Here is a 461,373-nt window from a genome sequence, read left to right as displayed (position 1 = left end):
TGTGATCATCGGCGCTGGTTGCTTTATCGGTAAAAACGCAAAGATTGGCGCAGGCACTAAGCTGTGGGCTAACGTAAGCATCTACCATGAAGTGGTGATTGGTGAAGCTTGTTTGGTTCAATCAAGTACTGTGATTGGTTCTGATGGCTTTGGCTATGCGAATGAGAAAGGCGAGTGGATTAAGATTCCTCAAGTCGGTACCGTTCGTATTGGTAATCGCGTAGAGATCGGTGCGTGTACCACGATTGACCGTGGTGCGTTAGATGACACGGTTATTGAAGACAACGTTATCATCGATAATCAAATGCAAATCGCACACAACGTTCACATCGGATATGGTTCTGCTCTTGCGGGTGGTACTATCGTTGCTGGCAGCACAACGATAGGTAAGTACTGTATCATTGGTGGTGGTAGCGTTATCAATGGTCACATTGAGATCGCAGACGGCGTAACTATAACTGGTATGGGTATGGTTATGCGCAGCATCTCTGAGAAAGGCATGTACTCTTCGGGTATTCCTTTACAGCCAAACAAAGAATGGCGTAAAACAGCGACGCGTGTCCATCGTATTGATGAAATGAACAAGCGTTTGAAAACCGTTGAAAAACTTATCGAGAAGGGCGCGGAATCATAATTCCAGCATTTCTAATAAAAGGCTCGCGTACAGCGAGTCTTTTTCGTTTATAATCTTTCTAATTAAATAAAGAATACATATAGGAATACGACTTTGACTACTGAACAGACAACGATGAACATTACTGAAATTCAGGAACTATTACCTCATCGCTACCCATTCTTAATGGTTGATCGTGTGACTAGCTTTGAAAAAGAAAAAACACTGACTGCAATTAAGAATGTTTCTGTTAACGAGCCTCAGTTTACTGGCCACTTCCCTCAACTTCCTGTATTCCCGGGTGTGTTGATCCTAGAAGCGATGGCGCAAGCGACAGGTCTTCTTGCATTTAAATCTTTTGGTGCACCTTCTGGTAACGAGCTTTACTACTTTGCAAGTGTTGATAAAGCGAAATTCCGTAAGCCAGTAGTGCCTGGTGACCAGCTGGTTATCGAAGTTGAATTCCTAAAAGAGCGTCGTGGCATCGCGTCATTTAACGGCGTTGCGAAAGTTGACGGCGAAGTAGTATGTTCAGCTGAACTTAAATGTGCTCGTAGAGAGTTTTAATATGATTCATGAAACAGCAAAAATTCACCCGGCTGCAGTTATCGAAGGTGATGTAACGATTGGTGCAAACGTAACAGTTGGTCCTTTTACTTACATTGCTGGTAATGTAACCATTGGTGACGACACAGAAATCATGTCGCATGTTGTGATCAAAGGTCACACAACTATTGGTAAAGAAAACCGCATTTTCCCACACGCTGTGATTGGTGAAGAGAACCAAGACAAGAAGTACGGTGGCGAAGACACTACGGTTGTGATCGGCGATCGCAACGTGATTCGTGAAGCGGTTCAAATCCACCGTGGTACGGTTCAAGATAAAGCAACCACAGTGATTGGTGATGACAACCTGCTTTGTGTTAACGCACACGTAGCGCACGACGTTATTGTTGGTAACCACACTCACATTGGCAACAATGCTATTTTAGGTGGTCACGTAACGGTTGGCGATTACGCTGGTGTTATGGCGCTTTCTGCGATTCATCCGTTCTGCTCAATCGGTGCTTACGCTTACATTGGTGGTTGTTCTGCCGTTGTTCAAGATGTACTTCCGTACGTACTTGCACAAGGTAACCATGCAGCACCATTCGGCCTTAACCTTGTAGGTCTGAAACGTAACGGATTCGAGAAACCAGAGATTCGTGCACTGCAAAAAGCATACAAAGAGCTTTATCGCTCTGGCAAAACACTTGAAGAAGCGAAAGCAGCTTTAGTTGAAATGGCGAAAGAGTTTGCTTCGGTAACTCCTATGCTAGAGATGCTAGAGAACTCTGAGCGCGGCATTATTCGTTAATACCAAGTGTGATTGATATAAAAAAGATCGCTACTTTTAAGGCGATCTTTTTTGTTTTAGGCGAGAAGGGAATTGGAAAACTATGGCACAACAAGAAGCACAAACCAATAACTCAGGCTTTGTTTCCAAGGAGCCACTGCGTGTAGGCGTTGTTGTCGGAGAACTCTCTGGTGATACTCTTGGCGAAGGCTTTATCAAAGCGATAAAAGCTCAGTACCCGAATGCAGAATTTGTCGGTATTGGCGGACCAAAAATGAAAGCGCTAGGCTGTGAATCTTTGTTTGAGATGGAAGAGCTTGCCGTAATGGGCCTTGTTGAAGTACTTGGTCGCTTGCCTCGTCTGCTCAAAGTAAAAGCAGAACTGGTTAAATATTTCACTCAGAATCCACCAGATGTGTTCGTTGGTATTGATGCTCCTGACTTTAACTTGAGACTGGAGCTAGATCTTAAGAACGCAGGTATAAAAACGGTTCATTACGTTAGCCCTTCAGTATGGGCGTGGCGTCCAAAACGTATTTTTAAGATCGACAAAGCAACCGACCTGGTGCTGGCATTCTTACCATTTGAAAAAGCGTTCTACGACAAATACAACGTTGCCTGTGAATTTGTTGGTCATACACTAGCAGATGCTATTCCACTCGAGCCAAATCAAGCGGAAGCACGAGAATTGCTTGGATTAGAGCAAGACAAGCAGTGGTTAGCGGTTCTGCCGGGCAGTCGCGGTGGTGAAATGAAGCTTATCGCGCAACCGTTCATTGAAACTTGTAAACGTATCAAACAAAAGTACCCAGACATTGGTTTCGTAGTGGCTGCTGTTAATGAAACTCGCAAGCAACAGTTTACCGAGATTTGGAAGGCGACAGCACCAGAATTAGATTTTGTCATTGTGCAGGATACAGCTCGTAACGTGATCACTGCAGCGGACTCTGTACTATTGGCATCGGGCACGGTCGCTCTTGAGTGCATGCTGCTTAAGCGTCCAATGGTTGTGGGCTACAAAGTGAATAAGTTGACGGGCTACATTGTGAAGAAGCTGGCTATCACTGAGTTTGTGTCACTGCCGAATATTCTGGCAGGTGAAGAAATCGTCAAAGAGCACATCTTGGAAGAGTGCCATCCAGACTTCTTATTCCCTTCGGTTGATAAGATGCTATCTGCGGATAACAGTGCGCTGATTGAACGCTTTACTGAAATGCACCACTGGATCCGTAAAGATGCAGACAAACAAGCTGCCAACGCGGTGCTTAAATTGATCGGCCGAGAGTTTGTTGAATTATAACGTGCTAGTTTCAAAAGCACGGGCTTAAAAGTTACAAAGAGAATTGTCATGGCAGTAAAAGAGAAAAAAGAGCTTCCACCTTTCGAATACCCTCAAGGCTACCAGCTATTTGCGGGCGTCGATGAAGTAGGGCGTGGACCATTGGTTGGTGATGTAGTGACAGCTGCGGTTATCCTAGACCCGAATAATCCTATTGAAGGCTTGAACGACTCAAAGAAACTGTCTGAGAAAAAGCGCCTTGCGCTGCTGCCTGAAATTAAAGAGAAAGCATTGGCATGGTCTGTAGGTCGTTGTTCACCGCAAGAAATTGATGAACTCAATATTCTACAAGCGACTATGGTTGCGATGCAGCGTGCGATTGCTGGGTTAAGCGTCCAACCAGATATGGCTTTGATTGATGGTAACCGTGTACCTGAGTTGCCAATGGCCGGTGTTGCAGTGGTTAAAGGTGACTTGCGCGTCGCTGAAATCAGTGCAGCGTCTATTATTGCTAAAGTTGTACGTGACCAAGAGATGGAAGAGCTTGATAAGCTTCATCCGGAATTTGGTTTTGCCAAACACAAAGGTTACCCGACCAAGGCGCATTTCGAGGCAATTGAAAAGCACGGTGTTACCGAGAACTACCGTAAGAGCTTTAAACCAGTAAAACGTATTTTAGGCATTGATTAAGTGCTACACAGATAAGCGTTGATCTTCGAATAAATTTGCTTACTAGCAATAGAAAAAAATAGAATACACTCAGTTGTAATCCTAGGCTCCGGTCTAGAACTCAGGAAAAATAATGTCAGATCCAAAATTTGTTCACCTACGCGTACACAGTGACTTTTCTATGGTGGATGGCCTGTCTAAGGTGCCACCATTAGTTAAAAAAGTTGCTGAAATGGGTATGCCAGCTCTAGCACTTACCGACTTCACTAACCTATGTGGTTTGGTGAAATTTTACGGTACTGCCCATGGGTGTGGGGTTAAACCAATTATTGGTGCTGATTTTTTGATGCAATCTCCAGAATTTGGAGATGAGCTGACGAAACTGACGGTTTTAGCGTCTGATAACAAAGGTTATAACAACCTTACCTTGCTGATTTCAAAAGCTTACTTGCGTGGTCACATACAGCATCAACCTGTGATCGACAAAGAGTGGTTAATCGAAAATGCTGAAGGCTTGATTATCTTATCTGGTGCTAAAGAAGGCGAGATCGGTAAGGCATTACTGAAAGGTAACCGTGATCTCGTCGCGAGTAGTGTCGAATTTTACAAGACTCACTTCCCTGATCGCTTTTACTTAGAGCTGATTCGTACCGGACGTGCCGATGAAGAGTCTTACCTGCACTTCGCGTTAGAGCTTGCTGAGCAACAAGACTTACCTGTCGTGGCAACCAATGAAGTAGTGTTCTTAACCGAAGATTTGTTTGATGCCCATGAAATCCGCGTAGCGATCCACGATGGTTACACCATGGTCGATCCACGTCGTCCAAAAAACTACAGCGCGCAACAGTATCTTCGTAGCGAAGAAGAGATGTGTGAGCTGTTTTCAGATATCCCAGAAGCGCTTGAAAACAGTGTTGAGATCGCTAAGCGTTGTAACGTTACTGTTCGTCTTGGTGAGTACTTCCTCCCTAACTTCCCGACCGAAGGTTTAGCGATCGAAGACTTCTTGATCAAGAAGTCAGAAGAAGGTCTTGAGCGTCGTCTAGCATTCTTGTTCCCAGATGAGCAAGTTCGAGCCGAGCGCCGTCCTGAGTACGATGAGCGCCTTAAAGTCGAACTTGAAGTTATCAACAACATGGGTTTCCCGGGTTACTTCTTGATCGTAATGGAATTCATCCAGTGGTCTAAAGATAACGATGTACCAGTAGGCCCAGGTCGTGGTTCGGGTGCAGGTTCATTGGTGGCGTACGCATTGGATATCACGGATCTCGATCCGCTAGAATACGATCTACTATTCGAACGTTTCTTGAACCCAGAACGTGTCTCGATGCCCGATTTCGATATCGACTTCTGTATGGATAAGCGTGACCAAGTAATTGATCACGTTGCTGAAATGTATGGTCGTGATGCGGTATCTCAGATCATCACCTTTGGTACCATGGCAGCAAAAGCGGTAATTCGTGACGTAGGCCGTGTACTTGGCCACCCGTTTGGCTTCGTCGACCGTATTTCTAAGCTTGTACCGCCAGATCCGGGTATGACACTAGAGAAAGCCTTTCTTGCCGAGCCTACACTGCCAGAGCTTTATGATGGCGATGAAGAGGTTCGTGAACTGATCGATAAGTGTCGCATTCTAGAAGGTTGTACGCGAAACGCCGGTAAACACGCGGGTGGTGTTGTAATCTCACCAACCACGATCACAGACTTTGCACCTATCTACGCCGATGCCGAAGGTAACTTCCCGGTAACGCAATTCGATAAGAATGACGTTGAAACCGCTGGCTTGGTTAAGTTTGACTTCTTGGGTCTGCGTACTCTAACGATCATTGATTGGGCGTTGGGCCTAGTAAACCCAAGGCTTGAGCGCGAAGGCAAAGATCCAGTTCGTATCGAATCGATTCCTTTAGATGATCAAGCGTCGTTTAATTTACTACAAAACTCTGAAACCACTGCGGTATTCCAGCTGGAATCTCGTGGTATGAAAGATCTTATCAAACGTCTTCAACCTGACTGTTTCGAAGATATTATCGCATTGGTAGCCTTGTTCCGTCCGGGTCCACTGCAATCGGGCATGGTAGATAACTTTATCGACCGTAAGCACGGCAGAGAAGCGATCTCATACCCAGATGAAACATGGCAACACGAATCGTTAAAAGAGACGCTTGAACCAACCTACGGCATTATCTTGTACCAAGAGCAGGTAATGCAGATTGCCCAAATCCTCGCGGGTTATACGCTAGGTGGCGCAGATATGTTGCGTCGTGCGATGGGTAAGAAAAAGCCAGAAGAGATGGCGAAGCAGCGCGGCACCTTTAAAGAAGGTGCAGAAGCCAACGGTGTTGATGGCGAACTTGCCATGAAGATCTTTGACTTGGTAGAAAAGTTTGCGGGCTACGGCTTTAACAAATCTCACTCAGCTGCGTACGCATTGGTTTCTTACCAAACACTGTGGCTGAAAACACACTATCCTGCAGAGTTTATGGCCGCGGTAATGACGGCGGATATGGATAACACTGAGAAGGTTATTGGCCTTGTTGATGAGTGTTTCCGCATGAAGCTCAAACTGCTTCCGCCTGATATAAACTCTGGTCTCTACCGATTCAATGTTGATGACGACGGTGCGATCGTTTACGGCATCGGCGCGATTAAAGGGGTAGGTGAAGGTCCGATTGAAGCGATCATTGAAGCGAGAAATAAGGGCGGTTACTTCAAAGATTTATTCGACTTCTGTGCTCGTATCGATTTAAAGAAAGTTAACAAGCGTGTTATCGAAAAGTTGATTCTATCGGGTGCGTTAGATAGATTAGGTCCTCACCGTGCAGCGATGATGGCTTCATTGGCTGATGCGGTTAAAGCAGCAAGCCAATATCACCATGCTGAGTCCTTTGGGCAATCGGATATGTTTGGTGTATTGACGGATGCTCCTGAAGAAGTCGAGCACAAGTACACCCAAGTACCAAGATGGCCTGAAAAGGTTTGGCTCGAAGGTGAGCGTGAAACGCTAGGTTTGTACCTGACGGGTCACCCGGTTAACGCTTACATCAAAGAGTTAGCGAAATACACCAGCTGCCGTCTGAAAGATGCGACGCCAACACGTCGTGATCAATCATTAACCATTGCAGGTTTGGTTATTGCAGCTCGAGTAATGACCACCAAGCGTGGCACTCGAATTGGTTTGATGACCATTGACGATCGATCTGGGCGTATGGAAGTGATGTTGTTCTCAGATGCGCTCGATCGTTACGCAGAATTGCTCGAAAAAGACAAAATTGTGGTCGTTTCTGGACAGGTCAGCTTTGATGACTTCAACGGTGGGCTTAAAATGTCCGCGCGCGAGGTCATGGACTTAGGAAGCGCCCGTGAAAAATATGCTCGCGGGGTATCGATATCTATCGATGAATCCCAAATTAATGGTCAATTTTTTGAACGATTTAGTCAAATCTTAGAACCTTATAGAGCCGGAACGGTCCCAGTCAATGTATACTACCAGCGTGCCGACGCTAGAGCGCGGTTAACATTGGGCACAGAATGGCGTGTGACGCCAAGTGATACATTACTAGACGAATTAAAACAGCTGCTTGGAAATAGCCAAGTAGAACTCGAATTTAACTAAAATTTAGCTTCGCAAATGCGGAGCTGAATCAACAAGGATTCATAGATGAGCCTGAACTTTCTAGAATTTGAAAAGCCTATCGCTGAACTTGAAGCAAAAATCGAAGCGCTACGTGACGTTTCGCGTCACGGTGGTGACACAGCGGTAGATCTAGACAAAGAAATCGAACAACTAGAGAAAAAAAGCTTAGAGCTTAAACAGAAAATCTTTAGCGACTTAGGTGCATGGCAGGTAGCTCAACTTGCTCGTCATCCACAACGTCCTTACACAAAAGATTACCTGGAGCATGCATTCACTGAATTTGAAGAGATGGCGGGCGATCGCGCTTACGCTGACGACAAAGCAATCGTGGGTGGTATGGCTCGTCTAAATGGCCGTCCTGTTATGGTTATTGGTCACCAGAAAGGTCGCGAGACTAAAGAAAAAGTACTTCGCAACTTTGGTATGCCAAAGCCAGAAGGTTACCGTAAGGCACTTCGCCTAATGGAAACTGCTGAGCGTTTCAACATGCCTATCATTACTTTCATCGATACGGCTGGCGCATACCCAGGTGTTGGCGCGGAAGAACGTGGTCAGTCTGAAGCTATCGCTAAAAACCTTAAGGTTATGGCTGGTCTTTCTGTTCCAGTTATCTGTAACGTTGTTGGTGAAGGCGGTTCTGGTGGTGCACTAGCAATTGGTGTTGGTGACTACGTGAACATGCTTCAGTACTCTACGTACTCAGTAATCTCTCCAGAAGGTTGTGCTTCGATCCTATGGCGTGATTCAGATAAAGCACCACAAGCTGCTGAAGCGATGGGCCTAATTGCTCCTCGTCTTAAAGAGCTTGAGCTTATCGACGAAATTATCCCTGAGCCGCTAGGTGGTGCACACCGTGATCCAGTACAAACCGCTCAAAACATGAAAGACCTTTTAGTTAAACAACTTGAAGAGCTAGAGCAGTTTGATAACGAAACGCTTCTTGAGCGTCGTTACCAGCGTCTAATGAGCTACGGTTACTGCTGATAAGCTGCCTTATTCGAAGGCGGACTTTATGTAACAAGATGATGAAAGGGTTGGACTCAGTGCCAACCCTTTTTTATTATTTAAATATTACCTTTCAAACACCTTCTTGGTTTATTAAGCCTCATGACTCACTTAATCGAAACGTTTACCTCTGTATTTTACCAAAGCGCAATCAAGCCTCAGCGGGTGGTGGTGGCCTTTAGTGGTGGGGTTGATTCACGAGTGCTGTTGGAGTTAGCTGCTCAATACACCAAAGCTCATCGCATCGATTGTCAGGCAATCCATGTTCATCATGGATTGAGTGATAATGCGGACCAATGGGCCGAGCAATGCCAAGCGTGGTGTGATGATTTGTCAGTGCCTTTGGCAGTGGAGCGTGTCTCACTGGATGTTCATAGTGGTGAAAGTATCGAAAAGCTCGCTCGAGACGCCAGATATAACGCCTTCAAATCGCACCTTCGACAAGGGGATATGCTGGTTACTGGTCAACACATCGATGATCAAGTCGAGACTTTTCTATTAGCGTTAAAGCGCGGTAGTGGTCCAAAAGGCCTCTCATCGATGGCGAAAGTGATGCCATTTTCAGGTGCTTATATTGTTCGTCCTATGCTTTCAGTGACCAGAGCAGAGATCGAAGTGTTCGCTAGCTGTATGGGGTTAACTTGGGTTGAAGATGAAAGTAATCAGGATGTGCGTTTCGACCGTAACTTTATTCGCCATCAAGTGACTCCGGTGCTGACCGAGCGTTGGCCCAGTTTTCGAGAGTCTGTCAGTCGCAGCGCTCAGCTCTGTGCCGAGCAAGAGATGTTGCTAGACGAGTTGTTAGCTTCTCACTTACAGCGAGCCCTCGGTGATGACCAGAGCTTGAGTATAGAGGTTTTATCTGAGCAATCTGCTTTACTAAGAGCGCGCTTGTTGAGAATGTGGTTAGGTAATTGCCAGCAAGCGATGCCAAGCCAAAAGCAACTCCAGCTTATCTGGGAGGAAGTGGCGTGTGCTCAGCATGATGCTAACCCTAAGCTGGTGTTAAACGACGTTGAAGTTAGGCGTTTTAATCAAAAACTCTATTTGGTTCGAGAGACTAAAGATCTATCGGGCTGGCAAGGTGAAATTGCCGTTGGTGGAAGGTTGGTTCTGCCAGATGGCTTGGGAGGTGTGAGCTTGCACGCGGGGAGATTTGAATCCGAACTTGGTCGTCGGGTACAAACGTTCAGCTTACCAGACCAAAACGCGGTATTACGTGTTACCTTTAATCCTGAAGGTTTATCCGCGCACCCAGTTGGACGTGGGCATAGCAGGAAGCTTAAGAAGCTGTTTCAAGAGTACCAAGTGCCTAGCTGGCTGAGGCGCAGAACGCCTATATTAATGGATGGTGATCGAGTGATCGCTGTTTTAGGGTTATTCGTAGATAAAAACTACGATGGTCAAGATTGTGAAGCACTTTGGAGCAACTAGAAAAAGTTTGTGTCACAATTCTATGTCACTTTAATAAAAATAATTAATGGAATATGCAATGAAAAAAATTACACTAGGATTAGTTCTTGGACTTGGACTATTGAGTGGTAATGCTCTGGCAGGTGATGTTGCTGCAGGACAAGCAAAAGCAGCAGTATGTGCAGCTTGTCACGGTGCTGACGGTATCGCAGTGATCCCGGGTTACCCAAACCTTAAAGGTCAAAACGAGCAATACATTGCTTCATCAATCAACGCATATAAGAACGGCCAGCGTACCGGCGGTTTGGCTGCTGTCATGCAGGCTCAAGCTTCAATGCTGAATGATGAAGACATCGCTAATCTAGCTGCTTACTACGCAAGCCTTAAGTAAACCCTTCTTAAAGTACAGATTAAACAATACGATGAATTTCGAGCCAGAGCTTTAAAGCTCTGGCTTTTTTCATTGAATGTTTACTATAGCTATCCGATAATGAGCCATTCGTACAGTTTAAGGGATGAACATGAAAAAGATTGAAGCCATTATCAAGCCATTCAAACTTGATGATGTACGTGAGGCGCTTGCAGAAGTGGGCATTACGGGTATGACAGTATCTGAAGTTAAAGGTTTCGGACGCCAAAAGGGTCATACTGAGCTATACCGTGGCGCAGAGTACATGGTCGACTTTTTGCCTAAAGTTAAGTTAGAGATCGTTGTTACTGATGAAGTAGCAGACCAATGTGTTGATACCATTATCGAGACGGCTCAAACTGGTAAAATTGGCGATGGTAAGATCTTCATCACTGACGTTGAACGTGTGGTACGTATTCGTACTGGCGAAGAAGACGAAGACGCCGTATAAAAAAACTATTACCCTAAAAGGAGCGTTTATCGCTCCTTTTTCATTTCTGGTAGGGTGTTGTATGTTCAAGAAAACCATCATAGTTATCACGCTGTTGATAACACTTGCCGTCGTAAGTTTTCACTTTATTTTTGTTATCCCGAATAAACCAAATCTAATCACGTCTTCTCCAAATACCAGCAGTGACATCTACAGTTGCTACCAAAACTCTGAACCTAAAGCGCTGGATGTGTCTGACGGCTTAAGTCTCACCGTGTGGAATATTTATAAGCAAAACCGTAGTCATTGGCAGACGGAACTCAATAAGCTGACAGCGGGAAGCGATTTAGTACTGCTACAAGAAGCGAGCATGACGGATGGACTTCGTCAGTGGGTAACGAGTGGTCAATGGGGAAGTACTCGAGTCAATGCGTTTGAGGCATTTGAAAAAAGTGCTGGTGTGCTTAACCTCGCAACTCATTTACCTATCGAGGCTTGTGCTTATACTCATGAAGAGCCTTGGTTGCAGTTACCTAAGTCTGCTCTTTGGTCACGTTACAAGTTGAGTAATGGTAAAGAGTTGGCGGTGATCAACATTCACGCCGTGAACTTTACCTTTGGTACCGAGGATTATGAAGCTCAACTCAAGAGCTTAACCGACAATCTACAAAAATATCGTGGACCAGTTATTTTTGCCGGTGACTTTAACAGTTGGAGTGAGGCTCGTTTTACCGTATTGAAAGAGGCATTGGAAAAGGTAGGTTTGGCTGAGGTCGCTTTTGAGCCGGATAATCGCACTCAATTTATAACGGGGCTAGTGCTAGACCATGTGTTTTATCGTGGCTTAGAGGTAGAAAAAGCAAAAGCGCCCATGACGGACGCTTCTGATCATAATCCAATGTTAGTCACTTTTAAGGCTAAATAGCGTAAAGCTAACACTAAGTAACGGGTATCTATGAAACTAAAATGTAGATAGCCCAGATTAAGTAATAGCCAATCCACGGCAAGCCTGAAATCACCAGTGCTTGTCCACGCTCAAACTCTGTCCACGTTAATACAGCAGCGTAACCAAGTACGATGTACCATGGCAGTAGCAGTGGTAATGAGCTAGCAAATTGTGACCAATCACTAGTAAGCGGTAACTTGATTAAGCCGTTTAGGCTGTTTAAGTCGGCGGCGTAGTTCATCACATGACCGTGCTTTAGAATTAGACTGGCGTAGCTCGCGATATCACCTAAAACTGCTGGGAAGATGATAATCGATGCCGCTGCAAACCATCGCCAAAAGCTATGCTGATATTGACTAGGTTTGGTTGCAAGGTTAAACCAAAATGCCAACAGAACGATAGTGAGCGTGCGGCTAAACACATCGTTGATGATTTCACTGGCGAGTAGGGTATTACTATCAAGTAACGCCAACTGGTCTGGGTTTGTTTGAGCTAATTGCTTTGATAGCTCTGCACTTAACCAAGCAAAATCTACATTCGAAAAATAAGCACCCCAAAATAAAAATGGGCTGAGCATTAATACGACGTAGGGTTGCCATCCCCAAGCGCTTCGCTGATAAAGCGCTAAGAAACAAGCTGTTGGTGAACGGAATATATCCAACAGCATGACGAGTGGGTTACTTGACGGGTTCATACACTTACCTTAGTTACATCAACATACAGCTTAAGCTTTTGTCCTAGCTGTAAGTATTTCTGGTTCTGCAAAGTGTTCCATTTTACAACATCTGAACTCTTTACCTTGAACTTTGATGCAATACCGCTGACTGTGTCACCTGATCTTACGTTATAGAAGATGGTGCGGATGATGGCGCCGTCAGAACCGTTCTTCCAGATGACCAGTTCTTGACCAATTCGTAAGGTGTCGCGTGGTCCCATGCCATTCCACTTAGCAAGTGATTGGTGGGATACCTTGTTGGCGCGAGCAATGGTCCATAAGCTGTCACCACTTTTTACTTTGTGGGTTAGCTTGTATTGACCGCGACTCTTTGACTGTGTGCTTGCTAGACGGTTTGAAGCGCTTAGCGCGTATGCCTTATCGTCTTTGGTCGAAGTAGGGATCAGTAAGTGTTGACCGATGCGAATGTTGTTGTTGTTCAAACCATTGGCAGTGCGGATCACTTTGCTGGTGGTGTTGTATTTGCTTGCCAGTACGCTGATGCTGTCACCAGACTGAACCTTGTAACGAACCAGCTTCATGCCTTTGCCTTTATTGGCTGCTACTTCTTTGTTGAATTTTTCAACTGAGTCTAAAGGAAGTAATAGCTTTTGGTGCTTTTCTGGTGCTGTCGCCCACTGGTTATATGCAGGGTTATAGCCTTGCAGCTCTTTTACTTGAATGCCTGCGTAGTTCGCAGCAATAGCCAAATCCAGTTGCTCTTCTGGGTTAACCAGAGTCAGTACAGGCTTGTTTGGGATAGCAGGAATATCAATACCGTACTTTTCTTGGTTGGCAATCACGTCTGCTAGTGCCAGCAGTTTAGGTACGTAGCTACTGGTCTCTTTTGGTAGGTCCAGTGAGAAGAAGTCGATTGGTTTGCCAAGCTTCTTATTCTTACGGATTGCACTGTTCACACGACCACCACCACTGTTATAGGCAGCGATTGCGTGTTGCCAGTCGCCATCAAAACGTCTGTTTAGGTCAGTTAGAAAATCTAAAGCAGCATCGGTTGAAGCGGCAACGTCGCGACGACCGTCGTACCAGAAGTTCTGTTCAAGTCCGTAGTCTTTACCCGTGCCAGCGAGGAATTGCCAAAGGCCAGCAGCACTGCCGTGAGAGTAGGCAAATGCGTCGAATGAGCTTTCAACAACCGGCAGCAGTGCCAGTTCTAAAGGTAGGTCTCTTTCTTCGATCTTGGTGGTGATCAAGTAAAGGAAAGGTTCAGCTCGCTTGGAGACGGTTTTTAGATGACTAGGGTGTTTTAGATACCAAGTTCGGTAGTAGTCGACCTTCTTTTGGTCTGGTACTTCCATTTCAAGTTGCATCGCAATACGTTTCCAAACATCTTCTTGTGTTTGTGGAGTGACGACAGGTGCTTCAACTTTTTGTTCTTCTTTGGTCGCTTCAGGTGAAACGTTCGCTTGAGAAACTTCTGTAGGAGGTGTGTTGGTTTGCTCGGAAGCTTGGTCTGGATTCTCTGACTGAGTTAATTGGCAACCAGATAGTAGTAATACCAAAGCCCAGCTGTACTTAACTCGCATGTTACAGCCTTTTTAATAAACGGCCGATGATAATACTTGCCACTCCCTATAAGTGACAAGTCTGTATTTGTTAAAATTCGTTCTTCCACGCACGTAAAGCGGTAAATACCGACAAAGGGTCGGTCTGTTCAGTGCGATTAGATACTGATTTCACTACACTTGGTTCGGTGTAGCGCAAGAAAGGGTTTACAAACCTCTCTTGTCTCAAATTTGTGGGGATGGTCGACTTATTTTGTGCGCGAAGTCGGTTCACTTGGTCGCGATATTGCTGCAAATGTTGGTTATCTGGCTCAACTGCAAGTGCGAAAGCGATATTGGCTGCTGTATACTCATGTGCACAATAGACCTCGGTTTCTTGAGGAAGCGCCGTAATCTTATTTAATGCATCAAACATCTGTTGTGGAGTGCCTTCCATGATGCGACCACAGCCCGCTGAGAACAGTACATCGCCACAGAATAGCTTTGCATCACCAACGTAACCGATATGGCCCGCCGTGTGCCCGCTTAGCCCAAGAACCAAGAACACTTCGCCAAACAACTCCAGTTGGTCTCCATCATCCACTGGATGTGTCAATGTTGGGATAGGCTCATTCTTCGGACCCACAACATCAACACCTGGAAATTGTCTAACTAACTCTGGAACGCCACCAATGTGATCGTGGTGGTGGTGCGTAATCAAGATTGCATCTAAAGTTAGCTCATGGTGTGCTAAGTACTCTAATACTGGAGCCGCATCGCCGGGGTCGACGACAGCACAACGGCGATCGCTATTTTCAATCAGCCAGATGTAATTGTCGTTAAATGCAGGTATGCTTTTGATATGTAACATTATTGGTTCTCCAGTCACTTTCAGTGCGACAGAATAAGTGAGACAGATTATTGATGAAGCCAGCACGTAGCAGAAAGAAGTTTGAGCGTCCTTACACTTGGGCACAATTGCACAATGGGGACTGGTTGAGAGAATCAATTCAAACTCGACTCGATGAGTGGTGCCCAAAGTTATTTGGTTACCATATGCTCAAGCTCGGCGGTCTCAGCAGTGAGATTTCTAGCTGCACATGCAACATTCAACATCAAGTAAACCTAGATATCCAGAACCCATTACATAATGTGATAGCGGATGGCTATAATTTGCCCTTTTTGGAGAAAAGTTTTGATGTTGTGGTACTTAGTCATCAATTAGATTATAGCAACGACCCACATCGACTATTAAGAGAAGTCGACCGAGTGATGATGGACGATGGCTATATTATCATCACCGGCTTTAACCCATTCAGTGTCACCGGGCTTGCCAGTTTAATGCCGTGGCGCAAGAACAGTTTACCGTGGAGCGGGCGAATGTATACGCCAAGTCGCGTAAAAGACTGGTTGGGCGTTCTGAACTATGAAGTCATTCATTGTGATACCTATGCACTGTTCCCGATGAGTAAGTATCAAGCGATGTGGACCTGGCTTGAGAACGCGTTAGGCGGCTGCGCCTCGTTTGCTGGAAGCCAATATTTTATTGTCGCTCGCAAGCGCACCTATCCACTCAAGCCTATTAAGCCACACTGGCACCTTAAACGACGCTTCTCTCCGGTTGGTGCTAGCTTTAGGACCGATACTCGCTGCACGTTGCATTCCATTCGTGCGCTGCGCCCGCTAAAAACAGAAAAAGCCGACTCGTAGTCGGCTTTTTACTATCGGATATCTTTACTCGCTCCCAATATTAGCTTGGCTGGTAGCCCGTGTCTTCTTGGGTTGGATTTTCTGCGGCGGTACGAGCTAGCTCATCACACATTTCATTCTCTCGGTGACCTGCGTGTCCTTTCACCCAACGCCAATCGACAGTGTGACGTGCTGTCTCTTTATCGAGCTTTTGCCACAGATCGGCATTTTTCACCGGCTTTTTGTCGGCGGTTTTCCAGTCGCGCTTTTTCCAGTTATGTATCCACTGCGTAATGCCTTGACGAACATATTGGCTATCGGTAGTCAGAATCACCGAGCACGGCTCTTTGAGGGTTTGTAGTGCCACAACAGCAGCGAGCATTTCCATGCGGTTGTTGGTCGTTAGGGTATAGCCTTGCGCGAGTGTCTTCTCTACTTTCTTGTAGCGAAGTACGATGCCATAGCCGCCAGGCCCTGGATTGCCTAAACAAGAACCGTCAGTGAAAATTTCAACTTGTTTCGTCATGATTTGATACTATTACCTGAAGCACATTATCGGCATAGTCTGACACAGTTATCCTTATGAATACCAGTAGCACTCCAGAACAAACCGCGAACGAAAAAAACAGTTCGAATGAAAACAAGCGCATCGTTGTACTCGATACCGAAACAACCGGTATGAATACCGAAGGTGGCCCTCACTACATGGGTCACCGCATCGTCGAGATCGGTGCCGTAGAGATCATCAACCGTAAGTTAACTGGGCGTCACTTCCACGTTTACATTAAGCCAGATCGTGCGATTCAAGAAGAGGCGATTGGCGTTCACGGTATCACTGATGAATTCTTGGTTGATAAGCCAGAATACCAAGACATCCATAAAGAGTTTCTCGACTTTATCAAAGGCGCTGAGCTGGTGGCACACAACGCGCCCTTCGATACCGGCTTCATGGACTACGAGTTTGAGAAACTGGATCCTACGATCGGTAAGACAGACGATTACTGTAAAGTTACCGATACCCTGGACATGGCGAAAAAGATATTCCCGGGTAAAAGAAACAATCTAGATATCTTATGTGAACGTTATGGCATCGATAACTCGCACCGTACACTCCACGGCGCTTTGCTCGATGCGGAGATCCTAGCCGACGTCTACCTATTGATGACGGGTGGACAAACGTCACTGCAATTTAACGCTGGTCAGCAAGAAGGCGGCGTAGAAAGTATCCGAAGAGTAGAAAGTGGTCGAAAATCCCTAAAGGTTTTACGAGCAACGGCCGATGAAATAGAAGCGCATCAAAGTCGTTTAGATCTCGTCGAGAAAAGCGGAAGCTGCCTCTGGCGTCAGTAGGGAGAAAGTATGTTAAGGGTATTGGCTACCGGTTGTTTGCTGCTGTTAAGCTTTAGCTTGCACGCGGCAACAGAATCCGTAATGAGTTTATTGGACAACCGATTCCGAGTTGATCCCAGCATAGAACAAATTACCTTTATAATTTATCGAGCCGATAACTCTAAACCTGTCGTCTTAGTCCGTCCTGACGGTAAGAAATACTACTCTTGGCGTAACGCTGATAATGTCCGTTGGTATGAAGAATCTTCAATGGACATTGTCTCTATTGATAAGCCGATGCCAGGCCCATGGCAAGCGGTAGGTAAGGTCTCTCCTAAGAACAATATCAAGCTACTGTCTCATCTTGTTTTGGATGCGAACGAATTTCCAGACAAGCTGTACCAGACAGAGCGTATTAAATTCACCGCCCGTCTCACCTCTGACGGTAAGCCCTTGGTACTGCGTGATTTCCTTGACCGAGTGAAGCTCAAGGTGACGTTTACTAAGTTTGTCGAAAATGAAGAATCCTTAGTGAGAGAAGCGCGTCCAGTCCCAGTTGTGATGGGTGAATTCGCTGACGATGGCGTTTATCTTGATGAAAAAGCAGGGGACGGCGTCTTCACAGTCTCTTTGCCTATCGATATAGAGCCGGGCAAATACCGTGCACGCATCACTTCCGGTAATGGCGTATTTTTGCGAGCGCAAGAGCAAGAAGTCTTAGTTTACCCAACACCTATCACCACTACCTTTATTCAATCTCGTAAAGAAGGCTCGCCTCATACAATCGTGGTCTCTGGGGAGCAAGGCATGATTGCGCCGAGTTCGTTAGCGGTGCACGTTGAGCACAAAGCACCAGATGAGTATGTGATGTATAAGCAAGGCCAAGCGGATGTCGATGCGATGAAGGTGCCTTTGGAGATCCCTTACAATGGTGATCTTGGGATTTATAACTGGTCGGGAATGGTGTATGCCACCGATGCTTCTAGCCAGCGTCCACTAACGTTTCCTATTACTGAGCACTCTTACAGTGTGGTTCAAGATATTGACTTAGCGGAATCCCGCCGTCTGCAAGAAGAGGCATTAGCGGAACAGAAGCGAATTGCCACTGAAATGATGATACTGAAGAAACGCGAAGAGGATAGAAAGCGCAGTATGATTATTATTGGAGTTGGCAATGTGGTTGCGATTCTTTTGGGCTTACTGATTTGGTTTGTGGTTCGCAAAGTGACCGCTAAGAAAAGAGCTCAACCAGAGATGCAACTTAAGGCACCCAAGTAATTGAGTTGTTTTGAGAGAGCTACTTAACCCCTGACTTGGGTCACATACAAGCACCTATATTTTGAACAAAAAAACGGGACTCATTGGAGTCCCGTTTTTGTTTCTAAAACAAAATCTAAGCTACGTTATCAATCGATTGGTCTGGATACTGTGGCTTTGCTGCTAGCTCCTCTGGTGAGAAGTCATCAACGTTGATGGTGTACAGTCGATGTTGCTCTGCACTCTCTAACAGTGCCGCTTCTTTCTCAGTCAGAATACCTTTCTCAAGACCTAATTGAGCGACCAAATCCAGTCGTAGGAAGGCGCGTTTCTGATGCGTCTCTTTACAGACTTTGTCGAACAGAGGCTCAGCTTGAAGAATAACCTCCAATGCTTTCTCGATCTTACCTACTGCATTGTACTGAGTATCCGCTAAGTATTGACCACGGCCGATACGTGAGCGTGTTGCACTCGGTGTTTGTAGGATGTGTGCGACTTGGCTATCAAGTTTGTCGTTTGGTGCGCGACGGATACGACCAAATGGCATCAATACAACACGCAGAAGGCGTCCAACCACTGGGTTGGGGAAGTTTGCTAAGAACTCATCAATTGCCACTTCAGTTTGACGCAAGCTATCTTGCATACCCCAGTGTACTAGCGGTAGATCTTCTGCATTGCTGCCTTCGCTCTCAAAGCGTTTTAGTGTCGCAGAACCTAGGTATAGTTGGCTCAGGATATCACCCAGACGAGCAGATAGACGCTCTCTACGTTTCAGTGAGCCGCCTAATACAGCCATTGAAATGTCAGACAGTAGCGCTAGGTTAGCACTGTAACGGTTCAGCTGTTGGTAGTAGCGTTTTGTCTGTTTATCGGCGCTATTGGCTGGCGTTGGTGTGTCCGAGCCACGGCCATCAGTTAAACCAAACCACAAACTACGAACTAGGTTACTTAGCGTAAAGCTAACGTGTCCTGCTAATGCTGAGTCAAACTTGTCTAGAGCATCGCTACTTTCAGAGTATGCTGCTTCCATTTCATTAAGAACGTAAGGGTGACAACGAATCGCACCTTGACCGTAGATGATCATTGAACGAGTCAGGATGTTTGCGCCTTCAACGGTAATCGCGATAGGTGAACCTTGGTAGCCACGAGCTAGGAAGTTCGATGGACCCAAGCAAATACCCTTACCGCCTACAATATCCATTGCGTCGATGATGCTGCGTTGACCACGGTGCGTACAGTGATACTTCACGATTGCAGAGATAACTGAAGGTTTTTCACCAAGGTCAATACCAGCTACGGTCAGGTTACTTGCAGCATCCATGACATAAGCATTACCACCTAGGCGTGCAAGTGGCTCTTCAACGCCCTCCATGCGACCAATTGGTTGTTTGAATTGGCGACGAATACGAGCGTAAGCGCCAGTTGCAAGTGCTGCTGTTTTGATACCACCGGTTGAGTTTGATGGCAGTGTGATACCACGGCCCACTGACAGACATTCAACCAGCATTCTCCAACCTTGGCCTGCCATTTTCTGGCCGCCAATGATGAAATCGATAGGAACGAAAATATCGTCACCTCGCGTTGGGCCGTTTTGGAAAGGAACGTTCAGTGGGAAGTGGCGGTTGCCAATCTCCACGCCTTTCAAATCAGTTGGGATAAGCGCACAGGTGATACCAAGATCTTGCTGGTCGCCCAGTAAGCCTTCTGGGTCGCGCAGTTTAAAGGCCAAACCCAGTACGGTCGCAACCGGTGCCAGAGTGATGTAGCGTTTGTTCCAAGTCAGGCGCATACCAAGAACTTCTTCGCCTTGCCATTCACCTTTACAAACCACACCGTAATCTGGGATTGAACCCGCATCAGAGCCTGCTTCTGGGCTAGTTAGCGCAAAACAAGGGATCTCTTTACCTTCAGCCAAGCGCGGAAGGTAGTGGTTTCTCTGCTCTTCAGTACCGTAGTGTTGCAGCAGTTCACCAGGGCCTAACGAGTTAGGTACACCAACGGTTGATGACAGTACGCTAGATACGCCCGTTAGTTTTTGTAGAACCAAAGATTGAGCGTAAGCTGAGAATTCTAAGCCACCGTATTTTTTCTTGATGATCATCGCAAAGAACTTGTGATCTTTCAGGTATTGCCACACTTCAGGTGGTAAATCAGCAAGCTCATGAGTGACTTGGTAATCATTGACCATTTCACACACTGTGTTTACTGGGCCATCAAGGAACGCTTGTTCCGCTTCAGAAAGTTTTGGTTCAGCGATGTTCTGTAGTTTTTTCCACTCAGGTTTGCCTTTGAATAACTCTGCTTCCCACCAAACAGTACCTGCTTCCAGTGCTTCTTTTTCTGTTTGAGACATCGCCGGCAGTACTTTCTTAAATACAGAAAGTGCTTTTTGGCTGATGAGAGTTTGTCGAATGGTTGGTACAGCCAAAATAGCAACCGCTAATAGGTAACAGAGCCAGCCAGTAACCGCTACGTCGCCGAATAGTGTTAAAGCTACCATCGCGCCAGTTAGTGCGATTAATGCGCGTACCAAGCTAACTCTGTGGTAGAGACAGACACCTAAGATAGCTGTCATGCCGAGTAGGGAGAGCAATATATCCATGATCGATTTCCTTTTCAGAGATCACTTATTGTTATTAAGTTTTAGGTAAGAGGTCTAACCAGTCAAGTGTAAACGAAATATTAAATATTTGTAAAACTCCAAGTTGAATAAAAAGTGATCTTAGTAGAGTTAAAATTCTAATTGTGAGAGGTTGGTGGCGATTATTTGGACGAATTAGCGATGACTGACTAATTAAGATGGCAATCTTTGGGCTTAACTGTCGACACTATTTCATGTTTGTGGGTAAACTCAGTTAAAAGAGGGAAAAAACCTCAGCTCTCATATCGCGCACGCTAATCTGTGTCATAAAAATAAGAGATAAGCCTTATGTACCAAGACCTAATCAAAAGTGAATTGAACGAAGCTGCTGACGTTCTTAACAAGTTTTTGAGTGATGATCATAATATTGCTCAAATTGAAGCAGCGGCAAAAATGATTGCTGACTCATTCAAACAGGAAGGTAAAGTGCTTTCTTGTGGTAATGGTGGCTCACACTGTGATGCAATGCACTTTGCAGAAGAGCTGACTGGCCGATACCGTGAAAACCGCCCAGGCTACGCTGGTATTGCGATTTCAGACCCTAGCCACTTATCTTGTGTGAGTAATGACTTCGGTTACGACCACGTATTTTCTCGTTATGTAGAAGCGGTTGGCCGTAAAGGCGATGTGTTGTTTGGTTTATCAACTTCAGGTAACTCAGGCAATATCCTAAAAGCCATTGAAGCAGCTCAAGCGAAAGGCATGAAGACGATTGCTCTGACTGGTAAAGACGGCGGTAAAATGGCGGGTTGTGCGGATATCGAAATTCGAGTACCACATTTTGGTTACGCAGACCGCATTCAAGAGATTCACATTAAGATCATCCATATTGTGATTCAGCTTGTCGAAAAAGAGATGGAATAACAGTTTTACAGACATTTAGAGCCTAGGTTTTTGGCTCTATTGGTTTTAATAGGGAGTAGATTAAACCATGTGTGAATTGCTCGGTATGAGCGCGAATGTGCCAACGGATATTTGTTTTAGCTTCACTGGTCTTATGCAGCGCGGTGGCAATACTGGCCCACATCGTGATGGTTGGGGGATTACCTTTTATGAGGGCAAGGGCTTTCGTACCTTTAAAGATCCTAACCCTAGCTGTGAATCTAAGATCGCTGAATTGGTTCAAAACTACCCAATTAAAAGCCAAGCTGTTGTTAGTCACATCCGTCAAGCCAACCGTGGTGGTGTTAATCTAGAGAATACACACCCTTTCACTCGTGAGCTTTGGGGACGATACTGGACATTGGCTCACAATGGCCAACTATCAGATTACGATGACTTAGTGAGTGGGCGTTTTAGACCGGTTGGTGAAACCGACAGCGAGCGTTCATTCTGTTGGTTACTTAAGCAACTAGAAGAGCGTTTTCCTGAACCACCACAAGACATGGAAGGCATGTTCCGCTTTGTTGCTGAGTGTTGCGATAAGCTGCGAGAGAAAGGCGTTTTCAACATGTTGTTGAGCGATGGTGAGTACGTAATGACATACTGTACCAATCACTTGTACTGGATTACGAGACGTGCGCCTTTTGGTAACGCGAGCTTGATCGATGAAGACGTCGAGATTAACTTCCAAGAAGAAACCACACCGAATGATGTGGTAACGGTAGTGGCTACTCAACCCCTTACTGGTAATGAAGAGTGGTTTAGAATGAAGCCGGGTGAATACGCCTTGTTCCATTCTGGTGAATTGATTGGTAATAACCACAAAGAGCTGGAAGATGTCGCTTATGCCCCTAAAAAGGTTGCAAGCCAAGCGCCTACTGAACCATTGAGCTAAACGTCTCATTACTTGATTCGATAAAAAGGCCGTTAACTGCACTTGTCAGTTAACGGCCTTTTTGTATTCTCGATACTACTCTTCTGCGTAACCGTGTTTGCCTAGCACTTTTCCGTCTAACACCGCTTGTCCATCAACCATAGATAAACGGTCTTCTGCGAACCACTTACAAACCATCGGATAGATTGCGTGCTCTTGAGTGAGTACTCGCCCCGCTAGCAGCTCGGCATCATCGTCCTCAAACACAGGAACCTTGGCTTGTAAGATAACAGGGCCACCGTCAAGCTCTTCTGTTACAAAGTGCACACTTGTTCCGTGTTCTTTGTCTTTTGCATCAATCGCACGTTGGTGGGTATGTAAACCAGGGTATTTAGGTAATAGAGAAGGGTGGATATTGACCATTTTTCCTGCGTAGTGACGAACAAATTCTGAACTCAAGATACGCATATAGCCTGCCAGTACGATTAAGTCTGGTTGATAGGTGTCGATCTGAATCATCAACTCATGATCAAACGCTTCACGCGAGTCGAAATCTTTTGGGTTCACTGAACGTGCAGCGACGCCAGCATTTTTTGCTCGTTCTAAGCCGAATGCTTCTGCCTTGTTTGAGAAGACAGCTTTGACTGAAGCATCAATCATATTGCTATCACAGGCATCTAAGATCGCCTGCAAGTTACTGCCGCTTCCTGAAACTAACACAACGATATTTTTCTGAGACTGAGTGGTTTTCTGAGAGTGATTGTTTTTCATAAAGTGGGTCATATGATTGATTAATTGAACTGTTTACAATCTACCTACATAAACTAAGGGTTTCTGTGGGCCAAATAGCAAAATGAGGACCATTCGGTCCTCATTGATTAATTAGGTGAAGTGCTCATTTAGTTGATTTCAACTTGCTCTTCGCCTGCTTCAGCGTTTGCGATCTCACCGATAACCCAAGCGTTTTCGCCTTCAGCTTTCAGTAGTTCAACAGCAGCGTTTGCTTGGTCTTTAGGTAGAGCAACAACAAGGCCTACACCACAGTTGAAAGTGCGGTACATTTCAAATGTTTCCACGTTGCCTTTCTCTTGTAGCCAGTTGAAGATAGCAGGCCATTCCCAGCTATTGCCATCAATCACTGCTTTAGTACCTTCCGGAAGTACGCGTGGGATGTTTTCCCAGAAACCACCACCAGTAATGTGCGAGATAGCATGGATGTCATGCTCTGCGATCATCTTAAGTGCTGATTTAATGTAAATCTTTGTTGGTTCTAGTAGGTGTTCACCGATAGTGCGACCTTCTAGCTCTTCGTTTTTATCTGCACCAGATACTTCCAGTACTTTACGAATTAGAGAGTAACCATTTGAGTGTGGGCCACTTGAGCCAACAGCGATAAGTGCGTCGCCAGAAGCTACTTTAGTACCGTCGATGATGTCCGCTTTTTCTACTACACCAACACAGAAGCCAGCAACATCGTAGTCGTCGCCTTCGTACATGCCTGGCATTTCAGCGGTTTCACCACCGATTAGTGCACAACCAGCTTGAACACAACCTTCAGCGATGCCAGAAACAACATCTGCAGCTGTATCTACATCTAGCTTACCTGTTGCGTAGTAGTCTAGGAAGAATAGAGGTTCACCACCTTGAACGATTAGGTCGTTCACACACATCGCCACTAGGTCGATACCAATGGTGTCGTGTTTTTTCAGATCCAAAGCAAGGCGAAGCTTAGTGCCAACACCATCAGTACCTGAAACAAGTACTGGCTCTTTGTATTTCGTTGGAAGTTCACATAGGGCGCCAAAGCCACCAATACCGCCCATTACTTCAGGGCGACGAGTGCGTTTTACTGCACCTTTAATACGGTCTACTAGTGCATTACCTGCGTCGATATCAACACCAGCGTCTTTGTAGCTTAGAGAAGAAGTATTACCACTCACGGGATAGTCCTCGAACTTAAGTTGGATGTGAAAACGGCGCTATTCTAACAGGGCTTGAATATGAAGAGCAAACGTTTGCGCGGTTTTTTTTATTAGAATAAAGATTCTGAAATAACCACAGAGTTCGTGTATAATCTACAGGTTTGTTTAAATATTGCCGGAGTTGGAAATGAAAGTTGTTGAAGTGAAACACCCGCTAGTAAAACATAAAATTGGCCTGATGCGTGAAGGTGAGATTAGCACTAAGCGTTTTCGTGAGCTAGCGACAGAAGTGGGTAGCCTTCTAACATACGAAGCGACATCAGACTTTGAAACTGAGCGTGTAACTATTAATGGTTGGGACGGCCCAGTTGAAGTTGACCAAATTAAAGGTAAGAAAGTAACAGTAGTGCCAATCCTACGTGCTGGTCTAGGCATGATGGACGGCGTTCTTGAGCACATCCCAAGTGCACGTATCAGTGTTGTTGGTATCTACCGTGACGAAGAAACGCTTGAGCCAGTACCATACTTCAACAAGCTTGCATCTAACATCGATGAGCGTATTGCTCTAGTGGTAGACCCAATGCTTGCAACAGGTGGTTCTATGATCGCGACTATCGACCTCATGAAAGAAAAAGGTTGTAAGCACTTTAAGATTCTTGTGCTTGTAGCGGCTCCAGAAGGTATCGCGGCTCTAGAAAAAGCGCATCCAGATGTTGAGCTTTACACTGCTGCAATCGATGAGAAGCTAAACGACAAGGGCTACATTGTTCCAGGTCTTGGCGATGCTGGCGATAAGATCTTCGGTACTAAGTAATTCGGTTTTTAGGTTAAGTGGGTTCGACGGTTTCAAACTTCTGAATTGACTTAATGATCTGTATTAATAAAAAAGGGAGAGCATTCGATGCTCTCCCTTTTTTGATCTTAAATTTTGTTGGACTCTAAACGGGTTCAACCATTAGTCGATTTGAGCTTTGTCTACGACTGTGTTATCACCTAACTCTTCAGGAAGAACTAGGTTAAGTAGAATCGCGACGATACCGCACAAGCTTACGCCCTGTAGGCTGAAATCGCCGATGCCAAATGCCATGCCGCCAATACCGAATACTAGGGTAATGCCCACAATGACAAGGTTACGTGATTTGTGTAGGTCAACGTTGTTTTTGATAAGTGTGTTCAAGCCTACTGTTGCAATAGAACCAAACAGAAGAATCATGATGCCGCCCATTACCGGAACCGGAATGGTTTGCAGAAGAGCGCCTAGCTTACCAACCAATGCAAGAACGATGGCTGTTACTGCAGCCCAAGTCATGATCACCGGGTTAAATGCTTTCGTTAGCATTACCGCTCCAGTTACTTCACTGTAGGTTGTGTTTGGCGGAGCGCCCAGCATAGAAGCTGCAATGGTTGCTACACCGTCGCCTGTGATTGTGCGATGTAGGCCTGGTTTCTTAAGGTAGTCTTTACCCGTCACGTTAGAAATCGCAAGCATGTCACCCACGTGCTCTACGGCTGGCGCAATCGCGACAAATACCATGAAGAAGATAGCGTTGATGTTGAACTCAGGCATCGTAAAGTTTGGTAGCGCTAACCAAGATGCTTGTGCAACGGGGGCGAAGTCTACTGCCCCATAGAATAGACTTGTAATGTAACCTGCGATTATCCCACCAAAGATAGGCAGTAGCTTTAGGAAACCCTTCGAGAATACGCTGATGATGACGGTAACTAGTAGGGAAACTGATGAGATCCAAAGTGCTGCGTCTGGATCAACAAGTTGAATAGCGCCATCGCCTGTCTTACCTAGCGCCATGTTTACCGCAACTGGTGCTAGGCCTAAACCAATCACCATAATCACAGGACCAACAACCACAGGAGGAAGTAGCTTATGGATGAAGCCAACGCCTCTCAATTTGATAAGAGCACCCATTAATACATACACAACACCTGCTGCCATAAGGCCACCCATGGTTGCGCCAATACCCCAAGTTTGGATACCAAACATGATAGGCGCGATGAATGCAAAAGAAGACGCTAAGAAGATTGGCACTGAACGGCGTGTAATAAGTTGGAATAAAAGGGTGCCGATACCCGCGCCAAAGAGTGCAACGTTGGGATCAAGTCCTGTCAGTAGCGGCACGAGTACAAGCGCACCAAAAGCTACAAACAGCATTTGTGCACCTTGCAATGCATTTTTCATGATATGTCCTTAGATTGGTCGTTATATGAAAAGTAAAAAATAAAATTCGCGCGATTCTATCACTTGGCAATCGATTGCTACACAAAATAGATCAAATTTATTTATCATACTGATATTTTATATCGAACAAGGTCCGAAAATTCGGTTTATAAGTTAGCGCTTTATCATGGTCAGGTGATATTTTGTGGTTATTAAACACAGTGGGCGCTAACGACCTTGCCCCTCAATCCATAGTTGCTTATCATCAAGGCACAAGCTTTGAATATTAGGATCAATATGCGCTACATAGCATTGTTGTTGATGGGGCTATTAGCCTTCCCGAGTTACGCCTTAACGAAAGTAGATATCTTTAGTGCTGAAGTTGCGATTAACGCCGAAGATAAACAACCAGAACAAGTGGCAAGAAATACCGGTATGGAGCAGGTATTGATACGTGCGACTGGCCAAACTGACGTTGCTGCAAATGAGACCATCCAAAAGGCGATGCGTAAGAGTGCGCAGTACATGTCTCAAATGAGTTTTGGTGAGCGCAATGACCAATCAACATTGCGTATGCGCTTTAATGGCGCCCAAATTCGTTCTCTACTGACTCAAGCACAACTGCCGTATTGGCCTGAAACTCGCTCAAACATCTTGGTTTGGCTGGTGGAAGAAGACAGCTTCGATAAGAACATTGTGTGGGAGCACTCGAACTCACCACTTGCTGCTCAGTTGCAAGCTAGTGCAAAAGATCGTGGTTTGCCTTTGACTCTTCCTGTCGGTGACTTCGATGATATTACTGGTATCGCGACCTCAGATTTGTGGGGCAGCTTTGTTTCACCGATCAGTCGAGCAAGTCAACGCTACCCAGTTGATGCAGTGTTAGTGATCAAAGCTCAATCTTCAGGATTGCGTTGGACGCTGTACGACCAAAAACCAAGTCAGTTAACCAGCACGCCAACTGCACCAATCACAGGTTCAGTGTCGGGTAACAGTGCAACGGCTTCTAAGAAGCTCGTTGACCAAATCAGTAACTACTACGCGGGTAAAAGCGCGGTGACGGTGGCGAGTGAGTCATCAGAGTCGATTATAACTCAGTTTATTAGCCTGAATAATGCTCAAGACTTCTTCCAGCTAGAGAATGCACTTAAGCGTCTAAACTCGGTTGCTAGCCTAGATATTCTTAAGATTCAAAACAACGAAGTGACGTTCCGTATTCATTTGTTGTCGACTCAACAAGAGTTTGAGCAAGAAGTGGCAAGTATTCGCCAAGTTGTGAAGGTTGAAGAGTCTTACATCGAACCAGAAGTCAGCCCTGAATTTGAAACACAAGACAACACCATGTCTGTAGGCGATGATTCAACAGTTGCTGTTAATACTGAATTAACAGCAACTGATGCAGATACTGATGTTCAAGTGATCAAAGGTAATGAAGTTGTTGGTGATGATTCGCTAGCTGGTTCAGACGCTAATCTAGAGTTAACGAGTAGCGAAGTACAAGAAGCCGCAGCTCCACAGCATGCAAAACCAAGCTTGGTATACGAGTGGAACCGCAGTTAGGCAATTGCTGACATTCATCGTCTATACGAAGAGTAGGTAGACGAAAATAAAAGAGAAAGCCCTGCTAGAGAAATCTCGCAGGGCTTTTTGTTTGTTCGTTATTAATTGTGCTAGCTGAGCGGGGATGTCGAAACTAATCTTATTGCTCGAACTTCGCTTTCTCTTTCTTTTCTACTTCAGAAAGGCGCTTTAGCTTGATGCCTAACTCTTTGGCTCGGAAACGGGTAAATAAGATGTTTCCGGCAAAGCCGATCGTGGTTAGCACCAGCTCAACAGCGGCTAATAAGCGCTCACCACCATCTATGTATAAAAGGGTCAATGCGTGTAGGAAATAGAGCATTAAGATGAAGTTTGCCCAAGCGTGCGTATAAGGCTTGCCGATTAAAATGCCAGGTAATGGCAACAGTAACGGCACTGCCCAAACGATAGCGAGCGTGACATTATCTAGGTGAGGATGTGGTGAAAGCGTCATTTGCCAAGCAACAACCCAACCTAACAGTAATAGGTTGCCTGCTAATGCTAGGTACCGGAATAGCTTTGTCTTAGGAGACATCGCCTTCTCTGACATGTACATCATTGAGAGATTCCCTTCTGATTTATCGCAATGCGCGCTAGGCGTTTACCTAGGTTCTGCGCCAGCTCAATTTCTTCTTTGCTTAGTGAAGCACTTTCGCCTGTACTGCTTGCACCATAAGGCGTACCACCAGTTTGAGTGGTATGCAATGCAGGCTCTGAGTAAGGGATGCCTACCACTAACATTCCATGGTGAAGCAGTGGTAGCATCATGCTTTGCTGTGTTGTCTCTTGCCCGCCATGCAGTGATGACGAAGAAGTAAATACACAAGCTGGCTTATCGATAAGATCGCCATTGATCCATAATGATGTAGTGCTATCCCAAAAGTGCTTCATCGGCCCTGCCATGTTGCCGAACCAAACCGGACTGCCAAGCGCCAAGCCATCACAAGAACGGAGCTCTCGCAGCGTGGCGATTGGGTCCGTGGGTTGATAGCGAGAACCTGGCTGCTCTTCCACTGTGTACACGTCATTAACGGTTCTTAGCATAGCTTCACACTCAGGTATGGATTCCACCCCTCGTGCTATCTGCCTTGCGAGAGCTTGTGTGTTGCCGTGACGACTATAGTAGAGAACAAGAATGTTGATGTTCATAGCCGCTTACAGAATCTCTAGTACTTGCTCAGGTGGACGACCAATCTTGGCTTTGTTATTTGCTACAACTACTGGGCGTTCAAACAGTTTTGGATTCGCAGCCATGGCAGAAAATAGGTCTTCATCAGATACAGAAGCATCACCAAGGTTCGCTTCTTTGTAGTCTGTCTCTTTTGTGCGCATCATCTCGCGAACGCTGCTAAAACCAAGCTGAGTGAACAGTACTTTTAGCTGTTCAACAGTGAAAGGTGTGTCTAGGTACTTGATTACTTCAGGTTGTACGCCGTTTTTTTCAAGCAGTTCAAGCGTTTGACGGCTCTTTGAGCAGCGTGGGTTATGATAAATCACGACAGACATGGTTCTTCCTCATTATTATCTTTTATTTAATTTTCAGGGGAGGCCTGCTGTTGGCCTCTTCACTGTATATGTTGAGTTTTGTTCTTTTGGCTATTTTCGCGTAATACAAGGATTATTGCAGTGCTAAAAAGCGCTCGCGCTGAATCATCAGTTGATCAATTCGAGCATCGTAGCGAGCTTGCTTTAAACTACCGAGTTCTGCGATTTGACTTGCTTGCGTGTAGTACTGAATTGCTTTGTTCCAGTTGGCTTGCAATGCCAAAATTTCAGCGCGAGCAGCAAGATCTTCATCACTGTTTCCAAGGCTCGTGTTCGCTTTTGAGAGCAGATACCAGCCATTGGCGTCATTCGGATTGTCATGTGTATAACGTTGTAATACGCGGACAGACTCTGCAAAGTCTTCTTTTTCAATCAAGGCGTTTGCATAGTTGATAGTAAGAACTGGGTTGTTTGGCTGACGGACCAAAGCAGGCTTTAACTCCTTAATGGCAAGCTCAGGCTTTTCCTGTTCAATGTGAAGGTCGGAAATCGCATCCAAATAGAATAGGTTAGTCGGATCACTGGTAATCAGCTTGGCCAGTATAGTCTCAGCGTTATCAAATTTTTTAGAGTCGAGGTAAACCAACGCTTGTCCGTACTCTAACGAAGGGATGACCTCTTTTGGTGCCTTTTTCAATTGGCGAGAGAACCAGTCCAGTGAAGCTTCACTATTGATACCTGCATATCGAGCAACGATTCGGGCTCTTGCTAAGTGGTAATCTAAGGATGGAGCAAGCTTTAGCGGTGGATAACTGCGAGCGCGAGCACGAGAGTCGGTAATACGGTCTTCTGGTAATGGGTGAGTCAACAACATCGGTGGTGGTGTGCTGGCATAACGGTATTCATCAGCTAAACGGCTGAAGAAGCGTGGCATTGCGTTGACGTCAAATCCAGCCTTGGCGAGTGTGTTGATACCGAAGCGATCGGCTTCTTTCTCATTACTACGAGTGTAGTTGATTTGACTCTGCATGTTACCCGCGGTGGTTGCGGTTAAGGCCGCAATACCGGCTTCAGGTGCGGCAATCGCCAGTAATATGGAGCCGGCAAGCGCTGCAATAGTCGCAGGAGAGCGACGCGCTTGATCTTCCATACTACGCGCTAAGTGACGCTGCGTAACGTGTGCGATTTCGTGCGCTAACACAGATGCAAGTTCACTTTCCGACTTTGCATGTAAGAAAAGACCCGAGTGCAGCGCAACATAACCGCCAAAGAAAGCGAAAGCGTTGATGTTGCGGTCACGGATCATAAAGAACTGAAAAGGGGTTTTTACGTCATTGGCATTCGCGACAAGGCGATGACCTAGTGTGTCGATATAAAGGTTTAGAACTGGATCATTGATGACAGGCTGGCTGCTTCTGATGATGCGCATGTACGCATCACCATAGATGAGTTCTTGATCGATAGTGAGTGTGCCGCCAGCCGCGGTGCCGATGTCCGGTAAATCCAAGCTGTTGGTGTTAGCCAACGTTGGGGTGCTTAATGTGGCTGCAATGCATAAGCAAGCAATTGAACGAGCGCGTTTAAACATATTAGTCAGTAATACTCCGTTTCTTCTGACAGTAAGACAAGGGCAATGCAAATTGGTTCTTTATCTGGTTTAACCTTTGTTAAGTGCGTGCGCTATCCTGAAGGAAGATGAATCAATGATGGCACGTTTTCAAAAACAGATTACAATATGCCCCTTATAATAAGCATCGAGCCCAAGAATGACACCTAATATTCTAGATTTACGCCAAGAGCGCTGCCCAATGGCGTTATTATTAGCCAAGCGTCACAGTGTAAAGTTAGAAGTAGGGCAATCTTTGTCAATTTATGTATCAGATAACAGTTCGATGAAAGATATTGTTACGTTTTTGTCTAAGCAAGCTTATGTTGTCATGACAGAGGTTTGTTCTAATTACCACCATCTCCTCGTCACTAAAAAGGAATCGCAGTCAGATGCTTGAAATGGTCAGTCGTTGGTATAAACGACGTTTCTCTGATCCACACGCTGTCAGTTTGGTTGCCATCATTCTATTCGGCTTTATTACTATCTACTTCTTTGGTCACCTGATCGCACCATTGTTGGTGGCGATTGTCTTGGCTTATTTGCTCGAGTGGCCAGTGACTCAACTTCAACGACTCGGTATTCCAAGGACGCCATCGGTGATGTTGGTGATCTTGATGTTCTTTAGCTTAATGCTTTTAGCGATATTCGGGTTAGTGCCAACCATTTGGGAGCAAGTGGGCAACCTGATCAATGATATTCCTAGTATGTATGGTAGCTTGCAGAAGTTCATTGCAACGATTCCAGAGCGTTACCCTGAGCTGGCTAACTTACAGATTGTTGAATCTGTGATGTCTAACGCGAAGAACAAGGCGTTAGGTATGGGGGAAAGTGTGGTGAAAGGCTCATTGGCGTCTCTGGTTAGCTTAGCGACGCTAGGTGTTTATCTTATCTTAGTTCCACTGCTTATTTTCTTCTTACTGAAAGACAAAGAAGAGATGATCAGAATGGCAAGTGGTGTGCTTCCTCGAAACCGTCGTTTAGCGACTAAAGTATGGGAAGAGATGAACGAACAAATCTCGAATTACATCCGAGGTAAGGTGCTAGAGATTTTAATCGTGGGTAGCGTCAGCTATGTTACTTTTGCGATTTTAGATCTTCGTTACTCTGTGTTGCTCGCGGTTGCTGTCGGTTTCTCGGTATTGATCCCATACATAGGTGCAGCGGCGGTAACCGTACCAGTTGCCATTGTTGGCTTGTTCCAGTGGGGGCTTGAGCCTCAATTCTACTGGCTGTTATTGGCTTACGGCATCATTCAAGCCCTAGATGGTAACGTGTTAGTGCCGGTTCTGTTCTCTGAAGCTGTGAATCTACACCCTGTTGCGATTATTGTGGCGGTGTTAGTGTTTGGTGGACTTTGGGGCTTCTGGGGCGTGTTCTTTGCAATTCCACTGGCGACCTTAGTGAAGGCGGTTTGGAATGCCTTACCTAGCCATGCATTAGATGATGACCCTGTGCATCATCAGTAACGAAAAATGAATTGTAAAAAGGCGACTATCGATGATGGTCGCCTTTTTATTATCTTACATACAGGTCACCCCTTTATTGTTAAAGCAATGCCTTGTCGACGATATCTCATTGGGTTGAATTGGTTTCTTCGATAGAAGAAAACAGCAACATCGGTCAGGTATTTTTTTTCGCTTTTATTAATATATCGACAATCGAAACCAAAGAGAAAAAGCATATGAAAACCATTCCACTTTTAGACTCAGAAAGTAACAGTGCTCGTTATGATGGGATCATTTCAACCATTTCAAGGTTCAGAGGAAGAGCTCCTGTTAATGAGCTAACACGTCGGTTTGAAAGTATTCTCGAAGTTAACCCTTGGATTACCTCAACACTAAAAACTCAAGGAAATAACGAATTTTTTTGCGAATATGAAGATGTCATTAATGACATTTCACCATGGTTTGAATTATATGATATCAATGACTTATTACAGGATGATAAGAGTGTCGATAAACTAGTTGAAATGATTTCTCTTGGAGAAGATAGAGAGTTAATGGATAAGCTTTATATTCTTCCTACAGAAGACTGCATAGATACCGATGCTCAATTGATAAAGTTCTGTCTAATAGAAGATAAAGATAAAAAAGAATTTGCAATCATATTTTCTATGAATCATATCATTTCTGATGGGACGAGTTATTATAATCTTTTAAACTCATTAAGTTTCGATGAGGATATCATTCCTTTTAATTTTAAACGTAAACTAGAGTTCACTCGATTGGGTTTTGATAAAAATCACTTTTCATTGAAAACAATGAAGGAAAATAAAAAACATAAATTTGTTAAAAAAGTGAATCTAGAGCTAATAGAAAAAATAAAAAAAGATACAAATGAAATATTAGAAGATGAATGGGTATCAACTCATGATGTTGTAAGTTCTCTATTTTTCAATTCTGTAAAATCAGATGTGTCAATATATCCGATTAATGCGAGGCCTTATATCGATTATCTGAGCGATATTGATGTGGGAAACTATATTAAGCCAGTTATTTTTAAAAATAAGCATGAGATGAAAGCAAAGGATATTCGTCATGCAATAAATAAGATTAAGAATGATCCAGAAAATAATGAATCTTGTATAAACAAGAATGAAGATGGCTACATAAGTGATAATAGCCAAACGATTCAAAGTGAGAGTAGAGCCGCGCTTACAAGTTGGGTGCAGAGTTATAAGCAAATTTCATTAGGCTCTGAATGTTCTTACGTCGCTCATTACCCTCTCAAACCTAGTTATTTACATGGTGAGTCATTGAATGCATTTGAACACGGTGCCATTTTATTCTGTCTAAATTCTGCAGTGTGGATACTGGCAGGGGTAACTTCAGATGTTTCTTGGTTAGAGAACAATGTTTTATTTTTAGAAGGCTAGTCTTGTTTTTAGTTAAAGGTATGTGAATATTTTCTAAGGGTGAACAGGGAGAATATTCCTATATCAATTGTAAGTACAAAGCAATAGTAATCAGGAGTTTTGGAATGTCCTACCAAGCCATGCAATAGATGATGCCCCTGTGTACCACCCTTAATTCAATGTGTTACAAAAAAGGCGACTATCGATGATAGTCGCCTTTTTTGTTGTCTTACATTGTTTCAGGTTACCCCGTTATTGTAAGAGCAATGCCTTGTTGGCGATAGCTTATTGAGTTGAATTGGTTTCTTCGATAGAAGAAAACAGCAACATCGGTCAGGTATTTTTTTTCGCTTTTGTTAATATATCGACAATCGAAAGCAAAGAGAAAAAGCATATGAAAACCATTCCACTTTTAGAATCAGAAAATAACAGTGCTCGTTATGATGGGATCATTTCAACCATTTCAAGGTTCAGAGGAAGAGCTCCTGTTAATGAGCTAACACGTCGGTTTAAAAGTATTCTCAAAGTTAACCCTTGGATTACCTCAACACTAAAAAATCAAGGAAATAACGAATTTTTTTGCGAATATGAAGATGTCATTAATGACATTTCACCATGGTTTGAATTATATGATATCAATGACTTATTACAGGATGATAAGAGTGTCGATAAACTAGTTGAAATGATTTCTCTTGGAGAAGATAGAGAGTTAATGGATAAGCTTTATATTCTTCCTACAGAAGACTGCATAGATACCGATGCTCAATTGATAAAGTTTTGTCTAATAGAAGATAAAGATAAAAAAGAATTTGCAATCATATTTTCTATGAATCATATCATTTCTGATGGGACGAGTTATTATAATCTTTTAAACTCATTAAGTTTCGATGAGGATATCATTCCTTTCAATTTTGAACGTAAATTAGAGTTCACTCGAATTGGTCGTGAAAAAAATGACATACCAACCAATGGAATGAAAGCGAAGGAAAGATATGGATTTATTAAGAAAGTCGATTTAGAGTTAGTAGATAAAATAAAAAATGGTACAAATTTACTATCTAAAGGTGAGTGGGTATCCACTCATGATGTTATAAGTTCTCTATTTTTCAATTCTGTAAAATCTGATATGTCAATATATCCGGTTAATGCAAGGCCTCATATCAACTATCTGAGTGATGTTGATGTAGGGAATTATATTAAGCCAATTATTATTGCAAAAGAGGGTGAAGTAAAACCACAAGACGTTCGTCATTCAATCAATAAGTTTAAGCAAGATCCAGGAAACAATGAATCTTGTCTAAATATAAATATGGTTGAGGATGACATGAAAAGTAAAGCCGTTATTACAAGCTGGGTACAGAGTTATCAAGAGCTTTCATTCGGCTCTGAATGCTCTTACGTTTCTCATTCTCCCCTTCAACCGATCTATTTATATGGTCAGGCATTAAATGAACTGGATCATGTCGCTGTTTTATTTTGCTGTAATTCTTCGACGTGGATGTTAACAGGTTTGACGTCTGATACTTCTTGGCTAAAAGATAATGGTTTATTCTTAAAAGAATAGCCTTTAACTTTTGTGTATAACTCAATCAATAATTAATTTAAATTAATTATTATTATTCATAGATAAAGGTATATAGATTTTTGTAATTAATTCTGTTTCTGGGACAAAAAGTGGAGAATTAACGTGTTCAAAAAGAGCGGGAGCTGGTAATGGCTCCCATTCTGTTTTGGGTAGAAAGTCGGTAATAACTTTAGAGATTGCATGAACAAAGCCATGAACCTCCCTCTGCCCGATATAATTAAGAACAGCAAAATCTCCACCAGGGATGACTCCAGAAAATATTCCAAGTTCATTGGTGGGTACATGGCAATCAATTGGAATGGCGATATCACATCGATAGTCAGAACTAGCAGTTATTAAAGGGTTCGAATAGGGTATTGTGATAAATGGTATCGTGTTTATACTTGACTCTGTATAGTAATCATTTTTTACTAGCCACGATAATAATGTATCGAAGGCTGTCATGCCTTCCAGATACTCCCCTCTGTGTGTTATCATCACACACTTTCTACTCGACTTCTTTTCTATATTAACGTCATGCTCTTTTTCTCTTACAGGAACACGAATATTAAATTTGTGTCCCCAGTTTGCCCATTTAGGTCTCTTTCTAAAATCTGTAGGTGTTTGTTCAAACAATCGAACAAATGCGCGAGTAAATGCTTCAGGGCTCTCGAAGCCAGCTGAAATTGCGATATCGATTATTTTGAGATTTTTAAAATAAGCTAATTCAAAAGAAGCTTGACGTAAACGAGAAAGTAAGATGTAGCGATGTGGGCTAACACCAACGACAGACTTAAATAGCCTTTGAAAATGATACTTGGAGATTCCTGCGATATCACTCAGTTCTTGTAATGAATGTTTTTTATTCGGGTTACTATCAATTGCATGACACACAAGGCTAAGCTTTCTTTCGGTGGTATTAACTTTCATTCTAATATTGAGTCATTGATTAACTTACAATGTGTATCTTATCATACCGTTATTATCATTGCGTTAACACAGTGTTATTAATTCAATATTAACAAGAGAGTATTGATAGGAGAGATTGTTTTGTATTTAAACTATCAATAATTAAGATGTATGTGGGGAATAAGAAGCTATGTTATGATATTTTCTTTTTATACTCAATTTCATTTCCTTAGTTCCGACAGGAAGGACAAACAAATGTACAATTGTTTGTCCTTGTTCAATAAGCGAGTTAAAAAGTCTTTAAGGCACATAGAGGCGGTCTAAAGAGATATGGGCCCTATCTATTTCCCGGCATCACTAATCCCTCAGTAAATACCTTAGTTTCTCTATAATGACTTTACCAACACCTTTATCATTAAGGACAGCGCACATACCGACTCTGTCTTCTTTCATTATCAAATCACAGACAAACTCACCATTAAATCGGTTTGGGTCGTCAAGGTTTAGCTTCAAATCAATCGTTTGGGTTTTAACCTCTCGGTTTTCTAATTTTTTCTCATAACCAATAATATGAAGCTCAACAGCTTCTTTTGGAAATATGGCTTCATAGCTTTGTTCCCAATCAATGACGGCATCATACCATTTCAGTTTGCCCATTATGTTTAGTTGGTTACAAGGTTGGCTTGAAAGAAGCAGGCACTGAGGTGATTCTGGTTCGTGACAACGATTCCAGTTGTAGGTGCTAGCACAGTTCATTTGCATTTCTTGATACTCTTGCCGAGTAAGAGAACACACAGATTTCGCATCGCGGTACTGGCACAGGTCTGGGTGCTCAAATACCATAAATTGATGCCATTTTTTCATTGTATTTCTAGCTGGACGATAGTCTTTAAAGGTTTGCCAGTACTCCATTTGTTCAGGCACTTGGTAGGCGGCGGTTTGATAACTGAGGATACTGTCTTGTCTGTCAGAACTATTTTCAAAGGTTCTTAATTTTTCGGCGAAGTTTAATAAATTGGTGTCAGAAAGCGTAATAGGCTCACCTGCCGCGTAGGCCTTTATCACAATGTCATAATCTTGTTGATACTGTCGATATTTTTCTTTGGTTTCATGATCTAGACCACCTGAAACGAGCGACATGTAATTCGCGGATATCTGTGCTGCCGTTTTTGCCGCGTCCTCACTTCGTTGTGTTTTTGATTTAACTTGCAACAACAATGAGATCTCACGACCGTATTGCACACCATCAATGAATTCATCACCACAGAGTGCTCTAAAATTACTTTTACTGATTTCAGTATTGGTATCCAGTAATGCTTTTGCCCTTGGGTCAAGAGTTGGCCAGGCGTCACGGATGAGTCTTTTTGTTCTCTCTTGAATAACAAAGGCTACCGTATTGTTCTGTTCTAGGTTTTGAAAGCTATTAGATACATCGCGTTTAAAGCGGGCAGAAGCAGAAATGCCACCGTAGCGCCCATCGATATTTGTGGAAAGTGCTGAAGAGAAAAATTCATCTACCTCAGATTTGCTAGTAACAATTCGGCCCTCAACGTATCGGCTGAAGTCATTTATCGTTTGATATTTATGGTTAAGAATACAGCGATTTCTTATCGGTTGCTCTGAAATAAGGTTAAAGCCATAACCGAGTATATTTTTTTGAACAGTCGCGTAGCTTTCTTTATTGTTAGCGCGAACAGAACGAGGTAAGCGGCTTTTTGTATCCAAATGCAATAGATCGATTTCATTTGGTGTTAATCGAACTTCTTGCGCTTTCTCCCATAGGTTTACTTTATCTTCAGAATTTGGCTGCGCGATAGCCTGTGTAGTTATTAAAAAAGCACACAGAAAAGTGCACCTCACTAAATCAAACATTTTGATACCTTTATCAGAAATATAAATAATATTTAATGAGATCAGGTTTATTATTTCACTATGAAGTTTTATAAATTGTGAAGTGGTAGAAAATATTTTAATTATTCATAAAATGTAAGATTATTCTACTTGTTTTCTGACTTTTCATATTATAATTTTGTGAATTATGGGGTTTTAAGACGTGTGAGTTTTTATTTACACTATTATGATTAATTGGAGCAAGTTGCTGGTAAACTGAGTCTCTGTCCCAAATTAAATACTCCTGTAGGCTCTGTGAAGGGAGGGGTATATACTGACACAACAGGGGTTGTTGGAATGGAAGCCGCAGGTAGTGTTGGTAATACAGCCATTAAGGGTAATGTTGAGGCAAGCATGAAGAGTGTCATAGCCAATATTAGTGATATTGATACTAAAATTAACAATGCTATTAGAAATAAATATCAAGTTTAACATGTGATGTGATAAAGGATAGTGAATGAAATTAATGGCAGTTTTTTTATTTTTTATATACTCAACGAGTTCTTTTTCAAAGGAGCTTTTTGCTATGGAGAATGAGACAGAGGTAAGATTATGTAATAATTATAAGGATATACATCACTGTTTTACGGAAAATATTGAATCTAAAAGTGATAAAGATCGACTAGGTGCCATTGTTGTTTATTTAAATAATTATGAAAAGCTTCATAAGCTTTATGATTATAATGAAATTCTATTGAATCTAAGTGAAATGACATATAAAAGGAATTTTAATGCTTTGGTCCTAGAAGCTTCTATATATTATCAAGGATTTCATGTTGATAGGGATGTTAATAAAGCGGTGGCTTTACTTAAAAAGGTTCCAGAAGGGAAGTATAGTGCAGCTGCTTATGGGCTTCTAGGTAAGATTTATTTGTATATATTAAACTCAAATAAAAAAATGAACTATATATCCTTGCAAAGCAGAGTTTTTACAAATCTCACTTACTGGGGGAGGAATCATCAACAAGAGCTTTAGCTTTTATTATGCTTAAATATGGCGCAAAGGACGATTTTATTGAAGCTGGAAAGCTGCTCGAATACCTAGCTAGTAAAGGTAATAAAAAGGATATGGACAGTTATGAAAAGTATCAAGGTTACTCAACAAAAATTCTGGATGATGTTGATTGATATGTTAATGATATAAAAATAAGAACGTGAGAATACCTTATCTTCGCTCTGTAAATAGTTGGATGGCTTAATTTTGGTATTAGGTGTGATGTTTCAGTTACAGGATATAAGCCAACCATTAAGGTTGAAACTACTGGAGCACTACATACTGTTATACTACTGGGCTTTTTACAAAAACTAAAATCTTTCTGAGGTGTTTACCAGAGCACCTCATTTCAAGCATAAATACCAAAAATATAGAAGAGTTCGCTAACGAAGGCGGATCTCTCCTGTACCCTTAATTTCGGTTCATCACGACATAGCCAACAATCAAACAGGCTCTATTCAACAACCGTATTCCTACAAAATCTTGAATCGTTGACCAGGCCCGCTTTTGCATATTGAAGCCGCCAGTGACTTCTATGAGGTTTTTAGTAGGGGAATGGTTAGACTCAATACCATTGTTAAGATATTTCATTTACCGGTATTCTATATCTTGCCGTAAACGGCCTTTACGCTTGAGGCGGACAATGACGTTCCATAAGCCGATTGGTTATTGGGTTAATCAGGGAAGCTAAATCCAGAGTTTTGCCGATAGCTCGCCAGAGGTCACGGAATTGGAATTCTGATTTTCCCATAAAGCTTGCTCAATGGTGAATCATAGCGAAAGTCGGGCGGGGAGCGAGGTTTTTGCAACAAACCCATTGGATTAAACTTGGTTTTTGCTATTTGATTGCTGAATGGGTTTACATTTCTTTATGATGGTTCAATATGCCATCGCATGTGCAAACACTTTGCATTAATCCTTTGTTCTTTAGGTAAGCATAGTGAATGCGGCCCTGTCTCTCTTATCGAATAAAGCTCTTCCACCCAACAGAGCTGTACCATGAAAATCAAATTCATCTTTCTTGCACTCGCCTGCTTCAACGCACATGCGTCCATTTCTATTCATACTCCCCCTGATGGGAGGCGAGTCATCGCGACGTCATCTGAAGAGGGTCACTTATATCAAGTGGATCGGCATATTTATGTGCAGACTACCGACAACTCATTTATTCAAACCGTCCAAGCCCACCTAAACGCCCTTAACAGTACCCCTTCTGGACGAGAAATTATCCGCCAGATTAATGATTATGCACCGATAGCACGACCAGGAGAGCAACCTGCTTATGCGATAGACGCGCCTCGTGAAGTTGCTAAGCAGATTCATTTGGTGTTTCGGTTATCTTTGTCTGGCTGGTCAAGGACTCGTCCACTTTTGTTCGATCCTGGCTTTCTCGCGAATGCTTCCAATGGTTTGGGAGTGCCGGCTGTGATTTATCTGGCTCCAAGAAGCTCCTATTACATACCCGATAGTTTTGACATCGCAGATACTGTTGTTGATACCGGTCACCAAATGCTGCATGGTCGGGACTACTTGACGGGATCCTTCATCGAGGCAGCAACGACTCTTATTCGCTCTTTGGAGGGACAGGAGAGAAGGGTTGAACTGAGTGGTTCCGAGATATCAGCGGCTGGTCTTGCCTATAGCGATCCGCTAAATCCGATCGAAAAGCACATTATTACCCAAGAGCGATTAAGCCGTGTGAATCAACGTATGGCTTATCGACAGCAGTGGGTAGAGGCGTCTCGCCTTTCTCATTCGAGTATCGATAGTCAACAGTTTGTCGATACGATGGAGTCTCTCAATGCAATGAATCGCGAATTGGCGGTGAGTGAGTTTCACTTGGCAATAGAGCGTGGAGCCCCAGTAAGAGACATGGTTTGGCCTAAAGAGATGTTTGACTATCAGATGGTTGCGCTTGATGCGGATGTTCCAACATTAGGTATCGAATTAAAGAGCACAGTCTCTAGTCAAGGAAACAACTATAAGATGTTTAAGAGAGTTAAACGTTTTATGACCTCGGGGGCAAAACCTGCGCTGGTTTTAAACCATGATTACCTGACTCATGCGGATCTAAAAAGCATCTCTATGCTCGATGCCGAGGTGTTTCGCATGGCTGCAAAATACCAATACCCCATTTATGTGACAGTCCCTGAAAATCTCTCACCGTTGGAGAGTGACAACCTGCAAGTGGCTATCTCGGCAAGACAGAACTTACTTGAGGCTTACGCGAGCTTTGAAGTACAGCCCATCAACACGTTGACCTTCTCATCAGAGGGCATCATCGCCCAGGATTTGGTACAGCTTAGTAATCGCAGTCATGTCGTTTTATTTGGGATGGGGCAATCGGAGCACTTATTTCCTATCGCTCAATCATTGAAAGCATCGTTTAACCCCAAACTTATGATCAGTCGAGCCTCTAATGAGCTAACGCTTAACCCTAAGTTGAGCTTTGAGCGCGCACAAGAATGGCAATCCTTGATGAAACGCTATGGCCAAACAGAATTTATGTCTTCACAGTTAAGCTCTGCTTCAAGTATTTGTCTTCCGGAGGCAATGTAATGAGGATTTTGATTAGGCTGTCTATTGTATGGCTAATGATGAGTGGTGTTGCCCATGCGACGATATGTAATCTCGCTGACACAAAGGTCAAAAGTGAATTTGAGTGGATGGAAAGTCTCGAGAGTGAGTTTTCTGACGATATCGCTAGCTTTAGTGATGAGGCGATGGCGTTAGAGGCTATCCCTGGTATAGATTTTAGTAACGCAGCGATTGGCGGAACTTCCTCTTCATGGATGTCAAACACGGATCAGATACTGTCGATTGGTATTGATGCTCAAGATATGATGGAGATAGAAGAAGCTGAGGCTGTTAGTCGTCTTGGAATGACCAATATTAAAACCAAAGTCGTAAAGCAGGTATTTAAAGAATCTTTCAAAACAGCCATGTTTATCGCTGATATTGGTATTCTTGGGCCTTGGTGGGAGAGTGTAACCCGCTCTGTGTATGATGATCATCAAACCGACCTCGATCGAGCGCAGAACTTTTTTAGTATCGTGCCAGCCATTAATGAAGCCGTAAGCTGGGTAGATTATCAATCTCACCGAGCGACTACTGATACAATAATTCGGCAAATGAACCAACAAGATTACTATCGTTATTCGGTATCAACACCCGATAAAGCCTTGTTGAGTAATAGTCAGAATACGTTAAAGCATGACTTTGAAACGTTGCGCTCTCATGCAACAGAAAATCTTAAACGTATTATCGATAATAATATTCTTCATTTCGATGCACTTTATATCGAGCAAGTTTTGGAGAAGCAGAATAAGCTCGATGTGATTCTTTCGCATATGGACTATGAGTTTTTCGCTACCCAGCTCACACGTTTGAACGGCATTAGACCAGCACAGCTCTCTGTCATCGGACAATCTCTATGCGGTATTGAACGGCAGAATGCTCATGCCTATTTTGCAACAGGAGAAGGGGATAAAGCCACGATCAATCAGTCCTTATATCAGTGTCTAGCAAGCAATTTGCCCGGCCATCTTGGTACTCTGGTAACGTTTAATAATGATTCGATGACCAATGGTTTGAGAAGCTTACTTCTGCGCAGTGAGCGTGCAGCTGGACAAGAAATTTCTAATCTTATTCTTGATTGGCGAACCATTTATATAAACAAGAGTATTGAAACATCGACGACAAATGCGCGTTTTATGCGAGCGCAGCAGAGCTATAAGGACTATTCGGATGCCTTGTATGAAAAAGCTCGGTTAGTGGCATTGGAGCGATTTGCTTCGGTTGTTTATCAGCACCCATATCCGTTGACCGAAGAAGAGATAGAAAGTGGCTCATTTCGTGTTGACGCGGGTTATATTTGCGGTGGAACGTACTGCCAAGATTACCCTGGGAAGTTAATTCAATTTGATGAGCGCCGCGACCCTGTTTTACGTTATATGCAAGACGCTCCCTTATTTGATCTTGATATTCAGCAATATGTCCAACGAAGAATTCAACATGGCTGGACTGAGCAGGAGTTGAAGTATCCACTTGAGCAACTGTGGCATCAATGGCAAGCACGTCTAACAGAGCAAAGACACTACTTCTATAGAGGTAACCCCTCGTTGGATGTCATCAGTGCAAAATATCCTGCTTTGATAGAAGTATTGAGTAGGATCAACCCTGAGAGCACACCAGCTCAAGCCGTGGAGTACTTATCTAAACAATTGGACTACGAACTGAGCCAAGTCGCTTTCGAAAAAAGTTGGGATAAATTTGGTGACTTTATCTTCTCAGCGCTCTATAGACTTCGTCAGCAGCATACCGACAATATGTTGCCAACTATGTGGCAAAGGGATGTATTCGCTTCTCAACCGATCGAGGAGGGGGTATTGTTTAATGCTTATCTAAATAAGCCACATATGTATTTTACCGTTAATCCTTGGTCAATGCGTTTACCCTTTTATCAATATCATCAGACACCGTTTTTGTTTGATGAAGTTTTGCACATGGAAGATGGTATGAATATGACTGCGACTATCTCGTCAGAAACCGAAGGACTATTTTGGTCGCGCTTTAACCATAGGCTGGCTCAGATAGCGGAAACTCCTGAAGTGAGGTGGCGGCCCGTACTCCGTATTATTCTGTCTGATTATGTGCATCAGATAGCGGAGATACTTGCACTAGCAGAACAAGACTAGGCTGACTTAAAACACAAGGTCTTTTCAGTCCACCGCTTTAGGGAAGCTGGTGTGAGCCAAACTCCCTAGAGGATCGCCAACCATCATTATGCGTTACCAAAAGGCCGAATCATCGAGATTCGGCCTTTTTAACGGCTGCATTCGCTGAGGTTGACCCGTTATCGTTATAACGAGGGCTCGCAAACTGGCATGTATTAAGCTTCTTGGTTGAAGTACTCTAGAACCACTTCGTGGTGAGTCTTTGTCTTGAACTTGTTGAAGACGTGTTCAATCTGACCTTCTTCATCGATTAGGAAGCTAATGCGGTGCAGGCCATCGTAAACCTTGCCCATGAACTTCTTCTCGCCCCAAACACCAAATTGCTCAGCAACACTGTGGTCTTCGTCAGATAGTAGTGTGAAGTTTAGAGATTTCTTCTCAATGAAGTTCGGTAGGCGTTTCACTGGGTCGATACTAACACCCAGAACAACCACGTTTAGGTCATCCAGCTGTGCTTTGATATCACGTAGGCCTTCTGCTTGCACGATGCAACCTGGAGTCATTGCTTTTGGGTAGAAGTAGAAAAGGACCTTTTTACCCTTGAAGTCACCAAGAGATACGATATTGCCATCTTGATCCGGAAGAGAAAAAGCAGGTGCTGGAACACCAGCCGTTAGCGTATTCATGATATTTCCTTTTTAAAGACTGTTTTTAATAAAGTTGAGCGAGCCTTGGACTGATAGGCTCTGACACAGCGAGTTGAATTCTTCTTGTAGCTGCATCAAATTACATTCTGACTGCACAGAAGCGGTAATAGAGATATGGAATTGGTCGTTATCGAGCTGGACCTTAGATTTATTGATCGTTTGTGCGCTCAGCGAGTCGAGGCCGATGTCTCGGTCTGCAAAGAATTGTGTGAACTGCTCGGTCAAGCCGAGTTTGTCATCTGACTCAACGAACACTTCGAGCGTGTAGGAGTTCTCTACCACATCATGCGGAGAGGTTCGCTTCATAATCGTAATCAAGTCGTGCTCTTGGCCAAGCAAGGGCAGGGTGGTTTCAACACGGGTGATGTTGTTTGCTTTACCAGACAGCAGCATGATAAGCGTAAATTCCTCGCCAAACAGGGCGATACGGCTATCAATAATGTTACAGCCTGATTGAGTGACCAAGTGAACCACTTGGTTACAAACACCTGGGCGATCTGTGCCCACAGCTGTGATTACTAGATGTTGAGTCATAAAATCACGTCTCTATATATTCCATTGATTCATGCATGTTAGCACAGTTAGCAGGAGGAATAAGCGTGCAAGCGGGGCTTTTTATGACTCATCTTGCGTCTAACTGGCAACAAATGAAAAGAATATCTAAACCGCGAAAACGCAAGTTTGTCGAATGGCTGTACAGCTTACCTGATATTGACATTGACGGTTTTCCTATCCGTTAGATTGAGCCCAAGTTATACAAATTTTAGGCTGAATGGCGCGATAAGCCGTTTTACCTCAAACATACGACAATATTTCATACCGATGTTGCCGCTAAGCCACTTTAATGTCTTGTGTTTATTGATTGGCTTACAGTAACATGCAAAAAGAATAAATTAACGGAGATAGACATGTTTTCAGGAAGTATCGTTGCGCTAGTGACGCCATTTAATACAGACGGCGAAGTGGATTTCGACAGCCTTAAAAAGTTGGTTGAGCACCATGTTGCTGCTGGTAGTGATGGCTTGGTTGCGGTTGGCACAACCGGTGAGTCTTCAACACTCACTATTGAAGAGCATGTTAAAGTCGTTAATAAAGTCGTCGAATTTGCTGATGGCCGTATCCCTGTTATTGCTGGCACTGGCGCAAACGCGACGCACGAGTCAGTGCTATTCAGTCGTTTATTGAACGGTTCTGGTATTGCGGGTTGCCTGAGCGTAACACCTTACTACAACAAACCGACTCAAGAAGGCTTGTACCAACACTACAAGGCGATTGCTGAAGTAAGTGATGTTCCTCAAATCTTATACAATGTACCAGGTCGTACAGCAGTAGACCTATTACCAGAGACAGTTGCTCGCCTTTCTGAGATCGAAAACATTGTTGCACTTAAAGATGCGACGGGTGATCTCGACAGAATTGCAATTCACCGTGAACTTTGTGGCGAAGATTTTATCTTACTAAGTGGTGATGACTTAACAGGTCTAGAATTTGTTAAGCGTGGTGGTGATGGCGTGATTTCTGTAACGAATAACGTTGCAGCGGCGGATATGGCTACTATGTTCAAACTTGCTAAAGAGGGTAAGTTTGCAGAAGCAGAAGCGATCAATGAGCGTTTGATGCCTCTACATAAGAATTTGTTCGTTGAGTCTAACCCTATTCCCGTAAAATGGGCGGTTCATAAAATGGGTCTGATCGCTGAAGGTAGCTTACGCTTACCTCTGACTGAACTGTCAGAACCAGCTCAACCTGTTGTTGCTCAAGCAATGACTGAAGCGTGTATTTACTAAAAACGTATGAAGTGATGCCGAAGCGAACCTTCGGCATTTAGGAGTGTAAATGAAGTATTCTCACCAGCTAGTGATTGGGTCACTGGCTGTTTTCGTTCTTACAGCATGTTCTGGCAGCCCGACTCAACGTCGTCAAGCCAAAGATGATTTCGAATACTTAGAAACGCCTGAGTTTTCACAGTGGCAGTTGCCAGAAGAAGCTCAGCCTCAGTTCTACCCAAACTTTGACATTCCAAGCGGTGAATTCAGCGGTGGTGTAGGGCGTGATGTGGATATTCGCCCACCGCAGCAGGTGCTTGAATTGATCCCTGGTGCTCGTACTGAGCGTCAAAATGGTGAAGTAACATTATGGCTGCTTCGCGCAGAAGAGGCAGACCGAGTATGGCAGACTGCTGTCGACATGTTAGCTCAGCGTAGCATTGGTATTCGAGAGCAGTCAGAGAACGAGATTGAGACCGATTGGGTTACTTGGGTTTCTGAGGACGAAGACGTAGAGATCGGCAGCCGCTACTCTATCTCTCGTTTCCAAGCGAACAACCGTTATGGCTTCAAGATTAATCTTATCGACTGGCGTGAAGGTAATAAAGATAAGCCAGTAACGGCAACCAACAAAGAACGTTACAACGCTTTCTTAACCAATTTAGTGATGGCTAAATACGATGAAAACTTACGTGCTGAAGCAGCGCTGAAAGCACAAGAGTTAGTGAAGCGTATTCCAATCTCAATGGGGGCCGATCGTAGCGGTTTACCAGTGATTATTGCTCGGACTCCATACAACCTATTCTGGCAGCGTTTGCCAACCTTGTTACCGGCGATGGGCTTTGAGCTTGAAGAGCGTAACCAATCTCAGGGTACGGTTAAAGCTAAGTACGCAGCACCAGATGATGAGTTCTGGGAAGAAGTTGGCTTGCAACCTGTTGACTTAAAATCAGGTACTTATAACTTCCTGTTTGGTGATCTTGGCAACCGAACGTCAATTAACGTGACGGATGCGTCAGGTAAGCCAGTAGAAGAGAAGCTGCTCAAGTCGTTGGTTCCTGTTCTAGCACACGTTGCAGACCAAACCAAAGATGATAAAGCGGCGGAAGCTGAGTAAGCAAACCTTGATAGGTTAAAGGGCCTCGGAAAATAGGCCCTTTTAGTTCAGCCAATGTTTCAGTGTAAACAAATAAAAAGAGGACACATTGTGTCCTCTTTTTTGTGTTCGTTTGACCGTAAGATTAGCTACCTTTGGTCTCTTTCGATTGAGCTTTCTCTTGGTTCTGCTTATCTAGCCGATTGAGCTTGTCCAAGTCGCTCTCTCGTTTGCTGCGGCTTGTCTTTCCGAGATCCATATTAGCGGTCTGTTTTAGAGCTGCGATGTTACCTACCACAACGCTAACCACGATGATGATGATAACCCAAGGGTTTGTAAGCCACTCTAACATAAGCGCTCCTAATGGCTGATGTTTGCTACGAAGCGCGCATAGATATCGTCTAGCTGCTCCATAATAATCTCATACCCTAATACTGGCTTAGATTTGAGCTGCTTGCCAAGTAAAGTCGGGGATAACTGTGATAAACACAGCTCTGAAACGTTACGATGGCTAATATGCCAAGGTTCTATCGCCACACCACCAAGATCTTGGCTATAGGGAAAAAAGAACCCCAATTGTTCAGCATTAGCAGAGAGCCATTGATAAAACGCTTGTTGGTGGCCAGTAAGGTATTCCCAAGGCTCTAGTTGCAGCTGTGCACCTTCTGGAAGGTGGTTACGAGCAAAGACATCGAAGTCACAGCCCCAGTGGTGTCGACTCGCTCCAGGAAGCGCAGACCACCTTAGAATCGCCGACAACTTTTGATGTTCAGTGAGTGTTGATGCATCAAGTGGTTGGCTATCAGAATTTAAGATCGGGGCTTCACCAGAAAACTTACGGTTCCATATCAGCGATTGCCTGTCATAGTCACGAAAGCCACTGGCGATCTCCATTTTAAAACCAGCAAGCCGAGCAGCTTCAATCAAACTGTTTAGGTCGTCGATAACGTCATTGTGTACCAAGAAGGTCTTAGTACCAATTAGTGTCGGTGCCAGATGAGAATCTGATTGTCCGGTAAGCTGCTCTGGTGTCATAACGCGTCTCTAATGTTTGGAAGTGATACTTCGCTAGGAAAGATCTATTTAGCGAACAAGTTCACCAACGTTCTTTCGTACATGTCAGTTAGCTTCTCTAAATCTGCTACTTTCACGCATTCGTTAACTTTGTGAATGGTCGCGTTAACTGGGCCTAGTTCAACCACTTGTCCACCCATTCGGGCAATGAAGCGACCATCAGACGTACCGCCGGTTGTCAGCAGTGCTGGCTTAACATCATTAACGTGACCAACGGCATCAACAATCGCATCGAGCAGTGAGCCTGCGTCTGTTAGGAACGGGTCACCATTGAAGGTCCACTTAAGATCGTATTCGAAATCGTATTTATCGAGCGTTGTTGTCACGCGCTCAACGATAACGTCATTGCTTAACTCTGTGCTAAAACGCAGGTTAAACTGAACATTAAACTCACCTGGAATCACGTTAGACGCGCCAGTACCCGCACTCACATTCGGAATCTGGAAACTGGTTGGTGGGAAGTAGTCATTGCCTTGGTCCCACTCCGTCGTCGCTAGCTCGTGAATTGCCAGTAGAGAGCTATGTACCGGGTTATTCGCTAGGTGAGGGTAGGCAACGTGACCTTGCGTACCTTTAATCGTTAGATCGCCTGTGATAGAGCCACGACGGCCGTTCTTCACCACATCGCCTACAAACTCAGTGCTTGACGGTTCACCAACAATACACATGTCGATGTTCTCACCGCGTGCCATTAGAGCTTCAACAACACGTACCGTACCGTTGATGAAAGGGCCTTCTTCATCTGAGGTGATAAGGAAGCCAATTGAGCCTGAATGGTCTGGGTATTTCTCAATGAATTGCTCAACAGCAACAATCATTGAAGCCAGAGAACCTTTCATGTCTGCCGCACCACGACCGTATAAGTAGCCATCAACAATGGTTGGCTCAAAGGGCTTGGTGTTCCATTGTTCGATTGGCCCGGCTGGTACCACGTCTGTGTGACCTGCAAAAGCAAACAGAGGTGCTTCAGTACCTCGGCGAGCCCAGAAGTTCGTCGTATCCTCAAATACCATTACTTCGATTTTAAAACCGAGTGCTTTTAAGCGATTAATCATTAGCTCTTGGCAGCCTGCATCTTCAGGGGTTACCGATTGACGGCTAATGAGGTCTTTTGCCAGAGCCAAAGTTGGGCTATCTGTCATCCTTGAATTCCTTGTTTAAATAAAACGTCGAGTCATTAATTTCAGGCGTTGAACAGAGCACGCTCTACGCCTTGTTATCTGTTCTAATATTGCTTATTGCGCAAGTTGTTGATTATAAAAGTTACTGATTACGCAAAAATAGCCGCGTACTGGTCAGCTTTAAAGCCGATGTGAAGTTTGCCATCGACTTTCAAAATAGGGCGCTTGATCATCGCTGGTTGTTCAACAAGCAGAGTGATTGCCGTTTGCTCTGTTAACGTGTCTTTTTGCTCTTGAGAAAGCTGACGATAAGTCGTGCCACGTTTGTTTAGTACTAGCTCCCAGCCAAGTTCTGAACAGAAGCTTGTTACCAACTCTTCAGTGATGCCTTGTTTGCGATAATCGTGAAATTCGAACTCGATACCTTCAGCTTCGAGCCATTTCTTTGCTTTTTTAATCGTGTCGCAATTTGGGATACCAAACATTGTGATAGTCATTATTCTTCCTCTGGGTGATTTTCTTTCATTGTTATGAATTGAATCCTATCAGGAAGCGGCAATTCAGACAAAATAGAGTGAGGAATATTTCATTGAGCGAAAAAAAACAGTAAGAAAATGTCACTATTGGAGACTTATTGATCAGCCTCAACATGTTGTCAGCGAAAAAAGAAATAATTGAGTTGCACATATATAGGAGGTGTCAATGGAGTTGAGTCCTGTTTTTGCAAGGCGGCTATATTTAGCATTGTTAGTTGAAAGCCTTGATAGGCCAAATGTGCCTAAACTCATCGAAAAAACGGGTTGGCCTCGTCGTACTATTCAAGATGTACTCAAGGCGTTACCGGGGATCGGTATCGAACTTATGTTTGTTCAAGATGGGCGACGTCATAATGATGGCTATTACCAGTTATCCGACTGGGGACCATTTGACAGTCAGTGGGTTCTCGAACGAAAGGGCGATATAGCAACAAGCCTTGGATTTAGTGCATAAGCCAGCGAAAGCTGGCTTTCTTTTTGGGGGCGGCTAAAAGAGAGGCTAACTACTTACAAAGATAAGCGGTACCAAGCATGGTAACTGAAGTGGAAAAATCTTGAGGTAGGGTAAAGATGACCGTATCTGCACCAAGCTGGATCGCGTTGGTTTTAAGCTCATTCATCGCACCCTGAATCAAGGTATCATTCGGGTAAAACAGGTAGCTGTACCAATGGCCTTCGCTACCAGTGACTTCCCCTTTATACTCACACTGGTCGATATTAATGATGCCGTGATAATCCATTATCACACCGTCTGCCTCGTCATGAGGTACTGAAGTGGGTGTGGTACACCCCAACAGCATGCTACTCACTGCTAGTGCCATCCATTCCTTTTTCATAAGTTTGTCCTGTTATTGCATCAAATAAATCGCAAAACCTACCCAGCTCACGATTAATAGTATCCATGGCAATTTACTTGAGTGATTTGATGTCGCTTCAACACTCGATGTTGCACTGTGCTCTTGTTCTATAGCCGCTTGTTGAGTTTGCTTTTCTTTTTGTACGCGTTTCTTCGCTTTATCTGCTTGGCGGTTGCGTTCTTTCTGTTGTTTCTTGTAAAGCGCGATGCCTTTCTCAATACCCTGAGCAATCAATTTGGTTTGTTCTTTGGTTTGAGCTGGCCTTTGAGTCGCTTTGGCTATCTTCAGTGCCTCTTGTTGAGATTCAACAGATGGTGTATTAGTTTTCTTTTTCATACTGAGTTCGATAATTAAAAACGTATTAACCAATAAGATAACGTAAACCTAACTAAGTATGAATGATTTGCGTTAAAGTGTTGGTTTGAAAACAAGTGAAAGTGAGATTTGTGCGGTACTCCATAGAACAATACGACAAGCACGGCTTCTTAAAGGCGCCAATCTTATTATGGTTAGGTTGGCTGTTTCTTGCGAAAGCTCTCGTCGTTTTCATCGTTGCAGGTGCAAGTAGAGAGTCGGGAACCGATATTCTCGAGATCATCTATCCGGATCATCACATGTTTTATGTTGGGATTGCCTTGAGTGTCCCTAGCTTGTTACTGATGTGGTTATTTGGGCTAAGATCTCCAGAGAGAAAGTGCCTCAATAAAGTGGTGTCATGGGGACGTTGGGTGACCATGGCCGCTATTCTAGCGCAGGGCTCCCATACTATTTATTTAATCTATTTGGATAACGGTTGGTTCCGTTGGTCAAATGGTCTGACTCTATTGTTGCTGCTGTGGTTAGCGCTTTATCTAACCAATAGCCATGCAGCACGGGATTGCTTTAAAGTGGTTGAGCACGAAGACTGATTCTCATCAAAACATTTGTCCCATTCACAATTATACTTAGAAGCTAAAACTGGAAGGAATAATCTATGCTTAATGTCTCAAATGAGCAGCCTAACATTCAAAGTGCTATTTTGCCTGAAGCTGGGCCTTTCGCTCTTTACGTTCAACTAAAAGTGAATGCTAACACTGCTAATGTACTAGCAGAAATCCAAAAGATTCCAGCGCTAATCGAAGAGCTAAACCAAACTCAACCAGATGCGAACCTGACGGCTTCAGTTGCGTTCTCTAAGGCGTTTTGGGACAAGTTCGAGCAAGCAGCTCCTACTGATCTGATCGACTTCCCAGCGCTTGGCGAAGGCGATGTTACCGCACCTAGCACGCCAGCTGATGTACTAATTCATTGCCATTCAAACCGACACGATCTGCACTTTTTCATCTTACGTAAATTGCTATCTGAAGTAGCGGCAGACGTTGAAGTGGTTGATGAAACTTACGGTTACCGTTTCCTAGATTCTCGTGATATGACGGATTTCGTCGACGGCACTGAAAACCCGAAAGACGCACAACGCGCAGAAGTTGCTATTGTTCCTGAAGGCGAATTTGCAGGCGGTAGCTACGTGATGGTGCAGCGTTTTGTTCATAACCTTCCTGCTTGGAATCGATTGAATGTATCGGCGCAAGAAAAAGTGGTTGGTCGTACTAAGCCTGACTCAATCGAGCTAGATGATGTTCCAGCTGCATCTCACGTTGGTCGTGTAGATATCAAAGAAGAGGGCAAAGGCCTTAAGATCGTTCGTCACAGCCTACCTTACGGCACAGCAACGGGCGACCATGGCTTATTGTTCATTGCTTACTGTAATGTTCGTCATAACTTTGATGCGATGTTAGAGAGCATGTACGGCGTAACCGATGGCAAAACAGACCAACTGCTTCGCTTTACTAAGGCAGTGACAGGTGCTTACTACTTTGCTCCTTCAACTGAGATGTTGAGCGCATTAACGATTAAATAAGTCGTCTCAATAACAATGAACAAAGGGAGCCTCAGGGCTTCTTTTTTATTAAAGCTTTATCTGAATTGGTCGATATAAAAGTAATCGTGAGTGTAATTCATCTTTTTTACGTGAAGGTCTATGGCTATAACTGTTAATACCAATGTCTCAGCGCTGGTGGCTCAGAGGAACCTCTCTAATGCCAATAACATGCTGAACCAATCTTTGGAGCGCTTGGCTTCAGGGAGTCGTATTAATAGTGCCAAAGACGATGCTGCAGGCCTTCAAATCTCCAACCGTTTAGAAGCGCAGATGAGTGGTATTGATGTCGCTGTTCGCAATGCGAATGATGGTATATCCATTATGCAAACTGCCGAAGGCGCGATGAACGAAACCACTAATATCATGCAGCGTATGCGTGACTTGTCACTGCAAGCGAGTAATGGTTCGAATAGCCAATCGGAAAGAACGGCCATTCAAGAAGAGATTACCGCATTAAACGATGAACTAAATCGTATCGCAGAGACGACGTCATTTGGGGGCAAGAAACTTCTCAATGGTAGCTTTGGTAGTACGTCGTTTCAGATTGGTGGCAGCTCAGGCGAGGCGGTTCAAATTGGCCTCAAAAGCATGCGCACTGATGACATCAACATGGGCGGTTTTAGCTATGTCGCGAATGGCATGGCCAATGACTCGTGGGCAGTGAAATCAAACCAGAATGATATGACGATGTCGTTTACCGATCGTTTTGGTCAGCCTCAAGAGATCACCATTAATGCGAAAGTTGGCGACGATATTGAAGAGTTGGCGACCTACATCAATGGTCAAACGGATCTGGTCTCAGCTTCGGTTAATGATGGACAGCTTCAGATTTACATGTCTGGTGAAGATACCTCTGGCACCATCTCTTTCTCTGGTTCACTCGCTAGTGAGCTGTTGATGTCGGCGGGTTACTATGAATCGGTGAATGACATCAATGTTACGGATGTGGGTGGGGCACAACGTGCTGTTTCTATTCTAGATACCGCGATGAAATATGTGGATAGCCATCGCTCTGAACTAGGTGCGATGCAAAACCGCTTTGACCACGCCACTAACAACCTTGAAAACGTACATGAAAACTTGGCTACTTCAAACAGTCGAATCAAAGACACCGATTACGCTAAAGAAACCACTCAAATGCTGAAACAGCAAATTCTTCAGCAAGTGAGCACCACCATTCTGGCTCAAGCGAAGCAAGCGCCAAATCTTGCTTTAACCTTATTAGGTTAATAAAAACACAAAACCTCGCTCGACTGACTTCTCGACAACTTTAGCGTTTTTCTTATCTTTTTTTGATAATTTTACTACCAGTCACGCTTTCCTATCCTTTATCGCTATTTCTTTAATTTTATTGTTTTTTTCCTAAAGGTTTCGCCAATTACGCCGTTATTAAAAGTAACTTTGAGAGAACTACTTGGTTTTCCGAGACGTCGGAAACCGCAATACCGGAAAATCAATTGGAGAAATCACCATGGCAGTGAATGTAAATACCAACGTTTCAGCGATGACTGCGCAACGTTACCTAAACAACGCAAACAGCGCACAACAAACATCAATGGAGCGTCTAGCTTCTGGCTCTAAAATCAACAGCGCAAAAGATGACGCGGCGGGCCTACAAATCTCTAACCGTTTGAACGTTCAAAGCCGCGGCCTAGACGTTGCTGTTCGTAACGCGAACGACGGTATCTCTATTGCACAAACCGCTGAAGGTGCAATGAACGAGACAACCAACATCCTGCAACGTATGCGTGACCTTTCTCTACAATCTTCAAACGGCTCAAACTCAAAAGCTGAGCGCGTAGCGATTCAAGAAGAAGTAACAGCACTGAACGACGAGCTAAACCGTATCGCGGAAACAACGTCTTTTGGTGGTAACAAGCTACTTAACGGTACTTACGGTACACAATCATTCCAAATCGGTGCGGATAACGGCGAAGCGGTAATGCTGAACCTAAAAGATATGCGCTCTGATAACGCTCAGATGGGGGGTAAGAGCTACCAAACTGAGAACGCTAAAGACAAAGACTGGAACGTACAAGCGGGTTCAAACGACCTAAAACTATCGTTCACAGATAACTTTGGTCAAGCGCAAGAAATCGACATCAGCGCAAAAGCGGGTGACGACATCGAAGAGCTAGCGACATACATCAACGGTCAACAAGACTCTGTTAAAGCGTCTGTAACTGAAGATGGCAAGCTACAAATGTTCGCGGGCAACAACAAAGTAAGCGGCGATGTGTCTTTCTCTGGTGGTCTTGCTGGTGAGCTAGGCATTCAAGCATCTAAAGAAGTGACGGTTGATACTATCGACGTAACGTCTGTTGGTGGTGCTCAAGAGTCTGTAGCAATCATCGATGCGGCACTTAAGTACGTAGATAGCCACCGTGCAGAGCTGGGTGCTTTCCAAAACCGTTTCGACCACGCAATCAGCAACTTAGACAACATTAACGAGAACGTTAATGCATCTAAGAGCCGTATTAAAGATACCGACTTCGCGAAAGAAACGACTCAGATGACTAAGTCTCAGATCCTTTCTCAAGCTTCAAGTTCGATTCTTGCTCAAGCGAAACAAGCGCCAAACTCGGCACTTAGCCTACTAGGTTAATTAACCTAATACGACGCGATACAAAAGCCAGGCTCACCCCTGGCTTTTTGTTTATGCAAATCACGTATTAGCTACACCGAATAGGGCAGATGATAAAGAGTTAGTATCGATTAGATGGTCTCTTTAAATACCAATGTCACTGCGATGATGACGCAGCGACACCTCAGTCATGCGGCCGAGCAAAACATAGAGTCTCAGCGAAACCTCACCTCAGGTTATCGTATTAACTCCGCCAGTGACGATGCTGCAGGTCTGCAAATCTCCAATACTCTTAACGTTCAAACTAGAGGGCTTGATGTCGCCTTGAGAAATGCACAAGATGCGTATTCGGTGGCACAAACTGCAGAAGGAGCTTTGCATGAGAGCAGTGATATATTGCAACGCTTGCGCTCTCTGGGGCTTCAAGCGGCAAACGGCAGTAATGACTCAAGTGATCGGCAAAGTATTCAATACGAGGTCGTAGCGCTGCAAGATGAGCTTGATCGTGTCGCGATCACGACGACATTTGCAGATAAAAACCTGTTTGATGGTTCTTACGGCTCGCAAAGCTTCCATATTGGTGCAAATGCCAACTCTATCTCTCTGACACTGCGAAATATGCGCAGTCACATCCCGGAGATGGGAGGGCATCATTATGTTGGTGATGCGGTCGATAAAGATTGGCGAGTCACTAAAGATAGTCAAACCCTTAAATTTGAATACCAAGACAGTAAAGGGCAAACCCAAACAGAATCTATTCGGCTCAAGCTAGGAGGTCGCATCGAGCAAGTTGCTACTTATATCAATGCGCAGCAATCGATAGTGAGTGCCTCAGTGACTGAAAACAATGAACTGCAATTCTTTGCCTCGACGCTGAATGCACCTGAAGGTGTAACGTTAGAGGGCAGTTTAGCGGATGAGCTTGATGTTAGTGCTGGTGCGTTAGTCACAATGGACAACATCGATATGTCGACTGTTGGCGGGGCGCAGCTTTCAATTGGAGTCATTGACGCGGCAATTAAGTATGTTGATTCGCATCGAAGTGAAATAGGTGGCTTCCAAAATCGGGTTAGTGGCACGATGGAGAACCTTAATACGGTGAACCGGAGTGTGACTGAGTCTAAAGGGCGGATACGCGATACGGATTTTGCGCGTGAGTCGACGGAGATGGTGCGCTCACAAGTTCTTCAAGATGCGACTACCGCATTGTTAGCCCAAGCGAAGCAGAGTCCGAGCTCGGCACTTGGCTTGCTCAGTTAAATGACTTACAGCGATGAACATCGCTCAGGAACAAAAGTTTCAGGTAATAAAAACGCCACCCTTAGGTAGCGTTTTTATTAAAGCAGATAAGTAATCGAGATTACTTAGTTACTTTAAGGACTGGAGTTTCGCCAACAGTTACAGAACCAGAAAGCTTGTTCAGCTCTTTGATTTCGTCCATGTTAGAGATAACAACTGGAGTAAGCGTAGATTTCGCTTTCTCTTCTAGAAGCGCTAGGTCGAAAGTGATGATAGTGTCACCAGCTTTAACAGATTGACCTTCTTCAGCTACGCGAGTGAAGCCTTCGCCTTTAAGTTCAACAGTATCGATACCGAAGTGAACGAAAAGCTCGACACCGTCGTCAGACTCGATAGAGAATGCGTGGTTAGTTTCGAAGATCTTACCGATAGTACCGTTAACTGGAGCTACCATTTTGTCGCCAGCTGGTTTGATCGCGATGCCGTCACCAACGATTTTCTCAGCGAAAACTACATCTGGCACATCTTCGATGTTTACGATTTCACCAGAAAGAGGTGCGATGATTTCGATTGCACCAGCATCAGCGCTGTCATCAGATACAAGCTTTTTCAGTTTGTCAAACAGACCCATTGTGTCATGCTCCTAACGTTTAGTTTTATTCTGTAGAATATACTATACCAATCTAACAAATTAGACGACTATTTTTAGCCGTCTAACTCTATTAAGAATTTGGCGATTACTGAGATTTCTCAGCGATGAATTTTTCCACGCAAGCTTCAATTTCAGCAGCTGTAGGTAGAGATAGTGCTTCGTCAGCCATAGCTTTAACTTCTGCGAAGTTAGAGTTACGGATTACTTTCTTAACTTTAGGGATAGAGATGCCGCTCATAGAGAACTCATCTAGGCCCATACCAAGAAGAAGTAGTGTTGCACGCTCATCACCAGCAAGCTCACCACACATACCAGTCCACTTACCTTCAGCGTGTGATGCGTCGATCACTTGCTTGATTACTGTAAGAACAGCAGGAGATAACGGGTTGTATAGGTGAGAAATCATTTCGTTACCACGGTCTACCGCAAGAGTGTATTGCGTTAGGTCGTTAGTACCGATAGAGAAGAAAGATACTTCTTTCGCTAGGTGGTGTGCGATTGCAGCTGCTGCTGGAGTCTCAACCATTACGCCAATTTCGATGTTTTCATCGAAAGCTAGGCCTTCAGCGCGAAGTTCAGCTTTGTACTCTTCGATTGCTTTCTTCAGTTCACGGATCTCTTCAACAGAAATGATCATTGGGAACATGATGCGTAGTTTACCGTGTGCAGAGGCACGTAGGATACCACGTAGTTGGTCACGTAGGATTTCACGACGATCCAAGCTGATACGTACTGCACGCCAGCCTAGGAACGGGTTCATCTCTTCTGGAAGATCCATGTATGGAAGATCTTTATCGCCACCGATGTCCATAGTACGGATGATCACTGACTCACCGTTCATTGCTTCAGCTACTTCTTTGTAAGCAACGTATTGCTCTTCTTCAGTAGGAAGTGCGTCACGGTCCATGAATAGGAATTCTGTACGGTACAGACCAACGCCTTCACCGCCATTACGCAGGATACCGTCACAGTCTTTAACTGTACCGATGTTGCCGCAAACTTCTACACGGTGACCGTCTAGAGTTTCAGCATGCAAATCTTTTAGTTTTGCTAGTTCAGCCGCTTCTGCTTCGAAATCTGCTTTGATTTTCTTAGCTTCCGCTAGTTCAGATTCAGAAGGGTTGATGATGATTTTGTTGTTCATCGCGTCTAGCACAAGCATGTCGCCGTTCTTAACTTGCTTAGTGATATCGTTAGTACCAACGATAGCTGGAAGCTCAAGAGAACGTGCCATGATTGAAGTATGAGATGTACGACCGCCGATGTCACAAGCGAAACCAAGAACGTAGTCTAGGTTGATTTGCGCAGTTTCAGATGGCGTTAGGTCGTAAGCTACTAGGATAACTTCTTCGCTGATGTCTGATAGAGACACAATGTTGATGCCCAGAGCGTTTTTAACAAAACGAGTACCGATATCGCGGATATCAGTTGCACGTTCTTTTAGGTACTCATCATCAAGAGATTCAAGTGCAGTCGCTTGCTCTTCGATCACAGTGTGGATCGCGTTGTCTGCGTGCATTTTTTCTTTCTTGATGAGTGCTAAAATCTCTTCTTCTAGCTCTTCATCTTCAAGCAGCATGATGTGGCCTTCAAAGATTGCTTCTTTTTCTTCGCCAAAAGTTTCAAGTGCTTTTTGCTTAACAACTTCAAGTTGTTGAGCTGATTTGTTACGAGCGTCAAAGAAACGCTGTACTTCTGCTTCAACTTGGTCGTCAGAGATAGATTGAGTGTTTAGGACAATTTCATCTTCTTGAAGTAGTAGTGCTTTACCGAAAGCAATACCAGGAGATGCTAGGATGCCTGAAATCATAGCCTTACCTTAGTTGTTCAACTGTAAACGGGAGAGTGTGTGACTTTAAGTCGTCGACTAATGTCGCGCTTATTCCTATCTATTTCGAACAAAGCCACTTTGCTATGCAAAATGGCTTTGAAAGAAGGAGACCGTATTAGTGTAGTTGATCCATAAGAGCAACTAGGTGGTCAACTGCTTGCTGAGCTTGAGGACCTTCAGCTGAAATAGTTACGTTAGTACCTTTTACAAGGCCTAAAGTTTGTAGTTTGAACAGGCTTTTCGCGCTAGCGCTTTTGCCGTTAGAAGTCACTGTGATGTCAGCGTCGAAAGATTTTGCTTCTTTAACGAACTGTGCAGCTGGACGAGTGTGAAGACCGTTTTCTGCTGTGATTTCTACTTGCTTCTCGTACATTTTATATACCCCAATTAATTTATTTTTTGTAAGTTTGTAACCAGTTTAGCTTAACTGCTTTAGCCCAAATGCGCTAGAGGCTAGTACGCCATGTTCGTGTTAGAACTTAGACTGGTTATAAATTTTTATCCAGCCATGGTCATCTTTTGTTGAGGACTCACGACCTTCAGAATCTGTTTATTGCTTCTTTTATTTTGAAGCGAAAAATAAAACAGACCCGATATTACCAAAGGTGGGGCAGGGATCAACAAAAAAGCCCCTAAACGGGGCTTTTTTGGACGAAAAATTGATTTGACCACATATTATTGTTGGTTCTCTTTTTCCGTAAAGATACCTGCAAATAGCGCTGTACTTAGGTAACGCTCACCAGAACTTGGAAGTACAGTTACAATAGTTTTTCCTGAAAATTCAGGGAGTTCAGCAATTCTGTTTGCCGCTACCACTGCTGCACCAGAAGAGATACCTGCAAGAATACCTTCTTCTTTCATTAGTCGCTGAGCCATTTCAATCGCTTCTTCAGAAGTTACTGACTCGACGCGATCGATAAGTTCTAAATCTAAGTTTCCAGGGATGAAACCTGCGCCGATACCTTGGATTTTGTGCGGAGCTGGTTTGATTTCTTCACCTGCAAGCGCTTGTGCGATTACTGGAGATTCTGCTGGCTCTACTGCTACAGAAGTGATGGCTTTGCCTTTTTCACCTTTAATGTAACGACTTGTACCAGTGATAGTACCACCTGTACCTACACCAGCTACAAACACGTCAATTTCGCCGTCTGTTGCTTCCCAGATTTCAGGACCGGTTGTTTGCTCGTGAATTTGTGGGTTAGCTGGGTTGTTGAATTGTTGTAGTAGTAGGTATTTGTCTGGGTCTGAAGCAACAATTTCTTCTGCTTTAGCAATCGCGCCATTCATGCCTTTTGGTGCTTCAGTTAGAACTAGATTTGCGCCCAGTGCTTTAAGCAGCTTACGACGTTCTAAGCTCATTGATTCAGGCATCGTTAGTGTAAGTTTGTAACCGCGTGCTGCTGCTACGAAAGCCAGTGCAACACCAGTGTTACCACTGGTTGGCTCAACAAGTTCGATACCTGGCTTAAGAGTACCTGCTTTTTCTGCTTCCCAGATCATGTTCGAACCGATACGACACTTAACACTGAAGCTAGGGTTACGAGCTTCGATCTTAGCTAGGACGTTACCTTTGCTTACTTTGTTTAGGCGGACTAGAGGTGTATTACCAATCGTTAGGGTGTTGTCTTCGTAGATCTTGCTCATGCGATATTCCTTCATTTAATGACAGCACTAAACGTATGTATATCAATCACTTTACCGTCTAGTGTCTTTCGATGTTTGTTTAGCTTGAATTTAGATTAAACAAGTTGAAAAAAAGTAAAAGGATTAAAAAGTTATATCATATAGATATGTAGCAGAATTGACGCCTATCTACAGTGAAATCAGAACTTCAAATAGATAGGCGAATACAGAGGGGAGAATTAGCGAGAGCGTAGAGCTTGGTCTTTAAATTCAGCAACCCACATTGCAGTTGCACCACACACAGCCACTGGCATTACGATCAGGTTGAGAACAGGAATAGTAGTAAACACAGAAACAAGTGCACCAAAGCTATAGCTCTTACCTTGTTTTTGTTTCAAATTATTTCTCATGTCATCAAATTTGATTTTATGGTTGTCGAATGGGTAGTCGGCGTATTGAATCGCTAGCATCCATGCGGTGAAGATGAACCATAAAAACGGCGCAACGGTTTGACCGAGTGCCGGAATCAATAAAAGTAGGAATAAACCGATCGCTTTTGGCAGAACGTAGACAAGCTTGCGCCATTCTCTTGCTAAAATGCGCGGAGTATCTTTTAAAACATCGAGCAAACCATCGTCATTGACTTTTTTACCGCTAAGCAGTTCTTCGACTTTTTCTGAGAGTAGTCCGTTGAAAGGAGCGGCAATGAAATTGGCGAGTGTGCTGAAGAAATATGAAAAGGTCGCCAATACGGTTAACACTAATAGTGGCCACAAAACATATGACAACCAAGATAAGAAGCTCGGTAAACCTTCCATCCAACCTTCAATCCAAATGTTTAGATTCGAGAAGATATAAAAAAGCGCACCGCCAACGAGTAACACGTTAGCAAGAAGAGGAAGCAGTACAAATTTGCGAATGCTCGGAGACAACGCGATCTTTATACCGAAAACAAAATAGCCAAAGCCAGAGCGGGGAACAGATTCAATAGTCATATTTAATTAAGGTCACATGTGAATTTGGTTAAATAGCAAACACGTCTAGTGTACTCGACCAAAATTAAGAAAAAAAGCGTGGCGAAAATCACACCATCTAAGGAACTAATTGTATTAAGTTGTTCTAAAACAGTGGCTACTTTTGATAGAGTAGTGAGATTGGTCAAATTAACCCAACTTAGTGACAGCGTCTTTCCGCTAGTTGACTAAGAAAGCTGAGAGCGAAAAATGCAGGAATTGCGATTTGTACTCATTATTGTTGGCGCATTAGCTATCGCCGCATTATTGTTCCACGGTTTGTGGACGAGTAAAAAAGAAGGGAAAGCAAAGTTTGGAGATAAACCACTTGGCAAGCTAGACAATGATAGCTTAGACGATGCTGAAACCATCCCAAACCGTTCATTCGCCCCAGAAGATGATTTTGAGATAATCCGAAAAGAGCGTAAAGAGCCGGATTTTGCCATATCGCCGTCTGCGGCTGATCCGCTGCTCGATTCTGATCCGCTTACAGCACCACAACCAAAAGAAGAGCAACAAGACGATATCGAGTTGAATGATTTGCCTTCTTTCAGTGTTGAAGACCCTATCAAGGTTGATAGCGAACCGGAACATGTTGAACAAGCGGTAGAACCAGAGGTTCCTAGCTTCGAACTGACCGACGAGCAAAAAGAAAGCCATGCAGGTTTTAAAGAGCAGTACGGTTCTTTTGAAGAAGTTGCAGCTGAACAAGTTGAAGAGCCTGTCGTCGCAAGTGAGCTAATGGCTTCACAACAAACTTTTACTGCAAGTGAACCATTCGCAGCAAAAGAGAGTGTTGCTCCACAAGCAGCAGCTCCTGTTGAAGAAATAAAGCAAGATGAAGAGTTAGGCTTAGAGGTTATTGTCCTCAATGTTCACTGTGCTGGAGAGATCCCATTTGTTGGTACTGAACTTTTCCGCAGCATGGAGAACAATGGCTTAACCTACGGTGAGATGTCTATTTACCACTGCTTTGCACAATCAGCTGATGAGCCTAAGGTTATCTTCAGTGTCGCAAATATGATGCAGCCTGGTACTTTAGAGCATGATGCCCCAGCTGACTTTACGACTAAAGGTATTTCGTTCTTCATGACATTGCCATGCTATGGTCAAGCTGATCAAAACTTCAATGTGATGTTGAGTGCGGCACAGAAGATTGCTGATGATATGGGCGGAAACGTTTTGGATGAATCACGCAACCTAATGACACCAAACCGTTTATCAGACTACCGCAAACAGATTAGAGACTTCATGTCGGCAGCGAACGCTTAGCCATATTGTTTAGCCTAGTAAATAATCTATATTTATAGAAAAGGGCTCCTAAGGGAGCCCTTTTTGATATTTCAATCACGACAGAGAATGATATGAAAGAATCGATTCAAGTGACCTTAGAGCAGTTAAGAGAAACTCTGCACTATCATGCCGTTCGTTATTACGTAGAAGATAGCCCAGAGATCCCTGATGTTGAGTACGATCGATTAATGCAACAGTTGCTAAAGATCGAAGAAGAGAACCCAGAGCTCGTAACCGTGGACTCACCAAGCCAACGTGTTGGTGGTCAACCACTAGATGGCTTTACGCAAGTGACTCACGAGATTCCAATGCTCTCTCTGGATAATGCATTCTCTGATGAAGACTTGGATGCGTTCAATAAGCGTATGTCCGATAGAGCACCAACTGCGAACCTTAAGACTTTTTGTTGTGAGCCTAAACTCGATGGCCTCGCTGTGAGCTTGCTTTATGTGAACGGGACATTAGTTCAAGCGGCGACTCGTGGTGATGGCGCGACGGGTGAGAACATTACTGAAAACGTACGTACCATCAGTTCGATTCCACTTAAGCTACAAGGTGAAGGCTGGCCAGAACGTATCGAAGTCCGTGGTGAAGTATTCATGCCAAAAGCCGGCTTCGATAAACTGAACGAAATGGCGCTGAAGAAAGGTGAGAAAGTCTTTGTAAACCCGCGTAATGCCGCAGCAGGTAGCTTGCGTCAGCTGGACTCTCGTATTACCGCAAAACGCCCATTAGCTTTCTATGCTTACAGCGTAGGTGTGGTTGAAGGTGCAGAGCTCTCAAGTAGCCACTACCAACGTTTCTTACAGCTAAAAGGCTGGGGACTGCCAATGTGTCCAGAGACAAAGCAACTTAGCTCACTTGAAGACGTAAAGGCATATTATCAAGATATTATGACTCGCCGTGATGCTCTGGCTTACGAGATTGATGGTGTGGTGATTAAAGTCGATGATATTGCGGCGCAAGAAGTGCTTGGCTTTGTTGCTAGAGCGCCTCGCTGGGCGATTGCCTACAAGTTCCCGGCTCAAGAAGAGATCACGCTGCTTAACGATGTTGAGTTTCAGGTGGGTCGTACCGGCGCTATTACGCCAGTGGCTAAATTAGAACCTATCTTTGTCGGTGGTGTAACAGTAAGCAATGCTACGCTGCATAACGCCGACGAGATTGCTCGTTTGGGTGTCAAGGTTGGCGATAGCGTCATTATCCGCCGTGCTGGCGATGTGATTCCACAGATCGTTGCTGTTGTACAAGACCGTCGCCCAGACACGGCTAAAGACATCGTTTTCCCTGATGCATGCCCAGTCTGTAACTCTGCGGTCGAGCGTGTAGAGGGCGAAGCTGTAGCGCGTTGTACAGGCGGTTTGGTGTGCCAAGCTCAACGTAAAGAAGCGCTTAAGCACTTTGTATCTAGAAAGGCACTTGATGTTGATGGCCTGGGCGTGAAAGTCATAGAGCAGCTTGTCGATCGCGAGATGGTCGAGACACCAGCAGACCTATTTAAACTCAGTGCAGGTGTGATTACGGTGCTTGATCGTATGGGGCCTAAATCGGCCCAGAACGTGGTGAGCGCGTTGAATAAAGCGAAAGATACGACGTTAGCGCGTTTCCTTTATTCACTCGGTATTCGTGAAGTCGGTGAAGCGACTGCGATGAACTTAGCGCAGCATTTCAAGACATTAGAGCTAGTACAAGCAGCAACTCACGAGCAGCTCGTTGAGGTGTCCGATATTGGTGATATCGTTGCTAGCCATATTACGGCTTTCTTCTCACAAGAGAAAAACCGAGCGGTCGTTGAACAGCTTATCGAACTGGGTGTGAACTGGCCTGTGATTGAAGATGCGCCAGATGACCAAGAATTACCTCTAGAGGGCAAAGTGGTTGTGCTTACGGGGTCTCTATCTCAATTAGGCCGAAGCGAAGCGAAAGCGGCACTTCAAGCGTTAGGTGCTAAAGTCACAGGCAGCGTATCTAAGAAAACTGATATCTTATTTGCGGGAGAAGCGGCTGGTTCTAAATTAACCAAAGCACAAGATTTAGGTATCGAAATAAGAACCGAAGAAGATCTAATTGCTCTTCTTTCGTAAGTAAATTCAGGTAAAAAAAGCTCAAAGGCACTCGTTTTAAGGGAGTGCCTTTTTTGTATTTGCTATAAAAATGGTAGCTTTTTAATTGTTGAGAATTTTGTTCTTATACGAAGTACAAAATCAGGACAGTGACGGTGCTCAACATTAATGAAATAGCGTTCTAGTTGTATCAGAAATGCGAGTCATATCTATTTTTATAAAAGGTAATTTGTTTTAAGTTGCTGTTTTATATGGTTTTGGGTGTTGTTGTGTGTGGCCTTTTTAATTTATCGATCTGGATCACTAAGTACATGGTAAATTTGCACCAACTCATATTTTTTTAGATGAAAATTAAGTTCTCATTGATCTTTTTGAGGGCGAAGTTAGTCTTAATGCCATGGATGCACGATGTGTATACCCAGAAAGGAAATAGAGAATTCAGCGTTAAGGATTCTCAAACAAGAAAAGGTATTTCTCTCTACGGCGGCCAACTTTAGGTGGGGAATATTCAAACAGCTATATCCATTTTTAGGAGTTTTATTCCATGGAAAACAAAATTTTCAAACGTACTCTACTAGGTGCATCCGTTGCACTTTTATCGACAGGCGTAATGGCGAAAGAAGTTGGTATCAACTCTGACTTCAGCGTTGACGTATACGGTGTTGCAGCTATCTCTCTAGTTAACTACAACACAACTGATAACAACGACTCTAGTACTGGTTACGCTGTAGAGAACGAATCTCGTATCGGCTTCCGTGCTCATAAAGATATGTTTGATGATGTATTAATCACAATGCAGATCGAATCTGGTTACGTAGATAGCACAGACTGGTCTCACGGTGGTGTTTCAGGTGGTGTGCTAGGTTTCCGTGATACTTTCATCGGTGCTTCTGGCTCTTGGGGTAACCTACGTGTTGGCCGTGTTCTGACTCCACTATACGAAATCGTTGACTGGCCATTCTCTAACCCTGGTCTAGGTTCTGTATTCGACTGGGGCGGCATCAACGGTCACTACGATCGTCAATCTAACCAAATCCGTTACGATTCAGCTAAATTTGGCGGTTTCTCTTTTGCAGCTTCTGTTGGTCGTGACGATAACGACAATGGTGGTGGTGCAGCAACTCGTGACGCAAACTTCGTTGGCGCAAGTGCAAAATACAGCTTTGAGAAAATTACATTCATGGGTGCGGTTGAATCTGGTACACGTGTAGTTGACGGTTCGGGTGGCGACTGGTCTCTTGATGAAAATGGTAAACCAGTACAAGCTCCAGTAGAACCTGGTTATGATGACGATACTTTCGCATATATTGTTGGTTTTGAAGCTAGTCTACCAGCAGGTTTTGGCTTTGCGGCAGCGTTTAAGGGTGAAGAGTTAGATAGTCAATATCGTAAAGTTACTCAAGATTCTTACTCAATCATTGGTCAATATTGGAATGGTCCAATCGGTTTCAAACTAGGTTACGCAGCTAACCTTGAATCTGAAACAGACGGTAAGAAAGACGCTAACTCAGACAGCAACACAATCTCTGGTCAGCTAATGGCTGTTCACAATGGTTTCGTACCTTACCTACGTGTAGCGGGTCGTACTGTTGGTGACGCTGACACCGATATCGTCACTCGCGTTGGTCTTGAATACGGCTTCTAAGCTAGAATATTCAGCTTAAATAGTTAAATAAAAATCAAAACGCTGGTAAATTTTGTTTGCCAGCGTTTTTCCATAGTGAACATAAGGAATTAGTCATAATGAATAAAGTTAGTGTGGTTGTATTATCATTATTTTTGGGAGCTTGTAGTTCACTCGATTCACAAAGTAATTTTGCAGACTCAGTTGCTGATGTACAGCCCAAAGGTGGCTACATTAAAGTAACCGGTCAATCTTACGTAGCAGAAAATAGAGCAAATGTAGGCGCAGACATTCTCAAGTCGTCACTTTACTTTACATACAATAAAGAAGTCACACCGAATACAGCTCCAGAATCTTCAATTACTATGGACGTGAGTTACTTCCAAAGTTATAAAGCGTACGAAACGGTTAGTTTTTTTGGTAAGACGATAGAACTAGAAGAAAGACAAGTACCAAGAGAAAGCTGCAGCGAGCACTGTACTAAGACTCAATATATTAAGTTTCCATTAAGTGACGCTGATATTCAGCAAGCAAGAGAAAAGAATTTAGAATTTACGCTTGAAGGCCAAAACTCAGTAATGAGCACGACTTTTATCGTGCCGAAAGCGTACATCGACACAATTTATAACGGTGCAAATAATCATACAGCTATTGCGGTTGCTCCAGTCGCGGCTGTTCCAGTAGCAGCAGTTGTTGCTGAAGAGCCAAAAGCATCACAAGCGCAAGAGATGGTGAATTACTGGTATGGTGAAGCAACAAAAGAAGAGCAATCTGCAGTGACAGATTGGGCATTTAAGAATCGTAAGAACGCGAACCCAGCACCATTAGAAGGCTCTAAAGAGATCGAAATGGTTTCTTACTGGTTTAACAAACTAGATAGCGAAGAAAAATCTCAGACGATGATTTGGTTATTAGAGCAAGAGTAAGCCTTTAACCTAAGCTCCAAACTATGTTTTTCAACCGCAGTATTGTATAACAGCAGTACTGCGGTTTTTCATTTTAAGCTTACAGGTAACATTGTGAATATTGGTGAAGTAGCGAAACGTGTTGGTACAACAGCGAAATCCATTCGTTTTTACGAAAGTAAAGGCATGATGAGCCCTCCACATCGTTCAGAAAATGGCTACAGGCAATACGGTGAGATTCATATCGAACAGCTAGAGTTTGTGCTCAGAGCAAAAATGGTTGGGTTCACACTTGATGAGTGTAAATCCTTAGTTGAGTTAGCGATGAACCCCAATAGACAGAGCTTTGAAGTAAAACAGAAAGCGACTCAGAAGTTAGATGAAATAGAATTGAAGCTTGCGGAGCTCAATAAAATGAAGGCCCAATTGCAATCGTGGGTACATGACTGCCCTGGTGACGCTTCTACGGATTGTCCTATCTTAAACAATTTATCCGGCCGTACTTAGAGCATTTCAGTAATAAATATTAGTCAGGCTGTAAATGATATTACTAGCCTGACTTACCTACCTATCACAGCACTTTTCCGCCGTAATGTTTACAGATCAGTAGTGGTACATGAGTGACCGCGTTACCATCTGAACACTTAACAATAGGTCCCATATTACCGTTACCAGGTGATTGACTGCTCGCTAGAGCGCTTCCGAATGATAAGCTAAAAATAGCAGTAACAATGATTAGAAAATGTCTCATACAAACTCCATTAGTTTTATCTCCGATTGAGATAAGTGAAAGTATGGACAAGGTGAAGAAAATTTCAAAAATTTGACGGACTTAACATTTTTAATAATTATAATTAAGCGATAGTGAGGCGAACTATTCATATGTATTTTGGCTAACAAACTTGGCTTTCTTATGCCTTTTGGATTCATTCAAATTTTTTAGCTTTATGAAATAAGAACTTATTTTGTTATCAATTAAATCTATCATAATGATATTTAAAATATTATTGATGAATAAAAATGAAAAAAGCCTGCATTCATTGAAAATGCAGGCTTTTTATATTCAAAAATTATAAAGGTTCTATTACTAGAACTATTCCGTCTAAAGCAACAATCTTTATTTCTGTGCCTGATGGAATATCTTGGCTAGCTTTCGCTGACCAAGAAGAGTCTCCGAATTTAATGCGACAGCTACCTTTCTTTACGTCTTCACTAAGGATTAGCGTCTGACCTACCAGCTGCTTTTCTCTTTGGTTGAGCTCTCTATTTGAATCTGACTGCTTATCACTAGATAGTTGTCTTCTCCACCATAGCCAAGTAGTGATTAATGAGAAGCTAGCAAAAGATAGCCATTGCATCTGCCAGCCAATTGGTAGAGCACCCAAAAGACCACCGACCAACATGGCTGAGATACCAATCCATAGAAAGTAACCAGCGGTTCCAACCAGTTCAAGTGCAAGCAATGCTAGACCAAACGCCAGCCAATGCCAGTGGTTTACTTGTTCTAGTAATTCGACCATAAGTTAGTCCTTACTATTTGTATCATTCTTGTGTGTGAACATTTCTGCGATACCTGCAACAGAGCCCATTAGGCCAGTGGCCTCAAGTGGTAGCATGATGATCTTACCGTTTTCTGCTTGCCCAATTGACTTCAATGCTTCGGTATAGCCTTGTGCAATAAAGTAGTTCACGGCTTGCATGTCACCCTGAGCAATTGCGGTCGATACCATTTCTGTTGCTTTCGCTTCTGCTTCTGCCGCACGTTCACGTGCTTCTGCTTGAAGTATTGCTGCTTGCTTTTCACCCTCAGCTTTTAGGATCTCTGATTGTTTGTGACCTTCAGCTTTAAGGATCTCTGCTTGTCTTACACCTTCTGCTTCTAAGATATCGGCACGCTTGTTACGTTCCGCTTTCATCTGAGCATTCATCGCTGCAGTTAGGTCTGCTGGTGGCTGTACGTCTTTAATTTCGATACGGGTAACTTTTACGCCCCACGGGTTGGTGGCTTCATCCACGATGTTAAGAAGCTTGGTGTTGATCATGTCACGTTGACTTAGCATCTCATCAAGTTCCATTGAACCCAGTACCGTACGGATGTTAGTCAATGTTAGGTTACGAATCGCGTGCTCGAGGTCGTTGACTTCATACGCAGCTCTTGCAGCATCGATTACTTGTACAAAACACACCGCATCAATAACTACATTGGCATTGTCTTTAGAGATAACTTCTTGCGCGGGTATATCAAGAACTCGCTCCATCATATTGATTCGCTGACCGATTTTATCAATAAATGGGATGATTAAGTTAAGGCCTGGTTTTAGCGTATGTGTATAGCGTCCGAAGCGCTCTACAGTCCAGTTGTTGCCCTGTGGAACGGTTTTTACGCCTGCGAAGATAAAGAGCAACGCGACGACAGTAAAGACGCCAATAGTAATCAAGGTATCAATAGGCATACAAAGTCCTTTGCAAGTTTAAGTTTTGAATCGTTTATTACTCATACTGGCGCATATTTAAAGTGGGGGCAAATTAATAAATGAGAAATGGGCCATAAAACATTGATTTTATGGCCCATTATGAGTTTTGTATTCAAAAAGCTTATGAGTTGCTTTATCGAATTTGTATTTGACTACTTACTGTATAGGTATCAAGAACCTGATTAGTAAAGTAGAGAGTAAAGCTGACGGCGGTACTTACTGGCAACAGGATTGCCTTGTCCAAGTGCACTTAGGATATCCATGAACTCTTTTTTCATGTCTCCATCAAGAGCGTTGAGGTCTTTGATTAGGAAAGACCACAGTAGGTCCATCGCTTCTTCACTGCGGTTTACTTGATGGTATTGCAGTGCTAATTCTGATGCGGTTTTCGCATCGCTTGGGTTTTGCTTAAGCGCCGCCTCTAATGCTTGGATCTCTGGGCTATCGGCCGCTTGCTTATGAAGTTCAAGTTTGGCGACTAAGCCTTTGTAGTAGTTGTCTTGGTACTCGAGTGGAATTGTTGCTAGCTGAGCTTCTGCGAGGTCAAATTGCTGGGTTTCTAGTAAGCACTCTGCAATGGCCAGTTTAACTTCACCTTTGCTCGTTAGTTCAGCTGGAAGCTGCTGCATAGCCGCTAAAGCTTGAGTGTGCTCACCAGCTTGCATTTGCTCAAGTGCTTGGCGTAGCGCCAATTCATCTTGGCTTGGTAGGTGTTTGCCAAGCATTTCCACAATTTCTTCTATGCGCTGCGGACCACCTAGGCCATCGACAGGTTGACCGTTAACAAACAGTGCAATAGTAGGCAGTGCTTGAACACCAAATTGGCTAGCAATGGCTTGCTCTTGTTCGCAATTTAATAGCGCGAGCGTAAATGCACCATTGTATTGCTGCGTCAAGGTCTGTAGTTCAGGAATGACTTGAGCACTCTCTTGGCTCATTGGTGCCCAAAAATGGATGAGGACAGGGGTCTGCATCGAACCTTCTAGTACTTGACGAAAGTTCTGCTCATTAAGTTCAACAATATGCGGAGATTGCATTTACGTTCCTTGAGATTTGTTTTGGGATACGTTGCAAATATGGGGGGATAAGCGGGTAACTTCAAGATCTAACTGGGTAATCTCAGATAAAAAGAGGCAAAAATAGAAAAACGCCATGCTTCAATGTTGATAGAGTTGTTAGCTCAACATGGAAGACACAGCGTTCTCAGTGAGGTGGTCAGTGAGGTATTACGTAAGATACTCAAAACAGAATAAACAACGTAATCGCCAGACTCAGACCTACCAAATTAAGGCGGTTTAAAGTCATGAAGTATCCAAAGGGTTAGTCCATCAATTGGGGATAACTGATGAGATAGGCTAAATCATGACATCTTATTGTTACGAATAAATTACATCGTTACATTAAAGTTTGCGACTGTTCATTCAAAGTTAGTAATTTATGCGGCTTTTCTGAGAATAGGGTCTAGCAAACGGCTCGGCAGTAATCTTTTCAATACAGCGAACACTTTAGTGGGAGTTGTGACTCTGTACCTTAGCTTGGGTTTATCGGCGGTGAGCGCGTGATAAACAGGTTCGATACAACTTTCGGCAGGCAAAACAAACGCGTTATTCGATGACTCTTTTTCAAGTCGGTCTTTTTGTTGTTGGTAAGCATTTTGATGAACACTACCTTCTATGTTGATCCACTTATTGAAAGCTTTTAAGGCATTGGTTCTAAATTGGGTTTCGATTGGGCCGGGCTGCAGTAATGAAATGTGTATACCACTGCCATGTAGCTCTAAACGTAGAGTGTCTGTCCAACCTTCAATTGCGAACTTTGATGCGTTATACGCTCCACGATATTTCATCGCAGCAAAGCCGAGTACGGAGCTGTTTTGGACAATGCGCCCTTCACCACGCTTTCGCATATGAGGCAGGATCTGGCAAACGAGGTGGTGCCAACCAAAGAAGTTGGTTTCGAACTGTTCTCTTAGTCCTTGCGTCGGTAGATCTTCTAAAGCACCGGCCTGACCATAAGCCCCATTATTGAACAGGCCATACAATCCATTAGGTGCTAGTTTGATGGCTTGTTTCGCTCCGTTCTCTATACTTTCCTTGTTGGCAAGATCCAACTGAATACAGGTGAGACCTTCTTCTTGAAGGCGTTGAACGTCTTGTAGGTCGCGGCAAGATGCGATGACATGAAAACCGCGTTTGTGGAGTGCGTGAGCACAGGTGTAGCCAATGCCAGTTGAGCAACCAGTGATGAGAATCGACTTGTTCACACTTAATCCTTTATCAGAGCTTCTTTGCTCTTAGAGTAAAGAATTAGTCTTGATGTTGTAACAAGTTTTTTAATGCAGGCTCGATTCTTGAGTAACTAAATATAAAGCCCATTTCAGTTAACTTCTTAGGCTTGGAACGAATGCTGTCGAACAGCAAACATGACGATTCGCCCATCAGTAGCGACATTGCCCACTTTGGGGTGAACAAGAAGTGAGGGCGACGCAATTGTTTCGCGAGAGTGCTACTGAATTGCTTGTTAGTCACAGGGTGAGGAGCACACATGTTGAACTCACCTTGAGCGTGGGGGAGTGACAACAAGTGATTGATGGCTCTGACCATGTCGAGCATGTGAATCCAAGGCATGTACTGTTTACCCGAACCAAGAGGTCCGCCGACACCAAGCTTGTAAGGCATCAGCATTTTTTTGAGTGCACCACCATTCTCACCCAAAACAATTCCGGTTCTTAATAGAATAACGCGAGTATTATCTGATTCGGCTCGTTTAGCTATCTCTTCCCAGTGAGCACAGACTTTATGAGGGAAGCTTTCGTCTTCGACTTGCAGTGACTCATCAAATGGGTGTTGTTGTTGGTCGCCATAGTAGCCGACGGCAGATCCGCTGATAAAGACTTCAGGTGGTGTTGTACTTGCTTGAATGAGTTCGACGATCTTCTCTGTGATCAGCCAGCGACTGCTACAGATCCTCTCTTTTTGCTCATCACTCCAGCGTTTATCTGCAATAGGTTCACCAGCGAGGTTTATTACTGCATCGTAATCGTTGAGGTCACTCAGCTCATCAAGGGATTGGATATAATGAAGGTTGTTTTGGTTCAGGTGGCTTAGGCATTGTTTCGCTTTTTCAGGGTTTCGCGTGAGCAATGTAACGTCGTCAGTGTTCAAACTTTTGATCAATTCAGAGCCAATAAATCCAGTACCACCAGTTAACAATATCTTCATACCAATCTCCTTATTAAACATAATTATAGACATGGCTTGTTTTTAATCGCCAACCAATACGAAAAAATCACTATAACGATCAGTTGGTTTCAATCGTATGATGCCTAAATGACCTCTCCAACGATTAGTTAAACAGTGAAATTTAATTCATTAGTTTAGATAAGTGTATCGTTATCACAGTTAAGAGATTTTACCCGCATATGTTACCAATTGCGTAATGTTTATCACATTAGAAATAATAAGGATTTGCCATGATTGTTACGGATAGATAATTAAACGTAATTATTGGTGATAGGGAGTTGCGATGACGGCAGTGCTAGCTTTGTTTCGAGCTATGTTAGGTAGCCTTCGTGATCTACTGCCTATTGTTGCCGTGATCGCGTTCTTCCAGCTTGCTGTTTTACAAGAGCCGCTTCCGCATCTGCTGTCTATTTTGGCGGGTTTAGTGCTGGTGGTTCTCGGGCTTACCTTCTTTATTTTCGGACTTGAAATGGGGCTCTTCCCGATCGGCGAATCTATGGCACAAGCTTTTGCTCGTAAGGGTAGCGTATTCTGGTTATTGATCTTCGCTTTTTGTCTGGGGTTCGGTACTACCATAGCGGAGCCTGCGTTAACGGCGGTTGCAACCGAAGCCGCAGAAGTGGCTGCTGAGGGCGGTGTGATACCCAATTCTAATGATGAGATGGAAGAATATGCCGATGGTCTGCGTTTCACCGTTGCATTGTCGGTAGGCATCGCAATATTGCTTGGTGTACTTCGGATCCTAAAAGGTTGGCCAATCCAATACATGATAATCGGTGGTTACATCGGAGTGGTGGTGCTCACTGCTTTTGCACCCGAAAATATCATCGGGATCGCGTATGACTCTGGCGGCGTGACTACATCAACCATCACTGTTCCGTTGGTGACGGCATTAGGTGTGGGGCTGGCTTCGGCCATTAAAGGTCGTAATCCCATGATTGATGGCTTTGGGTTGATTGCGTTTGCTTCACTGTTGCCGATGATGTTTGTCATGGTCTATGGAATGGTGGTGACATGATCAGTGTTCAACAGTTTATCGATACCTTTCTTGGCACCGTGATGGATGTGATTCCGATTGCGGTGATCATATTTGGCTTTCAATTGGCGGTGCTACGCAGGCCAGTCAACAACCTGCCCAAAGTATTGATAGGGTTCTTTTACGTCATTCTTGGCTTGTCTCTTTTCTTGATGGGGCTAGAACTGGCCTTATTTCCTTTAGGAGAGACGATGGCGATGCAGTTAACGGAGCCGTCTTTTCTGACTGAATTTAAAATCAGTTCTGGCTTAGCCCTAACATGGTTTGATTATTACTGGGTCTATCTTTTTGCGTTCTGTATCGGATTCAGTACCACGATCGCCGAGCCTTCATTGATAGCGGTTGCGATTAAAGCGAATCAAGTTTCCGGTGGCAGTATTAGCGTCAATGGGCTCCGGATTGCCGTTGCACTCGGTGTTGCAATCGGTATTTCGCTGGGCAGCTATCGGATCGTGGCTGGTGATCCTATTCATTACTACATCATTGTTGGTTACGTGGTTGTGGTGATCCAAACGTTTTACGCGCCCAAACTTATAGTGCCTTTGGCCTATGACTCGGGCGGTGTCACCACATCGACGGTGACAGTGCCATTGGTGACAGCATTGGGGCTTGGACTTGCCTCTACCGTACCTGGGAGAAACCCGGTGAACGATGGTTTTGGGTTAATCGCCTTTGCTAGCTTGTTTCCGATTATTTCAGTAATGGGCTATGCCCAAATAACGCAATGGTTAAACCGTTTACACACCTCTAAGGAGAGCAAAGATGCGCTTTAAATTGATCTTAGCGTTTGTGGAAGAGAGCAAGACTGACATCGTACTCGATGCGGCGCGTGATGCGGGCGCAACGGGGGCTACCGTGATCAATAATGCTAGAGGGCAAGGGCTAAACCAAAAACGTACCTTCTTTGGTTTGACGCTTGAGGTACAAAAAGATGTGCTGCTGTTTGTCGTTGAAGAGCACTTAGCACGACACATTTTAGAGACCATCGGCAAAGTTGGCGAGTTCGACCAAGAATCAGGGCAAGGAATATCAGTACAAATCGATGTTGAAGATGCGGTTGGGGTTGCACATCAAGTCGAGACATTAACTAAAGTTGTGGAGGATGAGCTATGAGTACCAGTGACAAAATCCGGGTTGGCGATGTAATGGCCAATACCTATGTGATTATTGATGGCTTAACCACAGTGTTAGCGGCGATAGAAATGGCGAAAAAGCACAAAGTAAAAGCGATCATCGTGGATAAGCGTCATGAAGATGATGAGTACGGGATTGTGTTGATGAACGACATTGCCAAAAAAGTCTTAGCCAAAAATCGCTCTCCTGAACGCACCAATATTTATGAAATCATGACTAAGCCCGCGTTAAGCGTGTCTGCCGAAATGAATGTGAAGTATTGTGCACGCTTGTTTGAACGCTTTGGTATTAGCCGCGCTCCTGTGGTCCGTGATAATAAGATTGTCGGTATGGTTAGTTACAATAATATTGTTATCAACGGTATGGTGGGAGATGACGTTTAGCCGTTAGGTACGTACAATAGGCCCATAAATTTTATGGAGAAGTACGTGTGAAATTATTTTTTGCTTCAGACCTACACGGTTCGCTACCAGCAACAGAAAAGGTATTAGAGCTATACCAAGCTTCGGGTGCCCAATATTTAATCCTACTGGGTGACATTCTGAATCATGGCCCTAGAAATCCGATTCCAGAGGGTTACAACCCGCCTGCTGTTGCAGACAAGCTGAACGAGTTCTCCCAAGAGATCATTGCTGTCCGTGGTAACTGCGACAGCGAAGTCGATCAGATGTTGCTCTCTTTCCCAATGATGATGGATTACTCATGGGTGTTACTAGAATCAGGCCAACGTATCTTCTTAACTCACGGTCACCTATATAACACAACGAAACGGCCAGCACTGAAAGCGGGTGATATCATTGCTCATGGCCATACCCATATCCCAGTTGCTGAGTACCAAGATGACATCTTCATCTTTAACCCAAGCTCGGTGACGTTCCCACGAGAAGGTCATGCAGCAAGCTATGGCATCTATGAAAATGGCACTTTCCAAGTGATCAGCCTTGACGGCGATGTACTGGTTAGCGGTCAGCTTTAAATCATAAAACCGGCCGTAATGAGTTTATTTTGAATCTACGTGGCCGAGGTCTCTGTCTGGAGCAATGAGGTTTCTTACTCTTTGCTTCAGAACTTTCGCTTCAGGAAAGCCGCCGTCCGCCTTTCGTTCCCAAATCTGTACTCCATTACAAAAGATCTCAAATCGTCCACCGGTATCTGGATGCAGGCTGACTTGTTCAATCTCTTCACTGAAGGTATGAAGCAGTTCCTGGCACAACCAACTTGAGCGAAGCATCCAATTACATTGGCGGCAATAGTGTATTGCTATTGTGGCTTTCAGCACTGCTGGGCTGTGTTGATTCGACTCTGTATTCATAGATAACCTTTAAAATTCTATAGCAATAGCTTGATGCCGACCGCAAACGTCAATATTTCGAAAGCCGTTTTGACGAGCTGATTGCTTGAACGGTTTGCGAGGAATGCCCCTAGGCTTCCGCCAACAAACGAACTTAACAGTAATATGGGTAACCATACCCAGTATATTGGCGCACCCGCTTGCATAATGGCAATGCCGCCGATGCCATTCCAGAACAAACCGACGCATATCATGGTTAATGCGACGGCTTGTTTATAAGTAAAACCAAACCAACGAACTAGAAATAGGGTAACTAACAGGCCTGATCCGGCAGTGAGTGAACCGCTGATGATGCCTATGAGTGCCAGCCCAACCCCACCGATTATCCAACGTTTTATGTCTCGGTTTTTAAGCTGCTCTTCTTGACCCAATTGTTTCTTTAGTCGTGAGTAAACGCCCAGTGCTAAGATCATTGCGCCAAGCAGTTTCTGTGCAATGGCATCTGGGATCATGAGTACGATATTCGCGCCAACGACCACTCCAATGCTGCCGACGATAATTAGGTAGAGACAAATTTTCCAGCTTAACGTGCCACCCTTGATATGGGTATATGCAGCACCTAAGCCGAGAGCAACGCTAGCGACTTTGTGGGTAGCCAGTGCAACTGAAAAGGGCAATCCTAGAAAGATGAGTAACGGGAACTGTAGAAGCCCAGCACCGCCGCCTGATAAAGAGGCAAGCGTGTTGGCGATTAATGAGCCAAAGAATAGAGCGAGTGAGTTTATCCAATCCATAGAGTTTTATCTTTGAGTTTAAGATAACAAAAAGGGGCCTCATGCCCCTTTTTTAGGTTTATCGTGAGTGGTATTCATCCATCGATATGCCGTAAATAGCTTTTCAATGTTAGTTCGAAAACAAGACGGTAGAACCATGATTTAAGCTAGTCAGTAGCAGTGCCTTCGGGTTAACAATGTCGATGCGACGACTTTGCTCTGCATCCATCTTGATTACTTGAGTAATCAGCTCTAGTTGCTCTTGAGAGAAGTCTTGGCGCTGAGCCGATGTAACATCTTTAAACTCAGTTGGCGAAACCAGTAGGTAGTTGTCGTTAATTTCCCACTGACCCGTCTCTGAAATGTTGATGACGTTAGCTGGTGCGGTTTGTGTGCCGTATAGCCTGACCACCGACATTCTCAGATATGTACCGTTTGGTAGGTACTTAGCATTTGAGGAGAGCTCAACTTTACGGAGTGGACCGATTGAATCGGCTTGTTTTTCTGCACTGATAAGCGAAACCATCTTTGATTGCCATTCATGTGAGGTAAGTAGGCGTGCTACTTTTGCGTCGCTCCCCCAATGTAACCAACCACTTAGAAAAGCAGATAGGGCCAGTAAGAAAACAGATACTTTTAATTTCATGCTACTGGCCACCTTTACAAATGTCGTCTACATCCGACTGGTTTGCGTAAATTCTGAGAGTAATATTTTCGCTAGAGTGTTCTTGCGGATGAATATAGTTAAGAACTATGTTGTTGGCCTGTCCGCCAGTTGCTATCACTTCGGTTGGCTTTAGTATACCAGTGTGGTTAGTGTTATAGCTCAACACACATTTTTCAATCGCAGGTAGCCAATTTGTTAAACCCGGATGATTGATTGGTGATTGAACCTTTACACCATCAACTTCTGCTAATGTACGAAATTCAGATTCCGCCGGGTTAGTAAAAGTCAGTACCAGAATTGGCATCATAACTGCGGCAAATAGCAACCCTAGAATTAACCACTTGTTGCTGTTTTTAGCTTCAGTTGTTGCTGGTACTTTAGTTAGCTCAACCTCAGTATTGGCCTCCTGAAGTTTAGAGATAGACTCAGGTGCGCTTGTCTCAGAAACGACTTCTTCTGCGACAGGTATTGTTGCAAACGTTAGGCTTGGTTCTACGTCATTTTCGGCAATTTCAACTGCAGCAGGTTGGTCATTTGACGAAAGTGGGGCTGAGCGCTCAACGGTTGCGATAAATTGGTAGCCGCGTTTAGGCACAGTTTTAACGAATTCTGGAGATTTCGTTGAATCTTTCAGCATCTTTCGTAGTGTTGAAACGGCTTGAGTTAGGCTTGAGTCATCAACCTCAAAACCTTGGTCACGCCAAACATATTCGTGTAATTCGTTACGAGTGATAACTTCATTGGGTCTTTCTGACAGCATAAGGAGAATGCGGCTTTCATTGCTGCCAAGACGCACGACTTCGCCGTCGCTCGTTTGGTCAACAAGTGAGTTGCTGTTTGGATCGAATACGAACCGCTGTGCGAGAATAAACTTTGTGCCGATATTGCTCATTGAATTCTTCTACTTTGGGTTATTTTGAGTGCGGAATAGACAAATCTGAGGTGAAATTTATTCAAATCTTCACCAAATCATGACTTTTTTTATGTTCTTTTATATTTATGAGGCTTAAGGATAATAAAAACAGATCAAAAAAACAGTGTTTTTATGATTTTTGACCTTGAATTTACAATTGTCATCCTCATGTTAATGAACATCAGAGCGGCATTACGTGTTCCGCCCCTATAGTTTTCAACACAAAGTATAGATGTTTTGGAGTAAAAATGAGCGAAACGGCAACGCAAAATAAAGAGACTCGTGGCTTTCAATCTGAAGTAAAACAACTACTTCATCTAATGATTCACTCACTGTATTCAAATAAAGAAATCTTCTTACGTGAGCTGATCTCTAACGCATCTGACGCAGCGGACAAGCTACGTTTTCAAGCGCTATCAAATGCTGAACTTTACCAAGGCGATGCAGATCTAGGTGTAAAACTGTCATTTAACGCTGAGGCGAATACGTTAACCATTTCTGATAACGGTATCGGCATGAGCCGCGACAACGTTATTGAACATTTAGGTACCATCGCGAAATCAGGTACTGCAGACTTTTTCTCTAAGTTATCTGAAGACCAAAGCAAAGACTCTCAGTTGATCGGACAATTTGGTGTTGGCTTCTACTCAGCATTCATCGTTGCGGACGCAGTAACCGTTCGTACACGTGCCGCAGGTCTTGCAAGCAATGAAGCAGTACAATGGCACTCTGCGGGTGAAGGCGATTACACCATTGAAGACATCACTAAGGAGTCTCGTGGTACAGACATCATTCTTCATATGCGTGAAGACGGTAAAGAGTTCTTGAATGAATGGCGTCTACGTGAAGTAATTGGTAAATACTCTGACCACATCGGTATCCCAGTTTCTATCTTAACTGCGGTTAAAGATGACGAAGGTAAAGACACCGAAGAGAAGCACTGGGAACAAATCAACAAAGCTCAAGCGCTTTGGACTCGTAACAAATCAGACATCGAGAAAGAAGAGTACCAAGAGTTTTACAAGCACGTATCTCACGACTTTGCTGATCCACTAACCTGGAGCCACAACAAGGTTGAAGGTAAGAACGACTATACAAGCCTGCTTTATATCCCAGCTAAAGCACCTTGGGACATGATGAACCGTGACCACAAGAGCGGCTTAAAGCTTTATGTACAACGTGTATTTATCATGGATGATGCTGAACAGTTCATGCCATCTTACATGCGTTTCGTACGCGGCCTGATTGACTCAAACGACCTACCACTGAACGTATCTCGTGAAATCCTGCAAGATAACAAGGTAACTCAGTCTCTTCGTGGTGCATGTACTAAGCGTGTACTTACTATGCTTGAGCGCATGGCGAAAAATGACAACGAGAAGTACCTAGAATTCTGGAAAGAGTTCGGTCTTGTAATGAAAGAAGGCCCAGCGGAAGACATGGCAAACAAAGAGAAGATCGCAGGTCTTCTTCGTTTTGCGTCTACAGAAGTTGATTCTGCAGATCAAACTATCAGCCTAGCGTCTTATGTTGAGCGTATGAAAGAAGGCCAAGATAAGATTTACTACCTGACAGCAGATAGCTACGCAGCAGCTAAAAACAGCCCACACTTGGAGCAGTTTAAAGCGAAAGGTATTGAAGTAGTGCTAATGTACGATCGCATCGATGAGTACGTAATGAACTACCTAACAGACTTTGACGGCAAACAATTTCAGTCGATCACAAAAGCGGGCTTAGATTTAAGCAAGTTTGAAGGTGAAGAAGAGAAAGAGAAGCAGAAAGAGACTGAAGAAGAGTTTAAGTCTGTTGTTGAGCGCACTCAATCTTACCTAGGTGATCGCGTTAAAGAAGTTCGTACTACGTTTAAACTCGCAACGACACCTGCAGTTGTTGTAACGGATGACTTCGAAATGGGTACGCAAATGGCTAAGCTTCTTGAAGCGGCAGGTCAAGCTGCACCTGAAGTTAAGTACATCTTTGAAATTAACCCAGAGCACGCACTTGTTAAACAAATGGCTGATGAAGCTGATGAGCAAGCGTTTGGTCGTTGGGTTGAGCTACTACTTGGTCAAGCGATGCTGGCTGAGAAAGGCTCTATGGAAGATCCGTCACAATTCTTGGGTGCAATCAACGAGCTGCTAACAAAGCGTTAGTCTTTCGACTTTGGGCTAAACCACGAATTGTAATTAAAAGCTCGCAAATGCGGGCTTTTTTAATGAACGTCGTTGAAAATGTGTTAAACGTGGTCAACGCCACCGTTATCGTCACAACAAAATGAGGCGATGCATTCTTTAGTCGTAAATTCAGCCAAATTGAATATTAATGTGATAGAATGCTCGACCTAATCAGCTGGTACTAGGATCCAACTTGTCCCAGTTGTATGATTTTTAAACGTTATACCGAAACTTACCGTTTTGCTTCTATTTGCAGTTTTGCTTAACCTCAACGGTTACCTAACGATTTCTGTTCATCTAAACGATGAGCTAGGAAGTTGGGATAGTGAGCTTCGGTATAAATCATAATTTTATAAGAGGATTAAACATGCGCATCATTCTTCTAGGTGCTCCTGGCGCGGGTAAAGGCACTCAAGCTAACTTCATCATGAACAAATTTGGTATCCCTCAAATTTCAACTGGTGACATGCTACGTGCTGCTATCAAAGCGGGTACTGAGCTTGGTAAGCAAGCAAAATCAGTAATCGACGCTGGTCAGCTAGTTTCTGATGAAATTATCCTTGGTCTTATCAAAGAGCGTATCGCTCAAGATGACTGTGAGAAAGGTTTCCTACTAGACGGTTTCCCACGCACAATCCCACAAGCTGATGGCCTAAAAGAGATGGGTATCGCTGTAGATTACGTTGTTGAATTCGACGTAGCTGACGATGTGATTGTTGAGCGTATGGCTGGTCGTCGTGCTCACCTTCCTTCAGGTCGTACATACCACACTGTGTACAACCCACCAAAAGAGGAAGGTAAAGATGACGTAACAGGCGAAGAGCTAGTTGTACGTGATGACGACAAAGAAGAAACAGTTCGTGCTCGTCTAGGCGTGTACCATGAGCAAACAGCTCCACTAATCTCTTACTATGGTAAAGAAGCTGAAGCTGGTAACACTCAGTACCTTAAGTTTGACGGTACTAAGCAAGTTGCTGAAGTTAGTGCAGAACTTGAGAAAGCACTAGCATAATTGGCTAACAGCCAGTTTTAGAATTTGATATATTGGAAGCGACCTTAAAGGTCGCTTTTTTTGTCTCAATTTTTAGTACGATACCAATCTAAGATAATTAGGGGCCCTCGATTCAACGCACATTAGCTTTGAAAAGTTCGCTCATAATCGAAAGTTGATGTTGGTTATATGTCACGCCAAATGATTATCTCAACATTTAGCGACAAGCAATGATCTTAAACTTCAGCAGATTAGTATATTACTCTCTACAAAATTACATATTGGTCTCAGGTATCTATGGAAAATAATAAAAAGCAGGGCGTTTTACTGGTGAACTTAGGTACACCAGATTCTGCGACCCCAGCTGGCGTTCGTCGATTTTTGAGTGAATTTTTGCACGATAAGCGAGTCGTTAATCTAACGCGCTGGCTATGGTGCCCGATATTGCACGGAGTGATTTTACCGATTCGTTCACCTAAAGTAGCCAAGCTTTATCAGTCGGTTTGGATGGACGACGGCTCACCGCTTCTTGTGTATTCACAAAGACAAGCAGAGAAGCTTCAGAAGAAGTTAGAGATGCCTGTCGCGCTGGGGATGACTTATGGTAATCCAAGCCTGAAAACAGGCGTTGAGCAGCTGATGGAGCAGGGCGTTGAAGAGATCATCGTACTGCCCCTGTACCCTCAGTACTCAGGCACCACCACAGCTGCGGTTTCTGATGGTTTAACCAAAGCCTTTAAACAGATGCCTGTTATTCCTAGTTACCGCTTTATCCGTGATTACTACGCACACCCTAGTTACACCAAAGCATTGGCTGAGAGTGTTCGTAGCCACTGGGAGAAAAATGGCCGAGCGGAGCATTTGGTTTGCTCTTTCCACGGCATTCCGAAGCGATTGGCAGATGAAGGGGATATTTACCCTCAACATTGTGAAGCGACAACTAAGCTATTAGCCGAAGAGCTTGGTTTATCTGCAGACGATATCACCATGACTTACCAGTCTCGATTTGGTCGAGAGGAATGGTTAAAGCCATATACCGATGAGACGCTTGAATCATTGCCAAGCAAAGGGATCAAGAAGATCGATATCATGGCTCCAGCTTTCTCTGTAGACTGTTTAGAAACGCTGGAAGAGATTTCAGATCAGTGTAAGGAAACCTTCATTGATGCTGGTGGTTCTGAGTTTAGCTATATCATGTGTCTTAACGACAGAGATTCGCATATCGACATGATGGCTGAACTTGTTGAAAATCAACGTAATAGCACAACAGGTTGTCAGGGCGACTGAAGCTTATCCAATAAAGGGTCATAGTTACAACGATATAGACAATGCGGGTCTCAAATAGTTGAACCCGCTTTTTTGTAGTTCATCGCGGATTCGCGGGAACTAAAAACAAAAACGGTAGTAAGTAATACGGTTTAGTTGCCAAACAAAAATCATACACAAACTACCATTTTCATGCTGAGCCATACTTTCCGCTCTTTACTCTGGGAAGGCATTAAAATAGTAAAACCTCATCATACAGCATCAATTATTCCCCTGACTCTTAAACCTAACTCTAAGATAAAGTGTCTTTGTAGTAACAAAGTCGAGACTATTCATGAGTATCAATGGCGTCATATAAAAGAGGTTGTGCCGTTTGGCGTGCTGCTTAAACGCGGCAAGTCAGGTGTCGTTACTGCGGCATAAAATAGAACCTCTATTTTGGTTAGAGCCTTATGTTCGTATAACGAAGCGCCTAAAGGTTATATAGATTAATCAATGCCTCTTCTATCATTAAGTATACCTCCCAGTTTACGAATGTTCGTTAGTACACCATTAAATAGATAGATAAACGCTGACTTAGACAAGTGGTCCCGCCAGTGAAATAGGAGGGGCTAAGCAACTCGTCATAGACGAGTTCGTAATATTTTTATGCCATTGAGGGTGCTAAGGCTCACCAAGTTATTTGGATAGGGTTAGGCCGAAGCCGTAAGGACATATGAGAGTTTTCGCACAGCTTGGAAAATATGGTAACAATATCGAAGCTATCGCAAGGTGGTGATAGAGTCAGAGTCGACCAAGTCAACAAATTCAAGCAAGTAAACAAGCGAGGCAATGGGATAAGCGCTCACGCATCGTGTTGTTAACAAATAGAGGCAACTTGATTGTACAGTAAATTGGCTATCTTACCGAGATATTGAATATCAATAAGGATTCAATCACCACTTATATACGCGAATCATAGCTTAAAGAGCTTTGGTACTGTGAATCAGAAGTGTATGTTAAAGGGCTCTGGGGAGAGTAGGTATAAGTACAACAGAGTGGAATTTAACCATTAAAAGAGTTTGCGCGAAAGCTAGTTTTTACCTTCACCGGATTATCGCATCGACTATCGAGATACATATTACTTATTCTTGAAGATAAAAAGCGGCTTTCCTTGGAAAGCCGCTATGAACCTTTTTTGTATTGGTTTACGCTTGAGCTGTGTTTAGTTCAGTCTCCTGATCTGTCTCACAGATTTTTGTTAACTTTGGAGCAATACAGAAAGTTAATACCGCAATAAGAGCTGTCACATAACCTATGTTGCTGAATACGTCTCCATATAGGTTGAGTGTTTGCACTGTTTCCGTCACACCTTCTGGAACTGAAGTAAGGCTCGCTACCCAACCAGCGACAACTGCGGCCGTCGCTGACGTTAAGAACCACATCCCCATTGCGAATCCCATCAATCTCTGAGGTACTAGTTGTGCGACCATCGCTAAACCTAAGCCTGAGACTAATAGTTCTCCTAGTGATTGGAATAGATAACTTACAATTAGCCAGTTTGAACTTACAATACCATTAATGTTTGCGAAGCTAACGCTCCAACCTAAAATTAAAAAAGAAAGGGCACATAGCACCATACCCATTGCAAATTTGAACGGCATTGATACTCGGTTGCCTAGTTTTCCATAAAGTATTGCCATAACAGGACTTGCAACCATGATCCAGAACGAGTTCAGTGCTTGAAATTGCTCTGGCTCTACAGGGAAACCAAGAATATCGTGACTAACATTGTGGATTGCAAAGAAGTTTAAAGATGTAGGCATCTGAAAATAGAGGACGAAGAAGACAACGCCTTGTAGCATCAAAACAAACGCTACTAGCATTTTACTTCTTTCTTGGCCTTTAATTTTTAGAGCTTCTTTGAAATACAAGGTAACGATACAGATACCAGCAATGACTAATATACCGTGAGCTAGTGTTAAGTTTTGCAATAGGTAACTACAGACGAAACTAGCAATAATTGAACCAAAGATTACTAATAGAAGCTTTGAAAGTACGACAGGCTTAAGGTCAGCTGGAGAGCCCACCCCTTTGACCATTTTTTTACAAGCTAAAAAATTAACGGCTGTAACAGCTAATCCTGAAGCACTCATACCAAAAGCCAGGCCATAGCCTACCTTTTCTGCAACGATCGGCGTCAGTATCATTGAAATTAGGCCACCTAAATTAATAGCCATGTAGTAGAGTGTAAAAGCGCCATCCAGTCTAGGGTCGTTCTCCGGATATACTTTCGCGAGTAAGCTAGATGGATTTGCTTTAAAAAGACCATTACCTACGGTAATGAAGCCCATTGCCAAGTAAATTAAATTTTTACCGCCCAAATGGCTGCTGGTGGTTGACATACCTAACAGTATATAACCCACCATCATAATTATTGCACCTAGAGTAATAGCTCGTTTAGTACCTATTATTTTATCGCCGATCCATCCACCCACAGCCATAAATCCATAAAGCAAAGCAGAAAAAGCTCCAAATAGGACAAAAGAGTCTGATTCAGCTAACCCCATTACTTTTACTAAATATACGGTTAGAATGGCTTGCATTCCATAGAAGCCGAATCGCTCCCAGAATTCAATTGAGAATATTAAATAAAAGGGTTTGGGTTGCTTGAGTATGTTCAAGTCAGACATAATTGATGTTTCCTGTTGTGTTAATGCTCTTTATAGGCGCGGTCTTATTAACCATTAGTTTTTTTATTTATGCTGAGCAGAAAAAATAATGCCCGTAATGTATACACATCAGTGATGATGTTTACAAATGGAAGTTTTTTTAAAAAAAAAGCACAAAGATTTTTAGGTTGTTGATAAGGTTGTTGTTTTTAGGTGATTTTGCTTTACTTTTCTCATCTGAAAACTAAAATTTCAAATTTGACGTAATTCTTTGCGTTATGTGGCGTTCTTTGCTATTCATCAACCAAATACTGAGAGGTCAAGTACAGCACTTGTTAAAGGATTAGTGAAATGAAACGATGGTATTTACTCTACTGTAAGCGTGGCGATCAAAAACGCGCTCAGCAGCATTTAGAGAATCAAGGGGTAGAGTGCTTTTACCCACAAATAGAAGTCGAAAAAGTAGTGAGAGGGAAAGAAAAAGTGGTCAAAGAGCCGCTGTTCCCTTCATACGTTTTTGTTCGATTTGATTATGAACAAGGGCCAAGCTTTACGACCGTTCGTTCAACACGCGGCGTAGTGGACTTCATTAAGTTTGGAGCGTTACCACATGAAGTACAAGGCGACTTGGTTTTTGAGCTCAAAGAACTTGAGAAGCATTGCAGCAATGACGTTGAAGATTGCTGTGTTGAATTTGAATCTGGTCAAGTTGTGAAAATTAATAGCGGTCAGTTTGCTGGTATTGAGGCGATTTTCCACCAGAAAGACGGTGAGGCTCGTTCTATCATGTTAGTGAAGATGATCAGTCAGGTGGTGCCAGTCAGTATTGAAAACGAGGCACTACAAGCACACGCTTAACTTTGTGATAAGAATTATTACATCTAGGATTAAAATAAAAAGGCGCATAATGCGCCTTTTTTAGTATTTCGAATTTGCCTGAGCGTTTACGCGTTGTAAGCGTCGTTGTGAACCGCTTGAACCGCACGACCTGATGGGTCTACACAGTTTTGGAACGACTCATCCCACTCAATGGCTTTCGCTGATGAACAAGCGACAGATGGACCGCCCGGTACACACTCCGCTGCAGATTCTAGCGGGAACAACTCTTCAAAGATTTCGCGGTAAGCGTAGCCTTCTTTAGTTGTTGGCGTGTTGTATGGGAAACGGAATTGAGCCGTTTCCATTTGTTTATCCGTAACTTTCGCTTCAGCGGTTGCTTTCAATGTATCAATCCAGTCGTAGCCAACACCATCAGAGAACTGCTCTTTTTGACGCCATGCAATTGAATCCGGTAAGTAGTGTTCAAAACACTCACGTAGGATGTGTTTCTCCATCTTACCGTTACCACACATCTTGTCTTCTGGGTTTAAGCGCATTGCCACATCGATGAACTCTTTGTCCAAGAATGGTACACGGCCTTCTACGCCCCATGCTGCCAGTGATTTGTTCGCACGAGCACAGTCAAACATGTTCAGAGCTAGCAGTTTACGTACCGTTTCTTCATGGAATTCTTTTGCGTTTGGCGCTTTGTGGAAGTACAAGTAACCACCAAAGATCTCATCAGCACCTTCGCCAGACAGTACCATTTTGATACCCATTGCTTTGATCTTACGAGCAAGTAGGTACATTGGCGTAGACGCGCGAATGGTCGTTACATCGTAGGTTTCGATGTGGTAGATAACGTCACGGATTGCATCCAAACCTTCTTGAATGGTGTATGTCATCTCGTGGTGAACGGTACCGATCTTGTCTGCCACTTCACGAGCAGCGATAAGATCAGGTGCACCTTCTAGACCAACCGCAAATGAGTGCAGTTGTGGCCACCAAGCTTCAGACTGCTCATCATCTTCAATACGCATTGCCGCAAAGCGTTTCGCGACTGCAGAAGTGATTGAAGAATCTAGACCACCAGACAGAAGTACACCGTAAGGTACGTCAGTCATTAGTTGACGTTTAACGGCTGCTTCTAGTGCTTCCGTTAGGTCTTCCTTGCTTGTGCTGTTGCCTTGCACTGCTGCGTATTCGTTCCAATCGCGAACATAGTAACGTTGCGGCTCTGCATCTTTTGAAGAGTAGAAGCTACCTGGAGGGAACTCGCTAATTGTTTTACATACAGGAACTAGTGCTTTCATTTCAGAAGCAACATAGTAGTTACCGTGTTCATCGTAGCCTTGGTAAAGCGGGATGATACCGATATGGTCGCGGCCTACTAGGTATTCGTCTTTTTCTTCATCGTATAAAACGAATGCGAAGATACCGTTTAGCTCTTCTAGCAGGTCTGCGCCCATTTCTTGGTATAGCGCTAGGATAACTTCACAGTCAGAGTCTGTCTGGAACTGGTACTTATCTTCATAGCGAGCACGAAGTTCTTTGTGGTTATAGATTTCGCCGTTTACCGCAAGAATGTGCTTCTTGTCTTGGCTGTATAGCGGCTGAGCGCCACTATTTAGACCAACGATAGCTAAACGCTCGTGAGCAAGGATTGCTTTGTCACTAGCATAGATGCCAGACCAATCTGGTCCACGGTGACGAAGCTTTTTAGACATTTCTAAAGCGATAGGGCGAAGTGCTGCGGCATCACTTTTTATGTCGAGAATGCCAAATACTGAACACATAGAACTTCCTTTTAAATAATTTCTAAATCAACTGTATTCAATTTGCCATTCTGGCTAAAAAAAGCAACCGGAAGTGAGCAAAAAAATAATATAAAGGGTGTTATGTTAGAAATTATTTAACTAATTCTTTATTTTGGTGTTTGATATCTAAATGCAGTCTGTTTTTTGAACGAAAACCCCTCAAAAGTGCGAAAATTCACAGTCTTGAGAGGTTTTGTTAAAGGAGGTTTGGGCTAGATTTTATTGATGTTTGGGTTTAATTGTTCACAAACGTGGCGAGCAAAACCACTACCGGCTTCGCTATAGATGTTAAACGCCGCATCAACACCATTTTCTTTCAAAGTATCGAGTTGATCTGGATACTCAGCGATAGCCGCAATCTGCCCTTTAAAGTTACGAGACTTTAATTGCTCCAAAGCGGTTTGATTACCTTGGTGATGGGGCATAGCTAAGATAACCAGTTTTACATTTGCGGTATCAAGAATACGCTCCCAGAAGTCTGGGTCGGTCGCGTCGCCAGAAATCACGTTTCTACCGTGGCTTCTATGGGTATGTGCGGCTTCTTCACGAACTTCGACACCCAAACTTACCTTGCCGTAGCGTGAACGTAATTCGTCATAAGCACCGGTACCAATTCGTCCCATACCAAGAATAAGTACTTGAGCACGACCTGGGTCTATTCGTTTATCACGTTGATGAAGCTTTTCTGCTGCATGCTCTTTTAACCATTTACCGGATTGTTGGTAAAGCTTGTGGCCTGCACGGTTTAGAGGTGCTGCAACTAGGAAAGAGAGTGATACTGCAATCGCGACGGCAACCAAGATATCACCAGACATCCAGCCCATCTTAAAGGCAAGGCCACCAACGATTAAGCCAAATTCACTGTAGTTGAACAGTGATAGTGAAGCGAGCAACGAAGTTCGAACGCGGAACTTGAAGCGATTAAGTACCAAGAAGTAAAGCACGCCCTTCACTGGTAACAGCAACAAGAACAGTACCGCTAGCATAAAACCTTGAATGGTTGGCTGTTCTGATAAGCCAATATTTAAGAAGAAACAGACAAGGAACAGCTCTTTAAGGTTAAACAGGGATTTTGATAGCTCTGAAGCTTTTCGATGACCCGCGAGCAACATACCTAGGATAAGAGCTCCTAAGTCTGGCTTCATACCCACCAATTGGAAGAGTCCAGCACCGACAACCAAAGCGAAGAAAATGCCGAATAGGACTAACATTTCACCGTGGCCAACCCAATCTAGCACTTTGTAAAACAGTGGGCGCAGGAATGGCAATGCAAATAGAGCAATCGCGTACCATTCAGGCAGCTTGCCTGTTGAAGCGGTAAGAAAGACGACGGCGAAAATATCTTGCATGACTAAGATACCAATCGCCAAGGTGCCGTAGGTGGCATTCATCTCCCCTTTCTCTTGCAGAGACTTTACCGCAAATACGGTACTGGAGAATGATAGGGCGAAGCCGAGTAGAACAATCTGCTCGATTGACATAGCTGCCAGTGACGAAATGCCAAGGAACTTAAAACCAAATAGGGCGACGGCAAAAAACAGAGTGGATAAAAGATTATGTATTGTGGCGCCGGCCCAGATCTCTTTTGAGAGCAGGGTTTTGATATCTAGCTTTAAGCCGATGGTGAATAGGAGCAGGGTGACACCGAGGTCAGCCAAGGTAATGATGGTCTCATTGGTTTCGAAACCAAAGGCAAAAAGCCCAAATCCCGCAACCAAAAAGCCAACCAGTGGGGGAAGGTGACACTTTAAAGCAATAAATCCTGCGATAAACGCAGTGGATATTAATATAAGTTCCATAACTTGTTGTTGTAGTTCCCTAGCTTAAAAAAACGGGCCGTGTTTTTACAAACACGGCCCGCGGAAAATCAGAATTATTGTTCTTTAATCTTCAAGTAGCTTCTGCAGTAACACACCATTGAGCATGGCGCGCTTGATCATAGCAAAAGCTCCCATCGTAGGATGTTTATCGATCTGTGATGCTACAATAGGCAGGCCGCTATGGAAAGTCGTTAGCGACTGATTCTCTACATTGCGCTTAATTGCAGGGAAAACAATCTCTTGTGCCTTAGTAATATCACCAGCGATGATCACTTTTTGAGGGTTAAATAGGTTGATCGTCATCGCGATCGCTTTACCTAACTGGTTTCCTACTCGAACCAAGCTCTGCTTAGCTAATTCGTCGCCATTCATTGCGTGGTCGCAAACGTCTTGAATAGTAATACGCTCAAGCTCGGTTAAAGAAGACTCATAGCCTTGTTTAATCAGTTTTTGCACGCGCTCAACGATTGCAGGGTTTGCCGCTACCGTTTCAAGACAACCAAAGTTACCACATTGGCACTGTTCACCAAGTGGATCGATTTGGATATGACCGATTTCACCGACGTTACGGTTATGACCTAAGAAAACCTGACCGTTAACGATAATACCTGCACCAGTACCGCGGTGAACACTCACTAAGATAGAGTCTTGGCTGTCTTGGCTCGCGCCAAAGTAGTGTTCAGCTAGTGCCATTCCGCGAACATCGTTACCAACAAAACAAGCGACATGGAATGTGTCGCGAATAATGTCGCTTAATGCAAGATTATCGATGTCTGTATTTGGCATGTACTCAACGACACCCGTCGTCGGGTTCACTAAGCCTGGAAGGGTCACGCCAATCGCAATCAGCTGATCGATTTTCGGCTGGTGTTCAGCGATGAAGGTCTTAAGCGTATTGACCAAGCCTTGAGTAAGGTCTGACTGATCTGAATAGTTAAGGTCTTGCTGTTGGAAAGCCAATTCACGGCCACCAAGGTCGAGAAGGCTAACTTGAATGTAGTCTCGCCCTAAGCGCACAGCGATAGAGTGAAAAGGCTCTACTTCTGTGGTTAGAGAGATAGCGCGTCTACCGCCAGTAGACGCTTGCTGTGCGACCTCTTTAATTAGGCCGCGCTCTAATAGTTGGCGGGTAATTTTTGTAACACTTGCCGGTGCGAGTTGGCTTACATCAGCCACTTGTATACGACTGATAGGCCCTTGTTGGTCTATAAGTCGGTATACCGCCGCACTGTTTAGTTGTTTAACTAAGTCTACGTTACCTATTTGTCCGCCATTCATACTTAATTGTGCTCGTATTGTCCATTAACAACAGTCGCTTTAACGTTAAAGTCTCGGTCAAATACAGCTAGGTTTGCAACCATGCCTTTCTTGATTCGACCTAGCTTGCTTTCTACACCGATAGCTGTAGCTGGGTATAGTGTAGCCATGCGAAGAGCTTCGTCTAAAGCGATACCAGCGTGCTCAACTGTGTTCTGAACTGCTTCAATCATAGTCAGAGCTGAGCCGCCCAGTGTGCCGTTTTCATCAACACACTTACCATCTCGGTAATATACTTTCTTACCGACAAAAATAAAGTATTCCATGTCAGCACCTGCAGGAGCTGTGGCATCCGTCACTAATACTAACTTTTCTCCCTTGACTTTATGCGCAATTCTGATGTTTGCGTAATCAACGTGGAAACCGTCGGCGATGATGCCGGCGTACACCTCAGGTGTATCGTAGATAGCGCCAACCACACCAGGTTCACGACCAACCATAGGTGTCATTGCATTGAATAAGTGTGTTGCGAATGTAATGCCAGATTCGAAACCTTGGCGTGCTTCTGCATAAGTTGCGTTGGTATGACCGATAGAAACGACAACACCAGCTTTGTGTAGACGTTCGATATGCTCTGGGTCGTTCAGCTCAGGAGCTAGTGTTACTTTCGCAACAAGGTCACTGTTCTCACAGATAAGCTCAATCATCTCGCTGTCAGACTTACGAATATGATCAACGCTGTGAATGCCTTTTTTCGCAACGTTTAGGTATGGACCTTCAAGGTGAAGACCTAAAGATTGGTTCTGGTATTGGTTATGGTATTCACGAGCTGCTGTGATAACTGCACGCATGTCTTCATCTGAAGAAGTAATCAGAGTAGGCAAGAAGCTTGTACAGCCTGATTTTAGGTTTGCTTTGTGCATGATCTGCATTGTTTCTGCAGTGATTTCATCGTTCAGCATCACGCCACCACAACCATTCAGTTGTAGGTCAATGAAACCCGGGCTTAGGTTTGCACCGTCTAGGTCACGAACCTCGATACCTTCTGGTAATTCAGAGATAGGGCAGACTTTTTTGATCAGTTCGTTTTCGATTACTACAGCATGATCGGTTAGAACATCACTACCAGTGTAAATTTTACAGTTACTTAGCGCGTACATAGTCAGCTAATCCTTATTTCGTCAGATCTTTTAAATTCGTTCGTTACCTAAATGTTGACTTAGTTTGCGAACATCATTTACGTAACGATTTAACTTTTATGGGCAAACGGCTTCAAAGTGGGAAGCGATTTTAAGTGTTTGAAAAACATGTGAACAATTCATTGTTTTTATGGGTTTGGGTTAAAAATATCAGTAAGTTAGCTAGCTTTTAATGCCGAAAATAACTCACTTTTGACCCATTAGTTAGATTTGGATTTTATCTATAAATGTTCATTTTTTTGAATGATAAAATAAGTTTTATGATCTCGCTAGCAAAAACCTCTGGATTTGGTGAAAACTGGTGATTACGATCACAAATGATAAGGTTTTAATTTGCGGAGCAAAATTAATTGAATACACTGAATAGGACTAAATTGAGCGACTAAAATAAGTTTCTCAAACGAATTCTAAAAAATCCTATAGGGGGAAACAACTGGTGAATATTCTAGGATATGCACAGAAGCTAGGTAAGGCGTTAATGCTACCTATCGCAACGCTTCCGATTGCGGCGCTTCTATTACGTTTAGGTCAAGGCGATCTACTTGATATTCCATTTATGGCGCAAGCCGGTGGTGCTATCTTCAGTAACCTACCATTGCTATTTGGTCTAGGTATCGCTATTGGTCTTTCTAAAGACGGTAACGGCGCAGCAGGTCTTGCTGGTGCAGTTGCTTACTTCGTTCTAACGGCGACAGCAACAACAATTAACGCTGACGTTAACATGTCTTTCTTCGGCGGTATCTTCGCAGGTATCATCGCAGGTCACTCTTACAACGCTTTCCATGCTACACGCCTTCCTGAGTGGCTGGCATTCTTCGCTGGTAAACGTTTAGTACCAATCATGGCTGGTCTATTTGCACTTGTTGCAGGTGCTGTGTCTGGTGTGGTTTGGCCTGGTGTTCAATCTGGTCTAGACGCACTGGCTCACGCAGTATCAACGTCTGGCGCTATTGGTCAATTCGTTTACGGTACTCTTAACCGTGCACTTATCCCTGTAGGTCTACACCACGTATTGAACTCGTACTTCTGGTTCGGTATGGGTACATGTCAAGAAATCATCGTTGCTGGTCAAGGCGCATTCGCTAACATCACTCAACTTTGTGTTGACCCATCACTAGCTAAAACTCTAGTTGTTGGCCAAGAGCATACATTCACATTCGCTAACTCTGTAACTCCAGAAATCACTACTGTTGTTAAAGAAGTAACTGACACTGTTAAATCAGGCGACCTACACCGTTTCTTCGGTGGCGATAAAGGCGCTGGCGTATTCATGAACGGTTTCTTCCCAGTAATGATGTTCGGTTTACCAGGTGCTGCACTTGCAATGTACCTAGCAGCTCCTGCTGAAAAACGTAGTCAAGTTGGTGGTGCACTATTCTCAGTAGCATTCTGTTCATTCCTAACAGGTATCACAGAGCCGCTAGAATTCATGTTCGTATTCCTAGCTCCTGCTCTATACGCAATGCACGCTGTATTCACTGGTCTGTCTCTAGTTGTTGCTAACATGTTTGGTACTTTGCACGGTTTCGGTTTCTCTGCTGGTCTTATCGACTTCGTATTGAACTGGGGTCTAGCAACTAAACCTCTAGTACTTCTAGCAATCGGCCTTGGTTTCGGTGCTCTATACTTCTTCACTTTCTCTTTCGCAATCCGCGCTTTCAACCTGAAATCGCCTGGTCGTGAAGATGATGAAGCTGCAGCGACTCCAGCTGGCGAGGCTCCAAAAGGCGACCTTGCACGTCAATACCTAAAAGCTCTAGGTGGTCACGAGAACCTAACTTCAATCGACGCTTGTATCACACGTCTACGTCTAACTCTTAAAGACCGCTCTGTTGCTGACGAAGCAGTTCTTAAGAAACTAGGTGCTAAAGGTGTTGTTAAGCTAGGTGAAAACAACCTACAAGTTATCCTAGGCCCTCTTGCTGAAATCGTAGCTGGCGAAATGAAAGCTATCGGTGCAGGTGAAGACCTATCTGATGTAAAACTTCCATAGTAAGGAAGTACTTAACTGAGCAGTAATTAATACTCTCAAGTAAGTGTCAAATTGAAAGCCTCCCATCTGGGGGGCTTTTTTGTATCGGCATCTTGAGGATAAGTGAGAAGGTTCGTTCTATTCTTCATCGAATAGCAGAAATATTCGCAATAAACTGATGGTTCTTATTGTGTAAAGCCTAAGAATTGTGGATGATTAGCAACAATGATCTTTCTATCCTAGGCTTGAGTTAAAAGCGCTGTTTCTAGAACAGAAAGAAGAATTTTTCTCTGACAATACTAAATACATAGAGGTGCTATAGATGAGTGAAGCTGAGGCTCGTCCATCGAATTTCATTCGCCAAATTATCGATAAAGATTTAGCGGATGGTACACACACTAGCGTGCATACTCGTTTCCCGCCGGAGCCAAATGGTTACCTGCACATCGGTCACGCTAAATCTATTTGCTTGAATTTTGGTATTGCTCAGGACTACCAGGGACAGTGTAATCTTCGTTTCGACGATACAAACCCTGAAAAAGAAGACGTTGAATACGTTGAGTCAATTAAGAATGATGTAAGCTGGTTAGGCTTCGAATGGTCTGGTGACATTTGTTACTCATCAAACTACTTCGATACGCTTTACGCTTATGCTGTGGAATTAATTAATAAAGGCTTAGCGTACGTTGACGAGCTAAGTCCTGAGCAGATCCGCGAATACCGAGGCACGCTAAAAGAGCCTGGTAAAGCAAGTCCATACCGCGACCGCAGCCCTGAAGAAAACCTAGCGCTATTTGAAAAAATGCGTGACGGTGGCTTTGAAGAAGGTAAAGCGTGTCTACGTGCTAAGATCGACATGAGCTCGTCATTCATGGTAATGCGCGATCCTGTTATCTACCGTGTTCGTTTTGCTCACCACCATCAGACCGGTGACAAATGGTGCATTTATCCAATGTACGATTTCACTCACTGTATCTCTGATGCGCTGGAAGGTATTACGCACTCTATCTGTACTCTTGAATTCCAAGACAACCGTCGTTTGTACGATTGGGTTCTAGATAACATTACGATCGATTGCCAACCTCGTCAGTACGAGTTCAGCCGTCTGAATCTAGAATACACAGTGATGTCTAAGCGTAAGCTAAACCAGCTTGTGGTTGAAAACTTAGTTCAAGGTTGGGATGACCCACGTATGCCAACTATCTCTGGTTTGCGTCGTCGTGGTTTCACTTCTGCATCTATTCGTGAATTCTGTAAGCGTATCGGTGTGACTAAACAAGAGAACATGATTGAGTTCGGCTCACTAGAGTCTTGTATCCGTGATGACTTGAACGAAAATGCACCACGTGCAATGGCTGTTCTAGATCCGGTTAAGATCGTGATTGAAAACTACGATGCAGACAAAGTAGAAACACTAACTGTTGCTAACCACCCGAACAAACCTGAAATGGGCACTCGTGAAGTACCGTTTACTCGTGAAGTTTGGATCGAGCGTGATGACTTCCGTGAAGAAGCAAACAAGAAGTACAAGCGTTTGGTTCTAGGTAAAGAAGTTCGTCTACGTGGTGCTTATGTAATTAAAGCAGAGCGTATCGAGAAAGATGCAGAAGGCAACATTACAACTATCTTCTGTTCTTACGATGACGAAACGCTAGGTAAGAACCCAGCAGATGGCCGCAAAGTGAAGGGTGTTATCCACTGGGTATCTGCTGATAAAGCACTGCCAGCTGAGATTCGTCTATACGACCGTCTATTTACTGTGGCAAACCCTGCTGCTGCGGATGATTTCGCTGCAACGATCAACCCAGAGTCTCTGGTTAAGTTGAACGGTTTTGTTGAGCCTAGCCTAGCGGAAGCCGCTGCAGAGCAAGGTTTCCAATTTGAGCGTACAGGTTACTTCTGTGTTGATTCAAAAGACTCTAAAGCATATGCGTTGGTATTCAATCGTACGGTTGGCCTACGTGATACTTGGGGTAAAGCTGAAGCATAATTGCTAACGCTAACAAGCTATCTAATAAAAACCGGCCGAGTGCCGGTTTTTTTGTGACTGTATATCCTGCTTATGGGGAGTAACGATAGATTGCTGATGATGTGTTCTCAGATATCGTCAGGTCGAGAATTGGTGATTTCTCCAGTGCGAGAGTTGTACCAAAACACGTATTCCGCTCTGTCTGGATTTCTGTGGTGACCCTCTGCAGTATAGATGTAGTAGCAAAGTGCTTGAGCGGTCTCTGAGCCGCCCTCTTTAGTTAAAAAGGTTAGGTTTTGGCGGCGTGAGACAAAATCGAATCCATCAAAATTATCTCTATCTGTTGTGACGGTTAGATCGGTATTCATGATCGCGTCCCAAATAGCGACACACCCTTGATGACCTTTACCTATATTGTAGGGAGCGCCCATCGGAGAGTTTTTATCAACGCCTAAAGGGTAGCCTTCATCATTCATATCCAATTGAGGGTTGCCGTTGGCATCTTCTCCAAAGCCTGGTAGGTCGTTCATTTCTGAATTACCGCTGCCATTCACAAGCCATTTGCTGTGAGCAAACGTAATCGCACTTTGAAACTGAGACTGAGCACCATTGAAAATAGCAATTCGGCTATCACTTTGCAGATTTAAAAAGCGAGGAAGTGCAACAACAGAAAGCACGGTTATGATCACAATCACAACCAGTAGCTCTATCAAGGTAAATGCTTTTATATGCGGTCGCTTTCTGTATGAGTCGTTCATGATAGCTATAAATAAAAAACGCTGACCGAAGTCAGCGTTTTTTTAATTTTTCGGTTTGTGCGCGTCTGGGTTACCTTTGCAATCACCCGTCATGCTTTTACCGTAAAGGTATAAACTGTGGTTCGTTAGCTGAACGTTGTAACGCTTCGCTATCTCTTTTTGTCTCTCCTCGATGATGTCATCAGAGAACTCGATAACTTCGCCACAATCTAGACATACTAGGTGATCGTGGTGGTGCTGTGTTGAAAGTTCGAATACAGACTTACCGCCTTCAAAATGGTGGCGAGTTACAATGCCAGCGTCATCGAATTGGTTTAATACTCGATAAACGGTCGCAAGCCCGATCTCTTCACCTAAGTCGATCAGCTTTTTATATAAATCTTCAGCACTAATATGTTGGCAGTCTGGTTGTTGTAATACTTCTAAAATTTTGAGCCTTGGGAGGGTCACTTTAAGACCAGCATCTTTTAGCGCTTGATTATTGTCTGACATATACTTTCCTGTTGATGATCTGCAGCAATTAACAGAATTCAATATTAATACCATTATAGTTTAGTCAGGCATAACAATAAACCACGAACTTCAAAGGGTTACTAATCAACATCACAATCTGTTTTGTAAATTGGAAGTATCTCACTTATAGTGGAGGTAAGACCAGTTAAGGTGGCGGTAATTCTAATATGAACACGGAATGTTGTTATGAATAAGCAACTTGCAAAAATATACAAACCAAACATCGTAAAATTCGCTCTTAATATCTGGCCTCCATTTTGGGGAGCGGGGATAAAGATAGCCCATATTAGTTCGGATTTTAGGGTAGTAAAAACAGTGCTTAAGTTGCGCTGGTGGAACAAAAATGCCAATCGTACTCAGTATGGCGGTAGCATATTTTCCCTCACGGATCCTGTTTACTCATTGATGTTAATGGGAATTTTAGGTGAAAGGTATTATGTGTGGGATAAAGAGGCGAGCATTAACTTCATCAAACCTGGTCAGTCAGATCTGTATGCAGACTTTGAAATAAGCCAAGGTCAGCTTGATGAGATTTACCGTCAGACTCAACTTGGTGAGAAGTGTTTTCCCGAGTTTATTATCTATGTCAAAGATAAACAGGGTAATGTGGTCTCAGAAATTCAGCGTACGCTGTATGTCAGAAAGAAGCCACAATTCAGAGATGATGACGAAGCACTGGAAGCAGAGTGCTAATTTAGACAAACAGATCTTACATAGACAAATAGAAAAAAACCTCCAATTAGGAGGTTTTTTCATATCTAGAGAGTTGTCACTAGTTGTAACAATGGGCAACTGCTAGAGAACTAGTCTTCAAGCTCTGCTAGGCACATCTCTTCGTGGATTTGTTTAACCCAGTTAGATACACGCTCATCAGTTAGCTCTGGTTGACGGTCTTCATCGATACATAGACCAACGAATTGGCTGTCATCGCCTTCAACTAGACCTTTCGATGCTTCGAACTCGTAGCCTTCAGTAGAAGTGTAACCTAGGATAGTACCGCCTTTTGCTTCAACGATGTCACGGATAGTACCCATAGCATCACAGAAGTATTCTGCGTAATCTTCTTGGTCACCACAACCAAAGATAGCAACAAGCTTAGTTGAGAAATCAATAGCTTCTAGCTCTGGGAAGAAATCATCCCAATCACATTGTGCTTCGCCGTAGTACCACGTAGGGATACCAAGCAGCAGTAGATCGAAGTTATCGATATCTTCTTTGCTGCTTTTTGCAATGTCTTGAACGTGAACGAGCTGTTTGCTCAATTGCTTTTGAATCATCTTAGCAACAGCTTCAGTGTTACCTGTATCGCTACCAAAGAAGAGACCTACACTTGCCATAGAATCATTACCTTTCATTTTGTCTGTTGTCGGTGTAATAAAGTTCGGAGGGGAATCGTTAGATCCCGGTTCCTTCCCAGCTTAGTTGGATTATCCCTTTGGCGATAAAACCTGCACAGCCAAGGAAAAGTACTAACCACACAATGCGACGACCAAATGGAGGAACATTTCCTTGCTTGAGAACGTCCTTAATAGCCATACCGATCAAAAAGAAAATCGCGGCAAATAGGAGATCTAAACCAACAGATTCAATGATGTTCATGTAGTCGTAAAGCATGGGAACCTTATATACCAATTTTGCTTGGGCGCACTATATCACTGTTGCGAGATAAAGTTAATGTGCAGTGATTACTCAGCTCTCATTTATCTGCATGAAAAAGCGCACTTAAGCGATGAATTTTCGAATTGCTCTCAGTACTTCAGCTGGCTTTTCTGCGTGTAGCCAGTGGCCCGTATTCGCAATGACGTGAGCCTTTGCGTTAGAAAATTGCTGTTGGACCGCAGTTTGGTGCTCAGCCGTGAGGTAGTCAGAATCCCCACCTTTTATTAGCAAGGTTTTGACTGAAGTTTTGTCGATCGGTTCCCAACCAATGATGTGTGCATAGTTGGCGAGCAGTGATGCGACGTTAAAGCGCCACTCCATAATGCCTTTTTCTGACTTAAACAGTGATTTTGTTAAGAACTGGCGAACACCGTCTATTTCGATATGTTTGGCGAGTACTTTAAGAGCTTCGGTACGAGATACTGGCTTTTCTTCAATGACAGCTTGTAGGCCGGCGAATACGTTGTCGTGGCGGCTTTGGGTGTAAGCGACCGGTGCCATGTCCAATACAATCAGTTTGCGCAGCTCTATATGTTGGGTAAGCGCCATTGCAACTTTGCCGCCCATCGAGTGACCAATGACAGTAACATCATTCAGCTCGAGATCTTTCAACAGCTGAGCGACATCTTGTGCCATCGCTTGGTAATTATGAGTTTCACTGTGGAAGGATTGTCCGTGGTTACGAAGATCGATACTCAGTACCTGATGATCGACTTTTAGATCCCTGGCCAGCAAGCCTAGGTTGTCCAGATTACCGAATAATCCATGGATCAAAACTATGGTGTGACCCTCACCTTCGATTTTATAGTTGAGCTGTACTGACATTTTTATCTTATTCATGGTGGGTTTGACGTAGAGTATCCGCGCGGATCTCGCTATAATCCCCCTGAGTTTAAACATTGAGATTGTGAAAAGCGAATGAAAACAATTGAGGTTGATGAGGACCTATACCGTTTTATTGCGGGTCAGACAGAACGTATTGGCGAAAGCGCTTCAGATATTCTGCGCCGCTTGTTACAGGTGGATAGCCAAGGCATGGCTCCGATCGAAGAGATCGTAGAGCCGAAAGGTATCGTTGTTAGCAAAGAGGTAGGCTTTACTCCAGAGAAGTTCGATGGCGTTAAAGAAATGCGCTCACTACTAATATCAGATGAGTTTGCGTCACTAAAGAAAGCCATTGATCGTTTCATGTTGGTGTTATCAACACTGCACAAAATCGACCCTGAAAGCTTTTCAGAAGCAACTCAAGTAAAAGGCCGTAAGCGTGTTTACTTTGCAGATAACGAAGCGACGTTGTTAGCAAATGGCAACACGACTAAGCCTAAAGCCATTCCACAAAGTCCTTTTTGGGTTATTACAAATAATAATACTAGCCGTAAAAGACAGATGGTTGAGCAGCTTATGAGCCGCATGAATTTCCAAGCAGAATTGATCGAAAAAGTAACAGGTTCAATTTAACGAAATCTGATTTAAACCTCATAATATCCATGGATAAGAAGATATTATGAGGTTTTTTTGTTTTTAAATTTTATATATAAGGATGTCGAAAAATGGCTATGCACCCTCGTGCTGGGCAAAAAGCTCAGCAGGAAGATCTTCATAATATTCCGGCTTTAGTGGCTAACTATTTCTTACAGCAACCGGATGCGACTAACCCAGATCACAAAGTACTGTTCGGTACTTCAGGTCACCGTGGTACTGCTGACAAATCAACATTTAACGAAAACCACATTCTAGCGATTGCACAAGCAGTGGCTGAAGTGCGTGCTGAGCAAGGTACAACAGGTCCACTTTTCTTGGGTAAAGATACGCACGCACTATCTGAACCTGCGTTTTCTACGGTAATTGAAGTACTTGTAGCGAACGGTGTTGAAGTTATTATTCAAGAAAACAATGGCTTCACTCCAACACCTGGTATCTCGCACGCGATTCTTACGCACAACCTAGTGAATGACAAAAAAGCCGACGGCATTGTTATCACACCTTCACACAACCCACCTCAAGACGGCGGTATCAAATACAACCCGACACACGGTGGCCCTGCTGAAGCGGAACTAACGCAAGCTATTGAAGATCGTGCGAACGTTATTATTTCTGAGCAAATGCAAGGCGTTAAACGTACACCTATTGCACAGGCTAAACAGTCTGAATTAGTGAAAGAAGTCGACCTAGTTGCTCCATACGTTGCTGATTTAGTTAACGTTGTTGATATGGAAGCTATCCAGAAAGCGAACATCAAAATTGGTGTTGATCCTCTGGGCGGAAGCGGCATCGATTACTGGCGTCAAATTGGTAAAGCGTACAACTTAGACCTTACTTTGGTAAGTGAAGCGGTTGACCCTTCTTTCCAATTCATGTCTCTAGATAAAGATGGCGTGGTTCGTATGGACTGTTCTTCGCCATACGCAATGGCAGGCTTGCTTGCGCTTAAAGATGAGTACGCACTAGCGTTTGGTAACGACCCTGATTACGATCGTCACGGCATTGTTACGCCTAAAGGCCTAATGAACCCTAACCACTTCCTAGCGGTTTGTATCGACTACCTATACCGTCACCGTGAAGGTTGGGGTGAAGATGTTGCAGTTGGTAAAACTTTGGTATCAAGTGCATTGATCGACCGTGTTGTAGCAGACTTAGGTCGCGAACTTTGTGAAGTACCAGTTGGGTTCAAATGGTTCGTTGATGGCCTATACAACGGTCAGTTTGGCTTCGGTGGTGAAGAGAGTGCGGGTGCTTCTTTCTTACGCAAAGATGGTACGCCTTGGTCAACAGATAAAGATGGCCTAATTCTTTGCCTATTGGCGGCAGAGATCACTGCGGTAACTGGTAAGAATCCACAAGAGTACTACGAAGAGCTAGCTGCTAAGCACGGCGAATCTAAGTACAACCGTATTCAAGCGGTAGCAAATGGTGCACAAAAAGATGTGCTTAAAAAGCTATCTCCAGAGATGGTATCTGCTGAAACACTTGCCGGTGATGCGATTACTGCTCGCTTGACGCATGCTCCAGGTAATGGTGCAGCAATCGGTGGTCTTAAAGTGACCACTGAGAACGGTTGGTTTGCTGCTCGCCCATCTGGTACGGAAGACATCTACAAAATCTACTGTGAGAGCTTTAAAGGTGAAGAACACCTAAAAGCGATTGAAGCAGAAGCTCAAGAGATTGTTAACCAAGTATTTGCTGCTGCAGGTCTATAATCGAATACGATTCATAGAGTTATAAAGCAAATAGTGGAAGGGTTGATGTGAAAGCATCAGCCCTTTTTACTTAGTCGGATTGTGAATAAGAAAAGAAGGGTAAACTAGAGCGTCTAACCATGTGGCCAACTTTGTGGCATCACAAACCAGAATTGACCAGACTTAGTTTGCCCGTGAACAAAGCGGTCACCAAATTCGGTGATAGGTTCACCGCTGAAATCATCCGTTCCTGCGGCCCATTGCTCTTTGCTTAGAGGATAGAGTGTTTCGGTGATCCGGTGAGCCTGATTTTGATAGCACCAAAATCCGTTTACCTGGCTTGGGTTAATGTCGTATCCCAAACACTCCGTAGGTACGTTTTGTTCTAGAAATGGGTTGGTATAGAGGCGACCTTGCATCAACAGATGTTTTGAGTCGACATCGATCTCCGGGTACTGCTCAACAAAGGCGACTGAAGATGACATACCAAGCTGGTGGCTGAGCATTCTATCGAGCTTCTTATCTAATTGGTCATGAGAATTTGGACCAAACCATGTTTGCTCGTGAAGGAGGTAAAACTTAATTGCCACTTCCCAGTGTTCTAATTTTTGGTTGCTTGTTTCTTCTAGGATAAAGTCGATTGCCCCGAGTGTTCGTCCCTCAACATTAATCTGGATCTCATCGTGCTTAATCGAATAATTATCCGAAGTGGTGATGACTTGTTCACATAGGTGTTGGTAGAGGAAGCCTAATCTAGGGTTTCCATCATAAGTATGTGCATCGTCGAGCTTTTGGTGGTTTGAGAACACAGTGAGATCAGAAATTGGCGGTTTGATTTTTAGTAGCGGTGGCGAGCTAATCACCCATTGGTAAAAGCGTTGCAGTTCGGTCATCGGTTCCTCGTAAACTTCAGTCATCTGTTCTCTAGGTAACAGAATGGAAGGGCTTTCGACATTCTACCCGTAAATTGATATAACGACGTTATTATAAAGGTAAGCTGGAAATAAAAATGAATAACTTACAATTAGAAAAGCTACTTAACGAAAAACTGCAGCCACAGCAGATTAAAGATTACTGCCCAAATGGTCTTCAAGTAGAAGGTACTGCTGAGATAAAGCGCATCGTTACTGGTGTGACGGCTTCACAAGCTTTGATCAATAAAGCGGTTGAGCTAAAGGCTGACGCTTTGTTAGTTCACCATGGTTTCTTTTGGAAAGGTGAGCAGGAAGCGATTCGTGGTATGAAAGGTAAGCGTATTCGTACGTTGATCAAAAACGATATCAATTTATTGGGCTACCACCTTCCTCTTGATATTCACCCTAAGCTTGGTAACAACGCAAAATTGGCAGAGTTACTTGAGATCGATGTTGAAGGTGGTTTGGAAGGGCACCCTCAGTCTGTCGCTATGTTCGGTAGATTGAAGACACCAATGACTGGTGCTGAGTTTGCAGCAAAGATTGATCAAGTGCTGAATCGAAAGCCGCTACACATTGCTCCTGAGAACGCCGATAAAATGATTGAAACAGTAGGTTGGTGTACTGGCGGTGGTCAAGACTACATTGAGCTTGCTGCTTCTCAAGGTATTGATGCATTTATCTCTGGCGAAATTTCCGAGCGAACAACTTACTCGGCTCGTGAGCAAGATATCCATTATTTTGCTGCGGGTCACCATGCCACAGAGCGCTACGGTGTTAAAGCACTAGGTGAATGGTTAGCAAAAGAGCACGGCTTGGATGTCGAGTTTATCGATATCGACAACCCTGTTTAAGAATAGGTGCGGGATTAGGGGTTCGAGTAGAGAGTGTCCCTTAAACCTTTGAGGAGCTTCGTAAGTTTCTATATACGCTTCGTGAGATCCCCAACTCACTCGTCGCTCGCTCTTGGGGATGACGGCATAGTTTGTTCCTATAGTCATTCCAAGGAAATGGTAGGGAATTTCTCTGGACTAATCTACTCGTTGAATGAGATCCCCGACTCGCTCGTCCCTCGTTCTTGAAGATGACGAGCAGCTATAAATTTGTATCCGTCGATGTCATGCGCGAGTCAGAACGTTAAAGGGTCATATCCGAATCCGTCATTCCCTAGACTGACGAAGGAGGGAGTAGGGAATCTCTTTGGGCTGTCTACTCGTTGAATGAGATCCCCAACTCACTCGTTCCTCGTTCTTGAGGACGACGGAGTTGCGAGCATATAAAAGAAAAGGGTTGATGCGAAAGCATTAACCCTTTTTAACAATATACTTTAATCGCAATTATTCACGTTCGTGAAGTGCTTTAAAGTCACGTTGCTCTTCACCAGTGTATAGCTGACGTGGACGACCGATACGGTTTGTTGGGTCGCTGTGCATTTCGTTCCAGTGTGCAATCCAACCGATAGTACGAGACATCGCGAAGATTACTGTAAACATAGACACTGGAATGCCGATAGCTTTCAGAATGATACCTGAGTAGAAGTCTACGTTCGGGTATAGCTTCTTAGACACAAAGTATTCATCAGAAAGAGCGATACGCTCAAGTTCCATTGCTACGTCAAGTAGTGGATCTTGGATGTTTAGCTCTTTAAGTACTTCGTGACACGCTTCGCGCATTACTGTTGCACGTGGATCGTAGTTCTTGTAAACGCGGTGACCGAAGCCCATCAAACGGAATGGGTCATCTTTGTCTTTCGCTTTTGCAACATACTCTTCAATGTTATCTACGCTACCGATCTCTTCAAGCATACGTAGACATGCTTCGTTTGCACCACCGTGAGCTGGGCCCCAAAGTGACGCGATACCTGCTGCGATACAAGCAAACGGGTTAGCACCAGATGAACCAGATAAACGTACTGTAGATGTAGAAGCGTTTTGTTCGTGGTCTGCGTGTAGGGTGAAAATCTTATCCATTGCACGAGCTACGATAGGGTTTACTTCGTACTCTTCACATGGGTTTGCAAACATCATGTGTAGGAAGTTTTCAGCGTAGCTTAGGTCGTTGCGTGGGTAGATAAACGGCTGACCAATAGAATATTTGTAACACATTGCTGCCAGTGTTGGCATTTTTGAAATTAGACGGTAAGCCGCAATTTCACGGTGTGTATCGTTGTTGATATCAAGTGAGTCGTGGTAGAACGCTGCTAGAGCGCCTACTACACCACACATTACAGCCATAGGGTGAGCATCACGACGGAAGCCGTGGAAGAAACTAGCAATTTGCTCGTGTACCATAGTGTGACGTGTCACGGTAGTCTTGAACTTTTCGTATTCAGCTCGAGATGGGGCTTCACCGTAAAGAAGTATGTAACATACTTCTAAGTAATCAGCGTTATTGGCAAGTTGGTCAATTGGATAACCACGGTGTAAAAGGATACCTTTACCACCGTCAATAAAAGTGATTTGAGACTCACAAGATGCAGTGGCAAGAAAACCAGGGTCAAAAGTGAAAAAACCATTAGAACCTAGTGTACGAACATCGATCACTGGAGTACCTAGTACACCTTCTGTAATCGGCAGCTCGATTGGCGCTTGACCTTCAATGTGAAGGGTAGCTTTCTTATCCGCCATAACAATCTCCTTTGTTTATTATTTAATCCGTCCAGGATGTTTATGAGCCATTTTTTTACTGGTCTTACGTGGGAAAGTCAATTTTTCTGCAGCTTTGTGTGCACTTGTTAGTATTTTTCACATTAAATTCGTTAAAAATCTGGTCTGTGTAGCATTATTTGTTGCGTCAATTGTATTAGAATGTTGCGAGCCGTATAGTGGCGATGAAAAATTTGGTTAAAAGCTTATAAATGCAAGGCTAAGAAGAAATGTGAGGTGTCTATCTTAACCGTGCCGTTAACAATTTTTTTACAATTATCTAAGGCTCAACTTCAGTTATTTGTTAAGTTAATGTTAAATTTTGAAGGTTTGCGATCAAATTTTGTCCATAACAATATCATAAGGTTATTTAATGACCATAATGCTCAATGGAGCTGAGTGAGCAAGCCCGTGAAAGAAAGAAAGACAAGACCTGTTAATTTAGATTTACAGACCATCCACTTTCCGATCACTGCAATAGCTTCCATCCTACACCGTGTGTCTGGGGTGATTACTTTTGTTGCGATTGGAATTTTGCTTTGGTTACTATCCATTTCCCTCTCATCCCCAGTAGGCTTTATGGAAGCTAGCGACATTGTCGACAGTTTCTTCGTGAAGTTTATTCTGTGGGGCATTTTAACCGCTTTGGCTTACCACATTGCTGGTGGTATTCGTCACCTTCTTATGGACTTAGGTCACTTTGAAGAGCTGGAATCTGGCGCGAAGAGCGCTAAGGTTGCATTCGCAGCGACAGCGGTATTGTCTCTACTAGCGGGGATCTTAGTATGGTAAACAACGTTTCGACATTTGGCCGTAATGGCGTTCACGATTTCTTATTGATTCGTGCAACTGCAATCATTATGACGCTATATACAATTTATTTGGTGAGCTTTTGTGCCTTCACCGATATCTCTTACGTATCATGGACTCAGTTCTTTGGTGGAACCTTCACTAAAGTATTTACCATGTTAGCGCTTACTTCGGTTCTTGTTCACGCTTGGATCGGTCTGTGGCAAGTGCTAACCGACTACATCAAGTGCGCTAAACTGCGTGTTGGCCTTCAAGTAGGTGTAGTTGCGGTTCTTCTTGGATATTTCTTCTCTGGTCTGTTTATTTTGTGGGGTGCGTAAGTGACTATTCCTGTTCGTGAGTTTGATGCCGTAGTTATCGGCGCTGGTGGTGCTGGTATGCGTGCCGCACTGCAAATTTCAGAGCAAGGCCTTTCATGTGCATTGCTTTCTAAAGTTTTCCCAACTCGTTCTCATACCGTATCTGCTCAAGGTGGTATTACGGTTGCGCTAGGTAATGCGCACGAAGATCACTGGGAACAACATATGTATGACACAGTAAAAGGTTCTGATTACATCGGTGACCAAGATGCTATCGAATACATGTGTAAAAATGGCCCAGAATCAGTTATCGAACTAGAAAAGATGGGTCTTCCATTTTCTCGCTTCGACAACGGCACCATTTACCAACGTCCTTTTGGCGGCCAATCGAAAAACTTTGGTGGTGAGCAAGCGGCTCGTACCGCTGCAGCAGCTGACCGTACTGGTCACGCATTGCTACACACGCTTTACCAACAAAACATCAAGCACAAAACAACCGTATTCTCTGAGTGGTACGCGCTTGATCTTGTGAAGAATGAAGACGGTGCCATTCTTGGTACAACAGCACTTTGCATGGAAACAGGCGAAGTATGCTACTTCAAAGCGAAAGCAACGATCTTAGCGACCGGCGGTGCTGGTCGTATCTACGCTTCGACAACTAACGCACACATCAATACTGGTGATGGTGTTGGTATGGCGATTCGTGCTGGCGTTCCAATGCAAGATATCGAAATGTGGCAGTTCCACCCAACGGGTATTGCTGGTGCTGGTGTTCTTGTAACAGAAGGCTGTCGAGGTGAAGGTGGTTACCTTCTAAATAAAGATGGCGAACGTTTCATGGAACGCTACGCTCCAAACGCGAAAGACTTAGCGGGTCGTGACGTTGTTGCTCGTTCAATGATGGTTGAAATCCGTGAAGGTCGCGGTTGTGACGGCCCTTGGGGTCCACACATCAAACTGAAACTGGATCACCTAGGTAAAGAAACACTTGAATCTCGTCTGCCAGGTGTATGTGAACTGTCTCGTACATTCGCACACGTTGACCCAGTAAAAGAGCCAATCCCAGTAATCCCTACGTGTCACTACATGATGGGTGGTGTACCGACACAAGTTTCTGGCCAAGCGATTAAGCAGGGTGCAGATGGTAGCGATGTAGAAGTACAAGGTCTATTTGCATGTGGTGAGATTGCTTCAGTATCTGTACACGGTGCTAACCGTCTAGGTGGTAACTCACTGCTTGACTTGGTTGTATTCGGTCGTGCGACAGGTCTACACCTAGGTGAGACTCTGCAGAAGCAAGCTGATGCGAAACCGGCAACGGAAGAAGATATCGCTCGTTCTCTAGAGCGCTACAACCGTTGGGAAAACAGCACAGACGGCGAAGATCCAGCGCAAATCCGTAAAGATCTACAGCAATGTATGCAGAACAACTTCTCTGTATTCCGCGAAGGTAAAGCAATGGCTGACGGTCTAGAAGAGCTTAAAGCGATTCGTGAGCGTCTGAAGAATGCACACCTTTCAGATAAGTCTACTGAGTTCAACACGCAGCGTATTGAATGTCTAGAGCTTGAAAACCTAATGGAAACAGCTTACGCGACAGCGGTGGCGGCAAACTACCGCACTGAAAGTCGTGGTGCACATGCTCGTTTTGACTTCCCTGAGCGTGATGACGAGCAATGGCTATGCCACACGCTTTACAATCCTGAATCAGAAAGCATGACTAAGCGTAACGTAAACATGGAACCTATCCATCGTGAAGCGTTCCCGCCAAAAGCACGTACGTACTAAGGAGACATGACCATGAAACTTAATTTCTCTTTATACCGTTACAATCCAGACGTCGACCAAAAGCCTTACATGAAGGAATACACCCTAGAGGTGGATGAAGGTTCAGACATGATGCTTCTGGATGCGCTTATTCTATTGAAAGAGCAAGATCCGACGATCGCTTTCCGCCGCTCATGCCGTGAAGGTGTATGTGGTTCGGATGGTCTGAATATGAACGGTAAGAACGGTCTAGCGTGTATCACGCCTCTATCTGCTTTGAAAGGCGATAAGATCGTGATTCGCCCTCTACCTGGCTTACCGGTTGTTCGTGACCTGATTGTCGACATGACTCAGTTCTACGATAACTACGAAAAAGTAAAACCGTTCCTAGTGTCAGATGGTAATACGCCACCGGCACGTGAAAACTTACAGAGCCCTGATGAGCGTGCTCATTTAGATGGACTGTACGAATGTATCATGTGTGCATGTTGTACAACGTCATGCCCATCGTTCTGGTGGAACCCTGATAAGTTCATCGGACCAGCAGGCCTACTTGCCGCGTACCGTTGGCTAATTGATAGCCGAGATACAGCGACAGATGAACGTTTGTCTGATCTTGATGATGCATTTAGCGTTTTTCGTTGCCATGGCATCATGAATTGTGTAAGTGTTTGTCCTAAGGGATTAAATCCGACGAAAGCGATTGGTCATATCAAGACCATGTTAGTAAATCGTTCGGTTTAAGTTATAAAAAAATTGCCGCCCTAGAAGTTTTGGGGCGGCCTTTTAATAGCTCGGCATAGACCGCAGCAAACGTGAAAACTACTGGTTAAGGGAAAATATGCACAACGGCGTGATGAAGGCATGGCTCGAGTCTTCACACTTGGCTGGCGCCAATGCAACGTACGTAGAAGAACTCTATGAACTGTATCTAAGTGACCCCGATTCGGTAAGTGACGAATGGAGAAGTGTTTTTGAAGAATTGCCTGTGCAAGATTCAGAAGCGGTGGAACAACCACACTCTCGTGTTCGTGAATACTTCCGTCGACTCGCTCAAGAAACAAAGCATTACAGTGTCCAAGTTAGTGATCCAGATGTCGATGCGAAACAAGTAAAAGTTCTGCAACTGATTAATGCTTATCGATTCCGAGGGCATCAAGCAGCAAATCTAGACCCCCTAGGTTTATGGAAGAGAGCGACAGTTGATGAACTGGACCCTTCTTTCCACACTCTTACCGAAGAAGACCTCAATGAGACGTTTAACGTCGGCTCTTACGCGATTGGCCAAGAGACGATGGCGCTTAAAGATTTACACAAATCTTTAAAGCAAACTTACTGTGGTTCGATTGGTGCTGAATACATGCACATGACTAATACAGAGCAAAAACGTTGGATTCAACAACGTTTAGAGTCTGTATCTGGTCAACCCTCTTTCAACAAAGAAGAAAAGCAAGCTTTCCTTGAAGAGCTAACGGCTGCTGAAGGTCTTGAGCGCTACCTTGGCGCAAAATTCCCAGGCGCGAAACGCTTCTCGTTGGAAGGTGGTGATGCGCTTATCCCAATGACGAAAGAGATCATTCGTCATGCTGGTGGACAAGGCATGCGTGAAGTCGTTATTGGTATGGCTCACCGTGGTCGTCTAAACATGCTGGTTAACGTGCTTGGTAAAAAGCCGCAAGACCTGTTTGATGAGTTCGCGGGCAAGCACGACGAAACGTGGGGTACTGGTGATGTCAAATACCACCAAGGTTTCTCTGCGGATTTCGCGACACCGGGCGGTAACGTTCACTTAGCACTAGCATTTAACCCATCACACTTAGAAATCGTAAACCCAGTGGTTATCGGTTCAGTACGTGCACGTCAAGATCGTCTAAGCGATATTGATGGTAGCCGTGTACTGCCAATCACGATTCACGGTGACTCAGCAATCGCTGGTCAAGGTGTTGTGCAAGAGACGTTTAACATGTCTCAAGCTCGTGGTTTCTGTGTAGGTGGTACGGTTCGTATCGTTGTAAACAACCAAGTTGGTTTTACAACATCTAATCCTCGCGACACACGTTCTACGATGTACTGTACTGATATCGCTAAGATGGTACAGGCTCCGATTTTCCACGTTAATGCTGACGATCCAGAAGCGGTTGCTTTTGTTGCACGCTTAGCGCTGGATTACCGCAATACCTTCAAACGTGATGTCGTTATCGATCTAGTTTGTTACCGTCGCCACGGTCACAACGAAGCCGATGAGCCGAATGCAACACAGCCTTTGATGTACCAAAAAATCAAGAAGCATCCAACACCACGTAAGCTATACGCTGACGTGCTAATGGAGCGCGGTGAGTTTGGTATTGATACAGCAACTCAACTGGTTAACGAATATCGTGATGCACTTGATCACGGTGAAGTTGTGGTTAAAGAGTGGCGCCCAATGGCACTTCACTCAGTAGACTGGTCTCCTTACCTAGGTCACGACTGGAATATCGAATGGGATAGCAAGGTTGATATCGAGCGTCTAAAAGAGCTTGGTACTAAGATCTGTCAATACCCAGAAAGCCACAAGCTACAAAGCCGAGTAAATAAACTGTACAACGATCGTACTGCCATGGTGAATGGTGAAAAACAAGTCGATTGGGGTATGGCTGAAACTCTGGCTTACGCAACACTTGTTGACGATGGCAAGCGTATTCGTATCTCTGGCCAAGATTCAGGCCGTGGTACTTTCTTCCACCGTCACTCGGTACTGCACAACCAATCAGACGCAAGCACGTATGTTCCACTTGCGAACATTCATGATAAGCAGGGGCCATTCCAAGTATTTGACTCGGTATTGTCTGAAGAAGCGGTGCTAGCGTTCGAGTATGGCTACGCAACAGCAGAGCCAAGCGGTCTAACCCTTTGGGAAGCACAATTTGGTGACTTCGCAAACGGTGCGCAAGTAGTTATCGACCAATTTATTTCGTCAGGTGAGCAAAAGTGGGCACGTCTATGTGGTCTAACTATGCTGCTTCCTCACGGTTATGAAGGCCAAGGCCCAGAGCACTCTTCTGCACGTCTTGAGCGTTACCTTCAATTATGTGCTGAACAAAATATGCAGGTTGTTGTTCCTTCAACACCAGCACAGGTTTACCACATGATCCGCCGTCAGGTTGTTCGACCTATGCGTCGTCCTCTAATTGTAATGTCACCGAAGTCATTGCTTCGTCATCCGCTGTGTACATCTTCTCTAGAAGACCTAGCAGACGGTACGTTCCAACCAGCTATCGCAGAGATCGACGATATCGCTCCTGAGAACGTAAAACGCGTCGTATTCTGTTCAGGTAAGGTTTACTTCGACCTACTTGACCAAAGACGTAAGAACGAGCAAGACGACGTTGCTATTGTTCGTATTGAGCAGCTATACCCATTCCCTTACGAGGATGTTCGCGCTGCAATTGCACAATACACAAATGTCGTTGATTACGTTTGGTGTCAAGAAGAGCCTCAGAACCAAGGTGCTTGGTACAGCAGCCAACATAACTTCCGAGCTGCTATCCCAGTAGGCGCTGATATTCAATACGCAGGTCGTCCTGCATCAGCATCACCAGCTGTAGGCTATATGTCGGTACACTTGAAACAACAAAAAGCGTTAGTAGATGACGCTCTGACCCTACCAAAGAACTAGAAGTAAAAGGAAAATACAGACATGACAATTGAAATTCTGGTTCCAGATTTACCTGAATCTGTGGCTGATGCAACAGTTGCTACTTGGCACAAAAAACCAGGCGAAGCGGTTGCACGTGATGAAGTCATTGTAGATATCGAAACAGACAAAGTAGTTCTAGAAGTACCTGCTCCTGAAGCGGGTGTTCTGGAAGCGATTATTGAAGACGAAGGTGCTACGGTACTTTCTAAGCAGCTTATTGCTAAGTTGAAACCTGGCGCGGTTGCAGGTGAGCCAACGACTGATACAACAGAAGAAACAGAAGCATCTCCTGATAAGCGTCACAAAGCGGCGCTAACAGAAGAGAGCAACGACGCGCTAAGCCCAGCTGTACGTCGTCTTCTAGCTGAACACAACCTACAACCAGCTGACGTTAAAGGTACTGGTGTTGGTGGTCGCATTACTCGTGAAGACATCGACGCACACCTAGCGGCAGCGAAAGCGGCGCCGGCAGCAGCTGCACCAGCGGTTGAAGCGCCAGCGGCAGCTCGTAGCCAGAAGCGCGTGCCTATGACTCGCCTACGTAAGACAGTAGCAAACCGTCTTCTAGAAGCGAAGAACAGCACAGCAATGCTGACGACTTTCAACGAAGTAAACATGAAGCCAATCATGGACCTTCGTAAGCAGTACAAAGACCAATTCGAGAAGCGTCACGACACGCGTCTTGGCTTCATGTCTTTCTACGTGAAAGCGGTAACTGAAGCGCTTAAGCGTTACCCAGAAGTAAACGCATCTATCGACGGTGATGATATCGTTTACCACAACTACTTCGACATCAGCATGGCAGTATCTACGCCACGTGGTCTCGTGACTCCAGTTCTAAAAGACTGTGACACACTAGGTTTCGCTGACATCGAAAAAGGCATCAAAGAGCTAGCGATCAAAGGCCGTGACGGCAAGCTAACTGTTGATGAGCTAATGGGTGGTAACTTCACTATCACAAACGGTGGTGTATTTGGCTCTCTAATGTCTACGCCAATCATCAACCCGCCTCAAGCGGCAATCCTGGGTATGCACAAAATCCAAGAGCGTCCAATGGCGGTTGACGGCAAAGTAGAAATTCTACCAATGATGTACCTAGCGCTTTCTTACGACCACCGTCTAATCGATGGCCGTGAATCAGTTGGCTTCCTAGTGACCATCAAAGAGCTTCTAGAAGATCCTGCACGTCTGCTATTAGACGTTTAGTATCGCTAAAACGTCTAGTTAACCCAGTTAGCTAGACGTTAAAAGTTTCAAAGGCTAGGCTGCTCAACACCTGGCCTTCACTTGAGCTGTTAAGCCATTACAAAATGGACAGCAGTTGATTTGAGAAGACCCTACAGACGTAACACAGGTAACTGTGTCGTTATGGAAATAATAATCCCTTAAGGGAAAATAAACGGAATATCAAAATGAATTTGCATGAATACCAAGCCAAACAGCTGTTTGCAGAATTCGGTTTGCCTGTACCAGAAGGCTTCGCATGTGATACAGCACAAGAAGCTTTCGAGGCTGCTGGTCGTATCTCAACTGAGAAAAAAGTTGTTAAGTGTCAAGTACACGCTGGTGGCCGTGGTAAAGCGGGCGGCGTAGAGCTACACGACACAAAAGAAGGCGTTAAAGAGTTTGCACAAAAGTGGCTAGGTAAAAACCTAGTGACTTACCAAACAGACGCAAATGGTCAGCCTGTAACTAAGATCCTAGTTGAAGAAGCGTCTAACATCGCTAACGAACTTTACCTAGGCGCTGTTGTTGACCGCGCAACTCGTAAAATTGTATTCATGGCGTCAACTGAAGGCGGTGTGGACATCGAGAAAATCGCTGAAGAAACTCCAGAGTTGATTCACCAATCTGCGATCGATCCTCTAGTAGGTCCTCAAGCTTACCAAGGCCGTGAACTGGCGTTCAAACTTGGTCTAGTTGGCGATCAAATCAAACAGTTCGTTAAGATCTTCATGGGTCTTGGTGAAATGTTCGCTCAGTACGACCTAGCTCTACTGGAAATCAACCCACTAGTAATCACTGGCGAAGGCAACCTTCTTTGCCTAGATGGTAAGATCAACATCGATTCAAACGCGATGTACCGTCAGCCTAAACTACGTGAAATGCACGATCCATCTCAAGAAGATGAGCGCGAAGCACACGCAGCACAGTGGGAACTAAACTACGTAGCACTAGACGGTAACGTTGGCTGTATGGTTAACGGCGCAGGCCTAGCAATGGGTACGATGGATATCGTTAACCTACACGGCGGCAAACCAGCAAACTTCCTTGATGTAGGCGGCGGCGCAACGAAAGAGCGTGTAGCTGAAGCATTCAAGATCATCCTTTCTGATGACAATGTTAGCGCAGTACTAGTAAACATCTTCGGTGGCATCGTACGTTGTGACATGATCGCTGAAGGTATCATTGGTGCGGTTAAAGAAGTAGGCGTAACAGTACCTGTTGTTGTTCGCCTAGAAGGTACAAACGCAGACCTAGGTCGCGAAGTACTTGCTAATTCTGATGTTGATATCATTGCAGCTGAATCTCTAACAGATGCTGCTCAGAAAGTTGTTGCTGCTGCGGAGGCGAAATAATGTCTGTATTAATTAACAAAGACACTAAAGTAATCTGTCAGGGTTTCACTGGCGGTCAAGGTACATTCCACTCAGAGCAAGCTATCGCATACGGTACGCAAATGGTTGGTGGTGTATCTCCTGGTAAAGGTGGTCAAACTCACCTTGGTCTTCCAGTATTCAACACAGTACGTGAAGCAGTAGAAGTAACTGGCGCAACAGCAACAGTTATCTACGTACCAGCACCTTTCTGTAAAGATGCAATCCTTGAAGCGATCGACGCAGGTATCGAACTGATCGTAACGATCACTGAAGGTATCCCAACAACAGATATGATCGATGTAAAAGTGAAGCTAGAAGAAACTGGTGTTCGCATGATCGGCCCTAACTGTCCAGGTCTTATTACTCCAGACGAGTGCAAGATTGGTATCATGCCTGGTCACATCCACAAGAAAGGTAAAGTAGGTATCGTATCTCGTTCAGGTACTCTTACTTACGAAGCAGTTAAACAAACAACAGACGAAGGCTTCGGTCAGTCTACATGTGTTGGTATCGGTGGTGACCCAATCCCTGGTTCAAACTTCATTGATATCCTAAAGCTGTTCCAAGAAGACCCAGAGACTGAAGCAATCGTAATGATTGGTGAGATCGGTGGTACTGCGGAAGAAGAAGCGGCAGCGTTCATCAAAGAGAACGTAACTAAGCCAGTTGTTTCTTACATCGCAGGTGTTACTGCTCCTCCAGGTAAACGTATGGGCCACGCTGGCGCAATCATCTCTGGCGGTAAAGGTACTGCTGAAGACAAATTCGCAGCACTAGAAGCAGCAGGCGTTAAGACAGTTAAGTCTCTTGCTGACATCGGTAAAGGTCTACGTGAGATTACTGGTTGGTAATCTGCGCTTAAGCGATGAATAATAGAAAGGCTTGGTCAATGACCAAGCCTTTTTTGTTTGTATGGTTTTTAAGATGCAAGAGCGTAACGTTAAGCTCGGCTCTTAACCATCTGAGACAACATAAACATAGCTGCAGCACTAATCACAACAGATGGGCCTGCTGGTGTGTCGTAGAACCAAGACAGGCTCAACCCACCACATACTGCGATAGAGCCAATAACTGAAGCGAACAACGCCATCTGCTCAGGTGTACTTGAGAACTTTCTTGCTGTTGCTGCAGGGATAATCAGTAATGATGTCATGATTAACGCACCAACAAACTTCATACCAACGGCAATCACGATGCCGACCAGTAACATTAGAATCAGACGCATTAAATCAATGTTGATACCATCAACCGCTGCAAGATCTTCGTTCACCGTTGTCGATAACAGCGGTCGCCAGAAGGTAGCCAAAACCAAACCAATAACACCAGCGCCCGTATAGATGAACACTAAATCAGTAGGAGAAACGGCAAGCAAATCACCGAATAGGTAGCTCATCAGGTCGACACGAACATTATCGAGAAAGCTGACTGCCACTAAGCCGAGTGACAGCGCACTGTGGGCTAATATGCCGAGCAACGTATCAGTCGCGACCAGCTTTTGCTTTTGTAAAGTCACAAGTAGTACTGCCAACATCAAGCAGCAGATCAGCAGTGCTAGGTACAAGTTAATATTGAACAGAAAACCAAGTGCTAAACCCATTAACGATGCGTGAGCCAATGTGTCACCAAAGTACGCCATTTTGCGCCACACTACGAACGAACCCAATGGGCCAGCAATAAGTGCAATGCCTAAGCCAGCGAGAATAGAAGGTAAAAGAAACTCAAGCATTAGTGTTGATGTCCGTGTTTGTGGCTAGAACAGTCGTGTACATCTCCAGATACAGGTTGGCCTGCTAAATCATGGTGATGGTGGTCATGTTGGTGATGGTAGAATGCCAAGCTTTCTTGCACCGCGGTACCGAAGAGGGCGATGTAAGAAGGGTGATGTTTGATATCAGCAGGCGCACCTGAACAGCAGATATGGTGGTGTAGACAGATCACGTCATCTGTTTTTGCCATCACCAAATGCAAGTCATGTGACACCATAAATACAGCGCAACCAAATCGATGACGAATAGAGTCAATCAGTTCGTAGAGATCAATTTGACCTTGTACATCAACGCCTTGTGCCGGTTCATCAAGAACCAATAGGTCGGGTCTTCTCAAGAGAGACCGAGCAATCAGTACGCGTTGGTTTTCACCACCTGATAGCTGATGCATGTTGCTTTTCATCAGGTGTTCAGCACCGACGAGTTTTAGCGCTTCTAAGATCTCTTGTTTACTGAATTTACCGGTGAGCTTAAGGAAACGCTCTACATTGAGAGGTAGAGAATCATTCAGCTTTAGCTTTTGAGGAACATAACCAATTTTTAGTTTTTTTGATTTGGTAATCTTTCCGGAGTATTTGTGCTGGAGCCCAAGTAGTACTTTTACTAGGGTTGATTTACCTGCACCGTTTGGCCCAATTAGGGTAGTGATTCTGCCACGCTCTAAATTTAGAGAGATATTGTCTAGGACTTTTCGACCGTCAAACTCGACGCTCACAGAATCTAGTTGGATTAAGTTATCCATGAATAGAACTCATTTGCAATTCACTATTGTTATAATGTAACATTTACCTCAAGCCTAAGCTACTTTTCTATTATCGAGGAATTATGTCACGTTCATCTTATATACTTGCTACTTTGCTTTTAGCGCCAAGTGTTGCAAGTGCCAATACTATTCTAACAAGCTTCAAACCAATTCAAATGATTGTGACAGAATTAACGCAAGGCGTTAGTGAACCGGATGTGTTGCTGAACAGCAATGCTTCGCCGCACGATTATGCGCTTAAACCGTCTGATGTCAAAAAAGTTCATAGTGCAGATATGGTTGTTTGGTTTGGTCCTGATTTAGAAGCGTTTCTGACTAAGGTGATTGAATCGAATGATAACGTTATCGAAATCGGTAAAATCCCTGGTATCAACTTACGAGAGTTCGGTCACGATGAGCATGATCATGATGCACATGAAGGTCACCACCACGGCAGCCACGACCCGCATTTTTGGTTGGGGATCGACCAGGTTGCAGTTGCTGCGAAATACATTTCAGACAAGCTAATTGAAACTGACCCAGATAACGCAATGGCGTATCAAGAGAATCTAGATTCATTCCTGATTGCATTGAAAGAGAAGCAGCAGTCTATTCGTGAGCAACTGGCTCCAGTGAAAGACAAAGGCTACTACGTTTTCCACGATGCGTATGGTTACTATGAAGAAGAGTTTGGTCTAAATAACTTAGGTCATTTCACCGTGAGCCCAGAGCGTAAACCGGGCGCAAAAAGCCTGATTGCGATTAAGAAAACGATAGTACGTGAAAACGTTCAATGTGTGTTTTCTGAGCCTCAGTTTACACCTGCTGTAATTGAATCAGTGACTCGTGGAAGTAATGCGAAACAAGGTCAATTGGACCCAATCGGTTCTACAGTTGAAGTAAAGAGTGGAAGTTATTTCGATTTTCTTCAGCAACTTACCGATAGTTACACAAGCTGCCTAAACGCAAAGTAATTCATAGAAAGTATCTTTCACTTCACTTTGCTCTCGATATTTTATGAATAATGCCGCTTTTTGCGGCATTTTCGTGACCGCTAAGATAAAACCTCTCAACAAATAGCAATCCTTCTTTCTCCTTGGTTAATTTCCGCTAAAATGGAAAGATAATAATAAGCACAAAAAAACTCAGTTTCTGGTTGAGCAATGATAAGACATTGTGATGACCGGAACTTCATACGTTGTTGCTGTTCAGGATCAGAAGTTGTATCGAATTGTCTTCCGAATGTTCATATTAATGAGCATTTCATTTAGCGCTATCGCGGTAAATACATCACCGTCTGTCTTTTATCCTTTGCCTGTTCAAGCGCAAGGGAATTTTCTCGCGGCTAAAAATCTCTATCTAGGCGCCGGTGGTGGGCTTTGGGTTCATGATGTGCATGGAAAAGTGCTGTTTTATGATGGGCGAGCTTTGCTACCACGAAAAGGCAGTCTGCTACAGTTCTCATCGGAACGCGTCGCTTTCCTGAACGATGAGTTTTGGACGTTCTTTGATAATGAGGTGTATCGACATACTCCTGGGATAGGTAACGAGTTAGCCTTTAGCTTGAGCCCTGGCGCAGAGATCACGAACATTGGTGCATCGGCTGATTATATTTGGGTGACAGACGGCAATAACTTCTACACCTACAACACCCAGTCATTGGAATTTAATACTTACTCACTCGTCAAGCTATATCGATACAACAACAGCAGCGACATTACGATCAATGATGCGGAGTGGGTGCTATCCAAATGGGTACTGGCAACCAGTTCGGGTGCCTACCTTTCTGAAAATCAAGAATTTACCCATGTGGCTGCATCAGATAAACACTATATCGAGACGATCTACTTTTCAAAGGCAAGACGCGAATTACTGATTGGTACATTAAATGGTGTGGTGATTGTCGATTTGGCTAATTCAGAGAAAGAGACCAAGATCAGTGGTTCGCATGTTCTCTCTCTTGCCGAAACAACCGATCAATATTGGATTGGTACTGAGCATGGCCTGATTAGCTATAACTTTATTACTGGAGAAACTACTCGTTTTGAACAAGCCTCCAATCAAGACTTTTCATTACCGGGTGAGAAGATTTACTCATTAATTAACGACCATGCTGGTGGTATGTGGGTCGCGACCAATAATGGTATCCGGTATTTCTCTTTGTTTAGTAAGACATTCTCAAGAACGCCTTTAACCGGTATGGGCATGCACTCTAGCAGTGTCGTGATCAATAAAGTTAAGCCAATCAGTGACCACCTTTCTTGGGTAGCTTCTTCAATGGGTCTCTATATTGTTGATTCTGATGCTGAAGAGCGGCCTAATCGTGTATATCCTAAATCGGTCCGAGACTTTCAAGTTCTTGGTTTATCTATTTGGTTAGCGACTGAAGAGGGTATCGTTAGCTTCAACACCAAGACATTGGAGCGCGAAGCTCTGAATCTACCAAGAGCTATTGAAGGTGTTCATATTGAGAATTTGGCACTTCAAGGTGACAACACACTTTGGATGACTTCCGGGCAAAGTCTCTATTCCTTGTCGATAGATACTATGGCGCTGACAAGCTATGGAATGGATTGGCTCGTAGACAAATTTCTGCCCGCAAAAATCACCGACCTGAATATAGGCTTACAAGGTAGTGTCTATATCGGTACAGACCATGGTTTTTATTCCTTTGTTGATAAGCGAATTAGCTTTAGTCGTTCCAGTGAGCGATTTGGCAAGGTCGTTGATATAGAAAAAGCCAGCGATGGTTCTCAGTGGTTTGCGAGCAGCTATGGTGTCTATCGGATCCCTTACGATCGTCCAGTCATTGAAGAGATTCCTCTTGTGGAAGAGAACATCAGCCCTAGCTGTTTAATCAGCGATGAAAATGGTGTTTGGTTAGGGTCTTCAAAAGGGCTGAGCTATTATGGGTTAGACGGACAGCTTCACAAACATATTGGTTCACCTTTTGGTTTGATTACTAATGAACTCGCGGCTGGCGCATGTGAACTCTTCTACAGTGAGCAGAGCCAATCCTCAAGGTTAGTATTGGGTTCTAAATATGGGGTGGTGAGCGCGTTAGCTAATGAGTTATTGGTGTCGACTACGCCTCATAGTCGTGCCTTACTGAGCAAAATAAGTGTCAATCAAAAGACCGTGTCTCTTGGCGGCAAGGCAGCTGACTTAGCTGAGATACCTTATGGCTCGTCGATTGGGTTCAAGATCGGTATTTTGCCTGCTACGTTTGCACCTGCGATGGAATATAGGCTCAATGGTGATGAATCTTGGAGCGAGTTTGAGGGGGGCTTGTTGACCCTCGATCACTTGTTACCCGGCGACTACACACTTGAGGTTAAGCCCGTTAAGGACTCTCACTACCGTTTTGTGTCTACCAATCAAAGCTTCTCAATAGCTGAACCTTGGTACCTCAGTAACTGGGCGGCAGCAAGTTCTCTGATTTTGCTTATCTGTGTCGTCACTATCTTGGTTTTTTGGCGTTCGCGTTATGTCACCTATGCCAACCGACACCTAAAGGCGCAAGTGGCTTTAAAAACCGATCAGTTGAGACACCAAAGCCGGATATTGCTGACGACTAATCAGCAGCTTAAGAAGCAGTTATCGGTCAAGAATTCGCTCGTGTCTCATACCGCCGATGAACTGTCCTCAGAGGTTAACCAAGTTGCAGCCATGCTCCCTAATTGGAATGATGAGCAAGGTAAATCACCGATTCTTGCGTTAAAGAATGGTTTGGCCCAATTGAGTAATAGCCGACAGGATGGTGGTGCGGTTGGTTACGATATGATCTTAATTTTGGAGTCTGTTCTAAAGGCTTGGCAAGAGGACTTAGCTAAAGCCGGTATTGAACTAGAGATAAAAGTCGAGACTAAACACAGACATGTATCTTTACTGTATTTTAATCTCGATATTATCTTCAATAGCCTGATCGCGAGCATCATCAAGCGCAACTTTAAGTCGCAGAGCATGATGGTTACGGTTGAAGAGCTAAAAGAGCACCTAGTCGTGACGATTTTAGACCATGGTATGCCTTTCCCTAAACTAACCTCTAGCATTACTGATAATAGTGGGAAGTCGACCGACTTAAATATAGAAAAGTTACCGTTGCTGGTGAATCAGAGCGGTGGAGAGCTCAATGCTTTTGTGTCGGAATCTCAGAATAAGGTGCAGCTTACTTGGCCAATTGACTATCAGGTATTAGATAATCTCGAAACTAATACAATAGAGCAGATTGAGACTATCAAGCTCGCTAACACCTCACCTGAGCAGTTAAAGCTCAGTGCAGAGCAAGAGTGGAAGAATAGAGTGACTCAGCTTGTTAGTGAGCACTACGCTGATGCTGAGTTTGGTACTGCGACTGCTGCTAAGTATCTATTCATGTCAGAGAGAAGCTTACAAAGGCGATTTAAGATGGCTTATGACAAGACCTTTAAAGAGCACCTGAATGAAGTTCGCTTGGAGCATGCGTGTGAGCGGTTACTTGCCGGAGAGAAGATATCAGACGTTGCTTTTGACTCTGGCTTTAATGACCCGTCTTATTTCAGCCAAAGGTTCAAACATCACTTTGGTATGTCCCCATCTAAGTTTGCTGAAAACAGTGAAGACTAGAGCGAGCAATATTAACCAGACAGCCTTACGCTAACGACAGATAGTGTTATTGAAGCCTCGACATTCGTGTTGGGGCTTTTTTATGCTTCTACGAGATACGAGATACGAGATACGAGATACGAGATACGAGATACGAGATACGAGATACGAGATATTTGGTTTAGGTTGTTGAAGATTGTTTTGCAGGGATTAAACAAGATAAGAAAAAAATGTCGTGGTATAGCCGGGGGGACTATACCACGGGTGCCAATGACACCTTCGCTTGCTGCCGGAGTGATATGGCAGGCCACATCACCTCTGGAATTAAATTAAAGAGAAGCAGTTTCTCTTCGATGGAGTAACTATACGATTAGTGACTTATTTTACTTATAAAATTAACGACAGAAGGCTATGAGAAAAGCGACATTTTCATAAGTTTCTGATTTTTAATGGATTGGTGTGTTTTTGTTTGTAGTGTACTAGTGAGGTAGTTCTCACTAGTTGTTGAAAGTGACGGTTTTGACGTAAACGTTTTTAACGAAACTTACGAGTGTATATTTTCGAAAACATTGATTTCACGCAATAGAGCTGTGGTTATCTATGTGTATCATGCCGCTAATAACAATCTTTCTCATTATCAATCACGAATTGGGTATTTATGAAACTCTCACAACTAGATCAAGGAAAAGCGGCTTCTATAGTTGCCTTAACCGGCTTAACACCAGAAGTTAGAAAAAAGCTAATGGTCATGGGTATGTTGCCAAACACTGAAGTTACACTAATCCGTCGCGCGCCGATGGGGGATCCGCTTCAAGTAGAGGTGAGAGGGGTCTCTATCGCCATTCGTGAAAGCATCGCAGAACAAATCGAGGTTATCTAAATGGATTATCAAGTTCTTACCGTTGGTAACCCGAATAGTGGTAAAACAACGTTATTCAATGCACTAACCGGTGCGAAGCAGCATGTTGGTAACTGGGTAGGCGTAACCGTTGAGAAGAAAACGGGTGTCTATTCACATGCGGGTGACCAATTTCAGCTAACTGATTTGCCTGGTATTTACGCACTAGATAGTGGTAATGATGCGAATAGTATTGATGAGTCTATCGCGTCGCGAGCTGTTCTGACTCACCCTGTTGACGTGATCATTAATGTTGTTGATGCAAGCTGCTTAGAACGAAGCTTATACATGACATTGCAATTGCGAGAGTTGGGTCGCCCGATGATCGTTGTATTGAACAAAATGGATGTATTAAAGCGTGAGCGTCAGGTGATTAATCTGAAAGCGCTAGAGAAAGAGCTAGGTTGCCCGGTTCTTAGCTTGTCTGCGAATGATAAAGGCCAAGTGGCTCGTTTCAAAGAGCGCCTGCATAAGCTTCTTGTGCAAGGTGTTAGCCTTGATCCTATCTCTGTTAACTATGATGAAGCATTAGAAGCACTTATTCCTTCTGTTGAATCACACTTTGATGATGTTGATGTTTCTCGCCGCGCGCTTGCGATTCGAGCTCTAGAAAATGATTACCTGGTACTAAACGGATTAGCTCCGCAAACACGTACTCAAATTGACAATGTGCGTCTTGGCGCTGAGTTTGATATCGACCTAGCGGTAGCAGATGCGAAGTTCACCTTCCTACATGACCTGTGTAAGCGTGTTCGCCGCAGTGAAGGCAAACTAAGCCGTAACTTCACAGAGAAAGCCGACCAATTCATTCTGAACAAATGGGTTGGTATTCCTTTTTTCTTTGTCATCATGTATCTGATGTTCATGTTTTCTATCAATATAGGTAGTGCGTTCATCGACTTTTTTGATATTGGTGTTGGTGCAATATTGGTTGATGGTGGACATCATTTATTAGACGAACACTTACCAGTTTGGTTGGTCACTATTCTTGCAGATGGTATCGGTGGTGGTATTCAAACTGTAGCGACCTTTATTCCGGTTATCGCGGCGCTTTATTTGTTCTTAGCGGTACTTGAAAGTTCAGGCTACATGGCGCGTGCTGCGTTTGTACTTGATAAAGTGATGCAGAAGATTGGTCTTCCGGGTAAGGCGTTTGTACCGTTAGTTCTTGGCTTTGGCTGTAACGTGCCAGCAATTATGGCAACTCGTACACTTGACCAAGAGCGTGAGCGTAGGCTAGCTGCCTCTATGGCACCATTTATGTCATGTGGTGCTCGTTTACCTGTATACGCACTGTTTGCTGCGGCGTTCTTCCCTAGTGCTGGGCAAAACGTGGTATTTGCTCTGTATATCATGGGTATTCTTGCTTCTGTATTTACTGGTTTGTTCCTTAAAAACACTATCTACCCAGGTAGCAGCGACAGCTTAGTAATGGAAATGCCAGACTACGAGCTGCCAACTGTACAAAACGTGATGCTGAAAACGTGGCAGAAACTGAAGCGCTTCGTGCTCGGTGCAGGTAAAACGATTGTGGTTGTGGTTGCCATCTTAAGTTTCTTTAACTCTCTGGGTATGGACGGCAGTTTCGGTAACGAAGACAGCGAAAACTCCGTACTTTCAAAGGCAGCGCAAGTTGTGACTCCTGTATTCCAACCAATTGGGATTACAGAGGAAAACTGGCCAGCAACGGTAGGTATCATTACTGGTATCTTCGCAAAAGAGGCGGTAGTAGGTACGCTGAACAGCCTTTACACAACGCCTTCTGATGAAGAAGCTGCGGAGTTTGACCTAGCGGCGAGCTTAGAAGAAGCGGTGATGACGATCCCTGAGAATTTAGCCGATTTGAGCTACTCAGATCCCCTAGGTATTGAGGTTGGTGACTTAAGTGATTCCGGTGCCGCTGCCGAAGAACAAGAGGTTGACTCGTCTATCTTTGGTAACCTGAAAGACAAATTTGTTTCTGGTCACGCTGCGTTTGCTTACTTAATCCTTATCTTGCTTTACACACCTTGTGTGGCTGCAATGGGTGCTTACGTTCGTGAATTTGGTCAAATGTTTGCACGCTTTATTGCAGTTTGGACAATGGCGCTTGGCTACTTTGGTGCAACTTTCTACTACCAAGCGGCAAACTTTGCAGCACACCCTGTGACTAGTGCTGTGTGGATGGTCGCGATTGCTGGTGGCTTTGTGATTACCTACCGTGTATTTAAGAAAGTTGGCAGCAAGCAAAAAGCATTAGAGGTGCAAGTCGTATGATTTTAACTGAACTTCATCAGTACATTGACAGTCAAGGTGTCGCAGCTCGTAAAGAGATTGCAGCGAAATTTGGTATGAGTGAGGACGGCGTGGATGCGATGTTGAGCGTGTGGGTCAAGAAAGGCAAAGTATCTCGCTTGGTCGACACCAACAAACATGGTCACACAACGCGTGTTCGCTACACCATAAGCAAGCAAGATGGTCTGTCGCTGAATGTGATGATGTAGTTTGGTCAATATCTAATAAAAAACCGCAGCCTACGAGCTGCGGTTTTTTTGTTTGTGTTTCTCGACTTAAGACTCTTTGGTTTCACCTAACCCAAGAACTTTAAGGCCGATACTCAGCAACAGTATGGATACTGGAAGAACCAAAATATCCCATCCAATACTGTCGAAATTGACGAGCACAAGCTCCAAAAATTTCACGAAGATAATGATGATAATCACTTCAGCCAAAATGTTTTTCAGGTGACCAATGTTGGGTGTTTTTATCCAACTAAGTACTTTGCTTCTATTGGTTTGTTGGTCACTTTTCGCGGCATTACTTTTATCTGAGATGAATAAAGTGAATACACCATGAGAAAAGATGAAGAGCACAAAAGCAATCAAGAACGTATCCAGAGACTTAATCAAGTATGAGATCGCGATATCTGTTGTGTCTAAATGCGCGAGCGATTCTGGTGGCACCTGATTGAGCATGAAGATCGCAAAAGCAGAGTAAGTCTTGGTTGCTCCCATAAAGAATAAGAGTAGGGAAGCAAGCATAGAACAAATGATGGCGATCCAGCTGATATGACGAAATAAGTTGAAGGTTTGTTTCATGATTCTCTCTCTATGTTGTGTGCAAGAGAGTATACGCGGGAGTCTTTGTTGTGATAATGGGGTGTTTTTTTGAATCATTATTACAATTTTGTAATAATGGTGATGCCCAGCTAATAGGCATCACCTGTGTCAGAAGGTTAAACTTTCTTAAAGATAGAGCTTAGTGACAGCACATTTTGAATGCGAGTTAGGATAGCTGCTTGTTCTTCTTCACTGCGCTGTTCACCTGTGGTGTTGCCCCACACAGGGCCAGGCCATGCAATATCATCTTTGAAACGTGCGATATGGTGGATGTGCAGTTGTGGCACTATGTTACCTAGCGCGCCTAGGTTGAGCTTATCCGGTTGGAACGTAGCTTCAAGTGCCTGGCTTACTGCTTGAGATTCATGTAAGAACTGCTGTTGCTCTTTCATTGGTAAGTGATGCAGCTCTTTTAGGTTGGTACGTTTTGGGACCAGAATAACCCAAGGCACAGCGTTGTCCTTGTGCAGTAGTGCAAGGCTAAGCGGGAATTCGCCAATAACGGTGGTGTCTTTCGCCAATTGAGGATGAAGTTCGAAGCTCATGATCTTTCCAATTAATTGTTTTAGTTGAGTATAAGGTTGGAATGAGAATGTGGCTAGCGCTTACGATCTCAATAAGAAGATTCCCTATCACGTTCGTACCTCACTGTAGGGAATGACGGTGGAGGAGAAGGACAACGAATTGGTTTTCGGTGATTGCATGCTTTAGGAGATTCTCCAACATGCTCGTACTTCACTGTGGGGAATAGCGTGAAGGAGAGTGATAACGCGCCATTGAACCTGTCTCGGACTTACGGCATTCATTGCCGTCATCTCCTAGAGCGACGAAGGAGGGTAGTAGGAGATCTCTGCGACGGAAGCCAGCGGATAGTGTCGATAGCCAAGTAAATATAACCTCCAAATAAAACAAAAGGTTGACGCTTTCACGTCAACCTTTCTAATTATCTCGAATCTCGAATCTCGAATCTCGAATCTCGAATCTCGAATCTCGAATCTCGAATCTCGAATCTCGAATCTCGAATCTCGAATCGCTTACATGCGCTCTAGAGTCTCGATGCCTAGAAGCGACAGACCTTGTTTGATTGTCTTCGCTGTTAGGGCAGCAAGCTTCAGACGGCTTTGCTTAACAGCTTCGTCTTCTGCTACTAGGATAGGGCACGCTTCGTAGAAGCTAGAGAACTGACCTGCTAGTTCGAACAGGTAGCTACACATGATGTGTGGTTGACCTTCACGAGCAACAGATTGAACCGCTTCTTCAAATTGTAGAAGTTTCGCGATAAGTGCTTTCTCTTTTTCTTCAGTGATTTTGATTTCACCTTCAAGAGAGTCCATAGAAACGCCAGCTTTAGCAAATACAGAAGCAACACGAGTATATGCATATTGCATGTAAGGTGCTGTGTTACCTTCGAACGCAAGCATGTTGTCCCAATCGAACACGTAGTCAGTAGTACGGTGCTTAGAAAGGTCTGCGTACTTAACCGCTGCCATTGCAACTGTGTTAGCGATTGCTTTCTTCTCGTCTTCTGCTAGTTCTGGGTTCTTAGATTCGATCAGTTGTGCTGCACGAACTTCTGCTTCATCAAGAAGGTCGGCTAGACGAACCGTACCGCCTGCACGAGTCTTGAATGGCTTACCGTCTTTACCAAGCATCATGCCGAACGCGTGGTGCTCAAGAGAAACAGATTCTGGGATGTAACCTGCTTTACGAACGATAGTCCAAGCTTGCATTAGGTGTTGGTGCTGACGAGAGTCGATGAAGTAAAGAACGCGGTCCGCGCCTAGCTCTTCAAAACGGTATTTTGCACAAGCAATATCAGTTGTTGTGTAAAGGAAACCGCCATCGCGCTTCTGGATGATAACGCCCATTGGGTCGCCATCTTTGTTTTTGTATTCGTCTAGGAATACAACTTGTGCGCCGTCATCTTCTTTAGCAAGACCTTGCTCTTTAAGATCTGTAACGATGCCTGGAAGCATGTGGTTGTACATGCTTTCGCCCATTACGTCATCACGCGTTAGTGATACGTTTAGACGATCGTAGTTGCGTTGGTTTTGAATCATTGTTACGTCAACAAGCTTCTTCCACATCTCTGCACAGAACTCGTCGCCGCTTTGTAGTTTCACTACGTAGCCACGTGCTTTAACTGCGAACTCTTCGTCTTCGTCGTAAAGTTTTTTAGATTCACGGTAGAAGCCTTCAAGGTCAGCAAGATCCATTGAAACTTCACCTGATTCAGCCTGAACGCGCTCAAGGTTTGCGATAAGCATACCGAATTGAGTACCCCAGTCACCGATGTGGTTAGCACGGATAACTTTGTGGCCTAGGAATTCCAGTGTACGAACAACTGCATCACCGATGATAGTTGAACGCAGGTGACCAACGTGCATTTCTTTTGCAACGTTTGGCGCTGAGTAGTCAGCAACAATGGTTTGAGCTTCAGCTGCTGCAACACCAAGGCGAGAATCAGCAAGCGCTGCGTCTGCTTGTTTTGCTAGGAAAGCTTCATCTAGGAAGATGTTAAGGAAACCTGGACCTGCGATTTCAACTTTAGAAGCGATACCGTCTAGGTTTAGAACGTCCAATACTTTCTGAGCAAATTCTCGCGGGTTAGTGCCTAGTCGCTTAGCAACGCCCATTACGCCGTTTGCTTGGTAGTCACCAAATTGTGGTTTTGCAGATTGGCGAACAGCAGCGGGAGAGCCTGCAGGTGCGCCAGCGGCTTCTAGAGCCTGAGATACTTTGTCATTAATAAGTGCTTGGATATTCACACGCGTTTCCTTCAATTCAAGGATGATAAGAGTGGCCGTTATTTCGAGGTCATCAAACTTAGTTAATTATGCGTCTAGTTAACGATTTAATGCCGAAATGAACAACAGACACTGTTTAAGTTCACAAAAATGGCAGTAATCATACCAATTTTGTGCGGTTTCTTATAGGTCGAATTGATAGAAAATTAACATTTCCTGAGGGGTTTTTGATAATCAATTTTCGCTATGCAGCGTTTGTGTTTTTAGGAATGTGAGCCAACGTGCTTATCGTCTGTCTTTTTGTATACGCAGCGCTTGTTGAACAAGGTAAAACTGATACCATGCAGCCAATATTTGGAGAACACAGATAATGACGATGAGCCTCAAGCAAGCCGAATTAGAACCACAACAAATGATTGCCCGCCTTGATACGTTTATGGCGAAGATTGAAAACCTAGGTAACGTACTGGGTTTAGATTTGAGTTTTGCTCAAGCGGACCATATCGCACTAAGAATCAATGAAACGGAATTAGCAAAAGCAGCACATCAAGCATGGTCTGAATACGGCTCTACCATTTCACAAGCGATGATCAATGGCCGTCCAATTGTTGTGATCGCTTTTGATGAGCCTTTGCAAAGCCGTGATTGGAACATTGAGTGTTTGGAGTTGCCATACCCTGCAGAAGGTAAGACTTACCCGAGCCAAGATTGGGAGCACGTTGAGTTTGTGATTCCGTCTCACGCCCAAACGGCTGATGAGTACTTAGCGGATCTGAAAGGTACTTACCCGCAGTTCGCTGCTAGCTTTGAAACGCTGACTGAGCAAGGTGTTAAGATCAAACTGTCTAGCCCGAAAGGCGAGGGTGAGCGTTTGAACAACCCAACGGTTGCATTTAAGCATCAAGGGATTTGTATCAAGCTGCACCCACATTCGTTGAAGAAGATTGTTGAGTCAGAGCAGGCTTAGTCTGAGTTAACAAGAGAGAGATTCCTGATCTCGCCTAGGTTCGTCGGAATGACGAGGTTGCCGGTTAGTGAATGTGTTGGTCTACCAACTGTAGTGAACGCTTGATTTGATATTAAAATTTTCAGATAGAGCGCGGATGTGTGCAGCGGTTGTGCCTTACTATCATTCGGTTTGACTGTATCTCTTCTGAGTCATCGTTTTTACTAGCAAGAGAACACCGTCATTCCCGATAGCGACGAAGGAGCGTAGTTGGGAATCTCTAACAACGGACTCGATAACCAGATACAAAAAACACATAATGGGGCGATCCTATTACGCGTTTTTTATTGGGTTCTAACAGGTGTCGAACCTACAGAATCACAGTTTTGTTGCCGTAAACAAACACGTGATCATTGATCACCTTGTTTAGCGCTTTACTTAGAACATTCTTCTCTACGTCACGACCCGCTTGCGCCATGTCTTTCGCACTGAAGTTGTGATCGACAGGGATAACGTCTTGCTTAATGATTGGGCCTTCATCCAAATCGTTCGTCACGAAGTGCGCCGTTGCACCAATGATCTTTACGCCGCGCTCATACGCTTGTTGGTAGGGTTTCGCACCGATGAATGCTGGCAAGAAGCTGTGGTGAATATTGATGATCTTGTGGTTGTACTTTTCAACAAATCCCGGAGTCAGTACTCGCATGTATTTAGCCAAAACAAGGTAATCAGCCTCGTATTGGTCAATCACTTCCAGCATTTTCTGCTCATGCTCTTCACGGTTCAGACCTTCGTGTGAAACATGATGATAAGGAATGTCAAAACGCTCGGTTAGGCTTTGTAGAATGTCGTAGTTTCCGACAACCGCTGCGATTTCCACGTCTAAACTGCCATCGAAGTTCTTCATCAGAATATCGCCAAGACAATGTGCTTCTTTCGTTACCAGAATAACAATACGCTTGCGAGAAGAGTCTACTAGCTTGCGCTTCGCGTTTTCTGGTAGGGCTTGATCTAGGTCTGCTAGAAAGGTTTCATCATTGAAATACCCTTCAAGCTCAGTGCGCATAAAGAAGTGACCACTAGTGTTATCTACGAACTCGTTGTTGTGAACGATATTGAGTTGGTGTTTGTAACAAATGTTGGTGATTTTTGAGATGAGGCCTGGGGCATCAGTACAATGTGTTAGTAATGTTTTTCTTTCCATTTGCATCTTACTTCCATGAAATATTTTTTATTCTTCAAATTAAATACAGGCCGTCGAACGGTGAACTGAGCCGCAATATCACCGTTATAATTAATCTATTATCAAGTTGGTTTCAACAAATTCTGCTCCTCATTTATCGCTTTGATAAATTGTTTGATATCGAAATATCAGTTTTCAGATAGAAAAACAGGCAGAAGCTTCATTTTTAAAGTTTTGACCGTAGTACGCATTTGAACTTCAACCGAGGCATTTTCGCCTTGGCCAAAAATAGAGGTGATACTTATGGATAAAGAGTTACTAGCAAAAAAACTGTACTGCAAACGCGTGAATTCATTGGCTGGCAGCGTAGAGCTAGGTGGAAATGTTCTCGATGAAATGTGGAAAAGCAAAACCTCGCCAAGCGATGCAGTAAAAGCCATACAGCCAAATGATAATGAATTTGAAGGCGCTCCTTGGCTATCTCGTTATCTCAATCGAAAATAAGCAATTAACCTCTAAGCTAAAACAGCAATCTCGATTTTCATTTCTGTTCTCTTGGTAATTTGAAATAACCCAGACACCTCCGGTGCGAAGTCATTCTTGATTCGCGCCGGCTCACTAAACCTGCCATAATTCGCCTTCTCTTTTTCTAAACTTCGTACTCTATGATATCTAAAACGTTTTCTGCTGATGGCGCACTGGGTAAAGCAATCCCGGGCTTTCAACCAAGACAAGCTCAGTTAGACATGGCTGAAGCAGTTTCACAGGCCATTCAGCAACAGAGCCAATTGGTGGTAGAAGCAGGGACGGGTACCGGTAAGACATTTGCTTATCTTGTGCCGGCACTGCTTAGTGGTAAGAAAACCATCATTAGTACGGGGTCTAAAAACCTTCAAGAACAGCTGTTCCACCGTGATCTGCCTTTAATGACTGATGCCCTTGGTTTTCATGGTCAAGTTGCGCTGCTTAAGGGGCGTTCAAACTATTTGTGTTTGGATAGATTGAGCCGCCAAATGATCGAAAGTCATGGTACTCATACGGATCCAACGCTGCTTGCTCAGTTAGTCAAAGTTCGTAGCTGGTCGTCATCCACGCAAACCGGTGATTTGGGTGACTGTGATGATATTGCGGAAGATAGCCCTGTAATCCCAACGATTACCTCGACCAACGACAATTGCTTGGGCAAAGAGTGTCCAAGTTATACCGATTGCTTTGTATTGAAAGCGCGTAAAAAAGCGATGGATTCCGATGTCGTCGTAGTGAACCATCACCTTTTCCTAGCCGATCTCGCGATTAAAGAGACCGGATTCGGTGAGCTCATCCCTGAGGCAGATGTATTTATCTTCGATGAAGCGCATCAATTTCCCGACATTGCTAGTCAATATTTTGGTCAGTCTGTATCAAGCCGACAAATTCACGAACTCGCCAAAGACATTGAAATTGGCTATCGCACCGAAGCGAAAGACATGCGCCAACTGCAAAAGGTTGGTGACAGGCTCGTTCAGTCCTCATCCGATTTAAGAATTGTGCTGGGCGATACCGGTTTTCGTGGTAACTGGCGCGAGGCGCTAAAATCAGAGTCGATCGCTAGAGAGTTAGTTCGCCTGCAAGACGCATTGCAACTGGCTGTAGATGTATTGAAATTAGCACTTGGGCGAAGCCAACTATTGGATACTGCTTTCGAGCGTGCAAACATGATTAAGTCTCGCATTGAGCGTGTATGTGATGTGTCGATTACTGGTTACTCCTATTGGTATGATACAACACCGCGCCATTTTGCTTTGCACATTACACCGCTGTCAGTTGCTGACAAATTTCACGAGCAGATTGAGCTGAAGCCGGGCGCTTGGGTGTTTACCTCAGCAACCTTGGCAGTATCGGACGATTTCGACCACTTCACTTCGCGACTAGGCTTAAAGCCCTCGGCTCAGTTTTCACTGCCGAGCCCATTCGACTATCCGAATCAAGCGCGTTTATGTGTGCCTCGTTATCTTCCAGAACCGAATAGCCCGGGCTTAGCCGATAAACTGGTTCGTATGTTGACGCCTGTGATTGAGCAAAACCAAGGTCGTTGTTTCTTCTTGTGTACCTCACACAGCATGATGAAAGAGTTAGGGGAGCGATTCCGTGAAACCTTGACCGTACCGGTGCTGTTGCAAGGTGAGACAAGCAAGCAAAAAACCTTGGCTGAATTTATGGAGTTGGGTAATGCCTTGCTGGTGGCGACAGGTGCTTTCTGGGAAGGGATAGATGTTAGGGGCGATGCATTAAGCTGTGTTATCATCGATAAATTGCCCTTTACAGCCCCTGATGATCCTTTACTTAAGGCTCGCATTGAGGACTGTAAGTTAAAAGGGGGCGACCCTTTTGCACAGGTACAATTGCCAGATGCCGTGATTACCTTGAAACAAGGTGTGGGCCGATTGATACGTGATAAGCGTGATAATGGTGCTTTGATTATTTGCGATAACCGATTGGTGACTCGCGATTACGGTGGCATCTTTTTGGCGAGTTTACCGCCTATCCCTCGTACACGTGACTTAGGGGTCATTAAAGAATTCTTAGCTAAAGACCATTCAACCGCAGCCGAGTAATTGGCATTGTTGAGCTTAGCCATTATTTTTAGATTAGATAACGAATATTTGAGACACAAATGAGCGCGAAAATTCTTGCAGTAGATACCGCAACTGAAAACTGTTCAGTTGCATTAGTAATTGGTGACCAGGTGTTCGCTCGTAGCGAAGAGGCACCTCGAGACCATACGAAAAAAATTCTACCTATGGTTGATGAAGTACTGAAAGAAGCGAATGTCGCTTTAACCGATATTGATGCTATCGCGTTTGGTCAAGGCCCAGGCAGTTTCACGGGTGTACGTATTGGTATTGGTATTGCTCAAGGCTTGGCTTTTGGTGCGGATTTACCAATGATCGGTGTCTCTACACTGGCTGCAATGGCGCAAGGCAGCTACCGTAAATTTGGTGAAACTCATGTTGCGACAGCGATTGATGCGCGTATGAGTGAAGTGTACTGGGCTCGTTACAGCCGTGAACAAGACGGTCGTTGGACTGCGGTTGATGCTGAATGTGTAACACCGCCAAGTGAATTGGCTGCGCAGCTTGAAGCAGACTCTGAAACATGGGCAAAAGTAGGTACTGGTTGGGAAGCTTACGCAGAGCATATGGATACACTAGCTATCAACACTAAAGCGTGTGAAGTGCTATTTCCAGAAGCTCAAGATATGGCGTTCCTGGCTCAATTTGCTTATGCTGAAGGCAAAGCCGTGCCAGCTGAAGAGTCTGAACCAGTGTATCTGCGTGACAAAGTGACATGGAAGAAGCTGCCAGGTCGCGAGTAATTTTTTACAAGGTTCTGATGCAAATTAGATCTAAATGCGTATTATTTAGATTTGAGAGGACAGATATTTAGTCATGGTATCAATTAATAACTTACCTCCTTCATCGATAGGCAATACGTCTAAGCCGAATCGCGTTAAAAAGAAGGAGCAGGCAAAAAAATCTGATGCTAGCACTGCGGTTGGGCAACCAACCAAAGTGGCCAATGCTGTCTCTCATTCTATTCGTCAAGTTAAAGAGTCTGAGCTACACAAGGCTCAAATCCAGTATGATCTTCCAGAAGGCCGAGGACGTAAGGCTATGGAAGAATACATGGATGTAATGAACCAGGCGAAAAAAGAAGAACTTGCAAAGCTTATCGGTGTCGATATTTACATCTGAAGCGATTTACTAATGCCTGTTTAAGGACCAGAACCATGTCTAATTACTTATCTAAAATACGCTTAATTGCCTTTTCTCTTGGTATCTTGGTGCTAGCAGGGTGTTCATCATTACCTAGCGAGCTCGAAGCAAAATCAGAGCCTGTTATCAGCGACTACCAACAATGGGTTGACCAATTACCAGACGCTAAAAGTGTTCGTTTAGGTGGCGTGATTTCTAAAGTGACCAACCTAAAAGACAGAACTCGAATTGAAGTTGCTAACATGCCAATTTCAAGCAATGGTAAGCCAGATCTCGATGCAGAGCCGAGTGGGCGCTTTGTTGGTTATATTGAAGGATACGTTGAGCCGTTAAGCTTTGCTGAAGGTCGTTTGATTACGCTAGTTGGTCAATCAAACGGTAGTGAAGATGGCAAAATCGGTGAGTACCCTTACACCTTCCCGGTGATGAAGGTAGATAACCAACGTCTGTGGAACATTACGGAGCGTGTCGTTGTTAACGATTTCGCACCAACCTACTATTCGTGCAGAAGCCTACATTGCCGCAGTTTTCAAACAATGCCAAGACAAGGCAGAGTTATACAGGATGTCGAGTAATTAACGCTAGTTATTAGATGTTGATTGCTACACCAAGCAAGGATTAGAGGTTACTAAAGCTTGATGATTGATAAATCATATTCCCTTGCGAGCGGGACGCTTGCCACACAACAGATAGGTAACCCAGAAACGACCGTCACGACGGTCGTTTTTATTCATGGGTGGTTAGATAACTCTGCGAGTTTTTCTTCTGTGATTGCCAACCTACAAACCAGTCTCCCCGATTGTCACCTGATTGCGATCGATCTCTTTGGCCACGGCTTTTCTTCACACAAGTCGGGAAGTTACTACCCATTTCATGACTATATAGATGATTTACATCAGCTTGTGACTAAATTATCGTCAAACAGACTGGTACTAGTAGGACATTCACTTGGTGCATTGATAGCAAGTTGTTATAGTGCCGCCTTTCCTGAAAAGGTGTCAGGATTAATTCAAATTGAAGGTCACGGACCTCTTTCTGAAGCTCCCCAAGAAACGGTCTCTCGTCTAAGAGATGGGGTACTCAGTCGTCTTCGACAGCGGAGAAAACCTTCACGTCCTTTAGCAAGCCTAGAGGATGCTATTAATCTGAGAGTACACGCCAATCAAATCAATGCAGAACTCATTGCTCCTATTGTAGAGCGAGGGATTGCCGAGTTAGACGACTCCTGGCAATGGCGATGCGACCCTAATCTAAAGTGTGACTCGTTATACCGAATGTCACAGGCGCACGCAGAAGCGATTATGGCGGCTATTGAATGCCCTCAACTCATAATATTAGGCAATGATGGATTTAGACATTTGCAGCATAATCGCTACAAATCAGCCCATAGTCCTCTACAAATTGAGACTGTTCCCGGCGGACATCACTGTCATTTAGAGAGCCCAGAGCTAGTTTCAGAGCTAATTCTTGGTTTAGTTAACAAAATTTAAACAAGTGTTTGAGCCTTTTAGTGCTCATGCACTAAAGCTGTGCTGTAATACCGTAATGATAAAAGCGGCGAAGCAGTCGTCAGCTGATAAACGAGGAGTAACATAGTGGATAAACCTTGGCTTTCACGTTATCCAAGTGACGTACCAGAAACGATCAACCCAGATCAATACCCATCTCTTATCGAAATGTTCGAACAGTCTGTACAGAAATACGCAGACCAACCTGCTTTTGAGAACATGGGCTCAGTAATGACATTCCGTAAGCTTGAAGAGCGCAGTCGTGCTTTTGCTGCTTACCTGCAGAATGATTTGAAGCTCAAGAAGGGCGATCGCGTTGCACTGATGATGCCAAACTTGCTGCAATACCCAATTGCACTCTTTGGTGTATTGCGCGCTGGTATGATTGCAGTGAACGTCAACCCACTGTACACACCTCGTGAACTAGAGCATCAACTGAACGATTCTGGTGCAAAGGCGATCGTTATTGTTTCAAACTTTGCTAGCACGCTAGAAAAAGTGGTCGATAACACTCCAGTGAAGCACGTGGTACTGACTAGTCTTGGCCAAATGCTACCTCGCGCAAAAGGTACCATTGTTGATTTCGTCGTGAAATACGTGAAAGGTATGGTTCCTAAGTATGATCTACCGGGTGCTATCTCGTTCAAAAAAGCGCTGCATAAAGGTCGTCGCCTTCAGTATGTAAAACCATTTATGACTGGGGATGATATTGCATTCCTTCAGTACACTGGTGGTACTACGGGTGTTGCGAAGGGCGCAATCCTAACGCATCGCAATATGATCGCGAACGTACTTCAAGCGAAAGGGGCGTATGGTCCGGTTCTGCATGAAGGCCGAGAGTTAGTGGTAACAGCATTGCCGCTGTATCACGTATTTGCACTGACAGTAAACTGCTTGTTGTTCGTAGAAATGGGTGGTCGTAACCTTCTTATCACTAACCCTCGTGATATTCCTGGTTTCATCAAAGAGCTGCAAAAGGTTCCATTTACCGCAATTACAGGTGTAAACACACTGTTTAATGCGTTAGTAAATAACGAAGACTTCCATGAGTTAGACTTCAGTAACCTACGTCTATCTGTTGGTGGGGGTATGGCGGTTCAACGCGCTGTTGCTGAACAGTGGAAGAAAGTAACAGGTATCCACCTGTTAGAAGGCTATGGTTTAACCGAGTGTTCACCGCTGGTAACAGGTAACCCATATGACCTAAAAGATTACACTGGTGCGATTGGTTTACCGGTACCGTCAACCGATGTTCGTATCATTGACGATGAAGGTAACGTGGTTGCGAATGATCAAGTGGGTGAGCTGCAAGTTCGTGGCCCTCAAGTGATGCAAGGTTACTGGCAACGTCCAGAAGCGACCAAAGAAGTGATTGACCAAGACGGTTGGTTATCGACGGGTGACATCGTTAAGTTTGATGACGAAGGCTTGCTGCACATTGTTGACCGTAAGAAAGACATGATTCTTGTGTCTGGTTTTAACGTTTACCCGAACGAGATTGAAGATGTCGTTGCACTACACGGCCAAGTGCTAGAAGTAGCGGCGATTGGTCAACCTCATGAAGTGTCTGGTGAGCTGGTGAAGATCTACGTGGTTAAGCGTGATCCTAGTCTAACTAAAGAAGACATCATCGCGCACTGTCGTGAACACCTAACGGGTTACAAAGTGCCTAAACTGGTTGAGTTTAGAGAAGATCTTCCAAAGACCAACGTAGGTAAGATCTTACGTCGTGTACTTCGTGAAGAGAACGATGCTGAGCTTGCTAAACGCGCAAGTGAGTAACAAGCACAGTTTCTCCTGAAATCATTGAAACGCTTAATCAAAGCGGGCGTGGTAAAATGGTGTTAGAATGCCGACAGTTAATGTCGGCATTTTTGTATCCGGCGATCAAATAGAAACCAGTGAGAGTTTTTGTGGATTATCATATCATTACCCAATTGAAAGACCTTGAGCGAGTTTGCCAACAAGCACGTGAAGCCGATGTCGTTATGCTTGATACGGAGTTTGTTCGTACAAGAACCTATTACCCTCAATTAGGCTTGATTCAGTTATTTGACGGCGAAACGCTGTCTCTGATTGACCCTATTGCTCTTGATGAAATGACACCGTTCGTTGGGTTATTGAAAGACGCTTCGGTACTGAAAGTGCTACACGCATGCGGTGAAGACTTAGAAGTATTCCAGAACGCATTTGATTGTACACCTACCCCAATGGTTGATACCCAAATCATGGCGGCGTTCTTAGGCCATGGCTTATCAACGGGTTTTGCTGCTTTGGTTTCAGAGTTTGTTGGTGTGGATTTAGATAAAAGTGAATCTCGCACCGATTGGCTGGCGCGTCCGCTTTCTCAAAAGCAACTCGACTACGCGGCAGCAGACGTTCATTATTTAATGCCTATGTACAATAAGCTTCTTGAGAAAGTGATGGAAGCGGGCTGGTGGGAAGCGGCGCAACAAGAGTCTGATCTACAGGTGACGAAGCGTATCCGTAAAGTAAACCCAGATACGGCTTACCTTGATATCAAAGGTGCATGGCAACTTAAGCCACAGCAACTTGCTATCTTGAGACCCCTTGCAACATGGCGTTTGAAAGAAGCGATTAAGCGCGATCTCGCATTGAACTTTATCTTTAAAGAACAAGATCTTTGGGCTGTCGCGCGTTTTGCGATTAAGAATCCGAAACGTATGGAAGAGGAAGGTTTTGACTTCCGTTCTGTACGTCGTCATGGCGCGAAGATCAGCTCAATCGTTAAGTTAGCGGAACACACACCAGAAGAAGAGTACCCAGCACCAGTTGAACGTCTAATGGACTACCCGGGCTATAAACAAGTATTTAAAGTGTTGAAAGATGAAGTGAAAACCGCTTCGCAACACAGTGGTCTAGCGACGGAATTTTTGGCATCGAAGAAACAGCTAAACCAAATGTTGAGCTGGGTTTGGAAACACGATCGTAATCCAGAAAAACTTCCGGATGTGATGCAAGGTTGGCGTTTAGATCTGGTTGGCGAGAGGCTGAATAAAGCAATCAAATAGCCAGATTGTTTAAAAACAAAACGCAAACAAAAAAAGAGAGCTTAAGCTCTCTTTTTTATTCAATCTGCTGACGAGACAGTAATGATTACTTATCGTCTTCAGGCAGCTTAACGTTCAGCTCTAGTACTGAGATATCGTCATCTTTGTGTTCGAACGTAAGGTCAACCATTGATGGGTCTACTTCTACGTACTTAGCAATACACTTCAAGATGTCTTCTTTTAGTTGCGGCAGGTAAGACGGCGCTGGGTCGTCATGGCTACGGCGTTCAGCAACAATGATTTGCAAACGCTCTTTGGCTAGGTTTGCAGTGGTCTTCTTCTGTGGTCTGAAAAACTCTAGTAATGACATTGTGTATTAGCCCCCGAACAGTCGTTTGAAGATGCCTTTCTTCTGTTCCGTTAAGAAGCGGAAGTCAACTTGGCTACCTAGTAGTCGCTCTACAGTATCATTGTAAGCCATACCTGCATCGGTTGCTTCGTCAAAGATCACTGGAACACCCTTGTTCGATGCGTTCAGTACCGCTTGGCTTTCTGGGATTACACCCAGCAGCGAAATGTGCAGAATATCTTCTACATCTTGTACGCTTAGCATCTCGCCTTGATTTACACGAGCAGGGTTGTAGCGAGTCAGTAGAAGGTGAGTTTTCACTGGCTCTAAGCCCTCTTCTGAACGACGAGATTTAGAGTCCAGAATACCTAGAATACGGTCTGAGTCGCGTACAGAAGAGACTTCTGGGTTAGTCGTTACAATCGCTTCATCAGCAAAGTATAACGCCATTAGAGCGCCTTGCTCGATACCTGCAGGTGAATCGCAGATGATGAAGTCAAAACCCATCTCATCCAGTTCATCAAATACGCGACGAACACCGTCTTTAGTCAGTGCATCTTTATCACGTGTTTGAGAAGCTGGAAGAATAAATAGGTTGTCTGTGCGCTTGTCTTTGATCATCGCTTGGTTAAGCGTTGCTTCGCCATTGATAACGTTAACGAAATCGTAAACAACACGACGCTCACAACCCATAATTAAATCAAGGTTACGCAGACCGATATCAAAGTCGATAACTGCGGTTTTCTTTCCTTTCAGAGCCAGACCTGAGGCAATAGCTGCACTAGAGGTCGTTTTGCCTACCCCGCCTTTACCTGACGTTACAACGATAATGCGTGCCATTATTTTTTCCTTTTATTTCTCTTATATTGCGAGGACGTCAACGTGTAATACATCGTTTGCCATACTGAACATGGTTTTCTTCTGCCAGTACTCGCTTTCAATTTGATCGCTGAGCCAGTAATTTCCTGCAATAGAAACCAACTCGGCTTGTAAATCATTACAAATTATTTTTGCTTCAGTTTGACCACTTGCTCCGGCAATCGCTCGGCCGCGCAATGTGCCATGAATATGGATGCTGCCATCGGCAATTACTTCTGCACCAGCGCTTACGTGACTTAGAATTAACAGGTCGCCATCTTTGGCGTATACCTGCTGTCCAGAACGAATCGGGGTTCTAATCACTTTAATCGGTGCCATTTTTGCCGGTGCTTGAGATGGGGATTTACTTGCCGTCATGACCGCAAAGCCAGCTTCTCTAGCAAGGTTTTGCATGCGCTTGTCAGAACAACCTGCGACGCCAACCGGAATCATACCCGCTTGAGAGATGCCATCTTTTAGCTTTATGAAGTCGATATCGCCAGCCACTTTGCTGATGTTGATAACCACAGGTGCGGCAGCAAAAAAAGTGGGTGCTTGGTCTACCTTCTCTTGAAGAAAAGAGACTGCATTTTCGACTTGATCATCGGATAAGTGCAAAACAGATAGCGTAAAGCTGCTACCTTTTAGATCTGGATTACTAGACATCGAAAAACTACAGGACCTCAATAGCGAATTGGTACAATTTCTTTATTAATAAAATAAAGGGCATTGCCTGAAACTAGGTTTATCATGTTATATTCCCAGACCAAGCACAGCAAGTAATCTTGTTGTCAAATGAACGTTTTGTTCCCAATATTTCCCTAACATAAACTATTGATCTCGCAAGTGAGAGTTTTGTAGTCATAATCAATTAAAAAGGTTTGTCATGCTGTGTTCTATATATAAAAGCTCAAAGAAAGAAGGAACATACCTTTATATCCCTAAGAAGGATGATTTTTCACAAGTTCCTGACGCACTGATGCAAATGTTTGGTAAACCTAGTTTTGTAATGGTAATTAAAATGGACGGTCGCAAACTGGCTCAAGTGAACATCGATAAAGTGAGAGAATCACTGAACACCGATGGCTTCTTTTTGCAGGTTCCGCCTCCACCAGTCAACGAACTTGAGCTGTACAAAGAGCGCAAAGCTCAGCAAAACAATCAAGACGAAGAGTGATAACTATCTCAATTCAGGGAGGAGTGATCGTTGAGTAAATTTTCGAAAAGCATATTGGCGGTGTCGGCATTACTTTTAGGTAATAGCCTGACCATTGGTTCAGTGCAGGCTCAAGAACTGAGTTTCGAGCAATATGTAGAAAAACTAAAGCAACAAGGTCGTGAAGAAGGCATTTCTGAAGCGATCATTGATGAAGCCTTTGATGGTGTGACGTTTAAGCCAAGAGCGGTCAAAGCGGATAAAAACCAACCTGAAAAGAAACTGACTCTGGATGAGTACATTCCACGAGCAGTGCCAGATTGGAAAGTGAAGCAAGCAAGATCACTGTATAAGAAGCATTACAAAGCTTTAAAGCGCATTGGTGATGAGTATGGCGTTCAGCCTCGATTCATTGTCGCTTTATGGGGCGTTGAGAGTAACTTCGGTAAATTCACCGGTAATTACAGCGTTATCGATGCTTTAACGACGATGGCTTACGAAGGGCGCAGAGAAGCGTTTTTCCGCAGTGAAGCGATGGCGGCGTTGGCTATTCTTGACCAAGGACATATCACCCCGAAAGAGATGAAAGGCTCTTGGGCTGGCGCTATGGGCCAACCTCAGTTTATGCCTAGTTCATTTTTAGCGTATGCCGCTGATGGTAATGGCGATGGTAAGAAAGATATCTGGGGTACTGAAGAAGATGTATTTGCCTCGGCGGCGAATTATCTGAGCCAATCCGGTTGGGATGACAAGTACACTTGGGGCCGTCAGGTTCACGTACCATCAACGGTGTCTATTGATTTACAAGGTCGATCTGAAGACAAAGCGAAATACCTAAAAGAGTGGTCTGAACTTGGTATTAAGCGTTATGACGACCGCCCACTGCCAAACCTTGATGAAGACATTAAAGCTTGGTTAATCATGCCAGATGACGAAGCGGGCCGTTCTTACCTCGTGTACAACAACTACAATGTGTTAATGAAGTGGAATCGTTCTTACTACTTTGCTTTGGCTGTTAGCCATCTAGCAGACAGAATCAAGTTTGATTAGTAGACCTAATGGTATTAATCGGTAGAGCTTGCTTTGATAGCATTTGGCCTACCATAGGCAGAACGAACTAAAGGACTCTTCGGAGTCCTTTTTGATTTTATATTTTTGAGTTTTAAGAAGGTGGTCTTGTGCTAACAGATAGAGCTGCACAGATGGTGATATTCCATGCATTAATTAAGCACGATGGCTTTACCAGTGCTGCGAAAAGCTTGAACGTCTCGGTGTCTCATATCAGTAAACAAGTTGCTTTGCTTGAAGACTCTATTGGTATCAAGTTGGTACAACGCACCACACGTAGCCTCACGCTAACGGAAGCAGGGGAAGTCTTCTATCAGCACTGTGAGCAACTGTTTAACACGGTAAAAGCGGCTCAAATGGATATGGACAGCCAGCGTGACGATATCTCTGGAATACTGCGTGTTGGGCTGTCGCAGTCATTTGGCACCTTACATATCATTCCTGCGATTGATGAGCTTAGACAGTTGTATCCTCAGTTGAGAATCGAAGTCCACCTGTTCGATTACAAAGTGGACATGATTGAAGAGCGTCTGGATCTTTGGATCACCAATAACGAAGACCTGCCTGAGGGGTACATTGCGCAGCGATTAGCAGATAGTCAGTTTGTGGTAGCCGCATCGCCTGATTACCTGATTAAAGCCGGGACACCGCACGTACCGTCGGATCTGATTGACCACAACTGCCTTATCTATCGTAGCCGAGAGCGAGACTACACATCGTGGGCGTTTGATAATGGGCAAGAGAACCTCAGTGTAAAAGTAGCTGGAGATTACTCGGTGGATTTAGCAGAGGCAGTTCGAGACGCAGCGGTATCAGGGTGGGGCGTAGCTTACTTAGCCACTTACTTAGTGAAGGAAGAGTTCAGAACGGGTAAATTAATCCAAGTTTTGCCGGAATGGAGAGCGAGTCAGCTGATGCCGTTCTATGCTGTATATCCGAGTCGAAAGAACATGCCGAAGAAGCTTTCTGCGGTGATTGAGTTCATCAAAGATCATATTGGATCGCCGACGTACTGGGATGAAAACCTAAAAACGTGCGTCGAACTGCATCGTTAACTGTTTCCAAATCTATAAATATAATTTCCATATGGAAAAAGTATGCTTTTTAATCAAAGTTAATTATGAAAATTCAATGACTTAATTAAAACCATTACTCAAAAGTGATTACCCCAACATCACATTAACAACCGCCGCTTGCCGCAAACGATTTCCTCTATAGAATGCGTCGCCTTTCCTAACTACAACTTTTAGGTTGACGCACATGGCTTCGCTACTTGGAATTATTACTATTTTAGTTGCCGCTTGGTTACTATCTACGGACAGAAAAAATATTCCACTAAGAACAGTCTCTTTGGCTTTCTTACTACAAATCTCATTCGCGCTATTGGTTCTGTATGTACCAATGGGTAAAGAAGCGTTGAATGCAGCCACAGGTGCGGTATCTAGCTTGATCAACTACGGTCAAGAAGGGATTAACTTCCTATTTGGTGGCCTTACGAACAACGGTTTCGTTTTCGCGATTAATGTTCTGGGCATCATTATCTTTTTCTCTGCGCTTATCTCTGGTTTGTACCACATCGGCTTTATGCCAAAAGTGATCAACCTTATCGGTGGTGCGCTGCAGAAGTTCTTGGGCACAGGTCGTGCTGAATCACTGTCTGCGACAGCAAATATCTTCGTTGGCATGATTGAAGCACCATTAGTGGTTAAGCCTTACCTGAAACATATGACGGACTCGCAACTGTTCGCAGTGATGGTGTGTGGCTTGGCGTCTGTAGCGGGTGGCACGCTTGTTGGTTATGCATCGCTAGGTGTAGACCTAAACTACCTGATTGCAGCGGCATTTATGTCTGCACCGGCAGGTCTGTTAATGGCTAAAATCCTAGTGCCTGGCAGTGCTGACGATGTTCAAGAAAACATTGAGTCTGATGTTGAAATTCCACGAGCAACAAACGTAGTTGAGGCAATGGCAGATGGGGCTATGTCTGGACTTCGTATTGCCGTTGCGGTGGGTGCGACACTTCTTGCCTTTATCAGTGTGATTGCAATGCTGAATGGCTTGCTAGGTATTGTTGGTGGTTGGTTTGGCGTAAACCTAAGCTTCGAACTTCTCCTAGGTTATGTGTTCGCACCCGTTGCATGGCTGATCGGTGTGCCGTGGTCTGAAGCTGTTGTGGCAGGTTCACTGATCGGTAACAAGATTGTTGTGAACGAATTTGTCGCTTTCATTCAGTTAATGGATGCGAAAGAGGTTCTTAGCGAGCATTCACAAGCGATTGTAACCTTTGCACTGTGTGGCTTTGCTAACATCTCAACAATGGCGATTTTGATTGGTGGCCTAGGTAGCTTGGTACCAGAGCGTCGCTCTTTCATCTCACAATACGGCTTTAAAGCGATTTGTGCTGGTGTGTTTGCTAACTTAATGAGTGCTGCGATTGCTGGCGTGGTACTTTCACTCTAGCTAGATGATAAGTACCGAGTGAACGGGTCAGTCACTTTATTTCCCCTATAGTAAAGTGACTGATTAATCACAATAATATTCGGTTAGCATGAAAAAGAGAGCCTATAGTTTAATGACGTAGGCTTTCTTGTTTCAGTAAATAGATTTGGGCCACAGGGTGTGGCACCCATTATTTAGGGGCACAAATGGATTTGTCGATTACTTCTTCTTTAGCGCTAATTGGGCTCTTGTCTCTAGCTTGTCAGCTACTCGGCTGGCGATTGCGTCTTCCCGCTATTCTCCCTCTTCTTATTGTCGGCTTGCTATTGGGCCCCGGCTTAAATGTCCTTAATCCCGACGCCATTTTTGGTGAAGTTTTATTCCCAATGATTTCATTAGGTGTTGCCATCATTCTGTTCGAAGGCGCATTGACGCTTAACTTCAAGGAGATCAGAGGTCATGGTCGCATGGTGACTCATCTAGTGAGTGTAGGCATGCTGATTACATGGGCGTGCATTGTGGTCGGTGCTTACTACTTTGTTAACTTTAGTTGGCCATTAGCGGCGTTATTCGGTGCTTTGGTAGTGGTGACAGGCCCGACAGTAATTGTGCCTATGCTGCGTAGTATTCAGCCTAAAGTCTCTCTTGGTAGCATTTTGCGATGGGAAGGGATTGTGATTGACCCAATAGGCGCTCTGTTTGCCGTTCTGGTTTATGAATACATTGTCTCTTCAGCAGATCCTACTGGACATGTCCTTTCAGCTCTGGGATTAACCTTAGCTATTGGTTTAGGCTTAGGGATCATCGGTGGCCATTTGATTGCCAAGATGCTGCAAGGGCATTGGGTGCCTCATTATTTACGAAATATAGCGGTACTGACGCTTATGTTGGCGGCGTTCTCCTTCTCTAATGACTTGAGCGAAGAATCGGGCTTGTTAACCGTGACCATCATGGGGATCTGGCTTGCCAATGTGAAAGGCTTGGATATCGAAGACATCATCGAATTCAAAGAAACTCTGACTGTATTACTCATTTCTGCGTTGTTTATTTTGTTAGCCAGTCGGCTCGATTCAGGCGCGTTTTTGTCGATAGGTTGGGGCGGTATCGGGTTATTAGCGATGGTTATGCTGGTGGCTCGCCCGTTAAGTGTGTGGATCAGCGGGATCGGCACGGATCTTAGTTCTTCAGATAAATGGTTTTTAAGTTGGATGGCACCACGCGGGATCGTGGCGGCAGCGGTTTCTTCTCTGTTTGCGATCAAACTTCAAGAGAAGCAATTGTTCGAGGGCGCAGACCTGTTGGTGCCTATGGTGTTCTTGGTCATCATAGGTACGGTTGTTATTCAGAGCTTAACTGCAAGCTGGTGGGCGAGAAGGCTAGGTGTCACTCAAGAGAAAGCGCAAGGGGTTATCTTCTTTGGTGCCACCCACTTCGCAAGACAGTTTGCCAAGGTGCTCGCGACTCATAACATCAATAGTGTGCTTGCAGATACCAACTGGGAGAGCATTCGGTTGGCCCGCATGGATAACTTGAATGTCTACTTTGGTAACCCAGCTTCCAGCCATGCGGAAAACAATTTGGAACTCGATGGGATAGGGCGAGCGATGATTGTATCGCCTTATCGTCAAACTAACCCGTTAGTCAGCATGCACTATCAAGACGAGTTTGGCGCCAATAAGGTTTTTGAGCTCGAGTCACCAGAGAGCAAGCACGAGAGACACCAAGTGAGTCGAGATGGCAACCGAAGTCTATTTGAGGAGGGCGTGACTTACTCCAAGCTCAACTCACTGATGGCACAAGGCAGCCAAATTAAGAGTACAGGGCTGACAGAGGCATTTGATCTAAATGAGTTTAACGCGCTGTACCCTAAAGCGATTCTACTTGGGGTCATCAACGACGGGGACTTCCGTTTAATTACTCAAGGGGCTGACTTAGAAAAGCTGGTATCGATAGAATGTGAGATCATCAGTTTGTTGCCACCTTCAGAACAGGTCGAGAAAGTAGAGACTCCAGACAAGTAGTAAGTGTTCTCTATTAAAAAAGCCGCAGCGTATATCACGCTGCGGCTTTCTAATTCTACTTATACTGCGCTGATAGATTACTTTGAGTGAAATTGCTCACAAGCGATCATTGTGTTCTCAATCAGGCTAGCCACTGTCATTGGGCCAACACCGCCCGGTACAGGTGTGATGAAGCTTGCGCTCTCTTTCGCGACATCGTATTCAACGTCACCGACTAGCTTGCCAGAGTCCAAACGGTTGATACCAACATCGACCACAACTGCACCTTTCTTAATCCATGCACCAGGAATGAAGTTCGGCTTACCTACCGCAACCACAACAACGTCTGCTTGACGTACGTGGCCTTCAAGGTCTTTAGTGAAACGGTGGCATGTCGTCGTTGTACACCCCGCTAGAAGCAGTTCTAGAGTCATTGGGCGACCTACGATGTTTGAAGCACCAACAACAACCGCGTGTTTGCCACGTAAATCGATGTTGTAACGGTCAAGCAGGGTGATGATACCTTTTGGCGTACAAGAGCGAAGCTTAGGCATACGCTGAGCCAAACGGCCGACATTGTATGGGTGGAAGCCATCAACGTCTTTTTCTGGTGTGATGCGCTCAAGAACGTGAGTGCTATCAATGCCAGCAGGTAGAGGCAGTTGAACCAGAATACCGTCGATCTCTGGATCTTGGTTCAGTTGGTCTACTAGGTTTAACAGTTCATCTTCTGTTGCAGTGGCTGGCAAATCGTAAGATTTAGATACGAAGCCAACTTCCTCACACGCTTTACGCTTACTACCAACGTAAACCTGAGAAGCAGGGTCTTCACCCACTAAAACAACCGCTAGGCCCGGAGCACGTAATCCAGCTTCAGTACGAGCTTTTACACGTGCAGCAACTTCGGAGCGAACCGTTTGAGAAATTAGCTTTCCATCAATATTTTGAGCAGTCATGAATTTCCTTAGTATTGATATTCAAGTTAGTGGCTGATGTTTTTGGCGCATTATTCCAGAAAACCTTTTTGATTACCATCAAGCAAACGATTGCTTTGCTCTATTTTCCAACACTTATATGTTTGTTGACCTTTTTTTACTCACTTAGATCAGAATGTTACATAAAGCCGTTGCTTTCATGATTCGAATTCGTATAATTCCCTCCTGTAGCGCGCCCTTAGCTCAGCTGGATAGAGCACGTCCCTTCTAAGGATGTGGTCGTAGGTTCGAATCCTACAGGGCGTGCCATTATTTAAAGAAACCCGATAGCTCTCTGAGTTGTCGGGTTTTTTGCATTTCAGGGCGAGTTCAACTTTCTATTTTTTGGCTAAGCCGTCACGACATCTGGAATGTATCTAAGGCCTAACATCGTACACCCATCTTCTAAATAACTGTCCGTCACCACATCGAAACCGAATTTACCATAGTAGTCTTTTAGGTGTGCTTGCGCTGAAATGAAAATAGAGCTTTCCGGGTAAATCTTGCGAGTTGTATCGAAGCTTACTTGCATGAGTTGGTTACCTACCTGCTTACCTCGGTAATCTTTTGCTACGATGACACGACCGATACACACATCATCAGCATCTGCGTTGATTAATGGGAGCACATCACTAGGGTATCCAAGTTTGGGAGCCATAATACGACTGTAAGCCACGAGACGTTCGTTATAATAGCCCATGACGTGATAGGTCTCGGGGTGGTTATCTTTGCCATCTAAATCGCTGTAGGGTGTATTCATGTCTGCGATAAAAATGTCGACTCTTTCCCGCAAGAAATCATAGAGTTCATCAACCGTTAACTCCGCAAATTTTTTCACTCTCCACTCAATCATCACTTTTCTCCTTACTATTTTGGGCTACAACATAGAGGCTATTTCTACCGAGTTCATTAACCTTTGTTAACTGACCTGAGGCTAGAGTAGGAAATGATCAGTGTGAAGAAAGCAAAAGGCTAAGCGCTTTCCTTTTACTCATCTGACCATCATAAAAACAACGTCTTTGAACCACTAGTTATTTCCTTCTCTTATTCATTTCGTTCGGCTCATGTAATAGAAAGTTAAAATTGTTCCTTTTTTGGGGTTTACATCATTTAGTAATAAAGCCACTATGAATTCACGAAGAATAGACAAGTAAAGCTGTTCACCAGCGGGTTTTAGAATCAAACCTTCTGCTGATGGCTGATTTAGAGGAAGTAATGGCAGGAAACAGTATCGGACAACATTTCCGCGTGACCACGTTCGGAGAAAGTCACGGTATCGCACTAGGATGTATCGTAGATGGGTGCCCACCAGGATTAGAAATTACCGAAGCAGACCTTCAAAAAGATTTGGATCGTCGTCGCCCTGGTACTTCTCGTTATACAACGGCTCGCCGTGAAGCGGATGAAGTAAAGATTTTATCAGGTGTATTTGAAGGCCAAACTACGGGTACTTCTATTGGTCTATTGATTGAAAATACAGACCAACGCTCTAAAGACTATTCCGAAATTAAAGACAAATTCCGCCCTGGCCACGCTGATTACACCTACCATCAAAAGTACGGTGTGCGTGATTACCGTGGTGGTGGTCGCTCTTCAGCTCGTGAAACAGCAATGCGTGTTGCGGCTGGTGCGATTGCAAAGAAATACCTAAAACAAGAATTTGGTGTTGAAGTCCAAGCTTACCTTTCTCAAATGGGTGATATCTCAATTGATAAAGTCGATTGGAACGAGATTGAAAACAACGCTTTCTTCTGCCCTGATGCGGATAAAGTACCTGAGTTTGACCAACTGATTCGTGACCTCTTAAAAGAAGGCAACTCGATCGGTGCGAAGATTCAAGTTGTAGCGACTAAAGTGCCAGTAGGCCTTGGTGAGCCGATCTTTGATCGTCTAGATGCTGATATCGCGCACGCGCTGATGAGCATTAACGCTGTTAAAGGTGTTGAGATTGGTGATGGCTTTGAAGTGGTTAATCAACGTGGCAGCGAACACCGAGATCCATTAACGCCTGAAGGCTTCACTAGCAACCATGCTGGCGGTATTTTAGGTGGTATCTCTACTGGCCAAGATATTGTGGCAAGCATTGCGCTTAAGCCAACATCAAGCATTACGGTACCGGGTGACACTATCACTAAAGATGGTGAAGCGACGCAGCTAATCACTAAAGGTCGTCACGATCCATGTGTTGGTATTCGTGCGGTGCCAATTGCAGAAGCGATGTTAGCGATTGTTCTACTCGATCATCTATTGCGCCATCGTGGTCAGAACCATGGCGTAACGACGAATACTCCTCAAATCTAACGATTGAGTGAATGAAAAAAGGGTTGCTTCCTATTGGAGCAACCCTTTTTGTTTTCTAGTGGCATTTTCTATTAATGCACTGAGCTTTCAGGATCAAGCTGGAATGAAGGCAAGCGCCACTTGAATCTCACTGCGGCCATGCGCAGCAAATAGCCGATCACAAGCGTTACAATCGTTGCAGTGACGTCGTTAATGCCAAACTCAAGTAAGCCCAGATATAAACCTGAAGCAATTAATGCGATAGAGGCGTAAAGCTCTTCATGTAGCACCAGCGGTGTTTGACGACAGATAAGATCACGCAGCAAACCACCAAATACGCCAGTAACCAGTGCTGATACCATGCAGATCATTGGATGAAGGCCCATGTTCATTGCCACTTTAGTACCAATGATACTGAATACAATCAGCCCCAGTGCATCTAAACGAATGAACAAACCTTTAAGTTTAATAACCCACTTAGCTAAGCCCGTTGTGACAACGCCTGCCACACAAGTAATCGCAAGAAATTCAGGGTTCTCAACCCAACCTAACGGGTAGTGGCCAAGCAAGATGTCTCGCACTGTACCACCGCCAATTGCCGTTGCGCTGGCAACCAACATTACACCAAACCAATCCATTTTTTGTTTACCAGCACTGAGAGCACCGGTCATGGCTTCTGCCGTGATGCCAATGATATACAAAATACTTAGTAGCATTGCTGTAGCTCTATTATTTAGGTCTATAAATTGGAGTCTTATAGGCCTTGGAGATATAAAAATGAAGCGCGAGTGTAGTAGTAAAACTGGCGATTGACGAATGAATATTTGTACCGTGAATGAGCATTTCAGATTAGCTAAACTAATCACTCACCTAAAAGTGGTGTAATCTGGATGCTGCAATCGATTGTCCACCTATAGGACAACGATATTGCTAATGTCATTACCCCTAATAGGGCTTTACCGAGCGCGTAAAAAAACGCAAAATGCGCCTGTTCTTTTTACTTTAATTTGATTATATGACGCACCAATACCCAGACATCATCAATATCTTCAACCAAACCTTTTTCGAGAGCTTCAATACTAAACTCGAATTGGGTGAAGATGAGCCTATTTATCTACCAGCCGATGAGCAGGTTCCTCACCATCGTATCGTGTTTGCTCGCGGGTTTTATGCTTCAGCACTGCACGAGATCGCGCACTGGTGTGTAGCTGGCCCTGAGCGCCGTCTATTGGAAGATTTTGGTTATTGGTATGAGCCAGATGGCCGAACAGAAGCAGTTCAAGCTGAGTTTGAAAAGGTAGAAATCCGCCCGCAAGCGTATGAATGGATCATTGCAACCAGTGCAGGCTTTCCTTTTAATGTTAGCTGTGACAATCTACACGGCGATTTTGAGCCAGATCGTTTGGCCTTTATGCATAAAGTACACAAAGAAGTGATGGGTATCTTAGAAGTTGGTCTTCCACCAAGAGTCAAAATGCTTTCCGAAGCGTTGCGCGACTTCTACGATGTAGAACCTCTGTGTACTAGCCAGTTTATTGTGAAATAAGAGAATATTATGATTATCGAATTTGAAGAAAAACTACTTGAAGTAATTGATGCTCGCATTGAAAACGCATCAGACGACGAACTGTTTGCGGGTGGTTACTTACGTGGTCATATTTCTCTTTCGGTGGCTTCGTGTGAAGAAGAAGGCATTGAAGATTTAGCAGAAGTGAAAGCGCGCATTGAGAAAAGCCTAGATGATGCTCGCTCTGAACTCACACCAGCCGATCGCACTATTGTTAATGACCTTTGGGTTGAGCTGCAAAACCAAGCTTAATCGCGGGTTATTTATCATTATCTGCTCAGTCCCTTCCTTTCCATTTTGCTGAGCAGTGAAGTTTGAGACTCATTCGAAATTTTTGAATGAGTCTGTTCAATCCTTGTGATGGTTCCATTTTCTGACTACGTTATTCTAATCCTACTTAACGAGATTACAGAAAGGGTTACATCATGAAAGTTATCGCATTCGGCGCAAGCACAAGCTCTACCTCTATCAACAAAACACTAGCAACTTACGCAGCTAACTTGATTGAAGATGCTGACGTAAAAGTTCTCGACATCAATGATTACAACGTTCCTATGTTCAGTGAAGATACTGAAAAAGAGATTGGCCAAGCTGAAGGTGCTCAAGCATTTTTGCGTGACTTAGCAGAAGCTGACGCATTTGTTATCTCTTTCGCAGAGCACAATGGTCACTATCCAGCAGCGTACAAAAACCTGTTTGACTGGGCGACACGTATTGAGCGTTCAGTATTTGGTGAGAAGCCTGCGGTATACCTAGCGACGTCTCCTGGTCCCGGTGGTGCACAAACAGTACTTGGCGCGGCAACAGGTTCTGCACCGTACTTTGGCGGTAACGTAAAAGCATCGGTTTCAGTACCAAGCTTCTACGATAACTTCGACTTTGAATCTGGCGCTATCAGCAACGAAGAGATCGCACAGCAGATTAAAGAAGCCGTCGCTAAGCTTTAACTCTTATTAGTGCTTAAACCCAGTAAAGTCGTTTGAAAGTTTAAGTTATCAGATACAAAAAGCCCGAGAGACGTAGTGTCACTCGGGCTTTTTCATTACGAATACTCTGAATTAACGAACGAGTAGTCCGTCAGCTATTGATTGGCTTTCGCTTGTTTATCTGCGACCCATCCCGCTGTTAATGCCTTACCCTTACGTAGTCTGCGTACCCACATTCTGCTTGGATGAAGGGCTTCCAGTACATCAGCAGGAAGAGGCAGTGGATCGCCACAAATTTGTGATGCTAAAACCTCTGCGAGTAGGGGAGCAGAGCTTAACCCTCGCGAGCCTAAACCGATAAAGCAGAATAGGTTAGGGAAGCTAGTGACGGTTTCAACATCGTCAACCGAGTCACGCTGTGGGTTAAAGTTATGCAGATTTTGGTACTGCTCTTTAATGGCTTCAAAGTTACCAACGTTACCGACAAACGGAAGATGATCGCGGCTTACACTACGGATACCTTGGCGCGCTAGGTTGCCACTGGTATCGACTTCTTTTGTCCACGCTTGATCTGGCAATGACCCATGAAGGCGCTCGCCATTGTGCTGTTGAACTTCAGCATCAAACTCTTGGTCGATGTTGGTTTTGTCGTAGTTCGCGCCAATGCAATGGTGTCCATTGTTGGGGTTTTGTGGTGTTAGGTAGCCATCAAAGCACAACACGGTTTTGAGTTTGCTAAGATTTTCCGTGGTCGGAATGTGGCTCACTTGACCTTTAACTGGAGTAAGAGGTACGGGTTGAGTTTGCTCAAATTGGGTGAACTTATGCCCGTTTGCAACCACCACTTGGTCATGTTTTGCTTGAACCTCACCTTGCGGCGTATCAATCGTTAGCAGCCATTGCTGTTCTGTCTCTAGCCACTCAAGCTGAGTTACTTGATGTTGATAGTGTGTACTTACTTTATTGGTTTGTTCTAATTGACCAATAAGGCCTTGAGTAAGCTGAAGTGGACTCAACCACCCACCTAGAGGAAAGTAGACGCTCTCTTTATCAACGGGCAAACCGATCTTTTCATTTGTTTGCTCTGGCGATAAACGCTGAATCAAATCGGTGTGGAAATTACCTTCCAACATGCGATTGAGCTTCTTAGTCGAACCTTCATCCCACATCAAAATGTTCACACCACACCAGTTATGATCGAATTCAATCGATGTTGCGGCTTGATTGATGAACTGACGCGCAAACAACAATCCAGGGCCGAATATGCGCGAAACGTTTGAGGTCGCCTCACTCAATAGCGGGTAAATTGCACCTTGGTTATTACCAGAGGCGTTACCTGCAGCTTGCTGGTGTTCACAGTAAAGCGTGATGTTCTTACCACGGCGGCTCAGTGTTTTAGCTAGCGCAGCACTGGCAACACCACCACCGATGATTGCTATGTCTTGTGAGTTACTGTGCTCTGATAAACCATACCAAGGCTTGATATTGGTATGAGCATGTTTTTCGCCGAGTCGGCCTGCAATCATTTCACGTTTAGTACCAAAGCCTTTGACCTTCTTCATTTCAAAGCCAGCTTCAATCAAACCACGACGCACAAAACCAGCTGCAGTAAAAGTCGCACAGCTACAATCTTGTTTGGCCAGCTTTGCCATGCCATTGAATAGGTTTTGGTTCCACATCTCTGGGTTTTTGCTTGGGGCGAATCCATCTAGGAACCATGCATCTACCAAACCTTGCTTTGGTGTAGGCACGCTTGGCATACAGTCTTTGATATCGCCGAACCATAAATCCAATGTGATCGCACCATCGCCTAATATGATGCGGTGACATTCAGGCAGTGCGATAGGGTAGTGTTCTTGGAGTTGCGTCGCATACTCGGCTAATTCTGGCCACGCTTGGTGCGCTTTGATGAGATCCTCTTTGTTTAAAGGATATTTCTCAAAACTGATGAAATGTAACTCTTTGGTAATAGCTTGAGGGTTATCTTTAAGGAAAGCATCGAACCATTGCCAAACCGCAAGAAAGTTGAGGCCTGTACCGAAGCCGGTTTCAGCGATCACAAAACGGCGCTGATCATGTTCAAGCCAACGCTCTGGAAGGTGGTTTTGCTTTAAAAAAACGTAACGAGTCTCTTCTAAACCATTTACGTTAGAGAAGTAAACATCGTCAAATTGGTCTGAAACTGGCGTGCCAGACTCATTCCATTCCAGCTCAGCATTAGTAATTGAAGTCATAAAATCTATCATTTTGTGATTTGAAGCGATATGTTGGTATGGATTGTACGAATTTCTAGGAAAGCTGACCACTTTTGTTAGGCTTCTTAGTTATCATCTAGCTGAATTTAGAATTATAGGAATGTCACATGAAACGAGTCGTAATCACCGGTATGGGTATTGTTTCAAGTATCGGTAACAACGTCGAAGAAGTTTTAGCATCACTGAAAGAGGGTAAATCTGGTATTACCGCTTCAGAGCAGTTCAAGGAAAACGGCTTACGCTCTCAAGTTTGGGGTAACCTAAAAATGAACCCTGCTGACCATATTGACCGCAAAAAGATGCGCTTTATGGGTGATGCAGCGGCATTCGCTTATCTTTCAATGGAGCAAGCAATTGCAGACGCTGGTCTAACAGAAGAGCAAGTATCTAATGACCGCACGGGTATCGTTGCGGGTTCAGGTGGTGCTTCTTCTCTTAACCAAGTAAACGCAGTAGACATCATCCGTGAGAAAGGCGTTAAGCGTGTTGGTCCATACATGGTTCCACGTACAATGGCTTCAACGGTTTCTGCTTGTCTAGCAACTCCTTTCAAAATCCGTGGTGTGAACTACTCTATGAGCTCTGCATGTGCAACATCTGCACACTGTATTGGTCACGCAATGGAGCTTATCCAACTCGGTAAGCAAGACGTAGTATTCGCTGGTGGCGGTGAAGAGCTAGATTGGTCTCTGACTATGATGTTCGACGCAATGGGCGCACTTTCTACTAAGTACAACGATACTCCTGAGCTAGCTTCTCGTACTTACGATGCAGACCGTGACGGTTTCGTTATCTCTGGTGGCGGCGGCATGCTAGTTATCGAAGAACTTGAGCACGCTAAAGCTCGTGGCGCGAAAATCTACGGTGAGATCGTAGGCTACGGCGCAACTTCAGACGGTTACGACATGGTTGCTCCTTCTGGTGAAGGCGCGGTTCGTTGTATGAAGATGGCAATGCAAAACGTTGATGGCGTTGACTACGTGAACACTCACGGTACTTCAACTCCAGTTGGTGACGTGAAAGAGCTAGGTGCTATACAAGAAGTATTTGGTGGCAACAGCCCAGCAATCTCAGCAACTAAAGCGATGACAGGTCACGCTCTAGGTGCAGCTGGCGTACACGAAGCGATTTACTCAACGCTAATGCTAGACAACGGCTTTATAGCTCCAAGCATTAATGTTTCTAACCTAGACGAAGCAGCTGCTGGCCTAGACATCGTAACTGAAGCTCGTGAACAAGAGCTAACAACAGTTATGTCTAACAGCTTTGGTTTCGGCGGTACAAACGCAACGCTAGTAATCAAAAAATACCAAGCTTAATTAGGCTTGAGTGAGATAGACAAAGGTTAATTGTTAACGGGTGACGCGAGTGCAGTTTCAACACGCACAGGAAACCCATTAACCATGACCCACAGAACAAAGCTTTCTGAACATAGGTTTAGAAATGGAAAGGTTTCCAGAGCTTGATCAGTAGTGGTTTTAGTCAGTACTGGTCGAACAGACGCAGACTCTGTCTCCTGGAGAGCGAGATAGGATCCTTTTGTTCTGGATGTTTGCCCGATTGTTAATTCAATCGGGCATTTTTCGTTTTAGGCTTGAGTAGAAAAAGCTGAGTAGGGTAATCAATCCTTCTCTGAACAAGCCTTTATTCATAATGTATTCCATTTGTTACTCGACACCGTGTGTGGAATTTTGCACAATCATTTCAATCCACATTTAGGTCGATAGACCCCAACAAAAGTACTCGCCAAATGAAAATCTTAATCGACGAAAACATGCCTTATGCTGAAGCGCTTTTTAGCCAGCTAGGTGACGTGACAATGAAGTCTGGTCGCACATTAACTGCGGACGATCTGGTTGACGTAGACGCACTGATGATTCGCTCTGTCACGAAGGTGAACGAAGAATTAATCAGCAAAGCCAATAAACTGAAATTTGTCGGCACTGCAACGGCGGGTATGGATCACGTCGACCAAGAATTGATGAAAGAGCGCGGCATTTTCTTTACTGCGGCACCGGGCTGTAACAAGGTGGGTGTGGCTGAATATGCGTTCAGTGCGATGATGGTTCTTGCGCAGCAACAAGGCTTCTCTGTGTTTGATAAAACAGTCGGTATTATTGGCTGTGGTCAGGTGGGTAGCTACTTAGCAAAATGCCTTGAAGGTATTGGAATTAAGGTTTTACTGAACGACCCTCTAAAACAACAAGAAGGTGACACTCGTGAATTCACTGAATTAGAAACTCTGCTTGAGCAATCAGATGTGATCACCCTGCATACCCCGATCACGAGAACGGGCGAGTTCCCAACTCATCATTTGATCAGCGAGCAAGTGCTGAATAACTTACGTGCTGACCAGATCCTAATTAATGCGGCTCGCGGCCCTGTGGTTGATAACCAAGCACTCAAAGCTCGCTTGCAAAAAGCTGATGGCTTCACGGCTGTCCTTGATGTATTTGAGTTTGAACCTGAAGTGGACATGGAACTGCTCCCGTTACTTGCTTTCGCAACACCTCACGTAGCGGGCTACGGTCTAGAGGGCAAAGCACGCGGTACTACGATGATCTTTAACAGCTACTGTGAGTTCTTGGGTAGTGAACAACGCGCTTATGCGAGCGATCTATTGCCGACAGCGCCTGTACCTCAAATGAAATTAGATAGAGCTTGGGACGAAGCAACACTGCACAATTTGACTCAGTTGATCTATGATGTGCGCAAAGACGATGCCTTATTCCGTCGCAATATCGCTACGCCAGGTTCTTTTGACAAGATGCGTAAAGAATATTGGGACCGCAGAGAGTACAGTGCAGTCGAGTTAACAGGTGATGATTCTTGTAATCTAGCACCGTTAGCTAAACTCGGTTTTATGGTAAAGCCAACTTTATAAAAGAGAGAAACAATGAGCCAAGAATTTAATATTGCTATTTTAGGTGCGACTGGTGCGGTTGGTGAAACCATTCTTGAAGTACTTAAAGAGCGTAAATTCCCTATCGGTGAACTGCACTTACTAGCAAGTGAACGTAGTGAAGGTAAAACTTACCGCTTTAATGGTAAGACGATACAAGTGCAGAACGTAGCAGACTTCGATTGGTCTCAAGTTCATATCGCATTTTTCTCTGCTGGTGGCGACCTTTCTGAACAATGGGCACCAGTTGCTGCGGATGAAGGTGTTGTTGTTATCGATAACACATCTAAGTTCCGCTACGAATACGATGTTCCACTGGTTGTGCCGGAAGTGAACCCAGAAGCAATTGCTGAGTTCCGCAACCGCAACATCATTGCGAACCCAAATTGTTCAACGATTCAAATGCTGGTTGCGCTTAAGCCAATTCACGATGAAGTAGGCCTAGAGCGTATCAACGTATCTACTTACCAATCGGTTTCTGGTGCAGGTAAAACGGGTATCGATGAGCTTGCTGGTCAAACCGCTAAGCTTCTTAACGGAATGCCAGCTGAAAACTCAGCATTCTCACAGCAGATCGCGTTCAACTGTATCCCTCAAATTGATGAGTTTACGGAAAACGGCTACACGCGCGAAGAGATGAAGATGGTTTGGGAAACACAAAAAATCTTTAACGACTCTTCAATCACTGTGAACCCAACGTGTGTTCGTGTACCGGTATTCTACGGCCACGCAGAATCTCTACACGTGGAGACTCGTTCACCAATTGGTGCTGAGCAAGTAGTTCAACTACTAGAGAACACAGAAGGTGTTGAAGTTTTCCACGGTATGGAGTTCCCAACACAAGTGCGTGACGCTGGTGGTAAGGACCACGTAATGGTAGGTCGTATTCGTAACGACATCAGCCACCACAGCGGCATCAACATGTGGGTAGTTGCAGATAACGTTCGTAAGGGCGCAGCGACAAACGCAGTACAAATCGCTGAAGTTCTGATTCGCGATTACTTCTAAGCCTCACCGCTTTGATAAACAAGCCTCACTCTTTAGTGGGGCTTTTTTAATCGATTAAAAATATTGTTAGTCAAATTGTGTGAAATTGCTGCGAATATTGTCGCTGAAACACATTTTTTGTTTTCATCTCTATAGTTTTACGTCATTTATCCGATATATTTAATAGATCATCACATTATCCGAATTTAAGCACCTAGCTGAGCCTTTTATGTTTCAAATTTTCAAGCAGTGGTTAATACCTTTTGCCGTTATCATTGCGACTCAGATTTCCGTTGTTCGTGCAGATTCCATTCGAGTTGTAGGGCCTAATGGTCAGATACAATCAGCGCCTACTTTTTCAGAACCTCTTCAAAGAGCTCAATCTAATAGCGCAGAGCCTTCTCGTTTCTACGGTCCAACGCGTGGCAATGAAACGCTGTGGTCTATTGCCTCAAAACTGCGCCCAGATAACTCTGTTTCCGTCCAACAAACCTTGTTGGCAATTTACCGACTGAACCCACAAGCGTTTGAAAACCAGAATATCCATAGCTTATTGCCTGCTAGCCATTTACGTGTCCCTTCTTTAGAGCAAGCTCGTGCGAGCTCAACGCAGCAAGCTATTAACATAATGAACTCGCATTTGGCGAAGCTTGATGAACCAGCAGCCAAGCCAAAAGCCGCTCAGGCTTCAAACCAATCGAATGTGGGATCGAAAAATTCGGTGCCTGCCAAGCCAGCTCCGGCCGTAGAAACCGCGAAAAAATTGGTTTCAGGTGCGCCATCTTCTTCTGTTAAAGAGATGAACAAACTGGAGAAGCAGCTAGAGCTATCTGAAAGCGAGCTTCTATCTCTTGAGGAGAAGAACCATCAACTTCGCTTGATGTTGTCGGATGTTCAGTCTGAAGTGGATGTGCTTAAGACAGAGCTGAGCGACGAAGACCGTATTCGCAGTGAAGTTGAAAAGTTACTTGCTGAAGAGCGCAGAAAGAACGCTGAAATTGAAAAAATGGCACCAAGTGCAATGGACCAGTTATTGTCGAATGGCTGGCTAGTCGCTGCACTTGCGATTATTCCTGGTCTTCTACTTGGTCTTATCATTGTGATCTTGTTGGGTCGCCGCTCTAAAAATGAAGAGCAACAGCAACCAACGCAAGACCAGCCTATTCAGCCAGAGCCAAGTAGTGCTGCTCCAATGATGTTGGCTGATGAGATTGACGACCTCGACAATGAATTGTCTCTCGATGATGAGCTGTTTGGTACAGAAGATGATGCGAATAAGCTGTTTGATGACCAAGCATTGGCTGACGAAGAGGATGTGTTTGCTGGCCTAGATGAATCAGACCTTGATTTTAACCTTGATGGTGAAGACGATGATCCGTTTGCCAGCATCGGTGAGAACGGCGATTTAGACACTAACTTCGATGATCTAGATTTAGACAGCAGCAACGGCATCAGTGTTAATGGCGAAGAGAAAGCGCTTGGTCTAGAAGAGATGGAACGTGCGCTTGATAAGACGGCAGAAAGCGCGCTTGATTCTGATGATGGTGACTTTGACCTGTCGGATGATAATTCAATGTCTGCTGATGATATTGAAGCGTTGTTATCTCAAGAGTCGCAGACAGAGGACCTAGGTTCCAACGAACTGGATCAGTCTATGCTCGATGACCTGTTTGCATTGGATGATGAAGACGATGACAGCTTCGATATTGATGCTCTGATCTCAGAAGAACAAAGTGATTCGAAACCGAGTGCAGAGATGACTGCAAGCGATGATTTTGATATCGATGCACTTATTTCTGAACAGCAAACTTCTCAGCCAGAGCCAACAAGTGTTGAAGACGATATTGATGATATCTTCGCGCAAGTGGCTGCTCAGAATGAACAGAACGATCCTTTCAATCTAGATAGCGACGATGAGAGTGCCAAAGACCTAAATAGTGGTTTGGCGTCTGATGACGATATCGAAAACATTTTGGCTCAGTTTGACCAACCTCTGGAAAGCGAAGAAGAGCAGCAGAGTGTTGACCTTCTTGACGAGCAATTAGCCGGTGATGATGTTGATTTAAGTAACTCGACAGACCTACTTGATGAGATGTTGGAAAGCGACTCTGATGAGGACTCTGAAGGTGAACCTCTAGGTTTTGACGCTCTGTCTGAATTGGAAGAACTGTCAGGCTTATCAACCGATGATGAACTGAACATTTCTGAAGACAGCACAGAGACGCTAGATGAGCTGCTTAGCGACTCGGGCGATGATTTTGAGATTGATGCTGAGAGTACCGACCTATTAGATGAGTTCCTTGACGACGATATCAACGATACCGAGCTTACTCTAGACAGTGAAGAAACCTTGGATGAGCTGCTAGGAAGCGAGCTGTCGGCGGATGAAGACGATCAGTCAGCGATTGAATCTCTGGATCCATTCGATGAGCTACTGACGAGTGGTATTGAAGACGAGATTGAGTCTGAAGACAAAGCCTTTGATAAAGAGCTAGAAGCTGCATTCGCCTTCGACACACCAAATGATGATGTAAGTAGCCTTGCAGAGGCTGATATGGAGTCGTTACTTTCTGAGCCTTCTACTGAAGCTGAACTTGATAAGCCGGTAGTTGCTGAGCCAGCACTACAAGTCGACGACATCGAAGCTAACGGCGAGCTAGTAAGCACAGAAGCGCCAGAAAATACTACAGAGCCAGAGCTCAAGAATGATGAAGCTGCATTTAATCGTGATGACTTTATCGATGATATGTTTGGTGTTGCACCAGCTACAGATGCGCTACTCAATGACCCGTTGGACACCACTGATGAAGCGCTTATCGATGAGTTGATGACGCCAGAATTGGGCGCACACGTTGAAGAAGTTTCTGAGCAACCCGCTCAATCTGACGTGATTGAACCAGCGGTCGAAGATACAAAACCAGAGATCGAAAGCGATGAGTTAGATATCGATTCGTTACTCTCTGAAAATAATAATATTGAGGAGTTTGAGCAGGAGCAACCTGATCTTGAACCTTCACCGGAACTAGGCAGTTCAGAAGAAAGCGCGCCAAGATTTGATAACGAGGCTGCGTCTCCAGCTTCATTAGGTGACATTTCTGACGATGATGAAGATACAGTTGAAGACTGGCTAGCTGAAGCGATCAACGATGTAGAATCTCCATCGAACGTTGACTCTGATTTTGACTTTGAACCTAAGATTCAAGGTAGCGAAGAGTTCGATAGTGCTGTTGAATCCTTGCCAGAGCCAGAGCCAGAGCCAGAGCCAGAGCCAGAGCCAGAGCCAGAGCCAGAGCCAGTTCGTGCCGCGAACATGCCAGAGATCATTCCAAATGAATTCGGTGTGCCACAAGACGACGATTGGCTGATTGGCGAAGACATCACTGAAGCAGTGGCTGAAACTGCTGAAGAACCAATGCTAGAGTCTCAACCTGAAACGGCCCTGCAGCCAGAATCATTAGAGCAACAGAGCGAAGATGAATTCTCGTTTGATGATTTCGAGCTTCCAGAGTTTAATGAAGAAGACGCATTGGCGGAAGCTGAGGCTGAAACTGCCATTGAACCGCAAGCTGAGTCTCAACCTGAAACAGCACTACAGCCAGAAGCGGCAGAGCAACAGAGCGAAGATGAATTCTCGTTTGATGATTTCGAGCTTCCAGAATTTAATGAAGAAGATGCATTGGCGGAAGCTGAGGCTGAAACTGCCATTGCACCTCAAGCAGAGCCTCAATCTGAAACAGCATCACAGCCAGAAGCGGCAGAGCAACAGAGCGAAGACGAATTCTCGTTTGATGACTTCGAGCTTCCAGAGTTTAATGAAGAAGATGCGTTAGCTGAAACTGAAACAGAAGTTAGCACTCAACCGCTAGTTGAGCCTCAACCTGAAATGACGCCACAAGCAGAAGCTACAGAGCAACAGAGTGACGATGAGTTCTCGTTTGACGACTTTGAGCTACCAGAGTTTGGTGAAGAAGACGCACTTGCTGAGGCTGTGAGTGAACCTGATGAAGCTCAGCTAGAGCAAGATTTATCGGATGGCAGTGAGAAGTTTGAGTTCGATGATCTTGACCTTCCAGAATACGATGAAGAAAGTGCTAAAGCGGACTCTGTTTTAGATGATATTGAGCAGAGCAGTGCAGAGCCTGTTGCAGAGGAGCAAGGCGTACAGTTTGACGAGTTCGATTTACCTGAATACGGTGAAGATGAAGCGATCTCTGATGCATTTGCAGAAAAGCCGACGCCATTAACTGCCTTTAGCCCGCAGGGAGAAGAGCAAGACGCACTGCATGACCTGTTCTCGAACCCACAAAGTTTTGCTGGTGCGGATGACTTCTCGGATGTCAATGAAGCAGATTTAGCTGGCTTCCCAGAAGCGAACCAACCAACAAGCGCACCTGCAGTGTTAGATGCTGAGGTCAATGAAGTTGAAGACGAGCCGTTAGAGGGCTTCGATAACTTTGATGAAACTAATTTGGCTGAATTGCTTTCAGAAGATGTTCAAGACACAGTCGACAACATGTTCGAGAAGCCATTAGATGCGACATCGATTGATAGTGCTGGGTTAGACATTGACGCAATGCTTGAAGTAGGCGGTGAAGATTGGAAAGGTTTTAATCTTGCGCCAGAACAGCAATCGAGCATGCAAGATGATGTCCCTGATGATCAGCAAGAGATTTGGGCGTCTGCAGAGCAGCAAGCTGAACCTAAGATCAAAGAAGAGAATTGGGCGCAACAGGATAACCTGACCGAATCATCGAACAGTCGTGACAAACAGTACATGACCATCGATGAATTGATGGCTCAAGTTGAGCAAGAGGGTGAAGATGCCATTAATCCAGATGAAGAAGAACTGAAGCTGGATGTTGGTCTGAATGAATTCCCTGACGTGATTGGCGATATTGGAAACTATGATGTTGATAGTAACGCTGAAGCCGCTGGGAAGCTTGATCTCGCTAAAATCTACATCGAGATGAGTGATTCTCAAGGCGCGATCAAACTGTTGGAAGAGGCGATTGTCGACGGAAGCGATGATATTCGCCGAGAAGCCAAGAATCTTATCGATGCGTTAAACGGACGATAAACTGGACGAGAAGTAAAGGGTAGCATTGGCTACCCTTTATTTTTTGGCGAGTCGTTCTTCTAATATTATAGATTTAGCCGCTTCCTATTTGGGATAGTACTCATTTCCGTATATACTTCTCGCCCATTTTCAAAGAGAACAAGAACATGAAAATTGCTTTAGGTATTGAATATAACGGTACCCACTACTTTGGTTGGCAGCGCCAACGAGACGTGAAAAGTGTCCAAGAAGAATTGGAAAAGGCTCTTTCGGTTGTCGCAAATCACCCAGTAGAAGTTCAATGTGCAGGACGAACGGATGCCGGTGTTCACGGTACGGGACAAGTCGTTCACTTTGAAACCAATGTCGACCGCAAAATGGTGGCATGGACAATGGGTGCAAATGCCAATATGCCTAAGGACATCGCTGTTCGTTGGGCAACTGAAGTGAACGAAGATTTTCATGCTCGCTTCTCTGCAACGGCACGTCGCTACCGCTATATCATTTTCAATCATGCACTGCGCCCAGGAATCTTGAATTCAGGCGTGAGCCACTATCATGGGCATCTTGACGAGAAAAAGATGCATGAGGCTGGTCAGTACCTGCTAGGTGAAAATGATTTCACGTCGTTCAGAGCAACGCACTGTCAATCTCATAGCCCGTGGCGAAACATGATTCACTTGAATGTGACTCGACATGGTCATTACATCGTCATTGATATTAAAGCGAATGCATTTGTACACCACATGGTGAGAAACATTACGGGTAGCCTAATTGCTGTCGGTAAAGGTGAACAGAAGCCAGAGTGGATTAAATGGTTGCTTGAAGCGAAAGACCGTAAGTTGGCTGGAGCGACCGCCAAAGCCGAAGGTCTCTATTTAGTAGACGTAGATTACCCAGAAGAATTTGGTCTTCCAAGAGAGCCAATTGGTCCTCTGTTTCTTCCAGATAATTTGAACTAAATGTGGGACTTAGGTTCAAAAAATATTGCGAAATCGTGCGTAAAATAGCTCAAGAAAATAGGTACAACCAGTTTTTTATCTACACTTGCTGTTTTATGTGCTTTAATCTCCTCGCATAATTCCCAAATTTATTTCTTTCGCAATCAAGCGGAAGAATCGAAACAAAAGGTCTTCCATGAGTTGGCTTGAAAAGATTTTAGAAAAAAGCAACATCGTAACATCTCGTAAAGCGTCTATCCCTGAGGGTGTTTGGACTAAATGTACTTCTTGTGAGCAGGTGCTTTACCATGCTGAACTAGAGCGTAACCTAGAAGTATGTCCAAAATGTGACCATCACATGCGCATGAAAGCACGTCGCCGCCTAGAAACATTCCTAGACAAAGGTGAGCGTGTTGAACTTGGTACTGATCTTGAGCCGCAAGACAAACTGAAGTTCAAAGACTCTAAGCGTTATAAAGAGCGTATCTCTGCTGCTCAAAAGAACAGTGGTGAAACAGACGCACTTGTAGCAATGAAAGGTGAACTACTAGGTCTACCAATCGTAGCGTGTGCTTTTGAATTCTCATTCATGGGTGGTTCAATGGGCTCTGTAGTTGGTGCTCGTTTTGTTCGCGCTGTAGATGCTGCTATTGAAAACAACTGTGGTTTAGTTTGTTTCTCTGCAAGTGGTGGTGCGCGTATGCAAGAGGCACTAATGTCTCTAATGCAAATGGCAAAAACCAGTGCTGCACTTGAGCGTCTTTCTGCGAAAGGCCTGCCGTTCATTTCAGTAATGACTGACCCAACAATGGGTGGTGTTTCTGCAAGTTTGGCAATGCTAGGTGATATCAACATCGGTGAGCCAAAAGCACTTATCGGTTTTGCTGGTCGTCGTGTAATCGAGCAAACAGTGCGTGAAGACCTACCTGAAGGTTTCCAACGTAGTGAGTTCTTACTAGACCACGGTGCTATCGACATGATCGTTGACCGTCGTGAAATGCGTCAGCGCGTAGCTAGCCTAGTTGCAAAAATGACCAATCAGCCTTCACCATTAGTAGTTTCTGTGAACGATTCACCGAATGAAGCTGCTTATGAAGTACCAGAAGCGCCAGAAAAAGGGTAAAGTACCTTCTAACAAACCAACTTTATTATGGTTATGAGTTAGATGAGTCAACAACCTATTCCTCAAGCCACATCCTCTTTGGAGATGTGGCTTGATTATTTATCAAACATCCACACCAGTGCTATTGATCTTGGGCTAGACCGAGTTCAGGCCGTCGCCTCTAAGGCAAATCTTACCAAACCTGCTAAACACGTCATTACTGTTGCCGGAACCAATGGCAAGGGCTCAACATGTGCCTTAATGGAAGCCATTCTATTAGATGCGGGATACTCTGTTGGTGTCTACAGCTCTCCTCACTTAATTCGTTACAACGAACGCGTTCGTATCAACGGCCAAGATCTATCTGATGAAAAGATGGTTCAGTCTTTTGATTTTATTGAGAAAGAACGCGGTGAAATCAGCCTTAGCTTCTTCGAATACGGCACTTTGGCCGCGTTGCGTGCTTTTCAAACGGAAGCGGTCGATGTGGTGTTGCTAGAAGTTGGTTTAGGTGGCCGTTTAGATGCAACCAACATTGTTGATCACGACGTTTCTGTGATTACGAGCTTGGCAGTAGACCACGTAGATTGGCTTGGTGATGACATCAATGTGATTGGTTTTGAGAAAGCGGGTATTTATCGTAGCGGTAAGCCAGCTATCTGTGGCCAACCTAAGCCGCCAGCGACGGTTGCTGCGCACGCCGATGATATCAAAGCTGAGTTTTATCAGGTCGGTATTCAATATACCTATGCCGTTGATGGCGATACCTGGAACTGGCATAGCGGTGCATTCCAACTGGAATCACTTCCTATCCCAACATTACCACTCCCGAACGCGGCAACCGCATTGATGGCACTGGGCACATCAGAATTAGATATTAGCGATGTGAACGTGGTTAATGGTTTGAAGAACGCTCAGCTTCCTGGGCGCATGCAACAAATTAGCGACCACCCTGTGATTGTGCTTGATGTGGCTCATAACCCACATTCAGCAGAATACTTTGCACAGCAAGTTACTAAAAAATATGCGGGCAAGAACCTGCACGTTGTAGTCGCTATGCTTCATGACAAAGACATTCCAGCGACATTAGAAGTGTTAGCGCCAATTGCAACACACTGGTACCCAGCTTCTCTACACGGGCCACGTGCGGCAACGGCAGCTGAACTTTGTCAAAGCCTTCCTCAAGGTGTTGAGCAGCATACAAACCCGGTTGCGGCGTTTGAGGCGGCGTTAGCATCAGCGAAAGGTGAAGACGACGTTGTGTTGGTGGTCGGTTCTTTCCATACAGTAGGGGAAGTGTTGGAGCATTGGCAGAAAAAAGGAAACTAGATGGCAAGTAAATTTCAGAGCCGCTTAGTCGGCACCATCATTTTAGTGGCTATTGGCGTGATTGTATTGCCAGATGTGCTCGATGGTAAAAAGCTTCACTATAAAGAAGAGTTTGCAAGCATACCTATTAAGCCTGAACTTGATAGCAATGTTGAAGTGTTTGAGGTGCTTGACCCAGTTGAAGATCAGATTGCACTGCCGGATTCTCCGGTCGAGCGAGTGGCCGAAAGCGGCGGATCATCAGAAACCCAAACGGCATCGGCTTCTGAAAAAGAAGCGGATAAAGTGGCGGTTGTGGTTAAGCCAGTACCTGAAAAAAATGAGTACCAAGACAGCGCTTGGATCATTCAATTGATGGCTTTGAAGAATGCTGACAACGCGAAAAGCGTGGTTAAGGATTTGCAAAAGCGTGGTTACCAGGCTAACACCAAGCAAGAAAAAACTTTTACGCGAGTAATTATTGGCCCAGATGTATCTAAATCCAAACTTGAGCGACAAATTAAGGAATTAGAAAAAATTACGGGTTCAAAAGGCCAATTGCTCAAATTTAAACCGTTAAATCCATAAGAAAACGTTTGCGTCAGCATTTTTTCTGTTAAAATGCGCGCCAACTTAAGATGAAGAATTCATGAATTGGTTAGATTTTGTCATTTTAGGCGTGATCGGCTTCTCTGCCGTGATCAGTTTAGTTCGTGGTTTCGCTAAAGAAGCGTTGTCACTCGTTATTTGGTTTGGAGCATTTTTTATTGCTAGCCAGTACTACGCAAAATTAGCGGTGTACTTCACCAATATCGAAGATGAGATGTTTCGAAACGGAACGGCGATAGCAGCATTGTTTGTTGCAACGTTAGTTGTCGGTGCGTTAGTTAACTATGTTATCGGTCAGCTAGTTCAGAAAACAGGCCTGTCAGGTACAGACAGAATCCTCGGTGTCGTCTTTGGTGGCTTACGTGGTGTTTTGATTGTTTCTGCAGTGTTGTTTTTCATGGATGCGTTTACTGCATTCCCAAGTTCTGAGTGGTGGAAGAATTCGCAGTTGGTTCCGGAATTTAGTCGAATCATTGCGCCGTTCTTCGAGCATTTACAAGCAACATCTAGTTTCTTATCTGGCGCGCTATAGCGCCAGTTAATGTCGAAAAATCGAGGATTAGGACATGTGTGGTATTGTTGGAATCGTGGGTTCAACACCTGTAAACCAGTCTATTTATGACGCTTTAACGGTATTGCAGCATCGTGGCCAAGATGCCGCTGGTATTTGTACCATAGAAAGCAATCGTTTCCGTCTGCGTAAGGCGAACGGTTTAGTAAAAGATGTTTTTGAAGCAAAACACATGCAACGCCTCCAAGGTAACGTTGGTATTGGCCATGTTCGTTACCCGACAGCAGGTAGCTCAAGTGCGTCGGAAGCTCAGCCTTTCTACGTAAACTCGCCTTTTGGCATCACGTTAGCTCATAACGGTAACCTAACGAACGCAAATGAAGTTCGTGAAAAGTTATTCGAAAAAGACCGTCGTCATGTGAACACTACTTCGGATTCAGAAGTGCTATTGAACGTATTGGCTCATGAGATCGATACGGTTAAAGGCAACGTGACTTCAGATGATGTTTTCCGTGCTGTATCAAACGTACATCGCACAATTCGTGGTGCTTACGCAGTAACGGCTATGATCATCGGCCACGGTATGATCGCATTCCGCGACCCACATGGTATTCGTCCACTGTGTCTAGGTAAGCGTGAAGTTGAAGGTAAAACGGAATACATGGTGGCGTCTGAATCGGTAGCACTGGATGCTGTTGGTTTCGATTTCATGCGTGATGTGGCACCTGGTGAAGCTATCTACGTAACATTCGACGGTGAGCTTTTCACTAAGCAATGTGCAGACAACCCACAACTAAACCCATGTATCTTTGAGTTTGTTTACTTTGCACGCCCTGATTCATTCATCGATAAAATCTCGGTGTACAGCGCACGTGTTGAGATGGGTGAATTACTAGGTAAGCGCATTAAAGAAGAGTACTCAGACTTAGACATTGACGTGGTTATCCCAATTCCAGAAACGTCTAACGACATTGCACTGCGCATCGCTCAAGCTATCGACAAGCCGTACCGCCAAGGTTTCGTGAAAAACCGTTACGTAGGTCGTACGTTTATCATGCCTGGGCAGCAACAGCGTAAGAAGTCAGTTCGCCGTAAACTTAATGCGATTCGTTCTGAGTTTAAAGGTAAGAACGTTCTACTGGTTGATGATTCTATCGTTCGCGGTACGACTTCAGAGCAAATCATTGAGATGGCGCGTGACTCTGGTGCAAACAAGGTGTTCATGGTGTCGGCGGCTCCTGAGGTTCGCTTCCCTAACGTTTACGGTATTGATATGCCGAGCGCGACAGAGCTAATTGCTCATGGTCGTGACAATGAAACGATTTGTAAGCAGATTGGCGCAGACGCTCTGATCTTCCAAACCCTACCAGACTTGATTTCAGCGGTAGGCATGGGTAACCAAGACATCGCACGTTTCGATACTTCTGTGTTTAATGGTGAGTATGTAACGGGTGATATCGACCAAGCATACCTAGATTTCCTGGACTCTCTACGTAATGATGACTCTAAGATTCAGCGTGAGATCCAACAAGATTTAGCGAACCTAGAGTTACACAACGAAGGCGCTTAGTTTTCTTTAGTGACCAGAATATTAAAAACCAGAGCATCGGCTCTGGTTTTTTTGTTTTTGAAGTAGGGGATTAACCTAGTGAATGTGGTACGCGATCACAAAATCAATAAACAATCTAACTTTCTCAGGTAGATGGTCTTTGTGGTTATAAAGCATGTAGATGTCACGCGGGTTAGCGCTCCAGTCTTCCAATACTTGAACTAAGCTGCCATCTTCAATGTATTCGCGAATCATCACGTCTGGCATCAGTGTGATACCTAGACCTTCAGAGCAAGCTTGTCTTACAACATTAAGTGCGTTTGCGTTGAAGCGGCCTTTTTCACTGTTAACCACAGTCTCATCATTCGAGTTACTTAGCTGCCACTTAATCAGTGGGTAGCCTTTAAGCAACGAATGGTTCGCCAGTTCTTCAGCATGGCTTGGTGCAGGGTTCTTCGCTAAGTACTCAGGGCTTGCGATAAGAATATCTTTTACTTCACTGATTTTTCGAGCAATGAGGCTTGAGTCACGTTGCGGACCCACTCTGAAAATCACGTCCCATTCTGTAGGGTCGAGTTGATCAGCTTGGTTGTTCATCATTAACTCAATATTGATATCTGGGTATTGAGTCATGAAGTCGCTGAACATCGGCATCATCATGCGTTTAGTCAGGTTAGAAGGCGCCGTAATGCGGATCTTACCGGAAGCACCTTTACAAACATCCGTCAGCTCTTCGGCGGTCGAAGAGAGACGTTGTAGCAGTGGAGAGCATTCATTGAAGAAACGTTCGCCAGCCTCTGTTAAGGAGAGTTTACGCGCGTGTCTATTGAGAAGCCTCAGGTTTAGCGAGTCTTCTAAAGCTTGGATGCGTCGTGTGATGGTCGCAACCGGAATCATAGTCTTGCGCGATGTTGCGGTGTAGCTCCCATTTTCAACGACGAGTCGAAAGAGGTTTAAATCATCTAATTTCATAAATCCAGACACATTTGTTTACAATCTCTTCTAATTTATACGTAACATTGAGATCAATGTTTGCGTCATGTCAACTTGTTGCACTATTTACAAGTATTCCAAGCCTTGTCACGAATTACCAGTAAAGAGTGAACATTTGTGTATTTAGCATTTTATTACTAAGTTTTATATTAGTTCTTAAAACAGATAACAATAATAATTCGACTTAGTTTTGTGAGGTTAGAAATTATGTACAAAACTCACAGTCAGCCAGTAATGACCTCGGCACAGGAAGTGATTAACCAGAAATGCGTAATGTTGGTTGATGATGATCCTATTTTTCGCAGTATAACCGGTGCTTACCTTGAGAAGGTTGGTTATAAAGTGGTTGAGGCTGAAAACGGACTGGACGCTTTGCAGAAGCTCAGAGATGCAGCGCCAGATTTAATTGTGTGTGACTTATCAATGCCGATCCTGGACGGCATCGAGCTTGTAGAAGAGCTTAGTTTAGAGTACCCATCACTGCCTATGATTGTGGTGTCTGCGACAGATGACATGTCTGATGTTGCAAAAGCACTGCGATTTGGTATTAAAGACTTTTTAGCGAAGCCATTAGAAGACCACGGCCATCTAAGCAGTGCGATTGCCAACACATTAACAGATTCGTTCGACAACCTTTCAGATCAACGAGATTTCTCAAGCCAGTGGTTTTGTGTGGATGATGGAGGAGAGATCCCGGAAGACCAGGAATTACATTGGCACCTAAATTACTTGCAGGACAACCCAAGCGCAGCGCGAGATTTGTTGCACGCGTTGTTACCCGACAAAGACACAAGACAAGGCTCATGGCGTTGCAGCTACCGTTTGTTGCAATCAACAGAGATGATGCCACTTGTATTTGATTATGCGTGGACGATGAACGGGCAGTTTGCTTTCTACCTTGTTGATTCAGCGTCTTCTGAAAACGGCGGCTCTGCGACTACCTTGTTAGTGAGAGCTTTGTTCCACGATTACTTAAGAAACAGAAAAGATTTTAGTGCTGACCTCAAAGATATCGCTGAAATTTTGGAGAAAGGGATTCGCTGTTCGGCTTGTTCAACACCTGTCAACGCGTTGTTTGGTGTTGCTAACCTCGCGGAGGGCACTATCTCAATTTTGCCTGCGGGTTTGGATGGGCGTTGGTCAAATGGTGAAATGAATCAACATATTGCAGCAGGTGAACGCTTAGGCGAGAACTGTAAAAAGAACTTTATTACCAGAGATTTACCAATAGAGCAGGGCTGTCAGCTGTCGTTGAGCCTACTTGGAGCGGCAAGTTTCAGCTTGGATATACATCAAGGGACAACCGATTAACCCTATATTTCCTCGGTTTTTGTGAATAATTGATTAAGGTATAGTTGCGCAAATGGTGTGACTATGCCTTTTTTGTTAAATGATGATTTAGCAAAGAGGGTTTGGTTCGCCACTGGACTTACTTTTACTAACAAAAACAAGAAGCAATCATGGCAGATAATCAAGACTTTAAAGACCCGTTTAATGTATTCTACTTTTTAGGCTTTCTAGCCGCATTTTTAATGATTCCATTACTACCAGCAACACTAACGTTGATCCGTGTATTTAATGGCTACGCAACATTTTAGTTAAGCTGTCGTCGCCAAATGGTGATAGCTAACTCAAGGAGGCCACAATTAGCGTTCGAGTTTTAAGCCTGAATATTGCTGGTGGCCTTTGTATCTTTCTTGCAGTTCTAGGGATTGTATTACCCGTTCTGCCAACCACTCCATTCCTTCTTCTTGCTAGCGCATGTTTCATGCGAAGCAATCCTAAAGTTCATAAATGGATGCATGAGCATAAAACGCTCGGTCCTCTGTTAGAAAACTGGTATCAACACGGCGCTGTCACCAAGCAAATTAAAACGCGTGGCGTATTCTTTATCTTGTTGAGCTTTGCGTTATCTATCTACTTTGCGCCACTCATTTGGGTCAAGGTTTTCCTAATTTGTGTACTTGTTATTCTTCTCACATGGTTTATGCGACTTCCAACCCATGAGTTGGTTGCTGACAGCAAAGAAAATCACTACCATTAAGGCAGTGTGCCTGCTTGTATAGCGGGCGTTTATTATTTCAGCAATCAGAGTTATGACTCTCGTTGCAATGAATACCAATCGTACCTTTCCTTAATTTCAAGCGTTGATGTTTGATTCGTTAACCAGAGTTTGGAAAGCGGCCTAATGAAGTGCATAAGATTATGAACACAGAAAAAATCTCTCTGATCAAAGCAAGCATCAAAAGCATTCCTGATTACCCTAAAGCGGGTATTTTGTTCCGTGACGTAACAAGCTTGATGGAAGACCCAGCAGCTTACAAAGCGACTATCGAGTTGCTAGCGGAAACATACAAGGACATGGGCTTTACTAAGATCGTTGGTACTGAAGCTCGTGGTTTCCTATTCGGTGCACCTTTAGCATTAGAGCTAGGTGTTGGCTTCATTCCTGTGCGTAAGCCGGGCAAACTGCCTCGTGAAACTGTGGCACAATCTTATGAGCTTGAGTACGGCACAGACACGCTAGAGATTCATACTGATGCTATCGTTGAAGGCGATAAAGTGCTGATGGTTGATGACCTACTAGCAACTGGCGGTACGATTGAAGCGACAACAAAGTTGATTCGTCAGCTTGGTGGTGTGGTAGAGCACGCTGCATTTGTAATTAATCTTCCAGAAATCGGTGGTGACAAGCGCTTAGAAGGCTTAGGTCTAGAAGTGTTTAGCATCTGCGAATTCGACGGCCACTAATCCTTTTCGGAATTATTCATGAGCTATCTTGCGTTAGCGCGAAAATGGCGACCAACCAAATTCAAAGAAGTGGTTGGTCAAGCCCATGTTTTAACAGCATTAGAGAATGCCCTTAGCCAAAATAGGCTGCATCACGCGTACCTATTTAGCGGAACACGCGGTGTCGGTAAAACGACCATCGGCCGCTTGTTTGCTAAGGGACTTAACTGTGAAACAGGCATTACTTCAACCCCTTGTGGTGAATGTGCAACTTGTAAAGAGATCGATGAAGGTCGCTTTGTTGACCTGCTAGAGATCGATGCGGCATCACGTACCAAGGTAGAAGATACCCGTGAGCTTCTGGACAATGTTCAGTACAAGCCAGCGCGTGGTCGCTTTAAGGTTTACCTTATCGATGAAGTACACATGCTTTCTAGGCACAGTTTCAACGCGCTTCTAAAGACGTTAGAAGAGCCGCCTGAGTATGTGAAATTCTTGCTCGCAACGACTGATCCACAAAAACTACCTGTGACTATCTTGTCGCGTTGTCTGCAGTTCCATCTTAAGCCGATCAGCGTTGATAATATCCACGAGCAACTCGACCATATTCTTGAACAAGAGAAGGTAACCTCTGAGTCTCGTGCGCTTGGAATGATTGCTCATGCTGCCGACGGTAGTATGCGTGATGCTTTGAGCCTGACAGACCAAGCTATCGCATTAGGCAACGGCAATGTCGTGACTGATACGGTTGCGCACATGCTTGGCACATTAGACACTGACCAAGCGATCCATCTACTTGAGGCTATTAGCAGTAAGCAGCCTCAAGAGGCGATGGCTTGTATCCAAAACCTTGCTGAGAATGGCGTAGAGTGGGATGGTTTACTGAATCAACTTGCTGCTCAACTTCATCGTCTCGCCATGTATCAAGCGTTGCCGTCTACCTTAGACAAAGCGCAGCCTGACGCAGAGAAGCTTGAATTGCTTAGCAAAGCGTTAAGCCCACAAGATATTCAGCTTTATTACCAGATAGTGCTAAAAGGTCGTGAAGACTTACCGTTATCGCCAACCGCACGTGTTGGTATTGAGATGGTGGTTTTACGTATGTTGGCATTTAGGCCAGCAGAGCAAAATGTCGCAACGGCTATCTCTACTCAGTCGACAAGCCCTGTCGCTGCACAGGTTCAGAGTCAAGCTCAGCCGGTTAGTCAACCAGCGCCAACGGCCGCTCCGAGACAGCCGCAGATGCAACAGGCTCCTCAAGCGATGCAGCAGCAACCTGCACATCAATCTCCGCAGCAAAGCCCGGCTCAGTATCCAAATTCGCAAGGCTACCCTGAGCATTCTGGTCATCAAGGATATCCAGAACAGGATTACCCACAAAGCCAGTATGATGCGCCGCCAGCTTACGACGATCGCCCTAGCTACGGCTCAGAGCAGCCGATGAGTCCTATGAGTCAACAAGCGCAGCCTCAGCAGCAAGCGAACTATCAGAATCAAGCTCCGGCTCAGCCACAAGATGTTGCACCGTCTGCGCCTGAAGGGCAGCCTGCACGTCCTGCATCACCTGTCAGTGGTTTGCGCCACCAATTACGCTCTCAGCGTAGAGGTAACGCAGCACAGGACAGCAAAGGTTCAGCGCCAAAAAAGGCTAAAGCGGCACCAGCTAAAACTTCAGTTCTTGACCGAGTTGCTCAGCAACACGGTAGTTCTGAGCGGGTGTCGCCAGCTTCTTTACCAACCTCTCCGACAGAAAATGTTACCAATGATAATGAACCTTATCGCTGGAAACCGTCTAAACCTGTTGTAAAAGAGGCGAGCAAAGAGCTTACACCAACTCAGATCAAGCGTGCGTTAGAGCATGTCAAAACGCCAGAAATGGTAGAAAAGCTGCTTAATGAGTCGATTGCTCAAGATGAATGGTCTGCCACGATTCAAAAGCTAGAGACAGCTAAGCTTGTTGAACAGTTAGCGTTGAACTCTGTATTTACGAAGAATGATACATTGATAACGCTAACCTTGAGATCGAGCCAGGCTCACTTGAATACGGACCGAGCGCAGAGTGAACTATTACAGTCTCTCAATACGGTACTCGGAGAAGAGTGTCACTTGAGCGTCGAAATCGGCGATGGTGGTGAAACACCACTAGAATTACGAGAAAGGCTGTACCAAGGCAAGTTGAAAGACGCGTTTACCAGTTTGGAAAACGATGCCAACGTACAGTTTATCGAAAGACGCTTCGCTGCAGAGCTCGACAGAGATAGTGTTCGTCCTATCTAACGTTAATTTTGATTTAGTGATGGGCGTATCATCTTAGATACGTCGATCGAAGAACTGAACACCGAGGGGTTGAATCACACTGTTTTAACCCCCATTTAAGCGCTTATAGCGTAATAAATTTTAATAAACCAATTAGACCAGAGAGTATTAACATGTTTGGTAAAGGCGGTATGGGCAACATGATGAAGCAAGCCCAGCAAATGCAAGAGCGCATGCAAAAGCTTCAAGAAGAAATCGCAAATATGGAAGTAACAGGTGAATCTGGTGCTGGCCTTGTAAAAGTAACAATCACTGGTAGCCACAGCGTTCGCCGTGTTGATATCGATGAAAGCCTAATGGAAGACGATAAAGAGATGCTTGAAGATCTTATCGCTGCTGCTTTCAACGATGCGGCTCGTCGTGTTGAAGAAACTCAAAAAGAAAAAATGGCTAGCATCACTGGCGGAATGCAACTTCCACCAGGCATGAAGATGCCTTTCTAAGCGACTTATTTCTAAGGGTTCGTTCTTGCCTTACTTGAGCGGACCGTTATTTGAAAATTAGAACGGTTAAATATGCGTACCAGTTATATGCTGGAGCATTTGATGGAGGCCTTACGTTGTCTACCTGGGGTTGGCCCCAAGTCGGCGCAGCGTATGGCCTTTCATTTGTTACAGCGCGATAGAAAAGGCGGCCTTCAGTTGGCTGATGCTCTTAGCCAAGCAATGACAGAAATTGGCCATTGCAATGAGTGCCGTACTTTTACTGAAGAAGATACCTGCCACATTTGTACCAACCCTAAACGTCAGGAAAATGGTCAAATCTGTGTAGTAGAAAGCCCAGCTGATATTGCAGCTATCGAAGCAACTGGCCAATACTCTGGTCGTTACTTTGTGCTTATGGGGCACCTTTCACCACTTGATGGTATTGGTCCAAGTGACATCGGCCTCGATGTTTTGGACTACCGCCTACGTCGTGGTGATATCTCTGAAGTAATCCTAGCGACTAACCCGACTGTTGAAGGGGAAGCGACAGCGCATTACATTGCTGAGCTGTGTAATGCCCATGAAGTGAACGCTAGCAGAATCGCTCATGGTGTTCCCGTTGGTGGTGAGCTAGAACTGGTGGATGGCACCACGCTTTCACACTCATTACTCGGTCGTCATAAGATCTAAAAAAGCCGCTTGGTGAATCATCACTAAGCGGCTTTTTCGTTTATTATTTACAGCTTATTTTATCCGACTCTTCTTAGAGCTTAATACGAGCCTCGAACGGTTTTGTATATGACCGCACCGATCACCGCACCAATAATTGGAGCAATCCAGAATAGCCATAGTTGAGAAACGGCCCAGTCACCAACAAATACCGCTACACCGGTACTCCGAGCTGGTTTCACAGAGGTATTGGTTACTGGAATACTTATAAGGTGAATCAAGGTTAAACAGAGAGCAATCGCGATGGGTGCAAATCCCGCGGGTGCTTTAGAATCGGTCGCTCCCATATACCATGGTCATCACCACCTTACAGGCCAGTGCTGCGGTTAGTGAGTAACCAACGAGAGAGTGCTCTCCAAAGCCATTAGACGCGAGACCTGACGCAACAGCATCAAAGCCAGCTTGACCGGAGGCAATCACAAATAATACGCCGCCAGCAATAATGCCGCCGAGTACTTGAGCAATGATATAAGGTACAACATCTTTGGTATCAAAACGACCATTTGTCCAAAGGCCTATAGTGACAGCTGGGTTGAGGTGGCAACCGGATATATGCCCAATAGCGAAAGCCATGGTGAGTACGGTTAAACCAAAGGCAAGAGACCCCAAGCAGGCCAATGCCTGTATCGGGAAAAGCGGCGGCTAAGACGGCACTACCACAACCAACCAAAACGTACCCAACATTTCTGCTATATACTTATTCATAACGACCTTTATTAATCTGTACCGGTATCGAGAAGATAGTTTAGATTTTGCAAAATTGTGAAATCTTGGGCATATAGATGTCAGAAAATGGAAGAGGTATGACTAAGTGATTGCCTCAAGTTCGATTAAGTTGTCGAGTGCTTCTTGATCGGTTTTGCCGCAAATAACAGGGCAAGCTTTGAATTGATGACACACTTTAGGACGGGAGTCTTGACCAAACAGTTTACAAAGATTCTGATCGTTTAACTGAATGCAGCGTACACCCGCAGGCTTACCATTCGGCATTCCAGGAATAGCTGACGTAATACTCGGAGCAATACAGCATGCTCCACAACCTAGGCGACATTCCATCAAATTAAACTCACTAAATAACAGGGTGCGCGATAGTAGCAAAAAATAATGGGAGTGACAGCTATTGATTGGATCACATAATGAACAATTTTTATCCTTGAACTTTTTATGGGCTAACGGTATAACACGCACCCCAGTAAAAGAGTAAGAAGCAATCCTATGACGAATCCATTTTGGCAAGAAAAGACACTAGAGCAGATGTCCGAGCAAGAGTGGGAATCTCTGTGCGATGGTTGTGGTAAGTGTTGCTTACATAAGCTTATGGATGAAGATAGCGATGAAGTTTACTACACCAATGTGGCGTGTAGCTGGCTGAATGACAAAACGTGTTCTTGTAAGGACTACCCAAACCGTTTCACTTCAGGTGAAGAGTGTTTGAAGCTGACTCGTGACAAGATCGACGAGTTCCATTGGCTACCGGATACTTGTGCTTACCGTCTTCTATCTGAGTCTAAGCAGATCCCAGAGTGGCACCCATTAATCACTGGTTCTAAGTCTGAAATGCACGCTGCGGGTGAAAGCGTTCGCAACAAAGTCGTATACGAAATTGATGTTGTGGATTGGGAAGACCACATCCTTAATCACCCAAATCGTTAATGATTAAAACAGTCGCTCAACAGCGGCTGTTTTGCTATTTGGCGTCACCTAAATCTGAAACTTACTTAGCTTAAATCCTTAAACGCCTTAACTCTTAAAACAAAAAACGCCCCGTAGGGCGTTAAGTGAAGCTAGCAAAAAATCTCAGGCTAATTTACTTGTTGCTTGATGTACTCACCAAGCTCTGAGTGATGCATGATCTTAGATACTGGTAATATCTTTTCGGCAGGCCCCCAAGCAAACACATTCACAGGTGTATGAGTGTGTGTGCCTGTACCCCAAACGATGTTTTGACCTGTTGCTTGCTCTCGAGCAAGTAGGTTGCCACGGTCGTTATATGGGAAGAAGGCATCGAAATCGTTGATGGCTGGTACATTTTCTTCAGAAAGGTACTTGTGTTGCGCCAGTCGATATGGGTTTGGCTTACTTGCTAGTACCTTTTTCGCTTGTTCTGCGGTGATTGGAAATTCACTATTTTTGTTCACGATCTCAGCGAATTTCTCAGGCGTTTGCTCAGCTTTGTCGAGTTTTTGGTATTCACTGATCATGCCGTAGTAGCTTTGTTTCTGATTGTATAAACCATCAAGAATATCGAAGGCACCGAAGTTAAAGTTTGGCGCATAATCACGATCGGTAAAGGCTTCTCCTGGGCGCTTTTGTGGCTTTGGTAGCTCACTTGATGAATAGCTAAAGCCGAAAGAGCCAGTTTCATGGTCTGCAGTGACAATTACGATGGTGTCTTCACGATCTTTTGCCCATTCGTATACCGTTTGAATTGCTTCATCAAACTTAAGCAGTTCGTGCAGCATAGTACCCGCATCATTACTGTGCCCAGCCCAATCTATCTGACCGCCTTCAACCATTAGGAAAAAGCCATCTTCATCTTTTGATAAGACGTTAAGCGCTTTTTGCGTCATCTCTTTTAAGCTCGGTTGTGTGCGTTCGCTACTCAGCTTTTTATTGCTATATGCAATACCATCATCCATGCCAGAGTACGCGAATAGACCAAGTAATTTGTCGCCGTTAGCGTTGTCGAGCATATCTCTGTTAAATGCTAACTGATAGCCGTCTTTCTGGGCTTCAGTAAGAAGGTTGCGGTCATCTTTACGTTTTGACTTGAGATAAACGTCACCTTGGGTCAGTTGCTCAAGTTGTTTGTAGGTTTCGCCTTTGTCATTGGTTGACTTAGGGATCCAGTGACGTAGCCCGCCAGATAGCATCACATCGACACCTGTTTCCAGCATATCGCTAGCAATATGGTTTTCTAGAGAGCGGTGTGGCTGATGCGCGGCGAATGCGGCAGGTGTTGCGTGAGTTAAGCGCGTGTCGGAAACCAGACCGGTTGCTTTACCCGCTTTTTTTGCTTTCTCCAGCACGGTTTCTACGTGATTGCCTTGGGAGTCAATACCAATAACTTCTGAACCTGTGTAAATACCTGTAGCAAGCATGGTTGCGGAACACGCAGAGTCGACCACAATCGCATCTTCTGGGTGGGTAAGAGATGAACCAATCACGCCTTCTTGAGCAAGCTGATAAAGGGCGGTCTTTTGACCTTTATAGATTGAGTTAGGTGCTTGGTTTGCATAAGTCTCTAGTAAGCCAACTTGTTGAGGTCCCATACCATCGCCAATCATTAGAATGACATTTTTGATTTCTGCTGAAAGTACATTGAATGAGAGTGTTGACGTTGCCACTGCGGCAATAACAGGTTTCATAAAGTGCTTCATTGTTTATCCCTTTTTATATAAGCGGGGTGATTAAAGCACTCGAATGTGTCAACTCTGTTTCATATTTATTTCATAAATATAAAATTGAGCAATAACTCAAGTCTTTGGAATAGAAATAAAAAAAGGCTCACATTTCTGTGAGCCTTTGGCTTATTTAGGAGGGCCCAAACTCGTGGGCAGCGTCATGGCTAAAGTCAAGCAAGCGGTAGTTCTGCAACCACTTGGTTGAACGCGATTCGAGCATTCTGAGCCTGCTCAGATAACTCGACCTTTTTCGCTTGTGCGGCACTAAGATTACTCTCGGCCTGCTCAAGTGCTTGTTGTAGGTTCTCTGGTAGCTCGTGAGTTTCCATTTGCGAACCTTGTTCTAGCACATAAGCGCGAATTTCTTTTTTCACTGCTGCTAGTTCTGTATAAGCAACACGCTCTAGCTCTGCAGCTTCTTGCGCAGCGTCTCTCTCTTTCTCAAACTGAGCCAGAGCCATACCTTCAGCTGACCATGGATCCATGTCTGGCAGCTCTTCGATATTGATGGTTGGTTCGATGTACGCATCTTGGTGGCGTAAGTCGAGGCTAGTTGCGCGCACTGCTGAAATCATCAACATCATAGAGATAGCCAGTAGCGGTAGGCCACCAACAATCGCTGCGGTTTGTAGCGTACTCAGACCACCCAGGAACATCAGAATCGTTGGTAAGAACGACAGTGTGAATGCCCAGAACATACGGTTCCAACGCATTGGTTCTTCTGTCACGTTGTTCTGAACAACAGAAGCAAGGATGTATGAAATCGAATCAAAGGTGGTTGCCGTGAAAATGATACACAGTAGTGTAAACACTGCGATAACGATTGTGCTCATCGGCAATTGTGCCAGCATCGAGAAGATCGCTTTGGTTGCGCCTTCATCGTTAAGTACAGCCACAACATCTAGTTCGCCAGAAAGCTGTAGAGATAGACCGTAGTTACCCAAGATCATGAAGAATAGGAAACAGCCCAGAGAACCAAAGAAGATAGAACCTGACACCATTTGTTTGATGGTTCTGCCGCGAGAGATACGCGCTACAAATAGGCCCATACTCGGTGCAAAAACTAGCCACCATGCCCAGTAGAAAATCGTCCAGTCTTGTGGGAAGTGTGTGTTTTCAAATGTGCCGTAGCCACCAAATGGTTCAGCCCATGTCGCCATCACGAAGAAGTTAGACAGCAGACGACCAATCGAGTCTAAGCCAGTTTCCAGCATGAAGATCGTCGGGCCAGCAATCAGTACGAATGCCAATAGACCCATCGCACCCCAGAAGTTGATGTTACTTAGGATCTTAATGCCTTTTTCCAAGCCCGCATAAGACGAGTAAGCAAAAATAGCAGTACAGACCAAAAGAACCGTCACTTGTGTCAGGTTGTTTTTCGGTAGGCCAAACAGGTGATTCAAGCCTTCAGTAATTAGAGGAGCTGCTAAACCTAAAGTTGTCGCGGCGCCGCCTAATAGGCCGAAAATGAATAGGATATCAACGATCTTTCCTGGTACGCCTTTACTACGGTGTTCACCAAGAACAGGCATTAAGGCACTTGAGATCTTTAGAACTGGCTGTTTACGTACGTAGAAGAAGTAAGCAATAGGAATTGCCGGGATTAGGTAGATAGACCATGCGATTGGTCCCCAGTGGAACAGACCGTAGGTCGCTGCCCAGCGCACTGCTTCTTCACTGCCAGGTTCTAGTTGGAAAGGAGGAGATTGGTAGTAGTAAGCCCACTCAATACAGCCCCAGTACAAGATACTTGCACCGATACCACCACAAAATAGCATCGCAGCCCATGAAGCAGTTTTAAACTCAGGTTCTTCATCAGCTTCGCCGAGTTTAATTTGTCCCATATCACTGAAAACCACGTACACCATAAATGCACAAGCCGCTAGGCCTAGCGCAAGATATAGAAAACCAAGTTGGTCAGTCATGAATGTTTTCGCAATCGCAATCCAGTCTGCACCTTGATCTGGGAACAGAATGAGCGGGAAAACTATCGTGAGGAGTAGTGCAATCGCACCAAAGAAGGTTGGCTTATCGATAAGCTCAAAAGTGTTTTTCACGAGTATTATTCCATTTAAATGAGATCGGAATTATGGAATGAACTCGTTTTTGTGACCTAATCGGGTCTATTGTCGTGACGACAAATCGCTTTTATTTTGAATAAAATACGATCAAAGAACTAAGCCGGTAAGGCTATATTAGAGCAAGAAGAATACCGCCTACGGTTGCCGCTGCGGACAAGTATTGCCCCGCTGAATAAGAACCGTCATTCTCTTCTTCGATCTTGTCTGGGTGATCCATACCTAGAGCGCCGTGAGCAAATGATTCCACTTTATCGGTAACGGTCGTGTTTTCTGCTTCAACTTTCTTCGCTTCTTTATCGATTTCTTTAAGGGCAGATAAGAGCGCTTTACCTTCTTCAGAAAGCTTAACCGTGTTTTGCTCAACCTTAAGCGGCGCAGGCTTTTCAGCTTCGTTAGCTGAACTCTTAGCGTTCATCTGCGAAGGCGAATACAGCTGAGTGTTACTCGTTCCTACTGGCGTCATATAGCTCTCCTTACCTATCCTTAAACATAGTATCGGCAGAGGTGTGAAAAACTTGTGCAATTAATCATCGATAGTGATGTTTTTTTATTCGCACATTACATTTTCTTCTGCTTAATCAAAACTGCTTGGTAAATAAGCAATTCCTATGCCGATACCCATGTTCAACCTAAGAAGCTAAGCGAGCTTAGTCACATTGTAGGTCTGAGCTGCGTTTAGACAGGTGTTTGTATGCCTTCATACGGTTCTCTTTCTGAACAAAACGCACCGGTGGAGACAATACTTGTAGTTGGTAATCACTTGAATCTGAAGACAAGGATTCGACCGGTGTGATGATGGCAACTTTCAGGTCTGGATTGCGACGCGAGATAGAAGCGGCTGTGCCTAAACCACCTTCAGTATGGAATTTACCAGCGACATGAATCACCTGTTTGTCAGGGTTCGTTGCTAGGTAATCGACAATCGATTCCGCCATGGTTTCATCCCAAGTCACTTGAGCGGCAAACTGCTTTTCTGTTTGCTCTGGTGTACCGTGATGCATCGATGCCATGAACTTTTCTCTGTAAGGGCTATCGCCAATATTGACCTCAGTCGCAACCCAATCTCGCTGTTCTGAAGAAAGCTGCTCTAGGTACGGTAACCCTTTACGACCAATACATTGAACGAAGGGTTTGGGCGCATTTGCCGCGATAACATCTAAGTCATTCGCTTTTGCGAACTCTACTAATGCGCGGTAATCGCTTTCGTAATTTGGCCAAGCGGCAGCCTTGGAGATAAGCACCTGTTCGCCAATTTCGCCGTTTAGGTATTGGTTAAGTGTGTCTTGGTGCTCTCGAGTAAATTGCTCCATTGATAGGGCAATGTTTGAGTCTGCATTTTGACGCGCTTTTAAGAAATCAGTTTGAAAGCGGTGAATGGCGGAGTGAGTGTGCCATTCGCCAATAAAAATAACGTCAGCGCCTAGCAACTCTTGAGGTAAAGCGTTGAGAGAGAGCGCTTCGCCTTGTGGTGAGGCAAACTGGTAATCGTAGTAGGTGGAAACGGTTTCCGGTTGAACCACTTTTTGAGAAGTGTTTTCTGAAGGTTGATTAGCACAAGCTGTGAGAAGAGTGGCTAATCCGATAAGAATAATACGTTGCATGAAATGCCTCCTTGAAGAACACGCATACTAAAGGAGGCAAGATGAGACTTCAATGCAAACGATAATCAATATCAATTAAATCTTTTTTCGGTACACTCTTAGCATAAAGTCAGCTTCACAGTTGAATTGCTCTGCGTTGGTGAGTTGTTGTTTAAACTCTTCAGTCGCTTTCCAAGCAAACGGCGTCATCTGTAGCAGGTCGAATGCATCTGACCCCGATAGTTCCATCATATAGTTTAGATGCTCTTGGTGCTCAAGAGTAAAACCTTCGATCAATTCAGGATCTTCATCGTGTAAACGCACACCATCATAAATGGCGTCACGCAATTGATATAGGTGTCGGCTTGCTGGTGTTACTGTAATCACGACACCATTGTCTTTAATTGTACGTTGGAGCTCTTCTGCCTTACATGGCGCATAAATGCGTAGAATGCCGTCTAAGCTGTTTTCAGCAAAGGGTAGACGATGGCTAGAGGCAACAGAGAAGTCGACTGCTGGGTAGCGTTTAGCCGCGTATTTGATAGCAATCTTAGAAATGTCTAAACCAAAAATAGCACCGTTTTTATCTTCAAGATTCAGCGCGATTTCATTGGTGTAATATCCCTCGCCACAACCAATATCCAATAGGCTAGGTGCAGTTTCTGGCAGGTAGCTAGAGCATAAGCCGACTACCGCTTGGCGCATTGGGTCGTAATGGTTGCCTTCAAGAAAGCGACGACGTGCTTGCATCATCTCTTTATTGTCACCTGGATCTTTTGAACGTTTATGGTGTGCTGGCATCAAGTTGACGTAGCCTTCTTTTGCTAAATCGAACTGATGGTTCTTTTCACACTTAAACGTACGATCGTTTTGAGATAAAGGTTGGTGACACAGAGGGCATTGGTAGTGCATGACGATCTCAGAGCATAGAGTAGGGCGGCAAATTCTATCAAAAAGGACTCCGTCAGGCTAAATAAAAAAGCCGTCAATAGTGGCTCTGGAGATACGGAGTATTGGGGATGACAACATTAAAAATCATTGCTTCGATTTCGGTCACGTTTGTCTAAGGTTTTTCTGGGTATGGTTCACTCTTCAATCGCGTGAATAAGAAACTGATATGAAAAAGAAAATTATCCTCGATACCGACCCAGGCATCGATGACGCAATGGCCATTTTATTTGCTGAAGCTCATCCAGAGATCGAGCTGATAGGGATTACGACGGTCTATGGCAATGCGACGATAGACAACGGCACTCAGAATGCGCTTTATCTAAAGCAGAAGTTTGGTATGAATGCGCTGGTGGCAAAGGGCACTGATATGCCATTAGTCAGAGAGCCAGTTGGCGCTACTGTAATCGTACATGGCGAAACTGGTTTTGGTGATTTGAAAGCGCCAAGTTCACTAGATGTCTCAGCGATTGAAAAGCCAGCTTATCAGTTCATTATTGATAGTGTTCGTGCTGAGCCGGGAGAGATTACACTCGTGGCTGTAGGACCTCTCACTAACCTTGCTTTGGCGCTGGAAGCTGCCCCCGACATTGTCGAATTGGTCAAGGAAGTGGTCATTATGGGCGGAGCCTTTGGCGAAAATGACCACAGAGGCAATGTGACGCCGTTTGCTGAAGCGAACATACACGATGATCCTCATGCTGCAGACAAGGTCTTCACGGCATCATGGCCTGTGACGGTTATCGGGCTTGATGTAACAGAAGAGAGCTTCTTTACTGCTCAATACTTGGATGAATTAAGAGATGATGCTGGAGAGGTCGGGCAGTTCATCTGGGATGTAAGCCGTTACTATTTGAAGTTCTACTCCGAAAAAGTGGGAATGGAAGGCTGCCACGTTCACGATCCATCAGCCATTGCTTATGCCATCCAACCTTCTTTGTTTGAGTGTCGAAGTGGTGCAATTAGAGTCGTCACTGATGGACCTGCAGAGGGCATGACCATCCAGAAAAGCGACCAGCGCAGTTACATGAATGATGAGTGGAGTTCATTCCCGGCTCAGAAGGTCGGGATTAAAGTAAATGATAAAGCGCTGCTGTCACTCTATAGAGAGACGTTAGTTCGATATTCTCAGAGTTAAGCTTGACCTCTAGCCGCTTGAAAACAATAAAAAGGCCGGAGTGAACCGGCCTTTAATGTGTCTTGCGTAGTGAACTGATGACTGAACAGTTTCCTGAATAGGTTACTGAACAGAAATCATTGTAATCAGCTGGTGGCTCTCGCCAGGCTGAAGTATTTTGCCTGCTTCTAAACTTGGCGCGTGCAGTGTTGATTCAACACATAGCATGGTCAGGTAACCATCGTCTTGCATGTCACCCATCCCAGCAGCACCTTCTGCCCATGGGTTCCATAAAACCGCAGAGTTATGGCCTTGGTTTTCAACCGATAGAGTACGCTCAAGTTTTTTGTCCGTAACCAAGATTTGAGCTTCTGGTTGAGTGTACACTCGATCAATGGTGTCGGTTAGCACAAGCTCAGTACCGCCTTGGCAGATCTTGCCATCTTGCAGGCTGTCGATGTACTCAGCGCCCATACCCGTGGTGGTTGTGTTATGGATGTCTGAAACGTTCAGGTAAGTGTGCAGTGCGCCAGAGAAAGTCCATGGTTGCTCATCGATATTCTTCACATCCAAAGTCACTTTAAGCTCATCGCCAATCTCAACATTTAATCTAGCGTCGAACTGATGAGGCCATACTGCCAACGTCTCTTCGCTAGGTTTCATGCCTAAGCTGACAATCACACCCGCTTCACTTTCACGGTGTTCAACTAATTGCCATTCACTTGAACGAGCAAAACCGTGCGCTGGTGCAGCAATGCGACCAAACCAAGGCCAACATACTGGAATACCACCACGCAGTGCTGTTTTGCCATCAAACTTAGCTTCTTGACTCATCCAAATTAGGTCTTCTTGGCCTTGTGGTTGGAATGACACAACATGGGCACCGAACAATGAAATGGCAGCATTTGCTTTGTCGTGGATAACACGAACCAGTTTTATACCTTGGTGTTCAACGATAGTGACGTTGTCAGAAAGCACAGCCAGTGCAGGAAGAGTAGATAAATCCATTACATAATCCTTCTTAAGGGAAATTGAATTCAAATTCGAGATACTCAAACTCAAGTAAAGAGTCAGGTAGTTCTCATATTTGAATTGAATCTCAAACCTGAGAAATATGCCATTTGTTAAGCATCATCTTGATTGGTGCAGAAGTGATTCACAAACAACAGGTACAAAAAAGGCGACTCTAGAGCCGCCTTTTCTTTTCAGTCTTTTCTCAAAGACAGTCTAGCTAAACGCTATCTAAGTAGTAATTACTTAGAGATGTGAGCGATTAGGTCTAGAACTTTGTTTGAGTAACCGATTTCGTTGTCGTACCAAGATACAACTTTAACGAATTTGTCAGTTAGAGCAACACCAGCTTTAGCATCGAATACTGAAGTGTTAACTTCGCCGATGAAGTCTTGAGAAACAACTTGGTCTTCAGTGTAACCTAGAACGCCAGCCATTTCGCCTTCAGAAGCTTCTTTCATTGCAGCACAGATTGCTTCGTAAGATGCAGCTTCTTTTAGGTTAACAGTTAGGTCAACTACAGAAACGTTAGCAGTTGGTACACGGAAAGCCATACCAGTTAGAAGGCCGTTTAGTTCTGGAAGAACAACGCCTACAGCTTTAGCAGCACCAGTTGAAGATGGGATGATGTTTTGAGAAGCACCACGGCCACCGCGCCAGTCTTTAGCAGAAGGACCATCTACAGTTTTTTGAGTTGCTGTAGTAGCGTGAACTGTAGTCATTAGACCAGACTCAATGCCCCACTTGTCGTTAAGAACTTTAGCGATAGGAGCAAGACAGTTAGTAGTACAAGAAGCGTTAGAAACGATGTCTTGACCAGCGTAAGTGTCTTGGTTAACGCCCATAACGAACATTGGAGTTGCGTCTTTAGAAGGACCAGTTAGAACAACTTTCTTAGCACCAGCAGTGATGTGCTGACGAGCAGTTTCGTCAGTTAGGAAGATACCAGTTGCTTCAGCTACAACGTCAACACCGATTTCGTCCCACTTAAGGTCAGTTGGGTTGCGCTCAGCAGTTACGCGAACTGTTTTACCGTTAACGATTAGGTTACCGTCTTTAACTTCAACAGTACCGTTGAAACGACCGTGAGTTGAATCGTACTTAAGCATGTATGCCATGTACTCTACATCGATAAGGTCGTTAATACCTACTACTTCGATGTCAGCACGCTCAACAGATGCACGGAATACGAAACGACCGATACGGCCAAAACCATTAATACCTACTTTGATAGTCATTGTAGTTGCTCCACAACTTAATTTCTGATTAAAGATAACTGGTAGTAAAATTACAGAATCCAGTCTAAATCTGCAATAGATAATCCGACTTAACTTGTTTAATGTCAAAAAAAAGCGACGCTTTTCTTAACAATTGAGTGTAAGTGGTTGAAAATTGACCATTGCTGGTGGTTCTGCACTCTTCCAGTTGGGTAAAATACCTCTAAATGACGATTCACTTATGAGTGTATATGTACAATGTTTTCTTGTGAGAAAGTATGTGCTACAAAACGACTCATATGCAAGCCTTTATAAAAAAAAGTAAATATAATAAGTGATAATGTGGAGAGATATTAACGTGGTTCAAAAGAAAAAAAACATGATAAAGCCTGATGAATACTGGCGTGAGCGCCTAACAGATGATGAGTTTGAAGTGTGTCGTTTACGTGGTACTGAAGCCCCTTTTAGCGGAAAGTTGTTACACAACCATAAGACGGGTGTTTATAGCTGCACATGTTGTCAAACCCCTTTATTTCTGTCGGATAATAAATATGACTCGGGATGTGGATGGCCGAGTTTTGATGCACCAATCAACGACGAAGCAGTACGCTATATAGAAGATCTAAGTCACGGAATGAAGCGTGTAGAGATTCGTTGTAGTGCCTGTGATAGCCACCTAGGTCACGTTTTTCCTGATGGTCCGAAGACAACTGGCGAACGTTTTTGTGTTAATTCTGTGTCGTTAATTTTCAACAAAAATGACGAAAGTACGAAATAACCTGTAACTAATGTTTAATCCTTACAGATCGCATTTGTCGATGAAACAGTAATGAATAGTTCAAGATTTCAGAGTTAACTTTAGTACAACTAAAAACAGCGACCACCATGGTCGCTGTTTTTAGTTTAAAAGAGAATCAAATGACGTCTGCGCTAGAAAAGTGCGCTCGCTAGATCAATAGCTAGGTACGATGGAAGGCGTATAAGAGCCATCTTCTATCGCTTCGACAATTTTTTCTGCGTCTTGATTTAATTGCTTATATTTAGGTTTTTCAAAATGATAGAAAACGGAAAGCTCAGATTCAGAAGCGATAGGTACGTTAAAGTCTTTAGCGACCATTGCCCATACATACGCTTCTTCCATATTACCTAAGCTGTGATTAATACTGGCCATCGACTTAAAAATTTCAGTATTGACGTTCGAGTTACTTGATAAGGTCAATGCATTATTAAGCAGTTTTAACGTCTTCACATGGTCTCGAGTGGTGTAGAACGTTGCTAGGGCATACTGCATCTCTGCCGTATTTAACGCATCTGTTCCTTCCAGTTGTAAGAAGCTGCGTCTTGCGTTGGTATCCCCGGTTTGTGACCATAAGAAGTAGAGCGTTTCTGGCGTGTCTGATTGAGACAGTTCACTGACAATACGTTCAGACTCTTCGATGCTATGCATTAAAGAAGTAAAACGACGCTCTTGAAGTTTAGATTGATCGATAGTTTCTATCTGCGCGGCAAGCTCAAGACATTTTTTATAGGATGTGACTAACTCGAACTCTTTGATCTTATTGATTTCGGTGGGGTGTTTTTGAACTTCAAAGCGATGCCAAATAAGGTCAGTACGCGCCACGCGGCATTGTCCATCATTCATGTTCAGCTGTTCACATCGTAATCCTGGATTGCTTTGGCACAACTGATCGGTATTTTTGTTTCCTTCAAAACACCCAACCAGAGTGAAAGGTAATAGGCCAATTGCCAACCATTTCATAATTTTCATATTCCTTCACTTGTGATCAAATGCACTTATTATTGGTCAGGTTCTTGACTCAATTCTGTTACGGGTTATTTTCTGGTGAAAATTGTTAAAACTAAGGCTTTACCATGGATGCAGAACAACTTCTTAGCGCAATGACACCCGAGGTCTACGAACGTTTAATCTACGCAGTTGAAACGGGTAAATGGCCAGAAGGAACAGCGCTTTCTAAAGAGCAGCGCGATTCGTGTATGCAGGCAGTTATGTTATACCAATCTAAACATAACTCTGAAGCTCAACACATGACAATTGCCGCTGGTGGCGAAATTAGCTTTAAATCTAAATCTGAACTCAAAAAACAGTTTAAGTCAGATCAACAAGACATTGTGAGAGTTAACCCAAATCATTAGGCATTAAATTACAACAAAGGGGTGGCGCAGTGCCACCCCTTTTACGTTAAGTCGTTTATTTATAAGTAATAAAACGATTTAGCTCACGTTAAACTGCTGCTCTTTTCATAGAATAGCAGCCGCTTAATATGAACCTTAACGAGCTTACAAGCTCATCTCACCACGCAGTACTTCCTGCATCTGAGTTTTCACTTCTTCGTAGCTTAGGTTTTGGCTTAATAGGTAATGAAGTTTCGCTAGTGCGGCTTCAGGAGTCATATCATAACCACTCACAACGCCAGCTTCTGCTAAAGCACAGCCCGTCGCATAGCCACCCATGTTCACTTTACCTGCTAAACATTGAGTTAGGTTCACCACAATAACCCCACGCTCTGACGCGTCTTTTAGGTGCTGAAGTAGCTCTGGGTTTTGTGGCGCATTACCAACACCAAAAGTCAGCAAAATCATTGCGTTAACTGGTTGCAGCAACGTGTTACGAATCACTTCGTGAGAGATTCCCGGGTACATAGTGATTACGCCAATTGGTTGCGGTGTAATGTTATGAACCTTGAACTCACCTTCAGGTTGCTCGTTAACCACAACGTTGTTGCTTAGCTGGATATTGATACCAGCTTCCAACAACGGATTAAGGTTTGGAGAGGTAAACGCATTGAAGCCATCAGCGTGTGATTTGGTGCTGCGGTTACCACGCATTAATTTGTTGTTGAAGAACAGTGTCACTTCATTGATTGGGTAGTTCGCCGCGATGTGCAGTGCATTCAGTAGGTTTGCTTGGCCGTCAGAGCGTAGCTCAGCAAGCGGGATCTGAGAGCCGGTTACAATCACTGGTTTGCCAAGGTTCTCTAGCATGAAAGACAACGCAGAAGCGGTGTACGCCATGGTGTCAGTACCGTGCAGGATAACGAAACCATCGTATTTGTCGTAGTTCGCGCGGATGTCATCAGCGATAGTCTGCCAATCAAGTGGCGTCATGTCTGAAGAGTCCATTAATGGCGAGTATTCGTGGATAGTGTACTCAGGCATCTCTGGGCGATGGAATTCAGGCATACCAGCAAGCTGTTTATCCATGAATCCAGCTACAGGGACATAGCCGTGATCATGCGATTTTTGCATGCCGATTGTGCCGCCGGTGTACGCGATATAGATGTGTTTTCTTTCCATGGCGATTATTACTTTAGTGTGATGTAGGGAACAGGTGGGCGATTATAGCGAATTATTATGTAATAAAAAGAGGCGCCTCACACAGAGGCGCCCCTTGATAATAAAGCGTTGAGCTTAAATTATTGAACTTGGCAGTTTAAGCAAAAAGCGTAACGGCCTTGGGGGTCGTTAAAGTTGCTTAATCGTTGGCTATCTTGAGCTAACTGCTGCGTAACCGGCTGCAAACTGCTTGGTATCATTGACTGAATATCAAGGCCAATCGACATCTGAACTTGGTTCATAAATTCTTGAATAAACTGCTCAGTGGCTGAAAGTGGCTCTTCTACCCAGTAGATGTTGTAGCTTTCGAGTTCTGCAAGTGAAGCGGCGGCGGCAATCGCGTCATCGAAGTCACCAATTTCATCGACCAGACCATTTTGCATAGCGTCTTGGCCTGTCCAAACGCGACCTTGAGCAATCTTATCGACCGCATCAACATCCATTCCACGGTTTTCTCCAACTAGACCGATGAATCGGCGGTAGCCATGTTCGATACCCATCTGGAACGCATCTTTCGCACCTTGTGTTAATCCGGTTGTGACACCAAGACCAGAGAATGGTGATGTACCAACGCCATCGGTGTAAACACCAATATCATTCAAGCCTTTTTCGAAGGTAGTGATGACACTGAAGATACCAATCGAGCCAGTTAACGTCGTTGGTTGAGCAAGGATCTTGTCTGCACCCATAGAGATCCAGTAACCGCCAGAAGCAGCAAGGCTAGACATTGAAACAACAACAGGCTTACCCGCTTGCTTAATCGCTTCTATTTCATTGCGAATAACTTCTGAAGCAAATGCGCTACCGCCAGGGCTATCCACTCTAAGAACAACGGCTTTAACTTTGTCATCGTTACGGGCTTGGCGAAGTAGAGCCGCGGTTGTATCGCCACCCACTGTGCCACGCGGCTGTTTGCCATCCATAATAGCGCCGCTAGCTACAATCACAGCAACATCGTGTGATTCACTGTTCATTTCTGGAAGCATGGTTGCACGGTATTCGTAGTAGCCAAGTGCGTTGTAACTGTCTTGACCATCACTACCGAACACATCTGCAAGCTCTAGTCGAACTTGTTGGCGAGTGGCTAGCTCATCCACTAAACCAAGTTTTTCCGCCAGTTTTGCGATATCGCCATCGACAGATTCAAGCTCTTTCAAGAAAGTGTCCATGCTAGGGTTAAGTGTCTTCGCATCAATTTGGCGGTTATGGCTCACATCGTCAACGTAAGCGCTCCATAGTTGACCTAACCAACGTGAGGCCGACTCTTTGGCTGCGTCAGACATGTCGTCACGAATGAACGGCTCAATAGCGGATTTGTAAGTACCCACGCGGAACACATGAGTGTTCACATCAAGCTTCTCTAGTAAGGTTTTGTAGTAAAGCGAGTAGGCGCTGTAACCTTTAAGAAGTACACCACCATCAGGTGACATGTATACCTTAGTTGCGTAGCTTGCTAGGTAGTATTGGCTTTGGTTGTAGAAGTCACCGACAGCATAGATTGGCTTTCCTGAAGCTTTAAACTCATTTAAGGCTTTAGCGATGTAGCGCAGTTTAGTTAGGTTGGTCTCTGGCAACTCTTTAAGCGCCAAAACAATACCTGTTACATTTTCATCGTCTTTGGCGTAGCGAATGGTTTCAACGATATCAAAGAGAATATTTTCTTTTGGAAGGTCTTTACCCAGTAGCGAACCGGTAACTGAATCCATCGGATTAATATACCGGCTTTGTTCAACAATCGGACCTGACAGGTTTAGCACTAAAGCAGATTGTTGTGGCACGGTTGGCGGCGCTGTGTCTGAGTGGAAGTACACAAAGTAGATAACGGCGATACTAAGTAAGAAGATTAAGTTAACAAGCGCAACACGTAGAAACGTAATCAGCTTCCAAATCCCTTTGAAGATCATACCTATAAATTTGAATATTTTTTTCATTCTGTCTCCGCAGTGAGATTACGTCGCTTTAACAATCAGCAGTACCATTAATCTCAATAATATGAACTGCTTAGTATCCTACGATAATTCCCTAGCTCAAACTATACCAAGAAGTGTTAATCGATTTATATTCTCATTAAGTGTAGTTAGATTAAGGACTTTTGAATGATTAATACCTCCAGCATTATGATCGGTGTTACAAAAATGTAAACGGTTGTTTGAACTTTTGGTAATTGAGCTATACTGTGGTCAGACCACAAGGATAAATAATAGAAGTGATGTCTGCCATGTACCCACATTTACTTGAACCACTCGATCTTGGATTTACTCAGTTACGAAACCGTGTATTGATGGGATCAATGCACACAGGTTTAGAAGAGCATAAAGAAGGCCTGCATAAACTCGCCGCGTTTTACGAAGAGCGAGCAAAAGGAGGCGTTGGCCTAATTGTTACAGGCGGCTTTTCTCCGAACTTACGTGGCAGATTATCTCCGTTTAGTGCTGAATTCAGCAAAGTTAAGCACGCGAAAGCGCACCAAGTTGTTACCGAAGCGGTACATAAGCACGGCGGGAAAATTGCGTTGCAGCTACTTCACGCTGGTCGATACGCAATGCACCCATTCGCGCAAAGTGCTTCGGGTATAAAAGCACCAATCGCCAAGTTTGCGCCAAGTGAAATGAGCCCTCGCCAAATCAAAAAGACCATCAATGCCTTTGCCAACAGTGCAGAGCTTGCTCAAGTTGCAGGCTACGACGGCATTGAAATCATGGGCTCTGAAGGCTACTTGATTAACCAATTCATCTGTAAGCGTACCAACATGCGTTACGACGAGTGGGGCGGTTCTTATGAGAAGCGTATGCGTTTTCCGCTAGAGATCGTGAAATCGATTCGCGAAGCTGTGGGCAAGGATTTCATCATTATCTTCCGACTGTCGATGCTAGATTTGGTTGAGCAAGGTAGCACCTTTGAAGATGTTGTGTTGCTGGCTCAAAAGCTTGAAGAAGCAGGCGTTACTATTATCAATACTGGTATTGGTTGGCACGAAGCGCGCATTCCGACTATCGCGACACAAGTACCACGTGGCGCCTTCTCTTGGGTTACTGAGAAAGTGAAGCCGCATGTCTCTATTCCAGTGATTACATGTAACCGTATCAATACACCAGAAGAGGCAGAACGCATTATCAGTTCCGGTCAGGCCGACATGGTTTCTATGGCTCGCCCTTTCTTGGCTGACCCTGATTTCGTTAACAAAGCCGCACAAGACCAAGCCCAGTTCATCAACACCTGTATCGGTTGTAACCAAGCGTGTCTTGATAACGTGTTCAAAGGGAAACGTGCGAGCTGTTTGGTTAACCCACGAGCTTGTTATGAGACTGAAATTGTTGTTCAACCTGCGCCAGCTACTAAGACGATTGCGGTAGTGGGTGCTGGCCCTGCAGGCTTGGCTTGTGCGACAACATTGGCGCAGCGCGGCCATAAGGTAGATTTGCTAGAGAAGAACGATCGTATCGGTGGTCAGTTTAGACTGGCAATGCAAATCCCGGGCAAAGAAGAATTTAGAGAAACGATTCGTTATTTTGCCAACCAAATCGATGCATCGGGTGTCAACCTTAAGCTAGATACTGAAGCCACGTTTGAAATGCTGCTCAAGTACGATGAAGTGGTGATGGCGGCGGGTGTAGAGCCAAGAAAGCTGAATATTGAAGGCATTGAGCACGAGAATGTGGTCGACTACCAAACCTTAATCCGCGAAAAGACACCAGTAGGCGAAAAAGTCGCGATTGTTGGTGCTGGCGGTATCGGTGTCGATGTGGCAACCATGCTCACCGAGCCGACGTCACACAGTTTAGACGATTGGCTGCATGAGTGGGGCATTGATAAGAATATGGAGCACCCAGGTGGCCTGTATCCTTACCCGGATTCATTCAGTGATAAAACGGTTTGGGTGATGCAGCGTAAAGCGGGTCGTGTTGGTAAAGGCCCAGGCAAGACCACAGGTTGGATTCACAAACGCACACTAGAAAAACGTGGCGTGAATCTGTTGGGTGGCGTGAGCTACAACAAAATTGATGACCAAGGTATGCACATCAGCGTTGGTAAGCAAGATCAGGTGTTAGATGCTGATTCGGTTATCGTGTGTGCAGGTCAAGTATCGGTGAGACCGTTTGAAGATATGTGGCAAGAGTTCGGTGGCAAACTGCACGTGATTGGTGGTGCTGATTATGCTGGTGAGCTAGATGCTGTGCGCGCAATCCGTCAAGGTGTTGAGTTGGCGATTAAGTTATAGATAAAGCTATCAAGCCGTAATCTTATCGGTAAATATGCTTGTCTAATTTGCCTAGATAAATGTTTGAGCAAGGCTCCTAAGTCATAGATTTACGAGCCTTTATTGTTTCCAATCTAGGCCAAATGAGCAGTCGTTGAGATTTATTATCGTTTGTATTCTGTGCTAAAGTTCAAGTATACAAATAATAAAGAAATAGTAAGGACTTCAAATGGATGCTTTGGATCTACTGCTCAACCGACGCTCTATCGCAAAACTCTCTGATCCAGCACCTGAAGGTGTCGCGTTAGAAAACATCATCAAAGCGGGCTTGCGTGCCCCTGACCACGGTGCACTAACACCATGGCGCTTTGTTATCGCGCAAGGTTCAGGGCTACAGAAGCTATCTGACATCTTGGTTCGTGCTGCTGAAGCGGAAGAAAGCGAAGAAGCGGTGATCGAGAAAGTCAAAAAGGCGCCGTTCCGAGCTCCTATGGTGATCACAGTGATTGCGAAAGTCACCGAGCACGAGAAAGTACCAGCGATTGAACAACATCTTTCTGCAGGCTGCGCGGCGCAAGCGATGCAAATGGCGGCTGTTGCTCAAGGGTTTCAAGGCTTTTGGCGCTCAGGTAAATGGATGTTCCACCCAGAAGTTCATCAAGCATTTGGCCTAGAAGGCGACGACGAAATTGTTGGTTTCCTATACCTAGGTACGCCGGGCTGTACGCCAATGAAAGTGCCAGAGCGTGACTTCTCTAAGTTTGTTGAGTTCTTGTAAAGAGCCCTGAAGCTGAATAGTGGAATGTTAACTGTATAAACAACCAGTTTTCCTTGATTTATTAGGGTCACATTAGATAATGTGGCCCTAATTGTTTGTAGCATCTGGAAAAACATGTCTCGCCTTATTATTGCTGAAAAACCAAGCCTCGGCCGTGCGATCGCCGCTGCACTGCCTAATCCACAGAAGAAAGACCAAGGGTTCATCAAATGTGGTAACGGTGATGTAGTGACTTGGTGTATTGGACACTTATTGGAACAGGTTGAGCCAGACGCTTATGACGAGCGTTACAAGAAATGGAACTTGGCTGATCTTCCTATCGTGCCAGAGCAATGGCAGCTAAGACCACGCAAGACTTCAAGCAAACAGCTCACGGTGATCCGAAAGCTATTGAAGGACGCCACTCAAATAGTTCACGCCGGAGACCCGGACAGAGAAGGGCAACTGCTGGTTGATGAAGTGATTGATTACTGCAAAGTATCTAAAGCCAAGAAAGAGTCGATGGAAAGGCTGCTTATCAGCGACTTAAACTTACCTGCTGTAAAACGTGCACTCTCTCAAATGCGCAGCAATCGCGATTTTATCCCTCTTTCTGTTTCAGCATTGGCCCGCTCTAGAGCCGATTGGCTGTATGGTATGAACATGACTCGAGCTTATACCTTGCTTGGACAAAAAGCCGGTTATCAAGGCGTATTGTCGGTAGGGCGTGTGCAGACACCAGTACTTGGTTTAGTGGTGAGACGTGATGAAGAGATCGAAAACTTCATTCCCAAAGATTACTTCACTTTGCATGCCTTGATTCCTTACCAAAATAACGGGCAGAGCTTTGATATTCGTGCTCGCTGGAAACCAAGTGAAGCCTGTAAGCCGTGGCAAGACGAAGAAGGCCGTGTACTCAACCGAAAGTTGGTTGAAAACGTCGCTCAGAGAATCGCGAACCAACCTGCAACCGTCACAGAGTCAGAGCAGAAGCAAAGTAAACAAGCTGCGCCACTTCCTTACTCTCTGTCTGCCTTACAGATCGATGCCTCTAAGCGTTTTGGTATGAGTGCTCAGCAGGTGTTAGACACTTGTCAGTCTTTATATGAGAAACACAAACTCATTACTTACCCACGTTCTGATAGCCGCTATCTTCCAAAAGAGCACTACTCGCAGCGAGAATCAATTGTAGACGCGATCGCCAATAACGCGAAAGAGCTACAAAGTGGTGCGCAAGGCGCAGATCTCTCACTGAAATCAAAAGCATGGAACGACAGTAAGGTTGATGCTCACCACGCCATCATCCCAACCCCGAAGAAATCATCGGCGAATGGTTTGTCTGCGAATGAGATGAAAATCTATCAACAAATCGCTCGTCAATATCTGATGCAGTTCTACCCACCGGCTGTGTTTGCGGATGCTAAATTGGTTTTTGATATCGCTGGTGGTGTGTTCATCGCGAAAGGGCGTCAGCTTATCAACCCAGGTTGGAAAGTGTTGATGGGTAAAACTGACACCGAAGATAAAGGTGATGGTACTGATACAGTTCCACCGTTAGATAAAGGAACCGTGTTGACCTGCCGTGAAGGGGTCATTGGCGATAAGAAAACCGAACCACCAAAGCATTTCACGGAAGCGACATTGCTTCAAGCGATGACAGGTATCGCGCGTTTTGTCGCGAACAAGGACCTGAAAGCTATTTTGAAAGAGACTGATGGTCTCGGAACAGAGGCGACTCGTGCGGGCATTCTGGATACGCTTTTCAAAAGGCAACTGCTAACGCGCCAAGGTAAGAGTATTCATAGTAGCCCTGCAGGTAGAGGTTTGATTCATGCCCTACCTGAGGATTCGACCTTTCCGGACATGACAGCACACTGGGAACACCAGCTACAGGGCATGGCCGAGCGTAACCAAGCGTATCAACCTTTCATGCAAGCGTTGGAAAGCAAGATTGATGGCCTAATGGGGAGAGTGAAAACAGGGGAAGTGCCGGAATCGCTTCGTCATCTCCCTAAAGTTGAGAGGCCCGCTTTTAAACGTCGCAAAGGTGGCGGTACGAAGAAGTCTTATGCCAAGAAAGGCACTTCCGCTAAGAAGGGCACTAAAAGCTAGTACTTATCGGTAGAGGGATTAACGTCCAACCTTACGTCCACAACGCTTAAACAACTGTTGCCAATACTCAACATGGCGACGAGTTGATGCGCGAAAGTCCTGGTGTGTATCTTGGATGGGGAAGTAGTAGCTGTGCAGTTCTGGCTGAGCATCAAACATTGCCAGCTGCGGAGCGAGCTGTTGATAGTAGCCATCCAGTTGCGCCATATACGGCTGTACTTTGCCAATATACTGTTGTTCGAATACGTTGTTGAGGTAACGGAACTTAGTGGTGTCTCGCTGTTTTCCGCAGATAATATTGGCATCAAAAGTAGTGAGCTGCTCGGTGATGGTGTCAAGCTCAACCGACGCGCGAGCAAGCGAATAATACAGATCCCCAAGGGTAGAGCTCTTCTCTAACACTTCTTGCACCTCTGTGGTTTTGCCTGAAACAAGTGGTGTATTTAACGAATGGTTAAGATGCTCCAAGGCGTCGCTCGTCTGCCTTACTTGTTGACCAATATCCTGACGCAGCCACTGACTACCGCGCATCTGTGACTGCATAGCATCACTAGCATAAATCAGGTTCCATTGGTGGAGTGGAAATTGTGCGAGCTTCTGTTGCTCGATCCCTCTCAAGAGTTCGATGATTTCTGGGTCTAGCTCATCACTGGATAAGCACTTGCCTACGCCTTCGAGTAGAGCAACTTGATAATCGTAATTGCGGAATTCGTCCGCGACTTTTCCGAGCACTGAGTTACGCTCAGCAATCAGGTTGAAAAGTCCACATTGGCGAAGTTGATAGCTGTCGATGAGCCCAATAGAAACAGAGGGGACGTTTAGCAATAACTCTCGCTTTCTTGGCAACCCCTCAAACTCCCATTCTTGTTTGAGCTCTTCAGCATCTTGTACTCTGGCTACCTTGGTTTGATAGTCATCGAACAAGTCTCCAGGACCTTCCTCAAAACACCCTCCGAGCACCACTGTGATTAAAATCAGTAGTGAGCGTCGTACGAAGTTTGTAAGAAGGCGAATGTTCATGAGTTACCTACCAGTCTATTTCACTGCCATCGAAACTGAAGAAGTGACCACTTACTTCAGTGCTGGCGGATTCGATGACTTTAATAAGACCAGACGCTGAAGTCTCGGTATCAATAAGAGCATTAGGCCCACCCATTTCTGTCTGTACCCAACCTGGGTGCAGTGCCAAGATCGTGAAGCCGTTACTGGTTAGATCGTTGCTTAGACTTTTGACTACTGAGTTGAGAGCCGCTTTAGAAGAACGATAGATGTAGCCTCCGCCAGAGGTGTTTTGTGTCATGCTGCCAACTCGAGAAGACAAGCAAGCTATCTTTTTCACTTCACTGGCTTCTAGAATAGGGAGAAGTGTTTCAACTAGCTTCAATGGCGCAATAGTGTTGACCTCAAAAACGCGTCGCCACTCTTCTACGTTGGTGTTACCCAGTCCATAACCTTTAGGGCCGTAATAGCCTGCATTGTTAATTAGAATATCAATGGGCTGGAGTTGATTGGGTAGCCTGCTGGTGGCTTGGTAATCAGTGATGTCTAGTTGAATGCAGGTCAAGTTGCTGTGATGTTCTGCGAGTGACAGTAACTCATTCGCTGATGAGGTATCACGATAGGTAGCGTAAACGGTGTGATTGTCTTTCAGATATTGCTGAGTAAGGCTTAAACCAATGCCTCGGTTTGCTCCAGTAATAAAAATAACGCTCATGGTGATTCCTTTTCAGTTCAATTAGTTAAGTTTGATGGCTTAACACCAAAAAATCAACGGCCCACCAACTGGCCATTAGCATTCCGACAAAAATCATTACTGCTGTCGCTGAGCCACAGATCACCCCAAGGGTAAGTATTAGGTTTTTCATTACTTTCTCTGAATACATTTAAAGGTAATGATAATTGTTATCATTAATTTGGGTTGTCGCCAAGTCTGAGGCTGTTATGATTTTGAGAAAGATAAGCAATTAACTCGATTATGATTCCTTTAATTTACCACCCAATTTATTCGCAGTTGCCTTTACCAGAAGGCCATCGTTACCCAATCAACAAATACCAGTTGTTACATAGTGCAGTTGAGGCGTTAATGGATAGCGATCCACTCTGGAAAAGTAAGTTTGAAGTGTTCCAACCAAAGCCGGTGTCGGTTGAACAAGTCAAACAGGTCCACGATAGTGACTATGTCGATTTACTTGTCTCTGGTAGTTTGCCGGCCGCGAAGATGAGACGTATTGGGTTTCCTTGGAGCGAACAGCTGATTGAAAGGACGCTCTATTCAAGCGGCGGAACCTGCTTAGCAGCTGACATGGCCATTGAGAGTGGTTTGGCAATTCACTTGAGCGGAGGCTATCACCACGCGCACCATGATTTCGGCAGCGGATTTTGTTTGTTGAATGATCTGGTGTTGGCAGCGAAGCATGCACTTACCTTTGAACAGGTTGATAAGGTGCTGATCGTAGACAGTGACGTACACCATGGCGATGGTACGGCGACACTCTGTCAAGAGAGCGATGAGATCATCACTTTGTCTTTCCACTGCGATAAAAACTTCCCTGCAAGAAAGCCATTATCGGATCTGGATGTGCCACTAAATCGCGAAACGGAAGATGAAGAGTTTCTGCGTTGTTTTGAGCAAGTGACTAAGCTGGCGATTGCGCATCATCAACCTGATTTGATCATTTATGATGCAGGTGTCGATATCCACCAAGGTGACGAGTTGGGTTACTTGAATGTATCGACGCAAGGGATCTTTGAACGAGATTGCTTCATGATTAACTTAGCAAAATCAGAGTCTATTCCAATGGCGTGTGTTGTTGGGGGAGGCTATCGTACCCAGCACCAAGATTTGGTACCGATTCATATGCAGCTTTTGAAAGCAGCACTAGCAGTGAATAGTTGACCAGCTAAGCTAGGTTTTCTTCAGATACAAAAAAGCCGCTGATTTCTCAGCGGCTTTCTTTAATGTGGTGGAGGGATAGGGATTTGAACCCTAGAACCGCTATTAACGGTTGCCGGTTTTCAAGACCGGTGCTTTCGACCACTCAGCCATCCCTCCGATGCCGGGTATAATATAAGGGTGGCTTTGGCTTGTAAATACCCTTATTAACTGACTGCTTTATTTATGAACGCTTTTCGATATTTTTGTATTGAATGGCCATTTATTGTGCGCTTTGCTGATGTTTTATCGTAACCAACAACTAAAAACGGATAGCTAAAAGTTAAAAGAGAATGCTAAAGAACTGCATGAGTCACGAGAGTCTTGAACTAGATAGATAATAACTGGAGTCTTTAGTTGAGCTTGGCTAGGTGACAAAGGGGGGAAGGTTAGATAACCGTGAGTCTACGTTATTAACGGCTACCTAGGTTTACTTAGTCTGAGAGGGAAACATAAAGATAAGTAGTAAACCCCAGATGCAAAAAAGCCGCTGATTTCTCAGCGGCTTTCTTTAATGTGGTGGAGGGATAGGGATTTGAACCCTAGAACCGCTATTAACGGTTGCCGGTTTTCAAGACCGGTGCTTTCGACCACTCAGCCATCCCTCCAGTGACGTGGATAATATAAGGGCATGAGGATCTTGTAAACCCCTAATTTACATAAATTTGTTCTGTTGCTTGTTTTCTAGGCATTAACGGCAAGAAAAAAGGGAAGCCACTGGCTTCCCTTTTTTGTTTGGTGATTCTTTAATCATTCTTTGCGTAGAATCGTTGTAATTCAGTAAGACCTTGCATTAGAACTGGTAAGCGAGGGCTTACATTCTTTAGTCGTTGGTAATCTTGGTCGTAAAGCTTGTAGTTACCAAACTTATCTAACACCGTAGTTTGTTTATCTGTCACGAGCGCTAACTCACGAGAATCACCCGCAAGCACCCATTTTCTCTTACGCTCATCAAACAAGCTGCGGCCGCTGCTAAAGTCAGTTGGGTTTGAAGATACACCCAGTAGCTCTTGCATTAGTGTTACTGAAATATCTAAGTGGCTAGAGCGGTGAGTGTACTCAGACGCTGATTTACCTGGCCAGCTGATAAACAGAGGAACCTGCAGCTGATAACGGCTGTAGTTAGAGTTTGCACCCCAGCTGTTAGTCTTGGTTTCGTTAAACTCTGTACCGTGATTAGAGGTAATAATAACTACCGTATTATCGATAAGATCTAAGCGTTCCAATTCTGCGTAGATGGTTGCAAGTTGTGCGTCCGCTGCTTGAGCTGACTTTTGGTAATCGGCAGCAAAACGTTCTGCGGTTGTTAACGCTGAGTCTGACTCTGCTTCTGAGCTTGCAAAGTTGTCCAGTGTTGTTAGCTCAATAAAGTTGAACCAAGGACGTTTAGCTTTCGGTGATTCCACCCAGTTTGACCAGGCTTGGATTGCACTGTGGTCATTAAACGTCGCTTGCTCTGACATGATTTTACGGCCTCGGAAGATGATGTCCGAGTACAGTGCATCGTCAAAGTTGTCACCGCTGAATGCAGCAAACTTGTAATTGTGGTTATCTAATACATCCAACAGAACTGAACTCGCACCTTGAGCTTCAATGCTGCTTGCGTAGCTGCTAGGAAGGCCATAGAACAAGCCAAAAATACCAAACATGTCGTTGCTAGAACTGTAATGGTTGGTGAAATTGATCGACTGTTGTGCGAATGCGTAGCTGCTTGGCATTGATGTTTCGTTAAGAGCATCTGCGCGCAGATTATTCACGCTCACCATCAGGATGTTCAAATCATCGCTGCGGCGGTTGTACTGAATTTCTTCTAGCGGGTAGCTAACAAGGTTTACATTGCCTTTGTTTGCTTCTAAACGCTCTAGATATTCTTCACGGTCTAACAGACCATGTTTCTCCATAAAGCTTTTCGCCGTCATTGGGTAAGACAGTGGGAAGTTCGCTTTTTGGCTCGTAATTGGGTTATAGAAGTACGCATCAGCCCACATGTAAGTCAGGTGGCTACTGATGAAACACAAGAAGAAGACGGCGGTAATTGGACGGCCGATGTGTTTATGAGAAAGCTTACGCTGCTTACGCCAAACCCATTCAGATAGGCCAAGCTGCAATAAGAAAATAAGCGGCATAACAATGAAGAGGTGCTGCAAATCAGACGTAAATGCAGATTCCTCTCCACTGAATAAAACCTCCCACACGACAGGCGTCAGGTGGAGGTTTATATTTTGATACGTTTGAGTATCAATCAACAGGACAGTTAAACCTATGGTCGCAAAGCAAACGGCAACCAAACGTAATAACTTCCTCGACGGAAGAATAAATGTGAGCGGGAACAGCACTAATAGATAGAGCGCAAATACCAAAAAGCCGAAATGACCAACCCATGAAGCAGCCAAGTAGAATTGACCCAGCAGGGTTTCTGGCCAAGCAGATTGAGTGATATAACGAGTACCAATCAACATCGCAGCAATGATGTTGAAAAATGCAAACCAGTGACCCCAACCAACCAGTCGAGATACACGATCGCTATATGAGTTTGCGCTGTCTACCATTTATAATTCTTTTATCCGTCAATCAAATCTAGTGAGACTTTTTATCTTCAAGAGAAGAAATTAAAGCCTCGGCAAATTTTTCAGCAATTCCTTTGCGTTGTGAAGCAGCAACGTTCTGATTTAAGACATTGGTTGCGATATTTCCAGCGATCATCAGTGAAAGTTCTGGTGAAGCTTTGTGCTTAGATAGTACAGCACCTACTTCAGCTAGGATTTTTTCAACTTGTTCATCTGTGTATTTAGATATAATCGGCATAAGGACTCTAATAATGATAGTAAAAGCGGCTTATGATAACCTACTATGCACGACAACTGAAACCTGAACGGTAATATTTTCACTATGAGCCTTCACCTTTCCAACGTAATTTTACACCAGCTGAGCAAGAACGATCAGGAAGAGCTGATTGTTAACTATCGTGCTGAATCTCTAGAAAACGATGCTTCTTCTGAAAGCCTAGTTGCTGAACTTCATCGTGTTTTTAACTCAAAAGCAGGCAAAGGGTTTGGTTCTTTCAAATCTGACAGCGAATTCCAACAGTGGTTGCATCAACTTCGTGCTGGTGAGACAAACTTTTACGATTTTTCTCAAAAGAGTGCGCAACGTCTAAAAGATGAGCTTTCAAAATACCCATTTGCTGATGAAGGCATCTTGGTAATGGCTGAATATCAGTCACTTGCAACTGATTACCTTTTCATTGGTCTACTGCCTTCAAACCAGAGCTTGAAGGTAACAGAAGGGCTAGATATCAGTGCGACTGACTACTTAGATATCTCTAAAATGGACATCGCCGCTCGCTTAGATCTTTCTACTTATGAGACAGATAAAGAGTCAAATCGTTACCTAACGTACATTAAAGGACGTGTTGGTCGTAAAGTGGCTGACTTCTTCTTAGATTTTCTTCAAGCGGAAGTAGGTCTGGATGCAAAACTGCAAAACCAGGTGCTGATGCAAGCGGTAGAAGATTTTGTTTCTGATTCTAAATTAGAGAAAGAGGAAGCGATCAGCTACAAAAAGCAGGTTGCTGATTACTGTAACGAGCAGTTAAAAGCGGGGGATGAGGTTCAAGTGCGTGAACTGTCTGGCGAATTACCAGCAAGCTCAGATGGCACCAGCTTCTTTGACTATACTAGTGAGCAAGGCTACGAGTTAGAAGACAGCTTCCCTGCAGATCGCGCAACTATGCGTAAACTAACAAAATTTGTTGGTGCTGGTGGCGGTTTGAATGTTAGTTTTGATAGTCTGCTTCTAGGCGAGCGTATCTTCTATGATCCGGAGACAGATACACTAACGATTAAAGGCACACCGCCAAACTTACGTGACCAACTGACTCGTAATAAGTCATAGTCCGAAGTGAATAGGTAAGCGGCAGTAGGATGCTGTCGCTTGTTTTTGTGCTTTGTGTCTTCGCCATAGCAATAATGGCTTCAGGTTAACACGCACAAGGAATATAGATGGAACAATCAGTAGCAAAGCCCACTCGCTTTAATAAACCAGCCACTTTTTTAGTTGTGATTTTGGTTCTGTGGCTACTTCCTTCATTGGCACTTCTCAACCTAAGCCGTTCCTACACAAACTCTCTTGCTCAAATCGAAGAGCTGGGTATTCGCGTTAACGAATTAAGACAGTCACTCTATTTCTCGGAACCACTTCGCGTCTCACGCATCAATGAGTTAGCTCTTGACGCTCAATTAGTTTATTCGATTCGACTTCAGATCGAATCCGATTTCCAGAACACATTTTTTCGCCCTGACGTAAACCAACTGCTTTATGTGGCAGACCAGTTCTTGGACAAATTTGACGAGTTCATTCCAATTGAAAGTCAGGTTCAAGAGATTGTCGATAACATCAAGCTTTTACGTGCAGACAAGCAGCTATCTCCCAAGTTAAAACCGTTGCTAAACGAATTTGGTGTAGTGGTGTTTGAGGCGATGTACTCAGACAGCCAAAGCTCATCGGCGACTTACCGAGCTTTTGATTCTATTCTCGAGAAATCTTACAAGTTGAAAACGCCAGAGCAAGACGCGATTCAACAACTATTGGCTGATGCTTCCGCTTTGCTCGTAGATTACGCACAGCTGAACTTTTTAGTCGATAAGATTAAGCAGAACTCGGTGAACAAGCAGATCATTAAGTTAGAGTCAGAATATCATGAGCGCCAGTTTAATTTGCTGGTCGCAATGTTAGGTCTGAGCTTGGCTGCTATGGTGGCTCTGATTGTTTGGAGCGCGAGTGTCAGAAAGGCCTCTCCGCAATTTGTCGCTGACCAGAATACCTCTCCTGAACCTAGCAAAGAAAAGGTTGTTCAATTCTCTGATAAGGATGCGGAGCTGTTTTCAGAAAGCAGCGGTGATTCATCTCCTTTGGCAACTGGGCAGCACGAGGCTAAGAAAGAGGTACCAGAACCGGCAGTGAATGAGCCATCAGGCTTTATACAGCAACAGCAACAGAATGCGAACATTGAAAGCCAATCAAATACGATTGAGACGCCAACAGCTGAGCGACACGTTGCTAGCGTGACGGATTCGAAACCAGCGATTGATATTGAAGAGATGCTCGAAACACTCGATGGCGATGCAGAGTCGGTTGAATTGTTGCTTGGAGTGTTTGTTCAAGACCATGCGGACGACTATGAGAAGTTTAAAGCGCTACTGACTAAAGATGAAACCTCGGCCGGACGTGTTGTACACAGCTTAAAAGGTGTGGCAGGTAGCATTAAAGCGTCACGATTAGCCATTATTGCCGCAAGTATTGAGATGACAATGAAACAATCTCGAGCGATCAGCGAACATGACTTGAATGAACTCGAGCTGGCGATAAAAGCCTCGGTAGATTCCGCTGTCGAATATTTAGATAATCAACGTTAACTTTTGCGGGAGTTTTGACAATACTCTGACGAAGTGTTCATACAATCCGCGCCCTTGGTCTTTGTCAGAGGTTTATATGTTACGAGTTTCGAGTCGAAGTTGGATGATGTTGGTGCTTAGTATTGTGCTAAGTGGTTGTTCTCTATTGGAAGTTAAGTTAGATAGTCAAACGATGCCTCTCACTCAACAAGAGCTGAATGCTCGGCTCATGACGCGTGAATACGCTAAGCTGTTTTTTACACAAGTCGAAGACTCGGCTGATTTAATTGCGCAATCTTATCCTGCTGATGACACCTTACATCAATCTTACGTTTTGCTTTGGAAGATCCATGCCGAGCAGGGCTTACAGCAAGCGGCTTACCAAACCTCTCCGATGTCTGCGCTCATTGACACTTGGGTGTTTACTGCGCAAATGAATCAATTCTATGCCGAAGGTCAAGGAGCGGAGCTGTTCACGACGGATTATGCGGTTATTACTGCACGCTCTCTCGATCAAGAAGCAGAAAAGCTAGCAAAGGGCGTTCTGAGCTCGAATGACTTTAAGAAGAGCAAAGCATTCGTTGCTGAGTTTATTGCGAGTAACCCATTTAACGACCTAACGTTCAGAAGCACGCCTGCTTATCGCGAATGGCTAACTTACCTTGGCAAAGATGAATCACAGATTGTTCAGAGTCTAGGTACCATGCCAGAAGCGATGAGCGATGCATCCGATCGTTTAAGTTTGATGGCGGATCAAACGCCAAAGCTGATGTCTTGGAAAGCAGAGTTAGTGGCGATGAATAGCTCATTGACGGGGGAAGACTTATCGATGACACTAGAAAGCCTTCGCCAAACGTCAGCAAGCATGCAGGACTTCATTGAGAACAATCCTGAATACATGCAAACACTGGCTTCTATTATGTCGGCAGAGATGCAGCCGCTGCTTAATGATCTTAGCGACAAAACAGACCAAAAACTGGCTATGCTGAGCGATGAGCGTGTGGCTTTAGAAAAGATGGTGGCGCGTGAAAGAGAAGCATTAGTGCAGATGATCGAGAAAGAACGTATCGAGATCGCGGGTATCGTGACATCAGAAAGAGAATTGTTCACTCAAGACTTAGATCGCGTTTCGCAAGAAGTGGTTGTACTCGCGATTGATAAGCTAATGGAGCTAATCAAAGGCGTGATTATCTACTTTATTCTGTTTATCTTGGTCGTGTTCTTCGCACCGTTAGGTATCGGTTATTGGTTGGGTAAACGAACCGCAAATAAATAACCCAATAAAAAAGAGCGCTCTAGGGCGCTCTTTTTTTATCTATGCCATTAAGGTTTTGTACTTACGCTCTCAGGCTTAGAGTGATGGAGACTAGGCTTGTTGCTTAGTCAGCTCTGCCGCTTCTTCCGCTTCAACAGCTGGTGCTGTCGGTTCACATTTATCAACGAACCAACCCATGTAAGACGTTACGATAGTCACGATGATACAGATGAAGCTTAGCCACATGAATGGTGCGTACGACAGCGTTGCAACGCCTAGGATACTCGCCATGTAGATACCGTTGTCACTCCAAGGCACCATACCTGATGTCAACGTACCGCCGAACTCAGCGTTACGAGATAAGTTCTTACGCTTGTAACCTAGACGGTCGTAGTTCTTAGCACAGATTTTTGGTGTCAGGATCAGTGATACGTACATTGCAGAGCCAAATACGTTACCCATGAAAGCCGTACCGATTGTGCTTGTTGCTAGCGAACCTGCGCTGTTTACGCGGCGTTCGAATACCTTCGCAATTGTCTCTAGCACGCCCACTTTATCAAGTAAGCCACCAAAACCAAGGCCGAACACGATAACCGCAACTGAACCAAGCATTGAAGACATGCCACCGCGGTTTAGGATTGAGTCAATGAAGTCCACGCCAGAGGAGATAGAGAATGGTGCCCATGCTGTGTTGAATGCTGTTAGGAAGTCGATCTCTTGAATCATAACTGCCCAAATAATACCTAGCAGAGAACCAAAGCTGATTACCGGGAATGAAGGCATACGGAAAGCAAGCAGACCTAATACGATCAGTACTGGAACAAATGAGTATGGCGTGATGTAGAACTGAACTTCCATCGCTTTGATAACAGATTCTACTTGGCTCATGTCAACGTTACCGGCGTAGTGGAAGCCAAACGCGGTAAACATGATGCCAGTAATAACGTAGCTGATTAATGCTACAGGCAGCATGCCTTTGATGTGTTCAACTACTTCTACGTTAGACATAGAAGAAGCCAAAATTACTGAATCTGAAAGTGGAGACATTTTGTCACCGAAGTAACAACCTGACAGTACTGCACCTGCCGTAATTGGCGCTGGAACACCTAGGCCTTGGCCAATACCCATCATCGCAATACCCGCTGTACCAGCAGCACCCCAAGAAGTACCAGTAGCCAACGCTGTTAGAGAACAGATGATCATGGTCGCCAAAAGGAAGATAGAAGGGTGGATAGCTTTTAGACCATAGTAAATGATGGTCGGTACGATCCCGCCAGAGATCCAAGTACCAACAAGAGCGCCAACGGCTAAAAGTATTAAAACTGCGCCTAAACCGTTAGATATTCCTTTGAGTGCTGCTTTTTCTAAGTCTTTGTATTGGTGTCCAAGACGAAGACCAAGCACCATGATAATGAACCAACCAATGTACAAGGCAAGTTGGATTGGAAGGTCAAGCTTTGCTGTAAAGGAAAAAGCAAGGGATAGAAATAGTCCTAACGCGATGAATACCTGCATCAGGTTCGGTAGGCGAGTTTTACTCTGCTTCATAAAAGCCTCTTGTGATTTCGAGCATTTATAGTGCTTCATTATATTGTGGGGTACGAAATGGACACTACAGTAATTAGATTATTATATCGAAAAAATACGCTTAAGTTGTGATATTTGACTGCATATCGGACCTGTTGTGGTTTCATAATCTAAATTTTTGTTAAATTCATGATTGTTACATGTTTAATTCTGTCGCACGTTGTTTCCGTTTTGTAAAATAAAATGCCAATTAACCATGATTTGATAGTGGTAATTACTGTTTGTGATCGGGGTTTGATTGTTAGATTTGGCGCGATAAATGGCTGAATTTAGCGGGGTTGGTATTTCTATCAATAGAGTGAAGGCCGAATCTCTGTATTGAGATAACTTTGCGATTCATCGCGTTCACTTAAAAGAAACGAAAAAGTTACACTTTTTGACAAAAAGCGCTTGAGTTCTGTTTCTGAAAAACTTATAGATGGGGGAGAGCAATTTTTAATTTATACATGGAGAGTGAGAGATGAGAGTAGGTCTAGTTGGTTGGCGCGGTATGGTGGGTTCTGTACTGATGCAACGTATGGTTGAAGAGAAAGACTTCGACCTGATTGAGCCTGTTTATTACAGTACATCTCAGATTGGTATCCCTGCCCCTGTTCTAGGTGGTAAAGATGCGGGTCTACTTCAAGACGCTTTTGATATTGATAGCTTAAAGCAGCTTGATGCGGTTATTACTTGTCAAGGTGGCGATTACACATCAAAAGTTTACCCAGCGCTACGTCAAGCGGGTTGGAAAGGTTACTGGATTGACGCCGCTTCAACTCTACGTATGGATGCTGATTCAATCATCACTCTTGATCCTGTTAACTTGGCTCAAATCCAGCAAGGCATTCATAGCGGTACTAATACTTTTGTTGGTGGTAACTGTACTGTGAGCTTAATGCTTATGGCACTGGGCGGCCTATACGAGAAGGGCATGGTTGAATGGATGAGTGCCATGACTTACCAAGCGGCTTCTGGTGCGGGTGCTAAGAACATGCGTGAGCTTATCTCGCAAATGGGTGTGATTAACGATAGCGTGAGCTCTGAGTTAGCAAACCCTGCAAGTTCGATTCTTGATATTGATAAGAAAGTTGCTGATACCATTCGTTCATCGTCATTCCCAACAGACCAGTTTGGTGCTCCGCTAGCGGGTTCATTGATTCCTTGGATCGATGTGAAGCGTGAAAACGGTCAGAGTAAAGAAGAGTGGAAAGCGGGCGTTGAAGCGAACAAGATTCTTGGCCTTGATGGTCAGCCTATTCCAATTGATGGTACTTGTGTACGTATCGGCGCAATGCGTTGTCACGCTCAAGCGCTAACGATCAAGCTTAAGCAAGACGTCCCAATGGATGAGATTGAAGAGATCATCGCAACTCACAACGATTGGGTTAAAGTGATTCCTAACGACCGCGACATTACGGCGCAAGAACTGACTCCAGCTAGAGTAACAGGCACTATGTCTGTACCAGTAGGCCGTCTACGTAAGATGTCTATGGGTAACGACTTCCTAAATGCCTTTACGGTTGGTGACCAACTGCTTTGGGGTGCTGCAGAACCACTACGTCGTACTCTACGTATTATTCTTGCTGAAAAAGCGTAATCGAACGCTCTTTCTATTCAGAAGTGAAAGCAGGCGCCACTGTTTGTGAATGCTTAGCTTCGTTAGAGACACAAGCCGGTGTTAATACATCGGCTTTTTTGATCGCGTAAGGTGGATTAATTTTACTCGCGAATTCACTTAAATCTTCTCGTTGGAATGGGACAAGGAAGAGATCCCCAACTCGTTCGTTCCTCACTCTTGAGGATGACGCTTTTCTCCTAACTTAAATTGTGTCATTCCCGATAGCGAAGAAGGAGCGTAGTCGGGAATCTCGTTTTGGCTCAGTGAACCAACAACAAAAAGGGTGACGATAAATGTCACCCTTCTAGTCCCTAGATATCTCGTTATCCGGCGCTCGAAACTACTCTTAAATCCCTTCGCAGCCCGTCACTCGAATCTCGTATCTACTCTTAAATCCCTTCGCATCCCGTCACTCGAATCTCGTATCTACTCTTAAATCCCTTCGCATCCCGTCACTCGAATCTCGTATCTACTCTTATATCCTTTCGCATCTTGCTACTCGAATCCCTTATCTGCTCTTAGCTCTCTTCAGTCACAACACGTTTGTCAGGGGCAGCTAGTTCACTGGCACAGTGCTTACAGTAGATGGCGTCAGGGTCGTGTCCTGAACGGTTGCAGTTCGGACATTTGACTAACTCCTTGTGGGAGTTCATTTCACTACTTAGCTCGGCGGTAATTATCCCGGTAGGTACCGCAAGGATAGAGTAACCCAGTAACATTGTGAGAGATGCGATAGCCTTACCAATCGCTGTTTGCGGCACCATATCCCCGTAGCCAACGGTGGTGATGGTGACGATTGCCCAGTAGATACTGTGGGGAATACTGGTGAATCCGTTTTCTGGCCCTTCAATCACAAATATCAAAGCGCCAAAGATAACGACTAAGATGCCGACTGTACTAAAGAAGATCAGAATCTTTCGTCTTGCCATCAATAGCGAACGCAACAGGATATTTGAATCTTGTAGATAGCGAACCAACTTGAGAATTCGGAAGATACGCATGACACGCAGCAATCTTACAACGCCCATAAACGAAGCTCCTGGGAAGAAGATCGCTAGGTAAGTAGGTAGAATCGCTAACAGATCAACAATCCCATAAAAGCTGGTGGCGTAAGATTTCGGTTTTGGAGAACAATAGAGCCTTAATAGATATTCGATAGTGAATAGGGCGGTGAAAGTGTACTCGATGTAACGAAGTTCCTGAGACCACTCTGTCATCACATTTGGAATGGACTCTAGAATAAGAACCAGAAGCGAAGCCAAGATTGCAATGATCAGTGATATATCAAACGCACGTCCGGCAGGTGTATGGGTACCAAAAATGATAACGTACAAATGATGCTTGAGTGGCTTGCGTGACATGAGGGGAGGTTCGTCTTCTATTAAATGCGTTAACCGTCATTATACAAGCTTCATAATAACGAGGCGAGTGAAAGCCAAATTGCTTTACTCGCCTCAGATGTGTTCCACATTAAATAGCTGCAGTTAAGCGACTATATGCTGTTTGTGGTTATGCTAATCCTGGGAATAGGTTACGCAAGCCATTCGCAATGAACTCGATACCAAGTGCACCAAGAATCAAGCCCATGATACGGGTGATAACGTTAATCCCGGTTTGACCTAAAAAGCGCACGATAACAGGCGCTGAACGGAACAGAAGCCAAGAGCAAGTTGCGAACGCAATAATGCTGATACCAATACCGATAGTATCGATTGCCGCTGGGTAACGCGATCCATAGACAATGGTTGAGCTGATTGCACCTGGACCCGCCATTAAAGGCATAGCTAGAGGAACAACACCTATTTGTTCTTTACTGATGTACTCAGATTTTTCCTGCTTATTCTGCTTATCTTCACCTAACTTACCGCTCATCATCGAAAACGCGATGCTCAGTAACAGCAGTCCACCTGCAACACGGAATGAATCTAGTGAAATGCTAAACATGTCGAGGAGCAACTGACCCGCCACTAGCGACACAATCAAGATAACAGCAACGGCAATATTGGCCTGAAAGGCTGTCCTGTTTCTCTCTTCTGGCGGCATATGAGCAGTAAGAGAAACAAACACAGGCATGATGCCGATTGGGTTTACGGCTGCAACAAGCCCAAGGAAGAATTGCATAAAGATTGCGAGTTCTAAACCTTGCATGGGAGCGATCTCCAAGTAACGTAAAGTAGGAAAGTGGGTTTGATCTGACCTCGGTCAGAGTGCGTAATGTAAGGGACAAATTCCATGAGAGCGAATGAAAAAAACTAACCTGAACAGGGGGCTATTTTTTAGAAAAACTAATTGAGTGTCATGTCTGTAATGTCATTGTTACAAGGTGTTTTTTCGTGTTTCGTTTTGTAGCTTAATTTGAACGTAATGTTATCTCACGCACGCTTTTAATAAAAATTATGACAGTTTCTAGCGCGTTGCAACGGTATGGATACGCTCTCAGTAGCACAGTTTTAGCCGTATACATGTAAGTGAACTGATTAAAAATGAAAATTTTTTACAGTTTATGACGCGAAGTAGACAATAATTATCTGATTGCTTGTTTTTTTGCTCGATAGTGAGTGTGGTTTAAATCCATATAAATCATTAGTTTATGGTTGTTTTTGCGATTGCCTTACCACTAATTGGGTAATTCTTTTTGGGTAACTGATCTGGGTCAATTTTTTTCACACACTGAAATAATATACTCAGCCCTGAAAGCAATTTACTAAGAACGCTGTTTTAAAGGGTTTAAGGCAAGCAGCGAATTTAATAAAAAGTTTTTAATATTTATTATTTTAGGAGATCCACCATGCCTGTAACTAACTTAGCGGAACTTGATGCTCTAGTAGCTCGCGTTAAAGCAGCACAAGAAGAGTTTGCAACATTCTCTCAAGAGAAAGTTGATGCTATCTTCCGCGCTGCTTCTCTTGCAGCGAACCACGCTCGTATCCCACTAGCACAACAAGCAGTTGCTGAATCTGGAATGGGTATTGTTGAAGATAAAGTTATCAAGAACCACTTTGCTTCTGAATTTATCTACAACAAATACAAAGACGAAAAAACATGTGGCGTCCTAGAAGAAGATGACAACCTAGGCACAATGACCATCGCTGAGCCTGTAGGTATCATCTGTGGTATCGTTCCAACAACGAACCCAACTTCTACTGCAATCTTCAAATCTCTAATTTCTCTAAAAACTCGTAACGGCATCATCTTCTCGCCTCACCCACGTGCGAAGAACTCAACTAACGATGCAGCGAAGCTAGTTCTAGACGCAGCGGTAGCAGCGGGTGCTCCAAAAGACATCATCGGTTGGATCGACCAACCATCTGTAGAGCTTTCTAACGCGCTGATGAAGCACGACGGTATCGCACTTATCCTTGCAACTGGTGGTCCAGGCATGGTTAAAGCAGCATACTCTTCTGGTAAGCCTGCAATCGGTGTTGGTGCTGGTAACGTGCCTGTAGTTATCGATGAAACAGCTGACATCAAACGCGCTGTAGCATCTATCCTAATGTCTAAAACATTCGATAACGGCGTTGTATGTGCTTCTGAGCAAGCTGCGATCGTTGTTAGCGATGTATATGAAGAAGTTAAAGAGCGTTTCGCTTCTCACAAAGCTCACGTTCTATCTAAAGCTGACGCTGACAAAGTACGTAAAGTACTTCTTATCGACGGTAACCTAAACGCTAAAATCGTAGGTCAACCTGCTCCAGCAATCGCTGCAATGGCAGGTGTTAAAGTTCCTGCTGATACAAAAGTACTTGTAGGTGAAGGTCTCGGTAAAGTTTCTTACGATGACGAGTTCGCTCATGAGAAACTGTCTCCAACTCTAGGTCTATTCCGTGCAGACGACTTCGAAGACGCTGTTGCTCAAGCGGTAACTATGGTTGAAATCGGTGGTATCGGTCATACATCTGGTCTTTACACTAACCAAGATACAAACGCAGACCGCATCCGTTACTTCGGTGACAAGATGAAGACCGCTCGTATCCTAATTAACATCCCGACTACTCACGGTGGTATCGGTGACCTGTATAACTTCAACGTTGCACCTTCTCTAACTCTAGGTTGTGGTTCATGGGGTGGTAACTCTATCTCTGAGAACGTAGGTCCTAAGCACCTTATCAACAAGAAAACTGTAGCGAAGCGAGCTGAAAACATGTTGTGGCACAAACTACCTAAGTCTATCTACTTCCGTCGTGGTAGCCTTCCAATCGCAATGAGCGACCTAGAAGGTAAGAAACGCGCATTCCTAGTAACTGACCGTTTTCTATTCAACAACGGTTACGCTGATGACGTAGTTAGCCTGCTTAAAGCACAAGGCATTGAAGTTCAAACTTTCTTCGACGTAGAAGCGGATCCAACACTATCTGTTGTTGAGAAAGGTGCAGAAGCAATGAAGAGCTTCCAACCTGATGTAATCCTAGCTCTAGGTGGTGGTTCACCAATGGATGCTGCGAAGATCATGTGGGTTATGTACGAGCACCCAGAAACTCACTTCGAAGAACTAGCAATGCGCTTTATGGATATCCGTAAACGTATCTACAAGTTCCCTAAAATGGGTAAGAAAGCTGAGCTTGTATGTATCACTACAACTTCAGGTACGGGTTCAGAAGTTACGCCATTCGCGGTTGTTACTGACGACAAGACTGGCGCTAAGTACCCACTAGCTGACTACGAAATCACGCCAAACATGGCTATCGTTGATGCTAACCTAGTAATGAACATGCCTAAGTCTCTAACAGCATTCGGTGGTTACGATGCAGTAACTCACGCTCTAGAAGCTTACGTATCTGTTTTGGCTAACGAATACTCTGATGGTCAAGCTCTACAAGCACTTAAGATGCTTAAAGAGTACCTACCATCAAGCTACGCGAACGGTGCAAACGACCCAATCGCTCGTGAGAAAGTACACAACGCAGCAACTATCGCTGGTGTAGCATTCGCGAACGCATTTCTAGGTGTTTGTCACTCTATGGCGCACAAGATTGGTGCCGAGTTCCACCTACCACACGGTCTGGCGAACGCACTACTAATCTCTAACGTTGTACGTTACAACGCGAACGATAACCCAACTAAGCAAACAGCGTTCTCTCAATACGACCGCCCACAAGCACGTCGTCGTTACGCTGAAGTAGCTGACCACCTAGGCCTAAGCCAAGAAGGTGACCGTACTGCTCAGAAGATTGAACGTCTACTAGCATGGTTGGACGAGCTGAAAGGCGACCTAGACATCCCAATGTCTATCCAAGCTGCAGGTGTTTCTGAAGCTGACTTTGTAGCGAAACTAGACGAACTAGCTGTTGAAGCGTTCGATGACCAGTGTACAGGTGCTAACCCACGTTACCCTCTAATCACTGAGCTAAAAGAAGTACTAATGGCTTCTTACTACGGTAAAGCGTTCGTTGAAGGCGAAACTTTCGAAGGTACAACTGTTATCAAGAAGAAAGCAGACCAAGTAGCGAAAGAAGCAGCACCAAAAGCTAAGAAAGAAAAAGCTAACGCATAAGTACGACGTTAGTTATGAAGTAGGTTTTCGCTAGCACGATACTTATCTATCGGGAAAAGATTAAAGCCCCAGTCGAGAGACTGGGGCTTTTTTTTATCTTTGTTTTAACTGATAGTGACTGTTTAGGGGGTTAAACTTCGGCCGCAACCACGCGACCGCTAAAATAATCGTTGGATATGATGTACTCGGCGGTTCTGGTGAGCTCGTCTTGAAGCTGGGCCCAGTGACAACGGTTTAACTTTCCATCGGCATTGTGAATAGCAGGAACGACACCCCCAACACGGATGTTAAATGGGGTTAACTCTTTGGCCCAACTGTGGGTAAAACCGGTAATCATAGAGTTGGCACTCTCTAAGCCTGACACGTCATGAAAGTCATCGTGCGATATGACATTCACTATCACTCCTTCTTTGTCCTCTGCACGTAACCTTTCGGCACTGATTTGACCGAAGGCGAAGAGGGTGGATGCCATATTGGATAGGTCGTTGATAAAGCCGCCAACCGGTTGATCGCCGATTAGACTAGGCATTGGTGAACTCACCCAATTATTCACCAATACATCGGGTGTAGTATTGAAGGTTTTTTGTATGAAATCGAACACGTTCAGAATTGCTTGGCTGTCATTGCTCTCAAGCGGGTAATGGTAAACAGAATCAGAGAATCGGGCGCATTGTAAATAGGCTGCTTGAAGGGCTTCCGTGTCGTTATCGCAGAGAATGACGGTGGCCCCAAGGTTTACAAAGTGGTTCGCTATCGTTCCTCCTAGGCGCGAGCCAGCAGATGTTACCAATATGATTGAGCTTTTTATTTCCATCCCAGTACCTAAGCAAATCGTCCGTGTCGGGTAAGGATGGGTCAAAATTCATACAGTGGGTGTGAATTGGTTCAAACTAAGGTATGTGAATTGATAAGTTTTTATGAACTTAGTGTCAAGTCACAGTTTTTTAGTAACTTCAACTAGTAATCGACATGAGTTGATTGGAGGGGGCCTAAGGCTGGAGTTTTATATAAGTCTCATCAATGTTTTGAACTGACAAGTTGAAATGGCGAGGATTCTCTGCAGCGCTAGTCGATAATCGTTATACCTGAGCCTGAATTTGATACTTACGTTGAGCAGTAGATAACTCATTGTAAAGCGTCGCTGACGGAAGATTTGGGTGGTTTTTGTTTGCTAGCTTACGACGATCGTGACCAGATAGGTTTTGGTAAACTTCTTCAGGTAAGTCACCAGTGTCTTCTGGCATAAATGCCAGTGCTTCTGGTTTTAGATAGTGACAGAGCTTAGCACTCACCAAGCTTGATTGGTGAAAGTGATTAGACTGTTGTGCTGATATCTCGTAAGACGATTGATTTGAACGCAGTTGCTGAGGTTCGGCGATGCCAAACTGTTTACGGAGGCGATCTTCCGTTGTCTCTGTGACTTCAATAGTATCGATAGGCGTACAGTCTCGAACATCATTAGAGAACATAGATAACAGCAACGCGAAATCTGCACGGCGACCTTGCTCAACCGCTTGGCTGATCCCGATGCCGAACTTCAGTTCGTTGATGATTCCTGCTTTATCTAAAGTATGTACTTGCATGATGCCTCTCATTTGATACACCTTTAACGGCATGGAATCGGCAAACTTTAGTCTTTAATTACGGGTAAGTAGGGAATTTATTTCGGGTGGGCGAGTGACGCTGAAAAACACTTAGTTAGCGGCTTTATATTCGAGTTACTCATGCTGCAGATACAAAAAAGCTCACGCTGAAGCATGAGCTTTTAATAGATAACTCGCTAAAAATAGCGCAGCTTAAGTAAGAAATTACTTAGCTAGGTTCTCTTCTACGAAAGACCAGTTTACTAGGTTCCAGAATGCAGCCATGTAGTCAGGACGAACATTGCGGAAATCGATGTAGTAAGCGTGTTCCCATAGGTCAACAGTTAGAAGTGGAGTAACACCTTCTTCTGTTAGAGGAGTAGCAGCGTTAGAAGTGTTAACGATGTCTAGAGAACCGTCAGCTTTCTTAACTAACCAAGTCCAAGAAGAACCGAAGTTGTTGATTGCTGAATCAGTGAATTTTGCTTTGAATTCTTCGAAAGAACCGAATGCAGCGTTGATAGCTTCTGCAACAGCGCCAGTTGGTTCGCCGCCTGCTTGAGGAGCTAGACAGTGCCAGTAGAACGTGTGGTTCCAGATTTGAGCAGCGTTATTGAAAACACCACCAGTAGAAGTCTTGATGATCTCTTCTAGTGTTTTGCCTTCAAACTCAGTACCTGGGATAAGACCGTTTAGCTTAACAACGTAAGTGTTGTGGTGCTTACCGTGGTGGAAATCTAGCGTTTCTGCTGAGATGTGTGGTTCTAGCGCGTCTTTCGCGTAAGGAAGAGCTGGTAGTTCAAATGCCATTGCTCAATTCTCCATTGATATGAAAGAGTTAACTCTTTCGATTGCTTCCAGTGATATTATTATTCATGGCTCGCTATGCTGCCAACCATGGTCAATTTTCTGACTTGGTTTCTAGTTTAGCAAGTTTTTACTTTATTAAAAGCATATTTCATCACTTTTATGTGAATTGTTAGTCTAGCTTGTTAACCGCTTTTTTTATATGGTTTTTATTCTTTTGGTTTGGGGTAGAATAAAGGCAATAAAAGCCGTAATCCATTAACGAGGAAGCAATGGAAACTATCGATAAAATCAAACAGCAAATTGAAGAAAACACTATTCTACTGTACATGAAAGGTTCTCCTAAGCTACCTAGCTGTGGTTTCTCTTCTCAAGCGTCTCAAGCTCTAATGGCATGTGGCGAAAAATTTGCTTACGTAGATATTCTACAAAACCCTGATATCCGTGCAGAGCTGCCAGCTTACGCACAATGGCCAACTTTCCCACAGCTTTGGGTTGAAGGTGAGCTAATCGGTGGTTGTGACATTATTCTTGAGATGTTCCAAAAAGGCGAACTTCAGCCAATCATCAAAGAAGCAGCGGCTAAAGTTGCTGGCGATGACGCTGAGTAAGTTCTAGCTTTTTCGCTGAACAGTAAAATGAGGGGCCTTAATTAGGCTCCTTTTTTGTTGGAATTGATTGAGAGTCGACTCGATAAGGAACAAACAATGAACGTAAAACTTCATTATGTACATGACCCGATGTGCAGTTGGTGCTGGGGATACAAACCAACACTGGAGTTACTAAAACAACAATTGCCTGCGAGCATTGAGTTCAACTACGTAGTAGGTGGCTTGGCTCCGGATTCTGATGAACCAATGTCTGAAGAGATGAAAGGCAAGTTGCAAGCTATCTGGAAGCAGATCGAAGCCAAATTAGGTACAGAGTTCAATCATGAATTTTGGACTGAGTGCCAACCGGTACGAAGCACTTACCCTGCGTGTCGTGCTGTTATTGCTGCGGGTTTCCAAGACCACTACGAGCAGATGCTTGAAGCGATTCAACACGCATACTACTTGCGTGCAATGCTGCCGCACAGCGAAGAGACACACAAGCAATTGGCTGAAGAGCTAGGTATGAATGTGCAGCAATTCGAGAACGATCTTGCTGGTAAGCTACTTGAGGGAGAGCTAGAAGACCAATTGAGCTTCAAACATGCGATGGGTGTGCATTCTTACCCAACTCTAATGCTCGAAGTTGACGGTATCTTTACTGAAGTTGAGTTGGATTACCACTCGTCAGAAACGACACTTAAGTCGATTAGAGAAGTTCTAGTAAAGAGCGCTCCTAGCGCTTAATTGACGATACTGAATCGTATTATTCAAACTACTTCAAAGGCTTGCTCGTAAGAGTAAGCCTTTTCTTTTATCCGAGGTATGTGGATTCACAAGGTAACCTGTCGGGGAAATCTCGGATACAAAAAAGACCGCACTAGGCGGTCTTTTTAAGTTTTGAACATTGATTCTGACTATAGAACCCAGCTATAAGCTACAGAACCATAGCTGCAATCCAACCGAATACGATCAGTGGAATGTTGTAGTGTAGGAACGTCGGTACAACGGTTTCCCATACGTGCTCGTGTTGGCCATCAGCATTAAGACCAGACGTTGGACCTAACGTTGAGTCAGAAGCCGGAGAGCCTGCATCACCAAGCGCTGCCGCTGTACCTACTAGAGCAATAGTTGCCATTGGAGAAAAACCAAATGCTGCCGCTAGTGGAACGTAGATAGTTGCAAGGATTGGAATCGTAGAGAACGAAGAACCGATACCCATAGTTACCAATAGACCAACCACTAGCATAAGTAGTGCAGCTAGAGGCTTGTTGTCACCGATGCTTGTTGAAAGTGCTTCAACCAAAGATTCAACGCCACCAGTTTGCTTCATTACTGCTGCGAAACCTGCCGCGGCAATCATGATGAAACCGATCATTGCCATCATGTGTACACCTTTGGTGAAGACATCTTGTGTCTCTTTCCAAGCAATTACGCCACCGAAAGTGAAGACCATGAAACCAGCAAGCGCACCGATGATCATTGAACCAGTCGATAGCTGAACCGTTAGTGCTGCAACAATACCTGCCGCTGCTACTAGGATGTGTTTCTTGTTGATCTGTTTCGCTTCAGTTGAAACAACCGTGTGAGACGTTTCTTTGTATTGGCGAGGCTTACGGTAAGTGAAGAACACTGCCGTTAGAAGGCCAAAGATCATACCAGCAGCTGGTAGTAGCATTGCCATTGGAACTTGACTCGCCACTACACTTTCAAGACCGTTGTCGTGAAGGTTCTTAAGCAGGATGTTGTTTAGGAAGATGCCACCAAAACCGATTGGTAATACCATGTATGGTGTAATCAGACCAAAAGTAAGCACACAAGCAACCAGACGACGGTCTAGGTTCATTTTTGCGAATACGCCTAATAGAGGTGGGATTAAAATTGGGATGAAGGCGATATGTACCGGAATCACGTTTTGCGATGACATTGTCACTAGGATCAAAGACGCTAGGATGCCGTATTTAAGACCAGTCGATGCCGTGCTGTTCTCTTTGCCGTGAATGCGTTTAATAACACTTTGAGCAAGTAGGTCTGTGATACCAGAACGTGAGATAGCAACAGCGAATGTACCAAGCATGGCATAGCTAAGTGCGATAGTTGCACCGCCGCCTAATCCACTTTCGAAAGCCGCGACTGCATCGTTCAAGCTCATACCAGAGGCTACGCCACCGATAATTGCACTGAACGTCAGAGCAACGACTACGTTTACGCGCATCAAAGCTAAAACAAGCATGATGCAAACTGAAATTACAACAGGATTCATATTATTCTCGGGATGTTGTGTTCTTTATTAAAGGTAATACGACAATACGTATACCGATTCTATTTTTATTCTTCGTCAACAAGCGGCCAACCACCAAGGGCTTTCCATTTGTTTACTATGCCGCAAAATAACTCAGCGGTTTTTTGCGTATCATACAAAGCAGAGTGTGCTTCTTTGTTGTCAAAATCCATCCCTGCAGTGCGGCAAGCTTTAGCCAAAACGGTTTGACCGTAGGCAAGACCACTAAGAGCTGCAGTGTCAAAAGTAGCAAATGGATGGAAAGGGACGCGTTTAAGCTTACAACGCTCACTTGCCGCATTGACGAAGTTTAAATCGAATGTAGCATTGTGAGCGACCATGATTGCACGACTGCAATCTGAAGCTTTTTGTTCTTTTCTCACTAGCTTGTAGATTTCTTTAAGGGCTTCTTGTTCAGACACTGCGCCACGTAATGGGCTAAATGGGTCTTTAATTCCGTTAAAGTCTAATGCTGCCTGCTCTATATTTGCGCCTTCAAAAGGCTCAATGTGAAAATGAAGCGTTGATGCTGGGTGCAGATCTCCGTTTTCATCCATTTTTAATGTAATGGCACAGATTTCTAATAATGCATCGGTTTCTGCGTTAAACCCTGCGGTTTCCACGTCGATGACCACTGGAAAATAGCCACGGAAGCGTTTTTTTAGGGTCAGAGCTTCGTTTTCTACAATCATGTTAGCCCAAATAAGTGTGATTAAGGCTGCATTATTGCAGATAATAGCAGTGATAAAAACTAGGAAAGGGCAATAAATCACAAATTACCAAGCACGTTTCGGCTTGATAATTGCATATTTAAACTCAACAGAAATAGGCGGCAATTGGCTGCATTGTTAAACGAATTGCTTAAGAGATACTCCACTTTATGAAGAAACAACTCATAACAGGTTCAATGCTATTTTCGCTCCTTATGTCGTCATCAGTGATGGCACAAGAAAAGCGTTACGGAGCATCTCCTCAACAGTCGACATGGGAAATGGTGGCTAACACGCCACTAGAATGTCGCTTAGTACATCCTATCCCTAATTTCGGTGACGCTGAGTTCTCATCTCGAGCGAGTAAAAAAATTATTTTAGATTTTGAATTGAAAATGCGTCGTCCGATGGGCGCGACTCGTAATGTCAGCTTGATCTCTATGCCACCACCTTGGCGCCCAGGCGAGAGTGCCGATCGCATGACAACCATCAAATTCTTCCAGCAATTTGATGGGTACGTCGGCGGACAAACGGCTTGGGGTATCTTGAGTGAGTTAGAGAAAGGGCGCTACCCAACATTTAGCTACCAAGAGTGGCAGAGTCGAGATCAGCGTATCGAAGTGGCGTTATCGTCGGTGTTGTTCCAAGAGAAATACAATGTGTTCAGTGATTGTATTGCGAACTTGTTGCCGTACAGCTTCGAAGATATCTCATTTACTATTTTGCATTACGACCGTAACAGCGATCAGTTAAACAAATCGTCACGTAAAAGGCTTAGCCAGATCGCCGAGTATGTTCGTTACAACCAAGACATTGACCTTGTTTTAGTTGCGACCTATACCGATTCGGCAGACAGCAAAGGCATTAGCCAAAACCTGTCAGAACGAAGAGCTGAGTCTCTAAGAGAGTACTTTAAATCTCTTGGTTTGCCGGAAGACCGCATTCAAGTGCAAGGCTATGGCAAGCGTCGCCCAATTGCTGATAATAGTTCGCCAATTGGTAAAGATAAGAACCGACGTGTGGTGATCTCCCTCGGTAGAACACTGGTCTAAGCTGGTAGCGATAGACCTTAAATGAAAAAGCCCGTCACTATGACGGGCTTTTTGTATCTGAAATTTAGTTAAATCAACTCGATATGTGCCTATAGACGGGTTTGCTTAGTTGAGGCGGAAGCGAGCGATCATTTCACAGTTAGTCGCGGTATCGATTTTTTCCACCATAGAGGCAATTTTAGGGTTTGGATGGCGTTTCATGAAATCGATAAGGGCTTTTTTACAACAGCCAATAGAATCAATAAAGCTAGCGCATTGTGTATTAGGACACTGAGGGATCAGAGTCAGTACTTTCTCTGAAGCTAGTTGAAGATATTTAAGTTCATACTCGGTATCACCCGCCCAGCGCCAGAATTGCGCAAGGTTATGACAAGATATCACCGAGATCAGTAATCGCTCATCGGCCTCTATATCTGTACGCTCAGTGATCTCCTCACTTAGGTTCAGTGCCTGCTGATAATGAAGAATACTTCGTACAGGATCGTCTAGCTGCAATGCCGTATCGGCGAGTAACGTGTGTTTTTCCCATTCGCTAATCATTGTATTACCTCACTAATCAATAGGGGATATAATTTAAATGATAATCATTATCAAGTAAAGTTTCATCAGTGAGATTGTTAATAATTATTGGTAAAGAATATCGACTGTGGGTGGAGTGATAAAAAAGAAGCGAGCATAATGCTCGCTTCTCTATTCATTTCATCAGGTGTTCTAGCCTAATCTCGCAACGGTACTTCGGAATTAACCTTCCAGACCAGCGCTTGCTTGTTTGTTTTGAATCAGCTCAATCATGTAGCCGTCAGGATCTTTAACGAATGCGATGTGTGTAGAGCCGCCTTTTACTGGACCTGGCTCACGAGTCACGTTACCGCCTGCTGCTTTAATTGCGTCACACGTTGTGTAGATATCATCAACACCGATAGCTACGTGGCCGAAAGCAGAACCAAGGTCGTATTCAGTCGTACCCCAGTTGTATGTTAGCTCAATCACTGCACCTTGCGACTCGTCACCAAAGCCAACGAAAGCTAGCGTGTATTCGTACTCTTTGTTTTCGTTCTTACGTAATAGCTGCATGCCCATTACGTTTGTGTAGAACTCGATAGACTTATCTAGATCACCTACGCGTAGCATGGTGTGTAAAATACGACCGTTTGACATGATTTGCTCCTAGCTTTAACTATGTTTACGTTTTTGTAATTCTGTTTTCTGCCGCCAGACAATGGCGACACTGTTTAGCCAATAGGCTTGTGGTGCTGGTTTATGAACTTAGACGTCGGTTTTCTCTTTGAACTCACACAGATCTTCAATAATACAGCTGCCACAGCGAGGTTTACGCGCGACACAAGTGTAGCGACCATGAAGAATAAGCCAGTGGTGGACATCCAGTTTGAACTCTTTTGGAACCACTTTAAGTAGCTTGGCTTCGACATCATCGACTGTCTTACCCATGGCGAACTTAGTGCGATTCGATACACGGTAGATGTGAGTATCAACGGCAATAGTTGGCCAGCCGAAAGCGGTGTTCAATACTACGTTGGCAGTTTTACGGCCAACACCAGGCAGGGCTTCCAGTGCAGCGCGATCTTCTGGTACTTCACCATTGTGAAGATCAAGCAGCATACGGCATGTCTTAATGGTGTTTTCAGCTTTCGAATTAAACAGACCGATAGTCTTGATGTACTCTTTCAGACCATCGACACCTAGGTCAAAAATCGCTTGTGGAGTATTAGCAACAGGGTAAAGCTTATCCGTCGCCTTGTTCACACTGACGTCGGTTGCCTGTGCAGACAAAAGTACCGCAATAAGAAGTTCGAAAGGGCTACTCCAATTTAGTTCAGTCTCTGGCTTTGGGTTGTTTTCCCTCAAACGCTCAAGTATTTGTACTCGTTTTACATTGTTCATAGCGACATTACTTTCAAATAGTTAGGGCAGAGCTCTGGAGTTGGTATTCAATAAACTCGAAAACTCAGGCCGTATCATCGGTTACGCGCTCTTATGAGCGTCATTGTTATGTGTATTTGTTATATCTGTTTTCTGCCGAGCGGTTGAGCAACTCAGCAGATTTTTGTCGTTAAGCGTTGGTCACGCGGGCACGCTCAATAACAGGTTTTTCTGGTTTTGGTTGTTTCGATTTTGCTTGATGATCGATGATATTTTTCAATGCAATCAAGAAACCAACACCAATAAAGGCACCTGGTGGAAGTAGAGCCAGCAAGAAGCTGTTATCAAATTGGAAAATTTCGATTCTTAAGGCTGATGCCCAATCTCCGAGTAGCAGATCTGCGCCATCAAATAGGGTGCCATTACCAATGATTTCACGCATTGCGCCCAGTACCACCAATACTGATGTCATACCAAGCCCCATCCAGAAGCCATCTTGAGCGGCAGGTAATATTTCATTTTTAGAAGCGAAGGCTTCTGCCCGACCAATGATGATACAGTTGGTTACGATCAGCGGGATGAAGATACCGAGAGACAGGTACAGACCATAAGCGTAAGCATTCATCAGTAGCTGAACACACGTTACCAGTGATGCAATGATCATCACGAACACCGGAATACGTACCTCTTTTGGCACGTGGTTACGAACCAGAGAAACAGCAACATTCGAACCGACTAATACAAGTAGAGTCGCAATACCGAGCCCAAGTGCGTTGGTTACCGTTGAAGATACAGCCAATAGCGGACATAACCCAAGCAGTTGTACTAGGGCAGGGTTGTTGGCCCACATGCCATTTTTGATTAATGTTTTATGATCACTCATTATTCACCACCACAATTTAGAGGTTGAGAAAGCAATGCTTGGTTGTTTTGGTTAACGTATTGAACCGCTTGTTTGACAGATTTCACTACCGCTCTTGGGGTAATGGTCGCGCCAGTAAATTGGTCGAAGTCACCACCGTCTTTACGAACCTTCCAACGGTCAAGATTAGAGTCCGTTACTTGTTTACCGGCAAAAGAAAGAATCCAATCACTCACACGTAGATCAATCTTATCACCCAAGCCTGGAGTTTCTTGATGAGAAAGTACACGAGTACCTAAAATGGTACCGTCGATTTTCATGCCGACGATCACCTTAATCGCACCGTTATAACCGTCTGGTGCAATTGCCTCGATAGCAATCGCGCTTGGCTCACCATTGATTTTGGCGATGTAAGCGGGCATTGCTTTCTCTGTACCAAGTTCTTCAGCCTGAACCAATGTACAAGACGAAAACAGTTCGTTGTCGTGAAGATCGTGTGGGATCACTTGGTTCAGTACAGATAACAGCTGGGCTTGTTCTTGCTGTTTGATCTGATCTTTTGTTAGGTAGTGGGTTACCGCCACTAAACCTGTCGATGCACAGGCAAAAATCGCGAGCACAAGGCCGTTTTTCTTAATAGCATTTAGCATGATATCCGCTCCTTTAGTGGCCGTATGTACGAGGCTTGGTGTAGTAGTCAATTAGTGGAACACACATGTTGGCTAACAATACAGCAAACGCAACGCCATCAGGGAAGCCACCCCAACTGCGGATAATAAACACTAACGCACCAATTAGCGCACCAAACACCAAGCGACCTTTAACTGTCGTCGAAGCCGAAACTGGGTCGGTTGCAATAAAGAATGCGCCAAGCATAGTTGCGCCAGACAGAAGGTGAATGGTTGGAGAAGCGGTTTCACCAGGAGTAAGCACTAAGAATACTAAGCTAAACAGAGTCAGACTGCCGATGAAAGCCACTGGGATATACCATTGAATAACACGTTGCTTAATCAGCACTAAACCGCCTATTAAGTAAGCAAGGTTTACCCACTCCCAGCCTACGCCAGCTAACCAGCTGAATTGCGGTTGAGATAGTGCTTCTGAAGCCGTATTACCTGCCGTTAATGCCGTTTTGAATGCATCAAGTGGCGTCGCCATTGTCGTGCCATCAATACCAAGGCGTGCTTGTTGCAGAGACAAACCTTCGTTATTGAAGCCCGTGAATATCATCAAGAATGAGTCAATAAAGCTTGTTGCTTCTGCGGTCAGGCTCGCGGGTGCATTCCAACTCGTCATTTGAACTGGGAACGAAATCAGCAAAACAACGTAAGCAACCATCGCAGGGTTAAATGGGTTCTGTCCTAGGCCGCCGTACAAGTGTTTCGCGATAATAATAGCGAAGAACATACCAATGACGAGGATCCACCACGGAGAGTGTGGAGGAATGGCGACGCTCAGTAGCCAAGCGGTTACAACAGCACTGTAATCACGCAGCGCCATCACTGGCGGACGTTTTCTTAACAGCATTACGGCTGCTTCAAAGACAACAGCAAGTGCAATAGCAAATACTAACTGGATGAGGGTACCCCATCCAAAGAAGTAGGTTTGAGCTAGTAGACCTGGCAATGCACAAATAGCTACCCATTTCATGAGATCTGGCGTGCTTCTACGACTGTGCGCGTGCGGTGAGCTGGCAATAAAGAAGGCCACTACTCTTTCTCCTCATTGTTCTTTTTATCTAGCTCTTGCTGTGCTTTTCTTGCTTTAGCACGAGCAATAGCGGCAGCAACGGCTGCTTTCTTTGGATCGACTGGCTGTGGTTGAGCCTCAGCTACCACTTCAGTCTCTTTTTCGATTACAGGTTCAGGAGCGATTTTTTGTGCTTCAACCTGTTTAGCTTGCTGTGCTTTCTTAGCCTTAGCGCGAGCAATAGCGGCAGCTACAGCGGCTTTCTTATCATCGATAGCTTCTGGTTGAGTTTCAGCTACTACTTCGAGTACTGGCTCAGGAGTTTCAACTGTCTCAGCTGGTGTCGCTTGCTGGGCTTTCTTCGCCTTAGCGCGCGCAATAGCGGCAGCTACAGCTGCTTTTTTTGGATCGATTGACTCTTGTTGAGTTTCAATTTCAACTTCAATTGCGGGTTCCGGCGTTTCTTCTGTCTTAGCCTGTTGCGCTTGCTGTCCTTTCTTCGCTTTAGCGCGAGCTATTGCGGCCGCTACTGCGTCTTTCTTAGCGTCACCAGAGCTTTCAGCCGGAGCTTCAGAAGCAGCTTCCGCTTGTTGAGCTTTCTTCGCTTTAGCGCGAGCTATTACGGCAGCAACAGCATCTTTCTTAGCGTCACCAGAGCTTTCAGCAGGAGCTTCAGAAGCCGATTCTGCTTGTTGAGCCTTCTTGGCTTTAGCTCGAGCTATTGCGGCAGCAACGGCATCTTTCTTAGCGTCGCCAGAGCTTTTAGCAGGAACTTCAGCAGCAGATTCAGCTTGTTGAGCTTTTTTCGCTTTAGCACGAGCGATAGCGGCAGCAACAGCATCTTTCTTAGCGTCACCAGAGCTTTCAGTTGAAGCTTCAGAAGCAGATTCAGCTTGTTGTGCTTTCTTCGCTTTGGCGCGAGCAATAGCGGCAGCAACTGCGTCTTTCTTGCCCTCACCAGAGTTGTCGGCTTGAGTTTCTGCAGAAGCTTGTTGAGCTTTGCGCTCTCTAGCTTGTCGTTTACGCTCTTCGCGCAGTTTCGACATTTCAGAGTTGTCAGGTTCAGCGCCGTTTTCCTTCAGAGCTGCAGCTTGTTTCGCTTTTGCCTTTGCAATAGCGGCAGCAACCGCAGGTTTTACTGCTGGCTCTTCATTTGGAGCCTGCTCCGCAGCAGCTTTTTGCGCTTTAACACGAGCAATAGCAGCAGCAATAGCATCATCACCGCCAGATGTTTTCATATCTTTACGGCGGTTATCTGCAGCTTTCTTAAAGCGGTTTTCACGCTCTGCTTTATCACGCTCCATACGAGCGTTCTTCTCTTCAAAGCGAATCTTGGCGCGCTCTGCAGCAGCGGCTTCATCTTTACGAGTTTTGATTTCAGCTTTTGCTTGGCGATAGTATTGAACAAGAGGGATTTCACTTGGGCAAACAAATGCACAAGCACCGCATTCAATACAGTCTTTAATATTTAACTCTTCACACTTGTCTAGCTCATTGGCTTTCGCGTGCCATTGCAGCTGTTGAGGCAGTAGAGAGGCAGGACAAGCTTCGGCACAAGCACTGCATCGAATGCACTCCATCTCGTAAGTGCTTGGTGCAATCTCACGACGTGTTGGCGCTAAAATACAGTTCGATGTTTTAGTGATCGGCACATTGGCATGTGGCAAGGTAAAGCCCATCATCGGGCCACCCAAAATCAAACGCGGCAGCTTTTTATCGGCTTTATAGCCGAACTCGTCAAGCAGTTCGTGTACAGGTGTACCTAATAGTGCCCAAACGTTGCGAGGTTGCTTAAAAGTCTTACCGGTTAAAGTCACGACGCGGTTAACTACGGGTTCACCGTCGATTACTGCTCTCTTAATTGAGTAGAGAGAGCCAACGTTCTGAACTAGTACACCAATGTCAGCAGGGATGCCGCCAGCAGGTACCTCTTTATTGGTGAGGATCTTGATGAGCTGTTTCTCACCACCAGAAGGGTATTTAGTTGGGATCACGCGAATGACGATGTCTTTGTCTTTCGCGGCAACCTCAAGTGCTTTGATTGCCGCAGGCTTGTTGTCTTCAATGCCGATAACGGTCAGTTTTGGTTGGAGGATGTGTTCAACTATCTCAATGCCTTTTAACACTTCTTCGGCATGCTCTTGAAGCAACTTGTCATCTGATGTGATGTAAGGTTCACACTCAGCAGCATTGACGATCAGAATATCAGTACGACCTAGGCCTGACTGGAGCTTTTTCGCAGTAGGGAATCCCGCACCACCCATACCTGAAATACCGGCTTGGCGGATCACATCAAGCAGCTCGTCTGAAGTTTTCGTTGAAAAGTCTTCAACGGGATTTCTTTCAATCCAAGCGTCTAAGCCATCAGGTTTAATGACCACACTGAGTTCACTCAAGCCTGAAGGGTGAGCGGTAGTTCTTGGTTCGATAGCAGTAATCAAACCTGATGTAGGTGCATGTACCGGCAATGTAAAACCAGTATCTAGAGCCGTTAGTTGTTGGCCTTTCAGTACGGTGTCACCGGCGGCAACCAATAAGTTACCAGGCTTACCGATGTGCTGTTTGACCGGAAGGACGATTTCTTCTGGAAGCCTTGCATGAACGATATCAGTGGTATTGGACTGTTTCTTGTTTTCAGCAGGATGCACGCCGCCTGGGAAGGTCCAAATAGAGCCCGTGCGAATTTGTTCAATTAAAGAGATCATACTAACCCTATGCCTTAGGCTCTGACGCGGTCGCATCAGTTGCTTGGTTAGTGATATCCGTAACAGGAATGATGTTCATCTGCCATTTCCAATTTTCAGTCGTTGTTGCCACTGGAATCATTTCAATACAGTCAGTAGGGCACGGCGCGACGCAAAGATCACAACCAGTACATTCATCTTTAATTACTGTGTGTAGTGCCTTAGTACCACCAACTATGGCGTCGACAGGGCAGGCTTGGATACATTTAGTACAGCCGATACACATATCTTCATGAATGAAGGCAACAGTTTTTACTTTGTTATCTAAGTCGTGAGCGGAGTCTTCGACTTCTACGCCCATTAAGTCTGCTAGCTTCTCAATGGTTGCTTGGCCCCCAGGAGGACATTTATTGATCTTGTCTCCGTTAGCAATCGCCTCTGCGTATGGGCGACAACCTGGATAGCCACACTGGCCACATTGAGTTTGCGGTAAAATGGTATCGATTTGATCGACGATAGGATCGGCTTCTACTTTGAAGCGAATAGAGGCGAAGCCCAAAATAGCGCCAAAAACAGCGGCTAAAACAGCTAACGCAATGATCGCAATTAAAATGGTACTCATGCTTATTTCACCAACCCAGTAAAGCCCATAAATGCCAGAGACATTAGGCCTGCTGTGATCATCGCTATCGATGCGCCTTTAAATGGCATTGGAACATCAGCAACCGCAATACGTTCACGCATTGCAGCAAATAGGATCAGAACAAGGGAGAAACCTACCGCCGCGCCGAAGCCATAAACGATCGACTGAATGAAGTTGTGGTTTTCATTGATGTTCAAGAGTGCCACGCCTAATACCGCACAGTTTGTGGTGATAAGGGGTAGGAAGATACCCAATAGGCGATAAAGAGTCGGGCTGGTTTTGTGAACCACCATTTCCGTAAATTGAACCACGACTGCGATAACCAAGATGAAACTCATGGTACGCAGGTATTCAATACCCAGAGGGGTAAGGATGTAGGTTTCTACTAGGTATGCAGAGACCGACGCTAACGTTAGAACGAAAGTCGTCGCGAGGCCCATGCCAATCGCAGTCTCCAGTTTCTTGGAGACTCCCATGAAAGGACATAGCCCTAAAAACTTCACTAGCACAAAGTTATTGACCAGCACAGTGCCAACCAACAACAAAAGGTATTCGGTCATAATGGATTAATTCTTGAGATTCCGATCCCGATATTATCCTGCTTTGCTCACCTAATAACAACCAGTGAACGGTGTGGTTTTGTATGTCTGATGGAAATTTATACGCTTAATAAGAGGATAGCAGATCTCATCACAACAAATTAGTTGTTCCGAAGCGTAAAAATGACACGCATGTCAAGGATGGGGCTGGGCTTCTTTACGTCATTTTGGTGGGCAGGAAATTGACAATTTTAACGAGGTTACTTTCAAACGTACCTACTAACAGGCCTAGGAGACGTTCTCTTGCTGAACAAATGTACGTATCAGTTTTAGGAAACCATTTTATCATTGAGGATTGGGATAAGAGTCCCATCATTTGCCCCAAATGAGTCTCACGTAAGCAAAAACTTAATCTGCGCAGATTAGTTTGTTGTAATTCAGATTTTTAGCGAACGTCTAGGCATAGGTTTTTTCCGGTAAGAGAAAAAATCAAAATACATTTACTGTCATTATAAGTCAATTTGTGAATTAAATTGTAATATTTACTAATAATTGAGTGAAATTCACTCTCTTTTTTTTATGAAATAGTTGTCAAGTTTGGAATATATGTATTTTAGTTTTTTTTGTTTCATGGCGATGCATTTTTTATATATAGTTGCTTTTACAAAAAAGTTACTTATTTTGTCTTTTTAAATAACCATTTAATTAATCCTGTTAACGTTCGGTTAGTGACAAATGGTTTAATGAATCAAGTGACATATCAAAAATTGTTTTAAATGAATCCAATATTTATCCATGAAAATTATATTTGTATAAATATTATGGTTATTCAGCTTCAAGGCTAATTTATGTACAAATTAAATAATTGGTTAATTCACTTAGACCACCCGTTAGTGACTGATTTACTCAAAAATGAAGAAAAGCGCATCGGCTATCATGATCATCTTGTGATTCTAATGTTGTGTGAAAACGCTGGGAAAATTAAGACAAAAGAAGATTTGTTGAATAGAGCTTGGCCAGGAAAGCACGTTTCGGAAGGGTCACTTACACAATCGATTAGCGCGATACGTACGTTGATCGAGGATGATGGGAAGCAACAAAAGTATCTGAAAACGGTCGCTAAGGTTGGTTATAAACTAGAAAGTGAGGCGGTGTCGTGGCTCGAAGAGAGTGATAGTCAATTAGATAGCCAAGACCACTCATTAACCGGGGACCCGAGTGGTAAGGCTGGGAGTTTTGAAGACAGCACCGACAAAAACACACAACATACATGCGGACGTAATCAAATCTATATTGCATTGGGCCTCGTATTCATTGTGATTGCGGCATTGTTTCCATTGGTGTTTGCTACAAAAGAGCCTAATTTAACGAGTTGGCTCCCACTAACCAAAATGTTTTCTAGCGAAGCGTTAACAGTCTACAGCGATAATGAAGAAGAGGCCAAAGTAGTCGCAAAAGGCGTTACTCCTCTGGTTTCTGAAGAAGTTAAACAAGGTAGGTTAAGCCGATTGATCCTTGCCCACTCTCAAGAAAGCTTATCTATTGTCATCCTCAAGCCACTGGCACCACCTGTCAATTTAGTGGTTTTGTTTGAATCTCCTCAGTCTACGGATGATCTCGTTGGTATGGTTAACGCGGAGCTTAGTCGTTATGTTTACTAAAAATAAAAGCATTTACTTTCTTCTTTTTTGTCTTTGCATAATGTTTGCTTCTATTACACATAGCCTACGTTCGAAAAATAATGTTTTGGTCAACTCTACCACCCTTTATATGACAGTAGATGGTGACTATATGGCCACAGAGAACATGGACGTCGTGATCAGTGAGGATAATTTTGAGGCGGTTACGGTTATAAAAGAAGCTGGACTCAATAACACCCTAGATATTTACACAAAAGGAAAATTCATTCGCAAGAGTGATGGCCTATTTAATGTAAGCTTACGTGAAGAACGCGTTGACCATGGAGACATTGATTTTGAGCTTGATGATGACATGCTTGTTTATGATAGGTATGTAAAAGCACGAAATAAGTTGTCGTTCTTTAAGTCGGTTCAAATACTTGAAGAGCTACCGAATCAATATATGCTTATCATCTCAAATAGCCCTGTAAAGAAAATGGTCGCTGTAAAAATGGAGCCTTTACCAATCGAAGATATTTATGGTGTCTATTAAGCTTTTTATTGTGATTTGATATTTTTTTTAGACTTATTTTATTACTATCAATTGTCTCATTATGGGAGGATGCATCTCAGTTTTTAAGAGGTGCATTACCATGGTTAAATACTTCATATCAGTTTTACAAGTACTTATCACTTTCACGTTGCGAACTGCGGAGATCATCTCTCCCTGAACCCCAAGATGATAAATTATCATTTTTATATGCTGGTTCGTTGTCTGGGTGCTTTTTTTGATGGTGCCAATCCAAATAAAAGACCAGAGTTATTGGCAAATTGTCCGGTTTTGATGATACCTCTATGGTTGTATTTAACGAAGTGCTCATCAATCAAGTATTGGGAGCGAAATCGGAGAGGGTTGCTCTACATGGCATATCGTATCTGTATTACTTGTACTCATGGTCACGACTTTTCTTACTTCATTAAGACAATTCGCCACATGAGCCTAACAACCTATATACCTAAGGGTCGGGCTACCAGCCGGCGAAAGCGGGCTTTCCATTATCGTGAGCAATAACTTTGAATTTTCTGACTGGAGCTGGCTCTAATTTATAGATGAACATATTCTAAATATTGATTTTTCTTGAAATTACTTGATTGTCAGTACTATTTGACCGATTTGGTTTATTGTAAATAGTCAACCATTAGAGTGGGTTCGGCAGTGGTGAAGTGAGAGTTCGATTAATCGTATAGTCTTGCCTGGTGCCACTATCGTAAAAATAAAAGCCATATAAAAATGGCTTATTACAATATAAAAGAATTTACTCAATTATCGGTTGAGCAGTTAATGGTTGACTGAATTTTTGAGATTCATGATGCGTTGAAATTTAGTTTTTATAAATGCCTGAATTATTAAAAACTAGTTGGAACAGTTTTTGGCTTTAGTAAGATATTGAATTATGAACTTTGACGGATATTTTGAAAAAATACAAATTCAAATAGAAAAGGTCTATTCACTTGAAGACCTGTTAGTGTGGCGAAAGAGAATTAATATAGGACACTCAGGCCTTTCATTCAGGACTGAACAAGGCCGGCTTATTTCTCATTGTTATCGAAGGTTTAAGGACGAAGAACCTAAATAAATGGATTTTAAATTTTCATGTGAATCATCGTCGTTAAATAATGAATTACGTTTGTAATATTAATTAGGAATATGTGTCAAAAAAATATATTTGATTATAATTAATTGTGGATTTAGTCGTTTGCGATTTATTTAAGAATCAAGAGTTGACGATTAGGTTGGTTGGATTTGGTATCGAGAGAGAAGTGGTAGCCATCACCACGATTCATCGAAGCATCAGATCAACACCTATAGCAAAGGCGATAAAGCCGGTGATGATAACGTAGCAGCTGTGCTAATGGATACGATTGCTCGTCACCTGGAATACAACACAAATGGACTCTGCAGTGTACCGATTATTTTTCGGTTAACCTGTAGTCTCAAAATTAAGTAAGCCACGAACTCGTTCGTGGCTTTTTTGATTTGCACTAGGCACAGGGCATAGCAAAGTCCAATTTTTTGGCTGAGACATTGGTTTGGTACAAACCAGTCGCTTTAAAACGTAAAAAGCCGCATCAAGTGATGCGGCTTCTTTAAATTTGGTTCCCCTTGTCGGGACTAGAACGCGGGCGGCCAGCTCTGAGACATTGGTTTGGTACAAACCAGTCGCTTTAAAACGCAAAAAGCCGCATCAAGTGATGCGGCTTCTTTATATTTGGCTCCCCCTGCGGGACTCGAACCTGCGACATACGGATTAACAGTCCGCCGTTCTACCAACTGAACTAAGGGGGAATTGCTTGTTAGTGACGCGAATTTTAATAAGAGTCCTATTTTCTGTCAACAAAAAATAGTAGAAAAAAATTAGATAAATAACTTTACTTTCTTGAATGCCTTGTTGGATTTGGCTTTGCTTTAGTTATCCACCAAAATTGTGGATAAGTGTGTGTGTGAAACTTTAACAACAATAGCCGGGATAAATCTGAAAATGTAAAAAATTGATCTAACTTGATGTATTTAAAGGATGGTTTGCAATTTATTACGATTGTATAACTTTTCTTGATTACAAAGGGAACAGTAAAACAAGCGGTATTTTTAGGTTTTTTTGGGGAAAAGTAGTGGATTAAAATTCGAGTAATTTAGCTGAGGAAACTTTGCAGGGGCACGGATAATACCAAGTTCTAAGATTAAAAGCTATAACTGATCTCTAATCTTAAGATGCATTTCTCCAGATAATAGTTGCATCGACACTCCTCCTAGAGTGACAATGACCTGATTAAAAAAACAGTATGGAAATGGCGATCTATGAGTAAACTTTTTGATTTGGTATCGGACTACAGTCCGTCCGGTGACCAGCCAACTGCGATTACCCAATTACTAGATGGACTGGATTCTGGTCTGGCACATCAAACTCTATTAGGGGTAACGGGGTCGGGTAAAACCTTTACGCTTGCTAACGTCATTTCCCAATCTCAAAGACCAGCAATCCTATTAGCGCCGAATAAGACGTTGGCTGCTCAACTGTATGGTGAGATGAAGTCTTTCTTCCCGAATAACGCCGTCGAGTATTTCGTATCTTACTATGACTACTACCAACCAGAAGCCTATGTTCCAACCACGGATACATTTATTGAGAAAGATGCGTCTGTAAACGCTCATATTGAACAAATGAGGCTCTCGGCGACTAAGGCCCTATTAGAAAGAAAGGACGCCATTATCGTTGCGTCTGTTTCCGCTATCTATGGTCTGGGTGATCCTAAGTCTTATTTGAAAATGATGCTTCACTTGAGCCGTGGCGAGATCATGGATCAGCGCGATATCTTGCGTCGTTTGGCCGAACTTCAATATTCTAGAAACGATGTTGCGTTTGAGCGTGGTCAGTTCCGTGTTCGTGGTGAAGTGATTGATATCTTCCCGGCTGAATCGGACCAAGATGCAGTACGAATCGAGATGTTTGATGATGAAGTCGACTGTATCAGTATCTTCGACCCGCTAACTGGCGCAATTAAACAAAGAGATTTGCCACGCTTTACGGTTTATCCAAAGACTCACTACGTGACACCGAGAGAAAAAATCCTTGAAGCGATCGAGAACATCAAGGATGAACTGCGAGATCGAGCCCAATACCTCAAAGACAATAACAAACTTCTCGAAGAGCAGCGCATCTCGCAAAGAACCCAATTTGATATCGAGATGATGACAGAGCTTGGTTTCTGCTCGGGCATTGAAAACTACTCACGTTACTTGAGTGGTCGTGCTGAAGGTGAAGCGCCTCCAACATTATTCGACTATCTGCCTGCTGATGGTCTGCTGATCATCGATGAATCACATGTTACCGTGCCGCAAATCGGCGCGATGTATAAAGGTGACCGCTCTCGTAAGGAGACCTTGGTTGAATTTGGTTTCCGTCTGCCTTCTGCGCTAGACAACCGACCAATGAAGTTCGATGAATTTGAATCGATTGCCCCACAAACGATTTTTGTTTCAGCAACGCCAGGTAATTACGAGCTTGAAAAGTCCGATGGTGAGGTTGCTGATCAGGTTGTTCGTCCAACGGGCCTGTTAGACCCGATTATTGAAGTAAGGCCAGTAGCGACTCAGGTGGATGACTTGTTGTCTGAAATCAGAATGCGTTCAGAAAAAGATGAGCGTGTATTGGTGACGACGTTAACTAAGAGAATGGCAGAAGACCTAACTGAATATCTCACAGAACACGGTGTGAAAGTGCGTTACTTACACTCAGATATCGACACCGTTGAGCGTGTAGAGATTATTCGAGATCTCCGTTTGGGCGAGTTTGATGTGTTAGTGGGTATTAACTTACTTCGTGAGGGCTTGGATATGCCTGAGGTATCGCTGGTGGCGATTCTGGATGCTGACAAGGAAGGTTTCTTGCGTTCTGAACGCTCTCTGATCCAAACGATCGGTCGCGCAGCTCGTAACCTTGAAGGTAAGGCGATCTTATACGGTGACTCAATCACTAAATCGATGAAAAAGGCGATTGATGAAACAGAGCGACGTCGAGAGAAGCAGCAGGCTTATAACGAAGAGCAAGGCATTACGCCACAAGCTCTGAAGCGCAACATTAAAGATATCATGGAGTTGGGTGATATCACTAAGTCGAAGCAACAGCGCCAATCTAAACAGGTGCCATTGTCTAAGGTAGCAGAGCCTTCACAGAGCTATGCTGTGCTGACGCCACAACAACTCGATAAAGAGATCAGTAAGCTGGAAGCGGCGATGTACCAACATGCTCAAAACTTGGAGTTTGAGTTGGCGGCGCAGAAACGTGATGAAATTGAGCAGCTGAGAAAGCAGTTCATTACCAATAGCTAAACTTCGACGATATTAGTCAAACCTTCCTTTTGATGGTGCTCTAGACAAAAAAACAGCCAGTAGGAATTGTTCTACTGGCTTACGTTTGTGAACACTAAGTCCACTAACAACGTCAGTTGGCTAGGTGACCCGAAGGTCATCTAAACGACTGCATCCTTCATGCCATATAGATAAGATATTGATTGTTTGAAGTTGGTATAGAAATACAATACAAATATTGTGGCCAATTTGCATAATGCAAAGCGGAATGCGACTATAATAAGAAATGCAAATTATAAATGGCTAGGATATGCAATCAAAAACGCTAGATAACAAATCAAAGTATTTGTTGATGGTAGAGGATACCGCCTCGGTAGCAGCTTTGTACCGCTCGTATCTTACACCGCTCGAAATTGATATCAACATTGTAGGCACTGGCCGCGATGCAATTGAGAGTTTGAATCATCGAATCCCTGACCTGATTTTATTAGATCTACGTCTACCTGATATGACGGGGATGGACGTGCTATTTGCGGTTAAACAAAAGTACCCAGAGGTGCCTGTTATCTTCATGACAGCTCACGGTTCGATTGATACCGCAGTTGAAGCGATGCGTCATGGTTCTCAAGACTTCCTTATCAAACCGTGTGAAGCCGACCGTCTACGTATTACGGTCAATAACGCAATACGTAAAGCGACGAAATTAAAGAACAGTTCAGAGCACCCTGGAAACCAAAACTATCAAGGTTTCATCGGTAGTAGCCAAACCATGCAGCAGGTGTATCGAACTATTGATTCTGCCGCATCAAGTAAAGCGAGTATTTTCATTACTGGTGAAAGTGGTACTGGTAAAGAGGTGTGTGCAGAAGCTATTCACGCTGCGAGTAAGCGTGGTGATAAGCCGTTTATTGCAATTAACTGTGCTGCGATTCCCAAGGACTTGATTGAAAGTGAACTGTTTGGTCACGTGAAAGGGGCATTTACGGGGGCGGCAACAGATCGTCAAGGTGCTGCTGAACTGGCTGACGGTGGCACCTTGTTCCTTGATGAGCTCTGTGAAATGGACCTTGAGTTACAAACCAAGCTTTTACGCTTTATCCAGACAGGTACCTTCCAAAAAGTGGGTTCTTCGAAGATGAAGAGCGTGGATGTTCGCTTTGTTTGTGCGACCAACCGTGACCCATGGAAAGAAGTACAAGAAGGGCGCTTTAGAGAAGATTTATACTATCGTTTGTATGTAATTCCTTTGCACTTGCCGCCATTGCGTGAACGTGGTGAAGATGTCATCGAGATTGCATACTCACTGCTAGGTTACATGTCAGTGGAAGAGGGTAAAGCGTTTGTGCGTTTTGCTCAGGAAGTGCTGGATCGTTTTAATCAATATGAGTGGCCGGGTAACGTTCGTCAGCTGCAAAACGTATTGCGAAATGTCGTGGTATTGAACAACGGCAAAGAGATAACGCTTAACATGCTGCCACCACCGTTGAATCAACCGATTGAAAATAGCCTACGCTTGAAAGAGAAGCAGAGTGAAGACATTACGGTGAAAGATATTTTCCCACTGTGGGTCACTGAAAAAACGGCTATTGAACAGGCCATTAAAGCGTGTGATGGTAATATTCCGCGAGCGGCCGGTTTCTTGGATGTGAGTCCATCGACTATCTACCGTAAGTTGCAAGCGTGGAACGCAAAACAGTAATCACCAAACGATAAGACATAGCAATGACTAAAGTATTGAATCAGCAAAAAGTTGATGAGCTTGCCGGTGAAATAGGGCAAGAGAATGTTCCGGTGTTACTGGAGATCTTTTTAGGTGAGTTGAAAGGCTATTATGAGCACCTAGAGATCAATAAGGAGTCAGATACTTCAAAGTATTTAGCGGATATCAGCCATGCTCTAAAGAGCAGTGCTGCGAGCTTTGGTGCTGACTCTCTGTGTAGCTTCGCTATTGGTTTAGATAGCAAAGTAAAACAGTCACTTCCAATTACTGATGGCGATTTTGAAGATATGCAGTCACTGCTGCTTTCAACGTACACTGAGTACCAGCAATTGATGACGGATCTTTAACGCAGAGAACGACCACAGAAACTAAAAAAGGAGCATTGTGCTCCTTTTTTGTATTTGTTGCTTAAGCTGAACTTATTGCTTTAAGCCAGTTGAGCTTCAATCGCTTGTTGTAATTTCACGCGATCATGACGCCAATCTCGATTCGCAGACGCAAGATCTGTGGTGACACAGTTCCATTGCCCTTCAAGTTCGGGATGTGGTTCATTACCAAGAACAATATCTATCTTGCGTGCTTTGCAGGTACGTTCACACCACTCAAGTTGCTCCTCAAGTGTCATTTTACCCGCTGGGCCGTGTTCTGGTGATAAGTTTTCGACGAAGATGAGCTTAGCATGGGTATTGTCGGAAATCGCTTTACCAATTTCTGGCAGCAGAAGTGGTGGCATCACACTGGTCAAAAAGCTGCCTGGCCCAAGCACGATGCAGTCTGCTTGTTCTACAGCCGCCACCGCTTCTTTTGTAGCAGGTACTTCTGGCGACAGATCCATCATGCGTAGTTTCTCTGTCATGTCATCGACATTGGTTTCGCCTGTTACCCAGCGCCCATCCATAGATAGGGCGGTAAGGTCTGACGGATGCTCAGTCATTGGGACAATATTGACATCGACCTTCAACATATTGCGAATTAGGTTAATTGCTTCTAGCGGGCGAACGGAAAGGTTGTCTAACGCGGTTAGCATTAGGTTGCCCAAGTTATGGCCATCGAGTTCGCCTTGTCCACGAAAACGATATTCAAACATCATAGAGCTAATTGACGGCTCTGTGATCAACTGATTGATACAGTTTCGGGTATCACCCCATGCAATGCCGCCTTGGCAATCTCGAATGCGTCCGGTGGAACCACCGTTGTCTGTTGTAGCAACAATACCGGTTGCGTTACTACCAAAATCCTTTAATGCGGCCAGCATACGACCTAAGCCATGGCCACCACCGATTGCGACCACTTTCTTTGAAGTGTAAATGTTCATTTTTTATTCTTGTTAGAGGGTTACCAACTATAATTTAGGTTAAATGCTTCTCGCCAGATACTCAACAAGAGTTATTTTGAGCGTTTGACACGTTTTTTTTTGCCGATGTGACTCGTTTTTTGTCATCAGAGCTAGATTCACGTACAAATATTAAGTATTTTATTACTCAGCTACTGCGCGTTCGAATATAACGTGCAGTTGCCATAACTCCGAGCTCTCGCATGCTAAGTCGCACAGTGGTATTTGCTGTACCGATACGCATTAAGAGCCAGTGACATGTTGTCACAAGGGCTTAATTGGAAATGATTATGCCTCCCGTGTTTGGAAAGGTGTTCCGTGGCGCAACAATTCGAAGATAGATTCCATCGCAAGTTTTATTACTTGCGCTTGTCGGTTACAGACGTCTGTAACTTTAAATGTACTTACTGCTTGCCGGATGGTTATAAACCGTCAGGGCAAAAAAACTCGTCTTTTTTAAGTGTTCCCGAGATCAAACGTGTCGTTAAAGCGTTTGCAGATTGTGGCACCTCAAAGATCCGCATTACAGGCGGTGAGCCGAGCCTGCGTAAAGACTTCCCCGAAATTATTCAAACCGTTGCCAACACTCCCGGTATCAAAAAAGTTGCTACGACAACTAACGGCTACCGGATGGAGAAACAAGTAGGGCAGTGGCGTGATGCTGGTTTAACTCACATTAACGTAAGCGTAGATAGCTTAGATCCGCGCATGTTCCATCAGATCACTGGTGAGAATAAGTTTACTGAGGTAATGCGAGGCATTGATAAAGCGTTTGAGGTTGGCTTTGAACAAGTCAAAGTAAACGTCGTATTGATGAAAGACCTCAATAGCCAAGAGTTACCTGCCTTCCTTAATTGGATCAAAGACAAACCGATTCAACTGCGTTTTATTGAGCTGATGAAAACCGGCGAGATGGACGAGTTGTTTGATAAGCACCATGTGTCAGGTGTCGCGATTCGTAACCAGCTTATTGCTAATGGTTGGTTATTGAAAGTGAGAGCCGTTAATGATGGCCCTGCACAAGTGTTTGTTCACCCAGACTATAAGGGTGAAATTGGTTTGATCATGCCTTACGAGAAAGACTTTTGTGAGAGTTGTAACCGATTGCGCGTTTCTGCGAACGGTAAGCTCCACCTATGTCTGTTTGGCGATCACGGTGTTGAACTGAGAGATTTGATTCAAGAAGATCAACAAGAGCAAGAGCTCATCGATCGAATACAGGCTCAGCTACAAACCAAGTCCGTTAGCCACTTCTTACATGATGGCAACAGCGGTATGACTCCAAACTTGGCGTCAATCGGCGGTTAACCCGCATACACTCAAACGTATTTTATCGCTCAGCTTATTTAGGCTGAGCGAATCAGTCTAATGAAAAATTTATATAGGTGAACAAATGGGTCACGCAGAAAGCAAATTTCAAGCAGCAAACATTGCAGTACTAACGGTTTCAGATACACGTACAGAAGAAAACGATACGTCAGGTGGTTACTTAGCTGAGAATGCTAAAGAAGCAGGCCACAATGTGGTTGATAAGCAAATCGTTATCGATGATATGTACAAGATCCGTGCGATCGTATCAAAGTGGATCGCTGATGAAAGCGTACAAGCGATCATGATCACTGGCGGTACTGGTTTCACTTCTCGTGACAGCACTCCTGAAGCGCTTAAGCCATTGTTCGACAAAGAAGTAGAAGGCTTTGGTGAGTTATTCCGTCAAGTGTCTTACGAAGAGATCGGCACCTCAACAATTCAATCTCGCGCAATTGCGGGCTTTGCGAACCATACGGTTATCTTTGCAATGCCGGGCTCTACAGGCGCTTGTCGTACAGGTTGGACTAAGATCATCAAGCAACAAATGGATGCTAGCCACCGCCCTTGTAACTTCATGCCACACCTTTCTGTATAAGGCGGTTTTAGCATGAGCCAATTTACACACATTAACGCGTCTGGCGAAGCGAACATGGTCGATGTATCGGCTAAGGCTGAAACGGTACGGGAAGCAAGAGCTGAAGCATTTGTTCAAATGTCTGCAGAAACGCTGCAACTGATTGTCTCTGGTAGCCACCACAAGGGTGATGTTTTCGCTACGGCACGTATTGCAGGTATTCAAGCGGCTAAGAAGACGTGGGATCTAATTCCACTTTGTCACCCTCTACTATTAACGAAAGTAGAAGTGCAGCTTGAAGCTATCGAGTCTGAAAACAAGGTTCGCATTGAATCTGTTTGTAAGCTTGCAGGCAAGACGGGCGTAGAAATGGAAGCGCTAACGGCTGCTTCAGTTGCTGCGTTGACCATTTACGATATGTGTAAAGCTGTTCAGAAAGACATTGTTATCGAGAATGTACGCCTGCTAGAGAAGACAGGTGGTAAATCAGGTCACTTTAAGGTGGAATCATGATTACAGTACTTTTCTTTGCACAAACTCGTGAACTTGTTGGTGTAGACAGCGTTGAAGTGGATGCGCAGTTTAAGACGATTGAGGCGATTCGTAGCCACCTTGTTACGCAAGAAGGCAAATGGGATATCGCATTGGAAGAGGGCAAGCTTCTGGCTGCTCTTAATCAATCAATTGTGCCTCTGACGACTGAAGTGAAAGACGGTGACGAAGTGGCATTCTTCCCACCTGTAACTGGAGGCTAGTGATGGATTCAAGAGTAGTAGTGACTTCTGAGGACTTCTCTGTTGCTGATGAGTACGCGTTTCTCTCTGAAGGAACCTCTGCGGGCGCTGTAGTGACCTTTGTTGGTAAAGTTCGCGACATGAACCTTGGCGACAATGTGATTGGTTTGTCATTGGAGCACTATCCGGGTATGACAGAAAAATCACTGAGCGAGATCTGTGACCAAGCTGAGGCTCGCTGGCCTATTCAGAAGATGCGTGTTATCCACCGTGTTGGTGACTTAGATATCGGCGACCAGATTGTTTACGTCGGTGTATCCAGTGCACACCGTGGTGCTGCATTTGAAGCCTGTGAGTTTGTTATGGACTTCTTAAAAACGAAAGCACCGTTTTGGAAAAAAGAACGCACCACAGAAACAACTCGTTGGGTTGATTCCCGTGACTCTGATGCGAAAGCGGCGGAGCGTTGGGAGAAGTAATTTCTCAGTAGTAAGTTTTGTCAAGAGATTTTTAAGATCAAGGCCAACCGTGAGGTTGGCTTTTTTGTTCCTAAAAATAAGTTTGTAAATAAAAACAAGTGTTATTTATCCCTCATTCGTGCTTTAAAATTCAAAAGAAAGAATTTTTTGAATTTTAATACATTGGTGAGGTGGTTTCATAGACGAGTAGATTGCGACTTAGTTTGGTGATTTTTATCACAAAATATGTACATTTTTATGATTGATTGTAAGTGTGGTTTGTTTTTTTTGTTTGATGGATGTTAATTTTCTGGCGGAATTTAAAGATATGCTGACAAATGCACTACGATCGAAGTCAATTTATAAGATTAAATATGGTAAAAACGAGAATGCGCAAACATATTTAGCTATGCATTTAGGTTTTAATTAGATATTTATCCTGAAATCTTGATCTTGTTGGAGAATTATCCATATTTTACGACTTGTATGTGGAAAATAAATCCAATGATTGGTAGTGTGTGCTTCTGTCTTTGTAAGGTTTTAGGTTTTTGTGCTTGAAATATGAGCTAATTCAATCTAAATCACTGCCGTTCAGTGAGCTTTGCAAAGATGTCATGGATGCAATACATAAAACTTGGAGTTTACTAAATGTACAAGAATAAAATCACTCAGGCCCTTCTTCTAGGTGCTGGTTTGGCAGTGGCTGCCTCTTCTACTCTTTCTATCGCTGCTGAAGTTCCAGCAGGCACAGAGCTAGCAAAAGTTCAGGAACTTGTTCGCGGTAACGGTACTGAAGTTGCAACTATCGACCCACACAAATCTCAAGGTGTACCAGAATCTCACGTGATTCGTGATCTTCTAGAAGGTCTAGTGAACCAAGACGGCGACGGCAATACTATCCCTGGTGTTGCGGAAAGCTGGGAAACGACAGACAACAAAACATTCACTTTCCACCTACGTAAAGACGCAAAATGGTCTAACGGCGATCCTGTAACAGCTCAAGACTTTGTATACAGCTGGCAACGTGCAGTAGATCCTGCAACGGCTTCTCCATACGCTTGGTACATGGAATATACCAAGATGGCGAATGCGAAGGATATCGTAGCGGGTAAGAAAGATAAGAGTGAACTGGGCGTTAAAGCAGTGGATGCAAACACTCTAGTTGTTGAATTAGAAACAGCGGTACCATACTTCGTAATGATGATGGGCCACACAACAATGAAGCCAGTACACCAGGCAACTGTTGAAAAATACGGTGACCAGTGGACTAAGCCAGAGCACTTCGTTGGCAACGGCGCATTCTCTGTTGATAAATGGATTGTTAACGAGCGTCTGGTACTTAAGCGTAACGAGCAGTACTGGGACAACGATAAAACAATTCTTAATAAAGTAACGTTTCTACCGATAGAAAACCAAGTAGCGGAAATGAACCGTTTCCTAGCTGGTGAAATCGACTTCACAAATGAGCTTCCAACCGAGCACTTCAAGCGTCTTAAGAAAGAGCATGCTGAAGATGTATCTGTAGCGGGTAACCTATGTTCTTACTACTACAGCTTCAACACTAAGAAGAAACCATTCGATGATGTACGTGTTCGTCAGGCAATCTCTTACGCAATCGACCGTAACATCGTAACAGATGCTATCCTAGCACAAGGCCAAAAACCGGCGTACTTCCTCACGCCTGAAATTACAGCTGGATTCAACCCTGAGCTACCAGCTTACGGTAAGATGTCTCAAAAAGAGCGTAACGCAGAAGCAGCACGCCTTCTTGCAGAAGCTGGTTACGGTAGAGACAACCCGCTGAGTTTCAAACTACTTTACAATACTTCAGAGAACCACAAGAAGATTGCTGTAGCACTAGGTTCAATGTGGAAGAAAACACTGGGTCTTTCAGTAACACTTGAAAACCAAGAGTGGAAAACTTACCTATCTTCTAAAGACTCAGGTGACTTTGAAGTAGCACGTGCCGGTTGGTGTGGTGACTACAACGAAGCGTCTTCATTCCTAACGCTGATGAAGAGTAACAACACTACCGGTGGTGTTCACTACGACAGCGCGGCTTACGATAAAATCATCGACAAAGCACTTAACTCTACTTCGGAAGAAGAGCGTAAAGCTTTATACAATGAGGCCGAGGAACTCTTAGCAAAAGATATGCCAATTGCACCCATCTACCAGTACGTTAAATCTCGTCTAGTTAATCCGCATGTTGGTGGTTTCCCAGTAAACAACGCGGAAGACAAGATCTTCTCGAAAGACCTATACATCAAAGCTCAATAATCAGCTTCGATTCAAAAGTTAATATAAATATAACGACATAGACACTACATGCGCAGAGCGTGCATGTAGCGTCTTTCCATTTCTAATTGTCACAGACTGAAAGAGTGAGTTTATGCTTAAATTCATCGCTAAAAGGATATTTGAAGCAATCCCAACTATGTTGGTTTTGATCACAGTATCTTTCTTTCTAATGCGCTTTGCGCCGGGTAACCCTTTTTCAACTGAGAAACCGTTACCGCCTGAAGTAATGGCTAACATCGAAGCTAAATATGGCCTAGATAAGCCTGTTTTCGAACAATACACCACTTACCTGTTCAATGTAGTTCAAGGCGACTTTGGTCCATCCTTTAAGTACCTAGATTACTCGGTAAATGAATTAATTTCTGTCGCGCTACCTGTATCGGCTAAAGTTGGTTGTGTTGCGTTTATCTTCACCGTTATTTTGGGGGTAACTGTCGGAACTATTGCCGCCTTGAAGCACAATACTTGGGTCGACTACACCATCATGTCGACCGCGATGCTTGGGGTTGTAATGCCTTCATTCGTACTCGCGCCTGCTCTTATCTACCTATTCTCACTGCACTGGGATATCTTCCCTGCTGGTGGCTGGCAAGGCGGTACATTTATGTACATCGTGCTGCCTGTTATTGCGATGTCTCTTTTATATGTAGCGACTTTCGCTCGTATTACTCGCGGTAGTATGATCGAGACTCTAAACAGTAACTTTATTCGAACTGCTCGTGCCAAAGGTCTAAGCTATCGATATATCGTTGTGAAGCATGCTCTTAAACCTGCACTTCTACCTGTTGTTTCCTATATGGGGCCAGCCTTCGTGGGTATCATCACAGGTTCAGTTGTTGTTGAAACCATCTTCGGCCTACCTGGTATCGGCAAGCTTTTTGTTAACGCTGCGTTCAACCGTGACTACTCGCTAGTAATGGGTGTAACCATCTTGATTGGTTTCCTATTCATCTTGTTCAACGCAATTGTTGATATTTTGCTAGCGCTGATTGACCCGAAAATTCGCTACTAACAGGGACTGGTTATGTTGAAGAAAAAAGAAAATTTAGAAGCGATCGAAAAGTTCTCTGAGAGTCTAGAGATCGAAGGTCGTAGTTTATGGCAGGATGCTCGTATTCGTTTCATGCGAAATAAAGCCGCGATGGTCAGCCTGTTCATTCTAACGTTAATGGTACTGGCGGTTATCTTCTTACCGATGCTGGCCCAGTACACTTATGACGATACCGACTGGTATGCAATGCACGTAGGCCCTAATGCTGACCACTGGTTTGGTACCGATAGCTTAGGTCGTGATTTGTATGTACGTACTCTAATTGGTGGCCGCATCTCATTGATGGTTGGTGTGATGGGTGCCTTCGTAGCAGTATTGATTGGTACGCTTTACGGTGCAGCTTCAGGCTTCATCGGCGGCCGTACTGACCGAGTGATGATGCGTATCCTAGAAATATTGTACGCAGTACCATTCATGTTCCTAGTAATCGTTCTAGTGACATTCTTTGGTCGTAACATCATTCTAATCTTCGTTGCGATTGGTGCGATTGCTTGGCTAGATATGGCGCGTATCGTACGTGGCCAAACGCTGAGTTTACGTAGTAAAGAGTTCATTGAAGCTGCACACGTATGTGGTGTAAGCAAATGGAAGATCATTACACGTCACATCGTTCCAAACGTTCTAGGTATCGTAGCCGTTTACTCTACGCTGCTTATTCCGAGCATGATCCTTACTGAATCATTCTTATCTTTCCTTGGTCTTGGTGTTCAAGAGCCTATGACAAGCTGGGGCGCACTGCTTCAAGAAGGTTCGCAAACAATGGAAGTTGCAATTTGGCAACTGGCATTCCCTGCGGTATTCATGGTTGTCACGCTGTTCTGCTTTAACTACGTAGGCGATGGTCTGCGCGATGCGCTTGATCCAAAAGACAGATAAAAATTAATAGCAAATAAAACTACAAAAGCTATAAAAGATTAAGGAAGCAATGATGAGCTTATTAGATGTCAAAGACCTGCGCGTCGAGTTTACCACGCAAGATGGTATCGTAACCGCAGTAAACGACTTGAACTTCTCACTTAACCAAGGCGAAACGCTGGGTATTGTTGGTGAGTCAGGTTCAGGTAAATCACAGACTGTATTCTCTATCATGGGGTTGCTGGCGAAAAACGGCATCATCTCAGGTAGTGCAAAATTCGAAGGTAAAGAGATTCTTAACCTTCCAGAAAAAGAACTAAACAAAGTTCGTGCTGAACAGATCGCGATGATCTTCCAAGATCCGATGACATCACTAAACCCTTACATGAAAGTAAGCGATCAGCTGATGGAAGTACTTATGCTGCACAAAGGCATGGGTAAAGCGGAAGCATTCGAAGAATCAGTACGCATGCTTGAAGCGGTTAAAATCCCTGAAGCACGTAAGCGTATCACCATGTACCCACACGAATTCTCTGGCGGTATGCGTCAGCGTGTGATGATTGCAATGGCGCTATTATGCCGTCCAAAACTGCTAATTGCAGATGAACCAACTACCGCGCTGGATGTAACGATTCAAGCACAAATCATGGAACTGCTGAACGAACTGAAAGATGAGTTCAACACGGCAATCATCATGATTACCCACGATTTGGGTGTTGTTGCGGGTTCTTGTGACAAAGTACTTGTGATGTACGCAGGTCGTACTATGGAATACGGCACAGTAGATGAAATCTTCTACAACCCAAGCCACCCATATGCGGAAGGTCTACTGAAAGCGATCCCTCGTTTGGATACGGAAGGTGAGATCCTACCTACTATTCCAGGTAACCCACCAAACTTACTTCGCCTGCCGACAGGCTGCCCTTACCAAGATCGATGTCACCGTGTTATGGGCCGTTGTAAGCAAGAAGCACCGATTCTGACTCCATTTGGTCAAGGCGACCGTCAGCGTGCTTGTTTTTCTGATTGGGAGGCTTGGACAAAATGAGCGTAGTAGATAAGCAGTTATTATTAGATATTAAAGACCTGAAAGTTCACTTTAGCATTGCGGCTAAATCAGCGTGGCCTTGGGCAAAACCTTCAAACCTAAAAGCCGTTGATGGCGTTGATATCCACCTTTACGAAGGTGAAACGCTGGGTGTAGTAGGCGAGTCTGGTTGTGGTAAATCGACGTTTGCTCGTGCAATTATTGGTTTGGTTGAAGCAACTGACGGTGAAGTAATGTGGTTGGGTCAAGACCTAACTAAGATGCAAGAAATACAACGTCGTGAAACTCGTAAAGAGATTCAGATGATCTTCCAAGACCCACTAGCATCTCTTAACCCGCGTATGTCTGTTGGTGACATCATTGCTGAGCCACTAGAGACTTTCTACCCAGAACTTTCTAAGCAGGAAGTGAAGGACCGTGTTAAAGAGATGATGGCGAAGGTAGGTTTATTGCCAAACGTAATCAACCGTTACCCACACGAGTTCTCTGGTGGTCAGTGTCAACGTATTGGTATCGCACGTGCACTTATCTTGAAGCCTAAGATGATCATTTGTGATGAACCTGTTTCGGCACTTGATGTATCTATCCAAGCTCAAGTTGTTAACCTGCTGAAAGAACTGCAAAAAGAGCTAGGTCTTTCGTTGGTATTCATCGCGCACGACTTGTCAGTTGTGAAGCACATTTCTGATCGTGTATTGGTAATGTACTTGGGGAATGCGGTTGAGCTGGGTGAGTCAGATGCACTTTTCTCTGATCCTAAACACCCTTACACCAAGGCGTTGATGTCTGCGGTTCCAATTCCGGATCCTCGCTTAGAGCGTAGTAAAACAATCCAGATGCTGGAGGGTGATCTACCATCGCCAATTAACCCACCATCAGGTTGTGTTTTCCGTACTCGTTGCCCACAAGCGACAGAAGCGTGTGCGCAAACTAAGCCGACAATTCAAGGCGATGACGTTCACGCAGTATCTTGCTTGCACGTACAAGTCTAGAGCCAATTTAAAACGGTTCAGCCTGTGACAGGCTTAAGCGCGACTAGTTTTTAGAGTCGCGCTTTTTTTGTACTGCAGGCCTAGTTCCTATATTTTTCTCAACAGCTTCATCAAATAATTCGAACAACTAAGCCAACTTCTTCTAGTTTTGAAAAAGTTGGCTTTTTTTATACTAGAGAAAAGTAAGTATCACAGAGGTTTGGATATGGGCAAATTAGTTAAAGGTGTTTGGCACGATGTGTGGTACGACACCAAAGAGAACGGTGGTAAGTTTATCCGAGAGGATGCCGGTTTCCGCCATTGGGTTGAGAATAGAGCAGGCGCGCAGTTTGAAGCGGAAAGTGGCCGTTATCATCTGTATGTATCGTTAGCTTGCCCTTGGGCACACCGCACACTTATATTCAGAGAACTTAAAGACCTAACAGAGCATATTGATGTGACCGTTGTATGCCCAGACATGATGAGCGAAGGGTGGCAAATGGGCTTACCTGAGCCGCTATTTGGTCATACCCGTATGCACCAAATCTACACTCAAGCTAAATCGGATTACTCAGGTCGAGTGACGGTACCAGTATTGTGGGATAAGAGAACTAACACCATAGTCAGTAACGAATCTTCTGAAATTATTCGCATGTTTAACTCAGAGTTTAATCATATTACGGGCAATACTGATGATTATTACCCGTGGGAACTGGCGAGCAAAATTGATCAGTGGAACGACTATATCTACCCAAATATCAACAATGGCGTTTATCGTACTGGCTTTGCGACGACACAAGAAGCTTATGAAGAGGCGTATGACGCGCTTTTCAAGGCACTGGACAAAGTAGATGCACATCTTAGTGAGAACCGTTATTTAGCGGGAGAGCAGATTACTGAAGCGGATTGGCGGTTGTTCACGACCTTAGTTCGATTTGATGCTGTGTATGTGGGTCACTTCAAGTGTAACAAGCAACGAATTGCGGACTACAAGCATATCCAAGGTTATCTGAAAGAGCTCTATCAAATAGAGGGCATTAAAGAGACGACGGATTTCTACCACATCAAGCGCCACTACTATTACAGCCACACTGGTATCAACCCGACTCAAGTGGTGCCGAAAGGGCCGGAGCTGGATTTAGATTCGCCACATGACCGAGGCTAGGGTTACCTGTTCCGATAAATCCAGACATAAAAAAACCCTAGATAAACATCTAGGGTTTTTGCTTTATAGCAAAGAAAAATTAGTTAACTACTTTTTCTTCAGCTTGTGCAGCTTGGTCTGCTTGGATTGCCGTTAGAGCTACTGTGTACACGATATCGTCTACTAGAGCACCACGAGACAAGTCATTTACTGGCTTGCGCATACCTTGAAGCATTGGACCGATTGATACTAGATCTGCTGAACGTTGTACCGCTTTGTAAGTCGTGTTACCAGTGTTTAGGTCTGGGAATACGAATACAGTCGCTTTACCAGCTACTGGAGAGTTTGGTGCTTTAGAAGCAGCAACGTTTTCCATGATAGCAGCATCGTACTGTAGAGGACCGTCGATCACTAGATCAGGACGCTTCTCTTGAGCAATCTTAGTTGCTTCACGTACTTTATCTACGTCTGCACCTTTACCAGATTCACCAGTAGAGTAAGAGATCATAGCAACGCGTGGGTCGATACCGAATGCTGCTGCAGAGTCAGCAGATTGGATAGCGATTTCAGCAAGCTGTTCAGCTGTTGGATCTGGGTTGATCGCACAGTCACCGTAAACCAGTACTTGGTCAGGCAGTAGCATGAAGAATACAGAAGATACGATAGACGCATCTGGTGCAGTCTTGATGATTTGGAACGGAGGAACGATAGTGTTCGCAGTAGTGTGAACAGCACCAGAAACTAGGCCGTCAACTTCGTCGTTCTCAAGCATCATTGTGCCTAGGAATACTGAGTCTTGTAGCTTCTCACGAGCAACAACTTCAGTCATGCCTTTCGCGCCACGAAGCTCAACTAGACGTGCTACGTAGTTCTCACGAACTTCATCAGAGTTGATGATAGTTACGCCAGCACCTAGCTCAACGCCTTGCTGTGCAGCAACACGCTTGATTTCTTCTGGGTTACCAAGAAGCACACATTCCGCGATGCCGCGCTCAGCACAGATAGCCGCAGCTTTAACTGTACGTGGCTCGTCACCCTCAGGAAGAACGATACGCTTGCCAGCTTTACGAGCGAACTCAGTTAGCTGGTAACGGAACGCTGGTGGACTTAGACGACGAGACTTCTCAGTACCTTCCGTCATTGACTCGATCCAGTTGCCATCGATGTGACCCGCAACGTGTTCGTTGATGAACTCGATACGCTCTTTATCGTCTGCTGGTACTTCTAGGCTGAAGCTCTGTAGGTTCAGAGATGTCTGCCAAGTGTTACCTTGCGCCTTAAAGATTGGAAGACCAGTCTCTAGAGCAGGCTTGATTAGGTCCTGGATTTCCGCAGGGATATCGTAACCACCAGTTAGAAGAACAGCACCAATTTCAACGCCGTTCATTGCTGCAAGTGCTGCTGCAACGATTACGTCAGGACGGTCAGCCGAAGTCACAAGTAGTGAACCTGGCTTGAAGTGTTCAATCATGTGCGGTAGAGAACGCGCACAGAAAGTGATGCTCTTAATACGACGAGTATTTAGTTCACCTTCATTGATGATCTCAGCGTTTAGGTGAGAAGCCATGTCTGCGGCACGAGTAGCGATTAGCTCGATGCTCCAAGGCACACAACCAAGAACACGAATTGGAGAAGTGTTGAAGATCTCCATTACTTTTAGTTCGCTTTGCTGAGCGCTGTCTGCATCGTCAAAGATTTCAGATAGGTCAGGGCGAGTACGGCCCGCTTCATCGACTGGAGCGTTAAGCTTGTTGATGATAACGCCAGAGATGTTTTTGTTCTTAGTGCCGCCGAAGTTAGAACATGCTACTTCGATACGCTCTTTAAGTTGAGCTGGGTTGTCAGTACCCGGAGTTGCAACAAGTACAATCTCTGCACCTAGTGTTGCAGCAATTTCTGCGTTCACTTGGTTAGCGAATGGGTGCTTACGAGTTGGTACTAGACCTTCGATAAGTGTTACGTCAGCATCTTTGTTGATCTGGTTGTAACGCTCAACAACAGTTTCTAGTAGCTCGTCCATGTTGTCGTTACCGATTAGGCTTTCAGCAACAGACATCGCTAGAGGTTGACCGATCTTAACATCGCTGTTTGTGCCAACGATAGTTGAAGTTAGATCAGGTTGATCACCACCAGAACGTGGTTGAGAGATTGGTTTGTAGAAAGAAACCTTAACGCCCTTGCGCTCCATTGCGCGAAGAACACCCATGCTTGCGCTAGTTAGACCAACACCAGCACTAGTAGGGATAAGCATAATAGTACGAGACATTCGTATGAGTACCTTTAGCTATTGGATTAAAAAAGCTCAACTTCATATTCCTATTTAAGGGTAGGAATAGGAATAGAAGCTGAGCCCCATTTGCATCAAAAGACCGCCGGCTCTTTAAAGCCAGCGGTACAAATTTTGATTAAAGACCTGCTAGTTTCGCAGTGTCTTCAGCAATTACTAGCTCTTCGTTAGTAGAGATAACCATCGCAGGGATACGGCTGTTAGCTGTAGTGATAGTACCTTCGCCGCCGAAACGAGCTTTAAGGTTAGCTTCACCGTCAACTTCGATGCCGAAGATGCCTAGGCGGTTTAGAACCATTTCACGGATTGGGCCAGAGTTTTCGCCGATGCCGCCAGTGAAAGTGATTGCGTCTAGACGACCTTCTAGAGTTGCAGTGTAACCAGCTACGTACTTAGCTAGACGGTGACAGAACACGTCCATTGCACGCGTTGCTTCTTCTTTCTCACCGTAGTTGTCTTCAACGAAACGACAGTCAGAAGTCACTTCAGTTAGACCAGCAAGACCAGATTCTTTAGTTAGCATGTTGTTGATTTCTTCAACAGAGTAACCAAGTGCATCGTGTAGGTGGAAGATGATTGCAGGGTCTAGGTCACCACAACGAGTACCCATTACAAGACCTTCAAGAGGAGTAAGACCCATAGAAGTATCTACAGATTTACCGTTCTTGATTGCACACACAGAAGCACCGTTACCTAGGTGACAGTTGATGATGTTAACTTCTTCAACTGGCTTGTTTAGTAGGCCTGCAACTTCACGAGTGATGAATAGGTGAGAAGTACCGTGCATGCCGTAACGACGGATGCCGTGCTCTTTGTACAGGTTGTACGGTAGAGCGTATAGGTAAGACTCAGAAGGCATTGTTTGGTGGAACGCAGTGTCAAATACAGCAACGTTTTTAAGGCCTGGGAAGTTCTGTTGAGCAGCTTCGATACCGATTAGGTGAGCTGGGTTGTGAAGAGGTGCGAAAGTCGCAGCGTCTTGAATACCCTTAAGAACGTCATCTGTGATTAGTGCAGATTGAGTGAACTGCTCGCCGCCGTGTACGATACGGTGACCGATAGCGCCAAGGTTAGCTTTAAGCTCAGGCTTAGAAGCAAGAATAGTTTCTACCATGAAAGATAGTGCTTCTACGTGAGCTGCGCCCGCGCCTAGTTGTGCTTCGTGCTTGCCGTCAAGTTTCCACTTCATACGAGCTTCTGGAAGACCTAGACACTCAGCAAGACCAGTTAGGTGCTCTGCACCAGTTTCTGCATCAACAACAGCGAATTTAAGAGAAGAACTACCACAGTTTAAAACTAAAACTAGCTTAGACATTAATGACTACCTGTTAATTTTTCTGATCGAAATCAGTTAAGGGTGAAAATTAATCTCAAGAATAGACGAAGCTCGGTAGCTTGCGTACTAACCTTGGTCAAAAAAACGTTAATTTCCGTATTAAAGTGAAAGCGCACTTTTTAAGCAAAAGCGGCTTGTGCATTCCTTGCAGAAGTCTTCTCAAAGTTGCTTAAATTGTAAATAAGGGCAACAATGAGATTGAGGTCTGCAAATAATAGCGATATTGTGCAAATATAACAAAAAAATTTGAAAGAATATTATTTTTCGTCAAATTTTTGTGTTTTTAGTTGATGATTTCAACTTTTTTTTAATGGGAGACTCATATGAGCAATAGAGTTGGTTTAGCTGGCAGTTTAAAAGATGGCCAAAAGTACATGGATCTCTGGCCTGTTCGAAAAGAGTTAAACGCTATTTTCCCAGAGCAACGCATCATTAAAGCGACGCGCTTTGGTGTTAAGGTGATGCCTGCGATCGCTGCTATCAGTGTTCTGACACAAATGGTTTTTAATAACTACCAAGCAATGCCACAAGCTGTGGTTATGGCTTTGTTCGCTATCAGCCTGCCACTTCAAGGCATGTGGTGGTTAGGTAACCGCTCAAACACGCAACTTCCGCCGGCTTTGGTGTCTTGGTATCGTGAGCTGCACGAAAAGATCACTGAAACAGGTTTTGCATTAGAACCAATGAAGCCTCGTCCTCGTTATAAAGAACTCGCTATTATCCTTAATCGCGCTTTCCGCCAGCTGGATAAGTCGGCAATGGAGCGTTGGTTCTAAAAAAACACCTCACATCTCCCTATAGGCCTGAGAGCAACGATATTCCACACATTCGGTTGCTCTCAGCTACTATCCTTGTATATCCTATTCATCCAGTCTCTTATCTTATCCCAGAGCAAAACTAGCTTTTCTCACATAACTCGAGCTTTGTTGTGTTTTTGTTAAATATCACTTCAACTTATCAATCACTACTGCTAATACTATCAGTAGTGATTTTGTGTTGTTCTCTTTGAACGAGCAATAACAATGGAAGCTTGATTCAGGGAGTGTTAATGGGTGCAGTAAATAAAGTATTAACGGCAGTGCTGAGTTGTTCACTGTTGCTTTGGGCTGGCTGCGCGATGGCAAATCTTGCGAAAGTGTCGGTTTCACAAGTTGTTGATCATCCCGATTTGAATGCGACACGTATGGGGCTACTCGAAGGGCTAAGAGCAAAAGGTTATGAGCCTGGGAAAAATCTCGAGTTTTCTTACGAAATGGCGGAAGGCAATCCAGCGCAGGCAGTGAAAATAGCCAGAGAGCTCGTCAGCGAAAATCCTCATGTGTTGGTCGGTATCGCGACGCCAAGCTCACAGGCACTGGTTTCGGCAACTCGGTCTATTCCTATCGTATTCACGGCTGTCACAGATCCTATCGGTGCAAGGCTTGTCAAACAACTCGAAAAACCAGGGCGAAATGTAACCGGTCTTTCTGATCTATCCCCGATTGTTCAGCATGTCTCATTGATCAAAGAGTTGTTGCCAGAGGCTAACTCCATCGGTGTGGTTTATAACCCGGCTGAATCGAACGCTGTTGCCTTAATTGCGTTACTGAAGACAGCAAGCCGAGACTTTGGCTATAAGCTTCATACTGAAAAAGCGTTGACCATCGGAGATGTGGAATCAAAAGCAGAATTATTGGCAAAGCGATCTGATGTCATCTATGCGCTGACCGACAATACGGTGGCTAGTGGTGTGGAAGGCCTTATTAAAGCGGCAAACCAAGAGGGCATTCCGGTAGTGGCGGGTGCGACGTCTTATGTTAGCAAGGGAGCTATAGCAGGTTTGGGCCTTGATTATTACGACGTTGGTGTACAAACCGCCGATTATGTTGCCGCGATTTTGAATGGGCAAAAGCCCGGCAAGTTGAGTGTAAAGACAGCCCAGAGTTCGCAATTGGTGGTGAACTTAGAGGCTGCTCAAAAATTGGGTGTGACGATACCTGAATCTGTGGTGGAACGAGCGAAGCTACATCAGCAATGAGAAGCTTTACGTGGCTATAACGACCGGTAAAGATCGTATTGAATTCTAGCCACGTTGTTCAGTCGAAATGCTTAAATGGACAGTTCGAGAGGGGGAGATCTATGCAGGCTGATTGTACAGCTCTTGGTAGCGTTTGATCTGCTCGACAATAGGCGCGGCTTTTTTGTAGGTTCTGATTTCTCGGAACAGTTCTTCCGCTTCTGGGTACTCTTTACGCAGGTAGACAAACCACTGTTTTACACGGTTTGGATAGTAAAGACCTTTATCGCCCTCAATTTCGAACTCTGAATAGCGCAACAGCAGAGCAATAACCTCTATCCATGGCATTGGCTGGTGGTTGTGCTTGACCACGTTACCAAGGTTTGGAACGTTGAATGCGCCTCGGCATACCATGAGTGAATCGACACCTGTCGTTTTAATGCAATCTTGACCGTCTTGATAATTCCATATTTCGCCATTCGCGATCAAAGGTAGCGATGTCTTCTGGCGGATCTGATTAATGTAATCCCACTTGATTTCACTTGCCTTGTAGCCACCGGTTTTGGTCCTTGCATGGACTGTTAGTTCGTCCGCTTTGGCTTGTTCAATCGCATCGACAATCTCAAAGCACTCATCTGGGTGTTCCCAACCTAAACGAATTTTAGCGGAAACAGGGATGTGCTCAGGAACGGCTTCTCGAGTCGCTTTAACAACTTGGTAGATAAGCTCAGGTTCTTTTAGTAAAGATGCGCCACCGTTACTCTTATTTACCGCTTTTGCTGGGCAGCCAAAGTTTAGGTCAATACCTTTGGCACCAAGGTTCGCAGCTTGAATTGCATTTTCTGCCATCCATTTCGGGTGTTGACCGAGTAGCTGCACATGGACAGGAACGCCCGCCATCGTTTGAGAGCCTTGATGAAGCTCAGGACACAAGCGATGGAATACATGCGGTGGTAGTAGTTGATCAGTAACACGCACGAATTCGGTTACGCAGAGATCGTAATCATTGAGCTCTGTAAGAATTTCACGCATTAGGTGGTCTAGAACGCCCTCCATAGGGCCAAGTATTACTCGCATGCTGATCTACCGAAACATCTCTGTCCTGAAAATAAAGAGGCGTGATTGTACGGCTTGCCTACATGATTGTCACTATGAGTATGGTTTTGCCCACATCGAGGCTGGCCCTATGGGTTAAAGGCGACATATCGCACGTGATAGCGTTATAATATTGAAAATGCCCCAATATCCAGAGCTTTCATGACATATCAATTATTAAGCCTACCAGAATCAATTACAGATATTACCCCTCAGTTTCTTGAAGGGGCCATTCTTGCTTCTAACCTAGCCACTAAGCCGCTAGAACCTGAAGCGTGGCTTGCGATCATTGCTCCAGAAGCATGTGAAGCGCTTGTGGCAATCGTGACAGAACAGATCAATCGCCAACACAATCTCATTCAGCGTAGTGAATACTTACTGACAGATTTATTTAGTGAAGGTGACTTTACCGAGCAGTTCGCTGATTTTGCAGAAGGCTTCATGATGGTGTGGCCAACTGTTGAAGAGCAATGGCAAACCGTGAGTGTCGCTGATGGCACACTACGCATGCTACAAGCTTTACTGACGACATTGATGCTTGCGATTGATGAAGAGCAGACTCAGCAGCAAATGATTTCAGCTGGACTAGAGAACCCGCCAGCACTTGCTGATCTCGTTGGTCAAGTTGATTTAATGATTTCTGAGGTTGCATTGGCTGCTGATGAAGCCATGCTGGGTAACAAGTCTCAGAGTGTGAATCCATTTAAAGATATCGGTCGTAACGATGCTTGTCCGTGTGAAAGCGGTAAAAAATTCAAGCAATGCTGTGGAAAGAACAGTTAATCGTTTACTGAGCTCTAAAGCGTAAGACAGACTCGATACTAAAAAGTCGACCCTAAGGTCGACTTTTTAGTTTTTGTAAAGCGTGAGTGATTAGTCGTTCTTGGATTTAACGAATTGAGAAATTACCACGAAACCGAACGCCACTAAGTTGCCTGCAAAGATTATGACAAGCCATTGCGGCATAGAAAGCGACAAGAACTGCCACACGACCTTGCTGCAGTCACCGTAGGCTTCAAACATCCACGGAGCCCATTGGTTTAAAGGTGCCCAGCTAGGGAAGGTCACGAACAGGTCACAGGTTGCGAATGGAGACGGGTTGAACTGGTAATCAACGTGCTCCAAAGCCAACGTTAAACCTTTGTATGCGCCAAAACCCCAGCCAGCAAAGCAAAGCCAGCGCGAGATTGGATTGTTCGGGGCGATAGCGCCTATGATTGCTGCGACACCAATAGCTAGCATTGCCACACGCTCATAAATACACATGACACAAGGACCAAGCATCATGACATGCTGAAAGAACAGCGCACAAGCCTCAAAAAATACGATAAATGCTAGCAGTAAAAGCCAAGATAAACGTCCCTTAGAGAAGTCTTTGAGCATTACAAAAAAGTTCACGAATTAAATCCCGTCTAAAAAATAAAAAAGCCCTGAATACTCAGAGCTTTTTATCTTGGATAAGTTTCCTAATCAACTAATATTTTTGATTAGTGAGTTACACATTTTGTGCTTTGCGACACAGTGTGTAGCTTAGTGGCCACCAGATATTACTGGAGCAACCGCTTCACCGGTACGCTGAATGATCCAGCCAGCGTCATAGAACCATGCTGTCATCGGTTCCACGAAGTATACGATGCCTGCAAGGCCAACCAATGCCAGCACGATAGTGTATGGCAACGCCATGATTACCATGCGGCCGTAAGACAGTCTAATTAACGGCGCAAGTGCAGACGTTAATAGGAATAAGAACGCAGCTTGACCGTTTGGTGTTGCAACTGAAGGTAGGTTAGTACCTGTGTTGATAGCAACAGCAAGCAGGTCGAACTGGTCGCGAGTGATAATGCCTTCAACCAACGCTGTTTTCACTTCGTTGATGTAAACCGTACCTACGAACACGTTATCTGAAACCATCGATAGAATACCGTTGGCTACATAGAATAGGGCAAGCTGAGCGCCTTTATCTTCAACGTGAAGAACCGCATCGATTACTGGCTTAAATAGTGCCTGGTCGATGATTACTGCAACGACAGCGAAGAAAACAGCAAGAAGCGCGGTAAACGGTAGCGCTTCTTCAAACGCTTTACCCATAGAGTGTTCTTCGATTACACCAGTAAACGCAGTCGCTAGAATGATAACTGATAGACCAATCAAACCAACTTCAGCAACGTGAAGTGCTAAGCCTACAATTAGCCATACTGCGATAGCACTTTGAACCCAAAGTTTTGCCACGTCTTGCTTAGTACGGCTCGCTTTTTGTGTGTTATCGAACTCGACAAGGATCTGACGAACGTTGTTTGGCAGCTTTGCGCCGTAACCGAATACTTTGAATTTTTCTACAAGAGCACAGGTTAGAATGCCGCAGAAGAAAACAGGCAGTGTTACTGGAAGCATACGAATAATGAACTCACCGAACTCCCAGCCTGCTTGTTTAGCGATAACTAAGTTCTGTGGCTCACCTACCATAGTCATTACACCACCCAGCGCGGTACCCACACCAGCGTGCATCAATAGTGAACGTAAGAAAGCACGGTAATCTTCTAAGTCTTCACGAGTTAGCTCAGAGATTTCTTCATCGTGAGTGTGGTCGTGTGCAGAGTTAGAGCCTTTGCCTGATGCTACTTTGTGGTAAATCGAGTAGAAACCCACTGCCACGCTGATCACAACTGCGATTACAGTCAGTGCATCTAGGAAAGCAGATAGGAATGCAGCTGCCACACAAAACGCAACAGAAAGCATAATTTTAGAACGAATGCCAAGCAGTATCTTCGTGAAAATGAACAGGAGAAGTTCTTTCATGAAGTAAATGCCAGCAACCATGAATACTAATAAGAGTAATACTGGAAGGTTTGCTTGAAGCTCATGATAAACCATTTCAGGTTTGGTCATGCCAATTGCAACGGCTTGAATTGCCAGTAAACCACCCGGTTGCAGAGGGTAGCATTTGAGAGCCATAGCTAGGGTGAAAATAAACTCAACCACTAATAGCCAGCCCGCTACAAATGGGTCAACTAGGAAGAAAACAAACGGGTTGATGATTAAAAAGGAAATGATGGCAAGTTTATACCAATCAGGAGCTTTACCAAGGAAATTCTTGATAAAAGCGTTTCCGAGAGACATCGGCATGTTAATACTCTTTTATGTTGATTATGAATAGACAAGCAATACAACATTTTGAGAATCGAGCTATAGAAAGTGTTAAAAACTACAACTAACAGTGACTTAGAAAAACTACATTCCATGTAATGTTCTGTGGTCTTGCCAAGTCACTCCCTTAGAGACTCAAGCACTGCTTATTTTTGAGCGCAACTCTACTCTTAGATAACATTTAGTCAACAGGAAAAGCCCTGTAGCACCTAAAATACCTCTTTTTTGTGTGAGAAACGCGATCAAAGTAGCGGAAGCATACCACTTAAAATGTGATAAAAACCGACTAGAATCGATATTTCAGCGAAATGATTGAAATTTACAGAATAAAGACGGTTTATATATGATTATTACAACTTAATATTGCAATTTGATGGCTTTGAAAATATGACCAATATTGTTGATTTTAAAGAAAATTTATTGTGTTAATTATTTGTTGAAATGCTGATTTATATAGACTTGCTTTGCAAACCTTGGACGGAAACATGAGTTTAACTTTAGAGCTTTAGCTCTACTGGTGTTTTTGGGGTGTAAAATTTTTGAGGGTGTTTCCGCTCGCCTTTACTAGTGGTATGATGAGTAAATTAGAAGAAAATAATTTAATTGGATTGAAGTGTAGATGGTCATTAAGGCGAAGAGCCCGGCAGGATTTGCAGAAAAGTATATCATTGAAAGTATTTGGAATGGCCGTTTCCCTCCAGGTTCTATCTTGCCAGCAGAGCGCGAGCTTTCTGAGCTAATTGGTGTTACACGTACTACGCTTCGTGAAGTACTACAACGTCTTGCTCGTGATGGTTGGTTAACAATCCAACATGGCAAACCAACTAAAGTTAACCAGTTTATGGAGACATCAGGCCTTCATATCCTTGATACGCTAATGACTCTGGATGTTGATAACGCAAGCAAGATGGTAGAAGACCTGCTTGCTGCTCGTACTAATATCAGCCCGATTTTCATGCGTTATGCATTCAAAGCAAATAAAGAGGCTTCAGAGCGTACAATCAGTAATGTGATTGAATCGTGTGAAGCGCTACTTGCGGCACCTACATGGGATGACTTCCTAGAATCGTCTCCGTATGCAGACAAGATCAAGCAAGCTGTTAAAGAAGACACAGAGAAAGACGAAGCAAAACGTCAGACGATCTTAATTGCGAAGACGTTTAACTTTTACGACTACATGCTGTTCCAACGCTTAGCGTTCCATTCAGGTAACCAAATTTACGGTCTGATCTTTAATGGCGTACGTAAGCTTTACGACCGTATCGGTAGCTACTACTTCTCTAACCCAGAAGCGCGTCGCCTAGCGATGGAGTTCTATAAAGAGCTGTTTGTTATCTGTGAGAGCGGTCAACGTGAAAACTTGCCTTTGGTTATTCGTAATTATGGTATCGCAAGTGCACAGATCTGGAACGAAATGAAAACGACGTTACCAACGAACTTTACGGAAGACGATAGCTAATCTTTTTGATTAACCCAGGCAGTCTCTAAAGTAAGAACAAAGAAAAGCGGCGAGATAATTCAATTATCTCGCCGCTTTTTATTTATCAAGAGTTTGGCTAATTTGCTAGTAGTTAACCTGCGAACTCTTCTGAGTCTGGGCGGTTAGTAAATTGAACACCATTTAGGAAATCACAAAGCAATTGGTCTTCACATACTTTGTAGTTTTTGTTTTCAGGCTTGCGGAAGTAGGCACCAATTTCGTATTTGCTTAGGCTGATACCCACCACTTCTAATACATCGAGCACGTCTTCTGCTTTCATGTTCAACGCAATACGTAGCTTCATGAAAATCATGTTGTTGGTAAGTGCAACTTCAGGCTTTGGCTGAGCCCCTTCTTTTTTACCGCGCTTAAGGTTGATGAAACCATTTAGGAATACCGCTAACTCTTTGTCTTTCATTTTAGAGCATGACTTATCGTTATCCGCTTTTAGCCAGTTAATCACTTGGTCGTGGGCAACAGTCACATCCGCTTGCTCAATAGCTTTGATGATTTGTGCGTTCTTAAGGTTTAGTGCGTGTTGAATACGACGCAAGATTTCGTTGTTAGTCACAGAGGTGTCCTAAAAAGGTTTAGAGAGTAAAGTAGCTTCAAACGGCACATTGCTGTCGTTAACCTTGTGATACTTTACTTAGCATAGTTGATGGCGACTCTAACAGAGAACGCCGGTTTTCGGTAGATATAAAAAATCCCCGATGTTTATTAACTCTTTCAAGTTAAGTTACATCAGGGATTTGGCAGTGAATGCTTTATCTGACAGAGGTCAGAATTACATTACACGCATACCAGGTTGAGCACCTTCGTGTGGCTCAAGAATCCATAGGTCGCTGCCGCCAGGGCCCGCTGCTAGGATCATGCCTTCAGACATACCAAACTTCATCTTACGAGGTTTTAGGTTTGCAACCATAACAGTTAGCTTGCCTTCTAGCTCTTCAGGTTTGTATGCTGACTTAATGCCAGAGAATACTTGGCGAGTCTCACCACCGATGTCCAGTTGGAACTTCAGTAGCTTGTTCGCTTTTGGAACTTCTTCACAAGAGATGATACGAGCAATACGCATATCAACGGCTGCGAACGCGTCAAATTCAATCTCTTCAGCGATTGGCTCTTTATCTAGCTCAGTTTGGCTTGCTTTTTCTTTCTCAGCTTCCGCTTTCTCTTTAGCTGCCATTTCTGCTGCTGCGTCTTCTTTAGAAGACTCAATCATCGCTTCCACTTTCTTAGGGTCAATACGGCTAAATAGCGCTTTGAACTTAGTGATCTCGTGATCAGTTAGTGGAGTAGCAACGCCTTCCCACGTTAGCTCTTCGTTTAGGAAAGCTTCCGTACGAGCTGCAAGCTCTGGCATTACTGGTTTCAGGTAAGCCATTAGTACGCGGAATAGGTTGATACCTACAGAGGAAACTTCTTGAAGCTCTTTCTCTTTACCTTCTTCTTTTGCAAGAACCCAAGGTGCTTTTTCGTCGATGTACTGGTTCGCTTTATCTGCTAGTGCAGTGATCTCACGGATAGCACGGCTGAATTCACGAGTTTCGTATAGATCACCGATACGCTCAGCAGCTGCAACGAATTCGTTGTAAAGCTCTGGCTCTGCAAATTCAGCAGATAGCTTGCCTTCGAAGCGCTTAGTGATGAAACCTGCGTTACGAGAAGCTAGGTTAACAATCTTGTTTACTACGTCAGCGTTTACACGTTGAGTGAAGTCTTCAAGGTTAAGGTCAAGGTCGTCGATACGGCTGTTTAGTTTTGCAGCGTAATAGTAACGTAGACACTCAGGGTCTAGGTGGTCTAGGTATGTGCTTGCTTTGATGAATGTGCCTTTAGACTTAGACATCTTAGCGCCGTTTACTGTTACGTAGCCGTGTACGAATACGTTGTTTGGCTTACGGAAACCAGAACCTTCTAGCATTGCAGGCCAGAATAGGCTGTGGAAGTAAACGATGTCTTTACCGATGAAGTGGTAAAGTTCAGCGGTGCTGTCTTTCTTCCAGTACTCGTTAAAGTCTAAATCGTCGCGCTTGTCACATAGGTTCTTGAAAGAGCCCATGTAGCCGATTGGTGCATCTAGCCATACGTAGAAGAACTTGTCTTTTTCGCCTGGGATTTCGAAGCCAAAGTATGGTGCATCACGAGAGATATCCCACTGTTGTAGACCAGACTCGAACCACTCTTGCATTTTGTTTGCTGTTTCAGCTTGCAGTGAGCCAGAACGTGTCCACTCTTTTAGCATGCTTTCGAACTGAGGCAGGTCGAAGAAGAAGTGCTCAGAGTCTTTCATTACTGGAGTTGCGCCAGAAACCGCAGACTTAGGTTCGATTAGCTCAGTTGGGCTGTATGTCTCACCACAGTTATCACAGTTATCACCGTACTGGTCTTCTGACTTACACTTAGGGCAAGTACCTTTTACGAAACGGTCCGGTAGGAACATTTCTTTCTCAGGGTCGAAAAGCTGAGAAATAGTGCGGCTTGAAATGAAGCCGTTCTTTTTAAGTTCTAGGTAGATGTGAGAAGCCAGTTCACGGTTCTCTTCGCTGTGCGTGCTGTGGTAGTTGTCAAAGCTGATATCAAAGCCAGCGAAGTCTTTTTGGTGCTCTTCACTAACAGCAGCGATCATCTCTTCTGGTGTGATACCCATCTGTTGAGCTTTAAGCATAATTGGCGTGCCGTGAGCATCGTCAGCACAGATGAAGTTTACAGTGTTGCCACGCAGACGCTGGTATCGAACCCAGATATCAGCTTGGATATGCTCAAGCATATGGCCAAGGTGAATAGAGCCGTTAGCGTACGGAAGCGCACAAGTTACCAAAAGTTGTCTTGGATCAGTTGCCATACTTAATAATTCGCTTTTTTGATAGGTATAAATTTGATTGGTAATACTACTTTATAACGTGTGATACGCCAAGGTATCAGACAAAGGATTCCCCTAGTTTTTTAGGGGTTCAGTCTTCATCTCGTGGGTGATAGCATAAATAAAAAAAGGAGCCCCAATGCGTAACTTTACTTCGAAGCAAGATTTCTGTTCATGGTTGAATGAGTTTGAGTCACCAATCCTCATCCCAGAGTGGGCGCTACACCAAAATATTGTCTCTGTTGATCCTCGTGGAGCGTTTGTTATTACTTTGCCTTTCGCTGCGAATCAGCTTGCTGTTGATCTTGAAAATTGGATTAACGCTCAGATTGAACAAAAGCTTGTGAATGCTTTTCAATTTGAAGTGAAGGTCAAGCCGTCGGCACTTGAAACGACGGTCTCAACACCACTGAAAGGCGTGAAGAATATTATTGCCGTCACTTCTGCCAAGGGCGGGGTGGGTAAATCAACGACTTCAGTTAACCTTGCGTTGGCTTTATCTAAATCTGGTTCAAAAGTCGGTTTGTTGGATGCGGACATCTACGGCCCATCGGTTCCTATGATGCTTGGTCAATTAGAGGCGAAGCCAGAAGTGCAAAACAATAAGTGGATGATGCCAATCGAAGCTCACGGTATTTTCACTCATTCAATTGGTTACCTTGTATCGAAAGATGACGCCGCTATTTGGCGTGGCCCGATGGCGGCAAAAGCACTGGGTCAGCTTGTGAATGAAACCGTATGGCCAGAGCTGGATTACCTTGTGATCGATATGCCACCGGGTACGGGTGATATCCAATTAACTCTATCTCAACAAATCCCAGTAACTGGTGCGGTTGTTGTGACTACTCCTCAAGATCTGGCATTAGCAGACGCACGTAAAGGTGTCGCGATGTTCGATAAAGTGAGTGTGCCTGTAGCAGGCTTAGTTGAAAACATGAGCTACCATATATGTAGTCACTGTGGTGAGAAAGAGCATATCTTTGGCGCTGGTGGTGCAGAAGCTATGTCTGAAGAGTTCTACCTCGATATCTTAGCGCAAATCCCACTGCATATTGATGTTCGTGAAGACATCGATGCGGGCTGTCCAACGGTAGTGCGTCGCCCAGACAGCGAGCACACACACCATTACCTAGAGCTCGCTGAAAATGTCGCGGCTAAAATGTTTTGGACGGGTAAAGCGCGACCAGAAGCGATCAACTTTTCTATGGTCGAATAGTTAGGTTTTTTCTCACACTGTATAAATAATGATGGATTAGATAAATAGTTATTGGTTTTCGGCGAGCCGATCATTCAGTCTGTGCAAACAGTTGTAGGCAAGTTTTTTAAAAGCAAACGATTATCTCAAGTAAATGTATTGAGATCATCAATTTGACTGCAATTTGCTAAAATGGCGACTAGAATCTCAGTGCTTTAGCCCCTATAATCAGGCGGTTTATCTATTCCCACCACCAAACCATATCGGGTGCAAAATAATGTCTGATAATAATCAATGTGTCATCGTAGGTATCGCTGGCGCTTCAGCTTCAGGAAAAAGTCTGATTGCTAGTACGATTTATAATGAGCTGCGCGAAAAAGTAGGCGACCATCAAATTGGTGTTATCACGGAAGATTGCTATTACAGCGACCAAAGCCACTTGAGTATGGAAGAGCGTGTTAAAACCAACTACGATCACCCAAATGCACTGGACCATGATCTGTTATGTGAGCATTTACAGCAGCTGATGAGCGGCAACGCTGTAGAAGTACCAGAGTACAGCTACACAGAACATACACGTACTTCTGAAACGACTACACTTACTCCTAAGAAAGTGATCATTTTAGAAGGTATTCTGCTATTAACAGACCCACGTCTTCGTAACCTAATGCACGCAAGTGTGTTCATGGATACACCACTAGACATCTGTCTACTACGCCGTGTTAAGCGCGACGTTGAAGAGCGTGGTCGCACAATGGATACAGTACTAAAGCAATACCAAGAAACAGTACGTCCAATGTTCATGCAGTTTATCGAGCCTTCAAAACAACATGCAGACATCATCGTTCCTCGTGGTGGTAAAAACCGTATCGCGATTGATGTATTGAAAGCGCACATTGCGAAGTTGTTGAAGTCTTAATCGAATAAAAGTTTTGCCTAAGTGACTCACTTAGCTTTATTTTTTACCGAATCAGTGGCACTTTTATAGTGCCACTTTCTTTTGGAATCTAAGCAAGGAATATGCGGATGAAGAAACTACTCATTTTCATAGCTGTGCCAGTGTTTATTGTTGTTGCAGCAATTTTGGCACTAGTACTGTTAGTGAATCCCAACCAATTTAAGCCATTAATTGTCGAACAAGCCCAGAAACACACCGGCCTTGAGCTAGTGATCGAGGGTGATATCAGCTGGCAATTCTTCCCATCTATTGGCTTCGAGCTTGGTCAAACTGAATTACGCAACCCAGAAGGTTTTACGCAACCGAATCTATTTAAGGTTGATACGGTTGGCGTTGATGTTTCGGTTACTCCGCTATTTAGCAACCAACTAGAGATCGGTAACATCACTCTAGATGGCGCAGAGTTCTACTTAGAAACGCTTAAAGATGGCCGTAAAAATATTGATGCGCTGACGCAAGCATCTGCATCTGATACATCGGCGCCAGCTGCTGAGACAACGTCTGAACCAGCGCAGGCTCCACAAGAGCAAACTGCAGCAGAAGCATCAGGTTGGACAATAAATCTAGCGGGCGTGACTATTTCAAATGCACTATTTGAAATGGACGACAAGCAAGCCGGCTCTTTCACTAAGCTCTACGATGTGTCTTTGAATCTATCTGAGTTCGCAGTAGACACATGGACGACGGCAACTTTCGCTGCGTCTGGTGAGAACAACCAACAAAAATTCTCAGCTAACGGTAGCGCAGAGTTCAAACTGGCTGAAGGCTTTGCAAGCTATGCGCTACGTAATATCGATCTAAACGCTAAGTTTAATGACCCTGCTACGTCGATTGACTCGGCAAAGATTGGTTTAGATACGTTTGAGTTCGATAAGGTTAACCAACTGACTTACGCTGTGGTTGGTAAAGCTGCTGGTCTAGATTTAGATCTGAAAGGTGGCGGTGAGCTAACGGTTGATAAAGCCATTTCAAAAGTGACACTGAACAAGTTAACGTTAGACTCTACGTTCAAGGGTGATACGCTTCCTCAATCACCAATGAAAGTTGATATGTTTTCTGACCTTAGCTTTGATCTAACAAAGAGCCATTTGAGCTTTGTGCTAGAGAAGCTACAAGCTAACTCTATCGCGTTAGACGGTAAGGCTGACGTTACTCTGTCAGACATACCAAAGGTTCGTTTCTCGCTACATAGCCCGAACATTGATTTAGACGAGTTGCTAGGTCTAGGTAATTCAACAGAAACCGCGAGCACGTCGCCTTCTGGTTCTGCTGGTGGTTCAACGTTAAAGTCAGGCAGCTCTGCACAAGCAAAAGAAGTTGAACCTGACCTCTCTGCTCTTAAAACGCTCGATGTGAAAGGTGATATCACTATCGATAAGTTCAAAGCAAACAATGCGAAAATGCAGAATGTTAAAACGGCATTCTCTGTTAACCGCGGTGTTGCTGAATTGACTTCATTCACATCAAACCTTTACCAAGGTTCTATCTCTGCGACAGCGAAACTAGACGCTCGTAAAACACCAGCGACTTACACTGCTAAGAAGAGAATTAAAGGTGTGAAAGTTCAGCCATTGCTGGTTGATGTTGCTGGTAACGATATGCTTGAAGGTACAGGCAATATCGATGTGAATGTGAAAGGTAAGAGCCTTACACCAACAGGAATCAAAAAGAACCTAGTTGGTACTATCGCGATTAACTTTGAAGATGGTGCGGTTAACGGCATCAACGTTGCCCAACTGATTCGTGAGAATTACGCGAAGATCAAAGGCGAGAAAGTTGAAAGCACAAATGAAGCTAAAAAGACTGACTTTAGTGCGATGAAAGCGACGCTTAAGGTTGATAAAGGTTGGGTTTCAACGAATGACTTGTCGGCACAATCACCACTACTGCGCGTTACAGGCCAAGGTAAAGCGAACTTCATCAATGAAGCGGTAGACTTCCTAGTAAGAACATCGATTGTTGGCACATTAGAAGGTCAGGGCGGTAAGGGGATTGATGATCTGAAAGATGTCACGATTCCAATTAAGGTGACCGGCCAATGGGCTGACCCGAAATTCGCTCTCGTTTTTGATGATGTGTTAAAGCAAAAAGCACAGAAAGAGATCGACCGTGGTGTTAACAAGCTAACGGATAAGATTAAAGATGAGAAGACCAAAGAAGCCGTAGACGGTTTATTGAAAGGTTTCTTTAACTAACGAGTACTCGTCGTCTATAAACAAAGCGCCATTCCTATTGTAGGAATGGCGCTTTTTATTTTAGCATCGGTAATACTCAAGAGAGATTCCCTACGATACTCGTCCCTCGCTCTAGGGAATGACTATAGGTAATCGTCCTTTGTTCAAGGATACAGCAGCCTAGTGGGCTTCATCCTCGAGAGGGAAGAATGACCGAGATCGGGGATCTCTGGTTGAAGGTGATTACCAGTCAACGCCTTGTAGCGCCTTAACACCAGATTCAAATGCGTGTTTCACGTTACGTACCTCTGATACCGTGTCTGCCATTTCAGTCAGTGTGCGGTGTGCCCCACGGCCTGTAATGATCACTGATTGCATCTTAGGACGGTTGTTAAGCGCTTCAACGACTTCATCTAGCTCGATGTAGCCGTAGCTCACCATGTAAGTCAGCTCATCAAACAGAATCACATCAATCGACTCATCAGCCAGCATTCGCTTACACTCTTTCCATACGCGTTGTGCCGCTTCTATATCTTGCGCTTTATTTTGTGTTTCCCACGTAAAACCAGTACCCATTACTTGGAACTCGACATCTAGCTTTTGCAGGACGTTTTTCTCGCCGTTATCCCAAGTGCCTTTAACAAACTGAGCAACCGCACATTTCTTACCGTGACCTACTGCACGAGTTATGGTGCCAAAGCCAGAGGTCGATTTGCCTTTGCCATTACCAGTGATGACCAGTAATAGGCCTTTTACTTCTTGTGCTGCAGCGACACGAGCATCGACTTGTTCTTTTACTTTCTGTTGTCTTGCTTTATGACGTTGTTCTTTGTTGTCTTCAGTCGACATAACAAATCCTTTTAAGTTGTGATTGCGCCTATCATAGCCTAACTTAACGATAGCAAAAACCATCGGAAGAACAGGTGATTACGGATGAAAAAGATACTCGTGGTTTGCATGGGGAATATTTGTCGCTCGCCAACAGGTGAAGCGGTATTACGAAAGAAGGCACAGCAGCTCAATATTGATGTTCTAGTCGACTCTGCGGGGACGATTGGTTTCCATCAAGGCAATCCGCCGGATTCACGCTCTAAAGCGGCAGGAGAGAAGCGAGGCTATAGCTTTAAGGGCATTACTTCTCGAAAAGTCGTCGCAAATGATTTTGAAGAGTTTGACTTAATCCTCGCAGCAGATAGAGCTAACTTGACTGATTTAATGAGCCAATGTCCGGCACACTTGCAATACAAATTGGCGTTGTTTTTAAGTTTCGGTGACTCGCAGTATCAAGAGGTGCCTGATCCGTATTATGGAGAGGGGGATGGGTTCGAACTGGTTTTGGACTTAATCGAAGAGTCGAGCGAAGCGATATTAAGGTCGATTTGATATCGAGAGTAGAAGAGCAGTAGAATGGCGAAGTATAAAAAAGGCCGACATTGAATGTCGGCCTTTCTATATCTAGCGTAAAGTGATGTTCAAGATTACTTAGACATTACTTTGTAGATTGGGTCTTCTGCTACATTTGCTTCTACTAAGCTACCTGCTTTGTGCAGCATAGCAACACAGTCTTGGCTTAGGTGACGAAGGTGAAGCGTTTTACCTTGTGCAGCGTAACGCTCAGCAATAGTATCAATTGCTTCAATAGCAGAGTGGTCGGTTACGCGAGAGTTCGCGAAATCAACGATAACATCTTGTGGATCTTCATGAGCGTCAAACAACTCAAGGAAGTTTGCCGTTGAACCGAAGAAGATTGGACCGTTTACCTTGTACTCTTTTGAGCCAGCTTCGTTGATGCAAGTATCAGCGTAGATGTGCTTAGCGTGTTGCCATGCAAACATCAGTGCAGATGCAATTACACCTACAAATACCGCTACTGCTAGGTCAGTCATTACTGTTACAACCGTAACAAGAACGATAACGAAGAAGTCTTGCTTAGGTACACGACGTGCAAGCTTGAAAGTTGCCCACTCGAATGTACCAATTACCACCATGAACATCACACCAACCAGCGCCGCTAGCGGGATCATTTCGATAAGTGCTGAACCGAATAGGATGAACATTAGCAATGCAACAGCAGCAACGATGCCCGATAGACGACCACGACCACCAGAGTTTACGTTGATCATTGACTGACCAATCATCGCACAACCACCCATAGCGCCAAATACTGAACACGTTACGTTCGCCATACCTTGACCAACACATTCACGGTTAGATTGACCACGAGTATTTGTCATCTCGTCCAGTACTGTTAGTGTTAGTAGTGATTCGATTAGACCAATCGCTGCAAGGATCACTGCGTAAGGCAGAATGATGTATAGCGTTTCTAGGTTAAACGGTACTGCTGGAATAGAGAAGGTTGGTAGAGAACCCGCTAGTGTTGCAGCTTCGTCACCAGACATAGTGCGTAGGAAATCAACAACAGTACGAGTTTCCAGATCAAGACCTACAACCAATGCCGTCACAGTTACGATAGCAAACAATGAAGATGGTACTGCTGTCGTCAGTTTTGGTAGGAAGTAAATGATAGCCATAGTCAGTGCCACTAGGCCTAACATTAGAGTCATCTGGTCACTTGGTAGCCAAGTTAATGCACCTGTTAGATCTGGTGCTTTGAATTGACCAAGTTGAGCTAGGAAAATAACGATAGCCAAGCCGTTCACGAAACCAATCATTACTGGGTGTGGAACGATGCGGATAAATTTACCTAGCTTGAAGACTCCTGCTGCAATTTGCAGAAGGCCAGCTAGCATAATTGCCGCGAATAGGTATTGAACACCGTGAGTTGCAACTAGGCTTACCATTACAACAGCCATTGCGCCTGTCGCACCAGAAATCATGCCTGGGCGGCCACCGAAGATTGAAGTGATAAGACCTACGATGAATGCAGCGTAGAGACCAACCATTGGGTCAACGCCAGCAACAAAGGCGAATGCTACAGCTTCAGGTACAAGAGCAAGTGCTACGGTAAGGCCTGACAGTACGTCATTCTTTACAGAGTGCTTAGAAAATTGTGGGAATTCGAACATGTGTGCTCAGCTATGCTTAAAATGGATTTACCGACACGAGTGTATTGCGTAGCTAAACAGTGATGAAAAAGAGCGGCAATAGCTAAGTGTCGAAAAGATAAGTGCGCGAATGCTACCCAAAATTGTGACTAAGTTCAAGGTAGAACCCAATTTTGAGTAATATATCTATTAATTTTTATTCGATTAGCAGATAAGAAAAAGGCTGCTTAAATAAGCAGCCTTTGATTAGATTTTCTAATGATTACTCAGTAGTAAACACTAGTAGTTTGGCTTAGTCATGCCTGCGCCAGCTTTGTTTGACGCTACCTGACTACCTGCACCTTTTGGTACAAAACGTTCAGTGCGGAACGGTGCTGCAACCACTTCAATCTCTTTGATCTCTTGAGGACCAGGAGCTTTAGTCATTGGTGAGCCCGCTTGCTTCTTCGCAACAGTTGCTTTTGGCGTTTCTGCTTTTACAACAGGCGCTGTCTCAACTTTCACTTCAGCTTTCGGTGCTTCAACTACTTTTGCTTGCTCAACGACAGCCGCTTCCGCTTCAACTGCTGGTGCTTCAGCAACAGCTTCCTCAGCTTTGACAGTCTCAACCGGAGCTTCAACTACTGGAGTTTCAACGACAGGTGCTTCAACCTTCGCTTCGATAACCACTGGAGCTTCTTCAACAACAGCAGGAGCTTCAGTTACTTTAGCTTCGGCAACTGGCGCTTGAATTACAGCTGTTTCTTCACGGCGGATAATTACTTTACCCATTGCCAGTTCAGGACACGCAAAACCGCCAGCCATTACAACGCTGCTTTGTGGAGCAGTCTCTTGAGCGACATTTTGCTCTTGAGTGTTAACCACTGTTTGCGTTTCAACTGCTACTTCAGCCACTTCAGGTTTTGCCTGTTTGTGGTGAGGTTTCGGAATGAAGCGAGGCATCACTTTACCCATAGCCATCTCTGGAGAAGCTACACCACCTTTGCGTAGGCGGAATGGGTTAGGGCGACGATCACGACCGCGACGACGACGTTGACCACTTGCACGTAGGTGACGTGGAGAACGACGGTTACGACGTTGTTTCGGTTCTTCCTGTTCAGATTGCTCGCCATTTGCTTGAGTTGCTTCAACTTGCTCTGCAACTTTTTGCTCCTGCGCTACTGATTTGTTTTTCGCTGCTGCTTGCTCTTTAGAAACAGATGGTGCTTTTTGTTCCTTAGCTGCGTTTTCGGTCGCGTCTGCTTGAGCTTGCTGGTCTTTAACACGAACTTGCTTGTTCAGCTTACGACGTTGGCGACGCTCTTTAATCTTAGCTGCTTTCGCTTCAGGCTTAGCCTTAGGCGCATCTGACTTACCAGCTTGTGCATCTGCCGCTAGCTGTAGGCCTTCTTCTGCTAATTTAGATGGTGCTTGCTCTTCGCGTTGCTTCTGCTCATCACGCTGCTTGTTGCGGCGATCTTGCTTAGGCTTGCGAGGTTGACGATTTTGCTGTGGAGCTGCATCTTTCTGCTCTTCAGGCTTCTCATCACGTGCAGGCTTGCGGCGACGTTTGTTGTCGCGGTTATCGTTACGGTTGTCACCACGCTCACCACGCTCACCACGTTGGTTACGGCGGCGGTTATCGTTACGGTCACGGCGTTGACGGTTGCCATTGCGGTTGTTCTTAGGCTTCTCTTCAGTTTGTTTCTCTTCTTGCTTCTCTTCTTGAGTTGAAGAGCCAAATAGGAAACTACCGATAGCCTTAAAGAAGCGGCCAATTAGGCCAGACTCTTGTGCTACTGGTTCAGCTTTCTTCTCTTGTGCCGCTTTTGGTGCTGGCGCAGGAGTTGGTGCTGATTGAGCTGGAGCAGCGAAGCCTTTCAGAGCTGGCTCTTCGATCTTCTTAGGACGAATTGCTTGTTCTGCAGGTTCTTTGCTTTCTGCTTCTTTCAGAGCATCTAGCTTCTTAGGAAGTAGGTAAGAAAGTAGATCGAACTCTTCGCCTTCACGAACACGGATAACCTCAAAGTGCGGTGTTTCCATGTCAGAGTTAGGTACAACAGTGATCTTAACTTCTTGGTTCTTCTCGATGTGGTTTACTGAGCGACGTTTTTCGTTCAGAAGGTAAGAGGCGATAGGAACAGGCACAACCGCAAGTACTTGCGCTGTGTTGTCTTTCAGAGCTTCTTCTTCAATCAAACGTAGAACAGACAGTGCTAGAGATTCGTTATCACGAACAACACCAGTACCTGTACAACGAGGACAAATGTGGTGGCTTGCTTCTGCTAGTGATGGGCTCAAACGTTGGCGAGACATCTCTAGAAGACCAAAGCGAGAAATGCGGCCAATTTGTACGCGAGCACGATCTAGACGAACGGCATCACGTAGGCGGCTTTCAACTTCGCGTTGGTGGCGAACCGGAGTCATATCGATAAAGTCGATAACAACAAGGCCACCTAGGTCACGTAGACGTAATTGACGTGCAATTTCATCGGCTGCTTCTAGGTTAGTGTTAAGTGCTGTCTCTTCGATATCGCCGCCCTTTGTTGCACGAGCTGAGTTGATATCGATAGAAGTTAGCGCTTCTGTTGGATCGATTACGATAGAACCACCAGATGGAAGGCGAACTTCACGTTGAAAAGCCGATTCGATCTGGCTTTCAATCTGGTAGTGACTGAATAGTGGAACTTCACCATCGTACTTCTTAACGCGATTCATGAAATCTGGGCGTATTAGTTGGATGTGCGCTTGAGCACGTTCAAAAATAGTGTTGCTGTCGATTAGAATCTCGCCGATGTCACGACGTAGGTAGTCACGAATTGCGCGAACAATAACGTTACTTTCTTGGTGAATTAGGAAAGGAGCTGCATTTGAATCAGAAGCTTGCTTGATAGCGCCCCAGTGATTCAATAGAACGTTTAGGTCCCACTCTAGCTCTTCCGCGCTTTTGCCTACGCCCGCTGTACGAACGATTAAGCCCATACCTTGAGGAAGCTCAAGAGTGCTCAATGCTGCTTTCAGTTGGGTGCGTTCATCACCTTCGATACGACGAGAAATACCGCCGGCACGAGGGTTGTTTGGCATAAGAACTAAGTAACTACCTGCCAAAGAGATGAAAGTTGTCAGTGCAGCACCTTTGCTACCACGTTCTTCTTTCTCTACTTGTACGATTACTTCTTGGCCTTCTTTTAGCACTTCTTTAATGCTAGGACGGCCTTGGTATGTATAACCTTCAGGGAAGTATTCGCGGGCAATTTCTTTAAGAGGGAGGAAACCGTGACGTTCTGCGCCATAATCAACGAATGCCGCTTCTAGGCTTGGTTCAATACGGGTAATACGTCCTTTGTAGATATTCGCTTTCTTTGACTCGTGACCTGGACTTTCGATATCTAGATCGAATAGTCGCTGGCCGTCAACCAAAGCGACACGCAACTCTTCTTTTTGAGTTGCGTTAATTAACATTCTTTTCATTTAGAAATACTCGTTGTCTTTTCTTATTTTCATCATTGTTCTTATCGCTTTATTTCGTTTCTCATGGTGCCAGATCCCATGGCTTTATCGGTGCAGCCTCCCGGCTGGAGAGGGATGCTCTGGGGCACGTCAGTCATCATAGGGAGTTAGCCTATGATCCGCGATGTGGCGGTGAATACTCAACATGAGCGTACGTGAGTAGAGCGATAAGGGGACTCAGTTGACTGTGTCTTACGCCAATTGCAGCACTGTCTAATCTGAGTTATCTACTCATTTACTTGCTTATGAACGATTGCCTGTTTAAATTTTAGTCAAACCGTTGGTAGCAGCTGTGAACTATAGCAGTGGTCGGTAAACACAGCAATCTGCTTTGTCGGAATGCTGTAAAAAAAACAGTTTTTGTTTGTGTTTTGATAGCTCTAACTCACTGTCTATAAATAATTTATCAATTGATATTTTAATTTGCAGGAATCTTGGTGCTTTTTTGTTCGAAGAATCAAAGAAATATAGAACTTCAGCGACTATTTGGTGGTAGATGATCAAGAATTAAGAGTAAATTAGTTCAGAATAGACCTAAGAAAATCTCAATTATCAAAAGTGACAGTGATACAATAGCGCAATGAGCGAAATTAGAACCCAAGTCCAATTTGTCGATATTGACGAAGATATGGCTGGTCAGCGTATTGATAACTTCTTACGCAACCAATTAAAAAACATCCCGAAAAGCATGATTTACCGAATCGTGCGTAAAGGCGAAGTCCGCGTAAACAAAAAACGCATCAAGGCTGAGTACAAACTAAAAGCTGGTGATTTAGTTCGTATCCCGCCAGTTACCATTGAAGAGAAAGTTGAAGAGAACGTGCCAAGCACGAAACTCAACAAGGTTTCAGAATTGGAACAGTGCATCATTTATGAAGATGATCACATGCTGATTCTAAACAAACCATCGGGCACTGCCGTTCATGGTGGTAGTGGACTTAAGTTTGGCGCAATTGAAGCATTGCGTGCACTGCGTCCTGAAGCTCGCTTTCTTGAGTTAGTGCACCGTATCGATAGAGATACGTCTGGCATCCTGCTTGTTGCTAAGAAGCGTTCGGCGCTAAGACACCTTCAAGCACAGTTCCGTGAAAAAACGGTTCAAAAATACTACTTTGCTTTAGTGATGGGCGAGTGGAAGAACAGCTGCAAGGTGGTAAATGCGCCTCTGTTAAAAAATGAAGTAAACAGCATTGTTCGTGTTAACCCTAACGGTAAAGCCTCTGAAACTCGTTTTAAGGTTTTAGAGAAGTTCAAAGATGCGACACTGATTCAAGCAAGTCCTATTACTGGCCGTACGCACCAAATCCGTGTACACACTCAATATACTGGCCACCCAATTGCATGGGATGACCGCTATGGTGATCGTCGTTTTGATGCATACACGGGAAAGGTCGGTTTGGATCGTTTGTTCCTACATGCAGCAAACATCAAGTTCACGCACCCAGGTACTGAAGAGAAGATGGATATCTCAGCTCCGATGGAAGCGCGACTAGAAAAAGCGATCGCTGGATTACGCAAGCTTTAAGAAGATACGAGATACGAGATACGAGATACGAAGGGGAGTACTCTTTCTGGATTTAGTATCAGCGATCTGAAAATGATAAAGGTTGACGAATATCGTCAACCTTTTTTGTTTGCGCTTGTTACAAGAGATCCCCAACTCGCTCGTCCATCACTCTTGGGGATGACGATACTTTTTGCTATTCGAGTAAAAAAGTACCTTGTGTTTACGTGTTACCGTGGTCGAATAACTTTTGGGTTACTGTCTTCCGCATTGTTAATGAGACAGCAGTGACCTTATAAAACGTTGAGTAGTACTACTATGGTATTCATATCGTGTTCTCCTTAAAGTTCAAGCGACAACTTCCGTCATTCCCTAGACTGACGAAGGAAGGAGTAGGGAATCTCTAGCAAAGATATCGTATCCGTTAAAGCACACTCATCCCTTGCGCATCTAACATATCGACTAGGTCGATAAGCGGCAGACCGATAAGCGTGTTCGGATCTTTCCCTTCCATTTGTTTGAACAAAGCGATACCTAACCCTTCACACTTGAAGCTGCCTGCACACCAGTAAGGTTCTTCTTTTTCAACGTAGGAGATGATTTGTTGCTCGGTTAAATCACGGAAGTGAACAATAAAGGTATCGAGACGCGTGTCAGCTTGTTGGGTTTCGCTATTCCATACAGTGACGCCTGTATAGAAGGTGATGCTCTTGCCACTTTGACGAGACAACTGCTCAATCGCTTTTTCACGCGTGTGAGGCTTGCCGATGATCTCGCCATCAATTACGCAGACTTGATCTGAGCTAATTACCAAACTTGGCTGCTCGACGACGCATGACTTAGCTTTGGTTTCAGCAAGGCGCATGACCAACTGTTGTGGAGTCTCCCCTGAAATCGGTGTTTCGTCACAGTCAGGCTTTGCTGTAATGAAGCTAATTTGTAGCTTTTTGAGGATCTCTTGCCTAAATGGTGAGGTAGAGGCTAAAACTAGTTGGTAATTTTTCATTTTAATTTACAATTCATGGAAGCATTTACAGTAGGATATAGGAAGTTATCCCGCTATTCATAATGCTCTGTATGGGAAAGGTAAAAAAGTGTACTTTTTTTGCCATTTCCTTTGACTAAACTCGATTTGGAAGATAAGATTCGCGCCCTATGCAAAAGGTAAAAATACCGCGTACAGTTGATCCGGCAAGAACGGCTCAGAAACGACTAGATTTAGATGGTATCATCCAAACCAGTCTTTTTAAGCGTTTAGCTGATGCAACTGAAGGCGTAAAACGTGACGCGCAAGTCTCATTGTCATTTGGGCTTGATGAACAACGATTAGTCGTTATCTCTGGTAAAGCTAACGTCGAAGTCGATTTAGAGTGTCAGCGTTGTAATGAGGTTTTCGCACATGAGTGCGATGTCCAATTCACTTATACTCCTTATTATAATGAGAAAAGTGAAGAGGAAGCACCGGAAGAGTACGATTTGGTAGATCTGAACGAGTACGGTGAGTTAGACCTGATTCAACTAGTTGAAGACGAGTTCATCCTTGGATTGCCACAAATAGCAATGCACGATAATGCGAAATGTAGCGTTAACTCAAATAACTTGGTGTTTGGTGAACTTCCTGAAGAAATTGAGGAAGACAAGAAGCCGAATCCATTTGATGTTTTAAAAAGCTTGAAGAAGTAACTGCTTCTTTAAGAATTTACATAGGAGTAGGGTCAATGGCCGTACAAAAGAGCAAGAAATCACGTTCAATGCGTGGCATGCGTCGTTCACACGATGCGCTAACTACAGCTGCACTTTCTGTAGACGCAACTTCAGGTGAAACTCACCTACGTCACAACGTGACTGCGGAAGGTTTCTACCGCGGCAAAAAGGTTATCAACAAGTAAGGTTGACCTTTGCAAAATCTAACCGTTGCGCTTGATGCAATGGGCGGGGACTTCGGTCCTCGTGTAACAGTGCCTGCCGCCGTGCAGGCACTGTCGTATTTCCCAGAGCTAAAAGTCATTCTCATAGGTGATCGAAACGCGATCACATCTCAATTATCTTCATTAGGTCGAGTGCCTGACTCTCGTTTGAGTATTCAGCATTGCGATCGAGTTATTTCCAATTCTGAAAAACCTTCACTAGCCTTGCGTAACAGTCAGGGTAGCTCCATGCGTGCTGCTATTGATCTGGTCGCAGACTCTCAAGCCGATGCTTGTGTGAGTGGTGGCAACACCGGCGCATTGATGGCTCTGTCCCGTTTTCGACTTAAGCTCCTCCCTGGCATTGATAGGCCCGCATTGGTTTCAGCTTTGCCTACTGCTTCAGGGAATCGTACTTGGATGCTTGATTTAGGGGCTAATGTGTCTAGTGATGCAGATTCGCTTTTCCAATTTGCTGTGATGGGCAGTGCATTAGCGGAACAACATTTAGGTCGCGCTCCACGTGTCGCTATTTTAAATATCGGCGCCGAAGAAATTAAAGGTAATGACCTTGTAAAACGATGCGCTGAAATGTTGTCGAATACTCAGTCTGTGAACTTCATAGGCTATATTGAAGGTAACCAACTCCTTCAAGATGCTGCTGATGTCGTCGTATGTGATGGTTTTGTGGGCAATGTCTGCTTAAAAACGTGCGAAGGTACGGCTCAGCTCTTTATTGATAAGCTAAAAACGCGCATGATGGCGTCAACTATAAAGGGTTGGATAGCCAGAATGTTGTTTTCTGAGCTATTTACTGAATTAAAAACCTTGAACCCCGACCAGTATAACGGCGCAAGTTTGTTAGGATTGCGCGGCATTGTCATTAAAAGTCATGGAAGTGCTGATGTATCTGCAGTTGTCAACGCGATTGGCGAGGCAGTACACGAGGTCAAACGACAAGTCCCCAGCCGCATTAGCGATCGTTTGGAAGCGGTTTTACTCGAGAGGCATTATTAGTCTTCATGTATAGCAAAATTTTAGGTACTGGCAGCTACTTGCCATCTCAGGTGCGTACTAACGCAGACTTAGAGAAAATGGTAGAGACTAGCGACGAGTGGATCGTTGCTAGAACAGGTATTAAAGAGCGTCGTATTTCAGCGGAAAATGAAACCGTTGCAGATATGGCGTTTTACGCTGCTGAAAATGCCATTGAAATGGCAGGTATCGACAAAGAAGAGATTGATTTAATCATCGTTGCGACCACCAGTAGTAGCCACACATTCCCGTCTTCGGCGTGTCAGGTACAAGGTAAGCTTGGTATCAAAGGCTGCCCTGCGTTTGATTTGGCTGCAGCGTGTTCTGGTTTTGTCTATGCTTTGTCTGTTGCAGATCAGCACATCAAATCAGGCATGTGTAAGAACGTTTTGGTGATTGGTGCCGATGCACTGTCAAAAACCTGTGATCCGACTGACCGCTCTACGATCATCCTATTTGGTGATGCAGCAGGCGCGGTGGTTGTAGGCGCAAGCGAAGAGCCAGGTATTTTGTCGACTCACATTTACTCTGACGGTAAATACGGTGAGCTTCTAAGCCTTGAAGTACCAGAGCGTGGCGGTGACGCGGACAAATGGCTGCACATGGCGGGCAACGAAGTATTCAAAGTGGCGGTAACTCAGCTATCTAAGCTAGTTAAAGACACATTAGCTGCAAATAACATGGATAAGTCAGAGCTTGATTGGTTAGTTCCACACCAAGCGAACTACCGTATTATTTCGGCAACGGCTAAAAAGCTGACAATGTCACTTGATCAAGTGGTGATTACCCTTGATAAGCACGGCAACACGTCAGCGGCTACCGTACCAACAGCACTAGACGAAGCTGTTCGTGACGGACGAATTAAACGCGGTCAAACACTTCTATTGGAAGCATTTGGCGGCGGCTTCACTTGGGGTTCTGCGTTAGTTAAATTCTAACCCTAAGCGAAAACCTACAAACAAGGCACATAACTTATGTGCCTTATTCAATTTTTTGCTTTGCTTAAAGGAAAATTACAATGAGCAAGTTTGCTATCGTATTCCCAGGCCAAGGCTCTCAAGCTATCGGTATGCTTGCAGACCTAGGCGAACAGTATGATGTTGTTAAACAAACATTTGCTGAAGCTTCAGAAGCACTTGGTTACGATCTATGGGCATTAGTTCAAGATGGCCCAGTAGAAAGTCTAAATGAAACTTTCCGCACTCAACCGGCTCTATTAACAGCGTCTGTTGCAATTTGGCGTGTATGGCAAGAGCTTGGCCTAGAGCAACCTGCAAACTTAGCGGGTCACAGCTTAGGTGAATACTCTGCACTAGTATGTGCTGGCGTTATCGACTTTAAAGAAGCGATCAAGCTAGTTGAACTACGTGGTCAACTAATGCAAGAAGCAGTTCCTGCAGGCGTTGGTGCTATGTACGCAATCATCGGTCTAGATGATGAAGCGATTGCTAAAGCGTGTGAAGAAGCGGCACAAGGCGAAGTTGTTTCTCCAGTGAACTTCAACTCTCCTGGTCAAGTTGTTATCGCGGGTAACAAAGCGGCAGTAGAGCGCGCTGGTGCACTATGTAAAGAAGCGGGCGCTAAGCGTGCACTTCCTCTACCAGTATCTGTACCGTCTCACTGTGCACTAATGAAACCTGCAGCAGACAAGCTAGCGGTAGCTTTAGAAGCTTTAGAGTTCAACACGCCAGCGCTACCTGTTATCAACAACGTTGATGTTGTTGCTGAAACAGACCCAGCAAAAATTAAAGATGCACTTGTTCGTCAACTTTACAGCCCAGTTCGTTGGACTGAAGGTGTACAAGCGATGAATGAGCAAGGCGTTGAGAAGCTACTTGAATTAGGTCCTGGTAAAGTTCTTACTGGCCTAACAAAACGAATCGTAAAAACTATGACAGCTGCTGCAGTTAACGACACTGCATCACTAGAAGCTGCTAAATAATAACCAGTTAATAGAGAAGTTATGATGAATTTAGAAGGCAAAGTTGCACTAGTTACAGGCGCAAGCCGTGGTATCGGTCGTGCAATCGCTGAACTTTTAGTTGAGCGTGGTGCTAAAGTTATCGGTACGGCTACATCTGAAGGCGGCGCTGCTGCAATCAGTGAGTACCTGGGCGAGAACGGTAAAGGTCTTGCTCTGAACGTAACTGATGTTGACTCAATTGCTGCTACACTGAAAACCATCAATGATGAGTTCGGTGCGATTGACATTCTAGTTAACAACGCAGGTATCACTCGTGACAACCTACTAATGCGTATGAAAGACGACGAATGGAACGACATCATCGACACTAACCTAACACCTATATTCCGCATGTCTAAAGCTGTATTGCGTGGCATGATGAAGAAGCGTGAAGGCCGTATCGTAAACGTTGGCTCTGTAGTTGGTACTATGGGTAACGCTGGTCAAGCAAACTACGCAGCAGCTAAAGCTGGCGTGATTGGCTTTACTAAGTCAATGGCTCGTGAAGTTGCGTCTCGTGGCGTTACAGTGAACACTGTTGCTCCAGGTTTCATCGAAACTGACATGACTAAAGCGCTAAATGATGACCAACGTGCAGCAACTTTGGCGAATGTACCAGCAGGTCGACTAGGTGACCCTCGCGAAATCGCTGAAGCTGTGGTATTTTTGGCGTCGCCTGCGGCAGCTTATATCACAGGTGAAACACTTCACGTCAATGGCGGTATGTACATGGTTTAAATTATGTGCAACATTTGTGCATGATTTAAGTCAAGATCATACGTAATTTCGGTTAAAATCGTGAAAATTGTGGTTTGACCAGAAAAGTTGACCTTGCAACTTTCAATAGATTGAATAAACTACGGAAAACATCGCATAAAGCGAACTCTGTAAAGGAAAAGAAAAAATGAGCAACCTCGAAGAACGCGTAAAGAAAATCATTGTTGAACAGCTAGGTGTAGACGAAGCTGAAGTTAAAAACGAAGCTTCTTTCGTTGATGACCTAGGTGCAGATTCTCTAGACACAGTTGAGCTAGTAATGGCTCTAGAAGAAGAATTCGACACTGAAATCCCAGATGAAGAAGCTGAGAAAATTACTACTGTTCAAGCAGCTATCGATTACGTAACTAGCGCTCAGTAATAATCTCTCCCAGGCGGTCACCTCGACCGCCTGTGTTTTATCTAACTCATCTATCCTCATCTTAAATCATCTCAATCTCCGGAGTGTAAAATCGTGTCCAAGCGTCGTGTAGTTGTCACTGGCATGGGTATGTTGTCACCGGTAGGCAACACTGTAGAATCTTCTTGGAAAGCCCTGCTAGCTGGTCAAAGTGGTATCGTTAATATCGAGCATTTTGATGCAACCAATTTCTCAACTCGTTTTGCAGGTCTAGTTAAAGACTTTAACTGCGAAGAGTACATGTCTAAAAAAGATGCTCGTAAAATGGATCTATTCATCCAATACGGCGTCGCAGCAGGTGTTCAGGCACTTGATGATTCTGGTCTAACTGTTACTGATGAGAACGCACCACGTATTGGTGTGGCTATCGGTTCTGGTATTGGTGGTCTTGGTTTGATCGAAGCTGGTCACCAAGCGCTTACTGAAAAAGGCCCTCGTAAAATTAGCCCATTCTTTGTTCCGTCAACGATCGTGAACATGATTGCTGGTCACATGTCTATCATGCGTGGTCTACGCGGTCCTAACATCGCTATTTCTACTGCATGTACAACTGGCCTACATAACATTGGTCACGCGGCACGTATGATTGCATACGGCGATGCTGACGCAATGCTAGCGGGTGGTGCTGAAAAAGCATCTACACCACTAGGTATGGGTGGCTTCGGTGCAGCTAAAGCACTATCTACTCGCAACGACGAGCCTCAAAAAGCTTCTCGTCCATGGGACAAAGGCCGTGACGGTTTCGTTCTTGGTGACGGTGCTGGCATGATGGTTCTAGAAGAGTATGAACATGCGAAAGCTCGTGGCGCTAAGATTTACTGTGAGCTAGTTGGCTTCGGTATGTCGGGTGACGCTTACCACATGACATCTCCAAGTGAAGATGGCTCTGGTGGCGCACTAGCAATGGAAGCGGCGATGCGTGATGCTGGCATTACTGGTGAACAAATCGGTTATGTTAACGCACACGGTACATCGACTCCTGCAGGCGACGTAGCAGAAGTTAAGGGCATCAAACGTGCTCTTGGCGAAGCTGGCAGCAAGCAAGTATTGGTTTCTTCTACGAAATCAATGACAGGCCACCTTCTAGGTGCTGCAGGTTCTGCTGAAGCTATCATCACGGCTATGTCTCTGGTTGACCAAATTGTTCCACCAACAATCAACCTAGATGATCCTGAAGAAGGCTTAGACATTGACTTAGTACCTCACACCGCACGTAAAGTTAGCAACATGGAGTATGCTGCATGTAACTCTTTCGGTTTCGGTGGTACAAACGGCTGTTTGATCTTCAAAAAGATTTAATCATCTTATAAAAGACCTAAACGTCGTAGATAGTCATAATTAGACTTGTTTTTAAACGGCTTGATGCTTAGCATTGAGCCGTTTCTTTTTATGGGGAAAAACATGTTTTGGGTTGACGGAGAAAGACAGCAAACTATCGAAATCTTGGATCGTTCGTTTCAATATGGAGACGGCTGTTTTACAACTATGCTTGTCCAAAATGGTGATATCCAGCATTTTCACGACCATCAGTATCGTGTCGATGAATGTTTAAAAGCATTACGTATTTCTGCATTAGATTGGAATGTGGTTAACGCGTGGCTAGCTAGTGCAATTCAACACATCCAAAACTGCCACCACGAAAGTGCAAACAAGTCTCATAGCAGAAAAGCCGGAATAAAGCTGCATGTTAGCCGTGGTGCTGGTGGGAGAGGCTACAGTACCAAGAACATTGCTAAGCCAACCATTACCATTAGTACGTTTGATTACCCAAGCCACTATGCAGAATGGCAAGACAACGGAGTTGAGCTCGGAGTTTGTCGCCAAGCACTAGGTTTGAGTCCATTGCTTGCTGGTCACAAACATAACAATCGCTTAGAACAAGTATTGATGAAGGATGAAATGGATCAGGCCGGTGAAGTTGACGGTTTGGTTCTTGATATCTCAGGCAATGTGATCGAAACCACCATGGCCAATCTATTTTGGCGTCAAGGTGAGGTCATTTATACTCCGCAGCTTACCCAAAGTGGTGTTGCAGGCGTTATGCGTAAGCAAGTGTTAACGACGCTGAATCAAACTGAACTTTCCGTTACTATTGCTGACTACTGCTTACCTCAAGTCATGCAAGCTGACGAGGTTTTCATTACCAACTCCATTTTAGGGGTTGCTCCTGTTACCCGTATTAGTGAAACCCAATTTAACATTGGAACCGTTACTCGTAGCCTTCAAGGACAACTAAACTCGTGATCAAAAAGTTATTTATTTTTATTATCTTGTGCCTAATCGCAGCGGGCGCTGCTGGGTTCTACGTTTACAACCAAGCGCAAGATAACCTCAAACAAGTCATTCAACTAGAAAAGCCGCAGGTGGTTACCATTGCTTCCGGTAGCAGTTTTAATCGTGTACTTGCGCAGCTGATTAATGAAGGCCTATTTGAGGCGTCTCCTTATGAGAAACTAATCCGCAAGTTACATCCAGAGCTTGTTGATGTAAAAGCGGGTACATTCCTGCTAGAGCCGGGTTTAACGCTTGAGCAAGCGCTACAGGTTCTTGTTGAAGGGAAAGAGCATCAGTTTACTATCACCTTTGTTGAAGGCAGTCGTTTTGACGAGTGGCTTGTTCAGTTAAAGAACAATGAGTTTATTCAACAAACGCTTGATGGTGTGTCTGAAAAAGAGATAGCTGAAAAGCTGGGTATTGAAAACGAGAAGCTAGAAGGTTTGTTCTTAGCGGAAACTTACCACTACACCTACGGCACTACAGATTTAGATTTGCTAAAGCGTGCGCATCGCGATCTCATGAACGTTGTGAACGACGAGTGGGAAAAGAGAGCGGACAAACTGCCTCTTAAGTCACCTTATGAAGCGCTGATTCTGGCATCTATCATTGAGAAAGAGACGGCCGATGCTTCAGAGCGTGAACGTGTGTCGTCTGTGTTCGTCAACCGTTTGAACAAGCGTATGCGTCTACAAACGGACCCAACGGTGATTTATGGAATGGGTGATAGCTACGATGGCAATATCCGTAAGAAAGATCTAAGAACCCCAACGCCATACAACACATACACTATGAGTGGTTTGCCGCCAACGCCGATTGCTATGGCGGGCCGAGCGTCAATTAACGCGGCCCTGAATCCAGAAAAGAGCAACTACCTCTATTTTGTCGCGAGTGGCACAGGTGGGCATGTATTTTCAAAGAGTTTGGCTGAGCACAACCGTGCAGTACGAGCTTACTTAAAACAATTAAGAAAAAACAAATAAAGAACGAATTATGAATCAGTCGAAATTTATCGTGGTTGAAGGCCTTGAAGGTGCGGGTAAAAGTACAGCTATCAATGCCATCGTTGAGACATTGAAAGCATCTGGTGTTGAAGAGCTCGTAAACACTCGTGAACCAGGCGGTACCGTGCTGGCAGAAAAGATGCGCTCACTGGTCAAAGAAGAGCACGAAGGCGAAAAGCTTCAAGATATGACTGAGTTACTGCTGATGTACGCTGCACGTGTCCAATTAGTCGAAAACGTGATTAAGCCGGCTTTAGATAGCGGTAAGTGGGTATTAGGTGATCGCCATGATATGTCTTCTCAAGCGTATCAAGGTGGTGGTCGTCAGATCGCTCGTACAACAATGGAATCATTGAAAGCAACCACGCTAGGCGATTTTAAGCCGGATCTAACTCTATACTTAGACTTAGACCCTAGAGTAGGGCTTGAGCGTGCACGTGGCCGTGGTGAGCTTGATAGAATCGAAAAGATGGATATCTCTTTCTTCGATCGCACGCGTGAACGTTACCTTGAGATAGCTGCACAAGATGACTCGGTTCTTGTGATCAATGCAGAGCAAGAAATAGAACAAGTAGCTGCGGATATTAAGCAAGCGCTTAGTTCGTGGCTAGAGCAACAGTAGGTAGTCATGGCGGAAGTGTATTCTTGGCTCACGCCAGTTTGGAGTGAGTGGAAAAAAAGTCTCGATGCTGAGCGTTTTCCGAATTCTGTGATTGTTAATGCGCCGGAAGGGCTGGGCGTTGATGCTCTCATTAGCCAGCTTACTGATGCATTAATGTGCACAAACTATGAAAGCGAGGCATGTGGGTTTTGCCATAGTTGTGAGTTGATGAAATCGGGTAGCCATCCGGACTTTCATGTCATCTCACCAGAGAAAGAAGGCAAATCGATCACGGTTGACCAAGTGCGTGCAAGTAATCGCTGGGCTCAAGAATCATCTCAGTTGGGCGGTTTACGCGTTATCTTACTTGAACCTGCTGAGGCGATGAATGAGTCGGCTTCCAATGCTTTGCTGAAAACCCTCGAAGAGCCTTCAAGCCAGTGTATTTTCATTCTGTCGACTCGTAACAGCAATCGCCTCATGCCAACCATCATCAGTCGCTGTCAGCAATTCAATGTGGTGAGCCCACAATTGGAAGCGGGCTCAGCATGGCTTGATGGGGAAGTAGGTAAGGCTGTGCCACCGTATATTTTGGCACTCAACGATAATGCGCCGTTGAAAGCGAAAGCGATGTTTGAAGAAGGCGGTGTAGAGGCTTCCGAGAAAGTATTCGACGGTTTCGTTAATATCGTCAAAGGCACTCAGCCTGACATGCTTAAGTTCTCGACTGAACTTGCTAAAGATCCTTTGATGCAGCTTGGTTGGTTATGGCACTTACTTTCAGATGTACAGAAGTTGCATTTCGGTTTGGCAAATAATGCCATAACCCCAAGTGCTAACGCGCTGTGTGAGGTGATGTCTTACCAAAGCGCCTATACTGCAGCACATAAACTGTTGATACTGATTGAGCAGTTGAAGCAACACCCTGGGCTCAATACGGAGCTACTCATAATGAATTGGCTGATAGCCACTTGCGAGGAAACATGTTCGTAGATTCCCACTGTCATTTAGACAAGCTGGATTACCAAGATTTACACACTAGTGTAGAAGATGTCGTTAACAAAGCGAAAGCAGCGAATGTTGACCATCTACTTTCTGTAGGTGTGACACTAGATTCGTTTGAAAATATGCTCGAAATGATAGCGCCGTTTGATAACGTTAAAGCGTCTTGTGGCGTCCATCCTCTTGATGTTGAAAGTGATTTCAGCCTTGAAAGAATGCGTGAATACGCGAGCAACCCTAAAGTGGTTGCGATAGGTGAAACCGGCCTAGATTACCACTATCAACCTGAAACTGCGGAATTGCAGCAACTGCGATTCAAACAGCATGTTGAGCTAGCGGTAGAACTGAACAAGCCTTTGATCATTCACACTCGTAATGCGCGTGAAGATACACTTGCGATTCTTCGTGACTGTGGCGCTGAGAAGTGTGGTGGTGTCATCCACTGTTTTACTGAAGATCAGGCGTTTGCTGAAGCGGCTATGGAATTAGGGTTCTATATTTCAATTTCAGGTATTGTGACCTTTAAGCAAGCAACAGAACTTAAAGAGGTTGTTAAAAACCTACCGCTAGATAGGCTACTAATTGAAACGGACTCTCCATACTTGGCGCCAATCCCATATCGCGGAAAGCAGAATCAGCCTGCATATGTCGTCGAGGTGGCAGCCTATATTGCGCAGTTGAAGGGTATTTCGATGAAAGAGGTTGCTGAACGAACGACCAAAAATTACCAGAAACTTTTTTTGCGATAAAAAATGAACTAAACAAATAAAAGGGAGCGAAAGCTCCCTTTTTGTGTTTTTGATCACCAAAAATACGTTTTTTTTTAATGTTTACGAATTATGTTGAACTTGGGAGCGTGAATTATAACATTTGTAATTTTGTTACTAAAAATAACATTCGCTCTTATTTTATTTACCCAGTAAAATAATAATGGCTTTCAAAAATATCATTGAATATCAATGACTTATTTAACTGTAAACCATTGCATTTCTAAATTTGACATGTGATCCAAGACGTGTTTTGAAACTAAATTTCGTAAGTCACTAGAAAGTTAGTTCTTCATCAATATATATTTAGCGGCAGAAAATATAATGCAATACATGGTTACATTTTCACTGGGTGCTAACATATAGGCTACGGGGGTGTGCCGTTAGAACCCATATAATTATTTTATCTTTATCAGGAGCATAAACATGTTTAAGAACCTTTTTGCTAGCCTGCAAAAAGTTGGTAAGTCTCTGATGCTTCCAGTATCAGTTTTACCAGTTGCGGGTATTTTGCTAGGTGTCGGTGCAGCAGATCTTCCTTTCATTCCAGAAATTGTTTCAAACCTAATGGAACAAGCTGGTGGTTCAGTATTTGGTCAAATGGCACTACTGTTCGCAGTAGGTGTTGCACTTGGCTTTACTAACAACGATGGTGTTGCTGGTCTAGCAGCAATCGTTGGTTACGGCATCATGACTGCTACACTAGGCGTAATGGCTGGTGTAATGGGCGTTGATAAAATCGATACTGGTGTACTAGGTGGTATCCTAGTCGGTGGTGTTGCTGCTTGGGCATTCAACCGTTTCTTCCGTATTCAACTTCCTGAGTACCTTGGCTTCTTCGCTGGTAAGCGTGCTGTGCCAATCATCACAGGTTTCTCTGCGATCGGTCTAGCAATCCTACTATCTGTAGTATGGCCACCAGTTGGCGGCGCTATCTCTGCGTTCTCTGATTGGGCTGCTCACCAAAACCCACAAGTGGCGTTTGGTATCTACGGTATCGTTGAGCGTTCTCTAATTCCATTTGGTCTTCACCACGTATGGAACGTACCATTCTTCTTCGAAGCTGGTACTTGTGTAAACGCTGCTGGCGAAGCTCAAAACGGTGTTCTTACTTGTTACCTAGTTGCTGATGACGCATCTCGTGCAGCGGGCAATGGCTTCGGTCAGCTAGCTGGTGGTTACATGTTCAAGATGTTTGGTCTACCTGCTGCTGCAATCGCAATTGCACACTCAGCTAAGCCTGAAAACCGCGCTAAAGTAATGGGTATCATGGCTTCTGCTGCGTTAACTTCATTCCTAACGGGTATCACTGAACCAATCGAATTCTCATTCCTATTCGTTGCTCCAGTACTGTACGCAATCCACGCTCTACTAGCTGGTTCTGCTTACGTTCTTGCGAACACTCTAGGTTTTGTACACGGTACATCTTTCTCACACGGTCTAATCGACTTCCTAGTTCTATCTGGCCACGCGTCTAAGATGGGTCTAATGGTTGTTTGTGGTATTGCTTACGCTGCAATCTACTACATCGTATTCCGCACTGTGATTAAAGCTCTAGACCTTAAAACTCCAGGTCGTGAAGACGAGTCAGAAGACGAAGCAGTTGCGACTGGTTCTGAACTTGCTGGTGAGCTAGTGGCTGCATTCGGTGGTAAAGCTAACATCACTGGTCTTGACGCTTGTATCACTCGTCTACGTGTTGCAGTTGCTGATACAGCAATTGTTGACCAAGAGAAGCTTAAGAAACTAGGTGCTGCAGGTGTTGTAGTAGTAGCGGGTGGCGTACAAGCTATCTTTGGTACTAAATCTGACAACCTGAAAACAGACATGGATGAGTGGATCCGTAACAACGGTTAATTCACTGATTCAATAAATTGAAAGGAGGCCAATTGGCCTCCTTTTTTGTTTCTACTGTTTCATCAGGCTTATTCTTTTATCGCTCAGTTATTTACCTTTCATTTAAAACTAATCACCTATGATCATCATCTTTGATGGTCTGCTATCTTTAACTTTACGATGACAAATGGTGTTGGTTTTTAATTAACCTACCACTTTTTGAAACAGTTTGAGAATACTATGAAACATCGTTACTTGATTGGCCTTATGTGCGGCAGCCTCACCTCTCTTGCTCATGCTGCTGAAGCTCCTGCGTTAGAAGTTGGTTTAGCCGTTGACCAAGATCTGAGTGCCGTTGTTGAGTTTGACCAGAAATACCGTGTCACTGTTGGCAATGACGGTGCTGCATTTGATTACATTTGGAAGCGTGGTCAGTTTGAGACACAAGCCCCGTTGAGCTGGTATGTTGGTGCGGGTGCATGGGCAGAGTGGAATGACGACTTTGGTTTGCGTTTACCGCTAGGTGTCAAAGTGAACTTCTACGAAGGTTGGAATGCTTACGCACAGCTTCACCCAGAACTCGACATGTACAAAGGCGTTGAGTTACAACTAGGTGGTGCTTTGGGCGTGACCTACAAGTTCTAAGGTTGAACTTCAAACGAGCTACAGCAAAAAGCCAGCGTATCGCTGGCTTTTTCATTTTTAGCATTTATTGCCATCTAGAAAGTAAAACTTAATCCGACATTAGCTTGGAATTGATTCATCCAGTCGGTATCAAAACGAATAATACAGTCTTGCCCAGTGCTTGGAATGTTACATACACCTGTTGTGTCGTTATCAACTACCGTTCCTAACCAACGAACTTGGGTATTCAGCGCTAAGCGATCGCTCAATTTATATTCTAAGCCGCCAAAGATTGACGTAGAGAAGCCGTATTTATCTTTCGCCCAGTCTACATCGACATATGAGGCGCCTAGACCTAAGCCTAGGTATCCAGACAATACCGAGGAAGCCGGATAATAAATGCTACTTTGAAAATGCAGATATTGGATTGAGGAGCTCAGATTTAGCGTTTCTAGTTCAGAGCTTTGGTTTGAGTAAAAGAAACCAACGCGCCCTTTCTCTAGTGGTGTCTCAATCGCAAAGGTGTAGTTTTCAGATCCTTTCATGTCATAGGTTTTGCCATCTTGATCTTCGACACTACCACCGCCGGTATAACCAACCATCGGAGTAATAATGATCACCGGTGAGGCATAAACACTCGAAGCCGAGAGAAGCACAACTAACATCGTCATATTTACTTTGTTATTCATGAGTATATCCTTATCCATACACCTACTAATTGTGATGGTTACATCAATATCGTGCGACTAATTTCGACGATTCTTGAAGATACTTCACACACCTGATAGTACTTAAATAGAGACTCGACAAATTAATAATAAGCCAGAGGTGTCTATGGAACATAATCTGAAAAATGCCCTACAAATTACAGCGTTTATTTACTTCGTCATTCTTTCATTTGGTTTTATTGCGATTGGTAGTTAATACCATTTATTGCGAGGCTGAGTTTCTATACTCAGGGAATAATGAATAGTGGGATTGTAACCAATATTGATACAGCAATAGACTTAGATTATTACGCTAAGTTTATTGCTGGTAAAACAGCACTGGTCGCTCAAGGTGGCGGGCAGAGAAGTATTTTTACCTCAGGCGTTCTCGACGCTTTCCTCCTTTCTAATTTTGACCCTTTCGATGAATTTTTCGGTACCTCGGCAGGTGCGCTAAACTTATGTGCCTATTTGTGCCGTGATAAAGGCTTGGGGCGTTCTTTCGTCCTTGACCTGACCACGTCTCCAGAGTTCTTTAATCTGTTCTCTTACATACGACACAGGAAGAATTTAGGGCTTGAGTGGGCCTTAGAGCAAATCATGGCTTACCCTTATAAGCTCGATCTTGATTTAGGGCGGCAAACCTTAGGTGAACGCCACTTCTATGCGGCGGTAACGGATTCTAAAGATTTACGAGATCACTACTTTCCTCTGTTGGGGGACGATTGGTACAAAGTGATGATTGCGACTTGTGCGATCCCTCGCTTGTACAATGATGAGATCTTCATTGGTGATAGCGCTTATGTGGATGGCGGTGTGTCTGCCTCTATTCCCGTTCAAGAAGCGTGGCGTAGGCAAGCTCGTTCTATTGTCGTAATTCGTACCGAACCAGTAACGGATGAAGAGGGGAGCACGCTAGTTCAAGCGCCGCAGCAACAACAGAAAATCCAAGTACCTAAACCGGTAACCGCCGAGGAGCTGGAATGGTTCCGAGAATCGTTCGATAGTGTTCAAGGCCATTGGCAACAAAAAGTGGAGCAATGGAAAACCGACTGGACCTCTTTCTTTCAGCAGCAGATCCTACGCTCTAAAGAACAGAAGCGTGATCGTGGGCATTTAGATTTGCTAAATGGTGGTCGATGGTTGTTTGGCGCTGATGATATTTACCGTTTAAGCCATTTAATTGGTGATAAGTTTGATTCTGGGTTGGCCGACATGTTGATGGTGCACTACCAAACCTACTCGTTGACTCAAGACTTTTTGAATTCTCCTCCGGATGATGCCTTTGTGGTGCAGATCGCGCCAAGTAAACCGTTAAAATCTAGCTCTTTAATGAGTGACAAAGAAGATTTGCTCCATGATTACGAATTGGGTTTAGAGGCCGGCTATCGATTCGTTGAAACTTATACCACAACAGAAAACGCTCGCAGTTCCCACATGCCGCAACTGGCAAGCATTGTTATTGATAAATAATGCGGCTGCAAAGCTATAGTTAGCCTTGTGAGATAGCATTATTGAAATGAAAAAAGGGTTATTGAACTTAGTTCGATAACCCTTTTGCTTTTATCTCATCTTGTCGCCGTTTATTGGTTTTATCTGCTTTTAGCTAGGTGACAGGTAGAATTCTCATACAGTTGGTTGAGCCAGCCACGTCCATGATATCGCCTTGAGTAATGATTACGAGATCACCAAACTTGAGGTGTCCTTTCTCTTTTAGGCAAGCAAGTGTTGATAGCGCAATGTCAAAGCTGTCTTTGGCTTCTGTCTCAAAATAGATAGGGGTTACGCCTCGGTACAAGGTACAACGGTTTAGTGTCCCTTCGTTACGAGACAGAGCGTAGATAGGCATATCAGCACTTAAACGAGACATCATCAAAGCAGTGCGTCCAGACTCAGTCAGCGTGACTACGCCTTTAATACCTTCCATGTGGTTAGCAGAGTAGATGGTTGCCATTGATACTGTTTCTTCCGCTGTCACGAAAGTGCGGTCAATTCGGTAGTTGGACTGATTGACGTTCGCCATTTTTTCAGCACCAACACACACTTCAGCCATCGATCTTACTGTCTCTACTGGGTATTGTCCGGCAGCGGTTTCACCAGACAGCATTACTGCATCAGTGCCATCAAGTACTGCGTTGGCAACATCCATTACTTCAGCACGGGTAGGCATTGGAGCGGAGATCATTGACTCCATCATCTGAGTTGCAGTGATAATAGTGCGATTAAGGGCTCTAGCGCGGCGTATAAGCTGTTTTTGTACACCGACCAACTCAGGGTCACCAATTTCTACTCCGAGGTCACCACGAGCCACCATGACAACATCTGAAGCCATTATGATGTCATCCATGTTCTCAACGGTCGATACCGTCTCTGCTCGCTCTACTTTGGCTACTAGGTGAGCTTCTAAGCCTGCTTCACGCGCAAGTTGGCGAGCGTGGTGCATGTCTTCGCCGTTACGAGGGAAAGAGACAGCGAGGTAATCGACTTGGATTTGTGCGGCGGTGACGATGTCTCGTTTGTCTTTGTCGGTCAGCGCTTCTGCAGAAAGCCCACCGCCTTTTTTGTTGATGCCTTTGTTGTTGGAAAGCGGGCCACCAATGATGACTTCGGTATGAACGCGGCAACCTTCAACCTTGGTGACTTTGAGTTGCACACGTCCATCATCAAGCAACAGAATGTCGCCAGCGGAAACATCATTCGGAAGCTCTTTGTAGTCGAGGCCAACGGCTTGCTGGTCGCCTTCACCCAAGCCTAGGCTGCTGTCGAGAGTGAACTCATCACCAACAGCCAGTTGAATTTTTCCATCTCTGAATGTCGACACACGAATCTTGGGACCTTGAAGGTCGCCGAGGATAGCGATTTGTGTCCCCAGTTTTTTAGCGATTGCTCTGACTTTTTCTGCACGTTGTATATGGTCGTCGCTGCTGCCGTGGGAGAAGTTCATACGAACAATATTGGCACCGGCTTTGATGATCTCTTCAAGCACGTTGCCTTTATCGGTAGAGGGGCCTAGCGTTGTGACGATTTTCGTTTTTCTTAATTCAGCTGTCATGAATACTCCTAGAGTGAGGCCAGTAATCTTTTTAAAAGACTGAATTAAGTATATGCATTAATTGATAATTTATTGGGAGCTAGGAGGATATTTCTGGATTTACTGTTATTTATTGAACTTGGCACTCAGGCGTGATGTTTTTTTATGAAAATTAAGTCTCAATTTATCGATGTGGGTGTTAACTTTTCTTAAACTATTTGACTAGATACACAAAGATTCATGTATATACGTGATACTGGTCACGGCGATATACCAAGTGACTTCACAATTACTTCGCAAAGTAAAAAAATTATCCCGTTGATGATTTTTGGAGCGTAAAATGTACATGGCTCAACCGGGCCATATTGATCATATCAAACAGGTCAATGCTGGTCGTGTATATAAACTAATTGACCTTAAAGGTCCTATTTCTCGTATCGATCTGTCCAAACAAAGTGAGTTGGCTCCGGCGAGTATTACCAAAATTACCCGTGAACTCATGGAAGCTCACCTTATCCACGAAACGACGGTTCAAGAAGCCACAACTCGTGGACGTCCTGCTGTGGGCTTGCAAACTAATAACGAAGGTTGGCAGTTCTTGTCGATGCGTCTTGGACGTGGGTATCTTACTATCGCGCTTCATGAATTGGGTGGCGATGTACTTATCGATACTAAGATCGACATTCACGAACGCGACCAAGATGATGTGCTTGCACGTCTTCTTCACGAAATCGACGAATTCTTCCAAACTTATGCTGAGCAGCTCGACAGGGTAACCAGTATCGCGATCACACTCCCTGGCCTTGTGAATTCAGAGCAGGGTATTGTGTTGCAAATGCCGCATTACAATGTCGAAAATTTAGCTTTGGGTCCTGAGATCTACAAAGAAACGGGCTTGCCGGTTTTTATTGCCAATGATACTCGCGCTTGGGCACTGGCTGAGAAACTGTTTGGTAACTCTCAAGACAATGATAACTCTGTCTTAATCTCCATTCACCACGGCTTAGGTGCCGGGATTATTCTTGATGGCCGTGTTTTGCAAGGTCGTCACGGCAATATCGGTGAATTGGGCCATATCCAGATCGATAAGGAAGGCAAGCTGTGTCATTGTGGTAACCGAGGCTGCTTAGAGACGGTTGCGAGTTCACAAGCGATTCGTGAGCAAGTGAAAGAGCGTCTAGCCAATGGTGAGGAATCCACGCTGACTGCTTTTGAAGATGTCACGATTGAGCAAATCTGTGCTGCTGCGGCTGATGGTGATCCACTAGCGGTAGAAGTGATTGAGCAGTTAGGCCGTTACCTAGGTTCAGCTATTGCGATTGTGATTAACCTGTTCAACCCAGAGAAAATCTTAGTCGGTGGTGTCATTAACCAAGCTAAGAGCGTTCTGTACCCTGCGATTCAAAAATGTATCGAAGAGCAGAGCTTGTCGGTTTACCACCAAGATTTAGAGCTGGTGGAGTCTCGATTCTACAAACAAGCAACGATGCCTGGTGCTGCGCTTATCAAGCAAGCCCTTTACGACGGTCAGTTGTTAATGAAAGTTATTGAAGGCTAACTCTTTTTCTCTTCTTTTAGCCTTCCCCCGAACCTTTCCATGTACTTAAGCTTTGTATAACAGCATTTGTTGTACTTAGTTTAAGCATTCTGTGCATTAGCGCTTTGCTTTAACCTATTGAAGTAGGCTATTGTAGCCACAGTTATTATTTGTCACTAAGGTGTTGTATGTCTGGCGTTTTAAATTCGGTTGATCAGAGAACGAAACTGGTTGGTGAAAACCGTCTGGAGCTCTTGTTATTCAGCTTAAATAGTCGTCAATTATTTGCGATTAACGTATTTAAAGTGAAAGAAGTGCTAAAAGTACCGGTACTTACTCGTTTACCTGGATCTCATCATCACATTACGGGTGTAGCTTCTTTGCGAGGCGAATCTGTGCCTGTGATTGATCTGCGCAGTGCCATTGGCTTTCCGCCATCTCGTGCTGAATCGCAAGAGAGTAACTTGATCATTACGGAGTACAACCGAACTGTACAAGGCTTTTTGGTTGGGCAGGTTCGCAATATCGTCAATACAATGTGGACAGAGATTCAGCCGCCGCCAAAGACAACGGGTCGCGCCAATTACCTAACCGCTATCACGCATATTCAAGAAGAAGATCAGCACAAAATCGTTGAGATCATCGACGTTGAGAAAGTGTTGGCTGAGATCATCGATTACGACGTCTCGATCTCTGAAGGTGTGTTAGATGAGCAGTTAGCTCAAGAGATGATAGGACGTAATGTGCTTATCGTTGATGACTCTTCAACCGCGCGTAACCAAATCAAAGGCACCTTGTCGCAATTGGGTTTGAACATTATTGAATGCTGTGACGGCTTAGAAGCTCTGAATCTACTTAAGGGCTGGTGTGATGAAGGCAAAGACATCAATCAAGAAATACTGTTGATGATCACTGATGCTGAAATGCCTGAGATGGATGGCTACAAACTGACTCATGAAGTGCGCTCTGATCCGAGAATGCATGACCTGTTTATTACGCTAAATACTTCATTAAGCGGAAGCTTTAATGAAGCAATGGTGGAAAAAGTAGGGTGTAACCGCTTTATTTCTAAGTTCCAACCAGACTTGTTGGTTGAGGTAACTCAAGAGCGTATGCGTCAGATTTTGTAAATTATACCGTCAGTCGGTTTGTTTTGAGTGACCTTATAGAAACGTTTGCTATTATTGACGCAGCATATTAATCGTCACGAAATATGCACCACTACTAACGTAACTTTTCACGCACAATCTAAGGTAGTTCCTCTTAATGATATGGTTAACGTCTAAAGTTGTAATGACTTTAAGCTTATTACTATATAGGGAATTTAAGAAAAGACGTACGGAAGCTGACGTTGAGGTATAACTCAACAATTTGAAATAAAGGGAGGCAGATGCTTCCCTTTTTCGTTTCTCTCTTTACCTAAATAAAACAGCGGCTTGAGTTATTAATGAAAGTCTCGCGACTTGGTTTTTAAGCCAACAATCTCATCGGTAATGTCGATAAGCTTCCCTGCAATCACATGTACCACTTCACCTTCTTTTTCTAGGATGCCTTGCACCTTTAACGCCTTAGCTGTGAGATACGCTTGCTGTTGAGCGCGCGCTGTTGCTCCCCAAACCACCACGTTAATATTGCCCGTATTATCTTCCAGTGTGACAAAGGTGACGCCAGCTGCGGTTCCGGGTGATTGCTTGCCAGTGACAAGACCAACAACGGTGACCATGGACTTGTGTCGTTGTTGTTTTAAGTCTTTCATATGAGTGAAGCGACCTAATCGGTTGGCTTCTTCCAGTAACGTGATGGGGTGTTTATTCAAGGAGATCCCAACACTGGTGAAATCCTCAAGTAAATCCTGCATCTCGCTGGGTTGTTGCAATCCTTGTTCGTCATGACCTTTTTCAAAGCTGTCATCGATTTGGCTGAACAAGGGTAGGTCAGAGGCCGAGTCCATTATCGCCCAGCGAGTTTGAAAGCGGTCACCTGAAACGTTGTGAAGCGCATTTGCTGAGGCAAGTAGCTCAATGTCTTTCTTGTTGATTGATAACTGTTTTACCTGGCTAGGGTGGCGATAACCCGAATGCGGCCGGTTAGCGAGTACACTCTGAATACCATGCTCACTCAAGCCTTTGATTTGTCTCATCCCTAAACGTATGGCTAAACCATTTTGCTGAGAGACAACAGTGTGGTTGTCTTGAGAGGCATTCACGCATACAGGAAGTATCGCCACATTATGTCGCTGAGCATCTTGTACCAATTGCGAGGGGCTATAGAACCCCATAGGTTGACTATTCAGTAAGGAGGCGTAGAAGCACTCTGGGTAATAGCACTTTAACCAAGCTGAACAATACGCGAGTACTGCAAACGAAGCGGAGTGACTTTCCGGGAAGCCGTATTCACCAAAGCCACATATCTGTTTAAAGATTTGCTCGGCAAACTCAATGTCATAGCCTCGCTTCTGCATGCCTTCAATGAGCTTGTTTTTAAATTTAAATACGTTGCCGTTTTTCTTCCAAGCGGCCATCGCGCGTCTGAGCTGATCCGCCTCACCACCTGTAAACCCTGCGGCGACCATAGCGAGTTTTATCACTTGCTCTTGGAATATAGGTACTCCCATAGTGCGTGATAGGACGGATTCAACCTCTTTCGAGGGATAGCTGATTGGCTCAATACCATCACGACGCTTGAGATAAGGGTGCACCATGTCACCTTGAATCGGACCTGGACGTACGATAGCGATTTGAATCACTAAGTCGTAGTACGTCCTTGGTTTGAGCCTTGGCAGCATGCTCATTTGTGCTCGTGACTCAATTTGGAATATGCCAACGGTGTCTGCTCGCTGAATCATGCCATACACCTGAGGATCATCTTTAAGGCGAGTGATCTCTGCGATCGTTAACGAGCGGCCATGAATACGCTTGATCAGATCGAAACACTTTCGAATTGCAGACAGCATACCAAGAGCAAGCACATCAACTTTAAGCAGTCCCAGAGTTTCAAGATCATCCTTGTCCCATTGAATAATAGTGCGATCGTGCATTGCTGCGTTTTCGACAGGTACCAATTCATACAAGGGACCAGAAGAGATCACGAAGCCGCCCACATGTTGGGATAGGTGACGTGGGAAACCGATGATTTCATTAACCAAATGTATAAACTGCTGGCCTTTTAAAGAGTCAGGCTGTAGCCCTAATAGCGTGAGTTGAGCCTGCCAACCTAGGCTTTTATGTCTGCGGTTGGTGTTCTTAATGAAGTAATCAAGCTGGGTCTCCTGTAGCCCCAAGGCTTTACCTACATCCCTTACTGCACTTTTGAAGCGATAAGAAATGACCGTAGCAGCAAGCGCAGCACGTTCTCGGCCATACTTTTTATAGATGTACTGGATGATTTCTTCGCGGCGTTCATGCTCAAAGTCGACATCAATATCGGGCGGCTCATCACGCTCTTTACTGATGAAGCGTTCGAACAGCACTGAGATCTGCCTTGGGTCGACAGAGGTGATCTCTAGGCAGTAACAAACCACTGAATTGGCCGCCGAACCTCGACCTTGATAAAGAATGCCTTGGCTTTTGGCGAACATGACGATGTCGTGGATCGTCAGGAAGAAGAAAGGATAGTCGAGCTCGTCAATAAGCCCTAGCTCTTTATCGATGATCTGTTGAATGTCACTAGGCACACCTTGTGGGAAGCGAGCCTGTTTGCCTTTCTCGACCAACATGCGCAGATAACTCATGGGAGTTTCACCTTGAGGGATCAGCTCATTTGGGTACTCGTATCGCAAGCTATCCAAATCAAAGTCACACAGTTCAGCAATACGATTACTCTCTTCTAGCCACTCTGTTTTAAAGATACGAGAGAGCTTATTGATGCTTCGCAAACAGCGCTCGGCATTCGCCAGTAAGTGACTGCCTACTTCGGTAATGGGCTTTTGGTATTTAATCGCAGTGAGTGAGTGCTGTAAGGGCAGACGGTTAGCATTGTGCATTAACACACCGCCGCAAGCCGTCATTGGCAGGTGATGGTGATGTGATAGTTCCACACAGTAATCGATGTACTGTTGATCGGTCTGTTTTAGGTGTCGTTGTAAACCAATCCACAATCGACCTGAGTGATGTTGAGAAAGCCATTGTCCCCAATGAGTATCTTCAGATTTTTGTTGAGGAAGCCACAGAATGAAACAGTGCTTAGCCGACATGATATCCCACTCAGAGAGCTGATAATGTCCTTTGCTGCTACGGCGTCTCGCGTTAGTAATAATACGGCACAGCTCAGCATAGGCCTTCCTATTTGGGCACAGCAAAACCACTTGGCACTCTTCATTTAGCCAAAACATGCTCCCGACAATCTGCTTGAGCGACAGTTTGTGTTGCTTGATTGCAGAGTGAACCTTAACGATACCTGCGACCGAGCACTCGTCGGTGACCGCGAGTGCTTTGTAACGTAAAAAGTCGGCCTGTAAAACCAGCTCTTCTGCGTGTGAAGCTCCCTCAAGAAAGGAGTAATTACTTTGGCAGAAAAGCTCTGAGTATTGCTGAGACATAACGTAATCTCACTTAATCAGTGTGAGTAAACATGATTGAAAAGGAGCGTTTAAATTGAGTCAATGTTGCGGGTTGGCGATTCAACTCTTTATTGGTTAGATGAATAAGTGTTGATTAGCTGAATAAGCCGTGTAAGAACCACTGTTTGTCTGGTGTTCTAAATACCCATAACCATCGACCGTTTTCACTGTGAGCAATAAAGTAGTCACGAATAATTTTCTCGCCATCCCACCATCCAGAAACAATCCGTTCAGGTCCCTGAGATAAGGTGACATTCTCGGTTAAGGCTTCTGGCTCCGGCAGCAAAATACTGGGCCTGAGGCGCTGCTGGTTTATGTTGAGAGTTGGCGCCGTTTGTTCCACAACCTCAACGTTGGCTTGTTTCTTTGCTACGGTTTTATTCAGGGTTGGAAGCGAGTAGCGATTGGCTTTTTCTGGCCTAGGATCCTGCTGTATTTTCGGTGTTTGAATGCATGCCTGTCCGAGCTTTGCCTGTAACAGTGACAGTAGATCTAACGCAGCAAGCGTTCCGGTATTGCCATCAAAAAGATCATGGTAGGCCATTTGAGGTTCTCCATGACGAGCTAACGAGAGAGTAAGCCCTTGAACGGGAGCTGTGAGCTTGAGTGACTCTAAGGTGAGATGGGTAAGGTTAGCCCACTTTTCAGCAAGGTAGTCGCCCTGTGCTGAATAGAAAGAGACATGGTGGTCGTCTTTATCCCTGAGATGCAGAGTTAGTTTTAGCTCAAACGCGACTCTGTCACGTAGCTTCAAAAAGCATTCCAGTTGATTCAATAATTTCAGCAGTGGCTTTTCGATAAATAGAATGTTCTCTATATCAAACAACAGCTCCAGATATTGCTGGAAGCTTTCTGGAGGATGATAGAAATCAATAGGATGTTTGAACTGCCCATTCAGACGACCAACATAATTGACTAAGTCGATATCAAAGCGACGTGCGACCTCTTGTAAAGGCAATTTCAATAGCTCTTCAACGATATTAATACCGACACGATTCAAGCGCTCAACTTGCTTAGGTGGCAACTCACTAGAACTCAATGCTTGTTGGTTAACCCAAATTTTCATCTGTTGAACATTGTCTGTTACTTGATTGATCGCTTGCTTACCTAAAAGGATTGCAGAAAGCGGTGAGTAACCCGTGGCAAAACGGAACTTAATGTTAAGGGTTTCAATATGGCTTTTGAGTTCATGCCAGTAGTTATCCAGCCCATCGTAAAGCGATAGCATGTTAGAAGCTTTAATCAATAAGCCATTGGGTGGCAATAGGGTCATATCGGAAGTCACCAGATAGGCCCATTGAGCTATCTCTTTCAGTTTGTTTTTCTCAAGTTCAATGCTGTAAGGGTGAACATGTAAGTGATGGCAAAGCGCCGCCGCTGACCCTAGTCCCATGCCCAGTGTGATACCTGATTCCAGTGCGGCTTGATTAGCTTGTAGCACACGATGATCTTTTTCATCCACGATGATAATGGGTTGCTCATGTGATTCTTTGTTTGAGCCCGATTCACTTGAGTTAAACAAGGTATCCAACTGCAGAGATGGAAAGTGCAGATACAGCCACAGCATACGCTAGCCTTGCTTCGCAATAGGAAAAGCCAGCACAGTATTATCAGACAAGGCACGGTGTGAGCTGTCAATGCCGATGATTTTCTCTGTTAGTAACGGCCAATTGTGGGTCATGTCGAGAATAAAGCTGCCATACGACCAGCTGCCTTTTCTTTTTGTTACCTCAACCTTTAACCCCTGAGCATGAGAAGAGAGCTTCATGCTTAAAGAAACGGGAAGGGATAATTGGTTATGGCTGGTGGATTTAAAGTGAAACTGCAGGCATTTGCCGGTTTCACTTGCTGCTTGCAGGCGCTTGGTTTGGTGGATTTCGAGATCGGCTCCCCATAACAATACAGAATGACAAGCACCACTCTTGAGGCATTGCTCAGCAGCCCATAATGCATCGAGATCGCGTTGAGGCTCTATCACCAAGATGTTATCAAGTTCGACTCCTTGGCTACTAAAGAACTCGGCACAGATCTTCCCTGGCGGGTTAATGAATATGGCCAGTTTTTGTGAGTTTTGCTGAGCTAAGTAGGGCGTAAGCAGACGAAGTTCGCCGATCCCTTGTTGTGATTCAACTTCAATAACGCCGTGTGTCGGAAAGCCACCATCAAGCTGCTTATCCAATTGCGGATAGCCTGTTGAAGTGGTACTTCCTAGCGTTGTTGATTGTAGCCCTTTCCAGATTAGCTGGCGGTCTTGTAAGTTTTTTATGAGTTCATGCATAATCAAACACCTGTATATTTATACAGTATATTTAACAATGAAAAAGATGCAAAGCAAAATGATGAAAATCAAAGGAACTAAGTTTTAGATGCTTGATTTAGATACAAAAAAAGCCGCTATTAAAGCGACTTTTTACGATTGGTTATAATATCAACTACTTAGGTTGAGCGTCGATACATTGGCCATTAATGTCTGTCACACTTGGGTTCATTAAGTGTAGGTACAGTGGGATGATGTCCAGTGGCGTTTTTAGCTTGTTCGCATCTTCACCTGGGTACGCTTTTGCACGCATGCGTGTTTGAGTGCCGCCTGGGTTGATCGCATTAACACGGATGTTGGTGTCTTCAAGCTCATCCGCTAGGATTTGCATCATACCTTCGGTAGCAAACTTAGAGATCGCGTAAGTGCCCCAGAATGCACGGCCAGAGTGGCCAACGGTAGAAGACGTAAATACGATACGACCTGCATCCGCTTTCTTAAGAGCAGGAAGAAGTGCTTGAGTCATCAAGAACTCAGACTTCACATTGATCTGCATAACATCATCAAAAGTCTCTTCATCAATCTGCTCAAACGGGCTTAGAGTACCGAGAACGCCAGCGTTATGTAATAGACCATCTAAACGACCGAACTGTGACTCAATGGTTTCAGCCATATCAATGTAGTTCTGTTTTGTCGCGCCTTTTAGATCTAATGGGATGATCGCAGGCTGTGGGTAACCAGCACTTTCGATTTCATCGTAAATAAATTCAAGGTTTTTAACATTGCGGCCTAGCAGAATAACTGTCGCGCCATGTTGAGCGAAGCTTAGTGCTGCTTGACGTCCAATACCGGCACCAGCACCAGTAACCAAAATTACTTTATCTTTGAGGGCATCTGTAGAGATTGGGTAATCCACTGTGCTTATCCTTCTTTCTTTTATTATGTTCGCCATTCCATTGATGTTTAATCACACAGATAACCGCAGGAATGATGAGAAATTCTTGGTAATCGTGACAAGATGGTTACAATACACTAATTCATACATTAGGGGATATGACATTGGAATTTTTGTTGGACTACGGCTTGTTTTTAGCCAAGATTGCGACCGTTGTAATCGCCATCATCGCAATTTTAGTCATTGCTAAATCTGTGGGTGGAAAATCAAGCGCGATTAAAGGTGAGCTGGAAATCACGAACCTATCTGAACACCATAAACAGACAATCGAACAATTAGAGCACCATCTACACGATGATGCTTTCATCAAAGCCCGTGATAAAGCAGAAAAGAAAGCGGAAAAAGAGAAAGTAAAATCACGCGGTAAAGAAGTGAAAAAAGCAGCGAAAGAGGGTGAGCTTGATAGCAAGCGTGAACCACATCTATTCGTTCTTGATTTTAATGGCAGCATTGATGCGAAAGAAGTAGCTTCATTACGTGAAGAGGTAACGGCGGTTTTGGCTGTTGCTCGTGAAGGCGATGAAGTATTACTTAAGCTTGAATCTGGTGGTGGCATGGTTCACGGCTACGGTTTGGCATCTTCTCAACTTGATCGTATCAAAGCGGCAGGTCTGCCTCTGACTATCTCGGTAGACAAAGTGGCGGCAAGCGGCGGCTACATGATGGCCTGTATTGCAGACAAAATTGTGTCAGCGCCTTTCGCTATCGTTGGCTCTATTGGTGTGATCGCTCAATTGCCAAACTTCAACAAACTGCTTAAGAAACACGATATTGAGTTCGAGCAACTAACAGCAGGTGAGTACAAGCGCACACTGACTATGTTTGGTGAGAACAGCGATAAAGCACGTGAGAAGTTTAAAGAAGAGCTAGAAGAGACACATGGTCTATTCAAAGACTTCATTCGCGACCACCGTCCAGCACTTGATCTTGATAAAGTGGCGACGGGTGAACACTGGTTTGGTACGCAAGCTCATGAACTTGGACTAGTGGATGAGATTCGCACTTCTGATGACCTAGTTGTTGAAGCATGCAAAGACAAGACAGTGCTAGCGATTCACTATGTACAGAAGAAAAAGCTATCGGATAAGCTCGCAGGCGTGGCAGGTAAATCTGCAGACAGCGTGCTGATGAAGCTGATTGAACGCGGCCAAAAGCCGATTGTTTAATAGTGTTTGTTTAAGACGCTAGAGCTCAAGAAGCAAGAGCCAAAAGAAGCTTAAAAGGAAAGCGCATAAGTCTAGGACTTATGCGCTTTTTTGTTGCTCCACTTCCGAGCGAGTGACCACTATGTTGTAGGGGGAGCGGAGTCTTATACTCATCACCGATTAACAGCGATGGGTATTAGATTTTTGCTCCGTAATCATTACGTTTCGGGCAAGTAGTCAGAATCTCTCTATGACCTGTGTCTTTGACCTCTTCTAAAATCACATCAAAGCCCCATAAGCGATATAAGTGCTTCATCACTTCGTCGTAACCTTTATCAAGAGGGATGCGGTCATGAGGGACATATTGGAGTGTCATTGAACGATCGCCGCGTACATCTACATTGAACACCTGAATGTTGGGTTCCAGGTTGCTGAGATTGTATTGTGCGGCTAGCTTTTCACGGATCAGGCGATAGCCCGGGTCATCATGAATTGCACTCACTTCAATGGTATTTTTTCGGTCATCATCGAGCACAGCAAACAGCTTAAAGTCTCGAATGATTTTCGGAGAAAGATATTGGCTGATGAAGCTTTCATCTTTGAAGTTGTGCATCGCAAAGTGCACCGCTTCTAGCCAATCTGACCCTGCCAGTTCTGGGAACCACTCTCTGTCTTCATCGGTTGGTTCTTCACAGATACGGCGGATGTCTCTAAACATCGCAAAGCCAAGCGCGTATGGGTTTATGCCACTGAAATAAGGGCTGTTGTAGGCGGGTTGCGCGACTACGCTAGTGTGGCTGTGTAGGAACTCTAAGATGAACTTATCGCTCACTAAACCTTCATCGTACAGATGGTTGAGGATGGTGTAGTGCCAGAAGGTTGCCCAGCCCTCATTCATTACCTGAGTCTGTTTCTGAGGGTAGAAGTATTGGCTGACCTTGCGAACTATACGCACACATTCACGCTGCCAAGGTTCCAGTAGAGGCGCATTCTTTTCAATGAAGTAAAGAATGTTCTCTTGTGGCTCGCTTGGGAAGCGTACTTTCTGCTCTTCCTCTTTGTCGCGGTTTTGTGGCACAGTGCGCCACAGTTCGTTGACTTGAGATTGCAGGTAAGCTTCACGTTCTTCTTGGCGAGCGGTTTCTTCTGCGATGGAGATCTTCTCTGGGCGCTTATATCTGTCAACGCCGTAATTCATTAGGGCATGGCAAGAATCGAGTAGTTGTTCGACTTCTGAAACGCCGTATTTCTCCTCACAACCATTGATGTACTTCTTAGCAAACAACAAGTAGTCGATGATTGAACTTGCATCTGTCCATGTTTGGAACAGGTAATTCCCCTTAAAGAAAGAGTTATGGCCGTAACAAGCGTGTGCCATTACTAGCGCTTGCATCGTCACAGTATTTTCTTCCATTAAGTAGGCGATACAAGGATCTGAGTTGATCACGATTTCATACGCGAGCCCCATTTGACCATGCTTGTAGTTTTGTTCTGTTTGAATAAACTTCTTGCCAAATGACCAGTGGTTGTAATTAATTGGCATACCGATACTCGAGTACGCGTCCATCATCTGTTCAGAAGTGATCACTTCGATTTGGTTAGGGTAAGTGTCTAGTCGGTAATGCTGCGCCACACGCTTAATTTCCACGTGGTATCGCTCTAAGAGGTTGAATGTCCAATCTGGACCATCAGGCAGCATCTTGTCGTTGTTCTTTGGTGCAGCTCTGTCTTTCTCTGCAACGTTTGATTTCGCTGTCATGGCAAGCCCCCTTACGCTGTCTCTTTCTGGAACAGTTCTCTAAACACAGGGAAGATATCATCCACTGTTTTGATGTTTTTCATGGCGAAGTTGTCGAAGCTCGCTTCTAACTTCTCATACTCATGCCAGAGCGTTTGGTGTGAGCGACGCGTGATTTCGATGTACGAGTAGTATTGGCAAGTCGGCAGAAGCGTGTTGACCAGTAACTCTTTACAACGAGGAGAGTCATCTGCCCAGTTATCACCATCAGACGCCTGCGCAGCATAGATATTCCACTCATTAGCCGGGTAACGGTCAGCGACAATTTCTTTCATCAGTTTTAAGGCGCTCGATACAATGGTGCCACCGGTCTCTTGTGAGTAGAAAAACTCATGCTCGTCGACTTCTTTGGCTTGAGTATGGTGACGAATAAACACCACATCGACATTTTCGTAGGTGCGATTAAGGAATAGGTACAGCAGCACATAGAAACGTTTTGCGATGTCTTTGGTGGCTTGGTCCATCGAGCCAGACACATCCATCAAGCAGAACATCACCGCTTGGCTAGATGGAATAGGGCGTTTCTCGTAGTTTTTGTAACGTAAATCGAAGGTATCGATGAACGGCACGCTATCGATTTTTTTACGTAGCTCGGCAATCTCTTCCTTGATTCGAGCTTCTTCGAACGGTTGAGCGGGCTCGGTCATTTGAACTTGATCGAGCTGGTCCATTAGCGTTTTTAAATCGCGTTTTCGACCTGCTGTCATTGCGGTTCGACGAGCCAGTGACTGCTGCAGCGAACGAACAATCGCGATGTTGGATGGAATCCCGGCGCTTTGGTAACCAGAGCGGTGGGTTTTCCATTCAGTGATCTTGTTGACCTGATTTTTTTCTAGGTTAGGCAGAGCGAGATCTTCAAACAGAATATCAAGGTATTCGTCTTTCGATATTTGGAAAGTAAACTCATCTTGACCTTCGCCATCAGGACTAGCATCCCCTTGGCCTGACCCTCCCCCCTGACCACCACCTTTCGGGCGCTCGATTTTGTCGCCGGTGATGAATTGATCATTACCAGGGTGCACGCGTTCTCTTACGCCACCTTGGCCTTGGTGAAAGCTCGGTTCTTTGATGTCTTTATGAGGAATAGTGACGTCCTCACCAGTTTCAGTGTTGGTGATTGAGCGTCGGTTGACTGCATCGGCCACAGATTCTTTGATTTGCTCTTTATGGCGTCGTAAGAAGCGCTGTCTGTTTACAGCACTCTTATTCTTGCCATTGAGCCTCCGATCGATAAATTGTGCCATAAGAACTCCCTCTCAGCTGATGTCGCGATCCTACTTTTACTCGGGTATAAGAGTTATTGGTTGGTATGAGCTGCCCATTTGAGCAGCTCTATACCGTTTGGTTATGAGGATTTACGAACTCTTAGATACCACTCAGATAGCAGTCGCACTTGTTTCTCGGTATAGCCTTTTTCCATCATACGAGCAACGAAGTCGTCGTGCTTTTTCTGATCATCCGTTGAGGTCTTAGCGTTGAACGAGATAACAGGAAGTAGCTCTTCTGTGTTGGAGAACATTTTCTTCTCAATCACAGTGCGCAGTTTCTCGTAGCTGGTCCAAACCGGGTTTTGACCGTTATTGTTCGCCTTGGCACGAAGCACAAAGTTCACAATCTCATTTCGGAAGTCTTTAGGGTTACTGATACCGGCTGTTTTCTCGATTTTCTCTAGCTCACCATTTAGAGAAGCACGGTCGAATAGCTGACCTGTTTCTGGGTCGCGGTACTCTTGGTCTTGGATCCAGAAGTCTGCGTAGGTTACATAGCGGTCGAAGATATTCTGACCGTACTCAGAGTAAGACTCTAGGTAAGCGGTTTGAATTTCTTTGCCGATAAACTCTACGTAGCGTGGCACTAGATATCCTTTCAAGAACTCAAGGTATTTCTCGGCGGTTTCTTGCGGGAATTGCTCACGTTCAATTTGTTGTTCAATGACGTAGAACAGGTGAACCGGGTTCGCGGCCACTTCGGCTTGGTCGAAGTTGAACACGCGAGATAGGATCTTAAAGGCGAAACGAGTCGATAGACCAGACATACCTTCATCTACACCTGCGTAGTCGCGGTACTCTTGATAACTCTTCGCTTTTGGATCGGTATCTTTAAGGGTTTCACCATCGTAAACGCGCATTTTCGAGAACAGAGACGAGTTCTCAGGCTCTTTCAGTCTCGATAAGATGCTGAATTGCGATAGCAGGTCGAGTGTGCTTGGCGAACATGGTGCGTTCGACAGTTCACTGTGCTCAAGCAGTTTCTTGTAGATCTTAACTTCTTCAGAAACGCGCAGACAGTAAGGGACTTTTACAATGTACACACGGTCTAGGAAAGCTTCATTGTTTTTGTTGTTGCGGAATGTCTGCCACTCGGATTCGTTCGAGTGAGCCAAAATCATACCGTCGAATGGCAGCGCTGAAAGACCTTCAGTACCGTTGAAGTTACCCTCTTGAGTTGCTGTTAGTAGAGGGTGTAGTACCTTGATTGGTGCTTTGAACATCTCTACGAATTCCATCAGACCTTGGTTCGCTTTACACAGCGCACCAGAGTAGCTGTAGGCATCTGGATCATCTTGAGAGAAGTGTTCTAGTTTACGGATATCTACTTTACCAACTAGGGAAGAGATATCTTGGTTGTTTTCATCACCAGGCTCTGTCTTCGCGATCGCCACTTGGTCGAGGATAGAAGGGCGTAGCTTGATGACTTTGAATTTAGAAATGTCGCCGCCGAAATCATGCAGGCGTTTTGCGGCCCATGGAGACATAATCGAGCGAAGATAGCGTTTTTCGATGCCATACTCATTTTTCAGTAAGTCACCATCTTCATTGACATCAAATAGACAGAATGGATGGTCATTTACTGGGCTTCGTTCACCGTCAGCAGAAAGTACGTAAATAGGTAGCTTTTGCATCAGAGCTTTTAGCTTTTCAGCAAGCGATGATTTACCGCCGCCCACAGGACCCAGCAAGTAAAGGATCTGTTTGCGTTCTTCTAGGCCTTGCGCAGCATGTTTTAGATAAGAAACAATCTGTTCAATCGCGTCTTCCATACCGTAAAAATCTTCGAATTCGCGGTAACGAGATATAACTCGGTTAGAGAAAATGCGACTTAGTTGAGGGTCTTGCGCGGTGTCAATAACCTCAGGTTCGCCAATAGCCAGAAGTAAGCGCTCCGCGGCGTTGGCGTAAGCACTTTTGTCGTCTTTACACAGCGCCAAGAACTCTTGCAGTGTCAGCTCTTCTTCCTTGGCTGCTTCATAACGTGATTGATAGTGGTCAAATATACTCATAGTCACATTCCCCTTGTTAACCAGTCAAAACTGACGAGCGATTTAAAAATAGGCTCTCCCTACATTTTAAGGTTAGACCCGCTTCCACAATTTTGCTTAACAATTATGTATTTATTTACAATTTTTCACGAAAAAAACTTTGAGATAGCAATTCATAACTGGAGATAAATCAGATTGAAGTTTCTTGTATTAGAGGTTTGCTAGTTATTTTTGGTGATTTGGAGGGAAATTAGATTCTTGTGGTGAATTATTGCTCATTAAACCGATTGTTCATTGTTATTATTTTTGTTAATAGCAGTGTTGTACAATGTAGCATCTTGTTAAACTTGCTCTTTATTAGGAAAGAATGTGAAAAGTCATTGGCTAAAAGTCATCGCTATCGTTACTACAACATTGGGGACGACAGCTGCTCATGCGCAAATATCGCAGTGGTCCTTAGGGGTTGCAGCCTCTTACTCTCCTGCTGTCTATAAAGATACGCCGTCAAATCGTGCGGTTATTCCAATGATAGGTTATGAAGGTGAGTACTTTTTTATGCGTGGCTTTAGTGCTGGTTATCGTTTATTACCAGCAGGCTCACCACAAAATGTGGTCTTACGAGCTGTTTATGACCCGAGAACCTTGAAGCCCAGTGATTCTGGCAACGTTGATATCCAGAATCTAGATGAGCGCAAAGCTTCAGTATTAGGCGGGATAAGCTATCAGTTGATTACTCTCGTTGGAATGTTTGAAGCGACAGCTGGTTCAGACATTGGCTTTCAACACAATGGGCTTTATGCTGAGGCAGCATGGCGTCTACCTATTCGCCGTAGTGGTTGGGCGATTACGCCTTCAATTGGTTATGCTTATAATGGTGAACGTTTAAATAATCACTTATACGGTGTGAGTTCAGCAGAAGCTGCAAGAACGAATTTAAAGGAATTTGATGCTGGTTGGGATGGCCAGTACTTTATTAGTTTGGGTGGTTATCTACATGTAACGCCGAGTATCCGACTTACGGGTGGTGTTCGTTACACTAACCTAGAGGGCGATATCGAGAACAGTCCAATCTTAGAAAGCGGCATTAATATGGCGGCAAACGTTGGTGTTGCTTACGTTTTCTAATTAAAAAGAAGAAAATATAAAAGGGTTACTCATGATGAGTAGCCCTTTTATTTATGTCAGGTACAGCGCGATTAAGGTTAAGATACTAAAAATCGTAATTACGATAACTTGTTCAACGACTGTAAAACTTTTTACTTAATACCTTAGAAAGTGAATCCAGCTTGTAGGCCAAGAGTCCCCTCATTGAATAGGCTTAGGCCACCTGAGTTGTAGTCGTAGTAATCGAAACCAACACGAGCCATGAATTTCGAGTTACCGAACATTGGTTGTATAGATTTAAACTCAGCACCGATGCCGTAAGTTGCCCCCCATTCGCTATTTGAATACTTGCTATTAACTGAACCATCTTGATCGGTTATCGTTGATTTAGAATTGAGGTTAGAGTACGCAAGACCAATCTTACCGTAGATAGCAAAAGACTCATCGAAGCTATATTTATACACTGGGGCTAAAGACATTTTGAAGTGTTTGAAATTGTCTTTGTACTTAGTTAGGTCACCGTGTATATCCTGCGTAACCATTCTACTGTCGGAATCTGTGTAATTCATTGTTGATTCAATATGAAAATTGGTATCAAGAATTTGTGAGCCAGCAGTGAATTGTAGACCTCCGTCATCTTTGTTAATGCCAACGCCCCCAAGTACGTACATGTCGTTAGCTGCGAAAGATGAAGCCGACAGAATAGCTAGTGATACAAAGATGAATTTTCTCATTTTTATCGCTCTGGTTAATAATTTCTGTGAGCATTCTAGCGACTTCTTTAGAATAAAATACACTGTTCAAAATGAGTGTGGTGATTTTTAATTTGTATTAAAAGCCCCGATATAGAATTAATAAAGATTAATGACCTTATTGCTTACAAGTCATTGGCTTACGCTCATTATTTAATGGGCGATATCAGATAAATTAATGGGAAACGGCTCAAGGTTTAATATCTTATCTGCATGTTTTATTACCATTTTCTGTGGGCAAAGTTCACTTCATATCCACGTTGCTAAATAGTTCTCGTTTTTTCTCTTTATATAAAGGCAGTAAAAAAGGGTTACTCGTGATGAGCAACCCTTTCTTGAAACTTTTTAAGCCAAGCAGAGGCTTATCTTTTTATGCATTAAGCACTAAAGATTTGATATAGCTCTGTTGCACATAGGTGGTACTGACGAGGGCAGTTGCGCCATGTTGTTAGCATGCGACGGTATTTATCTAGCATTGGCATTTGGCTATTGAAGTGGTGATCCGCTGTATCGAATTGAGGGTAAAGGCCTTCAGAGTCAACAAGGAAACGTACGTAGTGTACGATTTGTGCTTCAGATGCAATGTCGAAACCTAAGAACTGTAGGCGACGCTGATCAACTTCTTTACGCTCATCTTCTTCAAGCATTTTGTTCGACTCTTGCATTGCATGGTACATCTCCATGATGTCGATAATTTCGCGACATTCTACTTCAGTCAAACAACCAAACTCTTTATTAAGCTCATGCATTTGGAGTTCGTAACCACGCTCTACAATCGTTTGTAGACGTTGGTATTTAGCAGAGTTCTCAGGCTCCATTTGAGACATTAGGTTGTATTGATTTGATAGAATTAGACGCTGAGCATTGGTCATTTCCATGGGAGAAGCCTCACTAAAAAACTAAATGTTGTATTCTTTTGTTGAAGTAAGAGTAACAGCATTCCTGCGAGTGGAAACATGATCTCAACACGGATTTAATATGATTTTTTGAATTGATAAACAAAAGCTGTAAAGAAAAGTGAAAGGAATGTCTAGCCAACAAAAGAAAACGCCCCAATCGAAATTGAGGCGTTTGAAACACATGTGAATACTGTTGGAATTAGTACTTTACGTTAGAATGATATTGGCCCAGAACCGCAACAATTTCATCCATCGTCTCTTTACTTGGCGGGTTTACGCCTTCGAGAGGGTAGTCTAAACCAAGTGCTTCCCATTTATGCGCACCCAGTTTGTGATAAGGAAGCAGCTCTACTTTTTCGATGTTATCCATGTCTTTAATGAACTCACCAAGTAGGTGTGCATCTTCTGGTGTGTCTGTATATCCAGGAACAATCACGTAACGGATCCAAGTCGTTTTACCAATCTTATGGAGGTAACGAGCAAAATCGAGAGTACGTTTGTTAGATACACCAATGAAATCATGGTGAATTTCATCACGCATGTGTTTCAGATCGAGCATCACAAGGTCAGCGGCGTCTAATACTTCATCCACCACTTCTGTGTGTTTACGAATATAGCCATTGGTATCGAGGCAAGTATGGATACCTTCCGCTTTAGCAGCTAGAAAGAAGTCACGGACGAACTCGGGCTGTAGCATAGCTTCACCACCAGAACAGGTGATGCCACCGCCAGAAGCTTTCATGAAATGACGGTAAGATTTCGCCTCGTTGATGATTTCTTCTACAGTGACTTCTTTGCCATCATGTAGGTCCCATGTATCGCGGTTGTGGCAGTACATACAACGCATTAAGCAGCCTTGAAGAAATACAATAAAGCGGATACCAGGACCATCGACCGTACCACAAGATTCGTATGAGTGAATGCGACCAGTTGTAGACATGAGCTATTCTCGGAGAGGAATTTATGCCCTTTATTTTATTACAAAAACGGTACATAAAATAGGGTCAAATCGTAACGAGACCTTTAAAAATAAAGGCAATCACCACTGAAGATAATTGCCTTTATCAAACTTGAAAAGTAAATGTGAAAGCTTGAATGATTCGCTAGAAGAACGCGAACATTGTAATGCCACCGGTGGTGTAGATAGACTCTTTCGCTTCTTTGTAATCTGGAGTTTTTGCGGTTAGTGCGAAGGATGCACCAACGTATTGGTTGTACCAAGCCACACCCATGACAGCTGTCGCTTGAAGGTTCTCTAGAGTCACATCGTAGATAGCTGGATCTTCATTGTTTTTATTCGCGTATTCATCAACACCAGAGCGGTCACCTTCAATGGTTAAGTCATTGAAACGGTAGCGACCTTCGAGGCCAGCATAAGTAAACCAACCGCTGTGTGATGCACCGATCATACCTGGTCTAAATGGGTTTTCGCTCGTGATATTAGCCGCACCAAAGTTACCACCTAGGTCAGTACCCCAACGGAACATAAAGCCTGTTGAAATATCACTTCTAAAGTTACCTACGTTAATTTCTGAAACGTTAGAAATCTCGAAATCAGTATTCGCCAACGCTTGATTACGCATGAGATTGAAATGGCTTAGGTAACCTACGCTGCCTGCCCATTCATCATCAACTTGGTACTCCCAACCCAGAGGCTCATCTGATTTAGTGATTGAGTGAACCAGTTTTTGAGCATCTTCAGAAAGCGCACGCTCGCCTGTTGTGCCAAACGTGATGTTAAAGCGCTGAGCTTGTTGTGGGTTCAAACTGATGTAGTTAAATTCTGAATGCAAGTAACCTGCGTATGGGCGGTCATTCGCTGATGGCGTTTCTAATTCGATATCAGAAGGGGTGTACATTTTGTGGCCAAGGATGATTTCCCATTTATCTAAAGAGCTCGCGCCGCAGTAAGATAGACTTAATGGTTTTACCCAATCGTATGGGGTAATGCTTGACGATGTGTAACCCAGAAATAATCCATTGGTATAGTCTTGGTCGACACCAAAAATTCCATCATTGTCTAGTGCGAATGTGACGGTAGAACGTTCGGACGCCAAAGATGAAAAAGAGAGAAGGATTAGGGGTAAACAACGAAGGTCTTTCATGGAGCAGTTACTCTTAAATTATGAACCGAGATATTACCGTACTTTGCTTGAATTTGTGGAAAAAAAGTGAATAGAAAGCGCCTTTTTTGCTCAATCTAACATTAAGGGAGATGGGAGATGTTGTAGGGATTGGTAACGAATATAAAAAAGCCCCGCACATTGGCGAGGCTAATTATTATTTACAGTCTATTGAGCGTGAGCTTATAGAGACTCAGTAAATGTACGTGCGATTACGTCAGCTTGTTGCTCTGCAGTTAGAGAGTTAAAGCGAACAGCGTAACCAGATACACGGATTGTTAGCTGAGGGTATTTCTCAGGGTGCTTAACTGCGTCTTCTAGAGTGTCGCGGTTAAGAACGTTCACGTTAAGGTGTTGACCACCTTCAATGCCAGCTTCGTGGTGGAAGTAACCATCCATTAGGCCTGCAAGGTTCGCTTTCTGACCTTCAGCATCTTTACCAAGAGCGTTAGGTACGATAGAGAACGTGTACGAGATACCATCTTGTGCATCAGCAAACGGTAGTTTACCTACAGACGTTAGTGACGCTACAGCACCTTTCTCATCACGACCGTGCATTGGGTTAGCACCAGGAGCGAAAGGAGCACCAGCACGACGACCGTCTGGAGTGTTACCTGTTTTCTTACCGTATACAACGTTAGATGTAATAGTAAGAACTGACTGTGTAGGGATAGAGTTACGGTAAGTCTTAAGCTTACGGATCTTGTTCATGAACGTAGAAACTAGTTCACAAGCGATATCATCTACACGAGCGTCGTTGTTACCGTATTTAGGGTAATCGCCTTCGATTTCGAAATCGATAGCGATGCCATCTTCGTCACGGATTGGCTTAACAGTCGCGAACTTAATTGCAGATAGTGAGTCAGCTGCAACAGATAGGCCAGCGATACCACAAGCCATAGTACGACGAACGTCACGGTCATGAAGAGCCATTAGAGACGCTTCGTAGCTGTACTTGTCGTGCATGTAGTGGATGCTGTTTAGTGCAGTCACGTACTGCTTAGCTAGCCAGTCCATGAATGTGTCTAGGCGACCCATTACGTCATCGTAATTAAGAACTTCGTCAGTGATCTTGTCAGCAACAGGACCTACTTGAAGTTTAAGCTTCTCATCTACACCACCGTTGATTGCGTAAAGCATTGTTTTCGCAAGGTTAGCACGAGCACCGAAGAACTGCATTTGCTTACCAACGATCATTGGAGATACACAACAAGCGATAGCGTAATCATCAGACTCTAGGTCAGGACGCATTAGGTCATCATTTTCGTACTGGATAGAAGAAGTATCGATAGATACCTTCGCACAGAAACGCTTGAAGCCGTCAGGTAGTTGCTCAGACCAAAGAACAGTGATGTTTGGCTCTGGAGAAGGACCCATTGTGTATAGAGAGTTTAGGAAACGGAAATTAGTACGTGTAACTAGTGTACGACCGTCGATACCCATACCACCCATAGACTCAGTAGCCCAGATTGGGTCACCAGAGAATAGCTCATCGTACTCCGGAGTACGTAGGAAACGAACCATACGTAGCTTCATTACGAAGTGGTCGATCATTTCTTGAGCTTCAACTTCAGTGATCTTGCCTGCAGCGATATCACGCTCGATGTAGATGTCTAGGAAAGTCGAAGTACGACCTAGAGACATTGCAGCACCGTTTTGAGACTTAACAGCCGCTAGGTAAGCGAAGTAAGTCCATTGGATAGCTTCTTGAGCAGTTTGAGCTGGCTCAGAGATATCGAAGCCGTATTTAGCAGCCATCTCTTTGATTTGACCTAGAGCGCGGTGTTGCTCAGAGATCTCTTCGCGAAGTTGCATTGTTTCTGCTAGGTTTTCGCCGCTTTCGAATTGCTCTTGAAGAGAAGCAAACTGAGCTTGCTTGTCTTTCATTAGGAAGTCGATACCGTATAGAGCTACACGACGGTAGTCACCGATGATACGACCACGGCCGTAAGCATCTGGAAGACCAGTTAGAACACCAGACTTACGACATTTTAGGATGTCAGGTGTGTAGATATCGAAAACACCTGCGTTGTGTGTTTTACGGTATTCAGAGTAGATTTTAGAAACAGCTGGATCCAGAGTTTCACCGTATGCTTTACAAGAACCTTCAACCATACGAATACCACCGTTAGGGATGATCGCTCGCTTAAGTGGTTTCTCTGTTTGAAGACCAACGATAGTTTCTAGATCTTTTTCGATGTAACCCGCATCATGAGAAGTGATGGTAGAGATAACAGAAGTATCGAAATCTACAGGTGCTTTAGTTGCGTTTTCCTGTTTGATACCTTCCATTACCGAAGCCCAAAGCTTGTTAGTAGCCTCAGTACCTTCAGAAACTAGGAAAGACTCGTCGCCTTCATACGGCGTGTAGTTCTTTTGAATGAAATCACGAACGTTTACTTCGCTTTGCCACTCACCTGCAGCAAAATCTTCCCAAGCTTTAGCAAATTGCTCTGCCATGACATACCTACCTTTTTAGTAGAAAAAACACGTACATTAACACTGTTGAGCCAGCGCCCCTCGTAAGGGTAGTACACTCTTATTAATAACAATATATATGAGCATATGTGCTTCATATGGTTATATATATTGTCACTACTTTTTATATGTTGTCTTTACTCTATGTAATCAGACTACGCTAAAAAATTTCTGCAAACCTTAAACTAAATCAATAAATGCTAAAAAAAGTTGAAAAAATTTGAGTGACAGGGGTTGCCACCCAAACTTTTTTTTAATCTAGTTACTACTTTTGTGTAGTAAAGGAGGTTATAGCCAAGCTTTTAGACCATATTTGCTTTCTAGCATACCAACTGCAAGCATTGCTACTAGACAGATAACCAAAACACCAACTGGGATAACAATCTTGTCTACAAATGATAGACGCTTAGCACGCTCTTTATCACCAATTAGGCCGTTGTTATCTAGAAGCATAGTTAATGCCCATGCTAGTACAGGGTTAACGACCGCTGAACCGAAGATACAGATACCCGCTGCTTGTGAGTCTTTGCTGTCTTTAACCATCTGCATACCCGCTTCAAGTAGAGGTAGAGATACACCTACAAGTAGCGCAACACGCATCACTGGTGGCCATACTGCGACATCCATTGGGAAACCAAGAATCGCAACAATAATACATAGAGAGCCAAGCAAGATTGCTCCGCCAGGGATTGGACGTTTCGCGATAGCTGCTGGGATCATGTATGTACCCCAAGATGAAGTGATGTTACCACCACCAACTGCTGTACCGACCATTTGACGAACTGAACACATAGTCATTGTGTCATCAACATCCATCAGAACTTTTTCAGACTTTTTAGGGTAGTTCAGTTCTTGGAAGATACGGTGACCTAGGAAGTCTGGTGACCACATTGCTACCGCTAGGATTGCAAATGGTAGAGAAGCGATGAAGTGCTCAACGTTTGGTAAACCAAGCATCCAACCTTCTTCAGTAGAACCCCACCAGTAGATTGGGTTTAGGTTTGGAATGCCTGTTTCAGTTACGAATTTGATATCGAAACCTGCACCAAGTACTAAAGCAATAGTTAGACCAGTGAAAGCACAAACAGGGATTGCTAACCAACGCTTGTTCACTTTAGCAAGGAATGCGTATAGGCCGATAGTAACGGCAAGAACAATCAAACCAATGTAACCCATGCTACCAGCAGCAACAGTGTCAGACTGAAGACCAACCGCCCAAGCTTGAATAGAGTTGATTTGGCTCATGGTACCGGTTAGACCCAAGAAGATGAGCAAGCCACCCGCAGTACCTTCAGAGGTAAGGTTAACAAGTTTAGACCCACCTTTTAGGAAGCTAAGGATAAGACCGAAGACACCGATAAGGATTGCCAATGCAAGAGGGTGAGCACCAGCAAGAGCGATGGTACCAATAAGAGGAATCATTGGGCCGTGGTTACCGGCGAGGTTTGCTTTAGGGTTGAAGAAACCAGAAGCAAGAATACAGAATAGCAGTGCAGGGATAAGCATTTCTACACGAGCAACTTCGATAGCAAACTCTTTACCCAGGTTTACGTGATCCCAAGCTTGAGTTAGACCTTCGGCCCAAGACATCATTACTGCAGAGTACATCGCGATGATACCAATGGTACCAGCCAGTGCAGGAATAAGGTCTTCGAGTTCAAAGCGGAAATCACGGCCTGGAAGGTTTAGGCCAAAGCGACAAGGCTTCATAATTTGAAGTTCGTGATCTAGATAATCTGAGCGGTTCTCAAATTCAGAAGCAGGACGGTGTAGCTCTTTATAGCTTTTCTCTTCTACTTCAGAGTTCGCATTATTGACAACGTCTGACATAGATTCCTCATATTTTTATGTTCGTAATTCAAAGTTGAATTCTATAATTTCGCGTAATTGTGTTATTTCTTACTTACAACTCATTAGCATTTTGTTGCACGGTGTTGATGTGCTTTATGCAGCTAAGTTAGAAGAAGTGTATGGCATTTTTTATGCCTTATTGTGTGTTGAGGAGTCTAACAAGCTTACCCTTTAGGGTGATTGATCTTGATCACTTTATGAGTTTGTGTGAAAGAAAGTTACAGAATTTAGCGTTTCATTAACGTAATCCTGACGAATTGTGTAACATTTTTTCACAAGTTGACGTTTACCTCCTTTTATAAAGCATAGCTAATGGCGGAGTGCTCTGATTGACTGATTATTATTGAGTTATTTAATTTTTACCTACCTTCAACCATACCCAGGTCCACCGTTTACAATACGTGAGCGTTAAAATAGTTGTGGCTTATAGAGTGTGTCGCTTGCCAAATCCGCATTTATGGTGTCGCTTTCAACGACACTTCTTTGTTCACCAAACTTGTTTTTCTTGTGAGACATTGGGCTACGAGAATCTCATTTTGGTTAACTTTATTTAAACAATGTAAGCGTCGGATTTATAGCTTATTGATAGAGTTCATTCATAAAGTTGAGGTTAAAACGCTGCTTATTGCATAATAAATCAGATTTAAGTTCTATTTATTCCAAATTATTAGGTTAATAATTTGTTGCATGTTAATCCGTGTGGTGCTAGTTTGTATCGCATGAAAAGGTCGGAGTACCTTGCATTTTCACAAACTTGGGAGAGAAAGCGCATGAAAGATGTACCGGCGCTGGACATAAAGGATCTACACAAAACGTTTGGTCAAAATGAAGTTTTAAAGGGAATTTCACTTTCTGCGCATAAAGGCGATGTGGTATCGATTATCGGATCTTCAGGTTCGGGTAAAAGTACTTTCCTTAGATGTATCAACCTTCTAGAGACACCTACTGCAGGCGAGATTTGGGTTAATGGTGAATTAATTCAGATGAAAAGTAACCGCCAGGGTGTATCTGTCCCTGCTAATGAAAAACAAGTTCAACGAATCCGTTCTCGTTTAGCGATGGTTTTTCAGGGGTTCAATCTTTGGTCTCATCTGACCGTTCTCGAAAATGTTATTGAAGCACCTGTCCATGTATTAGGTGTACCTAAAGCACAAGCTATTGAAAATGCAGAGCTACTACTTAAGAAAGTAGGCCTGTATGAGCGTAAAGATTACTATCCGGGTCACTTATCTGGTGGACAACAACAACGTGCTGCGATTGCAAGAGCGTTAGCGGTTGATCCTGAAGTAATGCTGTTTGATGAACCAACGTCTGCACTTGACCCTGAATTAGTTGGGGAAGTGCTTGGCGTAATGCGTGATCTAGCAGAAGAAGGAAGAACCATGCTTGTGGTAACACATGAAATGGCTTTTGCTCGTGACGTATCAAACCATGTGATGTTCTTACATCAAGGCCTAGTGGAAGAACAGGGCGATCCAGCTAAACTGTTTACGAACCCTGAGTCTGAGCGATTACAACAGTTTATCTCCTCGATCTATTAATTGGTCTTGGCAGGTGAATGGCGTAATAGAACAGAATTGAAACATTACTGCTAAGGTCAATGGCAGTAATATAAACAATGAAACACAACAACACAGTTCAATAAGCAAAACAATATTAAAACTAGCAAAACATAAAAACCTAAATCACAGGAGTAGGGATATGAAAAAGTGGTTATTAGTCGCGGCACTTGCTGCAACAGCGGCAACAGGCGTAGCTCAAGCGAAAGAATGGAAAACAGTACGCTTTGGTATTGAAGGTGCTTACCCACCATTTAGCTGGACAGAAGCAGATGGCTCACTAAAAGGCTTCGACGTGGACATGGCTAACGCGCTTTGTACTGAAATGCAGGTGCAATGTAAGATCGTTGCACAAGACTGGGATGGTATCATTCCTTCTCTACTTGCTCGTAAATATGATGCGATCATCGCGGCAATGTCTATCACTGAAGAGCGTAAGAAGAAAATCGACTTCACTGGTAAATATGCACTTATCCCAAACAAGTTTATTGCTAAGAAAGGCGCAGGCCTTAACTTCGATGACCTAAGCGGTCAAAAAATTGCCGTTCAACGTGCAACAACTCACGATAAATACCTAACAGACAACTACGGCGACACGGTTGAAATCGTTCGTTACGGTTCTTTCGACGAAGCTTACCTTGATCTAGCAAACGGTCGTGTTGCCGCTGTACTAGGTGATGCTTCTGCTCTAGAAGAAGGCGTACTGAACAAAGCGGGCGGTGAAGCGTACGAGTTTGTTGGTCCATCACTAACAGACCCTAAGTGGTTCGGTGAAGGTTTTGGTATTGCTCTACGTAAGCAAGACAAAGACCTAACTAAGAAGCTAGATGCGGCGATCCTTTCTCTACGTGAAAAAGGCATCTACCAAGATATCGCGGCTAAATACTTCAACTACGACGTATACGGTCAGTAATCTCTAGCGTCACTTCTTAAGGGAGAGGCAATCCTCTCCCTGTCTTACCAACTTTTTCGCAGTTCTGTTGGAATTCATTATGTTTGATTTACAAGGATATGAAGTATCGATCCTGAAAGGGGCGTTGCTTACAATCGAAGTTGCTTTGCTGTCGCTCATTTTAGCTATGGTGCTCGGTATGTTAGGAGCCTTGGCAAAGCTTGCGCCATATCGCTGGGCTCGTGCTATTGCAACTCTTTACACAACCGTCATCCGAGGCATTCCCGATCTCGTGTTGATGATGCTGATTTTCTTTGGTGGACAGATCCTTTTAAACAACAGTTTGTATTCCATCAATGAGTGGCTCAATGAGTGGTTCACGTCCAGCGCTCCTAACCATGAGTGGACTTCTTACTTACCAGATTATATTGATGTCAGCCCATTTGTTGCTGGTGTCTTAACCATAGGCTTCATCTTTGGCGCCTACATGGCAGAAACGTTCCGTGGTGCGATCATGGCTGTCGACAGCGGTGAAATGGAAGCAGCAAAGGCTTATGGTATGAGCCCTGTGTTAGCTTTCCGTCGTATTCTACTACCACAAATGATTCGTCACGCTTTACCTGGTTTTGGTAACAACTGGTTGGTTTTACTTAAAACCACGGCCTTGGTTTCCATTATCGGTCTAGAAGATATGGTGCGCGTTAGCGCATTAGCAGCCGGTGCAACCAAAATGCCATTTACCTTCTACATGGCAGTGGCACTTATCTTCTTGTTCTTCACTAGTGTATCGACTGGTTTACTTAAACTTGTTGAACGCAAATTCAGTATCCACGCGAGGTAGTTATGGACTTTTCATTGATAATTGAAAGCCTACCGATTTACCTTGGTGGTCTATGGACAACGGCTTGGATGGTTTGCGTCGCTTTGATTATTGGCTTGTTTGTTGCCATACCATTAGCTATCGCTCGCAACAGCCACAATATGTTGATTAACGCACCTGCGTGGTCGTTTATCTATTTCTTCCGTGGCACACCTTTACTGGTACAGCTTTACTTGATTTATTACGGCATGGATCAGTTCTTCCCTGTGAAAGATACCTTATGGGAAAACGCTTGGTTCTGTGCATTGGTGGCATTCATTCTGAATACATCTGCTTACACGGCTGAAATTATCCGTGGTGCAATCAACGGCTTACCGAAAGGTGAGGTGGAAGCGGCAAAAGCATACGGCATGAGTACACCGAAGACTTACCGTCGTATCATTCTACCGAGTGCTTTACGTCGTGCACTGCCAGCTTACAGTAACGAAGTTATCTTCATGCTTCACGGCTCTGCGGTAGCAGGTATCGTAACCATCATGGATTTAACAGGTGCAGCGCGTTTGGTTAACTCTCGTTACTACGCTCCATTTGAGTCGTTCCTAACAGCAGGTCTGTTCTACATGGCGTTAACGTTTATCATCATTGCGATCTTCAAATACGCAGAGAAACGTTTCCTAGCCTACCTAAGACCACTTAGTTAATAGCATTCTACATAGTTAACAAAACGGCGCTCATTGAGCGCCGTTTTTATTAGGAGAGACTGTTTAACTTGTTACTTAAACGTTGACCAAATCGGTGCGTGATCTGATGGTTTTTCGATGCCACGTAGTTCGTAGTCGATGCCTGCTTCAGTACACTTATCTGCAAGTTTTTGAGTTGCTAGTACCACGTCAATACGAAGGCCGCGGTTGTCTACAAAACCTTTTGAACGGTAATCAAACCACGAGAATTGATCGTTAACTTCAGGGTGCAGTAGACGGAAGCTGTCCACAAAACCCCAATCCATCAATGTTTTTAGCCATTCACGCTCTTCTGGTTGGAACGAACACTTACCTGTTTTCAACCAACGTTTAGCGTTTGGTTCGCCGATACCGATGTCTGCGTCGATAGGGCTAATATTGATGTCGCCCATCACGATGATTTGCTCATCTTTGTTGTGATGGTCGTTTAGGTAGGTCATCAAGTCTTTGTAGAATTCACGTTTGTATGGGTATTTGGTTTCATGCTTGATGTTGTCCCCTTGAGGGAAGTAGCCATTTAGTACAGTAACTTTTTCGCCATTTACATCTTCAAACGTCGCCATGATCATACGTTTTTGATGGTCTTCATTGTCTGTTGGGAAACCCTTCTGCACAGAAATAGGTTCCTGCTTACACAGCATTGCGACACCGTAATGTGCTTTTTGGCCGTGGAAGTAGACCTTGTAGCCCATTGCTTCAACATCAGCAACTGGGAAGGCCTCGTCGTGTACTTTGATCTCTTGTAAACCAATCACGTCAGGTTGGTGTTTGTCGATAACCGCTTGAAGTTGGTGAAGGCGAGCTCTTAGGCCATTGATGTTGAAGCTAATTACTTTCATTGATTTTTATACCTCTTGCAAACCCTTATGATTGCTTGTTTATCAAGGGTTTGTTGATTTAGTGGATGTCATGGTTAACCGTATTTAACCATGCTTAATAAAATTCATCGCCATTTCATCGCCATTTTTTTAGGGCGCTATAGGCTGTATTGAGTGACGGGGTTAAAGGTGATTGCATCACTCAAATGGTTCGGGGAAAAGTGAGCATAAATCATGGTTTGCTCAATTTTTTGATGCCCTAGAATATTCTGCAAAACTAAAATATTACCACCATTCATCATAAAATGGCTGGCAAAAGTATGGCGCAAAACATGAGTTGTTTGACCCTTTGGTAAATCGGGTAGGGCTTTTGTTAGCCATTTATGCGCGACACCATAACCGCAGCTAAAAAGCTTATCATTTGTTGGCTTGTGAAGCTCTTTGTAAAGTTTATTTGATATTGGAACGGTTCGGTTTCTTTTACCTTTAGTATTAGTGAAAATCACCTTGTGCTTGAGCAACTGGCTTCCTCTCGTTTCGACTACCTCATTGATACGTGCCCCAGTCGCTAAACAGGTTTTGGAAATGGTCGTGAGCTCTTCAGCGACTTTGCTTTCTTGAATTACCTCAAACAAGTGCATGATCTGCTCTTCACTTAAAAAAGTAACTTGAGATTCTGCTTTTTAGTGGGCTCTACACCATCAACAGGATTAGGTAACTTCTACTCATTGAGCTTGATTAACTTATTGAATATAGATTTTAACCAAGCAATATCACCCTCCTGTGTTTCGATGGTTGTTCCGTTGAACTCGACCAATAGTTTACCCGGCAGGATCTGAACTTCGTTGATTGAATGACGGTCATCAATGCTGATTAGATAGCTTCCGCTTACGGCATCGCTATCGTTCTTATCAACCAGCATTATTGCTTCATTCGTTTCTAGTTCGATGAGATCTGCGTTCTGTAGGCTAAAACTATTAATTCTTCTTAATGGATACGGAATCTCGCAGGTATCCAATAACTTACCGCCGCTTAAACAAAAACTTTTTACAATCAGAGTTTGGTGTTGTGGATTTTTTTCTACATTTGGCTGCTAATTATTTGCTTCATGTCTGCTGATGGCATCTGAACTTCCGTTTTGTACCAGCGCGAGTATTTACCCGTCTATGAGAAAACCGCATGTGTATATAAACAACCGTTTTGGCAGGTAAGTAACAATGGCAATGGGCAAAAGCTCATTAAAAAAGATAGAAACAGAACTAAAAGCTAAAGGCTTCGCGCTCCGATGATGAATTCGCGATGGCTGGTATGATGGCAGAAGCGGTCGCGAATGCTGTGATTGATGAGATTAAGCAGCGTGCTTAAGTGGAGGTCACAGGCGGCAGCTTTAGGGGAGTTATCAAGTAAAATAGTTTGAGTAAAATCACATGTGATCACGAACATGAGGTCATAGGCTCTAAACTCTTTTTTGCCCCATTATCATTTAGAGTTGATACTCATCAGCATCTTGCTAATACTGTTTTTACTCATTAATCGTTATCTAAATCATGACTACATAATATTTGTCATTTAGCGATTAGTTGATGAGAATTTGTTACTAATACATTGATTCTGTGGATGAAGATAATGATCAATGACCTTGGCAAAGATTGGTAGGTTGGAAAGGAAAGTAAGGTGTCTCATATCGTGCCGACACATCATAACGTCCTGACAAATACTGAGAGGCTAAATATTGACGTTGCTGTTCACTGTAAAAGTGTTGTGTTGCCTCTAGTTCAATAGCTTCACCATCACCAACGCAAATGAAATAACCATCGTCCATGCTTTGAAACGCTACTGAACTTTCATCTACCACTCCATATCTATCGGTCATCTTTCTTGACCTCCAAATATCTTTAAATGTACCTCGCTCAAAGCGTTTCAAATTTCGCCATTGTATGAACATATAAGTGTCTTGCGAGGGAATCGATGGTATGTCATCCAATGTCTCGTTCGGGCTTTTACAAGTATCAAACAAAACCACAGCATTGTTCTCAACTCTAAATGGTAATCTATCTTCATCTTGTATATAAGAATCCACGTTCCTTTTGAACCAAGAATCACCCTCTGGGCTGAGATAAAAAGAAGGAGACTTTAGGTAAGAACCAAAATCGTCAGTTTTATTTGCGTCAACAATTTCATAAACAGGATTATCATGAAGTGCGTCATAACTCGCACTATAATCGAACTCAATTTTAAACAAAAAATCTTCCATCTCGGGTTTAGTCAGAGACGTGAAAGCCTTATCGACGGAGGCTTTAAGTTTTTCAATAGATTTAGGATGAGTGAGGTAAATCGGAATTAATCCGTGTCCCGCAAAGTCTAATTTGCTCGGTGCTATCACGGTGTTGGGAGGCGGAACGCTGCCTATCCCTGTAAAGTTCAGCCCATTAATCACAAGATCTGAGGTCGATAAAATATAATCACTGTCCGGGCTAAGGGTTGGGGAAGCGGGAGCGATGTGAACGACGCGAATGTTATCGGCACTGTAACCGTATTGGGACGTAACATGCTTATATGATTCGTTTACCCATAAGTTCCCTTGTGAATGAGCGATGTAAATGAGCTTTTTTCCTTTCCACGTAAGAGAGTCATTTAAAAGATGATGCTTCATTCTAGTTCGGCTGGTTTCGGGGGCATCAACAAGTGAGGCTAGTTCTTTTAAAAATGTCGTGATAGTTGCATTGATGGTTTGGTTTGCGAAGTCGAGAACGAATCCAGTAAACCAAGCAAAAGTGGCGCTGATTTTTTGGATGATAGAGCTGTTTTGCCTACCATTAACAATGTCCCAAAACGCCTCCCACCGGACGAATTGTTTCTGCTCTAACTCGTAAGTTCTTTGGTCAAAGGTTTCAGCGAAATCAGCCAGTACGTTAAGGCCACTTCCGTCAATATAAGAATCATTGTAGAAAAGCTGGTACTCAACAGACTCACCGTTGTAATAGTTGATACCTAAAGTGGATTCTAATTCATCTCGACCGTCGTTGGCTTCGTCTATCGTTGTTGCGACCCCGTTAAAGAAACCTATGGTATAGCCTTCGATTTTACAGGAATTTGCATTGGCGTTGACGGAAAGTAAGGCACTAGCCATAAGTATTATTGCTTGTTTATTCACAATATTTGGCCTCTGCTTTCAGGGAGGCACTTATCGCGCCGTCTTGTAAATGGCTATAAGCAAGGTAGGCCATGGTGCGTGCTTTGGTGTTGTAGGTGAGAGCTCTAATGGTTTTTCCTGTATTTGTTCTATCTCTGACTGGAATGCCAACAAACTTCTTACAGGCGATAACTTTGTTATATCTATTACCCATCGCCATTGCCTTGTCGATATTGGTTTTAGTCTTTTTCGAGAAGTCGTGGTACAGGTTTTCTTGTGAGTAGCGAGCGTTTTGTTTTAAGGCTTTTCGGGCTGGCTCGGTCACTTCTAACGCATCGATAAACGCCTCAATGTCATCGCGGATACCATCATTGTTTGCATCAGTACCAGCGAGAGAGTCGCTGCGGTCAAGCATGGATTCAAAACGCTCATATAGAAGCCTAAGTTGATCATCAATGGTCGGCTGTGCCTTTAATTCTGCAATTAGTTCCGGTGTTTTCTCAATGTGAGAGATGACACTCGGTTCTTCCACTACAGTTGCGTTTGGCTCATTCGATTCTTTGCACCCCATAATTAACATCACGGCTAACGTGCAGACTAATCTATTTTTCATTTATGTGCCCCTAGTATTTCAAATAGATACCAGAGAGTGCCAACAAATTAAGCCTGTGAATAATAAAGAGTTTTAATGACAGCATAAGGAGAGATGATAGGCAGAATGAATTGTAAGCGAGCATGTACCAAAAACAAGAATTACAAGTACTTATAGAGCACTTTTAATCAGGTTTATTGCCATAATGGCCTGTTCCATCAACAGTGGATACAAAGTTAAATGACTTTCCATACTTTTAGTTATTCATATTTTGCTAATGTTCTATTTTCCGAAACGCATTTTTGTCCAAAACCTTCACAGGCTGAATTTTTACCCGTGGCACTTTCTAACTCAAAAGTGCCCCATTGTTAGTTTCGCCAAAAAAGCCACGCTCTCGGTCGGATGGGTTTTGACCAAACATAACTAATCTGAAACCCAAAGCTCATTAAGTACGAAAAATGGTTATCGGAGTGCAGTTCTTAGTTCAAAGAAACTCGATGACTTTTGCTCTACAAACCGCTCTTAAAACGTCACAAACTTACAAAGCGTTATAGAAATATACCGCTTTGTTCAAGTGTGTAAAATCTTCGCTAAGAGCGTTTGAGGCGGTCAGAGGACTGTTTCTAATAGCAAACTCACACATTTACCATAATAGGAATAATGACTACCGATTTTTTATGCGCCCTATAATTTATTGCTTTGCTTTGCTTTGCTTTGCTTTGCTTTGCCTTTACAATACAGCCAGTTTTTAAAATTGTGAGTTTTTATGTTGTCTTATCGTAGAGAGCTTGATGGCCTTCGAGCTTTAGCTGTTATTGCTGTCATTATTTATCACGCAAACTTGGAGGTTTTTGGGATTCAAATTTTTCAAGGCGGATTTTTTGGTGTTGATGTTTTCTTTGTTCTTTCTGGTTACTTGATTACTTCGATTATTAGAAATGATATGGCTGAAGGCACATTCTCATTTTTAAACTTCTATTGGAGAAGAGCAAAGAGAATTGTTCCTGCATTAGTAGCAATGTTGGTCGTTACAACCCTCATCGCCTATTTAGTCCTACTGCCTAGTGATCTTGTAACATATGTTAATTCTCTAAAGTCAGCACTGTATTTTGGATCAAACTACTTCTTTTACTCGGAAGATAGTTATGTAGCTGATGCTAGTATATACAAGCCGCTATTGCACACTTGGAGCTTAGCTGTTGAGTGGCAGTTCTATATTGTTTACCCCGTAATTGTTTGGTTCGTTAATCGATTTTTTAAACAGTATATGTTTGAAGTCTTATTAGGGTTAGCGCTTCTATCATTGCAGTTGTCATCCTTCATTGTTGGCAACTATCCAGATATGGCTTTTTACTTATTACCATCAAGAGCTTGGGAGTTAATTCTTGGTGGATTAACAACCTTTTACAATCGCAATAGGTTGCCTATGGCAACTGAAGGTAGTTTAGAGAAGGTATGCTACAAGGGATTGCCTCTATTTGGGCTCTTTTTAATCGTTCATAGCATGCTTTTTGTTGGACATGAGGTTCAGCACCCTTCTTTTTTAACACTATTCCCAGTTCTTGGTACATGCTTGTTTTTGATGTTCTCACACAAAGGAGAGGCATCCAATGATCTATTATCTATCAAACCTATCGTTTACATCGGTCTAGTTTCTTATTCTTTGTATTTATGGCATCAGCCTGTTTTCGTGTTTTTCAGACTTATAAAGCATGATTACTTTAGATATGAGCAGTTCGCGCTATTAATGGTTATTTCACTATTGCTAGCGACTTTAACATATAGGTTTATAGAAAGTGTGTACCGCAAGAAAGGTCTTAATAGGTATGCACTCTCATTACCTTTAGTTTCAGTTTTATTGTTGGGGCTATTTGTACATCAGACTGTTCAGCGTGAGGGATTCCCAGAGCACCTTAGGGGGGTGGTTCGAGAAGCTTACGATATGTACAAGCACATAGAATTTAGACGATTAGAACAACCAGATAACCTTGGGGACAGTTATAGAGGAGAGTTCAAATCAAGAAGCCAGTGCAATTTTAGAACAGTTGAAACTGCTTGCCGCTTTGGGGATGAGTCTTGGGTTACTCTTGGTGATAGTTTTGTTGGCCAATATGACTACGCTCTTCATGAAATAGTTCAAGAAAGAGGTGAAGGGATGATTTCTTTATCTTATGAGCAGTGCCCGTTTGTTTCTCCTTCTATTTGGTTTGGAAACGTAGCAGAATGCTCTGTTGTTAATAAAGATAGATTAGCTTTAATCTCTAATTTTAATAGCCCCAAAAAAATCATCCTAGGAACAAACTATGGTCAATTTTCTCGCCCTAAAAATAGGACTAAAAACCCTATTGAAGATGGAAAGAAAGATTTAGTAGGTGGTGAAAGGGCAAAAGGGGACATTGCTTGGAAATCTTATTCTGAGAATATAAATAAATTATTATCTTTAGGGCATGAAGTATATGTTGTTTACCCGATGCCAAGGCCTGAAACTGATGTAAAAAAAGCTGTTTTTCAGCAGTTAACAACTTCAGTTTCCAAATATGAAGATATGTGGTCTTCAAGTAAAGATACGTATAGCTCGACTGTTTCAGCATCTCAAACGTTGGATGAATATTTACCTAATCATCCCAAACTACATAAAGTTATGCCTCAAGAAATTTTTTGTATTGATGGTCGATGCAAAATGATTGATGAAAAATATGGAGGCATTTATAACGGTGGCGGTCATTTATCATATGCAGGAGCTAAAATGATTTTGGATGATATTTTTCGTAACATTAATTAAACATAAATCTTGCTGTGATTAGGTGGTCGATTTACCATAACGACACTTATTACGCACCTAACATAAACCAATACTTTTGCTAGGGCGACGTTACTCATCGCACTAGCTCTTCACAAGTAAATTTCCCATACCTGTAGTTATTGATGATTTGCCAATTTAGAAGAAGCACAGGCAAATAATTGTCCAAAAGCTTCACAGGCTGAACTCTTACCCCGTGGCACTTTCTAGAGCGAAAGTGCCTAAAATCTGTTTTGTCGGCAGTTTCTTTGGATCCCCACAGAACTGGGGCAAACTCCGAGCGAGTTTCGAAGTTTGCCACAAGTGTCATTTAAGTATGTAAACTTTGCTACAGCCTTGTAAAAAACACAAAGCTCAATTATTGAGAAAAAGCCCTACAAAATGACACGGGTTTCTCAACCTTTAACATCTGGAAACGAATTCCCAACCTGAGTATGGTGTATCTGGTGTCTTGTCTCCGTCAGTCCAACGTGTAGAAACATAAATTAGATTTTTATAGACTACCGTATCGCCCGGTTCGTACTGCGCTCCCTCAATGAAGTCTTGGTAATGCTCACAGATGCTTGGCTTCTCCTCGGGTTTATCAAGATTTAGTAAGTACTCCATTGTGTAATTCGGGCTTTTAGCATTTCCAGCTGTTATTTGCGCATAGTTACCTTCCTTGTGGTTAACGACACTATAGGTAAAGGTACCAGAGCACCAACTAGAATCAGCCTTATCTGGAGTACAAATTTCTTGTGCAGGGCCCAGTTTATTGCCATCAATATCATATGCTTGGATTTTGTAAGCTGTGTTTTGAAAACCTCCCCAGACTGTAATGTTATAATTGGTGCTAAGTTCTGATGTGGTTGCAAAACCAGGCGTTGCAAGAGCAAGGTTAGAAAATGACATAGACGCAACGATGGATGAAATGATCAATAATTGTTTCATAAAAACCCTTTAAAATTAAAATGATGAATTAAGGTTGCCATATGCAACAGGGTTAACTTAGCGATTGTGAGTTTATAATAATAGGTCTTAGAGCCCTAATTAATATTAATTCGGACCCTAAGACCTAGGTATCGGAATTAATTGGTCGCATATCGAACAATTCACTAAAGGTAGGCCTTGATCCAAGTAGCAAAAGTCAATTAGAGCTTGTTGCAAAAACAGAAACTGTTTCTGGGATGCCTATTTGAGCATCTTATTTCCAGCATAAATTCCCAAGATCCTGGTAAGTTCGGAAAGGCGAAACTCTCGCCAACTTCAGTTTTGGCTCATCATGACGTAACCAAAAATCAAATTGGCCCCTATTCAATATACGTAAGACTTGAGAAGCTTGAATGGTTTATCCTGTAGGTGATTTTTCCGAATAAGCGCATCAAGCTACCTTCTTTGCCAACTGCTCTCATCACAAATATATTGACTGAACGTGTAAATTGCTTCTGTCTAATAGTTTGCTAGGGATTGAAGGTATCTAAAGAATCTAATATGGATGTGATAGAGGTTACTCGCGATTTAGAAGGGACATCGAGCGAATAGAAAAAACGGCTCCCGATTGGGGATTGGGAGCCGTTCTTTTTATTCTTTGTCCATATCACAAGCGACAATTGCACTAGGAATTTAAGTTGTACCTGTACAATCAGTTAGATCCATACCGATGATTGCTAATTTAGAAAAATCGCCGACAAGCTTTTTTCAAAAATGAGTTTCAAATTTTTCTAACTGGCAAGCGAAAAATGAATCTTTTTGTCAGGCTTCACCTTAACTATCCCAATTGATGTGAGATCGCATCAATTATCAGATATAGATCTTTTATTTGGTGGGTTTCATAGTTAATCGTATTTAACCATGCTTAATAATGTATGTCGCCATTTGCAGAGACAAAATGGCGACATAAAATGACGTGACGACTTACGTTTACGTTGAATCTATTGAGTCTTGAGTAAATCTAAAAAGAACGCGTATTCCAGTGCATCTTCTTTTAGTCGTTTAAATCGCCCTGATGCACCACCGTGACCTGCTTCCATGTCTGTTTTGAACACAAGTACGTTGTTGTCTGTTTTCATCTCACGCAGTTTTGCTACCCACTTCATAGGTTCAAAGTACTGTACTTGCGAATCATGTAGACCTGTTGTCACCAACATATTCGGGTAGTTTTGAGCCTTTACGTTGTCGTATGGCGAGTAACTCAACATGTAATCGTAGTAGGTTTTATTGTTAGGGTTACCCCATTCGTCATACTCGTTGGTTGTGAGAGGAATCGATTCATCAAGCATGGTCGTTACTACATCAACAAAGGGAACATGAGCGCCAATACCTCGATACAACTCAGGCGCTTGGTTGATGATAGCCCCCATCAAAAGACCACCAGCCGAACCTCCCACCGCAAACACTTTATCTTTAGCGCCATAACCTTTTTCAACCAGGTTTTTGGTTGCATCGATGAAATCATTGAACGTGTTTTGTTTAGTCAGTTTTTTACCATCTTCATACCAAGGGCGTCCCAACATCTCTGAACCACGAATATGTGCAATAGCATAAACGAATCCACGATCAAGTAGGCTAAGACGAGCTGAGCTAAAAGTTGGTTCGATAGTGTGCCCGTAAGATCCGTAGGCATATTGGTAGATAGGGTTAGTGCCGTCTTTCTTGAATAGATCTTTGCGATAAACCAAAGAGACTGGTACTTGCTTACCATCGCGAGCCGTGATCATGATTCGCTCTGATTGGTAATTGTCAGCATCGAAATCGCCTAACACGGGTGTTTGCTTCATGATCTCGGGTTCACCTGTATTAAGGTCGAAATCATAGTAAGTGCCAGGAGTCGTTAGGCTGCTGTAATAGATTCGAACTTTAGAGTTATCTAGCTCATAGTTACTTGTTAAGTAGGCAGCAAAAGCGGTGTCGTTGAACTCAAGTGGAAATTCTTTGCCTGTAGAGAGTTGACGAACCTTCACTGTAGCCAGTCCGTTTGAACGCTGCTCGTAAACCAGATGATCATTAAACAGCTCAAAATCGACAAGCTGAGTGTTGTCGTCAGCTGGAATGACATCGACCCATTTTGAACGGTCATGAATGTCTTCGGATGTGGCTTTCATCAAACGGAAGTTGACCGCTTCGTAGTTGGTGTAGATGTAGTACCAATCTTTTAGCTTAGCGATGCTGTACTCAATACCCATTTCTCTTGGGTAGAAGGCTTCTGCTTTTGCGCTTGGATTGTTGGCATCAATAATTGAAACACCACTGGTTTCTGTGCTCGAGTGCCAAATGTATACCTCCTGACCATCTTTACTCTTACTGATGTTGGTGTAGTAAGCGCTGTCAGCTTCTTCGTAGATCAGCTCATCGCTTGCTTGGGGAGTGCCCAATACGTGGCGGTAAACTTGATAGCCAAGTAGAGTTTGTGGATCTTTTTTGATGTAGTAAAGGGCTTGGTTGTCGTTTTGCCATGCGATGGCGCTCGAAGCACCTTCAATTTCATCGTCTAGGTATTCACCGGTTGTCAGGTCTTTAATTTTAATGGTGTAAATACGACGACTCAGCGTGTCCTCGCCATAGGCCAGCATGTTTTCATTTGGGCTAATTGATAGGTCACCAATACTGAAAAATTCATGTTCTTTGGCGAGTTCGTTAACATCTAGAATGACTTGTTTGTCTATTCCTAAAAAGTGTTTTTCGCGCAAATGAACTGGGTATTCGTTGTCACCTGTGACTTTATTTGAGTAGTAATAGCTACCTTTACGAACCGGTACAGAATTGTCGTCTTTCGCGATTCGGCCTTTGATCTCTTCAAATAACTGTTCTTGAGATGCTTCTGTGTGTTTCAGCACCGTCTCGGCATACCGGTTTTCTTGCTCGAGGTGCTGCAAGATCTCTGGATCTTGGCGTTGATCATCACGCATCCAATAGTAATCATCAATTCGTGTATCACCATTAGTCGTCATTGAATGAGGGACTTTCTTAGCTACGGGAGCTTGAGTTTGTTGAGCGATAAGTTGCGATGGAGAGTAGTGGTTCATGGTTGTTATTCCTTGATTGCTGCATCCGGCGACAAGCGCTACCGATACGGCCAATGTGGTTAAAGCGAAACGCATCTTTATATCCTTAGTGTGCACCTTACTCGTTTTATTGCCAGCATCCTTTAGTGGTTAGTTTCCTTCCAGTGATATTATTTATAATTGGATTCTGGATATGCACTTTCATCGTAAGTGTCTGTTATTGTTTTTAAAAAATCAAAGTAATGTTTGATGAAATTAGTGGTAGACATCAGGCGAGGGTAAACGGGCAATATAAAAGGGACACGCCTTTCAGCATGTCCCTCTATTTATTAGGCAGGAGTTGCGTTTTACTTTAGATAGCCAATGGCATTTCGTTTGAGTGGTCAGGCTTACGATTAACCCAACGTAAGCCAAGCATAGCGATAAGCGACATGCTAATCATCAAGCAACCCAGTGGCAGTTGATCTTGAGCTGGGAAGAACGATGCCAACAGTGTAGCAATACCGGCACCTAAGTTCTGCATACCACCCAAGATCGCGCCACCTGTACCAGCATGGTATGGGAATGGCGAAAGTGCACCTGTTGTTGCTGCTGGGAATAAGATACCAGCGCCCAAGAAGTAAATGGTTGCGCCGCCAATCAATGTCAATGCGGTTGTTTGACCAAACAGACCCGGGATAAGCACGACAGCTGAGCCAACTAAGATCGATACCAGGCCAATATTTAGTGCGCGACGTTCAGAGCGACGCTGCGCGATGTAACTCGAAAGGCCAGCACCTACTAGGTAACCTGGAATCGGTAACACAAACAGTAAACTCACAGTAGTTGCCGGCAAGCCAAGTACACCGCCAAGCAGTACTCCTGCAGCTGCTTCAAATACTGCTATCCCTGCAAATGTTGCAACCAGTACCACTAAGAAACCTTGGAAGCGCTTGTCAGATAGAACAAACCTGTAGCTGGTTCCTACCGATTCATTTTTGCGTCGCTCTTTTGGTAATGTTTCCATCATGCTCGTCATCATGGTGATCACAACAGCAATACCAAATAGTGCTAGAAACAAGTAGCTAGATCGCCAGCCGAAAGCTTCTGTTAGGTAACCACCCAATACAGGTGCCATCAATGGGGAAAAAATCACACACATGCTGATCAAGCTGTTTGCACGATGTAATTCAGCGCCCTCAAAACAGTCACGGGTCAATGTACGAGACATCGCACCACCACAACCAATGCCGAGCCCTTGAATAAAGCTACCCACCAAGAACCATTCGTATTCATGAGCGAATAAGGCTACCAAGGTACCTAGGATGTAGATGACCAAGCCAGCGACGATGATTGGTTTGCGACCGAGGCGATCTGAAAGCGGGCCGTAAACAAATTGCGACAAACCATAAGGGATCAGGTAACACGCCATCACAGCTTGAAGTGAAGACGCAGAAACCAAGAACTCACCTGTCATATGGCCAATAGAAGGCACGTACATCGTTTGAGTCATTTGACCTACGGCTGTCAGAATAGCGATTAAGAAGGTAAGTTTCGCTAATGGAAACGAGGCGGACATTTGCGTATCTCTCCAAAAATTGAAAACGTAAAAACCTTAGCGCTCAATCAGGAGGATCCAATTGAGTTAAGCGATTAGTGAATCTAGGCGCGAGATGTTAGAGATTGATTGCCGATTTAGCAACCAAAAATTGTTCAGTTATCCAAGATAAAAATCTATAAATTGGATAAGAAAAAGTAATCCGAATTTATATATAGAATAAGTAAATATTGCAGGGGATAACCATTGAAATGTTATAAGTGACTAAGCGATATTTTGATGATTTTAGGCGTAGTGCTATGGAGAGAGTGTTTTACACAAAGCTTACTGACGTAAATGAGTTAGCGTCTGCGTAGTAAGCCCGTGAAGCGAGTGGCGTTTTTAGTATCAATATTCCACTTTAATAGAGCAGCCAGTCGGTCGCGTACACGACAAGCGTTATTAAGCAGGTCACAACAATTGTTATTACAAGTGCAGTCACTAACTTTTTCTTCAAACTTAGTGTGTTAAATACTTCTCCCTCTTGTTCTCTTAACCTCTTGTCTTCATCAAAGTGCCACTTGATCGCTAGGTAGCCACCAATAGCCAATACAATCAGCTTAAAAGCCCCTGCAAAGTATGGAAAGAAATTGGCCCAGCTTGCGTTCATCATTAGTCTCCGTCGATATGAAAATGATAAAACCAATAATAACAGCTAATTTTTGTAGTGTAGTGGGGCAAAAGAGGGCATTTTTCAATTATGGTAGGGGTGCTGCAAAGTGTTCTTATTGCCTCGAAGAAGGACGCAAGTCATACGTCATATTTTTTATGAATGACATAGATAAAGCTAAGTATCAGAAGTTAATGGCTTTCTTAGTCACAGAAACGATAGATAAAAAATATGTTCTGTTAACATTTGCGTGAACTTTCGTTTTATATGTTAGTAATTTGTGATGTAATCATCCGTTAAGCTATTCGTTTAACTTATCTACATTGTGTACAGCCATTCGTTGTTGATGTGATAGTTATGGTTATGGAAGTCTTTTGGCTTAAATAAGGATATTAAATGCGTTCTCTATCGGTACAGTGGAAAATAACTCTACTAGCGGGTTGTTGTTTAATCATTACGTCGCTTTCTCTTATTGGTTTCTCGATCTACAACGCGACGAGTAAGCAACAAGTTATCAAATCTCAAAGCTCAGAATCAGTGATCACTAAAACTCAGCAGTTGTTATCGTCTGTTTCTCAGCTCAATGCACAAGAAACTCAACGTTATGTTGATGAAGCCATTTATCGCGCAGAGATGCTAGCGGCGAGTGCTCAGTTTTTAAAGAACAATGCGGATGAAAACTTTACACCAAGTGAAGAGCTTCGTACTGCATTAGATGAAATGGTGCGCAGATCGGTTTTAAACTTCGATTCGATTCAAGGTGCTTACCTCGTCTTTAAGCCTGATTTACTCGATAGCGAAGATTCGAATTATGTCGATGCCGATTATGTAGGATCTAACGAGAAAGGGCGCTTCGCTCCTTACTGGAAATTAGCGGATAATGGTGAGAATGTTCTCTCGAACGTCCTTTCGGAATCAACACTGAATGACAACAGCAATAGCGAGCGCTTTTACTGTCCTCTATCTTCAGGGCAAACTTGTATCAGCACCCCACGAGTGGTGAACAGTGGCGGTACAGCATTATTGACGTCCTCTATTTCAGTTCCAATTTTAGTCGACGATGTTGCGATTGGTTTTCTGGGTATCGACTTAAGACTTGATGGCTTAACCAGTGTGATTACTCAATCTGACCAGAGTTTGTTTAACGGTGCAGGTAAGGCGTATGTTGTTAGCCTAGATGGCTCAGTTATCGCTTCTGACGATTCAAGCATTGCAGTTGGTTCGAATTTCCAAAGCGATAATACCAACAGTGACTTAATGACCGATTTTATCTTCGGCGGTGAAGTAACAACGCAGTGGAGTGAGGACGGTGAGTGGTTACTTGCGTTTGCACCTGTCGTTGCTGCTAACCAAACTTGGGGGGTGTTGTTTGAGATCCCAAGAGATAGTGTCGTCGCTGATGCAAATAAACTGGATTCCATCATTAGCACTAAGCTAAGTGAAGGTATCAAAACAGAAGTGATTGCCGGTACGGTATTTATTATCTTCGGTTTAGCCATTATCGCATTTGCTTCGTTGTCCATTGTGAAGCCGATTCGTCAGGTAGTGGAAAGGTTGAATGACATCGCTTCTGGTGAAGGTGATTTGACCCAACGCTTAGAAGTGAAGTCTCAAGATGAAATCGGTCAGTTGTCGAAAGGCTTTAATCTGTTCCTAGATAAGCTGCAACATACAATTAAAGAAGTTATTCAAACTACAGAACAAGTGGCAAACACGACCAGTCAAGCGAAGGCATCTGCATCAAGTACTCGTGAAAGCAGCGAGTCTCAATTTAAAGAAGTGGATCTGGTAGCAACAGCGGCAGAAGAGATGACTCAAACTGCTGGCTTAGTGGTACAAAACGCAGAAGTTGCGGTAGACGCAGCTTGTGAGGCAAATCGTTCAGCTCAGCAAGGGCAACAAGTTATCGAGCTTTCCGCTGGTGAAATGAGGAAGCTGGTGGAACGCATGTCGAGCGCTGTGCCTATTGTTGAAGAGCTAGCAAAGAACAACGGTAATATCACCGAGATCTTAAGTGTTATCGAGGGTATCTCTGAACAGACTAACTTGTTAGCATTGAATGCGGCGATTGAGGCGGCTCGTGCTGGTGAGCAAGGTCGTGGTTTTGCGGTTGTTGCAGACGAGGTGAGAAACCTTGCAAGCCGTACACAATCATCCGTTGGTGAGATCAGAGCGGTGATTGATAAGGTCCATGCTGGAACACAAGATGTGGTGGAAGCTATCCAAGAAGGTAATATTCTTGCCAACGATACAGCGCTGCACGTTCAAAATGCAGTAGAAGATCTCGGCTCGATCTTTACCTCAATTGAGGCGATCAGTGATATGAACAATCAGATCGTAAGAGCAGCAGAAGAGCAACAATCGGTTTCCGGTGAAGTGAATCAGAGCGTGGTTAATATTCGCGACTTGAGTGCAAAGATCTTGGAACAAGCGGCAGCTTCTGAACAAGTGGGTAATGAAATTGATCAGCTATCTCAGCAGCAACAGAAATTGGTTAATCAGTTCAAGGTCTAAGCCTTAAACAATTCTTGGATAGAAAAAGGGACAAATGAAGATGTCATTTGTCCCTTTTTTAGTTGTTTCTTGAAAACTAGGTTAATAAATAGCGTCTGACGCTGCTTACTCTTCGATGAACCAGTAGCCTTTGTTCACCAATTCAGTCACGACCGTTACGCCCGAAGGTGATAGGGCATTAGCCGAAGTAATCACGGTCTCATCGCAAAGTATGTTGAGTAACGAAGAATCCGCTTCATCCACCTTAAACACCCCACCATTGATGTAAGCCGTGTTGCTTTGATTTTCGTGGTAGAGCGCTTTCAAGCCGGATACTCGGTGGATTTCACCTTCTGACTCTAGGTGTTGGGCAATCTCTTCTTGAGTCCATAGTGGCTCTGGTGCAACGATATCAAGCTGGTGGCGTGACTGGCTCAGTAAGCAACCCATGAAGTCGCTAACCGTCTCTGGTTGCTCAAGGGCTGATTTAAGCATATCAGTCAGGTTACTCAAATCTGACGAACGAATCTTGCCGTAGCTGTCCTGCGCTTTGAACTCAGGATCGTGCAAGTGAACATCACCCATATCATGGGCAAGTACAAAGTCGGCAAAGTTACTGATCAGCTCTTGCTCTTTCGGAGAGCGGTAGCCAATGGAGTAGCTCATTGATGGTTCTAGCGTATTGCCTTCGTGTGGAAAGCCTGGCGGGATATAAAGGATATCGCCTGGTTCTAGAGTTTCATCAATGATTGGCTCAAAACCTTCGATTTGGCGTAGAGCAGAAGCTTGGACGGTCTCTTTATATTGTCCGACATCTTTTGCGCCTACTTTCCATTGACGCTTACCTTGACCTTGAATGATGAATACATCGTATTGGTCAATATGCGGTCCAACACCACCTTCAGGTGCTGAGTAGCAAATCATTAGATCATCGAACAACCAGTTTGGTAATTGTTGGAACGCTTTCGTTAGCTCATTGGCACCTTGATGCCAATGGTTGGCTGCTTGAACGATCAATTGCCAGTGAGTTTCTGATAATTCACCAAATTTTTCTTCGGCGAATGGGCCGTGCTCTGCTGTCCATTGGTTGTTGAGGTTAGAAACAAAGCGAGAATCCACTTCTTCTTCCATCGATAAACCAGCAAGTTCTTCCGGCGAAATTGGGTCGACGAAGTTTTGGAAGCCACCTTTTAAGATGGTTGGTTTCTTATGCCAGTAATTTTCAAGAAACTCGGGCATAGAAAAGCTAAGTTGGTACATGTGAATCCTGTATGTTTTGATGCTAGTTGCTAGTTGCTAGTTGCTAGTTGCTAGTTGCTAGTTGCTAGTTGCTAGTTGCTAGTTTGGCTTGTAAATCTTGCTGGACAATCTTGATTGCTTCTAACGCAACCTTTGGGTCGATCTCATTACTTTCGAGTAGGTAGATCAAGTCGACGGCTAACTTAACTTCTTCAGGTGCGTTGTCCAATGGTGATGATGTGTTATCAGTGCTCATTTCGCTTTGGGTTCTCTATATTAATCAGTCTTTCGATGTTCTTCATCGAGTCTTCACAGCGCTCTAAACGCTCTTTCGCTAACATCCAAGCGTTTTCTGCTTGTGCTTTACTATGACGCGGTTCGGAGTCTAGCGCTAACTTGCGTCGTTTAACTAAATCAACTAAACGTCTTTGCCAATCTTGGTGCTGAGCCAAGTCATTATACAAATCGTTCAAGGTTTTCCCTGATTTACTTTTTCTGTCTAAGCGTAAATCGTGAATGGCGAGCTCGCGTTGCAAAGCCGCTATCTGGTTAGTTAATTTGTCGGTTAAGTAATTCGCGCGTGATGCAGAAAGTTGATTGGTGCTCTGTTCGCGAGTAATGGTGTGATAAGTCGCTTGGGTTTCAAGTGCGTAGGGGAGTAGAGTCGAGGCGCCACATTTAAACAATGTTTTGTCGAAAAGCGCCTGATGATAAGAGCCTCGAGATTTATCTACCTGAGAACAGTGACCGAGTAAGGTATCAATGACACTTTTGATTTGTGAAAATTGACTCATTTTACTTCCTGTAATCCAATGGCTATAGGTTTACAAACCAAGCTTCGTAAGCCAGTTTTATCGCAAGTATACTGACAACCGTAACAAAGACTGGTCGTATAAACGTAGCACCAAATCGAATTGCGGAATGTGCCCCAACGAATGCACCTGCCATTAGGCAAACGCCCATGGTTAAACCCAATACCCAATCAATATGGCCAAGAATCGCGAAGGTCACCAAAGATGTGAAGTTACTGGTGAAGTTCATTGCTTTCGATAAGCCAGAAGCCAGCAAGATATTTAGGCGGTATAGAGCCATTGAGCTCACCGTCCAAAAAGCGCCTGTTCCCGGGCCTGCAACGCCATCATAAAAGCCAAGAACGAAGCCTTGATACTTTTGTTTCTTCTTAAGCACAGGGCAAGGTTTTGGTGACACGTTGTGATTGGCATTCGGTGTCTTATGAAAAATGGTGTAGATCGCTGCTGCAAGAATGATCAGTGGCAGGACTTTCTCTAGCCATTGAGTGCTGATGGCATCGACTGTTAGCGTACCTATGGTTGCGCCGATCAAGGTCGCTATAAATGCATTTATCCAACATTCTGGCTTAAATAGCTTTTTACGATAATAAGTAAAAGCTGCTGTTGAAGAAGCGAACGTGGCTGCAAGCTTATTTGTACCAAGCGCGATGTGTGGCGGTAGCCCAAGGGATAACAATGCAGGGACTGTTAACATGCCCCCGCCACCGGCGACAGCATCAATAAAGCCTGCTGCAAATGCAACCAGCGCAAGTATAACCAACATGGTTGGTTCAATCATTTCCATAAATAGCTGTTGTTCTCGTTATTGGCCGTCAGAACAGCCACACGAATAGTCGATGGGCTATTCGTTTGATTGTGAATGCAGGGGCCAAGCGATGACTGACCCATAACTGCTCTAAGGCAGAAAAGTTAGTATTTTATTGTTCTTTTAAAAGGCGGTAGTGAATCGAGTAGGGACGTGCCATATCGCTTCGTGACTATGCGTCGATCAAGGATCGTGACTTTACCAGAATCTCTCTCCTTACGCAGCAGTCGACCCACAGATTGAATAAGCTTTTTACTCGCTTCTGGAACAGTAATCTGCATAAAGGGATTACCGCCGCGTGATTCAATATATTCCGAATGCGCTTGCTCTACTGGTGAGGTTGGAACGCCAAAAGGAATCTTGGTGATAACTAGGTTTTCAAGCAGCTCACCCGGCAAATCCAGACCTTCAGAAAAGCTGCCAGTTCCAAAAAGAACGCTAGTTTTACCTTGATCTATTAGCTTTTTATGTTTTTTTAGAATTTCAGCGCGTGAAGTATCACCTTGCACCTGCAACGCCCATGACTTTTTAACGAAATCTGTTGCCAAAGCTTCTGCAACTTTATTCATTTGCCAGTAAGAAGAGAATAGAACGAGATTGGCTTTGTTGTCTTCTATTACCTTAGGCAGAATTTCAATAAGATATTCGGTAAATTGAGGTGCTTGTGGTTCGTATTTCATGGCCGGCACGATTAACTCCGCTTGATTCTGATAATCAAACGGTGACGCCAGGGCAAGAAACTGCACACCATCTTCTTCTTTTTGACTTATACCGGCTTGATGGCAGAAAAAACTGAAGGAGTTGAGTGCTCTCATTGTTGCAGAAACAAGCACGGCACCAACACAGCGGCTCCATATCTGCTGGTCAAGTTGCCAGCCAACCTCAAGCGGAGAAACATTGACAACAAAGTCGCCCTCACTCTCTTTATTAAGCTCTAGCCAGCGCGCTAAAGGCGCACCTTTTTCACGTTTTGGCTCAGCCATCAAGCGCCAAACTTGCGCTAAGTTCTCGGTTCTCTGTATATAGAAGCCGATTTCGGCGAGTGCAGGCTCTGCAAGTTTTGCAGAAAGCTCGCCATCTTTAACTCGTTCTGCAATCAGGTCTGCAATTTTAGCGACAGCCTGACTCGCTTTCTGAGAAAGCTGTTTGAGGTCTTTAGATTCGTTCTCTAACCATTCTGGCAAGTCACCATGTTCAAAGCGGTAAAGCCCATCTTCAAAATGAGTGGCATCGAACTGCTTACTGAGCTGCGTCAGAGTTGGAATCAGTTGTTGTACTGAATCCTGCAGTTCATTCCTGAATCGACCCACTCGCTTTTCGTCCGCCAAGCCTGAAAGCTTGGTTATCGATTGGTTTAAACGCTCTAACCATGAAGCGGCACCTTTCAAGCTCGCTGCTGCAGAAGAGTGATCTCGGGCTACGTGTGGTAAGTGGTGTGCTTCATCAAAGATATAGATGCTATTTTCCGGCTCTGGCAGTATCACACCGCCACCTAAATCGGCATCAGCCATCACTAAACTGTGATTAGCGATGATAACGTCTGCTTTATCTAGCTCTGAACGTGCTTTTTGGAAAGGGCAATCTCTGTGAGTTGGCATGCTGTTGTTACAACTATGCTTATCACTGACAATCATCTGCCAAATCATGTTGTCGATAGGCTTTGGCCAGGAATCTCGGTCGCCATCCCATTTGCCTTGAGCAAGGCTGCGATACATGGTTTGCAGTTGTTCAATATCTTTCTGTTTTGGCTTAGATTCGAACATTGCCATTTGGCCGCCATTAACCCCGCAGGCGGCTGCCAACTTTTCCGCACAGCAATAACGTTGTCGACCTTTCGCCAATATAAAAGAGAACTCCCTGTCAGTAAGCCTTCTATATAGAGGGAGATCTTTGTTTACAAGCTGTTCTTGTAGAGCAACCGTTGCGGTTGAAATAACAATTTTTCGGTTGTTTAAAACGGCAACAGGGATCGCTGCCATTAAATAAGCCAGTGATTTACCGATTCCGGTTCCCGCTTCAGCAACGATCATACGATTACTTTTGTGGTATTGACCACAAAGTGTCTTCGCAATCTCTGCGACAAGGTAGTTTTGTGCACGCCTAGGTACAAAGTTATCCAACTGTTCTTGGAGGTTTTGATAACTGGTGCGAATAGAATTTTGAATTTTAGTAGTTAGCATAATGTGACCTACGTAACGGAGCGAGGATAGTAGCACATATCACTAGCCGGTACATTTACCGCAAAATAGCTTGCTTTTAAATCAAAGGTAGATCTCGTTCACAAAAAAAAACTGAACCATCAGGAACTTAACGATTTTATTTATCTTGCGAAATATAAATATTAAAAAAGACTGGCTTATAGGTGTTAAATTCTAATGGTGAGTGTTTTTCGGCCTTATTGTGGAGTTAAATTCTATTTGTTGCATTTTAGAGCTTATTTTCTTTGCTGGTAAAACTAAGGATAAGTTGCTCGTAAAATGATGAAAATAAATGTAAGTAATTGATTTTGAATGTTTTGTGTTTTTTTAGGTTTGTTTTTAGCTTATTTGACACGCAGGATAATCTTTTGCAATCTAGACCTCGAAATTTAGTGACGGTGATTAACCAACAAAGAGTGGTAATGACCAGTCACAATAATTAAAAGGGAACCGGGCAAGGATCTCCCATTCTTAGAAAAGGCAGTGGATTTATTATGAAAAAGACTCTATTAGCGCTAGCTATCGCAGCTACAGCAACTTCTGTTAACGCAGCAGAAATTTACTCTAACGACGATACTAAAGTTAGCCTAAAAGGTGAGGTAGATGTTTACCTATCTCAATCTGAAGTAGATACATTTAAATACGACGAAAAAACAAAAAAAGCACCTTTTACAACTGAGAAGAGCGAAGCTGACGTGTCAACTTGGGCTAAAATTCAGCTAGACGCAGAGCAAAAATTAAACGACCAGTTTACAGCGTTCGCTTCTTTTGAAATCGAATCGAAAGATAGCGATGCGAAATTTGATGACGTTTGGGCTGGCTTCAAAACAGACACTTGGGGTATGGCTTTTGGTGAGACTGGCGACCTAGCAGAATCTGCAGACGCTATCCAGAAAGACGACATCACTAATGAAGGTAACTACATGGGCTCTACTGGTGGTCACCACCGCGAGTCTAAAGGTCACGGTGTTGTGTTCAAAGGCGAGTTTGTTGAAGGTTTCACTATCGTAGCTGACGTTAACACTGACTCTACTGAAGACGTTGATAACACGTACGGTATCTCTGCTGATTACGCATTCAGCAACTTCTCTATCGGTGCTTCTTACATCACTGGTGATGCTGCTAAAGACGTAGATTACTCTCTTGCTGGTGTTTCTGCTTCTGCTGAGTTCGGCGGTCTATACTTAGCTGCAACTTACGCTCAGTTTGAAGGTAACCAAGGTTACGGTTACTGGGATCTTTCTAAGATGGACGATGGCGTTTACGGCAATGGTGAGACTATGGGTTTCGCAGCGGCTTACCAAATCGACGCAGTTCGTCTATACACGACTTACGCAGTAGCGACTACTGATGAAAAAGCAACTGCCGCTGGTACTGAGAAGACCCCCTCTGACCTTGAGTCTACTAACCTAGTTGTTGGTGTTGACTACGCATTCCGTGACAATATCCTATTCCTAGCTGAATACCAAACTGCTGATTTTGAATACAATTCAAAAACTCTAGATGCTGATACTGTAACGGCGGGCGTTTACTACACATTCTAATCTGTAGTTAACTATGCTATACAAAAGCCAGCGTTAAGCTGGCTTTTTTACGTTTATTGATTAAGGAATCGTATATGAACAAGTGGTATTTGAGTTTTATTTGTCTATTCTCTGCACCGTATGCAACGGCTGCTCTTGACTTAGCTTCCGGTATTTCACTAAATACTTTGAACGGCGAGGTTGTTGAAAATGTGGAAGATGCTGTACTTACCTCTGGTGAAAACCAACTCGTTTTATATTATACAGGGTATTTGAGTGATAAAGGCAAACGCGAATTCATCAGTACAGTTCCTTATATTATGGTAGTTACCGTTCCTGAAAATGGAGATGTTGATGTTGATCTTGTAAGCCGAAAGTACAAGAGAATCGCAAAAAATGTAGATAGAGAACTGCCTATTTTCAATATCTCTATAAATGGTGATGATGTAGAAGTCGTGCAAGAAGTTTTACCACCATCTCAAGGCGCATTGCCTTATAGCGATATTCCTCAGTTGGTTAAAGATTACAACCAAGAAAGAGGTTTAGTTTTTGATTCTGGAAAAATTCGCTCATTGAAAGAAGAATTAGCTGCGGTTCAAACTGGTGCTGTGGTTGGTGCGACTGTTGCTGTGGATAGCAATGTTCAAGAGTCAGAGAATACACTTCAACTTAAGCTTTGGTATTCAAGAGCCAGTGAAGAAGAGCGTAAAGCATTTCAAAAGTGGTTGATTGACCAAAAATAAGACCAAAAGTTTTTAGAGTGAGGTGTTTTTATGTAACAGACACCTCGCTTTTTAATTTCTATCTCGTCGTTTTCTTAGATCTCTTTCCATTCACCTGGCTGGAGTGGGCCTACGTTCATGTCACCCATTGAGTAACGGATTAAACGCAGGGTAGGGAAACCGATATTCGCTGTCATTCGCCTTACCTGACGATTACGCCCTTCGATGATAGTAATCGCTAACCAGGTCGTTGGTATTGCAGCTCTGAATCTTACCGGTGGATTTCTGTCCCATATCTCTGGCTCTGCCATTAACTCAACTTTTGCAGGCAGCGTCATACCATCTTTTAGTTCGACGCCTTTTCTCAATTTATCTAAATCCTCCTCAGAAGGTGCGCCTTCAACCTGCACCCAGTAAGTCTTTGGTGATTTTGAGTTTGGTTGAGTTAACTTGGCTTGAAAGATACCGTCATTAGTTAAAACCATTAACCCTTCACTGTCACGATCAAGTCGTCCGGCAGCATAAACGTCTTTAACTGGAATAAAGTCGGCGAGCGTCTTTCTGCCTTCACCATCAGTGAACTGGCTTAAAGTATCGAATGGTTTGTTGAACAAAATGACTTTGCGATCTTCGAGTGCAATTTTAGGTTTTGTGTTTGCCGTTTTAGGTTTGTATCTGTGCTTACTTGAATGCGATTTCTTGTGTGAATTGCCAGTGTTATTTCTATCACTGTTCCGGCCCTGCTTGTTGCCGTTTTGTTTTAATTTGGTGCCAGAACGAGCTGGTTTGTCTGAACGAGAAGCGCTGCGTGAGCGAGTAGACATGTTAACTACCTTGCAAAAATGTAAACGAAGTGTGCTGAAAAGTTTTCACTGAAACGGAATTGAGCTATCATTTGCGCGCCTAAAAGACACAAAATAGAACAAGTTTATGGACTCTTGAGCCTGATTTGTTTAATTATACCAACGTGTTTTATTATAACAACGCACTCACGGATTTGGTTCATGCTGTCATTAGATTGCATGAAAAATAAGATAGAGTACGACTATCGAGTAAGCAGTTTTCACTCTCAGAGTCGCTTACTGGTCAATTTATAACATCTCACTATTCATGTGAGCTTGTAAGAACTATAGGGAAATTTCATGCCTACTGAAAAACCAACTATCATCTATACCATTACAGATGAAGCTCCGGCACTAGCAACTTACTCTCTACTGCCAATCATTCAATCTTTTACAGCTTCTTCAGGTATTAACGTTGATACTCGCGACATTTCACTTGCAGGGCGCATTATTGCCAACTTCCCTGACTACTTGAACGAAGAACAACGTATTGGTGATGCACTAGCAGAACTCGGTGAATTGGCTAAGACACCAGAAGCGAACATCATCAAGCTTCCAAACATCTCTGCATCAGTACCTCAACTACAAGCAACAATCAAAGAGCTACAATCAAAAGGCTACGCACTTCCAAACTACCCAGAAGAAGCAAACACTGACGAAGAGAAAGCAGTAAAAGCGACTTACGATAAGATCAAGGGTAGTGCAGTAAACCCAGTATTGCGTGAAGGTAACTCAGACCGCCGTGCACCGCTTTCAGTTAAAAACTACGCGAAGAAAAACCCGCACTCAATGGGTGCTTGGTCAGCAGACTCTAAGTCGCATGTTGCAAGTATGGAAGATAAAGACTTCTTCGGTAGCGAAAAATCGACAACAATCAACGGTGCGACAGAAGTAAGCATTGAGTTTGTAGGTAAAGATGGCGCTAAGAAAACATTGAAGCCAGCATTTGCACTACAAGATAAAGAGATCATCGATGCTTCAGTGATGAACAAAGCAGCTCTAGTGGCATTCTTTGAAAAAGAAATCGCGTCAGCGAAAGAGCAAGGCGTACTGCTTTCTCTACACATGAAAGCAACCATGATGAAAGTCTCTGACCCTGTGATCTTTGGTCACGCGGTTAAGGTTTACTACAAAGACGTTTTCGCTAAGCACGGTCAGCTTTTTGAAGAGCTAGGTGTTGATGTGAACAACGGCATCGGTGATGTATACGCTAAGATCGCGTCACTGCCTCAAGATCAAAAAGCGGCAATTGAAGCTGACTTACAAGCGGTTTACGAAACTCAGCCACCACTTGCGATGGTTGATTCAGACCGTGGTATCACTAACCTGCACGTACCAAGTGACATCATTGTTGATGCATCTATGCCTGCAATGCTGCGTTCTTCTGGCCAAATGTGGGACCCGGAAGGTAAGCAAAAAGATACCAAAGCAATGATCCCAGATCGTAGCTACGCGAGCATCTACCAAGCAGTAATTGATTTCTGTAAAGAGAACGGCGCGTTCGACCCAACAACTATGGGTAGCGTACCAAACGTAGGTCTAATGGCTCAAAAAGCAGAAGAGTATGGTTCTCATGATAAGACATTCATTCTTGAAGCTGCTGGTCAGGTTCAAGTGGTTGACGCTTCAGGTTCTGTACTTCTAGAACAAGACGTAGAGGAAGGCGACATCTTCCGTATGTGTCAGGTTAAAGATGCACCAATCCAAGATTGGGTTAAGCTTGCTGTGACACGTGCTCGTGCTTCAGCTACTCCAGCAGTATTCTGGCTAGACGAATCTCGCGCACACGACGCAGAGCTTATTAAGAAAGTGAATGCTTACCTACCTGAGCATGATACAGGTGGTCTAGAACTGAAGATTCTTTCTCCGCTAGAAGCGACCAAGTTCTCTCTAGTTCGTATTAAAGAAGGTCTAGATACGATTTCGGTTACAGGTAACGTACTGCGTGATTACCTAACTGACCTGTTCCCAATCCTAGAGCTTGGTACATCGGCTAAAATGTTATCAATCGTTCCACTAATGAACGGCGGTGGTCTATTTGAAACGGGTGCTGGCGGTTCTGCTCCTAAGCACGTTCAACAAGTAGAGAAAGAAAACCACTTGCGTTGGGATTCTCTTGGTGAATTCTTGGCACTAGCTGCATCTCTAGAGCACCTAAGTGTGGCTACAGGTAACGCTAAGGCGCAAGTTCTTGCTGATGCGCTTGATAAAGCGACGGGTGAATTCCTAGATAACAACAAGTCACCATCACGTCGAGTGGGCGAACTTGATAACCGTGGTAGCCACTACTACCTAGCGGCATACTGGGCTAAAGCACTTGCAGAGCAAACGGTTGATGCTGACCTTGCAGCTGAATTTGCTGCAGTGGCAAGCCAGTTAGCCGAAAGCGAAGAAGTAATTGTCGCTGAGTTAAATAACGCACAAGGTGTTGCTGGCGACTTAGGTGGTTACTACCTATTTGATGATGCACTAGTTTCAGCATTGATGCGCCCAAGTGCAACATTAAACGCATTTATCGACGCTTAGAACGCAGCGTATCTATGTGAGTGTCTTCTAAAGCGCTCACAGACGACATAATAAAAGACGCTTTAACGTAACCGTTAAAGTGTCTTTTTTGTTTGTGCCTGTTTCGATGTCGGCCGCGGTATCAAGCTGTCTCTACGGAGAACATGTGTTTCGTCCAGGATCAAAAAAACCGCTCAATGAACCCTGCGTATAGGTATTAAAGGAGCGGTTTTCATAGTCTTTTAACGTTCTAATAGTGCTATTTAGGTCAACACGATATGGTAGCTTTGCCTATTTACTTGCACTGCCTTCTACAGGAACAACGGAGCTAGCGTGCGAGCCTTTAGGTCCACTTTCTACTTCATAGTCGACTTGCTGACCAGCCTTTAAGGTTCTGTAACCTTCCATTTGTATTGTGGAGTAGTGCGCAAAGATATCGCCTTCTTCATCTTCTGGACAAATAAAGCCAAACCCTTTGGCATTGTTAAACCATTTTACTGTACCTGTAGCCATGCTATACATCCCTCATGCATTTTGTTACTAACGTTGTTTATATCAAATCAATGTAAATTCGATCGACATCATTCTCACCAACCAAAGACGTTCGGTTGGCATCTTGAATTTCAGACATTGCTTACGGAAATTAACGCTACCCTGCGTAATTATTCCTTATTGTTAAATTTTCAAGCGTGTTATGAAACTGTATTAGAAAAACCTTTTAGCTCCAATGTAGCTAATGATTGAGCACAGTCAATAGTAAATTGGTATAAAAGTGATCAATTTTAATAACAAATCACATTCGAGATTACCCACAAACTATTAACCAAATAGTAACTTGGAGGCTGTTGCATGGTTACCGTCAATAGTTATGGCGTCTTTTTAATCAATCACATATGTTAATCCTGTGAATCGAGATCTTTTATTTGCAGCGACGTAAATGGTGGATTAGGCTCAGTATAGAGGAATATTTTTTGGTACTGTTTCTCGGTGCGGTTTCTTAGTACACCGTAAAGCGTGAATGTGGTAGATTTAAGATACACAAACATTCACCACTTCCGAAAAATAACCCTTAGCAAAGCGATATGAGCAGAAACTTTGAATGGGCATCTCCAGGCTCAGATTTACTGGAGAAAGAAGCAACAAAAGTAAAGCCACCGGCAATGTATAACGTCGTACTGAATAACGATGATTACACGCCAATGGACTTTGTAATCGAGATCCTAGAGCGATTCTTCTCACTAGATATCGAAAAAGCAACGGAAGTGATGCTCAAGGTTCATTATGAAGGTAAAGCTATATGCGGTACATACAGTGCTGAAATAGCGGAAACAAAGGTAGCGCAAGTCACGATGTACTCAAAGGAAAATGAGCATCCGCTACTATGTACAATGGAGCAAGTATAAATTGCTCGAACAACACTGTTGTTCCCTTAGGAGGTACTTATGCTAAATAAAGAATTAGAGTCGAGTTTAAATGGCGCATTTGCTCGTGCGCGAGACAAGCGACATGAATTTATGACTGTCGAACACCTCCTACTAGCATTATTAGAAAATGATGCGGCCAAGGAAGCTCTCCAAGCTTGTCAGGCTGATCTCGATGCCCTTCGCAACGAGCTCGATATTTTTATTGATCAAACGACCCCACTTATCCCAGAAAGTGATGAAACTCGTGAGACCCAACCTACGTTGAGTTTCCAACGAGTGCTTCAACGTGCTGTTTTTCATGTCCAATCTTCGGGTCGCAGTGAAGTAACAGGTGCTAATGTGCTTGTTGCTATTTTCAGTGAGCAAGAGTCTCATGCGGCTTATCTTCTTAAGAAAAATGACATTAGCCGTTTGGATATCGTTAACTTCATCTCACATGGTATTACTAAAGCCAGTAATGAAGGCGATAGTGCTTCATCATCAGACTCATTTGGTGGAGCAGAGAATGCTGAAGAAGCAAATTCAGAAGACCGCTTAGAAAACTTTGCGACCAACCTCAATGAAGTGGCGAAGCAAGGCAATATTGACCCACTAATCGGTCGAGACAAAGAACTTGAGCGAACTATTCAAGTCCTATGTCGTCGTCGTAAAAACAACCCTCTACTCGTTGGTGAAGCGGGTGTTGGTAAAACGGCTATTGCTGAAGGTCTTGCATGGCGTATCGTTGAAGGACAAGTGCCTGAAATTATTCAGAGTAGCGTAATTTACTCTCTAGATATTGGTTCACTGCTTGCAGGTACTAAGTATCGTGGTGACTTTGAGAAACGTTTTAAAGCGATTCTTAAGCAACTAGAGAAAGAAGAAGACGCGATTTTGTTCATCGATGAGATTCACACCATTATTGGTGCGGGTGCTGCGTCGGGTGGGCAAGTTGACGCGGCTAACTTAATTAAACCACTACTAAGTAGCGGTAAGTTGCGTTGTATCGGTTCAACGACCTATCAAGAGTACAGCAGTATTTTTGAGAAGGAGCGTGCGTTATCTCGTCGTTTCCAAAAAATCGATATTGTTGAGCCTTCATTAGATGATACGACTAAGATTCTGATTGGCTTGAAGCCAAAGTACGAAGCTCACCACGAAGTACGTTACACCAACAAGGCGTTACGTGCGGCTGTGGAGTTGTCTGCGAAATACATTAACGAACGTCACCTTCCTGATAAGGCGATCGATGTTATTGATGAAGCGGGTGCTCGTAGTCGTTTAGCTCCAGCAAGCCGTCGTAAGAAGACAGTTAGCGTAGCGGACATTGAGTCAATGGTTGCGAAAATGGCTCGCATTCCAGAGAAGTCGGTATCATCTTCAGACAAAGATACGCTGCAAAAACTGGACGACCGCATGAAAATGTTGGTGTTCGGACAAGATCCAGCTATCGATGTATTGAGTGAAGCGATCAAGCTAACGCGTGCAGGACTTGGTGCTGACAATAAACCTGTTGGTTCATTCCTATTTGCAGGCCCTACAGGTGTAGGTAAAACAGAGGTGACAGTTCAACTGTCTAAGCTGATGGGTATTGAACTGCTGCGCTTTGATATGTCTGAGTACGGTGAGCGTCACTCAGTGAGTCGCTTAATTGGTGCTCCTCCTGGTTATGTTGGATACGATCAAGGTGGTCTATTAACGGATGCAGTTATTAAGAACCCGCACTCGGTTGTACTGCTTGATGAGATCGAGAAAGCTCACCCAGATATTTTCAACCTACTACTTCAGGTGATGGATAATGGTACGTTAACGGATAACAACGGTCGTAAAGCGGACTTCCGCAATGTGATCCTTGTGATGACTACCAATGCGGGTGTGGCTGAGACTGAGAAGAAATCGATCGGCCTGATCCAACAAGATCACGCACCAGATGCGATGGGCGAAATTAAGAAAGTCTTTACTCCTGAGTTCCGTAACCGTCTTGATAACATCATTTGGTTCAATAGCCTTGACCCAAGTGTGATTAGCCAAGTTGTCGACAAGTTTATTGTTGAGCTTCAGGTTCAGCTGGATGCTCGTGGCGTATCTCTAGAAGTTTCTGAAGACGCTCGTCACTGGTTAGCTGACAAAGGCTACGATAAGACAATGGGTGCTCGTCCAATGGGGCGTGTGATTCAAGAGAAGCTTAAGAAGCCTCTTGCGAATGAACTGTTGTTCGGTAGCTTAGTTGATGGTGGCACGGTTAAAGTAACACTTAAAAAAGACGAACTGTATTTTGTCTATGTTGGTGCTAAAGAAGAAGTGATGCACTAATAAAGCGACAGGTAGCTCAATAGCTTAGAGATAAAACGCATGACTTAGGTTGTGCGTTTTTTTTATGGTTTGAAGATACGAGATACGAGAAAAGTGGTTAAGACCAAATGCCAAACGGTAGGCAATAAAAAACGGAGCATTAAGCTCCGTTTCTTATCGTATTCGATAATTAAAAATTAACGAGCACGGAAGACGATGCGGCCTTTAGAAAGGTCGTATGGAGTCATCTCAACAGTTACTTTATCACCAGTAAGAATACGGATGTAGTTCTTACGCATTTTACCAGAGATGTGTGCTGTCACTACGTGACCGTTTTCAAGCTCAACACGGAACATTGTGTTTGGTAGAGTATCAAGGACAGTGCCTTGCATCTCGATTACGTCTTCTTTAGCCATCTAATCCTCTTTCGAAACTTGGCGGTTTTCAACGGCTTGATTGTGCCGTCAAAATCAAAATATGTAAAGTTGTGGCGTATTCTACCCTTGCCACCGCTGATTTACTAGCCTTTGATGACGTTGAAATCGTACTTTATAGTTCATAGCAGGGCATTCATCGATTTGATAACCCAAATATAGCCACTGTTTGTGTTCTTTCTGAGCATGTTGGATTTGGAACAAAACGCCAAGCGTCCCCATGGATATATCGATATCCGGATCGAAAAAGGTATAAAACGCACTGGTACAGTGAGACATCACATCGGTAACAGCGATGCCAACGAGATCGGTGTCGTTGTATATATGCATGAACTTAGTGGTTAACCACTCATTTTGAGAAAATTGTAGAAACTCTTCTTTTTTCGGTGGGTACATAGTGCCTGAACCATGGCGAGCGGTGATATAACGGCTATATAAGTCAAACCAGTTATCATCCATTGTATCTTTGAGCTCCCAACGAAAGGTTTTCGCCTTATTGAGAATTCTTCGCTGACTTTTGGAAAACTTAATGTCGGGGATTGAAAGGCGAATCGCCTGGCATGCCGAACAATTGTCGCAATGCGGCTTATAGATGGTGGCACCGCTGCGACGAAAACCGTTCGCAAGCAGAACTTCATAATTTTCTGAGGTGTGCATGTGCTCATCAAGTGTGACAGCGACTCTTTCCTCGAGATGAGGGAGATAACTACACGCGTGATTGTCTGTCAATCCAATTCTGATTTGTTGTAAATCTGGATTCATTAAGGCATATCCTCTAGCCATTGGTTTTCAAAGCATGCATCGTTAACAGGCTTATCTTTTAGTAATTGCAGAGAGCTGAGAAACTCTTCTCTTTCTACTTCTAATGCACCCAAAGACTCCAAGTGAGGGTTCATGACTTGGCAATCAATAAGCTTCCCTCCAGACTGAGCAAAGTGGTGACAAAAATACCATAGTGCGATTTTCGAGGCATTGGTCTTTAAGCTAAACATGGATTCACCGCAAAAGACTTGTCCTCTTTGTAAGCCATACAGTCCACCGACTAGCTCGTCGCCTTGCCACACTTCCACCGAGTGACAGAAGCCTAACGAAGCGAGTTCTCGGTAGGCGGCCTGCATGTCGCTGTTTAGCCAGGTCTCTTCTTCCGGTCTTAACGATGAGCAATAACCGATGACTCTATCCGTCGCTTGATTAATGCTGACACGATAATTATGTTTTCTTTGAAACTTTTTAAGACTTTTCGATGGTTTGAATGTCTTAGGATTAAATACCGCTCGTGGTGCTGGGCTCCACCAAAGTATAGGCTCACCTGGGCCATACCATGGAAATATACCGTGACTATAAGCAGTTAAGATTCGCATTGGCGATAGATCTCCCCCAAAAGCAAGAAGGCCATTCGGCTCATCCAGTGCATCGAAGGGAGATGGAAACTCTATACTAGTAGTATCGAGTTCAGTTAGGTATATAGTCATAAGTACCGCGTTTCAGATTAATCACTGACCATGAGGTCATTAGGAGTTCTACCATGAAGAAGTTGCTTTGGATTTTACTTGTTTTGCCCATGTTGGCAAATGCAGCTTATAACCGAAATCAAGCTCGACCGGTTAATGAGGTTGTTTATGGTGAAATTGATACCGTGAGATATATTACTCAACAAGAGATAGTGGAATCGAAAGCGAGCGGCTGGGAGACCCTATTAGGTGCTGCGATTGGTGGTTTAATTGGTAACCAATTTGGTGGTGGTACAGGTAAAGAAGTAGCAACGGCTGTCGGTGCTGTTGCTGGGGCTGGAATCGCTCGAAACCGAGGTAATAGCCAATATCGAGTGGAGTATAAGTTGGTTGAACTGCTGGTTAAAACCAAAGACGACAAGCTCGTCAATATCATCCAAGACGTCGATAGCACGATGTTGTTTAACCGAGGTGACGACGTGAGAATCCTCTATTTTTCAGATGGCGTTCGTGTTGATATCGCGTACTAGTATAAAAATACGATTGGTTGGCTAATTAATCATCTTTTTGAAGGGGATTAGCTCTGGAGTTCAATGGAAAAGTTCGTTAGTCTGCAAGTACGAAGAATTATTCATCACCCGAAAATAAATACTCGCCAGTGACTTCGGGTGGTACAAGGACTAAAAGATTTAATGGAAAGCCTTACGTTACAACCAATTCAAAAAGTGAGTGGGGAAGTTAACCTACCTGGCTCAAAAAGTGTTTCTAACCGTGCGCTTCTTTTGGCTGCGCTTTCAACTGGAACTACGCGCCTAACCAACTTATTAGACAGTGATGACATTCGCCATATGTTGAATGCTCTTACCCAGTTAGGCATCGATTATCAGCTATCAGCGGACAAAACCGTATGTGAAGTGACGGGCGTTGGTGGTGCATTCTCAAGTGACAAAGCTCTCGAACTTTTCTTAGGTAACGCAGGTACTGCGATGCGTCCGCTTGCGGCTGCACTTTGTTTAGGTCGTGGTGAATACGTTCTAACGGGTGAGCCACGCATGAAAGAGCGTCCGATTGGCCACTTAGTGACTGCTTTGCGAGAAGCTGGTGCTGACGTTGAATATTTAGAAAATGAAAACTACCCACCGTTGAAAATCACAGGCACAGGTCTGAAAAGTGGTTCGGTTTCGATCGACGGTTCTATTTCTAGCCAATTTTTGACTGCGTTTTTGATGGCAGCACCTTTAGCTGAAGGTGAAGTGACCATCAAAATTGAGGGTGAATTGGTTTCTAAGCCATACATCGATATCACGCTACACATTATGAAACAATTTGGTGTGGATGTGATCAACAACGATTACCAAGAGTTTGTCATTCCGAAGGGTCAATCGTACAAAGCACCAGGCGATTTCCTTGTCGAGGGTGATGCATCTTCGGCATCTTACTTCCTAGCAGCAGCTGCGATCAAAGGTGGCGAAATTAAGGTAACGGGTATTAGTAAAAACAGTATCCAAGGTGATATCCAATTCGCTGACGCACTTGAAAAAATGGGTGCTGAAATTGAATGGGGTGATGACTATGTTATCTCTCGTTGCGGTGATCTGAAGGGCATTGATATGGACTACAACCATATTCCTGATGCAGCAATGACGATTGCGACAACAGCCCTGTTTGCAAAAGGCACAACAGCGATTCGTAACGTCTACAACTGGCGCGTGAAAGAGACCGATCGTCTTGCGGCCATGGCAACCGAACTACGTAAAGTGGGTGCGGAGGTAGAAGAGGGCGAAGACTACATCATCGTTAATCCAGTGGCTGAATTGAAACATGCGGCGATTGATACTTACGATGATCACCGTATGGCAATGTGTTTTTCGTTGGTCGCGCTAAGCGATACGCCCGTAACGATTAATGACCCAGGTTGTACATCGAAGACATTCCCTGACTACTTCGACAAACTGAAGATGCTGAGTCAATAAGAATGCTAAGTTGATAAAGCTCAGTAATTAAAAAGCTTGCCTAAATGGCAAGCTTTTTAATTACTGCTGAAGCGTAAATTCTTTTGAAAGATGGTGCGCTAAGTATTTAAACATGTTAAATACTGCGGTTGTATTTTCTGTCGGCATTCCATTGCTGTCTAGGAAGTATTCGCCTTTGAAGACGAGAACATCGTCTTTCTCTACTACGCTGTTTGCGCGCATGCCTTCAATGTAGTCATCATGTGATTGGATAATTTGGTTTGCGATAAGCAGTAAATCAAATTCTGCTATTACTTTCTTTGTCATGAGTTTATCTCTGATAACTGAATATAACGTTGAGTTTATGGTGTCGAACTAGAAATTCAATGATTTCACAACCGATTAAGAGAGTCTTTTCGAATATCCACAATTTATTTTGTGATTTATGGCAAAAATAATGGAATGGGGCTCGCGTTCGATTCGTGGACAAGCTTAGTATGAGCCCGTTTAGAGTTAATGCCTGATGAATAGGCTCTTGCTAGTATTCTTTTCGAGTACTTTATAGCTTCTTTATATTGTGACCCTTTTATCTGTGAGTCGTCGAATTGTCGAGCGATCAGATCCAATTTTGAAAAAAGCGGTTGATCTTCTAGTAATCTCGCACAATAGTAAAAAAAGAAGCAATGAATTTAGAATATCATGCGTAAAAGCCCGCAAGTTAAATTGTTGGTGCTAAAGCATCGTGATTAAGGACGTTAGAGTCAATATGGGTAAATCGCTCGTTATAGTGGAGTCGCCGGCCAAGGCTAAAACTATCAATAAATACCTTGGCAAAGACTTTGTCGTTAAGTCGAGTGTAGGTCACGTACGTGATTTACCAACGGCAGGTCAAAGTACTGGTAAAAAGGCTGCTGCAGTTTCAACAAAGGGTATGAGCCCAGAAGAGAAAGCTCGTATCAAGAAAGAAAAAGATCGCAAAGCTCTCATTAAAAAGATGGGTATCAACCCATATAAAGAGTGGGAAGCAAATTACCAAGTACTACCTGGTAAAGAGAAAGTCGTTGCTGAATTGCAAAAACTGGCTGAGAACGCAGACCATGTTTATCTTGCAACCGATTTGGACCGCGAAGGAGAAGCTATCGCATGGCACCTTCGTGAGATCATCGGTGGCGATGAAACGCGATACAAGCGAGTGGTGTTTAACGAAATCACCAAGAACGCAATTCAACAAGCTTTTGAAACTCCAGGTGAGCTGAATATCGATGGCGTAAATGCACAACAAGCACGACGTTTTATGGACCGTGTTGTTGGCTTTATGGTGTCACCTCTGCTTTGGAAAAAAGTAGCACGAGGCCTTTCCGCTGGCCGTGTTCAATCAGTGGCTGTAAAGCTTCTTGTTGAGCGTGAGCGCGAGATCAACGCCTTTATTCCTGAAGAGTTCTGGGATGTGCATGCTGATACCAAAACAGCAGAAAAAACAGATTTTAGACTTCAAGTTGCGCAGAAAGACGGTGTTGCGTTTAAACCTGAAAATGAAGCGCAAACACAGGCTGCATTGAGTGTTCTTGAGAAAGCTCAATACGAAGTATGTAAGCGTGAAGACCGCCCAACGAAGAGTAAGCCGTCTGCACCGTACATTACTTCAACGCTTCAACAGGCTGCGAGTACCCGTCTTGGTTATGGCGTAAAGAAAACCATGATGTTGGCGCAACGCCTATATGAAGCGGGCTACATTACTTATATGCGTACTGACTCAACCAACTTGAGTTCGGAAGCGGTAGAAGCAGCTCGTGAATACATTGGTTCTGAGTTTGGTGCAGAATACCTGCCACCTAAAGCGCTTGTATACGGTAGCAAAGAGGGCGCTCAAGAGGCTCACGAAGCGATTCGTCCTTCAAGCGTTGATGTTAAGTCAGAGGACTTAAACGGCGTAGACGCAGACGCACACAAGCTTTACTCACTGATCTGGAATCAATTCGTAGCGTGTCAAATGACCCCTGCGCAGTACGATTCAACAACGGTAAGTGTGAAAGCTGAAGAGTACACGCTAAAAGCTAAGGGTCGTATCCTTAAATTCGACGGTTGGACTCGTGTTCAACGTCCGATGGGGAAAAACGAAGATACGATCCTGCCAGCAGTACAAATTGGCGATAAGCTGGATCTTATTGCACTGGAGCCTAAGCAACACTTTACTAAGCCACCGGCTCGTTTCACTGAAGCGGCGCTTGTTAAAGAGCTTGAGAAACGTGGTATCGGTCGTCCTTCAACATACGCATCGATCATCTCTACTATTCAAGATCGTGGTTACGTGAAAGTTGAGCAGCGTCGTTTCTATGCTGAGAAGATGGGCGAAATTGTGACTGACCGTCTAGACGGCAGCTTCAACGACCTAATGAACTACGACTTTACGGCTCGTATGGAGCAGAAGTTAGACCAAATCGCTGAAGGCGAAGCAAGCTGGAAAGGCGTGCTAGATAATTTCTTCAAAGATTTTACCGGTGATTTGGAAAAAGCGGATCTCGACGAAGATGCAGGCGGCATGAAGCCAAACCACATCGTTGAAACTGATATAGAGTGTCCAACTTGTGGCCGTAATATGGGTATTCGTACTGCATCGACAGGCGTATTCCTCGGCTGTTCTGGTTATGCACTTCCACCAAAAGAGCGTTGTAAGACAACGATAAACCTTGGTGATGAAGAAGGGATTATCAACGTTCTTGAAGAAGATGTTGAAACCGCAGCACTTCGCGCTAAAAAGCGTTGCCCAATTTGTGAAACGGCAATGGACGCTTATCTGATTGATGACAAGCGTAAAATGCATGTATGTGGTAACAACCCGAACTGTGAAGGTTACGTAGTTGAACACGGCGAGTTCAAAGTAAAAGGCTATGATGGTCCGCTTGTTGAGTGTGACAAGTGTGGTTCAGATATGGTTCTGAAGAATGGTCGTTTCGGTAAGTACATGGATTGTACGAGTGAAGATTGTAAGAATACTCGTAAGATTCTGAAAAATGGCGAAGTTGCGCCACCAAAAGAAGATCCAGTACATTTCCCTGAACTTCCATGTGAAAATTCTGACGCGTACTTTGTGCTTCGTGATGGTGCTTCTGGTCTATTCATGGCAGCAAGTAACTTCCCTAAATCACGTGAAACTCGTGCTCCTTTAGTGGAAGAATTAGTGCGCTTTAAAGACCGTATTTCACCGAAGTTCCAATACCTGACTACAGCACCAGTTGCTGATCCAGACGGTAAGCCGACAGTGGTTCGTTTTAGTCGTAAGACAAAAGAGAACTACGTTCGTACAGAAGTGGATGGTAAGCCTTCTGGTTGGACCGCCTTGTACATCGACGGTAAATGGGAAGTAACGGATAAACGTAAAAAGCCCAAAGAAAAGTAACTGAACGTTATTGATATAAAAAGCAGCCAATAGGCTGCTTTTTTTCGACTCATATATGACTAATTATGCAACTCGTTGAAATTTAGTCTTAGTAGTAATTATTTATTAAATTTGTGGCGTAAAATAAATCAAGAGATTAATCACACATATCTTATGTAACTGTAACCAATGTGTAACTTAATTAGAATATTGTAACTCACAGATCAGTGTTTAGTTGTATACCTGATGTGTGTTGGGTGTTAATGTAATGTTTCGTTCAAGCGGTGTAATGTGAGCTGCTTTAAGTCTTAGGAAAGCAATCAGTTTACGTAGCACAGAATGGCGTATTAAAAATTGAAATCGGCTGGAAAGTCGATAACGTATAGAAAATCAAGTGCAAAAAATAGTGCACGAAAAACAACGTTTGGCTTAGGATACTGTCACTGTATGTGAATGGATATTCGCTAAGTACCGAAATCATTGTCAGTACTCATCCCCCAGAGGAAGATACCTCTACGAGTGCTGACATCGACAAGCTATAAATATATGGAGAATAAAATGGCTGGTGTATTGGGAATGATTCTTGCTGGTGGTGAAGGCTCTCGCTTAAGACCTTTAACTGAATCACGCAGCAAACCCTCGGTTCCTTTCGGTGGTAGTTACCGCTTAATTGATTTCGCTTTAAATAACTTCGTTAACGCGGATCTAATGAAGATCTATGTATTAACGCAGTTCAAGTCACAGTCACTGTTCCACCATATGAAAAAAGGTTGGAATATCAGTGGTATAACAGATCGTTTTATCGACCCAATCCCTGCTCAAATGCGTACGGGTAAGCGTTGGTATGAAGGTACCGCAGATGCGATCTATCAAAACCTTCGCTTCATGCAGCTAGAAGAACCGGACCAAGTTTGTATCTTTGGTTCTGACCACATCTACAAAATGGACATTAAGCAGATGCTTGATTTCCACAAAGAGAAGAAAGCGGCACTAACGGTTTCTGCTCTACGTATGCCTTTGGCTGAAGCATCAGAGTTCGGTGTTATCGAAGTTGATGCGGAAGGGCGTATGATTGGCTTTGAAGAGAAGCCTGCAAACCCTAAGTCAATCCCTGGTGACCCTGATTCGGCGTTGGTTTCAATGGGCAACTACGTATTTGAAGCCAATGAGCTTTTTGCAGAGCTTGTTGAAGATGCGGATCGCGAAGGCTCTTCACATGACTTTGGTAAAGACATTATTCCTAACATGTTCCCACGTGGTGATGTGTTTGTGTATGACTTCAGTACCAACCGCATTACTGGTGAGAAAGAAGAAGTTTACTGGCGTGATGTAGGTACGATTGACGCGTACTGGCAAGCTCACATGGATCTTCTTGAGAAAGATGCACCATTCTCACTATACAACCGCAAGTGGCCACTACACACTTACTACCCACCGTTACCACCGGCGACGTTTACAGACTCGGCTAATGGCCGTGTTCAAATCATCGATAGTTTGGTGTGTAATGGTAGTTATGTTCGTGGTTCTCGTATCGAGAAGTGTGTACTTGGCTTCCGTAGCAACATCGCATCAGCGTGTGATATTAGTGAGAGTATCTTATTGGGCGACGTAAAAGTGGGCGAGGGCTGTGTACTTCGTCGTGTTATCGTCGATAAAGATGCAGACATCGCACCGGGTACACAGATTGGTGTAAACCTGAAAGAAGACAAAAAGCATTACCACGTCTCTGACGATGGTGTAGTAGTAATCCCTAAAGGAGCACGAGTTGGTTACTAAGACTCTCTCGGTACTTTTTGTAGCGTCTGAAGTTGAAGGCTTGATTAAAAGCGGTGGCTTGGCTGATGTAGCCAAGGCACTGCCTAAAGCGTTACAAACACTCGAACAGGACGTTCGGGTGACCATCCCCGCTTACCGCAATATCCCAAATATTGATTCTGCAGAAGTTGTTCTATCGACAGAGCTCGTTCATTGGCCGCATACGGCTTATCAAGTTAAGAAGTTAAGCGTTGAAGGCGTGCAAGTATTTGGTATTGAATGTGCTAAATACTTCGACCGTCCAGAAATGTACGCCGAAAATAATCAGGCTTATGCTGATAATGGTGAGCGTTTTTCGTTCTTCAGTGCAGCATGTTTGGATATGCTTCCTAAGCTTGGTTTCCAACCTGATATTATTCACGCGAACGACTGGCATACAGGCTTTGTTCCTTTCTTGCTTAAATCTCGCTACCAGCAGCATGACTTTTTTGAGAACACGCGTAGCGTAATTTCAATCCACAACGCGGTGTTCAAAGGCGTATTCTCATACGATGAGCTGCAATGTCTTCCTGAAATGCACAGTTGTAATGTTCCGGAAGCTGCGGTCAGTGATACGCACGTGACTATGCTTAAAGCTGGTGTGTTATGCGCAGACAAAGTGAACGCAGTAAGCCCAACGTACGCAGAAGAGCTAAAAACAGAGCTTGGTAGTCATGGTATGGCAGCTGAGTTCCAACGTAGAGCTTCAGACTTAGTCGGAATTCTAAATGGTTGTGACTACGGTGCTTGGAATCCAGAAACGGACGCATTTCTTCCTCGTAAATACAAAGCGACCAAACACAGCATGGCGCGTGGAAAGTCAGCGTGTAAGCAGAAATTGCAACAAGACGTCGGCTTGCCGGCTATCGATTGTGCCGTTTATGGGATGGTTTGTCGCTTAACGAACCAGAAAGGCGTTCACTATTTGTTGCCTATCATTGAACAATTCTTGAAGAACGATCTTCAGATTGTGATTGTGGGTACGGGTGACCCTGTTTTAGCGAGCCAACTTAAAGAGCTATCAGCGCTGCATTCAGAAAAGTTCTCTTTTGTAGAGGCGTACAATAATGAATTAGCGCATCTGGTTGAAGCGGGTTCTGACTTTTTCTTGATGCCTTCTGAGTTTGAACCTTGTGGTTTAAATCAGATCTACAGTATGGCTTATGGCACCTTACCTATCGTTCGCTCTGTCGGTGGTCTAAAAGACAGTGTTAATGATTATGACGAAGAACCAGAGGTTGCGACCGGCTTTGCTTTTGAAGAGCCGACTCCGCAGGCCTTATTGGCCGTTCTACATCGTTCGTTACTGCTTTACGCACAAAACCCATCTGAAATTAAGCGTGTTCAGCTTTATGCAATGCAGAAAGATTTTAGTTGGGAAGATGCTGCAAAAGAATATCTAGCAATGTACCACTCTGCTATGTAGTAGCGGTTTATCTAGACACTAAAATTGGCAAAGTAGATAAAATGAAATCACACAAGGCGCTCTGAGAATCGGGCGTCTTTTGTTTTCTGGTCCGAGCACATCGAGTATATTAAGACAAAGCTTGCAAACTCATTGTAGTTCGGTAGAAAAGGTAGTTAAGGTATTCACGAGGTTAATGATAGGTTTGGCACTATTATCACCTAATCTTCTCAATTGCGTGATATCCTTAGTCATCGCCTTGTGATGAGGCATAGCTCCATATTAGTAATTAAAGCGATAGGTATGTCTGAGAGTTTATTATTTCATAAAACATTTACTCACCCTACGAGCGATGAGTGGGTGGTATTTGTGCATGGCGCTGGAGGTAGCTCCTCAATCTGGTTCAAGCAGATCAAGGCGTATAAACAACATTTCAATTTGCTGCTCATTGATTTGAGAGGGCACGGTAAATCAGACAATATCCTTAAAGATCTGATGTCGAATCGTTACACATTTAAATCGGTTACTCTCGATATCCTTAAAGTGCTCGATCATCTAAAAATTCGTTCGGCGCATTTCGTTGGCATGTCGTTAGGGACCATCATCGTCCGTAATATTGCAGAGCTAGCTGCGGGACGTGTACGTTCAATGGTATTAGGTGGAGCTGTTACTAAACTCAATACTCGCTCACAGGTATTAGTTAAACTCGGAAACCTAAGCAAACACATCATTCCTTACATGTGGCTTTATAGTCTTTTTGCTTACATCGTAATGCCACAAAAAAGTCAAAAAGAGTCTCGTCACCTATTTATCCGTGAAGCCAAAAAACTGTGTCAAAAAGAGTTTAAGCGTTGGTTTATATTGACGGCTGATGTGAACCCTCTAATGAAGTACTTCAAAGACCGCGAATTGCCAATCCCAACCCTCTACTTGATGGGAGAGCGTGATTACATGTTCATCAAGCCCGTTAAAGAAATGGTTGAGGCGCATGAGTCGAGTGAACTGGTCGAAATTGCAAACTGTGGTCATGTTTGCAATGTTGAAAATCCAGAAGAATTTAATCAGCACTCTATCGAGTTTATCCAAAAGCAAATTCAATGATTTTTAAGTCAGTGATCTGAACTAATATAGAATTGAAATAAAAACGTGAAGCTATTGTTAGCTTCCCGTTTTTGTTTAGAGGAGGTATCGGGTGAAGCAGCTAGGGCTCCATTAAGTTCATTTATTCAGGAGAGCTTGCTCCGCACTGCCAGCATGAACCAAATTGTGCTTCGTTCACTTCATGACATTCACTGCAGCGCCACTCATCATAAATGATGGAATCTTGTTGCTTTTGATAGTCATTAACGATTGTGCGGGCTTTAGTGGCCATTTCTGGCTCATATAACCACACATAAGGGTCAGTTTCTTCTGTGAATGGGATTTCCCCTTTCAAACCAAACAAACCTTCACCACGGACTTCACACGCAATATTTTCACTTTCTAACAATCCGCAGATGATGTACGCTTCTGTCGGATTCGATGCACTGAAGATTTTCATTGAGATTGAACCTTATTCGGCTATCTGTGTTATTTAGCTATTATAAATTATTCAGCAACAGGCGCTGAACGAAACTTACTCATCAACCATTTCGCAATAATTGGGAATGCGCCCAGTAATGCAAATGACAATAGTACAGATGGTGAAACGATACCTGAAAGCGAATCAATTTCTGCGAGTTGAGTACCAGCATTTAAGAATACAGCAGTGCCTGGAAGCATGCCGATTTGGCTTGTTACGTAGTAGCGAGTCACCGACATCGGCGTCAAGCCCATTAGCAGGTTGATAAGAAAAAATGGGAATACAGGGATGAGGCGCAAAGAGAACAAGTAAAATGCGCCGTCTTTTTCGACACCTTTATTAATCGTAGAAAGCTTGTCGCCAAACTTAGTTTGTATCCAGTCACGCAGCAAGTAGCGGCTACTTAAAAAGGCAAGAGTTGCGCCGATCGCACTGGCGAAAGAAACCAAAAGTAAGCTATTCCAGAATCCAAATAGAGCAGCACCAAGTAGTGTAACAACTGCTGCTCCCGGAATAGAGAAGGCGGTGATCAAGACATACGCGATGAAGTAAGTCGCGGCAGCCACAATAAAGTTACTTTCTATATAGTCGTTTAACACGGCTTGCTGTGCTTTAGCATTTTCCAGCGTGAGGTATTGACCAAAGTTGATGCCTAGTAAAACAATCGTAACGACTAGCACAATACCCAATATCATTTTCTTACTCATTGATACTTCCTCAAATTTTCAATGCATACCATTAGTATAGATAGACAGGCAAAGCATAGATTAACTTTCATTAGATGATAAAAAACTATTTATTTTATGCGATTAGTAGAGCTTGAATGGCTAGCCCAACTGCTTGGCTTTGTGTAAGCGATAGGAATTGGCAACATAAAGCTGGGAAAATATCCAGAGATTAGAAGATTATGAGTTTTTGCTAGAGGATTGTTTTATATCACTTAATCTAAGAGGAATAATTTGTACCACGTAAAAAGTGATAAAAATTTGAAAGAGTTTTGGTCTTGGTTCGTTCTATATACGTAACAATCGAGGCATGAAAATTGTTTTAGATAATTATTCAGGCAGACAACTAAGGAGCTAGCTATGAAATTATTATCAATGATGACGGTTATCGCTACAACAAGCCTTTTCTCTTTCCAAGCTATGGGTTCGGGTGTCTATCATAGAGCCGCTGTAGAATCTAAAATCTTTAAAGGGGATGTAGTTGCGAGCCAATCACAGGCTTACGAATCTGGTAAACAAATCTGGATGGAGATAAACGGCAAGAGTTCCTATGAACTCAGCAAAATCCTACCTCAAGCTTCGGAAAAGGTGGACGTGCGTTCGTTTGAAATCAGAAACGGGAGCATCAAAGTCAAAGAAACCATGAACTCATCTGGAGAAATTAACTTCGTTCCGATGGTCAAAGTAGACTTTAAGTATAATTATCGTCCATCTTTCTAGGATGTTGATAGGGTACAAAAACAGCACGCTATCAAACATTACGAATTGAAAAAAAAGCCGCAGAAATGCGGCTTAATTGTATAAAAAAGGGTGTACTGACAATGTTAATTGACGCGACTGATAAGCTCTTCGCGACGTTGCTGTGGAATAACCGACCAATGCGTGCCATTGATCGCTCCTTCTAATGCCCAAAGCAGTTCAATACTGACAGAGGACGTATGAGATTCCTTGATGGCATTAAATGCGTTTACAGAGCCAGATTCATATAAACGTTCTACGGAATCAATCCCGGCTTTCTTCAACATGCGCTCAGTGGCAAGTCGAAGATTAGGGAGGTCTTTGAGTCGAGTAGGCTTAGCAGCGGACTGTTCAGCTTTCTCTTCTTTTGCAAAACCCAGAGACGTAGTTGCAAGTTGTAAGATTTTCTCTTGGTCTTGCCACAGGCCTTCTGGTAAAGCGAAGTATTTAGTTACGACAGGGAAACCACGTTTTTTGTAGACGTACGGTTGAAATCCTTGTTGCTCGAACTGTTTTGTTGTGCCTTTGTCTGCTCGTATGTGCAACTGGTCATTAACAACCAGAGCAAACATAGTGTCATCAGCAAAAAGACCGAATCCACCAAACATTGAGCGTGATTTTATTTTTCCTAGGGGCTCAAATAACTTCATTGAGTCCTTTAGTATCGGTTTATCCATGTTATTTATCTCGGTGTATTTGAACTACGCCACCAAATAAGCAGGTCCGAGAGATTAGCAAAATGTTGCAATTACATTGTCAATAAGCCGTAAATTACTAAATTATTAGTAGTTACTGCATTTTGCCATCGGTAACCCCGCTACCATACCAACGAGTGGTTTAGGCCGGAAGCTTTGCGTCTCACCTTTTCAAGTGATTTGCCCTGTGCGTGACTGATTGAATAGAATAAAGTTTTTGTTGAATGAGGCTCACACTTGATATTTCAAAGTGTGATATTGCTTCAATTAATGATTTTTATTATATGAAACTAGGTTCATTTTGTCTGCTGATAAAAAAAGCGCACCCAGAGGTGCACTTGATGAAAATAAACTCAATTTATCAGTTAATTTAACGTTTTAACTGTACTACGTTCAACAATTTCTGGGTGCATTTCGAAGACACGTTTTTCATGGTCTTTGTCTTTTATGCGCTCAAGCAGAATTTCGAATGCGTTCTTACCGACACGACGTTTCGGTTGGTGAACGGTAGTCAATGGTGGAGAGAAGTACTCAGCCAATTCGATGTTATCGTAGCCAATGATAGATATATCTTCTGGAATACGGATGCCTTTCTGCTGTAAGCGACTCATTAAGCCGAGTGCCATCGTATCGTTAAAGCAGAACACTGCCGTAGGGCGCTCTTCCATTTCAACAATTTTGTCTGCGGCAAGTACAGCAGTATCACACTCAAAGTTACCTTCGATGATCATGTCGTCATTTGCAGCTATGTTTGCTTCTTCTAGAGCGCGCTTGTAACCAGCGATACGTTCAACACACGCTGCTTTGTCTAAGTGGCCACTTAAACAAGCAATCTTTGAGTGACCGCGATCGATTAGGTATTTAGTCGCTAGGTAGCCGCCTTCTTCAGAGTTATCAATGATTTTATCTGCTTGAGAACTCTCTGGGCCCCAGTCCATGACTACTTTAGGGATGTCAGCATGTCGATCTAACATCTCTCTCAGTTCTTCAGTTAGGTCTGAACACATAACTAAGATGCCATCTACACGTTTCTCTGCAAGCATTCGAATGTAGTCACGTTGCTTCTCATAGATACCACCAGTGTTACACAGGATCAAAGTGTAACCTTGACGGTAGCAGTAGCTCTCAACACCATCGATAACTTCAGAGAAGAATAGGTTTGTTGATTGAGTCACTAGCATGCCGATGGTTCGTGTTGAATTACACTTCAAACTACGAGCAACAGCACTTGGTGCATAGTTTAATTCGTCTACCGCTTTATTTACTTTTTCTTGAGTCGCTTCTGCAACAAAACGTGTTTTGTTGATTACGTGAGAAACGGTTGTGGTTGATACGCCTGCTAAGCGAGCGACATCTTTTATAGTGGCCATGGTTTTATCCTATTAGAAGCTACTTTCCCCAAAGTACGGAGTGAAGTAGCCGTTAAGCTACCTAACTAAGAGCTTAAATTTGTAGGGCTCTTTTGGGTACTAAAGTGTTAAAAAACAAAAAACCGCTAGTGAGCGGCTTGTTTTAACACCGAAATGCTCTGAACTTAATAAGCATAGCATTTCGTGAATGTTTCATATTTTATCGTTTGCGGTCACAATTCTAGACTGACTAGAAAATACTCGCAATACAATTCACCCAGAAATCCGGGTGAATTGTCACATTCTACGGAATTTATTTACCTAGTCATCAATTAAGCTTATTCACCAGCTAAATATTGAGCGTCTAATTGACAGAAAGCCATTAATAGAGAGGAGACAGCAGCGTAGAAACCGAATTCATCAACATCGTGACACTTAACGTTGAATTTCGGGATCCAAGTTAATAGCTGTTGTTCGATAAATTGTTGCTGAACTTCGAACGACTTTTCTAACTCTTCTTCTGATTCTGTTTCATTAGAGCGAATGATTAAGTTACCTAAGAAGTCTAGCTCGATCGCGATGTGGTCCGCAGGTTCTTTTAGATCTTGGTTAACCACTAGGTTGTGCTCAGCCATGATTTCTTCCATCTCTTTCGCTGGCTTATCGTTTAATAGGCCAGTTTCACCGATGTACATTGAGGCATAAGGAAGGGCGCCGTGCTTATCTGTCTTTAGGAAAAGGTCACAAAAGTCAGCAGACAGTTCTAATTGAGCATCTTCGCGAGTTTGTAGGCGGTTCAGTGCATCAACTAACTTATCAATAGCAGGCTTTAGAGTTTCATTTTCGCCTAAACCAGTTAAGAAAGAACGAATTTCAACAGAATGGTAGTGGTCAAGTTCGTCTTGAGTGAGCTCTTTGGCAAATAAGCTTGATAGCCACCAGTAAATTTCTGCTCTTTGCTCATTGAACGCTTTCGTATCTTTCATTGCTTAGATCCTGATTTAGTCTTGTGGTGTCTTTTCGCACACCAAGGCTGATGACGAGGTTATTTGCGAAATGCAAAGTTACTCGTTAGTAGTAATGCCTATATTGAATTGTGCTAGACGACAAATAGCAAGGTTTAAGATTGTCTTGTATCAAAAAAAATCCATGTTTCTGGCATTTATCTTCAGTACCACTAGAATTGTTACTAGTTATGAATAGAATAGTCACCGAAACTATTAAATAAGAAAAGTGGTGTAGATGAGCTATCACGTATTAGTCGTAGAAGATGATGTGGTGACCCGTAGTAAACTGGTTGGTTATTTCCAGAACGAAGGTTACACAGTTAGTGAGGCCGAGAGCGGTGCTCAAATGAGAAGCGTGTTAGAAGAAAACAACGTTGACCTCATTATGCTGGACATCAACTTACCAGGCGAAGATGGATTGATGCTAACTCGCGAATTACGCAGTCAATCTGACATTGGAATTATTTTAGTTACTGGACGCACGGATAGCATCGACAAAATTGTTGGCCTTGAAATGGGCGCTGACGATTACGTTACTAAACCTTTCGAACTTCGCGAGTTATTAGTTCGAGTTAAAAATCTACTTTGGCGTATTTCTGCTGCTCGTAAAACGACAGTAGGTGAGGCTGAAGAGTCACAAGATGAATCAGTGGTTCGTTTTGGTGAGTGGACATTTGACATCCCTCGTCGTGCGTTAAGCAAAAACGGCGAGCCGGTAAAATTGACGAAAGCTGAATATGAATTATTGGTTGCACTGTCTTCTTACCCTAATCAGGTATTAAGCCGCGAACGTATTCTTAATATGATCAGCCACCGTGTTGATGCGCCGAATGACCGTACTATTGATGTACTGATTCGTCGTATGCGCGCAAAAATGGAGTTCGATCCGAAGAACCCACAAATTTTTGTGACGGTTCACGGTGAAGGTTACATGTTTGCTGGTGACTAAACTCTTTAAGAGCTCTTAGTCAGCAAGAGAACTCAAACTTAAAAAGCCGAGACATCATTGATGTCTCGGCTTTTTTATTATTTTGGGGTTTTATGTCGTTTGCCTATTGAGGCTGTGCTGCCGAAACGGCTTTATCGTCTTCAGCTAAGCTAGAAGCTTCAGGTACTACGATTGGCTCTTCAGCAACATCGCTACTGGTGTCTAACCAGTCGCGTAGGCTTTGCCAAATTAATCCCATCGTCTCGTGCCAGTAACGTTCTGTCTGTTCAAGATAAATCGCTTTGGGCATGTACTTGTTCCAAGGTTCTACTATTCCGTCTTGAGCAAGGTAGTTGGTTGGCGCAGGCAATGGTTTCATACCTGCTGCATTAAATTCGTTCAGAGCACGTGTCATGTGGCTTGCTGAAGTCACTAACACCATCTTTTTGTTTTTCACGAACGCTGCTGCTTGGCGAGCTTCTTCCCAGGTATCTTTTGCTGTTTCCAATAAAATGATGTCAGGTTTTGCCACGCCAAGTGCTAAGGCTACCTTAGCCATCATTCTTGCGTTACTGACCTCTGTACCGGCATCGTAGCCAGACAAAATCAGTTTAGCGCCAGGGTACAGGCGTAAAATTCGAATCCCCTCACTTAAACGCATCAAGCCTTTTCTGTTCAGTTCAGATGTTGGTGGGATCTGATCATCAACGACGTGTCCGCTACCAAGAACCATCACGTAATCGACAGTCTCATCGACCGGTAAAAATGCAGTGTGTTGCCTTTCCATTGGCATTAATAGTTGACTAGAAACTGGTTGGAAAGCGATTAGGAAAATGCCACAGAGGGCAGAGAGGGTAATTAAGCAACCAGTCTTTCTTTTAGTAGTAAACATCACTAGGGCTAAGCCCAGAAATGCGAGAATTAACATTGCTGGTAGTGGCATCAGTAATGAAGACACTACTTTTTTCAGCTCAAACATATCCGAATAGTCCGAAAAAACATCACTTAGTAGTAAAAAGAGACATCGCCTCTTTATTCCTGAAATTCCTGTGACAGAATAGCAGGCACGATAGGACATAATAACTCAAGTAGCTGTGACTGAAGACCGTAATTTCGACGATATTGCCCACAAATTTGCAAAAAATATTTACGGCTCCGACAAAGGAGAGATCCGTCAGATCATCGTATGGGAAGATTTAGAACAAGCTTTGAGCAAGTTTAAGGATTCTGCTTCTCCACTGCATGTGCTTGATGCCGGAGGCGGGTTGGCACAGATGTCGCAAAAAATTGCGGCACTTGGTCATAAGGTTTCTCTATGTGATCTCTCTTCTGAGATGCTAAAGCTGGCTCAAGAAGGGATCACCGAAGCGGGGCTGTTAGAGCAATATGAGTTTATCCATTCTCCAGTACAAAAAGTGGCAGAGCATCTCGATGATAAAGTCGATTTTGTGATGTTTCATGCCGTTATGGAGTGGCTAGCCGACCCTAAAGAAGCACTCGATTTGCTACTTGAACAAGTTAAACCGGGTGGCGTTGTCTCGATAATGTTTTACAACCACCACGGATTAGTCCTGAAAAATGTGATTTGTGGCAACATTCCTCATGTATTGAATGGGATGCCACATCGAAAACGGTTTAAGCTGCAACCACAAAAAGGCTTGAAGCCTGAAGAGGTTTACCAATGGATAGAAGACGCTGGTCTAGAAATCTGTGGTAAATCTGGCATTCGCTCCTTCAGTGACTACATAGGAAATATGGAGTACATGGGCGATTACCAATTTGAAGATGTACTGGAACTAGAAAAACAGCTATGCCGCCAAGAGCCATATCTGTCACTAGGCCGCTATATTCACGTTTGGGCTCAAAAACCTGCGCAATAACAGTGATGGATGTGGTAAAAGAAGCCACAACATGCGCTATGCAATCGTAACAAGCCCGCGTTATAAAGAAATAGGCGTCATATCAAACGTATTCGATATGACGAAGAACAGTAACAGGAACCACAATGAGTGAAATGACTCAAACTGCCGAAGAGCAGCCAATTGATGAGTTGGTGGGCTGGGTCAAGCAGCATGATTTTTCATTAAACTTGCCGCCAGAGCGCTTAGCATTTTTGATTGCTATCGCAGTATTAAGCAATGAAAGGTTCGATGAGGAGTTGGGCGAGGGTGAACTGCATGATGCATTTACGATCGTCACTCGACTGTTTGAAGATACTGGTGAAGCGTCAGCGTTTCGCGCTAATAACGCAATCAATGAGTTGGTTAAACAGAAGCTGATTAGCCGCTTTACCAGCGAAATTACTGATGGCGCAAGCATCTACCGCTTGTCACCGTTGGCTATTGGTATCTCAGATTATTATTTACGTCACCGTCAGTTCTCTAAATTAAAACTGTCTATCCAACTTTCCATGGTTGCCGACGAGATGGCAAAGGCCATTGAAGCTGCACAGAAAGGCGGAACGCCAGGACATTGGAGAAAGAATGTTTACGGCGTGCTCAAGTATTCTGTTGGTGAAATTTTCGATCAAATTGATCTTAACCAACGTGTTATGGATGAGCAGCAGCAGACCGTAAAACAGCAGATTGCCGACCTTCTTAATAAAGATTGGCGTGAGGCGATCAACAACTGTGAAGTCTTGCTATCAGAAACCTCAGCCACGCTAAAAGAGCTGCAAGACACCTTGCAAGCGGCAGGTGACGAACTACAAACGCAGATCCTCGATATCCAAGAAATAGTCTACGGTGACGACGAACTTGAGTTTGTTGGTGAAATCCTGTTTGGTCTGCAAATGAAGCTCGACCGAATCACAAGTTGGGGCCAACAAGCAATTGATCTGTGGATAGGCTATGACCGTCACGTTCATAAGTTTATCCGTACCGCGATTGATATGGATAAGAACCGAGCCTTCAGCCAACGCCTACGTCAATCTGTGACTGAATATTTTGATGCGCCTTGGCTACTGACATATGCCGACGCGGAAAAGCTAACCGACCTTCGTGATGAAGCACTAGTGCTTCGTGATGACGAAGTAACAGGACAAGCGCCACTCGACGTAGAGTACGAAGAATTTGAGCAAGTGAACGATCTGTTGTCTGAAAAAATCGCAGATATGTTGAAAGCTCACAAACAGCAAGGTGCGCCAATCGATCTTGGCCTTGTGTTACGCGATTACCTCGCTGAACACCCTCGCACACACCATTTTGATTTAGCCAGAATTGTTGTCGACCAAGCGGTGCGCTTAGGTTACTCAGAGTCTGACTATCAGGCTATTCAGCCAGATTGGCAGGCAATCAACGATTTCGGTGCAAAGGTACAAGCCAATGTCATTAACAAGTACTGATGATTACATGCCAGAGAAACTGGTAAAAGCGATAGCGAACCCATTGTTCCCTGCGCTAGACAGCATGCTGCGTTCAGGCAAGCATATTTCAACAGAAGACTTAGATAACCACGCGTTACTTTCTGATTTTGAAGTTGAGCTTCAGCATTTTTACCAACGCTACAACACAGAACTTGTGAAAGCACCGGAAGGTTTCTTCTATCTGCGTCCACGTTCTACGTCTCTGATCGGCCGCAGTGTGTTGTCTGAGCTAGACATGCTTGTAGGTAAGGTCTTGTGTTTCTTATACCTAAGCCCAGAACGTTTGGCTCACGAAGGTATCTTCACTAACCAAGAGTTGTTTGAAGAGCTAATGGCGTTAGCGGATGAGAAAAAACTCATGAAGTTAGCAACAAACCGTGCGTCTGGTTCTGACTTAGACAAAGAAAAACTGTTTGAAAAAGTACGTACTTCTTTGCGTCGTCTTCGTCGTATCGGCATGTTGATTGCGATTGGTGAAACGGGCAAATTCCGTATCAGCGAAGCGGTATTCCGTTTTGGTGCTGACGTACGTGTTGGCGATGACATGAAAGAAGCTCAACTACGTCTTATCCGTGATGGTGAAGCTGTGGTGCATACTCAAGAACCTAACCAAGGTAGCTTGTTGAATGAAGAGAAAGCTGAAGCTGCATCAGATGTAGATGAAAACGGTCAACAAGATATTTTTAACGATCAAGCTGACTTTGACCTTGAGTCAAATGACGGCGAACAAACAAAAGTAGAAGGTGAAGCATGATTGAAAGAGGTAAGTATCAATCATTAACCATGGTCAACTGGAACGGCTTCTTCGCGCGTACTTTTGATATTGATGGATTGGTTACAACGCTTTCTGGCGGTAACGGTGCAGGTAAGTCGACCACAATGGCGGCATTCATTACAGCACTTATCCCAGACCAAAGCCTTCTGCATTTCCGTAACACTACGGAAGCGGGTAGCTCACAGTCATCTCGTGATAAAGGCCTTTACGGTAAGCTTCAGCCAGGCGCATGTTATGCTGCGCTAGATGTGGTGAACTCTCGTAACCAACGCCTACTGTTTGCCGTAAAACTGCAGCAAGTTGCTGGTCGTGATAAGAAAGTAGACATCAAACCGTTCGTTATTCAAGGCCTTCCTAGCCATGTGAAACCAACTGACGTGCTTATCCAGAACGTTTCAGACAGCCACGCACGTGTATGTCAGCTAAATGATGTGAAAGCCGCAGTTGCACAATACGAAGGCGCACATTTTAAAGCGTTCTCTTCGATTGTGGATTACCACTCACAGATGTTCGAATACGGTGTGGTACCGAAGAAACTGCGTAATAGCGGTGACCGTTCTAAGTTCTATCGTCTGATTGAGGCATCACTTTACGGTGGTATCTCAAGTGCGATTACACGTTCTCTGCGTGATTACCTTCTGCCGCAAAATGGTGGTGTGAAGAAAGCATTCCAAGATATGGAATCGGCACTGCGTGAGAACCGCATGACGCTAGAAGCGATCAAGACAACTCAGTCGGATCGTGACTTGTTCAAGCACTTGATCACTGAATCGACCAACTACGTGGCAGCAGACTATATGCGCCATGCGAACGATCGTCGCAACAAGCTTGATCAAACCATGAAGTTCCGTGGTGAGCTGTTTGGTTCGCGTGAAACTTTACTTGAGCAAAACAACCTGTTGAATCGCGTTCAAGAAGAGCTTGAACTGCTGGTGGATCAAGAATCAGCGCTAGAGCAAGACTACCAAGCGGCATCGGATCATCTTCAATTGGTTCAAACTGCACTTCGTCAGCAAGAGAAAATTGCTCGCTATAGCGAAGATCTAGAAGAGCTGAATGAACGTCTAGAAGAGCAGATGATGGTAGTGGAAGAAGCTCAAGAGCGAGTGCTTCTGGCTGAAGAGCAGGCTACTATTACTGAAGAAGAAGTGGATAGTTTGAAAACTCAGCTTGCTGATTACCAACAAGCGTTGGATGTTCAGCAGACACGTGCACTTCAATACCAGCAAGCGGTTCAAGCACTAGAGAAAACCAAGCAGTTATTGGATGATGAATCGATTACTGCAGAAGGTGCGTTAACTCTAGTTTCTGAGCTGAAAGCACAAGAAGAATCAAGCACGCAGACTCTACTGGCAACGAAACACAAGCTAGACATGTCTTCTGCGGCTTCTGCACAGTTCGACAAAGCGCTGTCTTTGGTTAAGAGCATTGTTGGTGACGTTGAGCGTAAAGAAGCGTCTCATAGCGCTAAGCAAGCTCTAGAAAAAGGCCGCAACGCTAAACATGTTGTTGAAAACGAACAGCAATGGCGTGCTCAGCACCGCGATATGGCTCGTGACGTAGCGCAGCAACGTCAAGCGAAAGAGCTAGCAACTGAATACCAAAAGCAACACAACATTTCACTGACTGACGAAGCGGTTTTCGAAGAAGAACGTGAACGTCATGCCATGCAGATCGAAACGCTTGAGTATGCTCAAGAAGAGCTGCGTGAAGCGAAGAGTGAGCAACGTCGTGTTCAGCAAAACCACGATCAAGAGATTCAAAAACTTGAGTCAATTGCTCCTGCGTGGATCACAGCAAACGATGCACTTGAGTCGTTGAGAGATCAAACCGAAGCTGAGCTAGAAGATAGCCAAGCTGTGATGATGCAAATGCAGCAAGTGCTTGAAGATGAAAAATCTCAAGCGGTGGCTAAAGATCAACTGGCAACGCGCCGAGCTGAACTTGAGCAAGAGATCGAGCGTCTAGCATCACCGGGTGGTTCAAATGATCCTCGTTTGAAAGGTTTAGCTGACACCCTTGGTGGCGTGCTGCTTTCTGAGATCTACGACGACATCACGATTGGCGACGCACCATACTTCAGTGCGATGTATGGTCCGGCTCGTCACGCGATTGTGGTTTCGGATCTTGATGGCATCAAAGAGAAACTGATTGATCTTGATGATTGTCCTGAAGACCTTTACATCCTTGAAGGTGATGTAGATGCGTTTGATGACAGCTCATTCAATGCCGATGAGTTAGAAGGCGCGGTGTGTGTTCAATTGAACGAGCGCCAGATGCGTTACTCTCGTTTCCCTGAGATCCCACTGTTTGGTCGTGCAGCTCGTGAGCAGCGTTTAGAGAAACTGCGTGAAGAGCGCGATGTTGTTGTTGAGAATCACGCAAAAGCGGCGTTTGACTCTCAAAAACTGAACCGTCTATACCAAGCATTCAACAGCTTTGTCGCGAAACACCTGCACGTTGCGTTTAATGCAGATCCGGAGCAAGCCCTTGCAGTAGTTCGTGAGAAACGTAACCAAGTAGTACGTTCATTGGCTGAACTGGATTCGAAAGAGCAACAGCAACGTAGCCAGCTTCAACAAAGCAAACAAGCTATCGCTGCGCTTGATAAGTTAGCGCCTATGGTTCGTATTCTAGAAGACGAAACATTAGCTGAGCGTTTGGCTGAACTAGAAGTACAACTAGAACGCCTGAGCGAAGCTAAGTCTTACCTGAACACTCATGGCAAAGCACTTGCGTCACTAGAGCAAATCGTTTCTGCACTAGACGCTGACCCAGAGCAATTTGAATCTTTGGAAGATGAGTACCGTCAGGCGGACAACGCGTTACAAATGCTTAAAGGTAAAGTATTCGCACTGTCTGATCTGATTGAACGTCGTCACTATTTTGCTTACGCCGACTCGGTTGACCTGCTTAACAAGAGCAGTGAATTGAGTGAGCAACTGAAAGCGAAACTGGTTCAAGCAGAACAAGCTCGTGCGAAAGGCCGCGATGGCTTGAAGCAAGCTCGCGAACAGATGAACCAGTACAACCAAGTATTGGCAGCGCTGAAGAGCTCGCATCAAGCGAAGCAAGAGACTGTTCAAGAGTTCAAACAAGAGCTTCATGAGTTCGGTGTTAACGCTGATGAAGGTGCAGAAGAGCGCGCGGTTCGTCGTCGTGATGAACTTCAAGAGCGCTTGCATACGTCTCGTAGCCGTAAGAGCGAATACGAACGCACGATTACCTCAACTGAACTTGAGATGAAAGCACTGGCTAAGCGTCTTAAGAAAGTACAGAAAGAGTACACAGAGCTTCGTACCTTCGTGGTCGCAGCCAAAGCCGGTTGGTGTTCAGTACTGCGTTTAGCTCGTGAGAATGACGTTGAACGTCGCCTACACAAGCGTGAACTGGCTTACTTAACGGCTGGTGAACTTCGTTCAATGTCGGATAAATCACTGGGTGCACTGCGTCTGGCTGTGGCTGACAACGAAGACCTACGCGATTCACTGCGCCTATCTGAAGATAACGCACATCCAGAGCGTAAGGTTCTGTTCTACATTGCGGTATACCAACATCTTCGCGAGCGTATTCGCCAAGACATCATTCATACGGATGATCCGGTTGAAGCAATTGAAGAGATGGAAGTTGAGCTAGCTCGATTAACAGAAGAACTGACGCAACGTGAAAACCGCCTAGCGATCAGCTCTGAGTCGGTAGCAAGCATCATTAAGAAGACGATTCAGCGCGAGCAGAACCGTATTCGAATGCTAAACCAAGGTCTGTCCAATATTTACTTTGGTCAGGTTAAGGGTGTACGTCTGAACGTTAAGATTCGTGAAAGCCACGAAATCTTGCTATCAGGCCTAGCGACTCAACAAGAGCAGCACAAAGACTTGTTCGAAACGACTCGTTTCACCTTCTCAGAAGCGATGGCGAAGTTGTTCCAACGTGTGAACCCACACATCGACATGGGCCAACGTTCTCCGCAAGTTCTGGGTGAAGAGCTGCTTGATTACCGTAACTACCTAGAGCTAAGTGTTGAAGTTAACCGTGGTTCTGATGGTTGGCTACAAGCGGAATCGGGCGCACTGTCTACCGGTGAGGCGATTGGTACTGGTCAATCTATCCTACTGATGGTGGTTCAGAGCTGGGAAGAAGAGTCTCGTCGACTTCGTAGCAAAGACATTGTTCCATGTCGCTTGTTGTTCCTTGATGAAGCAGCACGTCTGGATGCGAAGTCTATCTCTACACTGTTTGAACTGTGTGACCGTCTAGGTATGCAGCTTCTGATTGCAGCGCCAGAGAACATCAGCCCAGAGAAGGGTACAACCTATAAACTGGTACGTAAGGTCTTTAAAGATCACGAACACGTACACGTTGTTGGTCTGCGCGGATTTGCTCAGAATAAACCAGCCTCACCAGTTCAAGAGCTTATCGAAGAAACTGAACAATAAGCAGAAGCTGTCTTACTTCTACTAATTCAAAGCCCCTCATCGTAGGGGCTTTTTTATGCCTCGAATATAGCCTTTCTGAATAACTGATAAGACCACTCATACCTTGTGGTTAATCTCAATAGAACTTGTTTGAAGTCACACGCACAAAACCACAATTAATGTATGGCAATGAGTGGCGGCACTCTTGTAATACCGTGCCGATAATTATTTTTTAGCGTGACTCGTACGCAAACTTGAAGGTAGGACTCAATATGATTCTTATCGTTATTGATGGGAAATTTCGAATCGTCGAACAAGGGCAGACCGTGCTTGAGGCGGCAAAAACATGTGGTCTAGAGATCCCATCTCTATGCGGTTTGAATAAGACAGGGGACAAAGTCCCGTGCGATCTGTGTGTGGTTGAAGTGGATGGTGTGGGAATGACTCGTTCCTGTGAACTTGAAGTGTCCAACGGTTTGAACATCACAACTCAATCTAAACAGCTAACCTCTCACAGACAGGGTGCGTTGAATCGAATCATGGCAGACCATTATGCTGACTGTGAAGCGCCATGCCAAACCGCTTGCCCGGAGGGAGTTGATATCCAGTCTTACCTACATCACATTGCACAGCGAGACGAAATGCCAGCTGAAGATTACGAAATCGAGAAGCGGAGCATGAAGGTGTTAAGTTCCACTTTTTGACCAACCCAGCTGAAAACATTTCCGATGAAAATGGCCATGTATCTGAAATTCGATTAGAACGCATGGCGCTTGGTCCTGCTGATGCGTCTGGTCGTCGTAGCCCTAAACCAACGGGGGAGTTCTTTGTTGAAGCGTTCGATACGGTTATTGCTGCTGTGTCGCAAAAGCCAGACCTAAGCTTCATGGATAACGAAGAAATTGATATCCCACTAACTCGCTGGAACACCGCAGATGCTGATCCGCAAACCATGCATACAGGTACGGGTAATATATTTAGTATCGGTGACTTCCGACGCGGGCCTGCTACTGCAGTTGAAGCAGTAGGAGACAGGCGAATTGCCGCACAAGCAATCGACCGATTCTTTAATGGTGATATGGATAATATCCCTGCCAAACCGTTTAACTCTAGAAAGCATAAGCAGCTTAAAGCGGTCGATCCTGAGCAATATAAATCGATACAACGCATAGCTCGAAAAATCATGCCGGAGCTGACTCCAGATCAGCGCGAACAGAATGTTCATGGCGTATTAAGTTTCATGAATCAGGCTGATGGTAAGCCAGCTTCAAGACCTGAGTATCGTCCAAATTTCGGGGCAAACCAGACCTTAATGGGTGACTCGAACTGTGTTCAATGCGGCTCTTGTATTCAAGCCTGTCCAACCGGTGCAATGGTTGATGCTCGTGATAGAAAGCAAGGTGACACCGACGTTCTTAAGAAGGTCGATACCATCTGCACCTACTGTGGTGTGGGCTGTAAGCTAACCATGCATATCGATGAAGCGAGGAATAAGATTCGTTATATCGAAGGTGGTGACTCTCCGGTTAACGAAGGCATGCTGTGTGTTAAGGGGCGCTTTGGTTTTGACTTCGTGAGTAGTGATGCTCGCCTCACAACCCCATTGATTCGTAAAGATGGTTGGTTGCAACCTGCGAGTTGGGAAGAAGCCATCACGCTCATTGCCGATAAGTTCACTTCGATTAAACAAGGCTTTGGCAGTAATGCTCTAGCGGGCTTTTCATCGGCGAAAACCACCAATGAAGATAACTATGCGTTCCAAAAATTCATTCGACGTGAGCTTGGTACGAACAACGTTGACCATTATGCTCGCCTTTGCCACGCCTCGACAGTGACTGGACTTGAGGCTTCGCTTGGCTGTGGGGCGATGACTAATGATATCCCAAGCATCAAACACTCGGATGTCATCTTCATCATTGGCTCTGATACGACATCCGCACACTCGATTATCGGATCGCACATAAAGCAGGCGGTAAGACATAACGGTGCGCGTTTGATTGTCGCAGACCCCAAAAGAATCGATATTGCTGATCACGCAGAGCTTTACCTAGCACATCGACCGGGTACAGACGTGATGCTAATTAACGGTGTGATGCAGCAAATCATCAAACACGGTTGGTATGACCAAGAATATATCGAAGATCGTGTGGACGGCTTTGATACCTTGTTGCAAGAGGTGATGTCGCCAAGTTACTCCCTAGACAAAGTAGAACTGGTGACAGGCGTTAAAGCAGAAGGTATTTTCGCGATGGCGCGCTTGATTGGTACCACAAAGCGTACGGCGGTGTATTACTCCATGGGCATTACGCAACACACGACTGGGCACGATAATGTACGCTCCATTGCTAACCTGCAGCTCCTGTGTGGCAACATTGGCATTGAAGGGGGCGGTATCAACCCGTTACGCGGTCAATCCAATGTTCAAGATGCGTGTGATATGGGGGCGTTGCCAAATAACCTACCTGGGTATCAGAAGGTCTATAGCCCAATGGTGCGTCAAAAGTTTGCGATGGAGTGGGGCATTACTGATTTACCAGCGGAGACCGGACTAACACTCACCGAAATTATTGACGGTGCATGTAACCGAGAAGTTCGAGCCTTGTACGTGATGGGTGAAAACCCTGTGCTAAGCGATCCAAATCAAGCGCACGTGATCGAAGGACTTGAGGCGTTGGATTTCCTTGTTGTGCAAGACATCTTCTTAACGGAAACGGCGCAATATGCGGATGTGGTTTTGCCATCTTGTTCATTTGCAGAAAAGTCAGGTCACTTCACGAATACTGAGCGACGCGTGCAGCGCATCAATCCAGCGGTATTACCTCCGGGTGAGGCGAAGGAAGATTGGGCTACCATTCAAATGCTGGCAAATGCTATGGGTGGAGGTTGGGACTACCAGTCGGTAGCCGATATCACTAACGAGATTGCTCGCGTAACACCACAGTACGCAGGTTTGCGTTGGGAGAACATTATGGTGAATGGTGTGCAGTGGCCAAGCAATAAGAACAACCCTGACGGCACACGTATCATGCACCAAACTCAGTTTACTCGTGGGCGTGGCCAAATGGAGGCCATTCCGTTTCGTTATGCTGCTGAGCTACCGGACGAAGAGTACCCTTTGGTGCTTACGACAGGGCGTATTTTAGAGCAGTTTCATACCGGAACCATGGCACGTAAAACCAAAGGGTTGGATAATCTAGCCGGACCGCGAGCTATGGTCAGTGTTCATGACGCAGAGGCGTTAGGGATTTCCAATGGTCAAATGCTCAAGGTATCAACACGTCGTGGTGAGATTGAGATTGCAGAGTTTGTAACGAAGCGAATGCAAAAAGGGGTAGTGTTTATTCCATTCCACTTTGTAGAGTCTCCAGTGAACCGCTTGACGACAACCGCGACCGATCCACATGCCAAGATCCCTGAATTTAAGGTGGCTGCCGTACGCATTGACCCAGTGTGTGAGCCTGAAGTTAAAACTGCAGAGGCAGAAGCCTAGCTGAATTACTTAAAATGAAATAGCAGACATTAAAAAGCCGCGTAACTCTGAGAGTTATGCGGCTTTTTTATTGAGCTTGGTAATTATTGAGTTAGCAAGCTAGCAACTGATAGAGTCTTCAATTCAGTTGTCGGCTTAGCTTGAAATAATTTCATTACTGTGAACACCAAATTGTTTTGCAGCGTAAGCAACACGCTCAGCAGGTTTTGGGTATTCCGCGGGTGTACCAAGGTTTTCAATATGTTGTAATCTAGGAAGTAGACCAGCTCCGTTCGCGATTTGGATAGCCAAACCTGGACGCGCATTAAGCTCAAGTACCATTGGGCCTTCTTCTTGGTCTAGAACCATATCCGTACCCATGTAACCCAAGCCAGTCATTTCCCAAGCGCTCGATGCAAGAGTCAGCAGCTTTTCCCAGTGAGGAACTTGCAGCAGTGCCAGTTCTTTACCAGTGTCTGGGTGATGCGTCACCGGTTGGTCAAACTGAACCGCTCGCACTGCTTTGCCTGTTGCAATGTCGATACCTACACCCACGGCACCTTGGTGAAGGTTAGCCTTGCCATCAGAAGCTGAGGTTGAAAGACGCATCATCGCCATGACAGGGTAGCCTTTGAATACGATGATACGCACATCTGGTACACCTTCATAACTGAAACCGTCAAAACACTCGTCAAACTTAATCAGGTTCTCAACGACCGCCACGTCATTTTTGCCACCTAGCGAGAATAGTCCTGCTAGTGCATTACTGATGTGACGCTCTACGTCTTGTTCGTTAATGGTAGAGCCAGAAGGCTTAGTGTAAACGCCGTCCTTGTGCGAGGTGATGACAAGGATGCCCTTACCACCACTCCCCTGAGCTGGCTTGATTACAAAACCCGGCCACTCTTTAACCATCTTGTGGATTGTCTTTACTTCAGCTTGGTGACTGATCACGCCAATAAGTTTAGGTACTGTCGCACCTGCTTGTTCCGCAATGATTTTAGTCTTTAGCTTGTCATCTACTAAAGGATACTTGGAGCGATCATTGTAGCGACCAATATAGCTATGGTTACGCTTGTTCATCCCCATGATGCCTTTGTCTTTCAACTTAAACGGCGAAGTAAACTGTTCAAACATAACTTAATCCTCCGCTAGCGGTTTAAAGCGACGCAGCTCAGTTAAGCGGTAACCAGTGTAAGTACCTAGTAGTAAAATACCGCCTAGGACAATCAGTTGTAGACCAATAAAGTTAAATGTTAGGTGTTGAATGAACGGGTTAGTCATTGCTAAGTAAACAAGTACAGCCGTTAATAGTGAACCACCACCTTGAAGAACAACTTCCTTCGCGCCTTCTTCTTCCCATAGGATAGACATACGTTCGATAGTCCAAGATAGGATGATCATTGGGAAGAACGTAATAGAAAGACCTTCAGTTAGACCCACTTTGAATGCCACTACGGTAAACACAGAAATAATCATGATTACCGTGATAATCACCGCGGATATCCTAGCCACCAGTAACAGGTTGAGCTTGGATAAGTAGCTACGAATAATAAGGCCTGTGCCGACAATTAGTAGAAAACCGACAATACCCGTAACCAGTTGCGTTTGAACAAAGGCTACTGCAATCAGAACTGGCATGAAAGTACCAGATGTTTTCAACCCGATGATGACACGTAAGAACACAACGATTAGAGCACCGATTGGAATTAGCATGATGGTTTTAAACATCGCTTGCTCTTCTAGCGGTAGGCTGTGAATCGATAGGTTCAATAATTGGTCTGCAGATACTTTGCTGTTGGTTGCTTCAGTAGGAGTAATCTCTTGAGCAATCATTGAGAAGTGAACTTTACTGTTTTGACCACCAACAACATCTAACAGAGATACGTTCGACTCGTCCCAAATAAGTAGGTTTGGTTGAACTTGCTGTTCGCTTGACTCAGGAGAGAACAGAATCCACTGATCGTTATCCCAAACTTGGATCATGTTCTGGATGGATTGACGACGGCGACCATCTTCTAGTTCGATAACACCAACCACTTTGTTGTGGATTTTTGCTGCCGAAAGTAGCTTGTGTGTCGCTTCTACTTTGGTCATGTTGTTCAGAAGCAGCGCTGAGTTTTGGCTGTCTGGATCGTTTAGCGTTTTGATGAGCTCACGAGTGAAGGTTAGGTTGTCCGCTGAACGCTTGGTTGCGCGGTCAATCAAAGCAATCGATGCTGCTTCTTCTGGTCCGTCGAAGCTTGGTTGAGCAACTTCACCTTCTGGTGGGTTCTCAGTAACTTTTGCTTGGCTATCGACTAAGAATTGAGTTTTGTAGTAGATGGTTTGTGGGCCATCAGCATAGCGGATAGACCATTCAGCACGGCGACCTGATTCGGTATTCAAGTAAGAGATACCGTAGCCTGGTGATGAAGCTGACTCGCTGATTAGAGTGTAGTTAGACTGAGTATGAGGAGCCGCTAATGAAACTTTCGCTTCTTTGCCTACAGCATTGAATTCGATGCGAGCCTCAATGTCCCACACCTGTCTGGTTTCCCCTGGAGTCCAAGGAACACCATAGGTCGTATGTCTGAACATACTCAGTGTTATACCTGCTGCAATGAGCAGGAAAATAGAGATATAAAATGGAATTCGTGACGTCATAGCTTACCCTACTATTGTTATTTGGCTTCCGTTTGTACGTACTGTTTACTTACATCTACTAGCGCTATGTCTTTGATAAATTCGCGCCCTAGTAATACAGGGTGACTCATTTGAGAGCGATCCGCCAATGTAAATTGCGCTTTTTCATGGATTTTTCCAACTTTAACCCATAATTCGATCACAGCTCGACGTTCTGCTTGGTCGGTCGTTGATTGACGGATTTTCACATAACGTACAACAGGCGCTTCAATCCATTTTTGATCTTCTGTTGCTTGTGATTTATCAGCTAGGTGGAATCGTACCCAATCTTTGCCATTGCGTTCGAATTCTTTGATATCAACAGCGTTCAAAGACGATGTTGTAGCACCCGTATCAACACGAGCATCGAAGCTTTGTTTGATAGAGTCGATTGAGACTTTCTCGATGCCGCCAAGGATCGTAGGCTGTGAAGTTGGAGCAACAGGAGCCGCTGCAACTGCGACTGGCTCTTCTTCTTCCAGTTCTTCAATCACTTTGTGTTCCATGCTGGTTAGGTGAACATCAAGCTGTTGGGAAAGGGTTGTGATTTCGTCTTCTAAGCTTTCAATGTAATCACTTTGATTGCTTAGTTGCAGTTCAAGATTTTGAACCTTATTTGCGATGTTTGTCTCTGAACGGGCAATAGCGTCGAGAGTTTCTTGGTGGTAGGCCGCACCGTTAGTCAGGGTACAGCCAGAGAGCAAACCAACCGCCACAATTGGCGATAATCGCTTAAACATAAAAAAACCTTTGGGAAATTAGAGAATAGTTCAGACTATTTAGAAGTTTAGCCCACAAAAAAGGATGCGTGAAGCATCCTATTGTAAGAGTCTGGTCATATTGAATCGCAATGTGAGCACTACGCTAATTATTGCTATTTGAAATAGCTCATTTATTAAACTTTGGTCAGTTTTAGAAAATAAATGAGCTCTAGAGCCAAATTTTATTATGACGCAATTTGGGCTTTTAAATATTAAGTTTATGGCTTGGTTGCGATAAGAATAGCGCGTCTTGGCGCAGGGTGACCTTCAACGGTTTTACTTGGGTCGTTTGGATCTAGGTAATCCGGCAGAGAGTTGTGTGTCATCCACTCAGTTGTGCGCTGCTCACCAATTGTTGTGACATTCTCATCCACGATGCGCACATCTTTAAAGCCAACTTGTTCAAGCCAGCGCTTCAGTGCACGAGCAGAAGGGAAAAAGTACACATTTCTCATCTGTGCGTAGCGATCAACAGGCACCAATACTGCGTTCTCATCGCCTTCAATCACTAGAGTCTCCAGTACTAATTCACCGCCAGACACTAATTGGTCCTTCAGTTGAATAAGGTGGTCCAGTGGAGAACGACGGTGGTAAAGCACACCCATGCTGAATACCGTGTCATAGGCTTCAAGTTTTGGTAGCTGTTCGATACCTAAAGGTAGAAGGTGAGCACGTTGGTCGTTGCCCATTAGCTTACGAATAGCTTCAAATTGAATCAAGAACAGGTGAGAAGGATCAATACCCACGGTCAAGCGTGCCCCTTCACCTAGCATGCGCCACATGTGGTAGCCGTTACCACAGCCAACATCTAACACCGAGCGATTCTTCAATGGAGAAATATGTGGAAGTACACGATCCCATTTCCAGTCACTGCGCCACTCTGTATCAATATGAATGCCGTGAACCGTATACGGGCCTTTACGCCATGGGTGGAACGTCTTCAGCAGGTTTTCTAGCTTCTTTAACTCACCGTCGTGAAATGGTGTGTCGTTAGTCAGAGTTACAGAATTCTTTAGGTCCACTTGATCTGGTGCACCTTGTGGGATCTTGTTTAACGCACGCAGCCAGCGGTCGAAGTCACCGTGCTCCGCATTTTGCCAATCCGTTAACTGTTGAGGAAGAATATTTAGCCAAGGTTGCAGGCGCGTATCTTGAGCAATGAGTTGGTAAAAATTGGCAAAATTAAACATAGTTTTTCACTGAGTTAATTAGGGTCGATAACCCTAAAGTAAAAATTAAATTCGTCATTCCCTACAGTGAGGGACGAACATGATAGGGAATCTCGGTTCTATCGTATCGGGTTTGAGATCCCCAACTCGCTCGTTCCTCGCTCTTGAGGATGACGCTCTGGTACGAGTTATTTGTGTCGCGCTTATGATTTCAGGATTGTAGCGTTAAATTGACAACTACTTAACCGCAAACATCGAGCCGAAGTTAAAGCATTGGAACCATACTTCGCTGCTTGAGAAGCCAATTCTATCAAAGCGCTCTCTGTGCACAGGAATAGAGTCTGGACGCATCACGTTTTCAATCGCGCTGCGTTTTTGGCTTACTTCAAGTTCGCTGTATCCGTTAGCACGTTTGAAATCATGGTGCAGATCGATAAGCAGTTCGTTCGAACTTTCATCTTCGAATACGTATTTCTCAGACAAGATTAGAATTCCTCCTGGGCGTAGGCCAGCATGAATTTTCTCAAGTAGAGCATAGCGGTCGTCTGGCGATAGGAACTGCAGTGTGAAGTTAAGTACTACTACCGAAGCGTCTTTGATTTCAACTTCACGGATATCGGCTTCGATAACTTCTACAGGTGTGTCGCTGCGGTAAGCGTTGACGTGCAATTTGCAGCGCTCAACCATCGCTTCTGAGTTATCGATAGCGAAAATTGTACAGCCTTCTTGCTGTATGTGACGACGCATGGAAAGTGTTGCAGCGCCAAGAGAACAACCCAAGTCATAAACGTTTGAATGCGGTTTTACGAAACGCTCCGCCAACATACCGATCGCTGAAATGATGTTGCTGTAGCCAGGAACCGAGCGTTGAATCATATCCGGGAACACTTCTGCGACCCTTGCATCAAAGGTGAAGTCTCCAATTTTATCAATAGGAGCGGAAAAGATGTTGTCTTTGTTGCTCATGGCATTCTCTCTCGACAGTCAGCGTTACTGGTACAAAGCTCGTACCGAATAAAAGGGGGCGTATTTTACGAAAAAATAGGACTGCTGTCACGAAAACTCAGATTACTGCTGAGGATTACTTTTGTATGTACAAGAAGCCTTAAAACATCGAGATTTGATGATTGTCTTTCTGAGCTGGAAATTGTTCCAGGTCAGGTAGTATTTGTGACGTATTTTCAGACACTTGCTTTTGCAATAACTCATAGATGGCGGTCGCGAGTTCCGGGGCATGGTTGTTGTCTGGGGTGTGGATCATTAAGTACGGTTGTTTGCCTTCATTTAGCCACTGTGGAATTTTGCTAAACCAAGGTTTGAAAAGTTCGATGTTTGGCGCTTGGTCAGGGTGACCAATAAAACGGATCATCGGGTTGTTGGCCGTTGCGATGGCATGAACGGGCACGCGTGGCTTTTTCTGGTGCGCATCGATAACCGCTTCTGTAGTTGGCGGCGCAGAAAAAACAGGGCGACTATCCATAATGATGCGGTTAATGCTTTCTTCCACAAGCCATTGGTTAAAGCGTTTTTCAGCATCACCTTTATCAAAGAAACCCAAATGGCGAACTTCAACGCCGAGCTGCATCTCCTTTGGAAACAAGGTACAGAATTTTTGCAGAGCAGGAAGCATGCTCGGTTCAAAAGCGTGTGGTAGCTGTATGGTCCACTGACCTATGCGATCATGAAGGGGAGACATCGTCATTAAGAACTCTTTGAGCTCGGCTTGGCAGTGTCTAAGTTGTTGCTGGTGCGTGATGAACTTTGGCAGTTTAAAGGTGAACTTGAAGTCATCGTGGCTTGCCGCTTTCCAGTTATGCACCGTAGTCATACTCGGCGTCGCGTAGAAGGTCGTATTGCCCTCTACGGTATGGAAAACTTGAGTGTACTTTTCAAGGCGCTCTGCGGGTTTGGTGCCTTTACCGTAGAACTGACTTTGCCACTCAGAATGAGACCACATGGTTAAGCCAAGTCTTAGAGGTAAAGTGTCCATCGTTTTTGCACCATTAGTCATCACATTACTGCTTTTAATCGAAATGAAAATCTACTGTACGAGACTTTTGCTGATTAAGGTACTTTCGAGATATAATTATCGCAATTTTTTTGGTTTTGGTGAATCTTTGCGCGTTTAATGAGCTAAAAAGCAGCAAAGCCAGATAAAACACAATAAATTCGAGTGTGGAAGGTCGATTTTAACCGAGTTTCCGCGTATAAATGATCCTTTGCTCTGTAGGGCTATTTTGACACCTACAGCTTGGAAATTAGTAAATTATTAAGAGATTGGGAAATTCATTATGCGTACCCATTACTGTGGTAACCTGAACAAGTCCCTGGCGGGACAAACTGTAGAACTTTGCGGCTGGGTAAACCGTCGTCGTGATTTGGGCGGTCTTATTTTCATTGATATGCGAGATCGTGAAGGTATCGTTCAGGTAGTTGTAGACCCAGATATGGCAGATGCGTACGAAGTAGCTAACCAACTTCGTAATGAATTCTGTATCAAACTAACGGGTGAAGTACGCGTTCGTCCAGACAGCCAAGTAAACAAAGACATGGCAACGGGTGAAGTTGAAATCATCGCTAAAGGCCTTGAAATCATCAACCGTGCTGACGTTCTGCCACTAGACTTCAACCAGAAGAACTCAGAAGAGCAGCGTCTAAAGTACCGTTACCTAGACCTACGTCGTCCAGAAATGAGCGATCGCATCAAGCTACGTGCCAAAGCGTCTAGCTTTGTTCGTCGTTTCCTAGATGACAACGGCTTCCTAGACATCGAAACACCAGTACTAACGAAAGCGACACCAGAAGGTGCACGTGACTACCTAGTACCTAGCCGTGTTCACAAAGGTTCGTTCTACGCGCTTCCTCAGTCTCCACAGCTATTCAAACAGCTGCTAATGATGTCTGGTTTTGACCGTTACTACCAAATCGTTAAGTGTTTCCGTGATGAAGACTTGCGTGCTGACCGTCAACCAGAATTCACTCAAATCGATATCGAAACATCGTTCATGAGCGCGGAAGAAGTACGTGCAACAACTGAGAAGATGGTTCGCAACATGTGGCAAGAGCTTCTAGACGTGGATCTAGGTGAGTTCCCAATCATGCCATTCTCTGAAGCGATGCGTCGTTTCGGTTCTGACAAGCCAGATCTACGTAACCCATTAGAGCTAGTAGACGTTGCTGACCTAGTGAAAGACGTTGAGTTCAAAGTATTCTCTGGCCCAGCAAACGACGAAAAAGGTCGCGTTGCAGTAATCCGCGTACCGGGTGGCGCTAAGCTAACTCGTAAGCAAATCGACGGTTACGGTGAGTTCGTTGGTATTTACGGTGCGAAAGGTCTAGCTTGGATGAAGGTTAACGACCGTGCTGCGGGCATGGAAGGTATCCAATCTCCAGTTGCCAAGTTCCTAAACGAAGAAGTGATCAACGGTATTCTTGAGCGCACAGGCGCAGAGACTGGTGATATCATCCTATTCGGCGCAGACAAAGCAAATACTGTATCTGAAGCAATGGGCGCGCTACGTCTGAAACTAGGTACAGACCTAGAGCTGACAGACGAGTCTGCATGGGCTCCGCTATGGGTTGTTGACTTCCCAATGTTCGAAGAAGACGACGAAGGCAACCTACACGCGATGCACCACCCATTCACATCGCCTCTAGGTGTGACGGCAGAAGAGCTAAAAGCGAACCCTGCGGCTGCTAACTCAAACGCATACGACATGGTTCTAAACGGCTACGAAGTGGGCGGTGGTTCTGTACGTATCCACAATGCTGAAATGCAATCTGCAGTATTCGACATCCTAGGTATCGAAGCTGATGAGCAGCAAGCTAAGTTTGGCTTCCTACTAGACGCACTTAAGTTCGGTACTCCACCGCACGCAGGTCTAGCATTCGGTCTTGACCGCCTAGTAATGCTACTTTGTGGTACAGAGAACATTCGTGACGTTATCGCGTTCCCGAAAACAACGAATGCTTCTTGTCTACTAACAGACGCTCCAAGCCTAGCGAACCCAGCTGCGCTTGAAGAGCTAGCAATCGCGGTTAAAGCAGCACAAAAAGAAGAGTCGGCTGAATAAGCTAAGCACTCTATCTTTTAAGTGACTCTTTATGGGAGTGACTTTTTGCTTATGTAACTAAAAATGCCCGTTAATTTAACGGGCATTTTTTTTATCGTTCGATATACTAAGCTGATAAAGCATGTATAAATAATCAGTACCAGAAGTTATGTCTATTATCTTGGGGATTGACCCCGGCTCTCGTATTACCGGCTACGGTGTGATTCGTCAAAATGGTCGCCATTTGCATTACTTAGGCAGTGGGTGTATCCGAACCTCGGAAAAAGAGCTTCCTGGCCGACTCAAGCAGATCTATGCGGGGGTAAGTGAAATCATTACTCAGTTTCAGCCGGATGTATTTGCCATTGAACAAGTATTCATGGCAAAGAATGCGGACTCGGCACTTAAGTTAGGTCAGGCTCGTGGTAGCGCAATTGTGGCCGCTGTAAATGCAGATTTGCCGGTTCATGAATACGCCGCTCGTCTGATTAAGCAGGCGGTGACTGGTAATGGTGGTGCTGATAAGTCTATGGTTCAGAACATGGTAATGAGTATGCTTAAGTTACCAGCGAGACCACAAGCCGATGCTGCTGATGCGTTAGGCGTAGCGATCACTCACGCCAACACAAACAAAACCTTGATTGCACTGGCAGGTAAAGCGACAGGCGCAAGAAAAGGGCGCTATCGTTAACTCTTTCCTCCAGTTAGCTTCATTCATATATAACTCCCCCTCGTTACACTGATGAGCCTCGCGTTTGGTTAGGCTCATATCAAAGCAATATGCCGCTAAATCCCTGACGAAATGAGATCTTTCGAACAGAACCTAGATCATAATATTGCGTCCTATTTAACATGATATTAACATTGGTCGGAGGTCTTATAAGTTAATCAAGGATGATCACTGATGAACCCTATCAAGTTGTGGCGCGTGCTATTTCTGCCCAAAACTCGCGAATGGAACAACAATCAAACCAGACAAGCCGACATCTTATTACTTTTCACTTTCATCGCTTTTTTTGTCGGTATCTACAGCTTAATCAAATGGACAAAACATGGAGAGCAGCTGCTTGTTGCTACTTCTGTGTTCCTTATCGTCTTTGAACTGCTCTCAGCCACGTTACTCCGCGTTACCGGGAAACCAAGTTTGGCACTTAACTTTGGTTTTGTGGGTATGGCGGTACACGCACTGAATATCATTTATCAAAGTGGTGGTGTGGTGGACTCGACGCAGGCCTATTGGGTGCCTTTGTTGGTAGTTGCTTTCTTTTTATCAGGAACACGCATTGTTGCTTTGGTGTGGAGTGGGCTGGTGATAGGTGTCTCCTTGGTGATGACGTCCGCTCATCTAAACGGGTTCACATTTCCACGGTTAGTGCTTACTCCGGAAGCTGTGGTTGTCGAAACATGGTCGGGTGTCATTATGCCGCTGGTGGTGATCTGCATTGCCCAAGCATTTACAGCCAAGCAAAAAGAAGTCGCTATCGAGATGGCAGAAGAAGCGATTTCAGAGAGTCAGCAGGTCGCCAACAAAGCGACACAAAGTGAAGGACGCTTGTCAGTAGTGCTCGACCAAGCCAACTCGAATTCAGAAAGCTTACAGGGTGTCTCTGTACATCTAGAACAACAGTCACAAGATTTACATGCACAAGTCGAAGTATTGAACATCAATTGTGAATCTCAGGCGAGTGCAGCTGAGGAGATGAGTCAGCAACTGCACCAGATGACGCAAGGTATCGCAGAGTCGAATTCGTTCGTCGGTGAGCTCAAAGAGCGCAGTGAAGCCGTTGGCACGAAAGCGCAAAAGAGTTCCGAATCTCTTGAGGCGTCGACCGGAGCCATCAGTCAAATCATACAAAGTAACCAAGAGATCATGAAGGTCGCTGACTTAATCACTTCGGTAGCAGAGCAGACCAACTTACTCGCGTTGAACGCCGCAATAGAAGCGGCTCGCGCAGGCGAGCAGGGGAGAGGTTTTGCTGTGGTAGCCGACCAGGTAAGGGAGCTGTCAGCAAAAAGTAGTCATTCAGCCATCGAGATCCGAAGCTTGTTGGATCGTAGTAAAGTGGAAGTGGAGCATGGCAGAGCGATCATCGAAACTACGGCCAATGAAATGAACGGCATTATTTCAGAGGTTCAGACTATCTCTACTGATGTGAACCAATTGACCGACATTATGGCGATGCAGATGGACTCTCTAAAAGAGCTCGATCTTGCCAGCTCTGAAGTGGCGCAGAGAGTTGCCGAAACCAAATCTGTGTCGAGTTTGGTTGCCAACTATGGCTCTGAACTGACTGGACATGTCACTTCAGTCAAGGAATTGGTTGAAAGCCTAAATCGCGTGGTCTCCCAAGCTAAACAGGCTTAAATAAATCCCTCGAAAACCTACAAAGAACTGGATAAGCATCCAGTTCTTTTATATTCTGTCCCTCAAATTAAATTCCATCAAGAGAGTGCATTGTGATCGGACGTCTACGCGGTACATTAATAGAAAAACAGCCACCAGAATTATTGATTGAAGTCAGTGGTGTTGGTTACGAAGTACAAATGCCAATGAGCTGTTTTTATGAACTACCGAACGTAGGCGAAGAAGCAATTATCTACACGCATTTTGTAGTACGTGAAGATGCTCAGCTCCTTTATGGCTTCAATACGGTTAAAGAGCGTGCGCTGTTCCGCGAAGTGATCAAAGCGAACGGTGTTGGCCCTAAACTTGGCCTTGGTATCCTTTCTGGTATGACGGCGAGCCAGTTTGTTCAGAGTGTTGAACGCGAAGACATTTCTACGCTAGTGAAACTTCCTGGTGTTGGTAAGAAAACGGCGGAACGTCTTGTTGTCGAAATGAAAGACCGCTTGAAAGGGTGGGGTGCAGGCGACCTGTTTACTCCTGCGACTGACGCTGCACCGATTGACTCTATGACAACGGTTCATGATGCTGAAGAAGAAGCGGTAAGTGCGCTACTTGCACTAGGCTACAAACCAACTCAAGCTTCTAAGGTGGTTTCTCAAATAGCGAAAGACGGCATGACAAGTGAACAGCTGATTCGCGAAGCCTTGAAATCGATGGTCTAATCGAACTTGATAATACAGCCCCAGTTCAATCGAAAAGGTTTAGGTGTGGCTGATAAAAGATACTTGTATCTAGCGTGTCGGCTCTTATGCCTCGACGTTAGGTAAAACGAGTGTTTACCTTCGTTTTTTCTAACGTCGGTGATACTTTTAACAAGAATTGAAAGAAAACAGAGCTAACCCTCTCAAATTGGAACTCTCTATGATTGAAGCAGATCGCCTCATTGCTCCTGACAACCCGGTCTTTAAAGATGAAGATGTTATCGACCGTGCAATACGACCAAAGGCACTCGCCGACTATCAAGGTCAGGACCACGTTCGTGACCAGATGGAGATATTCATCAAAGCGGCACAGCTGCGTAATGAAGCGCTTGATCATCTGTTGATATTCGGTCCTCCCGGTCTTGGTAAAACGACGTTAGCGAATATCGTTGCCAATGAGATGGATGTAAACATTCGTACCACTTCTGGCCCTGTATTGGAGAAGGCCGGTGACTTAGCGGCGCTGCTAACTAACCTTGAAGAAAATGATGTGCTATTCATTGACGAGATCCACCGATTAAGCCCTGTGGTTGAAGAGGTGTTGTATCCAGCTATGGAAGATTATCAGTTGGACATCATGATCGGTGAAGGCCCTGCTGCACGTTCAATTAAAATTGACCTGCCGCCTTTCACTTTGATTGGCGCAACTACTCGTGCTGGCTCACTGACTTCTCCCCTTCGTGACCGTTTTGGTATCACTCAACGTCTTGAGTATTATAAAGTCGAAGACTTGCAAAACATCGTGCAGCGCAGTGCCGATTGTCTTGGTTTATCGATGGAAGCGGAAGGTGCATTAGAAGTTGCTCGTCGTGCTCGTGGTACACCACGTATTGCAAACCGCTTATTGCGCCGTGTTCGTGACTATGCGGAAGTGAAGGGGAATGGTCATATTTGCCCAGAGGTCGCAGATAGCGCACTGAACATGCTTGATGTCGATGCTAAAGGTTTCGATTATATGGACAGAAAACTTTTACTGGCAATCATGGAGAAATTTGGTGGTGGTCCGGTTGGTATCGATAACATGGCAGCAGCCATTGGTGAAGAAAAAGACACCATTGAAGATGTATTAGAGCCGTATCTGATTCAGCAAGGTTATCTACAAAGAACACCAAGAGGTCGAATTGCGACCGACAGAGCCTATTTACACTTTGGAATAGATAGACCGTCCAATCGCTAGATTATTCATTTTTAAAGATCCCAGTTGCATAAGCGCTGGGATTTTTTGCGTTTTACTGAATAACAACTCTTTGCGCGAGTCGCTATAAAGCTCAAATAGAGCACTTCAAAAATGAAAACTATGATTTCAGCTTTGATTTAGCTAACAAAAATTGAAATAAGTTGTCATATTTCTTGTTAGTACTTTATGGGTAGTTGTGACTCTAATGTTGATAGTGTGCTGATGTTTTGTCACAGCTATCATGCAGTGTTATTAACACAAGCCAAATTGGTGTGATTTTAATCATAATTGTTCAAAAATAACCCTAATTTGCACGAATAAATTTGATACAAATCAACGCAGGGTTTTCCCATAAACCTTTTGAAACATACTGATTTTACCAGTAATATTAGCGCCAGCTATATTAGCTCATGCTTAACAATAATCTAACTATAACGGTACGTTTTTGCTACAAATTTCAAGTTGTAATAACAATTTTACAAATTGTTTTAACATGGATTTTTGAGGTGAATAATCACACAAGTGTCATTCAGCCGACACAAAGGAGTTACCATGATTGATGTTGTTGATCTGTCGCGATTGCAATTTGCATTTACAGCGATGTATCACTTCCTATTTGTTCCACTGACTTTAGGTATGGCATTTCTACTTGCCATCATGGAGTCTGTTTATGTAATGACTGGCAAGCAAATTTACAAGGACATGACTAAGTTCTGGGGTAAATTGTTTGGTATTAACTTTGCTCTTGGTGTAGCGACAGGCTTAACCATGGAGTTCCAGTTTGGTACTAACTGGTCTTACTATTCTCACTATGTTGGCGACATCTTTGGTGCTCCGCTAGCTATCGAAGCGCTTGTTGCATTCTTCCTAGAGTCTACTTTTGTTGGCCTTTTCTTCTTCGGTTGGGACAGACTGTCAAAGCGTCAGCACTTAGCGGTAACCTGGCTAGTGGCACTTGGCTCTAACTTCTCTGCACTTTGGATTCTTATAGCGAATGGCTGGATGCAAAACCCAGTAGGCGCAGAATTCAACTTCGAAACCATGCGTATGGAAATGGTAAGTTTTGCAGAAGTCGTGTTTAACCCAGTTGCACAAGTTAAGTTTGTACACACAGTAGCTTCTGGCTACACGTGTGGTGCCATGTTTATACTGGGGATTAGTTCATATTACCTACTAAAAGGCCGAGATATAGCGTTTGCCCGTCGTTCATTCGCTATTGCAGCATCTTTCGGTATGGCTGCTATTTTATCAACGATTATTTTAGGTGATGAATCTGGTTACGAGTTAGGTGAAGTTCAAAAAGTGAAACTCGCTGCGGTTGAAGCTGAATGGCACACAGAGCCAGCACCAGCTGCATTCACTTTATTTGGTGTACCAAACCAAGAAACCATGAACACGGATTACGCAATCAAGATCCCTTACGTAATGGGTATTATTGCAACACGTTCGTTTGATGAGCAAGTAACAGGTCTACACGACCTACGTGAACAGCATGTTGACCGTATACGCACGGGTATTTATGCATACGAGCTACTTGAAAAGCTTCGCGCAGGTGATAAGTCTGAAGCAAATATGAGTGCGTTTGACGAAGTCAAAGGTGACTTAGGTTATGGACTACTTCTAAAACGTTACACAGACAATGTTGTTGACGCAACGGAAGACCAAATCCAAATGGCAGCGGACGATTCAATCCCAACAGTGTGGCCATTGTTTAGTGCGTTCCGTATTATGGTTGGTTGCGGGTTTATTATGTTGTTCGTTTTCGGTGCCTCATTTATCCAAACATGCCGCCAGAAAATCGAACAGAAACCTTGGATTCTCAAAGCTGCTTTATTCAGCATCCCACTACCATGGATTGCGATTGAAGCAGGTTGGTTTGTTGCTGAATTTGGTCGTCAACCATGGGCGGTTGGTGAAATCCTACCGGTTAACGTTGCTGCATCAGCACTAACTATTGAACAGCTTTGGACTTCTCTGTTCGCTATCCTGGCACTGTACACAGTGTTCCTGATTGCCGAAGTTTACCTAATGCTGAAATTCGCACGTAAAGGTCCAAGTAGCTTGAAGACAGGCCGTTACCACTTCGAACAAAACGATAACTCTGTTGAAGACAAAGTTAGCCGTTCAGTTGAAGTATAAGTGAGGGAATATTAATGTTTGATTACGAAAGCTTACGACTTATTTGGTGGATCCTAATCGGTGTTCTACTGGTAGGTTTCGCAGTAACAGATGGCTTCGATATGGGTGTTGCAGCACTTTCACCGGTTATCGGTAAGAGTGACACTGAACGTCGTATCATGCTGAATACGATTGCCCCTCACTGGGATGGCAACCAAGTTTGGTTGATCACGGCTGGTGGCGCACTGTTCGCAGCTTGGCCGCTGGTTTACGCAACGTCGTTTTCTGGCTTCTACTTCGCGATGTACGCGACGTTAGCAGCGCTTTGGTTACGACCACTTGCACTTGATTACCGTTCTAAGATTGAAGATCCAAAATGGCGTAAAACGTGGGACTACGCACTTTGCTTTAGTGGCACAATTCCGCCAATCATCTTTGGTGTAGCATTTGGTAACCTACTACAAGGTGTTCCATTTGACCTTAACGATCTAATGATGTCTAAGTACCACGGTACATTCTTCGCTCTGCTAAATCCGTTTGCATTGCTATGTGGTGTATTGGCGCTGATGTTGTTCGTGACGCAAGGCGCAACATGGCTACAAATGAAGACAACAGAAGCGTTGCACGCTCGTGCTCGTAACGTTGCTCAGATCACAGGCCTAATCTCAATTGTGCTATTTGTTATTGGTGGCTTCTGGGTTCAATCTATCGAAGGCTATGTAATTACAAGCACGATTGACACGCTCGCAGACTCTAACCCGCTAAACAAAGAAGTATCACTTCAAGTTGGCGCGTGGATGACAAACTTCGAGACGTACCCAGCAATGTGGGCGGCACCGATTCTTGGTGTGGTTATGCCACTATTCGCTGTGATTGCATCTCGCCTTGAGCGCGGTGGCTTCGCTTTCTTATTCTCGAGCCTATCTAACGCTGGTGTAATCTTAACGGCTGGTTTTGCAATGTTCCCATTCGTAATGCCATCAAGCCTGAACCCTGACCATAGTTTGACTATGTGGGATTCAACAGCGAGTGAGCTAACACTTGGTCTAATGACTGCAGTTGCGGCGGTAATGGTTCCTGTGATTCTTGGCTACACAACTTGGACATACCACAAAATGTTCGGTCGTCTAGATAAGAAACACATCGAAGATAACGACGTTTCAGCTTACTAAGCTAGAAGTGAAATAACTTAGGAGAAATTTTATGTGGTATTTCGCATGGATTTTGGGTGTACTTCTAGCATGTGCATTCGGCATCATCAATGCTCTATGGCTTGAGCATTCTGAAATGATGGACAAAGACAGTGAGTAATCTCGCAGAACAAGTCGCTAAGCTGCATCGACCAATGGACAAGACTCTCCTAAGAGCTTTGTCCCTAATATTGGGTTTCATGCATGTTGGTTTAGTGATGTGGGATCCTGAAGCGTATGCTGCAAGCATCGGTGGCTTTAATGCGATCATCGGGCCAATGTTTATCTGGGCTGTGTGCTCAAGCATGGTTTACGGTGTTGGGTTTAAGCCTAGAGCTTGGATGTGGCAACTGCTGTTTAGCCCATACGTTTCACTTACCATTCTGCTGTACCTGACAGTGCTACGCCTTCTATAAAATAGGTGTGGTTTTAGGTTCTCATCCAACGTGAGCCTTTGTACTTGTTGGGTTTTTAGTCAAAAAGAGGCCATCTTATACAGATGGCCTTTTTTTTCGTCTGTTAAATCAAAAAATTCACTGCCATATACTATTAATGATAAGGAGTTAGGTTATAGTGATGTCTTTATCGATTTTTGGTTTGTGGTATCAATTTGCAGGGATTATCTAAGCCGTTTACGTGGCCAGTAACCGTATATTACGAAGACACCGACGCAGGTGGCGTGGTGTACCATTCGAACTATCTCAAGTTCTTCGAGCGTGCTCGAACTGAGATGCTACGCTCAATTGGCGTTTCTCAACAAGTATTATTAGAACAAAACATCGGTTTTGTAGTCCGACATATGGACATTGATTTCATTCAAGGCGCACGTCTTGATGATTCTTTACAAGTCATTACAAATGTTTACGAGTTAAAGCGAGCTACCTTGGTCTTCTGTCAAGAGATCGTAAATCCTGATGGCAAAGCATTGTGTAAAGCAATGGTTAAGGTAGCATGTATCGACAATCAAAAAATGAAACCCAAGGCAATGCCAACATTTATTCTTACGGAGCTAACGAATAGTGACTGCTGAAATCTCAATCTTAGGCCTAATTCTAGAAGCTAGTTTACTAGTTAAAATGGTCATGCTGACTCTCATGGGCATGTCTGTCGTTTCTTGGGCAATGATCATAAAAAGAAGTAAAGTGCTATCTCAAGCTTCTAAACAAGCAGAAGTCTTCGAAGATAAATTCTGGTCTGGTGTTGATTTGGCTAAGTTGTACCAAGAGAGCAATAAACGTAAAGACGAGCTTTCTGGTACAGAAGAAATTTTCTACGCAGGCTTTACTGAATTTGCACGCCTTCGTAAATCGAATGCGACATCTCCCGACTTCATTATGGAAGGCACTGGCCGTGCTATGCGCGTAGCCGTGGCTCGTGAAGTGGATGAACTAGAAACTAACTTACCTTTCTTGGCGACTGTTGGTTCTATCAGCCCATACATCGGCCTGTTCGGTACCGTTTGGGGTATCATGCACTCATTCATCGCGTTAGGTGAAGTTAAGCAAGCGACATTGGCGATGGTAGCACCAGGTATTGCAGAAGCTCTGATCGCAACTGCTATGGGTCTATTCGCTGCGATTCCAGCCGTAATGGCATACAACCGCTTTAGCAGCAGTGTTGGTAAGCTAGAACATAACTACGCGACTTTCTCTGAAGAGTTCCACAGCATTCTTCACCGTCAAGCGATGGCTGGCAGGGAATAATAGATGGCTGGATACCAACCTAAAAAACGCAAAATGACAGCTGAGATTAACGTCGTACCTTATATCGACGTTATGCTCGTATTGCTGATCATTTTCATGGTGACGTCACCGTTTGTAACTCAAGGTGTGGATGTTGAACTACCACAGGCGTCTACTGCGAAGTCAGCGCAAGATTTATTAGGTGATGACAACGCGAGTTTCATTATCGTTGAAGTGAATAAAGACGGCGAGCTTGGCCTAAGCGTTAACGACGAAGAGGTACAGCGAGGTCTATCATTGGAAGACATCATCGTCCGAGTAAAAGCTGAACTGTCTTTGAAACCGAATTCTCCAGTAGCGGTGGGTGGCGATGCTGCGACTCCTTATGCTGAAGTGGTTTTATTACTTGATGAATTAAGCCGTGCAGGTGTGCCAAAGGTTGGCCTTTTAACGGATATAAGGGAATAGCTCCGTAGCATTCATGAAAGCGAATAATAAAAAATCCAACAGTTTCAAAAAGCCGCTTCTAATTTCACTTGGGCTGCACGTAGTCTTATTCGTTGCACTCATATGGGGAGCGGATTTTACTATGTCTGAACCTAAGCCTACTGGGCAGATGGTGCAGGCTGTCGTTATTGACCCTCAATTGGTTCGTCAACAAGCTCAACAAATTCGTCAACAACGTGAAGCGGCGAGTAAGAAAGAGCAAGAGCGCTTAGACAAGCTTCGACGCGAAAGTGAAAGGCTAGAAAAGAATCGTAAGGCTGAAGAAGAAAACATCCGTAAGCTAAAAGAGCAACAAGCGAAGGATGCGAAAGCCGCTCGAGAAGCAGAAAAGCGACGTGTCGAAAACGAGAAAAAACGCAAAGCTGAACAAGCACGTTTAGAGCAAGAGAAGAAGAAAGCTGCTAAAGCAGAAGCAGACCGCAAGTTAAAAGAGGCGGCTCTAGTGAAAGCTGAGAAAGAGCGTAAAGCGAAAGAAGCAGCGATTGCAAAAGCGGAACAAGAACGAGTGGCAAAAGAAAAAGCTGCACAAGAGGCCGCTGAAAAAGCTCGTAAAGAAAAAGAAGCCGCTGAACGTGCTGAGAAGCAGCGTATAGCGAAAGAGAAAGAAGCCGCCGCTGCAGCTGAGAAAGCACGTAAAGCAAAAGAGGCGGCAGCCAGAGCTGAGAAAGAGCGTAAACAGCAAGAAGCTGCACTGAACGATATCTTTGCAGGGTTAGAGAGTGAACAAATTAGTAACAATGCTGCATTGAATCAGCACTTAGAAGATGAGAAGGCTAGATATATATCGATTTATCAACAAACGGTACAGCGTAATCTGCTTATGGAAGATTCATTCCGTGGTGAAGAATGTGTTCTTAACATTCAATTGACACCAATCGGTGGAAATAAAGCAGTAGTGAAGAGGGTCTCTGTTGTTAGTGGCAATCGTCAGCTGTGTTCAGCAGCTAAGGCTGCCACAGTTAAAGCGAGAGAGTTTGATTTTCCACAGGATTCATCACTACAAAACATATTCCGAGATTTTGATTTTCGGTTTAGCCCATAATGAGAAATGGATAACTTATGCTTAAAGGTAACTTTTTCAAAAGCTTGTTTGTTATGGCTTGTCTTTTTTCTAGTTCAGCTTTTGCCAAATTAGAGATTGTCATAACAGACGGTATTAACTCTGCACGACCTATCGCTATCGTACCTTTCCGCTGGGAAGGTGCTGAGCCACTACCACACGATGTGTCAGCAGTTATCGCTTCTGACTTACAGCGTAGTGGTAAATTCAGCCCAGTTGCGACAAGCAAAATGCCTCAAACGCCTTATAGCGAAACAGAGGTAAACTTTGATGCTTGGACTAACCTAGGTGTTGATTCACTACTAACGGGTAGCATCACAAAAAATGCCGAAGGGCAGTACGTGGTGAATTACCAACTGATCGATATTGTTCGTGGCCAGTTAACGAAAGGCCAAAGCCGCGCGCTAAGCGATGAAGGTCAATTGGTACTTTCAAAAGATCACGTGTTGTTCAATAAGAAAGCGACCGTACCTGGTAAGCGCCTAAGAGAGTACGCACACCGTATCTCTGATTTGGTATATGAAGAGCTAACAGGTGAGAAAGGCGCGTTTCTAACACGTATTTCTTACGTTGTTGTGAACGACAAAGACAAATACCCGTATCAGCTTCGCGTAGCAGACTACGATGGTTTCAATGAGCGCCTTGTACTTCGCTCTAAACAGCCTCTAATGTCTCCAGCATGGTCTCCAGACGGCAAAAAGCTTGCTTACGTGAGCTTCCAGAATGGCCAAGCTGAAATCTTCATCATGAATATTTACACGGGTGAACGTGAGAAAGTGACGTCATACCCTCGTCACAATGGTGCGCCAAGATTCTCTCCTGATGGTAAAAAGCTCGCGCTAGTATTGTCGAAAACAGGCAGCCTTCAGGTGTACACGCTTGACCTAGCAAGCCGTAAGCTGACTCAAATTACCCGCGGCCGTTCGAATAATACGGAACCATTCTGGCATCCAGACGGTAAGTCTCTAATCTTTACGTCTGATCGTGGTGGTAAACCTCAGATATATAATGTAAATTTGTCAAATAATTCGACATCTCGTATTACTTGGCAAGGTAGCCAAAACTTAGGTGGCCAGATTACCCCTGATGGACGATTCCTGATCATGGTTAATCGCAGCAACTCAGGCTTTAACTTGGCTAAGCAGGATTTGGAAACTGGTGCGGTTCAAGTACTAACAAAAACATTGTTAGACGAGTCTCCAAGTATTGCACCAAATGGAGGTATGGTTATCTATAGCTCTATTTACAACAAGACGAACGTACTATCGATGGTTTCTATCGATGGCCGTTTTAAAGCTAGATTACCGGCTACCAACGGACGTGTAAGAGCGCCTTCATGGTCTCCGTTCCTCTAGGACGAGTCACATATTCTTTTAGCTATTGATAGTGTTAACTATTGTGGCATTTAACTATCTATAGCACTTAGTCGCTGTAGAAACTAAGTTTGATAACGTAAGGAAAAAACGATGCAACTTAATAAAGTTCTTAAAGGCTTAATGATTGCACTACCAGTGATGGCAGTAACGGCATGTAGCTCAACTGATGAAGCAACATCTGCAACATCTGGTACTGAAAGCAACCAAACTACTTCTGGTTCAGAAGGCAACGTAGATACAACTGTTGTAACGCCAATTGACGCTAACGGTCAACTGTCTGAGCAAGAGCTTAAAGAGCAAGCACTACGTGAAACTCAAACAATCTACTTCGCATTCGATAACTCTACTATCGCTGGCGACTACGAAGAAATGCTAGCAGCTCACGCAGCTTACCTAGTTAAAAACGTAGACATGAAAGTAACTATCGAAGGTCACGCTGACGAGCGCGGTACTCCAGAGTACAACATCGCACTTGGCGAGCGTCGTGCACAAGCTGTAGCAAAATACCTACAAGCTCTAGGTGTTCAAGCTGACCAAATCTCTATCGTAAGCTACGGTGAAGAGAAGCCACTTCTTCTAGGTCAATCTGAAGATGTGTACGCTAAAAACCGTCGCGCAGTACTAGTTTACTAATCCTAGTAAGCTATTTAATTGAGGAATTGCCTCATGTTCAGTAACACAAAGCGAGTCATTTTGCTTTCGTTACTGGCAAGTGCAGCGAACACCGCGTTCGCTGCACCAGCTCCAGTATCCGATCTCAATAGCACCGCAACCAATTCAACTTCTTCTTCCTCTCGATCAGCATCTAACGAATCAGATATTGAGCGTTTAGAGCGCCTGCTTCAAAATCGCAATCTTGTTCAGCTTCAAATGCAACAGCAAATGGACGATATGGCACTGGAAATCAGTGAGCTTCGTGGTGAGCTAGAACGCAATAGTTACGATATGAAACAAATGCTAGAGCGCCAACGTGAACTCTTTATCGAGCTTGATCGCGTAAGAGGTGAGGTGAAAGCAGCAGGTACCGCAACGGTAGCAGTAGCCGCGAGCGAAGGCTCTAAAGAAGCTTCTGGTACGTTCAGTGCTGATGTTGATGAGCAGACTGCTTATCAAAATGCTGTAGACATGATTCTCAAGCAACGAGACTACACGGGTGCGATTGCTGCATTCCAACAGTTTCAAAAAGACTTCCCAGATTCCACCTTCACACCTAACTCTCATTACTGGTTAGGTCAGCTTTATTTTGCTAAGAAGCAGGATAAAGAGGCTGTGAAGAGCTTTGCCGCTGTTGTGTCGTACAAAGACTCAAACAAGCGAGCGGACGCACTGGTTAAGCTTGGTGACATAGCAGCGCGCAATAACAATGCGGCGCAAGCTAAGAAATATTACCAACAAGTCGTTACCGAGTACCCAAACAGTGCTTCGGCCAAAGTGGCACAAACCCACTTATAAAATCAAATAGAGGTGCTAAGGCGCCTCTTTTTTATACCCGCTCCAATACCCAATCGTGCTTGCCTACAACCAATCCTTTTTGATCCTCATGCCTGTCCTGTGTAGAATACTCGGATTCTCGGAAGAAGTTGCGTAGAGCAAGAGCAATGAGTCATATACTAGATAAAATCGATACAGTTTACCCGTTTCCGCCTAAGCCAGTTCCACTGAGCGACGCTCAGAAACAGGCCCATATCGCAAACATCAAAAAACTACTTCAAGAAAAAGATGCAGTTCTAATTGCACACTACTACACAGATCCTGAAATTCAGGCTCTGGCAGAAGAAACTAGTGGCTTCGTTGGCGATTCATTAGAAATGGCTAAATTTGGTAACCGTCACTCAGCAAGCACTTTGATCATCGCTGGTGTTCGTTTTATGGGTGAGTCTGCAAAGATCCTTACTCCTGAAAAACGCATTCTAATGCCAACGCTTGAAGCTGAATGTTCATTAGACCTTGGCTGTCCTGCTGATAAATTCACAGAATTTTGTGATGCTCACCCTGACCACACGGTGGTTGTATACGCAAACACTTCTGCGGCTGTTAAAGCTCGTGCAGACTGGGTGGTTACGTCGAGCATTGCTTTGGAAATAGTTGAAAGCCTAGACGCTGAAGGTAAGCCAATCATTTGGGGCCCTGACCGTCACTTAGGTTCTTACATCGCGAATCAAACCGGCGCTGACATGTTGCTTTGGCAAGGTGAGTGTATCGTTCACGATGAGTTCTCTGCTGATGCATTGAGAAAGATGAAGTCGGTATACCCTGAAGCTGCAATTCTTGTACACCCAGAATCTCCAGCAAGTGTTGTTGAGCTGGCTGATGCTGTTGGTTCTACTAGCCAATTAATCAAGAAAGCGAAAGAGCTGCCGCATCCACAGATGATTGTTGCGACAGACAAAGGTATCTTCTTCAAGATGCAACAACTGGTTCCTGAAAAAGAGCTGATTGAAGCGCCAACGGCGGGTGCTGGTGCAACTTGTCGTAGCTGTGCACACTGTCCTTGGATGGCAATGAACGGTCTTGAAGCGATTGAAAACGCACTTGAGAATGGCGGTGAGCAACACGAAATCTTCGTTTCTGACGAGCTACGTGTTAAATCGCTTATCCCATTGAACCGTATGTTAGATTTCGCAGAGCAGTTAAACATGCAGGTAAAAGGTAACGCGTAAGCGGCTTACTTATCTGCCTAAATTAAAAACCAGCCTATAGTGCTGGTTTTTTTGTACCTAAAGATAGCCTGCTAATATCAATCTTGTGAGCATGTATCTTTTTCTGATGATTCATCTTGTTGATATCGCGTATTTTTTCTAGCATGTAAGTAAGGACGCAGGATTTGAGGCTCGAATGATAATCTGGTTACAACTCAAACGTTGGATCAAAGCAAACATCTTTGTTTTGAACGGCAAAAACCTACTACTTACTTTTCTAGGCTATGTGTTTACTTCATGGTCGAGTTTGTATTTGGTGGGTGAGACGGACTTGACCAGTTCGTTTACGACATTCGCGTATTACTTGGTGGTGACCGCTTCGACAGTAGGGTATGGCGACTTATCACCAACGACAGAAGCGGGTCGATGGATTGTCATTCTATTTGTGATTCCGGGTGGACTGAGTCTGTTTGCTGCGTTACTCGGTAAGGTTGCCACAGAAGGTGTTGAATATTGGCGAGCTGGCTTATTAGGAAAAAGGAGAGTACGAGTGGAAAATCATATTTTAATGTTGGGGTGGAATGAGCAAAGAACCATTCACCTTATCCGTATGCTCCAGCATGAAGAGACGGGTAGGCGTCCAATCGTGTTATGTACGCGTTCAGACATTGAAAACCCACTCCCTGGTGAGATCAGTTTCGTGAAGGTGAATAGCTACACTGATGGTAAAGAGATGGAAAAGACGGGGATTGAATCAGCCAGCTGTATTCTGATTGATAACCCAGAAGATGATATTACTTTATCTGCTGCACTTTATTGTGCCAACCGAAACCCAGAAGCGCATCTGTTGGTTTACTTTAAAGATGAAGCATTGAGTGACCTGCTACATAAACATTGCCCGAACTCTGAATGTATTCCTGCGGTAGGCGCAGAGATGCTCGCAAAAGCTGCAGTCGATCCAGGATCCAGTGCGCTGCACCAAGAGCTGCTTAGCTCGACAAGAGGTATGACGCAGTATTCGACTTACTATCCTCAAGATGCTGAACCTGTGACTGTGGCGCCGATTTTCTCTGTGTTTAAAGAGAAGTATCAAGCGACGTTGATTGCGATAGACTCCGGGAACGGCATTGAACTCAACCCAGAATTGGATCAAGTCGTCAGTAGCGGTACTAAGTTGTTCTATATTGCTGATGAGCGTATCGACGACTTTGATTGGAAAGGTTTTTAAGTCGCGACTCTTTTTATGTGAACGCTCTTCTATGCATTAGAGTACTTCGCTTTACTGAGCATTTTTGCATTAAAAAAGGCCTCATCATGAGGCCTTTTGCAGTTTGTTTCGTAGCTTCTGTTGAATACTTTTATTGAGCTTCAGCCAGTGCTATACCGCGCTGAGTTAGACCACAAAGCATTACAGGAACTGCATTGAAGATCTCTTCAAATTGCTCTAGGCCTTCGATCCCTTGTTCTGCAAGTGTTGCGATTGAAGTTTCTGGATCGTAAAGCATGCTAAGAGAAAGTAGAACGCCGCCAACTAGAGCGTTGTCTTCGCTATCTTCAGGCATTAGCGTTTCCCAATCATCACGAGCAATCTGCCAGCCCTGAAGTAAGCCTTCACAGAAATCACGAGCAGCAGTGTTTACCACTTCCTCTTCGTCTAATTGACAAGCTTCAGGCCAAACCCAAGTGCCTTCGATTAGTTCGGGACGAGTTTTGTTCCAAAGCGCAATGATCACTTCAATGTAGCTTTCTAGTTGCTCACCATCAGTGAAAGGAGCGACTTCTTCGCCACCCCAAAGGAACGGTAGCCACTCATGCGGGGTTAACACATTAGGCGCTGCAGCCATTGCAGTGACAAAGCCCATGGTTTTGTGTTCTGTGATTAGCTTTCCTTCCAACTCTGGAAGCGCAAGAATATCTTGTAAAGTCAAAGTGAGGTACCGTAAAAGGGAACATATTTGCGCTTATAGTACCAATGAACTTGTGCCAATCAAGCTTCAATCTAAAAAGGCTTGATGTCGTTGAGGATAAACACTAGGTTTACAGAAAAGAAAACAATAAAAGAATTATGCAGATACGGTCGTCTTTAAAGAAAAAAAGCATGGTAGCGCTTGGGTTATACCTTGCAATGTTTATCGCTATTGTCGGTAGCGTCACGTATTACGTCGTAGAATCCCCTGTGCGCGCCAAACTGCAACAGAACCTCGATCTACGTACGCAATTACTGTCTTCGTTGATTACAGAGCCACTTAGCAGCTCTCAAGGTTTTGTTGATAGTCTAGTTGGTTTTGCTCAGGCGCACCGTAAAGGCGAAGATGTTATCCCTCTGTTTAAGTCGATGTTAGCCGCGAGTGACGACACCATCGTCAGTGCTGGCATTTGGCCAGAACCTTATGCGTTAGACCCCGACAAGCTCTTAAACAGTTACTTCTTCAACAAAGCTGACGACGGAACCATCGATCAGCTGTTTTCTTACAACAACCCTAAAAATGCCCCTTATCACGAAGAGTATTGGTATACCTCGGTGGTCGATGAACCTCAGGGAACCATCTCATGGAGTGATGTCTACATCGATCCTTACACGCACGTTCGAATGATCACTGCGTCTTCGCCTTATTACTACGAAGGCACCTTTGCTGGTATCGCGACGGTGGATCTCTCTTTGGAAGAGTTACTGGGTTTTATTAAGAATCACGCAGAAGAGTATAACCTTGGTATTACCTTGAGAGACAAGCTCAACCAAGTGCTGGTTTCTCATAACTTTAACCTTGTCGAAGGGATCTACATCAGTAGCAATCAATTCGGTGAGTTTGGCTGGCAAGTTGATGTTGTTAACTCTAAATCGCGGGTAGCAGACGAAGTGTTTCGTCAGGTGATGAGTATCGAGGGTGGTATTGTGCCCTTGTTGCTACTGTGTGTGATGGCGGGTTACTACTTACTTAACCGTTATTTAATCACTCCAATCACCAACATCGCCACTCAGGTCAACAGTTCAAAAGCCGGTGAGGTGATTGACGTTGATTACTCAAGTCATGATGAGATCGGTCACCTGATCAAAACCTTCAATGAGAAGACGGTATATCTCGAAGCAGAAAAAGTGAAAGCGCAAGCATCAACCAATGCGAAAACCGCGTTCCTTGCGACCCTGTCACACGAAATTCGTACCCCAATGAACGGTGTCTTGGGTACTGCGCAAATTCTGTTAAAAACCCCGCTTAATGCTGAGCAAGAGAAGCACCTAAAGAGTCTGTATGAATCAGGCGATCACATGATGACCTTGCTGAACGAGATCTTGGACTTCTCTAAGATTGAGCAGGGTAGGTTAGACCTTGATGAGACGCGCTTCCCTTTGGATTCGATCATCGGCAGTATCAATAGTGTTTATTACACATTGTCTTCTGAGAAAGGCCTCCAATTTAAGGTGTACTCGGAAGTGCCTTCCGGTCGCTGGTACTTCTCCGACAAAGCACGCTTGCGTCAAATTCTATTTAACCTCTTAAATAACGCAGTGAAGTTCACCTCGCGCGGTTTTGTTGAGGTTTACCTTAAAGAGATAGTCGAAGGCAGCGATACTTACCTCAGCATTCGAGTTCGTGATACCGGCATCGGTATATCGAAAGAGGCACAAAAGCGTATTTTCAAACCGTTTGAACAAGCGGAGTCTTCGACGACAAGGCGTTTTGGTGGTACAGGCCTTGGGTTAGCGATTGTAAAGAAAATCACTCAGCTAATGGATGGCAACATTACCGTCACCAGTGAAGAGGGGATAGGCACGAGCTTTGATGTACGGTTGAAAATTCAACCTTGTCAGCCTGGTGAGATAGAGAGCCTGCCACATAAGAAGTTAGATTACTCTGGCTTGAAGGTGTTGATCGTTGAGGACAATCGAACTAATACGGTAATCATTGAGACCTTTATGAATAGCAAGGGCTTTACTTGCAAGAGCGTTGAAAACGGTGAACTGGCGATACAGGCGCTTGTTGCTGAGCGATTTGATCTCGTGTTGATGGATAACCATATGCCAGTCATGGACGGCGTAGAGTCAACAACAGCCATTCGAGCGTTAATTGGTGAAGTGTCTTCTGTCTTGATTTTTGGTTGTACGGCTGATGTCTTCAAAGAGACTCGTGAGCGCATGCTTGGGGCCGGAGTCGATTATATTATCGCTAAGCCGATTGATGAGCGTGAACTTGATGATGCCTTGTTCCGTTACTCTAACAAGCTCTATCAATATCATGAAACCAAAAACCAGAATGAGAATGGGTCTTTGGGGGAGCCTGTGAGCTTAAATAGTCACGATGCGAACCTTCATAAGAAGAAGAGCCCAAGCCGCTCACTACCGAAACCTGATCTACGCAACAAGGACAATACCGAAGAGCTACTCGTGACACTCTATGTCGCGTTAGAAGACAACAACCTAGATCTGATTCAATCGGCGTTAGAAAGCCTGCGTAAGCATGTCGAACCTATGGACAATGCTGAGCTTTCTCGCCAAGTTGATAAAGCATTAGAACAGGTTTCTTTAGGCGCTCCGCCGACTCAAGATGTGATCAACATAATTACCGTCAACTTGCCTACGGCATAGTTGTTGTTTAATTACGGAAAGTTAATGACGAAATGGCTAAATTATAACCTTGTTGTAATTTTTTAGTGGAAGTGACTGGTTTTTAAATGGTTTTTGGTTGTTAATTTACAACTTGATTTTTAATTTGAAATGTATGACTGCTAATCTTGTGTTTTAATAGCGATATTATCTGGTGGGGTGCGGAAGTGCCTTGTTTATATGTTGCTAAATCACTAAATAGGTAGTGATATATTTTAGGTTTAACGCTAAATGAAGTCTCGTGGTCCATTTTGTATTCGTAACGCAGCGGCGGATACATTTGCAATGGTAGTTTTTTGTTTTATCTCCGGCATGATCGTAGAAGTGTTCATCTCTGGTATGACGTTCGAGCAATCTCTTGCTTCTCGAACGCTGTCGATTCCGGTAAACATTGCGATTGCATGGCCTTATGGCGTGTTCCGTGATTGGTTCTTGCGTAATGGTGCAAAACTTTCACAAAGCTCGTTGATGAAAAACCTCTCTGACTTAATGGCTTACGTGTTATTCCAGTCTCCAGTGTATGCTGGTATTTTGTTAGCTGTTGGTGCTTCAAGTGACCAGATCGTGACTGCGGTAACCAGTAATGCGGTGATCTCTTGCGGTATGGGCGTATTGTACGGTTACTTCTTAGATATGTGCCGTAAGTGGTTTAGAGTTCCAGGTTACTGTCAGCAAGCTTAAGAATAGCGACAGCATCAAATTTGGTTTGTTTTTGATCTAATGAGTTAATTTGTAATCGAACAAACTTAAAAAGGCACTTTTTTTGATAATGCCCCTTGACCAAAGCAAGCAGAATCAATAAAGTAGCGCCTCGTTGAGTGACGAGCTCAACACAATTTGTGGAAGGATGGCTGAGTGGCTTAAGGCGCTCGCCTGGAAAGCGAGTATACGTTTATAGCGTATCTGGGGTTCAAATCCCCATCCTTCCACCACTATTCTAAACCCCAGCAGAAATGCTGGGGTTTTCTCGTTTTTAGGCAGCTAAATTTTTACCCCCTTCTTTCTTTCTTTCGAGATATTACTTTCTCAAACCCTTTTTGTGTTCGTCCCTCCCACGGTTTTTGTTGAAGCATTTTGATCCAGATTAGCGATTGATGTCACCAATAAACGCTTGATTTATTGTCATGAATCTACAAGATTTAGAGTAAGCAACATTATGAATAATCTTAACTCTTAGGAATCTATCGCATCATGACAGAAACCCTCGTTTCTCCAATGCTCTCCTTTACCATTGCGATCTCATTACTGTTCATTGGTAAAGGCTTAATCGAGCGCTCTGAAGTATTAAGGAAGTATTCACTACCAGAGCCAGTTATTGGTGGCTTTGTTTGCGCTGCTATCGTCGCTGCTCTTTACTATCTCTTTGAAATCCAAATCACCTTTAGCCTCGATGTTAGAGACTTTCTGCTTCTCTACTTTTTTGCTGGTATTGGTCTTCAAGCTGATATTAAGACGCTAGTAAAAGGTGGGCGGCCGCTGTTTATCTTACTCTGTCTGGCGTCGACTTTTATCGTTCTTCAAAACGTGGTGGGTATGGCTGTCGCATCGGGTTTTGGTATGGATGCGAAAGCGGGTTTGTTGTCGGGCTCAATTAGCTTGATTGGCGGTGTCGGAACGACCCTAGCCTGGGCGCCAATGTTCGTGGAAGAGTTTGGTATTTCTAACGCGCTAGAGCTTGGTGTGGCCTCCAACACGGTTGGTTTAATCGCAGCGTGTGTGATTGGTGGTCCGATTGCCAACTACCTTCTCAATAAACATAAAGTGAGCCCTTCAAATGAAGAAGAGGTAACGGTCGGTGCATTTCAAGAGAGTGAAAACAAAACTGAGCTCAGCCACTACGGTGTTTTATGGGCATGGTTAATTTTAAACCTGACACTTATGCTAGGTTATAGCTTGAGTGAAGTTATTGAATCAATGGGCCTAAAACTGCCGTTATTCGTAAGCTGTTTAATCGCAGGTATCTTAATCGGAAACGTTGGTCGGGCTTTGTTCAAGAAGCGTCGCACACAAGAAAAAATTGCCCAAGGTCGCAAAGGGTTGGCAATGATCTCCGATATCTGCCTGGGCATGTTTTTAACCATGGCATTAATGGGACTCCGCATTTGGGATCTTGACGGGCTGTTTGGCTATATTTCTGTGGTCATGAGCATCCAAATTCTACTTTCGCTGCTATTTACTGTTTTTGTCGTTTATTACTTGATGGGAAGAAACTACGATTCAGTGGTGATATGTTCTGGCTTCGGAGGCATCACTTTAGGTTCGACCGCAACAGCGATTGTAAACATGACTGCCGTGACTCATCGCTACGGTGCGAGCCCACAAGCATTTATCGTAGTGCCTTTAGTGTGTGGTTTCTTTGTCGATTTGATTAATGCGCTGGTGATCAGTTTCTTTGTTGGGATGTAGTATTCCTCTGGTTTATCTTGCTAGATCAAAAAAGCCTAGCGTTGAAGCTAGGCTTTTTTCAATCTATGTTTTTCATCTTTATTGATGTGCTTCGTTTTCGACCAAATGTATGTTCAGTTCAGGCGGTAGTTGAGTGTTGTTCGTGTAGATGCGGTCAAAATCATTCAGTGACGCTACCTTCAGAGCAGCAAAGCGGCCCCATTTGCTGGCATCTGCGACTAGCCAGCTTTCGCGGCTGTTCTTTATGATTGACTTGGACAGGTCAGCTTCAACTTGTTCATGTTCCATAGCGAAATGGCTGTCTGTTACTGAGCCACAACCACAAATGCCAATGTCAGCTTCAAATTCAGAAAAGAAGTGGACCACGCTACTTCCCACCATGTCTTGGTGTTCTCGTCGGAACAAGCCGCCAGCCAAATACACTTCAATTTGCTCATTTGCCTCAAGGATGCGAGCCACTTGAAGGTTATTGGTGATCACTCGCAGCGCTGGCTTTGCTAATAAGTACTGTGCGATTCGAGTAACGGTCGTACCTATGCCCATCATGACCGTTGAGCCTTCAGGTATCGCATCGGCAACTGCTATAGCAATGCTGTCTTTTGTTTCTGACTCAACGCCAGCGCGGAATCGATAACTCGTGTTCGTGAGCGTAGTAGGTAAGCTGACGCCTCCGTGCACTCTACGCGCTAGCCCCTGCTCACACAGGTGGTTTACGTCACGACGAATGGTTTGAGTGGTAACAGAAAACAACTCGGCTAAGTGGTCGATCTGAATATCTTGGTTTGCTTTAAGTGTTGCGAGTATTTCTTTCTGGCGATGGTTCAGTTCCATAGAAGCCCACTAAAATTGGTTTGGTACGTCAGTGATGATGTTATCGACACCTAGGTTGAAATATTTAGCCGCTAATTGTGGATCGTTCAGGGTCCATATTTTCAGAACTGCGCCTGAAGCTTTAATCGCTTTTGCTGTTTTCTCATCAAGGATGCGGTGATCAATATGAATGCTGTACAGATCAAGTGATTGAAGGGACTCCAGGCTGAAATCGTTCCACACTTCGCAGATAAAACCACGTTTAACCTTAGGCATCATTTGCTGGCAAAGACTTAGCGCCTCTTTTTTGAAGCTTGAGATGAGCAGTTTTTCAATAGGGAACTGCTTTTGCTCAATCAGTGCGATCACTGTTTCAACGAGTGGCTGAATAGCCTTATCGTCATAAATTTTGATCTCAAGGTTCAGAGTTACATCAAGTTCTAGGCATTTATCGAACGCTTCGTTCAAAGTAGGAATCGTGGTCCCCGCGAACTCGCTACCAAACCAACTACCAGCATCTAACGTCTTGAGTGTGGTTAAGTCTAAATCGGCGATATTTCCCGTTCCGTTAGTACAACGATTGACTGTCTTGTCATGAAAAACCATAGGGATGCCATCAGCGCTCAACTGGGTATCAATTTCAATCCATTTAGCACCAGCTTTCGCTGCGTGTTCAATACTCACTAACGTATTTTCAGGTGCTAAAGAAGCGGCACCGCGGTGGCCTGTGATCATAATTCAATCTCGATGTTCATTTGAAAATTCAGGAAACAGTAGCTCTACTTTATTACAGATTTATTAACTCGCCACCATATTGCGCTGTTTTAAATGAGAACTAGTTAAAAAAGAGTTGGATAGAGTTTGTACAATAGTGAGACCTTATACTCACTATGTTCAAATCGCTAAGATAAATGTTCATATGAATGTAATAATTCACTCACATACTCTACGAAAACTTAATAACACCCTCTATATTTAGAAAACGATAGCCACATAAAGGTGATTAAAAATGAAAAAGCTATTAGGTACAGTAATTATGGCGGCAACGCTGCTTGTTGGTTGTGGTGAAGCTGACAAGGCTGGTTCTGAAGCTAAAGACGAGCCGATCAATATCAACATGAGCCTTGTGTTCACTCAAAATGAGCTGCTTACGCAAGAGCTAATCAAAGCGACCGACAAAATTCGAGAAAGAACCGATGGCTCGGTAAACATTAAAGTTTTCCCTGGTGGTCAATTGCCTGTTTACAAAGATAACCTGGAACAAGTGGTTAACGGTGCCAACTGGATTGCCGTAGAGGATTTGACTTATCTAGGTGATTACGTGCCTGACTTTGCCGCACTGGCAGGTCCAATGCTATACAACACCTACGATGAATACTTAGCGATGATGGACACTGATTTCGTCGCTGGCCTTAAAGCTAAAGCGGAAGAGAAGGGCATCAAAGTATTGAACGCAGATTATATGTTTGGCTTCCGCCACATGATCACCAATAAAGAGATCGTTAACTCTGGTGACATGAAAGGCATGCGTATTCGTGTTCCACAAAGTCAGCTGTTCATTAGCACACTTTCAGCAATGGGTGCAGCTCCAGCTTCTCTTCCATTCCCTGAGACCTATGCAGGCGTTCAACAAGGCGTTGTCGACGGTCTTGAAGGTTCTATCCTGACCATGTACTCAACCAAGATCTACGAAGTGGCTAAGAACATGTCTTTGACTAAGCACTTCCTTGGTACTGTGGGTATCTACATTTCACCAACGCTTTGGGACAAGTTTACGCCAGAGCAACAACAGATCATCAACGAAGAGCTAGAGGCCGGTGCTGAATCTAACACTGCTGAGCTGGTTAAACTGGATGTTGAATACACTCAGAAACTTGAAGAGCTAGGTGTTACCTTCAATGAAGTGAATTCTGAAGAGTTCAACCAGTTGACGGCAGATGTCTACAACCAGTTCCCAAGCTGGAGTGAAGGCATACACGCGACGATCATGAAAGAGCTAGAAACGATCCGAGCTGCACAGTAGTTCTGCAGAAATTAATTAGTTAATGATTACGGCCTAAATATTCTTAGGCCGTTTTATTCCTGAAATACCCACGTCGTATTCGGTATTTCGCTGGAGAAGTCTTTTGTTTTTATTGAAAAATATTGAAGAAATCCTCGCTTCTATCGCTATTTCGATCACCGTTTTGGTTGTTATCGTTAACGTCGTCTTGCGTTATGGATTTGGCTTTGTTGTTCCGTGGAGTGAAGAGCTGTCGGTTATTTGCTTCATCTGGGCTGTCTACTTAGGGATTAGCTCCTGTTACAAACACAAGCTTCACATGGGGGTCGATGTGGTGGTTGCCATGTTGCCAGAAAAAGCAAAAATCCCATTTAGATTGTGTGTTTCCGCTTTCCTACTAGCTCTGAACATTTTAATGGCAGTTCTGAGTTATCAATATCTCATGCTATCTAACAAGGTAACGCCAGTCATGGGCGTATCATATTTTGTTATCAATGGCGTGTTGTTGCTTTGTTTCTCATTGATGGCGATCCACACCGTTCGATTTATCGCGAACGATGTCGCTTCTCTAAAGCGCTCTGCTAAGTAGGTACGATTCATGGAAAGCTATCTTCCAATCCTTATTCTGTTTGTTCTGTTTCTTTTGAACATCCCCATCGCGTTTTCTCTGATTGCATCGGCGATGGTTTACTTTCTTTTTATCAATGACTCTATTCCGGTGAGCTTGGTGATGCAGCGCTTTATTAGTTCTGCTGAGTCTTTTCCGTTGTTGGCCATTCCGTTCTTTATCATGGTGGGTTCGGTGATGAACTATGCGGGGATCAGTAAGAGCTTACTCGCATTTGCCGATTCAATGATTGGGCATAAAACCGGTGGTCTTGCTCAAGTGAATGTGGCATTGAGTACTCTTATGGGGGGTATCTCAGGATCGGCAAACGCGGATGCGGCGATGCAGTCGAAGATTCTTGCTCCTGAGATGACCAAGCGTGGTTATGACTTGCCATTCACGGCCGCGGTAACAGCTGCGTCATCAAGTATCAGCCCTGTGATCCCACCGGGTATCAACTTAATCATCTTTGCTTTATTGGCGAACGTATCGGTCCATCAAATGTTTATAGCGGGTTACGTGCCGGCATTTTTGATGGCGCTGTCGCTGATGGTGACGATAGCGTTCATTGCTCGTAAGCGTCGTTACAAACCGTCACGCTCTGAGCCTGCTTCTGCCAAAGAGCGTTTTCATTACTTCTTGAAAGCGATTCCGGCACTGTTGATCCCGTTCGGCATTATTCTGGGCATGCGTTTTGGCTTGTTCACGCCTACTGAAGCGGGCGCTATCGCAGTATTACTTTGCGCGATTATTGGCATCTTCGTATATCGTCAACTGGGTTTGCGCCATATCCCGCTGATCATGCGTGAAACAGTGCAGGGCACCAGTAGTGTCATGTTCATCATTATTGGTGCCATGGTCTTTGGTTACTACATGACGCTAGAGCAGATCCCACACAATGTTGCTTCGGCTTTGATTGAGCTGACAGACAACAAGCTCGTCTTACTGTTGTTGATTAACGTGCTGCTGTTAGTGGTAGGTATGTTTATCGAAGGTGGTGCTGCGATGATCATACTTACGCCATTGCTGCTGCCTGCTGTGCTTAACCTAGGCGTTAATCCGGTTCACTTCGGCATTATCGTGATTGTGAATATCATGATTGGTGGTGTGACTCCGCCATTTGGCTCGATGATGTTTACGGTTTGCTCGATTTTAAAAGTTCGTATGGTCGACTTCGTAAGAGAAGTGGCTCCGTTGTTGCTAGCACTACTCACGGTTCTGATGTTGCTGACTTTCTCTGAAAGCTTAGTGATGTTTTTACCGAATTTGCTTTAACACTGTTTAGTGATTGATTATTTAGAGGTGTAGAAATGAATTCGGTATCGAATGAATTGAACCAAAATTGGAAAAAGATAGATTGGGTGTTAACCGATGTGGATGACACCTTAACGTGGCAAGGTCAATTGCCGCCTGAAACCTTGATCGCTTTAAGTAAGCTTCGAGATTCGGGCAAGAAAGTGGTTGCGGTAACGGGGGCTTGTGCAGGTTGGTGTGATCATATTGCTCAGCTGTGGCCTGTTGATGCGGTTCTCGGCGAGAATGGCGCTTTCATTATGGAAAAGAAAAACGGTTATCTGACATTGCGCTCAGATATTCCTTTGCCAGAAGTCAGTGCTAATCAGAGCAAACTGAAACAACAAGTCTTAGCTATTTTGAGTGATTATCCAGAGCTCAGCTTAACGCTGGATCAGTCGTACCGCTTGTGTGAGGTCGCGATAGACATCGGTCAAAACCGTCCCAAAGTCGATGATGCGATTATTGAAGAGATAGTCTCTAAGATTCATGCGCTAGGTGCACACGCCACAGCAAGCTCTATTCACATTAATGCTTGGTATGGTGAGCACTCTAAGAAAGCAACATCGACCGCTTTTCTCAAAGAGAAGGGGCTGTCTGACCAAGAAATAGTCGAGCGTAGTTGCTATGTCGGTGACTCGATGAACGATCAATACATGTTTGAAATTTTGCCGAACAGTGTAGGTGTGGCCAATATTCAGCATTATTGGGAACGACTAGAGCATCACCCATCAGTGGTGATGAGCAAACCCGGAGGATACGGCTTCTCTGAGTTTGTCGATAAGCTGCTCGCTTTAAAATAGTGACTGGTTATCGGCTTAAAACAGCCGATAGTGAACATCAAACACAGCTCATTTCTTCGTTGGATTGAGCTGTGTTTTTGTTTTATTAGAGACGAATACATACTTCTTCTATATAACACCTATCGTTTTTTAAGGGCTTGTGTTGGTGACTCAGTCCACAACTTGCAAACTTGCTAGGTCGGTACCTCAATTCCTAGATGGGCAATTGAGAAAATTGTGAGAGGCTTGTGTTGTGTCAGTCGAATCACAAGGAAGTTGTATGCACCATTTTAATCTTCGTGCGCTTGAGTATCTGAATGCGTTATCAAAATATGGGTCACTGCGTAAAGCATCTAAGATGATGAACGTTGACCCTGCCGCAATGAGTAGAATGCTGACGCAGCTTGAAGCACAAGCAGAAATGAAGGTGTGGGAGCGCAACAACCGCCAATCTCTGCTGACTGAGGCGGGCAACGAGTTATTGAACTATTACCGCTCCATCGTTCGCAGTGAAACGGCGGTGCTGGCTCGCCTAACCAAGCTGAAAAACCTCAAGGGCGGTAACGTTAGCATCGCGATAGGAGAAGGGTTTATCACTAACTTGGTCTCTAAACCTATGCAGACTTTCATGGCTCGTTACCCTGATATCAATTTATCGATCGAGATAGCCGGTGCATTGGATGCGGTGAAAATGTTGGAAGATCAACAGATTGATTTTGCGATTACCTATGCGTCTGCACCTCACCCTAAACTGCATTCACACGTCGAGCGTAGCCACCCTTTAGAGCTTATCGCTCCCAAAGGGCACGTACTGACGACGCAACAAGCACCGGTGACACTGCAAGACATTAGAGAGGCTTCTATTGCTTTGATCGACAACTCGACAGGTATGGGGAGGCTCGTAAAGCAGGCCGAACAAAACTCTCATCTTACCTTACAGCCAAAACTTCAAACCAACTCGGTCACCGCGCTAACTAACTTCGTTTCGGCAGGCCTAGGCGTAACCTTTATGCCTAAGCTCACTGTGCTTGACGAGATCAAATCGGGACAAATTGAAGTGGTTGCGACTGAGCTAGACACCTTCTCTAAAGCGACGGTCAAAGTTCAATCTCTCAAAGGCCGTGCACTCTCATTGCAAGCCGAAACCTTTTTAGACTTTCTTATCGAGAACGCTACATTCTTAAGTCATGATGCTCACAATATCTAAATAGATCAGGGTTGGTGAAACGCAGAGTCCTAATCTTGGCTCAACTTGTTACTACCAGTGAGCTTCTTTGTTGGGTGAGGCTACCCTGTGGGTCCACTCAATGGCTTGTACTCTGAAGCCCTTCAACATCACACTTCCAAACTCATTCTCTCGATTTGCGACAAAATTGACTTTTTATCAACAAATGATGAATTGTTAAGTCAACGCTTGATGAATACGTTACAAACTATTAACGACAGGTGTTTTAAACAGGCCGTAAGGCTCAGCTGTGTGGCGAGTGCAGGGGAATATAGAATGGAAGTAATTGTAATTGGCAGCGGTGTTATTGGCTTGACCAGTGCTTGGTATCTGGCGAAAGAGGGCCACTCAGTAACGGTTATCGACCGCCAGGATAGCAGTGGTAAAGAGACCAGTTTCGCGAACGCCGGGCAAATTTCTTATGGCTATTCTTCACCTTGGGCAGCGCCGGGTATTCCGTCAAAAGCGATGAAATGGCTGACCCAAGAACATGCGCCTTTAAAGGTCAAACCGTCACTTTCTCCAGAATTAGTGGCTTGGGCGACAAAGATGCTCGCTAACTGCAATGAAGCTAAATACGCCGTGAATAAGTCACGCATGCTGAGAGTGGCAAACTATAGTCGAGACTGTCTAACCCACCTTCGAACCAGTGAAAATTTGGCTTATGAAGGCAGGCAGAAAGGTACCTTACAGGTATTCAGAAGCGAGAAACAACTGGATGCGATTCAGCAGGATATGAAGCTACTAACAGAAAGTGGCATTGAGCACTCGCTGTTTGGTGTTGATCAGTGCCTGTCGGTTGAACCAGGATTAGCAGACGTGAAAGACAAGCTGGTGGGCGGCTTATACTTACCTCATGATGAAACGGGAGATTGTCATCAATTCTGTTTAGCTCTGACTGAGAAAGCTAAGTCGCTTGGTGTTCAGTTTGTGTTTGATACGGAAGTACTTAAGCTGAACCGTAAAAATCATGATATTCAGAGTATTACCACGACTCAAGGAGAGTTCAGAGCGGACGCTTACGTGGTGGCTTCGGGAAGTTATTCTCGAGATCTACTTAAACAAGTCGACTTGTCGATTCCTGTTTATCCAGTGAAGGGCTACTCTTTGACATTGCCAATTGTTAGTGCGGATAAGTCACCAACATCAACCGTTATGGATGAAACCTATAAGGTAGCGATGACGCGTTTTGATGATCGAATTCGTATTGCAGGGACGGCAGAGCTTGCTGGTTTCAATTACCTGATTCCTGAAAAGCGCAAAGCGACGATTGATATGGTGATAAAAGACCTGTTCCCGCAGGCTGGGGACTTCTCTAAAGCAGAATACTGGACTGGATTAAGGCCAATGACGCCAGATGGCACGCCTATTATCGGCAAGACGCCAATTAAGAACTTGTTTACCAATACTGGTCATGGGACGTTGGGATGGACGATGGCGTGTGGTTCAGGAAAGTTGTTAGCGAGTGTGGTTAGTGGCTCAAATAGCGATATTCAATCAGACGACCTGAGCATCCACCGTTACATGTAACTCATCAAAAAACGTGTACACACCAATTAGCCCATGCTTAGCTATATAAGCATGGGCTAACTAGGTTTTAGTGTTTCAGTTTATCTGGTGGTGGTCTCTAATACATGAGTGAATCGCTGCCACGATTTTTGGTCAGCTTCATTCTGGTAATTATTGGAACCAAACACGGTGAACGCATGAGGGGCTCCGCTGTAGGTGATCATCTCATGAGGTACTTTGGCTGATTCCAGTTCAGCGGCAAGGCTGCCAAAATCCTGCATTGATATCATGGCGTCAGCCGTTCCATGGAACACGACAACTGGCGCTTTGGTTTGTGAGTAGTCTTGTCCTTTCGGTGTCGATAGACCACCGTGGAAGGTGACATAAGCTTTGGATGGAATTCCTGCTCTCGCGGCTTCTAATACAGCAGCACCACCAAAACAATAACCCATCATCACATTGTTATCTAAGTTACCGCCAAGTCTTTGCGCTTCCATAGCGCCAGCATTAAGCAGTGCGCGCATTTTTTCGCGATCTTTATACAATTCGCCCGTGTGTTGCTTTTTATCTTTCACTTCTGTTGGGCGAATGTCTTTGCCAAACAGGTCGATAGCAAATACGTTGTAACCGAGTTTGTTGAGCATCTCAGAACGCTTTTTCTCGTAGTCGGTCAAGCCATCCCAATCGTGTATTAAAAGTACGAGGGGGGCTTGATCGCTGGCTTCACTCCAGTAACCTTCGAACTCCATGTCATCCACCTGGTAGATGACGTTTTCTCCAGAGTGTGCTGCAAAAGGCAGTAAAGCCGAAAATAGGCCTAGTGTAGTAAGTGCTCGCATACATTAATCCTTCAGGTGACGAGTGGCAATCCAATGGAAAGTATAGATAACGTTATGATTCTCGCCAGATTGTCAGTTTGGCTTTGATGGGTAAAGCAAGAAGGATTGCTGTATTAAACGGAAGAAATTTATACGGAAGAAACAATCACAGTAAACCGTCACTGTGACTGTTCGAATAACAGGTTTAGGAGAACTGAAGGATTACCAAGCAGGTGATGCGCTGCTATCGCTGTTAGAACCAGTTGCCTTTATATCAGGATACTTGCGTTGGTAGCGCGGTAACATCGACTCGTTTCCTAAGATGCCACCTTGATGAATATAGATAATGGTTTTGGTTGGGTTATCTGCCTGCCATTCTTCTAAACATTGCCACATTAATGGGTCATAAAGCAGATCGAATTCAATGTCAGTTTGCTCCTGAAGATCAAGCCAAGTTTGGTAGTCTTGCTTATACAGTTTACCAAAGTGATGCTTTTTCGGGAGAGGCAATATCTGTGGATGTTCGGTTTCGCCAAGCTCATTGAATTGCTGCGTCAGGTAGTCACTTCCACCGACACAAGCGCAAGTAAGCACTGGGATATTGTGTAACTTTAGGTGCTTATGAAGATAAAGTGCAGTGCTGCCAGTCCCTGCGGGTAGTGCCACAACAAAGTCGTATTGGTTTTCAAAGCGCGTCCAGCTCAGAATTTCCATTGCCAGTTGCTTCACGCCATATTCGGAAAGTTGAGAGCGACCACCCTCAGGTAACACGATGCACTGTGAGTCAGGTTGTCTCACTTGATCGATGTACTGTTGTGGATGAAGTTCTGAGCCTGTTTCTTTAACTGAAATGACTTTAGCGCCAAGGTCAATAGCACCACGGTAATTGCCGATTGGGCGCTCTTGTAACCATTGAGGTAGGTGGTCGACGTAAAACTCCAGCGTCCAACCTTTAATCTTTGCCAATGCCGCGAGTGAGAACATAGAGTTCGCTTGCGCTGAGCCGTAGCTAATTAGAGTGGTGATGTCCTGATGATCGTCTTCTAGCAGCTTCATAAATTTGCGGGCTTTATTGCCACAAAAGTGGGAGTGCAGCTGGTCATCACGCTTTAAGAAAAAGGTGTGGTCGTTGTATTGATGCTGAGTTACAGGGCTATTATTTAGTTTCATCGCACTTAGTAAAAATGCTGACTAAAAAGCCAGCATTTTAAAATCAAATTGGACTCACGAGTATCTAGTAGGTTATTGCCTCTGTAAACCAACTACATCAAGTTTTCACTCGATATTGAGTCCAATTAGTATCGGCCGCTCTAAAAGGTGATTTGAGCCGTGCATCCACCGCAACTTCGGTTGAACAGTTTGAAGTCCCAGTGATAGCGTTGACACAGGTCGTCGACAATCAATAGCCCTAAACCGTGGCCGTTAGGGTTGTATTGATCTTGTAGGCCTTCGCCTTGGTCTTCAATCGTTATGCTGTTTTGAGACAGAGTAATGGTCACTGTGCCGAGATTAGTTGCTGCAATAGCGTTTCTTAGCAGGTTACCAATCAACATATTCATGATAGCGCTGGTGGCTTGAATGGTTGGCTCTGACTCAACGATTAACGATATCTCGACCTCTTTTTCAGAGGCCTGCGACGTGCTTTTTGACACAATAGCTTCTAATTCTTGTTGGCTAAATAAGCGTAGTGGAGCGTCGTCACTGTTTCTTTCATATCGCACGAGGCCAAGCAAGGCATCGACCATCTCAGACATCTGTACGATGGCGTCATCAATACGCTCAACCTGACGAGATTGAAACTCGGTCGTATCACTACGAAGCAATAGCTTATTAGCACCGCGTGCAACCGTTAATGGTGTTCTCAATTCATGGCTTGCGTAGCGTGCAAAGGCTTGTTCTCGCTTGATTAGTGAGTTGATTTCTCGACGATATTCATTGAGTTGATCGGTCAGTTGACGGAATTCAATCGCAGCATCGTCACTTACTCCAAATTCTTCGTTGAGGTTGAGTTTGTTCGACTCAAGCTGTGCAGAGAGAGAGTTAAATGGTTCAATAAGCCGTTTGGATAATCGATAAAGTATTGAACCAAAACAAAAAATTAGGATGGAGAGCAACGTGAGTATAAACATTGTCGCGTACACTGATTCTGTTTGGTCCAGTTCGATAAGGTCTATTTCAGACAGTAGAATAATAGGATAGGTTTTTCCGTGGTATGTGTACTCACCAACATAGACCATGCGCGAGTTCGGTTCTTGACCCACTTCGCCAAGGAAGTTTTCTCTGCCTTTTATAAATTTAGAGTACTCTTCCGGTATGAGAGTTGGGTCATTATAGGCCGTGGTCAGTTCATCTATTCTTAGTTCACCATTCTCCCCAGCTTGAAACTGGCTGATGGCGTAGTTGCGGTCAATCAGGATTCGCCTTTCGCCGACGCTGTCTTCAGACAAAAACAGTGCTGATATAAAGACCACATAGACAAATGCCGTCACAATTACTGCCATTAAGCCAAAGAAAAGCGCTAAACGGCCTGTAAGGGTTTTTGTGCTAGTGAGAACATTGAGAATCAATTGTAAGACTCCAGGCGGAATCCAACCTTAGGAACCGTAATTAGCATCTGGGTATCAAAGGGCTTATCGAGTTGATTACGCAGTTGGTAGATGTGACTACGTAGCACATCGTTGTTCGGTTCGTCTTCTTCCCATAGCTTGTACGAGATGTCTTCACGCGTTACCACTTCAGGTGCATTCTGGCACAGCATCTCAAGAATGGTATAGGTGGTTGGGTTGAGTGCAAGTAGCTTGTCTTGACGGTAAGCTTTGCGGGTTTTCTGGTCGATGGTGAGCTCGTCAAATTGAAGTTTAGAGGACGCCACTTTTCCGCGGTAACGGCGAACCAGTGCATTCATTCTTGCTTCTAGAATATCTAAGTCAAAGGGCTTGGTGAGATAATCATCTGCACCGTGGTCAAAGCCTTTCAACATGTCTTCACGGCTATCGAGTGCAGTCAGCATCAGGATAGGTGTTGCGTTTCCCTGGTCTCGCAGTTTATTGCAAACCGTTAGGCCGTCCATTCGTGGCAACATCAGATCTAAAATTATGATATCAAATGAGTTGTCCATTGCGAGCTGCAGGCCAAGCTCTCCGTTGTCTGCATAATCGAGTTCCATCCCAATACACTCAAAATAATCAAATAAGACACCTGCAATTTCACGGTTATCTTCGACCAATAGAACTCGTTTCATTTTGAATCTCATACAGAAATAGACAATAACATTATCCTGGGTGAGCGTGAAAAATATGTCAATAACATAACTTTCACTTGTGGGCGCGTAAAATTGATCTCAGATTAATAAATAGAAGAACGTATTATGTCTGAACTTCATATTAGCCGACCTAAAGAATCCCTCTCGCAGATCCACCCAGCGGTTTTGCTGTCTATCATTGTGCCTTTTTATAACGAACAAGAGGTGTTGGAAGAGTTTCATTCACGCTTAACCAAGGTGTTAGATAGCCTGCCGATTACCAGTGAGATTGTTTATGTCGATGATGGCAGTAAAGATAACAGCTTAGACGTGGTGAGCTCATTTACCTCCATCAATAGTTCTATTTCTGTTATCGGACTGAGCCGTAACTTCGGTAAAGAGTCGGCGATGAGTGCTGGCTTAGAGCATTGTCGCGGGCAAGCGGTGATCTTATTAGATGCAGACTTGCAAGATCCTCCTGAGTTAATTCCTCAAATGATTGCCAAATGGCGTGAAGGCTATGACGTGATCAACATGCAACGTCGCCAACGTGATGGAGAAACTTGGTTTAAGAAGTTTTCAGCGGCGAGTTTTTACAAAGTGATGAATGCGGCTGCCAAGATTGACGTTCCTGAGAATGTGGGGGATTTCCGACTAATGAGCCGTGAAGTTGTCGACCATATAAACCAACTTCCAGAACGTAATCGTTACATGAAAGGCATTTTTTCTTGGCCTGGTTTTCGCCAAGCGACTATTCAGTTTAATCGTGATGCACGTTTCTGTGGTGAGACTAAGTGGAACTACCTCAAGCTGATCGGGTTAGCAATGGATGGCATTACGTCATTCTCGATTCGACCCCTGCGCATTGCGACGGCTGTGGGTGGTTTAGTTGCGCTGAGCGCGTTTATCTACGGCGTCATTATTGTCTTCAAAACCATGATGTTTGGTGAGCCAATCACAGGCTACCCATCGATGATGGTGGTTCAACTTGCCCTCGGCGGCATTCAACTTCTGAGTATCGGTTTAATGGGGGAATACATAGGTCGTATCTTCATTGAAACCAAGAATCGTCCTTTGTATTTGATCCAATCTGTGGTTGATACACCCGCATTAAAAACACACTTTAAACTAGAGGAATCGGCATGATCCTGAATAGAACGCACCTATGGTATTTACTGGCTTTTGCACTGGTTTTGAGGCTTTTATCCCTAGCGACATACCCGCTAATGGATACCACGGAAGCACGCTATGGCGAAATGGCCCGCTTGATGATCGAAACGGGAAATTGGTTAACCCCACAATTCGATTACGGTATTCCTTTCTGGGGCAAGCCCCCAATGTTTACTTGGATGAGTGCGGCTGGTATTCAGTTATTTGGCCTGAATGAATTTGCGGTTCGTGCACCCCATTGGCTAGCTGGTGTCGCGACGATTCTATTGACCGCGTATATGGCAAAGCGAGTGGGCCAGAGTGCTTTAGTTACTGCTGTTGTTTTGGCAACATGTGGAATATTCTCGATTGCTGCTGGCGCTGTAATGACTGATATGGCGTTAACCTTGTCTATGACGATTGCGATGTTAGGTTTTTATTTGTGTTGGCAGGGAGAAGGAAGCGATAAGACCAATAGAAATTGGGGATATATCGGTTTCATTGGCTTGGCACTAGGCTTACTTGCAAAAGGTCCTGTTGCGATTGTTATCATGGGTATCGCAGTTTTCCCTTGGCTAGTTTTACAACATGGGTTTATTGGCGCTTTCAAAGTCCTTTGGCAACGTTTCCCACTGTTGTCTGGTATCGGTGTAATGCTAGCTATTGCGTTGCCGTGGTACATCATGGCTGAGATCGCGACACCAGGGTTTATTGATTACTTCATCGTTGGAGAACATTTCAAACGCTTTGTAGTAAGCGGTTGGGAAGGGGATCTTTATGGTTCTGCTCATGATGAAACGCGAGGTATGATCTGGGTATTCTGGATTCAAGCCGCGGCACCTTGGTCAATTGTGTTACCTGTTTTAGCGTTCGCTCGTCGCAACAAAATCGCTCAAATTAACGCTGAGAATCGCGGACTGTTTTCATTTCTGGTGTGTTGGTTAATCTCACCTCTAATTCTATTCACCATGGCAGGCAACATTCTTCCTGCTTACGTGTTACCAGGTATTCCTGCTCTTGGTTTGTTGGTTGCTATACTCGTAGTGGAAAAAGATAAGAAGTGGTTCTCCAGCGTGGCCTTGGTTCTACCAGTGTTGCTGATGATTGCGATGGTTTACCTAAACCTAGGTAAGGCAAACGAGAAGAGTGACCGTATCATCTTTGAACAGATTACGGATTCTGCACCAAGCTTCTATGTGGGTAAGCGACCATTCTCTGGTCAGTTTTATAGCCACGGGCAAGCAAAGAAACTGCTTGATATCGAGCAACTAGATGGCATCGACAAGTTCTACTTGATTGGTAAAAGGGCAGAAGTAGAAACCAAGATAAAAGAAAATGCGTTGACCTGTATTTTGGAACCAACGGTGAAAATAAAGCGTGCTTTATTCACTTGTCATAGCCAAAACATCAAACCCAATCTGTCGTTGAGCCACATCCGAAGTGAAAGTGATGTTCAGCGTTAACTCAGGACTGAAAATGGTCAACAACAAGCTTCAGGCACACAGTCAAAAGCTCCAATCCCATCACAAGATGGTTCGATTTGCTGTTGTTGGTGTTGGTGGGTTTGTTGTTGATTGTGCGGTATTTGCCTTGCTGCATTACATTGTTGGTTTGCCTTTAATGACGGCGAGAATTAGCTCGTTCATTGCTGCTGCAACGACAACGTGGTTTGGTAATCGCGTGCTGACTTTTGGGTTCAAGGGGCAGGGGCGTTGGTCTGATAAACTGATTCAGTGGCAAAAATTCATGTTCTCCGCATCGATATCAGCGGTACCTAACCTGCTTTGCTTTAAGTTGATGGTAGAACTACTGCCAGTGTTTACTGGCGCTGTGTTTATCGCAATGGCAGTTGGTATCTTGGTTGGTATGGTGACTAACTACCTGTTTAGTCAATATTGGGTTTTTACTCGCTAAACTCCTTGTAATCATATAGCCAAGTAGTCATTGATAACAGACATTAAAAAGCGCAGCTAAATAGCTGCGCTTTGTGTTTTTGTGTTCGCTAATGGTATCTGATCACAAGATTAGCGTTGTGCGGCACGTTGACGGCTCTTTCCGTTACCTGCTGGCTTTCCACCTTGGCCATTACCACCTTTATTGCGGTTTGGTTTGCCATTGCCTTGCGATTGACCGCCCGGTCCTTTCTTGATGAAGCCCGTTGCTGGCTTACGAGAGTTCCCATTACCGCCACTGTTACCTTGGCCACCATTGCCGTTGCCAGCAGGTTTCTTACCACCTGGTTTAGGCTTATTGCCACCAGATTTAGAGTGGTTACGTGGCTTCTCGCCGCCTAATCCTGGTTGAGATTTGCTGTGCTTAGTAGCAAAACGTTGTGAACCGTGACGACCAGACTTGCGACGCTGCGCTGGTGTTTGAGCATCAAAGTCATCTTCAGGAACCAAGCAACCTGGTTTATCACCAATCAGGTGTTTTTTACCCATGTCGATCAAAGCTTCACGAATCAGTTTCCAGTTCTCTGGATCGTGGTAGCGAAGCAGTGCTTTATGCAGACGACGTTGACGGTCACCTTTTGGCACAGGAATATCTTCACGCTTTTTGTACTTAACGCGTTTCAGAGGGTTTGTCTCTGAGTAGTACATCGACGTTGCGTTACACATTGGCGATGGGTAGAAGTTCTGTACTTGGTCACACTCGTAGTTGTGCTTTTTAAGCCACAATGCCAGGTTCAGCATGTCTTCATCTTCTGTGCCCGGGTGAGCCGAGATGAAGTAAGGAATTAGGTACTGCTTCTTACCGGCTTCAGCGCTGTACTTCTCGAACATCTCTTTGAAACGATCGTAAGTGCCCATACCCGGTTTCATCATCAGATCCAGTGGGCCTTTTTCTGTATGCTCTGGAGCAATCTTCAAATAGCCACCTACGTGGTGCGTTACAAGCTCACGTACGTACTCTGGTGATTCTATCGCCAAGTCGTAACGAACACCAGAAGCGATCATGATCTTCTTAACGCCTGGTACTTTTCTCGCTGAGCGGTACAGGTCGATGGTGTGTTTGTGGTCTGTGTTTAGCTTCTCACAGATTTTCGGGAATACACACGATGGGCGACGACAGTTCACTTCTGCTTTCGGGTCTGAACAACCTAAACGGTACATGTTCGCTGTAGGGCCGCCCAAGTCAGAAATGGTACCAGTGAAGCCAGGCACCTTATCTTTGATGTCTTCGATCTCATCCAAGATCGATTCTTTCGAACGGTTCTGGATGATACGGCCTTCGTGCTCTGTGATTGAACAGAAAGAACAACCACCAAAACAGCCACGCATGATGTTCACTGAGGTTTTGATCATCTCGTAGGCTGGAATCTTTGCTTTGCCGTACATCGGGTGAGGTACACGCTTGTAAGCAAGGCCAAACACGTAATCCATCTCTTCTGTTGCTAGAGGGATTGGTGCTTGGTTAACCCAAAGCTCGCGGTCACCGTGACGTTGAATCAAAGCACGACCTGAGTACGGGTTTGTCTCTAGGTGTAAGATACGGCTTGCGTGAGCGTAAAGAATACGGTCGTTGTTAAGCTTTTCGAACGCAGGGATACGCACCGCTGTCGTTTTCGCATCGTGGCGAGAAGGACGAATTGTAATTGGCTGCGCCTTTGGCTCTTCATCTTTTTTGGTATCGCATTGCGTTTCCACTTCGTACGGGTTGACTGGTACGTAAGCTTTGTTTGGCTTTTCGATACGAGAAGAGTCGATGATCTTGTAACCTTCAGGTGCAGCAGGCAGGTTGATCGCTGTACCACGAATGTTGGTTAGGTTAGAGATATCTTCGCCATCAGCAAGGCGGTGTGCTACTTCTACTAGAGCACGCTCTGCGTTACCAAATAATAGGATGTCCGCTTTTGCATCAAACAGTACAGAACGACGAACTTTATCCGACCAGTAATCATAGTGTGCTACACGACGTAAGCTCGCTTCGATACCACCCAATACGATAGGTGTACCTTTGTAGGCTTCACGACAACGTTGAGAGTAAACCAGAGTTGCACGATCAGGACGCTTACCACCTTCATTATTTGGTGTGTATGCATCATCGTGACGTAATTTGCGATCAGAGGTGTAGCGGTTGATCATGGAGTCCATGTTGCCCGCAGTGATGCCGAAGAATAGGTTAGGTTTGCCTAGTTTCATGAAGGCATCTTTATTGTCCCACTTTGGCTGAGCGATGATGCCCACGCGGAAGCCTTGAGCCTCAAGAAGACGGCCGATGATAGCCATACCGAAGCTCGGGTGATCAACATACGCGTCACCAGTTACAATAATAATGTCACAGCTATCCCATCCAAGAGCATCCATCTCCTTTCTACTGGTAGGCAAAAAGGGTGCTGTTCCGTAGCACTCGGCCCAGTATTTTTTGTGTTCGTGAATAGGAGTGATATCGCTGTACATATTTCGACCTCTGATTTTTGAGGCGGGAATTATAGCGGCATGCGCCCTGACTAGCCAGAAGAACATGCCCCTGTTAGTTTTGGTGTCTTTCGCCATTTTGCTGATAAAAACGACAAAAGAGTCAAACAACAGCATAGTTGAAGCCTTGAATAACGTCGCTAATTTGTGATTTTGATTAGTGTTCACAGCAGTTTTTGATATTATTCGCGAAAATAAGTCTAGATAAGTAGATCCACAATGGTCGAAACATTATTACTGCAATTTGCTCCAATGTTATTAGGAGCTCAACTGATCTTAACTCTGATTCTGGTAAAGGGTGATATTTGCCCGGGGCAACGTGGTCGTATCCACAAAATGCTACCAGCGATTGGCGTACTTTGGCTGGCCGTGGCTTCAGTCAAGGTCGAAGCGTTTCTTGTCGTGTTCGCAATCTTTTATTTCTATTCTCAAGTTCAGACTAAGAAAACACGTGATTCGGGCCCGATTTGGGTGATGTATTTAGCGTGTGGTTTAGCGCTGTCTTATGTTGCTATTCAAGCATTTGAGCAACCAACGGTGGTCGGCATTATTGCGACATTATTGTTGGTGGTTTTGTTAGGTGCGGCGTTTGCTCATCTATTGCTGACTATCGCAAGAACACGCTTGCAAGCGTTTCACCGTGTTTTGCCAGTTGTAGGGGTATTAACAGGAATGCTGGTAGTACTAGTGACGGTTGTGAACGTTTACTCACTTTCTGAAGCTCAGTTAGAACCTGTTATCTCAGCATTGTTGTTTAGCTTCGCACTACTTATCTCTTCAATCGTGGTGTGGTGTTGGCACCTATTGTTTGTTAAAACGCCAGAGAAGGTGCAACTTACGGTATCACTACTGATGTTGTTAGCTGCTGTCGTTGGCCTAACACCAATTTGGGCGCTGTAAGCATTTCTGTGAGTTAAGAAGTGTGATCTGTTTTTTAGCGTGGGGCGATTAAGCGTTCTAAACTTAATTCTAGTCAGAGTGTTCGTAAGGAGTACGAGATGGATTTAAGTAACGTCAAAAGCCTAGATAGTATTATCTTGCTGGGAATAGTGAATGAAAAACTGCGCTTAGAATGCGACAGTTTTGAAGAACTGATTAGCATGTATGAAATGGATATAGAAAGTGTCGTAGGTAAGCTCGATATGCTCGGCTATCAATACGATCCGCTGACGAACCAATTTAAGTCATACGCAAGATAATCTATGTTTCGCGAATGAACAGGTATCGCGAAACCAATGCTGCGGAATCTAAAAAGTCACAGATAATCTGTGACTTTTTTGTTTTTGTACTTCTGTATAGCTCTAATAGTTTATATAGCTAAACAACTTCAATTCCATCCAGGTGGCTCTTACTCTGCTGCCTTGCCGTGCTGAAGAATGCTTGCAGGTAACGCTTGTCTTTCTCTGAATTTCTCACCGCAGCAAACAGTCTTCTTGAAAGTCCTTTACCCAGCGGCTTACTAGCAATCAACCCTTGCCTTGAAAACTCACTGATTGCCCAGTTTGGTAAGGCTGCAACTCCTAACCCGGCTGATACCATTTGCACTAACATCAAGGTGTTGTCTGCTTGCTTCCATTTCTTCGGTTCAATACCTGCAGGTTGCAAGAAGTGTTTCACCACATCTAAACGCTGTTTTTGAACCGGGTAAGATAGCATTGTGAGATCGCTAAGATCTTGTGGATCAATGCTTGGCTTTTCAGCCAAAGGTGAGTTAATCGCCGTGATCAAACGCATCTCGAAATCGAAAAGTGGCTCATAGTGGATCTCAGAGCGAGGTTGAATATCTGAGGTGATCACCAGATCCAACTCGCCAGCCATTAACGCAGGTAGGGGCTCAAAGCCAAAACCGGACGAGAAATCGAGAGTCACGCTTGGCCAAGCAACTTGATACTCTTTCAAAGCAGGCATTAACCATTGAAAACAAGAGTGACACTCGATTGCCATATGCAGGCGACCATTCACGTCCTCTTTCAGGCTCGCGAGTTCATTCTCTGCTTTGGCGATTCTTGGTTGAATCTCATCAGCGAGTTTTAGCAAGATCTCACCCTCTGAGGTGAACTTTACTGGCCGAGTTTTGCGTAGGAACAACTGCCCACCAATACGCGCCTCTAGGTCCTTCAATTGATGAGAAAGCGCCGACTGAGTCAGGTGAAGAGAGGTCGCTGTTGCGGTGAGTGAACCGCTGTCTCTTAAGGTCGTCAATGTTCGCAGATGTTTAAGCTCTATCATGAGTATTCCTCATATTCCCTAAGCCAATTCAATATTTCTTAATAATCACCCTACGGGTTTTTTTATAATTTGTAAACGTCTAGATGTCCAGATGGATTTAATTAAATTAATCTCAGGCTGCTTGATGATGAATATTTTTAATAAACAAGATGAATATTTGGACGTTGTTCATTGAGCTGATTCGGTAGGTATTTTAGCCATCCAGACGCCTTTTGAGAAAGCGCAATTTTCAACAGGCAGTCTGAAAAGATACTAATAATTATTGAATAAGGAATCGGTTCATGACGACAACAACGCATATTCTTGGCTACCCACGTATCGGTGAAAAACGCGAACTCAAATTCACACTAGAGAAATACTGGCGTGGGGAAATTGATCAATCTGAACTCAAACAACTAGGCAGTGAGCTGAGAAATCGTAACTGGAATGTACAAGCTGATGCGAATCTTAGCTTTGCAACTGCGGGTGACTTCGCATGGTACGACAATGTACTGACAACGACTTTGCTTTTAGGGCACGTACCAAAGCGTCATGCTGGTGGTAGCGAAGAGGAGAAAGCTTTCCCTGATTTAGATATCTTGTTCCGAGTGGGGCGCGGGCAATCACAAGTTGAAGCCGCTTGTTGTGGTGGAAAACACGCCTCTGACGGCACGAAAAATGGTGCAGCGGCATCAGATATGACCAAGTGGTTCAATACCAACTATCACTACATCGTTCCTGAGTTCAGTAAAGATGACTCATTTGAGGTGAGCTGGCCTCAATTGTTTGATGAAGTGAATGAAGCCGTTCAAGCAGGGCATAAGGTGAAACCTGTCCTTCTTGGTCCACTTTCTTACTTGTACTTAGGGAAAGAGTTGGAAGAGGGATTTGATCGCTTAACCCTATTGTCTCGCTTGTTAACAGCCTATCAAGCGATTTTGGCTAAGCTAGCCAAGTTGGGCGTTGAGTGGGTTCAAATCGATGAGCCGATTCATTTAAATTGGCTTATCAAGTTATTCAAGGTGATGTGAAACTGTTATTAACCACGTACTTCGATTCGGTGACAGACACCTTAAATAAAATCGTCAAACTGCCTGTTAATGGATTGCATATTGATTTAGCTGCAGCGCCACAGCAGCTCGATGAAGTCTTGAGTCAATTACCGGAAGAGTGGGTGCTGTCTGCCGGTATCATTAATGGACGCAATGTCTGGCGAGCGGACTTGGCTACTCAGCTTGAGTTACTGCGACCAATAAAAGAGAGGCTAGGCGATAAGCTGTGGGTCGCAAGTTCATGTTCGCTGCTTCATAGTCCCGTTGATTTAGAGCTAGAAGATTCACTTAGCGAAGAAGTGAAGAGCTGGTTTGCTTTCGCTAAACAGAAAGTTACAGAGGTTAGCTTGTTGGGGGCGGCGCTAGATGGTGATCAAAATGCCATTTTAGCGTGCGAGACTTATAGCCAGCCGATTGTGGCTCGCAAGAGTGCCACTCATGTCAATAAGCCACAAGTACAGGCTCGCCTCAACACGATTACTAAAGCACTAGCCGATCGTAGTGCCCCTTACCCAGAGCGAGCTGTACATCAGTCGGAAGTTTTAGGTTTACCATTATTGCCAACGACTACGATTGGCTCTTTCCCACAAACTGGTGAGATACGTCTTCAACGCAGCGCTTATCGCAGCGGGAGTTTGAGTGAAGCGGAATACACGACTGCACTAAAAGGTCATATCGCCAATGCGGTGAAGCGTCAAGAAGCGCTTGATTTAGATGTGTTGGTGCATGGTGAAGCCGAACGTAATGACATGGTGGAGTACTTTGCAGAGAACTTAGCTGGTTTTCAAACCACAAAGTTTGGCTGGGTACAAAGCTACGGCTCTCGCTGCGTGAAACCTGCGATTGTGGTAGCGGATATTGAGCGTGAGAAACCGATGACGGTCGAGTGGTCGACTTATGCGCAATCACTGACTTCTAAGCAGATGAAAGGCATGCTGACTGGTCCTGTCACTATTTTGTGTTGGACGTTCCCGCGTGAAGATATCTCGCGTAAAGAAATCACGAATCAGTTAGCGTTTGCATTACGCGATGAGGTGTCTGATTTGCAAGAGGCAGGAATCAACATTATCCAAATCGATGAACCGGCTATCCGTGAAGGTTTGCCACTTAAAAAACGCGACCATGCAGAATATTTAGAGTGGGCGGTTAATGCCTTTAAGATCTCTGCGGCGAGTGCTAAGCCAGAGACTCAGATTCACACTCATATGTGTTATAGCGAGTTCAACGAAATTATTGATTCAGTGGCTGCACTGGACGCTGATGTGATTACTATTGAGACGTCTCGCTCGAACATGGAGCTGCTCAAAGCGTTTGAAGAGTTCAACTACCCGAATGCGATCGGCCCAGGTGTTTATGATATTCATTCACCAAACATCCCATCGCAAGAGTGGATTATTAGCCTGCTTAAGAAAGCGGCGGAAAAAATACCAGCCGAACGCTTATGGGCAAACCCAGATTGTGGTCTTAAAACTCGTAACTGGGCTGAGACTGAAGCGGCGTTGACTAATCTTGTCTCAGCAACCAAAACACTACGCAAAGAGTGGGAATCTGTTGAGGCATAGCTCAGTCTAGGATTTTGATTGTTCAATAAAACAAAGGCCTCGCAAATACGAGGCCTTTTAATTTTATGTTTGAATCTCGAATCTAGCTGTCGGTTTGACACGTATCTTTGCTGATAAGCTTCTCGACCATCAGTTGTCCGCGTGTATTGCGAATCTTGATGTTGTAAGCCAAGCCCATATCTAGGTTTGCTCTTACCTCTGAGTTGGTGCAGTAGCTATTCACACTCATATCGACAACTTGGTTTAAAGGCTTAGCACCTTTAGCATCTTGGTTGTAAATCATCATGATTTCGATCACGGTGTTTTTAGCCAGCACTCGCATAACAGACAGTGGGCCATACTCAATTGGCAGGCCAGCAGATAACACGCCAGCACGGTGCTGCGCCATCATCTCGAGTTGTCTTTGTTGGTCTTGCTCACTTGAAGCACAGCCTGCAAGCAGAACTGCCGCCAGTGAGCTAATAATCCATTTTTTCACGTTAAAATACTTTCTTGAATGGTTTTACGATGACATTTTGGTAGACGCCTGCATCAATGTACGGGTCTGCGTCTGCCCACGCCTGTGCGTCTTCTAAAGAGTTAAACTCAGCGATTACTGTTGAGCCTGTGAAACCAGCTTCGCCTGGGTCATCTGAATCAATCGCTGGCATTGGGCCCGCTGTTAATAGTCGGCCTTCATCGTGAAGTGTTTGTAGACGTTCTAGGTGTTGTGGGCGAACACTGAGGCGTTTTTCTAATGAATTTTCGACATCTTGAGAGAAAATCACGTACCACATATTGGCATATCCTTATTTTACTTCACTGAATTGGGGAGATTATAAAATAGCTATATTGCTAATTTACGCGAACTAATTGGTATTGGAAGAGCTAATGATAAGAAATTGTGAATTGGTGCGAGAGACTTGTATGGTCTTTAGCGATTTCATTTGCTGAAACTAAAGACCACAGATACGTATGACTTAGTGAAAAGTACTATTTCTTGATGGTTCGAGGCTTGCCACTTTCATCAACGGCTACGTAGTTGAATGTTGCACCACATACCTTGTAGCGGTCGCCAATGCCGTGATCCAGAACCGGTTTCACCCATACTTCCAAGTCGATATTCATCGAGCTACGACCAATCTTAGTGCAATCGCCATACACACACACCACATCGCCAACCGATACCGGCTGTTTGAATTCAATGCTTGATACTGACACGGTAACTATCTTGCCGTTAGAGATCTCTTTGGCCAAGATGCCGCCGGCTAGGTCGAGCTGAGACATTATCCAACCACCGAAGATTTGACCTGCTGCATTGGTATCAGAAGGCATCGCTAATGTGCGAAGAAGTAGGGAACCAATTGGGTTCAAAGTTGATTGAATCGTCATTGTTGTACTCTTGGTGGTATTGATTATCTAAATAAAACAGAAGTGTTGTTGGTGAAGCGCATTTGCAAATGAGCGCAATGAACAACAGAGATCAGATAGCCAATGATTTAGTGCGATTTACATTAAATAATAGGCTTTATTTTGACCAGTTTCCGCAACACAAAAAAGCCAACGGCCAATGATCACGAGTATCATTGGCCGCTAGGCATAGCATATTGACAATAATTGTAACAAAAACGGAATGAGGACTCACCCCTTGGGGTTACTTCTCGTCATTGTTTTTATCAGTTAGCTCTTGTTGATCTTTTGGGAGCTGTTGATCTTTTGGTAAATGCTTATAGATGTAGACACCCGTAAGCAGCGTGAATAGTAATGTTGCTATTAGCAGGCCAAACACCTTGAAGTTAACCCACACATCCAATGGTAGGTTAAAAGCCACATAGACGTTGATGATTGCGCACAGGGTGAAGAATAGTGTCCATGCCCAGTTGATCTTGCCCCACACCGCATCCGGAAGTGTGATCTCTTTGCCCAACATGCCTTTAATCGCAGGTTTCCCCATTAGGTGACTTGCGGTTAGGCCAATAGCAAATAAGGCATAAACGATCGTTACTTTCCATTTTATGAAGTTGTCGTCGTGTAAGAAGATGGTCATGCCACCAAATACCGCGACCATCAGAAACGTTATCACCTGCATTTTTTCTACTTTTTTGTAGATGAAGTACGTCAAAACGATTTGAAGTGCAGAAGCGACAATCAATGCCCCAGTAGCTGTATAGATGTCGTACATCTTGTAGAGCGCGAAGAAAATGATGAGAGGGATGAAATCAAGAATTTGTTTCATGTGGACTGAATATTCGGTTAGTTGAGTTACCGACAGTCTAACCAAAATTGCCTCGATGCTAAATAGCCCGAGACAATTGGGTGCTATACTGACGATGTTTGGCTGCAATTCAACGGGATGGCGTTGTTTGGTATCTAGGAATTAGCTTTTTGATGTCTTCGAGATAGCCTTCACTTTTCAGGTTATCTAAGGTGTTTTCTAATTCTTGTTCACTCATCGCGAAACAGGTTGATTTTCCTGTCGTAAGGTCAAGATACTCATGATATTCGCGTTCAGTAAAGTGGCCAACTCTGTCCATTAATAGGGTTTTAATTCCGTGGTGAATTAAGCCGTAATACGTATGTCTTTGTAAGGTCATAGCCTATTCTCCGTGAGAGGCTGCAGTGATAAGAATTGATGCAACCTGCTGTATATTGGTTGGGTTATCTATGACAAAGCAATTCAAATGCCATTTTGTCTAGTATTCCTGAACATTTTCCGTGTCGGATTGAAATAATCATTCTTTCAATCAGTTAAATGAAAGTGCTTTCTGCTGTCACTGAGACAATACGTAGCTATTGGATAATAGTTCTATTTTGAGAGGCAATTTTCTCCTTCAATTTGAGAATTAATGTGCTGTTGTTGAGTCAAACTGATTCGTTCTCATATCGAAAAGCGTTTGTTTTATTGGTGTTAGGCTTGGTAATTAGACTATCGAGATTTGATTCATGCGCCAGCTGGAGAGTTTCAATTTGAGAAATTAATGAGGGTCGGAGAGTTTTTATATCGGTATGCGAAAACTCTTGCTGGTTGGGTGTGTGGTTAGCTTATTAAACAGTATCCATATTTTGTTTAACGCTACTTGCTGAATGGCTGTTAAGTTGACGCTATAAAGTACGCTGCTGCTATAACGTCAGGTTTATCATGTACCGTATCTTTTTCTTTCAATTATTTTCTTTGATTACATTGGTGTTTTTCGCATCACAAAAAGCACAAGCTGATGAATCAATTCAACTAGGAATTCAAATCTCAGATTTTGCTCCTTATGCTCAATCGCAACAAAGAGAGGTTTCGGGTTTATTGCCGGACTTAGTTGATTTCTACGTGAAAGATGGACTCGATGGTGTAGAGTTTGTTGGTTACCAGTCACCGTCTGAACTCAACAATATGCTAAAAACGGGTGACGTGGACGCCATTATTACTGCAGAGCAAAATGTTTCAAGTGGTGGCGTTATCTACTCGAAACCGATCTTGTCGAGCCGAATGATCAGTTTGAGCAGTGAACCTATTGAGAGTCATTTGCTCATGAAAGGACGCAAGCTTGCTTACTTTGAAAACTCAAGCAATGCATCGTCTGTGAAGTCCTTACTTCCGTTTTCTTCATTTGAATCATACTCATCATATCAGGATGCGATAGCCGCTGTTGCACGAGAGAAAGTGCTCGCAATTGTGGATGACAGTGTGCTGTTACACAGTAAGCTGATGAATAGCCCCTATGACGCATCGCTGTCTGTGAATTTACATGATGGCTTGCCTCTGAATAACTACGTTATTGCTCTACTTGATACTCCTGAAAACAGGAAGCTATTGAACATCATCAATACTTCAATTAACCAAGATAAGCCTAATCAAATCGTTAGTATTCATAAGAAATGGTTAAATGAAATACAAAGGCGTCTATTACTGGTTGTTAGTAAAAACAAATTGTTATTGACGGAAAAAGAGCAGCAATACCTATCACTGAACCCCAATATCTATGTGTCGTACATTCGAGACTCTAAGCCTATTTCATTTGTGAACAGTGAAGGGCAGCCTGATGGTATCTCTATTGATATCTTGAATGAGATCTCTCGACTTACTGGTTTAAATTTCATTTTTGAAAATGACTTCGGTATCGAAGGAAACGACTTACATACGGTTTCTCTACCCCTGATCCATACTAAAGCGACTCCCTTTGCAGGTGTGGACGATCGTCACCTTTACTCGAAACCTTTTATGGTTGAGCCGTGGGCGCTGATTGGTAAAAGCAACAGTAACAAGGTCGATGTGTTTGGTGAGCTTTCTCAGAACGCGATTATCGGTACTACTGACGATAGCGTTGGCGCCCAATTGGCCAAGCGTTATTGCGAAGCTTGCCCAATAAAAAAGTATGACTCGGTTGAACAAGTATTAGAGGCGGTTGATAAAGGGCAAGTTGACTCTGCAATGCTCTCTTTATATCTCGCATCACCGCTTCTTCAAGGACAGTATTCAGGCTACTTGCGAGTAATTAGCCTGTTGTCAAAAGACAATGATGTTCCTGTCGCTTACAGCGTGGAAGCTAATCAAGAGATATTAGGAAACATCATCAATAAAGCGCTTTTTGCGATTCCACATCATAAATTCCAACAAATTAAAAAGAATTGGTTAGATGTTTCTTACGAATCTGGAGTTGACACTAAAGATGTGATTCTGGGTGCTGCCATTCTTATTTCTGTCGCATCAGTTCTTATCATGGCGATCATGGCATGGAGCTGGAAATTAAGCCGTGAGGTTGAGGACCGTAAGCGTGCTGAGTCTGCGTTGAAGCATCAAGTCGAGTTCGAGCGTTCACTACTTAACGCAATGCCGTTTCCAATTGTGGTACGTGATCTAGATAACCAACTTGTGAGTTTCAACAGTGTGGCTAGGGCACTTAAGGATTTTGACTTAATAGAAGAAGCAATCATTAATAATCCAGACGAAGACGCTATGATCCACAAAGGGAATGTTTTGCCTCGTTTGGAAAAAGAGGTGGTCTCGCCATTTGGCAGTAAGCATTACGCATACTGGAAGTGCCCGTACATTTCCAATGGAAGTATCGAAGGTTCTGTAACGATTCTCGATGATTTGACTGAATTGTATGAAGCGAAAAAAATTGCTAAAAGTGCGGATGACCGCATCCAAAAACTCGCGAACAATTTACACGGTGCGGTGATACAACATATCCAGCCTAAGCGAAGCTTACACGATATCGAATTCGTGTTTATCAGTAATGGGATCGAAGAACTTCTTGGGCTGACGCCATCTCAACTACGCCGATCTCCAACGAGCTTCTTTGCGCCGTTAAATGCGAAAGATCGCCGTACTCTGATTCGAAAAATACGTTGTGGCAACAAAGATGGCAAATTGAGTCTGGATATTGGCGTTAATATCGATAACCAGAATCGCTGGCTTAACTTACAAAGCAAAATATCCGATCGTGGTGATTACTACGAATGGGACTCTGTACTGACGGATATTACCGAGCTAAAGCAGCAGCAAGAAGAGCTCACTCAGGCAAGGCAGAGTGCGATTGCTGCTACCGAAGCGAAATCGAGATTTCTAGCTAACATGAGTCATGAGATCCGAACGCCTCTTGGTGGCATTGTGAGTTTGTTAGAGCTTTCTGAGCAGTATGAAGTGGGGCATGAAGTACAAAAGATTCATACAACGCTAAGCCAGTCCGCTAATAACCTATTGCACATCGTTAACGATATCCTTGATTTCTCAAAAATTGAGGCAGGTAAGCTGACTTTGGATTACCAGTCTGCAAGTCTGGATACCTTGACTCTTAGAGTCACTCAACTGCAAGCAAGGCAGGCGCATGCCAAAGGGTTGCAGTTCAAGTTCTGGCTAGACCCTGAATTAAAAGATTCGGTACTGATGGACGACATCCGTCTCGGCCAAGTACTGAACAACCTGTTGAGTAATGCGATTAAATTTACTGAGCATGGAACAGTTGGCTTAACGACGAAGTTAGTCAGTCAAAACGATGGCCACCAACAAGTCTGTTTTGAAGTTTTCGATAGCGGAATCGGCATTAGCGAAGAGCATATTCGAAATCTATTTAGACCGTTCGTGCAGGCCGATGAAGGTACCACGAGAAAATACGGAGGCTCTGGCCTTGGGTTAACTATCTCAAAGCAATTGATCGAGCAAATGGGCGGGACGCTGAACGTGACAAGTAAGGTGAACTTAGGCTCAACATTTACTATCTCGGTACCTCTGACATCACTTGATGATAACCAGTATCAAGATATGGCAGGTAAAGTCGCTCTGCTCACCAAAACCTTCATGCAGCATCAAGAGTTGGATAGCTACCTGACATCTTGGGGTATTAAGGTGATTACAAAAAGCGTGCAAACCACGAAAGAGTTAGCGCATTGGGTCGAGACCATTGAGCCTGGCTTTGTGTTCGTCCCTCATGAGCTTGCTCAGAGTATTGATTCTCCTGACGAGAGCGTGAATTTTATCTGTCTAAGCGAACATGGAATGCTTTCACCTGCACCTTGTAAGTTAGGTTGGAATTTATCGGCGAACCCATTACTGCCTTCACAGCTGAGACACTGCTTAAGCAATAATCCAACCTTTATCGAAGAAGTGGTAAAGGAAGAAAACAACTTACGATTAAGCACCGAATCACGCGAATCGGCGATGGAAAATAATAGGCTGATACTGATTGCGGAAGATCACCCAATCAACCAACAGATCATTATTAAGCAGATCGAGCAACTAGGCTTTCATGCCGATATGGTGGACAACGGTAGAGAAGCGCTAGCGGCGCTCGATAAGCAGGACTATGGCTTACTTATCACAGACTGTCATATGCCTGAGGTGGATGGCTATGAGCTAACGAAACAGATTCGTTCGAAAGAGCAAAGTCAGAATATACCTCGATTGCCTATCATTGCACTGACAGCAAACGCTGTTAAGGGTGAAAACGACAAATGTTTTGAGATTGGTATGGATGACTTTTTGTCTAAGCCTACCAAGCTCAAAGTGATTGGTGACACGATCAACAAGCATCTTATGAAAGGCAAACCGGTTGTTGGCCAGTTAGCCGCCAACGATGCGAACGTTGAACCTAGCCTTGCGCCTATTGATATTCAAAACCTAATGGAGTTATTTGGGAATCAGGACCTTATCGATCAGATCATCAAGGATTTTATTCAGAGTCACTGCTCAGACTTACCTTTGTTACTCGCTGCATGTGAGAGCGAGAGTCTCGATGAGATCAAACAAGTTGCCCATAAAATGAAAGGTGCAGCGAAGATGGTTGGCAGTACTGAGATGGCTGACCAACTGCAACAGCTAGAAGACGCCTCTGCAAATCAAAGAGGTGGGTACTTAGAGTATTTCCATAAAGTAGAGCGACTAACGCAGAAGTTACAAAGCTTCTACTACAAGTATGCTCAATAGGCTGAGGGAACACTATGGATCAAAATATTGTTGTAATCGAAGACCACCCCTTTCAGTTGAATGTCATGACCATGGTATTGACTAGCTTGAGTGTCGGTAAGGTTCATTCTTTCGAGTGTGGGTGTAAGGCGTTAGACCACATTGAACAGTCTTCGGTCGACCTAATATTGTGTGACCTCAATATGCCAATGATAGACGGGATCGAATTGCTAAAACGGTTAGCTAATTTGAACTTCAAGGGCAATATCATCATAACGAGTGCTGAAAACCAAACCGTGCTCGATGCCGCTAGTAAAATGTGCAAGGCATTTAATCTCAATTTATTGGGTGTGTTAGAAAAGCCGATTGATCGTTCCCGGCTACTAGAGTTGGTAAGTAGGGATACTAAAAAACCAGAGTCGGCTTCAAGTTCAAATCGAGATATCGTGATTACTGATGAGGACATCGTTAAGGCTGTCGAGAATCATGAGATGGTTTTGCACTATCAACCTATCGTCTGTATTCACACGGGAGAATGGAAGGAAAGTGAATCTTTGATTCGTTGGCAGCATCCCCACTATGGTGTCCTCAGTCCATTTTTCTTTTTGACACGTCTCATTGATTCAGGGTTAATGCTGAATGTATTGAAGCAGTTACTTGAGCAAGCGATTAACGATCAACGCTTCCTATGTAGCAGAAGGTTTATTTTGAACTTAACAGCGAAAGATATGATCGACGGTGAAATTGTCGATCATATCTTTAAGCTTATCGATAACGGTAGATTAGATGTTGAGCAGATCAAGCTGGAGTTAACGGAGTCCGATCTCGTTGAAAGTGTTGCGCTTGCTTTGGCCTCTACAACAAGAATATGTATGCGTGGTATCCCTCTCGCGATTGACGATTTCGGAACGGGTTACTCCTCACTGAAACAACTTGAGGACCTGCCATTTTCTGCATTGAAACTGGATATCGACTTCGTTAAAAACATCCAGCAAAGCCGCTCTAGTCGAGCAATTGTGAGAGCTTCACTTTACCTCGCTAAATTGTTGGATTTAACGACTGTCGCAGAGGGCATTGAAGATATATCAATATGGAAAGATATACGTTCAATGAGTAATAAAGACACACTGGCTCAAGGGTATTTTATTGCACGTCCGATGCCAGCAGATCAACTGCCTGAGTGGAAAAGTAGCTGGGAAAAGAAAATAACCGAATTCAATTTACTGGCGTAGAGATAATAGGGGAGCCATTTAAACATAAAGTGATGTCTGTTTAGTGAATGTGCTCACCGATAAAAGTGAACTGGCGGTAACATTATTATCAATTTGCGCTAATTCAATAGAACCTTATGCTACTGTCTCGTTATATCAATATAAAAGTACAATTCGTCGTTCTTTTATCTATTATCTCGCTCAGTTTAGCGGCGATAATAACCATTAATGTTTTTATTCACCGCGATAATAGCCAAAGACTAACTCAGTTAGAATTAAGTTATTACCCTGCATTAGAGCACGCCACTAAAATTCACTCGCTGCTGCCCAATGTTCAACAGCAGTTTGAAGCTGCTGTGATCATGGAAGATGAGCAGGCTCTCGACTATGCGCGCCAAATATCCTCTGAACTTCAAGTTGAAGCGAGTAAAGGTGCCAATGTATTACCTTCACAGGCACAAGCATTCAACAAACTGTCGAGCTCGCTAAAAAAGTACGCGGATTCCGCATACGCGTTAAGTCTAGATTTTATTAACCTGAATGACTCTTTCGAGAGCCTGACAGCAAGATCGAATACGCTCACTGCCGAATATGATTCATTACTTGCGGCAAGTGAAACACTTCGCTCATCAGCGAGTCAAAATGTAGTAAACACCATATTGCATTCAGAGAATGCCGCAAACGATGCTGCTCAGCAGTCAATCTGGCTTGGCGTTTTCTTTGTCTTGTCTGTCTTTATCGTGGGCTATGCGATTTTCAAATCTGTTATCAGTTCAATCCTGCTTGTTACTGAGAAGATGCAAGCGATCGCAACGGGAGATGGTGATTTAACCGTTCGCATCGATTATTCCGGCAAAGATGAAATAGCAACCTTAGTACAAAGCGTTAATCAGTTCATTGAGAAGCTTCAAGGGATCATTGCAAGCACGTTAAGCATTGGGCAAGAACTTGAGGTTGTAAGTGACAAAATCCGTACTGAGTCCAACCAAACTCTAGCGTTGAACAGCACCCAGCGTGATCACATCGAAGAAGTGACTGACGCCGTTAACAATATCATTGCTCTTATTGAGCAAGTCGTTGGCTTTGCATCACATGCAGACTCGCAAGCTCAGAAGGCGAATACCAGTGCTCAAACGGGTACCCAAGTGGTGCTGAAAACAAGCCAAGAGATAGAAGAACTAGCGAGCAATATTCGTGATACCGCAACCAAATTGAAAGAGCTGGACAAGAATGCGAGCAACGTTGGTTCAATTTTAAGCACGATTCAAAGCGTTGCCGAGCAAACCAATCTATTGGCCCTAAACGCGGCGATTGAAGCAGCTCGAGCAGGAGAGCATGGGCGCGGCTTTGCGGTCGTTTCTGATGAGGTTCGTGTACTCGCAAATAACACCCAACAATCAGCCACTGAGATTAATGCCTTACTCGGTGAGCTTAAGTCGGGTTCGAATGCGGCGGTAGGTGCGATGGACCAAGGTCTCGCAAGCTCCTCTCAAGCGGTTGGGGATGCACAAAATGCCGGTGATTACCTATTAGAAATTAGCGGCCAGGTCGAAGAAATTACTGAGCTGAACCGTCAGATAGCGAGTACGACAGAGCATCAAGCTCACGCTTCAAAACAAATTCATACCCATATGGACGATTTTAGACAGTGCTCTCACCAAGTGTCTCAGTCTACCGATCAACTAGAAGCTCTGAGCCACCAGTTGAGTGGCATCGTGACAGAGCTGAGTAAATCAACATCACAATTCAAAGTATAACGGAGAACAATAATGACTAACTCCCCATTTCGCTTATTGCCTGTAGCAGTGGCGCTTGCGGCATCGTTTGCTGCACATGCTTCAGATGAGCAAAAATTGGCCGAGCTAGAGAAAAAGGTCGCTATCCTTGAAGCGAAAGAGCAAAACTCAATTGCTGATAAATTTAGTTTCAATGGTTTTGCATCTTTGAACATGCAGCTGGGTAATCAAAACCACGGCTTCATGAAGTCGGAGAATAAAGTACGTTTTGATGAAGGTTCTTTGTTTGGTTTACAAGGTGAGTTCGAAGTTAATGAGTCAACTTCAGCCGTTGTTCAGATGGTTGCTCGTGGTAATAAAAAAGAGAACTGGTCTCCAGATATTGAGTGGGTATTCTTAAGCCACAAAGTGACGCCGAACTTAACGGTTCGTGGTGGTAAATTACGTTTACCACTGTTCATGTACTCTGATTATCTAGAAGTGGGTTACGCACAAGTTGGTGTACGAGTACCTAATGAAGTGTACGGTTCAGTAGTGCTTACTTCTCTAACGGGTGGTGACTTCATTTATGATGTGGAGCTAGATGACAGCACTCTTTCATTCCAAGGCTTTGCCGGTTCACAGAAGCTGTCGGCATCAAAGCATAGCTACGATGCTGATACACAGTTTGATGATATTGCTGGTGGTGTAGTTAACTGGACTGATGATACTTGGACACTACGTGCTGTTTACGCACAGTCTGTGATCAGCTCTTCAACTAACTGGAATGTAAACAGTAAGCCTGTATTGAATTCAACGTTTGATGACGAGAAAGCGAAGTTTTACGGTGTTGGTGGTCGATACGAAAACGGCAACCTAATGCTGGTTTCAGAGGTGACACGCACAACCGTTGAAGGGTTCTACTACGATGTGGATGCAGCATACCTAAAAGCAGCATACCGTCTAGATGAAGTAACGCCTTACATTACCGTGTCACACATGGAAACGCAGGACGATGACGAGCGAAATGCAGAAGCAAACCGTCAGCTTACAAATGTACTTCAAAACCCAACCAGTGCGTCTGCGAAGTACGCATACGGTTCAGCAAAAGCATTGGCTGATAAGCTAAACACACAGCGCACAACATACAGCATTGGTGCTCGTTGGGACTTCCTACCGAATATTGCGCTAAAAGGTGATATTAGTTACCTAACTGGCTTTGGTTCAACGAATGGTGGTGTAGCGTCGGAATATAAGAACGACGATAACATTTTGTACACTGTAAAAGTTGATGCGGTATTTTAAGGAAGAGAATCATGTTGAAAAAAACATTAGTAGCCGCTGCTCTTCTTAGCAGCATGAACGCATTCGCTGGCCTAGTTGTAGTTGGCAACCCTGCTATGTCTGAGCTTGATGCTTCAACGGTTAAGAAGTTGTACCTAGGAAAAGCGAAGTCACTACAAATTGAAGCGGTTGATTTGGAAGACGGACACCCAAAGAAAGGTGAATTTCACCAAGCTATCACTCAAAAAACCGAAGCGCAGTTGCAAGCATATTGGGCAAAACGCGTATTCACGGGTAAAGGTCAACCACCTAAGGCTGTTGGTCAGGAGAGCCTAGCAAAAGACATGGTTGCTAGCTCGACAAATACGATTGCTTATATCGATGAATCTTTAGTCGATAGTTCAGTTAAAGTGATTTTAAAACTTTAATTTTATATGTGGCGCTCAATATGAGCGCCACTCTTACATTGGCTTACGTTTAAGCTGATCGTCCTTACATTTAAGATGGCTAGCCTTACTTAACCCTTACATGACATTGCTTAGCTATATGTTATTGTTTCTTAGAGAAATTATTCAGTTTGATTTTAATTATATTATTTAAAACACACATTAAATTTAGATTTCTAAGTTTTGATTATCTAACGGTGTAATTAATGTGTGTTTTTTCATATTGAGATTGTTTCTTAGAGTTATAAAATGTGTGGTAAATGTAAACAAGCGGGTGGGATACAATCTGATGCCAAAAGAAAAAAGAGAAGAAATATTAAGTGCAGCAGAAAAGTTATTTATTTCTCAGCCTTATAATAAAGTATCAATTCGCTCTATTGCCAAATCTGCAGGGGTAAGTCCTGCTTTAATTCTTTATTACTTCAATAATAAAGAACAGCTTTTTGACCAGCTCATTGAAGAGCATACAAATCGATTTAAGGAACAGTTTTCAAAATATCAAAGAGTGGAAGGGGTACAGCTACAACAGTTAATCTCAGAGCTTATTGAGTTTTGGGAAAGCGCGCCAAATATATTTTTATTATTCACCCTTGGTGGTAACTCTTTTAATCACGACAATGTGCAAAGGTTAAAAGAATCTAAGTTCGGTTTCATCTATCATAAAACTCTTGAAAACCTCCTTTATTTAGTAGATGGCTGTAACGAATCCAACTTTCATTATTATCAGATGCTGGTAAGTTCACTGGTTTCTCAGCCTTACTTAGAAACAAGACAGCAAAAATACAATTCTGAGAGTTCGACATTTAACTTGATACACTATCAAGAAGTTATCGCGAGCTTGTTTAAGAAAGAAAATAGCTACGCATACTGAGCGGTATGTAGATCATCAAAAGACTGAAGCCTACGAATTTAGCTCAGCAATGGCCTTATCTTGAAACGTAAAAAAGCCACTCATAGAGTGGCTTTTCGTTTTCCGATGTAATCGAAATTTATGCTTGTTGTTTTTGTAGCTCGGCTTCTTTCGCTTCGTCTTCAATTAGAGAGTCAACGATAACTGCACATGCAGCATCACCAGTGATGTTCAGTGCTGTACGAATCATGTCGAAGATACGGTCTAGAGCGAACAACAGAGGTAGACCTTCGATAGGGATACCAGCCGCCAGAAGAACAGCAACAACTAGGAAAGAAGGACCAGGAACACCTGCTTGACCAACAGCGCCTAGTGTTGATGTTACGATGATAGCAACGTAAGCACCCATAGATAGGTCGATGTTGAACAGCTGTGCGAAGAAGATAGCCACTAGGCCGTAGTAAATCGCGTTACCAGACATGTTGATCGTTGCACCTAGAGGTAGAACGAACGAAGCCGTAGAGTTGCGTACACCAAGCTCGTTTTCTACAGTGTCCATGGTAACAGGCAGGGTAGCCATTGAAGATGCTGTTGAAAGAGCAACCGCTTGAGGCTTCTTCATTGCAACTAGGAACTTCTTAGCTGAAGTCTTAGTGAAGACTTGAATCATTAGCGGGTAAGCAACAAAGCCGAAGATCAGAATAGCGGCGATGTAAACAACAAACAGCTTGAACACTACCATTAGTGCGCCAAAACCGAATGTACCTACTGCTTCAGCCATTAGGCCAAATACACCAAGTGGAGCGATGATCATTACTTTGTTGATCATCCAAACCATCGCGTCAACAATCGCATTTACGCCATTGATGATAGGCTCACGTTTTTCTTTCGCTTGCTTAGAAAGTGCAATACCAAAGAACAAGCAGAAAACTAGGATTTGCAGAATGTTTGCTTCGTTCAATGATTGGAAAACGTTGGTAGGGATCATGCCAGTGATGGTTGCCCAGAACGTTGGCAGTTCGCCTTTCGCAGCGTACTCAGAAGAGAACATGCCTTCTACGCCAGAAACATCGATACCACGACCTGGTTCGAATACTTCACCCATTACAAGCGCTAGCGCTACAGCAAGTGCAGACGTTAGTGCGAAGTAACCTAGGGTTGTGATACCAACCTTACCAGCAGATGAGCTATTACCTAGGCCCGCTGCACCTGAAATTAGGGCAACCGCAACTAGAGGGATAACCAGCATCTTGATCAAGTTGATGAAGATTGCACCCAGTGGAGCGAACATTGTTGCGCTGTCACCCATCATTGCACCGACTAGGGTACCGATGAACATTGCAATAACGACTTGAACGCCAATGTTGCTTAGTAAACTCTTTTCTTTTAACACTTCCATAACCTCTGTGCTACTAAATATAAAATTCCCAGAATTACTTACCAATGTACGTTGTACCATTGGATAAATATTTCGCGAGGAGTTTTACACGTATCCTTTACATTTATCAATATGAGCTGAGATGAAAGTGCGCCAAAAATTGTAGGTCCAACGTTATTTGGTGTTTTTTTATACCAAAGCAAACGTTTGCTTTGGTTTTTCTTAGACTGGTATTGGGTTGGTTTATAAATGTGTTGTGAGCGCGTGTTTTGTGAATAAATCTAGTTATTTGATGATGATAAACATCTGTTAACATTCTCTTTTCAAGTTGGAGCTTTTTTTGAGCAGGCAGAAGGTGGTGAACTTAAGCGAGTGTGTTGTGCGAAATTTAGCCTGAACTATGCTTAAGGTATCGATTTATTACCAAGATGTTACCTTTGCGCTTTAAATAAAACGTCTATCTAGCATCTCAGTTGTAAGGAGAGAGACATGACTTTTATTTTAAAGTACTTGTTCACATTTCTTCTGTTGTTCAGCTCGGTAAATGTTCAAGCCGATGATGTTTGGGTGATTGAGGTTAATGGAGGTATAGGCCCTGCAACCAGTGATTACCTAACAAGAGAGATAGAGCAAGCCCACAAAGAGCAAGCCAAGCTCATCATATTAAAAATGAACACGCCTGGAGGACTAGACTCTTCGATGCGTGACATCATTCGTGCCATTACCACTTCACCCATTCCGATTGCTACTTGGGTTGGACCAGCAGGTTCACGGGCGGCAAGTGCTGGGACTTATATCTTACTTGCTAGTCACATCGCCTCTATGGCTCCCGGGACAAATTTGGGGGCTGCCACTCCTGTGTCACTTGGCGGAGGGAAGGCGCCAACTAATCCGTTATCTCCTCAAGATGACGCCAATAATGATGATATCACCACAGATAATGAGCAAGGCTCAATGAAAGAAGAGAGCTCCGAGCAAGTAAAAGCCACTACCGCGATGGAGAAGAAGGTGATTAATGATGCTTCGGCTTACATTGTTGGCTTGGCTAAGCTTCACAACCGAAATGAAGAGTGGGCCGAAAAAGCGGTAAGAGAAGCGGCGAGTTTGGATTCCGAGAATGCCCTTGAGTTGAATGTGATTGATTTCATTGCCAGCGACTTGCAACAGTTGGTCGAAATGAGTAACGGCCGCACCATCATGATTAATGGCATCAATCAGGACATAGAACTCAATGACGTTGCATTTGTCGAGAGAGAACAAGATTGGCGCTTTAGTTTGCTCTCGGTGATCACCAATCCCAATGTCGCTTACATTCTCATGCTCATTGGTATCTACGGCTTGTTGCTTGAGTTTTATAACCCAGGTGTCGGCTTGCCAGGGGTGCTTGGTGGCATCTGTTTGGTATTGGCTATGTATTCCTTACAAATGTTGCCTGTGAGCTATGCAGGTCTCGCCCTCATTTTGCTCGGTATTGCCTTGATGGTCGCCGAAGCCTTTAGTCCGAGTTTTGGGATTTTCGGCTTGGGGGGCGTTGCTGCGTTTTCACTCGGTTCCATCATGTTGATGGACACTGAAGTACCAGGCTACCAAATCGCATTACCGCTAATTATCGGGATAAGTTTGTTCTCCGTTGCCTTTATCGTCGTAACACTCTCTATGTTAGCTCGAGTAAGAAGCAAGCCTGTGACCACTGGGATGGAAGCGGTGGTCGGTGAGACCGGTAAGGTGGTCAGCGGTTTTCCTGGCGCGGGTAGAGTGCTTGTTGCTGGCGAAATTTGGCAAGCCCAATGCACTAGTGAGCTGCAAGCCGGGCAGAGTATCAGAGTCACCAAGCTAACAGGACTTTCTTTAGATGTTGAAGCTCTTTCTGATGAGACATCATCGAAAACTGGTTAGTGCTTGATGAGAGGGTTAACTCGAAGAACTTATTCATTGTTGAGTCATCGTTACCATTAGGGGGCGGTTATGTTTATACACACTATAGGTATTGTCATCGTGCTGGTTGTCTTGCTGATAGCCAGTATGTTCAGAGTACTACGCGAGTACGAGCGTGCAGTAGTCTTCTTCCTTGGGCGCTTTTATGACGTGAAAGGGCCAGGGTTAATTATCATCATTCCTTTCATTCAACAAATGGTGCGAGTCGATCTACGAACCATTGTATTGGATGTTCCGACACAAGATTTGATCACCAGAGACAACGTGTCCGTGAAGGTTAACGCTGTGGTTTACTTCAGAGTGTTGGATCCTAAGATGGCGATCAATAATGTTGAGAATTATCTCGAGGCGACCAGTCAGCTTTCCCAAACCACACTGAGATCGGTTTTAGGTCAGCATGAGTTAGATGAACTGTTGTCTGAACGTGAGGAGCTCAACAGAGATCTCCAATCCATTCTTGATCAGCACACAGATAACTGGGGGATCAAGATCGCCAATGTTGAGATCAAGCATGTCGATCTGGACGACAGTATGGTGCGCGCTCTCGCTAAACAGGCGGAAGCCGAGCGTTCTCGCCGAGCTAAGGTGATTCATGCGACCGGTGAGCTTGAAGCATCCACCAAGCTGCGGGAAGCCGCAGATGTGCTAAACAAAGCGCCGAACGCCATCCAATTGCGTTATATGCAGACATTGACCGAAGTGGCGAATGAGCGTACCACCACCATCGTATTTCCCATGCCTGTCGATTTAGTGGATAAAATCACTGATCCAATAAAAGCGACGCTCAATGAGGCTGCGATTAAGAAAGCGATGAAATCCGATGATTAGCCAGGGTTTCTGGCTGCAATAAAAAAGGCGCCATATCTGTGGCGCCTTTTGAATTTAATGTCGTGTTTAGCAGATGCTAACAATTACTTCTGTGTTGCCGCTTTCATCGGTGCAACGAACTCGGCCAGTGTTTTAAGCATTTCTTCTGGTTGTTCAACGTTGTCTTCAATGATTTTTACAACCGCTGAGCCAGAGATAGCACCGGCAGCGCCTGCTTGAATAGCTTCTTTTACTTGCTCTGGAGCTGATATACCGAAACCTAGTAGTGCTGGTGGCGCGTCGAACTTGTTCAAACGATCAAGCAGTGCGGTTACTGGCATGTTTGCTTTGGTTTCTGCACCTGTTACGCCAGCACGAGAAAGTAGGTAAGTGTAGCCACCACCTAGTTCTGAAACAGACTTAAGCGTTTCATCACTCGCTGTTGGCGGAGCAATAAAGATTGGGTGAACGCCAAACTTCTTCGCGGCCGCAACAAACTCACCACTTTCGTTGGTTGGTACGTCTGCAATCAATACTGAATCGATACCAGCATTCGCACAACGCTCGTAGAAGTTCTCAATACCACGTGCGTAAACCAAGTTTGCGTACATCAGTAGGCCGATTGGTAGCTCTGGGTATTTCGCGCGGACTTGACCAATAAGATCAAAACACACATCAGGCGTTACTTTAGAATCTAACGCACGGATGTTCGCACCTTGGATTGTTGGGCCATCAGCCAGTGGATCTGAGAATGGGATACCAAGTTCAAGGGCGTCAGCACCTGCTTCAACCAAAGTTTCCATGATCTTAAGAGACTGTTCAGCGTTAGGATCGCCAACCGTTACGAATGGTACAAATGCGCCCTGATTCTTTTCAGCTAAGCGAGTGAAGAGTGATTGATAGCGATCCATTATAGTGCTCCTTTCGCTTCAAGAATGTCATGTACAGTGAAGATGTCTTTATCACCACGGCCAGATAGGTTAACCACCAGCAGTTGCTCTTTCTCAGGTTCCGCTTGAGCCATTTTCAACGCGTGTGCAACGGCGTGAGATGATTCTAGAGCAGGGATAATACCTTCGTTGCGAGCAATGGCTTGGAACGCTTCTAGTGCTTCATCATCGGTTACGTTGTCGTATTCCGCACGGCCAATGGCATTTAGGTGAGCGTGCTGTGGGCCAACTGAAGGGAAGTCTAGACCTGCAGACACAGAGTAAGACTCTTCTACTTGACCATTCTCATCTTGCATTAGTGGTGCTTTCATACCGAAGAAGATGCCAGTCTTGCCGTGTTTTAGTGGCGCACCGTGTTGGTCGGTATCAATACCTTTACCTGCCGGTTCAACACCGATTAGGCGAACGCTTTCTTCTTCGATGAAATCAGCGAACATGCCGATAGCGTTAGAACCGCCACCCACACAAGCGATAACTGCATCCGGAAGGCGACCTTCACGTGCAAGAATTTGGTTCTTGGTCTCTTCACCAATCATACGTTGGAAGTCACGAACGATAGTTGGGAATGGGTGAGGACCTGCCGCAGTACCTAATAGGTAGTGAGCGTCTTCGTAGGTTGCAGACCAGTCACGCAGTGCTTCGTTACACGCATCTTTCAGTGTTGCTGAACCAGAATGAACCGGGATAACTTCTGCGCCCATTAGTTTCATACGGAATACGTTCGGGCTTTGACGCTCAACGTCTTTTGCACCCATGTAAACACGACACTTAAGGCCCAATAGAGCACAAGCAAGAGCCGTCGCTACACCGTGCTGGCCCGCTCCGGTTTCAGCGATGATTTCATTTTTGCCCATACGCTTAGCAAGTAGAGCTTGGCCAAGTACCTGGTTAGTTTTGTGTGCACCACCGTGAAGTAGGTCTTCACGCTTTAGGTAAAGTTTGGTTTTTGTACCTTTAGTTAGGTTGCGAGTCAGCGTTAGCGCTGTTGGACGACCTGCGTACTCTTGAAGTAGCGTCATGAATTCACTGCGAAATTCAGGATCGGCTTGTGCATCGATAAATGCTTGTTCAAGTTGGTCTAGTGCTGGCACTAGGATCTGCGGTACGTATTGACCACCGTATTCACCGAAGTAGGCATCGAGTTTAGCCATTGTGTTATTCCTTCAATTCTATTGGAGTGTCTTAACCCCAAGTCATTTAGTCTTGTTTGAGCTTCGTAGAGGCAAAGCTCACAAATAGGTTTTAGTTTCCGCTTTCTAGCTCTGGTTTTTGCTTTTAGAAGCCAGACTAGTAATTACGAATCGCCGCAAAAGCGCGTTGCAGTTTGTCTGCGTCTTTTTTACCCGGAGCAGATTCAACACCAGAGTTTAGATCTAACCCTAAGCAGCCCAACTTAGCCGCTTGGTTAGCATTTTCTGGGTTTAGACCACCTGCCAACATTATCGCGCTTTGGTTGTTGATCAGGCTCCAATCGAATGCTTGGCCAGTACCGCCTGTTTGAGAACCCACTTTAGTATCTAGCAGATGACGAGTCACGTTGCTTTCCAGTAATTCCGGTAACGCGCTCTCAGCATCGCAAGAAACACCATAAGCTTTCCAAATCTCAACGCTTTCAGGCAGTGATTGTTTTAGCTCATCAACGTACGCTTGAGACTCATCACCGTGCAGCTGTACTGCAAACAAACCGAGCTCTGAAACTGTATGAGCTACGTCCGCAACACTGTGATTTTGGAACACACCGACATAGTTCAAAGGTGCACCGCTCATCGTCAAACGAGCCGCTTCAATATCCACATGACGTTTAGATGCTTCAACGAAAATCAGACCACCGAATACCGCGCCTGCTTGGTACGCTTTTGCTGCATCGTCGGAGTGGGTTAGACCACATACCTTATTTTCGCCAAGCGTTACTTTACGAACGGCCAGTTCGAGGTTCTTTTCTGCCATAAGAGAGCTACCAATTAGGAAACCATCGGCAAATGTTGAGAGGTCACGTACTTGCTGGTGTGTGTAGATGCCAGACTCTGAAATTACGATTGCATTAGGTGCTAGTTCACGAAGTAGTGGTGCTAGTTCTTTTGTACGATTCAAATCCGTCGACAGGTCACGCAGGTTACGGTTGTTAATGCCGATAACCTTAGCGTTTAAAGCCACTGCGCGGTGCAGCTCTTCTTCATTGCTGACTTCAGTAAGCACACCCATGTTCAGTGAATGAGCAACCTCAGCAAGTGCTTGGTACTCTTCGTCATTCAGCACCGATAGCATCAATAAGATCGCATCTGCTGAGTAGTGACGAGCGAGATAAACCTGGTAGGTATCAACCATGAAGTCTTTACACAGGATTGGCTGCTTAGCGATGCTGCGAACCTTAGGTAAAAACTCAAAGTCACCTTGGAAGTACTTTTCGTCGGTCAGCACTGAGATTGCGTTAGCATGGTTGTTATAAACCGATGCAATGTAGTCCAAGTCAAAGTCGTCACGGATCAAACCTTTCGACGGTGATGCCTTTTTACACTCAGTAATGAAAACCGTTTGTTCGCCACTCAGTGCCTCGTAAAAACTGCGGTCTGAGTTGGTTAATGCTGCTTTGAATTCATCAAGAGGCTGAGTTTGCTTACGCGCTTCAACCCACTGGTATTTATCACGAACGATTTTTGCTAATACTTCCGCCATTTCAGCTTCTTTAACTGAAACGTGGGTCGACAGTTTATCGGTAGTCTGTGTCATGTTCTTTGTCTCAATTCGTCGTTCGTTAGGCGTGCGCTGCAAGCTTTTGTACAAGCTCGTACGCTTTGCCAGAATTCATCACATCAATGGCTTGTTGTGCATTTGCTTTTAGGTCTTCGTGACAAAATAGACGCATTAGAAGAGCAACGTTCACGGCTACTGCGCCAACTTGGGCTTCAGTGCCTTTACCCGTCAGGATATTGGTTGTGATGGCTTTGTTTTCTTCTGGCTCGCCACCCTTGATAGCTTCAAGAGGGTGAGTGTTCAAGCCAAAGTCAGCCGGTGTCACTGTGTATTCGTGAATCGCACCATCTTTGATTTCTGCAACTATGGTTTCGCCGTGGATAGCCACTTCATCAAGGCCGCTACCGTGCACAACCGCTGCGCGCTTCATACCCATTTGCAACATGGTTTCCGCGATAGGGCGCACTAGCTCTTTGCTGTAAACACCCATAAGCTCGATGTTAGGGCG

At 44.2% G+C, this 461,373-nt stretch carries 402 protein-coding genes, 5 tRNA genes, 3 pseudogenes and 2 riboswitches (2 of these 412 cut by a window edge); of the genes and pseudogenes, 231 read left to right on the top strand and 179 right to left on the bottom strand.

What is annotated here, in order from left to right:
* From lpxD to BTO10_RS18220, 11 genes are all read left to right on the top strand, one after another.
* Positions 1–634: the 3' portion of a UDP-3-O-(3-hydroxymyristoyl)glucosamine N-acyltransferase gene (lpxD, locus tag BTO10_RS18270; protein WP_004738597.1), read on the top strand. 398 nt of this gene lie to the left of the window's left edge; 634 of the gene's 1,032 nt are visible here — the last part of the coding sequence; the start codon falls outside the window, past its left edge; it ends in the stop codon at positions 632–634.
* A 93-nt stretch (positions 635–727) separates the two neighbouring features.
* On the top strand, positions 728–1,180 hold the full coding sequence (gene fabZ / locus BTO10_RS18265; protein WP_004738598.1) for a 3-hydroxyacyl-ACP dehydratase FabZ: 453 nt from the start codon (positions 728–730) through the stop codon (positions 1,178–1,180).
* A gap of 1 nt (position 1,181) precedes the next feature.
* Positions 1,182–1,970 carry an acyl-ACP--UDP-N-acetylglucosamine O-acyltransferase gene (gene lpxA / locus BTO10_RS18260; protein WP_004738600.1) on the top strand — a complete coding sequence of 263 codons (789 nt, stop codon included), beginning with the start codon at positions 1,182–1,184 and terminating at the stop codon, positions 1,968–1,970.
* 82 nt (positions 1,971–2,052) lie between these two features.
* A complete protein-coding gene (lpxB, locus tag BTO10_RS18255) occupies positions 2,053–3,249 on the top strand; it encodes a lipid-A-disaccharide synthase (RefSeq protein WP_105025430.1) in 1,197 nt (398 codons plus the stop codon).
* Between the two features lie 48 nt (positions 3,250–3,297).
* On the top strand, positions 3,298–3,918 hold the full coding sequence (gene rnhB, locus BTO10_RS18250; protein WP_105025429.1) for a ribonuclease HII: 621 nt from the start codon (positions 3,298–3,300) through the stop codon (positions 3,916–3,918).
* A gap of 112 nt (positions 3,919–4,030) precedes the next feature.
* Positions 4,031–7,510 (top strand): DNA polymerase III subunit alpha, encoded by a 3,480-nt coding sequence (gene dnaE, locus BTO10_RS18245; protein ID WP_105025428.1) that lies wholly within the window; start codon positions 4,031–4,033, stop codon positions 7,508–7,510.
* 45 nt (positions 7,511–7,555) lie between these two features.
* Positions 7,556–8,515 (top strand): acetyl-CoA carboxylase carboxyl transferase subunit alpha, encoded by a 960-nt coding sequence (gene accA, locus BTO10_RS18240; RefSeq protein ID WP_004738605.1) that lies wholly within the window; start codon positions 7,556–7,558, stop codon positions 8,513–8,515.
* A gap of 123 nt (positions 8,516–8,638) precedes the next feature.
* Entirely contained in the window at positions 8,639–9,970 is a 1,332-nt protein-coding gene (gene tilS, locus BTO10_RS18235) for a tRNA lysidine(34) synthetase TilS (protein ID WP_105025427.1), read from the top strand.
* A gap of 58 nt (positions 9,971–10,028) precedes the next feature.
* Positions 10,029–10,340, top strand: coding sequence for a c-type cytochrome (locus tag BTO10_RS18230; protein WP_004738608.1), 312 nt, complete (start codon positions 10,029–10,031; stop codon positions 10,338–10,340).
* A gap of 130 nt (positions 10,341–10,470) precedes the next feature.
* On the top strand, positions 10,471–10,809 hold the full coding sequence (glnB, locus tag BTO10_RS18225) for a nitrogen regulatory protein P-II (RefSeq protein ID WP_004738609.1): 339 nt from the start codon (positions 10,471–10,473) through the stop codon (positions 10,807–10,809).
* A gap of 61 nt (positions 10,810–10,870) precedes the next feature.
* A complete protein-coding gene (locus BTO10_RS18220) occupies positions 10,871–11,713 on the top strand; it encodes an endonuclease/exonuclease/phosphatase family protein (protein ID WP_105025426.1) in 843 nt (280 codons plus the stop codon).
* A gap of 28 nt (positions 11,714–11,741) precedes the next feature.
* Here the strand turns inward: BTO10_RS18220 and BTO10_RS18215 are convergent, their stop codons facing one another.
* The 3 genes from BTO10_RS18215 to gloB all read right to left on the bottom strand — a co-directional run bounded on the left by BTO10_RS18215 (position 11,742) and on the right by gloB (position 14,822).
* Complete coding sequence (locus BTO10_RS18215) at positions 11,742–12,428, bottom strand: YIP1 family protein (protein ID WP_105025425.1); 687 nt, start codon at positions 12,426–12,428, stop codon at positions 11,742–11,744.
* Entirely contained in the window at positions 12,425–13,993 is a 1,569-nt protein-coding gene (locus BTO10_RS18210) for a LysM peptidoglycan-binding domain-containing protein (RefSeq protein ID WP_105025424.1), read from the bottom strand. Before BTO10_RS18210 ends, BTO10_RS18215 begins: the two co-directional genes overlap by 4 nt.
* 70 nt (positions 13,994–14,063) lie before the next feature.
* Complete coding sequence (gloB, locus tag BTO10_RS18205; RefSeq protein ID WP_004738614.1) at positions 14,064–14,822, bottom strand: hydroxyacylglutathione hydrolase; 759 nt, start codon at positions 14,820–14,822, stop codon at positions 14,064–14,066.
* Positions 14,823–14,875: 53 nt separating this feature from the next.
* Here gloB and BTO10_RS18200 point away from each other — a divergent pair, with 53 nt between their 5' ends.
* On the top strand, positions 14,876–15,661 hold the full coding sequence (locus tag BTO10_RS18200) for a class I SAM-dependent methyltransferase (protein ID WP_008222934.1): 786 nt from the start codon (positions 14,876–14,878) through the stop codon (positions 15,659–15,661).
* Between the two features lie 40 nt (positions 15,662–15,701).
* Here the strand turns inward: BTO10_RS18200 and rnhA are convergent, their stop codons facing one another.
* Complete coding sequence (gene rnhA, locus BTO10_RS18195; RefSeq protein WP_008222935.1) at positions 15,702–16,166, bottom strand: ribonuclease HI; 465 nt, start codon at positions 16,164–16,166, stop codon at positions 15,702–15,704.
* 56 nt (positions 16,167–16,222) lie between these two features.
* Here rnhA and dnaQ point away from each other — a divergent pair, with 56 nt between their 5' ends.
* Together dnaQ and BTO10_RS18185 are read left to right on the top strand one after the other, a co-directional pair.
* Positions 16,223–16,990, top strand: a complete 768-nt coding sequence (dnaQ, locus tag BTO10_RS18190) for a DNA polymerase III subunit epsilon (protein WP_105025423.1) — start codon at positions 16,223–16,225, stop codon at positions 16,988–16,990.
* Between the two features lie 9 nt (positions 16,991–16,999).
* The gene (locus BTO10_RS18185) at positions 17,000–18,247 is read left to right on the top strand and encodes a TIGR03503 family protein (protein WP_105025422.1); all 1,248 of its coding nucleotides are present in this window, start codon (positions 17,000–17,002) and stop codon (positions 18,245–18,247) included.
* A 115-nt stretch (positions 18,248–18,362) separates the two neighbouring features.
* On the opposite strand, the gene fadE is transcribed toward BTO10_RS18185, so the two are convergent.
* Positions 18,363–20,828, bottom strand: a complete 2,466-nt coding sequence (gene fadE, locus BTO10_RS18180; protein ID WP_105025421.1) for an acyl-CoA dehydrogenase FadE — start codon at positions 20,826–20,828, stop codon at positions 18,363–18,365.
* Positions 20,829–21,155: 327 nt separating this feature from the next.
* On the opposite strand from fadE, the gene lpcA reads away from it, so the two are divergent.
* The gene (gene lpcA / locus BTO10_RS18170) at positions 21,156–21,731 is read left to right on the top strand and encodes a D-sedoheptulose 7-phosphate isomerase (protein WP_004738621.1); all 576 of its coding nucleotides are present in this window, start codon (positions 21,156–21,158) and stop codon (positions 21,729–21,731) included.
* 67 nt (positions 21,732–21,798) lie between these two features.
* The gene (locus BTO10_RS18165) at positions 21,799–22,644 is read left to right on the top strand and encodes a class II glutamine amidotransferase (protein WP_105025420.1); all 846 of its coding nucleotides are present in this window, start codon (positions 21,799–21,801) and stop codon (positions 22,642–22,644) included.
* 75 nt (positions 22,645–22,719) lie between these two features.
* On the opposite strand, the gene purN is transcribed toward BTO10_RS18165, so the two are convergent.
* Both purN and purM read right to left on the bottom strand, forming a co-directional pair.
* Positions 22,720–23,394 carry a phosphoribosylglycinamide formyltransferase gene (gene purN, locus BTO10_RS18160; protein ID WP_105025419.1) on the bottom strand — a complete coding sequence of 225 codons (675 nt, stop codon included), beginning with the start codon at positions 23,392–23,394 and terminating at the stop codon, positions 22,720–22,722.
* 128 nt (positions 23,395–23,522) lie between these two features.
* Entirely contained in the window at positions 23,523–24,563 is a 1,041-nt protein-coding gene (gene purM, locus BTO10_RS18155; RefSeq protein WP_105025418.1) for a phosphoribosylformylglycinamidine cyclo-ligase, read from the bottom strand.
* A gap of 169 nt (positions 24,564–24,732) precedes the next feature.
* On the opposite strand from purM, the gene upp reads away from it, so the two are divergent.
* Positions 24,733–25,359, top strand: coding sequence for a uracil phosphoribosyltransferase (gene upp, locus BTO10_RS18150; protein WP_004738627.1), 627 nt, complete (start codon positions 24,733–24,735; stop codon positions 25,357–25,359).
* 141 nt (positions 25,360–25,500) lie between these two features.
* Here the strand turns inward: upp and BTO10_RS18145 are convergent, their stop codons facing one another.
* Positions 25,501–26,739: a uracil-xanthine permease family protein gene (locus BTO10_RS18145; protein ID WP_004738629.1), complete on the bottom strand. Its 1,239-nt coding sequence runs from the start codon at positions 26,737–26,739 to the stop codon at positions 25,501–25,503.
* A 276-nt stretch (positions 26,740–27,015) separates the two neighbouring features.
* Here BTO10_RS18145 and BTO10_RS18140 point away from each other — a divergent pair, with 276 nt between their 5' ends.
* The gene (locus tag BTO10_RS18140; protein ID WP_105025417.1) at positions 27,016–28,278 is read left to right on the top strand and encodes a DUF2066 domain-containing protein; all 1,263 of its coding nucleotides are present in this window, start codon (positions 27,016–27,018) and stop codon (positions 28,276–28,278) included.
* 139 nt (positions 28,279–28,417) lie between these two features.
* On the opposite strand, the gene BTO10_RS18135 is transcribed toward BTO10_RS18140, so the two are convergent.
* The 4 genes from BTO10_RS18135 to BTO10_RS18120 form a co-directional block, all read right to left on the bottom strand.
* Positions 28,418–28,855, bottom strand: coding sequence for a DUF2069 domain-containing protein (locus BTO10_RS18135; RefSeq protein WP_004738632.1), 438 nt, complete (start codon positions 28,853–28,855; stop codon positions 28,418–28,420).
* Positions 28,852–29,445, bottom strand: a complete 594-nt coding sequence (wrbA, locus tag BTO10_RS18130) for an NAD(P)H:quinone oxidoreductase (protein ID WP_105025416.1) — start codon at positions 29,443–29,445, stop codon at positions 28,852–28,854. The genes BTO10_RS18135 and wrbA overlap by 4 nt, the downstream gene beginning before the upstream one ends.
* 6 nt (positions 29,446–29,451) lie before the next feature.
* Positions 29,452–29,802, bottom strand: coding sequence for an arsenate reductase (glutaredoxin) (gene arsC / locus BTO10_RS18125; protein ID WP_105025415.1), 351 nt, complete (start codon positions 29,800–29,802; stop codon positions 29,452–29,454).
* Positions 29,803–29,914: 112 nt separating this feature from the next.
* Positions 29,915–31,369, bottom strand: coding sequence for a beta-barrel assembly-enhancing protease (locus BTO10_RS18120; protein ID WP_105025414.1), 1,455 nt, complete (start codon positions 31,367–31,369; stop codon positions 29,915–29,917).
* Positions 31,370–31,547: 178 nt separating this feature from the next.
* Between BTO10_RS18120 and BTO10_RS18115 the strand changes: the two genes are divergently transcribed.
* The 4 genes from BTO10_RS18115 to BTO10_RS18100 all read left to right on the top strand — a co-directional run bounded on the left by BTO10_RS18115 (position 31,548) and on the right by BTO10_RS18100 (position 35,808).
* Positions 31,548–31,787, top strand: a complete 240-nt coding sequence (locus BTO10_RS18115; protein ID WP_004738640.1) for a sulfurtransferase TusA family protein — start codon at positions 31,548–31,550, stop codon at positions 31,785–31,787.
* Entirely contained in the window at positions 31,780–32,856 is a 1,077-nt protein-coding gene (locus BTO10_RS18110) for an AI-2E family transporter (RefSeq protein WP_004738641.1), read from the top strand. The genes BTO10_RS18115 and BTO10_RS18110 overlap by 8 nt, the downstream gene beginning before the upstream one ends.
* 215 nt (positions 32,857–33,071) lie before the next feature.
* On the top strand, positions 33,072–34,265 hold the full coding sequence (locus BTO10_RS18105; protein ID WP_105025413.1) for a hypothetical protein: 1,194 nt from the start codon (positions 33,072–33,074) through the stop codon (positions 34,263–34,265).
* Positions 34,266–34,638: 373 nt separating this feature from the next.
* Complete coding sequence (locus tag BTO10_RS18100) at positions 34,639–35,808, top strand: hypothetical protein (RefSeq protein WP_105025619.1); 1,170 nt, start codon at positions 34,639–34,641, stop codon at positions 35,806–35,808.
* Positions 35,809–35,850: 42 nt separating this feature from the next.
* Here BTO10_RS18100 and BTO10_RS18095 read toward each other — a convergent pair whose 3' ends face one another.
* Complete coding sequence (locus tag BTO10_RS18095) at positions 35,851–36,738, bottom strand: AraC family transcriptional regulator (protein WP_105025412.1); 888 nt, start codon at positions 36,736–36,738, stop codon at positions 35,851–35,853.
* Positions 36,739–37,074: 336 nt separating this feature from the next.
* On the bottom strand, positions 37,075–38,589 hold the full coding sequence (locus BTO10_RS18090) for a hypothetical protein (RefSeq protein ID WP_105025411.1): 1,515 nt from the start codon (positions 38,587–38,589) through the stop codon (positions 37,075–37,077).
* 315 nt (positions 38,590–38,904) lie between these two features.
* Between BTO10_RS18090 and BTO10_RS23810 the strand changes: the two genes are divergently transcribed.
* Both BTO10_RS23810 and BTO10_RS18080 read left to right on the top strand, forming a co-directional pair.
* The gene (locus BTO10_RS23810) at positions 38,905–39,039 is read left to right on the top strand and encodes a hypothetical protein (protein ID WP_258099583.1); all 135 of its coding nucleotides are present in this window, start codon (positions 38,905–38,907) and stop codon (positions 39,037–39,039) included.
* 25 nt (positions 39,040–39,064) lie between these two features.
* Positions 39,065–39,583 carry a hypothetical protein gene (locus tag BTO10_RS18080; RefSeq protein WP_258099581.1) on the top strand — a complete coding sequence of 173 codons (519 nt, stop codon included), beginning with the start codon at positions 39,065–39,067 and terminating at the stop codon, positions 39,581–39,583.
* Positions 39,584–40,012: 429 nt separating this feature from the next.
* Here BTO10_RS18080 and BTO10_RS23965 read toward each other — a convergent pair whose 3' ends face one another.
* On the bottom strand, positions 40,013–40,192 hold the full coding sequence (locus BTO10_RS23965) for a DDE-type integrase/transposase/recombinase (protein WP_080566579.1): 180 nt from the start codon (positions 40,190–40,192) through the stop codon (positions 40,013–40,015).
* A gap of 552 nt (positions 40,193–40,744) precedes the next feature.
* Here BTO10_RS23965 and BTO10_RS18070 point away from each other — a divergent pair.
* Both BTO10_RS18070 and BTO10_RS18065 read left to right on the top strand, forming a co-directional pair.
* On the top strand, positions 40,745–42,160 hold the full coding sequence (locus BTO10_RS18070) for a hypothetical protein (protein WP_258099578.1): 1,416 nt from the start codon (positions 40,745–40,747) through the stop codon (positions 42,158–42,160).
* Positions 42,161–42,195: 35 nt separating this feature from the next.
* Positions 42,196–44,298 carry a hypothetical protein gene (locus BTO10_RS18065; protein ID WP_258099576.1) on the top strand — a complete coding sequence of 701 codons (2,103 nt, stop codon included), beginning with the start codon at positions 42,196–42,198 and terminating at the stop codon, positions 44,296–44,298.
* Between the two features lie 194 nt (positions 44,299–44,492).
* Here BTO10_RS18065 and bcp read toward each other — a convergent pair whose 3' ends face one another.
* Positions 44,493–44,963: a thioredoxin-dependent thiol peroxidase gene (gene bcp, locus BTO10_RS18060; protein WP_004741656.1), complete on the bottom strand. Its 471-nt coding sequence runs from the start codon at positions 44,961–44,963 to the stop codon at positions 44,493–44,495.
* Positions 44,964–44,975: 12 nt separating this feature from the next.
* Positions 44,976–45,518: a glycine cleavage system protein R gene (locus tag BTO10_RS18055; RefSeq protein ID WP_004741657.1), complete on the bottom strand. Its 543-nt coding sequence runs from the start codon at positions 45,516–45,518 to the stop codon at positions 44,976–44,978.
* A gap of 374 nt (positions 45,519–45,892) precedes the next feature.
* On the opposite strand from BTO10_RS18055, the gene dapA reads away from it, so the two are divergent.
* Both dapA and bamC read left to right on the top strand, forming a co-directional pair.
* Positions 45,893–46,771 carry a 4-hydroxy-tetrahydrodipicolinate synthase gene (dapA, locus tag BTO10_RS18050; protein WP_105025408.1) on the top strand — a complete coding sequence of 293 codons (879 nt, stop codon included), beginning with the start codon at positions 45,893–45,895 and terminating at the stop codon, positions 46,769–46,771.
* Between the two features lie 49 nt (positions 46,772–46,820).
* On the top strand, positions 46,821–47,867 hold the full coding sequence (bamC, locus tag BTO10_RS18045; protein ID WP_105025407.1) for an outer membrane protein assembly factor BamC: 1,047 nt from the start codon (positions 46,821–46,823) through the stop codon (positions 47,865–47,867).
* 124 nt (positions 47,868–47,991) lie between these two features.
* On the opposite strand, the gene BTO10_RS18040 is transcribed toward bamC, so the two are convergent.
* The 4 genes from BTO10_RS18040 to BTO10_RS18025 all read right to left on the bottom strand — a co-directional run bounded on the left by BTO10_RS18040 (position 47,992) and on the right by BTO10_RS18025 (position 50,538).
* Positions 47,992–48,198, bottom strand: coding sequence for a DUF2897 family protein (locus tag BTO10_RS18040; protein WP_105025406.1), 207 nt, complete (start codon positions 48,196–48,198; stop codon positions 47,992–47,994).
* Between the two features lie 8 nt (positions 48,199–48,206).
* Positions 48,207–48,881: a M15 family metallopeptidase gene (locus tag BTO10_RS18035; RefSeq protein ID WP_105025405.1), complete on the bottom strand. Its 675-nt coding sequence runs from the start codon at positions 48,879–48,881 to the stop codon at positions 48,207–48,209.
* Positions 48,882–48,925: 44 nt separating this feature from the next.
* The gene (gene dapE / locus BTO10_RS18030; protein ID WP_105025404.1) at positions 48,926–50,062 is read right to left on the bottom strand and encodes a succinyl-diaminopimelate desuccinylase; all 1,137 of its coding nucleotides are present in this window, start codon (positions 50,060–50,062) and stop codon (positions 48,926–48,928) included.
* A gap of 128 nt (positions 50,063–50,190) precedes the next feature.
* A complete protein-coding gene (locus BTO10_RS18025) occupies positions 50,191–50,538 on the bottom strand; it encodes an ArsC family reductase (RefSeq protein ID WP_004741664.1) in 348 nt (115 codons plus the stop codon).
* Positions 50,539–50,743: 205 nt separating this feature from the next.
* On the opposite strand from BTO10_RS18025, the gene BTO10_RS18020 reads away from it, so the two are divergent.
* The gene (locus BTO10_RS18020) at positions 50,744–51,031 is read left to right on the top strand and encodes a winged helix-turn-helix domain-containing protein (protein WP_004741665.1); all 288 of its coding nucleotides are present in this window, start codon (positions 50,744–50,746) and stop codon (positions 51,029–51,031) included.
* A gap of 49 nt (positions 51,032–51,080) precedes the next feature.
* Here BTO10_RS18020 and BTO10_RS18015 read toward each other — a convergent pair whose 3' ends face one another.
* Both BTO10_RS18015 and BTO10_RS18010 read right to left on the bottom strand, forming a co-directional pair.
* Positions 51,081–51,413 carry a DUF4156 domain-containing protein gene (locus BTO10_RS18015; RefSeq protein ID WP_032554388.1) on the bottom strand — a complete coding sequence of 111 codons (333 nt, stop codon included), beginning with the start codon at positions 51,411–51,413 and terminating at the stop codon, positions 51,081–51,083.
* Between the two features lie 12 nt (positions 51,414–51,425).
* The gene (locus tag BTO10_RS18010; RefSeq protein ID WP_004741667.1) at positions 51,426–51,770 is read right to left on the bottom strand and encodes a DUF2956 domain-containing protein; all 345 of its coding nucleotides are present in this window, start codon (positions 51,768–51,770) and stop codon (positions 51,426–51,428) included.
* A 110-nt stretch (positions 51,771–51,880) separates the two neighbouring features.
* Between BTO10_RS18010 and BTO10_RS18005 the strand changes: the two genes are divergently transcribed.
* The 5 genes from BTO10_RS18005 (at position 51,881) to BTO10_RS17985 (ending at position 57,196) form a co-directional block, all read left to right on the top strand.
* Positions 51,881–52,342: a DUF2919 domain-containing protein gene (locus BTO10_RS18005; protein ID WP_105025403.1), complete on the top strand. Its 462-nt coding sequence runs from the start codon at positions 51,881–51,883 to the stop codon at positions 52,340–52,342.
* A 65-nt stretch (positions 52,343–52,407) separates the two neighbouring features.
* Positions 52,408–53,331 (top strand): Dyp-type peroxidase, encoded by a 924-nt coding sequence (locus tag BTO10_RS18000; protein ID WP_105025402.1) that lies wholly within the window; start codon positions 52,408–52,410, stop codon positions 53,329–53,331.
* A gap of 120 nt (positions 53,332–53,451) precedes the next feature.
* Positions 53,452–54,582, top strand: coding sequence for a flagellin (locus BTO10_RS17995; protein WP_105025401.1), 1,131 nt, complete (start codon positions 53,452–53,454; stop codon positions 54,580–54,582).
* 241 nt (positions 54,583–54,823) lie between these two features.
* Positions 54,824–55,957 (top strand): flagellin, encoded by a 1,134-nt coding sequence (locus tag BTO10_RS17990; RefSeq protein WP_008222983.1) that lies wholly within the window; start codon positions 54,824–54,826, stop codon positions 55,955–55,957.
* Between the two features lie 114 nt (positions 55,958–56,071).
* Positions 56,072–57,196: a flagellin gene (locus BTO10_RS17985; protein WP_105025400.1), complete on the top strand. Its 1,125-nt coding sequence runs from the start codon at positions 56,072–56,074 to the stop codon at positions 57,194–57,196.
* A gap of 100 nt (positions 57,197–57,296) precedes the next feature.
* On the opposite strand, the gene crr is transcribed toward BTO10_RS17985, so the two are convergent.
* The 5 genes from crr to cysZ all read right to left on the bottom strand — a co-directional run bounded on the left by crr (position 57,297) and on the right by cysZ (position 62,276).
* Complete coding sequence (gene crr, locus BTO10_RS17980; protein WP_004737851.1) at positions 57,297–57,806, bottom strand: PTS glucose transporter subunit IIA; 510 nt, start codon at positions 57,804–57,806, stop codon at positions 57,297–57,299.
* 106 nt (positions 57,807–57,912) lie between these two features.
* Positions 57,913–59,637 carry a phosphoenolpyruvate-protein phosphotransferase PtsI gene (gene ptsI, locus BTO10_RS17975; protein WP_004737852.1) on the bottom strand — a complete coding sequence of 575 codons (1,725 nt, stop codon included), beginning with the start codon at positions 59,635–59,637 and terminating at the stop codon, positions 57,913–57,915.
* Positions 59,638–59,773: 136 nt separating this feature from the next.
* Positions 59,774–60,031 carry an HPr family phosphocarrier protein gene (locus BTO10_RS17970; protein ID WP_004734263.1) on the bottom strand — a complete coding sequence of 86 codons (258 nt, stop codon included), beginning with the start codon at positions 60,029–60,031 and terminating at the stop codon, positions 59,774–59,776.
* Between the two features lie 302 nt (positions 60,032–60,333).
* Complete coding sequence (gene cysK, locus BTO10_RS17965; protein WP_061034185.1) at positions 60,334–61,302, bottom strand: cysteine synthase A; 969 nt, start codon at positions 61,300–61,302, stop codon at positions 60,334–60,336.
* A gap of 218 nt (positions 61,303–61,520) precedes the next feature.
* On the bottom strand, positions 61,521–62,276 hold the full coding sequence (gene cysZ, locus BTO10_RS17960) for a sulfate transporter CysZ (RefSeq protein WP_105025399.1): 756 nt from the start codon (positions 62,274–62,276) through the stop codon (positions 61,521–61,523).
* A 228-nt stretch (positions 62,277–62,504) separates the two neighbouring features.
* On the opposite strand from cysZ, the gene zipA reads away from it, so the two are divergent.
* From zipA to cueR, 5 genes are all read left to right on the top strand, one after another.
* Positions 62,505–63,566, top strand: coding sequence for a cell division protein ZipA (gene zipA / locus BTO10_RS17955; protein ID WP_105025398.1), 1,062 nt, complete (start codon positions 62,505–62,507; stop codon positions 63,564–63,566).
* 92 nt (positions 63,567–63,658) lie between these two features.
* Entirely contained in the window at positions 63,659–65,671 is a 2,013-nt protein-coding gene (gene ligA, locus BTO10_RS17950; protein WP_004737857.1) for an NAD-dependent DNA ligase LigA, read from the top strand.
* A gap of 523 nt (positions 65,672–66,194) precedes the next feature.
* Positions 66,195–67,295, top strand: a complete 1,101-nt coding sequence (locus tag BTO10_RS17940; protein ID WP_105025397.1) for a porin — start codon at positions 66,195–66,197, stop codon at positions 67,293–67,295.
* Between the two features lie 98 nt (positions 67,296–67,393).
* On the top strand, positions 67,394–68,200 hold the full coding sequence (locus BTO10_RS17935; RefSeq protein ID WP_105025396.1) for a DUF2057 family protein: 807 nt from the start codon (positions 67,394–67,396) through the stop codon (positions 68,198–68,200).
* Between the two features lie 93 nt (positions 68,201–68,293).
* Entirely contained in the window at positions 68,294–68,686 is a 393-nt protein-coding gene (gene cueR / locus BTO10_RS17930) for a Cu(I)-responsive transcriptional regulator (protein ID WP_004737861.1), read from the top strand.
* Between the two features lie 64 nt (positions 68,687–68,750).
* On the opposite strand, the gene BTO10_RS17925 is transcribed toward cueR, so the two are convergent.
* The 6 genes from BTO10_RS17925 to BTO10_RS17900 all read right to left on the bottom strand — a co-directional run bounded on the left by BTO10_RS17925 (position 68,751) and on the right by BTO10_RS17900 (position 73,874).
* Complete coding sequence (locus BTO10_RS17925; protein WP_004737863.1) at positions 68,751–68,930, bottom strand: hypothetical protein; 180 nt, start codon at positions 68,928–68,930, stop codon at positions 68,751–68,753.
* Positions 68,931–69,249: 319 nt separating this feature from the next.
* Positions 69,250–69,699 carry an NfeD family protein gene (locus tag BTO10_RS17920; RefSeq protein WP_105025395.1) on the bottom strand — a complete coding sequence of 150 codons (450 nt, stop codon included), beginning with the start codon at positions 69,697–69,699 and terminating at the stop codon, positions 69,250–69,252.
* 3 nt (positions 69,700–69,702) lie between these two features.
* Entirely contained in the window at positions 69,703–70,632 is a 930-nt protein-coding gene (locus tag BTO10_RS17915; RefSeq protein ID WP_004737866.1) for an SPFH domain-containing protein, read from the bottom strand.
* Positions 70,633–70,835: 203 nt separating this feature from the next.
* Positions 70,836–71,690, bottom strand: a complete 855-nt coding sequence (locus BTO10_RS17910; RefSeq protein WP_105025394.1) for a co-chaperone YbbN — start codon at positions 71,688–71,690, stop codon at positions 70,836–70,838.
* A 398-nt stretch (positions 71,691–72,088) separates the two neighbouring features.
* Positions 72,089–72,916, bottom strand: coding sequence for an SDR family oxidoreductase (locus BTO10_RS17905; RefSeq protein WP_105025393.1), 828 nt, complete (start codon positions 72,914–72,916; stop codon positions 72,089–72,091).
* Between the two features lie 43 nt (positions 72,917–72,959).
* On the bottom strand, positions 72,960–73,874 hold the full coding sequence (locus BTO10_RS17900) for a TIGR01777 family oxidoreductase (protein WP_004737869.1): 915 nt from the start codon (positions 73,872–73,874) through the stop codon (positions 72,960–72,962).
* A 304-nt stretch (positions 73,875–74,178) separates the two neighbouring features.
* On the opposite strand from BTO10_RS17900, the gene BTO10_RS17895 reads away from it, so the two are divergent.
* Genes BTO10_RS17895 through yfcE form a run of 5 tightly spaced genes read left to right on the top strand, consistent with a single transcriptional unit; the run spans position 74,179 to position 77,041 of the window.
* Entirely contained in the window at positions 74,179–74,913 is a 735-nt protein-coding gene (locus BTO10_RS17895) for a DUF1538 domain-containing protein (RefSeq protein WP_105025392.1), read from the top strand.
* A complete protein-coding gene (locus BTO10_RS17890; RefSeq protein ID WP_105025391.1) occupies positions 74,910–75,704 on the top strand; it encodes a DUF1538 domain-containing protein in 795 nt (264 codons plus the stop codon). The genes BTO10_RS17895 and BTO10_RS17890 overlap by 4 nt, the downstream gene beginning before the upstream one ends.
* Positions 75,694–76,044 (top strand): P-II family nitrogen regulator, encoded by a 351-nt coding sequence (locus tag BTO10_RS17885; protein WP_105025390.1) that lies wholly within the window; start codon positions 75,694–75,696, stop codon positions 76,042–76,044. The genes BTO10_RS17890 and BTO10_RS17885 overlap by 11 nt, the downstream gene beginning before the upstream one ends.
* Positions 76,041–76,448, top strand: coding sequence for a CBS domain-containing protein (locus BTO10_RS17880; RefSeq protein ID WP_004737874.1), 408 nt, complete (start codon positions 76,041–76,043; stop codon positions 76,446–76,448). The genes BTO10_RS17885 and BTO10_RS17880 overlap by 4 nt, the downstream gene beginning before the upstream one ends.
* 47 nt (positions 76,449–76,495) lie before the next feature.
* Positions 76,496–77,041, top strand: coding sequence for a phosphodiesterase (gene yfcE, locus BTO10_RS17875; RefSeq protein WP_105025389.1), 546 nt, complete (start codon positions 76,496–76,498; stop codon positions 77,039–77,041).
* A 24-nt stretch (positions 77,042–77,065) separates the two neighbouring features.
* Here the strand turns inward: yfcE and BTO10_RS17870 are convergent, their stop codons facing one another.
* The 4 genes from BTO10_RS17870 to BTO10_RS17855 form a co-directional block, all read right to left on the bottom strand.
* A complete protein-coding gene (locus tag BTO10_RS17870; protein WP_105025618.1) occupies positions 77,066–77,344 on the bottom strand; it encodes a SelT/SelW/SelH family protein in 279 nt (92 codons plus the stop codon).
* Positions 77,345–77,394: 50 nt separating this feature from the next.
* Complete coding sequence (locus BTO10_RS17865; protein WP_105025388.1) at positions 77,395–78,150, bottom strand: sulfite exporter TauE/SafE family protein; 756 nt, start codon at positions 78,148–78,150, stop codon at positions 77,395–77,397.
* Between the two features lie 109 nt (positions 78,151–78,259).
* Positions 78,260–78,775 (bottom strand): regulatory protein ToxS, encoded by a 516-nt coding sequence (locus tag BTO10_RS17860; protein WP_004737878.1) that lies wholly within the window; start codon positions 78,773–78,775, stop codon positions 78,260–78,262.
* Position 78,776: 1 nt separating this feature from the next.
* Entirely contained in the window at positions 78,777–79,688 is a 912-nt protein-coding gene (locus BTO10_RS17855; protein ID WP_105025387.1) for a transcriptional regulator, read from the bottom strand.
* Between the two features lie 269 nt (positions 79,689–79,957).
* Between BTO10_RS17855 and htpG the strand changes: the two genes are divergently transcribed.
* The 3 genes from htpG to hemH all read left to right on the top strand — a co-directional run bounded on the left by htpG (position 79,958) and on the right by hemH (position 84,161).
* Positions 79,958–81,862 carry a molecular chaperone HtpG gene (htpG, locus tag BTO10_RS17850; RefSeq protein ID WP_004737881.1) on the top strand — a complete coding sequence of 635 codons (1,905 nt, stop codon included), beginning with the start codon at positions 79,958–79,960 and terminating at the stop codon, positions 81,860–81,862.
* Positions 81,863–82,250: 388 nt separating this feature from the next.
* Complete coding sequence (gene adk / locus BTO10_RS17845; RefSeq protein ID WP_004737884.1) at positions 82,251–82,895, top strand: adenylate kinase; 645 nt, start codon at positions 82,251–82,253, stop codon at positions 82,893–82,895.
* A gap of 276 nt (positions 82,896–83,171) precedes the next feature.
* The gene (gene hemH, locus BTO10_RS17840) at positions 83,172–84,161 is read left to right on the top strand and encodes a ferrochelatase (RefSeq protein ID WP_004737885.1); all 990 of its coding nucleotides are present in this window, start codon (positions 83,172–83,174) and stop codon (positions 84,159–84,161) included.
* A gap of 1,166 nt (positions 84,162–85,327) precedes the next feature.
* Here hemH and dtpA read toward each other — a convergent pair.
* Entirely contained in the window at positions 85,328–86,815 is a 1,488-nt protein-coding gene (gene dtpA, locus BTO10_RS17830; RefSeq protein WP_258100144.1) for a dipeptide/tripeptide permease DtpA, read from the bottom strand.
* 327 nt (positions 86,816–87,142) lie between these two features.
* Here dtpA and rfaH point away from each other — a divergent pair, with 327 nt between their 5' ends.
* Positions 87,143–87,649, top strand: coding sequence for a transcription/translation regulatory transformer protein RfaH (gene rfaH, locus BTO10_RS17825; RefSeq protein ID WP_004737887.1), 507 nt, complete (start codon positions 87,143–87,145; stop codon positions 87,647–87,649).
* A gap of 86 nt (positions 87,650–87,735) precedes the next feature.
* Here the strand turns inward: rfaH and asnB are convergent, their stop codons facing one another.
* The 4 genes from asnB to nagA form a co-directional block, all read right to left on the bottom strand.
* The gene (gene asnB / locus BTO10_RS17820; protein ID WP_105025386.1) at positions 87,736–89,406 is read right to left on the bottom strand and encodes an asparagine synthase B; all 1,671 of its coding nucleotides are present in this window, start codon (positions 89,404–89,406) and stop codon (positions 87,736–87,738) included.
* Between the two features lie 233 nt (positions 89,407–89,639).
* The gene (locus tag BTO10_RS17815) at positions 89,640–91,226 is read right to left on the bottom strand and encodes a cation:proton antiporter family protein (protein WP_004737889.1); all 1,587 of its coding nucleotides are present in this window, start codon (positions 91,224–91,226) and stop codon (positions 89,640–89,642) included.
* Positions 91,227–91,310: 84 nt separating this feature from the next.
* Positions 91,311–92,525, bottom strand: coding sequence for a DNA-binding transcriptional regulator NagC (gene nagC, locus BTO10_RS17810; protein WP_004737891.1), 1,215 nt, complete (start codon positions 92,523–92,525; stop codon positions 91,311–91,313).
* 2 nt (positions 92,526–92,527) lie between these two features.
* Positions 92,528–93,664, bottom strand: a complete 1,137-nt coding sequence (gene nagA / locus BTO10_RS17805) for an N-acetylglucosamine-6-phosphate deacetylase (RefSeq protein WP_004737892.1) — start codon at positions 93,662–93,664, stop codon at positions 92,528–92,530.
* Positions 93,665–94,139: 475 nt separating this feature from the next.
* Here nagA and nagE point away from each other — a divergent pair, with 475 nt between their 5' ends.
* Complete coding sequence (gene nagE, locus BTO10_RS17800) at positions 94,140–95,696, top strand: N-acetylglucosamine-specific PTS transporter subunit IIBC (protein WP_105025385.1); 1,557 nt, start codon at positions 94,140–94,142, stop codon at positions 95,694–95,696.
* A 301-nt stretch (positions 95,697–95,997) separates the two neighbouring features.
* Entirely contained in the window at positions 95,998–97,665 is a 1,668-nt protein-coding gene (gene glnS / locus BTO10_RS17795) for a glutamine--tRNA ligase (protein WP_105025384.1), read from the top strand.
* A 107-nt stretch (positions 97,666–97,772) separates the two neighbouring features.
* On the opposite strand, the gene BTO10_RS17790 is transcribed toward glnS, so the two are convergent.
* Positions 97,773–98,402 carry a pilus assembly FimT family protein gene (locus BTO10_RS17790; protein ID WP_105025383.1) on the bottom strand — a complete coding sequence of 210 codons (630 nt, stop codon included), beginning with the start codon at positions 98,400–98,402 and terminating at the stop codon, positions 97,773–97,775.
* Between the two features lie 42 nt (positions 98,403–98,444).
* Positions 98,445–98,894, bottom strand: a complete 450-nt coding sequence (gene fcrX / locus BTO10_RS17785; RefSeq protein ID WP_004737897.1) for a ferric iron uptake transcriptional regulator FcrX — start codon at positions 98,892–98,894, stop codon at positions 98,445–98,447.
* A 207-nt stretch (positions 98,895–99,101) separates the two neighbouring features.
* Here fcrX and BTO10_RS17780 point away from each other — a divergent pair, with 207 nt between their 5' ends.
* The gene (locus tag BTO10_RS17780) at positions 99,102–99,608 is read left to right on the top strand and encodes a DUF4442 domain-containing protein (RefSeq protein ID WP_004737898.1); all 507 of its coding nucleotides are present in this window, start codon (positions 99,102–99,104) and stop codon (positions 99,606–99,608) included.
* Positions 99,609–99,718: 110 nt separating this feature from the next.
* On the opposite strand, the gene fldA is transcribed toward BTO10_RS17780, so the two are convergent.
* The 3 genes from fldA to BTO10_RS17765 all read right to left on the bottom strand — a co-directional run bounded on the left by fldA (position 99,719) and on the right by BTO10_RS17765 (position 101,399).
* A complete protein-coding gene (gene fldA / locus BTO10_RS17775; protein WP_004737899.1) occupies positions 99,719–100,252 on the bottom strand; it encodes a flavodoxin FldA in 534 nt (177 codons plus the stop codon).
* 58 nt (positions 100,253–100,310) lie between these two features.
* On the bottom strand, positions 100,311–100,529 hold the full coding sequence (locus BTO10_RS17770) for a DUF2788 domain-containing protein (RefSeq protein ID WP_004737900.1): 219 nt from the start codon (positions 100,527–100,529) through the stop codon (positions 100,311–100,313).
* Positions 100,530–100,637: 108 nt separating this feature from the next.
* On the bottom strand, positions 100,638–101,399 hold the full coding sequence (locus tag BTO10_RS17765; protein WP_004737901.1) for an alpha/beta fold hydrolase: 762 nt from the start codon (positions 101,397–101,399) through the stop codon (positions 100,638–100,640).
* A gap of 93 nt (positions 101,400–101,492) precedes the next feature.
* Here BTO10_RS17765 and seqA point away from each other — a divergent pair, with 93 nt between their 5' ends.
* Positions 101,493–102,032: a replication initiation negative regulator SeqA gene (seqA, locus tag BTO10_RS17760; protein ID WP_004737903.1), complete on the top strand. Its 540-nt coding sequence runs from the start codon at positions 101,493–101,495 to the stop codon at positions 102,030–102,032.
* A 92-nt stretch (positions 102,033–102,124) separates the two neighbouring features.
* Positions 102,125–103,771, top strand: a complete 1,647-nt coding sequence (pgm, locus tag BTO10_RS17755) for a phosphoglucomutase (alpha-D-glucose-1,6-bisphosphate-dependent) (protein WP_004737904.1) — start codon at positions 102,125–102,127, stop codon at positions 103,769–103,771.
* A 113-nt stretch (positions 103,772–103,884) separates the two neighbouring features.
* On the opposite strand, the gene BTO10_RS17750 is transcribed toward pgm, so the two are convergent.
* Positions 103,885–104,643: a DUF1853 family protein gene (locus BTO10_RS17750; protein ID WP_032554070.1), complete on the bottom strand. Its 759-nt coding sequence runs from the start codon at positions 104,641–104,643 to the stop codon at positions 103,885–103,887.
* Between the two features lie 116 nt (positions 104,644–104,759).
* Between BTO10_RS17750 and BTO10_RS17745 the strand changes: the two genes are divergently transcribed.
* Entirely contained in the window at positions 104,760–105,518 is a 759-nt protein-coding gene (locus BTO10_RS17745; RefSeq protein WP_004737906.1) for a Nif3-like dinuclear metal center hexameric protein, read from the top strand.
* Between the two features lie 483 nt (positions 105,519–106,001).
* Here BTO10_RS17745 and BTO10_RS17740 read toward each other — a convergent pair whose 3' ends face one another.
* Positions 106,002–107,291, bottom strand: coding sequence for a citrate synthase (locus BTO10_RS17740; protein ID WP_004737907.1), 1,290 nt, complete (start codon positions 107,289–107,291; stop codon positions 106,002–106,004).
* A 417-nt stretch (positions 107,292–107,708) separates the two neighbouring features.
* Here BTO10_RS17740 and sdhC point away from each other — a divergent pair, with 417 nt between their 5' ends.
* From sdhC to sucD, 8 genes are all read left to right on the top strand, one after another.
* Positions 107,709–108,101 (top strand): succinate dehydrogenase cytochrome b556 subunit, encoded by a 393-nt coding sequence (gene sdhC / locus BTO10_RS17735; RefSeq protein WP_105025382.1) that lies wholly within the window; start codon positions 107,709–107,711, stop codon positions 108,099–108,101.
* Complete coding sequence (gene sdhD / locus BTO10_RS17730) at positions 108,095–108,439, top strand: succinate dehydrogenase, hydrophobic membrane anchor protein (protein WP_004737911.1); 345 nt, start codon at positions 108,095–108,097, stop codon at positions 108,437–108,439. The genes sdhC and sdhD overlap by 7 nt, the downstream gene beginning before the upstream one ends.
* Positions 108,440–110,206: a succinate dehydrogenase flavoprotein subunit gene (sdhA, locus tag BTO10_RS17725; RefSeq protein ID WP_004737913.1), complete on the top strand. Its 1,767-nt coding sequence runs from the start codon at positions 108,440–108,442 to the stop codon at positions 110,204–110,206.
* A 12-nt stretch (positions 110,207–110,218) separates the two neighbouring features.
* A complete protein-coding gene (locus BTO10_RS17720) occupies positions 110,219–110,929 on the top strand; it encodes a succinate dehydrogenase iron-sulfur subunit (RefSeq protein ID WP_004737914.1) in 711 nt (236 codons plus the stop codon).
* A gap of 97 nt (positions 110,930–111,026) precedes the next feature.
* Positions 111,027–113,843, top strand: a complete 2,817-nt coding sequence (gene sucA / locus BTO10_RS17715; protein ID WP_004737916.1) for a 2-oxoglutarate dehydrogenase E1 component — start codon at positions 111,027–111,029, stop codon at positions 113,841–113,843.
* Positions 113,844–113,864: 21 nt separating this feature from the next.
* A complete protein-coding gene (odhB, locus tag BTO10_RS17710) occupies positions 113,865–115,070 on the top strand; it encodes a 2-oxoglutarate dehydrogenase complex dihydrolipoyllysine-residue succinyltransferase (RefSeq protein ID WP_004737917.1) in 1,206 nt (401 codons plus the stop codon).
* Between the two features lie 206 nt (positions 115,071–115,276).
* A complete protein-coding gene (gene sucC, locus BTO10_RS17705) occupies positions 115,277–116,443 on the top strand; it encodes an ADP-forming succinate--CoA ligase subunit beta (RefSeq protein WP_004737918.1) in 1,167 nt (388 codons plus the stop codon).
* Complete coding sequence (sucD, locus tag BTO10_RS17700; protein ID WP_004737919.1) at positions 116,443–117,315, top strand: succinate--CoA ligase subunit alpha; 873 nt, start codon at positions 116,443–116,445, stop codon at positions 117,313–117,315. The genes sucC and sucD overlap by 1 nt, the downstream gene beginning before the upstream one ends.
* A gap of 89 nt (positions 117,316–117,404) precedes the next feature.
* On the opposite strand, the gene znuB is transcribed toward sucD, so the two are convergent.
* Entirely contained in the window at positions 117,405–118,190 is a 786-nt protein-coding gene (gene znuB / locus BTO10_RS17695; RefSeq protein ID WP_004737920.1) for a zinc ABC transporter permease subunit ZnuB, read from the bottom strand.
* A complete protein-coding gene (gene znuC, locus BTO10_RS17690) occupies positions 118,190–118,972 on the bottom strand; it encodes a zinc ABC transporter ATP-binding protein ZnuC (RefSeq protein WP_004737921.1) in 783 nt (260 codons plus the stop codon). Before znuC ends, znuB begins: the two co-directional genes overlap by 1 nt.
* 83 nt (positions 118,973–119,055) lie before the next feature.
* Here znuC and znuA point away from each other — a divergent pair, with 83 nt between their 5' ends.
* The 5 genes from znuA (at position 119,056) to BTO10_RS17665 (ending at position 126,937) form a co-directional block, all read left to right on the top strand.
* Complete coding sequence (gene znuA / locus BTO10_RS17685) at positions 119,056–119,946, top strand: zinc ABC transporter substrate-binding protein ZnuA (RefSeq protein ID WP_004737923.1); 891 nt, start codon at positions 119,056–119,058, stop codon at positions 119,944–119,946.
* Positions 119,947–120,214: 268 nt separating this feature from the next.
* Positions 120,215–123,577, top strand: a complete 3,363-nt coding sequence (locus BTO10_RS17680; protein WP_105025617.1) for an AraC family transcriptional regulator — start codon at positions 120,215–120,217, stop codon at positions 123,575–123,577.
* A gap of 637 nt (positions 123,578–124,214) precedes the next feature.
* Positions 124,215–124,436 (top strand): FeoA family protein, encoded by a 222-nt coding sequence (locus BTO10_RS23535; RefSeq protein WP_063523942.1) that lies wholly within the window; start codon positions 124,215–124,217, stop codon positions 124,434–124,436.
* On the top strand, positions 124,437–126,710 hold the full coding sequence (feoB, locus tag BTO10_RS17670; RefSeq protein ID WP_181143992.1) for a Fe(2+) transporter permease subunit FeoB: 2,274 nt from the start codon (positions 124,437–124,439) through the stop codon (positions 126,708–126,710). It begins immediately after the preceding gene.
* A complete protein-coding gene (locus BTO10_RS17665) occupies positions 126,707–126,937 on the top strand; it encodes a FeoC-like transcriptional regulator (protein WP_004737929.1) in 231 nt (76 codons plus the stop codon). Before feoB ends, BTO10_RS17665 begins: the two co-directional genes overlap by 4 nt.
* A gap of 66 nt (positions 126,938–127,003) precedes the next feature.
* Here BTO10_RS17665 and BTO10_RS17660 read toward each other — a convergent pair whose 3' ends face one another.
* The 3 genes from BTO10_RS17660 to argS form a co-directional block, all read right to left on the bottom strand.
* A complete protein-coding gene (locus BTO10_RS17660; protein WP_105025380.1) occupies positions 127,004–127,531 on the bottom strand; it encodes a YqhA family protein in 528 nt (175 codons plus the stop codon).
* Positions 127,532–127,668: 137 nt separating this feature from the next.
* Complete coding sequence (locus BTO10_RS17655) at positions 127,669–128,097, bottom strand: HIT domain-containing protein (protein WP_181143991.1); 429 nt, start codon at positions 128,095–128,097, stop codon at positions 127,669–127,671.
* Between the two features lie 489 nt (positions 128,098–128,586).
* A complete protein-coding gene (argS, locus tag BTO10_RS17645; RefSeq protein WP_105025378.1) occupies positions 128,587–130,320 on the bottom strand; it encodes an arginine--tRNA ligase in 1,734 nt (577 codons plus the stop codon).
* Positions 130,321–130,669: 349 nt separating this feature from the next.
* Between argS and BTO10_RS17640 the strand changes: the two genes are divergently transcribed.
* Positions 130,670–131,266: a VOC family protein gene (locus BTO10_RS17640; protein ID WP_105025377.1), complete on the top strand. Its 597-nt coding sequence runs from the start codon at positions 130,670–130,672 to the stop codon at positions 131,264–131,266.
* 349 nt (positions 131,267–131,615) lie between these two features.
* Here the strand turns inward: BTO10_RS17640 and purU are convergent, their stop codons facing one another.
* The gene (gene purU / locus BTO10_RS17635; RefSeq protein ID WP_105025616.1) at positions 131,616–132,449 is read right to left on the bottom strand and encodes a formyltetrahydrofolate deformylase; all 834 of its coding nucleotides are present in this window, start codon (positions 132,447–132,449) and stop codon (positions 131,616–131,618) included.
* A 282-nt stretch (positions 132,450–132,731) separates the two neighbouring features.
* Between purU and BTO10_RS17630 the strand changes: the two genes are divergently transcribed.
* The 8 genes from BTO10_RS17630 to rnd all read left to right on the top strand — a co-directional run bounded on the left by BTO10_RS17630 (position 132,732) and on the right by rnd (position 140,723).
* Positions 132,732–132,932 (top strand): hypothetical protein, encoded by a 201-nt coding sequence (locus tag BTO10_RS17630; protein WP_105025376.1) that lies wholly within the window; start codon positions 132,732–132,734, stop codon positions 132,930–132,932.
* 161 nt (positions 132,933–133,093) lie between these two features.
* On the top strand, positions 133,094–135,022 hold the full coding sequence (locus BTO10_RS17625; protein WP_105025375.1) for an ATP-dependent DNA helicase: 1,929 nt from the start codon (positions 133,094–133,096) through the stop codon (positions 135,020–135,022).
* Positions 135,023–135,081: 59 nt separating this feature from the next.
* On the top strand, positions 135,082–135,783 hold the full coding sequence (gene tsaB / locus BTO10_RS17620; RefSeq protein WP_004737938.1) for a tRNA (adenosine(37)-N6)-threonylcarbamoyltransferase complex dimerization subunit type 1 TsaB: 702 nt from the start codon (positions 135,082–135,084) through the stop codon (positions 135,781–135,783).
* A gap of 73 nt (positions 135,784–135,856) precedes the next feature.
* On the top strand, positions 135,857–136,162 hold the full coding sequence (locus tag BTO10_RS17615; protein WP_004737940.1) for a hypothetical protein: 306 nt from the start codon (positions 135,857–135,859) through the stop codon (positions 136,160–136,162).
* Positions 136,163–136,197: 35 nt separating this feature from the next.
* A complete protein-coding gene (locus tag BTO10_RS17610) occupies positions 136,198–136,758 on the top strand; it encodes a Slp family lipoprotein (RefSeq protein ID WP_105025374.1) in 561 nt (186 codons plus the stop codon).
* A 63-nt stretch (positions 136,759–136,821) separates the two neighbouring features.
* Positions 136,822–137,673, top strand: coding sequence for an alpha/beta fold hydrolase (locus BTO10_RS17605; protein ID WP_105025373.1), 852 nt, complete (start codon positions 136,822–136,824; stop codon positions 137,671–137,673).
* 105 nt (positions 137,674–137,778) lie between these two features.
* Complete coding sequence (gene fadD, locus BTO10_RS17600; RefSeq protein WP_004737946.1) at positions 137,779–139,473, top strand: long-chain-fatty-acid--CoA ligase FadD; 1,695 nt, start codon at positions 137,779–137,781, stop codon at positions 139,471–139,473.
* Positions 139,474–139,604: 131 nt separating this feature from the next.
* Positions 139,605–140,723: a ribonuclease D gene (rnd, locus tag BTO10_RS17595; protein WP_105025372.1), complete on the top strand. Its 1,119-nt coding sequence runs from the start codon at positions 139,605–139,607 to the stop codon at positions 140,721–140,723.
* An 85-nt stretch (positions 140,724–140,808) separates the two neighbouring features.
* Here rnd and minE read toward each other — a convergent pair whose 3' ends face one another.
* Genes minE through minC form a run of 3 tightly spaced genes read right to left on the bottom strand, consistent with a single transcriptional unit; the run spans position 140,809 to position 142,575 of the window.
* Complete coding sequence (gene minE, locus BTO10_RS17590) at positions 140,809–141,072, bottom strand: cell division topological specificity factor MinE (RefSeq protein ID WP_004737949.1); 264 nt, start codon at positions 141,070–141,072, stop codon at positions 140,809–140,811.
* Positions 141,073–141,078: 6 nt separating this feature from the next.
* A complete protein-coding gene (gene minD / locus BTO10_RS17585; protein WP_105025371.1) occupies positions 141,079–141,891 on the bottom strand; it encodes a septum site-determining protein MinD in 813 nt (270 codons plus the stop codon).
* 21 nt (positions 141,892–141,912) lie between these two features.
* Positions 141,913–142,575 (bottom strand): septum site-determining protein MinC, encoded by a 663-nt coding sequence (gene minC / locus BTO10_RS17580; protein ID WP_004737951.1) that lies wholly within the window; start codon positions 142,573–142,575, stop codon positions 141,913–141,915.
* Between the two features lie 220 nt (positions 142,576–142,795).
* On the opposite strand from minC, the gene BTO10_RS17575 reads away from it, so the two are divergent.
* The 5 genes from BTO10_RS17575 to BTO10_RS17555 all read left to right on the top strand — a co-directional run bounded on the left by BTO10_RS17575 (position 142,796) and on the right by BTO10_RS17555 (position 148,593).
* Complete coding sequence (locus BTO10_RS17575) at positions 142,796–143,086, top strand: YcgL domain-containing protein (protein WP_004737952.1); 291 nt, start codon at positions 142,796–142,798, stop codon at positions 143,084–143,086.
* 30 nt (positions 143,087–143,116) lie between these two features.
* Positions 143,117–144,115 carry a lytic murein transglycosylase gene (locus BTO10_RS17570; protein ID WP_105025370.1) on the top strand — a complete coding sequence of 333 codons (999 nt, stop codon included), beginning with the start codon at positions 143,117–143,119 and terminating at the stop codon, positions 144,113–144,115.
* A 152-nt stretch (positions 144,116–144,267) separates the two neighbouring features.
* Positions 144,268–145,188 (top strand): LysR family transcriptional regulator, encoded by a 921-nt coding sequence (locus BTO10_RS17565; protein ID WP_080566522.1) that lies wholly within the window; start codon positions 144,268–144,270, stop codon positions 145,186–145,188.
* A gap of 205 nt (positions 145,189–145,393) precedes the next feature.
* On the top strand, positions 145,394–146,593 hold the full coding sequence (locus tag BTO10_RS17560; protein WP_102423742.1) for a NupC/NupG family nucleoside CNT transporter: 1,200 nt from the start codon (positions 145,394–145,396) through the stop codon (positions 146,591–146,593).
* A 185-nt stretch (positions 146,594–146,778) separates the two neighbouring features.
* Complete coding sequence (locus tag BTO10_RS17555) at positions 146,779–148,593, top strand: cation:proton antiporter (RefSeq protein ID WP_105025369.1); 1,815 nt, start codon at positions 146,779–146,781, stop codon at positions 148,591–148,593.
* Between the two features lie 77 nt (positions 148,594–148,670).
* Here the strand turns inward: BTO10_RS17555 and folD are convergent, their stop codons facing one another.
* On the bottom strand, positions 148,671–149,528 hold the full coding sequence (gene folD, locus BTO10_RS17550) for a bifunctional methylenetetrahydrofolate dehydrogenase/methenyltetrahydrofolate cyclohydrolase FolD (protein WP_004737959.1): 858 nt from the start codon (positions 149,526–149,528) through the stop codon (positions 148,671–148,673).
* A 211-nt stretch (positions 149,529–149,739) separates the two neighbouring features.
* Between folD and BTO10_RS17545 the strand changes: the two genes are divergently transcribed.
* A tRNA-Arg gene (locus BTO10_RS17545) sits at positions 149,740–149,816 on the top strand.
* A 79-nt stretch (positions 149,817–149,895) separates the two neighbouring features.
* Here BTO10_RS17545 and BTO10_RS17540 read toward each other — a convergent pair.
* Complete coding sequence (locus tag BTO10_RS17540) at positions 149,896–150,399, bottom strand: GNAT family N-acetyltransferase (protein ID WP_105025368.1); 504 nt, start codon at positions 150,397–150,399, stop codon at positions 149,896–149,898.
* A 362-nt stretch (positions 150,400–150,761) separates the two neighbouring features.
* On the opposite strand from BTO10_RS17540, the gene aroC reads away from it, so the two are divergent.
* Positions 150,762–151,847 carry a chorismate synthase gene (aroC, locus tag BTO10_RS17535; RefSeq protein WP_105025367.1) on the top strand — a complete coding sequence of 362 codons (1,086 nt, stop codon included), beginning with the start codon at positions 150,762–150,764 and terminating at the stop codon, positions 151,845–151,847.
* 71 nt (positions 151,848–151,918) lie between these two features.
* Here the strand turns inward: aroC and BTO10_RS17530 are convergent, their stop codons facing one another.
* Positions 151,919–152,542, bottom strand: coding sequence for a trimeric intracellular cation channel family protein (locus BTO10_RS17530; protein ID WP_105025366.1), 624 nt, complete (start codon positions 152,540–152,542; stop codon positions 151,919–151,921).
* A gap of 299 nt (positions 152,543–152,841) precedes the next feature.
* On the opposite strand from BTO10_RS17530, the gene BTO10_RS17525 reads away from it, so the two are divergent.
* The 3 genes from BTO10_RS17525 to BTO10_RS17515 all read left to right on the top strand — a co-directional run bounded on the left by BTO10_RS17525 (position 152,842) and on the right by BTO10_RS17515 (position 154,340).
* Complete coding sequence (locus BTO10_RS17525) at positions 152,842–153,372, top strand: elongation factor P hydroxylase (RefSeq protein WP_105025365.1); 531 nt, start codon at positions 152,842–152,844, stop codon at positions 153,370–153,372.
* Positions 153,373–153,381: 9 nt separating this feature from the next.
* Positions 153,382–153,645, top strand: a complete 264-nt coding sequence (locus tag BTO10_RS17520) for a YfcL family protein (RefSeq protein ID WP_004737967.1) — start codon at positions 153,382–153,384, stop codon at positions 153,643–153,645.
* Positions 153,646–153,818: 173 nt separating this feature from the next.
* The gene (locus BTO10_RS17515) at positions 153,819–154,340 is read left to right on the top strand and encodes an NADPH-dependent FMN reductase (RefSeq protein WP_004737969.1); all 522 of its coding nucleotides are present in this window, start codon (positions 153,819–153,821) and stop codon (positions 154,338–154,340) included.
* A gap of 134 nt (positions 154,341–154,474) precedes the next feature.
* Here the strand turns inward: BTO10_RS17515 and mnmC are convergent, their stop codons facing one another.
* On the bottom strand, positions 154,475–156,625 hold the full coding sequence (gene mnmC, locus BTO10_RS17510) for a bifunctional tRNA (5-methylaminomethyl-2-thiouridine)(34)-methyltransferase MnmD/FAD-dependent 5-carboxymethylaminomethyl-2-thiouridine(34) oxidoreductase MnmC (protein ID WP_105025364.1): 2,151 nt from the start codon (positions 156,623–156,625) through the stop codon (positions 154,475–154,477).
* A 56-nt stretch (positions 156,626–156,681) separates the two neighbouring features.
* On the opposite strand from mnmC, the gene fabB reads away from it, so the two are divergent.
* The 10 genes from fabB (at position 156,682) to purF (ending at position 171,560) form a co-directional block, all read left to right on the top strand.
* Entirely contained in the window at positions 156,682–157,893 is a 1,212-nt protein-coding gene (gene fabB / locus BTO10_RS17505; protein WP_063523967.1) for a beta-ketoacyl-ACP synthase I, read from the top strand.
* Positions 157,894–158,324: 431 nt separating this feature from the next.
* Positions 158,325–159,458 (top strand): 4-phosphoerythronate dehydrogenase, encoded by a 1,134-nt coding sequence (locus tag BTO10_RS17495; protein WP_105025363.1) that lies wholly within the window; start codon positions 158,325–158,327, stop codon positions 159,456–159,458.
* A 12-nt stretch (positions 159,459–159,470) separates the two neighbouring features.
* Positions 159,471–160,484: an aspartate-semialdehyde dehydrogenase gene (locus tag BTO10_RS17490; protein WP_105025362.1), complete on the top strand. Its 1,014-nt coding sequence runs from the start codon at positions 159,471–159,473 to the stop codon at positions 160,482–160,484.
* 208 nt (positions 160,485–160,692) lie between these two features.
* Entirely contained in the window at positions 160,693–165,540 is a 4,848-nt protein-coding gene (locus tag BTO10_RS17485) for a FimV/HubP family polar landmark protein (RefSeq protein ID WP_105025361.1), read from the top strand.
* Positions 165,541–165,686: 146 nt separating this feature from the next.
* Positions 165,687–166,481, top strand: a complete 795-nt coding sequence (truA, locus tag BTO10_RS17480; RefSeq protein ID WP_008220283.1) for a tRNA pseudouridine(38-40) synthase TruA — start codon at positions 165,687–165,689, stop codon at positions 166,479–166,481.
* Between the two features lie 175 nt (positions 166,482–166,656).
* Positions 166,657–167,583, top strand: a complete 927-nt coding sequence (gene accD / locus BTO10_RS17470; protein ID WP_004740637.1) for an acetyl-CoA carboxylase, carboxyltransferase subunit beta — start codon at positions 166,657–166,659, stop codon at positions 167,581–167,583.
* Positions 167,584–167,625: 42 nt separating this feature from the next.
* The gene (gene folC, locus BTO10_RS17465) at positions 167,626–168,891 is read left to right on the top strand and encodes a bifunctional tetrahydrofolate synthase/dihydrofolate synthase (protein WP_004740638.1); all 1,266 of its coding nucleotides are present in this window, start codon (positions 167,626–167,628) and stop codon (positions 168,889–168,891) included.
* Positions 168,892–169,458: an SPOR domain-containing protein gene (locus BTO10_RS17460; protein WP_004740639.1), complete on the top strand. Its 567-nt coding sequence runs from the start codon at positions 168,892–168,894 to the stop codon at positions 169,456–169,458.
* Between the two features lie 61 nt (positions 169,459–169,519).
* Complete coding sequence (locus tag BTO10_RS17455; protein WP_004740640.1) at positions 169,520–170,011, top strand: CvpA family protein; 492 nt, start codon at positions 169,520–169,522, stop codon at positions 170,009–170,011.
* A gap of 34 nt (positions 170,012–170,045) precedes the next feature.
* Entirely contained in the window at positions 170,046–171,560 is a 1,515-nt protein-coding gene (purF, locus tag BTO10_RS17450) for an amidophosphoribosyltransferase (RefSeq protein WP_102423725.1), read from the top strand.
* A 75-nt stretch (positions 171,561–171,635) separates the two neighbouring features.
* Here the strand turns inward: purF and BTO10_RS17445 are convergent, their stop codons facing one another.
* Positions 171,636–172,511 (bottom strand): LysR family transcriptional regulator, encoded by an 876-nt coding sequence (locus BTO10_RS17445; RefSeq protein ID WP_004740642.1) that lies wholly within the window; start codon positions 172,509–172,511, stop codon positions 171,636–171,638.
* 228 nt (positions 172,512–172,739) lie between these two features.
* On the opposite strand from BTO10_RS17445, the gene BTO10_RS17440 reads away from it, so the two are divergent.
* From BTO10_RS17440 to recR, 7 genes are all read left to right on the top strand, one after another.
* Positions 172,740–173,843: a response regulator gene (locus BTO10_RS17440; protein WP_004740643.1), complete on the top strand. Its 1,104-nt coding sequence runs from the start codon at positions 172,740–172,742 to the stop codon at positions 173,841–173,843.
* 149 nt (positions 173,844–173,992) lie between these two features.
* Entirely contained in the window at positions 173,993–174,130 is a 138-nt protein-coding gene (locus BTO10_RS23530; RefSeq protein ID WP_004740644.1) for a hypothetical protein, read from the top strand.
* Between the two features lie 74 nt (positions 174,131–174,204).
* Positions 174,205–174,576 (top strand): YbaN family protein, encoded by a 372-nt coding sequence (locus BTO10_RS17435; RefSeq protein WP_105025360.1) that lies wholly within the window; start codon positions 174,205–174,207, stop codon positions 174,574–174,576.
* A 161-nt stretch (positions 174,577–174,737) separates the two neighbouring features.
* Complete coding sequence (apt, locus tag BTO10_RS17430; protein ID WP_004740646.1) at positions 174,738–175,283, top strand: adenine phosphoribosyltransferase; 546 nt, start codon at positions 174,738–174,740, stop codon at positions 175,281–175,283.
* 18 nt (positions 175,284–175,301) lie between these two features.
* The gene (gene dnaX / locus BTO10_RS17425) at positions 175,302–177,539 is read left to right on the top strand and encodes a DNA polymerase III subunit gamma/tau (protein WP_105025359.1); all 2,238 of its coding nucleotides are present in this window, start codon (positions 175,302–175,304) and stop codon (positions 177,537–177,539) included.
* A gap of 152 nt (positions 177,540–177,691) precedes the next feature.
* Complete coding sequence (locus BTO10_RS17420; RefSeq protein ID WP_004740648.1) at positions 177,692–178,021, top strand: YbaB/EbfC family nucleoid-associated protein; 330 nt, start codon at positions 177,692–177,694, stop codon at positions 178,019–178,021.
* A gap of 72 nt (positions 178,022–178,093) precedes the next feature.
* A complete protein-coding gene (gene recR, locus BTO10_RS17415; RefSeq protein WP_105025358.1) occupies positions 178,094–178,693 on the top strand; it encodes a recombination mediator RecR in 600 nt (199 codons plus the stop codon).
* Positions 178,694–178,773: 80 nt separating this feature from the next.
* Here recR and aqpZ read toward each other — a convergent pair.
* A pseudogene (gene aqpZ, locus BTO10_RS17410) lies at positions 178,774–179,437 on the bottom strand (aquaporin Z).
* A gap of 102 nt (positions 179,438–179,539) precedes the next feature.
* Complete coding sequence (locus BTO10_RS17405) at positions 179,540–179,788, bottom strand: YkgJ family cysteine cluster protein (RefSeq protein WP_105025357.1); 249 nt, start codon at positions 179,786–179,788, stop codon at positions 179,540–179,542.
* A gap of 159 nt (positions 179,789–179,947) precedes the next feature.
* Here BTO10_RS17405 and BTO10_RS17400 point away from each other — a divergent pair, with 159 nt between their 5' ends.
* Positions 179,948–180,385 carry a YcgN family cysteine cluster protein gene (locus BTO10_RS17400; RefSeq protein ID WP_105025356.1) on the top strand — a complete coding sequence of 146 codons (438 nt, stop codon included), beginning with the start codon at positions 179,948–179,950 and terminating at the stop codon, positions 180,383–180,385.
* Positions 180,386–180,534: 149 nt separating this feature from the next.
* Here BTO10_RS17400 and BTO10_RS17395 read toward each other — a convergent pair whose 3' ends face one another.
* The 5 genes from BTO10_RS17395 to rlmA all read right to left on the bottom strand — a co-directional run bounded on the left by BTO10_RS17395 (position 180,535) and on the right by rlmA (position 186,709).
* A complete protein-coding gene (locus BTO10_RS17395) occupies positions 180,535–182,112 on the bottom strand; it encodes an alkaline phosphatase (RefSeq protein ID WP_105025355.1) in 1,578 nt (525 codons plus the stop codon).
* A 194-nt stretch (positions 182,113–182,306) separates the two neighbouring features.
* Positions 182,307–184,193, bottom strand: coding sequence for a BCCT family transporter (locus BTO10_RS17390; protein ID WP_105025354.1), 1,887 nt, complete (start codon positions 184,191–184,193; stop codon positions 182,307–182,309).
* 133 nt (positions 184,194–184,326) lie between these two features.
* Positions 184,327–184,680, bottom strand: a complete 354-nt coding sequence (locus tag BTO10_RS17385) for a hypothetical protein (protein WP_105025353.1) — start codon at positions 184,678–184,680, stop codon at positions 184,327–184,329.
* Positions 184,681–184,864: 184 nt separating this feature from the next.
* Positions 184,865–185,818, bottom strand: a complete 954-nt coding sequence (locus BTO10_RS17380; protein WP_105025352.1) for a ChaN family lipoprotein — start codon at positions 185,816–185,818, stop codon at positions 184,865–184,867.
* 75 nt (positions 185,819–185,893) lie between these two features.
* Positions 185,894–186,709, bottom strand: coding sequence for a 23S rRNA (guanine(745)-N(1))-methyltransferase (rlmA, locus tag BTO10_RS17375; protein ID WP_105025351.1), 816 nt, complete (start codon positions 186,707–186,709; stop codon positions 185,894–185,896).
* A 205-nt stretch (positions 186,710–186,914) separates the two neighbouring features.
* Between rlmA and BTO10_RS17370 the strand changes: the two genes are divergently transcribed.
* The gene (locus BTO10_RS17370; RefSeq protein WP_105025350.1) at positions 186,915–187,883 is read left to right on the top strand and encodes a nucleoside hydrolase; all 969 of its coding nucleotides are present in this window, start codon (positions 186,915–186,917) and stop codon (positions 187,881–187,883) included.
* A 102-nt stretch (positions 187,884–187,985) separates the two neighbouring features.
* Here BTO10_RS17370 and BTO10_RS17365 read toward each other — a convergent pair whose 3' ends face one another.
* Together BTO10_RS17365 and gap are read right to left on the bottom strand one after the other, a co-directional pair.
* Positions 187,986–188,870 carry a D-hexose-6-phosphate mutarotase gene (locus tag BTO10_RS17365; protein ID WP_105025349.1) on the bottom strand — a complete coding sequence of 295 codons (885 nt, stop codon included), beginning with the start codon at positions 188,868–188,870 and terminating at the stop codon, positions 187,986–187,988.
* A 245-nt stretch (positions 188,871–189,115) separates the two neighbouring features.
* Positions 189,116–190,111: a type I glyceraldehyde-3-phosphate dehydrogenase gene (gap, locus tag BTO10_RS17360; protein WP_004740660.1), complete on the bottom strand. Its 996-nt coding sequence runs from the start codon at positions 190,109–190,111 to the stop codon at positions 189,116–189,118.
* 358 nt (positions 190,112–190,469) lie between these two features.
* Here gap and msrB point away from each other — a divergent pair, with 358 nt between their 5' ends.
* Positions 190,470–190,868 carry a peptide-methionine (R)-S-oxide reductase MsrB gene (gene msrB / locus BTO10_RS17355; RefSeq protein ID WP_063523991.1) on the top strand — a complete coding sequence of 133 codons (399 nt, stop codon included), beginning with the start codon at positions 190,470–190,472 and terminating at the stop codon, positions 190,866–190,868.
* A 174-nt stretch (positions 190,869–191,042) separates the two neighbouring features.
* On the opposite strand, the gene BTO10_RS17350 is transcribed toward msrB, so the two are convergent.
* Positions 191,043–191,849 (bottom strand): DUF2989 domain-containing protein, encoded by an 807-nt coding sequence (locus BTO10_RS17350; protein ID WP_105025348.1) that lies wholly within the window; start codon positions 191,847–191,849, stop codon positions 191,043–191,045.
* A 113-nt stretch (positions 191,850–191,962) separates the two neighbouring features.
* Between BTO10_RS17350 and BTO10_RS17345 the strand changes: the two genes are divergently transcribed.
* On the top strand, positions 191,963–192,244 hold the full coding sequence (locus BTO10_RS17345; RefSeq protein WP_004740663.1) for a YeaC family protein: 282 nt from the start codon (positions 191,963–191,965) through the stop codon (positions 192,242–192,244).
* 144 nt (positions 192,245–192,388) lie between these two features.
* Here BTO10_RS17345 and ansA read toward each other — a convergent pair whose 3' ends face one another.
* Both ansA and sppA read right to left on the bottom strand, forming a co-directional pair.
* Positions 192,389–193,405: an asparaginase gene (gene ansA / locus BTO10_RS17340; protein WP_004740664.1), complete on the bottom strand. Its 1,017-nt coding sequence runs from the start codon at positions 193,403–193,405 to the stop codon at positions 192,389–192,391.
* 119 nt (positions 193,406–193,524) lie between these two features.
* On the bottom strand, positions 193,525–195,375 hold the full coding sequence (gene sppA / locus BTO10_RS17335; protein ID WP_105025347.1) for a signal peptide peptidase SppA: 1,851 nt from the start codon (positions 195,373–195,375) through the stop codon (positions 193,525–193,527).
* 278 nt (positions 195,376–195,653) lie between these two features.
* On the opposite strand from sppA, the gene BTO10_RS17330 reads away from it, so the two are divergent.
* From BTO10_RS17330 to BTO10_RS17320, 3 genes are all read left to right on the top strand, one after another.
* Positions 195,654–197,663 carry an NADPH-dependent 2,4-dienoyl-CoA reductase gene (locus BTO10_RS17330; protein ID WP_181144002.1) on the top strand — a complete coding sequence of 670 codons (2,010 nt, stop codon included), beginning with the start codon at positions 195,654–195,656 and terminating at the stop codon, positions 197,661–197,663.
* Between the two features lie 208 nt (positions 197,664–197,871).
* Entirely contained in the window at positions 197,872–198,420 is a 549-nt protein-coding gene (locus BTO10_RS17325) for an NAD(P)H nitroreductase (protein ID WP_004740667.1), read from the top strand.
* A gap of 114 nt (positions 198,421–198,534) precedes the next feature.
* Positions 198,535–200,511 (top strand): DNA topoisomerase III, encoded by a 1,977-nt coding sequence (locus BTO10_RS17320; RefSeq protein ID WP_105025346.1) that lies wholly within the window; start codon positions 198,535–198,537, stop codon positions 200,509–200,511.
* Positions 200,512–200,529: 18 nt separating this feature from the next.
* Here BTO10_RS17320 and BTO10_RS17315 read toward each other — a convergent pair whose 3' ends face one another.
* The 3 genes from BTO10_RS17315 to BTO10_RS23805 are packed head-to-tail and all read right to left on the bottom strand — an operon-like array spanning position 200,530 to position 202,376.
* Positions 200,530–201,531: a DUF3080 domain-containing protein gene (locus BTO10_RS17315; protein WP_105025345.1), complete on the bottom strand. Its 1,002-nt coding sequence runs from the start codon at positions 201,529–201,531 to the stop codon at positions 200,530–200,532.
* 7 nt (positions 201,532–201,538) lie between these two features.
* Complete coding sequence (locus tag BTO10_RS17310; RefSeq protein ID WP_105025344.1) at positions 201,539–202,225, bottom strand: SDR family oxidoreductase; 687 nt, start codon at positions 202,223–202,225, stop codon at positions 201,539–201,541.
* Positions 202,226–202,250: 25 nt separating this feature from the next.
* Entirely contained in the window at positions 202,251–202,376 is a 126-nt protein-coding gene (locus BTO10_RS23805; RefSeq protein ID WP_258099341.1) for a hypothetical protein, read from the bottom strand.
* A 110-nt stretch (positions 202,377–202,486) separates the two neighbouring features.
* Here BTO10_RS23805 and BTO10_RS17305 point away from each other — a divergent pair, with 110 nt between their 5' ends.
* Positions 202,487–203,407, top strand: coding sequence for a histone deacetylase family protein (locus BTO10_RS17305; RefSeq protein WP_105025343.1), 921 nt, complete (start codon positions 202,487–202,489; stop codon positions 203,405–203,407).
* 65 nt (positions 203,408–203,472) lie between these two features.
* On the opposite strand, the gene BTO10_RS17300 is transcribed toward BTO10_RS17305, so the two are convergent.
* From BTO10_RS17300 to BTO10_RS17285, 4 genes are all read right to left on the bottom strand, one after another.
* A tRNA-Ser gene (locus BTO10_RS17300) sits at positions 203,473–203,563 on the bottom strand.
* Positions 203,564–203,960: 397 nt separating this feature from the next.
* Positions 203,961–204,051: transfer RNA gene (locus BTO10_RS17295), tRNA-Ser, on the bottom strand.
* 138 nt (positions 204,052–204,189) lie between these two features.
* Complete coding sequence (locus tag BTO10_RS17290) at positions 204,190–205,992, bottom strand: DUF3413 domain-containing protein (RefSeq protein ID WP_004740673.1); 1,803 nt, start codon at positions 205,990–205,992, stop codon at positions 204,190–204,192.
* A 28-nt stretch (positions 205,993–206,020) separates the two neighbouring features.
* Positions 206,021–206,248: a YejL family protein gene (locus tag BTO10_RS17285; RefSeq protein ID WP_004740674.1), complete on the bottom strand. Its 228-nt coding sequence runs from the start codon at positions 206,246–206,248 to the stop codon at positions 206,021–206,023.
* A gap of 84 nt (positions 206,249–206,332) precedes the next feature.
* On the opposite strand from BTO10_RS17285, the gene yejK reads away from it, so the two are divergent.
* From yejK to BTO10_RS17270, 3 genes are all read left to right on the top strand, one after another.
* Positions 206,333–207,337: a nucleoid-associated protein YejK gene (yejK, locus tag BTO10_RS17280; RefSeq protein ID WP_061033755.1), complete on the top strand. Its 1,005-nt coding sequence runs from the start codon at positions 206,333–206,335 to the stop codon at positions 207,335–207,337.
* A 107-nt stretch (positions 207,338–207,444) separates the two neighbouring features.
* Positions 207,445–208,857: an Hpt domain-containing protein gene (locus tag BTO10_RS17275; RefSeq protein WP_105025342.1), complete on the top strand. Its 1,413-nt coding sequence runs from the start codon at positions 207,445–207,447 to the stop codon at positions 208,855–208,857.
* A 76-nt stretch (positions 208,858–208,933) separates the two neighbouring features.
* Positions 208,934–210,112: a chemotaxis protein gene (locus BTO10_RS17270; RefSeq protein ID WP_105025341.1), complete on the top strand. Its 1,179-nt coding sequence runs from the start codon at positions 208,934–208,936 to the stop codon at positions 210,110–210,112.
* Positions 210,113–210,202: 90 nt separating this feature from the next.
* On the opposite strand, the gene nhaC is transcribed toward BTO10_RS17270, so the two are convergent.
* Positions 210,203–211,639 carry a Na+/H+ antiporter NhaC gene (nhaC, locus tag BTO10_RS17265; protein ID WP_004740678.1) on the bottom strand — a complete coding sequence of 479 codons (1,437 nt, stop codon included), beginning with the start codon at positions 211,637–211,639 and terminating at the stop codon, positions 210,203–210,205.
* Between the two features lie 499 nt (positions 211,640–212,138).
* On the opposite strand from nhaC, the gene asd reads away from it, so the two are divergent.
* Complete coding sequence (gene asd, locus BTO10_RS17260) at positions 212,139–213,257, top strand: aspartate-semialdehyde dehydrogenase (protein ID WP_004740679.1); 1,119 nt, start codon at positions 212,139–212,141, stop codon at positions 213,255–213,257.
* A gap of 539 nt (positions 213,258–213,796) precedes the next feature.
* On the opposite strand, the gene BTO10_RS17250 is transcribed toward asd, so the two are convergent.
* Together BTO10_RS17250 and BTO10_RS17245 are read right to left on the bottom strand one after the other, a co-directional pair.
* Entirely contained in the window at positions 213,797–214,639 is an 843-nt protein-coding gene (locus BTO10_RS17250) for an ion transporter (protein ID WP_004740681.1), read from the bottom strand.
* 148 nt (positions 214,640–214,787) lie between these two features.
* Entirely contained in the window at positions 214,788–215,426 is a 639-nt protein-coding gene (locus tag BTO10_RS17245; protein WP_004740682.1) for a YchE family NAAT transporter, read from the bottom strand.
* A 640-nt stretch (positions 215,427–216,066) separates the two neighbouring features.
* Between BTO10_RS17245 and adhE the strand changes: the two genes are divergently transcribed.
* Entirely contained in the window at positions 216,067–218,769 is a 2,703-nt protein-coding gene (adhE, locus tag BTO10_RS17240) for a bifunctional acetaldehyde-CoA/alcohol dehydrogenase (protein WP_105025339.1), read from the top strand.
* A 130-nt stretch (positions 218,770–218,899) separates the two neighbouring features.
* Here adhE and BTO10_RS17235 read toward each other — a convergent pair whose 3' ends face one another.
* From BTO10_RS17235 to sodB, 3 genes are all read right to left on the bottom strand, one after another.
* Positions 218,900–219,583, bottom strand: a complete 684-nt coding sequence (locus tag BTO10_RS17235; RefSeq protein WP_004741705.1) for an SDR family oxidoreductase — start codon at positions 219,581–219,583, stop codon at positions 218,900–218,902.
* 265 nt (positions 219,584–219,848) lie between these two features.
* The gene (locus tag BTO10_RS17230) at positions 219,849–220,352 is read right to left on the bottom strand and encodes a VC2046/SO_2500 family protein (RefSeq protein WP_308736833.1); all 504 of its coding nucleotides are present in this window, start codon (positions 220,350–220,352) and stop codon (positions 219,849–219,851) included.
* A gap of 225 nt (positions 220,353–220,577) precedes the next feature.
* Positions 220,578–221,162 carry a superoxide dismutase [Fe] gene (sodB, locus tag BTO10_RS17225; protein WP_004741703.1) on the bottom strand — a complete coding sequence of 195 codons (585 nt, stop codon included), beginning with the start codon at positions 221,160–221,162 and terminating at the stop codon, positions 220,578–220,580.
* Positions 221,163–221,431: 269 nt separating this feature from the next.
* Between sodB and BTO10_RS17220 the strand changes: the two genes are divergently transcribed.
* On the top strand, positions 221,432–221,770 hold the full coding sequence (locus BTO10_RS17220; protein WP_004741702.1) for a Grx4 family monothiol glutaredoxin: 339 nt from the start codon (positions 221,432–221,434) through the stop codon (positions 221,768–221,770).
* 96 nt (positions 221,771–221,866) lie between these two features.
* Positions 221,867–222,496, top strand: a complete 630-nt coding sequence (locus tag BTO10_RS17215; protein ID WP_004741701.1) for a DsbA family protein — start codon at positions 221,867–221,869, stop codon at positions 222,494–222,496.
* Positions 222,497–222,686: 190 nt separating this feature from the next.
* Here BTO10_RS17215 and BTO10_RS17210 read toward each other — a convergent pair whose 3' ends face one another.
* Both BTO10_RS17210 and rnt read right to left on the bottom strand, forming a co-directional pair.
* The gene (locus BTO10_RS17210; protein ID WP_004741700.1) at positions 222,687–224,012 is read right to left on the bottom strand and encodes a Na+/H+ antiporter family protein; all 1,326 of its coding nucleotides are present in this window, start codon (positions 224,010–224,012) and stop codon (positions 222,687–222,689) included.
* Positions 224,013–224,077: 65 nt separating this feature from the next.
* Positions 224,078–224,722: a ribonuclease T gene (rnt, locus tag BTO10_RS17205; protein WP_004741699.1), complete on the bottom strand. Its 645-nt coding sequence runs from the start codon at positions 224,720–224,722 to the stop codon at positions 224,078–224,080.
* Positions 224,723–224,910: 188 nt separating this feature from the next.
* Between rnt and motY the strand changes: the two genes are divergently transcribed.
* A complete protein-coding gene (gene motY, locus BTO10_RS17200; protein WP_105025337.1) occupies positions 224,911–225,792 on the top strand; it encodes a flagellar protein MotY in 882 nt (293 codons plus the stop codon).
* Between the two features lie 105 nt (positions 225,793–225,897).
* On the opposite strand, the gene BTO10_RS17195 is transcribed toward motY, so the two are convergent.
* From BTO10_RS17195 to rsxA, 9 genes are all read right to left on the bottom strand, one after another.
* A complete protein-coding gene (locus tag BTO10_RS17195) occupies positions 225,898–226,332 on the bottom strand; it encodes a DUF2753 domain-containing protein (protein ID WP_004741697.1) in 435 nt (144 codons plus the stop codon).
* Positions 226,333–226,533: 201 nt separating this feature from the next.
* Complete coding sequence (gene gloA, locus BTO10_RS17190) at positions 226,534–226,950, bottom strand: lactoylglutathione lyase (RefSeq protein WP_008220190.1); 417 nt, start codon at positions 226,948–226,950, stop codon at positions 226,534–226,536.
* Positions 226,951–227,058: 108 nt separating this feature from the next.
* Positions 227,059–227,694 (bottom strand): endonuclease III, encoded by a 636-nt coding sequence (gene nth / locus BTO10_RS17185; RefSeq protein WP_004741695.1) that lies wholly within the window; start codon positions 227,692–227,694, stop codon positions 227,059–227,061.
* Positions 227,695–227,863: 169 nt separating this feature from the next.
* Positions 227,864–228,556: an electron transport complex subunit E gene (locus BTO10_RS17180; RefSeq protein ID WP_105025336.1), complete on the bottom strand. Its 693-nt coding sequence runs from the start codon at positions 228,554–228,556 to the stop codon at positions 227,864–227,866.
* Entirely contained in the window at positions 228,556–229,185 is a 630-nt protein-coding gene (rsxG, locus tag BTO10_RS17175; RefSeq protein ID WP_105025335.1) for an electron transport complex subunit RsxG, read from the bottom strand. The genes BTO10_RS17180 and rsxG overlap by 1 nt, the downstream gene beginning before the upstream one ends.
* Positions 229,186–229,198: 13 nt before the next feature.
* Complete coding sequence (gene rsxD / locus BTO10_RS17170; RefSeq protein WP_105025334.1) at positions 229,199–230,245, bottom strand: electron transport complex subunit RsxD; 1,047 nt, start codon at positions 230,243–230,245, stop codon at positions 229,199–229,201.
* Positions 230,245–232,929 carry an electron transport complex subunit RsxC gene (gene rsxC, locus BTO10_RS17165; RefSeq protein WP_105025333.1) on the bottom strand — a complete coding sequence of 895 codons (2,685 nt, stop codon included), beginning with the start codon at positions 232,927–232,929 and terminating at the stop codon, positions 230,245–230,247. Before rsxC ends, rsxD begins: the two co-directional genes overlap by 1 nt.
* A 7-nt stretch (positions 232,930–232,936) precedes the next feature.
* Positions 232,937–233,530, bottom strand: a complete 594-nt coding sequence (gene rsxB / locus BTO10_RS17160) for an electron transport complex subunit RsxB (protein WP_004734040.1) — start codon at positions 233,528–233,530, stop codon at positions 232,937–232,939.
* Positions 233,531–233,532: 2 nt separating this feature from the next.
* Positions 233,533–234,111: an electron transport complex subunit RsxA gene (rsxA, locus tag BTO10_RS17155; RefSeq protein ID WP_004737335.1), complete on the bottom strand. Its 579-nt coding sequence runs from the start codon at positions 234,109–234,111 to the stop codon at positions 233,533–233,535.
* 827 nt (positions 234,112–234,938) lie between these two features.
* On the opposite strand from rsxA, the gene BTO10_RS17150 reads away from it, so the two are divergent.
* Entirely contained in the window at positions 234,939–235,751 is an 813-nt protein-coding gene (locus tag BTO10_RS17150) for a winged helix-turn-helix domain-containing protein (RefSeq protein WP_105025332.1), read from the top strand.
* Positions 235,752–235,881: 130 nt separating this feature from the next.
* Positions 235,882–236,262, top strand: a complete 381-nt coding sequence (locus BTO10_RS17145; RefSeq protein ID WP_258099302.1) for a hypothetical protein — start codon at positions 235,882–235,884, stop codon at positions 236,260–236,262.
* A 1,718-nt stretch (positions 236,263–237,980) separates the two neighbouring features.
* On the opposite strand, the gene BTO10_RS17130 is transcribed toward BTO10_RS17145, so the two are convergent.
* Positions 237,981–238,056: transfer RNA gene (locus BTO10_RS17130), tRNA-Asn, on the bottom strand.
* Positions 238,057–238,566: 510 nt separating this feature from the next.
* Between BTO10_RS17130 and uvrB the strand changes: the two genes are divergently transcribed.
* The 3 genes from uvrB to luxU all read left to right on the top strand — a co-directional run bounded on the left by uvrB (position 238,567) and on the right by luxU (position 242,643).
* Positions 238,567–240,597 carry an excinuclease ABC subunit UvrB gene (gene uvrB, locus BTO10_RS17125; RefSeq protein ID WP_105025330.1) on the top strand — a complete coding sequence of 677 codons (2,031 nt, stop codon included), beginning with the start codon at positions 238,567–238,569 and terminating at the stop codon, positions 240,595–240,597.
* A gap of 289 nt (positions 240,598–240,886) precedes the next feature.
* Positions 240,887–242,275 carry a quorum-sensing sigma-54 dependent transcriptional regulator LuxO gene (luxO, locus tag BTO10_RS17120; RefSeq protein WP_105025329.1) on the top strand — a complete coding sequence of 463 codons (1,389 nt, stop codon included), beginning with the start codon at positions 240,887–240,889 and terminating at the stop codon, positions 242,273–242,275.
* Between the two features lie 23 nt (positions 242,276–242,298).
* Complete coding sequence (luxU, locus tag BTO10_RS17115) at positions 242,299–242,643, top strand: quorum-sensing phosphorelay protein LuxU (protein WP_004737341.1); 345 nt, start codon at positions 242,299–242,301, stop codon at positions 242,641–242,643.
* 80 nt (positions 242,644–242,723) lie between these two features.
* On the opposite strand, the gene BTO10_RS17110 is transcribed toward luxU, so the two are convergent.
* Positions 242,724–243,611, bottom strand: coding sequence for a YvcK family protein (locus tag BTO10_RS17110; protein ID WP_105025328.1), 888 nt, complete (start codon positions 243,609–243,611; stop codon positions 242,724–242,726).
* Positions 243,612–243,806: 195 nt separating this feature from the next.
* A riboswitch (molybdenum cofactor riboswitch) is annotated at positions 243,807–243,959 on the top strand.
* Here BTO10_RS17110 and moaA point away from each other — a divergent pair.
* From moaA to BTO10_RS17055, 11 genes are all read left to right on the top strand, one after another.
* Positions 243,948–244,937, top strand: a complete 990-nt coding sequence (gene moaA / locus BTO10_RS17105) for a GTP 3',8-cyclase MoaA (protein ID WP_105025327.1) — start codon at positions 243,948–243,950, stop codon at positions 244,935–244,937. (Overlaps the previous riboswitch by 12 nt.)
* Before the next feature lie 85 nt (positions 244,938–245,022).
* Positions 245,023–245,535, top strand: coding sequence for a molybdenum cofactor biosynthesis protein B (gene moaB, locus BTO10_RS17100; RefSeq protein ID WP_004737344.1), 513 nt, complete (start codon positions 245,023–245,025; stop codon positions 245,533–245,535).
* Between the two features lie 12 nt (positions 245,536–245,547).
* Complete coding sequence (moaC, locus tag BTO10_RS17095) at positions 245,548–246,027, top strand: cyclic pyranopterin monophosphate synthase MoaC (protein WP_004737345.1); 480 nt, start codon at positions 245,548–245,550, stop codon at positions 246,025–246,027.
* The gene (gene moaD, locus BTO10_RS17090; protein ID WP_004737346.1) at positions 246,024–246,269 is read left to right on the top strand and encodes a molybdopterin synthase sulfur carrier subunit; all 246 of its coding nucleotides are present in this window, start codon (positions 246,024–246,026) and stop codon (positions 246,267–246,269) included. Before moaC ends, moaD begins: the two co-directional genes overlap by 4 nt.
* 2 nt (positions 246,270–246,271) lie before the next feature.
* On the top strand, positions 246,272–246,727 hold the full coding sequence (gene moaE / locus BTO10_RS17085; RefSeq protein WP_004737347.1) for a molybdopterin synthase catalytic subunit MoaE: 456 nt from the start codon (positions 246,272–246,274) through the stop codon (positions 246,725–246,727).
* A 627-nt stretch (positions 246,728–247,354) separates the two neighbouring features.
* A complete protein-coding gene (locus BTO10_RS17080) occupies positions 247,355–248,986 on the top strand; it encodes an ABC transporter substrate-binding protein (RefSeq protein WP_105025326.1) in 1,632 nt (543 codons plus the stop codon).
* Positions 248,987–249,098: 112 nt separating this feature from the next.
* The gene (oppB, locus tag BTO10_RS17075) at positions 249,099–250,019 is read left to right on the top strand and encodes an oligopeptide ABC transporter permease OppB (protein ID WP_105025325.1); all 921 of its coding nucleotides are present in this window, start codon (positions 249,099–249,101) and stop codon (positions 250,017–250,019) included.
* A gap of 12 nt (positions 250,020–250,031) precedes the next feature.
* The gene (gene oppC, locus BTO10_RS17070) at positions 250,032–250,934 is read left to right on the top strand and encodes an oligopeptide ABC transporter permease OppC (protein ID WP_004737351.1); all 903 of its coding nucleotides are present in this window, start codon (positions 250,032–250,034) and stop codon (positions 250,932–250,934) included.
* Between the two features lie 52 nt (positions 250,935–250,986).
* Complete coding sequence (locus tag BTO10_RS17065; protein ID WP_004737352.1) at positions 250,987–251,961, top strand: ABC transporter ATP-binding protein; 975 nt, start codon at positions 250,987–250,989, stop codon at positions 251,959–251,961.
* Positions 251,958–252,953 carry a murein tripeptide/oligopeptide ABC transporter ATP binding protein OppF gene (gene oppF / locus BTO10_RS17060; protein WP_004737353.1) on the top strand — a complete coding sequence of 332 codons (996 nt, stop codon included), beginning with the start codon at positions 251,958–251,960 and terminating at the stop codon, positions 252,951–252,953. The genes BTO10_RS17065 and oppF overlap by 4 nt, the downstream gene beginning before the upstream one ends.
* Before the next feature lie 205 nt (positions 252,954–253,158).
* Positions 253,159–254,097 (top strand): glutathione S-transferase family protein, encoded by a 939-nt coding sequence (locus BTO10_RS17055; RefSeq protein WP_105025324.1) that lies wholly within the window; start codon positions 253,159–253,161, stop codon positions 254,095–254,097.
* 79 nt (positions 254,098–254,176) lie between these two features.
* Here BTO10_RS17055 and pta read toward each other — a convergent pair whose 3' ends face one another.
* Positions 254,177–256,342, bottom strand: a complete 2,166-nt coding sequence (pta, locus tag BTO10_RS17050) for a phosphate acetyltransferase (protein ID WP_105025323.1) — start codon at positions 256,340–256,342, stop codon at positions 254,177–254,179.
* A gap of 139 nt (positions 256,343–256,481) precedes the next feature.
* Positions 256,482–257,678, bottom strand: a complete 1,197-nt coding sequence (locus tag BTO10_RS17045; RefSeq protein ID WP_004737356.1) for an acetate kinase — start codon at positions 257,676–257,678, stop codon at positions 256,482–256,484.
* A gap of 344 nt (positions 257,679–258,022) precedes the next feature.
* Between BTO10_RS17045 and yfbV the strand changes: the two genes are divergently transcribed.
* A complete protein-coding gene (yfbV, locus tag BTO10_RS17040; protein ID WP_004737357.1) occupies positions 258,023–258,475 on the top strand; it encodes a terminus macrodomain insulation protein YfbV in 453 nt (150 codons plus the stop codon).
* A 272-nt stretch (positions 258,476–258,747) separates the two neighbouring features.
* Entirely contained in the window at positions 258,748–259,716 is a 969-nt protein-coding gene (locus BTO10_RS17035; protein WP_105025322.1) for an ABC transporter substrate-binding protein, read from the top strand.
* Between the two features lie 99 nt (positions 259,717–259,815).
* Here the strand turns inward: BTO10_RS17035 and dusC are convergent, their stop codons facing one another.
* Entirely contained in the window at positions 259,816–260,772 is a 957-nt protein-coding gene (gene dusC, locus BTO10_RS17030; RefSeq protein ID WP_102424921.1) for a tRNA dihydrouridine(16) synthase DusC, read from the bottom strand.
* Between the two features lie 180 nt (positions 260,773–260,952).
* Here dusC and BTO10_RS17025 point away from each other — a divergent pair, with 180 nt between their 5' ends.
* Complete coding sequence (locus BTO10_RS17025) at positions 260,953–261,573, top strand: SEC-C metal-binding domain-containing protein (RefSeq protein ID WP_105025321.1); 621 nt, start codon at positions 260,953–260,955, stop codon at positions 261,571–261,573.
* Positions 261,574–261,663: 90 nt separating this feature from the next.
* On the opposite strand, the gene dsbB is transcribed toward BTO10_RS17025, so the two are convergent.
* Positions 261,664–262,173 (bottom strand): disulfide bond formation protein DsbB, encoded by a 510-nt coding sequence (gene dsbB / locus BTO10_RS17020; protein WP_105025614.1) that lies wholly within the window; start codon positions 262,171–262,173, stop codon positions 261,664–261,666.
* 147 nt (positions 262,174–262,320) lie between these two features.
* Positions 262,321–263,913: a Na(+)/H(+) antiporter NhaB gene (nhaB, locus tag BTO10_RS17015; protein ID WP_105025320.1), complete on the bottom strand. Its 1,593-nt coding sequence runs from the start codon at positions 263,911–263,913 to the stop codon at positions 262,321–262,323.
* Between the two features lie 640 nt (positions 263,914–264,553).
* On the opposite strand from nhaB, the gene fadR reads away from it, so the two are divergent.
* Positions 264,554–265,393: a fatty acid metabolism transcriptional regulator FadR gene (gene fadR, locus BTO10_RS17010; RefSeq protein WP_004737363.1), complete on the top strand. Its 840-nt coding sequence runs from the start codon at positions 264,554–264,556 to the stop codon at positions 265,391–265,393.
* Between the two features lie 112 nt (positions 265,394–265,505).
* Here fadR and BTO10_RS17005 read toward each other — a convergent pair whose 3' ends face one another.
* The gene (locus tag BTO10_RS17005) at positions 265,506–265,985 is read right to left on the bottom strand and encodes a YehS family protein (protein ID WP_105025319.1); all 480 of its coding nucleotides are present in this window, start codon (positions 265,983–265,985) and stop codon (positions 265,506–265,508) included.
* A gap of 216 nt (positions 265,986–266,201) precedes the next feature.
* Positions 266,202–268,262 carry a methionine--tRNA ligase gene (metG, locus tag BTO10_RS17000; RefSeq protein ID WP_105025318.1) on the bottom strand — a complete coding sequence of 687 codons (2,061 nt, stop codon included), beginning with the start codon at positions 268,260–268,262 and terminating at the stop codon, positions 266,202–266,204.
* A 157-nt stretch (positions 268,263–268,419) separates the two neighbouring features.
* Between metG and apbC the strand changes: the two genes are divergently transcribed.
* The 3 genes from apbC (at position 268,420) to BTO10_RS16985 (ending at position 272,628) form a co-directional block, all read left to right on the top strand.
* On the top strand, positions 268,420–269,496 hold the full coding sequence (gene apbC / locus BTO10_RS16995) for an iron-sulfur cluster carrier protein ApbC (RefSeq protein WP_004737366.1): 1,077 nt from the start codon (positions 268,420–268,422) through the stop codon (positions 269,494–269,496).
* Between the two features lie 256 nt (positions 269,497–269,752).
* Complete coding sequence (udk, locus tag BTO10_RS16990; protein ID WP_004737367.1) at positions 269,753–270,394, top strand: uridine kinase; 642 nt, start codon at positions 269,753–269,755, stop codon at positions 270,392–270,394.
* Between the two features lie 107 nt (positions 270,395–270,501).
* Entirely contained in the window at positions 270,502–272,628 is a 2,127-nt protein-coding gene (locus tag BTO10_RS16985; protein WP_105025317.1) for an AsmA family protein, read from the top strand.
* 222 nt (positions 272,629–272,850) lie between these two features.
* On the opposite strand, the gene cobO is transcribed toward BTO10_RS16985, so the two are convergent.
* Positions 272,851–273,456: a cob(I)yrinic acid a,c-diamide adenosyltransferase gene (cobO, locus tag BTO10_RS16980; protein ID WP_008220274.1), complete on the bottom strand. Its 606-nt coding sequence runs from the start codon at positions 273,454–273,456 to the stop codon at positions 272,851–272,853.
* Between the two features lie 84 nt (positions 273,457–273,540).
* Between cobO and BTO10_RS16975 the strand changes: the two genes are divergently transcribed.
* On the top strand, positions 273,541–273,990 hold the full coding sequence (locus BTO10_RS16975; protein WP_008220275.1) for a low molecular weight protein-tyrosine-phosphatase: 450 nt from the start codon (positions 273,541–273,543) through the stop codon (positions 273,988–273,990).
* Between the two features lie 95 nt (positions 273,991–274,085).
* Here the strand turns inward: BTO10_RS16975 and BTO10_RS16970 are convergent, their stop codons facing one another.
* Together BTO10_RS16970 and rne are read right to left on the bottom strand one after the other, a co-directional pair.
* Positions 274,086–275,633: a SulP family inorganic anion transporter gene (locus tag BTO10_RS16970; protein ID WP_105025316.1), complete on the bottom strand. Its 1,548-nt coding sequence runs from the start codon at positions 275,631–275,633 to the stop codon at positions 274,086–274,088.
* A gap of 258 nt (positions 275,634–275,891) precedes the next feature.
* Positions 275,892–279,062, bottom strand: coding sequence for a ribonuclease E (rne, locus tag BTO10_RS16965; RefSeq protein ID WP_105025315.1), 3,171 nt, complete (start codon positions 279,060–279,062; stop codon positions 275,892–275,894).
* Positions 279,063–279,681: 619 nt separating this feature from the next.
* On the opposite strand from rne, the gene rluC reads away from it, so the two are divergent.
* Positions 279,682–280,626 carry a 23S rRNA pseudouridine(955/2504/2580) synthase RluC gene (gene rluC, locus BTO10_RS16960; protein WP_004737373.1) on the top strand — a complete coding sequence of 315 codons (945 nt, stop codon included), beginning with the start codon at positions 279,682–279,684 and terminating at the stop codon, positions 280,624–280,626.
* A gap of 403 nt (positions 280,627–281,029) precedes the next feature.
* Here the strand turns inward: rluC and BTO10_RS16955 are convergent, their stop codons facing one another.
* Positions 281,030–281,611 (bottom strand): Maf family protein, encoded by a 582-nt coding sequence (locus BTO10_RS16955; RefSeq protein WP_105025314.1) that lies wholly within the window; start codon positions 281,609–281,611, stop codon positions 281,030–281,032.
* Positions 281,612–281,760: 149 nt separating this feature from the next.
* Here BTO10_RS16955 and yceD point away from each other — a divergent pair, with 149 nt between their 5' ends.
* The 15 genes from yceD to BTO10_RS16880 all read left to right on the top strand — a co-directional run bounded on the left by yceD (position 281,761) and on the right by BTO10_RS16880 (position 294,816).
* Positions 281,761–282,288 carry a 23S rRNA accumulation protein YceD gene (yceD, locus tag BTO10_RS16950; RefSeq protein WP_004737375.1) on the top strand — a complete coding sequence of 176 codons (528 nt, stop codon included), beginning with the start codon at positions 281,761–281,763 and terminating at the stop codon, positions 282,286–282,288.
* A 35-nt stretch (positions 282,289–282,323) separates the two neighbouring features.
* Positions 282,324–282,494, top strand: coding sequence for a 50S ribosomal protein L32 (gene rpmF, locus BTO10_RS16945; protein ID WP_004737376.1), 171 nt, complete (start codon positions 282,324–282,326; stop codon positions 282,492–282,494).
* A gap of 9 nt (positions 282,495–282,503) precedes the next feature.
* Positions 282,504–283,529, top strand: a complete 1,026-nt coding sequence (gene plsX, locus BTO10_RS16940; RefSeq protein ID WP_004737377.1) for a phosphate acyltransferase PlsX — start codon at positions 282,504–282,506, stop codon at positions 283,527–283,529.
* Between the two features lie 5 nt (positions 283,530–283,534).
* Positions 283,535–284,485, top strand: a complete 951-nt coding sequence (locus BTO10_RS16935) for a beta-ketoacyl-ACP synthase III (protein WP_063524221.1) — start codon at positions 283,535–283,537, stop codon at positions 284,483–284,485.
* 80 nt (positions 284,486–284,565) lie between these two features.
* The gene (fabD, locus tag BTO10_RS16930) at positions 284,566–285,489 is read left to right on the top strand and encodes an ACP S-malonyltransferase (protein ID WP_105025313.1); all 924 of its coding nucleotides are present in this window, start codon (positions 284,566–284,568) and stop codon (positions 285,487–285,489) included.
* Between the two features lie 24 nt (positions 285,490–285,513).
* Positions 285,514–286,248 carry a 3-oxoacyl-ACP reductase FabG gene (fabG, locus tag BTO10_RS16925; RefSeq protein ID WP_004737380.1) on the top strand — a complete coding sequence of 245 codons (735 nt, stop codon included), beginning with the start codon at positions 285,514–285,516 and terminating at the stop codon, positions 286,246–286,248.
* 166 nt (positions 286,249–286,414) lie between these two features.
* On the top strand, positions 286,415–286,648 hold the full coding sequence (gene acpP, locus BTO10_RS16920) for an acyl carrier protein (RefSeq protein WP_004737381.1): 234 nt from the start codon (positions 286,415–286,417) through the stop codon (positions 286,646–286,648).
* A gap of 93 nt (positions 286,649–286,741) precedes the next feature.
* A complete protein-coding gene (fabF, locus tag BTO10_RS16915) occupies positions 286,742–287,986 on the top strand; it encodes a beta-ketoacyl-ACP synthase II (protein WP_004737382.1) in 1,245 nt (414 codons plus the stop codon).
* 102 nt (positions 287,987–288,088) lie between these two features.
* Positions 288,089–288,931, top strand: a complete 843-nt coding sequence (pabC, locus tag BTO10_RS16910; RefSeq protein WP_105025312.1) for an aminodeoxychorismate lyase — start codon at positions 288,089–288,091, stop codon at positions 288,929–288,931.
* Positions 288,928–289,944, top strand: a complete 1,017-nt coding sequence (gene mltG, locus BTO10_RS16905; protein WP_105025311.1) for an endolytic transglycosylase MltG — start codon at positions 288,928–288,930, stop codon at positions 289,942–289,944. The genes pabC and mltG overlap by 4 nt, the downstream gene beginning before the upstream one ends.
* 10 nt (positions 289,945–289,954) lie before the next feature.
* A complete protein-coding gene (gene tmk / locus BTO10_RS16900) occupies positions 289,955–290,587 on the top strand; it encodes a dTMP kinase (RefSeq protein ID WP_105025310.1) in 633 nt (210 codons plus the stop codon).
* Between the two features lie 6 nt (positions 290,588–290,593).
* Entirely contained in the window at positions 290,594–291,559 is a 966-nt protein-coding gene (locus BTO10_RS16895; RefSeq protein WP_105025309.1) for a DNA polymerase III subunit delta', read from the top strand.
* Positions 291,550–292,317, top strand: coding sequence for a TatD family hydrolase (locus tag BTO10_RS16890; RefSeq protein ID WP_105025308.1), 768 nt, complete (start codon positions 291,550–291,552; stop codon positions 292,315–292,317). The genes BTO10_RS16895 and BTO10_RS16890 overlap by 10 nt, the downstream gene beginning before the upstream one ends.
* Before the next feature lie 444 nt (positions 292,318–292,761).
* Positions 292,762–294,192, top strand: a complete 1,431-nt coding sequence (gene ptsG / locus BTO10_RS16885; RefSeq protein WP_105025307.1) for a PTS glucose transporter subunit IIBC — start codon at positions 292,762–292,764, stop codon at positions 294,190–294,192.
* 219 nt (positions 294,193–294,411) lie between these two features.
* On the top strand, positions 294,412–294,816 hold the full coding sequence (locus tag BTO10_RS16880; protein ID WP_105025306.1) for a hypothetical protein: 405 nt from the start codon (positions 294,412–294,414) through the stop codon (positions 294,814–294,816).
* A 74-nt stretch (positions 294,817–294,890) separates the two neighbouring features.
* On the opposite strand, the gene BTO10_RS16875 is transcribed toward BTO10_RS16880, so the two are convergent.
* On the bottom strand, positions 294,891–295,484 hold the full coding sequence (locus BTO10_RS16875; protein WP_105025305.1) for a hypothetical protein: 594 nt from the start codon (positions 295,482–295,484) through the stop codon (positions 294,891–294,893).
* Positions 295,485–295,629: 145 nt separating this feature from the next.
* Here BTO10_RS16875 and cydH point away from each other — a divergent pair, with 145 nt between their 5' ends.
* Together cydH and BTO10_RS16865 are read left to right on the top strand one after the other, a co-directional pair.
* Positions 295,630–295,719, top strand: a complete 90-nt coding sequence (gene cydH, locus BTO10_RS23960) for a cytochrome bd-I oxidase subunit CydH (RefSeq protein WP_100205969.1) — start codon at positions 295,630–295,632, stop codon at positions 295,717–295,719.
* Positions 295,720–295,760: 41 nt separating this feature from the next.
* Positions 295,761–296,975, top strand: coding sequence for a patatin-like phospholipase family protein (locus tag BTO10_RS16865; RefSeq protein ID WP_105025304.1), 1,215 nt, complete (start codon positions 295,761–295,763; stop codon positions 296,973–296,975).
* 133 nt (positions 296,976–297,108) lie between these two features.
* Here BTO10_RS16865 and pyk read toward each other — a convergent pair whose 3' ends face one another.
* Positions 297,109–298,554 carry a pyruvate kinase gene (gene pyk / locus BTO10_RS16860; protein WP_105025303.1) on the bottom strand — a complete coding sequence of 482 codons (1,446 nt, stop codon included), beginning with the start codon at positions 298,552–298,554 and terminating at the stop codon, positions 297,109–297,111.
* Between the two features lie 319 nt (positions 298,555–298,873).
* On the opposite strand from pyk, the gene mlc reads away from it, so the two are divergent.
* Both mlc and BTO10_RS16850 read left to right on the top strand, forming a co-directional pair.
* Positions 298,874–300,091, top strand: a complete 1,218-nt coding sequence (gene mlc, locus BTO10_RS16855; protein WP_105025302.1) for a sugar metabolism global transcriptional regulator Mlc — start codon at positions 298,874–298,876, stop codon at positions 300,089–300,091.
* Positions 300,092–300,258: 167 nt separating this feature from the next.
* Positions 300,259–301,200: a chemotaxis protein CheV gene (locus tag BTO10_RS16850; protein WP_004737394.1), complete on the top strand. Its 942-nt coding sequence runs from the start codon at positions 300,259–300,261 to the stop codon at positions 301,198–301,200.
* 314 nt (positions 301,201–301,514) lie between these two features.
* On the opposite strand, the gene BTO10_RS16845 is transcribed toward BTO10_RS16850, so the two are convergent.
* The 4 genes from BTO10_RS16845 to BTO10_RS16830 all read right to left on the bottom strand — a co-directional run bounded on the left by BTO10_RS16845 (position 301,515) and on the right by BTO10_RS16830 (position 307,801).
* Positions 301,515–304,607, bottom strand: coding sequence for an error-prone DNA polymerase (locus tag BTO10_RS16845; RefSeq protein WP_105025301.1), 3,093 nt, complete (start codon positions 304,605–304,607; stop codon positions 301,515–301,517).
* Between the two features lie 115 nt (positions 304,608–304,722).
* On the bottom strand, positions 304,723–306,195 hold the full coding sequence (locus BTO10_RS16840; protein WP_105025300.1) for a Y-family DNA polymerase: 1,473 nt from the start codon (positions 306,193–306,195) through the stop codon (positions 304,723–304,725).
* Between the two features lie 3 nt (positions 306,196–306,198).
* Positions 306,199–306,906, bottom strand: coding sequence for a translesion DNA synthesis-associated protein ImuA (imuA, locus tag BTO10_RS16835; protein WP_105025299.1), 708 nt, complete (start codon positions 306,904–306,906; stop codon positions 306,199–306,201).
* Between the two features lie 154 nt (positions 306,907–307,060).
* Positions 307,061–307,801, bottom strand: coding sequence for a YciK family oxidoreductase (locus BTO10_RS16830; RefSeq protein WP_004737398.1), 741 nt, complete (start codon positions 307,799–307,801; stop codon positions 307,061–307,063).
* 143 nt (positions 307,802–307,944) lie between these two features.
* Between BTO10_RS16830 and sohB the strand changes: the two genes are divergently transcribed.
* On the top strand, positions 307,945–309,006 hold the full coding sequence (sohB, locus tag BTO10_RS16825) for a protease SohB (RefSeq protein WP_004737399.1): 1,062 nt from the start codon (positions 307,945–307,947) through the stop codon (positions 309,004–309,006).
* Between the two features lie 175 nt (positions 309,007–309,181).
* Here the strand turns inward: sohB and BTO10_RS16820 are convergent, their stop codons facing one another.
* From BTO10_RS16820 to BTO10_RS16810, 3 genes are all read right to left on the bottom strand, one after another.
* Positions 309,182–310,744 carry a SpoVR family protein gene (locus BTO10_RS16820; RefSeq protein ID WP_004737400.1) on the bottom strand — a complete coding sequence of 521 codons (1,563 nt, stop codon included), beginning with the start codon at positions 310,742–310,744 and terminating at the stop codon, positions 309,182–309,184.
* A gap of 11 nt (positions 310,745–310,755) precedes the next feature.
* A complete protein-coding gene (locus BTO10_RS16815) occupies positions 310,756–312,027 on the bottom strand; it encodes a YeaH/YhbH family protein (protein WP_004737401.1) in 1,272 nt (423 codons plus the stop codon).
* Between the two features lie 101 nt (positions 312,028–312,128).
* Positions 312,129–314,063, bottom strand: a complete 1,935-nt coding sequence (locus BTO10_RS16810; protein WP_004737402.1) for a PrkA family serine protein kinase — start codon at positions 314,061–314,063, stop codon at positions 312,129–312,131.
* A gap of 348 nt (positions 314,064–314,411) precedes the next feature.
* On the opposite strand from BTO10_RS16810, the gene BTO10_RS16805 reads away from it, so the two are divergent.
* Positions 314,412–315,167 carry a MipA/OmpV family protein gene (locus BTO10_RS16805; protein WP_063524199.1) on the top strand — a complete coding sequence of 252 codons (756 nt, stop codon included), beginning with the start codon at positions 314,412–314,414 and terminating at the stop codon, positions 315,165–315,167.
* A 143-nt stretch (positions 315,168–315,310) separates the two neighbouring features.
* Here BTO10_RS16805 and BTO10_RS16800 read toward each other — a convergent pair whose 3' ends face one another.
* The 6 genes from BTO10_RS16800 to BTO10_RS16775 form a co-directional block, all read right to left on the bottom strand.
* A complete protein-coding gene (locus BTO10_RS16800; protein ID WP_105025298.1) occupies positions 315,311–315,880 on the bottom strand; it encodes an outer membrane beta-barrel protein in 570 nt (189 codons plus the stop codon).
* Positions 315,881–316,275: 395 nt separating this feature from the next.
* On the bottom strand, positions 316,276–316,776 hold the full coding sequence (locus tag BTO10_RS16795) for a YfbU family protein (protein ID WP_105025297.1): 501 nt from the start codon (positions 316,774–316,776) through the stop codon (positions 316,276–316,278).
* 220 nt (positions 316,777–316,996) lie between these two features.
* Positions 316,997–317,737, bottom strand: a complete 741-nt coding sequence (gene pflA / locus BTO10_RS16790; protein ID WP_105025296.1) for a pyruvate formate lyase 1-activating protein — start codon at positions 317,735–317,737, stop codon at positions 316,997–316,999.
* A gap of 163 nt (positions 317,738–317,900) precedes the next feature.
* The gene (locus BTO10_RS16785; RefSeq protein WP_105025295.1) at positions 317,901–318,902 is read right to left on the bottom strand and encodes a lipid A deacylase LpxR family protein; all 1,002 of its coding nucleotides are present in this window, start codon (positions 318,900–318,902) and stop codon (positions 317,901–317,903) included.
* A gap of 201 nt (positions 318,903–319,103) precedes the next feature.
* Entirely contained in the window at positions 319,104–321,380 is a 2,277-nt protein-coding gene (gene pflB, locus BTO10_RS16780) for a formate C-acetyltransferase (RefSeq protein WP_105025294.1), read from the bottom strand.
* Positions 321,381–321,686: 306 nt separating this feature from the next.
* Complete coding sequence (locus tag BTO10_RS16775) at positions 321,687–323,228, bottom strand: DUF3360 family protein (protein WP_105025293.1); 1,542 nt, start codon at positions 323,226–323,228, stop codon at positions 321,687–321,689.
* A gap of 791 nt (positions 323,229–324,019) precedes the next feature.
* On the opposite strand from BTO10_RS16775, the gene BTO10_RS16770 reads away from it, so the two are divergent.
* The 4 genes from BTO10_RS16770 (at position 324,020) to BTO10_RS16755 (ending at position 327,221) form a co-directional block, all read left to right on the top strand.
* Entirely contained in the window at positions 324,020–324,790 is a 771-nt protein-coding gene (locus tag BTO10_RS16770; protein WP_004737410.1) for an ABC transporter ATP-binding protein, read from the top strand.
* Between the two features lie 160 nt (positions 324,791–324,950).
* A complete protein-coding gene (locus tag BTO10_RS16765) occupies positions 324,951–325,721 on the top strand; it encodes an ABC transporter substrate-binding protein (protein ID WP_004737411.1) in 771 nt (256 codons plus the stop codon).
* A 79-nt stretch (positions 325,722–325,800) separates the two neighbouring features.
* Positions 325,801–326,541 carry an ABC transporter permease gene (locus BTO10_RS16760; RefSeq protein WP_105025292.1) on the top strand — a complete coding sequence of 247 codons (741 nt, stop codon included), beginning with the start codon at positions 325,801–325,803 and terminating at the stop codon, positions 326,539–326,541.
* 2 nt (positions 326,542–326,543) lie between these two features.
* Positions 326,544–327,221 carry an ABC transporter permease gene (locus tag BTO10_RS16755; protein WP_004737413.1) on the top strand — a complete coding sequence of 226 codons (678 nt, stop codon included), beginning with the start codon at positions 326,544–326,546 and terminating at the stop codon, positions 327,219–327,221.
* A gap of 71 nt (positions 327,222–327,292) precedes the next feature.
* Here BTO10_RS16755 and xthA read toward each other — a convergent pair whose 3' ends face one another.
* From xthA to BTO10_RS16730, 5 genes are all read right to left on the bottom strand, one after another.
* The gene (gene xthA / locus BTO10_RS16750) at positions 327,293–328,099 is read right to left on the bottom strand and encodes an exodeoxyribonuclease III (RefSeq protein WP_004737414.1); all 807 of its coding nucleotides are present in this window, start codon (positions 328,097–328,099) and stop codon (positions 327,293–327,295) included.
* Positions 328,100–328,236: 137 nt separating this feature from the next.
* Positions 328,237–328,719 (bottom strand): tyrosine-type recombinase/integrase, encoded by a 483-nt coding sequence (locus BTO10_RS16745; RefSeq protein ID WP_105025291.1) that lies wholly within the window; start codon positions 328,717–328,719, stop codon positions 328,237–328,239.
* An 80-nt stretch (positions 328,720–328,799) separates the two neighbouring features.
* Positions 328,800–329,096, bottom strand: coding sequence for a hypothetical protein (locus BTO10_RS23800; protein ID WP_258099182.1), 297 nt, complete (start codon positions 329,094–329,096; stop codon positions 328,800–328,802).
* A gap of 612 nt (positions 329,097–329,708) precedes the next feature.
* A complete protein-coding gene (locus BTO10_RS16735; RefSeq protein WP_105025613.1) occupies positions 329,709–331,208 on the bottom strand; it encodes a hypothetical protein in 1,500 nt (499 codons plus the stop codon).
* A gap of 16 nt (positions 331,209–331,224) precedes the next feature.
* A complete protein-coding gene (locus BTO10_RS16730; RefSeq protein WP_105025289.1) occupies positions 331,225–331,824 on the bottom strand; it encodes a chromosome partitioning protein ParA in 600 nt (199 codons plus the stop codon).
* A gap of 745 nt (positions 331,825–332,569) precedes the next feature.
* On the opposite strand from BTO10_RS16730, the gene BTO10_RS16725 reads away from it, so the two are divergent.
* Positions 332,570–334,585 (top strand): acyltransferase family protein, encoded by a 2,016-nt coding sequence (locus BTO10_RS16725; RefSeq protein ID WP_105025288.1) that lies wholly within the window; start codon positions 332,570–332,572, stop codon positions 334,583–334,585.
* 420 nt (positions 334,586–335,005) lie between these two features.
* On the opposite strand, the gene BTO10_RS16720 is transcribed toward BTO10_RS16725, so the two are convergent.
* From BTO10_RS16720 to BTO10_RS16705, 4 genes are all read right to left on the bottom strand, one after another.
* Positions 335,006–335,533: a hypothetical protein gene (locus BTO10_RS16720; protein ID WP_105025287.1), complete on the bottom strand. Its 528-nt coding sequence runs from the start codon at positions 335,531–335,533 to the stop codon at positions 335,006–335,008.
* A gap of 980 nt (positions 335,534–336,513) precedes the next feature.
* Positions 336,514–338,604, bottom strand: a complete 2,091-nt coding sequence (locus BTO10_RS16715) for a S9 family peptidase (RefSeq protein ID WP_181144001.1) — start codon at positions 338,602–338,604, stop codon at positions 336,514–336,516.
* 331 nt (positions 338,605–338,935) lie between these two features.
* Entirely contained in the window at positions 338,936–340,141 is a 1,206-nt protein-coding gene (gene emrD, locus BTO10_RS16710; protein ID WP_105025285.1) for a multidrug efflux MFS transporter EmrD, read from the bottom strand.
* Positions 340,142–340,520: 379 nt separating this feature from the next.
* The gene (locus tag BTO10_RS16705) at positions 340,521–340,769 is read right to left on the bottom strand and encodes a hypothetical protein (protein ID WP_004737417.1); all 249 of its coding nucleotides are present in this window, start codon (positions 340,767–340,769) and stop codon (positions 340,521–340,523) included.
* Between the two features lie 396 nt (positions 340,770–341,165).
* Here BTO10_RS16705 and BTO10_RS16695 point away from each other — a divergent pair, with 396 nt between their 5' ends.
* Positions 341,166–343,283: a methyl-accepting chemotaxis protein gene (locus BTO10_RS16695; RefSeq protein WP_105025283.1), complete on the top strand. Its 2,118-nt coding sequence runs from the start codon at positions 341,166–341,168 to the stop codon at positions 343,281–343,283.
* A 105-nt stretch (positions 343,284–343,388) separates the two neighbouring features.
* Here BTO10_RS16695 and BTO10_RS16690 read toward each other — a convergent pair whose 3' ends face one another.
* The 5 genes from BTO10_RS16690 to dinG all read right to left on the bottom strand — a co-directional run bounded on the left by BTO10_RS16690 (position 343,389) and on the right by dinG (position 348,298).
* Positions 343,389–344,522, bottom strand: coding sequence for a ribosomal protein uL16 3-hydroxylase (locus BTO10_RS16690; protein ID WP_105025282.1), 1,134 nt, complete (start codon positions 344,520–344,522; stop codon positions 343,389–343,391).
* A 64-nt stretch (positions 344,523–344,586) separates the two neighbouring features.
* Positions 344,587–344,757: a pleiotropic regulatory protein RsmS gene (rsmS, locus tag BTO10_RS16685; RefSeq protein WP_004737421.1), complete on the bottom strand. Its 171-nt coding sequence runs from the start codon at positions 344,755–344,757 to the stop codon at positions 344,587–344,589.
* A complete protein-coding gene (locus tag BTO10_RS16680) occupies positions 344,747–345,295 on the bottom strand; it encodes a primosomal replication protein (RefSeq protein ID WP_105025281.1) in 549 nt (182 codons plus the stop codon). Before BTO10_RS16680 ends, rsmS begins: the two co-directional genes overlap by 11 nt.
* Positions 345,296–345,317: 22 nt before the next feature.
* A complete protein-coding gene (locus BTO10_RS16675) occupies positions 345,318–346,097 on the bottom strand; it encodes a sulfite exporter TauE/SafE family protein (protein ID WP_105025280.1) in 780 nt (259 codons plus the stop codon).
* Between the two features lie 125 nt (positions 346,098–346,222).
* Positions 346,223–348,298 (bottom strand): ATP-dependent DNA helicase DinG, encoded by a 2,076-nt coding sequence (dinG, locus tag BTO10_RS16670; RefSeq protein WP_105025279.1) that lies wholly within the window; start codon positions 348,296–348,298, stop codon positions 346,223–346,225.
* Between the two features lie 512 nt (positions 348,299–348,810).
* Here dinG and BTO10_RS16665 point away from each other — a divergent pair.
* Both BTO10_RS16665 and BTO10_RS16660 read left to right on the top strand, forming a co-directional pair.
* A complete protein-coding gene (locus BTO10_RS16665; RefSeq protein WP_105025278.1) occupies positions 348,811–349,860 on the top strand; it encodes a porin in 1,050 nt (349 codons plus the stop codon).
* 74 nt (positions 349,861–349,934) lie between these two features.
* Complete coding sequence (locus BTO10_RS16660; RefSeq protein WP_105025277.1) at positions 349,935–350,582, top strand: DUF2057 family protein; 648 nt, start codon at positions 349,935–349,937, stop codon at positions 350,580–350,582.
* Positions 350,583–350,656: 74 nt separating this feature from the next.
* Here the strand turns inward: BTO10_RS16660 and BTO10_RS16655 are convergent, their stop codons facing one another.
* Positions 350,657–351,385 carry a pseudouridine synthase gene (locus tag BTO10_RS16655; RefSeq protein ID WP_105025276.1) on the bottom strand — a complete coding sequence of 243 codons (729 nt, stop codon included), beginning with the start codon at positions 351,383–351,385 and terminating at the stop codon, positions 350,657–350,659.
* A 318-nt stretch (positions 351,386–351,703) separates the two neighbouring features.
* On the opposite strand from BTO10_RS16655, the gene BTO10_RS16650 reads away from it, so the two are divergent.
* A complete protein-coding gene (locus BTO10_RS16650) occupies positions 351,704–353,929 on the top strand; it encodes an NADP-dependent isocitrate dehydrogenase (RefSeq protein ID WP_105025275.1) in 2,226 nt (741 codons plus the stop codon).
* A 270-nt stretch (positions 353,930–354,199) separates the two neighbouring features.
* Here BTO10_RS16650 and cspD read toward each other — a convergent pair whose 3' ends face one another.
* Positions 354,200–354,421, bottom strand: coding sequence for a cold shock domain-containing protein CspD (gene cspD, locus BTO10_RS16645; protein ID WP_181143990.1), 222 nt, complete (start codon positions 354,419–354,421; stop codon positions 354,200–354,202).
* Between the two features lie 569 nt (positions 354,422–354,990).
* Here cspD and clpS point away from each other — a divergent pair.
* Entirely contained in the window at positions 354,991–355,311 is a 321-nt protein-coding gene (clpS, locus tag BTO10_RS16640; RefSeq protein WP_004737430.1) for an ATP-dependent Clp protease adapter ClpS, read from the top strand.
* Between the two features lie 39 nt (positions 355,312–355,350).
* A complete protein-coding gene (clpA, locus tag BTO10_RS16635) occupies positions 355,351–357,624 on the top strand; it encodes an ATP-dependent Clp protease ATP-binding subunit ClpA (RefSeq protein ID WP_102423561.1) in 2,274 nt (757 codons plus the stop codon).
* Between the two features lie 176 nt (positions 357,625–357,800).
* Here the strand turns inward: clpA and infA are convergent, their stop codons facing one another.
* The 3 genes from infA to aat all read right to left on the bottom strand — a co-directional run bounded on the left by infA (position 357,801) and on the right by aat (position 359,509).
* Positions 357,801–358,019, bottom strand: a complete 219-nt coding sequence (gene infA / locus BTO10_RS16630; protein WP_001040192.1) for a translation initiation factor IF-1 — start codon at positions 358,017–358,019, stop codon at positions 357,801–357,803.
* An 81-nt stretch (positions 358,020–358,100) separates the two neighbouring features.
* A complete protein-coding gene (locus BTO10_RS16625; protein WP_102423562.1) occupies positions 358,101–358,799 on the bottom strand; it encodes an arginyltransferase in 699 nt (232 codons plus the stop codon).
* Positions 358,799–359,509: a leucyl/phenylalanyl-tRNA--protein transferase gene (gene aat / locus BTO10_RS16620; RefSeq protein ID WP_102423563.1), complete on the bottom strand. Its 711-nt coding sequence runs from the start codon at positions 359,507–359,509 to the stop codon at positions 358,799–358,801. Before aat ends, BTO10_RS16625 begins: the two co-directional genes overlap by 1 nt.
* A 53-nt stretch (positions 359,510–359,562) precedes the next feature.
* On the opposite strand from aat, the gene BTO10_RS16615 reads away from it, so the two are divergent.
* The gene (locus BTO10_RS16615; protein ID WP_102423564.1) at positions 359,563–360,018 is read left to right on the top strand and encodes an outer membrane lipoprotein; all 456 of its coding nucleotides are present in this window, start codon (positions 359,563–359,565) and stop codon (positions 360,016–360,018) included.
* 162 nt (positions 360,019–360,180) lie between these two features.
* The gene (gene aroA, locus BTO10_RS16610; RefSeq protein ID WP_105025273.1) at positions 360,181–361,461 is read left to right on the top strand and encodes a 3-phosphoshikimate 1-carboxyvinyltransferase; all 1,281 of its coding nucleotides are present in this window, start codon (positions 360,181–360,183) and stop codon (positions 361,459–361,461) included.
* Positions 361,462–361,521: 60 nt separating this feature from the next.
* Here the strand turns inward: aroA and BTO10_RS16605 are convergent, their stop codons facing one another.
* Positions 361,522–361,767 (bottom strand): YciN family protein, encoded by a 246-nt coding sequence (locus BTO10_RS16605; RefSeq protein WP_004737436.1) that lies wholly within the window; start codon positions 361,765–361,767, stop codon positions 361,522–361,524.
* A 439-nt stretch (positions 361,768–362,206) separates the two neighbouring features.
* On the opposite strand from BTO10_RS16605, the gene topA reads away from it, so the two are divergent.
* The 4 genes from topA to BTO10_RS16585 all read left to right on the top strand — a co-directional run bounded on the left by topA (position 362,207) and on the right by BTO10_RS16585 (position 369,116).
* Positions 362,207–364,837: a type I DNA topoisomerase gene (gene topA / locus BTO10_RS16600; RefSeq protein WP_105025272.1), complete on the top strand. Its 2,631-nt coding sequence runs from the start codon at positions 362,207–362,209 to the stop codon at positions 364,835–364,837.
* Positions 364,838–365,362: 525 nt separating this feature from the next.
* The gene (gene glgC / locus BTO10_RS16595) at positions 365,363–366,592 is read left to right on the top strand and encodes a glucose-1-phosphate adenylyltransferase (protein ID WP_080566511.1); all 1,230 of its coding nucleotides are present in this window, start codon (positions 365,363–365,365) and stop codon (positions 366,590–366,592) included.
* Positions 366,582–368,036, top strand: coding sequence for a glycogen synthase GlgA (gene glgA / locus BTO10_RS16590; RefSeq protein ID WP_105025271.1), 1,455 nt, complete (start codon positions 366,582–366,584; stop codon positions 368,034–368,036). The genes glgC and glgA overlap by 11 nt, the downstream gene beginning before the upstream one ends.
* 282 nt (positions 368,037–368,318) lie before the next feature.
* On the top strand, positions 368,319–369,116 hold the full coding sequence (locus tag BTO10_RS16585) for an alpha/beta fold hydrolase (RefSeq protein ID WP_105025270.1): 798 nt from the start codon (positions 368,319–368,321) through the stop codon (positions 369,114–369,116).
* A 121-nt stretch (positions 369,117–369,237) separates the two neighbouring features.
* Here BTO10_RS16585 and BTO10_RS16580 read toward each other — a convergent pair whose 3' ends face one another.
* Together BTO10_RS16580 and BTO10_RS16575 are read right to left on the bottom strand one after the other, a co-directional pair.
* Positions 369,238–369,555, bottom strand: a complete 318-nt coding sequence (locus BTO10_RS16580; protein WP_105025269.1) for a putative signal transducing protein — start codon at positions 369,553–369,555, stop codon at positions 369,238–369,240.
* Between the two features lie 47 nt (positions 369,556–369,602).
* Positions 369,603–370,283 carry a TVP38/TMEM64 family protein gene (locus tag BTO10_RS16575; protein WP_105025268.1) on the bottom strand — a complete coding sequence of 227 codons (681 nt, stop codon included), beginning with the start codon at positions 370,281–370,283 and terminating at the stop codon, positions 369,603–369,605.
* A 378-nt stretch (positions 370,284–370,661) separates the two neighbouring features.
* Here BTO10_RS16575 and BTO10_RS16570 point away from each other — a divergent pair, with 378 nt between their 5' ends.
* Positions 370,662–371,021, top strand: a complete 360-nt coding sequence (locus tag BTO10_RS16570) for a DUF3316 domain-containing protein (RefSeq protein ID WP_105025267.1) — start codon at positions 370,662–370,664, stop codon at positions 371,019–371,021.
* Positions 371,022–371,125: 104 nt separating this feature from the next.
* Here BTO10_RS16570 and BTO10_RS16565 read toward each other — a convergent pair whose 3' ends face one another.
* From BTO10_RS16565 to torD, 3 genes are all read right to left on the bottom strand, one after another.
* Positions 371,126–371,716, bottom strand: a complete 591-nt coding sequence (locus BTO10_RS16565; protein WP_004737443.1) for a TfoX/Sxy family DNA transformation protein — start codon at positions 371,714–371,716, stop codon at positions 371,126–371,128.
* A gap of 127 nt (positions 371,717–371,843) precedes the next feature.
* Positions 371,844–371,929: riboswitch (cyclic di-GMP riboswitch) on the bottom strand.
* A gap of 170 nt (positions 371,930–372,099) precedes the next feature.
* Positions 372,100–373,104 (bottom strand): HTH-type transcriptional repressor PurR, encoded by a 1,005-nt coding sequence (gene purR, locus BTO10_RS16560; RefSeq protein ID WP_004737444.1) that lies wholly within the window; start codon positions 373,102–373,104, stop codon positions 372,100–372,102.
* A gap of 317 nt (positions 373,105–373,421) precedes the next feature.
* Positions 373,422–374,069, bottom strand: a complete 648-nt coding sequence (gene torD, locus BTO10_RS16555) for a molecular chaperone TorD (protein ID WP_004737445.1) — start codon at positions 374,067–374,069, stop codon at positions 373,422–373,424.
* A gap of 256 nt (positions 374,070–374,325) precedes the next feature.
* On the opposite strand from torD, the gene torR reads away from it, so the two are divergent.
* Complete coding sequence (gene torR / locus BTO10_RS16550; RefSeq protein WP_105025266.1) at positions 374,326–375,039, top strand: two-component system response regulator TorR; 714 nt, start codon at positions 374,326–374,328, stop codon at positions 375,037–375,039.
* 103 nt (positions 375,040–375,142) lie between these two features.
* On the opposite strand, the gene elyC is transcribed toward torR, so the two are convergent.
* A complete protein-coding gene (gene elyC / locus BTO10_RS16545) occupies positions 375,143–375,997 on the bottom strand; it encodes an envelope biogenesis factor ElyC (RefSeq protein ID WP_004741107.1) in 855 nt (284 codons plus the stop codon).
* Between the two features lie 115 nt (positions 375,998–376,112).
* Here elyC and cmoM point away from each other — a divergent pair, with 115 nt between their 5' ends.
* The 5 genes and pseudogenes from cmoM to fdhF all read left to right on the top strand — a co-directional run bounded on the left by cmoM (position 376,113) and on the right by fdhF (position 387,062).
* Entirely contained in the window at positions 376,113–376,898 is a 786-nt protein-coding gene (gene cmoM / locus BTO10_RS16540) for a tRNA uridine 5-oxyacetic acid(34) methyltransferase CmoM (RefSeq protein ID WP_004741106.1), read from the top strand.
* Between the two features lie 125 nt (positions 376,899–377,023).
* Positions 377,024–378,361 (top strand): chromosome partition protein MukF, encoded by a 1,338-nt coding sequence (gene mukF / locus BTO10_RS16535; RefSeq protein WP_004741105.1) that lies wholly within the window; start codon positions 377,024–377,026, stop codon positions 378,359–378,361.
* Positions 378,342–379,136, top strand: coding sequence for a chromosome partition protein MukE (gene mukE, locus BTO10_RS16530; protein WP_105025265.1), 795 nt, complete (start codon positions 378,342–378,344; stop codon positions 379,134–379,136). Before mukF ends, mukE begins: the two co-directional genes overlap by 20 nt.
* Entirely contained in the window at positions 379,133–383,593 is a 4,461-nt protein-coding gene (gene mukB / locus BTO10_RS16525) for a chromosome partition protein MukB (RefSeq protein WP_105025264.1), read from the top strand. Before mukE ends, mukB begins: the two co-directional genes overlap by 4 nt.
* Before the next feature lie 251 nt (positions 383,594–383,844).
* Positions 383,845–387,062 (top strand): annotated as a pseudogene (fdhF, locus tag BTO10_RS16520) (formate dehydrogenase subunit alpha).
* Between the two features lie 135 nt (positions 387,063–387,197).
* Here the strand turns inward: fdhF and BTO10_RS16515 are convergent.
* From BTO10_RS16515 to BTO10_RS16490, 6 genes are all read right to left on the bottom strand, one after another.
* The gene (locus tag BTO10_RS16515; RefSeq protein ID WP_004741102.1) at positions 387,198–388,178 is read right to left on the bottom strand and encodes an alpha-L-glutamate ligase-like protein; all 981 of its coding nucleotides are present in this window, start codon (positions 388,176–388,178) and stop codon (positions 387,198–387,200) included.
* A gap of 3 nt (positions 388,179–388,181) precedes the next feature.
* Positions 388,182–389,687 (bottom strand): inactive transglutaminase family protein, encoded by a 1,506-nt coding sequence (locus BTO10_RS16510; protein WP_004741101.1) that lies wholly within the window; start codon positions 389,685–389,687, stop codon positions 388,182–388,184.
* A gap of 17 nt (positions 389,688–389,704) precedes the next feature.
* Positions 389,705–390,445 carry an ATP-dependent zinc protease family protein gene (locus BTO10_RS16505; RefSeq protein ID WP_004741100.1) on the bottom strand — a complete coding sequence of 247 codons (741 nt, stop codon included), beginning with the start codon at positions 390,443–390,445 and terminating at the stop codon, positions 389,705–389,707.
* 239 nt (positions 390,446–390,684) lie between these two features.
* Complete coding sequence (gene cmoB, locus BTO10_RS16500; RefSeq protein WP_004741099.1) at positions 390,685–391,656, bottom strand: tRNA 5-methoxyuridine(34)/uridine 5-oxyacetic acid(34) synthase CmoB; 972 nt, start codon at positions 391,654–391,656, stop codon at positions 390,685–390,687.
* Positions 391,657–391,872: 216 nt separating this feature from the next.
* Complete coding sequence (gene cmoA, locus BTO10_RS16495) at positions 391,873–392,601, bottom strand: carboxy-S-adenosyl-L-methionine synthase CmoA (protein WP_105025263.1); 729 nt, start codon at positions 392,599–392,601, stop codon at positions 391,873–391,875.
* 139 nt (positions 392,602–392,740) lie between these two features.
* Positions 392,741–393,646 carry a DUF72 domain-containing protein gene (locus BTO10_RS16490; RefSeq protein WP_374955529.1) on the bottom strand — a complete coding sequence of 302 codons (906 nt, stop codon included), beginning with the start codon at positions 393,644–393,646 and terminating at the stop codon, positions 392,741–392,743.
* A 280-nt stretch (positions 393,647–393,926) separates the two neighbouring features.
* Here BTO10_RS16490 and aspS point away from each other — a divergent pair, with 280 nt between their 5' ends.
* The 18 genes from aspS to BTO10_RS16400 all read left to right on the top strand — a co-directional run bounded on the left by aspS (position 393,927) and on the right by BTO10_RS16400 (position 411,772).
* Positions 393,927–395,708 (top strand): aspartate--tRNA ligase, encoded by a 1,782-nt coding sequence (gene aspS, locus BTO10_RS16485; RefSeq protein WP_105025262.1) that lies wholly within the window; start codon positions 393,927–393,929, stop codon positions 395,706–395,708.
* A 148-nt stretch (positions 395,709–395,856) separates the two neighbouring features.
* Positions 395,857–396,378, top strand: a complete 522-nt coding sequence (ruvC, locus tag BTO10_RS16480) for a crossover junction endodeoxyribonuclease RuvC (protein WP_004741095.1) — start codon at positions 395,857–395,859, stop codon at positions 396,376–396,378.
* Positions 396,379–396,591: 213 nt separating this feature from the next.
* Positions 396,592–398,052, top strand: coding sequence for a methyl-accepting chemotaxis protein (locus tag BTO10_RS16475; RefSeq protein WP_105025261.1), 1,461 nt, complete (start codon positions 396,592–396,594; stop codon positions 398,050–398,052).
* 92 nt (positions 398,053–398,144) lie between these two features.
* A complete protein-coding gene (gene ruvA, locus BTO10_RS16470) occupies positions 398,145–398,756 on the top strand; it encodes a Holliday junction branch migration protein RuvA (RefSeq protein ID WP_105025260.1) in 612 nt (203 codons plus the stop codon).
* A gap of 199 nt (positions 398,757–398,955) precedes the next feature.
* Complete coding sequence (gene ruvB / locus BTO10_RS16465; protein WP_004741092.1) at positions 398,956–399,972, top strand: Holliday junction branch migration DNA helicase RuvB; 1,017 nt, start codon at positions 398,956–398,958, stop codon at positions 399,970–399,972.
* A 552-nt stretch (positions 399,973–400,524) separates the two neighbouring features.
* Positions 400,525–402,111 (top strand): cytochrome ubiquinol oxidase subunit I, encoded by a 1,587-nt coding sequence (cydA, locus tag BTO10_RS16460; RefSeq protein WP_105025259.1) that lies wholly within the window; start codon positions 400,525–400,527, stop codon positions 402,109–402,111.
* 14 nt (positions 402,112–402,125) lie between these two features.
* Entirely contained in the window at positions 402,126–403,262 is a 1,137-nt protein-coding gene (gene cydB / locus BTO10_RS16455; protein ID WP_105025258.1) for a cytochrome d ubiquinol oxidase subunit II, read from the top strand.
* A 31-nt stretch (positions 403,263–403,293) separates the two neighbouring features.
* On the top strand, positions 403,294–403,401 hold the full coding sequence (gene cydX, locus BTO10_RS16450) for a cytochrome bd-I oxidase subunit CydX (RefSeq protein ID WP_000270284.1): 108 nt from the start codon (positions 403,294–403,296) through the stop codon (positions 403,399–403,401).
* A complete protein-coding gene (ybgE, locus tag BTO10_RS16445) occupies positions 403,394–403,696 on the top strand; it encodes a cyd operon protein YbgE (protein ID WP_032498481.1) in 303 nt (100 codons plus the stop codon). The genes cydX and ybgE overlap by 8 nt, the downstream gene beginning before the upstream one ends.
* A 176-nt stretch (positions 403,697–403,872) precedes the next feature.
* Positions 403,873–404,310, top strand: coding sequence for a tol-pal system-associated acyl-CoA thioesterase (gene ybgC, locus BTO10_RS16440; protein WP_105025257.1), 438 nt, complete (start codon positions 403,873–403,875; stop codon positions 404,308–404,310).
* Entirely contained in the window at positions 404,300–404,983 is a 684-nt protein-coding gene (gene tolQ, locus BTO10_RS16435) for a protein TolQ (RefSeq protein ID WP_008219926.1), read from the top strand. Before ybgC ends, tolQ begins: the two co-directional genes overlap by 11 nt.
* Positions 404,984–404,986: 3 nt before the next feature.
* Positions 404,987–405,430, top strand: a complete 444-nt coding sequence (gene tolR, locus BTO10_RS16430) for a protein TolR (protein WP_004741086.1) — start codon at positions 404,987–404,989, stop codon at positions 405,428–405,430.
* A 13-nt stretch (positions 405,431–405,443) separates the two neighbouring features.
* Positions 405,444–406,511 carry a cell envelope integrity protein TolA gene (tolA, locus tag BTO10_RS16425; RefSeq protein WP_105025256.1) on the top strand — a complete coding sequence of 356 codons (1,068 nt, stop codon included), beginning with the start codon at positions 405,444–405,446 and terminating at the stop codon, positions 406,509–406,511.
* Positions 406,512–406,528: 17 nt separating this feature from the next.
* A complete protein-coding gene (tolB, locus tag BTO10_RS16420) occupies positions 406,529–407,884 on the top strand; it encodes a Tol-Pal system beta propeller repeat protein TolB (RefSeq protein WP_105025255.1) in 1,356 nt (451 codons plus the stop codon).
* Between the two features lie 111 nt (positions 407,885–407,995).
* Positions 407,996–408,538 (top strand): peptidoglycan-associated lipoprotein Pal, encoded by a 543-nt coding sequence (pal, locus tag BTO10_RS16415; protein WP_004741083.1) that lies wholly within the window; start codon positions 407,996–407,998, stop codon positions 408,536–408,538.
* Between the two features lie 33 nt (positions 408,539–408,571).
* A complete protein-coding gene (gene ybgF / locus BTO10_RS16410; RefSeq protein WP_105025254.1) occupies positions 408,572–409,357 on the top strand; it encodes a tol-pal system protein YbgF in 786 nt (261 codons plus the stop codon).
* A 146-nt stretch (positions 409,358–409,503) separates the two neighbouring features.
* Positions 409,504–410,565 carry a quinolinate synthase NadA gene (gene nadA, locus BTO10_RS16405; protein ID WP_105025253.1) on the top strand — a complete coding sequence of 354 codons (1,062 nt, stop codon included), beginning with the start codon at positions 409,504–409,506 and terminating at the stop codon, positions 410,563–410,565.
* Between the two features lie 175 nt (positions 410,566–410,740).
* Positions 410,741–411,772 carry a potassium channel protein gene (locus BTO10_RS16400; RefSeq protein ID WP_105025252.1) on the top strand — a complete coding sequence of 344 codons (1,032 nt, stop codon included), beginning with the start codon at positions 410,741–410,743 and terminating at the stop codon, positions 411,770–411,772.
* Between the two features lie 130 nt (positions 411,773–411,902).
* Here BTO10_RS16400 and BTO10_RS16395 read toward each other — a convergent pair whose 3' ends face one another.
* Positions 411,903–412,472 carry a UPF0149 family protein gene (locus tag BTO10_RS16395; protein WP_008219918.1) on the bottom strand — a complete coding sequence of 190 codons (570 nt, stop codon included), beginning with the start codon at positions 412,470–412,472 and terminating at the stop codon, positions 411,903–411,905.
* A 137-nt stretch (positions 412,473–412,609) separates the two neighbouring features.
* On the opposite strand from BTO10_RS16395, the gene BTO10_RS16390 reads away from it, so the two are divergent.
* The 4 genes from BTO10_RS16390 to gltS all read left to right on the top strand — a co-directional run bounded on the left by BTO10_RS16390 (position 412,610) and on the right by gltS (position 417,550).
* Complete coding sequence (locus BTO10_RS16390; RefSeq protein WP_445656370.1) at positions 412,610–415,126, top strand: ATP-binding protein; 2,517 nt, start codon at positions 412,610–412,612, stop codon at positions 415,124–415,126.
* A gap of 249 nt (positions 415,127–415,375) precedes the next feature.
* A complete protein-coding gene (locus tag BTO10_RS16385; RefSeq protein WP_004741076.1) occupies positions 415,376–415,825 on the top strand; it encodes an L-alanine exporter AlaE in 450 nt (149 codons plus the stop codon).
* A 160-nt stretch (positions 415,826–415,985) separates the two neighbouring features.
* Positions 415,986–416,076 (top strand) — tRNA-Ser (locus BTO10_RS16380).
* 259 nt (positions 416,077–416,335) lie between these two features.
* Positions 416,336–417,550 carry a sodium/glutamate symporter gene (gene gltS / locus BTO10_RS16375; RefSeq protein WP_004741075.1) on the top strand — a complete coding sequence of 405 codons (1,215 nt, stop codon included), beginning with the start codon at positions 416,336–416,338 and terminating at the stop codon, positions 417,548–417,550.
* 78 nt (positions 417,551–417,628) lie between these two features.
* On the opposite strand, the gene BTO10_RS16370 is transcribed toward gltS, so the two are convergent.
* Together BTO10_RS16370 and BTO10_RS16365 are read right to left on the bottom strand one after the other, a co-directional pair.
* Positions 417,629–418,381 carry a DeoR/GlpR family DNA-binding transcription regulator gene (locus BTO10_RS16370; protein ID WP_004741607.1) on the bottom strand — a complete coding sequence of 251 codons (753 nt, stop codon included), beginning with the start codon at positions 418,379–418,381 and terminating at the stop codon, positions 417,629–417,631.
* 9 nt (positions 418,382–418,390) lie between these two features.
* A complete protein-coding gene (locus tag BTO10_RS16365; RefSeq protein ID WP_004741608.1) occupies positions 418,391–419,095 on the bottom strand; it encodes a glycerophosphodiester phosphodiesterase family protein in 705 nt (234 codons plus the stop codon).
* A gap of 274 nt (positions 419,096–419,369) precedes the next feature.
* Here BTO10_RS16365 and BTO10_RS16360 point away from each other — a divergent pair, with 274 nt between their 5' ends.
* From BTO10_RS16360 to BTO10_RS16335, 6 genes are all read left to right on the top strand, one after another.
* On the top strand, positions 419,370–420,383 hold the full coding sequence (locus tag BTO10_RS16360) for a C4-dicarboxylate TRAP transporter substrate-binding protein (RefSeq protein WP_004741609.1): 1,014 nt from the start codon (positions 419,370–419,372) through the stop codon (positions 420,381–420,383).
* Between the two features lie 103 nt (positions 420,384–420,486).
* Positions 420,487–420,951 carry a TRAP transporter small permease gene (locus tag BTO10_RS16355; RefSeq protein WP_004741610.1) on the top strand — a complete coding sequence of 155 codons (465 nt, stop codon included), beginning with the start codon at positions 420,487–420,489 and terminating at the stop codon, positions 420,949–420,951.
* A gap of 9 nt (positions 420,952–420,960) precedes the next feature.
* Positions 420,961–422,244, top strand: coding sequence for a TRAP transporter large permease (locus BTO10_RS16350; RefSeq protein ID WP_004741611.1), 1,284 nt, complete (start codon positions 420,961–420,963; stop codon positions 422,242–422,244).
* 35 nt (positions 422,245–422,279) lie between these two features.
* Positions 422,280–423,065 (top strand): HAD-IIB family hydrolase, encoded by a 786-nt coding sequence (locus BTO10_RS16345; protein WP_105025250.1) that lies wholly within the window; start codon positions 422,280–422,282, stop codon positions 423,063–423,065.
* Positions 423,066–423,324: 259 nt separating this feature from the next.
* Positions 423,325–424,251, top strand: coding sequence for a LysR family transcriptional regulator (locus tag BTO10_RS16340; protein ID WP_105025249.1), 927 nt, complete (start codon positions 423,325–423,327; stop codon positions 424,249–424,251).
* Between the two features lie 294 nt (positions 424,252–424,545).
* A complete protein-coding gene (locus BTO10_RS16335; protein ID WP_004741614.1) occupies positions 424,546–425,799 on the top strand; it encodes a D-amino acid dehydrogenase in 1,254 nt (417 codons plus the stop codon).
* Between the two features lie 80 nt (positions 425,800–425,879).
* Here the strand turns inward: BTO10_RS16335 and BTO10_RS16330 are convergent, their stop codons facing one another.
* From BTO10_RS16330 to BTO10_RS16315, 4 genes are all read right to left on the bottom strand, one after another.
* Positions 425,880–426,617 carry a dienelactone hydrolase family protein gene (locus BTO10_RS16330; RefSeq protein WP_105025248.1) on the bottom strand — a complete coding sequence of 246 codons (738 nt, stop codon included), beginning with the start codon at positions 426,615–426,617 and terminating at the stop codon, positions 425,880–425,882.
* A 201-nt stretch (positions 426,618–426,818) separates the two neighbouring features.
* Positions 426,819–427,766 carry a 1-aminocyclopropane-1-carboxylate deaminase/D-cysteine desulfhydrase gene (locus BTO10_RS16325; RefSeq protein ID WP_004741616.1) on the bottom strand — a complete coding sequence of 316 codons (948 nt, stop codon included), beginning with the start codon at positions 427,764–427,766 and terminating at the stop codon, positions 426,819–426,821.
* A gap of 140 nt (positions 427,767–427,906) precedes the next feature.
* On the bottom strand, positions 427,907–429,163 hold the full coding sequence (locus BTO10_RS16320; protein ID WP_004741617.1) for a sensor histidine kinase: 1,257 nt from the start codon (positions 429,161–429,163) through the stop codon (positions 427,907–427,909).
* Positions 429,160–429,837 carry a response regulator transcription factor gene (locus BTO10_RS16315; RefSeq protein WP_004741618.1) on the bottom strand — a complete coding sequence of 226 codons (678 nt, stop codon included), beginning with the start codon at positions 429,835–429,837 and terminating at the stop codon, positions 429,160–429,162. The genes BTO10_RS16320 and BTO10_RS16315 overlap by 4 nt, the downstream gene beginning before the upstream one ends.
* 126 nt (positions 429,838–429,963) lie before the next feature.
* Between BTO10_RS16315 and BTO10_RS16310 the strand changes: the two genes are divergently transcribed.
* From BTO10_RS16310 to BTO10_RS16300, 3 genes are read left to right on the top strand one after another with little or no spacing between them, the layout of a single operon-like run.
* Complete coding sequence (locus BTO10_RS16310) at positions 429,964–430,983, top strand: glycosyltransferase family 2 protein (protein ID WP_105025247.1); 1,020 nt, start codon at positions 429,964–429,966, stop codon at positions 430,981–430,983.
* Entirely contained in the window at positions 430,980–432,449 is a 1,470-nt protein-coding gene (locus BTO10_RS16305) for an ArnT family glycosyltransferase (protein ID WP_105025246.1), read from the top strand. The genes BTO10_RS16310 and BTO10_RS16305 overlap by 4 nt, the downstream gene beginning before the upstream one ends.
* A complete protein-coding gene (locus tag BTO10_RS16300) occupies positions 432,436–432,900 on the top strand; it encodes a GtrA family protein (RefSeq protein WP_105025245.1) in 465 nt (154 codons plus the stop codon). The genes BTO10_RS16305 and BTO10_RS16300 overlap by 14 nt, the downstream gene beginning before the upstream one ends.
* A 110-nt stretch (positions 432,901–433,010) precedes the next feature.
* Here BTO10_RS16300 and BTO10_RS16295 read toward each other — a convergent pair whose 3' ends face one another.
* Positions 433,011–435,386 (bottom strand): YgiQ family radical SAM protein, encoded by a 2,376-nt coding sequence (locus BTO10_RS16295; RefSeq protein WP_032554382.1) that lies wholly within the window; start codon positions 435,384–435,386, stop codon positions 433,011–433,013.
* A 237-nt stretch (positions 435,387–435,623) separates the two neighbouring features.
* Between BTO10_RS16295 and BTO10_RS16290 the strand changes: the two genes are divergently transcribed.
* Positions 435,624–436,304, top strand: coding sequence for a hypothetical protein (locus BTO10_RS16290; RefSeq protein WP_105025244.1), 681 nt, complete (start codon positions 435,624–435,626; stop codon positions 436,302–436,304).
* Positions 436,305–436,402: 98 nt separating this feature from the next.
* Positions 436,403–436,603, top strand: a complete 201-nt coding sequence (locus BTO10_RS16285; protein ID WP_004741624.1) for a DUF4250 domain-containing protein — start codon at positions 436,403–436,405, stop codon at positions 436,601–436,603.
* A gap of 118 nt (positions 436,604–436,721) precedes the next feature.
* On the opposite strand, the gene BTO10_RS16280 is transcribed toward BTO10_RS16285, so the two are convergent.
* Positions 436,722–437,633 (bottom strand): LysR substrate-binding domain-containing protein, encoded by a 912-nt coding sequence (locus BTO10_RS16280; RefSeq protein WP_008219852.1) that lies wholly within the window; start codon positions 437,631–437,633, stop codon positions 436,722–436,724.
* Between the two features lie 281 nt (positions 437,634–437,914).
* Between BTO10_RS16280 and metE the strand changes: the two are divergent.
* A pseudogene (metE, locus tag BTO10_RS16275) lies at positions 437,915–440,226 on the top strand (5-methyltetrahydropteroyltriglutamate--homocysteine S-methyltransferase).
* An 82-nt stretch (positions 440,227–440,308) separates the two neighbouring features.
* Here metE and gspS2 read toward each other — a convergent pair.
* The 5 genes from gspS2 to BTO10_RS16250 form a co-directional block, all read right to left on the bottom strand.
* The gene (gene gspS2 / locus BTO10_RS16270) at positions 440,309–440,704 is read right to left on the bottom strand and encodes a GspS/AspS pilotin family protein (RefSeq protein ID WP_105025243.1); all 396 of its coding nucleotides are present in this window, start codon (positions 440,702–440,704) and stop codon (positions 440,309–440,311) included.
* A gap of 1 nt (position 440,705) precedes the next feature.
* Positions 440,706–441,002 carry a YciI family protein gene (locus BTO10_RS16265; RefSeq protein WP_105025242.1) on the bottom strand — a complete coding sequence of 99 codons (297 nt, stop codon included), beginning with the start codon at positions 441,000–441,002 and terminating at the stop codon, positions 440,706–440,708.
* 196 nt (positions 441,003–441,198) lie between these two features.
* Complete coding sequence (gene yciA, locus BTO10_RS16260; protein ID WP_004741235.1) at positions 441,199–441,597, bottom strand: acyl-CoA thioester hydrolase YciA; 399 nt, start codon at positions 441,595–441,597, stop codon at positions 441,199–441,201.
* Between the two features lie 262 nt (positions 441,598–441,859).
* Positions 441,860–442,441, bottom strand: a complete 582-nt coding sequence (locus BTO10_RS16255) for a septation protein A (protein WP_105025241.1) — start codon at positions 442,439–442,441, stop codon at positions 441,860–441,862.
* A 109-nt stretch (positions 442,442–442,550) separates the two neighbouring features.
* Positions 442,551–442,799 carry a hypothetical protein gene (locus BTO10_RS16250; protein ID WP_105025240.1) on the bottom strand — a complete coding sequence of 83 codons (249 nt, stop codon included), beginning with the start codon at positions 442,797–442,799 and terminating at the stop codon, positions 442,551–442,553.
* Between the two features lie 545 nt (positions 442,800–443,344).
* On the opposite strand from BTO10_RS16250, the gene BTO10_RS16245 reads away from it, so the two are divergent.
* The 6 genes from BTO10_RS16245 (at position 443,345) to BTO10_RS16220 (ending at position 453,125) form a co-directional block, all read left to right on the top strand.
* Complete coding sequence (locus BTO10_RS16245) at positions 443,345–447,619, top strand: ATP-binding protein (RefSeq protein WP_105025239.1); 4,275 nt, start codon at positions 443,345–443,347, stop codon at positions 447,617–447,619.
* A gap of 14 nt (positions 447,620–447,633) precedes the next feature.
* On the top strand, positions 447,634–448,830 hold the full coding sequence (locus tag BTO10_RS16240; RefSeq protein WP_105025238.1) for an EAL domain-containing response regulator: 1,197 nt from the start codon (positions 447,634–447,636) through the stop codon (positions 448,828–448,830).
* Positions 448,831–448,946: 116 nt separating this feature from the next.
* A complete protein-coding gene (locus tag BTO10_RS16235; RefSeq protein ID WP_105025237.1) occupies positions 448,947–450,566 on the top strand; it encodes a methyl-accepting chemotaxis protein in 1,620 nt (539 codons plus the stop codon).
* A 12-nt stretch (positions 450,567–450,578) separates the two neighbouring features.
* Positions 450,579–451,829 (top strand): hypothetical protein, encoded by a 1,251-nt coding sequence (locus BTO10_RS16230; protein WP_105025236.1) that lies wholly within the window; start codon positions 450,579–450,581, stop codon positions 451,827–451,829.
* Positions 451,830–451,840: 11 nt separating this feature from the next.
* Complete coding sequence (locus tag BTO10_RS16225; protein WP_004741242.1) at positions 451,841–452,236, top strand: hypothetical protein; 396 nt, start codon at positions 451,841–451,843, stop codon at positions 452,234–452,236.
* Between the two features lie 307 nt (positions 452,237–452,543).
* Positions 452,544–453,125, top strand: coding sequence for a TetR/AcrR family transcriptional regulator (locus BTO10_RS16220; protein WP_105025235.1), 582 nt, complete (start codon positions 452,544–452,546; stop codon positions 453,123–453,125).
* A 118-nt stretch (positions 453,126–453,243) separates the two neighbouring features.
* Here the strand turns inward: BTO10_RS16220 and BTO10_RS16215 are convergent, their stop codons facing one another.
* Positions 453,244–454,503: a dicarboxylate/amino acid:cation symporter gene (locus BTO10_RS16215; RefSeq protein WP_105025234.1), complete on the bottom strand. Its 1,260-nt coding sequence runs from the start codon at positions 454,501–454,503 to the stop codon at positions 453,244–453,246.
* A gap of 468 nt (positions 454,504–454,971) precedes the next feature.
* On the opposite strand from BTO10_RS16215, the gene BTO10_RS16210 reads away from it, so the two are divergent.
* A complete protein-coding gene (locus BTO10_RS16210; protein ID WP_105025233.1) occupies positions 454,972–456,378 on the top strand; it encodes an NfeD family protein in 1,407 nt (468 codons plus the stop codon).
* Between the two features lie 69 nt (positions 456,379–456,447).
* Positions 456,448–457,245, top strand: coding sequence for a slipin family protein (locus BTO10_RS16205; RefSeq protein ID WP_061032811.1), 798 nt, complete (start codon positions 456,448–456,450; stop codon positions 457,243–457,245).
* Positions 457,246–457,328: 83 nt separating this feature from the next.
* Here BTO10_RS16205 and trpA read toward each other — a convergent pair whose 3' ends face one another.
* From trpA to trpD, 4 genes are all read right to left on the bottom strand, one after another.
* Positions 457,329–458,135: a tryptophan synthase subunit alpha gene (gene trpA, locus BTO10_RS16200; protein WP_105025232.1), complete on the bottom strand. Its 807-nt coding sequence runs from the start codon at positions 458,133–458,135 to the stop codon at positions 457,329–457,331.
* The gene (trpB, locus tag BTO10_RS16195; RefSeq protein ID WP_008224417.1) at positions 458,135–459,325 is read right to left on the bottom strand and encodes a tryptophan synthase subunit beta; all 1,191 of its coding nucleotides are present in this window, start codon (positions 459,323–459,325) and stop codon (positions 458,135–458,137) included. The genes trpA and trpB overlap by 1 nt, the downstream gene beginning before the upstream one ends.
* A 136-nt stretch (positions 459,326–459,461) precedes the next feature.
* Positions 459,462–460,901: a bifunctional indole-3-glycerol-phosphate synthase TrpC/phosphoribosylanthranilate isomerase TrpF gene (trpCF, locus tag BTO10_RS16190; protein WP_105025231.1), complete on the bottom strand. Its 1,440-nt coding sequence runs from the start codon at positions 460,899–460,901 to the stop codon at positions 459,462–459,464.
* A gap of 25 nt (positions 460,902–460,926) precedes the next feature.
* Positions 460,927–461,373, bottom strand: the end of a protein-coding gene (gene trpD / locus BTO10_RS16185) for an anthranilate phosphoribosyltransferase (protein ID WP_105025230.1). It continues 549 nt past the right edge of the window; the window shows 447 of its 996 coding nt (coding positions 550–996); its start codon lies off the right edge, out of view; it ends in the stop codon at positions 460,927–460,929.

Source organism: Vibrio chagasii (assembly GCF_002954585.1).
Lineage (GTDB): Bacteria > Pseudomonadota > Gammaproteobacteria > Enterobacterales > Vibrionaceae > Vibrio > Vibrio chagasii_A.
Note: the sequence above shows the minus strand (reverse complement) of the source record. Positions and strands in the feature narration are given on the sequence as shown.

What these genes read in the sequence shown, in the direction of transcription:
- lpxA (WP_004738600.1), top strand. Translation starts at nt 1,182, where the DNA reads ATGATTCATGAAACAGCAAAAATTCACCCGGCTGCAGTTATCGAAGGT.
- lpxB (WP_105025430.1), top strand. Translation starts at nt 2,053, where the DNA reads ATGGCACAACAAGAAGCACAAACCAATAACTCAGGCTTTGTTTCCAAG.
- rnhB (WP_105025429.1), top strand. Translation starts at nt 3,298, where the DNA reads ATGGCAGTAAAAGAGAAAAAAGAGCTTCCACCTTTCGAATACCCTCAA.
- dnaE (WP_105025428.1), top strand. Translation starts at nt 4,031, where the DNA reads ATGTCAGATCCAAAATTTGTTCACCTACGCGTACACAGTGACTTTTCT.
- accA (WP_004738605.1), top strand. Translation starts at nt 7,556, where the DNA reads ATGAGCCTGAACTTTCTAGAATTTGAAAAGCCTATCGCTGAACTTGAA.
- tilS (WP_105025427.1), top strand. Translation starts at nt 8,639, where the DNA reads ATGACTCACTTAATCGAAACGTTTACCTCTGTATTTTACCAAAGCGCA.
- BTO10_RS18230 (WP_004738608.1), top strand. Translation starts at nt 10,029, where the DNA reads ATGAAAAAAATTACACTAGGATTAGTTCTTGGACTTGGACTATTGAGT.
- glnB (WP_004738609.1), top strand. Translation starts at nt 10,471, where the DNA reads ATGAAAAAGATTGAAGCCATTATCAAGCCATTCAAACTTGATGATGTA.
- BTO10_RS18220 (WP_105025426.1), top strand. Translation starts at nt 10,871, where the DNA reads ATGTTCAAGAAAACCATCATAGTTATCACGCTGTTGATAACACTTGCC.
- BTO10_RS18215 (WP_105025425.1), bottom strand. Translation starts at nt 12,428, where the DNA reads ATGAACCCGTCAAGTAACCCACTCGTCATGCTGTTGGATATATTCCGT.
- BTO10_RS18210 (WP_105025424.1), bottom strand. Translation starts at nt 13,993, where the DNA reads ATGCGAGTTAAGTACAGCTGGGCTTTGGTATTACTACTATCTGGTTGC.
- gloB (WP_004738614.1), bottom strand. Translation starts at nt 14,822, where the DNA reads ATGTTACATATCAAAAGCATACCTGCATTTAACGACAATTACATCTGG.
- BTO10_RS18200 (WP_008222934.1), top strand. Translation starts at nt 14,876, where the DNA reads ATGAAGCCAGCACGTAGCAGAAAGAAGTTTGAGCGTCCTTACACTTGG.
- rnhA (WP_008222935.1), bottom strand. Translation starts at nt 16,166, where the DNA reads ATGACGAAACAAGTTGAAATTTTCACTGACGGTTCTTGTTTAGGCAAT.
- dnaQ (WP_105025423.1), top strand. Translation starts at nt 16,223, where the DNA reads ATGAATACCAGTAGCACTCCAGAACAAACCGCGAACGAAAAAAACAGT.
- BTO10_RS18185 (WP_105025422.1), top strand. Translation starts at nt 17,000, where the DNA reads ATGTTAAGGGTATTGGCTACCGGTTGTTTGCTGCTGTTAAGCTTTAGC.
- fadE (WP_105025421.1), bottom strand. Translation starts at nt 20,828, where the DNA reads ATGGATATATTGCTCTCCCTACTCGGCATGACAGCTATCTTAGGTGTC.
- lpcA (WP_004738621.1), top strand. Translation starts at nt 21,156, where the DNA reads ATGTACCAAGACCTAATCAAAAGTGAATTGAACGAAGCTGCTGACGTT.
- BTO10_RS18165 (WP_105025420.1), top strand. Translation starts at nt 21,799, where the DNA reads ATGTGTGAATTGCTCGGTATGAGCGCGAATGTGCCAACGGATATTTGT.
- purN (WP_105025419.1), bottom strand. Translation starts at nt 23,394, where the DNA reads ATGAAAAACAATCACTCTCAGAAAACCACTCAGTCTCAGAAAAATATC.
- upp (WP_004738627.1), top strand. Translation starts at nt 24,733, where the DNA reads ATGAAAGTTGTTGAAGTGAAACACCCGCTAGTAAAACATAAAATTGGC.
- BTO10_RS18145 (WP_004738629.1), bottom strand. Translation starts at nt 26,739, where the DNA reads ATGAAAAATGCATTGCAAGGTGCACAAATGCTGTTTGTAGCTTTTGGT.
- BTO10_RS18140 (WP_105025417.1), top strand. Translation starts at nt 27,016, where the DNA reads ATGCGCTACATAGCATTGTTGTTGATGGGGCTATTAGCCTTCCCGAGT.
- BTO10_RS18135 (WP_004738632.1), bottom strand. Translation starts at nt 28,855, where the DNA reads ATGATGTACATGTCAGAGAAGGCGATGTCTCCTAAGACAAAGCTATTC.
- wrbA (WP_105025416.1), bottom strand. Translation starts at nt 29,445, where the DNA reads ATGAACATCAACATTCTTGTTCTCTACTATAGTCGTCACGGCAACACA.
- arsC (WP_105025415.1), bottom strand. Translation starts at nt 29,802, where the DNA reads ATGTCTGTCGTGATTTATCATAACCCACGCTGCTCAAAGAGCCGTCAA.
- BTO10_RS18120 (WP_105025414.1), bottom strand. Translation starts at nt 31,369, where the DNA reads ATGTTTAAACGCGCTCGTTCAATTGCTTGCTTATGCATTGCAGCCACA.
- BTO10_RS18115 (WP_004738640.1), top strand. Translation starts at nt 31,548, where the DNA reads ATGACACCTAATATTCTAGATTTACGCCAAGAGCGCTGCCCAATGGCG.
- BTO10_RS18110 (WP_004738641.1), top strand. Translation starts at nt 31,780, where the DNA reads ATGCTTGAAATGGTCAGTCGTTGGTATAAACGACGTTTCTCTGATCCA.
- BTO10_RS18105 (WP_105025413.1), top strand. Translation starts at nt 33,072, where the DNA reads ATGAAAACCATTCCACTTTTAGACTCAGAAAGTAACAGTGCTCGTTAT.
- BTO10_RS18100 (WP_105025619.1), top strand. Translation starts at nt 34,639, where the DNA reads ATGAAAACCATTCCACTTTTAGAATCAGAAAATAACAGTGCTCGTTAT.
- BTO10_RS18095 (WP_105025412.1), bottom strand. Translation starts at nt 36,738, where the DNA reads ATGAAAGTTAATACCACCGAAAGAAAGCTTAGCCTTGTGTGTCATGCA.
- BTO10_RS18090 (WP_105025411.1), bottom strand. Translation starts at nt 38,589, where the DNA reads ATGTTTGATTTAGTGAGGTGCACTTTTCTGTGTGCTTTTTTAATAACT.
- BTO10_RS23810 (WP_258099583.1), top strand. Translation starts at nt 38,905, where the DNA reads ATGGAAGCCGCAGGTAGTGTTGGTAATACAGCCATTAAGGGTAATGTT.
- BTO10_RS18080 (WP_258099581.1), top strand. Translation starts at nt 39,065, where the DNA reads ATGAAATTAATGGCAGTTTTTTTATTTTTTATATACTCAACGAGTTCT.
- BTO10_RS23965 (WP_080566579.1), bottom strand. Translation starts at nt 40,192, where the DNA reads ATGAAATATCTTAACAATGGTATTGAGTCTAACCATTCCCCTACTAAA.
- BTO10_RS18065 (WP_258099576.1), top strand. Translation starts at nt 42,196, where the DNA reads ATGATGAGTGGTGTTGCCCATGCGACGATATGTAATCTCGCTGACACA.
- bcp (WP_004741656.1), bottom strand. Translation starts at nt 44,963, where the DNA reads ATGAATACGCTAACGGCTGGTGTTCCAGCACCTGCTTTTTCTCTTCCG.
- BTO10_RS18055 (WP_004741657.1), bottom strand. Translation starts at nt 45,518, where the DNA reads ATGACTCAACATCTAGTAATCACAGCTGTGGGCACAGATCGCCCAGGT.
- dapA (WP_105025408.1), top strand. Translation starts at nt 45,893, where the DNA reads ATGTTTTCAGGAAGTATCGTTGCGCTAGTGACGCCATTTAATACAGAC.
- bamC (WP_105025407.1), top strand. Translation starts at nt 46,821, where the DNA reads ATGAAGTATTCTCACCAGCTAGTGATTGGGTCACTGGCTGTTTTCGTT.
- BTO10_RS18040 (WP_105025406.1), bottom strand. Translation starts at nt 48,198, where the DNA reads ATGTTAGAGTGGCTTACAAACCCTTGGGTTATCATCATCATCGTGGTT.
- BTO10_RS18035 (WP_105025405.1), bottom strand. Translation starts at nt 48,881, where the DNA reads ATGACACCAGAGCAGCTTACCGGACAATCAGATTCTCATCTGGCACCG.
- dapE (WP_105025404.1), bottom strand. Translation starts at nt 50,062, where the DNA reads ATGACAGATAGCCCAACTTTGGCTCTGGCAAAAGACCTCATTAGCCGT.
- BTO10_RS18025 (WP_004741664.1), bottom strand. Translation starts at nt 50,538, where the DNA reads ATGACTATCACAATGTTTGGTATCCCAAATTGCGACACGATTAAAAAA.
- BTO10_RS18020 (WP_004741665.1), top strand. Translation starts at nt 50,744, where the DNA reads ATGGAGTTGAGTCCTGTTTTTGCAAGGCGGCTATATTTAGCATTGTTA.
- BTO10_RS18015 (WP_032554388.1), bottom strand. Translation starts at nt 51,413, where the DNA reads ATGAAAAAGGAATGGATGGCACTAGCAGTGAGTAGCATGCTGTTGGGG.
- BTO10_RS18010 (WP_004741667.1), bottom strand. Translation starts at nt 51,770, where the DNA reads ATGAAAAAGAAAACTAATACACCATCTGTTGAATCTCAACAAGAGGCA.
- BTO10_RS18000 (WP_105025402.1), top strand. Translation starts at nt 52,408, where the DNA reads ATGCTTAATGTCTCAAATGAGCAGCCTAACATTCAAAGTGCTATTTTG.
- BTO10_RS17995 (WP_105025401.1), top strand. Translation starts at nt 53,452, where the DNA reads ATGGCTATAACTGTTAATACCAATGTCTCAGCGCTGGTGGCTCAGAGG.
- BTO10_RS17990 (WP_008222983.1), top strand. Translation starts at nt 54,824, where the DNA reads ATGGCAGTGAATGTAAATACCAACGTTTCAGCGATGACTGCGCAACGT.
- BTO10_RS17985 (WP_105025400.1), top strand. Translation starts at nt 56,072, where the DNA reads ATGGTCTCTTTAAATACCAATGTCACTGCGATGATGACGCAGCGACAC.
- crr (WP_004737851.1), bottom strand. Translation starts at nt 57,806, where the DNA reads ATGGGTCTGTTTGACAAACTGAAAAAGCTTGTATCTGATGACAGCGCT.
- ptsI (WP_004737852.1), bottom strand. Translation starts at nt 59,637, where the DNA reads ATGATTTCAGGCATCCTAGCATCTCCTGGTATTGCTTTCGGTAAAGCA.
- BTO10_RS17970 (WP_004734263.1), bottom strand. Translation starts at nt 60,031, where the DNA reads ATGTACGAGAAGCAAGTAGAAATCACAGCAGAAAACGGTCTTCACACT.
- cysK (WP_061034185.1), bottom strand. Translation starts at nt 61,302, where the DNA reads ATGAGCAAGATCTACGAAGACAACACCCTAACGATTGGTAATACACCT.
- cysZ (WP_105025399.1), bottom strand. Translation starts at nt 62,276, where the DNA reads ATGACTATTGAATCTGTTCCCCGCTCTGGCTTTGGCTATTTTGTTTTC.
- zipA (WP_105025398.1), top strand. Translation starts at nt 62,505, where the DNA reads ATGCAGGAATTGCGATTTGTACTCATTATTGTTGGCGCATTAGCTATC.
- ligA (WP_004737857.1), top strand. Translation starts at nt 63,659, where the DNA reads ATGAAAGAATCGATTCAAGTGACCTTAGAGCAGTTAAGAGAAACTCTG.
- BTO10_RS17940 (WP_105025397.1), top strand. Translation starts at nt 66,195, where the DNA reads ATGGAAAACAAAATTTTCAAACGTACTCTACTAGGTGCATCCGTTGCA.
- BTO10_RS17935 (WP_105025396.1), top strand. Translation starts at nt 67,394, where the DNA reads ATGAATAAAGTTAGTGTGGTTGTATTATCATTATTTTTGGGAGCTTGT.
- BTO10_RS17925 (WP_004737863.1), bottom strand. Translation starts at nt 68,930, where the DNA reads ATGAGACATTTTCTAATCATTGTTACTGCTATTTTTAGCTTATCATTC.
- BTO10_RS17920 (WP_105025395.1), bottom strand. Translation starts at nt 69,699, where the DNA reads ATGGTCGAATTACTAGAACAAGTAAACCACTGGCATTGGCTGGCGTTT.
- BTO10_RS17915 (WP_004737866.1), bottom strand. Translation starts at nt 70,632, where the DNA reads ATGCCTATTGATACCTTGATTACTATTGGCGTCTTTACTGTCGTCGCG.
- BTO10_RS17910 (WP_105025394.1), bottom strand. Translation starts at nt 71,690, where the DNA reads ATGCAATCTCCGCATATTGTTGAACTTAATGAGCAGAACTTTCGTCAA.
- BTO10_RS17900 (WP_004737869.1), bottom strand. Translation starts at nt 73,874, where the DNA reads ATGAAGATATTGTTAACTGGTGGTACTGGATTTATTGGCTCTGAATTG.
- BTO10_RS17895 (WP_105025392.1), top strand. Translation starts at nt 74,179, where the DNA reads ATGACGGCAGTGCTAGCTTTGTTTCGAGCTATGTTAGGTAGCCTTCGT.
- BTO10_RS17890 (WP_105025391.1), top strand. Translation starts at nt 74,910, where the DNA reads ATGATCAGTGTTCAACAGTTTATCGATACCTTTCTTGGCACCGTGATG.
- BTO10_RS17885 (WP_105025390.1), top strand. Translation starts at nt 75,694, where the DNA reads ATGCGCTTTAAATTGATCTTAGCGTTTGTGGAAGAGAGCAAGACTGAC.
- BTO10_RS17880 (WP_004737874.1), top strand. Translation starts at nt 76,041, where the DNA reads ATGAGTACCAGTGACAAAATCCGGGTTGGCGATGTAATGGCCAATACC.
- BTO10_RS17865 (WP_105025388.1), bottom strand. Translation starts at nt 78,150, where the DNA reads ATGGATTGGATAAACTCACTCGCTCTATTCTTTGGCTCATTAATCGCC.
- BTO10_RS17860 (WP_004737878.1), bottom strand. Translation starts at nt 78,775, where the DNA reads ATGAAATTAAAAGTATCTGTTTTCTTACTGGCCCTATCTGCTTTTCTA.
- BTO10_RS17855 (WP_105025387.1), bottom strand. Translation starts at nt 79,688, where the DNA reads ATGAGCAATATCGGCACAAAGTTTATTCTCGCACAGCGGTTCGTATTC.
- htpG (WP_004737881.1), top strand. Translation starts at nt 79,958, where the DNA reads ATGAGCGAAACGGCAACGCAAAATAAAGAGACTCGTGGCTTTCAATCT.
- adk (WP_004737884.1), top strand. Translation starts at nt 82,251, where the DNA reads ATGCGCATCATTCTTCTAGGTGCTCCTGGCGCGGGTAAAGGCACTCAA.
- hemH (WP_004737885.1), top strand. Translation starts at nt 83,172, where the DNA reads ATGGAAAATAATAAAAAGCAGGGCGTTTTACTGGTGAACTTAGGTACA.
- rfaH (WP_004737887.1), top strand. Translation starts at nt 87,143, where the DNA reads ATGAAACGATGGTATTTACTCTACTGTAAGCGTGGCGATCAAAAACGC.
- asnB (WP_105025386.1), bottom strand. Translation starts at nt 89,406, where the DNA reads ATGTGTTCAGTATTTGGCATTCTCGACATAAAAAGTGATGCCGCAGCA.
- BTO10_RS17815 (WP_004737889.1), bottom strand. Translation starts at nt 91,226, where the DNA reads ATGGAACTTATATTAATATCCACTGCGTTTATCGCAGGATTTATTGCT.
- nagC (WP_004737891.1), bottom strand. Translation starts at nt 92,525, where the DNA reads ATGAATGGCGGACAAATAGGTAACGTAGACTTAGTTAAACAACTAAAC.
- nagA (WP_004737892.1), bottom strand. Translation starts at nt 93,664, where the DNA reads ATGTACGCGCTAAGTAACTGTAAAATTTACACTGGTAGTGATGTTCTA.
- glnS (WP_105025384.1), top strand. Translation starts at nt 95,998, where the DNA reads ATGAGTGAAGCTGAGGCTCGTCCATCGAATTTCATTCGCCAAATTATC.
- BTO10_RS17790 (WP_105025383.1), bottom strand. Translation starts at nt 98,402, where the DNA reads ATGAACGACTCATACAGAAAGCGACCGCATATAAAAGCATTTACCTTG.
- fcrX (WP_004737897.1), bottom strand. Translation starts at nt 98,894, where the DNA reads ATGTCAGACAATAATCAAGCGCTAAAAGATGCTGGTCTTAAAGTGACC.
- BTO10_RS17780 (WP_004737898.1), top strand. Translation starts at nt 99,102, where the DNA reads ATGAATAAGCAACTTGCAAAAATATACAAACCAAACATCGTAAAATTC.
- fldA (WP_004737899.1), bottom strand. Translation starts at nt 100,252, where the DNA reads ATGGCAAGTGTAGGTCTCTTCTTTGGTAGCGATACAGGTAACACTGAA.
- BTO10_RS17770 (WP_004737900.1), bottom strand. Translation starts at nt 100,529, where the DNA reads ATGCTTTACGACTACATGAACATCATTGAATCTGTTGGTTTAGATCTC.
- BTO10_RS17765 (WP_004737901.1), bottom strand. Translation starts at nt 101,399, where the DNA reads ATGTCAGTACAGCTCAACTATAAAATCGAAGGTGAGGGTCACACCATA.
- seqA (WP_004737903.1), top strand. Translation starts at nt 101,493, where the DNA reads ATGAAAACAATTGAGGTTGATGAGGACCTATACCGTTTTATTGCGGGT.
- pgm (WP_004737904.1), top strand. Translation starts at nt 102,125, where the DNA reads ATGGCTATGCACCCTCGTGCTGGGCAAAAAGCTCAGCAGGAAGATCTT.
- BTO10_RS17750 (WP_032554070.1), bottom strand. Translation starts at nt 104,643, where the DNA reads ATGACCGAACTGCAACGCTTTTACCAATGGGTGATTAGCTCGCCACCG.
- BTO10_RS17745 (WP_004737906.1), top strand. Translation starts at nt 104,760, where the DNA reads ATGAATAACTTACAATTAGAAAAGCTACTTAACGAAAAACTGCAGCCA.
- BTO10_RS17740 (WP_004737907.1), bottom strand. Translation starts at nt 107,291, where the DNA reads ATGGCGGATAAGAAAGCTACCCTTCACATTGAAGGTCAAGCGCCAATC.
- sdhD (WP_004737911.1), top strand. Translation starts at nt 108,095, where the DNA reads ATGGTAAACAACGTTTCGACATTTGGCCGTAATGGCGTTCACGATTTC.
- BTO10_RS17720 (WP_004737914.1), top strand. Translation starts at nt 110,219, where the DNA reads ATGAAACTTAATTTCTCTTTATACCGTTACAATCCAGACGTCGACCAA.
- sucA (WP_004737916.1), top strand. Translation starts at nt 111,027, where the DNA reads ATGCACAACGGCGTGATGAAGGCATGGCTCGAGTCTTCACACTTGGCT.
- odhB (WP_004737917.1), top strand. Translation starts at nt 113,865, where the DNA reads ATGACAATTGAAATTCTGGTTCCAGATTTACCTGAATCTGTGGCTGAT.
- sucC (WP_004737918.1), top strand. Translation starts at nt 115,277, where the DNA reads ATGAATTTGCATGAATACCAAGCCAAACAGCTGTTTGCAGAATTCGGT.
- sucD (WP_004737919.1), top strand. Translation starts at nt 116,443, where the DNA reads ATGTCTGTATTAATTAACAAAGACACTAAAGTAATCTGTCAGGGTTTC.
- znuB (WP_004737920.1), bottom strand. Translation starts at nt 118,190, where the DNA reads ATGCTTGAGTTTCTTTTACCTTCTATTCTCGCTGGCTTAGGCATTGCA.
- znuC (WP_004737921.1), bottom strand. Translation starts at nt 118,972, where the DNA reads ATGGATAACTTAATCCAACTAGATTCTGTGAGCGTCGAGTTTGACGGT.
- znuA (WP_004737923.1), top strand. Translation starts at nt 119,056, where the DNA reads ATGTCACGTTCATCTTATATACTTGCTACTTTGCTTTTAGCGCCAAGT.
- BTO10_RS17680 (WP_105025617.1), top strand. Translation starts at nt 120,215, where the DNA reads ATGTTCATATTAATGAGCATTTCATTTAGCGCTATCGCGGTAAATACA.
- BTO10_RS23535 (WP_063523942.1), top strand. Translation starts at nt 124,215, where the DNA reads ATGAAACTCTCACAACTAGATCAAGGAAAAGCGGCTTCTATAGTTGCC.
- feoB (WP_181143992.1), top strand. Translation starts at nt 124,437, where the DNA reads ATGGATTATCAAGTTCTTACCGTTGGTAACCCGAATAGTGGTAAAACA.
- BTO10_RS17665 (WP_004737929.1), top strand. Translation starts at nt 126,707, where the DNA reads ATGATTTTAACTGAACTTCATCAGTACATTGACAGTCAAGGTGTCGCA.
- BTO10_RS17660 (WP_105025380.1), bottom strand. Translation starts at nt 127,531, where the DNA reads ATGAAACAAACCTTCAACTTATTTCGTCATATCAGCTGGATCGCCATC.
- BTO10_RS17655 (WP_181143991.1), bottom strand. Translation starts at nt 128,097, where the DNA reads ATGAGCTTCGAACTTCATCCTCAATTGGCGAAAGACACCACCGTTATT.
- BTO10_RS17640 (WP_105025377.1), top strand. Translation starts at nt 130,670, where the DNA reads ATGACGATGAGCCTCAAGCAAGCCGAATTAGAACCACAACAAATGATT.
- purU (WP_105025616.1), bottom strand. Translation starts at nt 132,449, where the DNA reads ATGGAAAGAAAAACATTACTAACACATTGTACTGATGCCCCAGGCCTC.
- BTO10_RS17630 (WP_105025376.1), top strand. Translation starts at nt 132,732, where the DNA reads ATGGATAAAGAGTTACTAGCAAAAAAACTGTACTGCAAACGCGTGAAT.
- BTO10_RS17625 (WP_105025375.1), top strand. Translation starts at nt 133,094, where the DNA reads ATGATATCTAAAACGTTTTCTGCTGATGGCGCACTGGGTAAAGCAATC.
- tsaB (WP_004737938.1), top strand. Translation starts at nt 135,082, where the DNA reads ATGAGCGCGAAAATTCTTGCAGTAGATACCGCAACTGAAAACTGTTCA.
- BTO10_RS17615 (WP_004737940.1), top strand. Translation starts at nt 135,857, where the DNA reads ATGGTATCAATTAATAACTTACCTCCTTCATCGATAGGCAATACGTCT.
- BTO10_RS17610 (WP_105025374.1), top strand. Translation starts at nt 136,198, where the DNA reads ATGTCTAATTACTTATCTAAAATACGCTTAATTGCCTTTTCTCTTGGT.
- BTO10_RS17605 (WP_105025373.1), top strand. Translation starts at nt 136,822, where the DNA reads ATGATTGATAAATCATATTCCCTTGCGAGCGGGACGCTTGCCACACAA.
- minE (WP_004737949.1), bottom strand. Translation starts at nt 141,072, where the DNA reads ATGTCATTACTAGAGTTTTTCAGACCACAGAAGAAGACCACTGCAAAC.
- minD (WP_105025371.1), bottom strand. Translation starts at nt 141,891, where the DNA reads ATGGCACGCATTATCGTTGTAACGTCAGGTAAAGGCGGGGTAGGCAAA.
- minC (WP_004737951.1), bottom strand. Translation starts at nt 142,575, where the DNA reads ATGTCTAGTAATCCAGATCTAAAAGGTAGCAGCTTTACGCTATCTGTT.
- BTO10_RS17575 (WP_004737952.1), top strand. Translation starts at nt 142,796, where the DNA reads ATGCTGTGTTCTATATATAAAAGCTCAAAGAAAGAAGGAACATACCTT.
- BTO10_RS17565 (WP_080566522.1), top strand. Translation starts at nt 144,268, where the DNA reads ATGGTGATATTCCATGCATTAATTAAGCACGATGGCTTTACCAGTGCT.
- BTO10_RS17560 (WP_102423742.1), top strand. Translation starts at nt 145,394, where the DNA reads ATGGCTTCGCTACTTGGAATTATTACTATTTTAGTTGCCGCTTGGTTA.
- BTO10_RS17555 (WP_105025369.1), top strand. Translation starts at nt 146,779, where the DNA reads ATGGATTTGTCGATTACTTCTTCTTTAGCGCTAATTGGGCTCTTGTCT.
- folD (WP_004737959.1), bottom strand. Translation starts at nt 149,528, where the DNA reads ATGACTGCTCAAAATATTGATGGAAAGCTAATTTCTCAAACGGTTCGC.
- BTO10_RS17540 (WP_105025368.1), bottom strand. Translation starts at nt 150,399, where the DNA reads ATGATTGAGTGGAGAGTGAAAAAATTTGCGGAGTTAACGGTTGATGAA.
- aroC (WP_105025367.1), top strand. Translation starts at nt 150,762, where the DNA reads ATGGCAGGAAACAGTATCGGACAACATTTCCGCGTGACCACGTTCGGA.
- BTO10_RS17530 (WP_105025366.1), bottom strand. Translation starts at nt 152,542, where the DNA reads ATGCTACTAAGTATTTTGTATATCATTGGCATCACGGCAGAAGCCATG.
- BTO10_RS17525 (WP_105025365.1), top strand. Translation starts at nt 152,842, where the DNA reads ATGACGCACCAATACCCAGACATCATCAATATCTTCAACCAAACCTTT.
- BTO10_RS17520 (WP_004737967.1), top strand. Translation starts at nt 153,382, where the DNA reads ATGATTATCGAATTTGAAGAAAAACTACTTGAAGTAATTGATGCTCGC.
- BTO10_RS17515 (WP_004737969.1), top strand. Translation starts at nt 153,819, where the DNA reads ATGAAAGTTATCGCATTCGGCGCAAGCACAAGCTCTACCTCTATCAAC.
- fabB (WP_063523967.1), top strand. Translation starts at nt 156,682, where the DNA reads ATGAAACGAGTCGTAATCACCGGTATGGGTATTGTTTCAAGTATCGGT.
- BTO10_RS17495 (WP_105025363.1), top strand. Translation starts at nt 158,325, where the DNA reads ATGAAAATCTTAATCGACGAAAACATGCCTTATGCTGAAGCGCTTTTT.
- BTO10_RS17490 (WP_105025362.1), top strand. Translation starts at nt 159,471, where the DNA reads ATGAGCCAAGAATTTAATATTGCTATTTTAGGTGCGACTGGTGCGGTT.
- BTO10_RS17485 (WP_105025361.1), top strand. Translation starts at nt 160,693, where the DNA reads ATGTTTCAAATTTTCAAGCAGTGGTTAATACCTTTTGCCGTTATCATT.
- truA (WP_008220283.1), top strand. Translation starts at nt 165,687, where the DNA reads ATGAAAATTGCTTTAGGTATTGAATATAACGGTACCCACTACTTTGGT.
- accD (WP_004740637.1), top strand. Translation starts at nt 166,657, where the DNA reads ATGAGTTGGCTTGAAAAGATTTTAGAAAAAAGCAACATCGTAACATCT.
- folC (WP_004740638.1), top strand. Translation starts at nt 167,626, where the DNA reads ATGAGTCAACAACCTATTCCTCAAGCCACATCCTCTTTGGAGATGTGG.
- BTO10_RS17460 (WP_004740639.1), top strand. Translation starts at nt 168,892, where the DNA reads ATGGCAAGTAAATTTCAGAGCCGCTTAGTCGGCACCATCATTTTAGTG.
- BTO10_RS17455 (WP_004740640.1), top strand. Translation starts at nt 169,520, where the DNA reads ATGAATTGGTTAGATTTTGTCATTTTAGGCGTGATCGGCTTCTCTGCC.
- purF (WP_102423725.1), top strand. Translation starts at nt 170,046, where the DNA reads ATGTGTGGTATTGTTGGAATCGTGGGTTCAACACCTGTAAACCAGTCT.
- BTO10_RS17445 (WP_004740642.1), bottom strand. Translation starts at nt 172,511, where the DNA reads ATGAAATTAGATGATTTAAACCTCTTTCGACTCGTCGTTGAAAATGGG.
- BTO10_RS17440 (WP_004740643.1), top strand. Translation starts at nt 172,740, where the DNA reads ATGTACAAAACTCACAGTCAGCCAGTAATGACCTCGGCACAGGAAGTG.
- BTO10_RS23530 (WP_004740644.1), top strand. Translation starts at nt 173,993, where the DNA reads ATGGCAGATAATCAAGACTTTAAAGACCCGTTTAATGTATTCTACTTT.
- apt (WP_004740646.1), top strand. Translation starts at nt 174,738, where the DNA reads ATGAACACAGAAAAAATCTCTCTGATCAAAGCAAGCATCAAAAGCATT.
- dnaX (WP_105025359.1), top strand. Translation starts at nt 175,302, where the DNA reads ATGAGCTATCTTGCGTTAGCGCGAAAATGGCGACCAACCAAATTCAAA.
- BTO10_RS17420 (WP_004740648.1), top strand. Translation starts at nt 177,692, where the DNA reads ATGTTTGGTAAAGGCGGTATGGGCAACATGATGAAGCAAGCCCAGCAA.
- recR (WP_105025358.1), top strand. Translation starts at nt 178,094, where the DNA reads ATGCGTACCAGTTATATGCTGGAGCATTTGATGGAGGCCTTACGTTGT.
- BTO10_RS17405 (WP_105025357.1), bottom strand. Translation starts at nt 179,788, where the DNA reads ATGGAATGTCGCCTAGGTTGTGGAGCATGCTGTATTGCTCCGAGTATT.
- BTO10_RS17400 (WP_105025356.1), top strand. Translation starts at nt 179,948, where the DNA reads ATGACGAATCCATTTTGGCAAGAAAAGACACTAGAGCAGATGTCCGAG.
- BTO10_RS17395 (WP_105025355.1), bottom strand. Translation starts at nt 182,112, where the DNA reads ATGAAGCACTTTATGAAACCTGTTATTGCCGCAGTGGCAACGTCAACA.
- BTO10_RS17385 (WP_105025353.1), bottom strand. Translation starts at nt 184,680, where the DNA reads ATGACGCCAGTAGGAACGAGTAACACTCAGCTGTATTCGCCTTCGCAG.
- BTO10_RS17380 (WP_105025352.1), bottom strand. Translation starts at nt 185,818, where the DNA reads ATGCAACGTATTATTCTTATCGGATTAGCCACTCTTCTCACAGCTTGT.
- rlmA (WP_105025351.1), bottom strand. Translation starts at nt 186,709, where the DNA reads ATGCACTACCAATGCCCTCTGTGTCACCAACCTTTATCTCAAAACGAT.
- BTO10_RS17370 (WP_105025350.1), top strand. Translation starts at nt 186,915, where the DNA reads ATGAAAAAGAAAATTATCCTCGATACCGACCCAGGCATCGATGACGCA.
- BTO10_RS17365 (WP_105025349.1), bottom strand. Translation starts at nt 188,870, where the DNA reads ATGGATTTATCTACTCTTCCTGCACTGGCTGTGCTTTCTGACAACGTC.
- gap (WP_004740660.1), bottom strand. Translation starts at nt 190,111, where the DNA reads ATGACTATCAAAGTAGGTATTAATGGTTTTGGCCGTATCGGTCGTTTC.
- msrB (WP_063523991.1), top strand. Translation starts at nt 190,470, where the DNA reads ATGATAAAGCCTGATGAATACTGGCGTGAGCGCCTAACAGATGATGAG.
- BTO10_RS17350 (WP_105025348.1), bottom strand. Translation starts at nt 191,849, where the DNA reads ATGAAATGGTTGGCAATTGGCCTATTACCTTTCACTCTGGTTGGGTGT.
- BTO10_RS17345 (WP_004740663.1), top strand. Translation starts at nt 191,963, where the DNA reads ATGGATGCAGAACAACTTCTTAGCGCAATGACACCCGAGGTCTACGAA.
- ansA (WP_004740664.1), bottom strand. Translation starts at nt 193,405, where the DNA reads ATGGAAAGAAAACACATCTATATCGCGTACACCGGCGGCACAATCGGC.
- sppA (WP_105025347.1), bottom strand. Translation starts at nt 195,375, where the DNA reads ATGAAAAAAATATTCAAATTTATAGGTATGATCTTCAAAGGGATTTGG.
- BTO10_RS17330 (WP_181144002.1), top strand. Translation starts at nt 195,654, where the DNA reads ATGTCTGCCATGTACCCACATTTACTTGAACCACTCGATCTTGGATTT.
- BTO10_RS17325 (WP_004740667.1), top strand. Translation starts at nt 197,872, where the DNA reads ATGGATGCTTTGGATCTACTGCTCAACCGACGCTCTATCGCAAAACTC.
- BTO10_RS17320 (WP_105025346.1), top strand. Translation starts at nt 198,535, where the DNA reads ATGTCTCGCCTTATTATTGCTGAAAAACCAAGCCTCGGCCGTGCGATC.
- BTO10_RS17315 (WP_105025345.1), bottom strand. Translation starts at nt 201,531, where the DNA reads ATGAACATTCGCCTTCTTACAAACTTCGTACGACGCTCACTACTGATT.
- BTO10_RS17310 (WP_105025344.1), bottom strand. Translation starts at nt 202,225, where the DNA reads ATGAGCGTTATTTTTATTACTGGAGCAAACCGAGGCATTGGTTTAAGC.
- BTO10_RS23805 (WP_258099341.1), bottom strand. Translation starts at nt 202,376, where the DNA reads ATGAAAAACCTAATACTTACCCTTGGGGTGATCTGTGGCTCAGCGACA.
- BTO10_RS17305 (WP_105025343.1), top strand. Translation starts at nt 202,487, where the DNA reads ATGATTCCTTTAATTTACCACCCAATTTATTCGCAGTTGCCTTTACCA.
- BTO10_RS17290 (WP_004740673.1), bottom strand. Translation starts at nt 205,992, where the DNA reads ATGGTAGACAGCGCAAACTCATATAGCGATCGTGTATCTCGACTGGTT.
- BTO10_RS17285 (WP_004740674.1), bottom strand. Translation starts at nt 206,248, where the DNA reads ATGCCGATTATATCTAAATACACAGATGAACAAGTTGAAAAAATCCTA.
- yejK (WP_061033755.1), top strand. Translation starts at nt 206,333, where the DNA reads ATGAGCCTTCACCTTTCCAACGTAATTTTACACCAGCTGAGCAAGAAC.
- BTO10_RS17275 (WP_105025342.1), top strand. Translation starts at nt 207,445, where the DNA reads ATGGAACAATCAGTAGCAAAGCCCACTCGCTTTAATAAACCAGCCACT.
- BTO10_RS17270 (WP_105025341.1), top strand. Translation starts at nt 208,934, where the DNA reads ATGTTACGAGTTTCGAGTCGAAGTTGGATGATGTTGGTGCTTAGTATT.
- nhaC (WP_004740678.1), bottom strand. Translation starts at nt 211,639, where the DNA reads ATGAAGCAGAGTAAAACTCGCCTACCGAACCTGATGCAGGTATTCATC.
- asd (WP_004740679.1), top strand. Translation starts at nt 212,139, where the DNA reads ATGAGAGTAGGTCTAGTTGGTTGGCGCGGTATGGTGGGTTCTGTACTG.
- BTO10_RS17250 (WP_004740681.1), bottom strand. Translation starts at nt 214,639, where the DNA reads ATGTCACGCAAGCCACTCAAGCATCATTTGTACGTTATCATTTTTGGT.
- BTO10_RS17245 (WP_004740682.1), bottom strand. Translation starts at nt 215,426, where the DNA reads ATGCAAGGTTTAGAACTCGCAATCTTTATGCAATTCTTCCTTGGGCTT.
- adhE (WP_105025339.1), top strand. Translation starts at nt 216,067, where the DNA reads ATGCCTGTAACTAACTTAGCGGAACTTGATGCTCTAGTAGCTCGCGTT.
- BTO10_RS17235 (WP_004741705.1), bottom strand. Translation starts at nt 219,583, where the DNA reads ATGGAAATAAAAAGCTCAATCATATTGGTAACATCTGCTGGCTCGCGC.
- BTO10_RS17230 (WP_308736833.1), bottom strand. Translation starts at nt 220,352, where the DNA reads ATGCAAGTACATACTTTAGATAAAGCAGGAATCATCAACGAACTGAAG.
- sodB (WP_004741703.1), bottom strand. Translation starts at nt 221,162, where the DNA reads ATGGCATTTGAACTACCAGCTCTTCCTTACGCGAAAGACGCGCTAGAA.
- BTO10_RS17220 (WP_004741702.1), top strand. Translation starts at nt 221,432, where the DNA reads ATGGAAACTATCGATAAAATCAAACAGCAAATTGAAGAAAACACTATT.
- BTO10_RS17215 (WP_004741701.1), top strand. Translation starts at nt 221,867, where the DNA reads ATGAACGTAAAACTTCATTATGTACATGACCCGATGTGCAGTTGGTGC.
- BTO10_RS17210 (WP_004741700.1), bottom strand. Translation starts at nt 224,012, where the DNA reads ATGAATCCTGTTGTAATTTCAGTTTGCATCATGCTTGTTTTAGCTTTG.
- rnt (WP_004741699.1), bottom strand. Translation starts at nt 224,722, where the DNA reads ATGATTGTAGAAAACGAAGCTCTGACCCTAAAAAAACGCTTCCGTGGC.
- motY (WP_105025337.1), top strand. Translation starts at nt 224,911, where the DNA reads ATGAAGAAACAACTCATAACAGGTTCAATGCTATTTTCGCTCCTTATG.
- BTO10_RS17195 (WP_004741697.1), bottom strand. Translation starts at nt 226,332, where the DNA reads ATGATTAGCGAATGGGAAAAACACACGTTACTCGCCGATACGGCATTG.
- gloA (WP_008220190.1), bottom strand. Translation starts at nt 226,950, where the DNA reads ATGTCAAACGGTCGTATTTTACACACCATGCTACGCGTAGGTGATCTA.
- nth (WP_004741695.1), bottom strand. Translation starts at nt 227,694, where the DNA reads ATGAACAATGTAAAACGAGTACAAATACTTGAGCGTTTGAGGGAAAAC.
- BTO10_RS17180 (WP_105025336.1), bottom strand. Translation starts at nt 228,556, where the DNA reads ATGAGTGATCATAAAACATTAATCAAAAATGGCATGTGGGCCAACAAC.
- rsxG (WP_105025335.1), bottom strand. Translation starts at nt 229,185, where the DNA reads ATGCTAAATGCTATTAAGAAAAACGGCCTTGTGCTCGCGATTTTTGCC.
- rsxC (WP_105025333.1), bottom strand. Translation starts at nt 232,929, where the DNA reads ATGATCTCTTTAATTGAACAAATTCGCACGGGCTCTATTTGGACCTTC.
- rsxB (WP_004734040.1), bottom strand. Translation starts at nt 233,530, where the DNA reads ATGAGTACCATTTTAATTGCGATCATTGCGTTAGCTGTTTTAGCCGCT.
- rsxA (WP_004737335.1), bottom strand. Translation starts at nt 234,111, where the DNA reads ATGACCGAATACCTTTTGTTGTTGGTTGGCACTGTGCTGGTCAATAAC.
- BTO10_RS17150 (WP_105025332.1), top strand. Translation starts at nt 234,939, where the DNA reads ATGTACAAATTAAATAATTGGTTAATTCACTTAGACCACCCGTTAGTG.
- BTO10_RS17145 (WP_258099302.1), top strand. Translation starts at nt 235,882, where the DNA reads ATGGCCACAGAGAACATGGACGTCGTGATCAGTGAGGATAATTTTGAG.
- uvrB (WP_105025330.1), top strand. Translation starts at nt 238,567, where the DNA reads ATGAGTAAACTTTTTGATTTGGTATCGGACTACAGTCCGTCCGGTGAC.
- luxO (WP_105025329.1), top strand. Translation starts at nt 240,887, where the DNA reads ATGCAATCAAAAACGCTAGATAACAAATCAAAGTATTTGTTGATGGTA.
- luxU (WP_004737341.1), top strand. Translation starts at nt 242,299, where the DNA reads ATGACTAAAGTATTGAATCAGCAAAAAGTTGATGAGCTTGCCGGTGAA.
- BTO10_RS17110 (WP_105025328.1), bottom strand. Translation starts at nt 243,611, where the DNA reads ATGAACATTTACACTTCAAAGAAAGTGGTCGCAATCGGTGGTGGCCAT.
- moaB (WP_004737344.1), top strand. Translation starts at nt 245,023, where the DNA reads ATGGGTCACGCAGAAAGCAAATTTCAAGCAGCAAACATTGCAGTACTA.
- moaC (WP_004737345.1), top strand. Translation starts at nt 245,548, where the DNA reads ATGAGCCAATTTACACACATTAACGCGTCTGGCGAAGCGAACATGGTC.
- moaD (WP_004737346.1), top strand. Translation starts at nt 246,024, where the DNA reads ATGATTACAGTACTTTTCTTTGCACAAACTCGTGAACTTGTTGGTGTA.
- moaE (WP_004737347.1), top strand. Translation starts at nt 246,272, where the DNA reads ATGGATTCAAGAGTAGTAGTGACTTCTGAGGACTTCTCTGTTGCTGAT.
- BTO10_RS17080 (WP_105025326.1), top strand. Translation starts at nt 247,355, where the DNA reads ATGTACAAGAATAAAATCACTCAGGCCCTTCTTCTAGGTGCTGGTTTG.
- oppB (WP_105025325.1), top strand. Translation starts at nt 249,099, where the DNA reads ATGCTTAAATTCATCGCTAAAAGGATATTTGAAGCAATCCCAACTATG.
- oppC (WP_004737351.1), top strand. Translation starts at nt 250,032, where the DNA reads ATGTTGAAGAAAAAAGAAAATTTAGAAGCGATCGAAAAGTTCTCTGAG.
- BTO10_RS17065 (WP_004737352.1), top strand. Translation starts at nt 250,987, where the DNA reads ATGAGCTTATTAGATGTCAAAGACCTGCGCGTCGAGTTTACCACGCAA.
- oppF (WP_004737353.1), top strand. Translation starts at nt 251,958, where the DNA reads ATGAGCGTAGTAGATAAGCAGTTATTATTAGATATTAAAGACCTGAAA.
- BTO10_RS17055 (WP_105025324.1), top strand. Translation starts at nt 253,159, where the DNA reads ATGGGCAAATTAGTTAAAGGTGTTTGGCACGATGTGTGGTACGACACC.
- pta (WP_105025323.1), bottom strand. Translation starts at nt 256,342, where the DNA reads ATGTCTCGTACTATTATGCTTATCCCTACTAGTGCTGGTGTTGGTCTA.
- BTO10_RS17045 (WP_004737356.1), bottom strand. Translation starts at nt 257,678, where the DNA reads ATGTCTAAGCTAGTTTTAGTTTTAAACTGTGGTAGTTCTTCTCTTAAA.
- yfbV (WP_004737357.1), top strand. Translation starts at nt 258,023, where the DNA reads ATGAGCAATAGAGTTGGTTTAGCTGGCAGTTTAAAAGATGGCCAAAAG.
- BTO10_RS17035 (WP_105025322.1), top strand. Translation starts at nt 258,748, where the DNA reads ATGGGTGCAGTAAATAAAGTATTAACGGCAGTGCTGAGTTGTTCACTG.
- dusC (WP_102424921.1), bottom strand. Translation starts at nt 260,772, where the DNA reads ATGCGAGTAATACTTGGCCCTATGGAGGGCGTTCTAGACCACCTAATG.
- BTO10_RS17025 (WP_105025321.1), top strand. Translation starts at nt 260,953, where the DNA reads ATGACATATCAATTATTAAGCCTACCAGAATCAATTACAGATATTACC.
- dsbB (WP_105025614.1), bottom strand. Translation starts at nt 262,173, where the DNA reads ATGCTCAAAGACTTCTCTAAGGGACGTTTATCTTGGCTTTTACTGCTA.
- nhaB (WP_105025320.1), bottom strand. Translation starts at nt 263,913, where the DNA reads ATGCCGATGTCTCTCGGAAACGCTTTTATCAAGAATTTCCTTGGTAAA.
- fadR (WP_004737363.1), top strand. Translation starts at nt 264,554, where the DNA reads ATGGTCATTAAGGCGAAGAGCCCGGCAGGATTTGCAGAAAAGTATATC.
- metG (WP_105025318.1), bottom strand. Translation starts at nt 268,262, where the DNA reads ATGGCAACTGATCCAAGACAACTTTTGGTAACTTGTGCGCTTCCGTAC.
- apbC (WP_004737366.1), top strand. Translation starts at nt 268,420, where the DNA reads ATGCGTAACTTTACTTCGAAGCAAGATTTCTGTTCATGGTTGAATGAG.
- udk (WP_004737367.1), top strand. Translation starts at nt 269,753, where the DNA reads ATGTCTGATAATAATCAATGTGTCATCGTAGGTATCGCTGGCGCTTCA.
- BTO10_RS16985 (WP_105025317.1), top strand. Translation starts at nt 270,502, where the DNA reads ATGAAGAAACTACTCATTTTCATAGCTGTGCCAGTGTTTATTGTTGTT.
- cobO (WP_008220274.1), bottom strand. Translation starts at nt 273,456, where the DNA reads ATGTCGACTGAAGACAACAAAGAACAACGTCATAAAGCAAGACAACAG.
- BTO10_RS16975 (WP_008220275.1), top strand. Translation starts at nt 273,541, where the DNA reads ATGAAAAAGATACTCGTGGTTTGCATGGGGAATATTTGTCGCTCGCCA.
- BTO10_RS16970 (WP_105025316.1), bottom strand. Translation starts at nt 275,633, where the DNA reads ATGTTCGAATTCCCACAATTTTCTAAGCACTCTGTAAAGAATGACGTA.
- rne (WP_105025315.1), bottom strand. Translation starts at nt 279,062, where the DNA reads ATGAAAAGAATGTTAATTAACGCAACTCAAAAAGAAGAGTTGCGTGTC.
- rluC (WP_004737373.1), top strand. Translation starts at nt 279,682, where the DNA reads ATGAGCGAAATTAGAACCCAAGTCCAATTTGTCGATATTGACGAAGAT.
- BTO10_RS16955 (WP_105025314.1), bottom strand. Translation starts at nt 281,611, where the DNA reads ATGAAAAATTACCAACTAGTTTTAGCCTCTACCTCACCATTTAGGCAA.
- yceD (WP_004737375.1), top strand. Translation starts at nt 281,761, where the DNA reads ATGCAAAAGGTAAAAATACCGCGTACAGTTGATCCGGCAAGAACGGCT.
- rpmF (WP_004737376.1), top strand. Translation starts at nt 282,324, where the DNA reads ATGGCCGTACAAAAGAGCAAGAAATCACGTTCAATGCGTGGCATGCGT.
- BTO10_RS16935 (WP_063524221.1), top strand. Translation starts at nt 283,535, where the DNA reads ATGTATAGCAAAATTTTAGGTACTGGCAGCTACTTGCCATCTCAGGTG.
- fabD (WP_105025313.1), top strand. Translation starts at nt 284,566, where the DNA reads ATGAGCAAGTTTGCTATCGTATTCCCAGGCCAAGGCTCTCAAGCTATC.
- fabG (WP_004737380.1), top strand. Translation starts at nt 285,514, where the DNA reads ATGAATTTAGAAGGCAAAGTTGCACTAGTTACAGGCGCAAGCCGTGGT.
- acpP (WP_004737381.1), top strand. Translation starts at nt 286,415, where the DNA reads ATGAGCAACCTCGAAGAACGCGTAAAGAAAATCATTGTTGAACAGCTA.
- pabC (WP_105025312.1), top strand. Translation starts at nt 288,089, where the DNA reads ATGTTTTGGGTTGACGGAGAAAGACAGCAAACTATCGAAATCTTGGAT.
- tmk (WP_105025310.1), top strand. Translation starts at nt 289,955, where the DNA reads ATGAATCAGTCGAAATTTATCGTGGTTGAAGGCCTTGAAGGTGCGGGT.
- BTO10_RS16895 (WP_105025309.1), top strand. Translation starts at nt 290,594, where the DNA reads ATGGCGGAAGTGTATTCTTGGCTCACGCCAGTTTGGAGTGAGTGGAAA.
- BTO10_RS16890 (WP_105025308.1), top strand. Translation starts at nt 291,550, where the DNA reads ATGTTCGTAGATTCCCACTGTCATTTAGACAAGCTGGATTACCAAGAT.
- ptsG (WP_105025307.1), top strand. Translation starts at nt 292,762, where the DNA reads ATGTTTAAGAACCTTTTTGCTAGCCTGCAAAAAGTTGGTAAGTCTCTG.
- BTO10_RS16880 (WP_105025306.1), top strand. Translation starts at nt 294,412, where the DNA reads ATGAAACATCGTTACTTGATTGGCCTTATGTGCGGCAGCCTCACCTCT.
- BTO10_RS16875 (WP_105025305.1), bottom strand. Translation starts at nt 295,484, where the DNA reads ATGAATAACAAAGTAAATATGACGATGTTAGTTGTGCTTCTCTCGGCT.
- cydH (WP_100205969.1), top strand. Translation starts at nt 295,630, where the DNA reads ATGGAACATAATCTGAAAAATGCCCTACAAATTACAGCGTTTATTTAC.
- BTO10_RS16865 (WP_105025304.1), top strand. Translation starts at nt 295,761, where the DNA reads ATGAATAGTGGGATTGTAACCAATATTGATACAGCAATAGACTTAGAT.
- pyk (WP_105025303.1), bottom strand. Translation starts at nt 298,554, where the DNA reads ATGACAGCTGAATTAAGAAAAACGAAAATCGTCACAACGCTAGGCCCC.
- mlc (WP_105025302.1), top strand. Translation starts at nt 298,874, where the DNA reads ATGTACATGGCTCAACCGGGCCATATTGATCATATCAAACAGGTCAAT.
- BTO10_RS16850 (WP_004737394.1), top strand. Translation starts at nt 300,259, where the DNA reads ATGTCTGGCGTTTTAAATTCGGTTGATCAGAGAACGAAACTGGTTGGT.
- BTO10_RS16845 (WP_105025301.1), bottom strand. Translation starts at nt 304,607, where the DNA reads ATGTCTCAGCAATACTCAGAGCTTTTCTGCCAAAGTAATTACTCCTTT.
- BTO10_RS16840 (WP_105025300.1), bottom strand. Translation starts at nt 306,195, where the DNA reads ATGCTGTGGCTGTATCTGCACTTTCCATCTCTGCAGTTGGATACCTTG.
- imuA (WP_105025299.1), bottom strand. Translation starts at nt 306,906, where the DNA reads ATGCATGAACTCATAAAAAACTTACAAGACCGCCAGCTAATCTGGAAA.
- BTO10_RS16820 (WP_004737400.1), bottom strand. Translation starts at nt 310,744, where the DNA reads ATGACAGCGAAATCAAACGTTGCAGAGAAAGACAGAGCTGCACCAAAG.
- BTO10_RS16815 (WP_004737401.1), bottom strand. Translation starts at nt 312,027, where the DNA reads ATGGCACAATTTATCGATCGGAGGCTCAATGGCAAGAATAAGAGTGCT.
- BTO10_RS16810 (WP_004737402.1), bottom strand. Translation starts at nt 314,063, where the DNA reads ATGAGTATATTTGACCACTATCAATCACGTTATGAAGCAGCCAAGGAA.
- BTO10_RS16800 (WP_105025298.1), bottom strand. Translation starts at nt 315,880, where the DNA reads ATGAGAAAATTCATCTTTGTATCACTAGCTATTCTGTCGGCTTCATCT.
- BTO10_RS16795 (WP_105025297.1), bottom strand. Translation starts at nt 316,776, where the DNA reads ATGGAAATGACCAATGCTCAGCGTCTAATTCTATCAAATCAATACAAC.
- pflA (WP_105025296.1), bottom strand. Translation starts at nt 317,737, where the DNA reads ATGTCTACAACTGGTCGCATTCACTCATACGAATCTTGTGGTACGGTC.
- BTO10_RS16785 (WP_105025295.1), bottom strand. Translation starts at nt 318,902, where the DNA reads ATGAAAGACCTTCGTTGTTTACCCCTAATCCTTCTCTCTTTTTCATCT.
- pflB (WP_105025294.1), bottom strand. Translation starts at nt 321,380, where the DNA reads ATGGCAGAGCAATTTGCTAAAGCTTGGGAAGATTTTGCTGCAGGTGAG.
- BTO10_RS16775 (WP_105025293.1), bottom strand. Translation starts at nt 323,228, where the DNA reads ATGTCAGACGTTGTCAATAATGCGAACTCTGAAGTAGAAGAGAAAAGC.
- BTO10_RS16770 (WP_004737410.1), top strand. Translation starts at nt 324,020, where the DNA reads ATGAAAGATGTACCGGCGCTGGACATAAAGGATCTACACAAAACGTTT.
- BTO10_RS16765 (WP_004737411.1), top strand. Translation starts at nt 324,951, where the DNA reads ATGAAAAAGTGGTTATTAGTCGCGGCACTTGCTGCAACAGCGGCAACA.
- BTO10_RS16760 (WP_105025292.1), top strand. Translation starts at nt 325,801, where the DNA reads ATGTTTGATTTACAAGGATATGAAGTATCGATCCTGAAAGGGGCGTTG.
- BTO10_RS16755 (WP_004737413.1), top strand. Translation starts at nt 326,544, where the DNA reads ATGGACTTTTCATTGATAATTGAAAGCCTACCGATTTACCTTGGTGGT.
- xthA (WP_004737414.1), bottom strand. Translation starts at nt 328,099, where the DNA reads ATGAAAGTAATTAGCTTCAACATCAATGGCCTAAGAGCTCGCCTTCAC.
- BTO10_RS16745 (WP_105025291.1), bottom strand. Translation starts at nt 328,719, where the DNA reads ATGCACTTGTTTGAGGTAATTCAAGAAAGCAAAGTCGCTGAAGAGCTC.
- BTO10_RS16735 (WP_105025613.1), bottom strand. Translation starts at nt 331,208, where the DNA reads ATGGCTAGTGCCTTACTTTCCGTCAACGCCAATGCAAATTCCTGTAAA.
- BTO10_RS16730 (WP_105025289.1), bottom strand. Translation starts at nt 331,824, where the DNA reads ATGAAAAATAGATTAGTCTGCACGTTAGCCGTGATGTTAATTATGGGG.
- BTO10_RS16725 (WP_105025288.1), top strand. Translation starts at nt 332,570, where the DNA reads ATGTTGTCTTATCGTAGAGAGCTTGATGGCCTTCGAGCTTTAGCTGTT.
- BTO10_RS16720 (WP_105025287.1), bottom strand. Translation starts at nt 335,533, where the DNA reads ATGAAACAATTATTGATCATTTCATCCATCGTTGCGTCTATGTCATTT.
- BTO10_RS16715 (WP_181144001.1), bottom strand. Translation starts at nt 338,604, where the DNA reads ATGAACCACTACTCTCCATCGCAACTTATCGCTCAACAAACTCAAGCT.
- emrD (WP_105025285.1), bottom strand. Translation starts at nt 340,141, where the DNA reads ATGTCCGCCTCGTTTCCATTAGCGAAACTTACCTTCTTAATCGCTATT.
- BTO10_RS16705 (WP_004737417.1), bottom strand. Translation starts at nt 340,769, where the DNA reads ATGAACGCAAGCTGGGCCAATTTCTTTCCATACTTTGCAGGGGCTTTT.
- BTO10_RS16695 (WP_105025283.1), top strand. Translation starts at nt 341,166, where the DNA reads ATGCGTTCTCTATCGGTACAGTGGAAAATAACTCTACTAGCGGGTTGT.
- BTO10_RS16690 (WP_105025282.1), bottom strand. Translation starts at nt 344,522, where the DNA reads ATGTACCAACTTAGCTTTTCTATGCCCGAGTTTCTTGAAAATTACTGG.
- rsmS (WP_004737421.1), bottom strand. Translation starts at nt 344,757, where the DNA reads ATGAGCACTGATAACACATCATCACCATTGGACAACGCACCTGAAGAA.
- BTO10_RS16680 (WP_105025281.1), bottom strand. Translation starts at nt 345,295, where the DNA reads ATGAGTCAATTTTCACAAATCAAAAGTGTCATTGATACCTTACTCGGT.
- BTO10_RS16675 (WP_105025280.1), bottom strand. Translation starts at nt 346,097, where the DNA reads ATGGAAATGATTGAACCAACCATGTTGGTTATACTTGCGCTGGTTGCA.
- dinG (WP_105025279.1), bottom strand. Translation starts at nt 348,298, where the DNA reads ATGCTAACTACTAAAATTCAAAATTCTATTCGCACCAGTTATCAAAAC.
- BTO10_RS16665 (WP_105025278.1), top strand. Translation starts at nt 348,811, where the DNA reads ATGAAAAAGACTCTATTAGCGCTAGCTATCGCAGCTACAGCAACTTCT.
- BTO10_RS16660 (WP_105025277.1), top strand. Translation starts at nt 349,935, where the DNA reads ATGAACAAGTGGTATTTGAGTTTTATTTGTCTATTCTCTGCACCGTAT.
- BTO10_RS16655 (WP_105025276.1), bottom strand. Translation starts at nt 351,385, where the DNA reads ATGTCTACTCGCTCACGCAGCGCTTCTCGTTCAGACAAACCAGCTCGT.
- BTO10_RS16650 (WP_105025275.1), top strand. Translation starts at nt 351,704, where the DNA reads ATGCCTACTGAAAAACCAACTATCATCTATACCATTACAGATGAAGCT.
- cspD (WP_181143990.1), bottom strand. Translation starts at nt 354,421, where the DNA reads ATGGCTACAGGTACAGTAAAATGGTTTAACAATGCCAAAGGGTTTGGC.
- clpS (WP_004737430.1), top strand. Translation starts at nt 354,991, where the DNA reads ATGAGCAGAAACTTTGAATGGGCATCTCCAGGCTCAGATTTACTGGAG.
- clpA (WP_102423561.1), top strand. Translation starts at nt 355,351, where the DNA reads ATGCTAAATAAAGAATTAGAGTCGAGTTTAAATGGCGCATTTGCTCGT.
- infA (WP_001040192.1), bottom strand. Translation starts at nt 358,019, where the DNA reads ATGGCTAAAGAAGACGTAATCGAGATGCAAGGCACTGTCCTTGATACT.
- BTO10_RS16625 (WP_102423562.1), bottom strand. Translation starts at nt 358,799, where the DNA reads ATGAATCCAGATTTACAACAAATCAGAATTGGATTGACAGACAATCAC.
- aat (WP_102423563.1), bottom strand. Translation starts at nt 359,509, where the DNA reads ATGACTATATACCTAACTGAACTCGATACTACTAGTATAGAGTTTCCA.
- BTO10_RS16615 (WP_102423564.1), top strand. Translation starts at nt 359,563, where the DNA reads ATGAAGAAGTTGCTTTGGATTTTACTTGTTTTGCCCATGTTGGCAAAT.
- aroA (WP_105025273.1), top strand. Translation starts at nt 360,181, where the DNA reads ATGGAAAGCCTTACGTTACAACCAATTCAAAAAGTGAGTGGGGAAGTT.
- BTO10_RS16605 (WP_004737436.1), bottom strand. Translation starts at nt 361,767, where the DNA reads ATGACAAAGAAAGTAATAGCAGAATTTGATTTACTGCTTATCGCAAAC.
- topA (WP_105025272.1), top strand. Translation starts at nt 362,207, where the DNA reads ATGGGTAAATCGCTCGTTATAGTGGAGTCGCCGGCCAAGGCTAAAACT.
- glgC (WP_080566511.1), top strand. Translation starts at nt 365,363, where the DNA reads ATGGAGAATAAAATGGCTGGTGTATTGGGAATGATTCTTGCTGGTGGT.
- BTO10_RS16585 (WP_105025270.1), top strand. Translation starts at nt 368,319, where the DNA reads ATGTCTGAGAGTTTATTATTTCATAAAACATTTACTCACCCTACGAGC.
- BTO10_RS16580 (WP_105025269.1), bottom strand. Translation starts at nt 369,555, where the DNA reads ATGAAAATCTTCAGTGCATCGAATCCGACAGAAGCGTACATCATCTGC.
- BTO10_RS16575 (WP_105025268.1), bottom strand. Translation starts at nt 370,283, where the DNA reads ATGAGTAAGAAAATGATATTGGGTATTGTGCTAGTCGTTACGATTGTT.
- BTO10_RS16570 (WP_105025267.1), top strand. Translation starts at nt 370,662, where the DNA reads ATGAAATTATTATCAATGATGACGGTTATCGCTACAACAAGCCTTTTC.
- BTO10_RS16565 (WP_004737443.1), bottom strand. Translation starts at nt 371,716, where the DNA reads ATGGATAAACCGATACTAAAGGACTCAATGAAGTTATTTGAGCCCCTA.
- purR (WP_004737444.1), bottom strand. Translation starts at nt 373,104, where the DNA reads ATGGCCACTATAAAAGATGTCGCTCGCTTAGCAGGCGTATCAACCACA.
- torD (WP_004737445.1), bottom strand. Translation starts at nt 374,069, where the DNA reads ATGAAAGATACGAAAGCGTTCAATGAGCAAAGAGCAGAAATTTACTGG.
- torR (WP_105025266.1), top strand. Translation starts at nt 374,326, where the DNA reads ATGAGCTATCACGTATTAGTCGTAGAAGATGATGTGGTGACCCGTAGT.
- elyC (WP_004741107.1), bottom strand. Translation starts at nt 375,997, where the DNA reads ATGTTTGAGCTGAAAAAAGTAGTGTCTTCATTACTGATGCCACTACCA.
- mukF (WP_004741105.1), top strand. Translation starts at nt 377,024, where the DNA reads ATGAGTGAAATGACTCAAACTGCCGAAGAGCAGCCAATTGATGAGTTG.
- mukE (WP_105025265.1), top strand. Translation starts at nt 378,342, where the DNA reads ATGTCATTAACAAGTACTGATGATTACATGCCAGAGAAACTGGTAAAA.
- mukB (WP_105025264.1), top strand. Translation starts at nt 379,133, where the DNA reads ATGATTGAAAGAGGTAAGTATCAATCATTAACCATGGTCAACTGGAAC.
- BTO10_RS16515 (WP_004741102.1), bottom strand. Translation starts at nt 388,178, where the DNA reads ATGTTTGAACAGTTTACTTCGCCGTTTAAGTTGAAAGACAAAGGCATC.
- BTO10_RS16510 (WP_004741101.1), bottom strand. Translation starts at nt 389,687, where the DNA reads ATGACGTCACGAATTCCATTTTATATCTCTATTTTCCTGCTCATTGCA.
- BTO10_RS16505 (WP_004741100.1), bottom strand. Translation starts at nt 390,445, where the DNA reads ATGTTTAAGCGATTATCGCCAATTGTGGCGGTTGGTTTGCTCTCTGGC.
- cmoB (WP_004741099.1), bottom strand. Translation starts at nt 391,656, where the DNA reads ATGTTTAATTTTGCCAATTTTTACCAACTCATTGCTCAAGATACGCGC.
- cmoA (WP_105025263.1), bottom strand. Translation starts at nt 392,601, where the DNA reads ATGAGCAACAAAGACAACATCTTTTCCGCTCCTATTGATAAAATTGGA.
- BTO10_RS16490 (WP_374955529.1), bottom strand. Translation starts at nt 393,646, where the DNA reads ATGACTAATGGTGCAAAAACGATGGACACTTTACCTCTAAGACTTGGC.
- aspS (WP_105025262.1), top strand. Translation starts at nt 393,927, where the DNA reads ATGCGTACCCATTACTGTGGTAACCTGAACAAGTCCCTGGCGGGACAA.
- ruvC (WP_004741095.1), top strand. Translation starts at nt 395,857, where the DNA reads ATGTCTATTATCTTGGGGATTGACCCCGGCTCTCGTATTACCGGCTAC.
- BTO10_RS16475 (WP_105025261.1), top strand. Translation starts at nt 396,592, where the DNA reads ATGAACCCTATCAAGTTGTGGCGCGTGCTATTTCTGCCCAAAACTCGC.
- ruvB (WP_004741092.1), top strand. Translation starts at nt 398,956, where the DNA reads ATGATTGAAGCAGATCGCCTCATTGCTCCTGACAACCCGGTCTTTAAA.
- cydA (WP_105025259.1), top strand. Translation starts at nt 400,525, where the DNA reads ATGATTGATGTTGTTGATCTGTCGCGATTGCAATTTGCATTTACAGCG.
- cydB (WP_105025258.1), top strand. Translation starts at nt 402,126, where the DNA reads ATGTTTGATTACGAAAGCTTACGACTTATTTGGTGGATCCTAATCGGT.
- cydX (WP_000270284.1), top strand. Translation starts at nt 403,294, where the DNA reads ATGTGGTATTTCGCATGGATTTTGGGTGTACTTCTAGCATGTGCATTC.
- tolR (WP_004741086.1), top strand. Translation starts at nt 404,987, where the DNA reads ATGGCTGGATACCAACCTAAAAAACGCAAAATGACAGCTGAGATTAAC.
- tolA (WP_105025256.1), top strand. Translation starts at nt 405,444, where the DNA reads ATGAAAGCGAATAATAAAAAATCCAACAGTTTCAAAAAGCCGCTTCTA.
- tolB (WP_105025255.1), top strand. Translation starts at nt 406,529, where the DNA reads ATGCTTAAAGGTAACTTTTTCAAAAGCTTGTTTGTTATGGCTTGTCTT.
- pal (WP_004741083.1), top strand. Translation starts at nt 407,996, where the DNA reads ATGCAACTTAATAAAGTTCTTAAAGGCTTAATGATTGCACTACCAGTG.
- ybgF (WP_105025254.1), top strand. Translation starts at nt 408,572, where the DNA reads ATGTTCAGTAACACAAAGCGAGTCATTTTGCTTTCGTTACTGGCAAGT.
- nadA (WP_105025253.1), top strand. Translation starts at nt 409,504, where the DNA reads ATGAGTCATATACTAGATAAAATCGATACAGTTTACCCGTTTCCGCCT.
- BTO10_RS16400 (WP_105025252.1), top strand. Translation starts at nt 410,741, where the DNA reads ATGATAATCTGGTTACAACTCAAACGTTGGATCAAAGCAAACATCTTT.
- BTO10_RS16390 (WP_445656370.1), top strand. Translation starts at nt 412,610, where the DNA reads ATGCAGATACGGTCGTCTTTAAAGAAAAAAAGCATGGTAGCGCTTGGG.
- BTO10_RS16385 (WP_004741076.1), top strand. Translation starts at nt 415,376, where the DNA reads ATGAAGTCTCGTGGTCCATTTTGTATTCGTAACGCAGCGGCGGATACA.
- gltS (WP_004741075.1), top strand. Translation starts at nt 416,336, where the DNA reads ATGACAGAAACCCTCGTTTCTCCAATGCTCTCCTTTACCATTGCGATC.
- BTO10_RS16370 (WP_004741607.1), bottom strand. Translation starts at nt 418,381, where the DNA reads ATGGAACTGAACCATCGCCAGAAAGAAATACTCGCAACACTTAAAGCA.
- BTO10_RS16365 (WP_004741608.1), bottom strand. Translation starts at nt 419,095, where the DNA reads ATGATCACAGGCCACCGCGGTGCCGCTTCTTTAGCACCTGAAAATACG.
- BTO10_RS16360 (WP_004741609.1), top strand. Translation starts at nt 419,370, where the DNA reads ATGAAAAAGCTATTAGGTACAGTAATTATGGCGGCAACGCTGCTTGTT.
- BTO10_RS16350 (WP_004741611.1), top strand. Translation starts at nt 420,961, where the DNA reads ATGGAAAGCTATCTTCCAATCCTTATTCTGTTTGTTCTGTTTCTTTTG.
- BTO10_RS16345 (WP_105025250.1), top strand. Translation starts at nt 422,280, where the DNA reads ATGAATTCGGTATCGAATGAATTGAACCAAAATTGGAAAAAGATAGAT.
- BTO10_RS16340 (WP_105025249.1), top strand. Translation starts at nt 423,325, where the DNA reads ATGCACCATTTTAATCTTCGTGCGCTTGAGTATCTGAATGCGTTATCA.
- BTO10_RS16335 (WP_004741614.1), top strand. Translation starts at nt 424,546, where the DNA reads ATGGAAGTAATTGTAATTGGCAGCGGTGTTATTGGCTTGACCAGTGCT.
- BTO10_RS16330 (WP_105025248.1), bottom strand. Translation starts at nt 426,617, where the DNA reads ATGCGAGCACTTACTACACTAGGCCTATTTTCGGCTTTACTGCCTTTT.
- BTO10_RS16325 (WP_004741616.1), bottom strand. Translation starts at nt 427,766, where the DNA reads ATGAAACTAAATAATAGCCCTGTAACTCAGCATCAATACAACGACCAC.
- BTO10_RS16315 (WP_004741618.1), bottom strand. Translation starts at nt 429,837, where the DNA reads ATGAAACGAGTTCTATTGGTCGAAGATAACCGTGAAATTGCAGGTGTC.
- BTO10_RS16310 (WP_105025247.1), top strand. Translation starts at nt 429,964, where the DNA reads ATGTCTGAACTTCATATTAGCCGACCTAAAGAATCCCTCTCGCAGATC.
- BTO10_RS16305 (WP_105025246.1), top strand. Translation starts at nt 430,980, where the DNA reads ATGATCCTGAATAGAACGCACCTATGGTATTTACTGGCTTTTGCACTG.
- BTO10_RS16300 (WP_105025245.1), top strand. Translation starts at nt 432,436, where the DNA reads ATGTTCAGCGTTAACTCAGGACTGAAAATGGTCAACAACAAGCTTCAG.
- BTO10_RS16295 (WP_032554382.1), bottom strand. Translation starts at nt 435,386, where the DNA reads ATGTACAGCGATATCACTCCTATTCACGAACACAAAAAATACTGGGCC.
- BTO10_RS16290 (WP_105025244.1), top strand. Translation starts at nt 435,624, where the DNA reads ATGGTCGAAACATTATTACTGCAATTTGCTCCAATGTTATTAGGAGCT.
- BTO10_RS16285 (WP_004741624.1), top strand. Translation starts at nt 436,403, where the DNA reads ATGGATTTAAGTAACGTCAAAAGCCTAGATAGTATTATCTTGCTGGGA.
- BTO10_RS16280 (WP_008219852.1), bottom strand. Translation starts at nt 437,633, where the DNA reads ATGATAGAGCTTAAACATCTGCGAACATTGACGACCTTAAGAGACAGC.
- BTO10_RS16265 (WP_105025242.1), bottom strand. Translation starts at nt 441,002, where the DNA reads ATGTGGTACGTGATTTTCTCTCAAGATGTCGAAAATTCATTAGAAAAA.
- yciA (WP_004741235.1), bottom strand. Translation starts at nt 441,597, where the DNA reads ATGACGATTCAATCAACTTTGAACCCAATTGGTTCCCTACTTCTTCGC.
- BTO10_RS16255 (WP_105025241.1), bottom strand. Translation starts at nt 442,441, where the DNA reads ATGAAACAAATTCTTGATTTCATCCCTCTCATCATTTTCTTCGCGCTC.
- BTO10_RS16250 (WP_105025240.1), bottom strand. Translation starts at nt 442,799, where the DNA reads ATGACCTTACAAAGACATACGTATTACGGCTTAATTCACCACGGAATT.
- BTO10_RS16245 (WP_105025239.1), top strand. Translation starts at nt 443,345, where the DNA reads ATGTACCGTATCTTTTTCTTTCAATTATTTTCTTTGATTACATTGGTG.
- BTO10_RS16240 (WP_105025238.1), top strand. Translation starts at nt 447,634, where the DNA reads ATGGATCAAAATATTGTTGTAATCGAAGACCACCCCTTTCAGTTGAAT.
- BTO10_RS16235 (WP_105025237.1), top strand. Translation starts at nt 448,947, where the DNA reads ATGCTACTGTCTCGTTATATCAATATAAAAGTACAATTCGTCGTTCTT.
- BTO10_RS16230 (WP_105025236.1), top strand. Translation starts at nt 450,579, where the DNA reads ATGACTAACTCCCCATTTCGCTTATTGCCTGTAGCAGTGGCGCTTGCG.
- BTO10_RS16225 (WP_004741242.1), top strand. Translation starts at nt 451,841, where the DNA reads ATGTTGAAAAAAACATTAGTAGCCGCTGCTCTTCTTAGCAGCATGAAC.
- BTO10_RS16220 (WP_105025235.1), top strand. Translation starts at nt 452,544, where the DNA reads ATGCCAAAAGAAAAAAGAGAAGAAATATTAAGTGCAGCAGAAAAGTTA.
- BTO10_RS16215 (WP_105025234.1), bottom strand. Translation starts at nt 454,503, where the DNA reads ATGGAAGTGTTAAAAGAAAAGAGTTTACTAAGCAACATTGGCGTTCAA.
- BTO10_RS16210 (WP_105025233.1), top strand. Translation starts at nt 454,972, where the DNA reads ATGACTTTTATTTTAAAGTACTTGTTCACATTTCTTCTGTTGTTCAGC.
- BTO10_RS16205 (WP_061032811.1), top strand. Translation starts at nt 456,448, where the DNA reads ATGTTTATACACACTATAGGTATTGTCATCGTGCTGGTTGTCTTGCTG.
- trpA (WP_105025232.1), bottom strand. Translation starts at nt 458,135, where the DNA reads ATGGATCGCTATCAATCACTCTTCACTCGCTTAGCTGAAAAGAATCAG.
- trpB (WP_008224417.1), bottom strand. Translation starts at nt 459,325, where the DNA reads ATGGCTAAACTCGATGCCTACTTCGGTGAATACGGTGGTCAATACGTA.
- trpCF (WP_105025231.1), bottom strand. Translation starts at nt 460,901, where the DNA reads ATGACACAGACTACCGATAAACTGTCGACCCACGTTTCAGTTAAAGAA.